Source organism: Halorussus sp. AFM4 (assembly GCF_051194995.1).
In the GTDB taxonomy this organism is placed as follows: domain Archaea; phylum Halobacteriota; class Halobacteria; order Halobacteriales; family Haladaptataceae; genus Halorussus.
The window spans coordinates 1,040,864-1,471,087 of the sequence record NZ_JBNTJT010000001.1; the positions used below are offsets into that span (position 1 = coordinate 1,040,864).

Here is a 430,224-nt window from a genome sequence, read left to right on the forward strand (position 1 = left end):
TCCGTTTTTCTTTCTCGAACTTCACCAGCGACGACGGAGAATAGTACGAGGCCAACAGCGCCCTTACTCCACCGTCACGCTCTTGGCCAGGTTCCGCGGCTTGTCGATACTCCGCCCCAGCTCGTCCGCCACGTGGTAGGCCACCAACTGCAGCTGCACGTTCGCCAGCACCGGCGCCACGCGTGGATGCGTCTCGGGCACCTCCAGCACCGCGTCGGCGTACCGCTTCACGTCCGACGCGCCGTCGGTCACCGCCACCACCGGCGCGTCCCGCGCCTCGACCTCCTTGACGTTCCCGACGGTCTTCGTCGCCTTCTCCCCGGCCCCGGTCACCACGGCGAACACGGGCGTCTCCTCGGTCACCAGCGCGAGCGGACCGTGCTTGAGCTCGCCCGCGGGGAAGCCCTCGGCGTGCTTGTAGGTGATCTCCTTCAGCTTCAGCGCGCCCTCCAGCGCGACCGGATGGTGGTACCCGCGGCCGAGGAAGAAGTAGCCCTCGCTGTCCACGAACTCCCGGGCGACCTGCTTGGCCCGCGAGGAATCCAGCAGCTCCTGGACCTGGCCCGGCAGGTCGCGCAGCGCCTCGACCACCTCTCGCCCGTCACTGCGCTCCGCGATCGCGGCCGACAGCAGGTTGGCCGCGACGACCTGCGAGGAGAACGTCTTGGTCGCGGCCACGCCGATCTCCGGCCCGGCCCGGATCATCAGCTCCCGGTCGCACTCGCGGGCCGCGGTCGAGCCCACGACGTTGGTCATCGCCAGCGTCTCGACGCCGCGGCGATGGGCCTCCCGGAGCGCAGCCAGCGTGTCGGCGGTCTCGCCGCTCTGGGTAATCCCTACGACGAGCGTATCGTCTGTAACCGGCGCAGGCGACGTCGCGTACTCGCTGGCGAGGAACGCCTGAGCGTGAACGCCTGCCTCCCGCAACGCCTGCGCGCCGAACAGCGCGGCGTGATAGCTTGTCCCGCAGGCGACGAACTGGACCGACGACGGATTCAGGCCCGCCAGCGACTCGACGTCCACGGTCCCCGTGAGCTCGTCGACGCGGCCGCGGAGGCACTTCCGGAGCGCGCGGGGCTGCTCGTGGATCTCCTTGAGCATGTAGTGGTCGTAGCCGCTCTTGGCGGTCTCCTCGGCGTCCCACTCGACGCGGGAGACCGACTTCTCGAGCAGTCGGCCCTCGGCGTCGGTGACGGTCCACGACCCCGACTCCAGCCGGGCGAACTCGCCGTCCTCCAGGTACACCACCCGGTCGGTGTAGTCGAGGAAGGCAGGCACGTCGCTCGCGAGGTACGCCGCGTCGTCGCCGACGCCGACGACAAGTGGCGAGTCCCGGCGGGTCGCGAGGATGGCCTCCGACCCCCGCGTCACCGCGGCCAGCGCGTAGCTGCCCTCCAGTCGGCCGACCGCCGCGCGGAAGGCGTCCTCGAAGTCCTTGCCGTCTGCCAGTTCCTCCTCGATGAGGTGCGGAACGACCTCGGTGTCGGTCTCGCTCTCGAACTCGTGGCCGCGGTCTGTCAGCTCCGCCCGGAGGTCGGCGTAGTTCTCGACGATGCCGTTGTGGACCACGGCGACGTCGCCCGCGCAGTCGGTGTGCGGGTGTGCGTTCTGGTCGCTAGGTGGCCCGTGGGTGCTCCAGCGCGTGTGGCCGATGCCGACCGGCCCGTCGAGGTCGCTGCCCACCGCCTGCTGGAGCCGCTGGATCTCGCCCTCGCGCTTGCAGACCGAGAGGTCGCCGTTCGCCAGGGCGACCCCCGCCGAGTCGTAGCCCCGGTACTCCAGGCCCTCCAGCCCCGACAGCAGGACGTCGAGGGTGTCGTCGCCCCGGCCGGCACAGCCGATGATGCCGCACATCAGTCTGTCACCTCACGTACGTCGTCACTCGTCCTCTTCGCAGTTTCGGCCGTCCCGGTCGCTCCGGTAGGCACCCCGGGTGCATCGGCGGTCACGCCGATATCGTCGGCAATCACCCCAGTCGCACCGGCAGCCACCCAGGTCGCGTCAGCGGTTGTCACGGTCACTCACCGGAACACCTCGGCGTGCTCGTTTATATTTTCGGAAACGGTCACGCCCGTCCGGAGGTGGGCGCTCGGCCCGACCAGCGTCCCCGGCGCGACGCTCACGTCGCCGTCGGCCCGGACGCGGTCGGCCAGCACCGCGCCGAGTCGCTGGTCCTCGTAGACGGTGTCGCCGACGCGGACGTCGCCCGGCCCGCCCGAGACCGTGACGTCCGCGCCCAGCGCGACGCCCTGGCCGGTCACGCAGTCGATCAGGGTCGAGTTGGGGCCGACCCGGGCGTCGGTGTCGAGCACCGACCGCGTGACCACGGCGTTCGCGCCGACGGTCGCGTTCCGGCCGAGCGCGGCGTAGGGACCCACGACCGCGCCGGGGCGGACCTCGGTGTCGGGCCCGACCACGACCGGCCCCTGGAGGGTGGCGTCCTCGTGGATGGTCGCGCTGTCGGCGACCCAGACCGACTCCTCGCGTTCGGGTTCGGTCACCCGGCCGTGGAGCAGCAGGTCCCGGGAGACGTCGAGCAGGTCCCAGGGATAGGTGGCGTCTTCCCAGAGCTCCTCGGTGACGACGCCCCGGACCACCATCTCGCGGTCGAGCAGGCCGACCAGCGTGTCGGTCAGCGCGAGCTCGCCCTGGACGCGGGGCGTCTCCTCGATGGCGTCGAAGATGGAGGGGCTGAAGGCGTACACGCCGGCGTTGAGCAGGCGGTAGTCGTCGGTGTCGGGCTTCTCGACCAGCTCGACCACCCGGTCGCCGTCCATCACGACCGCGCCGTAGTGGGAGACGTCGGCCTGCTCGGTGACCGCCAGGGTCGCGCTGCCGTCGTCGTCCTCGAAGGCGTCGAGCACGTCGGCGACCATCCGGCGCTCGATGACCTGGTCGCCGTTGACCACGAGGAAGCCGTCCTCGTCGGCGACCGCCTCGCGGGCCTGCAGGAGGGCGTGGCCGCTCCCGAGCTGCTTGTCCTGGGCGACGTAGTTGACGGGGACGTTCCGGTATGTCGGGCCGAAGTGGTCCTGGACCCGGTCGCGCTTGTAGCCGACGACGACGTGGAGGCGCTCGACGCCCGCTCCGATGAGCGCGTCGAAGACGTGTTCGAGTATCGGCCTATCGGCGGCGGGAAGCATCGGCTTCGGGCGATTGCGGGTCAGCGGTCGCAGGCGGGTCCCCTCGCCCGCTGCCAGCACGACGGCGGCGCGAACAGTCATGGGTGAGACATCGGTCAGTGGGCGTATCAATTTTCGGCTTCCTTCGACGGCGGGCGCCGGTGGATGGACACGTTGTCGGAGTACACGATGACGACGACCGGTTTCACCCCGCAGTCTCGTGCAGGTGCTCGACGCGCTCGCTGACCCAGTCGAGAATCGCGAACAGCACGTCGAGATGGTGGGTGCCGAGCGGCGAGTCCTCGGCAGCTCCGGCGTCGGGTGGCGGGTGGAAATGCGTCCGGGGCGCGTCCGTCTTCGGATGGCGGTCCCATCGGCACCGGTACTGCTCGCCGCCCCGGTCCTCGACGTAGTATCGTCGCACTCCGACCACCTAAATCGCCAGCGCCGCGCCGCCCACCATCGCCAGCGCGCCCAGGCCGACGCAGACGCCCCAGAACGGGACGCGCTCGACCACCCGCATCAGCGCGTCGATGGTCAGGAAGCCGACGACCGCGGCGGTGGCGAGCGCGAGCGCGGCAGCGGTCGGCGCGACCTCCGGGATTCCGGTGTCGAGCAGGACGAGGACGCCGGCGCCGAGCGCGGCCGGGATCGACAGGAGGAACGAGAGTCGGAACGAGGAGGGGCCGTCGTGGCCGCGGAACAGCAGCGCCGAGGCGGTGGTGCCCGACCGCGAGACGCCCGGCAGGATGGCCAGGCCCTGGAGCGCGCCGACCAGCACGGCGTCGACGAGGTCCGGCGACGCCCGGCCGCCGAACTCGAAGCCGTCGGCGACCCGCTGGAGGACGCCCGTCAGCACGAGCAGCAGGCCGATCAGCGCGACGAACGCGCCGCCGGTCAGCGCCGAGACGACCGTCTCCAGCGTGGCGTAGGCCGCGATGCCCACGACCCCGGAGACCAGCGTCGCGACCCCGAGGAACGAGAGGGTGGGCACTTCGTCGCGCGTCTCGGCCGGGGCGGCGTTGGTTCCGCTGCCGACGCCTGCACCCGCCGCGGTCGGTCCCGCGGGGTCGAAGGCCCTGCCTGGCCGCCAGTCGGGCAGCGCGCCCAGGACGTCCCGGAGTTCGTCGCGGTAGTAGACCGCGGCCGACAGCGCGGTGCCGGCGTGGAGGAACAGCGAGAACTGGACCGCCGCCTCGGGCGAGGAACCCATCGCGGTCAGGAAGACGGTGATGTTGCCCTCGCTGGAGATGGGCAGCCACTCGAAGACGCCCTGCAGCGCCCCGGCGACGACGGCGACGAGCGCGGACCGGTTCATGTCCGATGGGCGTTCGCGCGGGGTTAAAACTGCTCGGAAGTCGGGCGCGTGGACGGAATTGGTGCTCCAACGGCTAACCGTCGTAAGTGAGCTCGGTCGGGCAGACCACCGGGTGGGACTGAAAGGGGCCGCCCGGTCGCGCCCGAAGGGCGTGGTCGTCTGGTCGACCCCTATCCGAGGCGGTCACGCGAGCGGAGCGAGCGTGACCTCGGAAGTCGCAGCCTGCGCAGCGTAGCGAGCAGGACCGTCTTTCGCCGAACCGAGCGAAGCGACGGTGAGCCGAGGATATGTCGGCCAGCGACCGCGACCGGGCGGGGGCTTTCGAGATCAACACCGAATCTACAGTTTCCGTAGTCCCGGCCAAACGGCCGCCAGAAAGTGGAAGCCGCTAAACGGAATCGACGACGTCAGAACTGACGAGAATTTCTTCTACTTCCCTCAGTCGTCGTCGACGACGACCTCGACCGGGCCCTCCTGTTCGGCCATCCGCTGCTGCTGGCCCTTGCGCTCGTGCCAGAGCAGCGCGCCGGCGACCGCCAGCACGATCCACGACCGCCAGTTGGCGAGGTTGAGCGTGTAGCCGATGCCGAAGGGCTTCTCGACCAGCATCCCCTCGTCGGGTTTCCAGTACGAGGAGATCATCCGCCCGATGCTCGGACGCTCGAAGTTGTACGGCATGCCGAACAGTTCGCCGGTGCTGGGTTTGTCTGCCATGTGAGGCGAATACGTCGGAGAGGAATAAAGTGCTTTGGCTACTGGGTGAAGTGAACCACGACAGGAGCGGGTTTCGAGGTTGTCGGAAAAAGGGCTACATCTAGAAGAACATGCCGCTAGCTACTGCCGTCACCTCTGTCCCGCACAGCCCCGCAACCGCGAGCCTCACACCTCCCCAACCTCCTCGCTCGCTGCACTCGCTCGGCCCTCGCACGCACTGGCGTGCCACGAGGGCACGCCAGCGCGCGCCAAGTCGTTTTGTCAGTGAGTCTCCACCGACCGACGGTCACTGATACCGCCCGCGGCCCTCGACCTCCTGTAGCCTGTCGAGGACCGTCTCGTCGCCCGCCTCTCCGTAAGCGTCCTCGAACTCCCGCCGGAGCGCGTCGGCGTCGTCCGACGTTCCGGCGAGGCTCTGGCCGAAGACGTGGAGATCCATCGCGTAGTCCTCGTCGTCGTCGGTGTAGTAGCCCAGGCCGAAGTCGATGAGGTAGGTCCGGTCGGCGTCGACTCGGACGTTCCGGGTCGTGGGGTCGCCGTGGACGAACCCCGCGCCGTGGACGGCCGCGAGGTGGCGGGCCACGTCGCGCACGCGGTCGGCGTCGAGTCGGTCCCGGAGGTCGGCCTCGCCCACGCGCTCGAAGACCAGCGTCCCCTCCTCCGGGTCGACGTCGTAGACCACCGGCGTCGGCACGCCGTGGCGGCGGGCCTCGCTGGTCAGGCGCGCTTCGAGGACGGTCCGGTCGCGGCGGAGCCGGTCGTCGAGGCCCGGATGGCGATAGCTCTTGGGCACGCGGCGCTTCGTCACGCGCTCGTCGCCGACGTCGACGGTGGCCTCCGCGCCCTTGATCTCGCTGTCCTCCGCTCGCCACGCGTCGACCGACTCCTCGTCGGCGCGCCAGGTGACCGGCACCTGGTCGGGCCGGAAGTCCGGGTCGACCGCCGACTCCTCGACCGCGATGGTGTCGCCCGCCCGGGCCATCTGGGCGCCGAGCACCGCGATCATCCCGGCGTTGTCCCGGAGGAAGCGGGCGTCGGGCGCGTAGAACTCGGCGCCGCGCTGCTCGCACATCGCCGCGAGCATCTCCCGGAGGCGCGCGTTCTGGCCGACGCCGCCGCCCAGCACCAGCTCGTCGCTGCCGGTCAGCGACAGGGCGCGCTCGGCGACCTCCGTGAGCATCGCGAAGACGTTCTCCTGGAGCGCGTAGCAGACGTCCTCGACCGGTGTTCCATCATCATAGGCGTCCTTGGCGGCGCTCATGATGCCCGAGAACGAGAAGTCCATCCCCTTCACCACGTACGGGAGGTCGACGTACTCGCCGTCCTCGGCGGCCTCCTCGACCTTCGGGCCGCCGGGGTGGGACCACCCGACGTGGCGGGTGAACTTGTCGATGGCGTTGCCGACGCCGGTGTCCATCGTCTCGCCGAGCACCCGGTACCGGCCGTTGCGGTAGCCCAGCACGTGGGCGTTCGCGCCCGAGGCGTTCAGGCAGACCGGCGAGTCGAAGCCCGACTGCCGGCGGCCGATCTCGAGGTGGGCCACCATGTGGTTGACGCCGACCAACGGGACGTCGAGCGTCTGGGCCAGCGCCCGGGCCGCGGTGCCGACCGTCCGCAGGCAGGGGCCGAGCCCGGGCCCGCGCGAGAAGGCGACCGCGTCGATGGGGCCGTCGGCCGCGTCGAGCGCGGTCTCGATCACCCGGGGGATCGCGTCGCTCATGTGCTCGGCGGCCTCGCGCGGGTGGATGCCGCCGCTCTCGGGCTGGTAGGCGTCGGTCTCGATAAAAACGCCGTCGGACGCAGTCCGACGAGCTTCCGAGTGCGACTCGGAATCGGAGTCGGGGTCGTCGTCAGTGTCGTAGACCGCGGCGCTCGCGGCCCACGCGGTGCCCTCGATGCCGAGGACTCGCATTCGCTACTTCCACTCGGTGTAGCCACAGCGCCCGCAGTGGAGGCGGTCGCCGTGGTCGGCGAGGAACGCGTCGCCGCACCGGGTGCAGGTCTCCTTGTCGGTCGTGCCGTCGTCGTCGTAGTACTCGTTGCGCGCCATTATTCGGCCTCCTCGGGTTCGGCCTCGGTCTCCGCGTCGGCCTCGGCGGAGATTTTGTTGCGCTCGAGCATGTAGTCCTGCTCGACGTCGCGGGCCGCCTCGGGGCTGTCGTAGACCTTCGCGTAGCCGACGGTCTTGCGCATCCCGAACTTGGTGTTCATCTCGTGGACCACGACCTCGCTGGAGTCCTTGTCGAGCTTGGCCGCGAGGCTGTCGCGGACCGAGAGCCGCGAGGGGGTCGCGTCGTCGTGCACGATCTGGAACCGCACTTCGGACCGGTGGAGCATGGGATTCTGCTCCTCTGAGAGGATTTCGACTTCCATGTGTATCGCTCAGTTACTGTCTAATTGGCCGTGAGCGCTGTAAAAGGATTTCGAAGTAAACAACTGGCGGGTCACAGTTCGAGCGACCGTTTTCCGAGTCGGTCGGCGATTCGATGGGGACTCGGTCGGAGGTCCGTGCCTGGTCACGGTTCGATGGACGTGAGCAAGCCGTACCGGTGACCCCGAAAGCTACTCGGCTATGCATGTACGATATGCATGCATGGGAACGACGACGATTTCGCTCAAGGACGAGGCGTACGACCGACTCAAGGAAGCGAAGCGGGAGGGCGAGAGTTTCAGCGACGTCGTACTCAGGTTGACCGAGTCGGCGGACACCGAGGAACGAATCGCGGAGCTCGCCGGCGGCCTGGGCACCGAGTTTGCCCGTGAGGTCGAGGAGTCGTCGGAAGACGTACGCGAGTCGCTCGAGATGGAATCGGGAGCCGACGAATGAAACTGTTAGATACGAACGTGCTGGCGAAGTGGGGGAATCCGGCGGCGAAGGACGAGGTCGTGCCGTACCTTCAGACCCACGCCGAGGAACAGTTCGTGACCTCCTCGCTGGTGTTGTTCGAGTTCTTCAGACCCGCCAAGCGTCGACAGAACGGCCAGCAGGTCCGCACCTGGTTGGGCAAGGTACTGGACGGAATCGAGCCGTTCGACGAGAGTGCCGGTCTGAAAGCAGCGAGCGTAGAGGCCAACCTGCGAAAACAGGACAAGACGCTACAGATGCGCGACCTGCTGATCGCGTCCCACGCCAGCGACCTCGGAGCGACGTTCGTCACGTACGACAAGGGCGATTTCGAGAATCGATTCGTCCAACAACTGCTGGACGTAGACGTCATCCGGTCCTGATGTTCCCCCGACCAGAAATCACGGCGTGTCCGATACAGCGTCCTGAGGAAGTCGACGGAGCCCCGCAGTCTCAGTCGATCTCCAGAATCTCGAACAGCGCCTCGGTGTCGCCGTCCATCCGGCCCAGCAGGTCCCGCATCCGTTCCTTCGACTCCCCGGTCACGGCCGCGAGCACCATCCCCTCGTCGGGCTGGCCGTAGACCACGCTCGCGCCGGGCGGCGCCGCCGCGATGGCGGGCAGCGCCACGAGGTCCTCCTCGCCGTCCACGACGAGGATCGTCGGTTCGGGGTCGGCGAGGGCCTCGCGGAGCGCCGCGGCGAGCTCGCGCGAGACGGACGCCGCCGGGTTCTCGACGCGGACCTCGCGGGCCTCGCCGCCGAGGCGGGCCACGCCCTCGGCGACGTCGTCGTCGACTTCCTCCCGCTTGGTCAGGCCGTCGACCACGGCCACGTCGGGGACGACACCGGCGCGTTCGAGGTGGTAGGTCACCACGTCGCCCACCGCGACGAGGGGGCCGTCGCCCGCCTCGGCCAGCAGGCGCTCGGCGTCGGTGAAGATCGGTCCCATCGGCTCCTTGAGCTCCCCGCGCATCGCGTCGGGCAGCGAGACCAGAACGTCGCTCACGGTCGCGCTCCGGCGTTACCGCACCTTCAGTGCATACTTGCCCGGCTTCGTCACTTCCATCTCCTCGGCGATCTGGCTCTCGTCGGGGTGGGCGATGATGACGTAGCCGGCCCAGTCCTCGGTGAGACTGGTCGACCCGCAGATGGGACAGGTGTCCTCGTCGGGCTCGACCACGGCGTGGCATTCGCGACAGGCGAGGCGGTCACCGGCCATGGTCACTCACTCTCTGTGGTGGCCTGCCGCTTCTCGCGCTCCTCCTTCAGCCAGCCGTGCTTGCCGAGGCCGACCTGCTTGGCGGTGAGCCCGATCTTGCTCTCGCGGGGGTTGCGCTCGTCGATGCTCTTGGTGACGATGCGCGCCCGGACCGAGTCGCCGACGCCGAGCGTGCGGTTCGACTCCCGGGACGCGAGCATCTGGCCCTCCTCGTCGTAGGCGAGGTACTCGTCCGATATCTGGGAGACGTGGAGCAGGCCGTCGACCGGCCCGATGCCGACGAAGGCGCCGAAGTTGACGACCTCCACGATCTCGCCGTCGACGACCTCCTGCATCTGGGGATCGAAGGTGACCGCGTCGAACTCGGCCTCGTAGTAGACGCCGGGCCGGTTCGGCAGGACCGCGCCGTCGCCGATGTCGTGGACGTTCACGACGCTGACGACGCTGCCCACGTCCTCGTCCATCCGGCCCTCCAGCTTGTCCTGCAGCAGCTTCTTCACGAGATTCGGCGTCACGTCTGCGAGGTGCTCCGGGGGAACCTCGACCGTATCCTTGAGTCTGACCCGTTTGTACATGCTATGGTTTACTGATTGCGAGTTTGTTCCGACCCCTTATATGAATTACCGGTGCGCCCGCGTCGAGCAGGCGCCGCTTGAGGGGCCGGTCGTTCGTGACGACGTAGTCGAACTCGGGGGCGAGTTCGACCAGCGCGTCGTCGGCGTACGATGCGTCGTGGTCGACCGTCCGACACCGCTCGGCCGCCAGGTCCGCGCCCACGCTGGCCGCGACCGCCTCGGCGCCGTTGCCGTCGGCGAGCGTCGAGAGCTCGTCGCGGACCGCCCGCGGGACGGCGCAGTCGAACTCCCCGAGCAGCCGCTCCAGCTCCTCGAAGAGCCGCACGTCGGCTTCGACCGGCATCATGAGCGCGCTGGTGTCGGCGGCGACCGTGGCGGCCATGCTATCCCCGCAGGGTGCCGACCCCGATGAGCCGCCAGCGGGCGCCGATGCGGCGGTTGATGGCGATCTGGGCGCCCTCGGGCGCGCAGACCGGTCGCTTCAGCGCGACCTCGCACTCGCCCTCGCGGGCGCTGGTCACCGAGCCGACCGTGGTGGCGGTGCCGATGGTGAGCATCAGCGGTTCGCCGGTCGAGATGTCGTCGATGTTCTCGTCGTCGAGCCCGACGAGCCGCTCGAGCAGGTCGACCTCCATCGTGAACTGCTCCCACGTCGGCGGGAGCGAGCCGGGCGTGCCGGCGACCTGGCCGGCCAGCGCGTCGCCCTTGGTCAGGCTGGGGTCGAGCCCCGTGCCGACGCCGAGCAGGCCGCCCGGCGTCACCTCGTCGACGGTCTCGCCGCCGGCCTGGAGCGACCGCACGTCGGTCTGGATGGGCTCCCACTCCGTCTGGCCGCCCTCCTCGACCTCGCGGCCGGGCCGGAGCTCGATCTCGTCGCCCTTCGTCAGCTTGCCCTCGACCAGGCTGCCGCCGAGCACGCCGCCGACGAGGCCGTCCCACGTCGTTCCGGGCCGGTTGATGTCGAAGCTCCGGGCCACGTGCATCCGCGGGTCGGCGTCGGGGTCGCGGTCGGGCGTCGGGATCTCGTCCTCGATGGCCTGGATGAGCAGGTCGATGTTGACCTCCTGCTGGGCCGAGATGGGGACGACCGGCGCGTCCTCGGCGACGGTGCCCTCCACGAACTCCTGGATCTCGCGGTAGTTCTGCTCGGCCTGGTCGCGGTCGACCAGGTCGATCTTGTTCTGGGCGACGACGATGTTGTCGATGCCGATGATGTCGAGCGCCATCAGGTGCTCCTCGGTCTGGGCCTGCGGGACGGGCTCGCTGGCCGAGACGACCAGCACCGCGCCGTCCATGATGGCCGCGCCCGAGAGCATCGTCGCCATCAGCGTCTCGTGGCCGGGCGCGTCGACGAACGACACCGTGCGCAGCGGTTCGCTCTCGCTGCCGTCGGGGCACGTCTCGTCGACCGTGTAGCGCTCGGGCTCGTCGAGCCCGGGGCACTCCCGGAACGTGGCGTCTGCGTAGCCGAGCCGGATGGAGATGCCACGCTTCATCTCCTCGGAGTGCTGGTCGGTCCACTCGCCGGAAAGCGCCTGCACGAGCGTCGTCTTTCCGTGGTCGACGTGGCCGACCAGTCCGATGTTCACCTCCGGTTGGGCGGGATTTCCTGTCAAAGTTGACCTCCTGAAGTAATTCTACTGGAAGATTCGCCCCGAACGACTGATAAACCTACTGTTCTCGTCCGGGTCCCGGGACCGACTCGCGCCGGGCGTCCGGCGGCGAAGCCGTCTCCGGCGCCGGCCGAATCCGGACCGGTCCGGCGTCTTCGCTATCCGGATGTCCAGTGCCCGGAGCGGGAAATCAGTTGTGGCCGCGTGACTCGCGGTCGGGGCGACGACTGCGACGGGCTCGCGGTCCCCGTACTATCAATCGTGAAACAAAAACGTGGTTAAGGCAACACTTTAGCCGACCGGGACCGCAGGGTCTCGTATGAGCGGAACGACAGGGCCGAACGCCGAGGAGTCCGGGATCCAGGACTGCGAGGACTGCGTGGCCCCGGCCGAGGCGTTCTCGGTCATCGCCAACGAGACCCGACTGTCGATCCTCGAGGCGCTCTGGAAGGCCGGCGACCGGCCGGTGAGCTTCTCGGAGCTCCGGCGGGAGGTCGGGATGCGCGACAGCGCGCAGTTCAACTACCACCTCAAGCAGCTCACCGACCACTTCGTGGTCCAGACCGACGACGGCTACGACTTCCGGCAGGCCGGCAAGAAGGTCGTGCGGGCCATCCTGGCCGGGTCGTTCAACGAGCACCCCGAGATGGGCCCGTTCGAGGTCGAGGGTACCTGCGCCGACTGCGGCGCGGGCCTCCAGGCGTACTACCACGACGAGATGCTGGCCATCGACTGCACCGAGTGCGGGAAGAACCACGGCGAGTATCCGTTCCCGCCGGGCGGGCTCAACGACCGGAGCCGCGAGGAGGTCATGGACGCGTTCAACCAGCGCGTGCGCCACCTCCACTGCCTGGCCGCCGACGGGGTCTGCCCCGAGTGCAACGGCCGGATGACCACCACCGTCACCCGCGACACCGAGGACTACCTCGGGCTCGAAGTCCGGGTCGACCACGAGTGCGAGCAGTGCCGCCACCAGCTCTACTCGGCGGTGGGGCTGTCGCTGCTCGACCAGTCGGACGTGGTGACGTTCCACCGCGAGCACGGCGTCGACCTCTGCACGACGCCGTACTGGAAGCTCGACTGGTGCGTCAGCGACGAGCACACCACGGTGCTCTCGGACGATCCCTGGAAGATCCGGGTGGAGATCCCGCTGGACGACGAGGTGCTCTCGGTGACCCTCGACGGCGACCTGACCGTGCTCGACATCGAGCGCGACTGCGGGTCGCAGTCCGCGGACGGCGCGCAGGCGGTGCTTGACTGAGTCCTCGCCCGGGTGACGAACCCGATTTCTGATTTAGCAGTTCTCGGTTGTCCTGGACTCTCGCTCACGCTCAGTGAAACAGTCCACAGTTCGGGTGGACTGAAAGGGGCCGGCCGGTCGCGGTCACGCGACCGGCCGGGGGCTTTCGAGAACAAGGCACTCACTTAGGCGACTCACCAATCACGCCTGTTTTGTTTGTAAGAGACCGACAGAACTACCGGAAACCTGCCTTACTGATTCTCGGCCAGCCAGTCGGCGAACTTCGCCAGCGCCCGGCCCCGATGGGAGATCGCGTTCTTGCGCTCGGTGGACATCTCGGCCATGGTCTCGCCCTCGTGCTCGAAGATGGGGTCGTAGCCGAACCCGCCGTCGCCCCGCGGCGCGACGATGCGGCCCGGCACCGCGCCGTCGAACGTCTCGGTCGTCTCGCCGTCGTAGTAGGCGATGACGCACCGGAACCGCGCCCGGCGGTTCTCCTCCATCTCCACGAGGTTCCAGACGCGCTCGACGCCGACGGTGTCCTCGACGTACGAGGAGTACGGGCCGGGGAACCCGCCGAGCGCGTCCACGAACAGGCCGGCGTCGTCGACGACGACCGGGTCCTCGCCGCCGGTCGCCGCGAACGCCTCCTCCGCGCCGGCGACCGCGATCTCCGCGAGGTCGTCGCTCTGGATCTCGGTGTAGTCGTAGTTGACCTGCTCCACGTCGTCGGTCAGGTACTCGCGCGCCTCCTCGACCTTCCCCTCGTTGCTCGTCACGAATCTGATGGTCATGGCTGGATGCTCCGGTCGGTTCCCGGTCGGAGCGCGCCGGGGTTAGGGGTGACGATTCGCCGAGCGCACCCGGGCCAGGGGACCGAAATCGCAACCCCTTACCCGTCGCACCGACTGCCATCGGACATGAGCACGATCCGGGTCGCGTGGGGCACCGGGACCGGCCCCACCGAGATGTCCTCGTACGACGCCGCGCTCGCGGACGCCAACCTCCACAACTACAACCTCGTGACCGTCTCGTCGGTGATTCCAGCGGACGCGGACGTGGAGGCGGTCGGTACGGCCCCGGACCTCGGCCCGGCGGGCGACCGGCTGACGGTCGTCCAGGCCCGCGCGACCCGCGCCGGCCCCGGTCGCGTCTCGGCCGCGCTCGGGTGGACCACCGGCCCGGGTCCGGGCCTGTTCTACGAGGCGACGGGCGAGGCCGACCCCGAGGACGTCGGCGAGCGCGTCGAGACCGGCCTCGCGGCCGGCCGGGAGCTCCGCGAGTGGACGTTCACCGACGAGCGCGTCGAGACCGCGACCGCCGACGCCGAGGCCGGCACCTACGCGACCGCGGTCGTGGTGGCCGCCTACGGCGAGAGCGAGCCCATCTGCTGAGGCGGGCCGCCCGGCGACCATGCCACAGTCTGTCGCGTGACAGAGCCTGCCGAAGCCGAGAGCTTTTATAACGTCGGGGCCCAACCTGTCCCCGTCAGACCGATGAACGGCAACACCCCCTACGCGGGCGTCCCCGGCGAGACGCAGGCCGGGCAGCGCGCGAACACGGACGTCCCCGACCTCTCCCCCGAGCAGAAGCAGTCGCTCCGCGACAGCATCACCGACATCGCCGCCCGGACCCGCGAGTTCCTCCCCGACGAGTACGTGGTCGGCTCGAAGGTCGCCGACAACGGCAACGGGCCCCAGGCCCAGGTGTCGGTCCAGCCGCCGGTCGGCCACCCGGTCAGCGCCGGCTTCAGCCCGAGCGTCGAGGACTTCGACGGCGACGACCTCGACACCCACGAGGAGGCCGAGGTCGCCCGCGGCCTCGCGGCCAGCGCGGCCATGCAGGTCAAGCAGATGATGGGCGACGACATCACGCCGACCGCTCGATAGATAGCAGCGTCAGGAGACGGCGACGGCAGGCGGAGAAGCAGACGATGTCGGACGGAGCAGCGAAGGAGTCACCCGAGGAACGGACCTCGGCGGGACGAACGGACGGCATCAGGCGGAGGGACCGTCGACCCGCTCGCGCGACCCCCGCGGCCCCCGCCGGGTCGGCGGGTCCCGGAACAGCAGGTGTGCCAGGGCGAGCGCCGACACTATCGCGCCCGTCGACACGCCGAGCTCCGGCGCGAGCGCGGACAGTTTTCCGACGAGCAGCCCGAGCAGCAGTGGCACTGGCAGGACGGCGAGCGCGAAGTCGTAGTAAGAGAGGTTCGGTACTCCGGCGTTACCACTGAGTAGTCGGTTCGGCCCGAGCATGAAACCACCTTCCGGTACGATACTACGGTGCGTTCCGACTAAAAATTATTGGTCGGTGGTAGCGGGAGGTTGTCGGCGGTGCGCGACGGGGCCAGGTGGCCCGCAGTGTCTCACTTCCCCCAGAAGGGGTCGCGCTTGCGCTGCTTGTCGAGGTACATCTGGAGCGCCTCGAGCTCGTCGACCGGGATGTCGTCGGACAGCTCCTGTTCGAGGATCTTGGCGTGCTTCTCGGGGATCTCGATCCAGAGCTCGTCGCCCTCCTCGATCTGGCGGCCCACCGTCGGCCCGTCGATGGCGACGCTGACCCGGTTGCCGCTCCGGGCCTCGTCGACGTCCTCGCCCTGCTCCTGGATGCCCTTGAGCTGGCCGACCCGGGTCGGATCGTTGCCCTCGAACTTCACGACGTTGCTGTTCTTCTTGATGGTGCCCGACAGCACCTCGACGCCGACCACCGCGGGGTCGTTCTGGCGGAAGGTGTGGTCCTGGAGGATCTGGAACCGGGCGGGCCGGGTGATGTTGTCGAGGACCGTCTCCTGCTGGGCGCGCTCGCGCTCCTCGACGTACTCCTCGTACTCCTCGATGAGCCGGTAGATGACGCCGCTCTCGAACAGCTTGACGTCGCTCTCCTCGGCCTGGCGCTCGGCGTCGGCCAGCACGTCGACGTTGAACGCCAGGATGGTCTTGTGCTTGTCCTCGTCGGCGGTCGAGGCGATGCTCACGTCGCGGGGCGCGACGTCGCCGACCTCCGCGCGCATGATGGGGATCTCGGCCTCGCCCAGCGCGTTCGCGATGGCCTCCAGGCTGCCGAGGGTGTCGGCCTTCACCACGACGCCCTGCTCGCTGGTCTCGACCTCTATCTCGGAGAGCTCGGCCCGGACCTCGGCGATGACCTCGTCGATGTCGCGGTCCCGGACCACCCGGACGGGCGCGCCCGCCATCGCCTCGTCGAGGTCGGGTGCGGCGATCTTCAGCCCGGACGCGGCAGAGATCTGGTCGACCTTCTCGAACCGGTCCTCGGTCCGGATCTCGGCGAGCGGTCGGGGCTTCAGCAGCGCCCGGACGTCGGTCACGATGGGGTCGTCGAGGCCGCCGACCACGATGGTCTCGTCCTCTCGGACGGTGCCGTCGTACAGCACCACGTCGACGGTCGTGCCGAACCCCTTCTCCTCCTTGACCTCGAGGACGGTGCCCGCGCCGGGGCCCGTCACGTCGATGGCCATGTCCTCCTTCATGTACCGCTGGGCCAGCCCCATCAGGACGGTCAGCAGGTCGGGGATGCCCTCGCCGGTCTCGGCGCTCACGGGGACAACGCCGATGTTGCCCCGGAAGTCCTGGACCCGCCAGTACATGTCCGCGGAGAACCCCTCGTCGCTCAGTTCGCCGATAATCTCGTAGAGCTGTTCGTCGAGCGACGACCGTACCCGGTCGCTCTGGGCCTCCATGGTCTGCTGGGCCGGCGCGTCCTCGTTGGGCTTCCACCCGGGGACGGTGTCGATCTTGTTCGCCGCGACCACGAACGGCGTCTGGGACTGCTTGAGGATGTTGATGGCCTCGAGCGTCTGGGGCTGGAAGCCGTCGTTGACGTCCACCACCAAGATGGCGATGTCGGCCAGCGCCCCGCCGCGGGACCGGAGCGTCGTGAACGAGTGGTGGCCCGGCGTGTCGATGAACAGCAGGCCCGGCAGGTCGAAGTCGCTCGGGTCGATGAGGCTCCCGGCGACCTTCGAGACCACGTCGAGCGGGATGGCGGTGGCCCCGATGTGCTGGGTGATCGCGCCCGCTTCCCCCTCGATGACCGTCGAACCGCGTATCTTGTCCAGAAGGCTGGTCTTCCCGTGGTCCACGTGTCCCAGTACTGCCACGATGGGCGTGCGCAGACCTCGTTCGTTGTCGCGTGCGTCAGTGTCAGGCATAAGGCTACCACCCGGGAAAGAAGGTTTCTTACTGAAGAAGTGCTGCGCGCGGCATTTAACTCTTTCACTCCGCCCGACCGCCCGGCGGGTTCGCGCCGCCCGAGCGCGGGAACCGTCCGCCGCCGCTGTCCGTCGGACCGATCCGGCGCCGTCCCCCGTACACTTTATGTAGGAGCACTCAGTAACCCCCCGTATGTCGGAGATCCTCGCCGAAAACCTCTCGGGGAAGGCCGTCATGGGGTCAGACGGGACGGAACTCGGGATGCTGTACAACATCACCATGGACCTCAAGACGGGCGAGCTGGCCGATCTGCTCGTCGAACCGGACGAACAACTGCGGCGCGACGCGGTGGAGTTCGAATCGGACGAGAACGGACGATTCCAGGTCCCCGTGACGCGAGTGCAGGCGGTGAAAGACTACATCGTCGTCCAGCGGTAAATGTACGTTCTAGACGCCTCAGCGTTCATCAACGAGTACCACACCACCGCGGACACGGCGACGATTCCGCTGGTCCGCGAGGAACTCGAGGACGAGAGCGCCTACCGGTTCGACGCGATGGAGGGCTCGGGGATGCACATCCACATCCCCCAGGACGGCGCCGTCGAGCGCGTGCGCCGGGCCGCCCAGGAGACCGGGGACTTCGAGGAGCTGTCGACCACCGACGTCCGGCTGGTCGCGGCCGCCTTCGAGCTCGACGCGACGCTGGTCACCGACGACTACGCCATGCAGAACGTCGCCGAGCGCATGAACGTCGACGTCGACGTCATCGCGCGCGAGGGCATCACCGAACAGCGCGACTGGCGCTTCCAGTGCCAGGGCTGCGGCCGCGAGTTCGACGAGAACAAGGACCGGTGTCCGGTCTGCGGGAGCGAGCTCACCCGCAAGAACCCGTCGAACGTCTGACGCCGCCGACCGGTTCGCGTAGCCACTCGGCGGCGGGCGAGCGCTCACTCGTCGGGCTCTATCTCCTCGAGTCCGACTTCGATGAGCTGGTCGAGGACCTCCTGGGTCGTGAGGCCGTACTCGCGCGCCAGCGTCTCGATGCGCTTGGCGCGCTCGCGTTCGCAGGTGATCGAGTAGCGACGCTCCATGCGGCTTTCGTAAGCCGGTTGCGCTGTTAAATCTACGTCAGACGGCAAGCGGACGCGAGACGGACGGGCAGCATACGGCCGGCGTCCGGGCCGACGCCTGCGGCGAAACCGCTCGCCCGCCGACGATCAGACGCCGCCGGTCAGCTGGACGTACATCGCCGCGAAGACGACGGCGTCGAACGTCCCGTGGATGATGGTCGGGACCGTCGTGTTCTCGGTCAGCAGGTACGTCGCGCCGAGCACCACCGAGAGCAGGAAGATGACCGCGAGCGTGCTCAGCAGCGCGGGCAGCGCGGCGCCGGCCGCGTAGGCCGGGATGTGGGCGAGCGAGAACACGACGCTGGCGACCAGCACCGCGCCCCACTCGCCGAAGGTCCCGTACATCGACTTCTGGATGATGTTGCGGTACAGCAGCTCCTCGCCGGGGCCGATGATGAGCCACGACGCCGGGATCAGCAGCAGCAGGATCTGGGCGTTGCCGCCCGCGGCGGTCTGCTGGACGCTGTGCTGGGCGGTCTCCAGGCCGAGCTGCGTGAAGACGACGCCGACGACCATCTGGAGCCCGAACAGCGCGACCACGCCGGCGGCGGCGTAGCCGAGGTCGCGCAGGCTCGGCAGCCGGAAATCGAGGTACGAGAGGGTCTTGTCCGTCCACTTGAAGTAGATCAGCGCGACGGTGCCGGTGCCGAGTCCGAGCGCGAGCGCGCTGATCGCGAGCTGGGCGGTCGTGCCGGGGTCGCCGGGGACCAGCCCCGCGAGGACGCTCACGAGCACGCTGGCCCACGCCGCGATGGCGAACAGGCCGGCGAAGCCGACCGAGAGGCCCCAGGCCGTGGCCTTGACCGCCGCCCCGAGCGACTCGGGGAGCCCCCGACCGTCGCCGTAGGCCGCGATGACGCCGCCCAGTCCGCCGACCAGCGCGAGCGTCGCGCCCCACGGCGACGCCGTCGCCGCCTCGGCCGCGGCCGACCCGCCGCCAGCGAGGGTGCCCGCTGTCGCGACGCCCGTGCAACCGACGACGCCGAGGCTGGCGGCGCCCGCCGCGAGCGACCCCGACCGGCGGGCGATCAGGTCCCGGCGCCGGAGCGCGAACGCGCCGAACGCCGCCGCGCCGAGCGCCGCGACGGCGACGTTCTCGACCGGCCCGATTCCGGGGGCTCCCCACGGGAGCGCGGCCGCCGCGACGGCCACCGCGGCCAGCACGACCCCCGCGTTCGCTGCAGAGCGGTCTTCCATGGCTCGAAAATAGGTCGGGCGGGCTATAGTCCCTGTGCTTGGGCGCGAGCCGGGTCAGGCCCGCCGGGCCAGCGCCGCCGCGCCGACCAGGCCGGCGAGCGCCGCGAGCGCGCCGAACCCGGGGATGTCGCTCGACTGGTCGGCGGCGGTCGTCGCGGTGGTCGTCGCGGTCGTCCCGGACGCGGCTATCGACGCCATCACCGACTCGTTGACGATGCGGCCCTCGACCGCCGCGGCGCCGTCGAGGTCCTCGCCGGTGACGTACATCTCGAACTCGGTCCCCGGGTCGAGGTCCGAGAGGTCCAGCGTCACGGTCGCGTTCCCGTCCTCGCCGACGGCGGCCGCGGCGGTGTAGATGCGCTCGTCGGTCTCGAACTCCACGTCGAGCGAGGAGTTCGGGGCGGCGTCCGTCCGGACGCGGAACGTCTGGTTCGCGACGGGCCGGGCGAGGACGACGTCGCCGTCCGACGCGTTCGTGCTGACGGTGACGTTCGCCGCGTCCGGATCGGCGAGCGACGCGGTCGATTCCTGCGGGGTTGCCTTTGCGTCTGCTACGGTCGCGTCCGACGGGGTAGCGCTCGCGGCGACACCGGTGACGCCCGCGAGGACGACCAGTGCGGCGAGAGCCACCCGTCGGTGGAGGGTCGATTCGAACATGATTCAGGGCGTACAACTCCACCCGAAGATAGGTTAGAAGAGTGTCAAAAACGCTTCGGTCTCACTCCACGGTCAGCGTCGTCTTCTCGGCGACGGCGTCGGCCTCCTCGAACTCCCCGCCGCCGAGCAGCCCCCGGGCGGCCCGCTTGCCCCACTCGACCGCGGGCTGGGTGAACGTCTCGACGCCGGCGAGTTCGCCGTAGAGCACGCAGGCGGCCTCCATGCCGTAGAGGAGTCCGCCGAGGCTCCGCTCGTCGACCCGGTCGATCTCGACCCGGACGTTGGGCCGGCCCGCGGCCGCGAGGCTGGCCTCGGTCGCCTCGAACTCGGCGTCGAGCAGCTCGCCCAGCGACGAGCCGCCGAGGTACGACAGCCCCTCCAGGTCGGTCTCGGGAATCGCGCGGTCGGCCCGCTCGTCGGGGCGGACCAGCGTGACCAGCTTGTCGCGCGGGCCGGCCCGGTAGAGCTGGAGCTGGGAGTGCTGGTCGGTCGCGCCAAGCGCCCGGGCGGGGGTCTGGCCCCGGCCGTCCTTGCCGAGGCTCTCGGCCCACAGCTGGGCGAACCACTCGGCGAACGTCTCCAGCGACTCGGCGTAGGGCATCATCGCGTTGACCGCCGCGCCGCGCTCTTCGAGGGCGTACGAGACCGCGCCGTAGGCGTAGGCCGGCGAGTCGTACAGCGACCCCGCGAGCCGGTCGGCCTCGTCCCGGGCTCCCCGGAGCAACGCGTCGAGGTCGTGGCCCTGGACGGCGGCGCACGCCAGCCCCACAGTCGACAGCACCGAGAACCGGCCCGGCACGCCCTCGGGCACGTCGAGCGCGGGCAGGTCCTCCTTCTCGGCGAGCCGCCGGAGGTTGCCCTCCGCGCCGGTGGTGACGAAGGTCCGGTCGGTCCAGTCGACCCCGGCGTCTTCCATCGCATCGCGCACGACGAGGAAGTTCGCGAGCGTCTCGGCGGTCGTCCCGGAGCGCGAGACGACGTTGACCGCGGTCGAGTCGAGCGGGAGGGAGTCGAGCAGCCGGGAGACGTGCTCGGGGTCGACGTTGTCGAGGAAGTAGGCGTCGGTCTCAGAGGGGAGCGCGTCGGCGAGGGTAGCCGCACCGAGCGCCGACCCGCCGATACCGACGGTCAGCACCGCCTCGGCGTCGGCGAAGGGCTCGACCGCCGCCCGAATTGCATCGGGGTCCGCGGTCTCGGGCAGGTTCAGCGCGGCGTAGCCGTGCTCCGCGTCTTCCCGGCCGCGCTCGATGCGCTCGTGGGCGTCGGCGACTCGCTCGTCCAGTTCGTCGAGGGCGTCGCGGGAGAGGCCGGGGTCGGCGACCTCCGAGAGTGCGTTGCCGAGGTCTACGCGCATGTTGGTTGTATCACGGGCGGCGCGGGACAAAAAGTGGGGTGTTCCGCCGGCCGGTGGTTCGAGGCGTCGACCGTCCCCGACGAGGGCGCGGAGTCGAGCGCGCGGCGTCGACCGCCCGTACCGTACCCCTTTTCACCCAGCTCTCCCAACCTCGGGACGAGATGGCCGACGCCCAGACCGGCGAGTCCGAGGACGCCCGGACCGGGACCGGCGGGTCCCGCAGCGTGGTCGCCGACGCGTTCCGCCGGTCGTTCGCCGAGACCGACTCCCGACTGCTCAAGTCCTACGTCGTCGTGAGCGCGCTGCTCGCGGCGCTGGTCGGGGTCCTGCTGCTGCTGGCGATTCCGGTCTGGGTGCTCAACACCGCCGGCGGGTCCGAGCTCGCGACCTTCTCGCGGGCGTTCCTGCTGGTCGGCGGGGCCCTGCTGCTGGTCGCGCTCGTCCTGCCCGTCTACTCGGCCGGTCGGCGCCACGCCCGCGGCACCGCGACGGCCCGGGCCGACGCGCTGCTCGCGCTGACGGGCTACCTGTTCGTGGCGTCGCTGTACGCCTCGCTGCTGATCTCGGCCCCGCCGGACCGGCGCCAGGCCCCGTCGGGCGTCATCGCGCCCGCGGTGGAGTACCTCTACTCGCTGCCGGCGACGTACGCGGTCGCGCCGCCGCTGCTCGCGGTGGCGCTGGTCCTGCTCGTCCACCGGTTCGCGCGGTGACGAGCCGGTTCACGCAGGGATGTACCGGTTCGTGCAGTGACGTTACTGATTCGCTCGGTGGCGTCCTCGAACTACTCGTCCTACTCAGTCCGACGACTCGTACTCCTCGCGACTGATGGAGAACCGGTGGTGGTCCGCCGGGTCGTCGTACCGGCCCGCGTGGTTGCGGAGCAGTCCCTCGTATCGTCCCCCGTGGCGTTCGACGTACTTCTCGACCGCGCGGTAGGACTTTTCGTTGTCGGCGTGGAGCGGAACGGCGACCACCCCGAAGTCGAGTCGGTCGAAGGCGATCTCGAGGAGCGCGTCGGCCCGCTCGCCCGAGTATCCCCGGCCCCAGAACGGTTTTCGCAGCCAGATCGCCGGGACTCCGAGGTCCTTCTCCCACCGGCACAGCAGTCCCGCAGTGCCCGCTATCTCGCCGGCGCCGTCCTCGCCCTCCTTCGGCCGGACGATCCACTCGGCGCGCTCGCGGTCGGCCCACTGGCGCTCGAACTCCTCGAGTCGGTCGGCGGCCTCCTTCACGGTCGCCGTCGGGTTCCACGGCAGGTACCGGGTCTCCTCGGCGATGGTCGAGTTCCGGCGGGACGACACCTCGTAGAACTCGCGGGCGTCGACCGCATCGCGCCGGAGGCGCTCGAAGCGGAGCCGGTCGGTCTCGAACGTCTCGGGAAACATCCCGAAGACCGTCGGACGGGCGGGCCAAACCGATTTCGGTTCGCCGACTCGGAGCGCGGTTCGGCCGACCCGGAACGCAATCTCCCCCGGAGTGCGGTCCGGACGGGACGGAACGTGATTCGGACGTCCGGCCCGGCGATCCGGCCGGGAACGCAATCCGGAAAAGCCGCGACCCCCTACGGCCACCCATGAGCGACTCCGACTCCGCCGGCGACGAGAAGACGAGCACCTTCCTCGTCACGCACGCCGAGGACGACTCGGCGGTGCTGAAGGACGTCCGCGACGGCCAGGTCCACACCCTCTCCTCGAACCCCGGCGTCGAGGAGGCGGACGCCGTGGAGGCGACGGTCGCCTCGGACCCGCCGATGAACCTCACGTGGTCGGTCGTGGAGGTCGAGGAGCGCCGGGCCCTCTCGACAGAGCGCAGCGAGGAGCCACCGACCGCCCAGGAGCGGGACATCGCCGCCGAGCAGGACGTCGGCGAGGTGGCCCGCCGGGAGCGCGCCGGCGAGGGCGAGATCCACGTCCTCACCGTCCCGCCGGAGGACACCGAGGACGCGGCGGCCGACGTGCTCGACGACGAGGCCACCCTCTCGCGGGCCGCCAGGCTCGGCGTCTCCCGGGTCGAGGTCCGGGCCGAGTCGGGCGTGGTCAGCGTGCGCTACATGCCGTAGCGACCGTCAATCAGGCCTTAAATGCTGTTAGCGGGTCCGTCAGACCCCCTACTGCCCGTAGAATTTTTAACGAGTAGATCGTAGTTCAGCGTGGAGTGAGACCCATGAGTACCGACAGCGAATCGGCGTACGGCGACACCTACGGCACCGACCGGGCGGTGGCGAAGTGGTCGTCGGCGATCGTCGCGCTGCTCGGGCTCTGGCTCGTCGCCGCCCCGATACTGGTCTGGGACGCGGTCGGCGCGGACTTCTGGAACGACGTCGTCGTGGGCGCGGCCATCGTCGTGCTGGCGGCGTACAGCTACTACGAGTCGTCCGACGACGACCCCAGCGGCGGCACGTGGGCCAGCGCGTTCAACGCGCTGCTGGGCCTCTGGATGATCGTCGCGCCGTTCGTCTGGGGCGTCGCGGAGCTGCTGTTCTGGAACGACGTCGCGGTCGGCGCGCTCGTCGCCGTCATCGCGGGCTACGCCGCGTTCGCCGGCGGCGAGTCGCCCGCGGGTCTCGGCGCGGAACAGCGGACGTGACCGTGCGATTCGCGGCCGAACGTCGTCGACGTTCCCGATTTTTCGGCGGTGAACTGAACCGGAGATTCGAGCGGCGCCTATATCTCGTTCGGGCCGCCCTCGCTCTGGACGTGCCAGCCGCCCTCGATGCCGCAGGCCTCCCGGACCTCGTAGGCCACCTCGGTGTCCGGCCCCAGGGTCTCGCCGCCCTCGATGCGCTCGACCCGGAGGGGCACGTCGAGGGTGCTGCCGCAGCAGCCGACGCCGACGAACTCCTCCCAGACGTCGCCCTGCCGGACCCGGTCGGTCTTTGTCTTCCGGAGGTAGGCGACGAACGAGTCCTTCTCGACCTGGAACCGGCCCCAGTCGCTCAGGTCCGCGGGGTAGGAGACGACGACCCGGTCGGCGGGCGCGAGGTCGGTGTGTCGGTCCCGGAGGTTCTCGTCGGTTTCGCTCATGCGCCGAGGTACGTGCGGGAGGTGTATGAGCCTTCTTCCCCCGCGTCGAGGCCCCTCTTGAGCCTTCCCGCCGCGCGAGCGGTTCCGTGCTGTACCGGCCCGCTCGCGTCGCTCTGGCCGGCCGGGAAACGAGATGGGATAAGAACACTTATTCACGGCCGTACCTGATGCCACCCCATATGGTAGCGTTCGAAGTGCCGGAGGTGGACTACACCCAGTACTCCAACCGGCAGTTGGCGGCGGTCCCGCTCGCGGTGCTCGCCGTCGCACTGCTGGTCATCGCCGGGTGGTACGTCGCCACCGGTGCGCCGGTACGGCTCGGCATGGAGTTCACGGGGGGCACCGAGCTCCGCGTCCAGACCGCCACGCCCGCGTCCCAGATCCCCGCACAGTTCGACTCGGAGGTGTCGATCACGCCGGTTCGGACCGCCGACAACACGTACATCGTGACGTTCCCGCCCGAGGCGGAGAACATCGCCCAGCAGGCGAGAAACAACTTGCAACCGGTCGCCGGCCAGTCCGCGGCCGACGTGGTGAAGTCGGTCCAGGGAACCTCGGCCAGCTTCGGCCGCCAGACTCAGGACCTCGCGCTGATGGGCATCGGGCTGGCGTTCGTCGGGATGAGCGTGCTCGTGTTCCTGATGTTCCGGTCGTTCGTCCCCTCCATCGCGGTCGTCATCTCGGCGTTCAGCGACATCGCGATCCCGGTCGCGGTGATGAACATCGTCGGCATCCCCCTCTCGCTGGGGACGGTCGCGGCCCTCCTGATGCTCATCGGGTACTCGGTCGACTCGGACATCCTGCTGAACAACCACATCCTGCGCCGGTCGGGTGACTTCTACGAGTCGACCCACCGCGCGATGCGGACCGGCGTGACGATGACCGTCACCTCGCTGTCGGCGATGGCCGTGATGTCGGTCGTCGCGTGGATCTTCGGCATCGACCTGCTGGCCTCCATCGGCATCGTGCTGGTGCTCGGCCTGGCCACCGACCTCATGAACACCTACATGCTCAACCTGAGCCTGCTCCGCTGGTACAAGTACGAAGGGGTGTCCCGGTAATGGACGTCCGCGACAACTGGCGGGTCGTCCTGCTCGCGGCCTTCCTCGTCATCAGTTCGGTCGCGCTGTTCGCCCCCGGCATCGGCGGCAGCAGCGGCGGTGACGGCGCCGTCGTCGAGGAGGCCAGCGCCGGCCCGACCAACCTCCAGTTCGGCCTCGAACTCTCCGGCGGGACCCGGATCCGGGCGCCCGTCAACGGTCTGACCGCCGAGAACGTCGACGTGTCGCAGGGCACGACCCCGGCGACCGTCGAGCGGCGGGTCGCCGGCAACCTCTCGGGGATCACCGCCTCCGACGTGTCGGTCCGGCTGGCCGCCGCCCAGAACCAGACCACGACCGTCGAGGTGTTCAGCGAGAACGTCACCGAGGACGAGTTCGGAGCGGCGCTCCGGCAGGCCGGCTACGACTACGAGACCATCCGGCAGGGCGTCACCGACGAGACCCGCAGCACCATCGTGCGCATCCTCCGGGACAAGATCTCGAAGGCCGGCCTGTCGGGCGGCCGCGTCCAGCAGGTGACGACCGCCAACGGCGAGCACTTCGTCGTCATCGAGATGCCCAACACCAACCGGAGCGAGGTCGAGGACCTGGTGACCGAGCGCGGCCAGGTCCAGGTCGTCGCCACGTTCCCGGCCCAGAACCAGAGCGGCAACGGCACCCAGTACCGCCGGGTCCCGCTGCTCTCGCAGGGCGACTTCAGCAGCATCGGGACCGCCCAGGAGTCCCAGGGCATCGGCCCGAACGTCCCGGTGGTGCTCAAGCCCCAGCCCGCGCAGAACTTCTCGAACGCGATGCAGAAGTTCGGGTTCACCACCGAGGGCGTCAGCGCCTGTAACTACCGGTCGAACCCCCAGGACCCCGGCTACTGTCTCTACACCGTGGTGGACGGCGAGGTCGTCTACGCCGCCAGCATGGGGCCGGACCTCGCCCGGACCTTCCGGCAGGGGAAGTTCGTCCAGGACCCCGGCTTCGTGATGGGCACGACCAACTTGTCCGAGGCCCGCGAGCTCCAGATCCACCTGAACGCCGGGTCGCTGCCGGCGTCGCTCAACATGGACCAGGGCACCTCGTACTACCTCGCGCCCAGCCTGGCCGAGGAGTTCAAGCTCTACTCGCTCATCACCGGCCTGGTCGCGGTGCTGGCGGTCAGCGCCGTCGTGTTCCTCCGGTACGGTGACCCCAAGGTCGCCGCCCCGATGCTGGTGACGGCGCTGTCGGAGGTCGTCATCCTGCTTGGGTTCGCCGCGGCGGTCAAGCTCCCGCTGGACCTGAGCCACATCGCCGGGTTCATCGCGGTCATCGGGACCGGGGTCGACGACCTCATCATCATCGCCGACGAGGTGATGTCGGAGGGCGAGGTCAACTCCTCGCGGGTGTTCCAGAGCCGGTTCCGGAAGGCGTTCTGGGTCATCGGCGCGGCCGCCGCGACCACCATCATCGCGATGAGCCCGCTGGCGGTGCTGAGCCTCGGCGACCTCCAGGGCTTCGCCATCGTCACCATCCTCGGCGTGCTCATCGGGGTGCTCGTCACCCGGCCCGCCTACGGCGACATCCTGCGCAGCCTGCTGACCGACCGGTAGTCCCGATCCGTCCCGTTCTTCCGCTTCTCTCCCGGTAGCCAGTCGTCTCGACCGAAACGACCATGGGTATGAATACGATATGAATACGTATGGACGAGAGCGAACGGCGGAAAGTCGGCGACAGGGGACAGGTGACGCTCCCGAAGGAGCTCCGGGAGCGGTTCGGTATCCACGGCGGTGACGAGGTGGTCGTCCGCGAGGAGGCCGACAGGATCGTCATCGAGAAGCCGGTGACGCGCGCCGACCTCGCGGAGGGCTACCGCCGACGCGCCGACCGCGACCGCGAACTCGCCGAATCGCTCGCGGACGTCTCCGACGAGGCGGACGAAGAACTGGGCGACGCACCTGACTGGTAGAACGATGCGCGTTCGCCGCGGTGACGTCGTCATCGTCGATCTGGACCCGACTCGGGGGTCCGAACAGCGGGGGACCCGGCCGTGCCTGGTCGTCCAGAACGACGTCGGAAACGAGAACGCGCCGACCACCATCGTCGTCCCGTTCACGACGTCGTTCGGCGAGGAGCTGTATCCGTTCGAGGTGCTGGTCGAGAGCGAGGAGGGTCCGCTCCGGGAGGACTCGGTCGCGCTGTGCAGCCAGATCCGGACGGTCTCGATCGAGCGCCGACTCCGCGAGAATCTGGGGTCGGTTCCCGACGGACGGATGGACGAGGTCGACACCGCCCTCGAATACAGTCTCGGTCTGCGGGACGTCTGACGGGACAGCTCGTTATTCCTGCCGAACGTCTCCCGGTCCGGTACCGTCGTCCCGCTTCGCCGCGGCAGGTCCGTTCCGACCCCGACTCGACCTAGAAATCCCCCAGCCCCGACTGGGCCGCCTCGGCCAGCACGTCGTCGCAGGTCGACCAGCTGCGCCGGGCGCAGTCCGGGAGCCGGCCGTGCTCGGCCACGAACGCCTCCAGAAATTCGCGAGTGGTCGGGTCGCTGGGGTAGCCCGACCCGACGTCGGCGAACTCGGGACCGTACTCGGCGGCGTACCGCTCGGCCAGCCCGGCGACGTGGGCGTCGCGCTCGACCTTGGCGACGACGCTGGCCGCCCCGACCACGGCGTGCTCGTCGTCGGCGCCGTGCTCGGCGGTCAGGTCGACCGCGGCCGGCACCCGGTCGGCGACCCGGCGGGCGAACCGCTCCTCGCTGGTGTCGCCCGCGTCCGCGATGCCCTCGACGACCGCCGGGCTCTCGCCGGCGGTTCCGGCCGCGTCCGCTCGCTCACCGGTCGCGTCGACGATTTCGGCGACGGCCTCGGCGTGGGCCGCCACCGTCAGGGTGTTCATGTCGGTCTCGGGGTCGTCGATGCGCGCGACCGGGACCTCGGCCACCCCGACCGCGATCCGGTCGTCCGCGCGCAGTTCGGCCGCCAGCTCCTCGCGGCGCTCGGGGGCGAGCCGCTTCGAGTCGGCGATGCCCTCGGGGAGCGCGTCGGGGTCCGGCGCCCGGACCGCCGCCGCGAACATCGACCCCAGCACCGGTCCCTTCCCCGCCTCGTCTACTCCGAACACGGGCGCCACGACGGACGCCGGGTAGTTGTAGGTTGCTACCCGCGGCGGCGGACCGAACCGGCCGACGGCCCGGGGACGGGCGGCCCGAAGTGATTTGCGCGTCACTCGCCTAGTCGGCGACCCGATGGAGAAAGCACCCGACACGACCGGCCGGCTGCGCTCGCTGGAGATGGACCGGATCGACGAACTGTTCGACGCCGACGCGTTCCCGATCACGACCGAGGAGGTGCAGGCGGAGTTCGGCGACCTCACGGTCGACTACCCCGGCGGCGGCTCCGAGCCCCTCCGGCAGATACTCGACACCGCCGGCCACGAGGAGTACGGCACGACCGACGACCTCCAGCTGGCCGTGCTCAACGGGGTCCAGCGCGACGCGGTCGGGCGCCCCCGCTACAGCGACCGCGACCCGCCGGTGGTCGGCGAGGACCGCAACCCGCGGCGGTCGTTCTGAGCCGACTCGCCGCACCGCGGTCCGGCGCGCGGGCAGAACCGTTACGGACGACCGCAGCGACCGGTAGAACGGTGGGGACATGGTGAACGTAGAGACGCTGTACGACCTGTTCGTGTTCGAACTCCAGGGCGCGCGCCGCCTCGAGAGCGAGCTGGCCGACGCGACCGAGACGCTGGCGCGCCAGTCCGGCATCGACTCGCTCGACGACCGACCGGGGGCCCCGTTCCGCGAGCGAGCCGGCGACCTGTTCGAGCGCCACGGCGACCGGGCCGACGAGCGCGCCCGGCGGCTCGACGACGCCTTCGACGCGCTCGACGTCCCGGTGACGACGCGGGACCGGACCGTCCCGGCCGTCGACGCGCTGCTCGAGGAGAACGAGCAGTTCAACAACGTCGTCCTCGACGACGCGCTCCGGAACCCCTTCTACCTCGACGTGCTCATCAAGGCCGAGCAGCTGACGCTCCAGTGCTACGAGAGCGCGGTCGACGTCGCCGACCACCTCGACGTGAACCCGGAGGCGGTCGAGGCGGTCGAGGAGAACCGCGACGCCGCCGAGGCGGCGCTCGGGGAGGCCCGCGAACTCGACTCGGGCTCCGAGATCGAGTCGCTGTACGACCGGCTGGCCGAGCAGACCCCGATGGACTGACGGGCCCGAGCCGAGAGCCTGATACGCCGCCGGGCCCTCTCTCCTGCCGATGACGCTCACGGTCGCAGTGGACGACAGGGAGCCCGCGGGCGTCCGCCGGGCGGTCGAGGCCCACGCCGACGTGACCGCGGTCGAGGTCCGGCGGCTCCCCGCGGCCGACTTCGCCGTCCTCGACGGGGCGGCCGACGCCGCCGACGGGACCGGCGGAGCGGAGCGTCCCGCCCGCCGGGTCGACGCCCGGGTCGGCATCGAGCGCAAGACCGTCGACGACTACGTCGGCTCCGCGCTCGGGACGTCCGGGACCGACCTCCGCGAGCAGGTCGCGAAGATGGCCGACGCGTACGATCACGCCTACATCCTGCTGGAGGGCGACCTCGCCGACGTGGGCGCCGACCGGCCCGGCCTGGACAGCGCCGCGGTCCACGGCACGATGGCGTCGTTCGCGGCCCGCCACGACACGCCGGTCATCCCGTGCTCGGACCGCGAGCGGCTGGTCGACGTGGCCACCCGGCTCCTGCGCAAGCACGGCGAGGCGGCCTCGGCCCGGCCGCTGCCCGGCGGGACCGTGACGGGGTACTCGACCCCCGCGACCAAGCGGCTGTTCGGCTGCATCGAGGGGGTCGGCCCCGCGACCGCCGACGCGCTCTACGAGGAGTTCCCCTCGGTCGAGGCGGTGCTGGCGGCGACGCCAGACGACCTGCGCGAGGTGGAGGGCGTCGGCGAGAAGCGCGCCGCGGCGATACGCGAGACGCTGCGGGGCGAGCGCGACGACTGAGAGAGCAGTCCGGGGCGACTGCGGAGACCTACTCCACGGGCTCGCGCCAGTGGACGGTGACGTTGTTCACCGCGAAGCTGTCGTCGCCCGACTCGTCGCGGTGGACGCGGAGGGTGTTGGTCCCCTCGGCGAGTTCGACGTCGGTGACGGCGTCCTCCCAGTACTGCCAGCCGTCTGCCGGCGGCACGTCGAACCCGCCGAGCGACTCGCCGTTGAGCCGGAGCTCGTGGCCGTACTCGTCGACCCGGAACGCCTGGAGGCCGACGTACGGGTCGCTGGCCCGGTCGGTCGGCACCGAGAACTCGTACTCGGGGGTGGCGTCGCCGACGTACTCCGCCCACGGGACGTCCAGCGCGTCCCTGTTCGGTCCGAGGTGGGCGCTCACGTTCACCAGCGCGTAGTTGGCGCGGTAGGCCATACCCGGGTCCACGGGCGGCGGCCCCAAATTCCTACGGGTGACCGCAACCGCGGCGCGGAGACGCCTCGCTGTCCGGACCCGCGGGCCGGTCCGGCGCGAACTGTTCGGCTACCGCGGGGCGATGCCGGGACACGGGACGCGTCGGAGTTCGCCGTTACAGTCGGTCGGAGTCTACACGCGGTGTCCGTGCGGTCTGTCGTCCGGAAGCGTCGTCGCTCAGCCGTCGAGAATGACGGCGTCGTCGGACGTGACCGTGACCGTGTATCCGCAGTATCCGAACGTGACGCGGTGGGCGTCGTCGCCGTCTGACTCGTGGAGCACTTCGAGGATATCCGGGCCGACGGCGTCGTACACCGGCGGGAGGTCGGCCCGGTCGCTGCCCTCCCGCTCCGCCACGGCCTCGACGATAACAGTCGCGGGGAACTCCGTGTCCTCGACTTCGACCGTCGAGCGTCGCGGGACCTCCGCGATCTCGACGTCCCAGGCCCCCGCGTCCCCGTTCCCGGTGACGGGCCAGTCGCCGCGGACGTCGACACCGTTCGAATCGGCTTCCCGGACCACGCGTTCGATAGCGTTCCAAAAGTCCTCCTCGGTCGTGATATCAGTGCAAGCGTTCTCGTCAGACGGTGTGCTGGATTCAGACATGACGTGACCACTTCGCCTGCTCGTCCTTGACTGGCCGAACGAGCTCTCAGTCACGCAGTAGTCGGTCGGTTCTTCTCTTTACTGCTCAGCCTGATAGACTAACGGAGCCGCCCCCCGGTCGTACATAACAAGCTCCTTTAAGCGGAACCGCTCACCGTCGGGTGGTTCGGGGTCGACCGCGACCGACCGACGAGCGCCTTGCGCGGGACTGGCGCAGTCCCCCGGCGGACCGGTCGGACGCGGCCTGCCGGCCGAATGAGAAACCCGTAAACCGCCCGGCCGCCACCGTCCCTACATGACCATCCTCGACGACGCCCGCCGGGTGGCCGAGAACGGCCCGGTGTGCGACGCCTGCCTGGGCCGGTGCTTCGCCGACCGGAGCTTCGGGCTGACGAACGACGAGCGCGGCCGGTCGCTCCGGGTCGCGGCCGCCATCGAGGACGACGAGCCCTACGAGCCCGTGGAGGCGGAGTGCTGGGTCTGCGAGGGCGAGAGCCAGCGGTTCGACGAGTGGGCCGAGACGGTCGCGGCGGCCCTGGAGGGCTGGGAGTTCGACACCTACCAGGTCGGGACCCGCGCGCCGCCGCTCGTCGAGGAGAACGAGGCGCTGCTCCGCGAGTCGGCCGACCTGCCCGAGGACGCGGGCGAGTCGTTCAAGTCGGAGTTCAACCGCGAGGTCGGCAAGCGGGTCGGCCGGCTGACCGACGCCGAGGTCGACTTCGACCGCCCGGACGTGCTGGCGCTGCTCAACGTCGAGGCCGCGCCCCGCGCCGACGAGGAGGGCGACATCTCCGACCACGCGGTCGAGGTCCAGATCAACTCGGCGTTCGTCTACGGCCGGTACCGCAAGCTCGAGCGGGACATCCCCCAGACCGAGTGGCCCTGCCGGGAGTGCGGCGGCTCGGGCAAGCAGCTCGCGGAGGGCGGCGGCGAGGAGGCCTGCGACCACTGCGGCGGGTCGGGCTACCTCTACGAGGAGAGCGTCGAGGAGCTGACGACCCCGCCGGTGCTCGAGGCGATGGACGGCGACGAGGCGCTGTTCCACGGCGCGGGCCGCGAGGACGTCGACGCCCTGATGCTGGGCACGGGCCGGCCCTTCGTCATCGAGGTCAAGCGCCCCCGCAGGCGCAACGTCGACGTCGAGGCGCTGGAGGACGAGATCAACGAGTTCGCAGACGGGAAGGTCGAGGTCACCGACCTCGCGGCCGCGACCCACGAGATGGTCGAGCGCGTGAAGGAACTGGACGCCAGCAAGACCTACCGGATGGACGTCGCGTTCGACGCCGACGTGACCGAGGAGGCACTGAACGAGGCCGTCGAGGAGCTCCGCGGGACGACCGTCGAGCAGGACACGCCCCGGCGCGTCGACCACCGGCGGGCCAGCCTCACCCGGACCCGGACCGTCTACGACGCCGAGGCCACCCTCGAGGACCCGCGCCGGGCCGAACTCGAGGTCCACGGCGAGGGCGGGCTCTACGTCAAGGAGCTGGTCTCGGGCGACGACGGCCGGACCACCCCGAGCCTCGCGGGCCTGCTCGGCGTCGGCGCGGAGGTCACCGCGCTCGACGTGGTCGCCGTGGAGGGCGAGGACGAGGAGTTCGCCGACCCCGAGTACCTGAAAGAGTAAGCCTTCTTGCGGACTTCTGTAAACAAACCTAGCATAGAAGCGGCAGCTTTCTCCGATTGGTAGCCGATAACACCAATTTAATTCATGAAGCTCAATTAGAAACGGTGTACTTTAGTCGCCGTCGGACCACGCTCCCGTCAGTCGATTATGGTCGCAATACTCTGGTTGGTCGTCGCGGTGCTGGCGCTGTTCACCGCGGGGTACGTCGGGTACTCACGGTACCTGGCCCGGTTCGTGGAACTCGACGACGACCGGGAGACACCCGCGCACAAGTACGAGGACGGTCAGGAGTACGTCCCGGCGAAGAAACCGGTGCTGCTCGGGCACCACTACTCGAGCATCGCGGGCGGCGCGCCCATCGTCGGCCCCATCACGGCCGGCATCGTCTGGGGCTGGGTGCCCGCGCTGGCGTGGATCGCCGTGGGCAATCCGCTGATGGGCGCCGTCCACGACTTCGTCTCGCTGTCGAGCAGCCTGCGCCACGAGGGCAAGTCGATCGGGTACATCATGGGCGAGTACGTCGGCGAGCGCGGCAAGAACATGCTGCTGTGGTTCGCGTTCCTGACCATCGTCCTCGTGGTGGCGGTGTTCGCGCTGGTCACCGCCATCGTGTTCGACGCCTACCCGAGCGCGGCGACCGCGAGTTCGCTGTACATCGTGCTGGCGCTGACCTTCGGCGTCTGGCTCTACCAGCTCGACCGCTCGTTCCTCGGGGGGACGCTGGCGTTCGTGCCGGGCGTGTTCGTCAGCGTCTGGGTGGGAATCCAGTATCCCGTCGCGCTGTTCGACCACGCGGACCTCGCGGCCGACGCCATCGTCCTGCTGGGCGAGGGCGGCGGCTGGCTCCCGCTGGCCGCGACCCAGAACCCGAACGTCGCGGCGTGGGTGCCCGTCATCATCGTGTACGCGTTCGTCGCCAGCGTGATGCCGGTGTGGATGCTGCTCCAGCCCCGGGACTACCTGTCGTCGTTCCTGCTGTACGCGGGCATCGGCGGGACCGTGATCGGCGTCGTCGTCGGGTCGCTGCTCGGGACCGCCTCCGAGCCGCTGGTCGTGAACCTCCCCGCCTTCAACGGATTCTTTGGCGGCATCGACACGCCGATGCCGCTGTTCCCGCTGCTGTTCGTGACCATCGCGTGCGGGACCATCTCGGGCTTCCACTCGCTGGTCTCGTCGGGCACCACCGCCAAGCAGCTCAACCGGGAGACCGACGCCCGGGCCGTCGGCTACGGCAGCATGCTCGGCGAGGGCCTGCTGGCGACCGTCGCGCTGGCGAGCCTCGCCGTGGTCGGCTACTCCGAGGGCGGCGGCATCGGCCTCGCCCTGCCGAACTTCGCCAAGGGCGGCGCCGTCTTCCTGACGAGCCTCGGCGTTCCGGCCTCGTTCGGCGCGCCGTTCATGGCGCTGGTGCTCGTGAGCTTCCTGCTGACGAGCACCGACACCGCGGTCCGGCTCGGCCGGTACATGTTCGAGGAGATCGTCGGCGTGCCCGACACGGGCGCCCAGCGGACCGCGAGCAACCGCTACGTCAACGCCGGGGTCCAGTGTCTGCTGGCCTACGTGCTGGTCGCCAGCGGGTCGTGGAGCAGCCTCTGGCCGCTGTTCGGCGGCGCGAACCAGCTGCTGGCCGCGCTGGCGCTGCTGACCGCGACGGTGTGGCTGGCCAACTGGGACGACAACAAGCAGCTGCTCAGCACGGGCGTCCCGATGGCGCTGATGGTCGGCATCACCGTCGTCGCGCTCCTGTACCTCGCGGTGGTCCAGAACCTGCTCGGCAAGCTGCTCGACGCCGCGTGGATGGCGCAGGCGTCGACCGTCGAGGTGGTGTCGGTCGGCATCCAGATCGTCGTCGCGTTCGTCCTGGTCGGACTCGGCCTCTCGCTGACCCTGCTGGGCTACCGGAACATCCGGTCGGCCCGCGGCGACCGGAGCGCGGCCGGCGGGACCGTCGAGCAACCGGGCGACGACTGACTCCGGCTCGGAGCGGTCCAGTTCTCGGGCCGTCTCCGCTCGCTTGGACGACCACCCACAGGTAGCGCTCGGCCGACGGACCGACCGTACCGGCCGACCGACAAACACCGAACCGTTGCGAGCGCGGGTACCGCAAGCCGTACCGAACCACTGCCGGGAGAGTCGCCACGCGTCTTTTAGGTGTCGGCGTCGAACCGCCACGCATGACGGGGGCGAGCGACGCAGCCGGCGACGAGAACCCGGACGCGGACATCGGCGGGGAGCTGGCGGAGGACCCGTCGGACGCCATCGGCCTGCTCGGACACTTCTACCGGGGACAGATGGACCGCGTCACGGCGTGGCGGAGCCGGCTCGACCAGACCTCCTACTGGGCGGTCACCATCATCGCCGCGCTGCTGACGTGGGTGTTCTCGAGCGCGAACAACCCCCACTACCTCCTGCTTATCGGCATGGGCGCGATGGTCGTGTTCCTCGCGTTCGAGACCCGGCGCTACCGGGCCTACGACGTGTGGCGCGAGCGCATCCGGCTGGTCGAGCAGGACCTGTTCGCGGAGCTGTTCGACCCCGACTCGGACGTCTCGCACCCGGACTGGCGGCGCCGCATCAGCGAGGACCTCCGGGACCCCGCGGTGAAGATGTCGGCGCTCACGGCGTTCGCGCGCCGACTCCGGCGCATCTACTACCCGCTGTTGCTCGTGCTGCTGGCGGCGTGGGTCGCCCGGATCACGGCGTTCCAGCCCAAGGAGACGTGGCGGACCACCGCGAGCATCCTCACGATCCCCGGCACGGTCGTCGTGAGCGCGGTCGCGGCGTTCTACCTGGCGGCGACCGTCGTCGCGGTCTACGGGTTCGTCCAGCGGGACAGCGGCGAGTTCCACGAGCGCGAGAGCACCGACCCCTGGCGGGAGTGAGGCGGCGTGGCGGCGCGTCGAGTCCGCGTGGCGCCCGGGGAACGCGGTCCGGATCAGTCGTCGGCGGGCGCGCCGGGCCGGAACTCCCGGCTGATGGCCTTCCACTTGCCGGTCGAGAACCGGTGGTAGTTGATCGCCGCCGGCACGGCCGTCTCGGCGACGAACGAGAGGTACAGCCCCACCATCCCCAGCGACGTCACCGCGCCGAGGTACGCGACCGGGATGGCCACGCCGAACATGCCGATCAGCTGGCTGTAGAACGGCCAGCGGGTGTCGCCGCTGGCGTCGAGCGGGCCGGCGGTCGCGGCCTTGACGCCGCCGGCGACCACCGCCACGCAGGCCGCGTACACCAGCGCCACCGCGACCGGCACCGTGGCCTCGCCCGACTCGCCGACGAACAGCCCGACGATGGGCTCGGCGAAGCCGGCGACCAGCGCCGCCGCGACCACGTAGGTCGCGACCGAGAACACCACGATGTCCCGGGCGTACGCCTCGGCCGCGAGCTCGTCGCCGGCGCCCAGCTCCTGGCCGACCAAGCTGCTGGAGGCCAGCCCGAACCCCCAGCCGGGCGTGTTCATCAGCCCCCAGATGCGCCGGGCGATGACGTAGGCCGCCACCACGCTCGGGCCGAACAGCCCCACGATGGCCAGCATCGGGAACTTCGCGACGGTCCAGACGCCGTTGCGCCCGACGACCGGGAGGCCGATGCGGACCAGGTCGACGACCGTCTCGCGGTGGAGGTAGGACCCGACCGGATCGATCCGCACGGGGAGGTCGCCGACGCCCGGGAGCCGACCCGCGACCAGCCCGACCGCGAAGGCGGCGGTCGCGAGCGCGTTCGACAGCACGGTCCCGAGCGCGGCCCCGGTGACGCCCATGCCGAGCCCGAAGATGAGGACCCCGCTGAGCGCGATGTTGGCGACCGCGCCGCCGCCCCGCACCAGCATCGGGGTCCAGGAGTCGTCGGCGCCGATGTAGATGCGGCTCCCGACGAGGTTGAGGCCGGCGAAGGGGACGCCGAACGCGAGAATCCGGAGGTACGCCGCGCCGAGCTCGATCGCGCGGGCGTCGTCGGTCATCACCGAGATCAGGTCTGCGGGGAACAGCCAGAACGCCGCCGTGACCGGCAGCGAGACCGCGACGACAAGCGCCGCGCTGGCCCGGACCGCCAGCCCCAGTTGCTCGCGGGCGTCGGCGCCGAACCGCTGGGAGACCAGCGCGATGGTCCCGCCGGCGATGCCACCGCCCAGCGAGAACGCCACGCCCCAGTAGGGGCTGGCGAAGCCGATGCCCGCGATGGCGACCGGGCCGACCGCCAGCCCGACCATCGCCACGTCGACGGCGTTCTTCGACATGCGCGCGAGACCCGTCACGATCCGGGGCCACGCGAGCTCTGTCGTCCGGCGGGCCCGCTCGGGCGAGATCAGGCCGGCGCGGGCGAGCGCCCGCCCGACGCCGAGGATGAGCAGCCGGACCGGATTCGGGAAGCGTACCACGTTGGTAGAGCTATTTCGAATCGAAACTAAAGAATTTTCTATACGTCTCGGCGGGGAGGGTCAGAAGACTCGTGAACGGCGGCGACGGAGTCGGACTGCAGAGCGACTTCCTTTCCGAAAGCCCCGCCCGGAGGAGAGCTTCACCGGGTGCGTCCTCGGTGAACGCGTCACCGGGCGCTCGCGATCGGGAGTACCGCCGCGTGCGTCCAAGAAACGAAGAAAGAAGCGAGAGCGTCGCGCGGCCGCGTCAGTAGGCGTAGCTCGGGAGACCGCCCTCGGTGACGATGGCGGTCTCGTCGTCCTCGGCGTCGAGCTTCTCCAGAGCGTTCTCGAAGTCGTCCTGCCGGACCTCGGTCCGGCCCTCGCGGATGGCGAACATGCCGGCCTCGGTGGTGAGGCTCTCGATGTCGGCGCCGCTCTTGCCGTCGGTCTCCTTCGCGAGCGTCCCGAAGTCCACGTCGTCGGCGATCTGCATGTCGCGGGTGTGGATGTCGAGGATCTTGCGCCGGGCCTCCTCGTCGGGGTTGGGCACCTCGATGAGGCGGTCGAACCGGCCGGGCCGGAGGATGGCGCGGTCGAGCATGTCGAACCGGTTGGTCGCGGCCATGATGCGGATCTCCCCGCGGTCCTCGAAGCCGTCCATCTCCGAGAGGAGCTGCATCATGGTGCGCTGGACCTCGGCGTCGCCCGAGGTCTTCGAGTCGGTCCGCTTGGAGGCCACCGCGTCGATCTCGTCGATGAAGACGATTGCGGGCTCGCGCTCGCTGGCCAGCTCGAACAGGTCGCGGACGAGCTTCGCGCCCTCGCCGATGAACTTCTGGACGAGCTCGGAACCGGCCATCTTGATGAAGGTGGCGTCGGTCTGGTTCGCGACCGCCTTCGCCAGCATCGTCTTGCCGGTCCCCGGCGGGCCGTGGAGGAGGACGCCGCTCGGCGGTTCGATGCCGACGGTCTCGAACTGCTCGGGGTTCTCGAGGGGCTGTTCGACCGCCTCGCGCACCTCGCGGAGCTGCTCCGCCAGCCCGCCGATGTCGTCGTAGGTGACGTCGGGCGACTCGTCGACCTCCATCGCCTGGGCGCGGGCGTCCTTCTCGGCCTCGAGGACGGTCTGGACCGTGAACGAGTCGTTGACCGCCACCCGGTCGCCCGACTCGATCTCGTCGCGGAGGGTGGGCGAGACCTCGGTCAGCACCTCCTGGTTGTTGCCGTGCTGCTTGATGATGATGCCGTCGTCGGTCAGCTCCTCGGCGGTGGCGACGTACAGCGAGGTGGTCTTGAGGGTCTCGTTCTCGCGCTCGAGCCGGTCGACCTCCTCGCGCAGGTCCTCGCGCCGGTCGCGCGCGTCCTCGAGGCGCTCCTCCAGCGTGGCGTTGACCTCGACGATCTCGGCGAAGTGCTCCCGGAGCGCCGCGAGCCGCTCCCGGTCTGACATTTCGGGGTCGAGTTCGAGTGTGGGTTGGTCGGGGAGAGATGGGCTACGCGACATCGGTGTTACCAGCACTAAGGCTACCAGCTTAAAAGTGCCTTTGGGTCTCGGAGGTTTCTCGGCAAAAAAGCCTTGCGCCGCGGGCGGATCTCGTCGCGGTCGATCGGGACGCCGCGAATCGGCGTCGGCCGATTGGAAGCGGCCGTTCAATCAGCGCTGGCCGACCGGTCGACCGGGCCAGCGGTTGCCGACGCGTCGGGGAGCCGGAACTCGCCGAGGAGCGCGTCAAGCTCGTCGGCCTTCGAAGACAGCGAGGCCAACTGCTCGCTGACCCCCGACAGCGACGTCGCCTGCTGGTCGGTCGCCGCGGCCGCGGTCCGGGACTCCGCGGCGGTCTCCTCGCCGATAGCGGCGACCTCCTCAACCATCGACACCACGTCCTCGGCCGACTCCGCCTGCTGGTCGGTCGCGTCGCTGATCTCCCGGACGCTGACGTCGACCTCACCAACAACGTCGGCGATGTCCTCGAAGTCGCCCAGCGCGTCCTCGACCGTCTCGACGCTACGGGAGACCTGCTCGCGGGTCTCGCGCACGTCGGCCAGCGTCTTCTCGGAGTCGGTCCGGATGCGCTCGATGCGGTCGGTGATCTCGTCGGCCGCGTCGCCGGTCTCCTCGGCGAGGCTCTTGACCTCGTCGGCGACCACCGCGAACCCGTCGCCCGCCTCGTCTGCGCGGGCGGCCTCGATGGAGGCGTTGAGCGCGAGTAGGTTGGTCTCGGAGGCCACCTCGTCGATGAACGAGACCACCTCGTCGATCTCGGCGATGTCCTCGACCAGCTCCGCGACCGCGTCGGCGGTCCGGTCGATGCCGGCCTCCACCCGGTCGAGCTCGGTCGCGGCCTCGCGGGCGGCATTCCGGCCCGACTGCGCGCGGTCGGCCGCGGTACCCGCTGTTTCGGCCACCTCGTCGGCCGACGCCGCGATCTCCTCGACGGTCGCCGACAGGGTGTTCATCTCGGCGACCGCGTCGTTGAGCTGCTCGGTCTGGCGGGCCGCGCCCTCGGAGATCTCGGCGACCGCGCCGGCCACTTCGTCGCTGGCGCCGCTGACCTCCCTGAGGTCGGCGTCGGCCCGCCGGCTCGCCGTCGCCACCTCGTCGGCGAAGTCGGCGAGTTCGCCCACTGCGTCCGCGAGCGTCGACAGCAGCCCGTTGTAGTTGCGGACGACCCGCTCGTGGAGACCCTCTTCGGCGACGTCCGGGTCGATGGTCGCGGTCAGATCGCCGGCCTGCGCACGCTCGGACGCGTCTCCGAACGACTCGACGAGGCGGCGCAGGTCCGCGGACCGGCGCTCGAGCTCGTCGGTCGTCGCTTCGAGGTCGGCGGTGTACGTCTCGAGGCTCTCGGCCATCCGGTCGAGGGACGCGCCGAACTCGCCGGGCACGTCCTCGTCGAGCGCCGGGTCGTCGAACTCCTGTCGCGAGAGCGCGGCGGCCTGCTCGGCCACGACGCCGAGGTACGCCCGCATGTCGGCGAACGAGGCCACCAGACTCCCGACCTCGTCGTCGCGCTCGGCCTCGGGCACCGGAGCGTCGAGGTCCCCGCCAGCGATGGCGTCGGCCGCCCCCTCGAGCGCCCCGATGGGGTCGGTGATGTCCCGGCGGACCACCAGCACGGTGTTGGCGAACGCGACCGCGGCCGCGGCCAGCAGGCCGACCGTCAGCGCAGTCCGGGCGGCCCCGGAGACGTGGAACGGCAGGACCGCCTGGGCGGCGGAGATGCCGAACTGGATGCCGACCGCGGCCAGTACCTTGCGTTCGACCGACTCGCTCACGCCCAGGCGGTCCATCGACCACCACAGCGCGTCCTCGTACCGGGCGAGGGGTCCTTCCATGGCCCGGCGTACACGTTCGGCTTATTTAAATGGAGACGCGCGTTATCATCGAGTGAAAACAGGTCGGCGGGTCGAGGCGGAGACGGGAGAGCGGGGACGGAGACGGAAGAGCGGGGACGGAGACGGGAGAGCGACGACGAAGACGAGGGAAGGGCGACGAGCGAGCGCAGCGCTCAGATGAGCGCGTCCATCTCGTCGAGGTGGTCGTCGTACACATCGAGCGCGCGCTGGATGGGCTCGGGCGAGGACATGTCGACGCCCGCGGTCCGCAGGAGCTCCAGCGGGTACTCGGTCGACCCGCTCCGGAGGAACTCGAGGTAGTCCTCGGCGGCGTCGCCGTCCGAGGTCAGGATCTCGTCGGCGATGGCGACGGCTGCGCTGATGCCGGTGCTGTACTGGTAGACGTAGTAGGTGTAGTTGAAGAAGTGGGGGATGCGCGACCACTCGCGGGCGATGCGGTCGTCGACGACCGCGGGCTCGTAGAACTCCGCCTTGAGCTCGCCGTAGATCTCGTCGGCGGCCTCGGGGGTCAGCGCCTCGCCGCGCTCGACCAGTTCGTGGGTCCGGTGCTCGAAGTCAGCGAACAGGGTCTGGCGGTAGAGCGTCGAGCGGAACCGCTCGAGGTACTCGTTGAGGACGTGGCGGCGGAACTCGGGGTCGTCGACGGTGTCGAGCAGGTGGCGGGTCAAAAGCGCCTCGTTGACGGTGCTGGCGACCTCGGCCACGAAGATCTCGTAGTCGCTGTAGACGTACGGCTGGGTCTCGCTGGTGAGCTGGGAGTGCAGCGAGTGGCCCAGCTCGTGGGCCAGCGTGAACATCGAGGAGATGTCGTCCTGGTAGTTCATCAGGATGAACGGCTGGGTGTCGTAGGTCCCGCTGCTGTAGGCGCCCGAGCGCTTGTTCTCGGTCTCGTAGACGTCGACCCACCGGGAGTCGAGCCCCTCGCGCACGCGGTCCTGGTAGTCCTCGCCGAGCGCGCCCAGCGCCTCGACGACGTACTCGCGGGCCCGCTCGTACTCGACGTCGGGCGTCTCGCTCTCCGTCATGGGCATGTAGAGGTCCCACATCCGGAGCTCGTCGACGCCGAGGCTCTTGCGCTTGAGCTCGGCGTGGCGGTGGAGCTTGTCGAGGTTGTCCCGGACCGTGTCGACCAGGTTATCGTACACCTCGACCGGGACGTTGGGGCCGTCGAGCGCGGCCTCGCGGGCGGTGTCGTAGTCGTGGATCCGGGCGAGCCGGACGTCCTTCTTGACGGTCTGCTGGTAGGCGGTGCCGATGGTGTTGTGGAACTCGCCCAGCTCGTCGAAGAAGCCCTCGTAGACCTCCCGGCGGAACTCCCGGTCGGGGTTCTTCAGCAGGTTGGTGAAGTTGCTCTGGGTGATCTCGACCGCGTCGCCGTCGGGCTTCTCGACGGTCGGGAACTCCATGTCGGAGTTCATCAGCATGTTGTAGATGTCGCCCGACGCGGCGGTGACCTCGCCGAGCTCGGCCAGCACGTTCTCGACCTCGGCCGACCGGGTGTGGTCGGCCAGCCGGAGCACGTCGTGGAGGTAGTGGTCGTAGGTCTCGAGCCCGTCGGTCTCCTCGATCATCCGGTCGAGCTCGTCGCGGTCGAGGTCCTGGATTTCGGGCTCGACGAAGCTGCTCGCGCTGTCGGCTTGCGAGGCCAGCGACATCCCCCGGGAGGACAGCGCCTGGTAGTGCTGGTCGGCGGTGTTCTCGTCCCGGCGCATCCGGGCGTAGACGACGACCTGCTGGACCTGGCGGAGGATCTCGTCGCGGAGTTCGAGCACCTCGAGCAGGGTCTCGCCGTCCTCGGTGGCCCGGCCCTCGTAGGCCTCGAGGTCCGCGAGCCGGCCCTCGACCTCCTCGTAGGCCGCCTCCCACTCGTCGTCGGTGGCGTAGATGCTCTCGAGGTCCCACTTGTACTCGGCGTCGATCTCGGACCGTTCGGGAACCGAACTCATACACCCCCGTAAGGAAAGACTCACCGTAAGCCTTTGTCATTCGGAAACGGGGTTCCGGGACCCCGATCCGGGACGGTCCGACCGTGCGGTCGACTCGCGTGCCGCCCTGCGGCCCACCGGCCGCGTACCTTTTTGGCGCGCTCGCCACATCGGGACGTATGAGCCGACTCGACCGCGTGCTGGGCGCGGCGTGGACCGACGACTACCCCTGGGAGTTCATCACCAGGCTGACCGAGATCGACAGCCGGATGGCCGGGTCGCCCGGCGAGCGCCGGGCCGCCGACCTCGTCGCCGAGGGGTTCGAGCGCGCGGGCGCACGCGAGGTGGAGATCGAGGCGTTCGAGATGAACAGGTGGTCGCGGGGCGACGCCGAGCTCGCGGTCACCGACCCGGTCGAACGGTCGTTCGAGACCGTCGCGCTGCCGTACTCGCCGGCCGGCGAGGTCCGGGGCGAGCTCGTCGACGCGGGCCACGGCACCCCCGACGAGCTCGACGCGGTCGACGTCGATGGCAGGATCGTGGTCGCCTCGACCACCACGCCGCCGGGGTCGCGGTTCGTCCACCGGATGGAGAAGTTCGGCCACGCCGCGGCGGCGGGCGCGGCGGGGTTCGTCTTCCGGAACCACAAGCCCGGCCAGCTGCCGCCCACCGGGTCGCTCCGGTTCGACAGCGAGGCCGCGATTCCGGGCGTCGGCGTGAGCAAGGAGACCGGCGACTGGCTGACCGACTACGCCGACCGGGGCGCGACCGCCGTCCTCCGGGTCGACGCCCGGACCGAGCCCGGCACGAGCCACAACACCCACGCGCAGCTCGGGCCGGACACCGACGAGGAGATCCTGGTCGTCGGGCACCACGACGCCCACGACATCGCGGAGGGCGCGCTCGACAACGGCTGCGGCATCACCGTGGTGGTGGCGGCGGCCCGCCTGCTCGCGGAACTGGACCCCGACACCAGGGTCCGGGTCGCCGGGGTCGGCTGCGAGGAGGTCGGGCTGCTCGGCGCCGACGCGCTGGCCGAGCGGCTCGACCTCGACTCGGTCCGGGCGGTCGTCAACGTCGACGGCGCGGGCCGGTTCCGCGACCTGCGGGCCCACACCCACGGCTCCGAGGCGATGGAGGAGCTCGTGGAGTCGGTCGCCGACGAGGCCAACCGGCCGGTCGCGGTCCGCGAGCAGGTCCACCCGTTCAGCGACCACTGGCCGTTCCTGAAGCGCGGGGTCCCGGCGCTCCAGCTCCACAGCGAGAGCGGCGAGCGCGGCCGCGGGTGGACCCACACCCACGCCGACACCCGCGACAAGGTCGACGACCGCAACCTGCGGGAGCACGCCATGCTGACCGCGCTGCTGGTCCGGGAGCTGGCCCGGACCGGAGACGTTCCGCGGCCGAGCGCGTCGTCGGTCGCCGGGAACCTCCGGGCCGGCGACTACGAGGAGGGGATGAGGGCCGCGGGCATCTGGCCCGAGGGTTGGGACTGACCCGGGGGTGCGTCGTGCGACGGCGCCCCCTCAGAGGGGTTCGGTCTCCAGAACCGCCACCTCGTCGAGGTCGAACTCCTCCCGGACGGTCCGGGCGTGGTCGTCGCAGTAGTACTCCTCGCAGGTCCGTCCGCGGGGGTACTCGACGACGAGCCGGCGCGTGGCGGGCCGGTCGCAGTCGGCGTCCATCTCGCAGTCGACCATCGCCGGGGGTTCCGCGCCGACGGCAGTAGGTCTGGCGGCGAACCGGTTCGGCCCTACAGCCGGTCTGCGATCCCGCGGGCCACGCGCGCCGCCGTCGCTCGCTCCGCGCCCAGCGCTCCGAACGCCTCGCGGGCGCTCGCCGCGGCGTCCGGGTCGGGCTCGAACTCCAGTTCCGGATAGCCCACGTCGGCCAGCAGGAGGGGGTACGCCGGCGCGGGCGCGACGCCCTCCGGCCCCTCGACGGGGTCGGGACCCAGCACCGTCTCGACCTTCCCCGGCGGCGCGTCGCCGGTCGCGACCGCCCGGACCAGCGACACGACCCGCCGGACCAGCTCGCGGACGAACCCGCCGGCCCGGAGCGTGTACACCAGGTACCCCTCCTCGCGCCGCACCTCCGCGCGCAGGTCTCGCACCGTGTTCTCGTCGTCGGGCGTGAGATTGTGGAAGTCGTGCTCGCCCCGGAGTTCCGAGAGGGCCTCGGCCGCCCTGTCGAGGTCGGCGTCGGGCGCGTAGCAGTGGTAGACGTACTCCCGGTACGCGGCGTCGTGGGTCGCGTGGAAGTCCTCGGCGGCCTCCGCGCTCGCCCACGCCCGGACGCTGGCGGGGAGTTCGCTGTTCAGCGCGGCCGGCGTCAACCAGTCGGGGCACTCGAAGGCGACGGTCTGGGCCGCCGCCGAGACCCCGGCGTCGGTCCGGCCCGCCGCGGCGTAGCCAGCCGGCGTGCCCTCGGCGACGCCGAGGTCCGCGAGCGCGTCGAAGACAGCGCCCTCGACGGTCGGGACGTCGGGCTGGCGCTGGAAGCCGTGGAACGGTCGGCCGTCGTACGCGACTCGGAAGGCCCGCATCACCCGGTAATCGGCGGCGGGGGCAGTTAAATCGGCGGCACTGCGGACCGGGAGTCGGCTCCTCCCGGTCGGGACCGCTCCTCCGGCTGCCCACTGTACGAGGGGTCAACACCGTACGAGGGTTCAAGTACGAAGGCGCGGCCAACCCCGACCGTGACCTGAGCGTCGCCGCGGGGAGGGCGGCGGGAGCGCGGCACGTCTCCTCGCGCGCAGCGGTGCGGGTGCCGCCTGTTCGCCACTCGCGGGACGTCTGTCGACGGATCAGCGGGATTCTCATTCGCGGTCGAACGCGGGTTCTCGCGACCGCGTCCCGGTCGTCTCGACGTCCTCGGTCTCGAGCAGCCGTTCGAGTCGGCGCTCGAACTCCTCGTCGGTGAACTCGCCGCGGGCGTACCGCGCGCGGAGCTCCTCGACGGGATCGTCGCCGACGGTCGCGGCGGACTCCCGTTCGACGTCCACGCCGTCGACCTCGCTCGCGACCCAGGGCAGCGAGTCGCCGAGGATCGCGACCAGCGGGACGAGGATGAAGAACCCGAGGACGAAGATCGTCGGCACCAGGAACTCCAGCCCGACGACAGCGAAGAACGCCGTCAGCCCGAAGGTCAGCACCGACAGCGTCGCGACGAGGGTCTTCTTCTCGAACCGGACGGAGCGCTCGCGCATGTCCGGGGATAGGAGGGAGGGTACCAAAAAGGTTGGACGACCTACTCGAAGTCCTCGTAGGTCGGGCGGGCGACGTCCTCCGGCGGGAACTCGTCGACGGGCACCTGGGTCTGGTCGCCCGACGCCATGTCCTTGACCGTCACGTTCCCGTCGGCCAGGTCCTGCTCGCCGACGATGATGACCGTCTCGGCGCCGATCGAGTCGGCGTAGTCGAGCTGGGCGCCGAAGCTACGGCCCGAGACGTCGGTCTCGACGACGTGGCCCTCCGCCCGGAGGTCGCGGGCGACCTCGGCGGCCACGTCGCGGGTGTCGCCGACCTGCAGGACGTAGTAGTCGGTCGAGAGCTCCTCGTCGGGCCAGACGTCGGCGCGCTGGAGCAGCAGCGTCAGCGTCGCGTCGCCGACCGCGAACCCGACCGCGGGCGTGGGCTGGCCGCCGAACCCCTCGATGAGGTCGTCGTAGCGTCCGCCGCCGAAGATCGAGCGGTTCACGTCGCCGGTCGAGTCGAAGCACTCGAAGACGACCCCGGTGTAGTAGTCGAGCCCCCGGGCCGTGTCGAGCGAGAGCGCGCAGTACTCGCGGGCGCCGAAGTCCGCCGCGGCGTCGAGCACGTCGGTCAGGTTGTCGACCGCCGCCTCGACCCGGTCGGTGCCGGCGAACGCCACGAGGTCGTCGAGGTCGTCCTCGGGCGTGTCGAGCAGGTCGTCGAACTCCTCGGCCTGGTCGTACGAGAGGCCGGCGTCGTTGAGCAGGCCGTAGAACTCGTCCTCGCCGACCTTCTCGTTCTTGTCGACCGCGCGGATCGCGGCCTCGGTGTCGACGTCGGCGTCGAACGCCTCAAGCAGCCCGCCGAGGATGTCGCGGTGGCTGACCCGGAACTCGAAGTCCTCGCTGGTCAGCCCGAGGCCGGTGAGCGCGTCGGCCGCGCACGCCAGCAGCTCGGCGTCCGACTCGGGGGCCGACGAGCCGAAGATGTCGACGTTGGTCTGGTAGAACTCCCGGCGGCGGCCGCTCTGGGGCTCCTCGTACCGCCAGAACGGCCGGGTCGAGAACCACTTGATGGGCTTGGACAGCTCCTGCTGTTTGGCCACCACCATCCGCGCGACGGTCGGGGTGAGCTCCGGCGTCAGCGCCACGTCCCGGCCGCCCTGGTCCTCGAAGCTGTAGAGCTCGTCGACGATCTCCTCGCCGCTCTTGTCGACGTACATCTGCGTTCGCTCCAGGGCGGGCGTACCGATCTCCCGGAACCCGTACCGGCGCGCGGTCGATTCGAGCGTGTCGAACGTCTCCCGGCGCGCGCCCATCTCGCCGGGGTAGAAGTCGCGGAAGCCCTTGATGCGGTCGTACATGGGCAGGGGTTGGGCGAGCGCGCGCTTGAAGCTTTTACTTCGCGTCCGTCTTGCCGGACGACCGACGCCGGGGACGGAGACGGCCGGCCCGTCAACTCAGGCCGTTCACGTAGGTCTGGGTGTGGTCCGGGAACACATCGGCGACGGCGTCCTCGCCGTGTTCGCGGGCGAGCAGCGCCCGCAGCTCGGCCTCGTAGTCGGCCTTCGGGATCTCCTCGCTCGGGCCGACCGTCACGTCGAGGGTCTCGTCGACGAGGGCGTCGACCGCGCCGCGGCCGAACCCCGACAGCGGGACGATGTAGTCGATGCCGTGGCGGTCCTCGAGGCTCTGGGCCTGGGCCCGCGACACCGAGGGGACCCGGTCGTCGCGGCGGCTGCCGTCGGCGACCGCGTCGAACGACATCCCGGCGACGAGCTCGAGCGCGTGGAGGTGGACCTGCTGGATGCCGTTCCGGGGGTAGCCGTCCTCGACCATCTGGGCGACGGCGCGCTCGGCCACGTCGGGGTCCAGATCGACCGTCTCGAACGCGAAGCCCAGGCGGTCGGCGGTCCGGCGGGCGTGCTCCCAGGCGTCGTCGACGCCGAACGTGGCGGTGACGAGCGTCACCTCGTAGAAGTCCTCGAGCAGGAGCGCGGCCAGCGTCGAGTCCTTCCCGCCGCTGTAGAGCAGTCCGAGCTCCATCCCTACCGGCGGCGGATGTTGAAGCTCTTCGAGTCGGGCTTGAGTTCGCGGAGGAGCTCTTTCATCTTGTCCTCGTCGATCTTGCCGTTCACGCGGCCGCTCTGGGCCAGCGCGAGGATCTGGCGCTCGACCTTGTCGGCGAAGTCGGGCTTGCTCATCCGGACGGAGTTGAGCCGCTTGCGCGCGCCGTCGGTGAGGTGCTGGCGGAGCAGCGCCTGCTTCTGGGCGTCGGCCTGCTGCTGGGCCTGCTCCTGGGCCTCGCCCTGGTCGGCCTGCTCCTGCATCTCCTGCATCTTCTGCTTGCGGAGTTCCTCGAGTCGCTCGTCGTCGGGCTGGTCGCTCATGCGTTACCACGACGTTATCGCCCGCGGCCAAAAATGATTACGGAGCGGCGATGTTACTCGGCGAGTTCGAGGCGGACGGGGAGAAGTGCCGCCGGTCGGTTACGCGTAGCGCTCGAGCTCCGGCCGGTCGAGGTCCTCCATGACCTCGCCCGCGGTGTCGTCGAGCAGGCTGCGACCGTCGCCGGTCACGATGCGGCCCGCGCTGCCCTCGGTGTCCACGAGGCCCTCGTCCTCGAGCTGCTGGAGCATCGTCCGGATGAGCTTCCGGCTGCCGTCCGTCCGGTGCTCGGGGGCGACCTGGTAGCGGTTCGAGCCGTCCTTCTTGTCGCCGTACTGGGTCGCGAGCCGCTCGACGCCGATGGGGCCGTCGGTGGCGACCTTCCGGAGCAGGCTGGCGGCCCGGCGGTGCCAGAAGTTCTCCTGCTCGGGCGGGAGCTCGCGGCCCTCGCCGGTCTTGACGTACGTGGCCCAGTCGGGTTCGTCGAATCGGTCCTCGAGCTTCGCGGCGACCGCGTCGATGAGGTCGTCCGCGGGAACGTCGTAGAGCGTCGTCATACCCACGAATTCCGTTCCGCGGCGTTTAAAGGCATCGTTAGCGTCCCGACCCTGCACTCCGTTTCCACCCGCCGGTGGCGTTCAGTCGCTCGCCGAACCGTGGACGTTGTCGGCCTCCAGCATCGCGGTGGCGCTCCCGCCGAGCAGGACCGGGAGGATGTAGGTCGCCCCGCGGTGGAGCACCGCCGCGGCCGCCGCGGTGCCGGCGTCGACGCCCGTGATGGGGACGATGAGCAGGATGAGCGCCGCCTCCACCCCGCCGAGGCCGCCCGGCAGCGGCGTGACGCCCGCGACGCTGCCCAGCGGGACGATGAACAGCGCGGCGGCGAACGGGACGGCGTGGCCGAGCGCGAGCAGCGAGAGCCACAGCGACACCGACAGCAGCAGCCACCCGAGCGCCGAGAACGACAGCGCGAGCGCGAGCTGGTGGTGGTCGCCCGCGACCCGCTCCAGCGCCTCGAAGAACCCCTCGATGCGGCGCCGGACCCCGTCCTCGTCCGGCGGGTCGACCCGCGGGACGACCCGGCCGACCGCCCGGCCGACCGGTACGGCGACCCCGGCCACCGCGCCGGCGACCCGGTGGCGGTTCCGCCAGCCGAGGTACGCGGCCAGCGGGACAGCGAGCGCGAGGACGAGCAGCGCCGCCGCCGCGAGTTCGACGCGGTCGCCCACCGCGAACTGGGTGGTGTAGTAGCCCACGCCGAGCAGCGCGAACGAGATGGAGGGGACGAAGTTGAGCGTGTCGACGCTGGCGACCGCCGCCAGCCCGTTCTCGTACTCGGTGCCGGTCGTCCGCGAGACCAGCAGGGCGCTGAACGGCTCGCCGCCGGCCTGGCCGAACGGGGTGATGTTGTTGGCGAACGTGGCGCCCGCGAACAGCAGGAACGACCGCCAGACAGACACCTCGACCGCGATGACCGAGAGGACGGTGCGGAGCGCCAGGCTCCACGCGAACAGCCAGCAGATCGCCACGACCCCGACCGCCGCGACGAGCCAGGGGTCGGCCCGCGACAGCGCCGACGCGACGTCGTCCAGTCCGACGACCGAGTACAGCGCCAGCAGGACGACGGCGCCGGCGCCGAACCCCACGAGTATCGAGCGCGCGTCCCCGAAGTCTACGTCCATTGGGTCCACAGATGGCGGGTCGGGGCTTGAAGGCACCGAAGCCGAGTCACGTCAGGTTGCGGACTGGTCGGGCAGACCGCAGACTCCGACCCGATATCCGCCGGCGGTTGCGGGGTAAATCGCGTGGCGGCCGACAGAAACCGACTTTAACCAGAGCGAATAGTACCCCGAGTATGGACGCCTACGAACTGGACGACGTGGACAAGACCATCCTCTACTATCTCCAGCAGGACGCCCGCAACAGCACCAGCACGGACATGGCCGAGGAGCTGGACATCGCGGCCAGCACCGTGCGCAACCGGCTCGCGCGGATGGAGGAGGAGGGCGTCATCGAGCAGTACGTCCCCCAGCTCGACTACGAGAAGGCGGGGTTCCAGCTCCGGGTGCTGTTCACCTGCACCGCGCCCGACGACGCGGAGAACTTCGGCCAGGACGTGCTCGAACAGGAGGGGGTCGTCGCGGTCCGCGAGCTGCTGGCCGGCACCGAGAACCTCCACGTCGAGGCGGTCGGCACCGACACCGACCACCTGACCGACATCGCCGACTCGCTCCGGGAGCTGGGGCTCGACATCGTCCGGTCGGACGTGCTGAAGACCCAGCTCCACCAGCCGTTCGCCCACTTCGGCACGGCGGTCGAGGCAGAGGAGGGGAACTGACGGGTCTCGCTCGGCCCCGCCATCGGGGTCGGCCCCAGTCGTAGTTGTCAATATGCCAATCTCGAGCCCGTTTCGAAGACGAGTCGTTACGTATCCCCCATTTTTATGCGGCTCTGTCCGCACGCTCCGAACGACTGATGGTCGGGAACGAGACCCCCGCGGTCAGCGAACGCCTCGTCTCGAAGCTGGCCGACCGGAAGGACACCGCTCCGGTCGACCTCACCCCGCCCCTCTACGACACCATCGACCTCGAGGCGCTGGACGCGCTGTTCGCTTCGCGGAGCGACGGCAACCGCCGCGACGGCGTCGATCACGTCGAGTTCGACTACGACGGCTACAGGGTTCGGGTCGCGAGCGACGGCGCCGTCACCGTCTCCCGGCCGGCCGAGACGACGTTCGAGTTCGACTGCGCGTTCTGCGACGCGGTGATCGAGGCGGCCAGCGTCGAGACGATTAAGGACAGCGCGCGGGCCCACCTCGAGAACAACCACGGCGACGAGCTGACCGACGTGTTCGCGGTGGCGTTCAGCGGCCGGCAGTGCCGGAACGACTGCGGCTACACGTTCCCCGACCGCCTCGACGAGGTGGCCGACTTCGACTGCCCGGCCTGCGGCCACGACAACTTCCCGGCGTTCGTCCGGCAGTACGTCTACTGGCGGATCGAGAAGACGTAACCGCCGGGTGACCGGCCGATGCGGCGGGTCGCGTGCGCTTCCGTCGATCGGGCGACGCCGCCCCGCCTGTCGCCGCGCGCCGATACCGCAGCCCTTTCGTTCCGGCCCCGCGACCACTCGGCATGGACGAGCGGGCCGCACTCACGCTTCTCGCCGACAGCCTCCCGCACGCGGGCGACGACGCGGCGGTCGTGGACGGCCAGGTCCTGACGACCGACATGCTCCACGAGGCGACCGACTTCCCGGCGGGGACCACCCGGTACACCGCCGGCTGGCGGTCGGTCGGCGCGTCGCTGTCGGACGTGGCCGCGATGGGCGCCGCGGCCACCGCCGCGGTCGCGGTCTACGCCGCGCCGGCGTTCGACGGGGACGACCTCCGGGCGTTCGTCGCGGGGGCAAGCGACGTCTGCGAGGCGGTCGGCGCGGAGTACGTCGGCGGCGACCTCGACGAGAGCCGGGAGTTCACCGCGGCGACCACCGCGCTCGGCCGGACCGACGACCCCGTGCGCCGGTCGGGCGCGAGCCCGGGCGAGCGGGTCTGCGTCACGGGCACGCTCGGGCGGAGCGCCGCGGCGCTCGCGCTGTTCGAGCGCGGCACCGCCGAGGAGGACGGCGCGGTCGGAGAGCGAGGCGAGTCGGAGGGAGCCGACACCGAACGAGACGACGCCGGGTGCGACGACATCGAGCGCGCCAACGACCTGTTCCGGTTCGAACCCAGGGTCGCGGCGGGCCGGGCGATCGCGCCCCGCGCCACCGCGATGATGGACTCCAGCGATGGGCTCGCGCGGTCGCTCCACCAGCTCTCCGAGGCAAGCACCTGCGGGTTCTCGGTCGCGTGGGACGCGGTGCCCGTCGACGACGCGGTCCGCGAGCTGGCCGACGACGAGGCCGAGGTGCGCGAGTACGCGGCGTTCTTCGGCGAGGACTTCGAGCTCGTGTTCACCGTCCCGGAGAGCGACCTGGCCGCGGTCCGGGAGGCGTCGCCGACGCCGATTTCGGCGATCGGGGAGGTCACCGAGTCCGGGGTCGAGATGGACGGCGAGCCGCTGCCCGACCGCGGGTACACCCACGGCGAGGGGTAGTACGGCGAGGAGTAGTACGGCGAGAAGGAGTGCAAGGGACCTGCGCGGAGGTGGACCTGCGAGAGGAAAGAGCGATCACGCGATGATCTCGATGGGGACCGGCGTGAAGCAGAGCACGCCCAGTACGAAGGTCAGGACGCCGACGGCCTTCCGGGCCGGGTCGAGCCCCTCCTCGTCGATGGGGTTGGCCGGGCCGACGTAGGCGACGTACGTCGCCAGCAGGCCCCAGAACACCCACAGCACCGACGCGTTGCTCACGTTCTCGACGTAGAAGACGTAGGCCGCCAGGCCGAACAGCGCGACCGGGACCAGCGCGGCGACCCGCTCCTGCTGCTCGCCGAGCATCGCCCGGACGATGTGGCCGCCGTCGAGCTGGCCGACCGGGATGAGGTTGAGGAACGTGATGAACATCCCGACCCAGCCGCCGATGACGACCGGGTTGACCGCCTTGCCCGGCCCGTAGCTCGTCGGTTCGCCGACGATCCACGCGATGAGCTCCAGCAGCGGCGGGTAGCCGAACTCGACCTGTATCGTGTTCGGGCTGTTGACCATCCGCATCGGGACCTCCTCGGGCCGGAGCGACAGCCCGATGGCGGTCACGACGACGGTCGCCACCAGCCCGGCGAGCGGGCCGGCGACCCCGATGTCGAACAGCGCCTCGCGGTCGGGCATCTGGCCCTTCATGCGGATGACCGCGCCCATGGTTCCGATGAGCGACGGCATCGGGATGAAGTACGGCAGCGTGGCGTCGACGCCGTGGTACCGGGTCATCACGTAGTGGCCCAGTTCGTGGGTGAGCAGCACACCCAGCACCGCGGCGGCGAACGGCCACGCCCGGAGGACCGCCAGCGGGTCGGCCACGGCGTCGATGTGGTACCACGCGGCGCCGGCGTACAGCGTCGAAATCACCGTCAGGACGAAGAGCACGACGTTGGTCCACGGGATGCCGTCGATGCTGTTGTCGGCGGGTTCGGCCACGAGGACGTACTCGCCGGTCTCGGTGGTCAGCTGCACCTCGTAGCCGTGCTCGCGGAACAGCGGCCACGCGGCCTCGAGGAGTCGCTCGCGGGGCACCCGCGGTTCGCCGTAGTAGACGAGCCGGTCGCCGTCGCGGCGGGCCTCGTACACCCGGAAAACGCCACTCAACCGTTCGAGCGATGGACCGTCGGCGGGCGGGTCGGTCGAACCCATTCACGTCGCGGTACGACGCGAACGCTGATAAACCCCCGGACGGAGCGGCGGAGACGCGGCCGGACTCGCTCCGTTCGGTCGGATCGGCGCAAAGACTGAAAGGTTCCGGCGCGTAGCAGTCTCGTATGAGTACGGGTGAACGAGCGCATGCCGGAGTGTGAGCACTGCGGCGCGTCGTTCGACGACGAGGACGCGTACGTGAGACACCTCGGCGACGAGCACGCCGACGACCTCGGCCCGATCGAGAGCCGTCGGGTCGCCGAACTGGAGTCCGACGGCGGCGGCCGCGACGCCGTGATGTACGGGGCCGGGCTGGGCGCGCTGGCGCTCGGCGGGCTGCTGGCGTACCTGCTGTTCTTCTCGGGCGGCGCCGGGACCACCGACCCGAGCGCGGCCGGCGGGCCCACCGACGTGGGGTCGGTCCACTACCACGGCACCATCAACGCGACCATCGGCGGCCAGCAGCTCGACTTCAGCCGCCAGCAGTTCCAGCTCCAGGACAGGGCCTTCCACTTCGAGAACGGGCAGGGACAGCGGTGGCACGCCCACGCCAAGGGGGTGACGCTGGCCTACGCGATGCAGACGCTCGGAATCAACGTGACGGACGACACCGTCGCCTACGACGGGACGACCTACGGCGATGACCCCGGCGAGTCGGTCACGATAACGGTGAACGGCGAGCCGGTCACGCCCTCGGAGTACGTCCTCCAGCAGGGCGACCGCGTCCGCATCGTCGCGAACGCCTCGGGCTGAGCCTCGGCTCAGGACCTATTCCATCGGCGCGGGCGACGGCGGCACCCGTCGCTTGTGCTCGCTGCGCTCGTACATCCCCCGGACGCGCCGGACCTCCTCCTCGGTGACGCCCTCGACCTCGCGAGCGGTCGCGGCGACCGAGAGCGGGCCGTCGACGTGGAGCGCGAGGACGGCGTCGAGCGTGTCGTAGCCGATGCCCAGCTCCTCCTCGTCGGTCTGGCCGGCCCAGAGGCCCGCGGTCGGGGTCTTCTCGACCAGCTCGTCGGGGACGCCGACGTGGGCGGCGAGCTGGCGGACCTGCTGCTTGTAGAGGTTGCCGATGGGGTGGCAGTCGACCGCGCCGTCGCCGTACTTGGTGAAGTAGCCGACCAGCGCCTCGCTCCGGTTGCCGGTGCCCAGCACGATTGCGCCCTCGTGGTTGGCGACGAGGTAGTTCAGGACGGCGCGGGTCCGGGCCCGGGCGTTGCCGACCGCCATCCGGTCGTCCTCGGTCTCGGGGAAGACGTCGAGGAGCCGGTCGACGATGGGGTTGATCTCGACGACGTCGTAGGGGATGCCCAGCTCCTGGGCCACCCACTCCGCGTCGCTCATGTTCTCCTCGTCGCTGACCTCGCCGGGCATGACCAGCCCGCGGAGGTTCTCCTCGCCGAGCGCCTCGACCGCGAGGTAGGCCGTGAGCGTGCTGTCGATTCCCCCGGAGAGCCCCAGCACGGCCTGGTCTGCGCCCGCCGCGTCGACCGTATCGCGGACGAACCCGACGATGTGTTCCCGGCGCGCCTCGAGTTCCGACTCGGAGAATCGCAGGTCTGGCATGGGCGAGGATAGGCCCGGCGCCGACTAAAAGACGCTGGTGGGCCGGAATTTCTGGACGTTTGCAGGGTTCGGGGGCGGCGGTGCGCCGCGAAGCGCTACGTTCAAGTGGCGGGCGGGCGAACGATTCGGTTGCAGGAAGCGCGCCGGTGGTCTAGTGGTAGGACATGAGCTTCCCAAGCTCATAGCCCGGGTTCAATTCCCGGCCGGCGCACTCCACCTTCTACGCCCACTGCCAAACAAGAGGGATTCGTCCGACTACGTCAGATTTCCACGAACCCCAGGTACACCTCGCCCGACTCCGAGACGTGGACCGACAGCGCCTCGTCGGGATCGCGGTCCGCGACCTCCCACCGCCGGGTCGCGGTCTCGTCGCCGACCGACACCGCAGCCTCGTACGTACCGACGCGGGGGAAGTCGACGCCGAAGGTCGACGACTCGTTCGGCCCGAGCCGGATCGACTCGTCGAACGCCACGGCCGAGCCGTTCGCGGCCGCGATGCGGACCGTGACGTTGCGGGCGGTCGGCCCGGCGTTCGACACCCGGAGCTCGTAGCCGACGTCCCTGTCGAACGTCGCCCGGGTCGCGGTCTCGTTTCCGGTTCCCGTCGTCCGCCGACTCGTCCGTTCGGCCGGTTCGACGGTCGCGGTCGCATCGGTCACCGCGGAGCCGGTCGTCCCGCTCGCCCCGGTTTCCGTCGTTCCCGCGGCCGACGCCTCGCTGACGGCCGTACCGCCGGTCTCGGTCCCTGCGGTCCCAGTCCCGACTGTCGCGCCGTCGTCGGTGTCGGGCGGCGCGGCGATCACCCGCTCTGAGTCCGTCGTCGTCTCGCCGGTCCCGCCTGCCCCCGGCGCGCCGGTGGGCTCGTCGGTCGACTCCCCCTCGGCGAAGGGGCCGGCACACCCGGCGACGAGCACGCAGACCACCAGCGCCGCGGCCGCTGTCCCCCTGAGCATCGACGGTCCGTACGGGCAATCCCGGCAAGTGCCTTGTGGAGCGACCCGGTCACTCGCCGGCGTCGGCGACCAGGTCGAGCAGTTCGGCGGTCGCCGACTCGTCGAACCGCATCGGGCGGCGCCACCACGGCCCCTTCCCGGAGTCGCTGGAGAGGTCGGTCACCACGCGGTTGGCCGTCGCCCCGCGCTCGGGCGAGCTCAGCGGGACTGCGGTCTCGTAGAGGCCCGACGCCGCCTCGTCGCCCGCGAGCAGGACCGCGGCGTCGAACTCCTCGCGCTTGACGTGGGCGTTGTTCCGGAAGCGCCCGCGCTCCCCGGCGGAGAGGTCGGCGTACTCGTCGCCCGCCACCGGGTCGCGCGCGAGGCGGAACTGGCCGACGAGGTAGGCGCCCCAGTCGGGCGAGATCCACTCGCGCTCGGGGGTGCCGCGAGTCGTCAGCGTCGCGTAGAACAGGACGTAGTCGCCCGCCTCCAGGTCGAGCAGCGGCCGGGCCTTCACGCCGTGGGGGTCGCCGTAGGTGTAGCGCTCGCACTCGGGGTACTCGGCGAACTCCGGGTCGAGGTGGACGGGCGCGTCGGCGGTCCCGTCGGGCAGGTCGGTGTCGAGCGAGAGGTCGGCGTAGGTCGGCACCGGTTCGCCGGTCGGCGCCTCCTCGGGGATCGGGACGAACTCGAAGCGCCCGTCCGGATAGATCGGTCCGCGGACGCCGGGTGCGTTGGTGTTGGCTCCGACGTTGATCGCGACGGCGCGGGGCATACGACCGACTCCGCGCCCCGGCGGGAAAAGCCCGTCTCTCGGCCGCGGCCGCTCACCGGGCCGACATCGGGTTCACGCAGTTGCGGCAGTAGGTGTACCCGGTGTCGTTCTCCGCCCCGCACTGGGGACACACCACCACGGACGGGTCGTCGCTTCGCTTCCGGTCGGCGAGGTCCCGGACCTCCTCGAGGGTGGCCCGCTCCCGGTTCGGCGGCGTCGAGCGGAACAGCGGCGCGTCCTCGTCGCTCCTGAGATACCGGTAGATCAGCAACTGGAGCAGGGAGAACAGGAGCACGTAGAGGACGATCCAGCCCCAGACGCCCATATCGTGGTATACGGTGTCATGGTACTTTGGTCTTCCGTCGGTCGGACCGCAGGGCGGACCGATCTCACTGCGGACGCGGGTCGATTTCACAGCGGGCGCGGACCGATTTCACAGCAGACGCGGGCCGACCGTCCGCGCGGGGCCGGCGGGGCTCCCCGCCGCGGTCGCGGCGACGGACCGCCAACGATTAACCGGCGGAGTCGACAGCGGTACGCATGGAGCGACGACGGCGGATGCGGTATCTCGCGTGGGTCGTGCTGCTGCTGGGTGCGGTGCTGGTCGCCCAGTGGGCGGTCGCCGGCCAGGGCGTCTCGGCCGCGTCGTCCGACGGCGCGTACGAGGGCCACACCCTCATCAGCGTCCAGAGCTACGGCCTCGACGGGAAGCTGATCGAGGTCGACGAGCACGGCGAGGTCGTCTGGTCGTTCGACCCGCCGAACTCCCGGGTGTTCGACGCCGAACAGCTCGCGAACGGCAACTTCCTCGTGGCGGTCACCACGAAGCGCTCGCCCGCCGAGTGTCCGGCCGACCAGCTGCGGGTCGCCGCCGAGCAGTGCATCGAGGCCCGCGTGCTGGAACTCGACCCCGAGACCAAGGAGGTCGTCTGGAAGTACACGTGGTACGACGAGTACATCACCCACCACGAGGTCCACGACGTCGACCGGCTGCCGAACGGCAACACCGCCGTCGTCGACATGGGCAACGACCGGGCGTTCGTGGTGAACGAGTCGGGCAACGTCACGTGGGAGTGGCACGCCGAGAACCACCTCGGAACGGGGACCGAGTTCCGCGAGCGGTACGGCGGGCCCCCGAACCCCGGCGGCGAGGCCGACTGGACCCACGTGAACGACATCGACAGGCTGGAGAACGGCAACTTCCAGCTCTCGGTCCGGAACTTCGACGTCGTCGTCGAGGTCGACCGCGAGACGAAGGACATCGTGAACGTCGTGGGCGAGCCCGGCAACACCTCGGTGCTCGACCACCAGCACAACCCCTACGAGCTGCGGAACGGGACCGTGCTGGTCGCCGACAGCGGCAACGACCGCGTGGTCGAGCTCAACGCCACCACCGACGAGGTCGTCTGGCAGTACGGCGGCCGGGGACTGCTCCACTGGCCCCGGGACGCCGACCGGCTGCCGAACGGCAACACCCTCATCGTGGACACGTTCAACAACCGCGTCGTCGAGGTGAACGAGCGCGGCGAGGTGGTCTGGCGCTACTCCGGCGTCCGGATGCCCTACACCGCCGACCGGCTCTCGGTGCCCGAGGAGGACCACGAGACGGTGCCCGGTACCGAGCTCCGGAGTCGATACGTGGGCACCGGCAGCTTCCGGAGCGCGCTCAAGCAGGCCGAGGCCTACGCCGCGTTCGTGTTCCCGGCGTGGGTGAAGCTGCCGGAGCTGCTGACGCTGGCCGGGATGGCGCTGGGCGCGCTGTGGCTGCTGGCGGAGGGCGCCGTCGCGGTCCTGTTCGCCGAGTGAGCGGGGACGGTTCGCGGCGATCAGTTCAGACCGGGTGAAACCAGTTCAGACCGGCTGAATCCGCAGCACCCGGTCGTCCTGGGGCGCGGGCGTCCCCCTGCCGTCCCGGTTGCTGGTCGTGACGTAGAGGTGGTCGTCGGGCCCGGTGAAGACGGTCCGGAGCCGGCCGTACTTCCCGTCGAGCAGGCGCTGCTGCTCGACCACGCGGTCGTTCTCGTCGATCCGGACCCGGTGGAGGTGGGTGCCGGCCAGCGTCCCGAAGAAGAAGTCGCCCCGCCAGCTCTCGATGGGCCCGTCGTAGAATGTCGCGCTCCCGGGCGCGATGGTGGGGGTGTACGCCGCGATGGGGTCGGCGAACCGGTCGCCGTCGGTCGGGCCCATCGCCTCGGGCCAGCCGTAGTTGCTCCCGGCCCGGAGCACGTTTATCTCGTCGTCGGTGTCGGGGCCGTGCTCGGTGCTGAACAGCGTCCCGTCGCGCCACGCGAGCCCCTGCGGGTTCCGGTGGCCGAGGGTGAACACCGCGGTCCCGAAGGGGTTGTCGGGGTGGGGCTCGCCCTCGGGAGTCAGCCGGAGGACCTTCCCGGCCGGCGACGAGCGGTCCTGGGCCAGCGACCCCCGGCTCGCGTCGCCGGTCGTCACGTAGAGCGCCCGGTCGGACGGCGACGACCCGGCCGGCCCGAAGGCGATGCGGCCGCCGTCGTGGATCGACGAGGCCGGAATCCCGTCGCGGACGACCGACTCGCGGGCGAAGTCCTCGGAGACGCGGTGGCGCACTACCCGGTTCGCGAGGCCGTCGTCGCCCTCGTAGGTCTGGTAGGTGTACGCGAGGTCGGGGTCCGCCGGGTGGAGGGCCAGCCCCAGCAGGCCGCCCTCGCCGCGGGCCGCCACGACGTCGGTGAGGTCGGCGACCTGCTCCTTGCGGCCGTTCTCCGCGGCGACCCGCTGGATCCGGCCCGGCCGCTCGGTGAGGTAGAGGTCGCCGTCGGGCGCGAACGCCGCGCCCCACGGCACCTCCAGCTCCATCGTCACCGTCTCGGTGCGGAACCGGGTCCGCTCGGTGGTCGTGGTCGGCTGGTCGCCGGCGGTCCGCAGGCAGCCGGCCGCGCCGACCGCGCCGACCGCCGCCGTCACCGACCGCAGGTAGGCGCGCCGCTCCATGCGTCGGGCAACGGGTCCGCGGGAGAAAAGTAGCGTGGTTCGGCGGTGCGGTCGCTGTGCGGGGAACCGGAAACGCGACGTGCGGACGGGGACTGCACGGCGGAAAAGGACGATAGGGGGAGGCGAGCCGTCCGAAAGGGGACCAGACGGACGGCGCACGCGAACGGTTCGACGGCGGGCGGAACGGGCGCCTACGCCGGGCTGACGCGCCAGGTCGTCGCGGACGTGTACGACCACTTCTCGATCTCGAGGTCGGTCGCGGAGTCCTTGAGCTTCACCATCAGCGCGCCGATCTCCTTGGCCGAGAGGTCGACCTCGTCCGCGATGAACTTGCTCTTGAAGTACATCTCGCCGTCGTCGGCTTTGCTCCGGAGGAACTGCTTGAGGCGCTGTTCCTTGGACTGCGGTTCGGGAGCGTCGGAGGGCTGCGTTGTCGCGCTCATCGTCGTTTCCCCGTAGGCCTCCGGGGGTGATATAAAGGGGAGACGGTTAGGGTCGTTTTCCGCGGATTCGAGTAACGGAATCGACACGAGGCGGGAAAATCGGGTGAAATCGACTTTTTACGACGTTTTCTGAGGCCCGTTTATCGTTCAAAACCACCTCTAATGCTTTGTTTCCGATTCGGGAAATCGCCCCGGAACGTCGTGCGAACGACTGACATCCGGGCGAGGCCGGTCCGCGACTGGCCGGGGCCATCGGGTCGTTTCGCGCGTCGACCGGTCGCCCGCGCTGTCGGTTTGTCGACCGCGCCGCCGACCGGTCACCCACAGTGACCCGCCGCTCCCCGTCGGAGTCGTCGGCGAAGGTGTGACGAGAAGCGTCTGAGCCGGGTTACTGGCGCTCGTGGACCCAGAACTGCTCGCCGGTGGTGACCTCCTTCTTGAAGATGGGCACCTCGTCCTTGAGCCGGTTGATGCCGTCCTCGACCGTCCGGAACGCCTCCTCGCGGTGGCCCGCCAGCACCACGACGAACACGATGTCCTCGCCGTACTCGATGACACCGGTCCGGTGGTGCATCGCCACCTCGTGGACGCCCTCCCGGTCCTCGAGTTCGGCCTCGATGGCGGCCATCCGGTCCTCGGCGACGCCCTCGTACTTCTCGAACTCGAGGAACTCGGTCGGCTCGTCGTCGGGGTCCTCCTTCGCGCGCACGCGGCCGGTGAAGGTGGCGATGGCGCCGGCGTACGGCGCGTCGTCGGACCGCTTGACCCGGGCGACCAGCGATTCGAGCGTCTCGTACGGGTCGGTCTCATCGAGCAGTCGCCGGACCTCTGCCGGGTCGACGTCGGCGGGCGAGTCGACCGCGAGCAGCGTCTCGTCGGGTTCGTCCTCGTCCGTCTCGTCCCGGTCGTCTGTCTCCCCTTCGGGCGCGGCGGCAGAGCCGTCATCGACGACGATCCGGGGGACGTCCGCGTCGCGAAAGCCCACGAGGAGGGCGTAGTCGTGGTCGGGCGCGAGGTCGTCGAGAAGGTCCGACAGCGACAGGTCTCGACCCGTCGCCGACCAGCCGCCCTGTGTGAACTCGAACTTCGCCGCGGCGGGGCCGCCGTGCCGCTCGACGTCGGTGTCGGTCCGGTGGACCTCGGCGACGCGGCCGTCCTCGCCCAAGCGCTTCGCCAGTCGGTCGGCGACCGCCCGCGCCGCCGCGTCGGGGCCGACGACGCTCAGTACGTGCATGGTGGATGGAAGGACCGGAGTGCGTTTGTAGCCTTCGGTGGGTTCGGAACCGGACAGGGCAGGACCGGCGAGCGGCGACCGACGGGGCGACGCCAGAGAGCGACCGGGCGGTCGTCGCGTCTTCCCCGAAAACGCCGCGACGGCGCTCCCGACGGTTGGCAATCCTTAAGGCCGCGTCCCGGCTACTCGGCGACAGAATGAAAGTAGTCGTCTCCATCGGCGGGAGCGTCCTCGCGCCGGACCTCGGGTCCGAGCGCGTCCGCGACCACGCCGACGTGATCGAGGACCTCGCCGCGGAAGGCTGCACCATCGGCACCGTCGTCGGGGGCGGCGGCGTCGCCCGCGAGTACATCGGCGCGGCCCGGGACCTCGGCGCCAACGAGATCGAGCTCGACGACATCGGCATCGACGTGACCCGGCTCAACGCCCGGCTGCTCATCGCGGCGCTGTCCGAGCAGGCCGCCCCGAGCCCGCCGGAGGACTACGAGTCGGCCGGCGCCGCGATGCACCGCGGCGACATCGCGGTCATGGGCGGCGTGACGCCCGGCCAGACCACCGACGCCGTGAGCGCCGCCCTCGCGGAGTACGTCAACGCCGACCTGTTGGTGTACGCCACCAGCGTCCCCGGCGTGTTCAGCGACGACCCCAACGAGACCGACGACGCCCGGAAGTACGACGAACTCACCGCCGGTGAGCTGGTCGACGTCATCGCGGGCCTGGAGATGAACGCCGGGAGCTCGGCGCCGGTCGACCTGCTGGCGGCTAAGCTCATCCAGCGGTCTGGCGTCCGCACCATCGTCCTCGACGGCACCGAGCCCGAGCGCATCGCCGACGCGGTCCGGTACGGCGAGCACGACGGCACCGACATCGTGCCCGAGGGCGCGGACGAGCAGATGACCTACTGGGTCGGCGACGAGCGATGAGCGACGACCCCGAAAACGACGACGCGGCGACGGAGCCGGACCGCCGGGAGGCGGCCCGCGAGATGCACCCCGACGACGACCCCTACGTCCTCCAGGGACCCCAGCCCCACGCGTTCTGGGCCGAATCGGTCGCCGAGAAGATACTGGCACGCGAGCCCGACGACCCCATCGTCATCAAGGGCGGCATCTCGCCGTCGGGCGTCCCGCACCTCGGCAACATGAACGAGATCGTGCGGGGCTACTTCGTCGCGGAGGCGCTGCGCGACCGGGGCCGGGAGGTCCGACAGGTGTTCACCGCCGACGACCGCGACCCCCTGCGCAAGCTCCCCCGGAAGCTCGCCGACCTCGACGGCAACGTCGTGGAGCTCGGCGACGTGAACGCCGGCGCGCTCGGTCGCAACCTCGGCAAGCCCTACACCGACATCCCGGACCCCTTCGAGTGCTGCGACTCGTACGGCGAGCACTTCTCGAACCTCATCGAGCGCAGCGCCGAGCTGCTCGGCATCCCGGTCGAGATGGTCTCGAACACCGAGCTCTACGAGTCCGGCGAGTTCGAGGACGTCACCCAGTTCGTGCTCGAACACCGCGAGGAGGCCCGCGAGGTGCTGGGCCACTACCAGGACAAGGTCGACGAGGAGTACGTCCCGTTCAACCCCGTCTGCGAGGAGTGCGGGAAGCTGACCGAGACCGTGACGGCGGTCCACCTCGGCGACGAGCCGGCGGACACCGCGGTCGAGTACGTCTGCACCGACATGGAGGCCGGCGACCGGACTATCGAGGGCTGCGGCCACGAGGGCACCGCCACGCTCCGGGAGGGCAAGCTGCCGTGGCGCTTCGAGTGGCCCGCCCAGTGGCAGGTGCTGGGCGTCGACCACGAGCCGTTCGGCAAGGACCACGCCGAGGGGTCGTGGCCCAGCGGGAGCGACGTCGCCCGGAACGTGCTCGACGTCGAACCGCCGGTGCCGATGGCCTACGAGTGGTTCACCCTCGACGGCGAGCCGTTCTCCTCGTCGTCGGGCCACGTCATCATGGTCCAGGACGCCCTGGAGCTGATCGAACCCGAGGTGCTGCGGTACTTCTTCACCAAGGACCCGAGCAAGGCCCGGGACTTCAGCGTCGAGCACCTCGACCACCTGGTCGACGAGTTCGACGCCTTCGAGCGGGACTACTACGACGACGGCGAGCGCGACGGTGACGACGAGGAGCGAAGTGACGCCGACGAGAAGGCCGACGAGATCGCGAAGGCGGCCTACCCGCCGACCATCCGGCCGACCGTCGCGGCCCGCTTCGACGAGGACGGCGACCCCGTCGCCGACCCCGAGCGAGCCAGCGTCCCGGTCACCGGCGACGTCCGGCGGGCGCAGGCGAACGAACTCGTCGACGGCGCGTTCGCCCAGCGGGTCCGGCTGCCCTACACCTTCGCGGCCGTGCTCGGGATGACCGACGACCCCGACCTCCGCGAGGAGATCGCCCGCCGGGAGGGCCACGTCCCCGACGGCGCTCCCGAGTGGGTCACGGCGTTCGCGCTCTCGCGGGTCTCCCGGGCCCGCGAGTGGGCCCGCCGGACCGGCAACGAGTTCGACTACGAGCTCAAGCGGACCGAGATGCCCGACGTGGACCTCGACCCGGAGACCGAGGCGGCGCTCGACGAGCTCGCGGACTTCGTGGCCGAGCACGACGACCCCGAGGTCATCCAGGGCGAGATCTACGAGACCGCCAAGCGTCACGACATCGACATCGGGGAGTTCTTCGCGGTCGGCTACCGGCTGTTCTTCGACGACGACGAGGGGCCGAAGCTCGGCCCGTTCCTCGCGAAGCTCGACCGGGAGTTCGTGCTGGCGCGGCTCCGGCGCGAGGGGTAGACGTCGCCTATCCCGGTTCAGGGCCAGCATAACAAAGTATCTGGCCGCCGTTACTCCGAACGAGCGCCGGGCGGCGACGCGCCGACCCGGCCCAAGGAGACTTACTATGTCAATTATCGAGCTCAACCTCGAGAAACCCGCGCTCAAGCGCGTCGAATCGGTCGAGGAAAGCAAGTCCCAGTCGGGACAGAGCGGCCGGCAGCAGAGCGAGTCCGGCCAGCAGGGCGGCCAGTCGAGCAAGCAGTCCGGCCAGTCGAGCCAGCAGAGCGGGCAGTCGGGCCAGCAGTCCGGCGGCAAGGGCAAGAGCCGCATCAAGAAGTACGGCCGACGCATGGCCATCCTCGGCGGCACCGCGGCCGGCGCGGCCGCGGTCCGCAAGCTCCGCCAGCGCCAGAAGAAGAAGTCCGGCTCCCAGCAGCAGCTCGAGGAGGACTGGCAGACCGCCGACAGCCCCTCGGGCTCGGGCTCTGGCTCCTCCGGTTCGCAGTAGCGACGTCGCGGCGGTTCCCAAACGCCTTTGACCGGCGCGTCCCTTCTTTCGTGCGATGAACACGCTCGTGTGGGTCCTCCTCGGCATCGCGATCTACTGGCTGGGGGTGCTCGTTCTCGACTCGCAGGGCCTCCTGCCGTCGTACGTCGGCACCCAGGGCCCGATCCTGACGATACACACCCAGCGCGGCAAGCAGTTCCTCGAGTGGCTCGCCGGCCCCAAGCGGTTCTGGCGGGCGTGGGGCAACTTCGGGCTCGGCGTCGCGATCGTCGTGATGGTCGGCTCGTTCCTCCTCCTGCTGGTCCAGGCGATCGCGGTGGTCCAGAATCCGCCGCCCGCCACCGCGGCGACCCAGCCCCGGAACGTGCTCGTCATCCCGGGTGTCAACCAGTTCCTCCCGCTGTCGGTCGCGCCCGAGATCCTGTTCGGCCTGCTGGTCGGCCTCGTCGTCCACGAGGGCGGCCACGGCCTGATGTGCCGGGTCGAGGACATCGAGATCCAGTCGATGGGCGTGGCGGCGCTCGCGATCCTGCCCGTCGGCGCGTTCGTCGAGCCCGACGAGGAGAGCCGCGCCGACGCCGACCGCGGCGGCCAGAGCCGGATGTTCGCCGCGGGCGTCACCAACAACTTCGCGGTGACGCTGCTCGCGTTCGCCCTGCTGTTCGGGCCGGTCGTCGGCTCCATCGCGGTCGCGCCCGGCGCGGCGGTCGGCGGCGTCCTCCCGGGGTCGGCGGCCGACGACGCCGGGCTGTCTGCCGGCGACCGCATCGTCGCGGTCGACGGGAACCCGGTCGAGAGCAACGAGGACCTCGACGCCAGCCTCTCGAAGGCCGAGGGCCGGTCGGTCGAGGTCACGCTGGCCGGCGGCGAGACCCTCACCATCGACCGGTCGCTGCTCGTCACCGCCATCTACCCCGACTCGCCGTTCGCCGCGGGCGACGGCGGCGACCGCGCGTCGCTCGGGAAGGGCGAGACCGTCGTCGCGGTCAACGGGACGCCGGTCAGCACCGAGGCGGAGTTCCACCGCGCGGTCGGCGACCGGGTCCTGGTGACCGTCGAGACCGAGAGCGGGGAGTCGATCACCGGCCCGGTCGGCGCGCTGGCGTCGGTCCGGCCCGACAGGGCGGCCGCCGCGGCCGGCATGCCGACCGAGGGGTCCGTCGTCGTCACGTCCGTGGGCGGCGAGCGCGTCCGCAACGCCTCGGAGTTCAGCGCCGCGCTCGACGGGTACGCGCCCGGCGACACCGTCACCATCGAGGCCTGGGTCAACGGGAGCGTCGAGTCCTACGACGTGACCCTCGGCGGCGAGGACGGCGACGCCATGCTGGGCGTCTACGTCATGCAGGGCACCACCGGGGTCTCGGTCAACGGCTTCGGCGTCCAGCTCTACCCCGCCGGCCAGTTCCTCGACCTGCTCGGCGGCGAGTTCGGCCGGTTCGTCGGCGGCGTCGGCGGCCCGATCGTCTCGTTCCTCTCGGGCGCGCTCGGCGTCCTGATGCTGCCGTTCGCCAGCGTCTCGCTCGGCGCGACGTACAACTTCGCCGGGTTCGTCGAGTGGAACGCCGGCTTCTACACCGCGGCGGGCGGTCCGCTGTCGTTCCTCGGGGAGTGGGGCCTGTTCGTGCTGGCGAACGTGCTGTTCTGGACCGGCTGGGTCAACCTCAACCTCGGGTTCTTCAACTGCATCCCGGCGTTCCCGCTCGACGGCGGCCACATCCTCCGGACGAGCACCGAGGCGGTCATCTCCCGGCTGCCGACCAGCCAGGGCCGCCAGCTCACGACGATGGTGACGACCACCATCGGGCTGGTGATGCTGGTGAGCCTGCTGGTGATGGTGTTCGGCCCGCAGCTGCTGTCGGGGTAGAAGCGGCGACGTTCAGACAGCGCGACTACTCCTCGTCGTCGCCCAGCCCCATCCGCTCGGCGAACTCCTCGGGGGTGTCGGGGATGCGTTCGAAGTCGCCGAAGTCCCGCTCGTAGTGGCGGATGAGCTGCTCGATGATCCAGGCGTTGAACTCCTCGTCGAACCGCCACTCGCCGGGCCGGCGCTCGACCTCGAAGCGGTCGTCGGTGGCGAACGCCGCGAACACGTGGTAGAACCCCAGGATGACGTCCGCGAAGTCCTTGGCGTTGCCGCCGGTCTCCTCGCGCTTGTTCCGAAGCTCCTCGCGGCCCGCGTCCGTGAGCTCGAAGTACTTGCGGTCGGGCTCGTCCGCCCGCTCGATGCGCTCGGCCCAGCCCTCCTCCTCGAACTTGTAGAGGATGGGGTAGACCGACCCGTAGGAGGGCTCCCAGTGCCCGCCGCTGATGGACCGGATCTCCTTGAGAATCTCGTACCCGTAACGAGGCTTCTCGTCGAGCAGTTCGAGCACGAGATACGCGATGAGGCCTTTCGGCGGGCCGCTCTTCCGCATTGGGGGAAGATTCCGAGCCTTCTTTTGAAAGGCTTTCGGTGGGGGAAACGAACGCGGAGCGTCTCGGAGCCCCGCGGCCGTCGCTCGCGGATTCACTACGAGACGCGCGCAGCTCGCCGTGGCTCGGCGGCCTGCCCGTGGCTCGAAACCGGCCGTGCCCGCGAGCGCGACTCAAAAACCTATTGTCGCCTCGGTACCCAGTTCCCGGTATGACGAGAGAGCCCCCGGCGACGAACGAGGGATGGTACGCGCTGCACGACTTCCGGACCGTCGACTGGGACGCGTGGCGGGCCGCCCCGGAGCGCGAGCGCGAGGCCGCCCTGTCGGAGGGCGTCTCGTTCCTGCGCGACCGCGTCGACGTGACCGACGCCGAGGACGGCTCGTCGGCGGTGTTCTCGATGCTGGGCCACAAGGCCGACCTGCTCGTCCTCCACTTCCGGCCGACGGTGGCCGACCTCGACACCGCCGAGCGGGCGTTCGAGGGCACCGCGTTCGCCGAGTACACCGAGCGGTCGTCCTCCTACGTCTCGGTCACGGAGGTCGGCGGCTACACCTCCGAGGAGATGACCAAGGAGCCCGCGGAGATCGAGGACACGGGCCTGGCGCGGTACGCCCAGAGCAAGCTCTACCCCGAGATCCCCGACAGCGAGTTCGTCTGCTTCTACCCGATGGACAAGCGCCGCGCCCCGGGCCAGAACTGGTACGACCTGCCGTTCGACGAGCGCGCCGAGATGATGGACACCCACGGCGAGATCGGCAAGACCTACGCCGGCCAGGTCAAACAGATCATCACCGGCTCCATCGGGATGGACGACTTCGAGTGGGGCGTCGACCTGTTCGGCAACGACCCCACCGCCATCAAGGACCTGCTGTACGAGCTCCGGTTCGACGAGAGCAGCTCGAAGTACGCCGACTTCGGCCCGTTCTACTTCGGCCGGCAGTTCCCGCCGGCGGACCTCCCCGCGTTCATGGCCGGCGAGGCCGTGCCCGCCGAGGACGACGACGCGGAGTCCGCCGGGGGTCATCCCCACGGCGAAGGCGGCCATCCCCGCGGCTCCGGAGAGGGCGGTCGTCCCCACGGCGAGGGCGGTCACACCGACGAGGCTGAGACCCACCACGGCCACGGCTCCGGGGAGGGCGGCCACCCCCACGGCGAGGAATCCGAGGACGACGACGGGAGCGACGGCATCCGCGGCGAGCTCGCGGACCTCGACATCTACGCCGGCCAGCCCCACGGCGAGGACGTGTACGCGATGGTGCTCTACTCGGAGGCCGACCCCGCCGAGCTGTTCGAGGAGGTCGAGGGCCTCCGGAGCAACTTCGAGCACTACGACACCCACGTCAAGACCGCCGTCTACCAGCCCCGCGAGGGCGAGGACGCCGACTCGGCGGTCGTGAGCGTCTGGGAGACCCAGAGCGCGGCCGACACCGCGGGCGGGTTCCTCGCCGACCTGCCGGGCATCGTGGCTCGCGCGGGTGAACGCAGCGGCTTCGGCACGATGGGGATGTTCTACACCGTCAAGCCCGAGCGCCGCGCGGACTTCGTCGAGAAGTTCGAGACGGTCGGCGAGGTCCTCGGGGAGACCGAGGGCCACCTCGAGACCGACCTGCTGGTCAACCGCGAGGACGAGAACGACATGTTCATCGCCAGCCAGTGGGAGTCGAAGGACGACGCCATGGGCTTCTTCCGGAGCGACGCCTTCGCGGACACCGTCGACTGGGGTCGCGACGTGCTTGCCGACCGGCCGCGCCACGTCTTCCTGGCCTGAAATCCGGTCCCCAGCCCGTCTTCCTCCCCCGAGGAGGGGTCCCGGCGGTTCCCACCACAACCAAAACCCCCATCAAGACTGGATGACAAGTACGGACAAGTGACCACGGAGGACCCAGTATGACCAAACGACACGTGACCCTCCCCGACGAGATGGAGGAGTCGCTGGCGGCGTTCCTCGCGGAGGTAGACGAGCGGCTCTCGAACGCGGGCCCCGACGAGCCCGAGCGGACCTGCGAGGTGGTCGAAGAGGTGCTGGTCGACCTCCACGGCGACCGCGACGCCTACGAGCGGTGGCGGGCCGGCGAGCGGGTCTCGCCCGCCGAGAAGGTGCGCCTCCAGAGCTACGACCCGTGCAACGCCACCCTCGAGAGCGAGTACTACGCCGAGAAGGACGAGGAGCGGTTCCGGCGCTCGAAGCACCTCCAGTGGCTCTGGCGCCAGTTCGACGCCACGCCGATGGCCGACAACGTCGAGTTCGCGCTCCGGTTCCGCCGGATGCTCGCCGACCACCTGTTCGCCGACTGCGGCGACGGCTGCCGGTTCTTCAAGGGCATCACGTTCACCTACGGCCACAACATCTCGGTCGGGGACAACGTGGTGGTCCACGACGACGTCCACCTCGACGACCGCGGCGAGCTCGTCGTCGGGGACCGCGTGTCCATCTCCGACTCCGCGCACATCTACAGCCACGACCACGACGTCGTCGACCAGACCGAGGTGTCGAACTACCGCACGGTCATCGGGGACGACGCCCGGATCACCTACGACTCGATGGTCCGCGCCGGCGTCGAGGTGGGCGAGAACGCCATCGTCGGCGCGAAGTCGGTCGTCCAGAGCGACGTGCCCGCCCACCACATCGCGGTGGGCCAGCCCGCCAAGAGCGTGAAGGTCAAGCCGGGCTGGGAGGACGTCGCCCAGCCGGTCGACGCCGACGTCGAGACCGACAAGGAGGCCCGGCGCATCGAGTACGACCTGCCCGAGGACCTCGACGTCTTCGACGAGTTCGAGCGCGACCTGACCCCGCCGGGCGCGGAGTGAGCTCGGTCGGCCGTCCCGTCCGCGCCGGGAACCGCACGCTCGTTCCCGGCGGGAGGCACACGATCGTTCGTGGACGATATACGGCCGAAATCCCTCGCACGTGGCCGCCTCCGACACCTTTGTAACGCCGAACCGCCACCGTCCGAGACGTGTCACTCGTCTCCGCGCTCGGGTCGGCGATACTGCCGGTCCTGTCGGTGTCGGCTGTCGGCTTCCTGCTCGGGAAGCTCCGGGAGATCGACGTCGACGCGCTGGGGACCGTCACCATCTACGTCCTCACGCCCGCGCTCATCTTCCACAGCCTCGCGACGTCCGAGATCTCGGGCGACGTGGTCGCCAAACTGCTGGCCGGCGTCGCGGTGTTCACGCTGGCGATGGTCGTCCTGGCCGAAGCCGTGGGTCGACTGCTCGGCGAGACCGAGCCCGTGCTGAGCGCGCTGGTCCTCTCCTCGGCGTTCCCGAACGCGGGCAACTACGGCATCCCGCTGTCGGCGTTCGCGTTCGGCGCGGTCGGCCGCTCGACCGCGGTGCTGTTCATCGCGGGCCAGTCCGTCCTTATGTACACCGTCGGGGTCTACCTCGCCTCCCGCGGCGACGAGACCGACCTCCGGTCGTCGTTCGCCGAGGTGTTCCAGCTGCCGCTGGTCTACGCGGTCGTCGCGGCGTGGGTCGCGCGCTGGCTCGGCGCGGTCCCGGCCGCCGGCACCCCGGCGATGGAGACGCTGCGGCTGGTCGGCGACGCGTCCATCCCCGTCATGCTGCTGATGCTGGGCATCCAGCTGGCCAACACCCAGCACGGCGCGGCGGTCTCGCGGGTCGGCGTCTCGAACGGGCTGAAGCTGCTGGTCGCGCCGCTGGTGGGCGTCGGGGTGGCGCTGGCGCTCGGCCTCGGGGCGAACCCGGCGGTGGCCCGGGTGTTCGTACTGGAGTGCGGGATGCCCGCCGCCATCACGCCGCTCATCCTCTCCATCGAGTACCGGTCGGAGGAGGCGGCCGGCGGGCTCACCGGCCCGGAGTACGTCAGCACGGCCATCTTCGCGAGCACCCTCGGGAGCGTTGTCACGCTGACCGGCCTCATCGCGCTGCTCCAGGCCGGACTACTCGTCTGAGCCGGCCGCGACAGCAGTCGCTCACGAGTCGCGCTCGTCCGCGATGGCGTCGGCGTGGCGCTCGACCAGGTCGCCGAACACCTCGACCTCGCGGCGTTCCTGGACCGCTCGCGGCGAGTCGTCGCGCATCCGTTTCTTGACGGTACGGAGGGTCACGGGGTCGTTGGCGGCGAGTTCGTCGGCGACCGCCCGCGGGTCGTCGGTCACCCGCGAGACCAGGCCCATCCGGAGGGCCTCCTCGGCGTCGACGGTCCGGCCCGAGAGCGCCAGGTCCAGCGCCTCGCCCTCGCCGACGACGCGGGGGAGCCGGACCGTCCCGCCCCACGCGCCGAACAGCCCCAGCTTCACGCCGGGCTCCGCGAAGGTCGCGTCCGGCGTGGCCACCCGGACGTCGGCGGCGAGCGCCAGTTCGACGCCACCGCCGCGGGCCGGGCCGTCGACGCCCGCGACGACGACGCTGTCGGCGCTCTCGATGGCGTCGGCGACCCGCTGGCCGCGCTCGGCGAACGCCTCGGCCCCCTCGCGGTCGAGCCCCGCGACCACGTCGAGGTCGGCGCCGGCGCAGAACGCCGGGCCGGCGCCCCGGAGGTAGACGACCGGCCGCTCGGTACCGGTCACGGCGGCTTCGAGCGCGTCGAGTCCGTCGGGCGTGAGCGCGTTGCGTCGGTCGGGGCGGTCGAGCGTCACGACCCGGACGGCGTCGCCGGGCGCGGTCCGACCGCTCGACGAGCCTCGCTCGTCCCCGTCGTCGATGCTGATCACGGTCGCATCACGTTCCGTACCTCGGAGTCGGTTTCCAAAGGTCTTTGGCGATTCCGTCGTAAGGGTCGGCCAATGGAAGCGGCCGTCCGGGCACGAGAGGCAGGACGACAGGCGGTACGAGACGTCGCGCCCGACCCACTCCGCGAACGGATCCACGCCCTCCTCGCGGAGTCCGCGATGGTGCCGGGGGTGCTGGCGCTGACGTCCGCGGCCGCCGTCGACGACGCGAGCGCGACCGGCGGCGCGGCGGCGAAACCGCCCGAGTGCGACGAGGGCGGCGGGGCCGGCCGCGGACCAGTCGGCGTCGAGGACCGGGCCGCCGGCGTCCAGCTCATCTACGAGGGGCTGCGGCTCACCCGGGCGCTGGCCGACGACCCGCCGTGGGAGCGCGACCCGCCCCACACCGACAGCAACGTCGACATCCTGGCGGCGGACGTGATGGTCGCCCGCGGGTTCTCGCTGCTGGCCCGGACCGAGGCCGCCGACAAGGCGGTCGAGACCGTCCGGTCGTTCGGCCGCGACGAGACCGACGGCCAGCAGGGCCGCCCGGTCGCCCCGCACGCGCTGGAGACCGACGTGTTCGAGCTCGCGGTGGTCGCCGGCACGACCGCGTTCGGCGCCGAGCCCCCGGAGGCGCTGCTGGCGTACGCCGCGGACCTGGCCGCGTCGCTCGACGGCGACCACCCCGAACCGCCCGAGCCGGTGGCCGAGGCGGTCGAGCAGGCCGTGGCCGACGTCCCGAACCCCCGCCAGCTGGGGCCGGCCGAGGACCCCCGGCCGTCGGCGACCGACCCCTGACCCGGCTCCGCGTGGTGGGGCGTACCGCGGTACGACCCGGCCTCCCTGGCGCGAATCGAAACGCCTAAAGAGGTTTCCGGGCATACCATGAAACGCGTCCCAGCGACGTACTGCGCCTGGGTAGCTTAGCGGTAAAGCGCGTCCTTGGTAAGGACGAGAGCCCGGGTTCAAATCCCGGCCTAGGCTCTCCTCGCGTTTCTTCGGGCAGTGACTCTCTGACTACGAGTCCGACGACATCTAGCGGTCTCGCTGTCGTCCGACCGAAATGGAGCGGAGAATCAGATACCCACAGCCGCGACGCCGAGCAGTCCGGCACCTCAGTCGGGGCTCTCGTCGTCGAGGTACAGCGAGTCGAGGATGAAGTCCTCGACTGCCCGCCGGGCCTCCTCGGGGGCGTCGTCGTGGCCGAGCGAGATCTTCCGGGCGCGGGCGGCGTGGATGACGTCCGTGATGAGCTGGCCCATCCGCTCGGCGTCGACCTCCCGGAAGACGCCCCGCTCGATGCCGTCCTCGACGACCTCGACGATGCTCCCGCGGATCTGCTCGTAGTGGTCGTTGAACACCTCGCGGTGGCGCTCGTCGCGCTGGGCCTGCGAGAACAGCTCGTGGTACACCTTCATCCGGTCCCAGTGGGTGAACTTCTCGAACTCCGGGCCGAACAGGCACTGGTCGATGCGGGCGTCGAGCTCCGTCTTCGGGTCGGCGTCCGGGTCGACCTCGACGCTGCCCTCGTACTGGTCGACGATGTACTCGAGGAACGACGACAGCAGGTCGTACTTCCCGTCGAAGTGGTAGTGGATGACCTGGCGAGTCAGCTCCATCTCCTCGCCGATGTCGCGCATCCGGAGGTCCTTGTACCCGTGCTTGCTCAGTGCACGGAACGTCGCCTCCATGATGACCTCGCGGGTCTCGCGCTGTGAGACCTTCTCGTCGGGCTCGCTCATACTCCTACTCCGGCCGAGCGGCATATATATTGATTGCCATGGTCCCCGGCGGAATCGCCCGTCGAGCGGCCGAAATACGGTGTCGCAGCGATCCGGCGCGCGTCGGTCGCTCGACGGACGGCGCACGAGTTTACTAGGCGGTAAACTTTTAACGCCTTGGTCAGTCATTGGTACTGGATATGGGCCGAAAGATCATTCAGAATGGGACGGTCGTCTCGCTCGACCCGGACGTCGGGCAGTTCGACGAGGCGGACGTCCTGATCGAGGACGGCGAGATCGTGGAGGTCGGACCGGGGCTGGACGCGTCGAACGCCGAGGTCATCGACGCCGAGGACCACATCGTACTGCCGGGGTTCGTCGACTCGCACATCCACCTCGCGCAGACCCAGGTCAGGGGCATCGCCGGGGACTGGTCGCTCATGGGCGAGTACTTCGACCACATGCTCGGCAACATCACCGGGCTCTACCGGCCCGAGGACATGTACCTCGGCGGCCTCTTCGGCGGGCTGGAGAAGCTCTACACGGGGACCACCACGGCCCTGGACTGGTCGTACCCCAACTCGCTCGAACACGGCGAACGGGCCGTCGACGCGCTCAAGGACGCCGGACTGCGCGCGGTGTACACCTACGGCCCGCCGGGCGACGACGCGGCGAAGTGGTGGTTCGAGAGCGACGTCGGCCTCCCCGAGCAGAACATCCGCGAGCTCTACGACGGGAAGATCCGCGACGACGACCTGCTCAGCCTGGCGCTCGGCCTCCGGGGGCCGGACTTCTGTACCGACGAGACCGCCCGCGGCGACCTCGAACTCGCGCGCGAACTCGACGCTCTCGCGACCGTCCACATGGGCGCCGCGCTGTGGCCGTCGTCGGTCTACGGTGAGGAGTATCAGGGGTTCGGCTGCTTCGAGGACGTACTCGGGCCGGACGTCAACATCGCCCACGGGAACCACTTCTCCCAGGAGGACGTCCAGCACGCGGTCGACGCCGGCGCCTCGTTCTCGTCGACGCCGGAGGTCGAGATGCAGATGGGCCACGGCATCCCCGTCACCGGCAAGGTCCTGGAGGCCGGCGGGCGCCCGGCCTGGGGCGTCGACGTCTGCTCGAACATCAGCGGCGACATGGGCAGCCAGATGCGGGTCGGGATGCAGGTCCAGCGGATGTTCGACAACCAGCGGACTCTGGAGGGCGACGAGGAGGTCACGGAGGTCTCGATCACCTGCCGGGACACCCTGGAGATGGCCACCATCGAGGGCGCCAAGGCCCTCGGCCTGGAGGACGAGATCGGGACGCTCACGCCCGGCAAGCGGGCCGACGTCGTCCTGGTCGACACCGACGACTTCCTCACGGCGCCGGCCCACTCGCCGATCGAGACCGTGGTGTTCCAGGCCGACGCCTCGCACGTCGACACCGTGCTCGTCGACGGCGAGGTCGTCAAGCGCGACGGGGAACTCCTCAACCCCGCGGTCGACGAGGAGTTCGATCGGTTCGTCGAGTCCGGGCGGCGCCTCGTCGAGGAGTCGGGCATCTACTCGTAGCCGTCCTCGGCGACGCGGACCGCCCCGCCCGCGGACGAACGCGGCGCGGCGTCCGCCGATGGACGACGGAGTACCGGGAGACGAAGACCGAAGGCGACACCTGCGACCGCGACAATCACGACACGAGACACCATGCGACTCGGACAGTTCAGTACGACGGACGCGGAACAGCCGTGGTGCGGCGCGAAGACACCGGCGGGCGACGTGGTCGACCTCCCCCGTGCGGGCGAGGCGGCCGGCGTCACGCTGCCCCGGCGGACCGGCGACCTCCTGGGCGACTGGGAGTGGCGGCGCAAGGTCGACCTCGCCGTGGAGTACGCCGAGGAGACCGGGACGGGCGTGTACGACGCCGCCGACGTGGAACAGCTCGCGCCCGTGCGCAACCCCCGGAAGGTGGTCTGCGTCGGGCTCAACTACCGGGACCACGCCGAGGAGGGCGACAACCCCATCCCCGACGAGCCGGTGCTGTTCTCGAAGTTCCCGACGGCCGTCAACGGACCCGGCGGGACCGTCAGCTGGGACCCCGACCTCACCGAGAAGGTCGACTACGAGGCCGAACTGGTCGCCGTGATCGGTCGCGAGGCCCGCGAGGTCGACCCCGACGAGGCGCTCGACCACGTCGCGGGGTTCACGGTCGGCAACGACGTCTCGGCCCGCGACCTCCAGCACGGCGACGGCCAGTGGGTCCGGGGCAAGAGCCTCGACACCTTCGCGCCCGTCGGCCCGGACCTCGTCACGACGGACGAGGTCGCGGACCCCCACGATCTCGACATCTGGGCCGAGGTCAACGGCGAGCGGCTCCAGGAGTCCTCGACCGAGAACCTCATCTTCGGCGTCGACGAGCTTGTTTCGTTCTGCAGCCGGGCGTTCACCCTGCAGCCGGGCGACCTCCTGTTCACCGGGACGCCGCCCGGCGTCGGCGTCTACCGCGAGCCGCCGGTGCTGCTGGAGGAGGGCGACACCGTCACGGTCGGCGTCGAGGGCGTCGGGGAGCTGACCAACACCTGCGAGTACCGGTGAGCGCGAGGCGGGCGTGAACGCGGGGCGGCCGCCGCCCGCTCGGCCTCACGCGTCGAAGTCGAAGACGTCCCGCGGATTTTCCAGGACCACCTGCCGGATGGCGTCCTCGTCGATGCCGAGCCGGTAGAGCTCGAAGATGGCCCGCTTGAGCGCGAAGGGGTCGGTCCGGAGGACGTTGGCGCAGTCGGTGTCGACCATGATCCGGTCCGGACCGTACTCGTCGATGGCGTCGGCGACGTCCGCGGCCGTGACGCCGACGAGCCACGAGTGACCGATGGTGAAGCTCGCGTAGCAGTCGGTCCGCTCCATGATGTACTCGATGTTGTTGGGGTCGGCGTGGGAGGCGACGACCTGTTCCTCGGCCAGCCCGGCATCGCTGGCGGCCTCGACGTCGATCTTGACGGCTTCGAGCGCCGCGTTCTCGGCCTCGATGACCGGCTCCCGGCCGAGTCCCGTGTTCTTCTCGTAGCCCGGAATCCCGACGCCGGGCCTGTAGGACCGGCCGTCGTCGGTCGTCCGGTTGGGCGTGTGGAGGATGACCGGGAGGTCGTGGTCGGCCGCCAGCTCCATCTGAGCCTCGACGACCGCGCGCTGCTCGTCGAGGTCCCACGCGCTGACGTGCTGGGAGGGCGTCACGCCGGTCTCGCCGACGGCGACGACCGCGTCGAGCTCGCAGTAGCCGTCCATCGCGTCGAGCAGCGCGTCCGGGTCCTCGATGCGGACGCCGGTGTGGACGCCGAGTCCGAGCTTGGCCTCGAAGAAGTGGTCGCGCTCGATGGCCGCCCGGCGGTTGACCGCGTCGTCCCACAGGAACCGGACGTCTTCGGCCCGAACCGGCTTGTACGGCGTCCAGTGGTAGCCGGAGGCGACCATCACCATCGACCGACAGCCCGAGAGCGCGTACCGCTCGCGGTCGGCCCACGAGAGGGTGTGGGCGTGGTTGTGGACGTCGATCCACGGGAGGTTGAGGAGTTCGGGCGGCAGTTCGACCGGTTCGTCTTCGAGGTACTCGGCGTCCGTCGGTCGCTTCGTGGGTTGCGTTCGGGTCATTGGCTCTCTCTGTGTTCGGGTCGGGGCGCGGCCGCCGGATTCCGCCCGCCGCGCGACCGCTGGTGCCGTACTTGTCCGGGACGCCACTTAGCGTTTTACAGCTCGGTAAAACTTTATTACGCTTCGCTCTCTCATACCACACATGGCATTATTAATCGGTACAGACGACGGCCTGTATCGCGCGGCCGACGTGCCGTTCGAGCGCGGCGAGGCCGAGGCGGTGCTCGACTGCGGCGTCGTGACGGCGGTCCGGACGTTCGACCACGCCGAGGGCGTCTTCGTGGCGTCGTCGACCGGGGCGTACCGCTCGCGGGACGGCGGCGAGACGTGGGAGGACCTCGGCGTCCCGCTCGGCGACCGGTTCTGGCACGCGGGCGAGAGCGAGGTCTGGTCGGTCCTCGCGACGGCCGACGGCGCGCTCTACGCGGGGACCAACGACCCGTACCTGTACCGGTCGGTCGACGACGGCGAGACGTGGACCGAGCTCAAGGGGTTCCGGGACCTCCCGTCGCGGGGCCACTGGGAGTCGCCAATCGACCCCCACTACGCCCGACTCCGGGCGCTGGAATCCGTCCCCGGTCGCCCCGAACGACTCATCGCCGGCGTCGAGGCCGGCGGCATCCACCTCAGCCACGACGGCGGACAGACCTGGCACGACCGGCGCGACACCATCGTCGACGACGTCCACCAGGTCCTCCCCATCTCCGAGGACGTCTGGCTGGCCACGACGGGGTACCTCGACCACGAGCTGGAGAACCTCGGGATGGGCCACGCGGTCGGCGAGGGCGGGCTCTGGCGGACGACCGACGCCGGGGACTCGTGGACCCGCATCGACCGGGGCAACGACTTCTCGTACATCCGGCGGGTGTTCGTCTACGACGGGCGGCTGTTCTTCTGCGGGGGCGAGGAGGCGCCGCCGGCGTGGGTCAACGACGAGCACGAGGTGGCGCTGTTCGAGTCGACCAACTTCGGCCGGGACTACGAGCGGGTCCCGTTCCCGGGCGAGCCCCACGAGGTCATCGAGACCTGGGCGGTCCACGACGGCGACGTCGTCTGCGGGTCCGGGCTGTTCGACGTCCCGGACCAGCGCGACGACGTCGAGGGCCGCATCATGCGCCGGGACGACGCCGGCGAGTACCACACCGTGGGCCGGGTCGGCGCGAACGTCAGCCGGATCGAACCCCTCGAGACCGCATGAAAGGCGACACGACCGAGCCGACCGCTTCCGCGCAACCGCCGTCGGCGCTCGGCCGGTTGCTGTACGGCGGCGTCCTGGCGTACATGGCGGTCGACGGGTTCCGGAACAACGAGAAGCGCGTCGAGGTCGCCCGGGAGAGCGACGTCCCGCTGCCCGAGTTCATGGTCCCGCTGGCCACGGGGCTACTGCTGGTCGCGAACCTCGGGATCGTCCTCTGGAAGTACCCGCGGGTCTCGGCCGCCGCGCTCGTCGTCTTCTTCCTCGGGACGACGCCGGCGATCCACGACTTCTGGACGATGGAGGGCAAGGAGCGCCAGCAGAACAAGATCAACTTCCTCAAGAACGTCGCGCTGCTCGGGGGCGCCGTCGTCCTCCTGAGCGAGGCCGGCGACCGGCGGTCGTAGTCGGCGGCGCGCCGCCCGCGACCGACCGAACTACCGACGCAACGTCACGTTTCTCCGCGCCTGCGAGACGCTCCCCGTTCTCCGCGCCCGCGACGACGCTCTCCGCGAATCGACCGGGTGTCCGGACCGCCGCGTTCCCGCCGTCGTTAACCGACTGTTCAGTCAGCGTAACGCGGCTTACGGAGGACTGCCGGACTAGAACGGTGGCCCGCAGTTTACTGACTTCCCGGGCAACGAGCGACCGGGGAACTCCGATGACTCGCGACACCACCGACGCCGACACGGACCGCACCGACCGCCGACCGACCGCCTCCCGACGGCGGTTCATGACGGGCGTCGCGGCCGCGACGGGGGTCGCGCTCGCGCCGGCCGCGGCGGACGCCGGGGCCCTCGACCCCGTCCAGGGGGCGACCCTCGAGACCGTGGCCGAGTTCGAACCGCCCAACCTCCCGGAGAACATCGCGACCGACGGGCGGGGCAACGTCTACGTGAGCATGGCGCCGCCCCGCGAGATCTGGCGCGTCCCGCCCGAGGGCGACCCCTCGTCGGTCGCGCAGATCGGCCCCGAGGACGGGGAGGGGTCGCTGCTCGGCATCGCGCGGACCGACGACGGGACCACGTACGCCGCGCTGAACTCGGGCGTCGAGGACACCCACGGCGTCTGGCGCGTCCCCGCCGACGGGTCGCCCGAGCTGCTGGCGTCGATCCCGACGGAGGGGACGTTCCCGAACGGCGTCACCGACGACGCGACGGGCGACGGCGTCCTGGTCACCGACTCCGCCCGGGGGCTCGTCTGGCGGGCGACCGGCGACGGCGCGTCGGTCTGGCTCGACGACCCGCTGCTCGACCCGAACCCGTACGCGAGCAACCCGCTCGGCGCGAACGGCATCGGCCTCGGGCCGGCGGGCGACGTCTACGTGGCGAACCTCAGCTTCGGCGGCCTCGTCCGGGTATCGGTGAACGACGACGGGAGCGCCGGGAGCCCGGAGGTCGTCGTCCGGAGCGACCAGCTGATCGGCGCCGACGGCGTCGCGGTCGCCGACGACCGGACGGTCTACGTCGCGGTGAACGCCCAGGACAAGATCGCCCGTGTCGCCCCGGACGGCACCGTGGCGACGGTGGCCTCGGGCGGGGAGCTCGCGTTCCCGTCGGACGTCCACTTCGGTCCCGGCGGCGACCAGTCGACGCTGTACGTCACCAACTTCTCGCTGCCGTCGTTCCGGGCCGAGGACCGGCAGGCCAACCCGAGCCTGCTGCGGCTCGACCTCGGGCAGGCCGCGACGACGGCCGAAGGTGAGACGACTGCGACCGAAGGGGAGGGAGAACCGACCACGACCACCGAAGCGGAACTGACTACGACGACGGAGTCCGAAGCGACTGCGGCCGGGGAGACGGCGACCGGAGCGGAGACGACCACGACCTGAGCCGGTTCCCGACCGAACCCGGTCGTCGCACCGACTCAGCCGAGCTCGAGGTCGGCGGCGCGGGCCTCGACCACGGCCACGTCGAACCCCTCGACGGTTTCGCCGCCGACGACGAACGCGGCGCCCGCCGGGGCGTCCACCTCGACCGGGTCGCTCCCGAAGTTGGTCACCCAGGCGTAGCCGTCGCGCTCGGCGACCCTGACGCTCTCGGGGAGGCGGTCGGTCCGCGGCACGCCCGCGGCGTCGAGCGCGTCGGCGAGCAGCGCGTCGGCCAGCGGCGGCTCGGGCCAGACGCCGCAGTAGGTGACCGCACCCGCCCCGAGCTCGCGTTCCGTGACGGCCGGGCGACCCGCCGCGACGCCGGACTCGTGGGTCGCCGCTGCCGCGGCGTCGTCGGGAGCGAGCCACTCGGCCCACGTCCGGTAGTCGTACGTCTCGCCGTCGTAGGCGACCGCGGTCTCGAGGGTCGCCGGCAGGCTCTCGTGGCGGTCGACCGTCGCGCCGACCAGGTCGGCGAGCGGGCCGGGCGCCGGCGCGTCGTGGAGCTTGTTCGCAGGGTCCTTCACGCCCGTCCGGGCCCCGAAGACGACCCGACCGCCGTCCGCGACGTAGGATCGCAGGGCGTCGGCGCGCGCCGGGTCGACGAGGTGGAGCGCGGGCGCGACGACGAGGTCGTACTCCGCGAGGTCCGCGTCCGGATGGACCAGGTCGGCCTGCACGCCGTGGCGCCGTATCGCGGCGTAGTACGCCCGGAGGTGGGCCCAGTAGTCCCAGTCGGGCGAGTGGGGCTGTATCTCGGTCGCCCACAGGTTCTCGTAGTCGTGGAGCACGGCGACCGGCGCGTCGACCGGGCCGAGGTCGAACAGCTCGTCGGCGGCGCGCCCCGCCTCGCGGTACCCGCGGTCGGGCGAGCCGTCCGCCTTCCGGAGCCCCGCGTGGTACTGCTCCTGGCCCTCGCGGCAGCGCCGCCACCGGAAGTACAGCACCGCGTCGGCGCCGTGGGCGACCGCGTGGTGAGCCCAGAGCCGCATCGCGCCGTCGGCGGGCTGGGGCGCGTGGGGCGGCCAGTTCACGTCGCCGGGCTGCTGTTCCATCACCCAGAACGGGCGGCGCTTGGCGCCCCGGTAGAGGTCGTGGTTCATCCCGACCTCGTCGGGGTCGCCCGCCCGGAGCTCGTCGGCGGTGGGCTCGCCCTGCCGGCGGTCCTGGACGAACCCCGTCGGGTAGGAGTCCCACGCGAGGAAGTCGAGGTCGTCGGCCAGCGCGTGGGCGTCGAGTTCGCCGAAGTCGCCCATGAAGTTGTGGGTGACGAACCAGTCGTCGTTCGCCTCGCGGAGCAGGTCGGCGTGCAGCCGGTTGTACGCCGCCACGCTGTCGCTCGAGAACCGGTAGTAGTCGAGCAGCCGCGAGGGGTGCTGTTCGGCTGGCGTCGGCCGGGGCGGCTCGACGGCGCCGAACGAGTCGTACTGCTGGCTCCAGAACGCGGTCCCCCACGCCTCGTTCAGCGCCTCGATCGACCCGTAGCGCTCGCGGAGCCACTCGCGGAACGCCGCGGCGCAGTCCTCGCAGTAGCACCGGACCGTGGCGTGGCAACCGTACTCGTTGTCGGTCTGCCACCCCGCGACCCGGGGGTCGTCGGCGTAGCGCTCGGCGAACCGCCGGACGATGCGCTCGGTCTCCTCGCGGTACGCCTCGGAGTTGAAGCAGGTGAACCGCCGGCTCCCCCAGTGGCGGACGGTGCCGTCGCGGTCGACCTGCCGGATCTCGGGCCGCTCGTCCACGAGCCACTTCGGCGGGGTGGCGGTCGGCGTGCAGAGCACCGCCTCCATCCCGTACTCACCGACCAGTTCGACGGCCTCGTCGAGCCACTCGAAGTCGAACTCCCCGCGGGCGGGTTCGACCCGACCCCACGAGAACTCGGCCATGCGGACGTACTCGAGGCCCGCCTCGGCCATCAGTTCGACGTCGCGTTCCCACCGGTCGCTGGGCCAGTGCTCGGGGAAGTAACAGACGCCGATGCTCATGGGTATCGGTGGACGGGTCGTGCTGTCGGCCGGTTCGAGGGCGATCCTGTCTTCGTCGAAGTCATCTGTGTATTTCCTGTAGCCATATCATCACTTCCGGGAGAGTTTCCGGACTGTGCGCCTCCGGTGACGGACTCGCGTGCTCGCTCGGAGGTCATCGGCGCTCGAAGTCGACGTCGGTGGTGCCCGGCTGCAGTTCGACCTCGGCGGTCTCGCCCGAGTCGCCGTCGGACTCGGAGCGCCGCCAGTCGCCGGGAGTCGCGACGACCACCGACTGCGGCCGGGACGCGTCGAGCGTCACGGACAGCGTCCCGTCGCCGTCCCACTCGACCGCAGTCACCCGCCCGGCCAGGTTCGCGAGGTGGTCGGCCCCGACGAGGTGGGGTCGGTCGCGGGCCGGCGCGAGGTGGGCCAGCAGGCAGCCGTGGGCCGGCACCTCGCGCTCGAGCGGACCCGACCCGCGGTACCGGCGCTCGAAGGCGTCCCAGACGCGGACCGCGTCGGCGTCGACCCCGCGGTCGGCCGGGTCCACGCGCAGCGTCCGGGGCTCGTCGGCCCAGTTGAACGCGGCGACCGCGAGCGCGCCGTCGGCCGGGCGGTCGGCGACGATCCGGGCCGGCAGCTCCCGGTCGCCGACGCCGACCGCCCGGCCGGTCTCGACCGGCGGGAGCGAGCGCTCGACCAGCCGCCGGCCGGCGTCGCCGATGGCCGCCACGCGGTCGCTGACGAGGTTCGAGCCGCCGAGCAGCCCGACGACCGTGGCGAACGACCGGCGCTCGGCGGGCGTCAGGTCGGTCGTCTCGCGCACGAGCTGGCAGTCGGGGTCGGCGAGCCAGAGCCGGCGGTGGGTCCACTGGCGGTTGAGGACGTTCCGGACCGCGTTCTCGTGGGCGGGCTGGCTCGCGGGCTCGGCGCGCCAGTGGGGCGCGGTGTCCGGGCCGACCCGCATCGCGTCGACGAGGCCGACGCTCTGGCCCTGCGGGGCGCCACAGCCCAGCAGGAACGTCTCGTCGCCCGCCGCCTCGCGGATCAGTTCCAGACCGCGCCGGTACGCCTCGGCCCGGGTGACGTCCGCGTGACGGTCGCCCGGGAGCGCGGCGGCGTAGAGGAAGTCGAGCTTGAGGTACTCGAACCCCCAGTCGTCGACGACGGTCTCGAACGTCTCGCGGAGCCAGGTCCGTGCACCGGGGTGGGTTGTGTCCAGCGCGTACATCGGCCCGTGTCGCGGTCCGGCGTCTACCGGCTCGCCGTCCGACGTGACGAGCCACTCGGGGTGGTCGGCGGCCAGCGCCGAGTCCGCCTGGACGTAGAACGGCGCCAGCCAGAGGCCGGGCGTCCGGCCCGCCTCGCGCACGTCGTCGACCAGCGCCGCCGCGTCGTCGAACCCTTCCGCGAGCGTGCGCCAGTCGCCGAAGGCGGTCTGGTAGCCGTCGTCGAGCTGGACGAGGTCCAGCGGGGCGTCCCACTCGGCGAGCGCGTCGAGGTTCTCCCGGACGTCGGCCGCGGTGACGTCGGTGAAGTAGTGGTACCACGAGCACCAGCCGGTCGGCGCGGTGTCCGGGACCCGGGCGTCCATGCGCTCGGCGGTCGCGTCGGCGACGGCGGCGAGCGCGTCCGGGAGGTCGCGGGTCGCGTCGACCCGGAGCGGCGGGAGGTCGAGGCGCTCGCCGGCCGCCAGTCGCGTCCCGTCGCCGGGACAGACCGCCGAGACGGCCTGGACCCCGCTCTCGTCGTGGTCGACGTCGAAGCGCGCCATGAACCGCGAGTGGTCGAGGAACCCCAGCGTCAGCGCCCGGCCGTCGGCCAGCAGCGCGGTCACGCCGTGGGAGGCGTCGGGCGGCGCGGCCGCGTCGAGCATCTGGGCGGGGGTCTCCTCGGCGGGGAACCGCTCGCCGACCGGCAGCGTCGCCGTGGGCGTCCACGACTGGTAGCCGTGGCGGTAGCGCCGGGCGTCGGCGCCGTGGGTCGGGGCGGCCGCGTCGGCCAGCGGGCGCAGGTCCCCGAGGACGACCGGGTCGGCGCCGCGGTTGGTCAGGGAGAGCCGGACGTCGACGTGGCGGTCGCCCGGTTCGAGTTCGACCGCGACCCCGACGTCGCCGTCGTCGTGGACCGCGCGGACGACCCCGCCTGAGGCCGCCGTCGCGCCGGACTCCCCGCCGGCCGACCCGCCGCTCGCGTCGGACTCAGCGAAACCGGCATCGTCCCGGGCGTTCCGGGTCGCCGGCACCGTCGCGCCGTCGACCTCGAGCCCGACTCGACCGTCCAGCAGGGTCGTCCCGTCGCGCGACGCGACGAGGCGGCCCTCCGCGGGGTGGTAGGCGACCGCGGTGTCGCCGGCGCTCGCCCGGATCGCCATCAGCACCGGCCCCCGGCGGTCGGGTCGTCGCCCGCCACGGTCACCACTCCGCGACGCTGCCGTCCTCGTGGCGCCAGACGGGGTTGTGCCAGTCGATGTCGCCCGCCTTCGCCCGGACGTGGTCCTCGTCGATCTCGATGCCCAGCCCCGGCCCCTCGGGGAGGTCGACGTACCCCTCGCGGTAGTCGAACACCGAGGGGTCCGCGAGGTAGTCGAGCACGTCGCTGCCCTCGTTGTAGTGGATGTCGAGGCTCTGCTCCTGGATGAGCGCGTTGGGCGAGACCGCGTCGACCTGGATGCAGGCCGCCAGCGCGATCGGGCCGAGCGGGCAGTGGGGCGCCATCGCCACGTCGTAGGCCTCGGCCATGTCGGCGATCTTCCTGACCTCGGTGATGCCGCCGGCGTGGCTCAGGTCCGGCTGGATCACGTCGACCGCGCCCGACTCGAACACCTCCTTGAAGTCCCACCGGGAGTACATCCGTTCGCCCGTCGCGATGGGGGTCGTGGTGTGGGCCGCGATCTCCGGGAGGGCGTCGTTGTGTTCCGGAAGCACCGGCTCCTCGATGAACATGGGCTGGTGGGGTTCGAGCGCGGCGGCGAGGCGCTTGGCCATCGACTTGGCGACCCGGCCGTGGAAGTCGACGCCGATATCGACCTCGTCGCCCACCGCCTCCCGGACCGCCCCGAGGCGCGCCTCCGCCTCGGAGACGGCCGCGGGCGAGTCGACCCGCTCCAGTTCGGGCGTGGCGTTCATCTTGAGCGCGGTGAACCCCTCCTCGACCTTCTCGCGGGCCGCGTCGCCGACGTCGGCCGGCCGGTCGCCGCCGACCCACTGATACACTCGAATCCGGTCGCGCGCCCGGCCGCCGAGCAGCTCGTAGACCGGCGCGCCGAAGCGCTTGCCCTTGATGTCCCACAGCGCCTGGTCGATGCCCGCGATGGCCGACATGAGGACGGGGCCGCCGCGGTAGAACCCGCCGCGGTACATCGTCTGCCAGTGGTCCTCGATGCGGTCGGGCGCCTTCCCGAGCAGGTAGGTGTCGAGCAGCTCCTCGACCGCGGCCCGCACCGTGTGGGCCCGGCCCTCGACGACCGGCTCGCCCCAGCCGACCACTCCGTCGCTGGTCTCCAGCCGGAGGAACAGCCACCGCGGGGGCACCTCGTAGAGTTCGTAGTCGACGATGCGGCCGGTCATGCGGACTCGCCCTCCGCCGAGACGTGCTCGCTCACGCTCACGTCGGTCGCGGCGGTCTTGGTCTTCAGCGCGTCGCCCGTCTCGGGGTCGAAGAGGTAGAGCGCGGTCTCGTCGAAGTCGAACCGGACCGTCTCGCCGGGCGCCGGCCGGAGCTGGCTCGCGATGCGGGCCGTGAGCTCGTGGCCCGCCAGGTCGGCGTACAGGAAGTTCTCGTTGCCCATCGGCTCGACCACGGCGGTCTCGGCGGCGTTGCCGCCCGACTCGACCAGCCTGATGTCCTCGGGCCGGACCCCGACCCGGACCCGGTCGCGGCCCTCGACCCAGGAGGCGTCGTCGAGCGCGTACGCGAACTCGCCGGGGCCCCGGAGGACGCCGTCGGCGACGTCCGCGGAGAACAGGTTGATGCTGGGCGAGCCGATGAACTTCGCGACGAACTCGTTCTCCGGGGCGGTGTACACCTCCTCGGCGGTGCCGACCTGCTGGAGCTCGCCCTCGTTCATGATGGCGATGCGGTCGCCCATCGCCATCGCCTCGGTCTGGTCGTGGGTGACGTACATCGTCGTCACGCCCAGGTCGTGCTGGAGCTCCTGGAGCTCGGTCCGCATCTCCGAGCGGAGCTTGGCGTCGAGGTTGCTGAGCGGCTCGTCCATCAGGAACACCTCGGGCTCGCGGATGATGGCGCGGCCGAGCGCGACCCGCTGCTGCTGGCCGCCCGAGAGGTCCCGGGGGCGCTTGGCGAGCAGGTCCGAGATGCCCAGCATCTCGGCGACCTCCTCGACGCGGTCGCGGATCTCGGCCGAGGTGCGCTCCGAGGAGAGCTTGAGCCCGAAGCCCAGGTTCTTCCGCACGTTCATGTGGGGGTACAGCGCGTAGTTCTGGAACACCATCGCGACGTCGCGGTCGCGGGCCCGCAGGTCGGTCACGTCCTCCCCGTCGAACCGGATGGCGCCGCTCGTGACCTCCTCGAGGCCGGCGACGCACCGCAGCGTCGTCGTCTTGCCGCAGCCCGAGGGGCCGACGAGAACGAGGAACTCCCCGTCCTCGACGGTGAGGTCGACGTCGTCGACGGCGGTGAGGGTGCCGCCGTCGTCCATCTCGAACTCCTTTCGTAGGTCGTCGATTTCTATCGTAGCCATAATGTATCACTCCTTGACTGAACCGGCGAGGATGCCGCTGACGAAGTACTTCTGCAGGAAGAGGAACAGCAGGAAGATGGGCACGATCGAGAGGCCCGCCGCGACCATGATCTGGTCGTAGTAGACGCGCTGGGCGCCGACGAGGTCGCTGATGGCGACCGGGATGGTGTACTTGTCCTGGCTCAGGATGACCAGCGGGAACAGGAAGAGGTTCCACTGGAACAGGAACAGGACGATGGCCAGCGCCGCCAGCGACGACTTCATCGTCGGCAGCGCCACCCGGTAGAACACCTGGAGCTCGGTCGCGCCGTCCATCCGCGCCGACTCCAGCAGCGCGTCGGGGATCGACTGCATGTTCTGGCGCATCAGGAAGATGCCCAGCGGGTTGGCCGCCCACGGCAGGATGATGGCCCAGTAGGTGTTGGTCAGCCCGATGCGCGACATCAGCAGGAACAGTGGGATGACCAGCAGCTGGATGGGGAGCACGAGCGTCGCCAGGATGGCGTAGAAGATCGGCTCCTTGTACTTGAACTCGTACTTGGCGAAGGCGAACCCGCCCATCGAGCACAGCACCAGCGACAGCGCCGTGTACACCGTCGCCACCAGGACGCTGTTGCCGATAGCCGCGACGAAGCCGAACTCGTGGCCGAGGAACTCGGTGGCCGACCGCGCCTGGAGCGCGCGGAAGTTCTCGAGGAACTGGGCGATCGACCCGGGGACGAGCCGCGGGTCGCTGGCGGCCGCGAGGAACGCCTGCTCCTCGAGGGTCGCGGCCACCACGATCCAGTACAGCGGGACGATCGTGACCAGCACCGCGGCCAGCAGGAACGCGTAGGTGGCGACCTTCCACGCGAACTCCCGGTGGTGGTCACGCACTGTCGCCACCTCCCACGGCCTTGATCTGGAAGATCGAGAGCGTGCTCACCACGGCGATGAGCACCCAGGTCAGCGCGCTGGCGTAGCCCAGCTGGAACTGGACGAACGCCATCTCGTAGATGTACTGGACGATGGTCCGGGTCGCCTCGGCCGACGCGCCGGCCTCGCTCACGATGAGCGGCTCGGAGAACAGCTTGAACGTGCCGATGGTCGAGGTGACCGCGACGAACAGCAGCACCGGCTTGAGCTGGGGGAGCGTGACGTACCGGAACTTCTGGAGGCGGTTCGCCCCGTCGATCTCGGCGGCCTCGTAGAGCTGCTCGGGCACGTTCTGGAGGCCGGCGAGCAGGATGATCATGTTGTAGCCGGTCCAGCGCCACGTGACCGCGCCCACGATGGTCATCCGCGACCAGAAGTCGCTGGAGAACCACGGGATCGGCCCGATGCCGACCAGCCCGAGCGCGTAGTTGACCAGCCCGTGCTCCTGCATGAGCAGGACGAAGACGGTCGCGTAGGCCACCAGGTTGGCCGAGACGGGGACTGCCAGCGTCGTCCGGAAGATCCCCCGCAATCGGACGAACGAGGCGTCGAGCGCGACCGCCAGCGAGAGCGCGATGGCGATCATCAGCGGCACCTGCACCAGCAGGATGAACAGCGTGTTGTACATCGCCTGGTGGAACAGCGCGTCGCCCAGCAGGCGCTGGTAGTTCGAGAGGCCGACGAACTGCAGGTCCGAGATGGTCGTGACGGTGAACCCCAGTCCCGGCACCGTGAACAGCTCGGTGCCGCCGACGCCCTCGAACCGGAAGAACGAGAGGTAGATGGTGTAGAAGATGGGGAACGCGAGGAACACCCCGAACAGCACGAAGAACGGCAGTAGGAAGAGGTACGGGACGCCCTCGACGCTCGGCAGGCTGGCGGTGAGTCGCTGGCGGCGCCACCGGTACGCGTCGACGAGCTCGTCGCGGAGCGTTGCGCGCTGCTTGCCCGCTGTCGTGTCAGTGTTAGCCATGAGGGAGGAACTCCGCGGCCGTCAGGCCAGCTTGCGACCGGTGCGGTCCGCGACCTGCTTCGCGGCCTTCTCGACGGCCTTCTTCGGCGAGACGTTGCCCTTCATCATGTCGCTGAAGTGGGTGTTGATCGCCTTCGTGACCTCGGGCGTCGCGGTGGTGTAGCGGTACGGCGGGATGTTGGGCGCGATGTTCGCGAACAGCCGGCCGGCCGGCTGGCCGCCGAGGAACTCGCTGCCCTGGTCGAACGCGTCGCTCTGGTAGGCGGGCTTGAACGCCGGGAAGATGCCGTACTCCTGGTACATCTTGATCTGCATCTCCTTGGTCGCCAGCGAGTGCTTCATGTAGTCGTAGCCGCGGTTGGCCTTCGCGTCGCTGACCTGGTCGGCGATGACGAGGTTCGAGCCGCCCCAGTTGGTCGCGCGCGGGCCGCCCTTCTCGAACGCCGGCGGGCGCATCACCCGCCACTTGCCCGACGTCTCGGGCAGCTCGGCCTTCAGGGTGCCCTCCATCCACGCGCCGGCCGACAGCGAGGCGATCGAGCCGTTCTTGAACGCCGAGAACCACGAGCTCGACCACGACGCCTCGCTGGCGGTGATGCCGGCGTCGCGCAGTCGCTTGAGGTTGCGCGCCACGCGGACGCTCTTGTCGTTGTTGAACGCGACCTTCCCGTCCTTCGTGAACGGCTGGCCGCCGAGCTGGCGGTACTGCATGCGCCACAGCCCGTCGTAGTCGTTCGACGGGATGTTGAGCATCGCGATGTCGTCGGGGAGCTTCTTGCCCTCCTCGATGAACTGCTCCCACGTCTCGACGCTGTCGATCTTCACGCCGTGCTCGTCGAGGACGTCCTTGCGGTAGAACGTCCCGACCGGGCCGATGTCCCACGGGAGCGCGTACGTCTTCCCGTCCTTCTCGAGCGGCCCCCACTTGCCCGAGACGAACTTCTTCTTGACGCTCTCGTCGAGATAGCCCGAGATGTCCATGAGCCCGCCGGTGTCGACCCACGCCGCCGCGTCGACGCTCTCCATCATCGAGACCGCGGGCGCGCCGCTGCCCGCGAGGAGCTTGGACTTGTACTTGTCCTTCAGGTCCGACCGACCGATCTGCTTGACGTTCACAGTCGCATCGTTGTTCTTCTCGTAGGCCTTGGCCGTGATCTGGAGGGACTTCGCCGCCACGTCCCAGCCCCAGGCGGTGATGGAGTCGGCCATCTCGTTCTGGGAACTGCCGCCGCCCATACAGCCCGCGAGCGTCGCCGCGCCGGCAAGTCCCGCCCCTTTCAGCACGCGCCGCCGGTTCAAATCGGTAGCTCTGTCAACCATGGGATACGCTATCACGATACCACTTCACCGGAAGTTATAAATTTTGGTATTCGAGCCTGAATCGTAATAATCGTTGGCAGTAGCCAATATAACGCGATGAATGTAATCGAAATAAGGATTCAGACTGTGATATCGTATAATTAGGCCCATTCACCAATAGTGAACTGCCTGCCGCAGACGAAACGGGCTAATCACCGATATTCTCGGGATAGAGCGACTGAATCGACGGTGGAGTCGAATCGGCACGAATTTAATCAACGATAATGTTCTATCGGTGTTCGGCATCGGTGAACAGAGCTTTGTGGCTGGAGCGAGACTGGCCCGCTATGACGGACTATCCGATCGGCGCGACCGCCACGACCTTCGAGGTCGTCGAGGCGCTCGCGGAGCTCGAGGAGGCGGGCGTGACGGAGGTCGCCGACCGGCTCGGGCTCTCGAAGGGGAGCGCGCACAACCACCTCGCGACGCTCGAGAGGCTCGGCTACGCCGTCAGTCGGGACGGCCGGTACCGCCTCGGGCTGCAGTTTCTCGACCTCGGGTCTCGTATCCGGGCCGGCCGGGACGTCTACCGCGCGGCGCGGTCGGAGATCGACCGACTCGCCCACTCGAGCGGGGAGACGGCCAGCCTCGTGGTCGAGGAGGCGGGCGAGGCAGTCTTCGTCTATCGGGCGGGCGACGACGAGTCGACGCGACTCCGGGCGGGAAGTCGCGTCCCCATACAGGCCACCGCGGGGGGGAAGGCCATCCTCGCGAACCGCGCCTCCACGTCGGCGGCCGATGTACTCGACGGCGACGTCGCCGCGCCCACCGATGCGACGATTACCGACGCCGACGCGCTCGCGCGCGAACTCCAGACCGTCCGCGACCAGGGGCTCGCGTTCGACCGCGGGGAGCTGTTTCCGGACCGCCGGGCGGTCGCCGCGCCCGTGATGACCGACGACGGCCGCGCGATCGGCGCGGTCGCGGTCTCCGGGCCGGCCGACCGGATGAGCGGCAAGCGCCTCGACGAGGACATGCCCGGACTGGTCCTCAGCGCCGCCAACAAGATCGGCGTCAACCGCCTCGCGGACTGACGTACTGCGTTTACCAAAAGTGAACGGGTTAGAAGTCGCCTAGAACGACTCTAACGCAGGTTTCGTGACGACAGGCGAGAAGCGGGCCACAGCGCGGCGCCGATCCGTTCACTATCGGTGAAAACTCGGCTTCGGTCCTCGCGACGTCATCAATTTAAAATCCGAATCGCGGCGTCGCGAAACGCCGGGCGTCCCAGCGCAGGGGTCGGCCCGCCCGAGAGGGACTCGACCCTCACTGCTTCGGCTCGGGGTCGAATATCTCGGGGTTCTCGGGGCCGTCGGCCTGGACGACGGCCATGCAGCCCTTGCGGGCGACCCGGGTCAGCGAGTGGTCGACCAGCTTGAACGGGCCGGGCACCGGGAAGTTCATCGTCGCGACGGTGGTGCTGCCCGGCGCGACCTGCCGGGTCTGGATGTGGGTCTGGGGCCTCGTCGTCAGCGACCCCTCGGGCCAGAGCCGCTCCCAGACGTTGCCGATGGGGTGGAAGCTGCTGGTGAGGTTCGGCCCGCCGGTGACGAAGTACACCCGGGCGGTCTCGCCGGTCTTCACCTTCGCCGGCCCGTACCTGTTGGGCGTGCAGGCGTACTTCTCGCCGTTCATCACGACGTAGGTCGGCTCCTCGCGCTTCATCGACTCGACGTCGAAGCTGTGCTGGCCCTTCTCGCCCGGGCGCTTGTCGGTGTAGATCTCGTGCTGGCCGAAGTAGAACTCGTGGTCCACCTCGGGCAGCCCGTCCTCGGGCTCGACCAGGATGATGCCGAACATGCCCGCCGAGATGTGCATGTCGAGGTTCGGCACCGCGCAGTGGTAGATGTACGCGCCGGGGTAGGTTGCCTCGAACCGGAGGTGGGCGGTCTCGCCCGGCGCGGTCATCGTGGCCTCGGCGCCGCCGCCGGGCCCCGCGGCCGCGTGGAAGTCGACGTTGTGGGGCATGTCGTTCTCGGCCGGGTTCTCGAAGGTGAGGTCGACGGTGTCGCCCTTCCGGACCCGGATCATCGGTCCGGGAACCCGGCCGTTGTACGTCATGTAGTTGAACGTGACCCCGTCCTCGATCTCGGCGGTGACCTCCTCGGGGCGGAGGGTCACCTCGACCGTCTTCGGCCTGTCACGGCTGATCGGCTCCGGAACGTCCGCCGGGTTCGCCGCGACGCGCTTCGCGACCTTCCGTTTCTGCTTGTTCATGGCTTTCTGGGTCTGGGTCCTGGTGGCCCGGGGGGCCGATTCTGTCGCGCACCCGGCGAGCGCCGCCGCGCCGCCGAGGCCGATACCTTGGAGCACCGTGCGTCGGTTGGTTGCGGGCATTGGGAGTCACCTTACAGTTGCAGGTAGTGCCCGACCCACCTTCAATCGGGAAACCGATTCTCAGGCCGCAGGAAGGCCAACGAACGTGTTCGCGCCGTTCTCAGGTTCCGGGAATCGACTCGTCGTCGTCGCTCGTAGTTGACACCGTAGCGCTATCGGCGGGACGGCGGAGAGCCGCGACGGGGCCGTACGGGAAGGCGGTTACGCGAGTCGCTCCCCGGGAAAGGGAGACGACCGCCGACGAGAACGGTCAGCCGGTTCGACCGAACGGGACGGTCGAGCGATTCCCCGACGCGGGACGGAGCCGCGGCGCTACTGGCCGGCCAGCCAGTCGAGCGCCTCCTCCTGGGTCCCGAACACGCGGTACTCGAAGTCGGGGTCGAGCGAACTCAGCATCTCCTCGACGCGCTCCATCTCCATGTCCGCGATGGTGGAGTCGGCGTACACGCCAGCGCCGGCCCGCACGCCCCGGTCGATGAGGTTCGGGACCCACGTGTCGGCGAGCCACTCCTTGTCGGTGTCGTCGTGCGCGGCGATCTCCTCGGTGTTCACGAGGTACTGCTCGGCGCCCTCCTCCGCGATGACCTCGGCCCATCTGTCGGCGATCTCCCGGAGGGCCTCGCCCGAGGCGAACTCGTTGTAGACGAAGATTGGGATGTCGCACGCGGTGTCCTTCTCGATCGTGTACTCGCTCGTCTCCTCTACCGTTTCGATCGACATGTATCAGTACGTCTGCAGAAGCGTCTCTTAACCGTTGGGTCCGAGTTATCAGAGATGATACGCTCGTCTGTCGGTTTCTCACGGCTGGTGCCAACACACTACATCGGGAATCGAACACGAACGGCGGCGAGACCACAGAAGTGTTTGTAGAAATCCGGCTCGCTGACGAACTCCGACTCCGCAGAAAGACGGACCACGGGCGGCCGATTACGTCAGTCGTCGGTCTCGACCGCGGACTCGGCGGCGACCGGCGCGTCGGTCGGTTCGTCGACGGGCGTGGTCGCGCCGCGGTTCAGCACCTTCTTCGCCGCGTCGTAGCCGAAGATGACCGTCCCGAGGATCACCAGCGCGTCGCCGGGCATCCGGAGCCAGAACAGCAGCTGGACCAGGTCGCCCTCGTAGAACGCCAGGCTCCGGGCCGCGTCGTAGCCCTGCGTGAACGCGACCTCGAGCTGGAGGAACCCGACCGGCAGCAGGCTAACGGCGACCATCAGCGCCAGCCCGAGGTTCCAGGCCCAGAACGCCCGCCGGAGGTCGGTGCCGTCCCACCGGCGCTCGGGCACCGCGATCCGGAGCATGTAGGTCACCATCCCCAGCGCGAGGAAGCCGAACGCGCCGAACATCGCGGCGTGGGCGTGGGCCACCGTGAGGTAGGTGCCGTGCTCGAAGTAGTTGATGAACGGCAGGTTGATGAAGAATCCGAGCACGCCCGCCCCGACGAAGTTCCAGACGCCGCTGGCGACGATGAACATGAACGGGAGCGTGTAGGGGAACGACTCGCCGCCGGTCGACATCGCGCGGTACTGGCCGATGGCCTCGTAGAGGATGAAGACGAGCGGGATGAGCTCCAGCGTCGAGAACGCGCTCCCGATGGGCACCCAGACGTCGGGCTGGCCGACCCACCAGTAGTGGTGCGAGACCCCGATGACGCCCGTGCCCATCACGAGCAGCGCCTGGACCATCACGGCCTTCTCGGCCGAGCGCTTCTCCAGGAGGTTCATGCTGACCAGCGTGACGCCGACCAGCGCGACGATGAAGAACTCGAAGGCGCCCTCGACCCACATGTGGACGACCCACCACCGCCAGAACTCCGTGACGACGATGTTGGTCTGCGGGGTGTAGAGGAAGCCCGCGCAGAACAGCAGCGCGATCGAGCCCCCGGCGTACAGGATCATGTGCGCGAGGCCGTAGCGGGGCTCGCGGTCGAGCAGCGGCTTGAGCCCGCGGGCCACCAGCGCGGCCCACGCCAGGAAGCCGACCAGGATGCCGACCTGCCAGAGCCGGCCGACTTCGAGGTACTCCAGGCCCTCGTTACCGACGATCCACCAGAGCGCGCCGTCGAAGTACCCCTTGGCGCCGAGCCAGATGCCCGCCAGCGCGCCCACCACGACCACGACGAGCACGCCGAGCAGCCGGTTGATCCACGCGCCCTGCCTGCGGGGCTCGTGGCCGGTCAGCAGCGGCGGTAGGAACAGGCCGGCCCCGAGCCACAGCGTCGCGATCCAGAGGATGCCCAGGTCGATGTGCCAGGTCTTGGCGATGGAGAACGGCAGCAGCTGGAGGACGTTGATCCCGAGCAGGCGGCCCAGCCCGAAGAAGTCGGCCCGCTCGATGTAGTAGTGGGCCAGCAGGCCGCCGAGCAGCACCTGCGCGAGGAACAGGCCCGCGCCGACGACGACGAACCGGAGCGCGGCGGCCTGGCCGGGGAACAGGTCGACCTCGTCGGGCCGCGGCACGGTGACGCCCTCGGTCTCGGGCTCGGGGAGCTCGATGGACTTGTAGAGCCACACCCCGACGCCCGCGCCGGCGACCAGCAGCACCATCGCGACCACGCTCCAGGTCATCGACGCGCCGGTGGCGTCGTTACCCGCCGCGGGGTTGTACGGCCACTCGTTGGTGTAGGAGTGGTCGGCGCCGGGCCGGTCGGTGTGGGCGATCCAGGCGGTCCAGAGCGCGAAGTCGGCGAACCGCCGCGCGTCCTCGGCGGTCTCGATCATCCCGGCCGGGACGCCCCGCTCGGGGCTGCCCTCGTGGTAGCGCTCGACGTACACCTGCCGGACCTGCTCGTGAGCGTACGCCTCGGCAGCCGAGTACTCGATGTCCTTCGCGGGCGTCCCGTCGGTCAGGTCGGACTTCACCGCCACGTCGACCGTGGCCCGCTCGCTGGCGGAGAGCGCCCCGTAGGACGAGGCGTCGTACTGCTGGCGGGCGTAGTACTCCCGCATGAACTTCACCTTCAGGTCCAGGGCGTCGGCGGTGAAGTCCTCGCCGTAGTACGCCCCGTTGCCCAGTATCGACCCGTGGTTCATCAGCCCGTTCGACTGGAAGATCGTCTTGCCCTCCCGGACCTGCTCGGCGGTCACGACGGTCCCGCCGTCCGGGCCCTCGACCCGCTTGGGGATGGGCGGGGCCTCCTGGTAGGAGTACCACGCGCCCGCCCCCATCACGGCCAGGTTGAGGACGAAGACGACCGCGAGTACCTTCCCGAGTGTGCGACGTTCGACTCTCATACACGTCGAGGTCGACCCTCGTGGGGCTTTTAACGGGGCAGCGGTTCCTGCCGGCTGGGAAGGCGGCCGAACGTGTTCGGGTTCCAGGGGACACCGATACCTCGCCGCGGGTATCGTGCTGTGCGTCAGCGTATCGTTCCGGGACCACGCGCTCGGCGTCGTCGGCCGTCTCCAGCTACCGGGATGCGGAAGAGAAAACGGCACGGCGAGCGATCCGACCCTCGCCGTGGCTGCACGCGTCGAGCACCAGCCGGCGGGTCGTCAGTCGTCCCGGTTCAGTCCTCGTCGGCCCGCGGCGCGAGGACGAGCAGCGCGGTGCTGTCGGCCTCCGCCCTCGGCGACACCTCCTTCCGGCCGTCGAACCGCAGGAGGTCGCCGGGTTCGAGCGCGTTCGACTCGCCGTCGACGCGGACGTCGAGCCGACCGGACACGAGGTGGACCACGATCTGGCGCTCGGGGTGGCGGTGGGCCGGGACCGACTCACCCGCCTCCAGGGAGAGCCGGACCGTCTTCGGCTCCGCGCCCGGGAACGCCACCTCGCGGGGTCGCTCGGTCAGGTCGTCGAGTGCGACGGTGTCGGTCATGGCAGTGATGGACTCCGGGCTACTGTTTGGGGAATCTGGCGACGAACTTCTCGCTGCCCTCGCGCTCGACCTCGTAGGCGTCGGCGTCGAACGATTCCACCTCGGCCCGCATCTCGTAGAACAGCGGCTTGGGCTCGTGGTCGTTGACGATCTCGAGCACCTCGCCGCTGTCGAGGCTCTCGAACTCCTCGTGTATCTTGGGGTGGCGCTCCGGCGGCGGAATCTCGCGGACGTCTAGTCGTGGCATGCGGGTGGAGGTTCGCGGACGCGACGCTTTCAGATTACCCCGAACGTGTTCGGGGCTCGCGGAGTGCGGCGGGAAGCGCCGTCGGAACCCGGCTCGGGGCGGTTCAGGACTCGACCTCGACGAGCGAGAGCCGATAGACGACGTGGTCGGCGACCGCGACTTCGAGCGCGTAGTAGTCGCCGCCGCGCGTCACGTACCCGTTGTCCCGGAGCTGGTCGGGGAACGCGCCCGGGGCGGAGAGTTCGGACTCGTTGCCGGCCAGCGCGGCGTCGAACAGCCGCCTCGCGTCCGGAGTGAGATTCGCGTACGCGACGACGCCGGTCGAGGGGTCGACGGTCGACGCGTTCACCTCGGTCGCGTCGTGCAACCGGTACTCGCCGTAGAGGCCGCCGTACTGCCACGAGAGCCGGTAGAGCGTGCCGCGGTAGCGGACCCGCCAGCCGTCGGTCTCGGGCGTCACGCGACCGGTGGCGTTCGTCCGCGTCACCCGGACCGAGTCGTTCCCGACCGCCCGACCGAGCAGCTCGCGGTCCACCGCCGAGAGCGCCGCGGATTCGAGCGTGGGAGGCATAGCGGTCGTCGCGGGACCGTCCGCGACGGTGGACGCGTCGACAGTGGCGGTCGTCGCAGTGGGGGTCGCCGTCTCCGTCGGGTCGGTCGTCGTCTGCTCGCCGCCGGGAGCGACGCCGGCGCACCCGGCGAGGACCAGCGCGAGCGCGAGACAGAGCGGACCGGCGCGGGGGACCATACCGTGGTCCTGTGAGCATCCCTACAAGTGCTTTGTGCTGACCGCTCGCGGACCGGACGTCGTCGTGGCGTCGCTGACGCTCGCCGGTGGCTCACCGCGACGGGGCGACGAGTCCGCGGTTCACTCGTCGCCTCGGGGCTCGAACTCGCCCGTCCGCAGCCCCTCCCGGACCGGTCCGTGCTCGGCGTCGGTCGGCGGCGGGGCGGTCACCAGCGTCGCCTCCAAACGCCGGTCCTCGGCCTTCACGCCGCGGTCCTCGCCCGCGGGCACGACCACGACGTCGCCCGGTTCGACCGCGTGCTCGTCGTCGCCGTCCCGGACGACCCCGCAGCCCTCGCGGACCGTGATCGCCACGTCGCTGTCCGGAGCGTGGACCGGGATGAACTGGCCCGGCTCGAAGTAGCCCAGCACCACCTTCATCCGGTCGCTCCGGAAGACGGACCGCGCTGAGAACCGCTCGTCGTCGTACGCGCGCTCGGCGTCGAAGTCGGTCGCGACCATGCCGGAACCGAGGGCCGAGGCGGTCGTGGTGGCTTCGGCGAACGCGTTCGGTCGGCGGACCAGCGCCGGGGGAACGGAAGGAGCTGTTCCGGGCCGTCACCGCCGCCACGCTTAGTGGCGTCGGTCACGTCAGGAGAACGAGATGGGCCGAACGCAACCGCGTCGCTGGGAGTACAAGACGCTCAGGCCGCCGCGGGGCGAGACCAAGAAGGAGGCCGAGGACCCGGAGGCCGAACTCAACGACTGGGGCGCCGACGGCTGGGAGCTGGTCACGACCATCGACTACACCGGCGGCGGGTCGAAGTACCTCGTCTTCAAGCGCCCCGCGGACCCGGCCGGCGAGGGCGGCGACGGCGAGAGCGACGGTGACTCGCGGTGAGCGAGAACGCCGAGGGCGAGGACATCGCCACCGCCGACACGATGCGCGAGCGCGCGGACGAGAGCCGGGTCAAGCTCTGGCTGCTGCTCGGGGCGAGCCGACTGCAGGTGACCGCGGTCCTCTCGCTCGGGGTGTTCGCGGCGTTCGTCGCGGCCGTCACCCTCCTGCCCCAGCCCGTGGTGCCCCAGCTCCGGACGGGCGACACCATCGAGACGATGTTCTCGACGATGATCGGGGCCATCATCACCGGCACCACGCTGGTCGTCACCATCGGCCAGCTCGTGCTCTCCCAGGAGAACGGTCCCCTCGGCGAGCAGCGCACCCGGATGCAGAACTCGATGGACTTCCGGGACTTCGCCGAGGAGCTTATCGGGTCGCCCAGCCCCGCGGACCCCTCGGCGTTCCTCCGGGAGCTGGTGGGGGTGGCCCGGGACCGGGCCGAGGCGCTCCGCGAGCGGACCGCCGAGAACGACGACGACGAGCTCCGCCAGGAGGTCGAGGAGTTCACCGACAGCCTCACCAGCAACGCCGAGGCGGTCCGCGACGAGCTCGACGGCGCGGAGTTCGGCAGCTTCGACGTGACCTTCGCCGCGCTCGACTTCAACTACGGCTGGAAGATATTCCAGGTCGAGCGCATCGCCAGCGAGTACGAGGACAGCCTCAGCGAGGAGGAGCTGGGGCTGCTCGACGACCTGAAGACCGCGCTCAGCATGTTCGGCCCGGCCCGCGAGCACGTCAAGACCCTCTACTTCGAGTGGGAGCTGGTCAGCCTCTCGCAGATGATCCTCTACGCCGCCATCCCGGCGCTGGTGGTCGCCGGCGTCATGCTCACGGTCGTCGACGCCGGCACGTTCCCCGGCGCCACGCTGGCGGTGCCGAACGCGACCTGGGCCGTCGGCGCGGCGTTCACGGCGACGCTGGTGCCGTTCCTGCTGTTCACCTCGTACGTCCTCCGCATCGTGACGGTCGCCAAGCGGACGCTCGCCATCGAACCGCTCATCCTCCGGGACTCCCAGCGGTAGCCCCCGGCCGTCCCGCTGCCGGGCAGGGACCGCGCGTCGGTCCGGGCGGCCGGCCTCACGGGAACTGCTCGTCGGGGTCGCCGGACTCGCCAGACGCCCCGCCGAGCGCGCCGACGCGGAGCGACTCCGGGCCGTGGCGGACCACGACCCCAGCGAGGTTGGCGGCGAAGACGGCGAACCCGAGGGTCGCGGCGACGCCGCCGGCGAGGCGGGCGGACCCGGACCCCCAGACCTCGCCGGCGAGCAGCAGGCCGACTCCCCCGAGCGTGAGCCAGAAGTCGACGGCGGCGAGGCGGTCGTCGTAGAGGTCGTCGATCGTGGGCACCGGCTCCAGGCCCACGCGGTCGCTGTACCGCCGGACCCAGACGATGAACGGGACGACGTGGTAGAGCGTGCCCAGCACCACGAACCCGACCGCGCCGGCCGCGAGCAGGTGGCCCGCGGCGGGGTGGCCGAAGGTGGCGGCGGGGTCGGTGGGGTCGGCGAGCCACGCCGGGGCCGCCGCGAGCGCCCACGCCGGGAGGGCGAGCGCGACCACCGCGTACCGCGACAGCATCGGGGTCCGCTCGACCCGGGTCTCGCGGAGCTTCCGGGCGAGCACCGCGGCGAACGCGAGCAGGCCGACCAGCACCGCGGCCGCGCCCAGGCGGGCCAGCCAGACGTGGTCGATCAACCGGCCGGCGGCGAGGACGAGGACGCCGGCCGGGTAGGTCCGCTCCTCGACCCGCCGGAGGGTCTCGTCGACGGCGTGCAGCTCGGTCTGGGTGAACATCGTCGCCAGCTGGTAGAGCGCGCCGAGCACGGTCGTGAGGACGATCCCGAACACCGCGAGCGTGGCGTGGGCCGCGACGACCCGCGGGCGAGCCAGCCCCGCCGGCGCCAGCGTCGGCCGGACGAAGTCGAGCGCGAGCAGGAGGCCGAGCGCCGTGACCGGCAGGACGTAGCCGAGCGCGAGCGCGAAGTGGCGCTCGGTCGGGTCGAGCGCGGGGCCGGCGCCGTCGCCCGCGTCGGCGTCGTCCGGGGTCGCCGCCCGCCATAGCGTCCGGCCGACGTTGTAGACGAACGTCCAGAACCCCGCGAGCATCGCGGCGCCGGCGACCGGCAGCCAGTCGAGCCGGCCCGCCAGCAGCAGGCCCGCGAACCCCGCGACCCCGCCGGCCACCAGCCCGAGCTGCGCGACCGCGAGCCGGCGGGAGTGGAGGTCGACGCCCGACCAGACCGGGACGAACTGGGTCATCGCGCCCAGGATGGTGAGACAGACCCACCCGACGAGCAGGAGGTGGACGTGGGCGGGCCGGGCCAGACCGGGCGCGCGACCGACCGCGCCCAGGACGCCGAGCGCCGCGCCCGCCAGCAGGAAGCCGAACCCCGCGAGGAAGTGCGCGAGCGGGATCGCCATCGGCGGGCCGCGGTCGGCGTCGACCCCGGCGGGGACGCTCATCGCGGCCGGATCTCCACCCGCCACTCGCCCGGCTCGACCCGCTCGGTCTCGTGGTCGAACCCGCGCCGGTCGAGCACCGCGTAGAGCGGTTCGGGCTCGAAGCCGTTGTACAGCACCAGCGTCTCGTCGTCGCCGAGGTCGTCGAGCGCCGCCGAGATGGCGCCGAACGGCTCGCCGTCCACCTCGCGGGCGTCGAGTTCGCGGACGGTCGGGTCCGCGGCGTCGGTCGAGTCGGTCGCGCCCTCTGCGGGGGCGGAATCGCGCGCGGTCATGGACGGAACTCCGGTCGGTTCGGGCCTATCGGTTGTCCCGACCATGTTCGACGGGCAGCTCGGGCGGTCGACCGGGACCCCGCGCTCGAATCCAGACAGCGCTTGCATTCCTGTGAATCCGGGTTAAGTGTTGATGATTGGGCCGTCGATACTCAACTCACGGAATATCTAAGCAGTGCACCGACGCCGTTGAACGTTTCAGCAAACTGCGCCCCTCGCTCAGTTTCGGTCGAGACAACGCACGTGTCGCCACCTTGCTGATCTACTCCTTTCTGAATCTCCCTTCGGCGGTTTTGTGGGATCTCGGTAGAAAGGATCGCGGTATCCACAGCTCCGTATTCAATGGCTTTCTCCACTTCATCAACGCCATATGCGACAGTATCTCCGTCACGAAGGCGTTTGAAGAATTCATCAAGGACTTCCCACTCTTCTTGGCGTTCAGCATCCAGAATCTGAGACTCTGCCTTTTCAACGAGTTGGTTCAGACCCTGAACGTTACCGTATTCAACGGAGTAAGTCCCGAGAACTCTATCTTGGAGCCTATAATCGAGATAATCGCCGTTCACGAACTCCTTCACGGTAGCCAACGTCCCGCCGACAGCAACACCAGTAACGATTTCATCACCAGCCGCCAGCCCATCGTTTGCGATAGTGGCTACCTTCTGGAAAAATTCGTGTTTCTGCCGCTCTCGCTCTCGCTTGAACCGTTGGGCAGACTGTCCGCCAGCGCGCGTTTTCCCCATCACTTGACTCTCAAGTGTGCGAATTGGGATAATACGATCTCCGACTAATCGGCCGACAGCTGCGCCTCCGCGCTCGACTACTATCAGACCAAAGGTATCATCGGGCGTGGTTGCATCTATCAGCGCGGTTAAGTCGAAGTGGTCGTCACACCTGTAAGTTGACTCGGAGACCGGTTCCGGGAGATCGTCGAATGCGTATGACGTGAGTTCGCCACCGATGACGCCAGCATAGACAACTATCCCGTTCTCGGGTGTTCTCGCGTAATTCCGGAGAATGCGCTGGATTCGGCTAAGGGCCTGCTGGACCCGCTCTCTCGTTTTGTCCGATTTGATGTTCTCTGCACCGGCGTATTCTTGCTGCACTCGCTCCCGAATAGACGCGAGAGATTTGTCTGGTGGGACAGTAATCGTGACGAGTTCTGTCCCTTCGCCTTCGAGTGATTCGAGTTGGTCGATCTGTTCGCGGAGGTCGTATGCTTGTGACATTGTATGCTGGTAGCTTGGTGATTTGCGAGCAACGCGCAACCGTGAGGCGCAACGGCCTCAGCTACCAGCTACGGAAAGATAGCGAAGGAACTCAGGAAGCGACCAATCCGGCCGAAACCGCGCTTCGGTCGGCGCATACTACCGTTTAGCGAGGCGACTTTAAAAAACATTACTCCCCGTCATCCCATCGACGTGGAATAGGGTGCCGAGTGAATATCACAACCCAATCACGTTTGGCAAAACAAGGCCAAATGAAATCAACTGTCTGATACGTGAAGTGGTGTATGTTTTCCATTAATTGCGTGTGTAACTATTCAAGGATTCTCGCGTGCTGTTAAAGCTCGAACCGGGCGAGGCGGCCGGTCGCGATAGTCCGCGACTACGCCGGGTTAGCCTCTCAACTACAAAGGCGGTAGGGGTAGTCGAAACGCCCACGATGTCGAGGGGAGAGCACACCAGGCGCGCGTTCCTGCGAGGGGGGCTGGCGGCCGGGGCCGCGACGCTCTCGGTCGGCCGGGTCGCGGCGGGCGAACCGACCCGCGTCCTGACGTTCGAGAGCGAGGGCGGGGGCCTCGGCGGCTACAAGTTCACGGCGAGCGGTCGGATCGAGCAGGTCGACCGGGGCGACACGGTCGACCGCGACTGGGCGCGGGGGTACCTCGGGCCGGTCCGGGGCGTCGACACGTTCCGGTACGCGGGGGAGCTGACCGGCCTCACCGTCGCCGGCCCCGTCGCGGTGTACCGGGACGGCGACCCGCTGGACCGCGACGCGGTCGACCAGACGCCCGGCTCGATCCAGCTGCAGTTCGCGGACACGCCGCCGACCGGCAACGTCGTCCGGATCGAGGGCGGCGGCGGACGGCCGAGCGTCTACGAGTTCCGCGCGTCGGGCGCGGTCGAGCAGCGCGACGCCGGCGACGAGGTCGACGACGGCCACGCGGTCGGCCACGTCGGCGCGCGCCGCGGCACCGACGTCTTCGAGTACGCGGGCGACATCGAGGAGTTCCGGTTCGTCGGTCCGGGCCGGGTCGTACACAACGACACCGTCCACGAGACCGTCTACGACTGACGGCGCCGTCTCGGTGCGCTGCGCCGAGGCGCCGCTGGCGGTCCGGCGGGCGAGCGGGAACCGGCGAACGCCGGGTGGCCGCGACACCGAACACGTTCGCCCGCCGTTTTCAGCTCGCGGGAATCATGGCCACCGCCATTTATGTAGCCCCCGAAGTCGGGAACGAGATGGACCGAGATACCCTCGACCGACGGACGGTGCTGAAGACGATGGCCGCCGGCGCGGCGACCGCCGCCATCGCGGGCTGTTCGAGCAGCGGCGGCGACGGCGGCGGATCGGGCGGCGAAGACGCGACGACGGGCGGCTCCGGCGGGAGCGGCGACGGTGGCGGGAGCAACTCCGTCAGCTTCGACGGCTGGTTCGACAACACCTCGAACTTCGACGGCGTCGTGGACAAGACCGGCCAGTCGGAGGTGACCGTGAAGGTCGGCGCGAAGGGCAACGGCGGCAACTTCGCGTTCGCGCCAGCCGCGGTCAAGGTCTCGACCGGCACCAAGGTGGTCTGGGAGTGGACCGGCAAGGGGAGCCTCCACAACGTCGTCGCGGACGGCGGCGCCTTCGAGAGCGAGCAGACCCAGAAGGAGGGGTTCACCTTCTCGCACACGTTCGACAGCGCCGGCACCTACAAGTACTACTGCACGCCCCACAAGCCGATGGGCATGAAGGGCGCGGTCGTCGTGGAGTGAGCCCATGTCGAAGCCAGCGAGTCGCTCGGCCGGCCCGCCCCGCCGGGTCGACACCGACGAGCGGCCGTTCGTGCTCGTCTGGGAGCTGACCCGGGCCTGCGACCTGACCTGCGAGCACTGCCGGGCCGACGCCCAGCCAGACCGCCACCCCGACGAGCTCACCACCGCCGAGGCGAAGGCGCTGCTCGACCGGACCGCCGAGTTCGGCGAGAACCAGCTGGTGGTGTTCTCGGGCGGCGACCCCCTCAAGCGCGACGACGCGGTCGAACTGGTGGAGTACGGCACCGACGCCGGCCTCCACGTCACGATGACGCCCAGCGGGACCGCCTCGCTGACCCGGGAGGCGGTCGGCGACCTGGCGGACGCGGGCCTGCGCCGGATGGCGGTCAGCGTCGACGGTGCGACAGCCGAGCGCCACGACGCGTTCCGGGGCGAGGCGGGGAGCTTCCGGGAGACGGTGTCGGCCGCCCAGGCCGCCGCCGACGCGGGGCTGCCCCTCCAGGTCAACACCACGGTGTGCCGCCAGACCGTCGCCGACCTGCCGGCCGTCGCCGACCTGGTGGCCGACCTCGGCGCGGTGCTCTGGAGCGTCTTCTTCCTCGTGCCGGTTGGCCGGGGCGCGGCGCTCGACCCCATCGGCCCCGACCGGGCCGAGCGCGTGATGGAGTGGCTGGTCGAGCAGCGCGAGGAGTGGCCCTTCGGCGTCAAGACGACCGAGGCGCCCCACTACCGCCGGGTCGCGGTCCAGAAGACCGAGGCGACGCCCGACCGACAGATGGGCATCACCGCGGGCGACGGCTTCGCCTTCGTGAGCCACGTCGGCGAGGTGTACCCCTCGGGGTTCCTGCCCGAGTCGGCGGGCAACGTCCGGGACCGGAGCGTCGTCGACATCTACCGGAACGCCGACCTGTTCGAGCAGTTGCGGGACCCCGACGCGCTCCGCGGCAAGTGCGGGGCCTGCCCTTACCGGAACGTCTGCGGGGGCAGTCGCTCCCGGGCCTACGCCACGACCGGTGACCCGCTCGAAGCCGACCCGCTCTGCTCGTTCGTCCCCGAGGGCTACGACGGCCCGCTCCCGGGGGACGACCCCGGACGGGACGGCGCCGCAGAGCGGACCGACGTCGAACCGGACCGGATCGCCGACTCGCCGTGAGCCGACCGCGATGAACCGACCATGAACGCCGCGAACGCCGAGGCGGTCGACTCGGGCGACGGTGACGAGACGGCCCGGGGGCCGCAGCGGGACGCCGCCTCCGACCCCGATTCCGACTCCGAAGCGGCGGTGGCCGAACAGCTCCGCGACCGGGCCGAGCGCGTCCGGCGCCGCGAGCTCGACACCGCCCTGAGTCGGCTGGCGGTAGACGGCGAAGTGACCCCCGCGGAGCGCGAAGCCGCGGCCGCCCTCGCTGCCGGCGTCACCGACGCGCTGGTCGAGCGGTGGATCTCGCGGCTGGCCGACAGCGCGGCGGACCCCGAGATCGCCCGTTCCCTGTTCGCCGAGGGGACGCCCGAACGCGTTCGGGAGGAGGGGTAACGATGCGGGGTCCGAAGGTGCGACCATGAGCGTCGGTATCGTCGGCGGCGGCGTCACCGGGCTGGCGACACACCACTACCTCCGCGAGGCGGGCGTCGAGAGCGTCGTCTTCGAGGCCGACGGCGAGCCCGGCGGGGTGATCCGGAGCCGGACGGTCGAGGGCCGCGTGCTCGACCTCGGCCCGCAGCGCACCCGCCTGACGCCGAGCATCCGGGAGCTGATCGAGGCGGTCGGCCTCGACTCCGAGCTCCGGGAGGCCGACGACCCGCCGCTGTACGTCTACCACCACGGGAAGCTCCGGCGGGTGCCACAGACCCCGCGGGAGGCGGTGACGACCGACCTGCTCTCGTGGCGCGGGAAGCTCCGGGCGCTGGCCGAACCCCTGACGGACTCGGCCGAGGAGGGCGAGACCGTCGAGGAGTACCTGACCCGGAAGTTCGGGTCGGAGGTCGCGCGCTACTACTTCGGGCCGCTGTACGGCGGCATCTACGGCTCGCACCCCGGCGAGATGCCGGTCGAGCGCTCGCTGGCGAAGGCGCTCGCCGGGGCCGGCATCGAGGGGAGCGTGCTGATCTCGGTCGCCCGGAAGGTGCTGGCCGGCCGGGAGGCCCCGCCGATCGTCTCGTTCGACGACGGCCTCCAGCGGCTCCCGGAGGCGCTGGCCGAGGCCCACGCGGAGACCGTCCGGCTGGAGACGCCCGTCAGGGAGGTCCGGCGCGACGGGCCGGACGGTGAGCGTGCAGGCGAAGACTCGCAGTTCGTGGTCGAAACGCCCGACGGTGAGACCGTCGTCGACGAGCTGGTCGTGACCACGCCGGCGGACGTGACCGCCGACCTGCTCGCGGCCCTCGCGCCCGAGTCGGCGGCCGCGCTCCGGGAGCTCAACTACAACCCGCAGGCCGTGGTCCACCTCCACTCGGACGCCGACCTGACCGGCGCGGGCTACCAGGTCCAGTACGACGAGGCGTTCCGGACGCTGGGTGTGACGTGGAACGCCGGCCTGCTCGACCGCGACGGCGTCTACACCTGCTACCTCGGCGGGGCGCGCAACCCCGGGCTCGTCGACCGGAGCGACGACCGACTGGCGTCGGTGGCGGTCGCGGAGTTCGAGGAGATCACGGGCGCGTCGGCCCGACCGCTGTCGGTCCACCGGCTCCGGCGGGGGATGCCCGCCTACGACCGAAGTTGGTCCGCGCTCGACCGGGTGTCGACGCCCGAGGGCGTTCGGCTCGCCACGAACTACACCGCTCGGGCCGGTATTCCGGGCCGGATTCGGGAGGCGAAGCGGGTGGCCGGGGAGCTGGCCGACCGGAGGGGCAAGAGCACCGAGGCGTCGACCGCCACGGTGTGAGAGGTGGTCCGGACCGGGTGTGCCGGGCGACGCGCCGACAGACCGTCAGCAGTCGTACGACCGCGAGCCGTTCTCGACGGTGACCCGGCGGGTCGCGTTGGCGAGCACTGACTCGTCTGTGCGTACGCGGACTTCGACTCTCGCAGTGTCGCCGACCGAGAGCGTCTCGTCGTCCTCGAACACGCGGAACACGTCGTACGTCGTTCGTCCCGTCCGCGCGACGGGCTTCGCGACGGTCTCCCCGGTGCGGGCCAGGCGCACGACGACCCGCAGCCGGCGCTCGTCGACGGCGTCCCCGTACCCCTCCGGGACCGCGACGGCGGCGTCGCCGAACACGCCCGCCCGGTCGCCGGGCGTCCCGCTCGCGAGACACGTCCGGACCGTGCCGTTCCCGATGTCCGGGACGCCCGCCTCGTCGTTCAGCCGGACCGAGAAGTCGGCCTCGTCGACCGTGACGTTCTCGCGGGTGAGCTCGTCCGTAACGCCGCCGAACAGCGCCAGGGTGCCGACGCTGAACGCCGTCAGGAGGAGGAAGACGACGACGGAGGCGGGGCGCGGCGGCCAGTCGAGAAGCCAGGGCAGCACGTTCATGGAGGCTGTAGTTGATACTCCGAGGAGAGTGCAATAAAGGTACCAGACCGAGCCGCCCGACTACCCCTCGACGTACTCCTTGACGATCTTCTCCTCGACGCGATGGAGCGTCTCGCTGGCGGTCGACTTGGCCACGCCGGCGGTGTCGGCGAGCTCGGTCAGCGAGCACTCCCGCGGGGTGTCGTAGTACCCCTCCTCGACCGCGGTGTGGAGCAGCTCGCGCTGGCGGTCGGTCAGCAGGCTCTCGGAGTTGACCAGCTCCCGGACGTACTCGACGTCGAACGACATGCCGAACGCCTCCAGCTGGGCGGTGAACGCCGACAGCCGGTCGCGCGAGGCCGTGAGCTCGACCTCGGCGACGCCGTCCCGGATGGTGAACGGGAGTTCGAGCGGCAGGCCCGACTCCTGGACCGAGAACAGCAGCAGCGGCGCGGTGGTCTCGAACTCGACCAGCGCGGTCTCCTCGGAGGCCTGCTGGAGGTCGAGCCGGACGATGTCCTCGCGGTCGTCCATCGCGCCGACGACCGCCGGCAGGTCCGACGAGGTGATCTCCAGCAGGCCGACGCCGGTCTCCTCGGCCGGGAACGCCGCCAGCACCCGGAACTCGGCGTCGGGGTGGGCGGTCGACACCTCCGAGATCCAGACCTCCTCGGGGAGCGTGATGTGGAGCTTCGCGGTGGGCATCTCTAGGTGAACGGTCCGTTCGCATCCATCCATAAGTCTTCCCGAACATGTTCGGAGGTCGGCGGCAGCGCGCTCGGTCGACCGGCGAACTGGTTCGGGAGAACCTCCGTGGCGACGGGACGCGTCGGTTCGAGCATGCAGACGGACTACGCGGAGCGCGCCGTCGAGCGGACCAACGCCCCGAGCGACCGACCGACCGAAGTGCTCGACGTGCGGGAGCTCGGCCCGCCGGGGCCGCTGACCGAGACCCTCGAAACGCTGCCGGACCTCGCCGACGAGGCGGTCCTGGTCCAGGTCAACGACCGGGCGCCTCGGCACCTCTACCCTAAGCTCGGCGACAGGGGGTACGCGTACGAGACCGTCGCCGACGGGGACGCCACGCTGACGGCCATCTGGAGGCAGGCGGACGAGGAGGGGTGAGTCACGGGGTGCCGGGGCTGAGAGCGCGGGTCGAAACCGGGCGCGGTCACCGCATCGCGGCGAGGGCGACGTACGACCCCGCCTCTGCGGTGATCCACTCGGTCGCGAGCGTCTCGTCCGACGCCCCGCGGGGGTAGAGCGTGCACTCGTCGGGCCCGGACTCGCGCTCGACCACGACAGCGGTCAGGTCGGCGCCGCGGTCGGGCAGCGTCGGGGCGGTCGGCGGCGATTCGTCGTCGGTGTCGGTGGGCGCGGTGTTCGTCATGGGTGGAATGGGCCGGTCGTCCGGGATTCCGCCGGGTCCGTTCGCGGAGCGGTCGTCAGGGTCGGTTCTGTGGAGTCTTCCGTGCAGTGCTCGCGGCGGTCGTCGGGGCTGTACGCGGGCGGACGTCGGGGCTGTACGCGGCCAGTCGTCGGGGACTGCGGTCGCGACGGCCGCCGACTCAGTCGTCGGCGTCGGCGATGTCGACCGTCAGCACGGGCGCCGACGAGAGGGTGACGACCTTCTGGGAGACGCTGCCGAGCAGGTTGCGGGTCGGGTCCGAGCCGTGGGTCCCCATCACCACGAGGTCGACGTCGCGCTCGTCGGCGACCGCCAGGATCTCGTCGGCGGGGTTGCCCTCCCGGATCTCGGTGGTCACGTCGAGGGCGGCGCCGAACGCGCTGGCGGTCTCGTCGGTCGCGCGCTCGCCCTGCTCGCGGAGGCGGTCGGTCACGTCGGGCACGCGGTCGTCGTCGAGCGTCAGGAACGCCCGGTCGTCCACGACGTAGAGCACGTGGACGTCGGCGCCGCGGCGCTCGGCCACGTCGCGGGCGTGTTCGACCACCGTCTGCATCGCGTCGCTCCCGTCGGTCGGAAGCAGCACCGTATCGTACATTACGCCCGGTACTCGACGCCGGGGGACCATATACGTACCTGCGGTTCCCACCGAGTGAAAACGGCCGGGTCCGCTACCGCTGGCGCGGCTCCGCCGGGCGATTTTCAGCCCGCGGGAATCGGCTCCCCCTTATACCAGTCCGGGCGTCCAAGGTTCTCGTGTAGGAGGGACATCCGATGACCACAAACGCATCTGACCTCGGCACCGAGGCGAACGTCTTCGAGAGCGACGTCGCCGGCGTGACCGTCCGCGGGAAGGCCCACAGCCTGAGCGTGTGGTTCGTGCTCGCGCTCCGGCTCATGATGGGCTACGCCTTCCTCCACTCCGGGTGGAGCAAGCTGGCGGCCCCCGAGCCGTTCGACGCCGCGGGCTACCTGACCCACGTGCCGGCCGCCAGCCCGCTGTCCGGGCTGTTCCACTGGATGGGGACGACCCAGTGGTTCGTGGAGTTCGTCAACGTCGCGGTCCCGTGGGGCGAGTTCCTTATCGGGCTGGGGCTGCTCGTGGGCGCGCTGACCCGCATGGCGGCGTTCTTCGGCGCGTTCATGATGCTCCTGTTCTACTTCGGGAACTGGAGCGTCGAGCACGGGCTGGTCAACGGCGACTTCGCGTACATGCTCGTCTTCCTGGCCGTCGCGGCGTTCGGTGCCGGCCGCATCCTGGGGCTGGACGCCCTCGTCGAGCGGTACCGGCTGGACGGCGAACCGCTGGTCGAGCGGTACCCGCGGCTGCGGTACGTCCTCGGGTGATCGCCGGGGGCGTCCCGCGACGCTGCGGTCGGCACGAGCCGGGCTCCCCATCGGAGGAGTCGGCCCCGTAACAGGTTTTATTCCGGCCGAGCGAGTCGGACGACGCGTGACGGACACCGATACGCGCCGGGACCGCCCGGTGGAACTCGCCGAGTGCACGTGGGAGGAAGTCGAGGCGGCGCTGGACGCCGGCACCGACACGGCGGTGATCGCCGTCGGGTCGGTCGAGCAGCACGGTCCGCACCTCCCGCTGATAATGGACGCGCTCGCGGGCGACGAACTCGCGCGGCGCATCGCCGAGCGGCTCGGCGACGCGCTGGCCGCGCCGACGATTCGACCGGGCTGTTCGGGCCACCACATGGAGTTTCCCGGCACCATCACCGTGCCGGCCGAGACGCTGATGGACCTGGTCCGGTCGTACTGCCGGTCGCTCGACGCCCACGGCTTCGAGCACCTGGTACTGGTGCCGACCCACGGCGGGAACTTCGCCCCGGTCGACACCGTCGTTCCCGAGGTCGCGCGCGAGATCGACGCGAACGTGGTCGCGCTGACCGACCTGGAGGGGCTGATGGAACTGCAGAACGAGGGGCTGCGGGCCGCGGGCGTCGAGTACGAGGAACCGGTGGTCCACGCCGGCGCCGTCGAGACCGCCGTGGTGCTGGCGGTCGCCGAGGGGCTGGTCCGGACCGACCGCCTCGAGGTCGGCCGCGAGGGCGAGGTGTCGACCGCGCGGCTGCTCAGCGAAGGATTCGCGGCCATCACGGAGAACGGGGTGCTCGGCGACCCGCGCGAGGCGACCCCGGAGGCGGGAGAGGCGATCCTGGAGCGGATAACCGACGCCTACGTCGAACGCATCGAGAGCGCCCGAGAGGCGGTCTGAGCTAGTCGGCGTACAGCGAGTAGAGGATGATGGCGAACCCGACTGCGGTCAGCGCGCTCTCGACGACCAGCGCGACCTCGCCGGCGGTGACGAGCAGCCGGTCGACGACGCCCGCGAGCAGCGACCCGAGGGTGACGGTGCCGAACCCGAGCGCCAGCGCCCGGAGCGCCCTGGCCCCGGTCCGGCGGTACGCCTTGAACGCGAAGTAGGTGATGAGCCCGCCCAGCACCAGCGTCACCGTCTTGAGCGCGACGACGGTCGAGGTGACGTGGACCATCGTCAGGTCTCCTTGCGGACCTCGGCCCAGAGGCCCGCGAGCTGTTCGTCGGCCGAGCGGGTGGGCCGGCTGATCGACACCTCGAACCGGCGGCCCTCGTCGAGGAACACCGACACCTCCTCGAACGCCACGGTGTACTCGGAGGTGTGGTGCCCGTCGGTCCTGAGCGCGGTCCGCTCCGAGAGGATCGAGGCGTCGGTGAGTCGCTCGAGCTTCCGGTACGTCGTCGAGGTCGGGATGTCGCACTGGGTCGAGATCTCGCTTGCTGTCATGGGTTCGTCGAGTTGGCGGACGATGCGCCGGCAGTCGGGGTCGTCCAGGGCGTCGAGGACGGGCTGGAGGTCCGGGGCGTCCTCCGTCGCGAACGGGTCGCGGACCATCGGGTTGGACTCCTCCGGAGACGGACATAAACGGTTCGACTTCGGCGTCGAGCCCGGCCGCGTCGCGCGAAACTGACTGCAACGGTCTGCAACGAACACCCCAATGGTTATAGCCCGACTGCGTCCGGAGAGACGAGGAGACGTTGGTGCCTATCGAACTCCCCATGACCGAAACGCCGACGGTACTGATAGTCGACGACAACCGCCCGCTGGCGGACGGCTTCGCTCGCGCCCTCCCCGACGAGTACGACGTCGTGACCGCCTACACCGGCGAGCAGGCCCGCGAGTCGTTCCACGAGGGCGTCGACGCGGTGCTGCTGGACCGCCGGCTGCCGGACGTCTCGGGTGACGACATCCTCAGGGAGATCAGGGAGAGCGACTGCGACTGCCGGGTCGCGGTCGTCTCGGCCGACGAGCGTCCGCCCGACTTCGACTGCGACACCTACCTCACCAAGCCGCTGGCCGGGGCCGACGTCATCCGGGAGACGGTGGCCGACCTGCTCGACCTGGACGTCTCGGCCTGACCCGCCCCGCGGCGACGCGAAGCCTTTTGGTTCCGGTCGCAGTACGTCCCACCATGCGATTTGTTATCGTGGGTGCGGGCCGCGTCGGGCTCCGCACCGCCCGCATCCTCCAGGAGGAGGGCCACGAGGTGACCGTGGTCGACAACGACCCCGACAAGGCCGACCGCGCCCGCGAGGAGGGGTTCATGGTCGTCGAGGGCGACGGCGCCAGCGAGGACATCATCGAGCAGACCGACCCCGGGACCGCGGACGCGCTCGGCGGGCTGACCGGCGACCTCAACGTCAACTTCGCGGCGTGCATGATGGGCAAGCACTACGGCTGTCGGACGGTGCTGCGCATCGACGAGGACTACCGCGAGGACATCTACCACAAGTTCGCCGACGACGTCGACGAGGTGGTCTACCCCGAGCGGCTCGGCGCGGCGGGCGCGAAGACCGCGCTGCTGGGGGGCAACTTCAACGTCATCGCGGACCTGACCGAGCAGCTCCAGCTGACCACCGTGGTCGTGCCCGGCGACTCGCCGGTCGTGGGCCAGCAGGTGAGCGCGGTCGAGCTGCCCGAGGACGCCCGCATCTACGCCCACGGCCGGGCGCGCGAGCACATGACCATCCCGCTCCCGAACGCGACCATCGAGGCCGACGACCAGCTCGCGGTCATCGCCGACCGGTCGGCGCTGGCGGAGGTCCGCCGGCGGCTCCAGGGCGAGACGGCCGAACCCGCCGAGTGACGTACTGGGGTCTCCGGGCGCCTCCGCTGCGTTCTTCTGTTAGTATCAGCGCGTTCTGCGCGTCGAACCGGCGAGCTACCGGAAGAAATCGACCGAGGAGGGCAGCGGGTAGCGCGGGGTCAGTGGTGGGCACCCCGAAACGAGAACTTTCGTGGGAGGATTGGTGACACTGTGGCGAGAAGCCAACTCGCCGCCAGAGCCTCCGGCGTCGTCGGGATGCCGACCGGGAGACTGCTGCACGCTTCGCGCCCGAGCCGTCGGGCGCGTTTACTGCTTGGGCGGATTCGGACTTTGTTATGTGGCGGCTGTACCGATTGTACGACGGGGCTGCGCGCGGCCGGCTCGCGGTCAGCCGACGCCTACGCCGGGCGTAAGCGGTGGTTACCGGTCGATACTGCGGCGTGGCGCGGGACACCGGACGGTCACGACGAGCGGCGGAGCACACCGAAGGGGGAGTGGGAGAGGGTGTGGTGGTGTGCCGGGCGCGCGGTGGGGGAGGATGGGGGAGAGAGGCCGTCGATGCGCGCCCAGTCGGGGGTCTGGACGGCAATTACTTAAAAGTACGTCAGACGGACGGCGTCGGTATCGCACCGGGACCGCGACGCTCGCTTGCGACTTTGGCCGCCCCGCGCGCCGGGGTCGCGCCGCACTTGCCGACTCGCCTACCTTCAAGGGCGGGCGGACCGAGTCGGGGCGTATGGACGGAACCGGCGTGCCGCTCGTGACGCCATTCGACGAGGACGGCGAACTCGACGTCGAGCGCCTCCGCGACCTGGTCGCGTGGGTCGAGGACCGCGGCGTGGACTTCCTGGTGCCCTGCGGGTCGAACAGCGAGGCCGAACTGATGGGCGTCGAGGAGCGGGCCCGCGTGGTCGAGGTCGTCGCCGACGAGACCGACCTGCCCGTGCTGGCGGGGACGGGCCACCCGGGCCTGGCCGAGACGCTCCGCCAGACGGAGCTCGCCGCGGAGGCGGGCGCGGACGCCGCGCTGGTGGTGACGCCGTTCTACTACAGCCACGGCGAGGCAGCCGTCGAGGAGTACTACCGCGAGGTGGCCGACGAGAGCCCGATCCCGGTCTACCTCTACAGCGTGCCGGCCTACACCGACGTCAAGCTCTCGCCCGAGCTGGTCGGTCGGCTGGCCGCCCACGACAACGTCGCCGGGATGAAGGACTCCAGCGGCGACCTCGACACCTTCCAGCGCGAGCGCCGGCGGACCGCCGACGAGGAGTTCGACCTGTTCGTCGGCAGCGGCGGGGTCTACGCCCACGCGCTGGCCGCTGGCGCCGACGGCGGCGTGCTGGCGCTGGCGAACGTCGCCCCCGAGCGCGCCAGCGAGATCTACAAGCTCCACCAGGGCGGCGACGACGCCGCGGCCCGACAACTCAACGCCGAGCTGGTCGAGCTCAATCAGGCGGTCACCGCCAAGTACGGGGTCCCGGGCCTGAAGGCCGCGATGGCCGAGCGCGACGCCCCGGCCGGGTACCCCCGGAGTCCCCACCGCGAGGTCTCCGAGGACGTGCGCGCGACGGTCGCGGACCTGGTCGAGGACGCCACGCCGTAGGTCGGTAATCGGTTTGCGGCACAATTCTGGCAGGAACAGCGACCACTTGACGGACTAATTACTCTGCATACGCTCGATTAACCAAATTACCGGAGTGCGCCCGACGACACGTCCACCGTTTGGGTGGATTGAAAGGGGCCGCCCGGTCGCGTGCAGTTTAGTCGCCTCTGCGGGCCACTATCCGAGGCGAGCGAAGCGAGCCGAGGATATCCCGCAGAGTCGTTCGAAAATCGGAGATTTTCGTGATCACGAGAGAGCGGAGCTCTCTCGGACGACGACCGCGACCGGGCGGGGGCTTTCGGGGTCACGATAATCCCAAGTCAATCGACTGTCTCAGATTCTGCCGTAACTTACAGATAAACTAGACCGCTCCCAGAGACAAAATCCACCCGCTCAATCACTCTTCGACAGCGTCTGGAGCACCCCGTGGACGAACGGCCGGGGGTCGTCGAGCCGGAGGAAGTCGAACCTGGGCTGGCGGGCCATCGACTCGCCGATCTCCCAGGCGGTCTCCCGGAGCGAGGGGCGCTCGACGAACGGCGACTCGTCGCGGAGCACGCTGGCGACGTAGCCGAGTTCGCCGTACAGCAGGTGGCTGCCCACGCCGAGCTCGAAGTCGGGGTCGATCTCGTCGGTCCGGCCCCGCGACTGGAGCCAGTAGTAGTGCGGGAAGTCCGCGCCCGCCCGGACCGTCGAGGGCAGCGACTGCCACATCCGGGGGTTGATCTCGGTGAGGTAGTACTCGCCGGTCTCGGCGTGCTCCATGTACTCGATGCAGGCCAGCCCGTGCCAGTCGAGCTCCGCGAGCAGGTCGCGGGCCACCCGCTCGAGCTCCGGATCGTACGTCGACTCGCGGTACACCCCGCCGCCGCCGGTGTAGGAGTTGCCCCGGATCTGGCGGTGCTGGAAGGTGGCGACCGGTTCGCCCTCGTCGTACAGCCCCGCGAACATGTACTCGTCGCTCGACGGGACGTACTCCTGGACGATGGGCGCGTGGCCCATCTCGGCCAGCACCTCCTCGCGGTCGGGGACCTCGCCGGGCCGGACGTGGGTGACGCTGTTGACCTCCTCGGCTTCGGTCGGCCCGTGGGTGTCGACGTAGGCGTCGGCCAGCAGGTTGTAGCGGGACTTGATGACGTACTCGCCGTCCCAGTCGTCGACCGCTTCGAACCGGCGGGTGTCGGGGACCGGCACGCCCGCCGCCTCGGCCGCCTCGGCGAGCTTCACCCGGTCGTGGACCCGTTCCAGCGTCTCGATCGGCGGGACCTCCAGCGAGACGCGGTCGGCGAACTCCCCGCGGTACTTCGAGAGCACGTAGGCGTCGTACTCCCGGACGGGGATCACGGTCTTGACGTCCTCGCGGGCGGCGAGGGCGAGCAGCGCGTCCTTGTAGGCCACGAGGTTCTCCTCGGGGTCCGGCAGCGCGGCGGTCTCGTCGCAGAACCGCGAGGCGAAGACGGGGACGTGGTCGCGCTCGGAGGCCGCGACGGTGCCGATTCCGCGCCGGCCCAGCGACCGCAGACAGGGGTAGCTGTAGGGCGCGACGCCCGTGGGCACGAGGACCGACGGCGCGCCGTCGTTAGCCGGAGACATGGCCGGACGTTGGTCGCCGACGCGGTTTAGTATTGACAGGCAAACGAGGGCTGCAGCGGGAGTAGGCGGCCCCTTCGGCGCGTCGGGGCAACCTCCGGACGCGGAGTGTAGCCCGATGTTCTCGATCGTCTCGGACGCCGGACCGCGTCAGTCGACGGACGCCGGGGCGTTCCCCCGAGTCGGTGTCGTACAGCGGTTCGCGCCGCGCGAACCGCCCCGCCGTCGACCCGTGTCAGAGACAACGAGCGTTGCATAACCGTTATGTCAGGGGCGGTTGAACGACCGTTGTACCCATGGCGGAACAACGGACACGGAGACGGTTTCTGCAGGCGACCGGCGCGCTCGGTGTCGCCGGGCTCGCCGGCTGTACGGGCGGCGGTTCGACCGACCAGAACACGACCACCGGAGAGACGACGGCGGCCGGCGAGACGACGGGAACGGGGACCACCGAGTCCGGGGAGACGACCCGGACGCCGACCTCCGACTCGATGACCATCTTCCACGCCGGCAGCCTCGCGCCGCCGTTCAGCGCGGCAGAGCCGAAGTTCGAGAAGGAGTACGGCGTCACGGTCAACCGCGAGGCCAAGGGGTCGGTGGCCTCGACGAAGAAGATCACCACGCAGGGCCGGTCGGCCGACGTGCTGGGCGTCTCGGACTTCCGGCTCATCCGGGACCGCGTGATCCCAGAGTACGGCAGCTGGTACGCCATCTTCGCCACCAACGCGATGTCGCTGCAGTACCGCGAGGACTCGCCCGGCGCGGACGAGATCGGGCCCGACAACTGGTGGGAGGTCCTCTCGCGGGACGGCGTGACGGTCGGTCACGCCGACCCGGCCATCGACCCCGGCGGCTACCGGGCCGTCATGACCATCCAGCTGGGCAAGGAGAAGCTCGACGGCGAGCAGCTCTACGACCAGCAGACCTTCCAGGCCATCCGGGACAACATGACGGTTCCGACCGGGACCGAGACCAAGCTGGAGGGCCAGCTCAAGTCGGGGAAGCTCGACTACGCGCTCTACTACCGGTCCATCGCCTCCCAGTCGGGGATGCCCTACGTGGACCTCCAGCCCCACGTGGACCTCTCGAAGCTCACCCAGAAGTACGCCAAGCACTACGCCAAGGCGACGGTCGAGACCCAGGCCGGGACGTTCACGGGCGCGCCCATCGCCTACGGCATCACGGTCCCGAGCGTGGCCGAGGCGCCGGTCCGGGGCGCCCAGTGGGTCAAGTACATGATCACCGAGCCCGGCCGGAAGATACTGAAGAACAAGGGGCTCATCCCGAAGACGCCCGCCGTCGTCACGAAGGACGGCGACGTGCCCGAGCGCGTGGCGAAGCACGCGGAGGCAAAGACTTCAGTGGGTCCGCTGCAACTCTGAGCACGTGAGCACGGATACCGAGACTCGAGGCGGGGGCGACGCGCCCACGTCGCCACGACCGACCGAGGCGGCCGGGGTGCCGGGCAGCGTCGGGACCGGCACCGCCGTCCTCGCGTTCCTCGTCGTCCAGCTCGCGGCCTTCGCGGTCGCCTTCGGCGCGGGCTACCCCGGCGCGTACGCCGGGTTCGCGGTCCTCTCGGCCGGCGCCGTCGCGGCCTACCGCGAGCGCGGGGCGTTCGGCGTCCTGGCGGCGACGCTCGGCACGACCCTCCTCGTGGCGCTGGGCCTGCCCCTCCTGATGCTGGTCGCCCGGCAGGACCCGGCCCTCGTCGCGGAGATGGCGGCCGACCCCGCGGTCCAGCAGGCGCTGTACCTCTCGGTGTACGCGCCGCTGCTGGCGGCCGGCGCCAGCGTCGCGCTCGGAGTGCCGCTGGCGCTGGTGCTGGCCCGCGGCTTCCCCGGCCAGCAGCTGGTCGAGAGCCTCGTCGACCTCCCGCTCGTCGTGCCCCACAGCGTCGCCGGCCTCGCCATCCTGTTCGGCTTCGGGAAGGGCGGCGCGTTCGGCGGCGTGCAGTTCACGATCCCGGTCATCGACTTCACCTTCGAGTTCGCCGTCCTCCAGACGATGCTCGGGATGGTGCTGGCGATGACGTTCGTCTCGGCGCCGTTCGCGGTCAACGCGGCCCGCGAGGCGTTCGAGTCGGTGCCGACCCGGGTCGAGTGGGCCGCCCGCACGCTGGGCGCGAACCGGTTCGAGACGTTCCGGCGGGTGACCGCGCCGCTGGCGTGGCGCGGCGTGCTGACCGGCGGCGTGCTGGCGTGGGCCCGGGCGGTCTCGGAGTTCGGCGCGGTCGCCATCGTGGCCTACAGCGTCGAGTTCTTCTACCTGCCGGAGGGCGAGAGCCTCACCGCCCAGCACGCGCCCGTCTTCATCTACAACACCTACCTCTCGGCGGGCCTCGACCGGTCGGGGGCGGTCGCCACCCTGCTGCTGGCGCTGTCGGCGCTCATCTTCCTGCTGGTGCGCACGGTCGCCTACGACGAGGGAGGGTGGCCGTGAACCGGAGAAGTACAGGGGGTGGTCGGCCGTGACCCTGGACGTCTCGGTCACCGCCGCCTTCACCGCCGAGGGCGCCGACCGGTTCGAGGTGACCGCCGACCTCTCGGTCGCCGAGGGCGAGACCCTGGTCGTGCTCGGCCCGAGCGGGTCGGGCAAGAGCCTCCTGCTGGAGACGATCGCGGGGTTCCACGACCACGAGGGCCGGATCGCGCTCGGGGGTCGAGACCTGACCGACGCGCCGCCGGAGGACCGGGGCCTGGGCTTCGTCTTCCAGGACTACGCGCTGTTCCCCCACATGACGGTCCGGCAGAACGTCGCGTTCGGCCGGCGGTACCACGACACCCGCGACCCCGACGGGCTGCTGGCGGAGTTCGGCGTGGCCGACCTGGCCGAGCGCTACCCGCCGACCCTCTCGGGCGGGGAGGCCCAGCGGGTCGCGCTGGCCCGCGCGCTGGCGGTCCGGCCCGACGCCTTCCTGCTGGACGAACCCCTCTCGGCGCTCGACGTGCCGACCCGCCAGACGCTCCGGGAGGTGCTCGCGGACGTGCTGGCCGACCAGACCGCGGTGTACGTCACCCACAACCGGACCACGGCCCGGGCCGTCGCCGACCGGGTGGCGGTCATCCGCGACGGCGAGATCATCCAGACCGGCACGCCCGAGGCAGTCTTCGAGCGCCCCGGCTCGCCGTTCGTCGCGCGGTTCACGGGCGCGAACTGCCTCGAACTCGACGACGGCGCGCTCGCGGTGCCCGGCGGCCGCCTCGAACTCGACGGCGCGGGCGGGCCGAGAACGGGACGCGAGAGCGACGGGGACACCGGCGACGAAGAACCGCGGGGCGACGCCCGGACCGACGGCGAAGGGACCACCCACCTCGCGATCCGGCCCGAACACGTGGCGCTCGACCCCGCGGACCCGGACTTCGCGGCGCCGGTGACCCGGGTCGTCCGCGAGGACGGCCGCGACCGGGTCGCGCTCGACGTGGCGGGCCAGCGACTCGACGCCTACGTCGACGGGTCGCCCGCCAGCGGGACGTCGACCGGCGAATCCTCGGCCGGCGAGGACTTCCGGATCGCCGAGGGCTCTTCGGTCGGGGTCGCGCTCCCCCGGGACCGACTGACCGCGCTGTCCGAGTGACTGCGCCGTCTGACCGACCGCGCTGCTCGACCGACCGTCTCCCCAGATTGAAACTTCAGCCGCGCTGACCGTTCTGTCGCCCTGTCGGCGAGAAAATTACTTAGGGCCGGGTTCGAAACTCCCTCCCATGGCACGCGAACAGCGGGACGGGGTGGTACGGTGAGCATCGTCGGCGGGACGCTCGGGAAGGTGGCGGCGGTCCTGGCGGTCGGGATGGTGGTCTCGGCCGTCGGGGTCGGCGCCGCCCTCACGACGGGTGTCGTCAGCCTGCAGCCGCCGACGGTCGAGTCGGTCGACAACGAGTGGGGCGAGGTCACCAGCGAGCGGACGGGCATCCGGACCCGCCTCGTCGTGAACAACCCCAACGGGGTCGGCGTTCCGGGCGTGGCGACGGTGAAGTACGACGTGCTCATGAACGACGTGACCGTCGCCGAGGGGTCGAGCGGCCTCTCGCTGTCGCCCGGCCGGAACGAACTGACGCTCCGGACCCACATCGACAACGGTAAGATACCCGAGTGGTGGGCCAGCCACATCAACAACGGCGAGGAGACGACCCTCTCGGTCCGCCCGTCGGTGTCGGCGGTGTTCCTCTCGCGGGACCTGCCCGCCTTCGACCGGACGTTCGAGACGGACATGCTCTCGGCGTTCGACAGCGACGCCGAGCAGTCGGTCGAGGTGGGCGGCCGGACCCTGCTGACCGTCGCGGGCACCGACGCCTCCTGGGGGACGGCGACCGCGAACCGGACCCCGCTCCGGTTCTCGGCCACGGTCCGCAACCCCAACGGCGCGCCGATCACGTTCTCGAAGCTCGGCTACGAGGTGTCGATGAACGACGTGACCGTCGCCGCGGGCACCACCGAGGGCGGCGTCGAGATCCCCGCGAACGCGACCGACACTATCCGCGTCAACGCGACGCTGGACAACCGGAAGCTCGACGAGTGGTGGGTCAGCCACCTCCGGAACGACGAGACGACGACGCTCGACGTCTCGGTGTTCGCGATCGACGACACGGGGAACGAGACCCGTCGCGTCCCGCTGTCGTTCATGAGCGAGCGCGTCGTCTTCGAGACCGACGTGCTCGGCGGCGGAGAGGCGAGCACCCGGACCGTCGACACGGGCGAGGGCTTCGACTTCGCGCCGCCGACCGTCGAGTCGGTCGAGCGCGACTGGACCGCCACCGACTCGGGCACCCGGTTCTCCAGCACCGCGGTCGTGAACAACCCCAACGGCGCGAACTCGACGCTGTCGGACGTCGCGCTCGACGCCCGCTACCGGGTGTCGCTCAACGACGTGACGCTGGTCGAGGACCGCACCGAGGCGACGCTCGCGCCCGGCCGGACCGAACTCCGGTTCGGCGGGAACGTGAGCGACCGGACCATCAAGCGGTGGTGGATCAGCCACGTCGAGAACGGCGAGCGCACCGCCCTGACGACCGAGAGCCGGGCGGTCGCCGACCTCGGCTTCGCCAGGTTGCCGGTCGCGCTCCCCGCGGAGAACCGGACGTTCGAGACCGACATGCTCGGCGGGTTCGCGTCGGGCGACGAGGCGGTCTCGATCCGGGGGCGGACGGTCGCCCGGCTCCACGACGTGAACGCCACCTGGGGCGACGCCACGATGGCCCGGACGCCGATGGTCATCTCCGGCGCCGTCACCAACGAGCGCTCCCGGCCGCTGACCGTCGTGAAGTTCGGCTACGAGATCCGGGCCAACGACGTGGTGCTGGCCGACAACGAGAGCCGGGTCGGCACGACGGTCCCGGGCGGCGCGACCCGGAACATCGAGACCACGGGCTACCTGGACAACGACAAGATTCCGGCGTGGTGGGTCGGCCACCTCCAGCGCGGCGAGCAGACGGAGCTCGACGTCTCCTACTACGCCGTGGTCGAGTACCGCGGCCAGCAGAAGCGCGTCGCGCTCGACTCGATGAGCTACACGACCACCATCGAGACCGACGCCTTCGGCGAGCAGTAGGGCGGTCCCCGGACTCCTCTTGCCCGCTATCCGGTGACACACCGCCGGTACCGCTTTTACGGGACCGGCACACGTACTCGACATGACCGAGGTCCGTGAGCTCACGCCCGACGACGCGCCGGCACTGACCGCCCTCTACGAGGAGTACGAGTGGTGGGAGGACCGCGACGTCGAGGGCGTCCGCACCGCACTGGCCGAGACAGAGGTGGCGATCGGCGTCGAGGAGGGTGACGCCGAGAGCGAATGCGACCTGGTGGCCGCGGCGCGCGTGCTGACCGACTACGCCTACTACGCCACCGTCTTCGATGTCATCGTGGCCGCCGACCGCCGCGGCGAGGGCCTGGGCGAGACGCTGCTGGACGCGGTGGTCGACCACCCCGACCTCCAGTCGGTACCGGGCCTCTCGCTGCTCTGCCGGGAGGGCCTGGTCCCGTTCTACGAGTCGGTCGGCTTCGAGGTGTACGGGCGCGACGTGGAGGTCCCGGAGGGCGGCACCGAGGAACTGGTCCGGATGACCTACGCTCACGACGAGTCGTAGTTCCCGCGCCGGTCGGGCGACCGACCACGTCGGGGCGCACCATCGAAGCGGCCGGATTCGGGCAGACAAAACTGTTTTCAGCGCTTTCCGCTTACCAATCAGCAGGATGACCGAGGAATCGGAGTCGGCGGGCGCACACCGGCGGAGCAAGGTCGGGCGGGTGATCGCCGACCGGGAGCTCGACGGACTGGGCGAGGAGCTCGAGCGGTACTGGACCGGCGAGGGCGAGGAGCGCCGGAGCCTCAGGGAGCTGGCCGACTACTTCAACGAGCGGGTGCTCCGGTCGGCGATGGCCGACGCCGACATGGAGGTCCTCGACGGCGAGGTCGAGAACTTCTACGAGCTGCTGACCGACGACGACGTCACCGGCGGGATGCGCGTCCAGGCCGAGCGCCGGCTCGAACGCGGGGGCATCGACCCCGACCGGCTCACGCGGGACTTCGTCTCCCACCAGGCCGTCCACACCTACCTCACGAAGTACCGGGACGTCGAGCGCGAGACCGACGAGCCCGAGAGCAAGACCGACAAGGCCCGCCGGACCGTCGAGCAGCTGCGGAACCGCGTCCAGGCGGTCACCCGGACGTCGGTCGAGTCGCTCCGGAACGCGGGCGCCGTGTCCATCGGCGACTTCAGCGTGTTCGTCGACGTCAGGATCACGTGCAGCGACTGCCACTCCCAGTACACGATAAGCGAGCTCATCGACGAGGGCGGCTGTCAGTGCGACTGACGTTCGACACCGGGCCGGCGTGACGACGGCTTTAAGCCGTCAGTCGGGGACCAAAGGAACGGAATGACACAGTCGCTGCTCGACTGGGAGCCGCGGGATTGGCAGACCACCACGGAGGGGACGGTCCGGTTCGCGCTCGTCGGCGTGGGCTGGTGGACCCGGGAGTTCGTGCTGCCGGCCATCGAGACGAGCGACCTCTGCGAGACCACCGCGGTCGTGACCGGTTCGACCGAGAAGGCCGACCGGGTCCGCGAGGAGTACGACACGGTCGAGCGCGGGCTGACGTACGAGGAGTTCGTCGACGGCGAGGCGACCGACGCCTACGACGCGGCGTACGTCTGCACCCCGAACGCGACCCACTTGGAGTACGTCGCGGCCGCGGCCGACCACGGCAAGGACGTGCTCTGCGAGAAACCGATGGAGGCGTCGGTCGAGCGCGCCGCGGACCTGGTCGCGGCCTGCGAGGACGCCGGCGTGACGCTCATGATCGGCTACCGGATGCACACCGAGCCGGCGGTGCGGCGGGCCCGCCAGCTGGTCCGGGACGGCGTCGTCGGCGAGCCCCGGCTCGTCCACGGGGAGAACTCCCAGCCGCTGCTCGAGATGATCGACGACCCCGACCAGTGGCGGCTGAACCCCGACCTGACGGGGTACGGCACGTCGGTGATGGACCTGGGCATCTACCCGCTGAACACCGCGCGGTTCGTGCTCGACGCCGACCCGGTCGCGGTGCAGTCGATGATGCAGTCCTCGCACGAGGCGTTCGACGAGGTCCCCGACGAGGTCGCCGCGTTCTCCGTCGAGTTCGACGACGGGACGTTCGCCTCGTGCACGTCGAGCCAGAACGCGAGCGACCACACCCGGCTCGAGATCGTGGGGACCGAGGGCCGGATCGAGCTCGAGCCCGCGTTCCACATGGAGACCGGGCTGACGGTCGATCGCGGCGGGACGACCGTCGAGGTCGACGCCGAGCAGGTCGACCAGATGGAGGTGGAGTTCGACTACTTCGCCGACCGGGTGCTCGCCGGGGAGGACGTCTACGCAGACGGCGAGCACGGGCTCGTGGACATGCGGACGATCAAGGCGATTCACGAGGCGGCCGAGACCGGCGGGACGGTCGAGGTGTCGGAGTAGCCCCGATCGAGTGTCCGGGCGGAGTCGGTTGCGCGGGCGGGCCGGTCGAGAGATCAGTGACGGCGGCCGAGGACGACCGGCGGGAGTCGAGCAGACTTTTCACCGCCCGACGCCTCCCTCCGGGCATGGACTGGGCCGACCTCTTCGACCGGGCCGAGCGGTACGGGACCGACGTGGAGACGATACGCGCGTCGCTCGCCGAACGGCGCGAGGGTAGCGTCGACCGCGACGCGAGCGAGGAGAGCGAGGAGAGCGAGGAGACCGAGGATGCCTGAGGCGCCCGAGACGAACCCGGCCCGGATCGTCGCGGACGCCGACGTGCTGGTCGCGGACCTGCTCGGCGGCGACGCCGACGCGGGGAACGCGGCGCGGGCGGCGATGGACGAGGTCCGGCGCCACTCGTGGGTCGAACTGGTCGCCAGCGACGCCCTGCTCGACGACGCCGAGGCCGTGATCGCGGACCTCGCGGACGACGACCTGGCGGCGGCGTGGCGCGAGCGCGTCGAGGACCTGCGCGTCGACGTCGACCACCCCGAAGGCGACCACCCCGCACTGGCGAGCGCGTACCGGGGGCAGGCCGCCCACCTGCTGAGCTACGACGAGGGGCTCACCGGCGCGGCGGCCGGCGCCACGTTCGGCTCGCGGCTGAACGTGAGCGTCAAGACCCCCGACGGGTTCGCGGCGCTGTTCGACGCCGCGTCGCTGTACGAGGCGGTCGAGGGCGGCGAGTACCCCGGGCCGGACCGCGACCCGCGGGCCTAGGCGTCCAGCGTGCGCAGGAGCACCCCGGCGAACGCGCCGAAGGCGACGGCCGCGCCGGCGACGAACGCGAGGGCGGGGACGAACACGTCGTCGAACGCGAGCCGGTCGAACTCGGTGACGTAGCGGAAGACGTGGGCGGCGAACGCGGTGCCGCCGGAGAGCGCGAGGAGGCTCCCGAGGGCGAACGCGAGCGAGCCGACCGCCGGCCCGAGTCCGCGGTCGGGGGAGTCCGTGTCGGTCATACGGGGGTCTGTTCGGGCCCGGAGTCTCACTTTTTCGCTATCGCGGCGCACGGACCTCGTCAGTGCACGCCGTGCACTTCGGTAGGCGCCCGCGGAGCCACAGACTCCGGGTGCTGATGCGGTGACTGCCCGCCTGGCGGAATGGACAACCGTATTACAGAACCGAATTCCAGTAGCGCCGGCTACAGAAATATAGTTCAGATTACACTTTAGGGGTCGCGGGCCCTACCTACAGGTGAGGACAGACCGATGAAACTCGACACCCGACTCCGCCGGACCGCGCCCTCGGTCCGGACTCGGCGCGGGCGCATCGCCTCGGGACTCACCCGCACCGCGGTCCCCGTCGCCGCCACGCTGGCGCTCGCGGCCGCGGCGCTGCTGGCACTCGCGGTGTTCGTCACCGCGGCGGCCCACGTCCCCGTCACGCTCCCGGTCCTGCTGGCGGGCTGGGCCGCCGGCGTCGCCCTGCTCGTCGCGCTCCCGCTGGCCGTCGTCCGCGCGGCGGTCGCGGCGATCGAACGGACCCAGTGAGGCCTCCTTTTTCGCGCTCGACCTATCGCCGTACGTCGAAAATCGTTAACACGACCCGGAGTCCATGTCCGCGTGGGGAGATAGCATGTGCCATAGACGCGGCGACTGGTCCCGAACGCCCAGCAGAGCCAGCGAACCGGACGAGGAGACCGAACGCGAGGAGTCGCCGGGCTGGGTCCGCGCCAAGGACCGCCTCGTCGAACTGGTCTCGCGCGACGAGTCCGAACCTGACCGCGAGACGCCCGAGCGGCCGGCAGCCGAGGCCGACGCGGCGACGTTAGACGAGGAGACGACGGAGAGCGAGGTCGAAAGCGAACCGACCGAGCGCGACGAGGCCGACGACGAGCGCGAGGAGGAGCCGATTCCGGCGGACGACTAGCGACGCCTCTTTTTCAGAGGACGGTTGGACGTTGCAGAAACCCTCGCCCAGCAACGGTGGGGCTCGTTGAGAGTGGCAACAGAACCGACGCACTGGAAGTCTCGAAAGCCCCCGGCCCCTGTCAGGCCACCCACAACAGGGTTTGTCTCACCGGTCGCTTCCCGTGGCCAGTGTCACCGCGCTCTCGCCAGCGGATGCGCCGGCCGGCGCCACGGTGGGGTTCCGGTCGTCTCGACTAGGGAGCTTTTTCGTGCCGGGCCACAGAGGGAGAGGCGTGCGCGAGTACCCCTTCGAGTTGGCGCTGTGCGCGCACCTCGAAGCCGCCGAGGAGGTCGTCGTCGCCCGGCAGCTGGGCGGCGGCGTCCGCGCGCCGGCCAACCGCGTGCTCGACGTGGTCTGCGTCGAGCCGGGTCCCGAGTTCGAGGCCCGGGCGAATCTGACGCCCGAGACGATTCCGGACCTCGCCATCGAGAGCGACGTCGGCGTCGGCCGGGCGCGCGACCCCCGCGAGGCCATCGACGCGCCGCCGGAGCGCGCCCGGCGCGTCGCCGAGGAGGCGGTCGAGATCGGTTTCTTCGAGCGCGCGGTCGGCGGGGGCGTCCGGCGGGTCGCCCGCTACCCCGACGACTGGTTCGGGCGGCTGACTGCCATCGAGAACAAGCCCGACCTCGGCGAGCCCGGCGACCTCGAACTCCAGCTCCGGAAGGACGCCGCGCTCGGGCTGGTCGACGAGGTGGTGCTGGCGACCGAGAGCTACGTCACCGGCGCCCACCTCAACCGCATCCCCGACGCGGTCGGCGTCTGGCGGTTCGACCCCGAGGCCGGCGACCGCGAGGTGGTCCGAGCGGCCGAGTCGCTCCCCGCCGACGACTGGGGCGTCGAACTCCTGGAGGAGCACCCGCTCCGGACCGACGTGGCGACAGTCTCGCCGGCCGAGAAGGCCCGACGGCGCAGGAAGGTCGCCGAGCGCGCCTACGGCAAGGGGTGGCGGCCCGACGCGCTCCCGGGCTGTGGCGAAATTGAGGTCGCAGAGCGCGAGGGGAGCGTCGGGCTCCCGTACTGCGCCTGGAAGGACCGCGTCGTCGACCCCGCGAACTGCGGGCCGGACTGTCCGGGCCACGAGCCCGCCGACCCGCCCGCGTTCGACGCCGCCGAGGCGCGGGACGGCCGGACGCCGTGGGTCGCCGAGCCCGAGGGCGAGGCCCGACGCCAGGCCGGCCTCGACCGGTTCGGGTAGGCCCGTTCCACTTACCCCACCGGCGTCTCGTCGTCGACCGCGTCGAGCAGGTCAAGCCTGGCCAGCAGGTCCCGCGTGGGTCGCCCCCGCACGTCCCACTCCCGGCGGTCGTAGTAGGTCGAGAGCAGCGCGTCGAACGCCTCGGGGTCGATGGCCTCGCCGGCCCGCGGCCCGTTCTCCAGCGGGTCGGTCAGCTTCGCGGGGAGCTCGTCGTCGTCGCGGTCGAACCCCTCCCGGACGTTGAACAGCCGGGTCAGCGTCCAGGTTCGCTCGCCGGCGGTCCGGAGCTCCGCCTTCGAGTAGTCGAGGCCGACCGCCGAGAGCCACGCCGCGCCGAGGTCCTCGAACGCCTCGCCCGCGAAGTCGTCGGCGACCAGGCTCCAGAGCAGCGACCGGGCGTCCTGCTCGGCGATCACCGCCTCGGCCCGGCACTCGCGGTCCCACGAGTCGGCGGCGAACACCTCCTCGACCACCGGCCGGGCCCGGCGGTGGCAGGCGCCCCGGTCGCTGGTGGCGTAGGCCAGCGCCATCGACGCCGCGCCCCGGGGGTCGTAGGTCGGCAGCTCCATCGCCTTCACGGTCGGCACCAGGTCGGCGCCGCCGTAGCGGTCGGCCGCGGCGTCGACGCCCCTCGCCAGCAGGTCGCCGAGTTCGGTGTCGCGGCGGGCGATCTCGCCGAGCAGCTCGCGGGCCGCCGCCTCGTCGCCGAACGAGAGGTCGCGGTCGAGGACGCCCTCCTCGCTCGCTCGAATCGCCCACGCCACGGCGTTGCCCGCGCTGATGACGTCGACGCCGAGCCGGTCGCAGGCCTCGCCGAGCGCGGCCACCGCGTCGAAGTCGTCGATGCCCAGCCCCGACCCGAGCGAGATGGCGGTCGCGCCCCGCGGGACGCTCTCGCGGGTCTCGTCGGCGCGGGATGCGTCCGACTCCGGGTCGGTGTCGTCGGCGTCCTCGTCCGGACCCGCTGTCGTCTCGACCCGGAAGCCGCCGGGAATCGCGCCCTCTCGCTCGCGGGCGACCGCGGCCCGGCGGACCGCCTCGATGCCGACCGCGCCCGCGCCGTCGAACGCGCCGGCCTGCCAGCCCCGGGTCGGGAGCACGCCCACCGCGTCGGCGAAGTCGACGGTCTCGACGGTCTCGCTGGCGGCCTGCCACCGGCCGGTGTCGCCCGCGGCGAACCGGGCCTCGGCGTCGGCCCGGCGCTCGGCGAGGTCGGCCGGCGGGTCGGGCGGGTCGCCGTCGGCGACGACCGCCTTCAGGCGCTTGGCGCCCATGACCGCGCCGGCGCCGCCCCGGCCGGCCTGGTGGTCGCCGCCGTCGGAGGCGATGGTCGCGTACCGGACTCTGCGCTCGCCGGCGGGCCCGACGCAGGCCGCCGGCGCGTCGAGCGCCTCGGCGGTCTCGGCGGCGTCGCCGCCCCAGAGGTCGCCCGCGGGTTCGAGCGCGGCGTCGCCGTCCCGGATTCGCAGCACGGTCGGTTCGTCGGCCGCGCCCTCGACCAGCACGGCGATGACGTCGTCGAGTGCTCCGGCGAGCGCGCCGGCGAAGTCGCCGCCGGCGTAGGAGTCGAGGAACGCGCCGGTCAGCGGCGACCGGGTGACCGCGGCGTAGCGCTGCTCGCCCGGCGTGAGTCCCGACAGGGGCCCGAGCGCGAACAGCAGGGCATTGTCGGGGCCGAGCGGGTCGGTGCCCGGGTCGAGCTCCTCGTAGAGGTACCTGGCCGCGAGCCCCTTCCCGCCGAGGTAGCGCCGGCGCCACGCCTCGGGGACGGGCTCGCGCTCGACGCGGTCGTCGCTCAGGTCCACCCGGAGGAGCCGGTCCGGCGGTTCGTAACCCTCACCCATCTCCACCCAGGTACGTCCCGCACGGTGGTAACGGTTCGGGTGCCGGGGCGGACCGGGTCGGGCGGCGCGACGCGCGACTCGGGCGGCGCGACGGGGACACTTTTGGGTCTCACCGTCGAAGCGTCGGGCATGTACGACCGCATCCTGGTGCCGACCGACGGCAGCGACCAGCCCGCGGTGGTCCGCCACGCGCTGAACGTCGCCGAGCTGGCCGACGCGACCGTCCACGCGCTCTACGTCGTCGACGAGAAGGCGCTGGACTACCAGCCCTCGGAGTCGGGCCGGAAGGAGACCCGCGAGGCCCGCCGCGAGGAGGGCCAGGCGGCCGTCGGCGACATCGCCGAGGCCGCCGAGGAGCGGGGCCTGGAGGCGGTCACCGCCATCGAGGAGGGGTCGCCGGCCGAGACCGTCGTGGACCACGCCGACGAGGTCGACGCCGAGATGATCGTGATGGGCACTCGCGGCCGGTCGGGCGTCGACCGCTACGTGCTCGGGAGCGTCACCGAGCAGGTGGTCCGCCGGAGCGAGGTGCCGGTGCTGACGGTCAACCTCGAGCGCCAGCGCCGGGCGGTCCGCGACGACGAGACCGCGGTCGAGCGCGCGAAGGAGGTGCTGGCCGACGAGGGCCACGAGGTCGCGGAGGTGCCCGAGCAGCCCTACCGCGAGAGCAACACCTGGATCGTCCGGGCGGTCACCGCGGACGGCGACACCTTCAACGTCCACCTCGACGCCGCCTCCGGCGAGTCGCGGGTGGCGAAGATCCGCAGCGAGTGACGCTGCAGGGACGGCGCGTGGGGTTCGAGGCGCCGCCCCGCGAGCTATTTCCCGCTGGCCGCCCAACTCCGTAGCATGCCCGCCGGAGTCGTCATCGCCGGGGGTCGCTCGACCCGGTTCGGCGACGAGGACAAGGCGGTCGCGGCCCTCGCGGGCGTGCCGATGATCCGCCGGGTCGCCGACCGCCTCGCGCCCGTCGTCGACGTCCTCGTCGTCAACTGCCGAGCCGACCAGCGCGAACCGATCGCCGACGCGCTCGCCGGCTACGACCGGCCGGTCCGGTTCGCGGTCGACCCCGACCCCGACCGCGGGCCGATGGCCGGCATCCGGACCGGCCTCCGGGAGGTCGAGTCGACCGACTCGGCCTACGCCTTCGTCGCGGCCTGCGACATGCCCTTCCTCGACGCCGACCTCGTGGAGTACCTCTTCGAGCGCGCCCGGGGTCGGGAGCCGGGAGAGAGCGACGCGTCCGGCGAGGAGGGCTCGCCCGCCGAGGTGGCGAAGGCCCGCGACGCCGCGGTCCCCCGGCCGACCGAGTGGTTCGAGACCACCCACGCCGTCTACCGGGCGACGCCGATGGCCGACGCCTGCGACCGGGCGCTGGCCCGGGGCGAGCACAAGATCATCGAACCGCTGTTCGAGCTCGACTACGTCACGGTGGGGGCCGACGAGCTCGCCGCCTTCGACGCCGACAGCTTCGAGAACGTCAATACCCGCGAGGAGTTCGCGGCCGCCGAAGAGCGCCTTCGGTGAGTCCGGTCCGCTACAGGCCCGCACCCGAGATTGCCCCGCTCAAGACCGCTCGACCACGGCGACGACCGGGTCGTCGGCGACCATCCGGGTCAGCGCGACGCGGGGCACCGACTCGGGGGCGCGAGCCAGCACCTCCTCGGCGATTTCGCGCCCGACGGCCTCCAGCTCCGGATCGTCGACCATGTTGACGACCGGAATCGCGGTCGCGCCCTCGGGAACGCCCTTCAGTCCCGCTTCCTCGCTCGCGAGCACCGCGGCCACGTCCGCGGCCCGGACCTCCTCGCCGACCTCGCGGCCGGTGACCGCGGCCACCCGCTCGGGGCGGTGGACCCGCTCGTCGGTGAGCGGCTTGCCGACGATCCGGGCGCTGGCGACCGGGAGCACGGTGTCGGCCGCCCGGGGAATCCGTGGCTCCCGGTCGTTCGGCGCCTTCAGCCACCGGGTGCGCGCGCCGTCGGCCTTGACGAGGACGGGGCCGTCGTGGGCCGCCGCGAGGTCGCCGACCGTCTCGGGGTCGTAGCCGCGGTAGCGGTCCTCGCGCTCGCGCTCCGGGACGAGACCGAGCGGGAAGCGGTCGGCTCGGCCGGCGGCGGCCGCGGGGTCGTCGGTGACGACCACCTCGGCGACCTCCTCGTCGAAGATGGGGATGCGCACCGTCGCGGTGACGACCGCGCGGTCGAGGCGGTCGGCCAGCGCGTAGAGGGTGGTCTTCTTCCCGCCCGCGCCGACGACGCAGGTCAGCCCGGTCGCGGTGCCGAGGGCGTCGGGGAGGTCCATACTCCCGGGTCGTACGCCGGGCGGGCACAAAGTTCTCACGTCGGAATCCTCCCGTTGGCGGTCCGGTAGGCGCACGCTAACCAGTAGCTAAAAACCGGCCGACGGTGATACCTGCCTCCATGCACGACACCTCCCGGCGGTGGCTGGCCGCCGCGCTGGCGCTGGCGTGTTGCCTCGCGACGGCGGCGCCGCTGGTCGCCGCGTCGAACGCGACGAGTGGAGCGGGACAGAACGCGACCGACACTGGACCCGACCCCTGCGCGGGGACGATAGCGTCGCCGGCGAACGGGACGACCGTCATCAGCGTCCAGGGGTTCCGGTTCGGGAAGAACGGCGGCAAGCGCCCCGCCAAGCTCGTCGGGGTCGGCCCGGGCGGCGAGGTCGAGTGGGTCCACCAGAACGGCGAAAAGTACGACGTGGTGTGGGGCTACGACGTCGACCCGATGGCCAACGGGAACCTGTTCGTCACCGCGACGGTGAAGGGTCACGAGACGCTGGTGTACGAGTTCGACCCGCAGACCCAGGAGCGGGTCTGGTCGAAGACCTTCGACGAGGCCGACACCCACGACGCCGACCTCATCAACAACGGGACCGCGATCCTGGTCGCCAACATGCGCAACTACAACGAGTCGGCCGGGCGCAACGACGACCGCATCTTCGTCTACAACCGGACGACCGACGAGATCGCGTGGGAGTGGCGCTTCGCCGACCACTACGACCCGGAGAACCTGGAGGAGAACTACACCGACGACTGGACCCACGTCAACGACGTCGACAAGATCGGCGAGGGCCTCTATCTGGCGTCGCCCCGGAACTTCGACCAGGCGATCGTGGTGAACCGCTCGACGAACGAGATCGCCATGAAGCTCGGCGAAGACGGGAAGAAGGACATCCTGAACGAGCAGCACAACCCCGACTACCTCGAGAGCCGGAACGGGACGCCCACGCTGCTGGTCGGCGATAGCGAGAACGATCGCATCGTCGAGTACGCGAACCCCGATGGAGACTTGACGAACGGCACCGGGTGGAACCGGACCTGGACGCTGACCGGCGACCTCAGCTGGCCGCGGGACGCCGACCGCCTGCCGAGCGGCAACACCCTCGTCACCGACTCCAGCAACCACCGCGTGATCGAGGTGACGCCCCGGGGGAAGGTCGTCTGGGAGTTCTACGCGCCGTGGCTGGTGTACGACGCGACCCGGCTCCCGGCGGGCGAGCACGGCGGCCCCACGATGACCGACCTGAACGCCACCGGGACCTACGAGGTCCACGGCGGCGCCGACGTCCACCGGAACGCGACGCGCCTGGAGGCGTGCCACGAACTGCTCGCGAACGTGAGCGGCCTGGCCGACGGCGGGTCGGCCATTGGGACGACCGGCGGCGAGCCGACCGACGGCGCGACCGCCGAGGAGACGACCGAACGCGCGATGGAGGACGAGACCAGCCGGAGCGCGGCCGGCGAGACCGACGACGAGCGGGTCGAACCGGCGGGCGCCCGGACAGGCGTGGCCGGCTTCGGTCTCCTCGCGGGCGTCGCGGGGCTGCTCGCCGGCCTCGCGCTGCTGTGCGTCGGAAGCGGAACGTCGCGGCGCCGATAGACACCTCGACCGGCTCCTCCTTCAGAGCGTGTACCGCTCGCCGTCGACCGCCAGCGGCTCCTCGAACGCCTCCTCGACCGGGTAGAAGTGCGAGACGTGGACGAGCCGGGTCTCGGCGGCGTCGAGGTCGTCGGCCAGCGCCAGCGCCCCCTCCCGGGTCATGTGCTTGGTCCCGAACGTCCGGGCGACCCCGTCCGGGCCGTGGTGGTCGCCGCCGGCGGGGTGGTGCTCGCAGAGGTGGGCGGGGACGATGCCGTCGGCCAGCAGCAGGTCGGGGTCGGCAAGCGCCGCGCGGCTCTCGTCGGGGATCGCGTAGCTGGTGTCGCCCGACAGCGACAGCTTCGCGCCGGTCTCGGGGTCCTCGACGACGACGCCGTAGCAGACCAGCGGCGGGTGCTCGACCGGCACCAGCGTCACGTCGAGCCCGCAGACCGAGAACGGTTCGAGCGGCGGGTGGTCCCGGACCGTCACCCGGTCGAGGTAGTCGTACTTCGAGCGGATCGTGTCCGCGACGCTCTCGCCGGTGACGGGGTCGACCTCGTCGGCCGCGTGGACCGGTAGGTCGTCGAACAGCCGGTAGGCGTTGCCGAGGCCGTCGAGGTGGTCGAAGTGTATGTGAGATATCACGACCTCGTCGGGCAGGCCGACGTCCCGAGTGAGGAACTGGTGGCGGAAGTCGGGGCTGGCGTCGACGAGCAGCGACTCGCCGGTCCGCTCGTTGCGGACGTGGACCGAGAACCGGGAGCGCTCGACGCCGCGGGTCCTGGCTTCCTCGCAGGTGTCGCAGTCGCAGTCCGGCGTGGGCGTCCCGGTCGTGTCGCCGGTGCCGAGGAGGGTGACCTGCATCTGCTGCGGGGTAGTCGCTTCGGGTACAAAGCTTTCGGGGACAGAGCCGCTGCCGCGGTTCCGGCTGCGGCGATCTCCGGTGCTCTGTGGGCGCCGCGCGGCGGCCGAGCGCCCCGTCACTCCGCCTGCAGGCACTCGGCCGCTCGTTCGTTTCTCCGGACGTTACACGGTCTTGCCGTGGAGGTGAATTCGGTCCCAGACGATTCCACCGAGGACGATGACCAGTAGCGGTGCGACGAACAGCAACATGTCTGCGAACCGCAGTACCACGATCGCCTCCCCGACGACCGCGGCGACCGCCACGATGGCCGCCAGCGCGATCCCGTACCGTACCCGGTCGGACAGGTCGCTGAACTCCATCGCGTACGGTCGTTGTCGAGTGACGCGGAAAAGGCCGGTGGATAGTTAGCGTCTCGCACGGCGTACAAACTCCGAACGACGGTCTCGGCGGTCGTCGCCGTGGAAAGGACAGTGCGAATCCGTCGGTCAGTGGTCGTGGTCGTGGCTGTGCCCGCCGTCGGCGCTCGCGCCGCCGGAGATGTCGCCGCCGGCGACCAGCGCGTCGTGGTCGCCCTCGATCATGTCGAGGTCCTTGAGGTTGTCCCGCTCCTCGAAGTCCCGGACGGCCTCGACGAAGTCCTCCTGGGTCAGCGCGGTCCGCTCCTCGGTCAGCGCGTCGAGCACCGCCTCCCGGAGCACCATCCGGAGGTCGCTGCCGGTCAGCCCCTCGGTCTCCTCGGCGAGCTCGTCCGGGTCGAAGTCGACGATGTCCATCGGCCGGGTGATGAGCCGGAGGATGTCCGACCGCATCTGGCGGTCGGGCTTCGGGAAGTTGACGATCTCGTCGAAGCGCCGCCAGGCCGCGGCGTCGAGCTGGTCGGGGTGGTTGGTCGCGCCGATGAGCAGCACGTCGTCCTGGATGAGGCTGATGTTGTCGATGGACTTCAGCAGGGTGTTGACCGCGCGCTTGATGGCGGCGTGCTCGTCGCTCGCGCGGGTCTTGGCCACGAAGTCGAACTCGTCCATGAACAGGATGCACGGCGAGAGCCGCTTTGCCACCTCGAACACCTTCTCGACGTTCTTGGCGGTCTCGCCGAGGTACTGGCTGGTGATCATCGACAGCTTGACCTCGACGAACGGGAGGTCGAGGTCGTAGGCCAGCGCCCGGGCGGTCGAGGTCTTGCCGGTGCCCGGCGGGCCGACGAACAGCAGCTTGCCGATCTCCCGCAGCCCGATCTGGGCGAGGTACTCGCGGTGCTCGATGGCCTTGACGATCTTGTGGATCTCGGCCTCCTGGTCCTCGGTGAGCACGAGGTCGTCGAGCGTGGTCTCGATCTCCTCGGGCGCCCGGATGTCCACGAGGTCGAGCATCTCCTCCTCCTCCTCGTCGGCGAAGTACTGGGCCAGCAGCCCGTCGATCCACGCCCGGTCGGCCTGCACCGGCCGGTTGGCCTCGCGGGCCGCCTCGTAGTCGGCGCCGTCGATCTCGTCCTCGAAGGCGCGGGCCAGCACCGGGTTGTGGAGCACCCGGTCCTCGCCGCGCTGGAGGAACCACTCCTCGGCCATGTCGGGCTGGGTGAGCTCGAGCGACCCCGAGAACTCGTCGCGGTCGGTGAACATCAGCTCCGAGACGGCGCTCCAGGGGTTGTCGACCCCGGTCGCCTGCCGGGCGTTCTCGATGGTCGGGCGGATCGGGCGCTCGATGCCCAGCGGCGAGTCGTCGCCGCCGGGCCGGTCGGTCGTTTGGGTCGCGCCGTCGGGCCAGAACACCTGCCGGTAGCGCGGGGGAAGGTCGTTCTCGTCCAGCGATCGGTTGTCGTTGTAGAGACTCGCGGTGAGCAGGAATTCGACGACGTCCAGTGCCGCGTCGCTCATTCCCGGGAGTTTTGACGCCAAAGGTGCTTAAGCGCGTCGAAGCCCGCCTGTTCCGTGCGAGTCGGCCGGTTCGCGGGCGCTTGCTCTCGCTGACGGAGAGTACCGACAGGGCGGTGCTGACGCGGTCGATGCTGTCGTGGTCAGTGCTGTCGCGGTCGATGCTGCCCGGGTCGGTGCTGTCGTGGTCAATGCTGCCCGGGTCGGTGCTGCCGGAGTCGGGGTCGCTGCCGGAGTAAGTGTCGCGGCCCGAGACGGTACCGCCGCGGTCGCGCGGAGACGGACTACGCCGCGGTCGCGTTACCGTCGATGGCGCTCTCGTCGATGTAGATGACCGTGCTGCTGATGACGCAGCCGCTGTCGTGGAGGTACCGCTGGACCTCGTAGCGCTCGTAGCCGGACATGTACTGGTCGATGTCGGCGGCGCTGTCGTACTGCTTCGAGCAGGAGTCGGCGTCGCCGAGCGCGATGACCACCGGCGGCTTGTCGCCCTGGAGCAGTTCGGCCCGCTTCACGCTGTCGGTCTCGGCGCCGTACAGCTCCATGTACCACGCGAACGGCAGCCGGGCGAACCAGCCGTCGCCCGCGGGCGGCGCGGCGTGCGAGTCGGGATTGGGCGCGTGGAGGTTGTCGCCGTCGAAGCCCGGATCGTCGCCGTAGTACATCACGTCGATGCCCTCGTTCGACTGGGCCACCTGCTTGATCTGGCGGAGCACGGGCTTCATCTCGCTGGAGGACTGGGCGTACTGGACCAGTTCGTTGTCCGCGCTCTGGGAGTTGACGTACGAGGTGTTGACCGCGGTGGCGCCGACCTGCCCGGCGACGAGCAGCAGCACCAGCGCGGCCGCGGTCGCCGAGACCGCGTCGCCGTCAGCCACGCTCTCGACCCCGAGGCGGCCGATGAGCGCGAGGCCGACCGCGGCCGGGACGACCAGCGGGACGATCATGTGGATGGTCTCCCACGGGAACGGGTTGTCCACGATGACGGGGTAGCCCAGCACGCTGGCGAGGCCCCAGTAGCCGGCGAACGACACGACGTCCCGGGGCAGGTCGTCGGCGTAGCGGTCGACCACGAAGCCGACGACGGCCAGCGCGACCAGCGCGATGGCGCCCGCCTCGAGCACCGCCATCAGCGGCTTGAGCGCCGAGAGGTACGACCCCTCGTTGCCGCCGCCCCACTGGCCGACGAACTCGTTCCACGACCCGAAGACGGCCTCGTCGATCACCGCCGGCAGCAGCGTCGGGTTGCCCAGCGCCTCGTAGAGGCCGGGGACGTCGGTGCCGAGCCGGTCGGTGTTCCGGGGCGCGTAGAAGAACACGAAGATGGCGAAGAACTCGAAGACGGCGAGCGCGAGGTGGGGCCACCAGTCGGCGAGGCCGCGGGCGGTCACCGCGAGTCGGTCCCAGACGACTCCGAGCAGACCGCGCTCGCCCGCCCGGTCGACGAACAGCCGGTGGTCCCACAGCAGCGCGAGCGCGCCGAGCCAGCAGACCGGGTAGACCAGCGCGTTCTCCTTGGTGGTAAAGGCGAGCGCGAACGCCGCGACGCCGGCGTAGAGGAACGCGGGCCGCTGGTGGTCGTACGCCCGGACGAGGAAGCCGAACGCCACGAGCATGAACCCCGCCAGCAGCACGTCGTTGCGGTAGAACCGCGAGTAGTACAGCAGGATGGGGTTGAACGCCAGCAGCAGCGCCATCGCGACGGTCTCGGAGTCGCGCAGCCGCTGGCGGAACAGCAGCGCCGACAGCGGGAGCAGGCCGCCCAGCAGCGCGACCACGAACCGCATCGTGAAGTCCGACGCGCCGAATAGCTCGAACAGGTGGCCGTTCACGATGGTGAGGAACGGGCCGTGGACGATGGGCCGGTACTCGTAGGCGCCGTTCTCCATGAAGCGGTAGGCCCAGTAGGCGACCCGGGCCTCGTCCTGGTGGGCGACGCGGGCGCCGAGGTTGACGAACCGGGCGAGCAGCGCGACGGCGGTGATACCGACCACGACGAGCTGGGTCCGGGAGGCGAAGCCGGTCAGCGTCTCGGCGACGTCCGGGGTCGACCGGGAGGTCTCAGTTTTCGATGCCATGAGTGGGTTCTGTGGTGGGTTTCGGAGGGCGGGGAGGGAGGGTCCGTGTGCGGGCGACGCGAGCCGAACGGGTCATTGGACAGTTCTAGCTGCGGGTTCGGACAAATAGTTTCTGGACCGACGCGTAGAGACCAGCTCTTCGTGTGGGTCGTCGAAGGTCCTAGTGATGGGTGGTCGCGGAAACCAGGAGGCGGAGCAGAAAAGAGGCCAAAAGGCGGGGCAGAAAAGCTAGCTATTGCGTCACATCTGTCCCGCACAGCACCGCAACTGCGGACCTCACACCCCCAGCCTCCTCGCTCACTGCGTTCGCTCGTCTCTCGCACGCTTGGCGCGGCACGGAGGCCGCGCCAGCACGCGCCGGATGGAAGGTCAGATAGAGAGTCCGCGTGCCCCGACCACCAACCGCCTCCTGCCGTCCGGAAACTCCGCGCCACGCGCCGGGAGTTCTACTGTCATTTAAGACCATCGAGAACGATTACCGAGGTATGGGAGACGACACGACTCCAGTCATCGCGAAGGCCGTCCGGACGCCGCAGGGCAAGGAAGACGGCGTCTTCGCCGACGTTCGGAGCGAGGACCTCTCGGTGCCGCTCATCAATACCATCCTCGAGGAGACCGGCCTCGACAGCGAGCACGTCGACGACCTGATGTGGGGCGTCGCCCAGCAGCGCGGCGAGCAGGACAACAACGTCGCGCGGGTCATCGCGCTGCTCTCGGACCTCGGCGAGGGCGTGCCGGCCGCCTCGATCAACCGCTGGTGCGCCTCGTCGATGCAGGCCGTCATCAGCGCGAGCGACGCCGTCCGGGCGGGCCAGCGCGAGGCCATCATCGCGGGCGGCGTCGAGAACATGAGCCGCGTCCCGATGGAGGGCGGCTACGACAGCGTCCACCCGCGGCTCGCCGAGATGTACAACGTCGGCGAGCTCCAGATGGGGATGACCGCCGAGAAGGTCGCCGAGGAGTACGGCATCTCCCGCGAGCAGCAGGACGAGTACGCGCTCCGGAGCCAGCAGCGCGCGGCCGAGGCCAGCGAGTCCGGCCGGTTCGACGACGAGATCGTCCCCATCGAGACCGACGAGGGGCTGGTCGAGACCGACGAGGGCATCCGGCCCGACACCAGCATGGAGGCGCTCTCCCAGCTCCCGACCGTGTTCAAGGGCAACGGCACGGTCACGCCGGGCAACGCCTCCCAGATCTCGGACGGCGCGGCCGCCACGCTGGTCACCAGCGAGGCGTTCGCTGAGGACCACGGCCTCGACGTCCTGGCCTACGTCGGCGACAACAACGTCGCCGGCGTCGACCCGACCGTGATGGGCATCGGGCCGGTCCCCGCGACCCGCGGGCTGCTCGAGCGCACCGGCGAGTCCATCGACGAGTTCGACCTGGTGGAGCTCAACGAGGCGTTCGCCAGCCAGACGGTCTACTCGAAGAACGAGCTGGGCGTGCCCGACGAGAAGTTCAACGTCAACGGCGGCGCCATCGCGCTGGGCCACCCGCTGGGCGCCTCGGGCGCCCGCCTGCCGGTGACGCTCGTCCACGAGATGGAGAAGCGCGACGCCGAGAAGGGCCTGGCGACCCTCTGCGTCGGCTTCGGCCAGGGCGCGGCCATCACCTTCGAGCGGAAGTAAGGCCGGCGGTTCTTTTCATCAACGTTTTGCAAGCGAGAGAGCGAACGGACGTGAGCGACCGAGCGGTGCCGCCGGGTGACCGACTGCACCTGCAACAAGTAGTTTGACGGATGACACCGTAGCCGCTCCATGGTCGACCTGGCCTTCTCGACGAACGCCTACACCCGCCACCCGCTCCCGGAGGCGGTGCGTCGCATCGCGGACCACGGCTACGCCGGCGTCGAAGTACTCGGCGACGAACCTCACGCCTACTTCCCGGAGTTCGGCGACGGGGACGCCCGGGCGCTCCGGGAGGCGCTCGACGAGACGGGGCTCGCCGTCTCGAACGTGAACGCGAACACGGCGATGGGCTACTACGACGACGCGCCGCCGTCGTCGTTCTTCGAGCCGAGCATCGTCACCGCGGACGACGAACGGCGGGCCTGGCGGGTCGAGTACACCAAGCGGGCGATCGACCTCGCGGCCGACGTCGGCGCCCCGGCGGTCTGCGTCGCGACCGGGCGGCCCCTGCCGGGGAACCCGCCCGAGGAGGCCCGCGAGTACCTCGACGAGTCGCTCGACGAGATTCTCGACCACGCCGAGTCGGAGGGCGTCGAGGTCGGCATCGAGTTCGAGCCCGAGCTGCTGGTCGAGTGCACCGACGAGGTGCTCGAGCTCGTCGAGCGCCACGATCGGGACGCGCTGGGCGTCAACCTCGACGTGGGCCACGCCGCGGTCTACGGCGAGGACCTCGGGGAGACGATCCGTCGGTCTGCCGGCAACATCACCGGCGTCCACCTCGAGGACATCGTCGGCGGCCGGCGGGGCAAGCACTACCACCGGATCCCCGGCGAGGGCGACCTGGACTTCGCGGCCGTCTTCGACGCGCTCGACGACGTCGGCTACGACGGGTTCGTGACGATGGAGCTGTACACGTACCCGGACGAACCCGACCGGGCGGCCCGCGAGGCGTTCGAGGCGCTCGCGCAGTACGTCTGAGGCCGCCGGCCGGAACCCTTTTGGTCGCGTCCGTCGCCCGTTTCCGGGCCATGGCCGAGTGTACCGTCTGCGGCGGACGGGTCCACGAGTACGAGGACCTCACGACCACCCACGGGGGAGAGACGTACCGCTTCTGCTGCGACGAGCACAAGGAGGAGTTCGAGCGGGCCCCCGCGACCTTCCGGTAGTCAGTCCCGCGACGCCAGCAGCGACGGCGCCTCGAAGTCCATCTCCACGTCGTCGGCGACGCCGAGCAGGTCGGCGATCGTCGGGGCGACCGCCCGCGCGTCGACCGGCCCGTCGAGCGCCACGTCGGGAGCCGCCGGGCCGCCGAGCCCGTAGACCGCCGGCGTCTCGTCGTCGACGCGGCCGTGCGACCCCGACACCTTCGTCGGGTCGAGCGAGACCAGCCCGGAGTCGCCGAAGAACAGCTCGCACGGGTCGAACCCCGGCTTCGCGTGGATGTCCATGTCGGTCGCGTAGGCCGGGGCGTCCCCGTCGTCGTCCCACCAGTAGTACTGGAACCACGCGTCGGGCTCCGCGACCAGCACCAAGTCGCCCGCGTTCGGGTGGTCGACGCCGCGCTCGGCCTTGCCCCGGTCGCCCAGCACCTCGGCCACGCCGTCGAGCGGCGCGAGCGCCTCGCGGGCGTCCGGCGCAGCGTCGGCGTCGACGTAAACGTGCGCGACCTGGTGGTCGACCATGGCGAACGCGTCGGAGGCCGGGAGGTCGACCACCTCGCCGCCCTCGCCGTCGTCGCGGACCGACAGCAGCCCGGCCTCCCGGAGCGCGCGGTTGGGGAACACCGGCGTGTCGACCGCGTGGAAGCCGTACTCGCTGACGACGTTGACGACGGTCTCGTCCCACCGGTCGCCCTCGCGGAGGTCGTCGAGGAACTCCCCGACGAGCTCGTCGACCGTCCCGACCTCGGACTCGAGTTCGGGCGCGTCCGGCCCGTGTCGCTGGGCGTCGTAGTCGAGGTGGGGCACGTACACCCAGAGCAGGTCGGGGTCGTACCGCTCGACGGCCTCGCCGGCCGCGTTCAGTATCCACTCGCTGCTCTCGTCGTTCGCGCCGGGGCCCCAGTACCGGTGGAGCGGGAAGTGGCCGTACTCGGCCTCCAGTTCGTCGTAGAAGCCGTCGGGGTTGGTCCAGCAGTTCATCTCGATCAGGTCGTTGTTCTCGTCCTCGATCGGCGAGGGCGTCACCGCGACGTCGGCGCTGGTGCCGATGAGGTGCTGGAAGAACAGCGCGCCGGTGGTGAGCCCGGCCTCGCTCGCGGTCTCCCAGATGCGGTCGCGGTCGCCCCGGTCGCGCTCCCAGAAGGCGACGGTCTCCCGCTCGCGGTCGTACTCGCCGCTGGAGACGTCGCCGTGGCTCGCGGGCGACCGGCCCTCGCCCAGCGTCGTCTGGACCGGCACGGTGACCGCGGGGAACGGCGGGCGGAGCGGGGCGGTCGCGCGCTCGCCCAGCGTCTCGGCGACGTTCGGCGCCAGCCCCACCGCGACGTGTTCGGGACGGAGCCCCACGACGTCGAGCACGACGACCCGACCCGCCTCGCCGGTCCCGGCGTCGTCGACGCCGCCGTCAGTCGCCACCGGCGTCCACCTCCGCGCCGGCGTCGCCTCGCTCGTCGCCGCCCCGCTCCCGGGCGTACTCCCGGAGCCGTTCGAGCTGTCGGGAGAAGTCGTGGTCGTCGACGCCCAGCGGCGCCTTGAAGAACGACGCGAGGTGGGGCTGGAGGCCGGCCTCCCCGCGCTCGTCGGCGTAGGCGACGAGCCGGACCAGGTCGAGGACGAGCGGGGCGGCCAGCGCGGAGTCCGAGCCCTCCCAGGTGAACTGCAGCTTCATCTCGGTGTCCAGGAACCCCTCGAAGTGGATGTAGTCCCAGGCGGTCTTCCAGTCGCCCAGCGACGGCGTGTAGTCGATCCGCACCCGGTTGTGCTCGATGTCGGGCAGGATGCCCTCGAGGACGCCGCCCTTGCTCTGGAGCTTGCCCGCCTCGTTGGCCTCGTCCTCCAGGACGCGGCCGTCGGCGTTCCCGAGAACGTTGTGGCCCTCCCACGACATCACGTGGAGATTCCGGCCGGCGAACATCGGCGCCAGCGCCGACTTCACCAGCGTCTCGCCGGTCTTGGCGTCCCGGCCCATGTGCGGGACGCCGTTCTCGACCGCGAGCTCCCGGAGGCCGCCGAGCGCGCTCCCGGTGCTCGGCGTGAAGTTGACGTAGGGGTGGCCGCCCTTCAGGGCGGCGTAGGCGTACAGCGAGCTCGCCGGCAGGCCCGGATCGTCGTCGGCCACGGCGTCCTCGAACGACGCCAGGGTGTCGTAGCGCCCGGGCTCCTCGACCGGGGCCTCGGTCGACGCGAGGTTCACCACGACGACCCGGTCGAGGTCGTGGGCCGCCCGGAACGACTCGTAGTCGTCCCGGATGCGGGAGACGACCGCCGCCAGCGACCGCTCGGCGTCCGCGGCGTCGTCGGCGAGGGCCGCGATGGTCTCGCCGGCGTTGACCGCCGTGCCCGTCCGGACGCGGTCGTCGATGGCCCGGAGGTCGTCGGCCACCGCGTCGACGGTGTCGCGGTCGGGCGCGCCGCCGGCGGCCATGGTCCGGGCCGACTCGACGAGGCTCCCCTCCCGGACCTCGTGGCCGCCGAACGTCAGGTCGGCGACGTCGGGCAGCGCGAGCCCCGCCATCGGCGGCCGGGCCGTCACCAGGCCGGTCTCTTCGGTCTCGCCGCGGGCCAGCGCCCGGGCGCCGACCGCCGCCATCGTGGCGACGTTGCCGCGCGCGCCGATCAGCCAGACCCCCGTTCCGGTCATCGTGCCCCTCGCTCGCCTGCGCGCTCGCCCGGCGCGGACAGCTTCGTTCCCGGTGCTCGAAGTCGGACCGCAGAAGCCGCAGTTCCGTCCATCACCCGCCGGCCTTCGGCGGCCAGCCGCTTAGTTATCCAGTAGTTTCGCTGATGCGAACGCGGCTCCCATCGCCTGATAACCGGGAGCGCCCGGCCGCCGCGGTGACGGAACACCCGAATAACCGGAGGGGGAACGGGGTTACGCGCACCCGGACTCGGGATCGGGTCTGGTTCGCGGGGAGTGGCCGTCCGGTCGAAACGGTCTCTTTCCGGCGTCTCGGGGCCGGACGCGGGAAACCGACGAATAACAAAGGGACTCCCCGACGAGGTGCGTGGGCATGCCAATCATCGACCCGCACATGCACATGATATCGCGCTCGACGGACGACTACGAGCGGGCGCGACTGGCCGGCATCGAGTGCTGCGTCGAACCGGCGTTCTGGAGCGGGCAGGACAAACAGCACGCCGGGTCGTTCTTCGACTACTTCGAGCAGATCATCGAGCACGAGACCGACCGGGCCGAGCGCGTCGCCGGCGTCGACCACTACGTGACCATCGGGCTCGAACCCAAGGAGGCCAACTACCCCGAGATGGCCGAGGAGGTGCTCGAACGCATCCCCGAGTACCTCGACCGCGACCCCGTCGTCGGCGTCGGGGAGATCGGCCTGGACCAGGACACCCAGGAGGAGCGCGAGGCGTTCCGGCGCCAGCTCCGGATGGCCGAGGAGCGCGAGCTCCCCGTCATCGTCCACACGCCCCACACCGACAAGCCCGAGGGCACCCGGACCATCGTCGACATGATCCAGGACGAGGACGTCACCGAGGAGCGCATCATCATCGACCACAACACCGAGAACACCATCGACACCGCCCTCGAGACCGACTGCTACGTCGGGTTCACGCTCTACCCCGGGAAGATCGAGGACGAGAAGGCCATCGACCTGCTGGAGGAGTACGGCACGGACAAGATGATCCTGAACAGCGCGGCCGACTGGGACCCCTCGGACCCGCTGGCGGTGCCGAAGGCCCGCGACAAGATGCTCGACCGCGGGTGGGACCGCGAGGAGGTCCGGAAGGTCGTCCTCGAGAACCCCTACGAGTTCTTCGACCGGTCGCCGAACTTCGACTACGAGCCGTAACATGGAGTTCGGATTCTCAGCCAACGCGTTCCAGGAGTACGGCCCGGTCGAGACCGTCGAGACGCTGGCCGAGCTGGGGTACGACGGCGTCGAGCTGCTGTTCGGCGCGTCGCACCTCCACCCCGACGACACCGACGAGGCCGACGTGGCGGCGGTCAGGGACGCGCTCGACGACAACGGGCTCGCGATCAGCAACTGCAACGCGTTCATGATCTCGGCCGAGGATTTCCAGCACCCCTCCTACGTCGAGCCGGACGCGGAGTACCGCCGGCAGCGCATCGACTACACCCGGGAGGCGCTCGAACTCGCCGACGCGTTCGACGCCGATTCGATCTCCATTCAGCCCGGCGGGCCGGTCCCCGACGGGAAGTCCCGCGAGTGGGCGATGGAGACGTTCGCACAGGCCCTGGGCGAGCTCGTCCCGACCGCCGAGGAGACGGGCGTCGACATCCTGGTGGAGCCCGAGCCCGACCTGCTCGTCGAGACCACCGACCAGTTCCTCGACCTGATGGACGCGGTCGACTCCGACGCGGTGGGGTGCAACTTCGACGCCGGCCACCTGTTCTGCGTGGGCGAGGACCCCGCCGCCGCGGTCGAGACGCTCGGCGAGTACGCCGCCCACTACCACCTCGAGGACATCCCGGCCGACCGCACGCACGAGCACACCCAGCTCGGCGAGGGCGGGATGGACATCGACGCCTTCCTCGAGGCGGTCGACGACTCGGGCTACGACGGGTTCGTCACCGTCGAGCTCTACCCGTACCAGGAGACCGCCGCCGAGACTGCCCGCGACGCCATGACCTACCTGGAGGAACGCGGGTGGGCGTGACGTGGCCGGGGGCACGCGGTCGGCGTCCGGCCTCCCGGGCTCGCTCGCGCGGTACGCCGAGCTCGTCCGCGTGCCGAACCTCTTCACCGCGCCGCCCGACGTCCTGCTGGGGGCCGCGCTGGCCGCCGGAACCGGGGCGGGCGTTCCCCTCGGCGGGGTCGCCGGGCTCGCGGTCGCCTCGGTCCTGCTGTACGCCGGCGGGACCGCGCTGAACGACGCGTTCGACGCGCCGAGCGACGCGACCGAGCGCCCGGAGCGACCGATCCCCTCCGGGCGGGTGTCCCGGCGGACGGGGTTCGGGCTGGGCGCGCTGTTCCTCACCTGCGGCGTCGCGGCGGCGGGGCTCGCGGCGGGCGTCGGCGGGGGCGTCGCCGCGGCCGCCGTCGCGACCGGTGTCCTCCTGTACGACGGCGCGCTGAAGGGCGGCCCGGTCGGGTTCGCGACGATGGGCGCGGTCCGCGGGCTGAACGTGCTGCTCGGGACGACGGCGGCGACCGGGGCGGCGGTCGCGCTGTCCGCGTCCGGGGCGGGCGTCGTCCTCGCGGTGACCGCCTACGTCGCGGCCGTGACGTACATGGCGGACGCCGAGACCCGGACCGGCGAGCGCGGCCGCGTCCTCGTCGCCGCGGCGGGCGCCGTCGTCGCGACCGCGGCGCTGCTCGGGCGACTGCTGCTCGCGGCCCCGACGCTCCCCGAAGCGGCGGCGACGCTCGCACTGGGGGCGGGGTTCGGGGCCTGGATTGCCGGCCCGCTCCGACGGGCCTACCGGAGCCCCGATCCCGGGACCGTCGGGTCCGCGGTCGGCAAGTGCGTCCTGGGCCTGGTGATACTGGACGCCGCGTTCGTGGCGACGGTCGGCCCCGGCTGGGCGGTCGCCATCGCGGCGTTTCTCCTGCCGGCGGTTGGGCTCGAACGCCGGTTCGACGTCTCCTGAAGCGCGTCTCCCCACGCGTCCCGGGGCGCGTCAGTCGGTCGCCGACCCGAACAGGGTCGGGCGCCACCGCCGACCGAGGAGGTAGGCGAGGACGGCGACCAGCGCGGCGACACCGAGTACCGCGTAGAGCTGCGTCTCGCCGAGCGACCGGGCGGCCTCACCCAGCGCGAGTACCACCGCCGCCTCGAGGAAGTACTTCCCGCCGCGCCCGGCGAGCGACGCCGCGAGGTACGACCGCGGCGCGAGTCCCAGCGCCCCCGACGCCACCGACAGCAGTTCGTACCCCTCCGGAATCGGGGCGAACGCGCCGACGGCCACGGTCGCCGCGCCGTGTCGCTCGACGTACGCCTCGGCGCGCTCGACGCGGTCGCCGGCGAACCGGCCGTCGAGGACCCGGCGACCGCCGGCCCGACCGACCAGGAAGCCGAGCCCGCCCGCCAGCACCGACCCGGCGGTGGCGACGGCGGCGTAGCCGAACGCCAGCGTCGGGTTCGCGACCGCGAGCGGCACGAGCACGAAGTCCGGCGGTACCGGGAACAGGAAGAACTCCAGGAACGCGACCGCGAACAGTCCCGGAGCGCCGAGCGAGACGAACAGCTCCCGCGAGAGCTCGACCGACCCCGGAAACGCCGCCCAGCGCATCGCCGTGCGGATACGCCGAACACCGTGATACGTCTTGGGGAGGACAGGTTACGACCTCGTTTCGGTGACGGGCTCGGACGCGACCGAGGTCCGCGCGGAATCCCGCGGCCGGTCGCCGGCGGAAACCGCCGTCCTGCGGCGGCCCGTTTCGGCGCGACCGGACCTATCAGCGTTCGTTCCATAGGCCAACCGTATCGACCGTACGACGGCAGTTCTCCCGACCGCACGACCGGTAATCACCGGTACGAAGTCGTAATCACCGGATCGAAACCGCAACGATGCCCCGTCCTTATCTGCGGAGTCACCGACGCCAATTAACGGATTTCCGATGAGCACAGACGACACCGAGAACCCCGACGACGAGCGGAGAGCGGACCGAGCGAGCGCGGACGAACGGCCGCGCGAGGAGACGGAGAACGACCGCGCGGAGACCGAGGACGAGATGGTCCACGAACGGGCCGCGGAGCGACGGGCGGGCACGTCGCGGCGCACCGTCCTGCAGGGCGTCGCGGCCGGGTCGGTCGTCGGCCTGGGCGGCCTCGCGGCCGGCCGGGACGACGGCGGCGCGGCGGACCAGGAGACGACGACCCAGCAGGGCGGCCAGCAGAGCTTCTTCGAGAAGGGGACCGAGGTAGGCACCCAGGTCGTCGCCGACGGCCCGCTGACAGCCCCGACCGACTTCGCGGTCGCGCCCGGACAGAACCGGGAGTTCGTCGCCGACCAGACCGGCGAGGTGTACGAGATGACCGACGACGGCGTGCGCGAGCAGCCGTTCATCGACGTCAGCGACCGGATGGTCGAACTCGGCCGGTTCTACGGCCTGTACGCCGACGCCCAGCAGAGCTACGACGAGCGGGGGCTGCTCGGCATCGAGTTCCACCCGAACTTCGGGGAGAACCGCCGGTTCTACCTCCACTACAGCGCGCCGCCGACCGACGAACTGCGCACCATCAACTGGGACCACATCGAGGTGGTCTCGGAGTTCCGGGCGAGCGACGACGGCACCACTGGCAACCTCGACTCCGAGCGCGAGCTGCTGCGGATCCCCTCGCCGCAGTACAACCACGACGCCGGCCCGATCGCGTTCGGCCCGGACGACTACCTCTACGTCCCGATGGGCGACGGCGGGGGCGCGAACGACAACATGTACGGCCACGTCCCCGACTGGTACGAGGCCAACACGGGCGGCAACGGCCAGGACATCGTCCACAACCTGATGGGCGACGTCCTCCGCATCGACGTGGACAGCCAGGGCGAGAACACGCCCTACGGCGTCCCCGACGACAACCCGTTCTCGGGCGAGGCGCCGGGCCGCGACGAGATCTACGCCTACGGGTTCCGCAACCCGTTCGGCATCTCGTTCGACAGCCAGGGCAACATGTTCGTCGCCGACGCCGGCCAGAACCTCTGGGAGGAGGCCAACGTGGTCGAGAAGGGCGGCAACTACGGCTGGAACGTCAAGGAGGGCACCCACTGCTTCAGCACCGAGCGGCCCAGCACCCCGGGCGCCATCACCGACTGTCCGTCGAACGCGCCCGACCAGCCCTACGGCGGGGCGCCGCTGCAGGACCCCATCGTGGAGTTCCCCCACGAGTACGAGGGCGGCTGGGTCGGCATCACCATCGTCGGCGGCCACCGGTACGAGCAGTCGACCATCTCGGGCCTGCAGGGCAAGTACATCTACGGCGTCTGGACCGAGGACCCGACCCGCCGGCGGCCCGCCGGCCGCATCCTGGCCGCGACGCCGCCCGAGGGGTTCGACCAGGGCGGCGGGACCCAGACGACCGCGGAAGGTGGACAGACCACCGCGGCGGGCGAGCAGACGACCACGCAGGAGGCCGCGTTCCAGGACCAGACGACCACCGCGAACGAGACCACGACCACGGTGGAGCCGGCCGAGGGCGAGAACATCGAGAAGGCGCCCGCGGAGGAGGGCACGCCGGGCGAGACGACGACCCAGGGCGGCCAGGAGCAGGTGCCACCGGAGGGGCCGGAGGTCGTCCCGCGCGACGAGCTCTGGGACATGGAGGAACTGGTCATCCGGGGCGACTTCAGCTGGTTCGTCCGGCAGTTCGGCCGGAGCCCCGACGGCGAGATCTACGTCCTCGCGGGCAAGCGCGGCGTCCCCGAGGGCAACGAGGGCGCGGTGCTGAAGCTGGTGCCGCCGGGCGAGGGCGACGGCGGGCAGACGACGCAGGCCGGCGCCGACACCGACGAGACGACGACCGCGGCGCAGGACCGCTGAGGAGTCGGCTTTCGCCACGCTTCCGTCACTTTTTCTTCGGCGGCGAGCCTCACACGGCCAGCACGTCGAGCGGCGTCTCGTGTCGGGTCACCCGTCGCCCTGCATGTCCTCCAGGAGTTCGCGGAGGTCGGCGACCTCGATCGCGTCGAAGCCGAACGTTCCGCCGTCCGGCCGCGTCAGCGCGTAGTCGAACTGGTCGCCCTCGTCGATGCGGATGCCGTCCGGGTCGCCGACGATCGGGTCCTCGCCGGGGTCGGTGTCTGGGCCACTGGTCACGGAACCACCGTGGGCGGTTCGGCGCGGCGGCGCTTCACTCTGTGGGCGGTGGGTCGCCCCGGGCGCCGGAGCGGGAGAGTGAGTTAGGGGAACGGGTGAACTCTATCATCCCCAATTTTCGTGACGTAGAAGCGCTTTCCACGCCGAGAGTGGTATTGACAGGCATGGATACGCCTGACTTCCCGGACGTCGACTCCGTCGCGGTCGAGCCCGACCACTGCCACCGGTGCGGGGCCGCGGTCGGCGTCACCGAGTTCGAGGGGCGCGAGCACCCGTGGTGCCCGGAGTGCGACCTCGTGCTGTCGCGGAACCCGGTGGCGGGCGTGCAGGCGGTCGTCCGCGACGACGACGCCGACCGGGTCCTGCTGCTCGACGAACCCGTCCCGCAGCACGAGGGCGTCCGGAGCCTCCCCGGCGGGCACGTCAGGCACGACGAGGGGCCGCGGGAGGCGCTCGTCCGGGAACTGGCCGAGGAGACCGGCCTCCGCGCCGACCCCGCGGACCCGGAGTTTCTGACCATCCACCACGCCGAGTTCCCGGACGTCGCGCTCTACCTCGTCACGTACACCCTGGAGCGCTCGCAGGTGTCGGGCGAGCCGACCCCGGAGTTCGAGGGGTTCGAGGCCGCCTTCCTGCCGGTCGCGGAGGTGCTGTCGTCGCCCGACCGCCTCCGGGAGTCGGACCGCAGGCGCATCGAGACGGCCTTCGACGTCGAGTAGAAGAGAAATCGAGTAGAAGGGGAACGATCAGCGCGGAGGTCAGTCGTCCGCGCTCGCCGCGCCGGCCCCGCCGCCCGAGACGTTCGCGTCGGGCACCGTGCCGTCCTCGTTCCAGCCCCGGACCGCGTAGTACTCGTCGAGCGCCTCCTCGAAGCCGGGGATGTCGTAGGGCAGGCGGTCGGCGTCCCGGGCGATGCCCCGCTGATTGTTGAAGTGGCGCTCGAGCTCCACGATGCGGTCGCCGATCGCCAGCAGGTCCTCGAAGTCGGCGTCGAACAGCATCTCGTAGCGCTCGGGGCTCATGAAGTCCCGGGAGAACTTGCAGACGACGCCCGCGTCGTTGAGCGCCATCAGGTTCTCGCGCTCGACCAGCCGCTCGGGTTTCCCCTCGAGGCCGGTGGGTTCCATCGCCTCGTCCTTGCCGACGAGGGGGTACTCGACCGAGTAGAAGGTGGCGTACATGTGGTCGGCCCCCCGGTTGGCCACGGCGTAGGAGAGGCCCTGGCCGTGGAGGATGCGGCCTTCGTGGGCGGCGAAGTCCATGCCCTTCACGGTCCAGTTCTCGACGCCCAGCTCCTCGTGGGCGCGGTCGATGCCCTCCGCGAGCAGGTCGCCGACGCCCTCGCGGTGGGCGATCTTCTCGACCAGGTCGAGGATGAGCTCCTCGTCGCCGAACGCGTCCTCGCTGGCGAGGTACGCCGACACCGTGTTGCCGGTCGAGATGGTGTCGATGCCGTACCGGTCGCAGAGCTCGTTGGACTTCATCACGTCAACGATGTCGTCGATGCCCGCGTTCGAGCCGAACGCCATCGCGGTCTCGAACTCCGGCCCCTCGGTCTCGACGCCGGCCTCCTCGTCTCTGGTCGGGAGCTTGCAGGCGAACGCGCAGGCCGAGCAGGTGCCCTTCTTGTACTTCTTCTCGGCGACCGAGTCGCCGTTGATGCCGTCGGCGCCCTCGAACGACTGCTCGGAGAAGTAGTAGGACGGCAGCCCGTCCATCTCGTTGGCGAGGTCCATCACCGAGACGGTGCCCTGCTCCTTCATGATGTGGTCGGTGGTGGCGGCCTCGCGGTGGATCTCCATCTGGTCCGCCGGGATGTCGATCTCCGGCGGCGAGTCGCCGTCGAAGGTGACCGCCTTGACGTTCTTCGCGCCCAGCACCGCGCCCAGGCCGCCCCGCCCGAACGCCCGCTCCTCGGTCGTCATGATGGCGGCGAACCGGACCCGGTTCTCGCCCGCGGGGCCGATGCAGGCGACGTGCTCGGACTCCAGGCCGTGCTCGTCCTCGATGTACGCGCAGGTCTCGGGCACCGTGGCGCCTTCGAGGTCCGACGCGTCCTCGAACTCGACGCCCTCGTCGGTGACGTGGAGGACGACCGGGTCGTCGCTCTCGCCGGCGATCTCGACCGCGCCGTAGCCGGTGTCGGCGAAGTGCCGGGACATGAACCCGCCGGCGTTCGACGACAGCAGGCCGCCGGTCAGCGGCGAGACGCCCGTGACGTTCATCCGCCCGGTGAAGCTCATCTGGGACATCTGCATCGGCCCGGTCGTGAAGAACAGGCTGTTGTCGGGGCCGAGCGGGTCGGCGTCGAACGGGATGCGGTCGTGGGCCAGCTTGGTGCCGACGCCGCGGCCGCCGATGAACGATGCGAGCACGTCGTCGACGTTCTCTGTACGGGTCTCGCGCTCGCCGACGTCGATCGTCAGGAGCGGTCCTTTCGCGTGGTTCATGGTCACAGTTTTCGATTTCGGATTAATAAATATGTGTCACCCGCCGCTCGGGGAACCGGTGCCGTCGACCCGCCTCACTCCTCGGGCCAGCGCTCGATGTACACCGTCTCGTCGGTGTAGAACCGGACCATGTCGTCGCCCTGGGCGTGGAGGTCCCCGAAGAACGACGCCTTGCGCCCGCCGAAGTGGAAGAACGCCATCGGCGCGGCCGTCCCGACGTTGACGCCGAGGTTGCCCGCCTCGGCCTCGTGGCGGAACCGCTTGGCTTCGGCGCCGCGCTCGGTGAACACGCTGGCGGCGTTGCCGTACTCGCTCCGGTTGAGCACCGACAGCGCGTCGTCGAAGTCCTCGGCCCGGATGAGCGCGAGCACCGGGCCGAAGATCTCGTCGCGGGCGATCGTCATCTCGGGGTCGACGTCGCCGAACACCGTCGGCGTGAGGTAGTGGCCCTCCTCGGGGAGGTCGGCGTCGCGCTCCCGGCCGTCGAGCAGGAGCGTCGCGCCCTCCTCGACGCCGGTCTCGACGTACTCCCGGACCGTCGCCTCGTGGTCGGCCGTCACGAGCGGTCCCATCTCGGTGTCCTCGTCGAGGCCCGCACCGACGGTCAGACTCTCCGCCTCGTCGACCACGCGGTCGGCGAACTCCTCGTAGACGTCGCCGTGGACGACCGCGACCGGGTTGGCGAGGCAGCGCTGGCCGGAGTTGGCGAACGCCGAGGAGACCGTCTGCTCGGCCGCGAAGTCGAGGTCCGCCGACTCGGAGACCAGGATGTGGTTCTTCGCGCCGCCCTGGGCCTGGACGCGCTTGCCGTGCTTCGCGGCGGTCTCGTAGACGTGCTTCGCCACCGGCGTCGAGCCCACGAACGACGCGCCGACCACGTCGTCGTGGGCCAGCAGCGCGTTCACGGTGTCGGGCCCGCCGTTGACCAGGTTGACCACGCCGTCCGGGAAGCCCGCCTCGTCGATGAGTTCGAAGAGCTTCCGGGCGGTGAACGGCGTGCGCTCGCTCGGCTTGAGGACGAAGGCGTTGCCCGACGCCACCGCGTACGGCAGGAACCACAGCGGGATCATCCCCGGGAAGTTGAACGGGGTGACGGCCGTGAACACCCCGAGGGGCTGGCGGACCGCGGTCTCGTCGATGTCGGGCGCCGCGTTCGGGAGGTGGCCGGCCTGGAGCATCGTCGGCATCCCGCAGGCGACCTCGACGTTCTCGATGCCCCGGCGGAGCTCGCCCTTCGCCTCCGCGAACGTCTTGCCGTGCTCCTCGACCAGCACCTCCGCGAGGTCGTCCTGGTGCTCTTCGAGGAGCCGCTTGAGCTCGAAGAGCGGCTGGATGCGCTCCTCGACCGGGCGGGCCGACCAGTCCTCGAACGCCTCGTTCGCGCGCGCGACCGCCTCGTCGACGTCGGCCGCGTCGCTGAACGGCGTGACGCCGACCCGCTCGCCGGTCGCGGAGTCGACCACTTCCTGCTCGCCCTCGCCGGCGGGGTCGCGCCACTCGCCGCCGACGTAGTTCTGCGCTCGCGCGGCCTCCGTCTCGTCGCCGGTCGACAGCGGCGTCTCGCTCATCTCACGCCACCCGCTCCTCGGTGAGCTCGATGCCGCGGTCGGCGAGCTCGGCCGCGAACTGCTCGGGGTCGAACAGTTCCTCGGGCGGCTTGGCGCCGGTGTCGAGCGCCTCGCCCGCGCCGACGACCTGCGCCGCCACGCCCATCGGGACGCCGGTCCAGACCGCGGTGGCCTTCAGCCCCCAGTCGTCGAGCCGGGACTCGACCACGACGCTCGACCGGTAGTGAGCGTGCTCGCCGTCCTCCTCGCCGACGACGTCGATCTTGAACGACTTCCACTCCTCGACAGCGCCGGGCTTGGGCTGGCGGTCGAGGTGCCAGTCGAGGAACTCCCGGGGGCTGAACTCCGCGCCCCTGAACTCGACCGCCTCCTCGCTGGTGAGGTTCAGGCCGATGAGCACGTCGCAGATGTTGACGAGGTCGGGCGAGAACGCCACCCGGAAGTCGACCGTCTCGACGCCCTCGAAGGTGTAGGGCATCGTCGCGAGCTCCGAGTGGATGCTGTGGAATCCCTCGACCTCGCCGACCGGGTCGGGCATCGTGTAGGTCTCGCGGCCCGAGAGGGGTTCGAGTTCGCGGTACTCGCCGTCCTCCCAGACGATGGGGTTCATCGTGAGCTCGTCGAGGATGGTCTTGGCCGAGTAGGCGAACCCCTCGCCGCCGCCCTTCGCGCCGGTCCGGATGTGGATCTCGTCGACGCGGTCGAGGTGGGCCGCGCTCCGGGCGGTCGCGACGTTGGTGAGCCCGGGGCTCGCGCCGATGCCCAGGACGGCGGTCAGCCCCGCCTCGTCGAACGCCTCGTCGAGCTCGAGCTGGTCCTGGGTCGTGTGGTAGAGGCCGCCGAGGTCGAGGTAGTGGGCGTCGGCCTCGAGGCAGGCCTCCATCACGTCGACGTTGAACGCGTAGGGGAGCGCGTTCGCCACCACGTCGGCGTCCGCGAGCAGGTCGACGAGCGCCTCGTGGTCGGTGACGTCGACCGCGGCGACCCGGACGTCGCCGGGGAGGTCGGCCGCGAGTTCCTCGGCCGACTCGACGTCGGCGTCGGCGATGGTGAGGTCGGCGTCGCTGTTCTCCGCGAGTTCGTGGGACGTGGCGCGGCCCATCGCGCCGCATCCGCCGAGTGCGATTACGTGCATCAGTAGTCCTTGTAGTTCATCATGACCGCCTTGGTCTGGGTCATCGCTTCGAGGTGCCACTTGCTGCCGTACCGGCCGCCCGACCCGCTCTCGCCGTAGCCGCCGAACGGGAGGAGCCGCTCCCAGTAGTTGTTGGTCTCGTTGACGAACACGCCACCGGCCTTGAGCCGGTCGGCGGCGTCGTGGGCGCGCTCGAGCGAGTCGGTGAAGATGGCCGCCTGGAGGCCGTACCGCGACCGGTTCGCGATGTCGATGGCCTCGTCGTAGTCCCGGGCGGTGATGACCGGCGACACCGGCCCGAACGTCTCCTCGCGGGCGACGTCCATCTCCTCGGTCACCCCGTCGAGCACCGCGGGGTCGAAGAACAGGCCGTCGGTGTCGCCGCCGGTCAAAAGCTCCGCGCCCTGCTCGACCGCGCCGTCGACGTGGTCGACGACCTTCCGCTGGATGCGCTCGCTCACCATCGGGCCGACGTCGGTCCCCTCCTCGTAGGGGTCGCCGAGTTCGAGGGCCTCGGTCCTCTCGACCACCGCGTCGACCAGGTCGTCGTGGACCCCCTCGGTCGCGATGACCCGCTCGGTGCCGCAGCAGACCTGGCCGGCGTTCCAGTTGCTGCCCGTGACGATGCTCTCGGCCGCGTGGTCGACGTCGGCGTCGTCGAGCACGAGGATCGGGTCCTTCCCGCCCATCTCCAGCAGGCACTGGGCGTTGCGCTCGGCCGCGGTCTTGGCGATCTGCTGGCCGACCTCGGTGCTGCCGGTGAACGCGATGAGCCGGACGTCCTGGTGCTCGACCAGCGCCTGACCGGTCTCGCCCGCGCCCGTGACGAGGTTGAACGCCCCGTCCGGCAGGCTCGACTGGTCGAACGCCTCCGCGATGTGGTAGGCGGTCAGCGGCGTCTCCTCGGCCGGCTTGAACACCACGGGGTTGGCGGTGGCGATGGCCGAGTAGATGGAGCCGCCCGGCACCTCCAGCGGGAAGTTCCACGGGCTGATGACCGCGCAGGGCCCGTAGGGCTCGCGCTGGGTGTAGGCGAACCGGCCGCGGAACTCCGAGGGCACCACGTCGCCGAACAGCCGGATGGCGTCGTGGGCGTAGTCGTCGCTGGACTCGATGACGTACTCGGTCTCGTCGTAGGACTCGTGGAGCGGCTTGCCCTCCTCGCGGGTGATGCCCTCCGCGATCTCGTCCTCGTTGGCCTCGAAGTAGTCGGTCACCTCGTCGAGCACGGCCGCCCGCTCGAAGGCGGTCATCTCCTCGAGCTCGCGCTGGGCGCGCCGGGCCGCCTCCACCGCCTTCCGGACGTCCTGTGCGGAACCGGCCGGGACGGTGTCGATGACCTCGCCGTCCACGGGCGAGTCGACCTCGATGCCCTCGCTGGCCTCGGCGTCGACCCATTCGCCGTCTATGTAGAGCTGTCTCATGCGTGAGTCACTCTATCGAATGGCGACGCGGGCCAAAAATCTTTCTGAAAAATCGAGTGTTATCCGCAAAGATTTCGGCGCGCGCCTCGTCGCCCCGGTTTCAGCGGAAGCGAGGCGCGACCGACCGGATCGCCGTCAGCGGGCCGTACTCGACCGTCTCCGGCTCCTGTGTCGCCTCCGTCCTCGGCGGCTCCTCGACAGAACCACTGCGGAAAGAGCGTCGAGGGGAAGAAACTTCGGAGCGGGTCAGAGCGACGGGTCGTCGAGCGCGAGGTTGACCGACTTGCGCTGGGTGTACTCCGAGAGCGCGTCCTTGCCGCACTCCCGGCCGATGCCCGACTGCTTGAACCCGCCGAACGGCGTGCCGGGGACGGTGCCGAAGTACTGGTTCACCCAGACGCTCCCGGCCTCGACGTCGGCGGCCGCCCGGTGGGCCCGGGAGGCGTCGGTCGTGAACACGCCGGCGGTCAGCCCGTAGGTCACGTCGTTGGCGATCTGGATGGCCTCGTCGTACGTCGAGAACGTCGTGACGAACTGGACCGGCCCGAACACCTCCTCCTGCGCGATGCGCATCTCGGGGTCGACGTCGCCGAACACCGTCGGCTCGACGTAGTAGCCGGCCCGGAGCTCCTCGTCGTCCGGCCGGCCGCCGCCGGTCAGTACGGTGGCGCCCTCCTCCTTCCCGAGTTCGACGTATTCCTCGACCTTCTCGCGGTGGGCCCCGTAGCACAGCGGGCCCTGGTTGGCGTCCCGCAGGGGGTCGCCGACCGACCGGGACTCGACCGCGTCGAGATAGCTGTCGAGGAACTCGTCCTCGACGTCCTCGTGGACGAGGATGCGGGTCCCGGAGTCGCAGGACTGGCCGTTGTTGTAGAGGCCCGCGACCGCCGCGGTCTCGGCCGCCGACTCGAGGTCGGCGTCGGGGAAGACCACGAACGGGTTCTTCCCGCCGAGTTCGAGCGTGACCGGCGTCACGTCGGCCGCGGCGGCCCGCATGACCTCCCGGCCGACCGGGACCGACCCCGTGAACGACACCTTCCGGATGTCGTCGTGGCCGGCGACCGCCGCGCCCGCCTCGTCGCCGAAGCCGGGGACGACGTTCAGCACGCCGTCGGGCAGGACGCCCTCGGCAAGCTGGGCCGCCCGGATCACCGCGAGCGGGGCCTGCTCGGCGGGCTTGGTCACCGAGGTGTTGCCGGTCGCGAGCGCCGCGCCGACCTTCCACCCCATCAGGAGCACGGGGTAGTTCCACGGGAGGATCTGGCCGGTCGCGCCGTACGGTTCGCGCCGGACGTACGCCAGCGAGTCGTCGCCGACGTCGGGCACCGACCCCTCTTCGCCGGCCGCCGCCGCGGCGTAGTACTCGAAGAAGTCGATGCCGGTCTCGACGTCGGCCTTCGCCGCGTAGAGGGGCTTGCCGACCTCCAGGGTCTCGAGGAGCGCGAGCTCGTCGAGGTGGTCCCGGAGTTCGGCCGCCCACTCCCGGATGCGGTCGCCCCGCTCCATCGCGGTCAGCTCGCCCCATTCGCCGTCCGCGGCGGCCCGGGCGGCCGCCACCGCGTCGTCGACGTCGGCCTCGCGGCCGCGCGCAACGTCTGCGATGGGGGCGCCGATTGCCGGGTCCTCGGGCGCGAACGTCTCGCCGTCGGCCGCCGCGGTAGTCTCGCCGTCGACGACGAGACCGAACTCGACGCCGTCGGTCGCGTCTTCGATCGCCGATTCGTGATTCGCTTCGAGTGAGTCGTCGTACGCTGTCATGGGGAAAAGGTTCGTGCGGTCGGGGGTTTGTTCGGTTGCTGTGCGGTCGGGGTGTCTGTGCTGTGCGTCGGTGTCACTTCGTCAGCACGACGACGTTGTCGGTCGTCCAGCCGACCGTCACGGTCCGGCCGGTCGAGAGGTAGTCGCCGCGGTCCGTTATCTGCATGTCCACCGTGAGCAGCTGGCCGTTGTCGAGCCGGACCTCGAACTTCCCGAAGTTGCCCTTGTAGATCTCGTCGACGACCTCGGCCTCGAACTCGTTGTCCAGGCCGCCGGCCTCGGGCCCGAGCCGGATCTTCTCGGGCCTGACCGCGAACGAGACCTCGCCCGACGCCTCGGGCTCGGACGGGACCCGGAACTCCAGGCCGTCGCGCTCGACGACAGCCCCGTCGTTCGTCTCGGCGTAGTGGCCCCGGACCAGGTTGGTCTCGCCGATGAAGTCGGCGACGAACTCGGTCTCGGGCTCCTCGTAGATCTCGGTCGCCGACCCGAGCTGTTCGAGGTGGCCGTCGTTCATCACGGCGATCTCGTCGCTCATCGTCAGCGCCTCCTCCTGGTCGTGGGTGACGTAGACGAAGGTCGTCCCGAGCTCCTCCTGGAGGTTCTTGAGCTCGACCTGCATGTTCTTCCGGAGCTTCAGGTCGAGCGCCCCGAGCGGCTCGTCGAGCAGCAGCACCGTCGGCTCGGTGACCAGCGCCCGCGCCAGCGCGACCCGCTGCTGCTGGCCGCCCGACAGCTCCGAGATGTCGCGGTCCTGGAAGCCGGGGAGCTCGACGAGTTCGAGCACCTCGGCCACCCGGGCCTCGATCTCCTCGCTCCCGGTCCGGCTGACCAGCCGGCTGAGCGCGCCGCGGACGCCGCTGCGCCTCGCGGCCGTCGTGCCGCCGTCCGAGGCGGTCGCCCGGGCGTCGCCGTCCGCGCCGACCCGCGTCGCGCTGCGCTCCTCGGGCAGCCCCTGCATCTGGAGGCCGAACGCGACGTTCTCGCCCACCGTCATGTGGGGGAACAGCGCGTACGACTGGAACACCATGCTGGTGTCGCGCTCGAACGGCGGGACGTCGTTGACCCGCTCGCCGCGGATGTACACGTCGCCCTCGGTGGGGGTCTCGAACCCGTCGATGCACCGGAGCAGCGTCGTCTTGCCGCAGCCCGACGGGCCGAGCAGCGTGAGGAACTTGCCCTCCTCGATGTCGATGCTCACGTCGTCCACGGCGACCACGTCGCCGAACCGCTTGGTGACGCCGTCGAGCCGAACGTCGTAGTCGGTCATCGCTCAGGCGTTCTGGATCTCGGTCCACGCCCGGCTGTACATCTGGGTGGCCTGCCCGAGGTTCTGGATGTACTCGAGGTTGCTCATCGTCTTCTGGCTGGGGTAGATGCTCTTGTTGTTCAGGATGGACTCCTTGATGTGCTTCTCGGCCGACTCGTTCGGGCTGCCGTAGTAAGTCCAATTGGTGATGCGCGCGCCGATCTTCGCGTTCAGGTAGTAGTTGATGAACGCGTGGGCGGCGTTGGGGTGGGGCGCTTTCTTGGTGATCGCGCCGTTGTCCACCCAGATGACGCCGCCCTCCTTGGGCACCGTGTAGCCGATGGGCGAGGAGCCGTCCTTGTACGTCTCCCAGTAGGCCTGGAACACGCCGCCCGACCACGCGTGGACCGGGCTGGCCTGCTTGTTGATGAGGTTGGTGGTGAAGTTCGACGAGTCGTACGCCTTCAGGAGGCTCTTCTGGTTGATGAGCATCTCCTTGGCCTCCTCGACCTTGGACTCGTCTTTGGTGTTGAGCGAGTAGCCCAGCCGCTTGAGGGCCGCGCCGATGGTCTCCCGCATGTCGTTGAGCATCGTCATCTGGCCCTTCCACTGCTGGTTCCACATCGCGTCCCAGGAGTTGATGCTCACGTCGCCGCCGAGCATCTCCTTGTTGTAGCCGATGCCCGACGTCCCCCACTGATAGGGCGCGGAGTACGTCCCGGGGTCGGGGTCGTACGGCGTGTCGGTGAACTTCTTGCCGAGGTTGCCGTAGTTGGGAATCTTCGACTTGTCGAGCTGCTGGAGCATCCCCTGCTCGACCATGACGTTGATCATGTAGTCGCTGGGGAAGACCAGGTCGTACTGCTTCAGCCCGCCCGCCTTCAGCTTGTTGAACATCTCCTCGTTGGAGGCGTAGTTCGAGACGTTTACCTTCACGCCGTAGGCCTTCTCGAAGTCCTGGACCGTCCCGCTGGGCCAGTAATCGCCCCACTGGAAGATGTTGAGCTTGTTCTCGAGCTCGTAGTCGAGCTCCTTCAGGTCGTACTTCTCGCGCGGGTTCGACGTCCCCGCGGTCGTGGTGTCCGACCCGGCGGTCGTGGTGTCGGCCGCCGTCGTGGTCGTGGTCGTGTTCTGCCCGCCGCCGTCGCCGCCGGTGCAGCCGGCGAGCCCGGTCAGCCCGACCGCGGCCAGCGAGCCGGTCGTCTTGAGGAACCGCCGCCTGTCGCCTCGGGTGGAGTCTTGCTTGCCCATGTGTATCACACCATCTCTTTCGGTCAAAGGCGGGTCTTTGACATAAAGATTGTGGAGAAATGCAGGCGATTCCGAACTTCTTCTACCAGATGGGGCCCTCGAACCATTGGGCGACTGCCACGATGCCCATCGTCGCCACGATGATGAGCGCGGCGACGACGTTGACGCCGGGGGTGATGCCCTGGCGGACCATCGAGAAGAAGAAGATGGGCAGCGTGTTCTGGTTGCCGATGACGAAGAACGTCACCACGAAGTCGTCGAAGCTCATCGCGAACGCCAGCAGCGCGCCGGCCATGATGCCGGGCTTGAGCAGCGGCAGGGTGACGTACCGGAACGTCTCCAGCTCGTTCGCCCCGAGGTCCTTGGCGGCCTCCTCGAGGGTCCGGTCGAAGCTCTGGAGCCGCGCGAGCACCACGATGGTCACGAAGCTGATGTCGAACGCGATGTGACCGATGGTCGCGGTGTGGAGCCCCAGCGACATCCCGATGATGTTGAAGAACAGCAGCAGCGAGATGCCCATGACGATGCTGGGGATGATGATGGGCATGTAGACGACGCCCGTGAACAGCCTCTTCCCCGGGAACTCGTAGCGGTTCAGCGCGAACGCCAGCATCGTCCCGAGGACGGTGCTGACGACCACCGTCACCAGCGCGATCTCGATCGAGTGGACCAGCGCCGTGAACGCGGCGTCGGGGTTGACCCGTGCGACGGTGTTTCCGGCCAGGAGGTCGGCGTACCACTCGGTCGTGAACCCCTGCCAGACCAGCGCGTACCGCGAGTCGTTGAACGACAGCGCGATGAGCACCCCGATCGGGATGTAGAGGAAGAGGTAGACCAGCGCCGCCTCCAGCGCGAGCAGCGGGCCGCTCCACTCGAACACCCGCGACCGGAGCCGCCCCAGCAGGCTCCTGTTGCCGGTTCCGAGGCTCATGCGATATCAGCGCTCCCGAACCGCTGGTAGGCGGCGATCGCCAGCAGCATGATCCCCATCAGGGTGAACGACCCGGCCGCGCCGAGCGGCCAGTTGCCCGCGGCCCCGAACTGGTTGGCGATGAAGTTGCCGATCATCTGGCTGTTCGGCCCGCCGAGCAGGCCGGGGATGACGTAGGCGCCCGTGCTGGGGATGAACACCAGCAGGCTCCCGGCGACCACGCCGGGCATCGACAGCGGGAACACCACCCGCCGGAACGCCTGGAACTGGGTCGCGCCCAGGTCCATCGCGGCCTCCCGGAGCGTGAAGTCGATCTCCTCGATGCTCGCGTACACGGGGAGTATCATGAACGGGATCCAGATGTACACCAGCCCGACCATCACCGCGAACCGGGAGTTCATCAGCGAGTCGCCCGCCGCGAACCACGGGAGGAACCCCAGCGCGTTCGTGAGGACGCTGTTGCCCGACAGCAGGATCTGGATGGCGTAGATGCGCACCAGGAAGGAGGCCCAGAACGGCAGGATGATGAGCACCAGCAGCAGGTCCTGGTACTCCTCGGGAGCGACCCGGCCCACGAAGTAGGCCATCGGGTAGCCGACGACGAACGAGATCACGGTCGCCAGCGTCCCGAAGCCGATGCTCTTTATCGTCAGCTGGACGTACGGCGTCGGCTCGCCCGCGGCCAGCTGGAACGACCCGGGGACGAGGGCTTCGATCACCCACGCGACGGTCCACCAGACCGCCTGGAACACCGAGGCGTCGTCCGGGACGAAGAAGAGCCGATACTGCTGGAGCCCGAGGTACTCGGGCGCGATGAGCACTTCCCCGAACGCGCCGCGCTGGCCGAAGCTGTAGTAGAACATCACGGCCAGGGGCGCGAGGAAGAACACGAGCAGCCAGAGCCCGCTCGGGCCGGCGTTCAGCGCCAGCCCGGTCCAGCGGTGCTGGCGCAACCGCCGGAAGAGCGACGATCCCGACTGCCCCTCCCGCTCGCGCGTGGTGTGTTCGCTTGCCATGCGTTCCTGTCTCGCATCCTCGGCGCGTCCCGAAATAAGTTTTGCCCTGTTCGGATATTGGCCGATGATTTTCCCGCCGAAAGCCGGAATCCAGACAAAGTTTTTGTTACCGCGGCCAATACGTCCGACAGGATGAGCGCGGACCCCGGGGCGTTCGAGGTGGCGCTGTGCCAGTACGAGTTCGAGAGCGTCGAGTCGGTCGACGCCCTGATTCGGCGAGTCGAGGGGCTGTTCGACCGGGCGGGCGACGCCGACTGCTACGTCCTGCCGGAGCTGTTCGCCAGCGACTGCCTCCCGAGCGGGGAGGGGCCGGCGACCCTCGGTTCCGCGCGGCGGACCGCGCTCCACGACGCGCTCGCCGCCGCGGCCGACGACCGGGAGGCGGTCGTCGTCGGCGGGTCGTACAACGTCGCCGAGGACGGGGCGGTGTACAACCGGTGTCCCGTCGCGACGCCGGGCGGGGGCGTGGAGACCTACGACAAGCGCCACCTCGTCCCCGAGGAGCGGGAGGCGGGCAAGCGCCCGGGCGCGGCGCGACCGCCGGTGGTCGAGCACGGCGGCGTCGGCGTGGGCGTCGCGGTCTGCTACGACGTGGAGTTCCCCGAACTGGTCCGGGACCTCGCCGACCGGGGCGCCGAGGTCGTCGCGGTCCCCTCCTGGACGGCCGGCGAGGCCGGGTTCCAGCGGGTCCGGCGGTGCGCGGCCGCGCGGGCGGTCGAGAACCAGCTGTACGTCGCCCACGTCAGCGTCGTCGGCGAGCGGTCGGCGGACCTGCGCGGCACGGGGCGCTCGGCGGTGTACGCGCCGTGCGACGACGTGGTCGGTCCGCGGGGCACCCGGCTCTCGCTCCCGCGCGACGAGTTCGCGGCCGGGACGTGCGCCGTGGACGTGGCCGCGCTCCGGAGATCGCGGTCGGACGCGGCGGTCCGCCCCTACGCCGACGCGGGCCGGCGGGAGGAGTGAGATATGGTCAAAAACAGAACGAATACGGAAACGCGGACGGAACCCACCGACATGAGCATCGACGAGATCGACGCGAAGATACTGAAAATCCTGCAGGCCGACGGGCGGACCGCCCTCTCGGAGATCGCCCGGCGGCTCGACATGGGGAGCGCCACGATACACGAGCGGGTCAACACCCTCGAGGAGGAGGGGTACATCCAGGACTACCGGGCGGTGCTCGACGCCGAACTGCTCGGGCTCGACAACGTGGCGTTCATCCGGGTCGAGACCGAGGCCGGGCGGTTCTCGGAGGTGGCCGAGCGGCTCGCCGAGGAGGGCGCCATCCAGGAGATCCACGAGCTCACCGGCGAGACCGACCTGCTGTTGAAGGTCCGGGTCGGCGACCGGGAGGACCTCACCGACTTCCTGAGCCGCATCGGCAAGTACGACGGCGTGGTCTCGACCACGACCGACGTTGCCCTCCGGAGCGTCAAGGAGGAGAACCGGCTGCACATCCCCGAGCGATGACGGGCTGGGACCTCTCGCCGTCGGTCCGGAGCGAGGTCGGCCACCTGGACCGGGCGCTCGTCCACGAGCCCGGCCCGGAGTTCTCGACCGTGGTCGACCCCGACGCGTGGGGCTGGGACGGGCTCCCCCGCCAGGAGACCGCGGCCGAGGAGCACCGGGCGCTGGTCGAGCAGCTGGAGGAGGCCGGCGTGACGGTCCACCGCCTCGACGGCGCGCGCGAGGGGCTCGCCGAGTCGCTGTTCGTCAGGGACGTCGGGCTCGCGGTCGAGGGCGGTCTCGTCGTCGGGAAGATGGTCGAGGAGACCCGCCACGGCGAGGAGCGCCGGGTCGCCGAGCGGGCGCTCGACCTGGGGATTCCCGTGTACCACACCGTCCACGGCCCCGGCGGGTTCGAGGCCGGCAACGTGGTGTGGATCGACGAGGAGACCGTCGCCGTCGGCCGGTCCCAGACCACCAACGCCGAGGGCATCCGGCAGGTCCGGACCGTGCTGGAGACCTACGACATCGACGTGGTGGAGGTCCCCATCTTCGGGAGCACGGAGAGCACCGGCCAGACCCACCTCGCGCTGGTGTTCGGGATGGTCGCCGAGGACCTCGCGCTGGTCTACCCGCAGGCGGTGCCCCCGGAGTTCCTCGAGCTCCTGCACGACCGGGGGATAGAGACGGTGAAGGTCCCGATGCGCGAGCAGCGGAACCGAGCGACCAGCACCGTCGTCGTCGAACCGGGCCGCGTGCTGCTCCCCTCGGGCAACCCCCGCGTGCGGGAGTCGCTCGCCGAGCGCGGGATCGACGTGATCGAACTCGACGTCCGGGAGATCCGGAAGACCGGCGGCGGGCTGAAGGGGCTGGTCCTCCCCCTCGAGCGGAGTTGAGAGGCCCTCTTTTCTCCGATTCCGGCACACTTCCGTATCATTTTCGTGATTTTCCCTTCTTTGCCAAAGATTTATTGAGAGTGCTTCCGTCGTCTGTGACGATGAGTCTCGGTGACAAAGAGCAAGAGCGGGACCACGCGGAGCGGCTCCGCGAGCGGACGAGCAAGAGCGAGCAGTTCCACGAGCGGGCGACGCGGACGACCCCACTCGGCGTCGAGTCGAACGTGCGCGCGTTCGACCCCTACCCCTTCTACGTGGAGGAGGCCGACGGGTCGTACCTCTACGACATCGACGGCAACGAGTACCTCGACTTCCTGCTGGCCCTCGGCCCGATCATCCTCGGGCACGGCCACCCGGAGGTCCGGGAGGCGGTCAAGGCGCAGGTCGACAAGTGCGACCTGACCGCCACGCCCCAGCCCGTCGCCATCGAGTTCATGGAGAAGGTCGCGGAGATGACCCCCAGCATCGAGAAGGTCCGGCTGGCCAACTCCGGGAGCGAGGCGACCATGCACGCGATGCGGGTCGCCCGGTCGTACACCGGCCGGGACAAGATTGCCAAGCCCGAGGGCGGCTACGCCGGGGCGCACGACTACGCCCTCCAGAGCGTCTACGCCAGCGAGGAGGCGCTGGGGCCGGCCGACGCGCCCAACACGGTCTCCTACGGGACGGGCATCCCGGAGGCGGTCTCGGACACCGTGGTCCCGTTCCCGTTCAACGACAAGGAAACGACCGAGGAGATTCTCCGCGAGCAGGCCGACGACGTCGCGGCGGTCATCATCGAACCCGTGATGTTCTCCTGCGGCTGCCTCAAGCCCCGGGACGGCTACCACGAGTTCCTCCGGGACCTCACCGAGGAGCTGGGCATCGTCCTCATCTGGGACGAGGTGATGACCGGCTTCCGGCTCGGCCCCCAGAGCGCCCAGGGCCGGTTCGGCGTCACGCCTGACATGACCACCTTCGCCAAGGCCGCGGGCGGCGGCTACCAGATGGCCGGCTTCGGCGGGAAGGCCGAGATCATGGACGAGATTGCGCCGCCGAAGAAGAAGGAGGAAGAGAAGTGGCACGCCTCCGCGTTCCACGGGGGCACCTACAACGGCCACCCGGTCTCGGCCGCCGCGGGCCTCAAGACGCTCGAGATCCTCGACGAGCGCGACGTGTACGAGCACATCGAGGAGATGGGCGACCGGCTGTTCACGGGCCTCCAGGAGGTCGCCGACGACGTCGGCATCGCGGCGAACGTCCAGCACATCGGGTCGATGGGCCAGGTGTACATGACCGACCGCGACATCCACAGCTACCGGGACACCTGGCACGCCAACGAGGACCAGTTCGCCGACTGGTGGCTCGAGGCCGCCGCCGACGGCGTGCTGTTCGGCAACCCGATGCAGGGCGAGCGGTTCTTCACCACCTACACCCACACCGAGGAGGAGATTGACCGGGCGCTGGAGACCGCCGAGGACGCCTTCCGCGCGGTCGACCACGAGTACGAATGAGCCGCACCGAGAGATAATGAGCGAACAGGGAACGAGTCCTGAAAGAAGTTCGGCCGAGGGCCGACGCGGGGGGCAGGACCACCCTCGCGGGAGCTACGACGTCATCGTCGTCGGCGGCGGGGTCGTCGGCTGCGCGGTCGCCCGCGAACTCGCCGCCGACCGCGAGGTGCTGGTGGTCGAGCGCGGCCAGATCGCCGGCGAGGCCACCGCGCTCGCCGCGGGCGAGATCACCATGTCGCCCTCGTACACCGACGAGCCCGAGATCGCCGACCACGCCAACGAGTTCTTCCGGGCCTACGACGGCACCGGCGAGTTCTCGTTCGCCGAGCGGCCCAGCGTCGAGCTCGTCCCGCCCGACCGGGAGGGCGAGGCCCGCAGGCGCGCGGAGCGTCTCGCCGACGACGGCGTCGCCGTCGAGTTCCTCGGACCCGACGAGGTCGAGCGCCGGCACCCGCGGTTCGACCTGTCGGGGTTCGCCGGGGCGGTCCGCCACGAGGACACCGGCTTCGTCGACCCCTACACCTTCGCGGTCACGCTGAAGGAGGGCGCCGAGGCCAGGGGGGCGACGGTCCTGACCGACACCGCGGTCGCGGGCCTGCGGACCGACGGCGACCGGGTCGTCGGCGTCGAGACCGAGGCCGGCGCGTTCGAGGCGCCCCGGGTGGTCGTCGCCGCGGGGTGGCGGACCGAGCGGTTCCTCCGCGACCGGCTCGAGCTCCCGGTCCGGCCGTACCGGACCCAGTGCGTCGTGCTCGACCCCGGGGAGTCGCTCGCCGACGACTTCCCGATGGGGTGGGTGCCCGGCGAGCACGTCTACTTCCGGCCCGAGCGCAACGGCGACCTGCTGGTCGGCGGGTGGTCGTTCGCCGAGGACGACCCCGAGGCCGCGAGCGACCGGGAGGACGAGGCGTTCCGCGACCACGTCGCCGACCTCGTCCCGGGCTTCCTCCGGGCGTTCGACCGCGCCCGGTTCGTCAACGGCTGGGCCGGCGTGGACGGCGCGACCCCCGACACCCGGCCGATCGTCGACGCGCCCGCCGAGGGCCTGGACGGGCTGGTCGTGGCCACGGGGTTCCACGGTCGGGGCGTGATGACCGCGCCCGTCGCTGCGACCGCGGTCCGCGAACTGGTCGGCGGCGAGCCGGCGCCGTTCCCGCTGTCGCCGTTCGCGCTCGACCGGTTCGAGTCGCGGAGCCGGGACTTCGAGTTCTTCAGCATCAGCGCGGGCGACTGAGCCGCGCAAGCGGCTTCGAGACACACCTTCAACCATGACAGACACGAACCGAGACGCGAACCGACACAGCTATCGGACGAACGCAGTCTACCGCAGCCCGGCCGACCGCTCCGAAGAGCGGTCGGTGAGCAGAACAGTGGTCGAGACCGTCGCGGCGCTCGAAGACGTAGCGGAGACCGAACTGCCCATTCTCGCTGACTCCGTCGACCCGGGCGCGCTGGACAGACTCTTCGGACCGCGGTTCGACGGGGACCGGCGAGCGGTCGAAGGGCGAGTCGAGTTCGAGTACGCCGGCTACCGGGTCGCCGTCGCGTCCGACGGCGAGTTCACCGTCAGTCCGATCGCGAACGACGGGTAGCGCGCCGGCGGTTCACTCGTGGGGGTGACACCGCTCGATGGCCTCCCAGACCGACTCCTTGCGGCCGAGGAAGGTGATGTGGTCGCCGTGCTGGAGGGTGAAGTTCTCGTCGGGCACCTCGGTGTCGCCGTCGCGGCCCACCAGCGCGATGAGCACGCCGTTCGGGAGCTCGTCGTCGAGCTCCGCGATGGTCTTGCCGACGAGGTCCTCGGCGGTCACCTCGATCTCCTGGACGTCGCCGGTCCGGCCGAGCTCGGTCATCCAGTTCGAGAGCGCGGGCCGCTCGATGACGTTGTCGATGGCCCACGCGGTCGCCGACGAGGCGTCGATGGTCCGCACCCCGAGGTCCTCGAAGGCGTCGACGTTGTCGGGGTTGTTGACCCGCGAGATGATGGTCTCGGCGTCGAACTTCGAGTCGGCCAGCTGGGCCACCAGCAGGTTGGCGTCGTCGTCGCCGGTCGCGGCCACGACGATCTTGGCGTTGTCCGCGCCCGCGCTCCGCAGCACCTCGGTGTCGGTGCCGTCGCCGTGGTGGACGGTGAAGTCGTCGGCGCGGGCCAGCTGTACCATCTCCTGGTCCTTCTCGATGATGACCACGTTCTCGCCGCGGTCCAGGAGGCGTTCGGCGAGCGCGCGGCCCACCTTCCCGCCTCCGACGATGATTACACGCATGGGTATCACATCAAGGTACTCCGCAATCTGTCGAGCGAATCCGCCCTCGAACACGACGGTCGTCAGGATGACGAGGAAGACGGTGCCGACCAGCACGTTCGCGGCCTCGGTCAGCCCCTGGTTCTGCAGCTGCACAGCGAACAGCGTCGCGACCGACGCGGGGATGATGCCCCGGGGTCCGACCACGCTCATGAAGATGCGCTCGTTGAACGTGTAGCGATCCCCCGTCGTCGACAGCAGGACGCCGATCGGTCGGATGATCAGGGCGACGGCCACGACGACCACGAGCCCCTCGATGCCGAGCGCGAGGAGGTCTTCGAACTCCAGCAGCGCCGCCAGCGCGATGAACACGAACGAGAGGACGAGGAGGGTGATGTCGCCCTTGAACGCCGCGATGTCCTCCTCGTAGGGGATGTCGGCGTTGCCCAGGACGATGCCGGCGGTGGCGACCGCCGCGATGCCGGCCTCGGTGGCGAGCGTGTTGGCGCTCCCGAAGGCGACCAGCGCGCCCGCCAGCGTGATGAGCCGGGCGTTCTGGGGCGCGTTCGACGGGGAGAGGTCGACGTAGCGCAGCAGGTACGCGACGACGCCGGCGACGACGAGGCCGGCGAGCACGCCGATACCGAGCCGGCGGGCGAAGTCGGCGACGACCTGGTTGACGGTCGGGTCCTCGAGGACGACCACCTCGAACGTGACGACCGCCAGGATCGCCGCGGTCACGTCGTTGACGACGCCCTCGGTCTCGAGGGCGATCTCGACGCGGTCGCGGGCCGGGACCACCTCGAGGATGGGCGTGATGACCGTCGGTCCGGTGGCGACCAGCAGCGACCCGACCAGCATCGCCACGTCCCAGCCGGTGCCGAGGGCGAACCGGACCACCGCCGCGGTGCCGACCAGCGCGACGACGGCGCCGATCGTCACTAGCTTGAGCGTCGCCGACGGCGCCTCCCGGAGCTTCTCGGCGGTCAGGTGGAACGCGCCCTCGAAGACGATGATGGCCACCGAGAGGCCGACGATGGCCGACAGCGCGCCGCCGAACGCCTCCGGGGTGATAATCTGCAGCCCTTCGGGACCGATGATGATGCCCGCGAGGATGAGAAACAGCACGCTGGGCACCTGGAAGCGGTCGGCCAGTACCTGCGCGCCGACTCCCAGCCCGATTATCGCGGCGACGATGGGGACGAGAGATGCGCCACCTTCTGCTGCCACTCTTGTGAGACCTCCGTGTGGGACTGGTATTGGTAGGGACGTTTAAAACGGTCGAAAACGGTCAGTAGCCGGTGATTACTGTGACTTTATGTGCGTGGCCTGCGATTCTGACGGGAACGTCGGCCGCATCGCAGACGTCGAACGCGCCGCCCGCCGTCCCCGGTGGGCCCGATACCGTCGCCGGTGAGCCCGATACCGTCGCCCGTGGGGCCGAGCCGGCGCTCCCGGGCGCGGCGCGCCGACCGGCGAAGCAGTAGGTAGATAACGCCGTCGCCGCACTGTCGGAACGACGACGAACGATGGGCGACCGAGCACTCCTGGAACGATGGGGCCGGGGCGGCGCGCCGTACCGGGCGTTCGACCGCGCCGCCCGCGACCTGCTGGCGACCGACGACCGGTTCCGCGCCGCCCGGGCGGAGTGGGCGGCGTTCTTCGAGCGGAGCCACGGCGACGTCTTCGGCGGCCTCGACGCGGCCGACCCGGAGACCGACCTGTTCGTGGACGCGCTGTACTACGACTTCGTGGTCGACGGCCTGCTGGCGTTCGCCGAGCGGGCGTTCGACTTCACCGTCGCCAACCCCGGGCCCGGCGCGAACACCGACGCGCTGTCGGTCGGCTTCCGGGAGCTCCACCGGCGCGTGGCCGCCGCGGCCGACGCGACGCTCGACCCCGCCGAGGCGGTCTCGGCGGCCGGCCTCCGGCGCGCCGACACCGACTTCCTGCGCGCCCTCTACGAGGGCGTCGTCTCCCGGGAGCGCCGGCTCGCGCTCGGCGAGTACTACACGCCCCGCGGCGTCGCCGAGCTCGCGGTCGACGCGCTCGGCGCCGGCGACGCCGGGGCGGCGACGTTCCTCGACCCCGGGTGCGGGTCGGGCGCCTTCCTGGCCGTCTGCGTCGACCGCAAGGTCGCGGCGCTGCGCGCGACCGGCGCGACCCCCGGGGAGATCGTCGAGACCGTCACCGGGACCGCGCTCGGCATCGACCTCAACCCGGTCGCGGTCAAGAGCGCGAAGCTGAGCTACCTGCTCGCGCTGCTTCCCGTGCTGGAGGACGCCGCCGTCGACGCGGTCGAACTCCCCGTGTTCCTGACCGACGCCGTGGGGCTGACCCGCGAGGACGACATCCGGTTCCGGGGCGAGCACTTCGAGCCGACCGCCGACTACCTGGTCGGCAACCCGCCCTGGATCCCGTGGACCCGGCTCTCCGAGCGGCTGAAGGCGGGCTGGCGCGAGGCCGACGCCGACCTCGGCCTGCTCCCCCACGACGGGGCGGCTTCGCGGCTGGGCCACGCCAACGACGACGTCTCGCTCCCGTTCGTCTGGCGGTGCGTCGACCGCTACCTCGCCGACGGCGGCGGCGCGAGCTTCGTCCTGAAGCGCGACGCGCTGATCGGCCCGGCCGGGAAGCTGCTCCGGACGCTGACCGTCGGCGACCGCCCGCTCGCGCTCGAACACGTCCACGACTTCGGCGGGCTCCGACCCTTCGGCGACCAGGTGGGCGCCGACGCCGCGGTGTACGCCTTCCGGGCCGACGCCGACCACTCGTTCCCGGTCGGGGCCACCGCCTGGACCGCCGGCGACGGGGGCGGAGCGGCCGATTACGCAACCGCCGACGCGATCCGAGAGACGCTGACCCCCGAGGCGACCGGCTTCGTCCCGGTCGACCCCGACGACGAGACGTCGGCGTGGATCCGCGCGGACGCCGAACGCGCCGCGCTCGGCGAGTGCGCCCACGAGATCCGCCACGGCGTCAAGGACGACGCCAACGACGTGTTCGGCATCGACCGCGAGCAGTTGGCCGACGTCGAACCCGATCTGGTGTATCCGTACCTCAAGTCGCGCCACATCGTCAAGTACGGCCTGTTCGGCCACGACCTCCGGCTGGTCCCGCTCCGGAAGGCCGACGAGGACAACGAGGCGGAGCTGCGGCGACAGTACCCCGAGACCTACGACTACCTCCGGCGCCACCGCGAGGCGCTGGCCGACCGGTCGTCGTCGTGGCTCGATCGCGGGCCGTTCTACAACGTGTTCGGCCTCGGCGAGTACACCTGGCGCGAGTACAAGGTGGTCTGGTGCCGACTCGGCTTCAAGCCCCACTTCGCGGTCGTCTCGACGGTCGACGACCCGGACCTGGGCGAGAAGCCGGTCGTGCCGGGCGACCACTGCATGTTCGTCGGGACCGACAGCGAGCGCGAGGCCCACTTCCTCTGCGCGCTGCTCAACTCGGCCGTGTACCAGCGGTCGCTCCGCCACGTCGCCCCGGAGGGGAAGGCGAGCCTCTCGAAGGCGACCGTCTCGACCCTCGACCTGCCCGAGTGGCGCGGGACCGACGACCAGCGACGACTCGCCGACCTCTCGATGCGGGCCCACGACGTCGTGCCCGAGCACACCGACACATCCAAGCGGGCGTACAACGGGAAGACGATACCCGAACTGGAGGCCGTGCAGGCCGAGATCGACCGCGTCGTGGAGGGGATGCTGGCCGACGGGGCGACGGGCGGGGCGACGCGGTAAGCGCGAGGGGACCCCGCCTACGCCTCCTGGTACTCCCGCTCGTAGATGGCGTCGATCTCGTCGGCGAACCGCTCCAGGATGTTGCGGCGCTTCTTCTTCATGGTCGGGGTCAGCAGGTCGTTGTCCTCGGTGAACTCCTCGCCGACCACGCGGAACTGCTTGATCCGCTCGTGGGACTCGAACTGCTCGTTGACCCGGTCGACCTCCGCCTCGATCCACTCCCGGACCCGGTCGTCGCGCCGGAGCTCGGCGTCGTCGTCGGGCAGGTCGACGCCCTCGCGGGCGGCCCGGTCGCGCAGCCCCTCGACGTTCGGGACGACCAGCGCGGAGACGAACTTGTGGCCGTCGCCGACCACCATGACCTGCTCGACCACGTCGCTCGACGCGAAGGCGTCCTCGATGGGGCCGGGCGCGACGTTCTTGCCGGTCGAGAGCACCAGCAGCTCCTTGGCGCGCTCCTCGAACTCGATGTAGCCGTCGGGCCGGAGCTCGACGATGTCGCCGGTCCGGAACCACGGGTCGCCGCCGTCGTCGGCTTCCGCGAAGGCGCGCTCGGTGGCGTCGGGCATCTCCCAGTAGCCGTCGGTGACGTTCGGGCCCCGCACCAGGAGTTCGCCGACCTCGCCGTCGGCGTCGGCGAAGACGTCCTGGGAGACCGCCGACGCGTCGACTCTCACCTCCTCGTCGACCACGGGCGGGCCGATGGTACCGACCTTCGGCTCCTCGGGCGGGTTCACCGCGACGACCGGCGCGGTCTCGGTCAGGCCGTACCCCTCCAGGATGGGCAGGCCCATCCCGTGGTAGAGCGCGCAGAGCTCGGGCGAGAGGCTGCCGCCGCCCGAGATGAGGAACTCGATGTTGCCGCCGAGGCCGTTGCGGACCTTCCGGAAGACGAGCGCGTCGGCGACCGCCCGCTTGGCCCGGAGGGCCGGGCCCGGGTCGTCGGTCTCGAAGTACTCCCGGCCGACCTCGGTCGCCCACGCGAACAGGCGCTCGCCGACCGACGACGACTCGGCCCGCTCGCGGATGGCGTCGTACATCCGCTCGTACACCCGCGGGACGCTGGTCCCGGTCGTGGGCTCGACCGCCTGGAAGTCCTCCTGGATGGTGTCGGGGCTCTCGGCGTAGGCGACGCTCGCGCCGCTGGCGAACTGGAGGAAGTGGCCCGCGAGCCGCTCGAAGACGTGGGCCAGCGGCAGGAACGACACCGACCGCGAGCTCTCGTCGATGACCGGCAGGTCGCCCTTGTCGGGCCGGGGGCCGAACCGCTTGCGGACCTGGTTGACGTTCGCCCGGAAGTTGGCGTGGGTGAGCCGGACGCCCTTGGGCTTGCCCGTGGTGCCGGAGGTGTAGATGAGGGTGGCCAGGTCCCCGGGGTCGCGGGCGTCGATCCACGACTCGTACTCGTCGCGGTCGAAGACCTCGCGGCCGCGCTCGTAGAGCTCGCCCATGGTGAGCACCTCGAAGTCGGCCTCGTCGGCGAGGTCGGCTCGCGGATCGCTTCGCTCCCCGCTCGCGTTCGAGGCGCTTCGCGCCTCGCCGTCCATCACGACGGCGAACTCCAGGTCGAGGCCGTCCCGGACCGCCAGCACCCGGTCGAGCAGTTCGGCGTTCTCGACGACCACGCCGTCGGCGTCGGGGTCGCCCAGCAGGTACTCGACCTGCGAGGGCGACGAGCCGCGGTACACCGTGGTCACGACCGCGCCCGCCGCCAGCAGGCCGAAGTCGGCCTGGGCCCACTCCATCCGGGTGTCGGCGAAGATGCCCACCCGGTCGTCGGCCCCGACGCCCAGGTCCCGGAACCCGGCCGCCAACGCCCGGACCGCGTCGCGCATCTCGGCGTACGAGAGCGGGCGGAACTCCCCGTCAGCCGCCGCCGGGAACGCGCTGCCGGTCATCGACCGGTCGTAGACGCCGCCCTTGTAGTGCTGGGCGGGCCGGTTCTCGTGTCGGGCCGCGCTGTCCTCGAACATCCGGGCCAGCGTGGAGTCCCCGATGACCTCGTCCTCGTGCTCCCGTTCGGCGTCGCGCCACTCCATACCCTCGCATCAGAACCCCGCGACATTAAGCTACTCCCGAACTTCCCGAACGTTCATCGGGGTTTACTCGGCGAGGCGGCGGAGCGGGCGTCGTACACCGGCGTCTCCGGTCGTCTCCGTCCCCCGATTCCCGTCACTCCGCGGCGTCGGCCCCCTCGACGATCTCCTCGCGGGTCACCTCCCGGCCCAGGTCGGTCGAGCGGTAGACGCCGTCCAGCACCGCCATCGTCTCCAGCGCGAGGTCGGCGGTCGGCAGCGGGTCGCGCCGGCCCGTCAGCGACTCGACCCAGTGGTACAGCGGGTCGGCCCAGATGCCGGACTCGAACGCGGCCCGGCCGCGCTCGCCGTCGAGGTACTGCTGGCGGAACAGGTACTCCTCCAGGTCGGCGCTGGCCCGCATCTCCACGTCGGCGACCGTCGAGAAGTACTCGAAGGGGTCGAGCGCGACGCCGCCCCGGGTGCCGACCAGCGAACTCGGCTCGCCGTCGTGGTAGCGCGACCAGCTCGTCCGGACCGACAGCACCGACCCGTCGGCGAGCGTGACGAACGCCGCCCCGACGTCCTCGACGTCGTAGCCGCTCTCCGCGATGCGGTCGGCGTACCGGGAGTCGTCGGACACGCGGTCCGGGACGGTCCGGAACGTCTCGCCCCGCACGCGTTCGACCTCCGGGAGTTCGAGGGACGGGGTTCTCCCTCCGGCCATCAGGTAGAGCAGTTGGCCGACGGTGTAGCTCCCGAGGTCGAGCACGACCCCGCCGCCCGCTGACTCCTCGCGGACGAACGCGGGCGAGCCGTAGCCGTCGACGTACGGCGTCCCGCGGCGGCGCGCCCCCAGCCGGGTGTCGACGGGGTCGCCGTCGCCGCTGAAGGCGAATCCGGACGACCGGGCCGCGACGCCGTGGTAGACGTCGCCGAGTTCGCCGGCGTCGACCAGCGCCCGGGCGGCCCGGGTCTCGACGGTGTAGAGCAGCTGGTTCTGGACCCCGAGCCGGCCGCCGGTCCGGTCGGCCGCGTCGGCCATCCGGCGGGCGTCGGCGTAGCTGCCGGCCATCGGCTTCTCGCAGAAGGCGTGGACGCCGGCCTCCAGGAGGTCGACCGCGATGTCGGCGTGGAGGGTCGCGTGGACGCAGACGTTCGCGGCGTCGAGGTCCGCCTCGTCGAGCATCGTCTCGTGGTCGGGGTAGCTCTCGGCGCCCTGCTGCTCGGCCAGCGCCTGGGCCTTCGGCTCGTCGACGTCGGCGACCGCGACGACCTCCGCCCCGGGGATCAGGTCGTAGCGCGCCGCGTGGTTCCGGCCGCGGTTGCCCGCCCCGACGATGCCGATCCGCACCGGCTCGGTGAGTTCCGTTCCCATCAGAATCAGCAAGTGGGACGGTATCGGGCGGTAAACCGCTGACGGCTGTGGCGACGCCGCGACGCGGAAAGTCGAACGACCGCGAGCGCGGTCCGTCAGAAGTGTCTTCCGGCGCGATAGATTACGTCGGCCGTGGGCGAATAGACCGACCTCGACGTCGAACCGGCGGAGCACACGTACTTGGTCGCCGCCAAGTGCGAGAGCCCGGACGGCGACGTGACCAAGGAGTACGGGTTCGTCGACGCCGACACGCCGGAGGAGGCCGCCGCCGTCGCCCGGAGCGTCTGGGAGAGCGACGGCAAGACAGCGGTCGGCGAAATCTACGTGGCGGACTTCACCGAGTCGTTCGAGGTGTCGGCGGTCGAGCCCGGGGACGAGTCCGAGTAGCGGTGACCGACCGTCAGTTCGACTCAATTCGGGTGTCTCACCGCCTCCGCCGGCGCCTGAGTCGCTCCGGACCGGACTCGCTCGGCTACTCCTCGCGGTGGTCCAGATAGCCCACGACGCCGCGGGCGTTGAGCCGCTCCTCCTCGCGGGCCTTGCGCTCGCCCCAGACGTCGATCATGTCGGCGTGCTCGGCGAAGTAGTCGGCGACCGCCTCCTTGTCGCCCAACTCCTCGTACTTGGCCTCGACGTCCTCGACCCACTCGGTGAGCACGTCGGCGTACTCGTCCAGCAGTTCGGGCTCGTAGTCGACCGGGCCGAAGTGGGGGTAGAGCAGTGCGGTCGGCCGGAGGTCCCGGATGGTCTCGAGGTCGGCGAGGCACTGCTCGAGGTCGAAGTTCGAGGGCGGCGAGGTCGGGCGTATCTGCTCGGTCTGGGGCACCCAGATGCCCGCCGCGTCGGCGACGAACACCGCGTCGTCGTCGCGGTCGTGGAAGATCACCTGGTGGGGCGCGTGGCCCGGCGCGTGGTAGACGTCGAGGCGGTGGTCGCCGAGTTCGATGGTGTCGCCGGCGCCGAGTTCGACCACGCGGTCCGCGGGGACGGGCTTCGGCTCGACGTAGAACTCCCACTGGTCGCCGACCGCGGCCTTGGTGCCGGCGACCAGGCGCTCGGGGTCGATCAGGTGGGGCGCGCCGATCTCGTGGACCATCACCTCGGCGTTGGGGCAGGCCTCCGCGAGGAACCCGGCGCCGCCGGCGTGGTCGAGGTGGACGTGGGTCGGCGCGATGACCGCCACGTCCTCCCGGGCGATGTCGAGGTCGTCGAGCGCGTCCAGGATCAGCTCGTAGTGGGTGCCGATGCCGGTGTCCACGATGGCGGGCCGGGCGGCGTCGTAGATGTAGACCGCGCCGTACTCGTCGGTGTCGTACATCCCGGTGTCGAGGTAGTAGAGGTCCGAGCAGTCGCCGGCCGTGACCTCCCGGAGGTCGCCTCGTGCCATGTGCGGGAGGTGGTCACGGTGGGGTAAAAGCGGTTCGCCCTCGGAAATCTAGTCGGCGAGGTCTTCACCCGCCTGGACCGCCCTCCGATACAGACCCGCGTTCATTCGGAAACCGTTGTCTGTGAGATCGTCGAGCTTCTCGACGTATCCTTCGAAGGAAAGTCGGCCTCGGTCGAGCGCCTCGAGCACCACGTAAATCGTCCCGCCCACCTCGATTCCGAGTGACTCGGCAGTTTTTCGTGCAGCGTGGTCGTCAGTGAGACAGCGTGCTCCCTCGTCTTCGGCAAGTGCAATCGCCGTACACTCGCCACGATCGGGCCCGGACGATTCCTGAATGTCATCGGCTCGGGTTGCTGTTTCAGCGGGCAGTTTCCGGACACGAAGGAACTGATCGGCGGCTTCCTCGATGGGGAGGGCATCGGCATACTGCTCCTCCCGTCCCCGAATGACGACTTCCTCGTAAACTGCCTCGGGAACGTACGCTTGGGAGAAGAACTCGTCTATGTACTCGAGGTCGTCGAGTTTGGCGAGATAGATGAGAACTGTTGCGTCTGTGATAACGACTTCACTCATCGTCGCGCACCGCGGCAATATCGGCTTCGAGGTCGCTCTCGTCGTAGTTCATTTCCACACCCCGCTCCTCCAGAACGTCGAGGAAACGCCAGACGGAGACGTCCGCGAGTTCGGCCGCCGCTCCGAGCGAAACGCTCCCCTCGCGGTAACGTCGGACCGCCGTCTCTAGCTGCCAGTCACCGACACCGCGTTCCAGCAGACGCTTCACCGCGGTCGACCGGTCCGTCTGCTCCTCCTTCTGAATCCGCTCGATCTTCTCGTAGAGGTCCTCGGGGACGCGGGTCGTGACGTGCTTCTGACTCATGTGTACACATTCACTCCGAACGTGTATCAACCTTGCCCAGCGAGGAGTGGCCCGGTTCCTCGTGAGATCAGATACTCTCCGGCTCCACGCACCGCCGCCGACCCCTGCCCCGCGAACGATACGGTTTTTTGCCGGGAGGGGATTGTGGAGAGTAGGAATGCTGGACCGGAACTACATCCGCGAGAACCCCGACGAGGTCCGGGAAGGGCTCCGCAAGCGCGGGGCCGACGACGTGGACCTCGACGCGATCCTGGAGAAGGACGAGGAGTGGCGCGACCTCAAGGCCCGCGGCGACGACCTGCGCCACGAGCGCAACCAGGTCAGCGACCGCATCGGCGAGCTCAAGCAGGCCGGCGAGGACGAGGAGGCCGAGGAGGCCATCGAGCGCAGCCAGGAGCTCAAGGCCGAGATCGAGGAGGTCGAGGAGCGCGCCGACGAGCTGGAGGCGGAGCTGGAGGAGGCCCTCCTGCGGGTCCCGCAGGTGCCCCACGAGAGCGTCCCCGAAGGTGAGGACGAGGACGACAACGTCGAGCTCCGCCGCGAGGGGTTCGACGACCTCCGGGACCTGCCCGACGAGGTGACGCCCCACTACGATCTCGGCGAGGAGCTCGACATCATCGACGAGGTGCGGGCGGCTAAGACCACCGGGAGCGGCTACTACTTCCTGAAGGGCGAAGGGAGCCAGCTCGAACACGCCCTGATGCAGTTCATGATGGACATCCACCGCGAGCAGGGCTACCAGGAGATCTTCCCGCCCATCCCCATCAACAGCGAGTCGATGACCGGGACCGGTCAGCTTCCGAAGTTCGCCGAGGACGCCTACAAGATCGAGGGCGAGGACCTCTGGCTCTGCCCGACCGCGGAGGTGCCGGTCACCAACATGTACAGCGACGACATCCTCCTGAAGGAGGACCTCCCGCTGAAGCACCAGGCGTACACGCCGAACTTCCGGCGCGAGGCGGGCGAGCACGGCACCGAGACCCGGGGCATCGTCCGGGTCCACCAGTTCAACAAGGTCGAGATGGTCAACTTCGTCGAGCCCGAGGGCAGCTACGACCGCCTCCACGCGCTGCTCGACGAGGCCGAGGAGGTCCTCCGGCGACTCGACCTCCCCTACCGCGTGCTCGAACTCTGCACCGGCGACCTCGGGTTCAAGGCCGCCAAGCAGATCGACCTCGAAGTGTGGGCGCCCGGCGACGACATGGACGACGGCCCCGAACGGGGCGGCCGGTGGCTCGAGGTGTCGACCGCCTCGAACTTCGAGGACTTCCAGGCCCGGCGCGCCGGCCTCCGATACCGGCCCGAGCGCCACGAGTCGGCCGAGTACCTCCACACGCTCAACGCCTCGGGGCTGGCGCTGCCCCGCGTGATGGTCGCGATCCTCGAGTACTACCAGAACGACGACGGCACCGTGACGGTGCCCGAGGCGCTCCGGCCGTACATGGGCGGCAAGGAGGTCATCGAGGGCCACGAACCGGTCGGCGAGAGCGCGCTCGGCGCCGGCGAGAAGGAGTAGGAGCGGGTTCCACCGCGAGCGACAGGAATCAGCTCGTCGTCAGCCACACCCCGACGGCCGCCAGCACGATGCCGAGGACCTTCTTCGCGGTCAGGGGCTCGTCCAGGAACACGACGCCCAGCAGCGAACTGCCCACCAGGAACATCCCGAAGATGGGGACGACGATGCTGACCGGGCCGGCCCCCAGCGCCTGGTAGTACGCGATGATGCCGGCGCTGAGGAAGATGCCCGCGGCGTACATGTACACCGCGTTCTCGCCGGCGAGGTACGGGACCACCGACTCGTTGCGGTAGACGATGACGGCGGCCGCCGACACCGCGAGCATGCTGTTGGCCACCAGCGCGACGACCGTGCTCGGAATCTGGTCGGTCGCCAGGCTCGCCAGCGGCGTGAACACCGAGTAGCCGACGAGCGCGACGACCGCCCACGCGACGTAGTTCATGGCGGGCCGTAGGCAACTGCCGCACCTATCGGTTGGGATTCCAGAGCGAGTCGCCGCCGGCGAGGGGACCGGCGGCACTGCCGCCGGCGGAGATGCCGCCGGACGGGGTCGATTCGCCGGCGACGGTGCCGACGCCGACCGACGTCGACGCGCCGGCGACCCCCGTCACTCGCTCACCGGCGCCACGTCGGCGCTCCCGCACTCGGAACACGCCTCGCGGGCGGCGAAGAACCGCTCGCCGCAGTCCCGGCACTCGTGGGTCGCCTCCTCGGACGTCACGGCCTCCGAGGCCTGCTTGAACTTCTCGACTTTCTGCCCGAGGTCTCTGAAGAGGCCCATGGTCGCTAGAGAGGTACAACCGAGGGATAAGTCTTCGCAGGCGAGCGGAGTTGATAGCCGCCGGAGGAGCGATAGCCGGTGCGGCGGTCGACGGCTCTCGGGGAGTCGACGGCTGCCCGAGGGTCGATCGCTACCGCGTGTAGGTCCGGATCCGGGTGATCCTCGGGCGCCCGTCGCTCTCACCGCCATCGGTCCGGGCCGTCCCGTTCGCGACGTCGAAGACGTCCACGAACGCGAACATCGGCGAGCCGTCGGCGTCGCGCAGGCGACCGCGAACCGCAACCTCGTCCGCCTCGTCTCCGCGGGCCGCGTCGCCCGCACCGCCCGCGCTGTCCGAGCCGTCTGCGTCGCCCGCGGCGCCCCCGTCGACGCGATACACCGCCTCCACCGCGTGGGTGGTGTCCTTGTTCGGCCGGCCGTCGCGCATGAACGCGACCAGCGTCCCGCGGCCCTCGATGGTCCGGTCGGGGCGCTCGTGGACGACGTGCGGCGCGAGCAGGTCGCCGAACCGGTGGTAGTCGCCCGCGTCGATGGCCTCGTAGTACGCCCGCGCGGTCTCGGTCGCCTCGGTCATGTCGGAGGCCACGGGCGGGCGCTCCATCAACCCCGGCGGATTCGCCGCGTTTATCGGGGTCGCCCGAAATGGGGGGTGTATGGACCCGCGCCACGCCCGGTACCCCTTCCTCGCGGCGGCCCGCGAGAGCGTCCGCGAGGCCGACATCGGCCTGGCGGGCATCGTCGCGGGCGACGAGCGCCACCCCGCGGTCGAGCGCGGCGTCGAACGGGTGCGCCGCGCGCTCATCGACGGGACGGTCAGGCCCGACCCCGACGCCGGGCGGCGGTGGAACCCCCGCGCCGAGCTGCTGTCGTACCCGGTCGCCCGCGTGCTGGTGTCGCTGCTCGACGCGCCCGGCGCGGTCGAGAAGTACGCCAGCGCCGAGGCCGACACCGCCTACGAGCGGTTCACCGACGACTTCGAGAACCCCGACGACGGGCTGAAGAGCACCGAGGACAAGGCCATCTCGCTCGACGCGCTGCTCGCGGAGTTCGACCTCGCGAGCCGGGTGTCCGAGACCGACGACGGCGACGGCTATCGCGTCGCGGTCGGCCGGTACCTCGCGCTGTCGTCGGACCTCGACGGGGAGTCCTGGCGGCTGGCCGCCCGCCAGTTGGCCGACGGGACGGTGAAGGTCTCGGCCGCCGAGCTCCACGAACTGCTCCGGGAGGCGGTCCGCCAGCGCGTCGCCGCCGGCCTGCCGACCACCGTCCCCGACGAGATCCGGGAGGGGCTGGTCGACGAGGTGGCCGAGCTCCAGGACACCTTCACGGAGGTCGACGTCTCGCGGGACATCGACGTGCTCGCGCCCGACTGCTTCCCGCCGTGCGTCGCGTCGCTGGTCGAGCGGGCCCGAGACGGCGAGAGCCTCTCGGACCCCGCGGAGTTCGCGCTGGTCGCGTTCCTCACCAGCGCCAACGCCGACACCGACGAGCTGCTGGCGCTCTGCGGGGTCGACACCAACACCCGCGAGAAGGCGGTCGGCTACCGGGCCGACCGGGTCGGCGACGAGTCGGGCGCCCAGTACGCGCCGCCGTCCTGCGAGACGATGGCGGCCTACGGCGAGTGCCCGGTCGCCGACGACGCCGACCCGACCGACGACCCCCGGTGCGACGCCGTCGCTCACCCGCTGGAGTACTACGAGGCGGCGCTGGCCGACGCCGAGCGCGCCGGCGAGTAGGACGCCTCCGGGTGAATCCGCGTCCGTCCGCGAGAACCAGGAACTCTGTCAGGGGACACGCCGAACGCGCACTGGACGACTCCACGGCCGGAGTGACGGCACAAGGTGGGACCGCGGCTCAGTACTGCCGGGCCATCCAGTAGCCGACGCCGCTCATCAGCACCACGAAGGCGGCGATGACGCCCACGACCGCCAGGGCGCCCGTCTGAGTCAGGCCGTCGTCGCTGTACGTCGCGCCGACCCCCATCAGCAGCGCGACGAACACCGCGACGGACACCACGCCGACGAGTATCTCGCGGCGCGTCTCTTTGTCGATTTCCATGCGGATGGCTTCCGAAGGTACCGGGAAAAGGCCTTCGGAACGACCCACGACCGGCCGTCGGGCCCTCCGCCGGGGGAGCGGCGGCGTTCCGGGCGGTCGACGCGGCCCGTCTGGGTCCGTCAGTCGGCCCGTGCTGCGGTACGGCGCCGTTTCCTGTGGGCGCCGTCGACTGCGGCCACATTCGCCAATTCCGACAGTTCGCTCCGAGGACGAATTACGGCACTAGAACCGGTCAAGGCCCCGTTTCCCGCCGTCTCCTTGCACTGACAGGTGCAAGACTTAGGAGTGTCCGGCACCTACTCGATAGTACGCGGAATCGACCGCGGGAGCGACGACTGGGGGTGGGAGACGCCGATTCTGGAGTCCGACGGTCGACCGCACACAGGAGGGAAGCCTATGGCAAACACAACAGCTTCCGAACGAACGCGCGTATCGCTGCCGCCGGCGAACGGGGTGACCGACATCCGGTCCCAGCGGGCACGGATGGAGCGGATGGCCGTCACGCCGCTCGGCGGCGGCGTCTACGAGGTCGAGAGCCAGAGCGGGAACACCTACTCGGTGGACCTGCCGGGCGGGCGCTGCACCTGCCCGGACCACAGCTTCCGGGGCGTGCGGTGCAAGCACCTCAGGCGGGTCGCCATGGAGGTCACCGAGGGGCGGGTCCCGCCGCCGGGCCGGAAGGCCGCGGCGTGCCGCAACTGCGGCGAGGAGACCTTCGTCGACGAGAAGAGCGAGGGACCGTACCTCTGCGAGGAGTGCGAGCTCGAACCCGGCGAGGCCGTGGTCGACCGCGAGACCGGCGACCTGCTCGTCGTGGTCCGGACCACGACGCGCCGGGCCGACGAGGTGCAGATCGCCGACCGCGACTGCACGGTCGCGGACTACCCGAACAACGCGGCGTACCGCGGCGACGACGTGGTTGTCGAGGCGATGTACCCGGTACCAGCGGGGCTCGGCTCGGACGACCTCAGGCCCCACCACCTGCGCCGGTACTCGTTCCCGCGGGGCCGGCTGGCCCGCCGCGGTGAGGTCGACGACGACCAGTCGGAGCTCGCCGACTTCGCGGTCGCCGAGTAGCCGGCCGACTACCAGTCGCCTTCTGCGGCGCTCTTTCGCCCCACGAACGACTCACGTCGCCGAGTCGCGACGCCCATTCGGGTATCGAGTCCCTGATTCGAGTATCGACGTCCTCACTCGAGTATCGACGCCGCCTCGTCGGGCGACAGCACGCCCTGCTCGACCGCCCGGAGCACGTCCCTGACGTCGTGGTCGTCGTCCTCGTCGTCGCCGTCGGTCGCCCGGAGCGATTCGAGCGGGTCGCCGTCCTCGAGGGCGGTCTCCTTCTTGACGCGGTAGTTGCCCCCGTCGGTCTGGTGGACGTCCGCCGGGTGGAAGAAGTACCAGTCCTCGCGGTCGAACCGCACGCCGATCTTGGGCTTGGCGCCGAAGTTCTGGCTGAAGTACACCAGCGCCTCGACCTCCTCGCCGGTGAGGTAGATGGGGTCGCCCGCGCTCGACTTGGCCTCGATGGCGTAGAAGACGTCGCCGTCGCCCGCCAGCACGTCCGGGAGCTCGCGCTCGGTGGCGCTCCCGCTGGCCGGCGCCCGCATGACCGCGAACCCGGCCTCGTCGAGCCGGTTGACGAGCTCGCGCTCCCGGCGGTCCCCCTTGGCGTTCGACATCACTGCACCCCCCGTCGGTCCGCTGCGTCGGTCATGTCGGGTACTGTCGCCTTCGGCGTGTTAAGTCCCCCGGGAGCGCGGCGGAAGTGGAACCGGGAGATGAAACGGACTGCGAGCCGGGGCGGACGCCCCGTCCGGAGGCCGACCGTCCGGTCGATTGGCCGGACCGCTTTTCGTCGGGGGAGTGCGACGTGCCCGTAGTGGCGAAGGAAGAACTGGACGAGCGCATCGAGACCGAGCCGGCGTGGCAGGGCCGGAAGTCCAAGGAGGAGATACTCGCCGAGGAGATACAGGAGGGGCTGGAGGAGCTCCGGCGCCGGTCGTCGGGGCTGCTGCTCTCGGGGTTCTCCGCCGGGATGGACATCGGGTTCGGGCCGCTGTTCATGGCGGTGCTGCTCACCGTCGTCGACGGGTCGTGGGGCGACCCGGTGACCCGCATCGTCGTCGCCAACGCGTACGCCGTCGGGTTCATCTTCGTCATCGGCGGCCGGTCGGAGCTGTTCACCGAGCACACGTCGCGGGCCACCCTCCCGCTGCTCGACGGGCGGGCCGGCGTCCGGGACGTCGGTCGGCTCTGGGCGCTCGTGTACGCCGGCAACATCCTCGGCGGGATCGTCTTCGCCGCCTCGATGGTCTACTTCGCGCCGGCCTACGGCATCGTCGTCCCGTCGGCGTTCGCCGAGATCGCCGCCAACCTCACCTCGCACGGGCCCTGGCTCCTGCTGACCGGCGGCGTCGTCGCCGGGTGGCTGATGGGGCTGCTCTCGTGGCTGCTGACCGCCGCCGAGGAGAGCATCTCGCGCATCGCGGTGGTCTGGATCGTCACGACCGGCATCGGGCTCGCGCACCTCCCGCACTGCATCGCGGGGAACGTCGAGGTGCTGGCGGGCGCGCTCGCCTCGCCGGCGATCACCCTCGCGGAGTACGCCGGGTTCCTCGCGCTCGCCACGGTCGGCAACGCGATCGGCGGCACCGTCTTCGTCGCCCTGCTAAAGTACGGCCACACGGTCAGGGGCGGCGAGTGACCCGCCGTCCGCCGCGACTCGCGCCCTCACTCGGCGTCCGCTACGCGCGCCACCGCCTCCACCTCCACGAGCATCTCGGGGTCGATCAGGCGCTCGACCTGCACCATGCTGGTCGCCGGCTCGACGTCGCCGAACGCCTCGGCGTGGGCGCGACCGATCGCCTCCCACTGCTCGATGTCGGTGACGTAGATGCGCGTCCGCACCACGTCGCCGAGACCCGCGTCGACCTGCGCCAGCGCCTCCTCGACGTTCGACAGCGCCTGTTCGGTCTGGGCGTAGGGGTCGCCCTCGCCCACGAGGTCGCCGCTCTCGTCGGTCGCCGTCGTGCCCGAGACGTGGACCTCTCGACCGGTCCGGACCGCCCGCGCGTAGCCGACCGCCGACTCCCACTCGGTGCCCGACGAGGCTGTTCGTCGTTCCATGGCCGACTCCACGGACGGCCGGGCCTTAGACCTCACCGTCGTCGCCGCCCTCGACCGCGAGGAACCGCACCGCCGGCTCCGCGACGTCGCCGGGCGAGGGCGGCGAACCGGCGCTCGAAGCGCGCCTCCGCGTTACTTTCCGCGAGGTGTTCTGGGAATTCGACAGGTAGAATTATCACACAGAGCTGTCAGAACGAACGTGATGCGAATCTCGACGGGGACGGACGGGCTGGACGCGCTGCTCGACGGCGGTCTCCCGCAGCACCGGCTGTACGTGGTCAGCGGGCCGCCCGGCAGCGGGAAGACCACCTTCTCGGCCCAGTTCCTGACGGAGGGCGTGCAGAACGGCGAGAAGTGCCTCTACCTCACCATGCACGAGACCGAGGCGGAGCTGGTCAACGACATGTCGAGCTTCAGCTTCGGGTTCGAGCGGGCGGTCGGCTCCAAGCACTTCCGGTTCATGAACGTCCTCTCGACCGACGTGCAGCAGGTGCTGAGCCAGTACGGGAGCGAGCCGGGGCTGACCGGGCGGGTCGCCGCGCTGATCGAGGCCTGGAACATCGACCGGGCGGTGATCGACTCGACGATGCTGCTCCAGCACTTCCTCGAGGACCCCGAGGACCAGCTCACCGAGTTCATCACCGCGCTGAAGGAGACCGACGCGACGATACTGCTCATCTCCGAGATGACCGACCCGTCGTCGTACTCCGAGGAGCACTACCTTGCCCACGGGGTCGTCTTCTTCCACAACTTCCTGGAGGAGACGGGGATGACCCGGGCGGTACAGATAATCAAGATGCGGGGCACCCCCATCGATTGCGACATGCGCTCGGTCAGCTTCTCCGAGCGGGGGCTGACGGTCCACCACGACGAGAAACTCAACCGATGATACTCGGGGAACCAGCATGATCTACGAGCAGTACTTCTCGACCGAGTGGGAGTCGCTCGACCGCGACGAGGCGATGGTGCGGGCGTTCGTCCTGGGCATCGCGGCCGTCCGGGAGGGCGACATCGAGGCGAACCGCGAGGAGCTCGACCGACTGCGAGAGGCGAGCAACCGCGCCTTCGTGGAGATGGCCTACAAGGCGGGCAAGCGCGAGTGCATGGACATCGACGAGGAGGCGGAGGCCGACTCCCCAGACCCCGAACCAGACGGCGAGTTCTCGACGGATACCTCCGAGATACTCTCGGAGCTCGTGGCCGAGCGTCCGGAACCCCCCGACCGGGACGACCGCGACACGGAGAGCGGAGAGCGTGGCGAGAGGCGCGCCAGGTCGCGGGTCGACATCCCCGCGATGCTCGACGAGTACGACGTCCTCGACTCGCGTCCACGGGACGACCGGGAGAAGCTCGGACTACCGGAGTTCCTGGAGAAATAGCACGAATCAGTGGCCGGAGCTACTCGGGCTCGCCGGTTCCGGGTCTACGTCCCGTGCTGCCAGCTGTCCATGTACTCGGCCTGCTCGTCGGTCAGCTCGTCGTACTCGACGCCCTCGGCCTCCAGCTTGATCTCGGCGATCTCGCGGTCGAGTTCGTCGGGCACCTCGTGGACGCCGGCGTCGTAGCTGTCGCCGTTCTCGACCAGTTCGCGGACCGAGGCGGCCTGGACGCCGAAGCTCTGGTCCATGACCTCGACCGGGTGGCCCAGCGCGATGGGCGAGGCGAGGTTGACGAGCCGGCCCTCAGCCAGCACGTTGATGCGCCGGCCGTCCTCCAGCTCGTACTCCCGGACGCCCTCGCGGGCCTCGCGCTCGTCGACGGCCAGCTCCGAGAGCTGGTCTAAGTTGATCTCGATGTCGAAGTGGCCGGCGTTCGCGAGCACCACGCCGTCGTTCATCTTCTCGAAGTGCTCCTCGGTGATGACGTCGCGGTTCCCCGTGGTCGTGAGGAACACGTCGCCGAACTCGGCCGCCTCGCCCATCGGCATCACGTCGTAGCCCTCCATGTGGGCCTCGAGGGCGCGCCGGGGCTCGACCTCGGTCACGACCACGTTGGCGTTCTGGCCCGCCGCCTTCTTGGCGACGCCCTTCCCGCAGTAGCCGTAGCCCGCGACGACGACGTCCTTGCCGGCCCACGAGAGGTTGGTCGTCATGGCGATGTTGGCGAGAGAGGACTCGCCGGTGCCGTGGACGTTGTCGAACAGCCGCTTCATCGGCGTGTCGTTCACGGCGAAGACGGGGTAGTTCAGCGCGCCGTCGGCGTCCATCGCGCGCAGGCGGTGGACGCCAGTGGTGGTCTCCTCGCAGCCGCCGACGATGGAGTCGATGAGCTCGGGGTAGTCCTCGTGGATGGCCGCGACCAGGTCCATCCCGTCGTCGACCGTGAGGGTGGGTTCGTGGGAGATGACCGCCTCGATGGCGGCGTAGTACTCCTCGTCGTCGACCCCGCGCTTGGCGTAGGAGGTGATGTTGGGGTGCTCGTCGAGCGCGGCGCTCACGTCGTCGTGGGTCGACAGCGGGTTGCAGCCGGTGACGGCCACCTCCGCGCCGCCCTCCGCCAGCGTCTCGACCAGCACCGCGGTCTTGGCCTCGACGTGCATCGCCATCCCGATGCGCTGGCCCGCGAGCGGCTGGTCCTCCTCGAACTCCGCCCGGACCGCGTCGAGGATCGGCATGTGCTCGCGCGCCCAGTCCATCTTGCGATGGCCCTCGGTGCGAGCGGTCGCGACGTCGTCGACCTGCTCGCTTATCGTCGGGTAGTCTGCCATACGCCCGAGAAGGGGAACCGCGCCCAAAACGCTACCGAAGGCGGACGCCACTCGCGGGCGCCGCTCGCAGACGTGACTCGCAGACGCGACTCTCGAATACGATTTGTGGATACGACTCGCGAATGCAACTCACAGATACGGCTCACGGACGCGGTGTAGCGCGGCGCGGACCGCGTCTGGGCGAGAAAAAGCGGGAGTCGCTCGCGGGGCGGAGGACCTACCGGCCCTTGCCCTTGCCGTTGTTGCCCTTCTCCTCGCCGCTCTGCTTGTCGTTTCCGCCGTCGTTCTCGTCGCCGTTCTCCCCGTCGTTACCGCCCTTCTCGGGCGGGCCCTGCGAGCCGCCGTCGGTCGCGTTCCCGGCGGTCTCGTTCTCGGCGGTCCGGTTCTGCGGACCGACGTCCTCGGGCTTGCCGGCGTCGTCGGGCTTGCCCGCGTGGTCGGGGATCTTCTCGGAGGCGTTACCCGGGTTGTTCGCGGTCACGAACTCCGAGATGGTCTGGCCGATGGGGCCGCCGTCGCCGCCCGCCGCCATCATCTCGCGGACGAACGAGGAGACGAGCTGGCCGAACGGCTTGTCGTCGGCCGACTCGTTCCCGCCGGTCGCGGACAGCGTCGCGGTCGCGCTGGCGGTGGCGTTGCCCTTCTCAGCCGTCACTTCGACGGTGGCGTTCTCCTCGGGCGCGGGCAGCGACACCGTGCCGCTCTCGTCGGTGGTGTAGTCGCCGGCGCCTGCGTACGTGACGTTGTTGTCGTCGACGTCGGCGACGGTCACGGACGCGTTCGCGACTGCGGTGCCGTTCTGCGTGACCGAGACGGTCGCGCTCCCGTCGTCGGCCTGGTCCACTCCGACCGAGAGCGCGTCGGTCGTCTCGTTTCCGGCGGCGATACTTCCCGTGCCCGCGGCCGCCACGCCGGACAGGACGAGCAGTCCGGCGAGGGCGACCGAGAGGGCGGTTGTCTTCGAGCTCATGCACTCGGTCGTAGGGGAAATGGTAGATTAAACCCCGTCTGCCGTCCAATTCGTTTTCGTAGTTTGCGATTAGTGAAATAAAACACGAGAGAGTACGAGAACGTTCAAGAAAGGTTCTGACTGTTCAATCGAGATCTTCAACGGAACGTTTCTAGCGCCGAGACGGCGCCGACTTACCCGGGGACTGGCAGGTCACTCCACGCGCTCGACGGCCGCCGCCGCGCGCTCCTCGGCGCGGTCCCGGACCGCCTCGGCGTCGAGGGTCAGCACCTCGCGGTCCCGCATCAGGACCGCGCCGTCGCAGATCGTGTGGCGCACGTCCGACCCCCGGGCCGCGTAGACCAGGTGGCTCACCAGGTCGTGGCGGGGCGTGAGGTGGGCGGCGTCGAGGTCCACCACGGCGAGGTCGGCGTTGGCGCCCTCCTCGATGCGACCGCTGTCGAAGCCGAGCGCGGCGGCGCCGCCCGCGGTCGCCATCCGGACGACCGCCTCGTCCGGGACCGCGCTGGCGTCGTCCGCGGCGAGTTTGCCCACCATCGCGGCGTCGCGCATCTCGTCGAACACGTCGAGGTCGTTGTTCGAGGCCGCGCCGTCGGTGCCGAGTCCGACCGTCACGCCCGCGTCGAGCATCGCCTGGACCGGGGCCGTCCCGCTGGCGAGCTTCATGTTCGACGCCGGGCAGTGGACGACGGCCGTGCCGGTCTCGGCCAGCAGGTCGATCTCGGTCGCGTCGACGTGGACGCCGTGGGCGACGAAGTCCGACTCGCCGGTCATGTCGAGGTCGCGGGCGTACTCCAGGGGTCGCTCGCCGCGCTCCTCGACGATGGGGTCGACCTCGTCGGCGGTCTCGTTGGCGTGGTAGTGGAGCGGGACGCCCTCCTCGCGGGCCTCGGCGACGTACTCCCGGAGGTACTCCTCGCCGACGGTGGTGAGGCTGTGGGGCATGAACGCGGTCTTCACCCGGCCGTCGGCCGCGCCGTCGAACTCGCGGGCGACCCGGAGGCTCTCCTCGCAGTCCCCGCGGGCGCCGTCCTCGTCCTTGCCGACCGTGACGACGCCGTAGCCCAGTCGGGCGCGAAGGCCGGCGTCCTCGACCGCGTCGACGACCTCCTCCTCGTGGAAGTACATGTCCGCGAACGCGGTGGTGCCGGAGCGAATCATCTCCAGGAGGCCGAGGTCGGTGCCGGCCCGGACGTCCTCGGGGGTCAGTTCGGCCTCGACCGGCCAGATGTCCTCCTGGAGCCAGGCGTCGAGTTCCTTGTCGTCGGCGTACCCCCGCAGCAGCGTCATGGCGGCGTGGGTGTGGGCGTTGACCAGCCCCGGCATCACCAGCGAGTCCGCGGCGTCCAGCGTCTCGTCGGCCGCGGGCACGTCGTCGGGGTCGCCGACCGCGGCGATGTCGCCCGACGCGGCGTCGACCACCACGTCCGCGCGCTCGACGGTCGCGTCGGGTCGGAGCACCTGTCCGCCCGCGATTCGGAGCGTCGTCATGCCACCGAGTTCTCGCGCCCGGCGTGTCAATCCATCGGGTTCGGCCGGAAGCCTCGGACGAGTCCGGAGCAGTCGCCGACTTCGGCGACTCCCGGTTACTCTCCCGTTCGACCCCAGAGCCGGTCGAGCCGGTCGCCGAGCGAGGGCCGCATCAGGAGGAGGCTGCGGAGCCGCCCCGACTCGTAGGAGACCTGGTGCTCGTCGGCCAGGGCCTCGAGCGTCTCGACGAAGGTCTCGGCGCCGACGCGCTCGACCGCGTAGTCGTCGGCGGCGAAGACGAGCCGCCGCCCGAGCCGCAGGAGGACGACCGCGAAGAGCAGGATGAGCAGGACGAGCGCGCCCGAGCCGAGCCCGGTCAGCGCCCGGAGCTCGCCGGTCGCGAGCGCCAGAACCGGCCCGAAGACCGCGAGCACCGCGCCGAACTTGGCCTCCCGGTACAGGTACTTCGCGCGGCCGGTCTTGCTGGCCACCACGGCCGCGGCCGCCTCGTCGTCGAGGTCGGCGAGAAGGTCGTCGGTGACCAGCAGGTGGCGGCGACGCGGCAGCCCCGCGAGCAGGACCGTGGCGACCCGGTTGGCGTCGAGTTCGAGGATCCGGACGTCCTCTGGCGACAGCCCCGCCGCCTCGCACCACCGGTCGATGCGCTCGCGCTCGGCGTCGGTCGGCTCGCGGGCGCCGTGCAGGGCGGCCAGGATGCGCGGCTGGAGGTCGGCGAGGACGACCGCGACCGCAGCGAGGAGGCCGAGAACCGAGAGCGACGACGAGAGCGAGCCCTCCGGGAGCAGGTTCATCGCGCCGACGACCGCGATCAGTACGCCGAAGCCGAAGGCGACGAACTTGGCCACGCTCGCCGCGGCGCTCGCGGCCGAGACGTCCAGCCCCCGGAGCTCGCGGGCGGTCGGAAACGCGCCGAGGTAGCCGGCGACGACGGCGACCGTGACGCCGGCCAGCGTCGGCAGCCAGGTCAGCACGGCCCCCACCGGCGAGTCGGCCAGCGCGGGGTTCAGGGCGCGGAGCGCAGACTCGGTCAGGTCGAGGGCGTCCGCCAGCACCAGTCCGAGGAGCGCGGCGACGGCGGTCAGGGGCAGGCCGACGCCGAGCGCCAGCCGGAGCCGGCGCATGGCGGTCTTCGGCGGCTCCTTCCCGGCGCGCCAGGCGTAGAGCCGGAGCGAGCCGAACGAGAGCAGCGAGACGGCCGCGACCGCGACAGCGGGGGCGAGCGGGACGGGGAGCGACATGCGCCGGACTGCTTATCGCACAGACATATTCGTTTCCACTCGGACGCGCCGGACCGTCGACCGGCGCAGGCCCGGCGTCGCTCAGTCGAGCCCGAAGGGGACGGCGTCGGCGACGGCGTCCAGCGAGGGCTCGACGGTCGGGGATTCACCCACAGCGCCGGCCGTCTTCTTGGGCCACGCGACGCCCGCGCCGGTGCCGACCGCGACCACGGTGTCGCCCGCGCCGACCACGCCGTCGGCGAACGCCTGCGAGACGACGGCGGGCGCGAGCGCCGAGGCGGGTTCGAGGAAGACGCCGTCCTCGCCCGCGGCGCGGATGGCGGCCTCGACGCTCTCGCGGTCGGCCGCGTAGGCCGCGCCGCCGGAGGCCCGGACCGCGCCGAGCGCGTGGTCGCCCGAGGTGGCGCCCATCGTCGAGGTGCTGAGCGGTTCGGGTCCCTCGTCGCGGCCGACCGACTCGGCGTCGGCCTCGAACGCGGCCGCGAGCGGGTGGCGCTCGGCCGACTCGGCGCTCACCATCCGGGGCGTCGCGTCGACGACCCCGCGGGCCGCCAGCTCGCGGAACCCCTTCCAGACGCCGTAGAGGCCGTCGCCCGCGCCGACCGGGACGACCACGGCGTCGGGCGCCCCGCCGGCCTGCTCGACGATCTCGTACGCGATGGTCTTGTAGCCCTCGTAGACGTACGGCTGGCCGGTGTAGCGCCCGTCGAGGTCGTAGGCGACGAACCACCCGCGGTCGGCCAGCCCGGCCAGCAGCCGCTTGCGCTCACCGTAGTCGGTGAGCCGGATCGCCTCTGCGCCGTAGGCCCGGCTCTGGCGGTGGTGGGGCGGCTCGCTCGACGGCGAGAGGAACGCGAGCACCCGGTCGACGCCGGCCCGCGAGGCGTAGGCCGCGACCGCGGCGGCGTGGTTGCCGGTCGAGGCGGTGGCGACGCGGTCGATCTCGTGCCCAACAGCGTGGGGGACGACCACCGACGCGAGCCGGTCCTTCCACGACCACGTGGGATTGGTCGTCTCGTTCTTCACGAGCACGTCCGGACCCGCCGCGTCGAAGTCGGCGGCCGCGGTCGCCGAGAGCGTCGGCGCCTCTACCAGCGGCGTCCACCCCTCGCCCATCGCGGCGGGCGGCGCGCCGTCGGGCGCGAGGTCGAGTCCCTCGGTCGGGAGCCAGTCGGCGTACCGCCAGAGGTCGGTCCGGTCGGTGTCGGGGAGGGCGTCGGGGAGGTCCCCGTGGGCGACCTCGAGGCGACCGCCGCAGTCGGGGCAGTCGGCCGGCCGGTCGTCGGGGTCGGCGGTCGCGCCGCACGAGAGGCACTCGAAGACGTGGCTCATGGTCGCAACGTCGGAGTGCGCGGGGAAAGTGGTTGGGGAGCCGGCGGACCGCGCGGGGCCGAGGGCGGGCGCGTCCGACCGCGGTGCCGTCGGGCGGTCGCCGTCGCCGCGCCCCGAAAAGTAGTTATAGGAGGTGTTACTGGGGAGGGGTATGGCAGCAACGCTGTCGTTCGGCGGCCAGGTGTCGCTGTTGAACGACCACGTCGACGCCCTGAACGACTGGCTGGCCGACGAGGGGATAGACGCCGAGTTCGGCCGGGTGTACGTCATCGGCGAGACCACGGAGTCCGGCGTCCGAGAGCTGCTCAGCGGGCATCTCGAGAAGCTGGAGCGGTTCGAGCGGCGGATCCTGCGGAACCACGACGTCCGGAAGGACGCGCTCCGCGAGCGGACCAACCCCGTCCGGTTCGACCTGAAGCGCATCGGGTCGCTGTTCCTGTCGACCTGAGCGGGTCGGCGTCGAGGCCGGCTCGTTCCGGTAGCTGATGCTCGGCCCCCGAGTCGACGAGTCGCGCGGGGACGGCCGGCCGAGCGCCTAGCCCACGCTGCGGGATGGAAAGGTAGTTCCGCTGCGAGCGCGAAGCCCCGTCAATCCATGCGAATCGCCGTCCCGAACAAGGGCCGACTCCACGACCCGGCGATGGAACTGCTCGAGAGCGCCGGCCTCCACGCCGTCGACGGCGCCGACCGCAAGCTGTACGCCGACACGGTCGACCCAGACGTCACGCTGCTGTTCGCGCGGGCCGCCGACATCCCCGAGTACGTCAGCGACGGGGCGGCCGAAGTCGGTATCACCGGCCTCGACCAGGTCCGGGAGGCCGACCCCGGCAACGTCTCCGAGCTGCTCGACCTGGCGTTCGGCCAGTGCCGGCTCGTCCTGGCGGCCCCCGAGGACGGCGACATCCGGAGCGTCGCCGACGTGGCGGGCAAGACGGTGGCGACCGAGTTCCCCCACATCACCCGGCAGTACTTCGCGGAGCGGGACGTCGAGGTCGACGTGGTCGAGGTCAGCGGCGCGACCGAGCTCACGCCCCACGTCGAGATGGCCGACGCCATCGTCGACATCACCAGCACCGGGACGACGCTGCAGGTCAACCGGCTCGCGGTCGTCGACGAGGTGCTGTCGAGCTCGGTCCGGCTGTTCGCCCGCGACGACGTCGTCGACGACGACAAGGTTCAGCAGGTCGTGATGGCCCTGGAGTCGGTGCTGTCGGCCGACGGCAAGCGCTACCTCATGATGAACGCGCCCCAGGACCGGCTGGGCGAGGTCCGGGACGTGATCCCGGGGCTGGGCGGTCCGACCGTGATGAACGTCGAGAGCGGGAAGGACGAGGAGGACGGCACGGTCGCGGTCCACGCGGTCGTCGACGAGCGCGACGTGTTCGAGACCATCAACGAACTCAAGTCGGTCGGCGCGAGCGGCATCCTCGTGACCGAGATCGAGCGGCTGGTGGAGTGAGCGCGGCCGGCGGAGGGGAGCAGGCGCCTCGCGGACTCGCTCAGACCGGCGCGGTCGAGAGCAGCCGCACCAGGTTGAATATCGTGATGCCGACCAGCGCGGCCACGGTGTAGTGGGCCAGCGCGACCACGGCCGCCGTCCTGTACTTCAGCCGGTACACCGCCCGGATCACGAAGAAGTCGGCGCTGGCGCTCAGGGCGATGACGACCGCGGGTCCGTAGGCCTGGAGCGCGAACGAGATGATCGCCGGGACGACGCCGACCGCGAGGGCGCGCTTCACCGGCACGTCGCCGAGGACGTACCGCGCAGCGAGGTGGGCGGTGACGGCGTAGAACACCACCGCGAGCAGGAACGTGCCGACCAGCGCGACGACGGGGACTGCCATGCGTCGGACTCGGGAGGCGCGCGCCAAGGAAGTAGCGGTTCGCCGGCGGCGCGGACGCAGCGGCGGGTCGCGCGACCCGCCGAGGCCCAACTGGCCGTCCCAGAGCCGAAGGAGCGCCGGCGGCGAGGGGTCGACCGGCCTACTCCAGCAGGCCGAGCTCCTCGAGCCGAGAGACGATCTTGTCGACCGCCTGCTCGGCGTCCTCGGGCTTCTTGCCGCCGGTGATGACGAGCTTGCCCGAGCCGAACAGCAGCGCGACGACCTCGGGCTCGTCGAGGCGGTAGACGAGGCCGGGGAACTGCTCGGGCTCGTACTCGATGTTCTCGAGGCCCAGGCCGATGGCGATGGCGTTGAGGTTGAGGTTCCGGCCGAGGTCGGCCGAGGTGACGATGTTCTGGACGACGATCTCGGGGTCCTCGTTCACGTCGATCTGGAGCTCGCGGAGCTTGTCGAAGACGATCTCGAGGCTCTCGTGGACGTCGGCGGTGCTCTTGGCGCCGGTGCAGACGATCTTGCCCGACCGGAAGATGAGCGCCGCGGACTTGGGGTTCTGGGTCCGGTAGACGAGACCGGGGAACTGCTCGGGGTCGTAGTCGGCCCCCTCCAGGTCCATCGCCACGCTCTGGAGGTCGAGTTCCTGCCCGATGCCGGTGGAGGCGACCACGTTTTCAATGTTGATGGTCTCCTTTGGGTCGGTCATGTGCGACTTAAATGTCGTATTTAAGGTTTATAAAGGTTGGTACTCCGGGCTGACAGGTGGTCTCGCGGGTTTATATTATCTAAAGCCCTTGCCATGGCCGGGTTTTTGGGACGGGTCGGGGTCGAGGCCGCTCGGCGCACCGCCTCCGCGCCGGCAGACGAAACCCCCAAGAGCGACGGCCGAGTCCGGTAGACCGTGTACGCGCTCGAACTCGCCGGCGAGGACGACCGGTTCGCGGCCGCCGAGGCCGCCAGCGCCGCGACCGGCGTCTCGGTCGTCGCGCCCGGCCTCGCCACCGCGACCGCCCTCACCGACCGCGTCCGGAACCTGGCCTACACCCGGCGGGCCAGCGAACTGGTCGGCGAGACCGACGCCGACGTCGAGTCGGCCCGCGTCCTGCTGGAGGCCGCCGGCCTCGACCGCGAGGGGACCGTGGCGGTCCGGGCCCGCGACGTCCGGGACACCGCCGGCGTCGACACCCAGCGCGCCGAACGCGAACTCGGACAGGTGCTTGTCGACCGCGGGTTCGCGGTGGACCTGGACGACCCCGACCACGAGCTCCGCGCCCTCTTCTCCGCGGACACCTGCCTGCTGGGCTGGCTCGACGTCGAGAGCGTCCGGGACTACGGCGCACGCAAGCCCACCGACCGCCCGTTCTTCCAGCCCGGCGGGATGGACCCCTTACTGGCCCGGGCGCTGGTCAACCTCGCGGGCGCCAGGCCGGGCGCGACGCTGCTCGACCCGATGTGCGGGACCGGCGGCGTCCCGGTCGAGGCCGGCCTGGTCGGCGCGACCGCCTACGGCGCCGACGCCCAGGCGAAGATGGCCCGCGGCGCGGCCGAGAACCTGGCCGCGTACCTCGATTCCGACGACCGGGCGACCGGCGGGTGGGCCACCCTGCGGGGCGACGCGACCCACCTCCCGTTCGCGGACGACTCCGTCGACGCCGTGGTGTTCGACGCGCCCTACGGCCGCCAGTCGAAGATCGCCAACCTCGGCCTCGACGACCTGGTCGCGGGCGCGCTCGCGGAGGCCCGGCGGGTCGCCGACCGGGCCGTGGTCGTCGGCGACCGGTCGTTGGCCGGCCCGGCCCGCGAGGTCGGCTGGACCGTCGAGGACGAGTTCGAGCGCCGGGTCCACCGGTCGCTGGTGCGCTACATTACGGTGCTGGACGACGCGGACGCCGGCCGCTGATCAACTTTCGGCGTCGAGCGCCTCCTGCTGCAGTCGCTTCTCCTCGTCGGACTCGACGGTCAGCTCCGGCACGCTCACGGGCGTCCCGTCCGCCTCCACGGCGACGAAGGTGAAGCTCGACCCCGTGGTGCGCTCGGTGTCGCCGGTCCGGGGGTCCTCGCGCCACGCCCGGAGCCGGACCTTCACGCTGGTCCTACCGGCCTCGTAGACGTAGGCGTCGACCAGCGCGGTCTCGCCGAGCGGGATGGGCCGGTGGAACGAGAGGTCGTCGACGCCCGCGGTGACGCAGGTCTCGCCCGAGAAGCGCATGGCCGACATCGCGCCGAGTTCGTCCATCCACTTCATCAGGTTGCCGCCGTGGAGCGTCTCGACGTTGTTGGCGTCGTTCGGTTGCACTCGAAAGCGGTTCTCCAGATAGGTGTCGGACAGGCTGGGCACGGCCGGGAGTTCGCGGGCGAGGACAAAGAGTTCGGGGTGCGCCAGTTTCACGCGTGCCGGTCGGTCCGGCGACGGACGGCGGGCGATTCGGTATGGGGCCGGTTCAGGACTCGGCCTCGCTCTGGGCACCCAGCTCCGCGAGCAGGTGGCCCAGTTGCACGCGGTCGCTCGACCCCTCGGCCAGCCCCACGTCGATTTCGCCCGCGAGCCGGGTCAGCTCCGCGAGTTCGGCCTCGCGGCCGGTGTACCGGTTCGAGTTGCGGGCGACCTCCAGCACCTTCCGGAGCACCTCCTGGCCGTTGTACCCCTCGTCGACCAGCAGGTCGTCGAGCGTCTTGCGGGCGTCCGAGAACTCGCCGGCCTCGGCGTCGTCGAGCATCTCCTCGACCCGGCCCCGGATGCCGATCTCCCGGACGGTCTGGACCGTCTCGCGGGTGATCTCGCCCTCCTTCTCGTGGAGCGTCTGGGCGCTCAGGATGGCCTCCCGGAGGTTCCCCTCGGCGTAGCCGGCCACCAGTCGCAGCCCCATCTCGTCGTACTCGACGCCCTCGGCCTCCGCGATGGACGACAGGACGTCGACGATCTCGTCGTTGGTCGGCGCCCGGACCGCCACCGGGAAGCACCGCGACTTGATCGGCGGGATGAGCTTCGACGGCTGGCGGGTCGTGACGACGAACTGGGTCGTCTCGTGGAACTGCTCCATCGTCCGGCGCAGCGACTGCTGGAAGTCCTCGCGGATGTCCTCGGCGTTGTCGAGCACCAGCGTCCGGTACTCGCCCGAGGAGGGCGCGTAGCCCGCGTACTCCTTGAGGATGTGGTTGATCATGTCGCGCTTCGACCACTGGCGCTTGTACTGCTTGCGCTTGTCCGACCCGCGCCGGAACTGCTTGGAGAACTCCGTCTCCCCCTGGAGGAACTGCTCGAACCGGGGGTCCTCGCGGATCTCCTTCTTCGTCCGGTCGAAGAAGTCCGCGACGTTGAGTATCGTCAGGTCGTTGTCGGGGTCGGCGTGGGCCTCCCGGGCCAGTGCCCGCACGGCCGCGGTCTTGCCGGCTCCCGGCGGGCCGTGGAGGACCAGGTTGATGGGGTCGTCCACGGCCTTCTGGAGGTACTCGCGCACGTCCGACTGGGGGAGGTCGGCGAGGTCGGGCGCGTAGCGTTCGGTCCACAGCGGCGCGTCCATTACCGGCGACTACGCGGTCGGCGGGTAAGAATCGGTCGGTCCGGACTGCGAACCGCGAGCACGCAACGCCCCCGGCGGCGGTGACTGGCCCGCCGGACCCGACGATAACCGCCCCGCCGAGCGCCGGTCCGCCGGTCGGCGCGGTCAGTTACCGTCGCCCTCGTCGCGCTTCGCCTCGGTCCGGAACGTCCGTTCGAGCTCCGCCGACCCGTTTTCGGTCTCGACCTCGACTTCGAGTTCGTCGGCGTCGGGCACCCCGAACGTCAGCGTCCCGTCGGCGGCCGTCAGGCCGACCTCGTCGCCGTTCACCGAGACGGTCGCGTTCGCCACGCCGGTCCCGTTGCGCGTGATCGAGACGGTGGCGTTCCCGCCGCGGGTGACGTTCCCGACGAAGGTGGCGTTCAGCGCCGTCTCGTTCTCCGGCGCGGACTCGTCGCCCGCGTCGTTCCCGTCCTCGCCCTTCTCGTCCTTCTTGTCGTCCCCGTCCTTCGAATCGTCGTTCTCCGCTTCGCCCTCGGGTCGCTCGTCGTCGACGCTCTCTATCTCCTTGTCGGTCCCGGACTCGCTGATGACGGGCTTGAGGATGTACTTCCCGCTCTTGCCCGCCTCGAACACCGAGATGTCGAAGACGTAGTCGACCGACTCGTTCGCGCCGACCGTGAACGACTGGTGGAGCTGGAGCTTCTGACTCGGGAGCTTGACCCGGACCTGTTCGCCGCTCGTGAGGGTCCCGTTCACCTCGGCGACGTGGACGAAGACCGTCTCGTAGGTCCCGTTCTCGATCGGGACCGTGGCGAGCCGCGTCGCGTTCGGGCCCCGGAGCCGGGTCAGGTCCACGACGCGCTCGTCCACCTCGTGAGTGGTCCAGCCGCCGCCGGCCCGCTGGAAGCCGATCTCGGAGACGGTGACGTTCAGGTGCGCGAAGTCGTCCATCGCGTTCCGCTCGTCGCTCAGGTAGAAGTTCACGGCGGTCTGACTGCCCCCGGATGCGGTCGTCTCGGCGTCGGTCGTTCCCGCAGCGGTCGTCCCGGTACCCGTCGTCTCGCCCGCGGTCGTCGATTCGGCGGGCGTCGTCGTTCCGGCGTCGCCCGAGCCGGGCGACGCGGCCGGTCCTCCCTGCCCGCCGACGCAACCGGCGAGCAGCAGTGCGACTGCGAGACAGACGGCGGCGTATCGTCCCATGTCGATTCGGTGGGACTCAGCTCCGCCTAATAAATTGTCGTTCTCGTTCGCGACCGTTCGCGACCCGCCGCCGTCGCGCTGTTAAACGATCGCCGGCCGCCGAAAAAAGGGAAGTCTCCGCGTCCGAGGTTCGCCTCGGCGGCGTTACGCCTGGGCAGTCGTGGTCGTCTCCTCGACGACCTGGGTCGTCTCGCCGTCGGCGGGCGTCTCGGTCGCCTCGGGCGTCTCGGTGCCGGCCGCGGTCGTCTCGGCGCTCGGCTCCTCGATCACGATGACGTCGAGTTCACCGAAGTCGCGGGTGTACACCCCGTGGATGTACTGGCCGGCGGGCACGCCCTCGGTGTCGATCTCGAAGGTCACGGTGGTCTGCTCACCGGCGTCGAGCGTGACCGTCTGGCGCGCGATGACGGTGCCCTGGAGCCGGAACACCACTTCCTGGGTCGCCTGCTGGTCGTTGGGGTTCGAGACGGTGGCGCTCACCTCGATGGTGTCGCCGGCCGTCGCGTTCTGGGGCGCGTCCAGGTTCGAGACCTCGAACGACTGGAGGTCGGCCGCCGCGGTCGTGGTGGTCTCCTGAGCGGCCTCCGTAGTCGTTTCCTCGACTTCCTCGGTCGTGGTCGTCTCCTCGACCGCTTCAGTCGTGGTCTCCTCGACTTCTTCGGTCGTGGTCGTCTCTTCGACGCCGTCGGCCTCCTCGGTCGTGGTCGTCTCCTCGACCGCCTCAGTCGTCGTTTCCTCGACTTCTTCGGTCGTGGTCGTCTCCTCGACTTCCTCGGTCGTGGTCTCCTCGCCCGGTTCCGCCGGCGTCGTCGTCATCATCGGCGGCTCCGGAATTTCCACGTTCTCCGGGGCTATGACGACGAACGTCACGTTCTCGACCTGGACGTTCTGGATGACGAACCGGACGGTCTGGAAGTCCTGCGTGAGGTTCTGCTCGATCATCTGCTCGACCTGCTCGGGACTCTGGGTCGTCATCGGCGGCGCCTGCTGCTGGGCGGCGGCGCTCTGCTGGAGAATCCGCGTGAGGTTGATGACGACTCGCCGGTCCTGGACCGTGAGGTTGCCCACGGTCTGGGTCCGGTCGGGGGTCTCCTCGTCACCGATGACGAAGGACCACCGTTCGATGTTCATCTGCTCGATCTGGAAGACGAGCCGCTGGGTCTCGTCGGCGTCGGCCGCCGGCTGGGTGGTCGTCTGTTCGACGACCTCGGTCGTCGTCTCCTCAACGCCGTCAGCCGCCTCGGTCGTGGTCGTCTCCTCGGCTTCCTCGGTCGTCGTGGTCTCCTCGACCGCTTCAGTCGTCGTCTCCTCGACGGCCTCGGTCGTCGTCTCCTCGGCTTCCTCGGTCGTCGTGGTCTCCTCGACCGCTTCAGTCGTCGTCTCCTCGACGGCCTCCGTGGTCGTGGTCTCCTCGGCGGCCTCGGTCGTCGTGGTCGTCTCCTGCTCGACGGTCACGTTCGCCTCGTCGACCACGGTCTGGTTGTCGGCGGTGTACGGGCCGTCGAGTTCGCCGGTCGAGAGCACGAAGTCGTACACCTGGTTCTCGTTGGTGTCCAGGTGGGGCATGGCGACCAGCGTCTGGGTCTCGGCGATGGGCCGGGCGAGCGTGATGGTCACGTTCTCGTGGGTCCCGGGTTCGAGGTAGACGGAGTTGCCGAGCACGCTCGCCAGCGGGGCATCCTCGTACGTGGCGTCGTGGATGGCGATGAAGCCGCCCTCCGGCAGCGTCGCCGACTCGATGACGATCTGCTCACCGCCGGACGCCTGTTGGTTGAAAGTGACGCTTGCCTGGTCCTGCTGGGCCTGCTCGTCGGCCGCCCGCGTCGTCTGCTCGGCGCCGTCGGTCGCCGTGGTCGTCTCCTGCATCCCGACCGCGTTCGTCCCGGCGTCGGGTGCCGAACTACTCGTTACCGCGAGCGATACGGCCGTACCGCTCGCTAGAATCAACAGCACCGCCATGAAGACGGCGCTAAGTGTCTTTGTGTCACGTGTCATGTGTAACCCCCAGTCCGCAACGCACCGGACGACGAGTCCGCGAATAAACGGACGCGACTGTTCACGCGCGTAACAACCAGATACGACGGATTAGGCCCGGACTATCCGGCGATTCGTCCGGCGGCGACCCGGTCGTAACCCGCTGTTTCCGTCGGGGTAATTCGGCGTACCTCGCCCCCGCATTCGACGTTCCCCGCTCTTCGTTTCAATTACCGCACTCCTCGTTTCGAAGGCGCTTTCCCGCGCGGCCCCCGACGTCCCCTGAAGGATGTCGATGCGCGTTACCTTCCTCGGAACCGGTGGGGCGGTGCCGACGACAGAGCGGAATCCGAGTTCGGTGCTGGTCAACCGGGAGGGCGACCGGTTGCTGTTCGACGTCGGCGAGGGGACCCAGCGCCAGATGATGCGCTTCGGGACCGGATTCACCATCTCGGACGTCTTCCTCACCCACCTCCACGGCGACCACGTGCTCGGACTGCCGGGCCTGGTCCAGACCATGGACTTCAACGACCGCGACCGGGCGCTGTCGGTGTACACGCCCGCCGGCACCGAGGAGGAGATCGACGCGCTGATCCACGCCGCGGACACCCGCCCGTCGTTCCCGGTCCACGTCTACGGCGTCGGTCCCGACGAGGCCGCGGTCCGGCGCGACGACTACGAGGTCCGGACCTTCCGGACCGACCACGACACCAACGCGGTCGGCTACGCGCTGGTCGAGGACGAGCGCAAGGGCCGGTTCGACCGCGAGAAGGCCGAGGAGCTCGGCGTCCCGGTCGGCCCGAAGTTCTCGCAGCTCCACGAGGGCGACCCGGTCGAGCTCGACGACGGCACGGTCGTCGAACCCGACCAGGTCGTCGGCGACCCCCGGCCCGGCCGGCGAGTCGTCTACACCGGCGACACCCGGCCGAGCGACCGGGTCGCCGAGGCCGCCGAGGGCGCCGACCTGCTGGTCCACGACGCCACCTTCGCCGACGACCGGGCCGACCGCGCGGGCGACACCGGCCACTCGACCGCCCGACAGGCCGGCGAAATCGCAAACCGAGCCGGCGCCGAGCGCCTCGCGCTGACCCACATCTCCTCGCGGTACGCCGGCGACGTCTCCGACCACCTCGCGGAGGCCCGCGAGGCCTTCGACGGCGAGACGTTCCTCCCCGACGACGGGCTGACCCGCGAGATCCCGTACCCCGACGAGTAGCGCCGCGGGTCCGGGAGAGAGACACGCCCACCGCCTGTTCGTTCCGCCGCCCCATATCGTCGTCCGGCGTCGCCGGCCGATGCCGCCGCCCCGCCCGATAATTCAGCTGATTCCTGTGATATTATTTGTCGTACGATAGCGAAATAGTCGGGTTTTATCACAGCCATCTGCCATCTCTCGACTGCATGCGCAGACCCACATCGCTGCTGCTGGTCCTATGTCTCGTCGTCGCGGGTGCGGTCCCGTCCGCGGCGGCGCAGGCGGCGAGTCCGGACGACGCGAATCCGACCGCGAGCGACGCGGCCGCTTCCGGGGTCGGACCCGCCGCGAGCGCGGTACAGGCCCCGCAGAACAACTCCACAACGCTCACGATCCTGTCGTACAACGACGTCCAGACCGCGGCCGCCGAGAACGGCACGCTGCCGCGGCTGGTGACGCTCGTCGACCAGCGCCGGGCCGCCCACGACAACCCGACCGTGGTCGTCGGCGGCGGCGACCAGGTCAGCCCCCACGCGCTCTCGCCGCTCAGCCAGTGGCGGGTGCCCGTGAAGGCGCTGAACGTGATCGACCCGGCCGCCGAGGTCGTCGGGAACCACGACCTCGACTACGGGTTCGACGCGGTGGCGAACTTCAGCAGCGCCTCGGAGTTCCCGTGGCTGATGGCCAACATCGTCAACGAGAGCACGGGCGAGCCGATCCCCGGCACGAAGCCCTACGCCGTCGTCGAGCGACAGGGCGTGAAGGTCGGCATCGTCGGCGTGGCCGACGAGAAGATCAAGTCCAAGACCGCGGTCGACTTCGACGAGGCGGGCTACGAGCTCAAAGACTACTCGAAGGTCGCCGGCGAGTACGCCACGATGCTCAAGCAGGAGCAGAACGTCGACGTGGTGGTCGTCTCGGCCCACCTCGGCGTCCCCGTCGCCAAGGAACTCGCCAACGAGACCGAGCACGTCGACGCCATCGTGGTCGGCGACGACGAGATCGAGTACCCGCCCGCCGAGACCGGCGGCGCGGTCATCATGGAGGCCGAGGCCCGCGCCGAGCACCTCGCGGAGCTCAACCTCACCGTCGAGGGCGGCGAGGTGACGGCGTGGAACGGCCGGCTGCTCGACGTGACCGAGAACGTCACGAAGAACGAGACGGTCGCGAACCTCGTCACCGACGCCCGCAAGGCGGAGCTCTCGAAGAAGGCCGGCAGGACCGACGTCGCGCTCGACGCCCGGTTCGCCTCGAACTACCACGACGAGACCGCGCTGGGCAACATGATCGGCGACGCGTTCCTGGCCCAGACCGGCGCCGACGTCGCGATCACCAACGCCGGCGGCATCCGGTCGAACAGCGTCTACGGCCCCGGTAACCTGACCGTCGGCGACGTGTACAACGTCCTGCCGTTCCAGAACACGCTGGTCACGGTCGAGCTGACCGGCGCCCAGATCGAGCAGCTGCTCGTCAGCCAGGTCGTCCCGCTGGAGAGCGAGACCGGTCAGCAGTACGGCGCGGAGGCCCAGCTCCAGGTCGGCGGCATCACCTACGAGTGGGTCGGCCACAACGGGACCGATCAGATCCGGGACGTCTGGGTCGGCGGCGAGCCCCTGAAGAAAGACGAGACCTACAACGTCACGGTCAACTCCTACATGGCGGGCTGGGACGGCTCGGTGCTCGAGAACGCCACCGTGGTCAGCGAGTCCCACACGCTCTACGGGACCGCGCTGCTGAACTACGTCCGGGAGAACAGCCCCGTCTCGCCGACCGACGCGAACCGCATCCGGCGGGTCGACGCCGAGGTCGCGACCGAGTCGGTCGAGGTGAGCGAGGGCACCGTCACCGTCTCGCTGGCGGCGCCGAACGGCACGCAGAACGTCTCGGGCTTCTACGCGACGACCGGTGACGCGAGCGAGCGCCTCGCGGCCGAGTCGGCCTCGTTCGAGTCGGGCACCGTGACGGTCGCGTTCGACCTCGCAAAACTCCGGTCGCTGGCCGGCGGTGAGACCGTCCAGATCTACGGCGGCTACAACACCTCCGCCTACCAGCGGGTCTACTTCGACCACTCCGTGCTGAACGCCGAGCTCTCGGCCAGTGAATTTGCCGCGGAGACGACCACGGCGACCACCACGGAGCCGGCCACCACGGTCGACACCACCGCGGCGACGACCCGGGAGGCCCCGGTCGAGGACGGGACCGAGACGACGACCGCCGATACCCACACCGACATCCCCGGCTTCGCCCCGGCGAGCGCCGTCGTCGCGCTCCTCGCGGCAGCGCTCGTGGCGCTGCGTCGCGTCTGACCGGCACTCGTTTCCGCTTCTGACCGACCGACGTCTCCTTTCTCTCGCGTCGAATCGGCAACAATCGTGACCGGTTCGAGGATTACCGCCTCGATTGACCGGGAGGGTCTACCGCCTCGACCGTCCGAGAGCGCCGGTTCGCACCCCGAAATCGGTACCCCGCGTCGGATTTATATCCGCCCGCGTCCTACGGCCGGCCGTGAACGCCCGCACGAGTGCGCTCGACACGCTCGTCTTCGGCGTGGACGTCCAGAGCGGGGACGTCCGCGGCGACGCACCCTCCTACGCGCTCGTCGCGTTCGACGGCGAGAACGTCGACCGCGACGTGGTCTCTCACCGCAAGCTCCGCCGGCTCATCGACCGGGAGGAGCCGGCGCTCGTGGCGACCGACAACATGTACGAGCTGGCGTCCGACAAGGACGCGCTCGTCCACTTCCTGCGCGACCTCCCCGACGGCACCCGGCTGGTGCAGGTCACCGGCGCCGAGCGGCCCGAACCCCTCTCGCGGGTCGCCTCGCGCCACGGCGTCCCCTACGGCAAGAAGCCGATGAAGGAGGCCGAGGCCGCCGCCCGACTCGCGGCCGCCAACGTCGGCTACGAGGTCTCGGCCTTCACGAACACCACCGAGGTGAAGGTCTCGCGGGGGCGCTCGACCGGCAAGGGCGGGTGGAGCGAGGACCGCTACACCCGGCGCATCCACGGGTCGGTCAAGAGCCGCGCGCGGGAGATCGAGAGCGACCTCGACGGGGCGGGACTGGACTACGAGCGCGACGCGACCGAGAAGTACGGCGGGTTCTCGAACGCGGTGTTCGAGGTCGAGGGCCGGCCCGAGGACATCCCGGTGTCGAACGAGCGCTCGGGCGACGTCCGGGTCGAGGTCGAGCGCCAGCGCCGGGACGGCATCGAGTTCGAGCCCCTCGCGAAGCGGCGCGACCACGTGCTGGTCGGCATCGACCCCGGCACGACAACCGCGGTCGCCGTGGTCGACCTCGACGGCAACGTGCTCGACGTGCTCAGCACCCGGACCGCCGACACCGCCGACGTCATCGAGTGGATCATCGAGCGCGGCCGGCCGGTCGTGGTCGCCGCCGACGTCGAGCCGATGCCCGAGACCGTCGAGAAGATCCGCCGGAGCTTCGACGCGGCGGGGTGGATTCCGGGCTCGGACCTGCCGGTCGACGAGAAGCAGCACCGCACGCGGGACCGCGACTACGACAACGACCACGAGCGCGACGCGATGGCCGCGGCCCTGTACGCCTTCGACGACCACGAGGACCAGTTCGAGCGCATCGCCGAGAAGGTGCCCCCGCGGATGGACCGCGGGGAGGTCACCGCCCGGGTGGTCGCGGGCGAGGACTCGGTCGAGACCGCGCTGGCCGCCCTCTCGGAGGACGACGAGTCCGACGAGGAGGAGACCGAGCACACGCCCCGCGAGCTCACCGCCGAGGAGAAGCGCATCAAGCAGCTCGAGTCGCAGGTCGAACGGCTCGAGGACCACGTCGAGGACCTCAAGGACACCATCGAGAGCAAGGAGGGCCGAATCGGCCAGCTGAAGGGCGACCTGGAGGCGGCCCGGAGCGAGGAGCGCAAGGAGGTCCGCGAGCGCCGCGAGGTGTCCCGGCTCGAGCGCGAGAACAGCCGGCTGGAGCGTCAGCTCGACGAGAAGGACGAGCGCATCGAGGAGCTGGAGGGCAAGCTCGCCCGGCTCAAGGAGCTGTGGAAGCTCGACCACTCCAACTTCAGCGACGTCTCCGAGAAGAAGGCCGGGCTCACGCCGGTCAAGCCCGTCGAGAAGTTCACCAAGGGCGCCATCGACGCCGCCCACGAGAGCTTCGGGCTGGCGACCGGCGACGTGGTGTACCTCCGGGACGCCTCGGGCGCGGGCCGGTCGACCGCCGAGCGGCTCGCCGAGGTCGACCCGGAGGTCGTGCTGGTCGGCGACGGCGGCCTCTCGGACGCGGCCGACGAGATCCTCTTCGAGAACGAGATCCCAGTCGGCCCCGCCGACGACGTGACCATCCAGGAGGTCGACGAGCTGGCGGTCACCCGCGAGCGCGAGGTCGAGGCGGTCATCGAGGACTGGGAGGAGCGGGCGGCCGAGCGCCGGAAGGAGCGGAAGGCCGAGCAGCTCGACCGGCTCATCAGCGAGCACCGGGCCGACCGGAACTACGACGCCGGGTCGGAGGCCAGCGGGCAGAGCCCCTGAAGTAACCGCTGTTCCTCGTCGTTCGGAGAACCGCCGGGCGCGGCGCCGACGCACGGTCGAACCGTTGGCACGGTCCCGGAACGCTAAAGCACGGCGCGGGACACAGACCGCGTATGGACGCCTACGAGTTGATCTCGCGGAACGTCGAGGAGGTAGTGACCGAGGAGGAGGTGCGGGCCCTCGCCGAGGACCCCGAGGGCAAGCGGGTGTACGTCGGCTACGAGCCGTCGGGGGTGCTCCACATCGGTCACATGCTCACCGCCAACAAGCTCATCGACCTCCAGGACGCGGGGATGGAGGTCGTCGTCCTGCTGGCCGACGTCCACGCCTACCTCAACGGGAAGGGGACCTTCGAGGAGATCGAGGCGACCGCCGAGAAGATGCGCAAGCAGTTCCTCGCCTACGGGCTCGACGAGGACCAGACCGAGTTCGTCTACGGCTCGGACTACCAGCTCAACGAGGACTACGCGCTCGACCTCCACAAGCTGGAGCTGGACACCACGCTCAACCGGGCCCAGCGCGCGATGGCCGAGATCCAGGGCGGCGAGACCCCGAAGGTCAGCCACGTGGTCTACCCCCTGATGCAGGCGCTCGACATCGAGTACCTCGACCTCGACCTCGCGGTCGGCGGGATGGACCAGCGCAAGGTCCACATGCTGATGCGCGAGGAGCTCCCGGAGATCGGCTACGAGGCTCGGCCCTGCCTCCACACGCCGATCCTCGCGGACCTCGGCACCGGCGAGGGCAAGATGTCCTCCAGCGAGGGGGTCACCATCTCGATGGAGGACAGCACGGAGGACATCGAGGAGAAGGTCAACTCGGCGTTCTGCCCGCCGACCCGCGACCCGGAGGGCGATCTGGAGAACCCGGTGCTCGAAATATTCCGGTACCACGTCTTCCCCCGATTCGAGACGGTGGTCGTCGAGCGCCCCGACGAGTACGGCGGCGACCTCGAGTACGACGACTACGAGGCGCTGGCGTCGGACTTAGAGAGCGGGGAACTTCACCCCGCCGACGCCAAGTCCGCGCTGGCGAAGTACCTCGACGAACTCGTCGCGCCGGGCCGCGAGAAGCTGCGAGAGATAGAGAACTGACGGTTTAGGCGCCTTTCTCGGTCGACATTCGACCTTCTTGAAGGACTACCAGTCGTACCCCGAACGAGCAGTGCGAGCGAGCGCCCCGAGCGACGACCACGGGAGCAAGCTCCGACGGGCCTGGCGCACTTCGTTCGCCGAGACGGCAACCGGTTCACTCGAAGCCGCCGCCCATCATCCCCCCGAGGCCGAAGCTCGACATGAGGCCCGAGACGAGCCCCCACGCCGTCAGCACGAAGCCGACGACGACCAGGCCGATGCCGGCCGCGATGATGAGGTTCTGCAGCGCGATGACCGCGACGCCCGCGAGCAGGAGCAGCACCCCGACGATGCCTTTCGCTCCGAGTTTATCGAGCATAGGACGCGGTGTGTTCGGGGGCGACTTAAACACCCTTGCTCCGGCGACGTGTCGGACGACGGCATGTTTAAACCTCCGGGTCACCAAACCGCAATTATGAGCGACAACGACGGCGGACGGCGGAAGAACCTCCGCATGCCCGACGACGACGAGGTCTTCGCCACCGTCACCAACATGCTCGGGGCGAACCGCGTGAAGGTACGATGCGCCGACGGCAAGGAGCGCACTGCCCGGATTCCGGGCAAGATGCAGAAGCGCATCTGGATCCGCGAGGACGACGTCGTGCTGGTCGAGCCGTGGGACTGGCAGGACGAGAAGGCCGACATCAAGTGGCGCTACGACAAGCAGGAGGCCGACCAGCTCCGCGAAGAGGGTCACATCCAATAGAACCTTTTGCTGCGGGCGGCGCCTAAACGCGCCGCCCTTGCAAAACGTTCATGAAAAACACCGTCAGAGCGACGCTCTGACGAGCCGTCGTTCGCGCCGCTCACGACGACACGGCGTCACCCCCTCCGTCGGTCCTCACTTCGTTCGGACGCTCCGTCGAGGGTTCCTTGGTCCGCTCGCTCACTTCGTTCGCTCGCGGTAGAACTGCTGGTGCTCTGCCCGGATCTACAATCGCAGAAACCACGACCGCGCCGGCCCAACGACGACAATTTATATACCTCGTTACGGGGCCAATCTCGATTCATCTCGCACTTCCCCGACGCCTGCTATCGAATCTCAACCGGCACGAACGGTCGCGGCCACGCCGCTGTTAAGTGTCCGGCCGCTAGCGGGGGTGATGAGTCTCGAACAGATTTCGGCCGACGAGACGGACGTAGCCCACGACGAGGAGTTCCCGGAGGCCATCCGGGCCATCCGGACGCGGCGGTCGGGCCACAACTTCGACCCCGACGCCGACATCGACGACGAGACGCTCGAAGAGCTGATTCGAGACGCCGCGCTGGCGCCGTCGTCGTACAACCTCCAGCCGTGGGAGTTCGTGGCGGTGCAGGACGACGAGCGCCTGGAGAAGGTCGTCGAACTCGCCTACGGCCAGGAGCACATCCGGGAGGCCGGCACCGCGATCCTGGTGGTCGGCCACACCGAGGCCGAGACCGCCGACCGGGTGTTCGACGAGTGGGAGGCGGCCGGCCGGATGGACGAGGCCTCGGCCGAGCAGACCAAGGCCCAGACCGTCGAGATGTACGAGGACGACCGCACCGGTCGCGACTACGGCATCCGCAATCCGAGCCTGGCGGCCCAGAACCTGCTGCTGTCGGCCCACGCCCGCGGCCTGAAGGCGACGCCGATGATCGGGTTCGACGCCGAGGGGATGGCGGAGTTCCTCGAACTGCCCGAGGACAAGATCCCGGTGATGCTCGTCGCGGTCGGGCCGAGCGGCGGCGAGGAGCCCGAGCGGCTCCCCCGGCGCGACGTCGACGAGGTCCTGCACCGCGAGCGGTACTGACGACGGACGGCGGCGCCCCGTTCCGTGTTCTCCATTCCGCCGACCGCGGTCCCGCGCAGGCCCACCCTTTTACCCCTGGGGCTGCTACGTCGGTGTAGATGACCGAGGAGTACAGCCTGCTCGAACCCGACAACGCAGAGGGCGTCGGCGACGAGTGGGAGGAGATAGACGTCTCCGACACGGAGGCCGACAAGATCGCCCGCCGGCGCGACCGGGAGTTCAACGAGTTCCGGGAGCGGCTCAAGAACACCGAGCAGTTCAAGGTCGAGCAGTCGGTGTTCGACGACGCCACCCTGGCGGCGCTCTACAAGCTGGTCCAGGACGGCTACGTCCGGGCGTTCGGCGGCCCGGTCTCCTCGGGGAAGGAGGCCACCGTCTACGGCGCGCTCGGCGGCGAGGAGTACGGCGAGGTGGCGGTCAAGGTCTACCGCATCAACGCCTCGGACTTCCGGGACATGCGGGAGTACCTGGTGGGCGACCCCCGGTTCGAGGAGCTGTCGGGCGACAAGAAGCGGGTCGTGCTGGCGTGGGTGCGCAAGGAGTTCGCCAACCTCAAGCGCGCCCAGAAGGCCGGCGTGCGCGTTCCGAATCCTATCGCGGTCCAGCGAAACGTCCTCGTCATGGAGTTCCTCGGCTCCGACGGCGAGCGGGCCCCGACGCTCGACGACGCCCACCTGGAGAACCCCGAGACCGCCTTCGAGGTGGTCCGGGAGTACATGCGCCGGCTCTACGACGTGGGGCTGGTTCACGGCGACCTGAGCGAGTACAACATCATCGTCCACGACGGCGAGCTCTGCATCATCGACCTCGGGCAGGCGGTGACCGTCCACCACCCCAACAGCGGCGAGTTCCTGACGCGGGACTGCGCGAACGTCGCCTCCTTCTTCCAGCGCCAGGGGATGGACGTCCGCGGCGACGAACTCGAGGAGTGGATTCGAGAGAACGCCGATCCCGACAAGTGACGGCGAGCGTCCGACCCCGACAAGTGACCTCGACCGCGCGTTCCGAGGACGTGATTCCGACCGAGCGACCCGAGACGTGTGCCCGACCGGGCAACCCCGTGACGTGTGTCCGACCGCACGACCCGAGTCGTGAACGAGCGAAACGTTCAAACTGCGGCAGCGACTATCCTGACTCGATGAGGTCCGCTCTCCGCACCTGGCGCTGGCAGTCGCCCGGAGAGCGGACAGTGTCGTAACCGACGACGCGCCGGCCTTCACCGGGCGTCCGCGGTGGCGGCGCTCACTCGCGTTCTCTTTCGCGCATCGACTTCCGAGCGACAGCCACCAGCATCCACTATCCAATGCAAGAAGACCCAACTCCGAACGACTTCACCGTCACCCCCTACGCGGTCGAAGGCGAGGTCGACTACGACGAACTGCTCGACCGCTTCGGCGCCGACGAACTGACCGACGACCAGATCGCCCGCTTTCCCGACCCGCACCCGATGGTGCGCCGGCGGGTGTTCTACGCCGGCCGGGACGTCGACCGGTTCCTCGGTGCAGCGAACAGCGGCGAGACCGTCTCGCTCGTGACCGGCGTCGGCCCCTCGGGCCCGATGCACGTCGGCCACGCGATGCACTTCTACCACGCGAAGCACCTGCAGGAGACGACCGGCGCGCACGTCTACATTCCCATGTCGGACGACGAGAAGTACTTCGGCAAGGACCTCACGCTGGCGGAGATCGGCGAGCACGCCCGCGACAACCTCCGGGACCTGCTGGCGGTCGGCTTCGACCCCGAGCGGACCCGCATCGTGGTCGACACGGCCGACGCGGACGTCGTCTACCCCCTCGCGACCCAGTTCGCGAAGCACGTCACCCAGTCGACGATGGAGGCGACCTACGGCCGGCCCGACAACGTCGGCCTGGCGTTCTACCCGGCGGTCCAGATCGCCCACCTGCTGCTGCCCCAGCTCGTCCACGGACCCCACGCGAGCGTGGTCCCCATCGCGGTCGACCAGGACCCCCACGTCCGGCTCGCCCGCGACGTGGCCGCCAAGGAGGCGTTCGACGTGACCAAGCCGGCGGCGCTGCTGAGCAAGTTCCTGCCGACGCTCGACGGGCCGGGCAAGATGAGCAGCTCGGACAGCGTCTCCGAGCGCAGCTCGGAGGCTCGTGGGACCTCGTCCCACGGCGCGCCCGCGATCTACCTCACCGACGACCGCGAGACGGTCGCGGACAAGATCCGGACGTACGCCTACTCCGGCGGGCGGTCCAGCCTGGAGGCCCACCGCGAGCACGGCGGCGACCCCGAGGTCGACGTGGCCTACCAGCTGCTGGCGTTCTTCTTCGAGGACGACGACGCGACCCTCGACCGGCTCGCCGACGAGTACCGGTCGGGCGACCTGCTGAGCGGGGAGCTCAAGTCCTACGCCGCCGAGCGCATCGCCGACTTCCTCGAGGCGCACCGGGAGCGCCGGGCCGCCATCGACGACCTCGAAGCCGAGTTCGAGCGCTACCGGCTGACCGACGACGAGCGCGCGCGGGCGCGACCAGAGGGCGTCGGCCTCTTCGGCTGACGGCGAGACATCGCGGAGGGACCTCTCCCGGAGCCGCGCAGACCGACTCTCCGCCGGTTCTGCGCTATCCGACAGCCCTCGTTCCCTGGCGGACTGAAAGGGCGAGCGCGCGAGGGCTTTCGAGGACCTCGTTCCGGTCGTCACGTCGACAGAAAGGACGGAGCGGGACGCGAGGACCACCGCGAGAGTTAGAAGTTCACACGCGGACAAAGAGTTAAAACACCCGGAGCGACTACGATTAGCCATGCAACACGTGAAGATTCCGCAGGACCGGATCGGCGTTCTCATCGGCGAGGGAGGTGAGACGATGCGCGAGATCGAGAGTCGCGCGGAGGTTCGGCTCGACATCGACTCCGAGAACGGGTCGGTCGAGGTCGAGAAGACCGGCGACCCCGTCCTTGGCCTCAAGGGCCCCGAGATCGTGAAGGCCATCGGTCGCGGTTTCGCGCCCGACGTGGCGCTCTCGCTGCTCGACGACGACATGATGATGTTCGACGTCATCGACATCGACGCCGCCGCCCGCAACAAGAACGACCTCGAGCGCCAGAAGGGCCGGCTCATCGGCGAGAACGGCCGGACCCGCGAGCTCATGGAGGAGCTGACCGGCGCGGACGTCGTCATCTACGGCACCACCCTCGGCGTCATCGGCACCCCCAAGCAGGTCGACGTGGTCCGCAGCGCGGCCGAGATGATCCTCGACGGCGCGCCCCACGGCTCGGTGTACTCGTTCCTCGAGCGGAAGCGCAACGAGATGAAGCGCCAGGGGATGGAGTTCCACCAGTTCCCCGGATAGCGGTCCGTTCCTTTTCCGGCGCAGTCCGGCGGGCCTCCGCCGCGACGCTCGCGCCTCCGGATTTCTGGTCACTTCGCGCAGTCTACCAGCCCAGGGTCCGTCGATGTCCGAGAAGCGAGACGTCCGACACCGGCAGTTCGTCCGAAGCGAAGCCGCGATGTCCGGGACGGGTCGAATCGACCGTGCGACGGGAGCTGCCGTCGTCTCGCGGAACTGAGGCCAACGGACTCATTGTGCTGACGGCCTTACTGATTCTGAGTCCGCAGAGATGACAGACAACGTCCGTTTCGGCGGCGGCGATTCGGGTCACGCCGAACGCGGGACGGGGGTGTGATCCGGGATGTTCGGCGGAGACGTCTCGCCCGAGAGTACCGTCTTCGGTTCGGGTGACCCCGACTCGGCGGTCGTCGGGAGCGTACACGGCGACGAGCCGACCGGCGTTCGCGCGATCCACCGCGTCCTGGAGCCACCGCCGACGTTCGACCGGCCGGTGAAGTTCGTCGTGGCGAATCCGCCGGCAGCGGTCGCCCACCGTCGCTATCTCGACGTTGACATGAATCGCGTGTTCCCGGGCGACGCCGACGCTGACGAACGCGAGCGCCGGCTCGCGGCCCAGCTCGTGGCCGAGACCGACGACTGCACCGTCCTCTCGATTCACACGACGCGGGCCACGTCCGACCCGGTGGCGTTCGTCACCTCGGAACACCGCCGGACGCTCGAAGTGGTCTCGCAGCTCCCGCTCGACTACGTCGTCAACGAGCGACCGACCGTCGACAGCGCCTTCAGCTCGACCGGCGCGGTCTCCGTCGAGGTCGGGAAGCCGGAGAGGGACGACGCCATCGCGAAGGCCGAGGAGATCATCCGCGCGTTCCTCCGGGTCGTCGGTGCGGTCGACGAGCCGTCTCCGCCCACGTCCAGTCCGGCGTACTTCACGACCGACGACACGATAGAGAAGCCCGGTTCGCACGACTCGTACGAGTTGCTGGTCGAGAACTTCGAGCGGGTCGAGGCGGGGACCGCCTACGCGAAGGCGGACGGGGAGACGCTCGTCGCCGACGAGTCGTTCGTCCCGATCCTGGTCTCCGAAACGGGGTACGACGACATCTTCGGCTACAGGGGGCACAGGACGGCCGACTCGCTCGACGGGGCCCGCGACGCGTGGCTCGGCGACGGCTGAGACAGTCGCCTGCCCGACCGAACCGAGGCAATCCGAGAAGCAATGCAAAAGAGCATCGAAGTAGAGTACTGGGTGGTGGATCGGAACGGGGCGCTCACGACTCCGGGAGCGCTCGCGGAGGTCTCCGAGTACACCGAGGAGGAGTTCGTCGAACCGCTCTTCGAGCTCAAAACGCCGCCGTGCGAGACGTACGCCGAGCTCCGGACGACGTTCGTCGACCAGTTGGACGAGGTGCTGTCGCGGGCCGACGAGCTGGACAAGTCGCTCGTCCCGCTCGGGACGCCGATCGGCGCCGAGTCGATAGAGCGGCGGACGGGGGAGCGCGGGCGGATACAGAGCCGGGTTCTCGGTGCGAACTTCGAGTACGCCAGGCACTGCGCCGGGACCCACCTGCACTTCGAGAAGCGCAACGTCACGGACCAGCTCAACGCGCTCGTCGGTCTCGACCCGGCGCTCGCACTGCTCAGTTCGTCGCCGTACTTCCGGGGCGAGCGAATCGCGAACGGCGCCCGCGCCTACCTCTATCGGAAGAAGTGCTACGAACACTTCCCGGGGCACGGTCAGCTCTGGGACTACGTCCACACCGTCGCCGAGTGGGAGCGCCGCCTCGAGCGCCGGTTCGAGGAGTTCAAAGCGGCGGCCGTCGAGGCGGGCGTCGACGGGGACCGCGTCGACGACCACTTCTCGCCCGACGACGTCGTGTGGACGCCGGTCCGGTTGCGCGATACGATGCCGACCGTGGAGTGGCGCGCGCCCGACGCGACCCTCCCGAGCCAGATCCTGCGTCTGGCCGAGGAGATGGACGCGGTGATGGAACAGCTCCACCAGACCAACGTCTCCGTCGAGGGCAGCGAGGGCGGCGTGGGGAGCGACGGGGTGACGCTTCCCGAGTTCGAGACCGTGCTGGACTACACCGAGCAGGCCATGCACGTCGGTCTAGAGTCTGGGGACGTCGCCACGTACCTCGAACGGATGGGATTCGGGGTGCAGGGATACGATCCGCTGACGCGCCGGATCGACGGACGGCAGTGCGTCAGTCCGAGCGAGGCCCGCGAACTCCGGCTTCGATACGGCGAACTGCTGCGGAGCGACGTGAACGACCTGCTTCGGAACTGAGACGCGTTCGGTTCTCTTCCGGCCTCGATAGCGGGTTCTCCGGCATGCGAGTGGTTCGCCCGAGTAACAGCGACCGACTCGTCGACGGGTCCGCGTGGCCTGCGTCCCCCGGAACCAGTTCCCCTCTCGGAGGTCACCACCGTCCGCTCGCGAACCGGCGCTATACTCCCGGAGCGTTCCGTTCACGCCCACACATATAAATCACGGCGTGTCAACCACCCCCATATCACGAGTCGAGTGCTAAAGGCGCGTTATCTCGGCCGGTAGGGAAACACTTATATAGAATCCCAATCAATCTATCAGGCGACTATGGCACAGCGAATGGGCAACCAGCCGATGATTGTACTTTCCGAGGACAGCCAGCGTACCTCCGGAAAGGACGCGCAGTCGATGAACATCACCGCCGGGACCGCGGTCGCGGAGGCCGTCCGCACCACGCTCGGTCCGAAAGGGATGGACAAGATGCTCGTCGACTCGACGGGCGAGGTCGTCGTCACCAACGACGGCGTCACCATCCTGAAGGAGATGGACATCGAGCACCCCGCGGCCAACATGGTCGTCGAGGTCTCCGAGACGCAGGAGGACGAGGTCGGCGACGGCACGACCACCGCGGTCGTCGTCGCGGGCGAGCTCCTCGAGAAGGCCGAGGACCTCCTCGAGCAGGACATCCACGCCACCACCCTCGCGCAGGGGTACCGCCAGGCCTCCGAGAAGGCCAAGGAGCTCCTCGAGGAGAAGGCCATCGACGTCGACGCCGACGACACCGAGACCCTCGAGAAGATCGCGTCGACCGCGATGACCGGCAAGGGCGCGGAGAACGCCAAGGAGCTGCTCTCCGAGCTCGTCGTGCGCGCGGTCCAGAGCGTCGCCGACGAGGAGGGCATCGACACCGACAACATCAAGATCGAGACGGTCGTCGGCGGCTCCATCGACCAGTCCGAGCTCATCGAGGGCGTCATCGTGGACAAGGAGCGCGTCCACGAGAACATGCCCTACTTCGTCGAGGACGCCAACGTCGCGCTGCTCGACGACGCCCTCGAGGTCCAGGAGACCGAGATCGACGCCGAGGTCAACGTCACCGACCCCGACCAGCTCCAGCAGTTCCTCGACCAGGAGGAGCAGCAGCTCCGCGAGATGGTCGACAAGCTCGAGGAGGTCGGCGCCGACGTCGTCTTCGTCGACGGCGGCATCGACGACATGGCCCAGCACTTCCTGGCCGAGGCCGGCATCATCGCGGTCCGCCGCGCCAAGTCCGACGACCTGAGCAAGCTGGCCCGCTCGACCGGCGCGAGCATCGTCAGCAACGTCAACGACATCGAGGCCGACGACCTCGGCTTCGCGGGCTCGGTCGCCCAGAAGGACGTCGGCGGCGACCAGCGCATCTTCGTCGAGGACGTCGAGGAGGCCAAGTCCGTCAGCCTCATCCTCCGCGGCGGCACCGAGCACGTCGTCGACGAGGTCGAGCGCGCCATCGAGGACAGCCTCGGCGTCGTGCGCGTCACCCTCGAGGACGGTCAGGTCGTCCCCGGCGGCGGCGCGCCCGAGACCGAGCTCGCGCTCGAGCTCCGCGACTACGCCGACTCCGTGGGCGGCCGCGAGCAGCTCGCGGTCGAGGCGTTCGCCGACACGCTGGAGGTCATCCCGCGCACCCTCGCCGAGAACGCGGGCCTCGACCCCATCGACAGCCTGGTCGACCTCCGCAGCAAGCACGACGGCGGTAACTTCGACGCCGGCCTCGACGCCTACACCGGCGAGGTCGTGAACATGGAGGAGGACGGCGTGGTCGAGCCGCTCCGCGTCAAGACCCAGGCCATCGAGTCCGCCACCGAGGCGGCCGTCATGCTGCTGCGCATCGACGACGTCATCGCCGCGGGCGACCTGAAGGGCGGTCAGGTCGACGGCGACGACGGCGGCGACGGCGGTCCCGGCGCCGGCGGCCCCGGCGGCGGCATGGGCGGCGGTATGGGCGGCATGGGCGGTATGGGCGGCATGGGCGGAGCGATGTGAAGTAGGCCCGACGCCCTACCACCGCCTCACCGACCCTGCCGACCCGCACCGCTCACCGACCGTTCGAGCCCCGCGGCGTCGTCCGACGCCGCATCCCGAATCTCACTCGAATCGCTTTCTTTCGCGCCGTCTCGTCGAACAGCGCCCGCTGCGGATCGACCACCGGTCGATCCGAGTCTCGGCCGGTCAGTCGCCGGGCTCCTCGTCCGCCTCGATCTCCTCGTCGACGCCGAACAGGCTCCGCAGCAGGACGAGCACCGGGAACACCTCGAGCCGGCCGGCCCACATGACGACGACCAGCGTCAGCTTGGCCGCGGTCGGCATCCCCGCATCGGTGATGCCCGTCGTGAGTCCGACCGCGCTGACGGCGCTCGCCACGTCGAAGACGACGTGCGCGAGCGCGATCGAGTCGGGCATGACCACGGTGAGCACGAGGACCCCGGAGACGAACGCCCCGAACCACAGGACCGTCACGAACGACGCGTCGTCGTAGTTGGACGCGGCGTGGCGGGTGCTGACCGAGCCGATGAACGACGACTCGCTGGCGGCCGCGTCCCGGTAGCCGATGTCGCCGCCGGGGAAGAACACGTTCGTCACCCGATGCCAGGTCCCCTTGACCAGGCTGAGCGCCCTGATGATCTTGATGCCCGCGGCGGTCGAGCCCATCGCGCCGCCGACGAACATCCCGAGGGTCATGACGACGAGGGCCGCCGTCGGCCACCCGCCCACCGACGCGGTGGCGAACCCGGCGCACGTCATCGCCGACACGAACTGGAACGCGCCGGCCAGGGCCGCCGTCCCGGTCGACTGGTACGACGCGTCGAGCGCGAGCAGGCCCGCGACCGCGACCGATCCGGCCGCGAGCGACACCCACAGCCACCGCGACTGGAGGTCGACGTAGCACTCCCGGAGGTCGCCGCAGAACATCAGGTAGTACACCGGGACCGGCAGGGCGCCGACCGCCATGATGGGGAGCAGCGCCGCCTGCACCGGGGCGCCGTAGTCGGCGATGCTCGCGTCGGTGACCGTGAAACCGCCGGTCGAGATCGCGGTCAGGCCGTGGTTGAGCGCCGCCCACGCCGACATCCCGACCGCCCAGAGCACCGCGATCGACGCGACCGTGGCGACCGAGAACGCGAGCAGCATCGGGCGCGGGTCGGCCGGCTCCAGTTCCATCCTGCCCACCGGGATCTCCGTCTCGTAGTAGTCCGCGAGCGGGCCGCCGGCCTCGAACACCGACACGACCAGGACCACGATGCCGATGCCGCCGATCCACTGGAGCAGCGACCGCCAGAACTGGAGCGTGGCGGGCAGCCGGCTCTCCCGGAGCGTCACCGTCAGCCCCGTGCCGGTGAGCCCGCTCATCGACTCGAACACCGCGTTCGCCGGCCACCGGAACGCGGCGAGGGTGGGCGAGAGCGGCGGCGCGGCCGCGAGCGTCGGCCGGAGCGCGACCGTCCACGCCACCGACAGGAACGGCAGCGCGCCGAACGCGCCGACGACCAGCCAGACGGCCGCGGCCGACGCGTAGCTCAGCGCCCTGTCGTCGGACTCGGTGGCGACGCCGGCCCGCTTGAACCCGACGCCCGCCAGGACCGTCGCGACCGCCGACCCCAGAACGCCGGGCACGGCGTAGTACTCGCCGCTAGCCACCGAGACGACGATCAGCGACGCGGTGATCCCGCCGAAGTACGTAAGCGCCCGGCCGACGTTCCAGAGCGCGGCGCGCCGGTCCCACTCCATCGTCTTACCCGGTGTTGGGGCTTGACGCTTGTAAGCGGCGTGTCCGCCCGCCTCAGAGATCGCTCAGCAGCGTGTTCGAGACGAGTTCGGAGACGCCCCGTCGGACCCGCTCGGACGCCGACTGCCCGCTGATGTCGAGCTCGGCGCCCAGGTCGTCGAGCCCCGCGTCCCGTGGCACCTCGAAGTAGCCGATGCGCTCGGCGGTCTCCAGCGCCCGCCGCTGCTCGGGGCTCAGACCGTACTCGTCCTCGATCGACCCCGCGCCGGGCGTGTAGAGCCGGTGGAGCCGGAACTCGACGTCCATCTCGAGGCAGGCCCGGCGCATCTCCACCACCGAGTCCCGGTCGGGGAACCGGACCCGCCGGTTCCAGCCGTCCGTCGAGCCCGTGGCGGCCAGCGGCGACGCGCCCAGCCGCTGGTAGACGGGGTAGACGGGGCGGAGGCGGTCGACGTCGAGTCGCGCGCGGAACAGCCGCCGGCCGCCGAGCTCCTCGACGACGGCGTGCTCGCGGACCGTCTCGTCGCCGTCGAGTCCCGCCTCCAGCCGGTCGAGGTCGCCGCCGGCCGCCCAGAACGTCATCAGCGGCGCGTCGGGGTCGGCCGCCAGCTGCCGCTCGAGCTCGACGGTCACCTCGGGCGCGGCGTCGAGCGCCGACGCCAGCGCGAGCTCCGGCGACCGGAGGGAGAACTCGGCGATGAGACTCATTGGCGACCAACTACGGACGATTGCTTGAAATACTATCGGTCACCGGAAACAGTGCCGGTCGTCGCGCGCGCGACGACCGGGTCAGTCGCCGGTCGCTACTCGACGTCGAGCTCGAACTGCTCGTGCTCGCTCGCGGCGTTCAGCACGACGCTGGTGTTGCTCTCCTTGATGTCGGGGTCGGTGAGCAGGCTCTTGATGCCGCGGTTCATCCCGTCGGTGTCGGTGAACTTCCCGATGGCGATGATGTCGTAGTCGCCGGTGACCTCGTAGACGCTGATCATCTGGTCGTGGTCCCGGAGCGTCTCGGTCACGTCGGGCAGCGCGTTGCCCTCGACCTTGAGCTGGATGACCGCGGTCACGTCGTAGCCCAGCGCGTCGTAGTCGAGCTTGGGGGTGTACCCCTCGATGATGCCCTCGGCCTCGAGGTCCTTGAGGTGGTTCGAGACGGTGGTCACCGAGACGTCGAGCTCCTCCGCGAGGCTCCGGAGGCTGGCCCGCCCGTCGCCGAGGAGTTCGTTCACCAACTTCGCGTCGAGATTTTCGTACGTCATTAGGCTTACCGACGTACCCCACCCTTTAGAATTTTACGAATATCCAATTCTCGGCCGATAGAGGCAGAATTGCGCAGACCAATAACGTTTTAGTCGTTCACGTAGTCCTGAAAGACGACGACAAAAATGACGGATGGACAAATCGCAGCCAGCAAGGAATCGGGGCTGACCGACGCCGAGCAGGACGTACTCGACCGGATCGAGGAGGAGAACGTCGACTTCGTTCGCCTCCAGTTCACCGACATCACCGGGACCGTCAAGAACGTGAGCGTCCCGGCGTCCCAGGTCGAGAAGGCCTTCGAGGAGGGCATCTGGTTCGACGGCTCCTCCATCGAGGGGTTCGTCCGGATCCAGGAGAGCGACATGCGGCTCGAGCCCGACCCCGAGACGTTCGCGGTCCTGCCGTGGCGCTCGAACGGTGACAGCGCGAGCGCCCGGCTGATCTGCGACGTGGTGAACACCGACGGGACGCCGTTCGAGGGCGGCCCCCGCCAGGTCCTCAAGAGCGTGCTCGCGGAGGCCGAGGAGATGGGCTACACCGTCAGCATCGGTCCCGAGCCCGAGTTCTTCCTGTTCGAGAAGGACGAGGAGGGGAAGGCGACCACCACGCCCCACGACTCGGGCGGCTACTTCGACCTCGCGCCGAAGGACCTCGCCTCCGACGTGCGCCGCGAGATCATCTTCACCCTCGAGCAGATGGGCTTCGAGGTCGAGGCGAGCCACCACGAGGTCGCCGACGGCCAGCACGAGATCAACTTCAAGTACGACGACGCGCTCTCGGCCGCCGACAACATCGCCACGTTCCGGGCGGTCGTCCGGGCGGTCGCCGAGCAGAACGACATCCACGCCACGTTCATGCCCAAGCCGATCGGCGAGATCAACGGCTCGGGCATGCACAGCCACATCAGCCTGTTCGACGACTCGGGCAACGCCTTCGCCGACGAGGACGACGAGTTCAACCTGAGCGAGACCGCCTACAAGTTCATGGGCGGCGTCCTCGAACACGCCGAGGCGTTCACCGCGGTCACGAACCCGACGGTCAACTCCTACAAGCGCCTGGTGCCGGGCTACGAGGCGCCGGTGTACGTCGCGTGGAGCGACGTGAACCGCTCGGCGCTCATCCGCGTGCCCGACGCCGCGGGCGCCAGCTCCCGGTTCGAGATCCGGAGCCCCGACCCGTCGTGCAACCCCTACCTCGCGCTGGCCGCGGTCATCAAGGCCGGCCTCGACGGCATCGAGAACGACGCCGACCCCGGCGAGCCCGTCCGCGAGGACATCTACGAGTTCGACGACGAGAAGCGCGAGGAGTACGGCATCACGACCCTGCCCGGCAACCTCGACAGCGCGATCGACGCGCTCGAGGAGGACGAGGTCGTCCGGGAGGCGCTGGGCGACCACGTCACCGAGAAGTTCGTGCAGGCCAAGCGCGCCGACTACGCCGACTACAAGACCCACGTCTCCTCGTGGGAGAAGGAGAAGTACCTCGAGAAGTTCTGAGACCGGGTGACCCGCCGCCTTCGCGACGCGGTCGCGGCCCCTTCTTTCGCCCTCTACTCGTTCTCTTCCGCTCAGGTCGGCGACGCCGACCGGCTTCGCCTCGCGCGCTCGACCAGGCTCGGCAGCAGCAGGATGCCGGCCGGCACCAGCAGGTTCAGCCCGAACACCGCCGCAAGCGACAGGTCGGGCCGGTTGCCGGCGTAGCCGACCAGCCCCAGCGCGCCGAGACCGACGGCCGCCGCGGGGAGCGTGACGGCTCCTCGCGGTCGGGCGTCGAGGGCGCCGAGCGCGGCCCACGCCGCGGCCGCGCCGACGACGCCGGCGAGCGTCGCGACCGAGTCGGGGGTGAGCCCGTTGGTGGCCAGCGCCGCCGCGGTCAGGCCGGCCGCGACCGCGAACGCCCGGGTCGGGTTCCAGTCGGCGATCCGCAGGAGCGCGCCGAGGTAGACCAGCGCGACGACGACGCCGACCGCCACGTCGACCGCGTAGTGGACGCCGATGACCAGCCGGGAGGTCGCGACGACCGCGACGACCGACGCGGCCGCGACCGCCCGCCGGTGGGGACTGCCGCGTTCGAGGACGAGCGCGAGCAGCCCCCACAGCGTCGTCGCGCCGATGGCGTGGCCGCTGGGGAAGCCGTACCCGCCGGCGTGACCGACGTGGAGACCGGCGGGCGGGCGCGGAAGCTCGAACAGCCCCTTCAGGGCGAGCGTCAGCGCGAGCGCGCCGAGCACCGCCGCCAGCGAGAACGCCCCCTCGCGGCGGTCGCCGAACCAGTAGCAGAGCGCGACCGCGGCGAGGAGGAGCCCCGCGTCGCCAAGGTGGGTGATCAGGGCGAACAGCTCGCGGACGAACTCGGGGAGGAAGCGCGCGACGGCGCCGGTGACGCCGAGGCCTCGTGCGGGCATCGGCCGGGGGTTTCCCGGCGACCCGGATATACCCTACGAACGCGGACCGGGGCGGCGGCCGCGACCGGACGTCAGGTCAGCGTGTGCGACCGGAGGCCGCGGTGCGTCCGCCGGGCGGGAGCTCACGACCGGAAGTTGCCGATGCGGTCGCTGATGCGGCTCGGGAGGGTCATCACGCCGACGCCGAAGCCGAGCATCACCATCAGCGCGTAGAGCCCGAGCGTCGAGAGCCAGACCACCGCCATGGCGAAGATGGCCCAGAACTCCCGGAGCCAGTAGAACGCGCCGAGGGTCATCGCGGTGCCGTACAGCAGCACGAGGTACGGGCCCCAGCCGCGGGCGTGGCCCCGGCGCATCCGCTTGCGGACGTACTGCTTGAGCTCGGACTCGACCTCGGGCTTCTCGACCGTCCGCGATTCGATGTCGTCTTCGAACGATTCCACGTCGGCACGCAGCTCCCGGAGCTCGTCGCGGAGCTCCACGATGTCGGGAGCGGATTCGTCGTCACTCATGTATTGGGCGAGTAGCTCCTGTTTGCGTTCGAGGCGCGTCTGCTCGGGTTCCTTGGTCCGCTCGGCGTAGCTGCCGCGCTCGGCGAGCACGATGTTGACGACGCCGCCGAGGAGGATGAGGATGCTCGCGAAGTACAGCCACGTCACCAGCAGCAGCGCGGTGCCGAGGAACTGGGACGGGCTGGTCGAGGAGACACTGGCGTAGATGCGGAAGAGGACCTGGAGCACCGTCCACCCGACCGTCGCCAGCACGGCGCCGGGCAGCGCCTCGCGGACCGAGACGTCGGCGTCGGGGAAGACGACGTACAGCGGGAGGAAGACGGGGACCAGCGCGACCAGCTGGATTATCGTCGCGATCACGCCCACGAACGGGAAGTTCGGGAACAGCGAGGTCGCGGCGCCCGCCAGCACGACGACGACGACGCCGAGGCCGATGGCGGCGAGCACGAGCAGCGCGTCTTTCACCTGGTCGGCGATACCGGTCTTGGGGTCGGTCGCGTAGATGTCCGAGAAGGCCTCGTCGAAGCCCCGGAACACCTTGATGGCGCTCCACAGCAGCACCACCAGCCCGATGACGGTCGTCCCGCCGCTCCCCGTCGGGTTCGTGATGAACTGCCGGAGTTGCTGCTGGCCGGTCGCGGTCAGCAGCCCCGAGGCCCGGTCGACGACCTGGGTCGCGAACTGCTCGCCGGCCACGAACGAGACCACGATGAAGGCCAGCAGCAGCAGCGGAATGAGCGAGACGAACGAGTAGTAGGCGGTGCTGGCCGCCAGGAACGTTATCTCCTGCTCCTTGGCCTCCGTCAGGACCGAGCGACCGACGTCCACGGCGTTTCCGAGACTGGGCACGCGACTCGTTTCGCCAACGAGATACAAATATTCACTGGCATGAGCGCGGGTATCCGGTCGCGAACCGCGCAGTTAGGAGTCTCGTGTCGCCTCCCGGACCTGTCCGACGGTCGCCGGCGTCTTGAAGGTGGTCCCGCCGTAGTGGGTGCGGGAGGCCGGGAACCCCGCCGCCCGGAGGTCGCCGAGGAACTCGTCCATGCCCGGCGCCGCCCGGCCCCACTCCTTGCAGAGCCGGTGCTGGTCGTAGTGGGTCGGCTCGTGGAGCTCGCCCTCGAGCGCGTCCAGCAGGCGCTCGGCACGGGTCGCGGTGCCCATCGACTCGTCGAGTTCGTCGCGGACCGCCGCGACGAAGTCGGCGTCGTGGGCCGGGCCGAGCCACAGCGGGCCGGCGGTCAGGGTGCGCTCGCTGCCGCACTCGGGGCAGGCGTCGAGGGGGTCGGCGATCAGTCCCTCGTCGTGCTCGCGGTAGAGGCAGTCCTCGCAGTGGTAGACGTGACCCAGCTCCTCGACGGCGGCGTTGGCGTCGCTCGCGCTGTGGTCGAGTTCGAGGTACGTCCGGACGTAGTGGTTGGTCGCGTGGGTCAGGATCGGCGTCGCGCCGACGTCGTAGCGGGCGGCGGTCCGGGCCAGCGCCGACAGCAGGATCCGGACGCCCATCTCGGCGTGGTAGTCGGTGTTGCGCGGGACCGCGCTGTACTTCCGCACCCCGCTGTGGAAGTGGGCGCCGCACAGCGGCGCGGTGTCGGTCGCGGTGACGCAGACGAGGTCGCGGGTGTTGGCGAACGCGGCGTCGGCGAACGGAATCGGCGACCCGAACGGGTCGACGTCCACCACGTCGAACACCGAGTCGTGCATGAGCGCGTTGGCGTCGCGCTCGACGACCTCGCCGTCGAGGTCGTTGCGCGCGAGGTTCCGCCGGCAGAGGTCGACGGCGTCCGCGTCGATGTCCGCGAGGGTGACGTCCCAGCCCTCGGCCGCGGCCCGGACCCCGCGGACGCCGCTGGCGGCCATCGCGTCGAGGTACGACTCGGCGCGGGGCTCGCGGTCCCGGTAGGCCCGGAGCGCCGCCACCGTCAGGTCGCGGTTGAGCTCCTGGACCGGGTTGAAGAACACCTCGTCGCCGACGCCCTCGCCCGCCTGCTCGGGGACCTCGACCTCGACCCCGCCTTCGGTGACGCGCATACCGCCACTCGTCGCTCCCGGGCGAAAAGCCAACCGATAGCTCGCCGCCGCGTCGGTCGTCGCCCGCGCGACTGCCGGTCGCCACTGGCACAGCCGTCTCCGGTTAGTCGGACTGGCGGTCCCGCAGCGTGCGCACGCTGCCCCGGCGGTGACCGCGCGAGACGTCCGGCCGGGATTCGTCCCGCCTTAATATTTAAATCCTCGCGGCGGAGACCGCCGCGGCGGGCCGAGAATGCCCGCGGACGGGGCGGCGCCGTCGTCCGACACGACGCCGAGCGCGGGACCGTCGAGTTCCGGCCCGGGGTCCGCCGGGGACGCGACACCGGAACCTGTTTAGGCCAGCCGTCCGAACGCCTCTCGCGTGTCCCCGGCAGACGCCCCGGCGCGCCCGTCGTCGCCCGTCGCCCCCGAGAGGCGGTGGTCGCCGTGAACCCGGTCGAGGAGTGGCAGTCCGACCTCGAAGCGGCGGGCGAGCTCACCCCGGCCGTGACCGACCGCATCCTGTCGGTCCACGACGACCGGGGCGCCCAGGCCATCGAGGCGGTCTCGGAGAGCCGGGTCAAGGAGTACCGGGACTTCACGGTGGTGGTGGGCTACGACGACGAGTACGTGGTGGAGGGCCGGGGCTGCGGCTGCCGGGACAGCGAGTACAACCTCGACCCCGAGGACCCCACCGACCTCTGCTGGCACGTCATCGCGGTCGCCATCGCCCGCCGGGTGGGCGCGGTCGACGACCACGACATGTGGTACTCGGACGTGCGGGACTTCCTGTAGCGCGAGGAGGGGACCGGGACTGCGCCAGCTACTCCCGACAGATCTCCACGAAGTTCCGCAGGATGGTCAGCCCGGTCTCGCCGCTCTTCTCCGGGTGGAACTGGGTGCCGAAGACGGTGCCCGACTCGTCGGCGACGATGGCGGGGAACTCCCGGCCGTAGTCGCTGGTGGCGACGACCGCGTCCTCGTCGTCGGGCACCGCGTAGTAGGAGTGGACGAAGTAGGCGTACTGGCCGTCGACGCCCTCGACGAGCGGGTGGTCTCGCTTCACGCGGAGCTGGTTCCACCCCATGTGGGGCACCTTCTGGCCCTCGGCGAACCGGACGTTGGTGCCCGGGATCAGGTCGAGACCGCGGACGTCGCCCGCGTTCCCCCCGGAGCGGTCCCCGGCGCGCTCGGCCTCCTCGCTCGACGTCAGCAGCATCTGCATCCCCAGGCAGATGCCGAACACCGGCGTCCCGCTCTCGGCGACGTCGAGCAGCGGCTCGCAGTACGGCCCGGCGTTCTCGACGCCCTCGCGGAACGCCCCCACGCCGGGGAGCACGACGCCGTCGGCCGACTCGAACGTCGCGGGGTCGTCGCTGATCTCGACGCTCGCGCCCGCCCGCTCCAGGCCGCGGGTGACGCTCCGGAGGTTGCCCAGTCCGTAGTCGACCACGACGACGGAGGCCGCGCCCTCGCGCTCGTCGGTGCGCACTCGCTGGCTACTCATGAATTGTGCTCGGCGCGGCGCGGGCAAGACGCTTTCCCTTGGGGCAGCATCCCGGGACCCGTCTCTGTCGATAGCCGAGGTCGTCGCGAGCGCCTCGCGAACGACTCGCGTAATCTCCGATCTCAGTGACGTTCTACCGTGTGAACTGGTGAACAATACATAGTAAAAATAGGAAGACTTAACCGACACGTGTATGCAGAGGAAGATGATTCGGTCATGGCAAATCGACGAAAGTTCCTCAAGACGACCGGTGCGATCGGGACGATTGGACTCGCGGGTTGCATGGGCGGCGGTTCCGGCGGGGAGACGACGACCGCCTCGGACACCACCGAGTCGGGCGGGGGCGACACCACGGAGGGCACGGAGACGACCACCGCCGAGAAGATGGACTTCCAGAACGGCGAGATCAACTTCAACGTCTCGCCGAGCGTGGCCCAGGAGCGGCTCCAGGCCCAGTACCAGCCCATCAAGGAGTACCTCAGCAACGAGTTCAGCGTGCCGGCGAAGCTCAAGCTGGCGAACAACTACAGCGCGGTCATCCAGGCGCTGGGCGCCGGCACCTCCGACATGGCCGAGACCGGCCCGTTCGCGGCCGCGCTGGGCGTCGAGGCCGGGAAGGCCGAGATCGCGCTCCAGCGGAAGGGGTACGGGAGCTGGGAGTACAAGAGCATCATCGTCGCGGCCGACGAGGTTGACGTGAGCAGCCTCGACGAGATGAAGACGTACGTCCAGAACAACGACACCACCATCGCGTTCGCCGACCGGCTCTCGGCCAGCGGCTGCCTGTTCCCGCTGTACGACCTGAAGAAGGCCGGCATCTCCATCGGCGACCTCCCCGAGGGCAGCGGCAGCAACGCCGCGTTCACGCCGAACTTCTCGAGCCACACCGGCGCGTACGAGACGCTCAAGAACGGCCAGGCCGACTTCGCCGGGATGGGCGGGTTCGTCCCCGGCCTCCAGGACGACTTCGACAAGCACGCGTCCGTCATCAACGAGCACACCGGCCTGCCCCGCGCGCCCATCGTCGTGAGCCCCCAGCTCGACGAGAAGGAGAAGACCGCGCTGGTCGACGCCTTCACCGGCGCGCCCGACAAGATCTACCTCGGCAAGGACGGCAAGAAGGACACCGACGACGACCTCTGGTTCAACGCCGTCCGGAAGATCGGCGTCGAGGAGTACCAGCCGGTCATCGACGCCGCCAAGGAGCTCGGCGTCGGCACCGACTACTTCGGCAACTGACGTTGCAGAATAAGTAGATAAATAAACCGTTATTCCCGTCTTCCTACCGATGCCAGCAGTCTCACTCGAGAACGTCACCAAGATATACGGGGGAGACACGGTCGCCCTGCGGGACGTCAGCTTCGAGATCCCCGAGGGCGAGTTCGTGGTCCTCCTCGGCCCGTCCGGGGCGGGGAAGTCGACGATGCTCCGGGTGCTCAACGGGCTGACCCAGCCGACGGAGGGAGAGGTCATCATCAACCAGGAGCCGGTCCGCGGCGAGCGCAGCGAGGTCGGGATGGTGTTCCAGATGCACTACCTCATCGAGAGCATGAGCGCCTTCCGGAACGCGCTCACCGGCGCGCTCTCGCGGTCGCACCTCGCGGAGAGCGCGCTCACCATGAACGACGAGGCCGACAAGCGCGCGGCGCTGGAGGCCTTAGAGACGGTGGGGCTCCTCGAGGAGGCGGGCCAGCGCGCCGGCTCGATGAGCGGCGGCCAGAAGCAGCGCGTCGGCATCGCCCGCGCGCTGGTCCAGGACCCCGACCTGCTGCTGGCCGACGAACCGGTGTCGAGCCTCGACCCGAAGGCCGCCAAGGACGTGATGCGGTACATGAAGGAGGCGGCCAAGGAGCGGGGCCTGACGACCATCGCCAGCCTCCACCAGGTCAACATCGCCCGCGAGTTCGGCGACCGGTTCCTCGGGGTCCGTGACGGCGAGCTCATCTTCGACGGCACCCGCGAGGAGCTCACGATGGACGTCGTCGACCGGATCTACTACGGCGAGGAGGCGGCGGCCGACGGGACGACCCACGCGACGACCGCCGCGCCCGCCGACGCCGAGCGGGGCGGCTCGTCGGTCGAGGCCGGGACGGGCGCCGCGCCGGCCGACGGAGGGGACGACGAATGAGCAACTCGCGCATCGACGAGACCCTCCGGCGCCTGGAGCGGCGCCGGCGCGTCCGGCAGCTGCTCGGCGTCGGACTGCTGGCGGTCGTCCTCGCGGCGACGTACTTCGGACTGAACTTCATCGGCTTCGACCCCCAGGAGCTGTGGGCGCAGGTGCCCGAGGAGGTCGAGTTCCTCCGGAGCTTCGTGCCGCCGAACTTCGTCGACTTCACCGTCTACACCCAGCAGAACAACATCACCGGGCTGCGGGCGATCCCGGCCAGCTTCCGGAACTTCGGCCAGCCCATCATCGACAGCCTGACCACCGACAGCTCGTCGCTCGTCCGGCTGAGCCTCGTGACGGTCATCCTCGGGTTCACCGGGACGGTGCTGGGCTTCCCGCTCGCGCTGTTCTTCGGCGTGCTGGGCTCCGAGCAGGTCACGCCGTTCCCGTTCAACTTCATCTTCCGTGGCGTGATGAGCGCCATCCGGGCCATCCCGGCGCTGGTGTGGATCCTCATCTACGTGCCGCTGGCGGGCATCAACGAGGTCAGCGCGGTGCTGGCCATCGCGACCGACACCGTCGGGAACCTCGGCCGGCTGCTGACCGACGAGCTCGAGGAGATCGACGAGGGCCCCATCGAGGCCATCCGGTCGACCGGCGCCTCGCGCCCCCAGGTCATCGGCTTCGGGATGCTGAGCCAGGTCTCGAGCTCCTACGTCGCCTGGACCCTCTACATCCTCGAGATCAACACCCGCATCGCCATCAGCCTCGGCGTCGTCGGCGCCGGCGGCATCGGCCGGTACATCCGGCTGCGCCAGGACCTGTTCAAGTACCAGAAGGCCGCCGCGGGCATCATCATGGTGTTCCTCATCGTCATCACGGTCGAGCTGCTCTCCTCGCGCATCCGGTCGCGGCTCCGGCCCGACGAGCACGAGAGCAAGTCGCTGGTCGACGCCGTCAAGGACCTCGCCGACGGCGGCAAGTGGCTCGGCACCGGCACCGACCGGCGCTGAGCCGCGGCCCGCCGCGGTAGCCGGCGACGCGGTCGCGTTCTCCTTCTCTCCGACGCTGCGCCGGACCGGCGGCCGATTCCGCGGACCCAAACGCTGAAGAGCGCCGAGCGACCCCTGCCGATATGGGTTCCCGAGAGCCGAGCAGGCGCGCGTTCCTCCGCGGCGCCGGCGCGGTCGGCGGGGCGGCAGCGACCGCCGCCCGGACGACGGCGACGGGCGCCGACCCGCCGGCGGCCACCGGGTCCGGTGTCGGTGTGCCCGGGCTCGACACCGACCACCGGGTCCGCTGGACGTTCGAGACCGACGAGCGGGCGACGGTCTACCCGGCGGTCCGCTCGCGCGGGGCGGTCGTCGCGCTCGTCCGGACCGACGCCGATGAGGGGCTGCGGTACGAGCTGTACGCCTTCGAGGCGGGGTCGGGCGAGACCCGCTGGCGGTACCGGTTCGACGACCGGTCGACGTTCCCGAAGGCGGCCGGCGGGACGGTCTACGCCGTGGAGGGCGAACGGTTGCTCGCGCTCGACGCGGCCGACGGCAGCGTCCGCTGGCGGTTCCGGGCCGCGGGCGTCGACCACCGGAACTTCGCGGTCGGCGACCGGGCGGTGTTCGTCGCGGATGGCGCGAGCGTGACCGCCGTCGACGCGGCCGACGGCAGCGAGCGCTGGTCGACCGCGGTCGACGGCGACCGGGTCGGTCGCCCGACGCTCGGCGACGACCGGGTCTACCTCGGCGGCGAGCGGGGGTTCCGCGCGCTCGACAGGGCGACCGGCCGCGAGCGGTGGCGCACGTCGACCCCCGCCGGCGAGCGGACGCTGGCCGCGGGCGTGTGGGAGGACCAGCTGGTCGGGTGGGCCAGCGACGCGGTGTACGGCTTCCGGATCGCCGACGGCAGCGAGCGGTGGCGGACCGCCCACGAGGGCGTCAGACCGTTCGCCGCGACGGGCGCGCTCGCCGGCGACGCGGCCTACGTCTGGGGCCGGTCGCTGGCCGCGGTCGACCTCCGGACCGGCGGGAAGCGCTGGACGTTCGGGTCCGACTCGGGCGGGGGAAGTACCCCCGTCGTCCGCGACGGCAGCGTCTACACGCCGACCGGGAGCGACCTCGTCGCGCTCGACGCCGCCGACGGGAGCGAGCGCTGGCGGACCGACGTCGGGATCGGCCACGCCTACTGGGGCGCCGCGACCGACGGCCTCGTCTACGCCCTCGGCGAGAGCGACGTCGCGGCCGTCGACGCGGCGTCGGGCCGCGAGCGCTGGACGCTCGACTTCGGCGACGAGCGGGGCCTCTGGGCCGACGCCGCGGGCGACCTCGCGCTGGCGGCCACCCGGAGCGGGACGCTGTACGCGGTCGACCGGCCCTCGCCGCTCGCGACCGCGCCGGTCGCGACGGTCGAGCGGTTCGCCGCCTCGCCGGCGGGCCTGGGGCTGCTCGGCCTGCTCGGCGCGGGGCTGCTGGGGGTCGGCTACCGGCGCGCCAGCGCGTCGGCCGGTCGGACTGATCCCGACGCCGACCTCGCGTTCGGCCGCCTCGACAGGCTCGGCGGCGGCCCGGTCACCGAGACGTACCGCAAGCGGGTCCGGACGCCCGACGGCCCGGCGCTGGTCGCCGAGACGCGAGTTCGCGAGGGCGTCGATGCCGAGACCCGCCGGGCGGTCGCGCGGGCTGTCGAGCGGTGGGCCGAGCTATCGGGGCCGGTCGACGGCGTCCTCCCGATCCTGGACTACGGGATCGGCGGAGACGGCGACTACGGCGAGGGCGACCCGGTTCCGTGGTTCGAGACCCCCTTCGCGGCGGGCGGGTCGCTGGCCGACGCGTGGCCGGTCGCCGCCCGCGAGCGCGTCGAGGTCGCCTCGGCGGTGGCCCGGACGCTCCACGCCGCCCACCGCGAGGGCGTCGCGCACGACCGGCTCGCGCCCCGGCACGTCTTCCGCGGCGCGGGCGACGACATTCGTGGCGCGGCGGAGGTAACCAGCGACTCCGTCGTCGCCGGTGGCACCGGAAGCGGAGGAACCGAGGTGTTCGTCGGCGGCTGGTTCCTCGCCGACGCGCTGGCCGGAAGCAGCGACGAGCGCGATCCCTACGCGCCGCCGGAGAGACCGGGAGGGACGGCCGCCGAAGGCTTCGAAGGCGGTGCGCCGGCGGGCGTCACCTGCGACGTCTACCGCGTCGGCGCGCTGGCCTACCACCTGCTCGCTGGCGCGGTGCCCGAGCCGGACCCCGAGCCCGCGAGCGGCCGGAATCCCCGCCTCTCGGCGGACCTCGACGACGTGCTCGCCCGGGCGCTGGCGGCCGACCCGGCCGACCGCCACGAGTCGGCGCTGGCGTTCGACGACGCGTTCCGGTGGGCCGCGCTCGACCGCTAGCGCGTCCGGACCGCGAGGTAGCACGCCGCGACGACGAGGCAGCCGACGCCCGAGAAGAAGGTGGTCGCGCCCCACGCCAGCGGGGCGAGCGACCGGCCGCGCGAGCGCCGGGAGCTCCGGCGGCGGGCGTCGGCGTACACCAGCACGGCGAGCGCCAGCGGCGCGAGCAGGGCCGCGGCGCCGACCGCGAGCGAGTCGACCGTCGGGACGAGCGCGGGAGCGGGTAGGGGCACGGGCCCTGTCTTCCCGCGCACGTCCCATTGTTATGCGCCGATTACCGCCGGAATCAAACAGTTGGCGTTCCAACCGGTCGGCGGTCGAGCCCTCAGTAGTCGCCGAGCTGGGACTGGCCGCCCGAGCCGCCGTCGGCCATCGCCGCGGCCTTGTCGAGGGCGGCGTCGAGGGTCTCCTCCTGGCTGCTGTCGTAGAGGGTCGCCGCGGGGTGGACGCAGATGAGGAGGTCCCGGACCCCGCCGCCTAGCTCGACCTGCTCGACGCCGCCGGCCTCCTTGGTGACCGCGACGTCGCGGTCGAGCAGGTGCTCGCTCGGGACCTTCCCGAGGGTGACGATCACCTCGGGGTCGACCTGCTCGATCTCGCTCTCGAGGTAGGGCCAGCAGTTCTCCAGCTCCTCGGTGGTCGGGTCGCGGTTCTCGGGCGGGCGACACCGCACGCAGTTGGTGATGCGCACGTCCTCGCGGGCCAGTCCCCGGTCGCGCAGCTTCTCGTCGAGGATGGTGCCGCTCCGGCCGACGAACGGCTCGCCCTGCTGGTCCTCCTGCTCGCCCGGCCCCTCGCCGACGAACAGCAGGTCGGCGTCGGCCGGGCCGGTGCCGTTGACGATCTGGCTCCGGCTGTCGACGAGCTCGGGACAGCGCGTGCACTCGGTGACCTCCAGGCCGTCCATTTCTCCCATGCGTGAGGCCACGGGTCGGTGGTATTAAGACTCGGCGGCCTCGGCTCGGCGCGACGGGCGAGCGCGTCCCGGTCGGATCCTCAGCAGCCCGGCGGTTCGACGGGGCGCGACGGCGGCTCGCCGGCCGGCACGCCGAGGAAGACGATGTACGCCGTCGCCGGCTCGGTGTCGCTCGCGTTCGCCACGAGATCGGCGTGCTGTCCGGTGACGGCGGCCGCCTCGCCCGCCGCGTAGGTGCGGGTGACACACCCGTCCCCGAAGGTGACGTCGACCTCGCCCTCGACGACGACGGCGATCGCCGGTCCCCTGTCGACGTGCCAGCCGCTCGTCCCGCCCGGTTCGAGGCGCGCTCTGACGATCACGACACTCGATGCGTCGGGAAGGACCGCCAGTTCCGCGGCGCCGTCCCGGTAGGCGACGCCGTACGCCGCGGCCACGTCGTCGGGGAAGGTCGCGTGCGGCGCGATCACCTCCGCCTCGAACCCCTCCGCCTGGTTGCGTTCGGCCCCGATGCTCTCCGCCCGGCCGGGCCGGGCTCCGTCGTTCTCGGCGCCGTCGGCAGCCGCGACGCCACCGCCCGCCGAGAGCGCGGCACCGGCGCCGAGCGCTTTCAACAGCGGGCGTCGCCCGATTCCGGGGCGGTCGTCGCTCGCTCGGTCCGCGGGTGCCTGTGTCGATGCGTCGTACCGGTCCCGACCGGTCTCCCTGCCGTCGTCCTTTCGTGTTGCCATAGTTCCCCACCCGTTCTCCTTCCGGAGAACTGCTGTCGACCTCGGGAACTCGTTCGTTCCGGGGGTCGCGGTAGTTACGACCCCGCGAAGGAAGTAGCTACCCGGTGACAGGCCGGTAGCCGCTGCCGACCGTGCAGACGCTGCAGGATGTCCAGCCGCTGCACGTGGCCGGACTCACTCGTCGCCACCCCTTCGCAGGTCGTCGCCCGCCCGGGCCGCCAGCCGCGCGACGCGGAGCGGTTCGGGTCGGCCGCCCTCGGGCGTGAAGGCCCGGACCGCGTCGCGGGCCTCGCCGGCGTCGACGCCGACCGAGCGAACGAAGACGGTCTGGTCGTTGACCGACAGTCGCTCTCTCGGCGGCTGGCGCTCGAGGACGTCCGTGCGCCGCTCCAGCGCCTCCCCGTCGAACTCGGCCTCCAGCGCCGCGACCAGCCCCGGGCTCTCCTCGAAGGTGACGGAGACGACGGGCCGGTCGGTCGCCTCGTGGACTCGGTGGAGGTCGACGACGTTGTACCACGCCAGCGCGATGCCGGCGACGAAGACGTACCGCACGTCCTCGCGGTCCAGCGCGGAGAAGAGGTCGGCTATCGCGTCGGTGGCGTCGAGCCCGCCGACGGTGCAGGTCTCGAAGGCGAAACCGTCGGCGACGCGGCTCGCCCGAGTGACGGCGCCCGCGAGCGTGCTACGACGTTCCCGGTAGGACTCGGCGACGCCCAGCGCGCGGACGCCAGGCTTCACGGCTTACGTCTCTTCCTGGTCGTCGTCCTTGATGTCCTGGAGGCGGTCGATGAGCTCGTCGTTCGAGGCCCCGATCTCGAAGTCGACGGTACCCTCGTGGGAGTTCTCTTCGGTGTCGACGCCGCTGTCGTCGTCGAGATCGGCGTCGTACTCCTGGTTGTCCTGTTCGGACTCGTCGTAGCTCCCAAATCCCATGTGCACGAGAATGTAGGACCTTCGACCACTAAAGTCCCCCGCCGCCCGTCAGCGTTTTGAGGGGTGGCGCCGAACAGCCCGGCATGTCAGTCCACAACGTCACCGCAGAGGCGGAGACGTTCACCTGCAACGCCTACCTCGCGGAGGGCGAGCGGACCGTGCTGGTCGACGCCGGGAGCATGCCCGGCGTCGTCGACGCCGTCGCCAACTACGTCGACGACGTGGACGCGGTGGCGCTGACCCACCAGCACGGCGACCACGTCGCCGAGCTCGACGCGGTGCTCGACGCCTACGACGCGGAGCTGCTGTGCTACGGCGACCACCAGCGCCGGACCCGGAAGCTCGAGGACGGCGACACCCTCACCATCGGCGACGAGGAGTTCGAGGCGGTGTACTCGCCGGGCCACGCCGACGACCACCTGGCGTTCGTCTCCGACTCGACCATCTTCAGCGGCGACGTCGTGGTGTACAGCGACGGGGCGTTCGACGACGGGAGCTTCGGCCGGACCGACACGGCGGGCCAGTCCCGCGAGCGCGAGATCGAGAGCATCCGGCGGATCCTGAACCGCCTGCCCGCGGGCGTCGAGCACATGTACGCCGGCCACGGCGACGAGTTCCACGGCGACGTCCGCGCGGTCGTCGAACGCGCCCTCGAGCGCGCCGAGCGCCGCGAGCCCAAGTACCCCGAGGAGTAGTTCCGCGACGCGGAACCGACAGTCGTTTTACCCTTCGACGCGCCCGTCCGAGTCCCGACAGATGAAGGCCCAGGAGAAGGTCGCGGCGTTCTTCGCCGAGCACGACATCGAGGGCGAACCGGCCTACCAGATACTCGACCTCGCCTCTGAGGTCGGCGAGATCGCCAAGGACGCGGCCGCCTCGACCGACTACGGCGCGGCGCCCGACGGGCTCGACGTGAAGTCCGACGAGTTCGGCGACGCGCTGTTCTCGCTGCTGGCGGTCGCCGAGTCGCTGGACGTCGACGCCGACGAGGCGCTGGACGAGGCGCTGGCGAAGTACGAGGCCCGCATCGAGGAGACCGGCGACCCGGGGTCGGGCGAGTAGGACGGCGTCGGACGCCGGAACGCGGCTCAGCTCTTCCCGTAGTCGAGCCACGGGAGCAGCAGCGCCAGCCACAGCGCGATGGCCGCGCCGGACTGGTCTCGAACTGCGGAGAGACGGGGTCAGTGAGAGACGAAGTCGACGACAGCACGGCGCTAGCCACTGCCGTCAGCTGTGTCCCGCACGGCACCGCACTGCGACAGCCTCACGCCTCCCCGGCCTCCCCGCTCGCTGCGCTCGCTCGTCCACCGTCGGAGGCACGCTCCGACGAGCCTTCGGTCACTTCGTTCCCGAAGACCTCGCGCAGTGAGGGCGGGGTCACGAGGGCCGCGCCAGCGCGCGCCGGGTGTCAAGTACAATCTCGCGCCGGGCAAAGCCCGGTTCGCGCCCTCACTCCCCGTCCTCGCTCATCTCGTCCTCCCAGTAGTCCACCGTCGCGTCCGCCGGGAAGTAGCCGGAGATATCGCGCTCGTCCGAGTCGCCGCCGGGCGGCGCGCCGGCGAAGACGCCCACCTTGTCGGAGTCGGGGTACCGGGTCACGTCCGGGTCGCGCATGGTCGAGACTGCCAGGTAGCGCACCGGTTCGTCGCCGTCGTTCCGGAGCGCGTGGGCGCCCTCCTCGCCCGCTGGAAACGCAGCGTAGTCGCCGGCCGAGACGGTCGTCTCGCCGTCGGGCGTCCGGAGCGTGGCCTCGCCCGACAGGACGTACAGCGCCTCCTCGTTGCCGGCGTGCCAGTGGTAGGGCCAGGCCTCCTTGCCGGGCGGGACCTCGTAGAGGCTGCAGCCCAGCCGCTCGCTGCCGGCGGCCTCTCCGAGCTGCTTCCGCCGGAAGGCGTGCTCGCCGCGCTCGGTGGTCGACCACTCGCGGTCCCCGGCGGTGACGATACGCTTCTCGGTGGCTCGTTCGTCGTCGGTCGTCTCGGCGTCAGTCGTCTCGGCGGGAGTGTCGTCGGCGTCCTCGGTGCCGTCGTCGGGGCTCGCCATACCGGCCGTTCCCGGCGCGCGGAGAAGTAGCTAGTCGGCGCGGCGATACTGAAAAGACCGCTGGAGACCGGCGGACCGCGATCAGGCGTTGCGCGGCTCCTTGCTCTTGGGCCGGAGCTTGCTGTAGCCGCACTTCCGGCAGTTGTCGGCGCCCTTGGGGTTGCGGGCGTTGCACCGCATGCAGATCATCTTGTCGAGCGTCCGCGCCTCCGCTTTCTCGAAGCTGGCCATACCGACCGGTTGGCCGCCGGGCCATTTAAGTCTTGCAGAGTCACGCCGAGCGCGGTCGTGCGGGGCGCGTGACCTCTCGGCCGGCGTCGAAAAGCTATACCCGTCGACCCGATGTTGACCGGTAGCATGAACCGCGCCACCGGCCGGGTCGCCGCGGCGCTCGTGGTCGGCGCCCTGCTCGTCGCCTCGGTCGCGGCGGCGATTTCGCCGGGCGTCGCGGGCGATCCGGCGAGCGCAGCGCCGGACGGCGCAGAACCGGACGGCGACGTCGCGGAGCAGGTCCTCGCCGAGGGCCGTCCGGCGGTTCCCGTCGAGGGCTGCACGGTCATCGCGGAACCGGGCCGGTACGTCCTCACCCGGGACGTGACGAACCCACGGGTCGAGACCTGCATCGCCGTCCGGGCCGACGACGTGACGCTGGACGGGGCGGGCCACGCCGTGGACGGGGGCCGCCTGGGGCAGGCGACCGCGGGCGTGTCGGTCGCGCCCGGCGCGGCGAACGTCACCGTCCGGGACCTGACCGTCTCGCGCTGGGCGTTCGGTATCCGATACGACGGCGTCACCGGCGGCGAGATCGCGAACGTGACCGCCCGGTTCGCCGCCGACGGAATCCACGTCCGCGACTCCCGGGACGTCGTCGTCCGGTCGGCGACCGCCGAGCACAACTTCGTCGGCGTGGCGGTCGGCCGGTCCGAGCGCGTCGCCGTCGCGGACACCGCCGCCCGCTGGAACGCGATCCACGGCGTCTCGCTCGCCGCGGCGACCGACGTCGCGCTCTCGAACGTCACCGCCGCGAGCAACGAGGTCGGCCTCGGTGTCTTCCGGGCGGTGGACGTCGCCGGCCGGGACGTGACGGCGGTCTCGAACCGCATGACTGGCGTCGAGTTGACGGGGGTCGCGGAGGGCCGAGTCGCGAACGCCACGGTCCGGGGCGGCGCCGGCGAGGCGTTCGTCCGGACGCCGCGCGGGTTCGTCGCGGTGGACGCGATCGACGTGGCGCTGGCCCGGACCCGCGACAGCCGGGTCGGGAGCCTCGCGGTCGGCCCGGACTGGTCGGTGTCGCTCGGCGCGCGGACGGTCAACACCTCGGTCACCGTGCTCGCCGACGGGACCGAGGCGGTCTCGCTCTCCGGGTCGGGCGTCGTCGTCTCGTCGGCCGCGGCACCGCCGCCCCCGCCGGACCGGGAGGCGCTCGGGCCGGCCGTCCGGGCGGAGGCGACCGCGCCGGACGCGACGCTCGCGCTGGCGGTCGAGTACGCCGACGTCGCCCTCGGGGTCGAAGACGTCGCGGAGGCGACCCTCGGTCTCTGGCGGTACGACGGCGGAGAGTGGGCGCCGGTCGCCGGCGGGCGCGCGGACGCCGACCGGAACCTGGTCCGGGCGACCGTGACCGACTTCTCGGTGTTCGCGGTGCTGGGCGAGCGGACCGCCGCTGTCGGCGACGCTACCCCCTCGGATTCGGCCGCGATCAACGGCTCCGGAGCGACCGGCGGTCCCGGCTCCTCGGACGAGCCCGACCCGTCGATGTGAGCCGGCGACCGGGCGGCGACAAGCCATAACTGGCCCTCCGTCGACCACTGGGCCATGTCCGACGGACGCGCCGCCGCGCTGCTCGCGCTCGCAGTCGCCCTCGGCGTCGTCGCCCCCGCGGGGGCGGTCGGCTCCGCAGGAGCGGCCAGTCACGGCGGAGGGGCCACCCCAGCAGAAGCGCAGACCGCAGCCACCGGCGTCACCGAGATCACCGGCTGCACCGCCATCACGTCGCCCGGCGTGTACGCGCTGGCGGGGGACGTGACCAACGCCTCGCCGGATCGCCCGCGGACCGGCCTCGGCGCCTGCATCGCCGTCCGGACCGACGACGTGACGCTCCGGGGCGGCGGCCACGTCGTCGCGGCGGGGCCGAACGGCGCGCCGGGCGCGGTCGGCGTGCTGGTCGGCGGGCGCGAGCGCCGGGCGAACGTCACGGTCCGGAACCTCGCGACGACCCGGTGGGGCGCCGGGGTCGCCGTGCTGGGGACGACCGGCGCGACGCTCCGGAACGTCTCGGCCCGCAACAACCTCGGCGACGGCGTCTTCGTCGAGAACGCGCCCGGCGTCGAACTCCGGAGCGGGACCGTCACCGGCAGCAACACCGGCGTGTTCGTCCGCGGCGCGCCGGACGCCCGCCTCGCGGGACTGAACGTCACCGACAACCTCGTCGGCGTCTCGGTCCGGAACGCCGACGGTGCGACGGTCGAGGACGTCCGGGTCGCCGGGAGCTCGCAGTACGGCCTCGGCGTCTTCGCCTCGGCGAACGTCACGGTGACCGACGCGACGTTCCGCGACGACGGCTTCGCGCACGTCGTCCTCTCTCGCGCCGACGGGGCCGCCCTGCGGAACCTCACGATAGGACCCGAGTCGGGAACGCGACCGGGGTCGGGAGGCACACCGGCCGCGCCCGCGACCGACACGGTCGGCGTCTACCTCGACGCCTCGACCGGCGTCCGCCTCGCCGACGTCTCGGTGGCCGACGCGCCGGGGACGGCGATCTACGCGGCCGGGAACTCGACCGCGGTCGGCGAGCGCGTCCGCCTCGGCGGGACCCGCCTGGGCTTCGAGCTCCGGGACGTCGCGCTCGACCCGGCGGCCGGGGTCCCGCCGCTCCCGCTCACCGAGCGCCAGGTCGTCGGCGAGCCGCTGCGCGCGGTGCCCACCGGCGAGGGGGCCCGGCTGTCGCTGTCGCTTCGATACGACGAGGCAGCGGTGGACCGCGCGAGCACGACCGAGGAGACGCTGTCGCTCTGGCGGTTCGACGCCGGCGAGGGGTGGCGGCGGGCGGCGTCGGCGGTCGACGCCGAGGCGGACGTCGCGAGCGCGGCGTTCGGGAACCTGAGCGAGAACGGCACGGTGGTCGCGCTCGTCGGCGAGGGACTCGCGGAGTCGGGGAGTGGAGAAGCAGGCGCCACAGAATCAGGGAACGCGACGGCGACCGCGTAGCTACGAGTCGCCGTCGGCCCGGGCCTGCTCCTCGCCGGCGTCGAGGTACTCCTGCTGGACCGCGACCACCTCGGTCGAGTCCTCGCAGTCGGCGTACCGCCGGAGGGGCTCGGCGTTGAGTTCGAGGAACGTCTCGCCCCACGTGAACTTCGAGAGGATCTGCTCGGCCTGCTCGCGCTCGCCCAGAATCGCGAGCGCCCCGGCGAACGCCTCGACGGTGTTGAGCCGGAACGGCCTGCCGTAGTTGACGGGGTTGGCCGCCACGAGGAACGGGAGCGCCCGGTGGACGCCGGGCATCTCGAACAGCGCCCGCTCGGCGGTCTCCCACGAGCAGTCGAGCGCGACCAGCCGGTCGGTCTCGGCGCGGTCGGCCGGCGACAGGGCCCGCTCGGCGTGGGGGTTGAGCACGATGCCGTAGGGCGTCGCCCCGGCGCTCCGGTGGAGCTCGGCGAGGTCGAACCGCGCGAGCTTCCGGGCGGTGCACTTCTCGGGGTCGTCGTCGCCCTCGTAGCGGACGTGGAGGTTCACTTTGTCGGTCGGAGGTTGGTGGCTGGCGGTGAAAAGTGACTCGTTCGGAGGGAGGTTCGCCCGAAAGGAGTCGATTACGACAGGGTAGCTGCGATTTCATTTCCGAAAGCCCCCGGTCGCTCGCGGTCGCTGGCCGACATATCCACGCCGCTCCACACAGTCCGGCGTGGATAGAGGTCGGCCAGACGACTAAATTGAACGCGAGCGACCGGCCCCTTGCAGTCCCGCTCGGGGATCTGGTTGGCCGGTCGTCGCTCGGTGGACTGGTCCACCCGGCGTGCGCTGGCGTCTCGGCGAGCGGAGCGAGCGTGACCGCCAGCCCGCGGGAGCTTTCGAGGAAGAAGACACGCGATCAGCAGTCAACGTGGCGATACAGAGGTCCGAGAGCTCCTACCTTGACGTCACTCGTAGGCGGGGATTCCAGTGAGGTCCTCACCGAGGATGAGGGTGTGGATGTCGTGAGTGCCCTCGTAGGTGTAGACCGTCTCCATGTTGGCCATGTGGCGCATCGGCGAGTAGTCCGTGGTGATCCCGTTCCCACCTAACATCTCGCGGGCCACCCGGGCCTGGTCGCGGGCCATCCGGACGTTGTTGCGCTTGGCCATCGAGACGTGCTGGGGGCGCAGGTCCCCGCGTTCCTTCAGCTCGGCCAGCCGGTGAGCCAGCAGTTGACTCGTCGTGATCTGGGTGGCCATCTCGGCGAGCTTCTGCTGCTGCATCTGGAAGCGCGCGATTGGGCCGCCGAACTGGTCGCGCTCGGTGGCGTACTCCCGGGCCGTCTCGAAGCAGTCGCGGGCCGCGCCGACCGCGCCCCACGCGATGCCGTACCGGGCCTGCGTGAGACACGACAGCGGACCCTTCATCCCCTCGACGCCCGGCAGTACCGCATCCTCCGGGACGTACACGTCGTTGAGCCCGATCTCGCCCGTGACGGAGGCCCGCATCGAGAGCTTCTCGTCGATCTTGTTGGTCGTCACGCCGTCTCGGTCGGTCTCGACCAGGAATCCGCGGACGGGATCGTCCTCGGCCGAGCGGTCACGGGCCCAGACGACCGCGACGTCCGCGATGGGCGAGTTGGTGATCCAGGTCTTCGAGCCGTTCAGCACGTACTCGCCGGCGTCCTTCTCCGCGGTGGTACCGCTCCGTTCCGAGGCGCTCCGCGCCTCGCGCTTCTCCGCGTACGTCTCCATCCCCGAGGGGTTCGAGCCGTGCTCGGGTTCGGTGAGCCCGAAACAGCCCACGAGTTCGCCCTGGCCGAGGCCGGGGAGCCAGCGCTCCTTCTGCTCGTCGCTGCCGTAGGCGTGGATGGGGTACATCACCAGCGCGCCCTGGACGGAGGCCATCGACCGGATGCCCGAGTCGCCGGCCTCCAGCTCCTGCATCAGCAGGCCGTAGGCGGTCTCGCTGACGTTCGGCGAGCCGTACCCCTCCAGGTTCGGCGCGTAGAAGCCCAGTTCGCCCATCTCGGGGATGAGCTCTGTCGGGAACGTGCCCTCCTCGAAGTGGTCGCCGATGTCGGGTCTGACTCGCTCGTCGACGAACTCCCGGGCGGTGTCCCGGATCATCCGCTCCTCCTCGTCGAGGTCGGCCTCGAGTGAGACGTAGTCCAGCATGCCGGGACCTGCGTCGGGAACCGTGAAAAGAGCACCTACTCGCGGGTATCGTGTGGCGCGCGAAGAAACAGAATTCGGCTCCGGTCCGGGCCAGCGGACGGCGTCGGCGTCCCCGCGGTCGCGGCCGATCTCAGAGCTGGACGTTGTCGTCGCGGCTCGCCGCGATGTCGAGGTACGCGTCGGCCTGCTCGGCGTAGGGCCCGCGCGCGACCACGTCGTCGGCCTCGTCGTACTCGACCAGGCCCATCGTCGCCAGCTTCGGCAGCTGGGAGTGGCGCAGCGAGGTGAACACCCGCTGGCAGTGCTCCTCGGACACCAGGTCGATGGGCTTGCCGGTCTCCCACGCCGCCACCGTGTCGACCAGCTCCCGGAGGTCGAGGTGGTCCTCGGCCTCCCGGAGCGCGATCAGGACGTACCGGCTGCGCTTGGAGGCCAGCGCGTCGAAGACGTTGTCCTGGGACAGCGGCGGTACGTCGAAGTCGGGCTGGCGCGGGGACGGCCGGGGCGCCGCCGTGCGTCCGTTACTGTCGGCTAAGTCATCGTTCATTGACGCAAGATAGACCGCGAACCGGGGTGTCTCTGCTGGCTCACTAGTAATGCAATTTAAGTACGGATTCCGCAAAACAGCGGGACTGCGGCGACCCCCGATTCGCGTGTTCCGGCGAGCAACAGATAACTACGCCGAGACCGCACCGCTCTCGCCGCCCGACTCGGTCTCCCGCACCTCGCGGACGAACTCGCAGAAGTTCTCGAAGACGAGCTTGGCCTCGCAGGCCGCCCGGTAGTTCTCCTCGGTGATGCCCGAGAGCACCGCCGCCAGGCGGTCGTCGTCGAGGTCCTTGCCCTTCGTGACCCGCTCGGCGGTCTCGGGGTCGTACTCGGGGTGGAACTGGACGCCGAACGCCCGGTCCTTCCGGAAGCCGTGGACGCCGTAGTCGTTGGTCGCGATCTCCTCGGCGCCCGGCGGGAGCTCGACCACGGCGTCCGAGTGGGTCGTGAAGGCGGTGAACCGCTCGTCGACCCCGTCGAACAGCCGCGAGTCGCCGGTGTGCTCGACCTCGCGGTAGCCGATCTCGTACTCGCCCATGTCGGCGACCTCGCCGCCGAGCACGTCCGCGAGCAGCTGGTGGCCCCAGCAGACGCCGAGGCAGGGCAGTCCCGCGTCGATGGCCTCTCGCACCCACGCCTTGGTGGGCGGAATCCACTCCTCGTCCCAGTAGACCGACGAGCGGGACCCCGAGACCACGACCCCGTCGAAGTCGAGGGTCTCGGGCAGCTCGCCGCCCGTCGCGTCGAACTCCACCAGGTCGGCGTCCAACTCCCGCCGGAAGTTCCGCCGGGTGTCGGTGCCGTCGTGGGCGGCGTTCAGGAACGCGATTCGCAGTCGACTCATCACTCGACTCAATACACCCCGTGGTCAAAAGGCGTTCCGCCGTGGGGAGTTCTGCCGGTATCGACGACTCGCCGCGACCACGGGTGTCCGGAGATCTGACCGATGTCAGCGTTTTTCCGCCCAGCGGTCGTAGGCGGTGTTCCCGTGACCGACGAACACGACATTACCGAGGTCGGCGAACGCGAGGCGCACGTCCATCACCGGAGCATCTTCGAGAACGACGACGCCGACCCGTCGACCGAGTTAGTCACGGTCGTCGCGGAGCTCAAGGGCGTCGCACAGGAGGAGCTCGATCCGCTGTACTCGTGGGCCGACAGTCTGGTGCAGGACCTCTACTCCTCGCCGCCGCCCGCCGAGGCCCAGGCCGTCGTCGAGTTCAGCTACGAGGGGTATCGAGTCACGCTCTACCAGGACGGCCACGCCGTCTTCACTGCTCGGTCCACTTCGTCGTGAGAGAGACGGTCGAACGAACGCGGAAAGGCAGTCCCGCAGTGCCGAGTCGTTCGCAACCTACTCCGTCGTGTTCTTCCTCCCGACTGTCGACGCCGCGACGCCGACCTGGTCGCCGATCGTCTCGGTGCTGGTTCCCCGGGAGTCCTGCTGGAGCAGGTGGAGGATCCGGCGGTCGACGTCGTCGAGTTCGTAGGACCCCATACGGGGTACGTCCGTCCGGAGCCCCGAGGGAGTACTGACGCGACCGCTGCCGGGAACGATAGCACGCGGTCAGTCGTATCCGTGCACAACCTCTTTGGGCTGTGTCGAGTAGAACAGGCCGATGAGCAAGGCCCAGGCCCTCTACGACCTCCTCACCGACGGCGAGGAGCTCACCATCGTCTGCCACAACAACCCCGACCCGGACTGCCTGGCGAGCGCGCTCGCGCTCGGGCGCATCGCCGCCGAGGCCGGCATCGACGAGCGCCGCATCCTCTACAGCGGCGACATCTCCCACCAGCAGAGCCGGGCGTTCGTCAACCTGCTCGAACTCGACCTCACCCAGTTCGACCCCGCGAGCGTCCGGGACCGGGCCGAGAACAGCCTCGTGGCGTTCGTCGACCACTCGGTGCCGGGCGTGAACAACGAGGTGCCCGAGGACGTCCCCATCGACATCGTCGTCGACCACCACCCGGCCGAGGGCATCGCGGCCCGGTTCGTCGACCACCGGGAGGCGGCGGGCGCGACCGCGACCATCATGACCGAGTACGTCGACGCGCTCGACGTCGAGTTCGACGACGTGCTGGCGACCGGGCTGCTGTTCGCCATCCGGCGGGAGACGCTGGGGTTCCTCCGGGGCGTGACCCGCGAGGAGTACGGCGCGGCCCAGATACTCCACGACCACGCCGACCTGGACATGCTCCGGCGGCTCTCGACGCCCGCGGTCAGCGGCGCGACGGTCGACGCCATCGCCGACGCGGTCGACAACCGGGTCGTCCGCGGGTCGGTGCTCATCTCCCACGTCGGCCGGACCAGCGAGCGCGACGCGCTCCCCCAGGCCGCCGACTACCTCGCCACGCTGGAGGGCGTCGAGACCGCCATCGTCTTCGGCATCGTCGGCGACGAGATCGAGCTCAGCGCGCGCTCAACCGACACCCGGGTCCACATCGGCAACGCGCTCCACGACATCTTCGACGACGTGGGCAGCGCCGGCGGCCACCGCGAGATGGCGGGCGGCCAGGTCCCGCTCGGGGTGTTCGCCGACCTGACCGCCGACGGGACCGACGCCGAACTGGTCGACATCGTGGTGAAGGTGATCACGAACCGGCTCATCGCGGGGCTCAAGCTCGGCGACGAGGGCGGCGAGTCCGGGGGCGGGAGCGACGGATCGTAGGGGAGTCCGGCGCGGACCCGGGCCGGCAAGCAGGTCGGCCCCGAACCCTCACTCCTTGTCGATGCGCTCCTCGCCCGAGAGGTCCCGCCGGAGCGCCGCCCGGTCGAGTTCGCCGGTCGCGCGCCGCGGGAGCGACTCGACCCGGGTGAGCTCCCGGACCGCCACCTCGTCGGGCAGTTCCGCGGCGAGGTCGTCCCGGAGCTCGCCGGGGTCGGCGTCGCCGACGAACGCCGCCAGCGCGCCCTGCTCGGCGGGCACCACGCCGACCGCGGTCACGCCGTCGCGGGCCTCCAGCGCGCGCTCGGCCCGCCGGGGGTGGACCCGGGCCGACGCCGACTCGAACCCCTCGCGCGCCGGCCCGAGGAGGTAGTAGTCGCCGCCCTGGCGGACCGCGAGGTCGCCGGTCGGTACCCACTCCGGGAAGGGGTCGGTGTCCCGGTCGTCGCCACCGTCCCCGTCCTCGCCGTCCGCGTCCCCCCGCAGATACCCCCGCGGCGTCACGGGCCCGCGGAACCGGAGCTCGCCGACCTCGCCCTCGGGGACCGGCTCGCCGCCCTCGTCGGCCAGCCGGACCTCGCAGTCGGGGAACGGCCGGCCCACGCGGTCGGGGTCGGCGGGGTCGCTCTCGGCGCCGTCGACGTCCCCACCGCCGCTCTCCGGCGGACAGTAGAGGTTGTTCGGACCGGTCTCGGCCCGGCCGTAGGTCCGGACCACGGGCGCCTCCCGGGCCAGCGTCTCGCGGACGTCCGCGGGCAGCGCCGACCGGCTGCCCGCCCAGCCGACGCTCCCGAAGTCGGTCGACGCGAACGCCTCGCTCTCGACCAGTTCGCGGTACTCGGTCGCCCCGGCGAACAGGGCGGTCGCGCCCTCCTCGTCGACGGCTGCGAGCGCGTCGTCGGGGTCGAACGCCCGGAGCACGACGACCCGGCCGCCGACGTAGAGCAGCGGCAGGGCGAGCCGGAGGAGCCCGTCGGCGTCCGAGAACGGCAGCATCGCGGGCGCGCAGTCGCCCCGGCCGAGCCCCCACGCCGCGGTCGCGGTGACGCAGTTCCACTCGACCGCCCGCGCCGGCAGGTCGACCACCCGCGGCGCGGTCGGCGGGTCCTCGTTCAGCGACTCGCCGGGTCGGTTCCTGCCCGGATCTTCGCCGACCGCGGGCCGGTCGGCCTCGTCCTTCGCGTGGATGTACGCCAGCGAGTCCTCGGGGCCTGGGTCGACCCGCTCGTAGTCGGCACCGTCGCTCCGGCCCAGTTCCTCGAAGGTGTGGGTCAGGTCGTCGGGGAGCTCCCGGACCAGGTCGCGCTGGGCCGCCTCGTGGACCACCGCCGCGGGGTCGACGGTCTCCAGCGGCTCCTCGACGGTCGCGGGGGTGAGCCGGTACGAGATCGGGGCGAATACTGCGCCGAGCCGCCTCGCGGCGAAGAACAGCGCCAGCGTCTCGACCCGGTTGCGCGAGAGCACCGCCACCGGGTCGCCGGGCCCCACGCCGAGCGCGGCGAGCCGGCGGGCCATCGCGTCGGCCTCGGATTCGAGGTCGGCGTAGCCGACCCGCCGGTCGGCGCTCGCGTCGACGATCGCGGTTCGGTCCCCCCAGAGCGCGGCCCGGCGTTCGAGCGAGAGCGTCATGGCGAGTGGTTCGTGGTCGCCGGATGTAGGCGTTGTTGCGGCGTCGACTCTAGCTACCTAGAGCTGCCAGCCCGCCGCCGGATTTCAGTACTAAGCGTCTATCTCCATCGCGGTACTCCGCCGAGAGGTGACTGTGATGATGGAACACGACCGCATCGCAGATTGCATCGCCATCGCGCTGGTCCTGTTCGGACTCGCACTCGCGAGTGCCGGAGCCGGGACGTTCGGTGTCGCCGCGGCACCGCCGCAGGCGGACGCCGACCAGACCGCCGGGAGACTCACCGACGGCGGGACGCGATTCGACTTCCCGATAGACAACGTCACCGCCGGCGTCCACGTGTCGCTGTTCGCGTTTCCGATTAACAACGCGACCCTCGCGTCGGGGTCAGTCGAGATCCCGTCCGACCTGTCGTGGGCACGGGGGGCAGTTCTACTCGCGCTCGGGCAGGATATGGACCCGTATTGACAATCATGACTGGAGACGACGCAACCGGTAACCTGCGGGTGGCGTCGACGCGAGCACCGAGGGCCGGCGATCCGGATATCGTCCTGACGAGAGACGGTGGTGCCCGCACGGAGTTGCAGCGCGTGAAGCTCGCGGCGGTAGTCGTACTCCTCGTCGCCGAGGCCCTCGTCGCGCTCGCCGTCCTCGCGATGGTCCTGGGGTAGCGTCCCAGCGGAAGGGCATCTCGAACGCCGAAGCGCCGGGATCGGTCAGTCCTCGGCGTGTTCGGTCAGGAAGCCGACGACGTCGTCGTTGACCGCCTTCGAGCGCTCGACGAAGAAGAGGTGCTCGCCGGGGAACGTCCGGAGTTCGCCCTTCGGGAGCCGGTCGGCCAGCAGGCGGCCGTTCTCGACCGGGACCACCCGGTCGTCCTCGCCGTGGAGCACGAGCGCCGGCATCGCAATCTCGTAGAGGCGGTCGCTGACGTCGAAGTCGGCTATCGCCTCGAAGTGGGCCCGCTGGGACTCGGGGTCGGCGTCCTCCTCGCGTCGCCACGCGATGATCCGGTCGACCAGGTCGTCGGTCTCCAGCAGCTCGTCGCCGGCGACCGGTTCGAGCGACCGCCGGAGCGAGTCGGGGTCGTCGGGGCTGGCCAGCAGTCGCTCCCGGACGTCGTCGGGGACGGGGCTCGCCCGGGGACCGCCGGGCGAGGTGCCCAGCAGCGTCAGCGTCCGGGCCCGGGAGAAGTCCAGCGCGTACTGCAGCGCCACCATCCCGCCCAGCCCCGCGCCGACCAGGTGGGCCGTGCGGGCGCCGTAGTCGGCCAGGACGGCCTCGACGTCGGCGGCCAGGTCGGCGACGGCGTAGGAGTCCCCGGCGTCGGAGCCGCCGGTGCCCCGGGTGCTCGGGACCAGCACCTCGAAGGGGCCGGCCAGCGCGGGGAACTGCCAGCTCCACTGCCAGGGGCCGTAGCCCGCGTCGGCCAGCAGCACGACCGGCGCGTCGCCGACCGACCCCTCGTCGTCGCTGACCTCGTAGTGGACGGAGACGCCGGCGTTGTCCGCGGAAGGCATGGCCGGGGGTTCGGGGCCGGGGCGTTTCAACGCGGCGGTTCGGCGGTCGCGGTTGGGTAGGGGACTCGGGTCGGTCCCCGGTCCGGAATCAGAGCCGCTCGACGTCGACGACGTCCGCCGACCCGTCGACGACGGCCCGGAGCCGGTCGCCCGCGGCCTCGACGGTCACGGCGACCCGCCAGGGGTCGGTGTCGAGGAGTTCGGTGTGGTCGTCCGACGAGACGAACGCCAGGTCCCAGACGGGCCGGGCCGAGAGGTCGACGCCCCGGTCGTAGCAGAACGACACCACCGCGGGGTGGTCGAGCAGGTGCTCGCCGGCCCGGGTGTAGTGGAACGCGCCGCAGTGGTCGCACGCTTGCCGGACCAGCACCTCGTTCGCGGCGTCGTCGGCGTACTTGTGGTCCGCGTCGGGATCGAGCAGCCGGGTGTCCATCCGGCCCGAGCACGACTGGCAGACGGCGTTCGACAGCGACGAGAGGTAGTCCCGGATCCGCCGGTCGACGACCCGGAGGGTCTCGGCCCGCGAGTCGGGGTCGACGCTGCTCGGCGGCAGGTGGCAGTGGTAGTAGCTGCTCCCGCAATCGGGGCACTCGATGCGGAATAGCAGGTCGCGGTACTCGCCCTCCAGGCGGGCGCCGCAGGCGTGGCAGTCGGCGTCGAGGTCGAACGGCTCGACCCGGAGGCGCTCGGTGAACGTGCCCGCCCGGAGCGCCTGGTACACCTGCACCCCGGGGAACCGGAGGCGGTAGCCCGTCGTCCCGTCGGACCGCTCGACCTTCTCGACGAAGTGGCCGACCAGCTCGCCGAGGTGGTAGTTGAACCGGCCGCTCCCCGCCACGTCGGCCCGGTCGCGCAGCTCCGAGAACGGCAGCGGGGTCACCGCCCCGGGCTCGGCGGCGTCGCCGAGCGCGCGGAGTATCGCGAGCCGGGTCGCGTCCCCGAGCAGGGTGAACGCGTCGTCGGCGTCGAGTCGGGTGTCGGTCTCGACGTCCAGTTCCTCGGACATGCTGTCCCGACCCACGCAGTCGTCCGACAAACGTCTTCGGAAGCGACGCCGTACCGGTACGCCGAGCGACGCCCGTTCGGTGATCGCGGTAACGGAGCTGTCGGATAGGCTGCGGTTTCGCCGGTCCGTCGTTCGATTCCCAGGAACGGGGACATCGCGTAACACCCCATTGTATAAACCCTTTCCACGGGGCAACTATAGCCGAAACATCGTTCTCCGTTGCACCCACCTGTCGGGGGGCGCAAACGTTCCGTTTATCGCGGAACGGCAACGGGGTCCTTAGTGAACAATCGCCGGAGTTCCGGACGGTTCACCGCGCTACACGCGCCGGCGGACCAGGGTACCGAGATGAGACACGAACGAACCAAGTCACGACTTTCGGACGAGGAACGTCGGAACTTCCTGAAGACGCTGGGCGTCGCGGGTGCGGCCGCCGCGGGGAACGCCGCCGTCGACGAGGTGACGCTGGACGACCTCCGGGAGGCGGTGACCGTCGAGTCGACCGGGGAACTCGCGGCGATGGGCGAGGCCATCCGGACCGACATGACCGGCGAACTCGACGCCGACCTGCTCGCGGGCGAGACGGCGGGCGTCGCCGACTCGATCGACCGGCTCTCGGACGTGCGTGCGACGGGGGTCCCCGACAGGGGCGAGGAACTGTACGCGCAACTGACCGACGCGGCGTGGAGCGTCGCCGACCACCTATCGGAGGTGGGCTTCTACGCCAGCGCCGAGGCCAACCTGCCGCGGTTCACGTCCGACCACATCGAGGCGACGACGCGCCAGCTCGTCAACACCGAGGCGCTCGGGGCGGCGCTCTCGGCGGTCGGGTTCGACGGGCGCGAGCGGACCGCACTGGTCGCCAACGTGGTCGAGCGGGCCGACGACCTGGCGCTCTGGGAGCCGACGTGGGTGTTCGAGGAGGCCGAGGTCGGCGAGGTCAACCCGGAGTACGTCGCGCCGCTCCACCAGCGGGCCGCCGAGGGCGCGCTGCTGTGGATCGACGGGCTCGACAGACACCTCCGGCAGAACGAGGTGCTGCTCACCGACGAGATGCTCGACGACGGCGTCGCCGACGTCCGCGCGATGCTCGGCGGGTTCTACCTGCTGGGCGACGCGGTCGAGCGACTCGCCCGCGGCGAGGTGTCGGACGCGGAGCTGACCGGGCTGGTATCGGGGAGTACGGCGATGATGATAGCCAGCCAGACCGACCTGCAGTACGACCTCGTCCGCATCAGCGACGACATGCGGGCGCCGCGGGCGGGAGGTGACTGATCATGGTAGAAGAGCGAGTTCCCAAACCCGGAACGTCCGAGATCAAACAGTTCGAGAAGGTCGACGACATCCCGAAGCGCGACATCACCCAGCAGCAACTCCTCGACAGCGGCGACGACCCCGAGGGGTGGCTGCTGTACGGCAACAACTACGAGCGCCACCACCACACGACCGCCGACATCATCACACCGGAGAACGTCTCGGACCTCTCCATCGAGTGGGAGATCGACAATCTCCCGCGCGCGGGGTCTGCCGCCGGATTCCAGGGGTCGTCGCTGGTGGTGCCGGGCGACCCGCCGATCCTCTACCAGGTGAACGGCCCGGAACAGACCCGCGCCATCAACGCCCGGACCGGCGACATCCTCTGGTTCCACATGTACCACCCGAAGTCGCCGGTGGCGTTCGAGGATCCGCCCGCGAACCGCGGCCTCGCCGTCTACGGCGACACCCTGTTCAAGGCCACGCTAGACTACGGGGTGCTGGCGCTCAACCGGTACAACGCCAACGAGCAGTGGTACTACAACGGGGCCTACGAGTACCGCAACGAGAAGGCCGAGGGACCGCCGTCGATGGCGATGCACGACGAGCTCCAGGCGTGGGAGAAGAACAGGGGCGAGGCCTCGAACTACCCGCTCGTCGTCTACAAGGACACCCTCTTCAAGGGCAGCATGGGCGGCGAGTACGGCGTCCACGGCTGGGCCGAGGGCGTCACCACCGACGGCGAGCGCGACTGGCACCAGGGGCTGACCCCGCCCGACCAGTGGGTCGGCGACGCGTGGAAGCACGGCGGCTCGACCGTCTGGCAGGCTCCCGCGCTCGACCCGGAGACCGGCACCGTGGTCGCCGGGACGTCGAACCCCGGCCCGTGGTTCGGGACGGTCCGGCCGGGGTTCAACCCCTACACGGCGGGCAAGGTCGGTCTCGACTGGGAGACCGGCGAGTTCCAGTGGAACTACCAGGAGTCGCCCCACGACTGGTGGGACTACGACTCGCCGAGTCCGGCCGCCATCTTCGAGGCCGAGGTCGACGGTGAGACCCGGAAGCTCGCCTCGTGGCCGGGCAAGACCGCGTGGGTGTACACGGTCGATCTCGAAACGGGAGAACTCGTCCAGCGCAGCGAGGAGTTCTCCGAGCACTACAACACGTGGAACCTGCCCGAACAGAGCTTCGGGCGCTCCGACTGGATCCTGCCGAACCTCATCGGCGGGACCGACCCGCAACCCTCGTCGTACGACCCGCAGCGCAACCTGCTGATGTTGAAGGCGACGAACGTCCCGATGAAGCTGAAGTGGCAGTACATCCAGTACGAAGTCGGCGAGGAGTACGAGGGGATGACCGACATCAGCGCCGACGAGATGCAGCGGCCGAAGATAGAGGGGTGGGACCAGCCCGCGGGCAACATCACCGCGATGGACCCCGTCACGGGCGAGATCAAGTGGCAGGACTGGCTGAACAAGAGCCCGTGGGGCGGCGTGATGACCACGACGACCGGCCTGACGTTCGCCGGAACCGCTTCGGGCCTGTTCATCGCCTACGACTCCGAGACCGGCGAGCGGCTCTGGACCAACAAGCTGTCGGCCGGACTCGACGGGAACCCCATCAGCTGGGTCGACCCGAAGGTCAACAAGCAGTACGTCTACATCCAGGGCGGCGGCGACGGGCAGAACTCTATCGCGGCGTACTCGCTGGAGGGCGGATCATGACCGACGACACCACCGAATCCACGACCAGACGCACGTTCCTCTCGGCGACCGCCGCGACCGGCGCGGCCGTGGGAGTCGGGAGCCTCACCGGCGTCGGCGACGTGCTCGGCGCCGGCCGACAGCAGGACGTGGCGACCCACTACCGACTCGGCGGCAAGACCGCGGGCTGGCAGGGGCTCGAACCCCCGTCCATCGCCCAGGCCGTGAATCCGGTACTGAACCTCGAAGCGGGGAAGAAGTACGCGGTCACCTGGAAGAACATCGACGGTGCGCCGCACAACTTCGCCATCCTCGGGCAGAACGGCAACGTGCTGTTACGGACCGAGATCATGTCCCAGACGGGCGCGACCCAGACGGTCCGGTTCACCGCCTCCGAGCAGATGGACGTCTACCTGTGTCAGGTCCACCCGACGTCGATGCGGGGCCAGATCGCGATGGGTGCGGCGGCGCCCCAGGGTAACCAGACGACGGTCGCGAACCAGACCACGACGACCATCCCGAACCCGACCGCGGTCGCGGAGAACGAGACGACCCACCCGCTGGCCGACGAGTTCGGGGAGAACCCCCAGAAGTTCGTCGCGGAGTTCCAGCCCGCGGAGGGGGTCCAGACCGACGCGCGCGGGACGACCTACTTCGTGCTGCACCCGCCGAACGGCGAGGAGGCGAAGCTGATGTACTCGATGTACCTGCAGAACATCGAGAACGTGACCAGCGCCGGCATCTACCTCGAGACCGAGGGGACGGATCCGCTCGTGGCACCGCTGTTCCAGCCGGAGAACCCGACCGACCAGATAGACGGGTCGCTCGTCGACTCGCTGCTGGTGGCCGAGGATCTCCAGGGCCCGTTCGCGCAGGAGACCCTGCTGCGGCTCATCGAGGCCATCCGCAACGACAAGGTCTACGTGCAGGTCAGCACCGACAAACATCCCAAGGGCGTGCTGCGCGGGCCGATCCGGGCGATCGCGGAGACCGGCGGCAAGCGACTCGCGAACGAGACCACCGCGGCGGCCGCGGAGACCACGCCCGCGGGCGACGCGACCACCGAAGCGGCCGGCAACCGGACCGCAGGCAACGAGACGGGCGCGAAGGGAGTCGACACCGGCGACCTCGTCCAGGCGGCCCGCGCGCCCGGGTTCGGCGCGCTCTCGACGCTGGGCGGGCTCGCCGGCCTCGGCGGCTACCTGCTCTCGCGGGGCGACGACGACTGACGACCGCACCGCTTTTTTCGCGGTCGGTGGACCCGTCACGGGTCGGGTCCGCGCTCGACCGCCGGCGCCCTCGCCTCGCGAGGCGGACACTTTTTGTCGGGGCTCGGACAACCGGGGGGCATGAAGGCCATCAAGGACAGCGTCCACGACCACGTCCCCGTCTGCGACCTCGCCGCCGACCTGCTCGACACCCCCGAGGTCCAGCGGCTCCGCCACATCAAGCAGCTCAGCACGGTCCGGCTGGTCTACCCCTCGGCGAACCACACCCGGTTCGAGCACAGCCTCGGCGTCTACCACCTCGCCCGCCGGGCGCTCTCGCGGTTCGACGTCGACGCCGAGCGCGCGAGGGCGGTCCGGGCCGCCGCGCTGCTCCACGACGTCGGTCACGGCCCCTACGGCCACCAGACCGAGGGCATCATCGAGCGCCGGCTGGGCCGGCACCACGACGAGGTCGGCGACCTCCTGGAGTCGGGCCGGCTGGCCGACGTCCTAGAGTCCCACGACCTCGACCCCGCCGAGGTCGCCGACCTGGTGGCGGGCGAGGGCCGGCTCGGCCAGCTGGTCGCGGGCGAGCTCGACGTCGACCGGATGGACTACCTGGTCCGGGACGCCCACCACACCGGCGTCCCCTACGGCACCATCGACCACTCCCGGCTGCTGGCGGCGCTCCGGTTCCGGGACGACCGGCTCGTGCTCGCTGACGGCAACGTCCAGACCGCCGAGGGGACGCTGGTCGCCCGGGCGCTGATGAACGCGACCGTCTACCGCCACCACGTCTCGCGCATCGCCGGCGCGATGCTCGAACGAGCGGGCGAGCGGCTGCTCGACTCGACCGACCTCACCGCCGAGGCGTTCGCCCGGATGACCGACGACCGGCTGCTCGGCGCGCTCCGGGAGTGCGACGCGACCGCCGACGCCGCCCGCCGGCTGGAGGAGCGGGACCTCTACAAGCGGGCGGTCTGGGCCAAGCTCGACGCCGTCCCCGACGACGTCGTCACCGCCGACCGCGAGTCGGTCCGGGGGTTCGAGCGCGAGATCGCCGACGTCGCCGACCTGCCGCCCGAGTCGGTGCTGGTCGACACGCCCGGCGAGCCGAGCATGCCCGAGACCTCGACCCGGGTGGTCGTCGACGGTGCGGTCCGGCGGCTCGCCGACGAGTCGCCGCTGGTCGAGGGGCTGCGGGCCGCGGGCCGGGCCCAGTGGCGACTGGGGGTCTACGCGCCCGAGGAGAGGGTCCCCGAGGTCGGCGCCGCGGCCGAGCGGGTGCTGGGTCTCGCGGGCTGAGGGGCCGTCAGCGGGGACGGGTTTCCGCCGCGGTGACGACGTCGACGCCCGAGAACTCGAACCGGGCGCCGCCGGCCGCGCTCTCCGCGATCGTCCAGTCCCAGCCGTACGTGTCGACGAGGTTGGCGACGAACGCGAGCCCCAGCCCGAGCCCGCCCGACTTCGTCGTGTAGCCGGCCTGGACGACCGACTCGCGGTCGTCCTCGGGGATGCCCGGGCCGTCGTCCTCGACGTAGAAGCCGACCCCCGTCTCGAGGGACCCGACGCGCACGGTCACGGTCGGATCCCCGTGTTCCAGGGCGTTGCTGAACAGGTTCCTGAACAGGTGACGGACGTGCACCGGGTCCGCCCGTATCGTCTGGTCGGTCGCCACGACGAGTTCCGCCTCGTCCGGCGAGAGGTCCGACCACGCGGCCGCGGTGACGTCGGCCAGCGAGACCGGCTTCCAGTCGACGTTCGCCTCGGACCCGCGGACGGTGACGAGCAGGATGTCGATCATCTCCTCGATGCGGTCGAGTCCGGACTCGACCTCCGCGACGTCCTCGGGGTCGCCCTCCAACCGCTGGAGGTAGATCTGCGCGACGTTCAGGGGGTTGCGGAGCTCGTGGGCGAGCATCCCCGCGAAGCTCTCGAGCCGCTCGTTCTGGCGCTCCAGCCTCCGGCTGTACTCCTCCACCGCCTGCCGCTGTCGCTCGGCCTCGCGCGCCTGCGTGAGGGCCCGCGCCTCCTGGAGCCCGATGCCGAACCCGCCGAGGCTGCCGAGCGCGCCGAACAGGAGGATGGCGAGCCAGAGGTACTCGATGCCGCTGCCCGGGGTGAACTCGACCACCAGGATGACGGCGGTCATCACGCCGCCGCCGAGGAGGCTCCAGCCGGCGATCCGCGGGGAGACGTCCGGCGGGAGGTCGCTGCGCGGCAGCCGGTAGCCGAGGTACGCGAGCGCGAGGCTCGGAGCGGCCACCAGCAGGAAGTTGAGCAGCTGGCCCGGAAGTCGCGCACCTTCGCTGACGACGAGGGCCCCGCGGACGGCTGCCAGCGTGACGTAGACCGCTCCGAGCGCGACGACGACACGGCCACCGCGTACGGGTCCGGTTTCCCCCTCCCGACGGCGCATGGTTGGCCTCTGTAGGTCCGGGAGCGAGTTATACCGCACGCTCGCCGGTGGCCGCAGCACCGGTTAGCTGAACGGACTCGGCGCGGCCGGAGTGTCGGTGTCGGACCCTCGGAACGACGCCCCGCCGGGACCGCGTCGGCCCCGCGGCTGTCCGGGACACCGGCCGTCCGGCTGCCGTCAGCGCGTCGGCCCGCGGCCGTACCGCCGGGGCCGGCCGCCGCTGGTTCGATACCGGGACTGCTGTCCGCCCTGGTCCCGTGAGGGCTGGGACTGGGGCCGGTACTGCGACGGGTTCCCGCCCTGCGACTGCTGGCCCCGGATCGACGCGCCGGGGCTCTCGGGGATCCGCTGGGGCTCGACGGTCTGGAGGTGCGACTGGAGGAAGTACAGCTGCTTGTCGACCTCCCGCGAGAGCTCGGTGTACAGGTCGGCGGTGTCCTCGTCGCCCTCCTCGACCGCGAGCTCGATCTCGCGCCGGAGGTTGTTGGCGTGGATGCCGACGCGCTCGACCAGCGCGGCGACGTACTCCGGCCCGGTGACCGCGTCCGCCGGGACCGGCGGGATCCGGCTGTTCGCGGCGGCCATCCGGACGGTGCCGGCGGCCTCCCCGCCCAGCGCGGTCGTGCGCTCGGCGATGGTGTCGGCGTGCTCCTCCAGGGTCTCGGCGAGCTCGTCGAACAGCAGGTGGAGCTGGTAGAAGTTCATCCCCTTGACGTTCCAGTGGGCGAACTTGGCCTGGCTCATCAGGTCGGTGGTGTCGGCGAGGCTCTGGTCGAGCATCCCGACGACCGCGCGTCGGGTCTCGTCCGGGAGCCCCACCGCGGTGCGGTACGTCCGGAGCGGTCGCGGACTGCCGGTCCCCGACGCGCCGGACTGCTGTCCCGTCTGCTGGCCCTGCGGTTGCTGTCGCTGTCCGGTCGGTGGTCCTCGTTGCGTGCTCACGTGGTCTCCCCCGTTCGAGCGACGACGACCCGCGGGAAGAATGTTCGGGCGAACCGGCGGCGCTCGGAGGGGAACGCCGGCCGCGGCTCCGCCGCGGGCAACGAGGTTTTGGCGCGCCCGACCCGAAGGCGTAGCATGGGGGGTCGGTGGAGCACCGCAGCGGGCACACTCCGGCGGATCGTCCGGGAGACCCTGCGCGAGATCCACGACGAGAACATCACGTTCATGGCGGGCAGCATCGCCTACCACGCGTTCGTCTCGCTGATCCCGCTGGTGCTGCTCGGCGCGCTGGTCCTCGCGGCGCTCGACCAGGCGGCGTTCACCGCGTCGCTGGTCGAGACGACCGAGCCGTTCCTCACGCCGTACGCCCGCGACCTGCTGGTCGAGTCGCTCGACGTGCCCGCGACCCGGACCGGCGTGTCGGTGGTCGGGGCGGTGACGCTGCTGTGGGGCATGTCGAAGATATTCCGCGGGCTCGACGTGGCGTTCTCCGAGATATACGGCACGAGGTCGAACAAGCGCCTGCTCGAGCAGTTCGAGAACGGGATCGTCGTCTTCGCCGCGCTGGGGGTCGCCGTCGCCGTCTTCCTCGTCGCCGGCGCGGTGGCCGCGGCGGTGCCGGCCCCGCCCTACCGGGCCGCGCTGAACCCGCTGTTCCTCGTGGCCGGCCTCGCCGTCGCGTTCCTGCCGGTCTACTACGTCTTCCCCGACGAGGACGTGACCGTCCGGGAGGTCGTGCCCGGCACGCTCTTCGCGGCGGTCGGGTGGGCCGCGCTGGAGGCGCTGTTCCAGGGGTACGTGGGCCTCGCCGGTCGGTACGAGGCCGCCTACGGCGCGCTGGGGAGCGCATTCCTCCTGCTCATCTGGCTCTACTTCGGCGGCCTGCTGCTGCTGGTGGGCGCGGTGCTCAACGCGGTCCTCGCCGGCCGGACCGGCGACGAGCACGCGCTCGGGGTGACCGACGAGGTCAGCGCCGACCCGCCGGACCTCGACCGGCCCGCCCCGTCGGTCGGCCGGGTCCGGTCGGCCCGCGACCGGGTCGGGACCGGTCGCGCGGACGCCGACGGCGGGCGGGTCGGCGAGGGGGCCGGCGGCCGCCCCACCGACGCCGGGGCCGGCCGGCGCGCCGGGGCGGACCTCCGCCGGGCCGACCGGTCGCTCGACGCCGACCCCGAGGCGCTCCGCGAGCGGGTCGCCACGCTGGAGACCGAGACCGCCCGGCTCGAGCGGGAGGCCAGAAGACTCGAACGCGAGAACGACCGGCTTCGCCGCCGGAACGAGGCGCTCGCGCTGCGGCTCCGTCGGCAGCGCCGGTCGGTCTGGGCGCGGACGAAGCGGTGGCTGCTCGGCGACCGCGAGTAGCGTCAGTCCGAGACCAGTTCGTCGACCGCGCCGTTGATGTCCTCGATCTGGTCGGTCTGGTCGTCGATCTCGCCGGCGATGTCGCGGGTCCGGTCCGCGATGTCGTCGGCGTTGGCCGCGGTCTGGTCGACCATGCTGGCGACCTCCTCGGTGCTTGCGGCCTGCTGGTCGGTCGCGGTCGCGACCTCCTCGACGCCCTGGGTGACCTCCTGGACCGCGTCGGCGATGTCGTCGAAGTGGTCGAGCGTGCCGTCGACCGTGTCGATGCCCTCGTCGATGCGGGCGTTGCTCTCGGTCAGGCTCTCGACCGCGTTCTCGGTGTCGGTCTGTATCCGGTCGATCTCCGACTCGATCTCGCCGGCCCGGGACCGCGACTCCTCGGCGAGCGACTTGATCTCCTCGGCGACCACCGCGAAGCCGTCGCCCGCGTCGCCGGCGCGGGCGGCCTCGATGTTGGCGTTCAGCGCGAGCAGGTTGGTCTGCTCGGCGATGTCGTCGATGACCTCGACCACCTCGTCGATCTGCTCGACGCTCTCGCGGATGGTCCGGACGTCGGTCGCGACGGACTCGGCCGCCTCGCGGATGCCCTCCATCGTCTCGACCGCGTCGGCGGCCGACTCCTGGCCGTCCTCGGCCCGGTTGCGGGCCTGCTTGGCGCCGGACGCGACCTCCTCCGTCGAGGAGGCGATCTCCTCGACCGCGGCGCTGAGGCTCGACACCTCCTCGGAGACCTGCGACATCCCCTGGGACTGCTCGATCGCCAGGTCGGTTATCTCGTGGGTCCGGGACGCGATCTCCTCGGAGGACGCCTGGAGCTCGGCCAGCGACGTCTGGATCTCGCTGGCGGCCGCGTCGTCGTACCCTGCGTTCTCGTCGATGTCCTGTTCGACGTCGGCGTCGAGGTCCGCCTCGACGTCCGTACCGATGTCCGTACTCGTGCCGACGTCCCGGTCGTCGGTCGCCCGCGTCGCCGCCGCGTCCGCATCTGCGTCGTCGTCAGTGCCGAATTCGGGGTTCTGCATACGAACCCGGAGTCGTCCCCGGTGGAAAACCGTGCTACATAACTAGTTAGGCTCGCCGCGGCGCCCCTCGAACAGCTCCGCCAGGAGCTTGCGCTGGGCGGCCCGGAGGTGCTGGTGGAACGTGGGCCGGGCGACGTCCATCGACGCGGCCAGGTCGTCGCCGGTCGTCGGCCGGGGCCACTCGAAGAACCCCGCGAAGTACGCGCGCTTGAGCGCGGTCGCCTGCCGGTCGGTGAGCCGGTCGGCCACCGCCGCCGCGAACTCCTGGCGGGTCCGGGCGGGCCGCTCGCGCTCGCGGAACCCCGCGAGGTCGACCTCGCGGAACCGCTCGGCCACGGTCTCGAACACCGACCGCGCCGCCGTCTCGTTGGGCAGTTCCAGCGCGAGCCGGGTCCGGTCGGGGTCGGCCTCGATCGCGCGGGTCACCGCGCCGTAGTCGGCCAGTTCGGCGACGAACGAGTCCGCGACCACGAACTCGAACAGGCAGTCGCCGTCCCGCTCGGTCAGGCGACGCACCGACCCCACCCGGTCGCTCGCCTCGGCTGCGGCCACCACCGCCTCGGGGTCGGCGGTCTCGGCGGTCCAGAGCTGGCGGAGCCGCCCGTCGGCCAGCGTCGTCGACGCGACGTACGACAGCCGGCAGTCGCCGGCCGCGGCGACGTCGCCCGCCGACAGGTCGCCGCGCACGTCGAGGTCGAGCTCGACGACCCGGTCTGCGGTCAGGATGCGTCCGCTCTCCAGGGCGTTGACGGCGTTCGCGATCTCGACGCCCAGCGTCTCGAGGACGAGCCGCTCGCGCTCGTCGAACGCGTCGGGGTCGGCGGCGTACACCGCGAGCACGCCGTAGACGGTGTCGCGGTACGCGAGCGGGACCGCGACCAGCGCCGAGACGTCCCCGGCGTCGGCCAGCGCCGCCGCGTGGTCGGGCGCGAGGTCGTCGCCGTCGGGGTCGACCGACGTCCGGACCTCGCCGGTCGCGACGGCGGCGGCGCAGGGGTCGGTCGGGTCGTCGAGGTCGAGTTCCAGCCCCTCGACGTCCGGCCCCTCGCCGGCCCACCGCCGGGCGACCGCGGTCTCGCGCCGGAGGTCGGTCCCGCCGACCCAGGCGAACCGGTACGGGTCGGTCTCGACCAGTCGCCGGCAGACGCCCCGCTCGATCTCCTCGCGCGTCGTCGCCTGGACCAGCACCTCCGCGACGTCCCGGAGCAGACCGTTGACCCGGTCGAGGACGCGTTCGAGCCGCTCGCGCTCCCGGCGGAGCCGTTCGGCGTTGCGCTCGGCCTCCCGCTCGGCCCGCTTGCGCTCGGTGACGTCGCGGCCGACGCCCACGAACCCGAGTCGCTCGCCGTCGCCGCCGGCCAGCGGCGCCCCCGAGAACTCGTACGGGACCGTCTCGCCCGACGCGGTCAGCAGGTCGGCCTCGACCGTCTCCGCGGTCCCCTCGCCGAGGATGCGGTCGACGGTCGCGCCGACCCGCTCGCGGTCCTCGGGAGCGAGAAACTCCGGCAGTTCCGTCTCCTCGAACCGCTCGTCGTCGTAGCCGGTCACCTCGACCGCCCGGTCGTTCCACCGGAGCGGGTTGCCCTCCAGGTCGAAGGCGTAGAGGGGGTCGGGGAGCGCGTCGACGACGCTCCTGATGAACTCCCGCTCCCGCCGGAGCTCCCGCTCGCGCTCGCGGCGCTCCAGTTCGAAGCTCACCCACTGGGTCAGCACCTCGACGAACGCCCGCTCGGACGGGGTGAACGCCCGGTCCCGGGGGTCGGTGTCGGCGAAGCAGAGCGTCCCGTAGAGCTCGCCGTCGACGGTCACCTTCCCGCCGAGGTAGCAGGCCAGCTCGAACCGCTCGTAGGCCGGGTCGCCGGTCCACCCCTCGGCGGGCGCGTCCCTGACCCCCAGCAGGCCGTCGGACTCGATGGTCCGCCGGCAGTAGGCCCGCGAGAGGGCCTCGGTCTCGCCGGCCCGGAGGAGGTCGTGGTCGCCCCGGGCCGCCACGATCTCCTGGCGGTCGCGGTCGGGGTCGATGTACGTCAGGAAGCCCAGCGGGAGGTCGACCCGCTCGCAGCCGAGTTCGATGATGCGTTCGAGCTTCGCGTCGAAGTCGGCGTCGCGCTCGGTCGCGACGTCGTACAGCGCGCGCAGCGCCCGCTCGTTCTTCCGGAGCTCGTCGCCGGCGAGGCGGCTCTCGGTCACGTCGGTGTGGCTGACGACCGCGCGCGGTCCGTCGTCGGCGTCGAACCGGCTCGCGCGAAGCCGGAACCACCGCTCGCGCTCGCCGTGACAGGGGTACTCCATCGTGAACGCCTCGCGCTCGCCGTCGAGCACCGCCCGGATCCCCGCGCGGGCCGCGTCGGCGAACTCGTCGTCGCCGGCGCCGGCGGCCGACAGGTAGTCCGCGCCCGGGCCCGCGGCCGACCCGACGCCGTGCTCGGCCGCGAACTCGTCCCACGCCCGGTTGGTGCGCAGAATCGTCCCCGACGCGTCGAGCACCGCGACGCGGTCGACCAGCGCGTCGAGCGCCCGCTCCTCGTTCGATTCGACGTCGCTCATCGCGAGAGAGGTTCGGTCACGGGGTGAAAAGTGTCCGTGTTCGGTCGGCGACAGTTCGACGCTACTCGGCCGCGGTCAGCTCGAACGCCCACTCGGCGACCGCGTCCCGCTCGGCGACGTAGGTGCTGTCCGCGAAGGCGTACCTGCCGGGCGGGAGGCAGCCGTCGGCCCGGTGGTCGGTCCACACCTCGGCCTCGCAGGTGAACTCGTCGCCGCGCTCGACCTCGTCCACCCACAGGCCCAGGCCGCGCCCGAATCCCTCGTCGCCGGTCCACCGGAGCTCGACCCGGACCGACGCGGGGGTCTCGACCGTCACCTCCCCCGCCAGCGTCTCGACCGAGAGTTCGGCCGGGATCACCGACGGCTGCGAGACGTCGGTCACCGAGACGCGGCGGAAGGGGGACTTGTCGGTCATCGTCCGGGACGGAGATAGCTCGCCGCCGCAAAAGGCCTGTCGGAGGTTCGTCAGGCGTTCTGGACCTGCTTCAGCACCTCGGGCGCCTCCTCGAGCGCCTCCTCGAGCTTGTCGGCGTCGGGGCCGCCGCCCTGGGCGAAGTCCGGCGGACCGCCGCCGCCCCCGCCGACCTTCGCGGCGAGTTCGCCGACGACCTCGCCGGCGTTGACGTTCGACCCGTCGGGGGCCGCGACCACGAACTGGGCGCCGTCGGCCCCGCTGCCCAGCACCGCGATCTTGCCCTCCTCGACCAGGGCGTTGGCGGTCGCCCGGAGCTCGTCCATGTCGGCGTCGAGGCGCTGGATCACGGCCGTGGCGTCGCCGACCGCGACCTCCTCGCCGCCGTCGCCGCCGGCGGCGCGGGCCTCGGCGAGCTGCTCCTTGAGCTCCTCGATCTGCTTGCCCCGGTCCTTCCACTCGTCGAAGAACCGCCGGGCGGTCTCGGGCACCTCGTCGGGGTCGACGTCGAGCACCTCGGCGGCCTCCGCCAGCGCGGCCTCGGTGCGCTGGGTCGCCTCGATGGCGGCGTCCCCGGCGGCGAACGTGAGCCGCTCGACGCCGTCCTGGACGCGCTCGGTGTTCAGGATCTTGATGGTGCCGACGTCGCCCGTGCGCCGGACGTGGGTGCCCCCGCAGGCCTGGACGTCCTCGGCGACGTGGATGAGCCGGATGTTCTGGCCCGCCGGGATGCCGCCCTGGTAGAGGTCGAAGCCGTACTCCTCCTCGGCCTCGTGGCGGTTGGGCCACTCCTGCTGGACCGAGGTGTTCTCCATCACGATCTCGTTGGCGACCCGCTCGATCTCCTCGCGGGTCTCGCGGTCGATGCGCTCGTAGTGGCGGACGTCGATGCGCGAGCTGTCGACGCCCTTCTGGGCGCCGGCCTGCCGGACGTGCTCGCCCAGCACCTCGCGGGCGGCGTGGACGACGATGTGGGTCGCGGTGTGGTGGCGCATCAGCCGGCGGCGGCGCTCGCGGTCGATCTTCCCGCGGACGATGTCGCCCTTGCCGACCTTCTCGTCGGTCCGGTGGAGGATGACCCCGTCGCTGATCTGGACGTCGGTGACCTGGACCGTCCTCTCGTCGGTGGTCAGGGTGCCGCGGTCGGACGGCTGGCCGCCGCCCTCGGGGTAGAACATCGTCTGGTCGAGCACCACGTCGTAGGCGGGGTCGCCCTCGTCGTCCTCGCGTTCGAGCACGTCGAGCACCACGGCCTCGAAGTCGGTGCCGTACTGGTCCTCGTAGAACTGGCGCTCGGTCTTGGGCAGGTCGGCCAGCCGGTCGTCCTCGTCCTCGTCCTCCTCGAACGCCTGGCCCGAGTCGTGGCGGGAGGCCACCAGGCTGTAGAAGTCGTCGGGCACCTCGACGTCGGTGCCGAACTCGGCGGCGATCTCCTCGACCATGTCGGGCTGGATGCCGTGGGAGTCGTACAGCTCGACCAGCTCGTCGGTCGGGATGGGCCGGCCCTTCTCGGCGTACTCCTTGGCGAGGCGCTCGACACGGCGGCCGCCCTGTTCGAGCGTCTCGCGGTACTTCTCGACCTCGGTCCGGACGATGTCCCGGACCGTGTCGCGGTTCTCGTAGCCCAGCCGCTCGGCCTGCATGTCGACCAGCTCGTCGAGCGGGGCGTCGACCCCGACGTTGTCGCAGAGCCGCTTGGTCCGGCGCAGCACCATCCGGGCGAGATACCCCGTGGCGACGTTGCTCGGCACGATGCCGTCGCCCAGCATGTAGGCCAGCGTCCGGCAGTGGTCGGCGATGGCGTAGATGTCCTCGAGGGGTTCCAGCAGGTCCTCGAGCCGGGAGGTCGAGACGTCGAGCTCCCGGGCGATGTTGTCGCGGGCGGCCTCCATGTCCTCGGCCTCGTCGATGTCCATGTGGCCCGCCAGCTTCGAGGCGCGGTGGACCAGCTCCTCCTCCTCGTCGGAGTGGTCGATACCGGCGTTCCCCTTGAGGAACGAGATCATCTCGGGGTAGACCGCCTCGTAGACGGTCGGGGTGCCCTGGCTCACCCAGGTCCACCGCTCGAGCCCGTAGCCGGTGTCCACGATGTAGGTGTCCATCTTGGAGTACCGGTTGCCGTCCTTCATCTCGTACTCGCCGTCGGGGTCCTGCTCCATCGACATGAAGACCAGCGTGGCGAGCTCGGCGCCCTTGTAGATGACCTCGATGGCGGGCCCGGCGTTGCCCCCGCCGACCCACGGGTCCTCGATGTAGGTGATCTCGTCTAAGTTCGCCCCCATCGACTCGAAGAACTGGTCGCAGTACCGGACCGTCTCGTCCTTCCAGTAGACCTCGCCCTGGTAGGCGTACTGCTCGGGGTCCTCGATGTCCTCCCGGGCGTTGAACGCGTGGTGGGCCATCATCTCGAACGCCATGGTGTGGCGGCCGGTCTTGCCCACGTTGTCGATGTCCTGCATCCGGATGCAGGGCTGGCTGATGGTCAGCGGGTTGGCCGGCGGCGGGGTCTGGCCCGACGTCACGAGCGGCTGGAAGTCGTAGATGGACGCCTGGGTGAGCAGCACGTCGTCGCGCCACCGGTTGGCGGCCACCGGGTACGGGTCGATGCGCTCGTGGCCGTGCTCCTCGAAGAACGAGAGGAACGCCTCGCGCATCTCCTCGAGGGTGTGGGTCTCGGGGAACCCGGGGTCGTCGATGAACTGGTACGTCTCGCACGGCGGTTCGCCGCACGTCTCTCGGTCGGGGTCGCGCGTCCAGAAGAAGTCACCGCACTCGGTGCACTCCTTCCTGACGAACCCCTCCTCCTCGAAATACTCGAGGCGGTACTCCTCTTCGAGTTCGCTCATTATTGTGCGTATTTCGCCAACGAGCGCGTAAAACAGTTCCGCAAGTTCGTCACTCGGTCGGGCGCGGCGTCCGGTTCGGACCCGCGCCGACCCCGATCGCGCCCGGCCGACGACGGCGAACTTATGCCGGGGCGGGTCGCACGTCCGATTGCATGGCTGACATCACCATCACCACGACCGACAGCCTGGCGGGCCGCGAGATCACCGAGTACCTCGGCGTCGTCTCGGGCGAGGCGGTCATCGGCGCGAACGTCGTGAGCGACATCGCCGCGGGCATCCGCGACGTGGTCGGCGGCCGGAGCGGCTCCTACGAGAAGAAGATCGAGACGGGCCGCGAGGAGGCGGTCGCCGACATCCGCGCCGAGGCCGAGGAACTCGGGGCCGACGCCGTCGTCGGCGCCTCGTTCGACTACGAGGAGATGGCCGAGGGCATGCTCTGGGTCAACTTCTCGGGCACCGCGGTCCGGACGCGGAGCGAGTAGCGCCGGCGGTCAGGAATCTCTCGTCACGGCGACAGTAGTACGATTTCCGTACTCGGGACCCCTCGCGGACCCCGCGGTCAGTCCAGAGCGTGTCTCTCGTTGCCACCCGCGGCCGGACCTGCAGTTGTCAATAACGGCGTGCCGAACGGAAGGTACTGATTCAGCACGGAGTTTCTACAGCCCGGTTCAGGAGTCGACACAGCTAGAGGAAGCACTATCGCCAAACTGGCCTCGGAAACGCGGACGCCCCGAGGCGATTCCCTCAACGGAAACCTTTTCCTTCCGATTTGCGTAACCCGACCGATGAGCTCTCGGCGAATCACGCACGACGAAGTCCTCGCCGTGTGTGACGGCACACGGCTGGTTCACGAACCCGTGACGGCGAGCGAAGTCGCCGAGGAACTGGAGTGTAGTCGCCGCACCGCGTACAACAAACTCGCCGAGCTGGCCGACCGCGGTGACGTCCACAGCAAGAAGGTCGGCGCTCGCGGCCGCATCTGGTGGCGACCCGCGGACCCCGAATCGGGTTCCCGCTCCGGAACTGCCCGGCGTCGAGACGTTACCGACGACGCTGATGAAACAGTTTCCGCCAGACCCGAGGAGTCCCCCTCCGTCGGCGCCGAACGCGATCATCTCAGAACTGAACTCGAGGACATGTTCGAGCGGATCTCCGACGGGTTCTACGCGCTCGACGACGACTGGCGGTTCACGTACGCCAACGACCGGGCCGAGGAGCTGATCGACTACCGGGGTGAGGGCCTCGTCGGGAAGGACTTCTGGGAGGTGTTCGAGCGGGCGGAGGAGTCGACACTGGGCGAGAAGTACCGCGAGGCGTTCGAGACCCAGGCGCCGACCTCCTTCGAGTTCTACCACCCCGACCCCCTCGACGCCTGGTACGAGGTCCACGCCTACCCCTCCGAGACCGGACTCTCGGTGTACTTCCGCGACGTGACCGAGCGCAGGGAGCGCAAACAGGCGCTTCGAGAGAGCAAGGAACAGCTCCGGGCGCTCATCGAGGTGCTCCCGGTCGCCGTGGTCGTCGCCGAGGACGACGGTCGGATCGTCGAGTGGAACGAGGCCGCCGAGGAGATCTGGGGCGGCCAAATCGCCGAGTCCGATTCGATCGTCGACCACGACGGGCGGTGGGCGGACACTGGCGAACCGGTCGATCCCGACGAGTGGCCGCTCGCCCGGGCACTGCGGGGCGAGGAGGTGACCGACCCGGACGAGATCGAGATCGAGGGGTCCGACGGGGAGCGTCGCACTGTCCTCAATCACGGTATGCCGGTTCGAGATGCGGACGGCGAGGTGAGTCGCGCGGTCGTCACTCTCATCGACATCACCGAGCAGAAGGAACGCGAACGCGAACTCGACGAGACGATAGCCGAGTTGCAGGAGAGCGAAGAGCGGTTGCGGCTCGCACTCAAGGCCGGAGAGATGGGCACGTGGGAACTCGACCTGCAGACCGGTGATGCGCCCGTCCGGTCACCGCGACACGACCGGATCTTCGGCTACGAGGAACCGCTCGACGACTGGGACTTCGAGACGTTTCTCGATCACGTCCACCCCGACGACCGTGAGCGAGTGGAGCAGCGCTTCGAGGCGGCCTTCGAGACGGGCAAGTGGAGCTTCGAGTGCCGAATCGTCGGAGCCGACGACGAGCAGCGGGCCATCTCGGCCCAGGGCGAGTTCTACTACGATAGCGAGGGGGAGCCGGTCCGCGCGGTCGGGATCGTGCAGGACGTCACCGAGCGCAAGGAGCGCAAGCGCGAACTGGAGCAGGTCGAGCGCCAGTTCGAGGCGGCGTTCAACAACCCCAGCGCGTTCATGGGCCTGCTCGACCCCGACGGCACGGTCCGGCGCATCAACGAGACCGCCCTGGAGTTCGCCGGCGTCGACGAGACGGACGTCCGGGGCGAGAAGTTCTGGGAAACGCCGTGGTTCACCCACTCCGAGGAGGTCAGGGAGGAGCTGCGGGCCGGCCTCGAGCGGGCCGCGGACGGCGAGTACGTCCGCAGCGAGTTCTCGCATCGGTCACCCGACGGTGAGACCGTCATCATCGACGCGATGCTGGAACCGGTCCGCGACGAGGACGGCGAGGTCGTCGCCATCATGCCCAGCGGGAACGACATCACCGAACGCAAGCGCCACGAGGAGCGGCTCGAACAGCAGAACGAGCGGCTCGAATCGTTCGCCAGCATACTCGCCCACGAGCTCCGGAACCCGGTCACCATCGGCCAGATCTACAGCCAGCGGCTCCCGGCCGAGACCGACGGAGAAGCGGTCGACTACGTCACGGAGGCGTTCGACCGAATCGAGGACATCATCGACGTCATGCTGATGTTGACGCGGGGCCGCGACGCGGTCGGCGACTCCTCGCCGGTCGAACTCGCGACTGTAGCGCGGGAGGCGTGGGACGAGATAGACGCTCCCGACGCCGCGCTCGATGTCGAACTTGACCGGACGATCCGGGCCGAGAAGACGTACACCCGCCACCTGCTCCGGAATCTACTCGAGAACGCCGTGGAACACGGTGGGCCGGACGTCACCGTCACGGTCGGCGGGCTTCCTGACGCCTCCGCGAGCAGCGAGAATCGGAGTCCCTCGGACCGTTCGAGCGGGCGGGGCTCGCGAGAAGGCGGAGCGAGCGGAGGCTCGGAAGACGAGCAGGTCGGGTCTTCCGGTGGGTTCTACGTGGCCGACGACGGGGTCGGTATCCCCGCCGAGGACCGGGACGCGATCTTCGACCAGGGGTACACGACGGCCGCCGACAGCGGCGGGTCCGGACTCGGGTTGGCGTTCGTCCGGAAGTTCGCCGACGTGTACGGGTGGGACCTCGCAGTCACCGAGAGCGAGGGCGGCGGAGCGCGGTTCGAGTTCCGGAACATCGGCTAGCGCCGTACCCCCGTTCCGCCCGTCATATCGAACAAGCGGGTAGAACCACCGACTACCGCTTCGGAAGCGCGGAGGTTCAGTCCACCACGTACGTCTCGAACTTCCGAGTCGCCCACCGGTAGGCGACGACCGGCCCGACAGCGCCGACCAGCGCCGCCAGCGCGCCGCCCGCGATCCGGACCGCGACCCGCGGAACGCCGGCCAGCGCGCCCAGGAACCCCGCCAGCGGCGGGAGCAGCGCGACCACCGCGCCGACCGTCCCCGCGAGCAGCGCGATAGAGTAGGCCGCGAACGCGCCCTTGCTCGGCATCGTGACCTCCCGGCTCCGGAACACCTCGACCGTGCCGAACCGCGGGAGCAGGGTGCCGACCCCGACCCCGAGCACGGTGCCGGCGACCACCAGCACCGCGCTCAGGCCGGTCAGCGCCAGCCACCGCGCGGGGCCGAGCGGACTCAGCGCCCCCGTGACGCCCGTCGCCAGCGCCACGACCGGCACCCCGACGAGGGCGGCCGAGACGACGTGGCCGACCACGAACTGGCGCCCGTCGAGCCCCGACAGCAGCGTGGCCGGCAGCACCGACCCCTCGTCGCCCAGCGGGTTCAGCACCGTCGCGCCGACCGCCCACGTCCCGTAGAGCGCGATCAGCACCGGCAGCGAGGTCGGCACGCCGCTCTCGAACGCGGTCCGGAGCGGCGCGTACAGGAAGAACAGGGGGTAGGCGACGTATAGCAGCCGGATCGGCGAGCGCTTCGTCCGGCGCCACACCGCCAGCGTCACGGTCCGGGTCGGCCGGGCGAGCGTACCGCCGAGCGGCCCGGACAGCACGCGCTCGGCGAGGCTCGGAGTCGCTGCGCCGGCCGCGGTCGCCGCGCCGGACGCGGACCCGGTGGACCCCGTTGCGCTCCCGGCGGGCGCGCCGGCCGGCGCCGCTCCGGCCGGAGACGATCGGTCGTCGGGCGCGTCGTCCTCGTCGGCCCGCGCCGGGTCGGCGTACCACACCGTGACGGCCGCGCGGACGGCGACCGCCGCGAGCGCGGGCACCAGCAGCGCGGCGAGCGCCGCCGCGCCCAGCGCGTGGGCCGGCACCGCGTCGACGCCCGGGAGTCCCAGCAGGAGGACGTCGCCGAACCACGCCAGCGGCGTGTCCCGGAGGGCGCGCCGGAGCGTCGCGAGCGCGTCGCCGAGCGCCTCGGAGGTGACCGCGAGGAAGTAGAGCACGAACGCGGCGACCAGCAGCGCGGTCCGGTGGCGGGCCAGCCACGGCGTCCGGAGCGTGACCCACTTGACGCCCAGGCCGACCGGGAAGCCGACCGCGAGCCCGACGGCCAGCAGCGCCGCGGCGGTCGCCGGCACGACGACGAGGGGCGCGACGGCGCCGGCGCCGAGCGCGAGCGCCGCGGCGACGGTGAGGACGGGGACCGCCGCGACCGCGAGCATCCGACAGTACTCCGCGAGCAGCAGGCCGAGCGCGGCGTCCCGGGCGGGGACGGTCGTCAGCACGCCCGCCGACGCGTCGAGCTCGCCCTTCCCGCCCGCCGACCGGGCGGCGGCCAGCGCCGCGAGGCCGACCCACCCGACCGCGGTTCCCCCGCGGACGGCGTCGAGGACCGAGAACGGGAGGCCGACGTCCGGGAGCGCCCGCCCGAACTCGTAGGCCAGGTAGCCGCCGCCGACCGTCGGCAGCACGACCCAGATGAGCAGCGCGACGCCGATGGCGGCGGTCCGGGTCGTGCTGGAGCGGATCGTCCGGAGGGTCCGCAGGAACTCCACGCGGGCGATCCGGGTCGCGTGCGAGGGGTCCGGGACCCTCATCGCGCGAACTCCGACTCCCCGGCGTCCGCGCTCTCGGCCTCCTCGGGGCGCTCGCTGGTGACCGCGAGGAACACCTCCTCGAGGGTCGACTCCTCGCCCGACTCCGCCCGGTGGGTCAGCTCGTCGGGCGACCCCTCGGCGACCAGCCGGCCCTCGTGGAGCACCCCGACCCGGTCGGCCAGCTCCTCGACCACGGGCAGGATGTGGGTCGAGAGGAAGACGGTCATCCCCTCGTCGCGCAGTTCGGTGACGAGGTCCCGGACGGTCCGGGCCGCCCGGGGGTCGAGCCCGGAGGTGGGCTCGTCGAGGAACAGGACCGCGGGGTCGTGGAGCACCGCCTGGATGAGCGCGGTCTTCTGCTTCATCCCCTTCGAGTAGGTCGAGATGCGGTCGTCGGCGTCGCCCGCGAGGTCGAACCGGGCCAGCAGCTCCCGGATGCGCTCGTCGGCCGTCTCGGCGGGCAGGTCCCGGAGCCCGGCGACGTACTCCAGCTGCTCGCGGCCGGTGAGCTCGTCGTAGATGGGCGGCTCCTCGGGCATGTAGCCCAGCTCCTCGACCACCGCGTCGCGGTCGGTGACGGGCTCGCCCGCGACCCACGCCTCGCCCGAGGTGGGCCGGGTCAGGGTCGTCAGCATCTGCATCGTGGTGGTCTTGCCCGCGCCGTTCGGGCCGAGGAAGCCGAACACCTCGCCGCGCTCGACCGCGAAGGTGAGCTCCCGGACCGCGACCGCGTCGCCGTACTCCTTGGTGAGCGACTCGGTCCGGATGGGGGCGTCGGCGGTCATGGTCGCGGGAGGCGGGCTCCCGGACGTCGAGCGTCCAGCGGGCGTCGCGCGTCGCCGAGCGTCGGTTCGAGAGGGCAGCGGCTCATGGGCCACAGTTGGTGGACCAGTGACAAAAGTCTAGTTCGTCGCGACGACGGCGGCCGTAGTCCGTGCGGGCGGTGGGACGCGCCGCGGCGGCCGGCTCAGTCGTCGGCGGGGGACGCCGCGTCCTCCGCCGCGGCCGGGGTCGCGTCCGACCGCGACCGGAGCGGTTCGGACCCGCAGTTCACGCAGGCGTAGCTGCCCTCGACGGTCTCGACGACGGGCGCGTTGCACTCGATGCACTTGAGCTGGGCGTCCCGCACTTCTCTCGGATAGCGTCCCATAGGTATCCTCTCCGAGTACGACGGAGCCGAGTAAAAGCGAGGCGGCCGTTTCGGACCGTTTCCGTTCGCAACGCGGGATTTCGCTTGAACAACAGTTCGCCCGGGCGTCGCCGCCGACGAAACGACCGATTGCTCCGAGTCAGACCCGCGCTAATCGTCCCGCAGCGACAGCGACGCCAGCAGCGCCTCGAGCTGGACGCGCTCGTTGGCGCCCTCGGTGATGCGGTAGTCGACCTCGCCGACCCGGTCCATCAGCCGCACGGTGGCCTCGTCGTCGAGGTCGAACTCCCAAACCGACCGGTGGAGCTGGTCGATGATGTCGCCGCCGGCCATCCCCTTGTTCGTGAGCAGGTCGTCGAGCACCGACCGGGCCTTGCTGAAGTCGCCCTCGATGGCGTGGGTGACCATCTCCTCGATCTCCTCGGGCCGGGCGGTGCTGGTGATGGTGAACACCGCCTCCTCGTCGACGACCTCGCCCATCACCGCGGCGGCCTGGAGCGCGTTGATGGCCTTGCGCATGTCGCCGTCGGCGGCGTACACCAGCGCGTCGACGCCGTCCTCGGTGGTCTCGATGCCCTCCGCGTCGGCGATCTTCCGGACCTGCTCGGCGACGCCCGCCTCGTCGATGGGGCCGAACCGGAACGTCGCGCACCGCGACTGGATGGGGTCGATGATCTTCGACGAGTAGTTGCACGAGAGGATGAACCGGGTGTTGTTCGAGAACTGCTCCATCGTCCGGCGGAGCGCCGACTGGGCGTCCGACGTCAGCGAGTCGGCCTCGTCGAGGAAGATGATGCGGTAGTTGTACCCGCCGAACGACGACCGCGCGAAGTTCTTGATGCGGTCCCGGACCACGTCGATGCCCCGCTGGTCGGAGGCGTTGAGCTCCAGGAAGTTGCTCTCCCAGTCGTCGCCGTACAGCTCCTTGGCGATGGCGACCGCGCTGGTGGTCTTGCCCACGCCCGCCGGCCCCGAGAACAGCAGGTTGGGCAGGTCGTCGCGCTCGACGTACCGCTGGAGCCGCGCCGTGATGTCGTCGTGGCCCGCCACCTCCTCGAGGGTCTCGGGCCGGTACTTCTCGATCCAGATCTCGTCGCGCCCGGCCGCGCTCGGCTCGCCGGGGTCGCTCTCGGCCGCGTCGTCGCCCTCGCTCTCGACCTCGCTCATGAGAGAGACGTGGTGCTAGCCGGTCTTAAACTCCCCGAGGTTGCGACGGCGGCGTCGGGGCCGGCGGCTCCGCCCGGGCGCTCGCGGTAGACCGCCGCGGGTCGGCGCCGGCGCTCGCCGCCGCCGGTCGACCGGCGGTAGGACGGGCTTAACGCCGGGTGTCCGCGACACCGACGCAAGCCATATCTCCCGGGCCGTCGACAGGTTCGGCATGGACAAGCGATTCGCGGCCCTGCTCTGCGTCCTCGTGGCGCTCGCCGCGGTCCCGGCCCCGGTCGCGGCCCAGGAGACCCGGACCGGCGGGACCGTCGTGGTCGAGGAAGGCGAGACCGTCGACGGACCCCTCCGCGCCTTCGGCGGCACCGTCATCGTCCGCGGGACGGTGAACGGCGACGTGACCGCCGCCGGGGGCAACGTCTACGTGACCGGTCGGGTGAACGGCGACCTCCGGGCGATGGCCGGCAACGTCCGCATCAACGGCACCGTGACCGGCGACGCCGACGCGGTCGGCGGCAACGTCGTCCTCGCGGCGGACGGCCGGGTCGGCGGGGAACTGAACATCGGCGCGGGCAGCGTCGTCGTCGACGGCGAGGTCGGCGAGAGCGCCTTCGTCGGCGCCGACACCATCGCCCTCGGCCCGAGCGCGGTCGTCGGCGGCGACTTCGTCTACGACGGGAGCCTGGACCGGGCACCGGGCGCCCGGGTCGCCGGCCAGGTCCGGCGTGAGGCCAACCCCGGCGGGAGCGTCGACTTCACCGGCCCCGTCGTCCCGACGTGGGTCAAGGGCGTCTACGGCTTCCTGGCGAACCTGGTCCTCGGGGTGATCCTGCTCGCCGTCTTCCCGCGGTTCTCGGCCGGCGTCGCCGGCCGGGCGAGCCAGACCCCCTTACGGTCGGGCGGGGTGGGGCTGCTGGCGTTCGTCGGAGTCCCGGTCCTGTTCGTCGCCCTGCTGCTCTCGCTCGTCGGGATCCCGCTCGCGCTGCTCGTCGTCCTGCTCTACCCCCTGGTGCTGTGGATCGGCTACGTCTACGGCGCGTTCGCGCTCGGAGCGTGGGGGCTCGGGCTGGCGGACGCAGACAGCCGGTGGCTTGCGCTCGCGCTCGGCGTCTTCGTCGTCTCGATCGTCGGCTTCGTCCCGATCCTGGGCGGGCTGGTCCAGTTCCTCGTGCTCCTGGTCGGACTGGGCGCCTTCGTCCTGGGCGTCTGGGGCGGCCTGCGGAGGCGGCGCGGTCGCCGGGCGGACGAGTACGACCGCGAGACGGTGGTGTAGCGAGGGACGGACAGCGGTCGGTAGATCACAGTAGCCGGTACGGCTCCTCGTTGCGCGTCGGAATCTCGGACGTTCAGGTAGCAATAGCGGTCGCTCGCGGTTGTTAGAGAGACGGGGTAGGTCGGTCGGTAATGACCCGCGTGGAAACCACGCGGGCTGAAAGGTAACCGTCCGACCGTGCCGTCTACCTGCCCCTCTCTCCTATCGCTACAAAACACCTCCGGTACGCAGATCCGGCTGGTGTCGGTTCTTGACGACAGAGGTCCGCAAGCGACGCGGTTTACATTGATGAGCAAGCCTCATTGCCGACCACTGGTACCCGGCGCGCGCTGGCACGGCCGCTATGGCCCCGCCGAGCGTCCGAGGGATGACTGAGCGACCGATGGAAGCGAAGGAGGAGGTTGGGAGGCGTGGGGCCGTCGCGGTGCGGGTGCGGGCGGCTACATAGTTGACGGCAGTAGCTAGCTGTCTCGTGGTCCGCCTCGCCTCGACGCACCCGTCTCCGTCCTGTCCGGCCCCCGAGTCGTTGCCCCACACCCGGATTCACCGCTCCCGACACGCTTACCCCTCACCGCCCGAAAACTCGATAGCATGAAGGTGACCGTCGAGGTCGTCGGCGAGGGGAGTCGCGACCTCGAAGTCGAGGACGCGACCTACGCCGACCTGCTGGCCGAGGTCGACCTCAGCCCCCACGAGGTGTCGGTGATGGTCGACGGCCGGCCCGTCCCGGAGGACCGGCCGGTCGAGGCCGACCACGTGAAGGTCCTGCGGCTCATCAAGGGCGGCGCCGGACCGACCGACGAGGACGAGGCCGGCCCCGTCACGGCGCTCGACCGCGAGCGCCGGGGCCTCGGCGTGTCGGAGCTCGACTTCGAGCTGCCGAACGCCGGGGCGGGCCCCGACCCGCTGGCGCTGTCGTCGTTCGCCGCCAGCGGACCCGGCTCCGAGGACGCCGACGCCTTCGTCGGGCGGGAGTGGGCGACGGGTCGCCCGGACGAGAACCGGGCCGTGGTCCTGCTGTTCCTGCGCGACTACTGGTCCCGGAGCTGCCGCCAGCAGGTGCGGGACGTGGCCGAGCGCTACCGCGAGTTCCGCGACCGGGACGCCGCGGCGGTCGCGGTGCTGCCCGAGCCCGAGGGGAAGGCCGAGAAGTGGCAGAAGAAGTACCACCTGCCGTTCCCGCTGGTGGCCGACGCCGACAAGCAGGTCGCCGAGCAGTACGACCAGCCCGTCCGGTTCGGCCCGCTCGGGCGGCGCGTCGACCTGCTGGGCCGGCTGCCCCAGGTCGCCGTCCTCGACGCCCGGCACGGCGAGCTGCGGCTCCACGCGGTCCACCGCGGCGAGAAGCCGGACGACCGGCCGCCGGTCGACGACGTGCTGGCGACGGTCGACCGGATGCTCGGCGACGAGCGGGCGTGACGCCCGATGAGGATTGCTCGTGACGCCTGACGACGGGCGACCGGCGATGACGACGAACGACTGGAGACGAACGTGACCGTCAGAGTCCGCGCGGCGACCGACGACGACCGACTCGACGTGCGCCGCGTCCTCGACGCCGCGATGCTGCAGGTCCGGGACGACCTCCGCGAGCGCATCGCCGCCGGCGACGTGCTGGTGGCGCAGGGCGACGGCGGTGGTTCTATCCTCGGCGCGCTCGTGCTCGTCCCGGGCGAGGACGAGGGGACTTCTCCGAGGGACGGCGCCGCGCACGTCGACGCCGTGGCGGTCCGGCGGGCGCGCCGCGGCCGGGGCGTCGGCTCGGCGCTGGTCCGCGCCGCGGCCGAGCGCCGCGGGGTCCTGACCGCCGAGTTCGACCCGGCCGTGCGGCCCTTCTACGAGTCGCTGGGGTTCGACGTCTCGCGGGTCGACGGGGACGGCGAGGCGAGTCGGCTCCGGGGTCGCTACGACGGTCGCGCGGACGGCTGAGACGGTTCCAATAGAATCAACTGTCCGAGACGCGCGCTGTGGAACATGGACGAGCAACGCCGCCGGCGGGTCGCCGTCATCTGGACCGCGTTCGCGGTCGTGATGGGCTACGTCACGCTCTCGGACGGGTTCGCGGTCGGGGCCAGCGACCTGCTCGGCGCGCTGGCGGTGGCGCTGGGGCTCGGACTGGCGTACGTCTACTACGCGAACCCCGGCGGGCTGCTGAACCTCGGAGACCGAGAGGCCTAGCGGTGCGACCGGGCGACGCCTACACCAGCGGTTCGACCAGGTCGCGCCCGGCGTCGAGCAGTTCGTCGACCCGCGCCTCGCTTGCGGCCTCGGCGTAGATGCGCATCTTGGGCTCGGTCCCGCTCGGCCGGACGAGCAGCCACGAACCGTCCTCCAGCAGGATCTTGAACCCGTCGGTGTCGTTGACGCGCTCGACGTGCTCGCCGGCCACCTCGTCGGGGAGGTCGGCTTCCAGGTCCGACAGCACGCGCTGCTTCTCCTCGTCGGGGCAGTCGACGCTGACCTTGCTCTGGTGGATCTCGCCGAACTCCGCGAGGAGGTCGTCGACGCGGTCGTCGTAGGAGCGCTCGCTCTCGACCGCGCCGGCGAGCAGCGCCATCAGCACGCCGTCCTTCTCGCGGACGTGGCCCCGGACCGAGAAGCCGCCCGACTCCTCGCCGCCGATGAGCGCGTCGTGGTCCTTCATGGCCTCGGCGACCCACTTGTAGCCGACCGCGGTCTCGACGACGTCCTCGCCGTGGGCCTCGGCGACCCGGTCGACCAGGAACGTGGTCGAGACGGTCCGCACGGCGGGGCCGGAGTCGTCCTCGAGCAGGTAGTCGTAGGTCGCCGCGAAGAAGAGGTTCTCGTCGAGGAAGCCGCGGTCGGGCGTCACGACCGCGATGCGGTCGGCGTCGCCGTCGTTGGCGATGCCGAGGTCGGCGTCGCGCTCGCGGACCTCCTCGACCAGCCCCTGGAGGTTCTCGGCGCTGGGCTCGGGGTTCGTGCCGCCGAACTCGGGGTCCTGCTCGCAGCGCCGCCGGTGGACGGTCGCGCCGGCGCGCTCGAGCAGTTCGTCGGTGAAGCCGCGACCCGAGCCGTGCATCGCGTCGTAGACGACCTCCAGGCCGTCGAGGGTCCCCTCGGCGTCCGAGCCCTCGGGGCCGACTCCGACGACGTCGAACAGGTGGGCGGCGTACGGTTCGAGGAGGTCCTCCTCGCGGACGCTGCCCTGCTCGTCCTCCGGGAGCGCGCGGGGCTCGGCGATGCGGGCCATGATCTCGTCGGTGACCTCGGGGAGGGCGGGCGCGGCGTCGTGGGGGAAGAACTTCACGCCGTTGTAGTTCGGCGGGTTGTGCGAGGCCGAGACCACCAGCGCGCCCGCGAGGTCGCGGTCGGCGACGGTCCAGACCGCAAGCGGGGTCGGGCAGTCCCGCGGCGGGATCAGCGCGTCGAAGCCGTTGGCCGCCAGCACCCGGCAGAGCTCCTCGGCGAACCCCCGCGAGGTCTCGCGGGCGTCGTAGCCGACAGCGACGGTCCCCGAGTCGCGGTCCTCGACCTCCCGGAGGTAGTCGGCGACCGCCTGCCCGACCATCCGGACGCGGGGCGCGGTGAACTCGTCCAGCGTCGCTCGCCAGCCGTCGGTCCCGAACGAAATCGGCGTCTCCATACCCACATCGTCGCTACCCCCGCCGAAAAAACCACCGCGTGGTAGATTCGCACGCGACCGGCGGCGCCGGGACGGAGGTCAGTCCCGCGCCTGGCCGCCGGGACATCGGGGTGCGGAGGAACCGGGGGCGGAGGAATGGACTTGACGGCGAATCAGGGGTCGTTCTCCCGATCGTCCCGCCGCTCCGCGACCCCGGAGTGGATCTCCGCGACCGCCGCGCGGACGCCGCGGACCGCGTCGGGTCCCCGGAGCGCGACGACGGCGACGCCGCCGAAGGCGAGGAGATGGAGCGCGACGCGGGACAGGTATTCGAGCAGCGCGAGTTCGGAGCCGCCGGCGCCGTGCAGGAGGGCGACGGTTGTCGGGGTCATTTGCGGTTGCGGGCGGCGTCCGTCGCGGTCACGTCGCATCGAGTCCGCGGAACGCCATCGCGGCCCCGACGACGAAGACGACCGTCGCCAGGTAGACGGGACCGAGGTGGGTCACCCAGTCGTGGGCGAACGCGTCCGCGGTGTAGTGCATCGGCAGCGCGAGCGCCAGGCCGACCACTGCTGCGACGACTGCCGTCGCCCACGCCCAGGCGAGCCGCCGGCGGACGCCGTACCACGAGAGGGCGGCGACGGCGATCCCCGTCGAGATGATGAACGCCGCGGTGGCGACGTGCAGGTGGCTGATGTAGTACGCGACCGTCGGATTCAGGTCGGCCTTCGTCATCCCGTCGAGGGTGCTGACCCCGAGTTCGAAGCCGTCCCCCACGAAGTTCATCGCGAGGAACGCGACCCCGTATCCGACGAACGCGACGCCCGCCAGCGCCATCAGCAGGGAGCCGTTCCGGATCTGCAGTTCGATTTCGATCTGTTCGTTCCGTTCGCCTGCGACCGTTTGTTCGGTTGCCATGGTAATCACTTCCGGGCGCCGAGCGAGATGCTCTTGACGCCGTACTTCTGACACGCGTTCGCGGCCGACTCCGAGACGAACTCGTACTGGGTGTTGTCCCGGACGGCCGCCACCTCGAAGCCGGCCGCTTCGATGAGCCGCGTGTAGCGGTCGACCTGCTCGGCCCCGCCGATGCAGGCCGCCCACAGGTCCTCGTCGTTCTTGATGCTCTCGGGCATCCGCCGCTCGCTGATGATGTCGGAGACGGCGAGCCGGCCGCCCGACCGGAGCACCCGGTACGCCTCCTCGAACACCCGCCGCTTGTCCGGCGAGAGGTTGAGGACCCCGTTCGAGACCACCGCGTCGAACGTCGCGTCGTCGAACGGGAGGTCCTCGACGTACCCCCGCTCGAAGCGGACGTTGTCCAGCCCCGCCTCGTCGCGGAGGCGCCGCGCCGTCGCGAGCTGCGGGTCGGTCATGTCCACCCCGGTCACGCTGCCGGCGTCCCCGACGCGGAGCGCCGCGACGAACGCGTCGGTTCCGGAACCGCTCCCCAGGTCGAGCACGTCGTCGCCCGCCCGGAGGTCGGCGAGGTCGAAGTGGTAGCCCACCCCCGCGAACGACGCCAGGGCCCGCGCGGGGATCCGGTCGAGGTCGCCCGCCGGGTAGCCGAGCCGCTCGGCCAGCTCGCGCCCCGTCTCGAAGTGGTACTCCTCGTCCGGCGCCTCGGCGACGTCCCGGTACACGCTCTTGACCGCCCGTTCGAGGCGGTCGACGTCGAGTGAGTTCTCCATCCGTCGTCACCCCGTCAGTCGTCGGCCGCCGCCTCGGTCGGGGTAGTCACCGCGAGTTCGACGTCCTGGTCGAGCGAGACCAGCGTGTAGACGGGCGCCCGCCGCGCCCACTCGTCGATCCGGTCCCTGTCGAGGTCCGGGCTCTCGATCTCGATTTCGGCGGTCAGGTTCTCGAAGACGGAGTCGGCCTCGCCGAGCTCCTTGGTGCTGAAGAGGACGCCCGGGTCGCAGTCGGCCCGGACGCGCGTTTCCAGATGCTCGATGTCGACGCCGCTGGCGACCGCGTTGATGGTGATGCCGACGTTGATGCACGAGGCGAGCGCCGAGAGCGCGACCTCGATCGGCTCCATCCGGTCGGTCGCCCCGACCCAGCCGCCCGCGTCCAGCACCTCCTTCCAGCCCCCGTACGGGATCGTGTACTCCCGCGTCCCGCGAGCGATGGTCTCGCCGCCGAGTTCGTACGAGTCGACCTTCGCCAGACTGTGGGCGCACGTCCCCTCGTAGGTCGAGCGGGCGCCGAGTCCGAGCCGCACCTCGTCGGGGTTGTCGGCCGCGTACTCGGCGAACCCTTCGAGTCTGTCGAGGTCGACGCCGTGGTCGACCCGCCGTTCGGTCGCCATCGTTCACACCACCTGGAGGTGTTCCGTCCGGAGTTCGTCGTCCGTGTACTCCTTCCCGTGGATCTCTCGCATGTGGTTCTTCGCCAGTTCGATCGCTTCGGCTTCGTCTTCCGACTGCACGACGAACCGGCAGTCTGCCGCCGCCGATTCGCAGTCGAGTTTGTGTGCTCGTGCCATGGTGGTTTCGTCCGCCTTTCGGCGAGTAGCGGATACGAGCCAGCGTGTTAGATAGCTAACTCGTGGCACACCGGTCGGCCGCTGGCCCCGCGTCCAGGCGGTGACGCACCGGCAGCGACTGACGGCCGCGCAGGCGATGACCGGCCGTCACTGAGTGACGGGGGAGAGACGGGCTAGACGGATCGTTTCCCCGGACCGGACGGCCGAGCGTCGTCACTCGATCGCTTCGAGCGGGACCGTCGGGGTCCGTCGCCGGTAGAACGAGAACTGCGATTCCGCCCACTCCCGGGCGTCCTCGGCGTCCGTGTCGAGCAGCACCCGGACCGAGACGCTGTCGGGGTCGTGGCCGCAGATCGCGATTCGGTGGTCGAAGAGCGCGATCCCGTACGACGGCAGGTCGTCGTGGAGCCGGATGGTGAGGTTCCCGCTCGCCAGCGTCTCGGCCGACAGCTCCGGGTAGGTCGAGCGGATGTACTCGGCGACGCTCGGCGGGTCGATGATCTCGGCCCGCATGCCGTCGATGACCCGCCGGCAGAACTCGTCCCGGCAGGGTTCGAGGAGCGCGAGGTCCGACCCCACGAACCGGAACCGGTCGGTCTCCCTGAGCAGTTCGAGGAACCTGTTGACGGGGGCGTACGGGTTGTCGGCCTCGGCGACCGTCACGACCGCGTCGGCGCACATCTCGATCGTGAACCCGCTGTCCTCGTCCGGGAGCCACTGCCAGACGTCCCGGACCGTCCGCTCGGTCTCGAGCCGCTCGATCAGCTCGGCCACCGCGGAGGCGACGTACGCGCCCAGCGGCGTGGCCTCGTACCGGTAGCCCTCCCTGCGGATCCAGTTGCGGTCCTCGAACTCGCGCAGCGTCCGCCTGATCGTCGACGACGAGACGCCGGTCATCTCCCAGAGTTCGGAGCGGCTGCGGGGACGGACGGTCAGGGCGACGAGCGTCGGGGCGCGGTGCTCGGACCGCGCCAGGTACGCGATGTCGTCGATCGGTGATCCCGTGCTCGAGCCCATGAGAACTGTACGCACGATTTCGTAATAACCCTTCGCTCTCCGGGGGAGCGGGAGTGATCTCCGGGGCCCGGGGGCGCGACCGCCCTCCGCGCGACGGGCGAGACCGGCTCCTACTAAAACGACCGCGGATTCGCGGCAGAAGAGCCAGGCGGGTGCGACCGGTAGTAACGCACGTGACGACGACAGAGACTCCGCCCGGACCGCGCGGCCTCCCGCTCGTCGGCAACACCCACCAGTGGGCCCGCAACCCCTGCGAGTTCCGCGAGCGGTGCGCCGAGGCGTACGGCCGGGTCGTCAACTACGAGATCATCGGCTGGGACGCCTACATGCTGACCGACCCCGCCGACGTCAAGCGGGTGCTCGAGGACCGCGAGACGTTCCCCAAGCACAGCGGCGGCAACGAGCAGCTCAGCGAGATGCTGGGCGACGGGCTCGTCACCAGCGAGGGCGCGCTGTGGGAGCGCCAGCGCGAGGCCATCCAGCCCGCGTTCTACGTGGACAACATCAGGCGGTACGCCGACGTCATGGTCTCCCGGACCGAGGACACCCTCGCCCGCTGGCGGGACGGCGGGACGGTCGACCTGCGCTCGGAGATGATGCGCACGACGCTCGAAATCCTCGTTGAGGCGATGTTCGGCGACGATATCGACCTCGAGGCCCGCGGCATCTACGACGCGGTCGAGGCGATGCAGGAGCCCCTCAAACCCCGCAACCAGCCGATCACCTTCCTCGCGCCCGACTGGGCGCCGGTCCCGTACCTCCGGCGGGCGAACCGGGCGCTCGACCACCTCGAAACGCAGGTGTACGACATCCTCGACGAGCGCCGCGGGAGCGACACCGACCGCGGGGACCTGCTGGCGATGCTGCTGGACTCGGACGCCGCGATGGACGACGAGCAGCTCCGCGACGAGATGCTGACGTTCCTGTTCGCGGGCCACGAGACGACCGCGCTCGCGCTGACCTACGTCTGGGACCTGCTGTCCCGGAATCCGGAGGTCGAGGCCCGGCTACACGGGGAGATCGCGGAGGTCGTCGACGACCGCCCGACCGTCGAGGACGTGTTCGCGTTCGAGTACACCGAAGCGGTCGTCAAGGAGGCGCTGCGGCTCTACCCGCCGGCCCACGAGATCCGGCGCGAGCCCGCCGAGGACGTCGTCATCGGCGGCTACTCGATCCCGGAGGGGTCGCTGCTCGTCCTGCCGACGTGGGTGCTCCACCGCGACGAGCGGTTCTGGGACGACCCGGGCGAGTTCCGGCCGGAGCGCTGGATCGGGGACCGCGAGGTGCCACGCGCCTCGGACGCGGGCGGCGAGCGACGCGAACCGCGAGCCGACCGGCCCGAGTACGCCTACTTCCCGTTCGGCGGCGGGCCCCGGCGGTGCATCGGCCAGCAGTTCGCGATGACGGAGGCCCAGCTCGTGCTCGCGACGACGGCCCGCGACTGGACGGTCGAGCGCGAGTACGACGACCTCGACCTCTCGGCGGCGGTCACGCTCCGGCCGAAAGGCGAGGTACCGGTGACGACGCGGCGGCGCTGAGCGCTCCGAATTGTATCACGACTGCTACAAAAATCGAGACCCGGAAACTGTTTTCCCGCTCAGCGCCCTAGTTTCGGGCAATGAGTACCACTCCAGTCGTCGTCGCGCTCGCGGGCAGCATGCGCGACGGCAGCTACACCCGACAGGCCCTGACCCACGCCCTCGCGGCTGCCGAGCGACGCGGCGCCGAGACCGAGCTCCTCGACGTCCGCGAGTACGACCTCCCGGTGTTCGACCCCGACGAGCCCGAGCCCCCGGAAGCGACCGAACTCAAGCGCAAGATCCGCGAGGCCGACTCGGTGCTCTGGGGGAGCCCGGTGTACCACGGGTCGTACTCGGCGGCGTTCCGCAACGTCCACGACTACTGCGGCTGGGACGAGTACGAGGACACCACGGTCGGCCTGCTGGCGTCGGCGGGCGGCGGGTCGTTCGGCAGCACGCTCGACCACATGCGGGTGACCGCCCGGGGCGTCCACGCCTGGGTGCTGCCCCACCAGGTCGGCATCCGGAACGCCCGCGACAAGTTCGAGGACGGCGAGATTATCGACGAGGACATCGCCGACCGCGTCGAGACGCTGGGTCAGCAGGCCGTCGAGTACGCCTTCATCGACCCCCAGGTGACCGCGCCCGACGCCGGCGTCGACGAGGACGCCGCGGCCGAGGAGGACGACCAGACCGCGGCCGAGGCCGACGCCGACGACTGACCGATGGCCGCCGACCAGGTCGTCCTCCTGACGGGCGGGACCAGCGGTATCGGCCGCGCGGCCGCCGAGCGACTCGCCGCGCGGGGCGCGACGGTCCTGTTCACCGGCCGGGACCGCGCCGCCGGCGAGGAGGCGTTGGCGGCGGTCCGGTCGGCCCACCCCGAGAGCGACGGGGCGTTCTACCGGGCCGACTTCGCGGACTTCGACGCGGTGCGCCGGCTGGCCCGCGACGTCCGGGCCGACTGCGACCGCCTCGACGCGCTGGTGAACAACGCCGGCACCTCCCGGGACCGCCGCCGGACGACCGAGAGCGGCGTCGAGCTCACCTTCGCGGTCAACCACCTCGCGCCGTTCCTGCTCACGAACCTGCTCGCGCCCCGTCTCCGCGAGAGCGCGCCGGCGAGGGTCGTCACGACGACCAGCGCGCTCCACCGGCGGGGGTCGCTTTCGGACCTCGACGCGGTCGTCCGGGGCGAGGAGTTCGACGGCCTCGACGCCTACGCCGACTCGAAGCTGGCGAACGTGCTGTTCACCGTCGAACTCGCCGACCGCCTCGCCGGGACCGGCGTGACCGCCAACTGCGTCCACCCGGGCTGGATTCCCCAGACGGACCTCGTCCGGAACGCGAAGGGGTTCTCGAGGCTGTTCACGACCGCGGCGGCGCTGGTCGCCGGCGTCGTCCCCGTCGGCCCGTTCGAGAGCGTCGACGGCGCGGCCGAGGCGCTGGTCTACCTGACGACCAGCGACGCGGTGGCCGACGTCTCGGGGGCGTACTTCGACCGGCGCGAGCGGGCGACCCCGGCCGAGGCGGCGACCGATTCGGAGCTCCAGCGGCGGCTCTGGGAGCGCAGCGCGGAACTGACCGGCCTCCCGGCCTCGGTCCCCGAGGGCGACCCCGTAGAATAGCCTCTCCTCACTCCCCTTCCGCTTCGACCAGCCGCTCCTTCGCCGCTCGCGACAGCTGCTTGATCTCGTGCTCGCGGGACATCGCCGCCGACTTCGAGTCGAACCCCTCCCGGTAGGCGAGTTCGACCGGCGCGCGGCCGCGGGTGTACTTCGCGCCCTCGCCGCGGTCGTGTTCGCGCACGCGGCGCGCGACGTCGGTGGTGTAGCCCGTGTAAAAACTGCCGTCGGCGCACTCGACGATGTAGACCCAGTGGTCCGGCACGCCTTACAGGCTTCGCGTGGTGGTTCTTAGCGTTTCGGTTCCCGCCCGTTCAGCGGGCTATGCTCCGGCCTCTCTGGCGCGTTGGCGCGCGACTTCCGCGATTCCGGCGTTCGCAGAGCACGAGACGCACGCGCGAACCCGACCGTCCTCGTCGGCGAACACTCGTGCGAACTGCTCGGAGACGTGCGCGCCGCAGTGGTCACACCTTGGCATTGGGTTTCAACTGGCAGCCGTGCTGCCAGTGACCAAATCTTTGGCCCCGACCGATAAAAATCCTTCTCAAACCCGATACTGATTTTCAGAAATACAAAGAAGGTTTTCGGGAATTGAATCCGGGCGGCGGATCTCCCGGCAAGGCCTGCCGGTCGAAACGCCGGATTGCCGCCGAGTAAGGGCCGGTGTCGGCCGAGCTACTCGGAATCGTCCGACGCGACGGCGGGGTCGGCCGCGTCGGCGCCCTCCCCGTCGGCCGCGCCGTCGACCGCCCGCGCGATCAGACCGGCCTGGGCGCCGGCGACGAACCCCGCGTCGATGTTCACGACCGACAGCACCGAGCAGGACTGCACCATGCCGACGAAGGCGGCCTCGCCCTCACCGCCGTGGCCGTAGCCGGTCGAGACCGGCAGGCCGATGACGGGGGTGTTCACCAGGCCGGCGACCACGGTGGGCAGCGCGCCCTCCCGGCCGGCGGCGACGACCAGCACGTCGGCACTTCGGAGGCGGTCGAGCTGGTCGACGATGCGGGTCAGCGCCGCGACGCCCACGTCGTCGACCCGGTCGACGGTCGCGCCCATCTCCCGGGCGATGACTGCGGCCTCGCCCGCCGGGACCGCGTCGCTGGTCCCCGCCGTGACAACGCCGACCGTCGCGTCGAGGTCCGGCGGCGAGTAGTCCGCGGCGTGGACCACGACGACCCGCGCGCGCTCGTGGACCGACACCTCGGCCTCTGGGTGGGTGTCGGCCAGTCGACGGCGGACCGCCTCGCGCTGGGCCCCGTCGGTCCTGGTGACGACGGCCCGGCCGGTGGTCTCGACCGCGGTCTCGGCGAGCGCGGCCGCCTCGGCCGGCGTCTTGCCGTCGCCGAGGATCGCCTCTGGAACGCCTCTCCGGGTCTCTCGGGCCGCGTCGAACCGGCCGGCGTCGCCGGTCGCGTACCCCGCGAGTCGCGCCTCTGCCTCCGCCGGACTCACCTCGCCGGCGGCGACCGCTTCGAGTAGATCGCGCATGTCCGACTCTGGGCGCTCTACGTACTCCTATCCTCCGACCGCGGTCGACCGCCGCCACACAACCGCCTAGTATTTATGTATTTTGGCACCACGGATAGATGACCGGGAAATGACCGACACGGACCCGTTCGCCCGCGAATTTGGGAAGCTTTATTAGGGGTGGCAGGAAAGAAAGGGTCGTATGGCAGACCTCATCGTCAAAGCCGCTGTCAAGGACGCACTGGACGACAAGAACGTGGCCTCCGACTTCTACGACGCGCTCGACGAGCGCGTGGAGGAGCTCCTCGACGAGGCTGCCCGCCGGGCCGAGGCGAACGACCGAAAGACCGTCCAGCCCCGCGACCTGTAGACCGGCACGACCTCGTTTCTTTTATCGAGCGCAACCCGCGTAGCCCGCGGCTCGGCCGTCGCTGTCGCGGGATCACCGAGCGACGAAACACCGCGGAGTCGAGAGTTCTGCGAGCGCACCGCAACGAGCGCAGCGAGAGCGCGGCGTTCAGAACCGCCGGACGTCCGCGCCGTCGTCGGTCCCGACGTGGATCTCGTCGGCCATCCCGACGAACAGGCCGTGCTCGACCGCGCCGGGGAGCTGCGAGAGGTCGGCCGCGAGCGTCGCGGGCGCGTCGATCTCGCCGAAGTCGCAGTCGAGCACGAGGTTCCCGTTGTCGGTGACGACCGGGCCGTCCTTGCGCTCGGCCCGCCGGAGGGTCGGCGTTCCGCCGAGCGCCCGGATCTCGTCGGCCACCGTCGTCCTGGCGTCGGGCAGCACCTCGACCGGGACCGGGCGGTCGAGGCGGTCGGCGGCCTTGCTCGGGTCGGCCACGACCAGCAGCCGGTCGGCGGCCGCGTCCACGATCTTCTCGCGGGCGTGGGCCGCGCCGCCGCCCTTCACGAGGTGGGGCCCGGAGAACTGGTCGGCGCCGTCGATCGCGAGGTCGACCCCGTCGGCCTCCTCGAGGGTCGTGAGCGGGACGCCGACCTCCCGGGCGAGCTCCCGGGACTGGAACGAGGTCGGGATTCCGCGCGCGTCGAGGCCGGCGTCGACCGCCCGGCCGACCGCGCGGATGGCGTGGGCCGCGGTCGAGCCGGTGCCGAGCCCGACGACCGTCCCGTCCTCGACCGCCTCGGCCGCGCTCTCGCCCGCCGCCCGCTTCTGCGCGTCGCTTCCGCCGGTCGTCTTCATGCCGGGACCTGCGCGGGCCGCGGTGAAAAGTCTGGTCGAACGGACGCAACGGCGTCGGGTCGAGCGGGCCGGCGCCCGACCGGGCGACCGCAACGGCTCGTTTCCCGGCGGAACGGGCGCTAGTGTTTTGGCAGTTCCGCCCCTGATTCGAAAGACAATGGCTGCCAGCGACTCGGACGCCGAGTCCGGCACGGGGACCGGGGAGGGGAACGCGACGACCGAACAGGGGGAAGCGGCGAGCGAACGGGAGGAGCCGACGGCCGAGCGGGAGGAGGCCCCGGCCGGACCGGAGGACCGGTCGGCCGAGCCCGCCGAGGAGGCGGTCGCGCTCCGCGACGTGCGCAAGACCTACTACCTGGGCGAACCCGTCCACGCGCTCGACGGAGTCGACCTGTCGATCCCGCGGGGGTCGTACACCGCGGTGATGGGCCCCAGCGGTTCGGGCAAGAGCACGCTGCTCAACCTCATCGGCTGCCTCGACACGCCAACCGAGGGCGAGGTCTGGGTCAACGGCCGGGAGGTCTCGTCGATCTCCCAGCGCAAGCGGACCCGGGTCCGGGGCGAGGAGGTCGGCTTCGTCTTCCAGACGTTCAACCTCATGCCGAAGCTGACCGCGGCCGAGAACGTCGCGCTCCCGCTGGTCTTCCAGGGCGTGGACAAGAGCGAGCGCATCGACCGCGCGGAGGACCTCCTCGCGAACGTCGGCCTCGGCGACCGGGGCGACCACCGGCCCAACGAGCTGTCGGGCGGCCAGCGCCAGCGGGTCGCCATCGCCCGGGCGCTGGCGGCCGACCCGGCCATCATCCTGGCAGACGAGCCGACCGGCAACCTCGACCAGGAGACCGGCAGGCAGATCATGGGCCTGTTCCAGGAGCTCCACGACCAGGGCAACACCATCCTGATGGTGACCCACGAGCGGCCCATCGCCGAGCACGCCGAGCGGATCGTCCACGTGCTCGACGGCACCGTCGAGCGCATCGAGGAGATCGACGAGCCGCGGCGCGTCGAGACCGACCTGCCCTGAGGTGCGGCGCGGTCCGGGTCGCCGCACTGCTTCTGCGGACGTCCCGCCGGTCCCGGGGAGAGCGGGCCTCACCCGCTGACCGGGAGCACCGAGAAGAAGAAGACGTTCATCGCGAGGTAGGCGACGTACAGCCCGAGCAGCGCCGCCCCCGCGAGCCGGGTCAGCTTCCCCCGCCAGAGCAGCAGTCCCGACAGCCCGGCGGCGACGAGCAGCACCGGGAGGTGGAAGTACAGCGCCCGCGGGCTGGTGGTGACGGAGCCGACCAGCGCGACGATGCCGGTGTTGGCGGTCACGAAGAACAGCAGGCTCCCGATGATGCCGCCGACCGCGATGTCGTTGTACCCCAGCCGGACCGGTTCGACCGCGAGCAGCAGGTCGTCGAGCGTGAACACGACGGTCACCAGCGTCACGCCGAACGCGGTCTGGCCGAGCTCCCAGGTCTCGACGATGCCCTCGGTGCCGGTCGAGGCGGCCTCGGCGCCGACGACGATGCCCCCGAGCGCGACCAGCATCATCGCGGGCCAGAACCAGTCGTGGTCGGCGACCCGCCGGAGCGGCCCCGGCAGGTCGTCGTCCGTCGCGCCGTCGGCGGCCGCGGTGGCCACCTCGCCCTGGCCGTCGGCGCTGGTCGCGGCCTCCATCACCTCGCCCGACCGCATGTAGCTCCGGTCGCCCCGGAGCTCGCGGGCCGCGATGTACGCGAACACCACGAGGAAGGCGGCGATGAGCACCACGCCGTCGACGGCGCCGATGCTGCCGCCCATCAGGTACGGCAGCAGCGCCAGCGGCGAGAGCACCATGATGGCGAGGTAGTCGGTCGGGACGTCCACCTCGAACGGGTAGAGCAGCGCCGCCGCCGCCAGCGTCAGCCCGAAGATCGAGATGGCGTTGCCGATGGCCAGCCCGAACGCCACGTTCTGCATCTCCCGGAACCCGGTGAAGATGCCGAACGCGACGTTGTCGACCTCGGTCCCCGAGACCACGATGGCCAGCAGCAGCGCCGAGACGCCGAACCGCGAGGCGGTCCGGACCAGCGCGTGGATGAGCACCTCGACGCTCCCCAGCAGTATCAGCGACCCGAGCAGGAACGCCGCCACCGCGGCCCACCCCGACACCGACAGCAGTTCCTCCGATTCACCCGATTCGCCCGACTCCTGGACCCCTCCGGCGCTCCCCGCGACGACCCCCGCGGCGGCGACCGAGACGACGAGCAGTGCGACGACGAGACCGGCGTGAGACGTGTTCGAACGCAAGCCTTCGAGTTCCCCCGACGACCCCACGACAGCCACCCACGTGATACTTGTTGCCCGTGTATCCGACTCCGTTGAACTCGTCTACACGGAGCCGGCGGCGGGTCCGGCGCTCGCCGGCATCGGCAGGCGGGTCCGTCGCTGCGCGCCAGCCGACATCTTGAATACCCTCATCGCCCTAGCACGGACACTATCGCCCGACGCCGGAGCGGTCGCCGACGTGAGCGACCGGCGACCCCCGCCGACGGTCCCGGACGGTCGCACGCGCGACGACAAAGGGCTTCGAGCCCGCGGTCGCACCGTACCGAGCCCGCGGTCGACAGGGACGCGCCGGTGGTCGGCCGACAGGCGCGAATCGACTGACACAGCCACACCGAATGGAGTTCAGAGAGAGCCTGCGCCTCAGCTGGCGCGCGATACGCAGCCACAAGCTCCGCTCGACGCTGACGACGCTCGGGATCGTCATCGGCGTCGCGGCGGTGGTCACCTTCGTCACGCTCGGGACCAGCCTCCAGGCCGACGTGCTCGGCCAGGTCGGGGCCGACCGCACGCCCAACATCTACGTCTGGGCCGGCCCCGAGGGCGCCGACGGCGGCCCCGGCGCGGGCGCCCAGCCGGTGTTCACGACCCACGACATCAACCGGCTCCGGAACATCTCGGGCGTCGCGGAGGTGGTGCCGCGGGGCATCGTCCCCACCGCGGCGATCTCGGCGGGCGGCCGGACCGTCGCCCAGCGGGAGGTGATCGCCACCTCGCCGAGCTACTTCGACCCCGACAGCTTCGCGGCGGGCCGGCCCTTCCGGCAGGGCCGGCGCGAGGTGGTGGTCAACCGGCCGGCCGCACAGCTGTTCGACCCGGCGCTCGACGTCGGCCAGAACGTGACGCTCCGGCTCGCCTCCGGCGAGTCGGTCGAGGCCGAGGTCGTCGGGCTGCTCAACGAGTCGGCCGGCGGCGCCGGCGGGGTCTTCGGAGCGGGGCTCGGCGGGGGCTCCCGGCCGCTGGTGTTCACGCCGACCGACCCGTTCTACCGGACGACCATCGACCGGCCCGGGACCGGCGAGAGCCAGCGGGTCTACCCGACGCTGACGGTCGTCGCCGAGGACTTCGCGGCGGTGCCCGGGGTCAAGGACCGGGTGCGGGCGTACCTGACCGACGAGTCCGACGCCGCGAAGCTCATCCCGGACAGCTACGCCTTCGCGGTCGAGACCGACCAGGACCTGGTCGACCAGCTGAAGGAGCTCATCAACACCCTCACCAACTTCGTGACCGGCATCGCGGTCATCTCGCTGGTGGTCGGCTCCATCGGCATCGCCAACGTCATGCTGGTCAGCGTGACCGAGCGGACCAAGGAGATCGGCATCATGAAGGCGGTCGGCGCCCAGAACCGCGACGTGCTCCAGCTGTTCCTGCTGGAGGCGACGCTGCTCGGGCTGTTCGGCGCGGTGCTGGGCATCCCGGTCGGCGTCGCCGGCGCCTACGCCGCGGCCGAGTACATCGGGATGGGGCTGGTGCTGCCCTACGAGTGGTTCGGCATCGCGGTCGCGGTGGGCGTGCTCGTCGGCGTGGTCGCGGGGCTGTACCCGGCGTGGAGCGCGGCCCGGACCGACCCCATCGACGCGCTCCGCTACGAGTGAGCGTCCCGCTCTACGACGCCCAGGAGTCCGGGCACCGACGCCTCGCGGGTCTCGAACTCGACCGCGCTGATATCGCGGACGGTCCACCCCTCACCGAACGCCGCGCGCACGTCGGCCGGCGCGAACGGGTTCGGGCCCCAGTCCTCGGGCGCGCCCTCGCCGAATCCGAGGACGAACACTCGTCCGCCGGGGCGGACGACCGCGGCGAGTCCGTCGGCGTAGGCGTCGCGCTGGTCGGACTCGAAGGCGTGGAACAGGCCGCTGTCGAGGACGGTGTCGAAGGGGCCGAGGTCGGCGGGCAGGTCCAGCGCGTCGGCGACGACGAACGCCGCGTCGAGGCCCCGGTCGTCGGCCGCCGCCCGCGCCCGCTCGACGGCCGCCTCGGAGACGTCCGCGCCGACGACCGGGTGGCCGCGCTCTGCCGCCCAGAGCGCGTGCGTGCCGGTGCCGGAGCCGGCGTCGAGGACGCGGCCCTCGACGGCCCCCGACTCGGCCAGGTCCGCGAACGCCGGTTGGGGTCGCCCGATGTCCCACGGCGGCGAGTCGTCGCGCTCGTACACCTCGTCCCACCACGCCGCGGGGTCCTCCCCGCCGTGCGGTTCTGCGTCGCCGTCGGCGCCGCTCCGCTCGTCGTCCGCTCCGGGATCGTCGGCCATACCTCCGAACAGTCACCCGTCGTACAAATCCCTTCGCCTCACTCCACGCTGAGTTCGTCGCTCCCGCGGGGCTCGGTGAACTCGAACTCGACCTCGAGCTCGGCCTCGCGGCCCCCCGCGAACTCCACCTCCACCTCGACCGGCTCGCGGTACTCGAAGGGGATCTCCCAGTCCTGCGAGGAGAGCGTCAGCCGGGTGTCGTTCTCGATCTGGTCGGCCAGCTCCCGGAGGAACGCGGCGGTCGCCTCGCGCGAGAGGTGGATCTCGCGCTCGAAGAAGCCGTCGGTCACGGTCGTTCGCTGTCGGTCTCGGTCGTCGGGCAGGTTGACCCGGTCCCCCATACCCCCTCCGTTCGGTCCGAGCCGCCTAATATCGCCCGGCTCTCCGGGCCCGCGAGCGCCGGTTGGCTTTTTGGGTCGGGAGGTCGTAGCCGTGTCACCGTGTCGCTCATCGACCTCCTCGGGAGCAAGGCCCGGATCGAGATCATCCGGGAGCTGTCGCGCGAACCCCGGTACGTCACCCAGCTCGCCGAGACCGTCGGCATGGACGGCAAGACCGCCGTCCACCACCTCACGAAGCTGGAGGACGCCGGGCTCGTCGGTCACTACGAGCAGGGCAACCGGAAGTACTACTACCTGGCCCGGACCGTCGAGCTCCGGGCCGCGCCGCCGCCCGAGCGCACCTTCGTCCTCCGGACCGGCGAGCGCCGGGACGACCCGACCGCGGTCGAGTCCGCGACCGACGACTGACAGCCGGGCCCGGTTCGGGCCGCTCGTCCCGTCGGCTCGCGGTCCGAGCCGGTCAATCCCGACTTCGCCCGGAGTCACACAGATTTCGGCGTCACTCACGGCGTGCCTAACGACAACCGCGTTACTGTAACAGCGGGTTATCGACGGAGTGCGGCAGTTCAGCCCGAGTCGACCGCGATCTCGGCACCCGCCGCGGGTGCGGCGATTGCCGGCCCGGAAAACGCGGCTTATTCCGTCGAACGGTTCAAACAGTATATCCTATTTATCCCAGTGAGCGGGTTAGGGGTCTCTCGTGAGAGACATGAAACGACGTCAGTTCGGCGCGATGCTCGCAACCGCAACGTTCTCGCTCGGCGGGATCGGGAGCGTATCGGCCGACGCATCCGCACAGTCGACGGAACCGCTGGAGATCGAGGACGTGTCGGTCAGCCTCGGCGGGGTGACGAGCAACGTGGGCCTGGCCCGGTTCGTGTACCAGGACGGCACGATGGGGTTCGGGGTGCAGGACTGGACGATGGAGAGCGGCGAGCGCTCGCTGTCGGTGGGCAGCGCCGTCGTGACCGCCAGCGACGTCTCCGAGGAGACCTACGCCACGCTGCGCGAGGGGCTGGTCGAGAGCTTCGAGGGCCGGACGCTCACGCCGCTCGCGGTCGCGATCAGGGAGTCGAACCTCAACCCCGAGTCTGAGGTCCAGGTGGAGCTCGATTCGGTCGAGCTCGACGGCGAACTGATCGCCGACCAGGTGACCGCCGCTGGCGTCGCGGGCTCGGTCGTGCCCGAGGGCACGCGCGCGCTCCTCGAGGACGGCGGGCCGACGCTGGAGGAGCTCGCCGCCCTGGGCACCTCCGAGTGGGACGTCCTGACGATCCAGCGCGGCGACGCCGAGTTCACCGCCAACGACGTGGTGATGGGGCTCGACGGCGCGACGGTCGTGATCGCCGCGCCGAGCGGGTCGGCGAACGTCTCGGGCCGCTCGTTCGAGTTCAGCGAGATGCAGATGACCATCACGCCGCCGGGGACCATCCCCGAGGAGCACATCGAGTTCGCCTCGCAGGTGCGCGAGTCGGCCGCCGAGGGCGACCTGTCGCTGTCGTCGATCGCGTCGGCCGCCGAGGAGTCCGGCGTGACCGCCGAGAACACGGCCGATGCCGTCGAGAGCGCCCAGTTCGAGCTCTCGTTCGCCGAGATCACCGAGGACGGCGAGACCGTGGTCTCGAACTTCGCGACCAGCGGGACGCTGGCCGAGCTGCTGGCCGCGCTCCAGCAGCGGACCTGAGACGTCCGTCAGCGGACCTACATCTGTAGCATCGACGGCAGAGCGTACGTGCGTACTTCTTTCCGGACGCGAGTCGTATCGGGAGTCGATGACACGAACAGCGGTGATCGCAGGCGTCGGACCGGGGCTGGGCGAATCGCTCGCGCGCAAGTTCGCCGACGAGGGGTGTCGGGTGGGGCTGTTCGCCCGGTCGGGCGAGTACGTCGCGGACCTCGCCGACGACCTGCCCGCGGACGCCGCGGGCGTCGAGGCGGACGTCTCGGACCCCGACGACGTCCGCGCGGGGTTCCGCCGGGTCCGCGAGGAGCTCGGCCCGGTGGACGTGCTCGTCAACCACGCCAGCGGCGGGTCGTGGAAGGGCCTGCGCGACCTCTCGGCCGACGAGTTCGAGCGGGCGTGGCGGGTCAACGGCTACGGCGCGTTCCTCTGCTCGAAGGAGGCGGTCGCGGACATGACCGGCCCCGACGCGGACGGCGGCACGGTCATCTTCACCGGCGCGACCTCGGCGGTCCGGGGCCGCGGCGGCGCGCTCGGGTTCTCGTCGGCCAAGTTCGCGGCCCGCGGGATGGCCGAGTCGATGGCGCGGGAACTCGGTCCCGAGGGCGTCCACGTCGCCCACGTCGTCATCGACGGCCAGATACTGACGCCGAGCGCCGAACGGGACCGCGGGGACCGCGGCGAGGAGGAGTTCCTCGACCCCGACGCGGTCGCCGAGAGCTACTGGCACCTCGTCGAGCAGGACCGCAGCGCGTGGACCCTGGAGCTGGACCTGCGGCCCCACGTCGAGGAGTTCTGAGAACGGAAGCGGAGGAGAACGACACCGCCCCGCTGCCCGCTACTCGTCCTGCAGCCGGTTGAGCACGGCCTCGGGCTCGTAGCGCAGCGAGAGCTGGCGCGACCGGCCGCGGCCCTCGACGTTGGTGTAGGTCGCGTCGATGATGTCGAGCTGGTCGAGCTTGTTGATGATCTCCGAATAGCGCGTGTAGCCCAGCCCGGTCTGGTCGTGGAACGCGTCGTAGACGTCGCCGGCGCGCTCGCCGTCGTGCTCGGCGATGACCTCCAGCAGCTCGATCTCGCTGTCCGAGAGCGCCTGGAGGCTGTGGCTGAGGTGGACGTACTTCGACTTCTCGTAGGCCTGCTCGACGTCCTCCATGCTGACGGTCCGGCTGGCGCGCATCTCGGCGTTGAGCCCGGCCCGCCGGAGCAGGTCGATGCCGACCCGGAGGTCGCCGCTCTCGGCGGTGAGCTCGGCCACCTCGTCGAGCACGTCGGCGGTGATGACCCCCTCGTGGAACCCGCGGTCGACGCGCTCCTGCAGGATGTCGACGATCTCCTCGTTGTCGTACACCGGGAAGTACACCTCCTCGGGCCGGAAGACGCTCTGGACCCGGCCGTCGAGGTCCTCGATGACGTCGAGGTTGAGGTCCGAGGAGACGACGATGACGCCGATCTTGGCGCCGGAGTGGGCCTCGTGGGCCCGCAGCAGCGAGTAGAGCGTGTCGGACGCCTCCCCCTCGTAGAAGAGGTAGTTGACATCGTCGAGCGCCACGACGAGCACCTCGTCCTCCTCGACCAGCTTCTCGGTGATCTGGCGGAACAGCTTCTTGAACGAGATGCCCGACGACGGCGGCTCGTACTCGAAGATGCCCTCGAACACCCGCGAGAACACCGAGTAGCGCGTCGAGTCGACCTGGCAGTTGACGCGGACGGTCCGGACGTCGGTCTGGGCGCCCAGCTCGCCGAACACCTTCTGGACCGCGGTGGTCTTGCCGGTGCCGGGCGGGCCGCGGGCGATGACGTTCAGGGGCCGAGAGCCGCGGGCGGCGGGGCGGAGCGCGTACTTCAGGCTCCGCATCTCGCTCTCGCGGTGGGCGAACGTCTCGGGAACGTAGTCGATCTCGAAGACGTGTTCGTCCCGGAACACGGACTCGTCCCACGAGAGCATCCCCTCCTCGGGGTCGTCTGCCATCACTTTCACCTCGCTGTCCCAGCTACTTAACCTTTCGGCAGCCGAAATTATTAGAGCGCAGAGGGTTCCACGCGGCCGATTCGGGGGTTCTCCGGGAGGCGGCGTGGACTTCGGTCGAATTGATGACGGCCGACTGACTGCTCCGGCGGAACAGGGTGTCGGGTACGCCAGTTCGACTCATGCTCCGGCGCGCGCTGGCGTCTCGGCGAGCGGAGCGAGCCGAGGCTCGTGGGAGCTCGCTCCCACGGCGCGCCCTCCGTGGCGCGCCAAGCGTGCGAGGGACGAGGAGCGCAGCATCGCGAGCACCGCCGGAGGCTGGGGAGGGGTGAGGTTTGCGGTTGCGGTGCAGGGCGGTACATAGGTGACGGCAGTAGCTAGCTACTCGGACGTCTCGATTAATGCTGCGACCGAAACGTCTCGTCCTGCCGAGAACGCGACGCAACTCACCGAGTTCTAGAACTTCCCGAGCAGCCGGTCGTAGAACTCCCCGTCGGAGTCGCTGTCTCGCGGATCGCTGCGCTCCCCGCTCGACTCGTTCGAGGCGCTTCGCGCCTCGCTCGCCAGCTTCTCGACGATGAGCTCCGGCGTCGAGCGCGCGAGGTGGTCCTTCACCGGCGAGCGGTTCACCACGAGCTCGCCGTCCTCCAGCCCCTCGGCCTCGATGCCGTCGACCGGCACGTCGTAGTCGGCCATCTCGCGGATCTCGGCCGCGAGGTGCGAGACGAACACGCCGGTCACGTCCCGGCCCCGAAGCTCCTCCAGGATACCGGCGATGATCTTGGCGCTGGCGCCGGGTTCGGTGATGCTCTCGAGTTCGTCGACGAGCACCAGCCGGTTGCCGGTGGCGTCGCCGGACTCGCCGCCCGACCCGCCGTCCGCGGACGCGCTCGGGGCGCCGGTCGCCAGCCCGGCGAACTCCCGGAGCGTCGACTCGAACGCGCCGGCGTCGAGCGTCCCCTGGGTCTTGGCGTGGTAGTGGAGCGCGCCGAACCGCTCGATGCGGACCGACTCGGCGGGCACCGGCAGCCCCATGTGGGCCAGGATAGCCACCAGCGCCACCAGGTCGAGCGTCGAGGTCTTCCCGCCGCTGTTGACCCCCGAGAGCAGCGCCACGCCCGAGACGTCGTAGTCGACCGGCTCGACCGACTCGAAGTCGACGTCGAGCAGCGGCGACCGCCCGCCCTCGATGGCGAAGCCCGAGCCGCCGAACTCCGGCATCACGCAGTCGAAGTCCTCGGCGAACCGGGCGACGGCCAGTTCGACGTCGAGTTCGAGCGCGGTCCGGACCAGCTCCTCGGCGTCGGCCCGGCGATCCGCGAGGTCGGCCGCGAGCTCGCGCTTCCGGCGGGCGGCCCGGCGGTCCTTCGCGGCCCGGAGGTCCTCGCGGAGTCGGGCGACGACCTCCTCGTCGCGCTCGACCGGGAACGTCGGCTCCTCGGGGAACGCCCGGCGGGCGACCTCGGCCTCGCCCGCGTCCAGCTCCAGCGACTCGATCAGCTCCTCGCGGGCGGCCTCGACCGCGGCGGCGTACTCGTCGCTCAGCTCCCGGGAGAGCAGCGAGTCGACGCCCGCGCCCTGCTCGACCAGCGAGAGCAGGTCCGACCCCTCGACGGTGACGTCCCGCTCCTCGATGGCGTCCCGGAGCTGGTCGTTGGCCACGCTCTCGGCGGTCGAGACCGCGGCGTCGAGGTCGTCGATGGCCCGCGACAGCCGGTCGAGCTCCTCGTCGCCCACGACCGTGCCGTCCGAGTCCACGTCCGCGAGCGCCGCCTCCAGCGCGTCGATGTCCAGCGGCGGGTCGATGTCGGCCGCGCGGTGGACCCGGGCGGCCGCCCGCAGCGAGTCGCGGTTCGCGGCGTAGAAGGCGAGCACGCGCTCGGGGACGACCTCGGCGGGCCGCTCCAGCGCGTCGGGCTCGACTCGGACGTCGCCGTCGACGGTCACGCCGGCGAACGCCTCGTCGAGCGCGACCACGGTCGAGTAGCCCCGCGCGAGGTCCGCGAGGTCGCGGGCGTCCTCGACCACCTCGACGCTCAGCTCCGGGATCTCGCGCTGGGCCTCGCTGTAGCGCTCGGCGTCGGCGGTCGCCAGGCACCGGTCGCGGACCGTCACGTCGCGGGGCTCGGCGAGGGGCTCGACGTCGGCCAGCGCGTCGAGCACCGCGGAATCGGGGTCGCGCTCGACCGCCCGCTCGGCGAACTTCCGGACCTCCTCGATGCGGGACGCGACCCCGCTGGGGTACAGCGTCTCCAGGCGCTTCTCGCCGTAGCTCGTGACGGTGCGGTCGGCCAGCAGGCCCAGCGCGTCGCGGTAGATCTCCTCGGCCCGGTCGGTCGCCAGGAAGCCGCCGGGGTCGCCGTGGCGCTCGCGGATGGCGCCGCGGGCGATGGCCGCCGCCCGGCCCTCGGTGATGCCGGGGGCGCCGGCGAGCTCGGCCACGTCGCCCGACCGGAGCGCGCGCTCGGGGTCGTCCAGTTCCGAGAGCGCGGCCGCGGTCTTCGCCCCGACGCCGGGTATCGCCTCCAACTCCATTCGGGGTTGAGTACCGACCCCTCGCTTAAAAATATTCGCGGACGCCGCGGGCGGCGAGGACCACTCGGCACCGCGGGCGGCGACGGTCCGTCGCCGTCGAGCGTCGCCCGTCGAGCGGCCGGAAACACCTTAAGAATCTAAGGTGTACTCGGTCGATATGGCTGCTCGGAGCACGACGACCACGGACTGGGGCATCGCGCTCGTCCGGCTCGCGGTCGGACTCGTCATGGCCGTCCACGGCGTCGGCAAGCTGTTCGGCGTGGGGCCCTCCGCGACGGGGCTCGACCAGTTCGCCGGGTTCGTCGGCGGCCTCGGCGTGCCGCTGCCGACGCTGGCCGCGCTCGGCGTGGCGCTGGTCGAGACGGTCGGCGGGCTGTTCGTCCTCGTCGGCTTCCTGACCCGGTACGCCGCCGCGCTCGTCGCCGCCGATATGCTGGCGGCGACCCTGCTGGTCCACCTGCCCAACGGGTTCGCCGCCTCGGACGGCGGCTACGAGTTCACGCTGACGCTGTTCCTCGTCGCGCTCGCGCTGGTGCTGCTCGGCTCGGGCGGGCTCTCGGTCGACCGCGCGGTGCTCGGCCGCGAGCCGGTGCCGGGTGCGGTCCGCGGGTGACCGGGCGGAGTCGCGGTACTCGGGCGGAGTCAAACGCGAGTCCGGGCTTCGTCCCAGAACGAGCCGCCGGTGTCAACGCGCTTTTGTCCCGGTACACCCAACCGTCGGGACATGGCTTCCATCGAGGAGAAGACGCGGGCGCTCCGGGACGACCTCGCCGAGCGCGACGGCGTGCTGGTCGCGTTCTCGGGCGGCGTGGACTCGAGCGTCGTCGCGGCGCTGGCCCACGAGGCGCTGGGCGAGGACGCAGTCGCCTGCACCGCCAAGAGCGAGACGCTGCCCGAGGCCGAACTCGACGACGCCAGGCGCGTCGCCGACGAGATCGGCATCCGCCACGAGATCGTGGAGTTCTCGGAGCTCGACGACCCCGACTTCGTCGCCAACGGCGACGACCGGTGCTACCACTGCCGGACGATGCGGCTCGGCAAGATGTTCGAGGCCGCCGAGGAGCTCGGCATCTCGGTGGTCTGCGACGGTACGAACGCCAGCGACGCCGACGGCGGCCACCGGCCCGGCCTCCAGGCGGTCGACGAACTCGACGCCTACTCGCCGCTGCTGGTCCACGACGTCACCAAGGAGGAGGTCCGGGCCATCGCCGACGACCGCGAGCTGACCGTCGCCGACAAGCCCTCGATGGCCTGCCTCTCCTCGCGGATCCCGACGGGGCTCGAAGTCACCGAGGAGAAGCTCTCGCGGGTCGAGAAGGCCGAGAACCTGCTCCGCCAGTGGGGGTTCTCCCAGTTCCGCGTCCGGGACCACGACGGCCTCGCCCGCATCGAGGTCGGCGAGGACGAGCTCGACGTGGCGCTCGACCCCGACTTCGCGGCGGCCGCCCGCGAGCACCTGACCGACGTCGGCTTCGACCACGTGACCCTCGACCTCCACGGCTACCGGACCGGCAGCGTCAGCCCCGGCGACGCCGCCGACGAGGACGAGGCGGGAGCGAACGGCGACGCGACCCGGGACGAGGAGGCGGCGGACGAACCGCTCGTCGAGGACGTCTTCGCCGCGGAGTACCCGTCCGCCGAGTAGGCCCTTCTGCGGACTGCTGAACGAGCGGGACCCTCTTCGGGAGCCTCCGGCGCGGAGTCCGCGATAGGTCTGGTAGATGAACGGTCTGCGGTAGTTCCCGGGAGACGCGGCGTCGTCACTCGCCGGTCGGGGTCTCAGAAAGTGGCATGGGCGTTCGCACCCAGGGTGGCAGTTTGCTGGCACGCGAACTGCGGTTCGTAGCTGCTGGCACGCGAGCTATGTGGCAGGCGCGAACGCTACCAGTTCGTAGGCATCCCTACCCCTTAGTTATATGCCGGTTACGCCGCGGAAACGTGTCGTTGGAGCGGCGGCGAAGCGCGAGCGGGCGGCGAAACGGTCAGTTGCCGGTCCACTTCAGCAGCGCGAGCGTCCCCTCGAAGAGGCCGATCATCGTCAGCGTGACCAGGATGGGCGCCATCCCGGTCGGGTCGGGCGTGAAGAGGAACGAGACGCCGAGGAAGGCGCCCCAGAACAGCAGGCGGCGGTCGGCGAGCCACCGGCGGGTGGTCAGGCCCATCATGATGGCGAGCATGATGAACAGCGGGATCTGGAACACGACCGCCAGGTAGCCCATCAGCATCAGGATGAGGTTGAACGTCTTGCTCAGCCCGAACGCCACGATGGCGACGCCCTCGGTGTAGCTGATGAAGTACTGGAACACCGCGGGCAGCACGAGGAAGAACGCGAAGCTCACGCCCACGACCGCCAGCACCAGGCTCGTCGGCACCGCCGCCAGGTAGTACCGGCGCTCGTGGGGGTAGAGCCCGGGCCGCATGAAGAGGTAGGTCTCGTAGACGAAGACGGGCAGCGCGACGATGACCCCGGCCAGGCTGGCGACCTTGAGCTCGGTCAGCACCAGCGCCAGCGGGTGGTAGAGCTTCGGCCGGGCCTGCTCGCCGAGCTGTTCGAGCGGGATGATGTTGTACCAGAGGATGTTGATGACGTGCTCGGCCGACGGGAGGGCGACGGCGGTGACCAGCCCCGCGACGGCGATGACGACCGCCAGCCGCTTGACCATCTCCTCGATGTGGTCGGCCAGCGGCATCTCCTCGTCTTCCAGCGGCTCGTCCGGCGTCGCTGCCGGATTGTTCAGCGTTTCCGCCTCCCGCGTCCCGGCGTCGTCGGCGGGGGAGAAATTGCTGGCCGTCGCCTCCGATTCGTCAGCCATTCAGTCGGTCTAAACGCTCCTGTCGTTATAGGCTTTCTTCTCTCGGAGGGACGGGAAGATTGATAACTGCGAGACGGCTACCACTTTCAAAAGATGTCCGGGAGCAGTATCGTCGACGAGGACACCGCCCGCGCCGTCAACAGCGGTCGCGAGACCGTCGGAGCGATGCTCTCGACGGCGCAGGCCCACCTCCAGAAGGTGTTCGTGGTCTTCCTCGTCGGCTTCGTCGTCTCCTTCTACGCGCTCCGCGCCGCCGGCTGGCCGTTCCTCAAGAACGTGACTAAGGCCCAGATGGCGCCGGAGATCGCCGAGAACGTCGTCATCATCGCGGTGACGCCGTTCGACGTCATCCTGCTGCAGGCGAAGATCGGCGCGGTCGCCGGCATCGTCGTCGCGCTCCCGGTGCTGCTGTACTACTCCCGGGACTCGCTGCGGCAGCGGTCGTGGTACCCCAGCGGCCGCGTCTCCCGGTGGAAGATCGCGGTCATCGCGCTGCTGGCGCTCGCGCTGTTCGCAGGCGGCATGCTGTACGGCTACGGCGTCTTCTTCCCGGTGATGTTCGAGTTCCTCGCCCGGAACGCCATCAACGCCGGGTTCAACCCGCGGTACTCCATCGTGAAGTGGACCGAGTTCATCGCGTTCCTCTCGCTGTCGTTCGGGCTGGCCGCCGAGCTCCCGCTGGCGATGAGCGGGCTCGCCTACACCGGCATCGTCCCCTACGAGACGTTCCGCGACAAGTGGCGCTACGCCATCCTCGGCATCTTCGTGTTCGGAGCCGTCGCGTCGCCGCCCGACCCGTTCACCCAGATCATGTGGGCGACCCCGCTCATCCTGCTGTACGGGTTCAGCCTCTACCTGACGAAGATAGTCGTGACGCTGCAGCGGGGCAGCGAGCGGCTCAGCTTCGCCGACGTGGTCTGGGACAACGGCATCCAGATACTCGGCGTCGCCGCGCTGGCGTTCCTGGTGGTCCGGCTGTTCCTCACGCGGGTGGGGATCGAGACCGTGAACGCCGAACTGCCGACGAAGTACGCGCTCCCGACGGTCGGCGAGGCGCTGGGCCTCCCGCGGGCCGACGCGGTGCTGGTGGTGTCCGGGGCGGTCGCGCTGGTCGCGGCCGTCGCGGCGTTCCTCTACTACCTGACCGGGGCGCTCGACGAGGCCGCGAGCGCCGCGATGGCCGCCGGGGCGTCCCCGACCGCGCCCTCCGCGGGCGCGCCGGGCAGCATCGACCTCGAGAACCTCGACGCCGGCGCGGTCCGGGCGGCCCCGCCCGAGATCTTCGTCGAGATGAGCGAGGAGGAGGCGGTCGGCTACGCCCGCGAGGCGATGGACGACGACGACCCCGAGAAGGCCCAGGCCATCCTCGACCGCTACGACGAGCTCAGCCCCGAGGACGAGGCCGACGAGGGGGCTGACGAGGAGGCGGCGGCCGAGGCCGCGGCCGGCGCGGAGGCGACCGACGCGAGCGCTGACGCCGGGACCGACGAGGAGGTGCTCGAGACCGAGCCCGCGGAGTCGGGCAACGTCTTCGAGAGCACGGCCGCGGGCATGGCCAACGCCTTCACCGAGGAGGAGACCACCGAGGACGACATCGGCGGCTGGTACTACGACATCCGGTTCATCGTCGAGAGCCTCACCTCGAAGATGATGTACCTCGTCGCGGTGTTCATGGCCGTGCTCGCGTCGGTGTTCGCCTTCCTCTACCGGGGCGGCATCGGCGCCATCCGGGAGGACTTCCTCTCGCGGCTCCCCGCCGAGGTCCGGCCCGAGATGGGGTCGGGCGAGACGGTGCTCAACATCGTGCCGCTCCACCCGGTCGAGGTGCTGGTGTTCGAGGTCAAGATCTCGACCCTGCTGGCGGCCGTGGCGGTGCTGCCGCTGCTGCTCTACTGGTCGTGGCCCGCCATGAAGGAGCGGGGCATCGCGTCGGGCGACCGCCGGGTGTTCGCGCTCTGGACCGGCGTCATCGCGCTCGGGCTGATCGGCGGGAGCGCGCTGGGCTACGCCGTGGTCGCGCCCAGCGTCATCTCGTGGCTGGTCGCCGACGCGGTCCGGGCCGACATGATCATCTCCTACCGGGTCAGCAACTTCTTCTGGCTCGTGTTCTTCACCACGGCGGGCATCGGCCTGCTGGCCGACATCCCGCTGACCATGTGGCTGTTCGAGCGCGGCGGCATCGTCTCGTTCGAGGCGATGAAGGACCGCTGGCGCGAGGTCACCATCGCGGTGTTCGCGGTCGCCGGGCTGGTGACGCCCGACAGCCTCTACACGATGTTCCTGCTGGCCATCCCCATCTCGCTGGCCTACCTGGTCGGCATCGCCGGCCTCTGGGTCGTGACGCTCGGCGGCCGGCGGTAGGGCGGTTCTGGCTCGGTTGTTTTCGGGAGTGTTTCGACACCGAGGTTGGCGCGCCGGTGTGGCCACGAGGGCCACGCCGAGCGTGCGAGGGACGAGCGAGCATAGCGAGCGAGGAGGCTGGGGAGGTGTGAGGGCGGTGCTGTGCGGTTGCGGTAACTCATTGGTGACGGCAGTAGCTAGCGGCCTCCCAGACGCGGCTCGGAATTAGTTCGTGACAAACTTCCTCCTACGTTCGTGGTCACATCCGTAGCGACATCGAACAGTTAAAAACACCGAGCGATAATACCAGGGTATGAGCAAGATAAGCGTGGAGGTGCCCGACGAGCTCCTCGCGGACGTCGACGAGCACGTCGGCGACGACGGCAAGTTCGTGAACCGCAGCGAGGCGGTCCGGGCGTCGCTCCGGAAGATGCTCGACCAGCTCGACGAGATCGACGAGCGCCACGGGAGGCTCGAGGATGACTGACCGAGCGCCAGCGGGGTACCGGGACACCACCCCGTTGCCCACCGGTCGCATCGCGCTGGTCGCGCTGTTCGTCACCGCGCTGGTGACCGCCCAGCTCACCGCCTCGAAGCTGCTGGGCTTTGCCATCCCCGTCGAGCTCCCGTTCACCGGGGCGATGCTGGCGATGCCCGGCGCGGCGCTGGCCTACGCCGTGACGTTCTTCGCCTCGGACTGCTACTCCGAGCTGTACGGCCCCGAGGAGGCCCACAAGGTGGTCAACGTCGGGTTCGCGATGAACTTCGTGATGCTGGCGCTGGTGTACTCGACCATCGCCGCGCCCGCCGCGCCGTTCAGTTCGGTCGACCCCGCGACGTTCGAGGCGGTGCTGGGCGCGAGCCTCAACATCGTGGTCGCCAGCGCGCTGGCCTACATCGTGAGCCAGCACTGGGACGTCCGGGTGTTCCACGCCATCCGCGAGCGCACCGGCGGCGACCGGCTCTGGCTCCGGAACGTCGGCTCGACCGCGAGCAGCCAGCTCCTCGACACCGTCATCTTCGTCGGCGTCGGGTTCGCCCTGATGCCCGCACTCCGGGGCGGCAGTCCGATGGCGCTGAACGCGCTGCTCGGCCTCGCGCTCGGCCAGTACCTGCTGAAGCTCCTCATCGCGGTGGCCGACACGCCGTTCGTCTACGCCGTCGTCGGCTACCTCCGGTCGCGGGGGTCGGCCGCGGCGCCCGCGGCCCGGACCGCCGACTGAGAGGGACGCCGAGCACGGGCACCGACGTCGCACCGCGATTTCTCGGGCGTTGATCTACCGAAACACGGACACGCGAGACCGACACCGATACACCTTTCCGGCCGCCATGGCACCGTGGCGTACATGCGACGCAGAGCCCTCCAGTTGCTCGCAGTCAGTTGCCTCGTCGCCCTCGCCGGCTGCTCCGGCGCGCTCACGGACGGCGGCGCGGGCGGACAGACCCTCGACGACGTCAGCTACCCCGCGGGCGTCTCGGCGAACGGGACGAACGTCTCGGCGCTCGCCGACGCCCACGAGTCGTACCTCCAGAACCGGAGCCTCTCGCTCTCGGTCAGCTCGACCATGAACGCGTCGTCGGGTAACCGGTCGGTCGCGCTCGACGCGAAGGTCGGCGCGGACCGCGACAACGTGCTGGTGAACGGGACCGCGATGGGCCAGCAGGTGTCGGTGTACCTGACCCCCGACCGGCAGTACACCCGGATCGCCGCGGGGAGCGGCGAGGCCGCTTACCGGGCGACCAACCGAACGCCCGGATCGGCCCGGCTCATCCCGTCGTCGTACTCCGGCGCGGGCTACCTCGGCCAGTTCGGCGGCGTCGCCAACTTCACGCCGACCGGCGTCCGGACGGTCGACGGCACCCAGCTGATCGTGCTCCGGGCCGACGGGAGCAACGCCACCGCGACCCCGGCGGCGAACGTCACCGACTACGAGGCGACCATGCTCGTCGACGAGCACGGCGTCGTCCGCTCGGTGACCGTCGAGGCGACCAGCCGGCGCAACGGGCAGCAGGTCCGGACGAACTACTCGCTGAACGTCTCGGACGTGGGCGAGACGACGGTCGACGAGCCCGCGTGGCTCGACGAGGCGAAGAACCAGACGAGCGGTTGAGTGGTTGGCTTTCCGGCCAAAAACCTTTCCTCGCTCCGCTAAAGTGAATCAGACGGATATGCGAAAACTACTCGGCGGGGTGACCGCGCTCTTCGGGCTCGCCGTGACGGCGCTCGGCGCCTGGATGCTGGTCCGCGGTCCGTTCCTCGGCGGCCCGGCGCTCGAACCGACGGCGATGCTCGCCGCGCTGACCGCGTTCCTCGTCGGGGTGGTCGTCCTCTTCCGGGGCCTGGTCCGGTGGGCCGGCGTCGGCGCGCGGCTCTGAGCGCCGGCCGCGAACGACCCCGACAGTTCTGTGGTCCGACCGTTCTCCCCGTCCATCCGGTTTTTCCGCCTGCGCGTCGATGCGTCGGCATGGGCACCGACGGTCTCATCGAGCTCGACGAGTCGTGCTGGTCGGCGCTGGCGAAGTACAACCTCGTGCTGGCGACGCTGTTCGGCGTCCTGCTGCTGGTGGTCCGGCAGATCGACCCGGGACAGGCCCGGCTGTTCCTGCTGATAGAGAACGGCGTGCTGGCGCTGGTGTTCGGCGCCGTCCAGACGTACTGCTGGATCTCGCGGTAGGCGGGGCGACCGACTGCAGGAGCGGACTCGTCCGCGACCGGCTCGAACGCGACCGGCCCGGGAGCCCACCGCCCGCGGCCGGCTCAGACCCGCTCGGCGAACCCGAACCGGGGCTTGACCTCGGTGACCTCGACCTCGACCGTCTCGCCCGCCTCCGCGCCGGGGACGAACAGCGTGAAGTTCTCGACCTTCGCGACGCCGTCGCCCTCCGACCCCTCGTCGACGATCTCGACCTCGACGACGTCGCCCGCCGCGACCGGCGCGGTCGTCCGGCCCTTCGCGACCAGATACACCTCCGAGGAGGAGTCCCGGGAGGCGTCGGGCCGGAGCGTCCGGACGTACTGGAACTCCGCCTCGAGGTCCTCGCGGAAGTCCTCGAGGTCCTGCCCCTCGAACACCTTCACCGCGAAGTCGCCGCCGGTGTCGAGCACGTCGAGCGCGGTCTCGAACGCCTGGCGCGCGAGGTGGACCGACCGGGCGTGGTCGACGCTGTACTCGCCGGTCATGTTCGGCGCCATGTCCGAGAGCACGACGTCGACCGCGCCGCCGGCGACCTCCCGGACCTCCTCCTTCGTGGACTCCTCGGTCATGTCGCCCCGGATCGTCTCGACGCCGTCGACGGAGTCGATGCGCTGGAGGTCGACGCCGACGACGGTGCCCGACTCACCGACCTCCTCGGCGGCGACCTGGAGCCACCCGCCGGGCGCGGCCCCGAGGTCCACGACGGTCTTGCCCTCGTGGAGGAGGTCCTCCTCGCGGTCGAGCTGCTTGAGCTTGTAGGCGGCCCGCGAGCGGTAGCCCTCCTGTTTCGACTTGTTGTAGTAGTGGTCCTTCCCCGACATCACTACCGCGACGTAGTCCCGCGCGGTTAATACGTTGCCCGGTCGTCGACCGCGTCGGGCGTTCGACGGCCGATCCGACCCGAAATCGCTATCGAGAAGAGGGACGAACGGTTACAGTCGACATCGACAGATACCGGGTTGCGGGGTGGACTCGGCGACGGTCGCCGACCGACTGGACGCCGCAGCGTCGGTACGCGAGAACACCGCCGAAGTGGACGATGACAGCCAACGACTCCTCACCGGACGACGAGACGGTGCAACGACTGGTAGCCGAGATCGAGGTGCCCGCGCCGGCCATCGGCCTCGCCGCGACGCTGGCGGACGCCCCCGACGTCGTGGTCGAGGGCGACCAGCTGGTGCCGAGCTGGGAGGACCAGCTGCCGTACCTCTGGGTCACCGACGGCGACCTCGCCGCGTTCGAGGACGCGGTGGCCGACGACCCGACGGTCGCGGGGTGCGAGCGGACCGCCTCGTTCGACTCGGGGTCGCTGTACGACGTCGAGTGGGCCGACGCCGACCGCGGCCTGCGGGCGTGGCTGCGGCGCAACGAAATCCCGATCCTGGAGGCGGACGCCAGCGGCGCGACCGGGGAGTGGCAGCTCAAGCTCCGACTGGAGTCCCGCGACCGGTTCACCGACCTCCAGGCGTACTGCGACGCCGAGGACATCGGCTTCGACCTGCTCCGGCTCTACCCGCTGGAGGCCCCGAAGGTCGGCCAGTACAACGTCTCGGAGAAGCAGCGCGAGGCGCTGCTCGCGGCCCACGAGATGGGGTACTTCGAGATCCCCCGGGAGTGCAAGCTCGGCGACGTGGCCGACCGGCTCGGCATCTCGACCCGGTCGGCGTCCGAGCGGCTGCGCCGCGGGCAGGCCAACCTCCTGACCGACACGCTGCGCATCGGTCACTCCGCGACGCGCGGCCCGGGCGAGACGGGCGGCCGGAGCGCGTAGCCCGCGTCGCCGGCGCCGTCAGGGTTTAAACACCTCGGCCTCTGAAGGGGCGGGCCTATAGTCGCGATAGCCCAACGTACAGACAGATGGGCGACTGTAGCGCGGCGGACGACGCGGTCGGAACGAACGACAGCGAGCAGGTCTCCGAGCTTCTCGACGCACTCGCCAGCCGACAGCGGCGGCTCGCGCTGCGGTGTCTCCGCGAGTGCGAGACGCCGATGGCGGTCGCGGACCTGACCGACGAGCTGGTCCGGCGCGAGCGGGGCGCCGACCCGGAGGACGTTCCGGACGCGCGCGACCGGATCTACGTCCAGCTCTACCACAACCACCTCCCGAAGCTCGTCGAGGTCGGTGCGGTCGTCCTGGACCGCCGCGCGAACCTGGTCGAACTCGGCCCGGCGGCGGCCGACCTGCGACCGCTCCTCGACGCCGCGGACGAGGAACGCGGGGGATCGACGCGCCGGGAGCGGGGTGAGGACGGCGGCTCACCGGCGGCCGGGGACGGCGAGAGACGGGGAGTCCACGGCACGAACGACGAGGGGCGGAAGGAGTCGGCAGTAGCACACCTCCACCGTGCGCTGGAGGCGACGGCCGACGACGAGACGGACTATCACGTGCGGCAGGCCCTGCAGCTGCTGCGCATCGGCGACGGGTAGCGGGTACAGAACGAATCAGGTCGGTCGGGGGTCGAACGGATGGCGTCGGTCCGGCGGAACCGCCTCGGCCCGCCATCGGGCGGTCGAGATCGCCGGGCGGGTCAGGGTTCGACGTCGACGGGGTCGGACGACTGGATCCACTCGCCGTCGTCGCCGTCGGCCTCGATGACGTAGACGGGGCCGTGCTGGGGGTCGTAGTCGCTGTAGCCGGTGCGTTCGGAAGCAGTGTCGAATCTGGATTCGGTCATGGGAGGGGAGATGGGGAGCGCGGTCGGCAGTTGGTCGCTCGTCGCGTTACGGTTCGACGTCGACGGTGGTCGCGGCCTGTATCCACGCCTCGTCGTTCTCCGTGTCCTGGATGACGGCCACGGTGCCGTACGAGTCTTCGTATTCGACGAGGCGGTAGCGGGGGTCGGGGGTCGCGTACTTCTTCGGGGTTGGTTCGGTCATGCTGGGTCGGGGGTCGTTCGATGGGTCGGGAGTCGGGGTCGTTCGTTGGGTCGGGAGTGGCTGGTCGGGAGTCGTCAGTCGCGCGCCGCCTGCCACTCGGTCTTGCACGCCTCGGTGCAGAAGAGGTAGATGACCACCTCTCCGCTCTCGGTGACCCGCGTCGTCGTGGGGTGCCACTCCGAGTCCGCCACGACGGCGTCGCAGGTGGCGCATACCCGGACGGGGTCGGCGTCGGGGGTCTCGCGGAGGGACGCGTCGGCGAGGGAGTCGTCAGTCATTCGCCGTCAGCCGCGGCGCGGCGGCGTCGGCGGCCGGCGTGGCGGAGACGTCGACGTCACCGGTGGACGAGACGGTCACGACGCAGTCGGCGAACTCGAACGCCACCTCGACGCCGGTCGAGCCGCGGCCGACGTGGGGCGGGCGGTTCACGAGCGCCTCCAGGGCGTCGGGGTCGACCGCGTCGTAGAGCGGCGGCAGCGCCTGGGGGTCGCGGTCGGTCGCGTCGGCGACGGCGGTGACGACGTCCTGGGTGACCGAGTCGACGGGGGTGTCGAGGATGTGTTCGGGCATGGTGTCTCTATCCTATCGGAGGGGCGTCCGCACCATAGCCCTGTCCTGTTTCTGTATGCGTCGTCGCTCCCGCGGCCCGCATAGCTATTCACGCCCGTGGCGGAGCGGCCGTTCGCGGCGGGAAGCACCGGGCTTACGACGGGATCCCGCGGTCGTTCGGTCCCGCGAGGACCGCTCCGCCGGACTCCGCGTGCTCACTCGCCGTCCCGGTTCTCGAACACCATCTCGAGGAGCTTGCGCTCCCCGCTCCGGAGGTGGCGGTTCACGGTCGGCTGGGAGACGTCGAGCAGCTCGGCCACCTCGCTCCCCGAGCTCCGCCGGGGCGACTCGAAGAAGCCCGCGTAGAAGGCCGTCCGCAGCACCTCCTCCTCCCGGTCGGTCAGCCGGTCGGCGTAGTGGGCGCGGAACTCGGCGTCGGACTGGATGGGGCGGTCGAGCTCGCGGCGCGCGACCAGCTCGACGCCGTCGTGGGTGTCCAGCATCATCCGCAGGAACGGCTGGGTGTCGCCGCCCTGGGGCAGTTCGACCGTGAGCGACGCGCCGGTCGGCGTCGCCGTCAGCTCGGTCGGGTACGCCCCGTAGTCGAGCAGCCTCGCGAGGAAGGTCTCGGTCCCGACCGTGGCCTCGAACAGGTGGCCCTCGTCGGTCTCCGAGACGTGGGTCGGGTCGGAGACGGCGGCCGAGCGCGCCGCGAACTCGGCGACCTCGCTGACCGACGCGCCGTCGACGACGAAGAACGCGCGGAGCGACCCGTCGTCGCGCTCGACCAGCGACTCGAGCCGCACGCTGCTCTCGGTCTCGCGCGCGAACTCGGCCACGACGAGGTCGGGGTCCGCGATCTCGAACCTGAGCTCGACGGTCGAGTCGCTGGCCAGCGCCGCGCTGCGCTCGACGGCGTTCGTGGCGTACGCGACCATCTGGCCGAGCTCGTCGAGCACGTCGACCTCCAGGTCGTCGAACGCGTTCGCCTCCCCGGCGTACAGGGTCAGCACGCCGTACAGCAGGTCCCTGTAGACGAGCGGCACCGAGATGCAGGCGCGGTAGCCCCGCTGGAGGGCCTCCTTGCGCCAGGGCTCGAACGGCGGGTTCGTCGCGAGGTCGTTGTGGACCTGGAGCTCGCGGGTGGCCGCGGCCCGGCCCGGCGGGCCGCTCCCGGCCGGCCCGTCGGCCCCCGCGGTCGCGACGGCGTCGAGGTAGCCGCGCTCGACGCCCGCCGACGCCCGGGGCCGGAGCTCGCCGCCGGTCGCCGCGGGCGTGCCGATCCACGCGAACCGGTAGGGATCGACGTTCACCAGCTCGGTGCAGACGGCCTGTTCGAGCTCCTCGCGCGACTCGGCCCGGACCAGCGCCGTGGTCAGGTCCCGGATCACGTCGTTGACGCGGTTCAACCGCTCCAGGGTGGCGACGTGGTCCTCCAGTTCGGCGGCGCGGTCCCGGAGGTCCGCCTCCCGCTCGACCCGGTCGAGCGCGGTCTCGACGTCGGCCGCGAGCAGCGACAGGACGCGCACGTCGTCCCGGTCGAAGGCGTCGGGCGTCGTCGCCCCGCTCGCGACCACGCCGTACGGCCCGATCGGAACGGCGATCAGGCTCCGCAGCGGCGTCTCCGCGTCCGCCACCGCCTCGTCGGTCCGGGTGTCCGCGCAGGCGAGGCGCTCCTGGGACTGGTAGACGTCCCACAGGACGGACTGGTCGCCCCCGAACAGCGCACCGGTGTCCGACGCTATCTGGGGCACGTCCGGCGTGTGGGAGACGGGCGAGAGACGCCCCGCGTCGGCGTCGTAGAGGTACGCCGTCGTGTGGAGGTTCGGGAGCACGTTGTTCGCGGTCGCCATCGCGAGGTGGCAGACGCCGTCGGCGGTCTCGACCGCGGTGAGCGACTGGGCGAACCGGTGGAGCTCGGAGAGCCGTCGCTCCTGGCGCTCCCGGTCGGAGACGTCCCGGAGGATACCGGTGAAGAACCGCTCGCCGTCGGCGGTGAACTCGGTGAACGAGATGCTCAGCGGCACCTCCGAGCCGTCCTTGCGCTTGCCCGGCAGTCGGACGTCCGTCCAGTCGAGGTTCCGCTCGCCGGTCTCCAGGTAGTCGGCGAGCCCGTCGCGGTGTCGGTCGGCGAGCCCCGGCGACATGACCGTCGACAGGGGTTCGCCCTCGAGCTCGTCGGGCGAGTAGCCGAGGATGCGTTCGACCGCGGGGTTCGCGAAGCGGACGGTGCTCGCGGCGTCGATGGTGAGGATGCCGTCGGAGGTGGCGTTCGCGAGTGCTCGCAGCTGCGCCGTCGCCGGGGGAGCGGGTGAGCGCGTTGTCCGGTCCATCGTATCGTCGCGTTGTTATTTGCGTACGTTCCGTCGGGAGAAAAAGGATGTGGCCGGCGACCCCGACTGCGACCGCCGCCGTCGGGCGACGGGCGGTCGGGCTCGCCCGTCGCCGGGCCCGGTGCGGTCGCCGCCATCGCAGGGGGAGAACGACGGCGGCGTTCGAGCGACCTGCGCGCTCGCTGGCTGTTTCTCTCCCCACGCGCACGCGCCCGAACGGGTCTTTTTTATGCCGGGGGTTCGTACCTCCGGCCAAGATGTTTAAGGCTATCGTGAGCGCCGACACGCTCAAGGACACTATCGACTCCGTGAGCGTGCTGGTGGACGAGTGCAAGATCCACCTCGAAGAGGACGGGCTGGCTATCCGGGCGGTCGACCCCGCCAACGTGGGGATGGTGGACCTCGAACTCGACGCGGCGGCCTTCGAGTCCTACGAGGCCGACGGCGGCATCATCGGCGTGAACTTAGACCGGCTCGAGGACATCGCGGGGATGGCGAGCGGCGACCAGCCGGTCCACCTCGAGCTCGACGAGGAGACCCGCAAGCTCCACATCCAGATCGACGGCCTGGAGTACACCCTGGCGCTCATCGACCCCGACTCCATCCGGCAGGAGCCCGACATCCCGGACCTCGACCTCCCCGCCGAGATCGTGGTCGAGGGCAAGGACATCGACCGGTCGGTGACGGCCGCCGACATGGTCAGCGACCACATCGCGCTGGCGGTCGACGCCGACGCCGAGACGTTCGTCGTCGAGGCCGAGGGCGACACCGACGACGTCCGGCTCGAACTCGACCGCGAGGACCTCGTCGACCTCCAGGCCGGCCCCGCCCGGTCGCTGTTCAGCCTCGACTACCTCAAGGACATGAACAAGGCCATCCCGAAGGACGCCGAGGTCACCATCGAGCTCGGCGAGGAGTTCCCGGTCAAGCTCCACTTCGACATCGCCGAGGGCCAGGGCAACGTCACGTTCATGCTGGCGCCCCGCATCCAGAACAACTGAGCAGCGTTTTCTCGTTTCTACCCGTCCGTCGTTCGCTGACGCCGGTCGCCGTCTCCGATTGCTGCCTCCGGTCCGCCGGGACGCGCGGCGGCGGACCTCCCTTCAGTCCCTCTCGGGCTGTCCGAGCAACAGAACTATGACGGTCTCGCGCGTCGGGGGCGGCACGCATGGACCGGAGCGAGTTCGACGAACTGGTCTCGTCGCTGACGCCCCACGAATCGGCCGGCACGGTGAACACGTACCGGAACACGGTCAGCATCGCGTGTCCGGCCTGCGAGGAGCCGTTCGACGACCTGGTCGTCTGCCAGGGCGAGTACGACAGCCTCGAACTGAGCAAGGTGCTCGACCTCTGCGTGACGACCGTCGACGACGACGTGCTGCTGTTCACCCACCAGCACTGAGGACGGACTCGCGCCGATTCGCGGGGAGTCGCCGGCACTCGCCGGCGTCGAGCCGCCGCGCTACAGGCTCCGGTCGATGACCGCCTTCGCGGCCTCGGCCTTCTCCTTCCAGCCGTAGCCCGACTCGTAGACGTGGCGCTTCTTGTTCACCAGCTCCTGCGGGGACGCCTCCTCGAACCCGCCGCGGGTCCAGGTCCCGGTGTCCCGGAGCCAGTCGACGACGCGCTCGCGGGTCTCCTCCCACGAGAGGCCGACCATCTCGTACCAGGCGATCATCGCGAACACCGCGTTGTCGTGGGCGCCCGGCACCGACCCCTTCTCGGCGACGGTCTTGATGGGCTCGACGTTCGGGTCGGTGACGTGCTCCTTGTACTCGGCGGCGGTCAGCAGCTCGAGCTGGCCGTCCTCGGTCTCCAGCACGCGCTGCTCGTGGCGGAGCCGGTCGAGCGCGGCCCGGTGGAGGCTCGACCACCGGCCGTGGACCGCCTCGGGGAGCGCGTCCTCGGGCAGCGCGGTGCCCGACAGCACGGCCAGCACGTCGGTGTAGGCCTTCTCGATGTCGGCCCGAGCCGCCCCCTCGAACTCGCAGTCGGGCCCGTGGAGGCTCGTGGTGGTCCGGCAGTCGGGACAGGGGTAGTCGAACCGCGGCACGACTGGGAGTGTGTCGCCGGTGGTACAAAACTGGTCTGATTCGGCTCGCGGGGGAGTCAGGGGCGGGAAACGCGCGGCGCGAACTGCGGCGAGTCAGGCCCGGACCAGCGCCCGCACCAGCTCGAGACCGTCCGAGAGCGGCAGGGCGGTCGTCGGCGCCTCGACCCGGTCGGCCCACCGCTCGTAGGCGGTCTCGTCGGGGAACGCGTGGACGTACGGACAGAGCGCGCCGTACGTCTCCTCGGGCGTCGGAGCGCCGCTCTCGCCTCCGGCGCTCGGGTCGGTCTCGGCCACCCCGAACGACAGCACGGCGTCGGCGGGGTCGGTCTCGATGCGCTCGCGGGTCGCCCGGGAGGTGACCGTCTCGCCCGTCTCCGGACCCTCCGAGGTCACCTCGACCTCGCGGTCGCCCTCGCCGGACACCTCGGGCAGGAACGGGAGCATGAACGCGTCGAGGACGCAGACGAACCGGTAGGTCTCGGTGCCGGTGGCCGTCTCGATCGCGGCGCGGTGGCGGCCCGCCTCGTCGTGGCAGAGGTCGGCGACGCTCGGTGGCCACTCGTCGCCGAACGCCGCGGCGACGGCGTCGGTCCACGCGCCGAAGGTCTCGGGCCGGTCGTCGGCGCCGAACAGCGTCCGGAGGTTGTCGGCGATCTCGGGCGGGAGTCGCCGGTCGAGGACCGGGTCGAGGTCGGCTGCTTCGGTGCTCGCGTCGGCAGCGGTGGAATCGGATTCCGACATCACCTTCGCTTTGAAGACCGAAGTTCTTATACTGTCGAGTCCGAAGTAATGGACCGACTTCGAGGAACCGAAGCCATGGCTAACGAACCCGCACAATTCGACGCCCCGGACGACCCTGCCTGTTACTGCCGCCTCGGCGGCGTGATGGAGCTGCTGAGCAGCAAGTACGCGATGCAGGTGCTCTGCATCGTGAACGCGACCGGCCCGACCCGATTCCGGGAGATCGAGTCGCTGCTGGGCGACGCCAGCACCTCCACGCTGTCGGCGCGGCTCGACGACCTGGCCGCGGCCGACCTGCTCACCCGGACCCAGTACGACGGGATTCCGCCCCGAGTCGAGTACGACCTGACCGACGACGGCCGGGAGCTGGCCGAGCGGCTCGGGCCGGTGCTGGAGTGGGTCGGCGAGCGCGAGGGCGCCGTCGGGGAGAGTTAAGAGCCCGGGTTGCGTGGTCCGACCATGAACGGGACCGGAACCATCGAGGCCGTCCACCTCGCGCCCGAGTCGGGCGCCGACGCCGAGTCGGTCGAATCGGTCGCGGCGCTCGCCGGCCGGGGCCTGCGCGGCGACCGCCACTTCGACGGCGACGGCGCAGATTTGACCCTCATCGAGGCCGAGGCGATCGAAGCCGCCGCCGAGGAGGCGGGGATCGACCTGGGCGACGGCGCCCACCGCCGGAACCTCACCACCCGCGACGCCGCGCTCAACCACCTCGTGGGCGAGCGGTTCCGGGTGGGCGAGGTCGTCTGCGAGGGCGTCGAGCTCTGCGAGCCCTGCAGTCACCTCGAATCGCTCACCGCCGACGGCGCCGTGTCGGCGCTGCTCCACCGCGGAGGCCTGTGCGCCGACATCGTGGAGTCCGGCGACGTGGCGGTGGGCGACGAGCTCGAACCGGTCTGAGGCAGCCCCACCGCACTCCGCCGACTACCCGTACCCCTCGCTCTCGACCCACCGCTCGGGCACGCCGACGCTCCGGACCGCGTCGAGCAGCCCCTCGACCATGACGTTGGTCCCGCAGGCGTACACCTCGACGTTCCCGGGGTCGATGCGGGCGTCGACGTCGTAGTTGGGGTCGCGCTCCGCCACCTGCTCCATCGCGGGCGGGAGGTCGGCGTCCGCGACCGCGCCGTCCTCGACGTACTTGAGCAGGGTCTGCTGGACGTAGGCCGTCTCGCCGTCCCAGTCGGTAAGGTGCTCCTCGCGGGAGAGGGTCGGCACGAAGTGGAAGTTGTCGCGCTCGTCGTCCAGGCGTCGGAACTCCTCGCGGTACGCCACGTCGTCCTTCCACCCGGTGCCGAGGAACAGCCAGAGGTCCCGCTCGGTGCCACCCACCTCGTCGCGGCCCTCCTCGAAGGTGTAGTCGATCATGCTCTTGAACGGCGCGACCCCGGTCCCGGTGCAGAGGAACACCACGTCGCGCTCGGAGGGCTCGTGCATCGTGAAGTCGCCGTTGGGTCCGCGGAGGGTCACGCGGTCGCCCGCCTCGATCTCGTCGCAGAGGTCGCTGGTCAGCGTCCCGCCGGGCACCCGTCGGATGCACATCTCGACGGCGTCGTCGTTGGGCGAGCAGGCCACCGAGTAGGGCCGCGGGGTCTCCTCGTACCGCAGCGTGACGTACTGGCCGGGCGCGAACTCGATGTCGGTCTCGGCCTCCTGGAACCGGACCCGCACCAGCGACGGGAACTGCCGCTGGGCCCGCCGGCGGAGCGTCGATATCTTCTCGGTCAGCGCGTTCGACGGGTCGTGGCCGTCCCACGCCTCCCGGAGTCGCTCCCAGTCGACGCCGCCCTCGCTGCCGGCCTCGTCCAGCAGTCGCTGCTCGCCCAGGTTCCCCAGCGTCTCGCGGACCTCGTCGGCGATCTCGGCCCGCCGGTCGCGGTCCATCGGCTCGGCCAGCACGACCTCCGCCCCTTCGGTTATCATCGGTAGCGACTCGGCGGCCTCGTGCTGGGACATGTGATCCCGAGGGGTCACGGGCGGCTAGTCGGGACCCAGCCGATTAAATCGGGCGGCTGGACCCGTCGTCGACCGGGCCGGGCCCGCGGGACCCGTCGGCCCGTCGGCCCGGGTCCTGCGACGCCGACGCGCCGCTCAGTTCCAGGCCGCGCCGTCGGGGTCGACCAGTCGCTCGCGCTCCTCGATCGCGTCGATGCGGGCCACCTCGTCGGCCGAGAGGGTTGGCGGGTCGAGGTTGGCCCGGAGGTGGGCCTCGCCGGTCGCCTTCGGGATCGGGACCACGCCGTCGCGCTGGCGCAGCCACGCGAGGCTGACCGCCTCCGGCGTCGTCCCGCGGTCGGCCGCGATGTCGGCCAGCGCGTCCACGTCGCCGGCCTCGCCCTGCATCAGGGGCGCGTAGGCGACCACGGTGACGTCGCGCTCCCGGCAGTACGCCAGCAGGTCGTCCTGGGGGAGCAGCGGGTGCATCTCGACCTGGTTCGCGGCGATCGGCGCGTCCAGCAGCTCGCGGGCCTCCTCGAGCAGGTCGGTCGTGAAGTTGCTGACCCCGACGCGTGCGGTCTTCCCTTCCTCGCGCAGTTCGTCGAAGACCGGCAGGGTCGCCTCGGCGTCGTAGGCGCCCGTCGGCCAGTGGACGTACAGCAAGTCCACGCGCTCGACGCCGAGGCGCTCCAGGCTCCGGTCGGTGGTCTCGCGCACGTCCTCGGGCGCGAGGTTCGAGGGGTGGACCTTCGTCGCCAGGAAGACGTCCTCGCGGGGGACGTCGCTCGTCGCGATGCCCTCGCCGACCGCGGCCTCGTTGTCGTACATCTGGGCGGTGTCGAGGTGGCGGTACCCGATCTCGAGCGCGGTCCGCACCGTCTCGGCGCACCGGTCGGGGTCGTCGTTGCCGGACGTGCCGAGACCCGGACTCGGTATCGGGGCAGTCTCGTCCATACCCGACCCACCGGGCAGACCGTGATAAGGGTTGGTCAAGGGGAACCCGCGCCCGGTAATGGAGAAATACTTGAATACGGGGACCGCGGAGAGGTGGTATGGCAGACGAGGTGGCCGCCATCGAACGCTGTGCGTACTGTCGCGGGTACGTCCCGGTGACGCACGTCGACATCCCGACCAGGCGGACGGACGCCCGGCTCCGGGCGCGAGTCGCGGTCTGCGAGAACTGCTTCGGGGACGGCCGGTGAGGCCGTCTCCGGGCGATCGGACGGTCGGGTAGTCGAATCGTCGAGCGGTCGGTCGCGTCCGGTCCGGGGGCGTCGTCCCCGCGCCCGACCCCTACTGGGTCGCTTCGATCTCGTCCGTGACGTACTCCGCTTCCCACTCCCGGCGAGACTCGATCTCGCGCTCGCCGCGGTTGTTCAGCGTGTAGAAGTTGGTCCGACGGTCGCGCTGTCCCTTCTCGACGAGCCCCTTGTCCACGAGCGTGTCGAGGTTGGGGTAGAGCCGCCCGTGGTGGATCTCCTTCTCGTAGTAGTCCTCGAGTTCGTCCTTGATTGCCAGGCCGTGCGGATCGTCCAACCCCGCGACGACGTACAGGAGGTCGCGTTGGAAGCCAGTCAGGTCGTGCAAGGTTATCTCTCCCTCTTCTTCAAAGATAAGCCGTAATCTAATAAGTGTTCGGGCGGCGCTGAAATAATTCCCCGCGTGATAGAGTGCAAGAAGTGTCAGACACACATTTGGTATTCGTCACTTACCGATTCGAATTGTTCGGTCGGGGCGGCGATTCCACCGGTACTGGACCGTTTTCTCCGGGAATCGGCGCGCGACGCGTCACCGGACGTGACGCGTCGATCCGGTTCCCGCTCGCGATGGCGGTGCCGGAGTGCCGGCCCAGTCGGAAGCGCTCCGCCGGCCGCAGTCGAGCGGTCGGGCGCCGCCTACCCCGACGCCGGCTCCGACTCGCGCCCGCAGACCGGCGAGGCGACCGCCCGGACCGCCGCGACGGCCGCGAGGAAGACCGCGCCGAGCGCGCCGACCGCGACCAGCGCGGAGGTGGCGTCGGCCACCGCGCCGCCGAGGAGGTACAGCGGGAGCTTCACCAGCGCGTAGGCCATCGACGCCGCGCTCAGGACCGTGGCCCGGCCGACCGATCCCACCTCGTCGTTGAGGTGCTGGGTGACGATGGGGTGGAGGAGCGAGCGCGACCCCTTCAGGACGAAGAACGCCGGGAAGGCGAGCAGCGGCCACGCGAGGGGCGCGACCAGCGCGACGCCGAGGACGACCGGGACCGCGAGCACCGCGCCGCCGACCCCGAGGCGGTCCCGCACCGCGCCGGCGTAGTAGCCCGCGACCGCCGAGGCGCCCGCGAAGCCGGCGTACAGCAGTCCCATCGACGCGACCGGAACGCCGAGCGTCCGGGTACTGACCGGCTGGACGTAGGTGTCGACCGCCGCGACCGCGCCGAAGAACAGCGCGGCGTACGCGACGAACCACCGGAGGCGCGGCCGGGTCAGTTGCTCGCGGAGCACCGGCAGGGCGTCGCGGACGGTGAAGGTGTCGCGGTCCCCGTCTGCGGAAGAGACATCGGTCGCGTACTGCCGGTTCCTCGGGAACGTCAGCAGGACGAGCACGCCCGCGCCGTTGAGGGCGCCGGAGGCGAGGAACGGGTAGACGGGGTCGAGGCTGTAGAGGACGCCGCCGGCGAGCATCGTGAGGACCGTCACGGCCCGGTTGACCGACTCGCCGCGCCCCCGGACGTGCGCGAAGCGGTCCGCGGCGAGTTCCGAGTCGAGCGTATCGTAGAGCCACGCGTCGCCCGTCCCCGACCGGAACACCAGCGAGAGCGTCCAGAGGACGTACAGCGCGGCGAGGCCGAGGTACGAGCCGACGACTGCGAACCCGAGGACGGAGAGGGTCATGAACACGGAGCTTAGCAGCAGGCTGTCGCGCCTGCCGAGCCGGTCGCCGACGTAGCCGGTGGGGAGCTCGCCCGCCACGGTCAGGACCGCGTACAGCACGCTCAGCGACGCGATGGCGGTGTAATCGAGCCCGCGGTGGAGCAGGAAGAGGGTGAAGATCGGCGAGAAGAAGCCGAACGAGACGGTCGCCTGGTAGCAGTAGTACTGCAGGACCGGCGGGTCCGGGAGCCGGTCGGGCGCGAGCGACGAGGGCGAGGGCGTGCGGTCGGGCACGGCTCGACCGGGAGTTGTCCGGGCGCCGGCAAAAGCGCTCCCCGAACGAGATTCCTGTTCGAAGTCGGACAAAAGAGCGAAAGGGCGCGCCGGCCAACTCGGGACCGTGACCGAACGCGACGTCCCGTGGCGGCTGCTCGGCATCGGCGGCGCGGCGAGCCTCTGCTGCGTCGGCACCAGCGCGGTCGGCGGCGCGGCGCTGACCGGCGGGGCGGTCGCCGGCGGAGCGGGCGCGAGCGGTGTACAGGTGGCCGTGACCGCGCTGACCGTCGCGCTGCTCGGGACGGCCTGGCGGCGGTTCGGCCCCGACCCGGCCTGCGAGCGCGAGTAGCGGAGACCGAGCGACGGCGCGGGTGGTCGAGAGCGCGAGCCGATGGAGACGGTGGCTTCGGGTACGTACAGGATTAAAAACTTCCGAATGCGTTCGGGGGCGAAATCCGGAATTCCGGCCGCTGACCCGTTTTTAGCCCGGCCTAAATCTATTCCGGGTACCGATACGCTTAAATGAAGTACCGTGATTTAAGTACCTCGTCGCCGAACGGTGAGGTAGGTGAATTACGATGGCAATCGACCCGCAATTCAACGAAAACCGCGAGAAGGTTGACACTCACGAGGGCCACGACGTCTGGGGGCCGGTCGACGAGCCCGAGCAGCTCGGGATCCACGGCACCCACGTCGCCGTCGACTTCGACCTCTGCATCGCCGACGGGGCCTGCCTGGAGGACTGCCCGGTCGACGTGTTCGAGTGGGTCGACACCCCCGACCACCCCGAGAGCGAGAAGAAGGCCGACCCCGCCAACGAGGCCCAGTGCATCGACTGCATGCTCTGCGTGGACGTCTGTCCCGTCGACGCCATCGACGTGGACGCCGGCCGGGCCTGATCGGACTTCCCCGCTCTTTCTACTCCGGGAGACCAGCGCCGCGCGGGCAGTGGCGACCCCGAGCGACGCGCCGTGAGGGACACACTCCGAGCGACACGCTGCGAGGGATACGCCGCGAGGGATACGCCGCGAGCGACACACCACGAGATGCCGGCGCGTCGCGGTTGCGTCGCTGTCGGCGTCTGCGGCGTCTGTCCGTAGAATTGAGTCCGCGCTAGTGGCCGCGGCCGACGCTCGACTCGAAGGAGCTACCCGGTCACTGCGGTCGGTCGACGTCGAGTTCCTGCCGGAGGTAGGCCAGCGCGTCCGTCTCCGCGAGGTACTCGAACTGCTCGCGGAAGTGGGTCTCGCAGAGACCGACCCGCACGCCGTTCAGTTCGGGGGCGAACGACGCGTCGCGGTCGCAGTAGTGACACTGCATATCAAAGGCTATCCGGTCCGGGAATTTAACCTCTGCGTTCGGGGCGGGACCGGGGCGCCGGGACCACCCGGCTCAGAGGTTCACCGCCGACCGGAAGTGGCGGTACTCGGGCTTCGACAGCCCGGCCTTACCGAGTTCGTCGCCGTGGGCGTCGCTCCCGCCGGTCGGGATCAGGTCGTAGTCGGCGATGGCGCGCTCGACCGGCCGGGGGTCGACCTCCGCGTCGTAGGGGTAGTACCGCTCGACCGCGTCGAGGTACCGGGTCAGCTCCAGCGCGGACTCGGGGTCGTCGTAGCGGTACGGGTGGGCGAGCCCGACCAGCCCGCAGGCGTCCGAGAGCAGGTCGACGCCGCGCTCGAACCCGGTGACGTCGCGGGCGACGAAGCAGGGCCCGTCGGCGCCGATGAGGTCGTCGAACACCGCGCCGACCTCGTCGTAGTCGGTCTCGGAGTGGTCGACGACCGCGCGGGCGACGTGGGGCCGGCCCAGCCCCTCCCGGGCTTCGAGGTCGAGGTCGACGCCGAGGTGGTCCTCGACGTTCTCGATGATGCGCCGGCCCCGCTCCTTCCGGTCGGTCTGGATGCGGTCGAGCTCGTCGACGAGGTCGGGCGTCGGGGTGACGCCGTAGCCCAGCAGGTCGACGCGCTCGCCGGTCCGGGGCTCGACCCGGAGCTCGATGCCGTGGACCACCGTCACGCCCTCGAAGGCCGTGACCGGCGTCGGCAGCTCGGGGTGGAGGCGGTCGTGGTCGGTGACGGCCACGACCGAGACGCCCGCGTCGCGGGCCGCCTCGGGGACCTCCGACAGGCGCAGTTCGCCGTCGGAGTTGGTCGTGTGGACGTGGAGGTCCGCGAAGACGCTCATACCCCCAGAACGTGGAGGCCCGCCGAAAGCGCTTCGCAATCCGACCGGACGACGGCGCCGCGACAGGTCGCCTTAGATACCTTATATTCTGGAATGTCCTACCGCAGGAAGGTTTATCATTATCTTTGGTGTACGTGCTGTCGATGTCACTGAAGCAGGCGACGGAGCTCGTCCGTCAACACGACTACCCCGCGACGACCGACCAGCTCGCCGACTCCTACGGCGACTACGAGCTCGAACACCCCAACGGGTCCGAGACGCTCGGCGAGGTGCTCGGCCGCGTCGAGTCCGAGACGTTCTCGTCGCCCAACGAGGCCGAAGAGATGCTCTACTCCGCGGTGAGCAGCGAGGCGATCGGCCGGAAGGGGTACAGCGATCGCGACCCGACCACGCTCGGCACGGTGGGCCCGGGCCAGGTCAGCTTCTAGAAGGACGCCGCTTTTTCTCGGCAGTCCGGAACGCGGTCGGACCTCGGTCGGCACGCGACGGGGTCGACAGAATTCGAAATACGTAGTGCGAACGGTTTATCGAGCGTTCTCACACCGAAGAGCTAAAGATTACTCGTGCGACATTCGAAGGTGACAATGACGGACGATGAAACCACGATAACAGACTATCTGGGGATGTTCGTGTTTTTCCTGTCGTCACTCGTCGCCATCTTCATCGGTCCCCTCGAAGCAGTTCTGGCACTCGGGGCTTACTGGCTCTTCGAATCAGGGTCCGAAGACGCAGAGGTACGGTAAACAGAACCGATCTCTCCGCGCCGTATCCGCTTACAGGTCCAATCGGGGAAGTCCTCTATGGCCCTGCAGGGCTTACGCGCTGTATCACTGTGGAGTCGCAGATACGACTTCGGGATTGAAACCGCATCACCGCTGCTACACCCACTCGACGGCGCCGCCCAGGTCCAGCGGCAGCGACCCCTTCCGGTAGGCCTCGACGTGGCCGGAGGGTCGCGCCCGGAAGACGACCGCAGGCCGGTGGCGCACCTCCGGCTGCTCGCCCTTCACCGCGGCCCACTCGTCGTCCCGGAACCCCGAGCAGTCCACGAACAGCACCGCGCCGCCGCCGTGCTGCTGGAGCTGGCCGGAGGTCTTCGTCTCGGCGGTCTCGCGCACCGCCGCGACCGGCGTGTCGGCGTGCCGGCGGGTCGGCGGGCGCGGCCGGGTGACCTCGACCAGCGGCGACTCGCCGCCGCCGGGCGCCTCGGCCCGGAAGTCCAGCGAGTGGCCGGTCGTCACCTCGATCTCGGGAGTCACGTCGTAACCGGCGTCGGTGAGCAGCTTCGCGGCGGTGAACTCGCTCATCGCCGACGCCATCCGGACGGGGTCGACCTGCGGGCTGGTGCCGAGCTTCGACGCCATCTCGTAGCGGTAGTCGTCGAGCGCGCCGGTCCGGAGGAACGCCTCGTAGAACGACAGCGCCTCCTCGCGGGTCGCGTCCGGGAAGCCGGCGGCGTGCTCCCGGAAGAAGGTCCGCGTGGAGTGGCGGCCGTCCTTCGAGAACAGCACCGGCAGGAAGAACCACGAGAGGTGGGTGTAGTCGGCCAGCCACGGGTCCTCGACCCGGAGGTCGGCCAGCAGTTCGCGCTGGGCCCACCGGGCCACGGGGTAGGGGATCTCCTCGAAGGTGTACTTCTCGGTGTGCCAGAGCGCGGAGGGCGTCTCGGTGTTGCCGAGCCAGTAGGCCTCCCCGTCCGGGTCCCAGCAGAACAGCGCCAGGTCGCCGTTGCCCATCTCGAGCCGCCGGGCCTCGTAGCCCGACGGCCCGACGTAGTGGGGCGTCAGCAGTTGCGCGCCGAACTTCTCGTCGAGGGGGTCGTACAGGTCGCGTTCGACCCTGTCGTCGGTCCACCGCTCCGTGGAGCGGCGAAAGCGGAGCGGACTCGCCACGGACGTGTCTTGACGGCCGAGGAATTTACCTCTTGTGTCACGAGCGCCGGGTCCGCGGGCGGGCCGACCGGGCCGCCGCGACGCCGCGGAGTCTGCCGAGACGACGCCGGAACGCCGGCACTTTACGATACGAAACGTCAGTCGCGCGGGAATCGGGACTTAGGCCGGCCCCGCGAGCGATCCACCGCCGGTCGGGGGTCCGGGATCACCCCCGAACCGACCGCCACGCCGCGATTTTGACCTGGTTCGAGGAGCGAAAGTTACGTGATTATCCGTTACATTCATTACGGGGCGAGGCCTACCCATGAGTGTGGTTGTCATGTCAATGGGTGCCTATGACGAAGACGAACACGAACGCCGTGAACGCAAGAACAACACGGTCGACGTCAGCGAGGACGACGACCGGACGACGTATCACGGCTCCGTAGAATACGACTCCGGCGACTCCACCGAAGCGCTCCTCGACAAGTTCGAGGAGATCAAGTCCGGCAAGTAGCCCGTTCTGATTCTGCTCGGCGCTCGCGCTGGAACTCTCCTGTTTCCGCTCGACGCACGGGACGGCCAGCGGTTCGCTCGCGCCGGACGGGGACGGACGACGCGAACGGGCTGCCGGTCGACCCGGTGATCAACCGTCCCAGCCGGGCGTCTCGGGCGCGCCGCGGTCGCCCTCGACGCGCTCGGCCAGCGACGGGTCGGGGGCCGGCGTCCCCGCCTCGCCCGCCCGGTCGGTCCAGTCGGCGGTCGCGCGGCCGGCCCACGAGTCGGCCTCCCGGGCCGTCGCGAGTGCCGACTCGAACCTGTCGCGGTCGACGGTCGTCGTGCCGGGCGCGGCCGCGACGGCGGCCGCGACGAACAGCGCGCGGTCGTCGGCGGTGAGGTCGCCCGACTCGGCCCGGGCCACGACGCCGTCGAGCCGGTCGGGGTCCGGGAAGACGAACACCTTCTGGCCGAGCGCCTGCGGCCCGAGCAGGAACCCCCGGAGGTCCTCGGGCGGCTCGTCGTCGAGCAGTCGGTCGCCGCCGAACGCCGCCTCGACGCGCTCGCACTCGGTCTCCTCCTCCAGCGCGAGGTTGTGGCCGGGGTAGTCGGCGCACTCCTCCGGGTAGGTGTCGGCGTCGTGGATCCGGCACTGGAGGGTCGTCGGGTCGAGGAAGACGCAGGTGGGGAGCCAGGTCGGGTCGGCTTCGAAGGGCGCGACCGGCTTCGGGGGCTTGCGGAGGCCGAGGAAGAACGCGGGCCTGCCGTCGACGGCCGACACCGGCACGCCGTCGACCTCGACGCCCGACTCGTCGCGCCAGAGCCGCGGGGTCAGCGCGTCGGCCAGCCCCGCGTCGAGGAACGCCCGGGCGTCGTCGCGGGTCAGCGGCACGAGGTTGTGGACGTCGTCGAGCGGTTCGCGCGGGCCCCGTCGCTCGTGGTCGCTCGGGTCGGGCGCGACCGCGCGCCAGTCGATGCAGCAGCCCGCGCACCCCTCGCAGTTCACCTCCATGCTCTCCAGGAGGTAGGCAGTCGAGGAGCATAAGAAGACGGGGCGCCGCCGTCCGCGGAGGCGAACGACCGCGGCGGTCAGGCCGTCCGCCGGACGACGACCTGCCCGTCGGCGTAGACGTCGACGGCGAAGGCCCCGACGGTGAACGAGACGCGGCCGGCGTCGCGCCGCGGGCCGTTGCGGGTCGGTCGGAAGATGGCCTCCAGCGCGTCCGGGTCGACGGCGTCGTACAGGCGGACGGTCGGCTCTTCGCCCGGGGCCGCGGCGTCGTCCAGCGCCTCCAGGATGGTCTGAACGAGCGATGCGTCGCCCTCCGGGTCGTAGAACGTCCGCGAGACGCCCGACGGTTGGTTTCCAGGTTCGGCAGCAGTGGTCGCGGGCGATTCTGAGTCGTGCATTTGTTCTCTCCCACGTCGGCCGGGCCGACTTTGACACAGTCTCGCACGACGAACTAGGATAAATACGATTCGGAATCGCTGCGTGGACCGACCGGCGGCGCGCCGGCGGCAGCGCTTTGTCGCTGGGGACGCTGGGTCCGGCCATGGCCACCGACACCTGCGACGGCTGCGGCGAGCAGGTCAAGATCGCGGGCGGCATCGCCAACCTCTGGACGCTCGACCACGACGCGACCGGCGGGATGACCCTGGAGTTCGACGGCGACGGCACCGAGCACTTCCTCTGCTTCGACTGCATCGAGCGACTGCCCGAGGAGCCGACCGCCGCGGACGTGGAGGCGCTCGGGGACGCCTGAGGCGATGGAGGTCCGACGCGACGAGGGGCCCCGCTCGGGACGGCCCCGGAAGTGTCGCGGTCGCGCTCGGGACCCTCGGCGGCCGAAGACGCTTGGTCGCTCGACGTTCGCTAGCCGGACATGGCCACGATTGCGGAGTTCGCGGTCGCCGCCGAGGACTTCCCGCTCGGTCGCGTCTTCGAGGACGCGCCGGAGGTCGCGATAGAGCTCGAGCGCATCGTTCCCACCACCGCCGCGCTGCTGCCGTACTTCTGGGTGTGGGACCACGACATGGAGTCTCTCCGGCGGCTCATCGAACCGCATCCGGGGGTGACGTCGGTCTCGCTGGTGGACGAGGTCGAGGGCGGCGGGCTGTTCCGCGCGCAGTGGGACTCCCAGACCGAGGGGGTGCTGACGGCGCTCGTCGAGTCGAACGTGACGCTGCTGAAGGCGACCGGCAACCGCGAGCGGTGGACGTTCGAGGTCCGGGCCGAGGAGATGGACCAGCTCTCGCGGTTCCAGCGGTACTGCACCGACCGCGGCATCGACGTGTCGCTGACTCACCTCCACTCGCTGTCCGAGATGCGGACGGGCACCGAGTACGACCTCACGCCCGAGCAGCACGAGGCCCTGGTCCTGGCGTTCGACGAGGGGTACTACAACCAGCCCCGGGAGACGAACCTCGAGGAGCTCGCCGCGAAGCTCGGGATCACGCGGCCCTCGCTGTCCGCCCGGCTCAACAGGGGGTACCGCAACCTCATCGGGAGCACGCTCGTCCACCAGTAGGCGGGCGACTCCGGCGGCCGGCTTAAACCCCCTTCATAATTAGCGACCATTACCACCCGACTCCGACCCCTTCTATTCGACGCGATGGGACCTGTTGAAATACATTTTCGACTACCGGTGTTTAAATCATGTTGCATGACGGAGAAAGCCATCTTATGTACGAGCCCCTCCGTGGCGAATCGAGAGCGCTCGGCGAACGCGGTCACCGACGGGGACGCTCGCTGACCGATGACCACGATCGCCGAGTTCACCGCCCCGACCCAGGCCTTCCCGCTCGGGAGCCTCTTCGAGACGCTGCCCGAGGCGTCGGTCGAACTCGAACGGCTCGTCCCCGCGAACCGCGTCGTCTTTCCGTACTTCTGGGTGTGGGACGCCGACCCGACCGAGATCGAGGGGGCGATCGGCGACCATCCGGACCTCGAGTGCGTCCGCCTGGTGGACGAACTCGACGGCGGCGGCCTGTTCAGGGCGCACTGGAACGAGAGCGACGACGGCATCGTGGCCGCGGTCGACGAGACCGACCTCTCGATCCTCTCGGCGAACGGGACGAGCGACGGGTGGTCGTTCGAGGTGCGCGCGGAGACGAACGACAGCCTCGCGGCGTTCCAGGAGTTCTGCACCGAGAACGACGTGCGGCTGTCGCTCTCGCGCATCTCGTCGGTCACGGAGATGCACGTCGGGGGCCGGTACAACCTCACGCCCCAGCAGCGGGAGGCGCTCACGCTCGCGTACGAGGAGGGGTACTACGACCATCCCCGGGAGGCCACGCTCGAGGAGATCGCGACGCAGGTGGGGATCACCCGACCGTCGCTGTCGTCGCGGCTCCGGCGCGGCTCCCGCAACCTCATCGAGAACACGCTAATCCACAGAGGGGGCCCGAAATAGCGGCGGCGGTGTATAAACCCCCTTCATAGTATGGGTCGGAATCCAACCGTCTCCCGCGTCTCCGTTACCACTGAACACTATGGCAGGTACCACGGGAGAGTCCGCCGAGCGGGCCTATCGCATCGGGCCGTCGGAGCGACCGAGCGAGGCGGTGCTCGCCGCCGTGCGCGCCGCGACCGGGCGCGACGTCGGGTCGGCCCCGACCGGCGACGAGGGGCTGGAACCGCTCTACAGGGCCGTCGACCCGGACGCCCTGGACGCGCTCTTCGAACCGACGGCTGAAGGGGTCCAGCGGGACGGGCGGGTCACGTTCAGTTACGCCGGATGTACGGTGACGGTCAGTTCCGACGGCGTCGTCGAGGTTCGACCGCACCACGTGAACGAGGTGGGCGGCGACTGATGCGGGGACGGGTTCGGGAGCGACGGGTCCGTCGGATCGAAGGCGAGCGATGACCGACCCGGACCGCGACGTCGACGACCGATCGAAGGCGACCGAGCGAGACGACCGGCCGGGACGACCCGCCGGCGGCGACCGGGCCGACCGACGCGCGGCCGGGCTTCCGGTTCGACTGCGAGTTCTGCGGCGAGACGCTCCGGGCGACCACGGACGAGGCGATCAAGGACGACGGGCTGGCCCACCTCGAAACCGACCACGCCGCCGACCTGCTGGGGGCGTTCGCCGAGGCGGTCGGCGGGAGCGACTGCCGGAACGGGTGCGGGTACGCCTTCCCCGCCGACGTCGGCGAGGTGGCGGGCTTCGGCTGTCCGGACTGCGGCCACGACCACTTCGAGTGGTTCGCCCGCCGGTACCTCTACTGGCGGATCGAGGAGGAAGCGGCGTAGGACGCGACGCGGTCGCGAGCGGGCGGCACCGACGACCGCGGCGGCGACGGCGGTGACGCAGGGGAACGCCGAACCGGCGTGGGCTCCCGGCCCCGCCGGCGGTCGATTCACGGGTCCAATCGCCGGAACCAACAGCCTTTATCCGGTCGACCGTCGTGGCATCGGGTAGTGAACCCCGACCGGATTTTCGACGAGTTCCCCGCGCCCTCCTTCCGGGGCAACCAGCGCGAGGCGCTGGGCGACGTCAGGGACGCCTTCGCCGCGGGCAACGACGTGGTGCTGGTGCGGGCGCCCACCGGCAGCGGCAAGTCGCTGCTCGCGCGGTCCATCGCCGGCTGCGCCCGGACCCCCGACGAGGCCGCGCCCAGCGACGCCACCGGCGCCTACTACACCACGCCGCAGGTGTCCCAGCTCGACGACGTGGCCGAGGACGACCTGCTCGACGACCTCAAGATAATCCGGGGCAAGCGCAACTACTCGTGCATCCTGCCGGGCGAGACCGACACGCCGGTCGACCGCGCCCCCTGCGCCCGGGAGAAGGGGTACGACTGCTCGGTCAAGCACCGGTGCCCGTACTTCTCCGACCGGGCCATCGCGAGCAATCGGGAGATCGCCGCGATGACGCTGGCCTACTTCATGCGGACCGCCGGGTCGGAGGTGTTCCGCAAGCGCGACGTCGTGGTCATCGACGAGGCCCACGGGCTGGCCGAGTGGGCCGAGATGTACGCCGCCATCGACCTCAACCCCCGGACGGTGCCCATCTGGGACGACATCGAGGTGCCGGACCTGGCGTCGGCCGGCCTCGACCGCGCGGTCGAGTACGCCGACCGGCTCCAGAACGTCTGTCGCCGCCACAAGGACGACCTCATCGCCAAGCCGGAGCTCGACCCCCACGAGGCGGCCGAGCGCGACCGCCTCCAGGAGCTCATCGGCGAACTCGACTGGTTCGTCGAGGACTACCGCGACTCCAAGAGCGCGACGACCTGGGTCGTCGACCAGCCCGACGGCGAGGGCGGCGCCATCACCATCAAGCCGATGAACCCCGAGCGGTACCTCTCGCACACCGTCTGGGACCGGGGCAACAAGTTCGCGCTGCTCTCCGCCACGATCCTGAACAAGGAGGCGTTCTGCCGGCAGGTCGGCCTCGACCCCGAGAACGTCGCGCTGGTCGACGTGGGCCACACCTTCCCGGTCGAGAGCCGGCCGCTGTACGACGTCACGCAGGGCAAGATGACCTACGAGCACCGCGACGAGACGCTGCCGGACATCGCCCGCACGGTGGTCCGGGTCATGCAGAAGCACCGCGAGGAGAAGGGGATAATTCACGCCCACTCCTACGCCATCCAGGAGAAGCTGGCCGACACGCTCGCGGACTTCGGCGTGGGCGACCGCGTCCGGACCCACAGCAAGGACGACCGCGACGCCCAGCTCGAGGCGTGGAAGGCGACCGACGGCGAGGAGGTGTTCCTCTCGGTCAAGATGGAGGAGGCGCTCGACCTGAAGGGCGACCTCGCGCGCTGGCAGGTCATCTGCAAGGCGCCGTTCCTCAACACCGGCGACTCGCGGGTCGCCCACCGGCTCGAACAGGGCCAGTGGGCGTGGTACTACCGGGCCGCGCTCCGGACCGTCATCCAGGCCTGCGGCCGGGTGGTCCGGTCGCCCGACGACTACGGCGCGACCTACCTCGCGGACTCCAGCCTGCTCCAGGTGTTCGACCGCGCGGCCAGCGACACGCCCGACTGGTTCGCCGAGCAGGTCGACCGGATGAGCCAGCCGGACCTGCCCGAGTTCGACCCCCGCAGCGCGAGCCGGTCGGCGGCCGGGGCGGGCGCACGCGGCGGTCGGAACCGCGACCGGTCGCGCTCCCGGAACGGGTCGAACGCCCGAACCGGCGGCGGCTCCGCGGGCGGAACCTCGTCGGGCGGACAGTCCGCGAGTGGGCAGTCGTCGCAGAAGTCGTCCGGCGGCTCCTCGACCGGCCGGAAGAGCCCGATGGCGGACGTCTGGGACGACAGCGTGTAGGTGCGGCCGAGGCCGAGGTCACACGAGCGGACTGAAGGAAGACGGTCGCTCACGAACCCGGCTGACGGGCGGTGCGGTCGGCTTCTCGACCGCCGCTCAGATGAACGATGCCGCGTACGCGACGCCGGAACTGAGCATCAGCATCACGAAGAACAGCGAGATGAGTTTCTGTCGTACGTCGTCGTCCATACGGGACCGGAGCGGCGGGACCGAAATAATGGTTTGGGTCGCTCGCGCCGGCTCGGCTATCGGGACGAACCGCCCGGGCCTCAGTCGGCGTCCAGCGTCCCGAGGACGGCGTCGCAGGCCGGGCACAGCACCAGCCAGTACCGCTTGGCCGTGGTCGCGGTGACGGTGACCCCCTCGCGGTCGGCGGTTGGTTCGACGCGGCGCTTGCGGTAGTTCGGTTCGTCGGCGTCGGCCCCGCAGGCCGGGCACGTCGGCATACGCGAGCGTCCGGCCGACGCGACTTAAAGCTACTCGACCCGGGCGTCGACGACGACGTGCCAGACGCCCTCGCTGTGGCTCTTGACCTTCCGGCGGTCGAGCACCTCGACCCCGCGGTCGGCCCCGGCGGCCGCGTCCCGGAGCCGGGAGACCGGCCGGTCCCACAGCAGGTCCTCGGGAGTGGCCTCGTGCATGTGGACGACACCGCCGGGCTTCAGCGCAGCGAGCGCCGCGTCGAGGTACTCGTAGCCCGCGTCGGCCGGCGCCCGGCCGTCCTCGGCGCGGGGTTCGGACGCGTCGAAGTAGCCCATCACCACGCGGTCGGCCGGCGGGTCGAGGTCGACGTCGCGGCAGTCGGCGCGGAACGCCGACACCCGGTCGCTCACGTCGTTGAGCATCGCGTTCTCGACCAGGAACCGGAACGCCGCGGGGTTGCGCTCGGCCGCGGTCACCTCGGCGCCGGCGCGGGCCATCGGCAGGGTGAAGTAGCCGATGCCGGCGAACATGTCGAAGACGCGCTCGCCGGCCTCGACCGCCTCGCCCATCCGGGCGCGCTCGGCCTTGTTGCCCGGCGAGAACATGACCTCCGCGAGGTCGAGCGCGTACCGGGTGCCGTGCTCGGTGTGGACCGTCTCGGTGTCGCCCGCCCCCGCCACGACCGACACCGAGGGCTCGCGAAGCTCGCCCGAGACGCCCTCGTGGGCCAGCACGGTGTCGGCCTCGCCGTGGAGGTCCAGCAGCGCCTCGCCGACCGCCTCGCGGTCGAGTTCGGTTTCCGGGTCGGCGTCGGATTCGTCGCCGAAGCTCACCAGAACGACGCTGCCGACGACCGCCCACGACCCCGGCGCGCGGGCGATCTCCTCGTCGGACCACCCGCGCTCCCGGAGGTGGGCGTCGAGGTCGGGCAGCCGGCGCTCGGGGTCGACCTGCTCGACGACGTCCCGGACCCGGGTCTCGCTCGGCGGGTCGGTCACCGGGAGCTCGACGTACTCGTCGCCGCGCTCGCGGACCTTCCGGGTCACGTCGTAGACGCCCTCCTCGCGCAGCGCCGCGATGGTCGCCTCGCTCTCGGGCTTGCGGACGACCGCCGCGAGGTCGCGCTCCGGATCGGTCATTCGTCCCCGTCGGCGGCGTCGTCGGGCACCACGTGGAGTCCCGCGCGGCTCTTGAGCACCCGCACGGTCTCGGCGTCGGGGTCCATGAAGTCCGGGCGGGCGATGGTCTTCGTCCGGTAGGTCTCGGGGTCGAGCACCTGGACCGCGCGCTCGTCCTCGACCGCGACCAGGGTGGTCTCCTCGGCGTCCTCGGCCCGGCCGAGCCGCCGGGCCTCGGGCGCGTCGCCCTCCTCGAAACGGGCCTCGTAGTGGTCGCCGGTGGTGAGCCGGGTCCCCTTGAGGTTGCCCCGGACGCTCCGCACGAGGACGGGGCCGTCGCCGTCCTCGGGGTCGATGATCTCGCCGGGCGAGTACGGCGGGAGGCGGACCGCGTAGGTGACCCGGTAGACCTCCTCGCCGTCCTCGTCCTCGGTGACGAGCGTCTCGGAGTCGGAGTAGCTCCCGCCGAACTCCTCGACCACCTTGGCGGCGATCTTCTTGCCGATGTTGGTGGTCGAGACCTTGATGTTCACGCCGTCGGGGGTCTCCTTGGCCTCGGTGACGAAGGCGTCGCGGTCGCCGGTCGCCTCCATCTCGGCGACGATCTCGTGGGCGATGGTCTGGGCGCGCTCGACCTCCTCGCTGGTCGGCGTCCGGTCCTCGGCCCGGACCTGCACCGTGCTGGCGTAGTAGTCGCCGTTGATGCGACCGCACCGCGTGCAGGTCTGCCGGGAGATCTTGACGGGCACGACGACCTCCTCCTCGACGAAGGTGTCCCGGACGATGCCCGAGAACGTGCAGTGCATCCGGATGGTGTTCTGGTCGACCTGCTCGGGGTCGACCCGCCAGGACACGTCGCGGGCGTCGAGGTGGACCCTCAGCGCGTTGCTGACCTCCTCGATGGCGACGTCGGTGTAGTCGCGGGCGTCGACGTCCACCCAGCGGTTGCCGCGGTGGACCGCGCCGCACTGCGAGCACACCCGGACCTCGATGCGGTCGGGCGCGTCGACCAGGTCGAACCGGTCGAAGTAGCACGCGTCGCAGAGCTTCTGCTCCCTGCCGCGCTTGCCGGCCGCCTCGGGGAGGGGCGTCCGCTCGGCGGGGTCGACCTCGATGGGGTCCCCGCAGTTCGGACAGAACTCGCGGGCTTCGGTAGTCATGGGTCGGGGTAGGGGTTTCGAGGGTTTAAGTCTGAAGAACGGGGATTCCGGTCGCCGGACGGGGCTGGCTTCGCGGCGACGGGCCCGCACCCGTGGAAACTCTTTTCGGCGAGTCGTTCGACGTGACGCGAACGGATGTCCGACACCGGACCGGTCCCTGCGGGGGCCCCGAATCTGGCTCTGGCCCTGCTCTGTCTCGGCCTCGCGGTGTTCGCCGGATGCACGGCCGTCGGCCCGCAGGGCGACGCGCCCCCGAACTACTACGTCGGCGCGCACGTCGTGGAGCGACCGCCCGCCGACGCGACCGTCGTCCCCGTCTCGGACGACCGCATCGCCGACGTCGAACCGATTCAGGAGGCAGTGGAGGGTGCCGTCACCGGCAACGGGTCCCAGGTCTCGGTCTCGAAGTCGGAGTACGATCGAGTGACAGACGCCCTCGGAGAGGCGCCGCTCTACGAGAACGAAGGGGACAGGTGGGTCAACTCGACCGGCCTGTACGTCCGCGCCGACGGGCAGGTCGTGCGGGTGATGGTCTACTCGCAGCGACCGGCGTGACGTCCGATTCCGCACGGTCCGCGGGGGTCATCCCTGCAGCACGAGAATCCCGACACCGAGCAGGAGGAGACTCGCCCCGACCCAGTGGGGATTGAACGCCTGGGTCCCGTGAACGGCGTCGTGGATGTTCAGTACGTAGTGGTCCACGATCCCGTCGAAGACGTTGAACAGGCCGGCGCCGACGAGGAGACCCCCGAAGGCCCGCACCGCGGAACGGGGTTCGGCCGACCGGTTCAGCGCCCGCCACACCAGGCCCGCGCCGACCGCCATGACGCCGACCATCGCGAGCGAGAACACGCCGTCGTAGTAGATGTTCGCCCGCAGACCGGGCAGGCTCCCTATCGGAATGCGGTCGGAGAGCAGGTGGTGCCACTGGAGCACCAGGTGGAAGAGGAGGACGTCCAGCAGCGCGCCGAACCCGAAGCCGAATATCGCGCTCCCGAGCAGGAGCGACCGCCCGTTGCCCGAACGTGAACTCACGTGCCGAGTTCGGGCGCCGGGGCGAAAACGTCCGCGGCCGACTCGCTCGACCGCGGCCGACTCACTCGACCGGGTCCCTACGGACTCAGCCGAACACTTCGCCGATGGCGTCGTCGAGCGCGCCGACGGCTTCCCGCACGTCGTCCTCGCCGGCGCAGAGCGGTGGCGCGACGATGAGCTGGAACCCCGGCCGGCCGCCGCCGACCAGGAGCCCGTTCTCGGCCGCGACGTCGACGACCTCGGTGACCGGGTTGTCGCCCTCGTCGCCCGCCCACGGGTCGACGAACGGTTCGCCGGTCTCGGGGTCGGCGAACTCGACCGCCCAGAGGAACCCGCGACCGCGGACGTCGCAGACCTCGTCGCGGTCGTCGAGCCCGCGGAGCTCGGACTCGAGGGTCGGCGCGACCGCCCGGACGTTGTCGAGCAGCCGGTCCTCGTAGGCGTCCATCGCGGCGACCCCGGCGGCGCACGCGACCGGGTGGCCGGCGAACGTCTGGCCGACCTCGATGCCCTGCTCGCGGAGCGACGCGCCGAGCGACTCGTCGACGAGCACGCCCGCCAGCGGGGCGTAGGCGCTGGTGACGCCCTTCGCGAACGTGATCATGTCGGGCTCGACGTCCTCGGTCTGGATGCCGAACCAGTCGCCGCACCGACCGAAGCCGGCGATGACCTCGTCGGAGATCAGCAGGATGTCGTACTCGTCGCAGAGCTCCCGGACGCGCTCGAAGTAGCCCGGCGGGGCCGGGTAGGCGCCGCTGGTGCCGCCGACCGGCTCCATCAGGATGGCCGCGATGGCGTCCGGCCCCTCGTTCCGGATGACGAACTCCAGGTGGTCCGCGGCCTTCTCAGCCAGCTCCTCGGGCGTCTCGGCGTCGAACGCGCCGGGGAGCGGCGGGAGGAACTTCGCCGAGCCGGAGGTGGCGGCGTGGCGCTCGACGGTGGCGCGGGTGCTGGGGTCGCCGGTGAGCGCGGCCGCGCCGTAGGTGCCGCCGTGGTACGACCGCCACCGGGTGAGCACCTTCGGGGCGTCCTGCTCGGCCCGGGCGAACTGGACCGCCGCCTCGTTGGCCTCGCTGCCCGAGACCGAGAAGTAGACGTCCGAGAGGTCGCCGGGCGCGACCGCGGCGAGTCGCTCGGCGAGCTCGGTCCGGGCGTCGTTGTGCTTCGAGGAGGAGACGTACGGGATCCGGCGGGCCTGCTCGGCCATGGCGTCGACGATCGACTCCTCGCTGTGGCCGGCGTTGACGCAGTACAGTTGAGAGGCGAAGTCGAGGTACTCGGTCCCCTCGTCGTCGTAGACCCGGACGCCCTCGCCCCGGGTGAGGGTCGGCACCGCGCCGTCACCGTCGCCGTCGTACCAGTGGGGAAGGTTCCCGCCCGTCGGCGCCTCCCCGACCGTCGCTGGTCGCTCGCTGTCGGTCATACTCGCCCGTCAGTGCGGCGCGTGATAAACGTTCCCGACCGGACAGTCGCCCGTGTCGGAGCCGATTCTCAGAGCGGCGCCGCCGCGACCGTCTCCAGCATCCCAGAGGACAGCGCCCAGTAGGCCAGCGCGAAGATGAGCGCGTCGTAGAGCCCGTGGACCAGCACCGGCACGACCAGGTTGTCGGTCCAGGCGTAGAGGTAGCCCAGCATGAGCGACAGGCCGAACAGGATGACGAGGGTCACGCCGACCGCCACGGGGTCGGGCGTCGCGATGACCGTGGTCGGGACGTGGACCAGCGCGAACAGCACGCTCGAGAGCACGACGGCGGGCGCGGTCGAGAGCGCGTCGTCGAGGTATCGCTGGATGACGCCGCGGAACAGCAGCTCCTCGGCCGGTCCGACGACGACGACGGACAGCGGGACCAGCGCCAGCAGGGTGATCAGGTAGCCCTCCTCGGCCAGTTGCGTGACGGAGTTGCCGGCCAGCGGGAGACCGAGCGCCTGGGCCGCCAGGATGGCGACGAGCCGGAAGCCGAACAGCGCGATCGTCCCGCCGACGACGACGCCGAGCGCCCGGGCGTCCGGCGTCCGAATCCGGAGGTAGTCGACGCCGCGGCTCGTCGCGCGCAGGAAGACGAGCGCCGCGGCGACGAACCCCAGTTCCGAGAGGACGAACGAGGCGACGAACTGCGTCAGCGTGTCGAACTCGACGAAGACGATCGGAATCGACAGCACGACGCCGAGCACGGTGAGACCGGTGGCGACGCCGACGCGGCGGAGCGGACTGGTTGTCGATGTTGACATTACGAGGAGGTGACAGTGTCCGAAGGGAAATAGATTGCCGAGCCAACGGGTCGTCGACCGGCGAACCGCTCCGCAGTGGTGCGGTTCTCCGCCGGTGCGTCGGACGACGAACGTTTAAACCGGCTGAGACCCTACGGTCGCCCATGAAGTGGAAGGCAGACTGGGGACTCCGGGCGCGGATGGCCCTGACGATGTTCCTGCTGTTCGCGCTCTACATCGTGTTCATCGGCGTCCTCTCCCAGTACGCGAGCCTGCTGGGGATAGTGCTGATAATGGGCACGTTCTCGCTCGCCCAGTTCTTCTTCAGCGACAGGCTCACGCTGTGGAGCATGGGCGCCAAGGAGGTCAGCGAGGACGAGTACCCCGAGCTCCACCGGAAGCTCGGTCGTCTGAGCCAGCAGGCCGACCTGCCGAAGCCGAAGGTCGCGGTCGTCGACAGCCGCGTGCCCAACGCCTTCGCCACCGGGCGGTCCCAGAAGAACGCCGCCGTCGCGGTGACGACCGGCCTGATGCGGACGCTCGACGACGAGGAGCTGGAGGGCGTGCTGGCCCACGAGCTCGCCCACGTCAAGAACCGCGACATGATGGTGATGACCGTCGCGTCGTTCCTCTCGACCATCGCGTTCCTGGTGGTCCGGTGGGGCTGGTGGTTCGGCGGCGGCAACCGCGAGCGGGGCCAGCCGCAGGTCTGGGTCGCCATCGCCGCGTCGCTGGTGGTCTGGATCGTGAGCTTCCTCCTCATCCGGGCGCTCAGCCGCTACCGCGAGTTCGCGGCCGACCGCGGCGGGGCGACCATCACGGGCAAGCCCTCGGCGCTGGCGTCGGCGCTGATGACCATCGACAGCGGCATGAGCAAGGTCCCCAAGGAGGACATCCGCGAGCAGTCCGAGATGAACGCGTTCTTCATCATCCCGATCAAGGGCGACTTCATCGGGAAGGTGTTCAGCACCCACCCCAGCACGGAGGCCCGCGTCGAGCGCCTCCGCGAGCTCGAACGCCAGATGTAGCGGTCGGCGGGCGCTCGGCGACCCCGGCGTCGGCCCGCACCGACCGTCGCGCCGTCTCGGCCCGGAGGGAGCCGACCTTTTTATCGGAGCGCGCGAAGGGAGAGACATGGGACTGTTCGACGGACTGCGGGAGGTGCTGGGCATCCGCGCCGAGGCCGACGCCACCCGGAAGGCCGACCCCGACGACCTGTTCGGGATGAGCACGGCCTACGTCACGATGGAGGCCGAACTGGGCTACGCGTCGGTCGGCGAGGCCGCGCTCTGCTTCTCGGAGGTCGACAGCGCCGACTTCGCGGACGCGGTCGAGGAGGTCCACGAGATCCTGGAGGTCGGCGCCGAGGAGACCGGCACCGAGCCCGAGGCCCGCACCGACGACTACGGCTACTCGTGGGTGATCCTCCGGGACGACGACTTCGAGGACCTGGTCACCAGCCTCAACTTCGCCGCCGACACGCTGATGGAGCGGGGCTACGGCTCGCGGCTGCTCGCGGCCCTCTTCGCCTTCGAGAAGAGCGACGCGTCGCATCGAACCGGAGGCGGTGGAACCGCCGACGGCCGGTACGCCTACTGGGTCTACTCGTTCCGCCGGGGCGCCTACTACCCCCTCGTGCCGAAGGGGACCAGCGACCGCGACTCCAGCGCCGAGTTCAAGCTCGAGAGCAACCTCGACGGCGAGCTCGACATCGAGGAGAACAAGGAGTACTGGTACGCGCTGCTGCCGAGCTCGCCCGGGAAGCACCCCTGGGAGTAGGTGGACGCGGTCGACTTCTGCGACGGTTTCCCGCCGGCGTCAGAGGTGGTGGTCCAGCAGGTTCCGCTCGGCGCGCTGCAGGTGCTCGGCCGCCGTCGACGGGTCGACGCCGACCGCGGCGGCGACGTCGTCGGTCGTCGCCTCGCGGGGCACCTCGTAGTAGCCCAGCTCGTAGGCGGTCCGGAGCGTCTCGGACTGGCGGTCGGTCAGCCCGTCCAGCGGGCGGTCGCCGCCCTCGTAGGCGCCGAGTCGTTCGAGCGCCGGCGAGACGCCGGCGGTCCGGTAGCCGTCGACGGCGTCGGCGATGGCGTCCTGCGGGCCCACCAGCGACAGGGTGGCGCCGCGGTCGTCGACCGCCGGGTCGCAGGTGCCGACCAGGTCGTCCTTCGCGTCCGCGAGGCGCTCGGGGAGCTCCGGCGCGGTGAACGCGACGACGTAGAGGTGGGCGTCGGCCAGGTCGGCGACCCGCTCCCACCGGTCGACGCAGTCGAGCGCCGCGAGGCGGTCCTCGTCGAGCGGCGCCGCCACCTCGACCTGGAGCACGGCCCCCGTCCCGCGGCACGCGAGCTCCTCGACGTCTCGCAGCCCCGCCGCCCGGCAGAGCGACACGAGCCCCGCGATCCCCATGGCGTCGAACGCCGAGTCGGTGACAGTCACGCGGGCTTCCCGCATGATACCACACCACTCGCCGAGCGCCCATAAATCGTGAGGTGCCGCCGCCGCGGTCGGTCCGGCGCGCCCGTCCGCCGGTCGCCAGCATATAAACGGCCCCAGCATAGCCGGAGAACGGGCCTTGGTCCGCGCCGCGGTACGGCCGCCACGATGACAGCCATCGAGACGCACGACCTCACCAAGCGCTTCGACGGGGGCGTCGCGGCCGTCGACGGCCTCGACCTGCGGGTCGAGCGGGGCGAGGTGTTCGGCTTCCTCGGGCCGAACGGCGCCGGCAAGTCGACCACCATCAACGTGCTGCTGGACCTCGTCCGCCCGACCGCGGGGACCGCGACGGTGCTCGGAATGGACGCCCAGGCCGAGTCGGAGGCCATCCGGGAGCGGGTCGGCGTCCTCCCGGAGGGGTTCGGGCTCTACGACCGCCTGTCGGGCCGCCGCCACCTCGAGCTCGCGACCGAGTGGCGCGACGCCGGCGACGACCCCGACGCGGTGCTGGACCGGGTCGGGCTGGACGCGGCCGACGCCAATCGACCGGTCGGCGACTACTCGAAGGGGATGGCCCGGCGGCTCGCGCTGGGGATGGCGCTGGTCGGCGACCCGGACCTCCTGATCCTGGACGAACCCGCCGCGGGGCTGGACCCCCACGGCGTCCGCCGGATGCGCGACATCGTCCGCGAGGAGGCCGCGGACGGGACGACCGTCTTCTTCTCGAGCCACGTGCTGGGGCAGGTCGAGGCGGTCTGCGACCGGGTCGGCATCCTCCGCGACGGGGAGCTGGCGGCCGTCGACACCGTCGAGGGACTCCGCCGGACCGTCGGCGCCGGCGCCGAACTGCACCTCCGCGTGGCGGGCGACGTCGACGTCGCGGTGACCGACGTCGCGGGCGTCGAGTCGGCGGCGCTGGCGGACGGCGTCCTCCGGGTCGAGTGCGCCGACGCCCGCGCGAAGGCCCGGGTCGTCGCCCGCCTGGTCGACGCCGGGGTCGACGTGCTCGACGTCGACTCCGCGGAGCCGTCGCTGGAGGACGTGTTCGCGGCGTACACGACCGACGACGCGGGCGGAGACGGGGAGGCGGCGGACCCGGTCGCGGTCGAGGGGGTGTCGGCGTGACGGCGACGTGGGCGGACGTGGCCCGCAAGGACGTCGAGGACGCCGCGCGGTCGCGGCTGCTCTGGGGCCTGGTCGCGGTCTTCGTGGCCTTCGTGACGATGGCGCTGCTCTCGGCCGAGCAGCTGTTTCCCGACCCCGTGACCGTCGACGCCGCCACGGCGCTGGCCGGCGTGGCGATGCTCGCCCAGCTGTTCGTGCCGGGCATCGCGCTGGTCGCCGGCTACGTGTCCGTGGTCGGGGAGCGGCGCTCGGGCAGCCTGCGGGTGCTGCTGAGCTACCCGTTCTCGCGGTCCGACGTCGTGGCCGGCAAGCTCGTCGGGCGGGGGCTCGTCACCGGGATCGCGCTCGGAGTCGGGTTCGCCGCGGCGAGCGTCCTCGTGGCGGCGCTGTACGGGGCGCCCGACCCCGCGGCGTTCGCCGGCTTCGTCGCCGCCGGCGCGCTGGTCGGCCTGACGTTCACGGGGCTGGCGGTCGGCGGGTCCGCCGCCGCGCCGACCCGGGGCCGGGCGCGGACGCTCACCATCGGGTCGTTCGTGGGGATGGTGTTCTTCTGGAAGCCGGCGGTCGTCGGGCTCTACTACGCGGTCACCGGGTCGCTGCCCGGGCTGCGGGCCGAGCCGTGGTACTTCCTGCTGAAGCGGCTCAACCCCCTGGAGGCGTACCGCGTCCTCGCCGGGGCGGCCCTCGACCGGCGGGTGAGCGAAGTTCCCAACTTGCCCCTGGAGGACGTGCCGGCGACCGTCACGGCCACGCCCGAGCGGCTGGACATCGCCGCCCGGCTCGCCGGCGAGGTCCCGCTCTACCTCGCCGACTGGTTCTCGGCGGTCGTGCTGCTCGGCTGGGCGGCGGTCCCGGTCGTCGCGGGCTACCGGCGGTTCGAGCGCGCGGACCTCGAGTGACGGCGGCGGAGCCGCCGCGCCACTTCCTACTTTAAACCCCGTCAGACGTTTCTCACCATCGCCCTCCCCTCGTGCATTTTCACTTTCACCACGGGGTTAACGTGGGTTTATATGATGGGCGGCACAAGCCAGGCTTACGATGGCAGCAGACGCAGACCTCGAAGAACTGCCGGGCGTCGGTCCGGCGACGGCGGAAAAGCTCAAAGACGCAGGCTTCGACTCCTACGAGGGCCTCGCCGTGGCCAGCCCGGGCGAGCTCTCCAACACCGCGGACGTGGGCGACTCGACCGCGGCCGACATCGTCCAGGCCGCCCGCGAGGCGGCCGACGTCGGTGGGTTCGAGACCGGCGCGGCCGTGCTGGAGCGCCGCGAGAAGATCGGGAAGCTCAAGTGGAAGATCGACGAGGTCGACGACCTGCTCGGCGGCGGGGTCGAGACCCAGTCGATCACCGAGGTGTACGGCGAGTTCGGCGCCGGCAAGTCCCAGGTCACCCACCAGCTCGCGGTCAACGTCCAGCTCCCCCGCGAGCACGGCGGCCTCGGCGGCAGCGCCATGTTCGTGGACAGCGAGGACACGTTCCGGCCCGAGCGCATCGACGACATGGTCCGGGGCCTCCCGGACGAGGCCGTCCAGGCCGCGATGGACGAGCGCGAGATCGAGGGCACGCCCGACGACGACGAGGCGATGGAGGCGCTCGTCGAGGACTTCCTCGACAAGATCCACGTCGCCAAGGCGTTCAACTCCAACCACCAGATGCTGCTGGCCGAGAAGGCCCAGGAGCTCGCCAACGAGACCCAGGACGACGAGTACCCCGTCCGCCTGCTCTGCGTCGACTCGCTGACCGCCCACTTCCGCGCGGAGTACGTGGGCCGGGGCGAGCTCGCCGAGCGCCAGCAGAAGCTCAACAAGCACCTCCACGACCTCGACAAGGTCGGCAACCTCCACAACACCGCCGTGGTCGTCACCAACCAGGTCGCGTCGAACCCCGACTCGTTCTTCGGCGACCCGACCCAGCCCATCGGGGGCAACATCCTCGGCCACAAGTCGACGTTCCGCATCTACCTCCGGAAGTCGAAGGGCGACAAGCGCATCGTCCGGCTGGTCGACGCGCCGAACCTCGCCGACGGCGAGGCGGTCATGCGCGTCGAGGACGGCGGCCTGAAGCCCGAGTAGGCGAGTCGAACGCTCCTCCCCTTTCCTCTCGCACTTCCCCCTCAGCTTCTTTCCTCTCGGCCATTCTCGCCCTGCTCACACCTCCTTCGGTCGTGCTTCTCCACCCCTCTCCGTCCGGCGACCTGCCGCCACCGGAGAGCGTCGGAAAGCTGCCACGAGCGACCGCGACGGTGCGCTCCCGGAGCCGCCGCGTGAGCGCGTGACGTGCCGGGTCGCGGTGCGGACGTTCGGCCGCTTTCCCTTTACGCCGGGATAGTCTCTAGTCGGAGGCATGAAGGCGCGGACCGCGTTCGCCGCCGTCCTGATCGGGGTGCTGGCCGTCCTGTCGGCGCTCGTCGTCAGGCCGTTCCTCGACTACCTCCTCGGAGCGATGCTGCTGGCGTTCGTGCTCACCCCCGCCCAGCGACGGCTCGAACCCGAGGTCGGCCCGCGGCTCGCCGCGCTCGGCCTCGTCGCGCTGACGGTCCTACTGTTCGTCGGTCCCATCGGGCTGTTCCTGCGGGTCGCGCTGTCGGACTTGGGCGAGCTGCCGACCAGCCTGAGCGACCTCCCGACGTTCCAGTCGATCGAGCGGGTCGTCGAGCGGTCGTTCGGCGTGCGCGTCGGGCCGCGCCTCGACCAGCTGCTCGGGGGGCTCACGTCCACGCTCGCCGAGCGGAGCTCCGGACTGGCGAGCGCCGGGGTCCACTTCACGCTCGGCATCCTCCTGCTGCTCTTCCTGCTGTACTATCTGCTCAAGGACGGCGACACCCTGGTGCGGTGGGTCAGGGACGTCACGCCGCTACCCCGGGCGGTCCAGGACGACCTCTACGCCGAGGCCGAGGAGGCGACCTGGGCGGTGCTGAAGGGCCACGTCCTCGTCGCCGCCCTGCAGGGATTCGTCTCCGGGCTCGGTCTCGTGGCGCTCGGCGTGCCCGACGCGTGGTTCTGGACCGTGGTGATGATGTTCATGGCGATGGTCCCCATCGTCGGCGTCGCGCCGGTGCTGGGGGGCGCGACGATCTTCCTCGCGGCGAACGGCCGGCTGCTGGCGGCCGGGCTGCTGGTCGTCTACGGGATGACGGTGGTCGCGGTGACCGACGACTACCTCCGGGCGCTGGTCATCGACAAGGAGTCGTCGATGCACTCGGGGGTCATCCTGCTCGGGGTGTTCGGCGCGGCCTACTTCCTGGGGGCCATCGGCATCTTCGTCGGCCCCATCATCCTCGCGCTGTTCAAGGAGACCATCGAGGTGTTCTCGGCGTACTACGACCTGGGGTAGCGCGGCGCGACAGAAGCGAAAAATCAGAACCGCCGGCTATTCGTCGTCGTCCTCGGTCGTCGTCTTGTCCAGTTCCTTCTCGCCCTCGTAGATGTCCGCGCCGTCCTGGACGACCTTCTCGGCGAGCACCGCGCACTTGATCCGCATCGGGCTGATGTCGACCCCGAGCATGTCGATGACGTCGTCGCGGTCGAGCTCCCGCATCTCCTCGACGCTCATCCCCCGGAGCTCGCCGGTCAGCATGCTCGCGCTGGCCTGGCTGATGGCGCAGCCGTCGCCCCGGAACGCCACGCGCTCGATGGTCTCGTCGTCCTCGTCCAGTCGGACGTCGATCGTGATCTCGTCGCCGCACATCGGGTTCTCGCCAGCGTGGGAGAAGGTCGCCTCCTCCAGCTCCCCGTAGTTGCGGGGGTTCTTGTAGTGATCGAGGATCTGCTGGCGATACATGTCCGAGCCCATGCCCATTGTTACTGCAGGGTAGGCGAGTCCGCCCTAAAAGGATTGCGCAGGCGGATTCGGCCGGTTCAGACCCCGTAGCCGATGAGCGCGGCGTCGAGGACGAGCAGGGTCGCGACCAGCGAGTTGGTCCGGAACGCCATCTGGAGCCGGGTCGGCAGCTCGCGGACGCCGGCCTCGCGGGCGCTCTTGGTCTCGTACCACGCCCAGAGGCTCGTCAGCGCGAAGACGCCGTAGAGGGTCATCATGGCGACGATGGCGGTCCCGCGCCCGCCCTCGGGGAGGTTGTTGTCGTAGAGGTACCACAGCGCCGCGCCGCCCGAGGCCCCCATCACGAGGATACCGCCGAACGCGAACCACTTGAGCGAGTCGAGCACGTCCAGCGCGAACTCGGGCGCGTCGTTGCGCCGGGCCGCCGGCAGGACGACCATTCCGGTGACGAGGTAGCCGCCGGTCCAGAGCACGGCCATCAGCACGTGCACCGACATCACGGCCGCGAGGGTCCAGTTCACCATGTCGGGAGCGTGTGACCCGACTGCCAAAAAGCGGCCGGTTCGCGTCACCCGTTCGGGCGCTTCTTCTCCCGTTTCCCGGACCGTGCCGGGCGGGGATGCAGGAGTTTTATCATGTAAGCTCGCACACCTTCGGGGGAGATGACTCCCCCTTTCGCCCCGGCTGCACTGCCCTCCGCGACGACCGCATCGTCCGCTGCGACCGAGACCGCACCGTCCGCCGCGATCGCGGTCCGACCGACGCGAGGTCGGTGAACGGATGCGACGACGCAGTTTCCTCCGGAGCGTCGGCGCAGTCGGCACCGTCAGCGCGTGCGCAGCCACCTCGACAGCCGCGGCCGGCCGCGGTGCCGACCGCGACGGGGGTTCGCTGTCGCCGTCCAGCGTCTCGCTGACGGGCGCCCTCGAGGCGGTCGTCGGCGACGACGGGACGACCGTCTACGTCGCGGCCCACGACGGGTTCGGCGTCGTGGACGCGAGCGACTTCGCGAACCCGGAGGTGGTGGCCGAGCGCCGCGACCTGCTCGCCGACCGAGAGCTCGGCCCGCTCCGGGAGATCTACGACGTCTCGGTCTCGGGCGACCGGCTGCTCGTCGCGGGACCGCGGTCGGGCCTGTACAACGAGGAGCTCGGCGGCTTCCTGCTGTACGACGTGAGCGACCCCGCGAACCCGGAGCAGGTCGCGTTCTTCGAGACCGACCACGGCATCCACAACGCCTTCCTCGACGGCGACACCGCCTACCTCACCGGGACCGGTCTCGAGACGGAGCCGCTTGTCGTCGCGGACGTGGCCGGCGACCGACCCGAGGAGGTGGCCCGCTGGTCGGTCGTCGACGAGAACGAGGCGTGGGCCGACGTCGAGAGCTACGTCCGTTCCTGTCACGACGTGTACGTGCAGGACGGCACGGCCTACGTCGCGTACTGGGACGCGGGGACGTGGCTGCTCGACGTGAGCGACCCGGCGAACCCGACGCCGGACCTCCAGCTCGGGGGTCGGAACCCGGCGGCGGTCCGCAACGTCGACAACAAGGCGGTCATCGAGACCTACGAACTGCCCGGTAACAGTCACTACGTCGCGCCGAACGAAGACGGGTCGCTGGTCGCGGTGGGCCGCGAGGCGTGGGACAACGGCGAGACCGACCGGACCGGCGGCCCGGGCGGCATCACCCTCTGGGACGTCGCGGACCGCTCGTCGCCCGAGCGGCTCGTCCGCCTCGCGCCGCCGACGTTCCCGGACCGCTCCGAGTCGCTCAACCGGACGTCGCACAACTTCGCCTTCCGCGGCGACCGGCTGTACACCTCGTGGTACGGCGGCGGCGTCAAGGTGTACGACGTGAGCTCGCCGACCGAGCCGACGCTGCTCGCCGCGTGGGCGAAGCCGGACGAGGCGACCTTCTGGACCGCACAGCCGGCCGACGGCGGGTTCGTCGCGTCGAGCCGGTTCAACCCGACCAAGCACGAGCAGCTCAGCCGGAAGGAGAAGCGGAAGCCGGCCGAGTCGGCGAAGCTGTTCACGTTCTCCGAGCCCGCGGGGGAGAACCCGCGCCCCGCCCGGACCGAGCCGGCGCCGGTCCGACCGTCGGAGACGACGGGGACCGCGACGACGGCCGGAGGGACGACGACCGGAACCGAGGAGACGTCGACGACGGAGACGACCGCTACGACGGGGACGACGACCGACGAGCCGACCGCGTCGACCGACGAGCCGACCGCATCCACCGCCGAGACGACCGGCGTCGGGACGCCCGGCTTCGGCGTCGGCACCGCCCTCGTCGGCGGCGGGCTGGCGCTCGCCCGCCTGCTCCGCGAGCGGTCGTGAGCGAGCGACGGGAGGACGGCGGCGACCGAGCGACGACCCGCGTCCGCCTCAGCGCTCGCCGGCGACCTCGCGCTCGAACCGCTCGGCGAAGTCGGCGACGTAGGCGGCCCGCTCGTCGGCGAGCCGCCGGCCGGCCTCGGTGTACATCCGGTCGGGGAGCGCGAGCAGCTTCTTGTGGAGGTGGTTGAACTGGGTCGCGCCGGCCGCGGTGTCGTCGGCCTCGGGGGGCAGGTCGGGGTCGTGCATCGGACTCCCGTGCTCGCCGCCGTAGCTGAAGCAGCGGGCGACCCCGACCGCGCCGAGCGCGTCGAGGTTGTCGGCGTCGCAGAGGAGTTCGGCCTCGCGGGTCCGGGGTTCGATGTCGTTCGAGAACCGGTGGGCCCGGACGCAGTGCTGGACGGCGTCGACGGTCTCGGGGTCGGCGCCGAGGTCCGCGAGGATATCGCCCGCCTCTTCGGCGCCCCACTCGGCGTGGTCGTCGATCTCGCCGCGGTCCTCCCTCGGCCGGCCGACGTCGTGGAGCCAGACCGCGGCGAACAGCACGTCCTCGTCGACGTCGTACTCGGCGGCGAGCGTCTCGGCCAAACTGGCCACGCGCTCGACGTGGTGCCAGTCGTGGGCGGGCGACACGCCGTCGGGGCCTCGCTCTGACGGGCCTCGTCTCTCTGCGCTCGACGGGACGTCGTCGAAGTAGGTCGCGGCGCGTTCGCGGACCTCGTCTCTCATGGGCGTATCGACAGAGCAGCGGAGTAAAAAGAAATCGGAGCGGAGGAATCGACGCGACGGAGCGGAGGGCTTACGCGAAGATGTCGCGGGCGTCCTCCAGCCCCTCGACGAGCTTGTCGATCTCGTCGGTCGTGTTGTAGAGGTAGAACGACGCGCGGGCCGAGGCCGCGACGCCGAGCTTGTCGTGGAGCGGCTGGGTGCAGTGGTCGCCCGCCCGGATGGCGACCGCGTGGTCGTTGAGGATGGACGCGAGGTCGTGGGCGTGGACGCCGTCGAGGTTGAACCCGACGAGGCCGCCGCGCTCGGTCGGGTCGGTCGGGCCGTAGATCTCGATATCGTCGAACGCGGCCAGCCGGTCGAGGGCGTACTCTGTCAGCCGCTCCTCGTGGCGCCGGATGTTGTCGAGGCCGACGTCGTCGATGTACTCGGCCGCCTCGGCGAACGCGATGCCCTGCGCGATGGAGGGCGTGCCGGCCTCGAACTTCCACGGCAGGTCGTTCCAGGTCGACTCCTCGTAGGTGACCTTCCGGATCATGTCGCCGCCGTAGAGGTACGGTTCCATGTCCTCAAGGATCTCCTCCCTCCCGTAGAGGGCGCCGATGCCGGTCGGGCCCGCCATCTTGTGGCCCGAGAAGGCGTAGAAGTCGACGTCGAGGTCCTTCACGTCCACGGGGCGGTTCGGGACCGCCTGGGCGCCGTCGCCGAAGATCAGGGCGTCGTGGTCGTGGGCGACGTCCGCGAGTTCCGCGAGCGGGTTGACGGTGCCCAGCGAGTTCGAGACGTGGACCGCGCTCACCAGCTTCGTGTCGTCGGTTATGAGCTCCTTCGCCGCCTCCATGTCGAGGTGACCCTCGTCGGTGACGGGGACGTACTTCACGTCGGCGCCGGTCTTCTTGGCGGTCTGCTGCCAGGTGACCAGCGAGGCGTGGTGCTCCATCTCGGTGAGCACGACCTCGTCGCCCGGCCCGAGCTCGTTCAGGCCCCACGAGTAGGCGACCAGGTTCTCGGCCTCGGTGGTGTTCTTGGTGAACACCGTCTCCTCGCGGCCGTCGGCGCCGACGAGGTCGGCGATGGTGTCGTGGGCCTCCTCGTAGGCGATGGAGGCCTCCTGGCTCAGCTGGTGGATGCCCCGGTGGACGTTGGCGTTGTACTCGTAGTAGTACTCGCTGATGGCCTCGACGACCCGCTTCGGAGTCTGGGTCGTCGCGGCGTTGTCGAGGTAGACGACCTGCTGGCCGTCGAACTCCCGCTGGAGGACGGGGAAGTCCTCCCGGATGCGCTCGACGTCGAGCGCCTCTGATTCTTGCAGTCCCATTGGTCGCGGGTAAGGTTTCGAGGAAGAACATTCCTTCGGTCCGGGCGACGGTCCGTAACCGGAATCGGTTTCGCTCACCCCGGGGCAGGCGGGCGGGGTAACTCGTCCCGCGCGACGCCGGGCGAGGCGACCGCCGGGAACGGGACCGACAGCCGGGAACGAGGTTAAGGCGCTCGGCCCCCTGGCCACGGTATGGTCTCGAAACGACGGCTCGGCGCGAGCCTGCTGCTGGTGGGCCTCGCGTTCGTCGGCGCGTTCCACGCGGTCGCGGCGGTGGCGTTCGACACCGGCCTGGCCCCGGTCGGCGCGGGGCTGGCCGGCATCTCGGTGCTGTCGCTGATGGTCGTCAACCTCCCGGCGCTGGGAGAGGGAAGCGGAGACGGCGACTGAACCGCCGATTCGAGGTTCTACCCGTGCGTCGGACGAACGGTTACTCGTCCGTCGAGACGAGCAGTCCGAGCAGCGCGCCGAGCAGGGACGTGTCGGAGTCCGGTTCGAGCCTGGAGCGGCTCCAGGCGAGCCAGACGACGGCGACCATGATGAGGATCATCCCGACGACCGTCGTGAACGGCTCGGGGAACAGGAAGAGGACGGCGCCGATGAACAGGAGCGTCGGTATCGAGACGGCCCGGAAGAGCCGCCGGAGCGGGTGGTCGGGTCGCATACGCCTCGTAACCGTCGAGAACGATAAATAAGTACTCGCCGTCCCGGCCGGAGAGGCCTCACATCCGGAGGAACTGTGCGTGGCGGGTCCGCCCGACCTCGAGGACGTTGGCCTCGTCGACGAACCCCTCGCGGACCGCGAGCGCGACCGCCTCCGTCCCCACGAGGTTGGCGACCGACGCCCGGGCCAGGCTGTCGGCGACGGCCTGCTCGTCGACCGACTCGCCGCCGTAGAACTCCTCGGTGACGGTCAGCGAGACGTCGCCGTTCTCGAACGTCTCGCCCAGCACGTCCTCGTCGCAGACCGCCACCAGCAGCCCCTCGTCGGTCTCGCGCTCCTTGAGTATCATCGCTGCTGGCGCTGCTCCTGCTGCTGGTCGATGAGCTCCTGTTCGGCCTGCTCGCGCAGCTCCTCGGCCTCCTCGGCGATCTCCTCGGCCTCGTCGTACTGGCCCAGCTCCTCTAAGGCGCGGGCCTTCTCGTCGAGCACCTGGGAGTTGCGGTAGCCCAGCCGGATGGCGTTCTCCAGGCTGTTGAGCGCGTCCTCGGCCAGCCCGCGCTCCAGCAGGAAGAACCCGCGGTTGAACCACGCCTCGGCGAACCGCTCGTCGATCTCGACCGCGCGCTCGGCGTGCTCTAAGGCCTGCTCGCTCCGGCCCGACTCCCAGAGCGCGTAGGCCAGGTTGGTCTCGGCGGTCGCGGCGTGCTCGCTGTCCTCGTCGATGCTGATGGCCTCGCGGTACGCGCCGATGGCGGCGTCCCACTCGTCGAGCTCGGCGTGGGCCGCGCCCTTGTTGGTCCAGGCCTCCTGTTCGAGCTTGCTGCCGTCGGGCGCGAACCGGGCCGCCCGCTCGAAGGTGTCGGCGGCCTGCTCGAACCGGTTGATGCGCATGTAGTTCAGCCCCACGTCGACGAGCTCCTCGACGTTCACCTCGTCGTCGGCGACGTTCTGGTCGTCGAGCATGTCGGCGACGACGCGGGAGTCGACCGGGTCGACCTTGTCGGGGTCGACGTCCAGTTCGGGCGGGTCGAGGTCGAACCCCTCGTAGGGGTCGTCGAACCGCTCGTCCTCGGAGAAGTCGTGGTCCTCGGGGTCGCTCATGTGAACCGGTTTGGCGTTCAGCGGTGTTAAGGACTGCGCCATGGAGATTCCGGCGGCGGTCGCGATTCGATTTTCCGCAGGTACGCCCCGGGCCAGCCCCAAAGGTCAACTGTCGCGGTCCCGGAGACAGACTGATGCCCGAGTGTCAGAACTGCGGCGCGTTCGTCACGCAGGAGTTCCAGCGCGTGTTCGGCGGCCGCGACGGCGAGGTCCACGCCTGCTACGAGTGCAAGCAGAAGACCGACATCAAGAACGGCGCCGCCGCCGAGACCTGACCCGACGCCGGCGAGCGCTCGCCGGCGTGCACCCCGGTGCGGTCGCGCCGGCGGTCGGGCCGAACGACTGAACTCCGCGCTCCCCGTTCGTCGGACCGTGACGAACGAGACCGACGGCGTCCGGGTGTGGCTCGTCGAGCGCGGGTACAACAACCGCGACCTCATCATCCTCAAGTACGCGACCCCCGACGGCGACCGGGTGTTCCGGCGGGAGCTCGCGGCCCAGGCGGTCGACGCGGACAGCGTGACCGCCGCGAGGGACGTCTCGCCCGACGACCTCGAAGCGGTCGACGAGACCGACCGCCGACAGCGGTACGCGACCGAGGCCGCGCGGATGGCCGAGGAGCACGACCCGGACGATACGGTGTAATCGCCTTCGCTCCGGGCGATCCCGTTCCGGCGCCCCCTGCCGCCACCCGCGCCTCGCTCCGACCCCCAGCTTCAAGCCCGCGTCGGACGAACGTCGGGACGAATGAGACTCTTCGTGAGCGTCGACCTGCCCGACGAGTTGGCCGACGCGGTCGCGGACGTCCAGGAGGAGTTCGCGGGCGCCTCGGGGCTGAACTTCGTCGACCCCGAGCAGGCCCACGTCACCGTCAAGTTCCTCGGCGAGGTGAACCAGGGGGAGCTCCCCCGGGTGAAGAACGCCCTCCGGCGCGCGGTCGACGAGGCCGACGTCGCCCCGTTCGAGGCGACCTACGAGGGGCTGGGCGTGTTCCCCGACATCGGCTACATCCAGGTGGTCTGGCTCGGCGTGAGCGACGGGAGCGACGAGCTGACCGCGCTCCACGAGGCCGTCGAGCGCGAGGTGACCCGATTGGGCTTCGACCCGGAGGACCACGAGTTCACGCCCCACGTCACCATCGCGCGGATGGAGCACGCCGGCGGCAAGGAGCTGGTCCAGGAGAACGTCGAGGAGCTGTCCCCGACCGTCGGCGCGACCCAGGTCGAGGAGATACGACTCACCGAGAGCGTGCTGACCGACGAGGGCCCCGAGTACTCGACGGTCGAGTCGTTCCCGCTGGAGTGAGGTCGGGTCTCGCACATGCAGATCCGACTCGCCGAGCAGGCCGACGCGCCCGGGATCCGGGCCATCTACGCCCCCGTCGTCGAGCACACGGTCATCTCCTTCGAGGCCGACCCGCCGAGCGAGGCGGAGGTGGCCGACCGCGTCGCCGACACGCTCGCCGAGTACCCCTGGCTGGTCTGCGAAATCGGAGGCGACGAGCCCGGGGTCGACGAGGACGGCCGGAACGCCGGGTCCGGGCGCGGCGAGGACGACCGGGGCGCCGAGTCCGGAGACGACGAGGACGACCGGAACGCCGAGCCCGAGATCGCCGGCTACGCCTACGCCGGCCGGCACCGGAAGCGCGACGGCTACCGCTGGTCGGTCGACGTGTCGGTGTACGTCGCCGAGCGCCACCGCCGGAAGGGGGTCGCGCGGGGGCTCTACCAGTCGCTGTTCGAGGTGCTGCGGCTGCAGGGGTTCCACAACGCCTACGCCGGCATCGCGCTCCCGAACGAGGCCAGCGTCGGGCTCCACGAGTCGCTGGGGTTCGAGCCGGTCGGCGTCTACGAGTCGGTGGGGTACAAGCGGGGCGCGTGGCGCGACGTCGGCTGGTGGCAGCTGGCGCTCCGGGACCGCAGCGAGAGACCCGCCAGCCACCCGCCGGACGAGCCCCGACCGCTCCCCGAGGTCCTGGGAACGCCGGCGTTCGAGACCGCGGTCTCGGCGGGCGAGCCGGCCGTCGAACCCTGACCCGGCGGCCGGCCGCAAAGGAACAAGATTTTAAGCCGCGGTGGGGAAGTACGTGGTACCATGAGTAAGAAATCGAAGGCCAAGAAGAAGCGCCTGTCCAAGCTCGACCGGCAGAACAGCCGCGTCCCGGCGTGGGTCATCATGAAGACCGACCGGGACACGATGCAGAACCCGAAGCGCCGTAACTGGCGGCGGCAGGACACCGACGAATAATGAGCGCCAACGACTTCGAGGAGCGCGTCATCACGGTGCCGCTCCGCGACGCCAAGGCCGCGGCGAAGCACGAGCGCGCCGACAAGGCGATGTCGCTCGTCCGCGACCACCTCGCCCAGCACTTCAAGGTCGACGACGACGAGGTCCGGCTGGACCCCTCCATCAACGAGGCCGTCTGGTCGCGGGGCCGCAAGAAGCCCCCGAGCAAGCTCCGCGTCCGCGCCGCCCGGTTCGAGGAGGAGGGCGAGACCGTCGTCGAAGCGGAACACGCCGAGTAGAGCTTTGCTCCGCGTCGCCTTCGTCGGATCGTCGTACGTCGGCGTTTTCGCGACCGCCACCGACGACTACCTGCTGGTCCGGTCCGACCTGGCGGACGACACGGTCGCCGACGTGGCCGAGGAGCTCGGCGTCGAGGCCGTCGAGACCACCGTGGGCGGCTCCTCGACCGTCGGCGCCCTGGCGGTCGGCAACGAGAACGGCCTGCTGGTCAGCAGCCGGGTCACCGACCGCGAGCGCGACCGCATCGCCGAGGCGACCGGGGCCGAGGTGACCGAGCTCCCGGGCAAGATCAACGCCGCCGGCAACGTCGTCCTCGCCAACGACAGCGGCGCCTACGTCCACCCCGACCTCTCGCGCGAGGCGATGCGGGCCGTCGAGGCGGCGCTGGACGTCGACGTCGAACGCGGCGAGCTCGCCGACGTCCGGACGGTGGGCACCGCCGCGGTCGCCACGAACGAGGGCGTGCTCTGCCACCCGAAGGCGACCGACGACCAGCTCGACCGGCTGGAGGAGGTGCTCGGCGTGCCCGCCGACATCGGCACCATCAACTACGGCGCGCCGCTGGTCGGGTCGGGGCTGCTCGCCAACGAGCTGAGCTACGTGGTGGGCCAGGAGACGACCGGGCCGGAGCTCGGTCGCATCGACCAGGCGCTCGGCTACATCGAGTAGACGCGGTTCTCCTCTTCGTCTCGATTCTCGGAAAAGCTGTCTCAGTTCTCTGAGTCGCAGTTCCCGCGAAGGCGGGGGTCGCGCTCGTCCGAACGGCGTTCCCGCTCTCCCTTACCCCCGGTCGAGAGTGCTCTCCGGACGTCGCGTTTCCGTTCGGAATACGGGAGTCCTCAATACGGGAGTACTCTCCGGGTCCGTCGCGCGCGACGAACCGGTATCCGTCTCGTCGCTCAATCGTTCCGCCCTCGTCGCTCAGTCGTCGCCGCCGTTCTCTCGTCGCTCGCTCAGGTGCTCCCAGATCTCGGTGCAGCCGGCGCCGTCCTCGACGTCGGTCAGGTGGCTGCGGTCGCCGTCGCTGTCCTCCTCGGTCGAGTCCTCGGTCGCGGACGGGTCGGCGCGACGCTTCTCTGCGGTCATCGACCCAACGTATGCAGAGGACGCTGATAAGGCCGCGCTCGCCCGTAATCGCTACCGATGCTCGGACACCGAGGCGATTCTGTCCGGTACCCGGGACGCCCCGATTCGCGCCCAGACCGGCTCCGCGCCGGGCTGACACGGTGGCGCCGTAGATTCGGCCCGCTCCGGGGCGTCACCGGATCTCGCGACAGTCGGCAAGCGTGGCGAGCGGCGACACCCTTACCGCCCGACCGGTGCTGGTGGGAGGTATGGTCGTGTCCGTACACCAGCTCGACGACGGGGCGTGGCTCAGCGTCAACGACTCGCGGGAGGTGCCCGTGAGCGACCTGTGGCTGCTGGCGCGCCACGACTTCTGCGACTGCGAGCCGGCCGACGTGCTCACCGAGGGGTTCGTGGAGGTCGGCGTCGACTGGCCGGACGTCGAGGGCCGGGTCGCCGGTCAGTGCATCGCGTGCGGCGCCAGCGGCGTCACCGACTGGCTCACGATGGGTCGGGTCGACCGCGACACCGGCGAGTTCCGGAGCGTGGTCCCGTCGAGCGTCCACGTCCCCCGGCGCCGGACGAGGCTGGCGACCCCCGGCCCGGAGTAGCCCGACTGACCCGGAGTAGCCCGACCGACCCGGAGCACGCCAGCGCCACGACGGCGACCGACCCGCCGTCGCAGGTTCCCGCAATTCCCGCCGGTTCGTCGGAGCGGCGGGGAACATTGACGGGGAACCCGCCGCTTTACCCGTGGGACGCCATGGGACTCCTATGCCGAGTAAGGTCGAAGGCTGGAAGGACGAGGTCTACGGAACGGAGATCCGTGACCACCTCGAACGGTTCGCCGAGGAGGGGTGGGACGCCATCCCCGAGGACGAGCACGACGCGTGGTTCGAGCGGTTCAAGTGGTGGGGGCTGTACCACCAGCGGAAGGGCCAGGAGAGCTACTTCATGATGCGAGTCGGCGTCCCGATGGGCCGGCTCACCCCCGAGCAGCTCCGGGTCGTCGGCGAGATCGCCCGGGAGTACGCCACCGGCCCGGCCGACAACCCCGAGTTCGGCGCGGCGTACGCCGACTTCACGACCCGCCAGTCGATCCAGCTCCACTGGATCAAGGTCGAGGACGTCCCCGACATCTTCGAGAAGCTGGAATCCGTCGGTCTCTCTACTATCCAGGCCTGCGGCGACTCGTGGCGCAACATCGTCGGCTCGCCGATGGCGGGCCGGGACGCCGACGAGCACATCGACGTCTGGCCCATCGCCCGGGGCCTCCACGAGGAGTTCAAGGGCAACGACCTCTACGAGAACCTGCCCCGGAAGTGGAAGGTCGCGGTCACCGGCGACACCCGCGGCGCGGGCCAGGGCGACATCAACGACATGGCGTTCGAGCCGGCGGTCAAGGAGATCGACGGCGAGGAGGTCAAGGGCTTCAACGTCCGGGTCGGCGGCGGCCTCGCCCGGAAGGAGCCCCGGTTCGCCCGCAGCATCGACGTGTTCTGCGAGCCCGACGACGTCGAGGACGTGGCGGCGGGCCTCTCCGGGCTGTTCCGCGACTACGGCGACCGCGAGGACCGCTTCAGCGCCCGGATGAAGTTCCTGGTCGACGAGTGGGGCACCGAGAAGGTCCGGGAGGTGCTCCAGGAGGAGTACGTCGACTACGAGCTGCCGACCGCCGGCGAGAACCTGCGCGAGCAGTACGACTACAACGCCGGGCGGGCCGACTCGGCCGGCGACTACGTCGGCGTCCACGAGCAGAACGACGGCAACCACTTCGTGGGCCTGTCGGTGCTGGTCGGCCGGATGGCCGCAGAGGACGTCATCGACCTCGCCGACCTCGCCGACGAGTACGGCTCGGAGATGATCGGCCTCACGCAGCGCCAGAACGTCATCGTCGGCGACATCTCGCCCGACGACCTCGACGACTTCCTCGCCGAGCCGCTGCTCGAGGACCACTCGCCCGACCCCCACCCGTTCATGCGGGGCTCCATCGCCTGCACCGGGACCGAGTACTGCTCGCTGTCCATCGTCGAGACCAAGAACCGGATGGTCCGGTACGCCCGGTGGCTCAAGGACAACGTCCCGGTGCCCGAGGGCGTCGAGGACTTCCACATCCACCTCTCGGGCTGCACGGCCTCGTGTGCCCAGCCCCAGATCGCCGACATCTCGCTCCGCGGGATGAAGGCCCGCAAGGACGGCGAGCCCGTCGAGGCGTTCGACGTGGGCCTGGGCGGCGGCCTGGGCGAGAACCCCGAGTTCGCCGACTGGGTCGAGATGCGCGTGCCCGCCGACGAGATCCCGGGCTACATCCGGAACCTGCTCGAGACCTACGAGGCCGAGCGCGAGGACGGCGAGAGCTTCCGGGACTTCATCCGGACCCGCGACGAGGACGAGGTCCAGGCGCTGGCCGACCCCGAGGAGACCGACTACGAGGACCCCTACATGCACAACACGAAGATGACGTGGTACCCCTACGCCGACGACGACGCCATGGACGCCTCGCCGGCGCCGACCGACGCCCGCGGCCGGCCCATCACGAGCGACGACTGACAATGGCCGACCGCATCCTGAAGGTCAACGCGTACACGACCCTCGACCTCGTGGAGGCCCGCGCCGAGGGCCACGACTTCGAGGAGTCGGCGTACGCCACCGTGAACGTGACCGCGCCCCGGACCGACCCCGACCGGGTCGAGCTCCAGTTCGAGCTGGACAACACCGGGCTCGACGCGGTCCCGCCCCACGCCGACCGGGCGGACCTCTCGCCCGAGCAGGCCCGGGCGCTGGCCGCCGACCTCGAGAAGTACGCCGCGAAGGTCGAGCGAGCGGAGGAGGACGACGGGGAGCAGGGTGACGGAAGCGACGCCGGCGAGGAGCAGCCCCGGACGAACGACGCCGACGCGGAATCCGAGACCACCGACACCACCGATGACTGACCAGGCGCTGATAATCGCGGGCCACGGCTCGCACCGCAATTCGGACTCGGCGACCCCGACCCACGTCGCGGTCGACGCCGCCAGGGAGCGCGGCGCGTTCGCGGAGGTCCGCCCGGCGTTCTGGAAGGAGGCGCCCTCGTTCCGGGAGGTCTGCCACACCGTCGACGCCGACGAGGCGGTCGTCGTCCCGCTGTTCGTCAGCGAGGGCTACTTCGTCGAGCAGGTGCTCCCCCGGGAGTTCGGGCTGGGCGAGCGCGACCGGGGCGCGGACGGTCCCGACTTCCGGTACGCCGACCCGGTCGGCACCCACTCCGCGATGACCGACGTCATCGCAGAGCGCGCCAAGCGCCTGCTGTCGGGCGAGGCTGACGATGTGACGGACGACGCCGGGCCTGTCGCGCCCGAGGACGCCGCGCTGGCAGTCGTCGGCCACGGCACCGAGCGCAACCCCAACAGCGCCGACGCCGTCTACCAGCACGTCGAGGCCCTGCGCGAGCGCGGCGAGTTCGCCGAGGTCGACGCGCTGTTCATGGACGAGGCGCCCTACGTCGAGGACGTCCGCGAGGAGTTCGACGCCGACGAGATCGCGGTCGTCCCGCTGTTCGTCGCCGACGGCTTCCACACCCAGGACGAAATCCCCGAACTGCTGGGGCTGACCGACGACCCGGAGACGGGTTATCCGGTCCCGGCGACCGTCGGCGACCGCCGCGTCTGGTACGCCTCCGCGGTCGGGACCGACCCGCTCGTCATCGACGTGGTGCTGGAACGGGCCGCCGAGGCCGGCGCCGACGTCGAGGCGTCGGCCGAGACCGACCGACCCGTCCGGGCCGACGCCGGCGCGGCGTTCCTCGACTGGGTCGACGCCGGCGATGCCAACGACGACGCCGCCGACGCCGAGGCCGGAACGCGCGTCTGGGGCGAACTCGCCGTCACCGCCGCAGGCGAGGGGTACGACCTGCGCCACCGCGACGACCGCGGGGCGTCCGCCGACGACCTCGACGACCTGTCGATCGGCGACCTGCGGGAGGCGGTCCGGTACGCCGACGACGGCCGGTACCGCCCGTTCGCCGGCGAGGCGAGCCTGCCGACCGGCTGGGTCCTGTCGGACCTCGACCGCGAGGGACTGCTGCGCGCCGCGGCGACCGTCTACCCGGCCGGCGTCGAGCACTGGGCCGCCGACCGGGCGGGCGACCTCGACCCGGTGCCGTTCCGGGCGGTCGCCGACCGCCAGACCGGCATCTACGAGTGCGTCGCCGACTGCTCGCCCGCGGAGGTCGCCGGGGCCGTCGAGGCGGTCTGCGGCAACTGCGCGAAGCGCCGGGCGTGGGACGCGGGCGACGCCGAGAGCGAGTCGCCCGACTGCGGCGGATCGCCGGCCGGGGACGAGGGCGCGGTCCCCTGCCGGGAGCCGTGCTCGTTCCTCGTCGCCGCGGCCCGCGAGTTCCACCAGCACGAGGGAGAACCGACAGCGAACGAGGACGCGGGCACGTCCGCGACCCGGGCCGACCCGACCGTCCCGCGGGGCGACCTGACCGACCCCGCGAACCGCTACCGGGCGCGCTACCGGCGGGCCCGCGAGACCGCACGGCAGCCGACCGACCCGACCGAGACCGAATCACGACCATGAGCCATCCCAACCAGAACCCGACCACCGGAACCGCGTACCTCGTCGGCGCGGGGCCGGGCGACCCCGAACTGCTGACCGTCAAGGCCCGGCGCCTGCTCGACGAGGCCGACGTCGTCCTCCACGACAACCTCGTGGGCGACGACCTCGTTGCATCGATCCCCGACTGCACGACCGTCGAGAACGTGGGCAAGCAGCCCGGCGGCGAGCGGACGCCCCAGGCCGAGATCAACGACATGCTGGTCCGGGAGGCCCGGGCCGGTCGCGACGTCGTCCGGCTCAAGGGCGGCGACCCGACCCTGTTCGGCCGGGGCGGCGAGGAGGCCGAGTACCTCGCGCGCCACGGCGTCCCCTTCGAGTTCGTGCCGGGCGTGACCAGCGCCATCGCGGGGCCGAGCGCCGGGGGCATCCCGGCGACCCACCGCGACCACGCCTCGGCGCTCGCGGTCGTGACGGGCCACGAGGACCCGACCAAGCCCGACAGCGCCATCGACTGGGACGCGCTGGCCGACATCGTCTCGGCCGGCGGCACCCTGGTCATCCTGATGGGCGTCGGCCGGCTCCCGGACAACGTCGCGGCGCTCGACGAGCGCGGCGTGGACGCCGAGACCCCGGTCGCGATGGTCGAGCGCGCCACGCTGCCCTCGGAGCGGACCGTGACCGGGACGCTCGACACCATCGTCGAGCGCGCCCGGGCCGTCGACGTCGAGCCGCCGGCGGTCACCGTGGTCGGCGACGTGGTGAACGTCCGGGAGACGGTCGCGAACTGCCTCGGCGGCGCCGCGGGCGAGACGGGGCCCGCGGTCGGGCTCGGCCGGGTCGACGAGGAGATCGAGGTGAACCAGCGATGAGCGGCGAGCGAGCCGCGGGCGGCGAGTCGAGCGGCGACGACCCGATCGGCGGCGAGTGGCCGCTGCTTCGGCTGCTGACCGAGGTGATCGGCTCCGGCCCGAAGACGGCAGACGACATGAGCTACGACCAGGCCCGGGAGGGGTTCGCTCGCGTGCTGGCCGGCGACCCCGACCCGGAGACGCTCGGGGCGTTCCTGCTGGCGAACCGCTGGAAGGAGAGCGCGCCCGAGGAGCTCGCGGGGTTCGTCGACGCGATGCGCGAGCTGTCGGTCGAACCCGCGGCGCCCGACGCCGACCCGGTCGACTGCGGCGGCAACTACGACGGCAAGCGGAAGACCGCCGTCCTCGGGGTCGCCTCGGGGCTGGTCGCCGCGGCCGCCGGGACGCCCGTGGTCGCCCACAGCGGGCCGGCGCTGCCCGCCAAGTACGGCACGACCTACGGCGACGTGCTCGCCGAACTGGGCGTCCCGACCGACCTCGCGCCCGCCGAGAGCGCGGCGATGGTCGACGAGGTTGGCTTCGGCTACTACGCCCAGTCGCGGTTCAACCCGCTAGTCGACGAGCGCCGGCCCGCCCGGGAGTCGGTCGGCGTCCGGACCTCGATCAACACGGTCGAGACGCTGGCGAACCCCGCCGACGCGAGCGTCCACTTCGGGAGCTTCTACCACCTCTCGTACGCCGAGCGCATCGCCGGCACCGTCCGGGAGAGCCGGGAACTCCCGTTCGAGCGCGTCGTGATGGCCCAGGGCATCGAAGGGTACGACGACGTCCGGCCCGGTACGACGCGGGTCGCCGAGTGGACCGCCGACTCGGGAACCGAGGGAGGCGAGATCACCGACGACACCGTCGAGACCGAGGCCCTCGGCGTCGCGTTCGAGCGCGAGGACCTCCGCGTCGACGACCTCCCGGCCGACTCGGCCCGCGTCACCGAGGAGGTGCTGTCGGGCGAGCGAGAGGGCCCGGTCGCCGACGCGGTCGCGCTCAACGCCGGCTTCCGCATCTACGCCGGCGGCGACGCGGAGTCGGTCGGCGAGGGGGTCGAACGCGCGCGGGACGCCCTCGCCGACGGGAGCGCCGCGGACCGCCTCGACGCGCTCCGGGCGTTCGAGCCGTAGGGCCGCGGTCGCACGGCGGCCTGGTTTTGACCTCGCAACGTACTGTTCCCGCAGTTGTTTCTCGCCTCACCGGATCGGGGCCTCTCCACGGTTCTGTTTCGGCCGAGCGAACCCCGTCCGATAGCCGCGCTCCCGTTCTGAGGACTGCTCCGTCGAGGTACTCGCGGTTCGCCCGATAGCCCGAGACGCTGACTCGACCGGTTCGCTCTGACGACTGCCATCCGGACAGAGATATTCTATATAGTGACCTAGAGTTTACGCCCGGAGTTAGGGAGTTGTCTCGCAAAGAGCGCAGCGACTCCGATCAGGGCCAACCAGCACCTGAACTGCAGATAAATTAGCGGACAGATGGGCTGATCGGGCGACAATTGCGTGATTTCACACTGGCGAGTCGGCGCGAGAACGGAAATCGGCGGACCGTCGGGCGCGAACCGCCGGCCGGACGCCAGTCGATACTGCGGAGTCCAACTGCTCGGGGAGGCGCGACGGGGACCGTCAAAACCGACGGACCGGGTCAGAATCGGTCGTCCCCGAGTAGGAAGATTCTTCCCTCCGCGCGTCCGACTTTGGCCCATGAGTGAGTTTACTGTTCGCGGGAAGTTCCAGGCCAGAGACGGCTGGCAGGAGTTCGAGACGGAGATCGAGGCCGACAACGAGAACGTGGCCGAGGAGCGGACCTACGCCAACTTCGGCGGTCGCCACGGGCTGAAGCGCACCCAGGTCGAGGTCGAGGAGGTCGAGGCCCGATGATGGGCGGCGGCGGTAACCCCGAGCTCCAGGAGCTCTCCCAGCAGCTCCAGGAACTCGAGGAGCAGCAGCAGGAGCTCGAGGCCGAGATCGAGAGCCTCCGCGAGGAGAAGAACGACATCGGCGACGCCATCGAGACCATCGACGCCCTCGAGACCGGCTCGACCGTACAGGTGCCGCTCGGCGGCGGCGCCCACGTCCGCGCGGAGGTCCAGGACCTCGACGAGATCGTCGTGGAGCTCGGCGGCGGCTACGCGGCCGAGCGCGACGAGGAGAACGCGGTCGAGACCCTCGAGAACAAGCAGGACACGCTCGACGAGCGCATCTCGGAGCTCGAGGACGAGGTCAGCGACGTCGAGGAGGAGAGCGCCCAGCTGGAGCAGAAGGCCCAGCAGCTCCAGCAGCAGCAGATGCAGCAGCAGATGCAGCAGATGCAGGGCCAGCAGAACGACGAGGACGAGTAACCGGCGATGTTCGACAGCCTGAAGGAGAAACTCGGGAGTTTCCGGAAGGACGTCGAGGAGACGACCGAGGAGAAGGCCGAGGAAGCTGAGGCTGAAGCGGAAGCCGAAGCCGCGGAGGCCGAAGCCGACACGCAAGCGGAAGCCGATGCGGCGACGGCCGACGCGCAGGCCGAGGCGGCCGCCGAGACCGCGGCGACCGCGGGCGGCGAGGCCGAGACCGCCGGCAGCGCGGCCGAGCCCGAAGCCGCGGAGACGGCGGCCGAACCTGAAACGGCGGAGCCCGAACCCGAAGACGACGAGGAGGAAGACGACACCTCCCGTGGACGGAGCTTCGCCCAGAAGGCCAAGTCGTTCGCCAAGGGCGAGATCGTCATCGAGGAGCAGGACGTCGAGGATCCGCTCTGGGAGCTGGAGATGGCGCTGCTGGAGAGCGACGTCGAGATGAGCGTCGCCAACGAGATCTTAGAGAGCATCCGGGAGGACCTCGTGGGCGCGACCCGGTCGTTCAACAGCGAGACCGCCGACGTGGTCGAGGAGGCGCTCCGCGACTCGCTGCTGAAGGTCATCTCGGTCGGCCAGTTCGACTTCGATCAGCGCATCGCCGAGGCCGACAAGCCCGTGACCATCATCTTCACGGGCGTCAACGGCGTCGGCAAGACGACCACCATCGCCAAGCTCTCGAAGTACTTCGAGGACCGCGGGCTCTCGACGGTGATGGCCAACGGCGACACCTACCGCGCCGGCGCCAACGAGCAGATCCAGGAGCACGCCGACAACCTCGACACCAAGCTCATCACCCACGAACAGGGCGGCGACCCCGCGGCGGTCATCTACGACGCCGTGGAGTACGCCGAGTCCCACGACGTCGACGTGGTGCTGGGCGACACCGCCGGCCGGCTCCACACCAACGAGGGGCTGATGGACCAGCTCGAGAAGATCGGGCGGGTCGTCGACCCGGACATGACCCTCTTCGTCGACGAGGCCGTGGCCGGGCAGGACGCGGTCCAGCGCGCCAAGCAGTTCAACGACGCCGCCGAGATCGACGGCGCCATCCTGACGAAGGCCGACGCCGACTCCCAGGGCGGCGCGGCCATCTCGATCGCCCACGTCACGGGCAAACCCATCCTCTTCCTCGGGGTCGGCCAGGGCTACGACGACATCGAGCAGTTCGATCCGGAGTGGCTGGTCGAACAGCTCCTCGGCGAAGAGGAGTAGCCCGCCCGGCCGGCGTTCTCACGCGTGCCAGCGCCGCACCGCCACCACGACGTTGACGGCGATGAGCGCGGTGGTCACCAGGCCGAGCGTGAACAGCTCCGCCGGCAGGTTCCGGAAGAGGACGTAGTACGCTATCGAGAGGCAGACGAGCGCGACGACGATGTTGTACGCGTCGGCCGCCAGTTCGCCCGCCAGGTCGGAGGTCGTTCGGCCGGCCGCGTCGCCGGCCGCGTCGGGGCGTTCGGGGTTCGGTCCGACCGAGTTATCGCGTGCCTTGTTTAAATCGCGTGCCATGCATTGAAGGTATGCGGGCGAGGGTTTCCGGGAGGACGACATAAGTCTACCGGCCGGTGACGGGCGAAACGAACCCCCGGACTTCGCCGGTGGTCGCGCAGCGGCGGTGAGACCGCCGCGAGCGCGACGGGTCGACCGTCGGCGGACGGACTCGCTTCGGCCGAAGAGCGGAGCGAACGGGAGTCGAAGGGTAGAAAAAGCCTTTAACGCCCGCGCGGTCTACCCTACGGTAAGAATGGTACTCGACGACCTCGGAAACTCCCTCCGCGACTCCCTCGGTCAGCTCAGCGGGCAGTCCCGCGTGACCGAGGAGGACGTGGAGGACATCGTCAAGGAGATCCAGCGGTCGCTCCTCCAGGCCGACGTCGAAGTCAGCCTGGTGATGGACCTCTCGAACTCCATCAAGGAGCGCGCGCTGGAGGAGGAGTCGCCCGGCGGGACCTCCGCCCGGGACCACGTCCTCCGCATCGTCTACGAGGAGATGGTCGGGCTGGTCGGCGACAGCACCGACCTCCCGCTCGAGGAGCAGACCATCCTGCTCGCCGGCCTCCAGGGGTCGGGGAAGACGACCACCGCGGCCAAGATGGCGTGGTGGTTCTCGAAGAAGGGGCTCCGGCCCGCGGTCGTCCAGACCGACACCTTCCGGCCCGGCGCCTACGACCAGGCCAAGGAGATGGCCGGGCGCGCCGAGGTCGACTTCTACGGCGACCCCGACGAGGAGGACCCCGTCAAGATCGCCCGCGACGGGCTGGAGGCCACCAGCGACGCCGACGTCCACATCGTCGACACCGCGGGTCGCCACGCGCTGGAGGACGACCTCATCGACGAAATCGAGGAGATCGAGCGCGCGGTCGACCCCGACCGGAACCTGCTCGTGCTCGACGCCGCCATCGGCCAGGGCGCGAAGGACCAGGCCCGTCAGTTCGACGACTCCATCGGCATCGAGGGCGTCATCGTCACCAAGCTCGACGGGACCGCGAAAGGTGGCGGGGCGCTCACGGCCGTCAACGAGACCGACTCCTCGATCGCGTTCCTGGGCACCGGCGAGGAGGTCCGGGACATCGAGCGGTTCGAGCCCTCCGGGTTCATCTCGCGGCTGCTCGGGATGGGCGACCTCAAGCAGCTCACCGAGCGGGTCGAGCGCGCGATGGAGGAGACCCAGCAGGAAGAGGAGGACTGGGACCCCGAGGACATGCTCAAGGGGGAGTTCACCCTGAAGGACATGCGCCGCCAGATGCAGGCGATGAACAACATGGGCCCGCTCGACCAGGTGATGGACATGATCCCCGGCCTCGGCGGCGGCCTGATGGACGAGCTGCCCGACGACGCGATGGACGTCACCCAGGACCGGATGCGGAGCTTCGAGGTCATCATGGACTCGATGACCGAGGCCGAGCTCGAGAACCCCCGCGCCATCGGCGCGAGCCAGGTCGAGCGCATCGCGAAGGGCAGCGGCAAGCCCGAGGAGCGCGTCCGGGAGCTGCTCGAACAGCACAAGATGATGGCCCAGACCCTCAAGCAGTTCCAGGGGATGGGCCAGGGCAACATGGAGCGCATGATGAAGAAGATGGAAGGCGGTGGCGGCGGCGGAATGGGCGGTATGGGCGGGGGCGGCCCGTTCGGATAGAACCTTTTACTGCGGCCTCGTGAGCGCAGCGAACGAGGTCTTCGAAAATCGGAGATTTTCGGGAGGTGGCGAATCTCCGATTCGCAACAGCTCGGGACGGCTTCGCCGTCCCGGCGGTCGGGCGCATAAACGCGCCCTCCCTGGCAAAACGTTCGTGAAAACCACCAAGAGAGCTTCGCTCTCCCGGGCCTGCGTTCACTCCGTTCACGCAGACACGGCGTCACCCCTCCTTCACGCCCTCACTTCGTTCGGGCGTTCAGTCGAGGGTTCCTTGGTCCGCTCGCTCCGCACTGCGTTCGTCGCTCGCGGTAGAACCACCGGTGCGCCGACGGAAGGCGACACGTTCGCTCACAGCCACCGCCAACCCGCGACACGCGCCTTTTTTGACGGGGGAGCGCCATGCCCCGTTAGATGCCCGTCCGCGACGTCGCCGCGCAGGCCTACCGAGAAGCCCTCCCGGCGCTGGCCGCGAGCGTGGTCGGCGGCCTGTTCGCCGGCGTCGTCCTCGGCGGGATGCGCGCCGAGCTGCGGGCCGTGCCGGGGCTGCTCGTGCTGGTGCCCGCGCTGCTGGCGACCCGCGGGAACGTCTACGGGTCGCTGGGGGCGCGGCTCTCGACCGGGCTCCACCAGGGGCTGGTCGAGCCCCGGTTCGAGTTCGACGCCCGGGTGGGGTCGGCGGTCGCGGCGGCGCTGGGCAACGGGCTGCTGGCCAGCCTGTTCGCCTCGGTCGTGGCGTTCCTGACGCTCGTGGCGCTCGGCCAGCGGGTCGCGCCGCTGGCGACGCTGGCGGCGGTCGCGCTGGTCGCGGGGCTGCTGTCGGGGGTCGCGCTGACCGTCGCGGTCGTCTCGGTCGTGTTCGCTGGGTTCCGCAGGGGGTACAACCCCGACACGCTGGTCGGGCCGCTGGTGACCACGACCGGCGACGTGTTCGGCGTCGCCTTCCTCCTGCTGGCGGTCCGGTTCGTGCTCGCGCTGGGAGGGATGTAGGTGCAGACCGAGTGGCGCGTCCGGGCCATCACGCGGGCGACCCTGCCCGTCCTGCTCGCGCTGACCGTGGTCGAGATCGGGAGCGGGCTGGTGCTGGGCTCGTTCGAGGCGACCCTCTACACGTACCCGTCGCTGCTGACGCTGGTGCCGGTCACCATCGGGACCGCCGGCAACCTGGGGAGCGTGCTCGCCGCGCGGCTCTCGACGGCGTTCCACCTCGGGACGCTGTCGTTCGACCCGACCGACGACCAGCTGGCGGGCAACGCGGTCGCGACCGTCGCGCTGGCGCTCACCGTCTTCCCGCTGGTCGGTGCGGGCGCGTGGCTGTTGTCGCTCGCGCTCGGGAGCGCCCGGCTCGGGCTCGGCACGGTCGTCGCGGTGGCGCTGGCCAGCGGCGCGGCGCTCGCGGTGGTGGCCGTCGCGGTGACGCTCGTGGCGACCTACGCCGCCTACCGCTTCGAGCTCGACCCCGACGACGTGGTGATCCCGGTCGTGACGAACGTCTGCGACGTGCTGGGCGTGGTCGTGCTGTTCGTGGTCGTGCAGGCGCTGGTGTGAGGTCGCGTCCGGGGTGGCCGGAGCCTTAAACTTTCCCGCCCGTGACAGTCCTCGGGGATGAGCCAGCGGGGAACTCAGAGCGCCGTAGAGGAGCTGCGGGAGCAGGGACGGGCTATCGTCGGTGCGCTGGTCGTTGTCGGCACCACGTTCCTCTACACCATGGAGTCGTGGTGGTGGGGGTGGACGCTGTCGGCGACCCACTTGCTCGTCTACGCCGTCGTCGGGCTGGGGGTCGTACTCGTCGTCACCCGCCAGATCAGCTTCCGCGGGGGTCAGGAGCAGGAGGAGACGGGAGAGCGGGACCCGCTGTTGACGACCGCGACGGACTTCGCCGACCTGGTCCTGCAGAGTTTCATCGCGTCGTACGTCGTGCTGTTGACGTTCGGGGTCGTGGAGATCGGCGACCCGCTCGTCGTCGTCGCCCGGCTCGGACTCATCGAGGTCGTGCCGCTGGGGTTCGGGGCCGCGCTCGCCAACAAGCTGTTCTCGGGCAACGAGCGGCCCGCCAAGCGATCGCTGACCGCGACGCTCGGCGTGTACAGCATCGGCGCGATCTTCCTCGCCGGCGGCATCGCGCCCACCCAGGAGATGGAGCTCATCGCCACGTACATGGGATGGGAGCGGACCGCGGTGCTCGTCGTGCTGTCGCTCGTCACCGCGTACGTCATGCTCTACGAGCTCAACCTCCAGGGCCAGGAGCACCGCCTCCAGGGCCGATCGAAGGCGTGGCAGTTCGGCCGGGCGTTCCTGGTCTACGCCGTCGCGCTCGTCGTCGGGACCGCCCTGCTCGCCGGCTTCGGCCACTTCGTGAACACGCCGCTGCCGGTGATCGTCCAGCTCGTGGTGGTCATCTCGTTCATCACGTCTATCGGCGCGAGCGCCGCGGAGGTGGTGATATGACGGCCGGTGGCGGAGGCGGCGGAAGCGGTGGGGAGGACGAAGAGGACCGCCAGAGTCAGCGAGGCCAACAGGACCGGCAAGGAGGGCAGGACGGGCAGGACCAACAGGACGGACAGGACGGGCAGGGACAGCAGGATCAACAAGGAGGGCAAGACGGACAGGACCAGCAGGAGGGGCAGAATCAGCAGGGAGGACAGAACCAACAGGGACAGCAGAACCAACAGGGAGGGCAGGACGGGCAGAATCAGGGTCCGGGGACCGCAGAGAAGGTGATGACCGCGATCAGCGTCGTGGTCACCGTGTTGCTGTTCGGCTACGTCGCGTGGCACGCGATCCAACCGCCGAGCGACGTGCCCCCGAAGGCCGAGGTGATCGAGACGGAGGCGCTGTCGAACGGAAGCGTGCTGGTTCGCACCCAGGTCGTCAACAGGGGCGACGAGGGGCTGATCTCGGTCACGGTGGAGGCGGGCTGCGACCAGCCGCCGCCCGACACCACGCTCTCGTACGTTCCGGCGAGCGGGCGCGAGCAGGCGGTCCTCGTCTGTCCGCCGGGGACCACCGACCCGAACGTGTCGGTGAGCACCTGGGTGCCGGCGTAGGCGGGCGCGCTACTCGAAGTCGTCGGGCGTGACCGGTTGGCCCTCCTCGGTCGGCGGGGCGACGTGGTCGACGAACTCCTCGACGCTCGGCTCCTCGACCCGGACCCGGACGTGGATGTCGCCGAGCTCGTCGGGGTTGCCCACCGCGAAGTTGACGACGCCCTCGAAGGCGGCCTGCTTCTTCAGGTCGAACGCGACGGTGTTCCCGCGCCGGCTCCCGAAGAACTCCCCGCGGGCGGTGTCGAGTATCTCCTGGCGGTGGAGCAGCTCCGAGAAGTGGTCGAGCGAGTGGGTCTCGGCGACGATCTCGCCGTGGCGCTCCTCGACGTCGGCGCCGGGGAAGATGTTCGTGACGGCGGTCGCGACGCGGTCGGCGATCTCGGTGTCGGCGACGGGGGCCGTGATCTGGACGTCGATGCTGTATATCATCGGTGTGGAGTGAATCGTCGGGTGGTCATCGGTTCTGGTCGAGCCGGCATCGCGTCTGGTCGGCAGGTCACGCTTCGCGCGCGGGCCGCTCGCCGTCGAGCGCCTCGACGCCCTCGGTCAGCAGCGCGCGGATCTGCTCGTGGAACGCCTCCAGCGTGCCGGTGTTGTCGATGCGGACGTCGGCGCGGGCGATGGCCTCGTCCATGCCGAAGCCGCGCTCGCGCTCGTCGCGCTCGCGCAGCGACTCGCCGTCGTCGGTGTTGTCCCGGCCGCGGGACTCGACGCGCTCGGCCCGGACCTCGAACGGCGCCTCGATGCTCACCAGCGTGAACGCGTCGCCGAACGCCTCCTCGAAGCGCTCGACCTCGACGCCGGCCCGGATGCCGTCGACGAGGACCGCGTCGTGCTCCGCCAGGACCTCCTCGATGACGGGCAGCGAGCGCCGGGCGATGGCGTCGGGACCGTTCTCCTCCCGGAGCGCGCTGGCGATCTCGCCGTGGTGCTCGGCCGGGTCGAGCCCCCGGTCGCGGCACTCCCGGCGGATGACGTCGCCCATGGTCACGACGGGGATGGCGAGGTCCTCGGCCACGGTCGCGGCCTCGCCCTTCCCGCTCCCCGGCAGGCCCACGGTTCCGATGACTCTCATTGGGTCTCGATAGTGGTGAGTGAGGCATAAGCGCTGTGTTCCGGACGGACGCCCGGCGGAATCGGTCGTCTCCCGCGCGAGCGGGAGAAATCCTAAGGTCTTTTGTCGAGGCCGACCGAACCACGCCGTGAGGGCACGTAGCTCAGTCTGGATAGAGCGTCGGACTTCTATCCCGGTCGGGCGCCGCTCGCGGTTTCACCGCCCGCGCTGTCGAGGCGCTTCGCGCCTCGCGTCTCCGGTCGGGGAAGACATCCGACGGTCGTGGGTTCAAATCCCATCGTGCCCGTGAACGTTTTGCAAGGGCGGCGCCTGAACGCGCCGCCCTTGCAAAACGTTCATGAAAAGCCTTCGTCACCCCCTCAGTCGCTTCGCTCCTTCGAGGGTTCCTCGGCCCGCTCGCTCACTGCGTCTTCGTGAGCGGAGCGAACGAAGGCTCGTGGGAGCGTTGCTCCCGCGGCGTTCGCTCGCGGTGAAACAACCTGAACTTGTTCAAAATGTCCTTTTCAGTCGCCACCGCCGAGCTTGTAGCCGATGACGATTCCGAGGGTCGCGACGAGGTTGGCGAGCACGGTCGTCCGGAATCGCTCCTCCGCGTCCTCGTGCTTCGGCAGGGTATAGCCGACGTACAGCGACGCGAGGAAGCTCATCGCGAGTTGCAGACGGTAGCTGATGAATCGAGCCATACCGAAACGTGGCGGGAACACTCATAGCAGTTGTCATTAGCCCGTCCGCGGCTAGTTCGATTCCAGCAGATGCCGGAGGTACGGGAGTTCGATGCCGGCCTTCTGCTCGAAGAAGTCGACGATCACCGTGTCGAGCGGTCGGAAGCAGCCCGCGAAGAACGCCGTCGCGAGCACCAGGATGCCGCAGACCACGAGGAACAGCGGGAGCGTCACGACGGTGAGGGTGACGTACTGGGAGAGCGCATATGTGACCGGGAGGAAGACCAGCGGGAGGACGACGTAGGTCCGGACGGTGTACGGCGAGATCGGCGTGATGCCGGTCCGGTACTTCAGGATCGCGTTCATGGCGAGGTTCCGGTAGACGTAGGAGACGCACGACGCGACCGCCGCGCCGGGGACGCCGTACGCCGGGATGAGCACGAGGTTGATGACGACGTTCGCGGCGAGGGTGGTCACCTCGACCGCGAGGATCTCGGTGGTGTGGCCCATCGCCGAGAGCGTCTCGCGGTTGCGGCCGGCCGCCGCGCTGGTGAAGAAGCCGACCGAGAGGATGACCAGCGCGGTCGCGCCCGAGGTGTACTCGCTCCCGAAGAAGATGCGGATGACGTCGCCCGGGAACATCGTGAAGGCCAGGAACGCGGGCAGCGTGATGAAGAAGCCCCACTTGGTCGTCAGCTCGTATATCTGGCGGACGTCGTCGCGCCGGCCGTCGGAGTCGAGCCGGGAGGTGAGCGGGAAGTAGAGGTAGCCGAACGCCGAGATGACCATGAGCAGGCTGTTCGAGAGGGGGTAGGCGACGTTGTAGATGCCGGCCGCCGCCGAGCCGCGGAAGTAGCCCAGCATGAGGGTGTCGGTCCGGGTGAGCAGGACCGCGAGCAGCGTCGTGACGACCAGCGGCGCGGAGTACGAGATCAGTTTCCGGGTCTGGAGGTCGAACCCGCCGAGTACGGCGTAGAGCCGGTTGAGACAGGCGTGGGCGACCACCAGCGAGAGCAGCGTCGCGGCGACGTAGGCGTAGCCGATGGCGGCGATGCCCCAGCCCAGCGCGACGAGGCCGACGAACAGCGAGATGCGGACGACGGGGTAGAAGACGTTCTTCACGAGCAGCTTGTACTTGGTGTCCTCCATGCCCCGGATGGCGGCCACCCCGACGGTGAACAGCGCCGAGAGCGGGATGCAGAGGATGAACAGACGGAACAGCGCGAGCGACTCCACGTCCGAGAAGAGGACGCTCGCGATGGTCGCCGAGTAGCGGTAGAACACCGCGGTCACGACCAGGCTGATGGCGGCCGAGACGACCAGGCCCGTCGCCCAGATGCCGCGGCGCTCCGCGTCGCTGTCCGCCCGCGAGAGGTACCGCGAGACGCCCTGGTTGACGCCGACCAGCGAGATGACCGAGCCGATCGACATGACCGCGAGCCCGATGGTGACCTCGCCGTACTTCGCGGGGGTGAACACCCGGGCGACGATGACCCGCTCGATCAGCGTCCCGGCCGACGAGAGCACGATGCCGAGCAGGATGAGCGCGGTGCTGGAGAACAGGGCCGATACCTCGTCGTCGATGGAGTTCTCTTCGGACATCCTTCGGGGCTCGGTCTGCGCGTGCGCTACCGAGGGCTGCCGGCGGCTTTGTTATGTGACGGCTACTCCGCCGTACGGAGACCGTGGAAACGGACCGTTGACAGCGGTACGCGCGGAGTACGGGCGGGCTACTCGACCGCCCGCGCGGCGCCCCGGCTTCCACCGCGCCGCGAAGAGTATAAAAATAATAAAATTCGTATTGAAGCCACATCAAAAGCTACTTAAGATACTCCTGTTCACTTGAATCCGCATGGCACGCGACGAGACGGCACGCGAGCGAAACGAGGAGAAATCACTGCTTAACCGCCGAAAGTACCTGAAAGGTGCGGGGGCCGCGGTCGCCTCGCTGGCCGCCTTCCGCGGGGCGAGCGCCGGCGCGGCGGCCGCCGAGTACGAGACGAGGACCGTCTCGGCCGGCGACTACGAGCGGGTCACCCTCCAGGACGGCGACACCTTCGAGAACGTCCTCGTCGACATCTCCGCCGACGGCGCGGAGTTCCACATCGACGCCAGCGGCGACAACTGGACCATCCGCAACGTCGGCATCAAGGGCCAGCTCGACTCGTCGGGCGACGCGCCGAACATCATCCGGGCCGACGGCAACGGGGTCATCGAGCACTGCTTCTTCGGCGACATCGCCGCCGCGAACATCGGCGGCGGTGCCATCGGCATCAAGTCCTACCACGCCGGCCACATCGACATCAGCGAGTGCTACATCGGCGGGTCGACCGACAACGGCATCTACGCCGCCCAGCCCGCCGAGCACAACGGCGGGACGATGGCGGTCGACACCTGCTACTTCGTCAACAACAACATCACCCACATCCGGGCCGCCGCCGACGGCACCACCGTGAAGAACTCGGTGCTGACCAACACGAACGACGTCGACCCCAACCACAAGTCCGGCAGCATCAACAGCCGCGGGCTGTGGGACTTCTACGGCACCGGCGACGAGACCGTCACCATCGAGAACTGCGACATCGACATCACCAGCGCGAACACGAACGGCGCGGCCTCGGCCGCCGTCGCGACCGCCGTGACCTACGAGATGCGCAACTGCCAGGTCAAGGGCGAGCTCCGGGGCAACGTCACCGAGTCGAACGTCGGCAGCAACCCCGACACCTCCGTCCCGTCCGGCGTCCCCACGACGCCCGAGGAGGCGGCCGCCGGCACCGCTTCGGGCGGAACGAGCGGCTCGGGCACCCAGACGAGCGAGCCGACCGGCGACAGCCAGCCCCAGGGGACCCTCCTCGAACTGGTCGCGACGCCCGACAGGTCCGAGGTCAGCTACGAGTTCACCGTCGAGGGGAGCGTCAGTAAGCACACCCAGTCCCAGAGCGACGACGACGTCTTCTCGGAGGACAACGACAGCATCACGGACAACGGCGACGGCACGGTCACGGTCACCGGCATCTCCGGGGACGGCCACGGCGACGCGTACTACGTCCAGGGGTCGATCACCGCGATGACCCTCGACGAGAGCCTGTGGACGATCCGGTACGGCGGCACCGAGGTCGGCGTCGGCGACCTCGTCCTGCCCAACAAGCTGGTCATCGACGGCAGCGACACGCCCCGCGTCCAGAGCACGTACACGTTCACGGTCGACGGGACGGTCAGGAAGAGCGGCGACCTCGGCTCGATCAACCCCCACGACACGGTCGACCAGGGGACCATCCGCGGCCGGGTCATCGGCGGCAGGGACGGCTACCGGTTCTCCGGCGAGATCACCGGCTTCAAGCTCGACGGTCCCGCCACGGTCGAGGTCCAGGACGGTTCGTAGACTCCGTATTTCGCTCTCGAACGCACGTCTCTCGACTCGGAACTGCGGTCTCTCTTCTGTCTGCGCCGGTCGTCTGCCGACGCGAACGTCTGGTTCCCGGGAAGCGACGACGAGCCGGAGCCACCGAGCGACGGCGTCCCGACGTAGGCCGACCCGTCCGATTCGGGTAGACACGACTTATTGTCGGAGCTGCGATGCGAGCCGGTCGACCCTGCGAGACCCAGCGCGACCGACACGGTCCCCGCTACGGGTTCGGGGACGGGGACGGGCCGGAGAAGGCGGTCGCTGTCGACTGTCAGTCGGCGCCTGTACCCGGTCAGTTAAGCCCTACGTGGCGCGTTCCGGTCATTCGCCCTACACGAGCCGGAGCGAGTTAGCGGACGCGGGAGCGGTCGGGGCCCTCCCGTCGACTCGGTTCTGCCGCCCACTACCGGGCTTTACGTAGGTCATTACTATCATCCAGCACCGCATCTGGGGAAAGTATGAGTCCGAGTACCTCGAACGCGAAGTCGGGACCGGGGCCCCGGCGCGCGTTCGAGAGACACGACACGCGGGAGGCGGACGAGTCGCGCGCCGACCTCGACGTCACCATCGGGATGTTCCACCCGTTTGCCGGGACCCGGGACGCCAGCGGCATCGCGGTGTACGCCCAGCGGCTGGTCGAGCACCTCGCCGAGGACGCCCCCACGGTCCTGTACACCAGGGACGGCGAGATAAACCGGCGCCTCCGGGAGTCGTCGGCCGACGTCGTCCGGATACCCATCGGGGGCGGCGTCCCGGACCCGGTGTTCAGGCGGGTCCCGAACGTGATGAAGCACGTCGTGCGCAAGTGCCCGACGTACACCGGGCTGCTGACCAGCGGGCTGCGCTCGCACATGAACGAGCACCTCGACATCCTGATCACCCACGACGCCCTCGACGACATCCTGCTCTCGCACCTCGTGGACGTCCCGACCATCCGCATCAGCCACGGCCTCCAGCGGGTCGGCGTCGCCGCGCGGGCCCGGGAGTTCCTCTCGCGGTCGTACCTGACCGTCGCCAACTCCCGGAACACCGCCCGCGAGCTCGAGGAGACCTTCGGGTACGAGGCCGACGGCATCGTCACGCCCGGGGTCGACACGACGGCGTTCGCGCCCGGCCGGGAGCCGGCGTTCGAGACCGACCGGCCCGCGGTGCTGTTCGTCGGCCGGATGGTCGAGAACAAGGGCGTCTACGACCTGCTGGCGGCGGTAGCGCGGAGCGACGAGGACCTGTCGCTCCACCTCGTCGGCCGCGGACAGACCGACCGGGTCCGGCGCCGCGCCCAGCGGCTCGGCATCGGGGACTCGGTCACCCTCCACGGCGTGGTCGACCACGCGGACCTCCCGGGCTACTACGCGGCCTGCGACTTCCTCTGCAACCCCTCGCGGTACGAGAGCTTCGGCATGGTGAACCTGGAGGCGATGGCCTGCGGGCGGCCGGTCGTCTCGACCGACGTCAACGGGTCGACCGAGTACTTCACCCACGGCGAGACCGGGCTGCGCGTGCCGCCCCGCGACCCCGAGCGGCTGGCCGCGGCGCTCGACGAACTCGCCGCGTCGCCCGAGCGGCGCCGGGAGTTCGGCCGCGCCAGCCGGGAGCGGGCGACCGAGTACTCCTGGGAGGCCTCCGCCGAGACGCTCCGGGACCTCTGCTACGACTTCTGTGCCACCTACTACGACATGCAGTCGCGCCGGACGGAGGCGCTCGCCGACCACTACCACCTGTGAGCGCTCGCCGACGACGCGTCGTCCGCCGTCACGTCCGATAGCGAAGCGGGCTCGTCGGACGGCGACCGCGGCAGGACCGGGGAGAATCAGGAGGGAACCGGACCGCGACTCAGAACAGTTCGCCGACGTCGGTGATGTCGGACCGACAGAACGGACATCGGTAGTTGGTCTGGAAATCGTTGCGCTGGGCAACGGTTCGAGTTTCGAGTTCGTGCATTGCGATGCTGCGGCCACAGTCGGGACACGATACCTTCGTCACGAAAGTTGACTCTATAGCCCGAACACTTAAATTGCAGTGTAAGCTCGATAGAGAAATCTTACGGCCAGACGGAACGAACGCGGCCGTCGCCGGTCGGCCGGGCAGAGCACGTTGGAATACGACCTTTTTCTTCGTCGGGTCTCGCTCCGACCTTTTTCTTCGTCGGGTCTCCTCGCGCCTTCGGCGCTGCGGGAACCCTCTCTGCTCGCGGCTTCGCCGCTCGCACGGTACGAGGGACACCGTCCCTCGCTACTCGAAAAACGTCGACGAAAACCCCCGATCGCTTCGCTCGCGGCGAAACGGCGCTTCGCGCCGTGTGCTCGTGACTGAATTAGTCCGACCTCGCGCCGGTGTTCGGGCGCAGTTTACTCCTCGAAACCGTCCTCGAACCGGAAGGTACCGTTTCGCTGGACGACTTCGCCGTCGACCTCGATGTACGAGTCCTCGCTCATGTCGACGATCATGTCGACGTGGACCGCGCTCTGGTTGCCCTCTTGGCCCTCGGGCAGGCACTCGTCGTAGGCCCGACCGACCGCGAGGTGGACCGTGTCGCCCATCTTCTCGTCGAACAGCATGTTGTAGGTGAACCGGTCGATGTCGCGGTTCATCCCGATGCCGAGCTCGCCGAGCCGGCGCGCGCCCTCGTCGGTGTTCAGCACTTCGGTCAGCACGTCCTCGTTCTTGCTGGCGCCGTGATCGACGACCTCGCCGCCCTCGAACCGGAGGGAGGCGTCCTCGACCTCGTGGCCCTGGTGGATGAGCGGCTTGTCGAACAGCACCTCGCCCTCCACGGAGTCGGCGACCGGCGCGGTGAACACCTCGCCGCCGGGGAGGTTGTTCTTGGCGTGGTCGTTGACCGTCGACATCCCCTCGATGCTCATCGTGAGGTCGGTCGTGTCGCCCGAGACGATGCGCACTTGCTCGCCCGCGTCGAGGATCTCGACCATCTGCTGCTGGTGGGCCTTCTGGGCGGCCCAGTCCTTGGTGACGGCGCCGTAGACGAACTCCTCGTACTCGACCGTGCTCATCTCGGCGTTCTGGGCGTCGGCGGGCGCGGGGAACTGGGTCAGCACCCAGGTCGTGTCGAGGATCTCCTCCTGGATGGGCTGGTAGGCGGTCTGGAACGCCGCCATGGTCTCGGAGGGCACCGCGCTCATGTCGGCGACGTTGTCGTGGGCCCGGACGTGGATCCAGACGTCGGCGGCCTCGCCCAGCGCGAGCTCGTGGTCCGCCAGGTCGAGGTCGTCGGCGTCGACCGCCCGCAGGAACGTCGCGCGCGTCTCGTCGCGCCGCCCGGAGACGTGGAACGGGAACGCGCCCCGCTCGCCGACGACCTCGCAGAGCGCGAGCGTCAACTCCTCGGCGGCCGGCGGCGCGCTGACGACGACGTTGTCGCCGGCCTCCACCTCGGTGGAGTGGTCGACGACGATCTCGGCGTGCTCTCTGACTCGGGGGTCCATGCGGGCAAGTGTTGCCGAGGCGGGGAAACCGCTTTCGGTCCGCCGCCGACGCCGACCCGCACCGTCGGGCGTCGAGGCGGCGTCCGCACCTTCAGGAGCCGCGGCGGACTCGGGCGGCGCCCGCGGGTCCGACCGCCCCGGGAAGCGGAACCCGGCCGCCATCGCGGGGTATTTGACCCGCCGCGGGGAAGTGGGAGCCATGATAGACCTGCGGAGCGACACGGTGACCCGACCCGACGAGGCGATGCGCGAGGCGGCCCGCGACGCCGAGGTGGGCGACGACGTGTACGGCGAGGACCCGACGGTCAACGAGCTCGAGGCCCGGGCGGCCGACCTGATGGGGACGGAGGCGGCCCTCTACGTGCCGAGTGGCACGATGGGCAACCAGGTCGCGGTCCGGACCCACACCGAGCGCGGCCAGGAGGTGCTGACCGAGCGCGAGAGCCACGTCGTCAAGTGGGAGCTCGGCGGCATGGCCCAGCTCTCGACGCTCCAGGTCCGGCCGCTCGACGGCGGCGAGCGCGGGATCCCGACCCCCGAGCAGGTCCGGGAGGGCTACGTCGAGGAGGACCTCCACCGGCCCGGAACCGGTCTGCTCACCCTGGAGAACAGCCACAACAGCAAGGGCGGGGTCGCCATCGCCCCCGAGGAGATCGACGCCGCCGCCGAGGCCGCCCACGACATCGGGGTGCCGGTCCACCTCGACGGCGCCCGGGTGTGCAACGCCGCGGTGGCTCACGACGTCCCGCCGGCCCGGATGACCGAGAACGTCGACTCGGTGATGTTCTGCCTCTCGAAGGGGCTGGGCGCGCCGGTCGGGTCGATGCTGGCCGGCGACGAGGAGTTCGTCGAGCGCGCGCGACGCAACCGCAAGCTCTTCGGCGGCGGGATGCGCCAGGCCGGCATCGTCGCCGCCCCGGGTCTGGAGGCGCTGGAGAACGTCGACCGACTGGCCGAGGACCACGACAACGCCCGCGCGCTGGCCGAGCGACTCGCGGAGATCGACGGCCTCGACGTCCGGGACCCCGAGACCAACATCGTGCTCGCGGACACCGAGGGGACGGGGCTGACCGCCGAGGAGTTCCTGGCGGCCTGCGAGGAGGCCGGGGTCCGGGGCGTCCCGTTCGACACCCACGTCGCCCGCTTCTGCACCCACTGGGACGTCGACCGGGAGGACGTGGAGACGGCCGCCGAACGCGTCGCCGACGCGCTCGACGCGTAAGGCGGCAGCGGAGTCCGGCGCCAGACGCGGTAAGGGCCTAGCGCTGGCCGTTCTCGATGCCCTCGCGGAACCCCGTGACGGTCCGGCGGATGAACAGGTACATGAACAGCACGAAGCCGAGCAGGAGGACGACGAAGCCGACCACGAGGGGGTTGTTGGTGAGGAACTCCATGTAGGGTCCATTCGGTCGCCCGACCAAATTCGTTTCGACGCGCGCGGGCACGGTCGTCCGCGAGGCGATCAGTGCCGCGAGGTGATCAGTGCCGCGAGGCGATCAGTGGTAAAATTCATGACAGCCGGGTGGGTAGGGACTCGTATGGCCGACCTGCTGCCCTCCACCTCCGACGCGACCGCCTCGGAGTCCGCCGAACCGCGGGTCGTCGGAGTCGACTCCGACGACGCCGACGACCTGCTCGGGGCGCTCTCCTCGGAGACGGCCCGCGAACTGCTGGCCGCCCTCCACGACGAGCCCGCGACCCCGTCGGCGCTCGCCGACGCGGTCGACACCTCGCTCCAGAACGCCCAGTACCACCTCGGCAAGCTGAAAGACGCCGACGTCATCGAGGTCGTCGACACCGTCTACTCCGAGAAGGGCCGCGAGATGAAGGTGTACGCCCCCGCCGACCGGCCGCTGGTCGTGTTCGCGGGCGACGAGGAGGAGGCGACCGGGCTGAAGGCCGCCCTCTCGCGGCTCGTCGGCGGGTTCGCCGCGCTCGGCCTCCTGAGCCTCGCGGTCCAGCAGGTCTTCGGCGACGGGCTCGGCGCGCTGTTCGGCGCCGGCGCGAGCTCGGGGTCCGAGACCGGCGGCGGGATGTCGATCCAGTCGACCGACGCCGCCCGGGAGACCGCCGGGGCCGCGACCCGGTCGCTCCCGCCGGGGCTGTTGTTCTTCGCCGGCGGCGCGCTGGTCCTGGCGCTCGGGTTCGCGTGGTGGTACTACGCGAACCGCGGCGAGTGAGCCTCTCTCCCGGCAGTATCGCCGGAAGTCGGCGATAACTAAAACGAGTCTTTGAGCTTACGGGAAGTACTTGACGTGGCCGACCGTAGACAGAAGTGTCCCGCCCCGCTTCGGCCCTCCCCCGAATCCGGTGCCTCGCACCCCGTTCCACGACGTCCAGGCCCCCGGTTCCACCGGGTCCCCGCGCGTCACCCCATCCACCCACTGCCCTCGCGCCGTGTCGTCCCCGCGATGCCCTCCCGAGGCGGGGCGGACACCGATTCTGAACTGCTCTGCGCTCGGCAGCGCCCGCGCCGTCGCCCGAGCGCGGGGCGACTCAGATCTCGAACGTCTCGACGACCGACCCGTCGCGGTGGCGTATCTCACCCTCCAGGGTAACCTCCCCGTCGCCTCCGGTCGCCCCGTCGGCCGGAGTTCCGTCGCCCTCCGCCGGCCGGAGCTCAGCGTGCGTCGGGACGCCGCCGCGGGGCCGGGCGTGGCTCCCCGGGTTGAGCAGGAGCACGTCCTCGCCGTCGCTGACCGCGTGGCGGTGGGAGTGGCCGAACACCACGACGTCGGCGTCCTGCTGGCGGCCCAGCAGCGAGAGCCCGGTCGCGCCGCGGTCGTCGCCGTGGGTCACGACGAACCGGACGCCGGCGACCTCGACGGTCCGCTCGGGCGGCAGGCGCTCGCGCACCTCCGGCGTCGCGTTGTTGCCGTGGACGGCGTAGAGGGTGTCGCTGGCGGCCTGGAACGCGTCGAGCGCCTCGCCGGTCACGAAGTCGCCGGCGTGGACGACGACGTCGGCCTCCTCGACCGCCCGCTCCGCGCGGCCCGCCAGTTCGTGGCCGGACCGGCTGTGCGTGTCCGAGAGAACGGTTATCATCGCGCGGACGTAGGCGGGGCAGGTCCCTGAGCGTTTCCGTCTCGGGCGGTCGGCGGCGGGGCTCCGTCCGGCCTGCAATCACTTTCTTGTTCGGCGGCCGAGAAGCATAGGCCAATGGCCGAAAGCAAGTCCGTCGTCATCGCCGCGCTCATCGCGAACGGGGCGATCGCGGTGCTGAAGTTCGCCGGCTTCCTGCTGACGGGCAGCGCCGCGATGCTCTCGGAGACGTACCACTCGATATCGGACACCGGCAACCAGGTGTTCCTGCTCATCGGCATCCGGTACAGCGGGAAGGAGGCGAGCCGGGCCCACCCGTTCGGCTACGGGAAGGCCCAGTTCTTCTACAGCTTCCTGGTGAGCGTGCTGCTGTTCGGCATCGCGGGCTGGGAGTCGGCCAAGCACGGGTACGACGCCATCATGCACCCCCATCCCGTCAACCCGGAGCCGGCCACCCTGCTCGGGTTCACGTTCCCGGGGGTGTGGGTCAACTACACCGTCCTCATCGCCGCCATCCTCTTCGAGGGGTGGGCCCTGAAGAAGGCCTGGGCCGGGATGAAGAAGGACATGGAGCAGCACGGCTGGGACAGTCTGACCGAGGCGTTCCAGAAGACCACGAACGTGACGACGCTGACGGCGTTCACCGAGGACACCATCGCGCTCTCCGGGGCGGCCATCGCGCTCGCGGGCGTCTTCCTCTCGCGGTTCACGGGCAATCCCCTCTACGACGCGGTGGCGGCGCTGCTCATCGGCCTGCTGCTGATGGGGTTCGCGGTGGCGCTGGCCTGGGAGAACAAGCGCCTGCTGCTGGGCGAGAGCCTCCCGAAGTCCGAGGAGGAGCAACTCCGGAGCATCATCGAGGGATGGGACGGCGTGGTGAACATCGTCGACTTCCGGACCGTGGTCTTCGGCCCGGAGGACGCGATTCTCACCGCCGACATCGCCTTCGAGAAGGGCATCGCCACGGCCGAGATGGACTCGAAGATCACCGACCTCGAGGACGCGCTGATGGAGCAGAACGGGAGCGTGTCGAAGGTGTACATCGAACCCGAGACGCGGTGGCGGAGCAGGAAGGAGGCGACGGAGTAGTCACGCGCCGTCCGCTCGGCGGCCCTTCCGCCGACCGACACTTCCGCCGGAGAGCGAGAGTTTAAACCCCGTGCCGAGCAAACCCCCTCGCGTGGCAGAGACCAACGGGTACATGCGATTCTTCCCCTACGAGGAGCCCTACGAGAACCAGCGGGAGGCGATGGACCGCATCTACAACTCCTTCTCCCGCGGGCAGGACGTGCTCTTCGAGGGGGCCTGCGGGACGGGCAAGACGCTGTCGTCGCTGGTGCCCGCGCTGGAGTTCGCCCGCGAGGAGGACAAGACGGTCGTCATCACGACCAACGTCCACCAGCAGATGCGCCAGTTCGTTGCCGACGCCCGTGCCATCACCCGGGAGGAGCCCATCCGGGCGGTGGTGTTCCGGGGGAAGGGGTCGATGTGCCACATCGACGTGGGGTTCGAGGAGTGCCAGGTGCTCCGGGACAACACCTACGAGGTGGTCGACGCCGAGCGGGACCTGGCGGAGTTAGAGGAGCGGCAGGGAGAGCTGCTGGAGCAGAGCCAGCGGGGCGACGAGCGCGCGGCCGAGGCCCGGAGCGCGGTCATGGACGAGCTCGAACAGGTCCAGAAGCGCGTCGAGAGCCTCAAGGAGACCAACACCTGCGAGTACTACTACAACAACCTGGTCGGCGACAACGACGAGTTCTACTCGTGGCTCTACGACGACGTCCGCACGCCCGACGACATCTACGATTACGCCGAGGAGCGCCAGCTCTGCGGGTACGAGCTGCTGAAGGACGGGATGGAGGGCGTCGACCTGGTGGTCTGCAACTACCACCACCTGCTCGACCCGATGATCCGCGAGCAGTTCTTCCGGTGGCTCGGCCGCGACCCCGAGGACGTCATCACCATCTTCGACGAGGCCCACAACGTCGAGGACAACGCCCGCGAGCACGCCACCCGGACGCTGACGGAGAACACCCTCGACTCGGCGCTCGACGAGCTCCAGGACGCCGACGACGCCCGGAGTGAGCCCGCCTACAACGTCATCTCGGCGTTCCGCCGGGCGCTGGAGGAGACCTACGAGGACGCGTTCGGGTTCGGGAGCGAGGCGCGGAGCGCCTCGTCGAAGACGAGCGGGCGACGCCCGCGAGTCGACCGCGAGCAGGTCGGCGGCGACTGGGAGGACGTCTCCATCACCAACGAAGACAAGCGTGACGACCTCACGCTCAACTTCCTCCAGCAGTACACCGGCAAGGGCATCGACACCGAGCTCGACCTCGCGGTCCACCTGGGCCGCGATTTGGACGAGGAGTACGAGGAGGCCTACAAGAACGGCGAGTCCACCACCCGCGAGGAGTGCCAGACCCTCCGGGCCGCGACCTTCATCCAGTCGTTCATGGACGAGAGCGCCGAGCTCGGCCAGTACCCCGTGGTGTCGGTCCGGCGCGACGAGGGCACCGACGAGGTGTACGGCCGGGCCGAGCTCTACACCTGCATCCCGCGGGAGGTCACCGAGGAGCTGTTCGGCGAGGTGTACGCCACGGTGCTGATGAGCGCGACCCTCCGGCCGTTCGACGTGATCGGCGACGTGCTGGGGCTCGACGACCCGGTCGAGATCGCCTACGGCCTCCAGTTCCCCGAGGAGAACCGCCGGACGTTCGCGGTCGAGACCCCCGCGCTGTTCGCCAGCGAGCGCGACGACCCCGACACCCAGGCCGCCATCGCGGGCGTCCTGCGCGACGCCGTGCGGTTCACGGCGGGCAACACCCTCCTCTTCTTCCCGAGCTACGCCGAGGCCGAGCGCTACCACGACCGGCTCTCCCGGGAGTTCGGCGGGGACGGCGCGGGGACGACGCTGCTGATGGACGAGCCCGGCACCGCGGTCGAGGACCTCCGGAAGCGGTTCGTCGAGGACGACGACGCCGCGCTGTTCACCTCGCTGTGGGGCACCCTCGCGGAGGGCGTCAGCTTCGACGGCGACGAGGCCCGGACCGTGGTCGTGGTCGGCGTCCCCTACCCCCACCTCGACGACCGGATGGAGGCGGTCCAGGAGGCGTACGACCGGACGTTCGCCGACCGGTCGGGCCGCGACTCGGGCTGGGAGTACGCCGTCGAGATCCCGACCATCCGGAAGACCCGCCAGGCGCTGGGCCGGGTCATCCGGTCGCCCGACGACTTCGGCGTCCGGGTGCTGGTCGACAAGCGCTACACCGAGGCCGGGACGCGCGAGATGGGCAAGTACAGCGTCCGGGAGACGTTCCCGCCCGAGGAGCGCGCCGAGATGCTCGACGTCGAGGCCGAGAAGCTGAAGTTCGCGATGCTCAACTTCTACTCCGACATGGACGCGTGGACCGGCGACCCGCCGACGCCGTGAGAGCGGGGTCGAACCCCGGACCGAACGGGGCCGATTCCACGGCGAACGTTTTAGGGCGCGACCTGCTAACGGGGGAGTAGATGGACCCGTCCAGCGAGGCGAACGGGGAACCGCAGACCCGGATCCGGCAGCAGGAGGTCGTGGCCGAGCTCGGTCAGCAGGCGCTCGAGACCGAGAGCCTCGACCAGTTGTTGCGCGACGCCGCCGACGCCGTGGCCCGGACGCTCGGGACCGACTACGCGGCGGTGTTCGAGTTCTCGCACGGGACCGACGGCGCGGTGCTCCGGGCGGGCGCCGGCTGGCCCGAGGGGCTCGTCGGCGCCGCGACCGTCCCGGCCGACGCGGACTCGCATCTGGGCCGCGTGCGCCGCCGGCGGGAGCCGGTCGTCGTCGACGACCTGCGGGCCGACGAGCCGTTCTCCGGGTCCGAGCTGTTCGCCGGCCGGGGCGTCACCGGCGCCGTCGGCGCTCCCGTCGGGTCGGGCGACGACACGTGGGGCGTGCTTGGCGTCTACGCGACCGACCGGCGGGAGTTCACCGAGTACGACGCCACCTTCGTCCGGAGCGTGGCGAACGTGCTCGCGTCGGCCGCCGAGAACGAGCGGACGAGGAGCCAGCTCGAGGAGATATACGGCCGCATCTCCGACGCCTTCTTCGCGCTCGACGAGGACTGGCGGTTCACGTACCTCAACGAGCGGGCCCACGAGCTCATCAACCCCGGCGGTCGGGAGCTGGTCGGCAGGAACGTCTGGGAGGCGTTCCCCGAGGCCGTCGGTCGCGAGTTCAAACCGAAGTACGAGCGGGCGATGTACGAGCAGGAGACCGTCGCGTTCGAGGAGTACTACCCCGAGCCGCTGGACGCGTGGTTCGAGGTGCGGGCCTACCCCTCCGAGAGCGGGCTGTCGGTGTACTTCCGGGACGTCACCGAGCGCCACGAGCGCGAGCAGGAGCTCCAGCTGTTCCGGACCCTGCTCGACCACTCGACCGACAGCGTGCTCGTCATCGACCCGGAGACTGGCCGGTACCTCGACGCCAACGACACCGCCTGCCGGCGCCGGGGCTACTCCCGCGAGGAGTTCCTGACGCTGTCGGTCCCGGACGTCGAAACCGAGATCGACGACCGGGAGGAGTGGCGGTCGTTCGTCGAGGAGCTGCGGACGGCGGGCGGCCGGATAACGTTCGACGGGCGCCACAGGCGAAGGGACGGCACGACCTACCCGGTCGAGGTCAACGCCTCCTACGTCGAACTCGACCGGGAGTACGTCCTCGCCGTCTCGCGAGACGTCACCGAGCGCCACGAGCGCGAGCAGGAGCTCCGCGAGAAGGAGCGGCGGTTCGAGGCGGTCTTCGAGGACCCCAACATCCTGGTCGGGCTGCTCGACCCGGACGGCACCGTGCTCGATATCAACCAGACCGCGATGGAGTACATCGACGCCGACCTCGAGGCGGTCACCGGCGAACTCTTCTGGGAGACACCCTGGTGGGGCGAGGGCGAGGAGATTCGCTCGGACGTCCGGGAGTGGACCGAGCGCGCCGCGGCCGGCGAGTACGTGAACTTCGAGGCCGACCTCACCCGGCCCGACGGCGAGCGGTACACCCTCAACGGGGTCTTCCGGCCGGTCACGGACGACGACGGGGAGGTCGTCTCGGTGCTGGTGTCGGACCGCGACATCACCGAGCGCCGGGCGTACGAGCGCCGGCTCGAACGGAGCGAGCAGCGCTACCGCACGCTGGCCGAGTCGTTCCCGAACGGCGTGGTCACGCTGTTCGACGGGGACCTGCGGTACACGCTCGCGGCTGGCCGGGCGTTCGAGGACCTGCCGGTGTCGCGGGCCGACATCGAGGGCCGGACGCCCGACGAGGCGTGGGGCGAGGAGGTCGGCGACGCGCTCGAACCGTCGATGCGGGCCGCGCTGGACGGCGAGGAGACGGCGGTCGAGCTCTCGTACGTCGGCCGGGACTGGCTCGTCTACGTGGTGCCCATCACCGACGAGGACGGCGACGTGTTCGGCGGGATGACGATGGCCCAGGACATCACCGAGCGCAAGGAGTACCAGCAGCGACTGGAGAGGACGGTCGAGAAGCTCGAGGAGTCGAACGAGCGGCTCGAGTCGTTCGCCAGCATGCTGGCCCACGAGCTGCGCAACCCCGTCCAGATCGGCCAGATCTACGGCCGCCAGCTCCCGGAGGAGGCGGCGCCCGAGGCGGTCGACTACGTGACCGAGGCGTTCGACCGCATCGAGGACATGATCGACGTCATGCTGGTGCTGACCCGCGGCCGCGACGCCCTCGACGAGCAGACGGAGGTGGACCTCGCGGCGGTGGCGCGGGAGGCGTGGGACGAACTGGACACCCGCGACGCGACCCTGACGGTCGCCATCGACGACAGGATACAGGCCGACGAGACGTACGCGCGCCACCTGTTCCGCAACCTGTTCGAGAACGCCGTGGAGCACGGCTCCACGAGCCCTCGCTCGCAGGCTCGCGAGAACGCCGTGGAGCACGGCGGGGGCGACGTCACCGTCACGGTCGGCGAGCTCCCGACCGGGTTCTACGTCGAGGACGACGGCGTCGGCATCCCGCCCGACGAGCGCGACGCGGTGCTTGAGGCGGGCTACACCACCACGGCCGGCCAAGGGGGGACCGGGCTCGGCCTGGCGTTCGTCAAGGAGCTCGCGGACGTCTACGAGTGGGACGTCGCGGTGACCGAGAGCGACGCCGGCGGGGCGCGCTTCGAGTTCACGGACGTCCCGCGCACGGAGTGATCCGGTCGGCAGGTCCACCGGCGGCGACCTCTCGTCCACCGGGGCCTGCCGACCCGACCGCGCTCGCCCGGAGTTACGCCGGCAGCGGGAAGTCGGCGACCTCCTCCTCGTACTCGGCGTCCCAGAGCACCAGTCGGGTGGCGGTCCAGGTCACCGGTTCGACCTCGCGCTCGGCGACCCGGCGGGCGGTCCCGACGTCGCCGCCACGGGCCAGCGTGACGTGGGGCACGTAGTCGTCGCCCTCGAACGCCTCGACGACCGAGAACCGCTCGACCAGTCGGTCGTGGACCCGCCGGAGGCCCGGGCTCTCGACCGCGAGGTAGACCACGGGCCCCTCGCCAAGCGGCGGGTCGGCGAAGTAGTCGATGCCCGAAATCCGGAGCTCGAAGGCCGGCGCGCCGGCCAGCGCCGTCCGGACCTGTTCGCGGAGGCGGGCGGGCCCGCCCGGCGGTTCGTCGCCGAGGCGCTTGCAGACCAGCCCCCGGCGCTCCCGGACGGCGTCGAAGTCGAGCAGCGCGGGCCGGAGCTCCTCGGCGAGGCGCTCGACCGCGCCGGGAAGCGGGACGTTGAGGCTGTACACTGCCGGGGAGTCGGTCGGCGCGGGCCAAGAGGGTGACGGTCGGGCGGGCGGCGCGCGGTCGACCGGGGGCCAGCGACGGGGCTAGCCGGGCCGGACGGCCGCCGACAGACCGCTCGGCCGACCACACTTATCTGGTTCCGGACCTTCGAACAGGTGAGATGGAGGGGGCTGGCAACGCGGGCCGAGTGCTGTACGTCGGCGACCCGCCGGGCGCCGCCGACTTCGCCGAAGCGATCGACGAGGCGGGCCTCGCAGTGACGCGTGTGAGCCACCGGTCGGCCGCGCTCGACCGGCTGGACGCCGACTCGTTCGACTGCGTCGTGGGCGACGTGGCCGACGGCCTCGCCCTGCTCGACGCCGTCCGGGACCGTTACCCCGACCTCCCCTACGTGTACGTCGCGGACGACGGCGACGACGACGCCGACGAGGCGCTGGCGCGGGGCGCGACCGACTACCTCGAACGCCGGGGCGACCGCGACCAGCGCGACCTGCTGGTCGCCCGGGTGGTGAACGCCGCGTCGCGCCGGGACGGCGACGCGCCGACCGGATCGGACGACCGCGAGTGCGGCGCCGACGACGAACCCGACCGGGAGCGCGTGCCTGACGACGCCGGCTCCTGGGAACACGAATCGTCGCTCCGGGAGCTCTACCGGACCGCCTCGAACGCCGACCTCGACGCCGAGCGGAAGCGCCACCGCATGCTCGAACTCGGTCGGGAACGGCTGGGGGTCGACGTGGGGTTCGTCTCGCACATCGAGGACGGGACCATGGAGATCGTCGACGCGGTGGGGTCCCACGAGCTGCTCCAGTCCGGGCAGACCGCTCCGCTGGCCGACACCTACTGCCGGAAGACCATCGAGGCCGACGAACCGCTGAGCGTCGCGGACGCCGAGTCCGAGGGGTGGCGCGACGACCCGGCCTACGAGACGTACGGCCTGGGCTGTTACGTCGGCGCGAAGCTGTTCGTGGACGACGAGCTCTACGGCACGGTCTGCTTCGCCGACCGCGCGTCCCGGAGCCGGTCGTTCTCCGAGAACGAGCGGCTGTACGTCGAGCTCATCTCCCAGTGGCTGGGCTACGAGCAGGAGCGGCTGGTCGACGAGCGGGCGCTCCGCGAGCAGAACCGCCGGCTCGAGGAGTTCGCCAGCGTGGTGAGCCACGACCTGCGCAACCCGCTGAACGTCGCCCGGATCTACCTGACCATGGCCGAGGAGACCGGCGACGAGGCCGACTTCGAGCAGGTCCGGTGCGCCCACGACCGGATGGAGCAGCGCATCCGGAACCTGCTCGCGCTGGCCCGGGGCGGCGACGGGCCGGGCGACGTCGCCGACCGCGACCTCTCGGCGGTCGCGACCGCGGCGTGGGAGAACGTCGAGGCCGACGGCGCCGCGCTCGACACCGAGGGCGAGCTGACGGTCGCGGCCGACCGCGAGCGCCTCCAGCGGCTGCTGGAGAACCTGTTCCGGAACGCCGTCGAGCACGGCTCGACCGGCCCTCACTCGCACGCTCGCGGGGACGTTCATCAGACGGAATCTGATGCAGCCAATCGGAACGCGAAGCGTTCCGAGGATGCCGCGGAGCGCGACTCTGCGGGCAGTCGGTCGTCGGCCGACGACGCGAGAGAGCGCGACGGGGCCGTGACCATCCGGGTCGGCCCCCTCGACGGCGGCGAGGGGTTCTACGTGGCCGACGACGGGCCCGGCATCCCCGAGGACCGCCGGGAGTCGGTGTTCGAGCACGGCTACTCGACCGTCGACGGCGGCACCGGGCTGGGGCTGGCCATCGTCCGGCGGGTCGCGGAGGCCCACGACTGGAGCGTCTCGGTCGGCGAGAGCGAGGCCGGCGGCGCGCGCTTCGAGGTCCGGTGGTCGGGCGACGAGTCCGCCGACGAGTCGGACGCGACCGACGCGGACGAGTGACCGGCGAAGGCTAGCGGAGTGACCGGCAAAGTCCGGACGGTTGACAGCGGATACCTCCTCTCCATGCCAGAGAGTAACTTGCACTTGTACGCCGGTTGACTGCAATGCTTGCCGACCCGATAGAGTTTAAACCCCTCGGGACGCAAGGGTAAGTCGATGACAGGGACTCGCGGTCCGGGAGCGCTCGCCTGCGCTACCGAGAGCCGCGCGTCCGTCTCCGTTCTCCCGCCGCGACGACGACCGGGGTCCCTTTAGACCCCACCCTATCCTCATCCCCCGACTTTACCGAGTTTGCCGCTGACGACGTCACGCGTATCGTCCGCGAACCGACTTTCGAACACGACACACGACACCAACCCACACCACCATGACAGACAACTCGACCGTCGCGCTCGCCTTCTCGGGCGGACTCGACACCACGGTCTGCGTCCCGCTGCTCGAAGAGGAGTACGACTACGACGAGGTCATCGGCGTCACCGTCGACGTCGGCCAGCCCGCCGAGGAGTTCGACGAGGCCGAGGAGACCGCCGAGGCGCTCGACCTCGACCACTACGTCGTCGACGCCAAGGACGCGTTCGCCCAGCAGTGCCTCGACGCCGTCAAAGCCAACGCGACCTACCAGGGCTACCCGCTCGGCACCGCGCTCGCGCGCCCAGTCATCGCCGAGGCGATCCTGGAGGTCGCCGAGGAGAACGACTGCGACGCCATCGCTCACGGCTGCACCGGCAAGGGCAACGACCAGCTCCGGTTCGAGGCGGTCTGGCGCGAGTCGGACCTGGAGGTCATCGCGCCCGTCCGCGAACTCGGCCTGACCCGCGAGTGGGAGATGGAGTACGCCGCCGAGAAGGACCTGCCCGTCGAGGGCGGTAACGAGGGCGACTGGAGCATCGACACCAACCTCTGGAGCCGGTCGGTCGAGGGCGCGGACCTCGAGGACCCCGGCTACGTCCCGCCGGAGGACATCTACGAGTGGACCGAGACGCCCGGCCAGCAGGAGATCGAGACCATCGAGATCGCCTTCGAGGAGGGCCACCCGGTCGCGGTCGACGGCGAGGAGCTGCCCGCGGTCCAGCTCATCGAGCACCTCAACGACCTCGCGGGGAGCCACGGCGTGGGCCGCACCGACATGATGGAGGACCGCATGCTCGGGCTGAAGGTGCGCGAGAACTACGAGCACCCCGCCGCCACGACCCTGCTCAACGCCCACGAGGCGCTGGAGGGGCTCGTGCTCACCGAGGAGGAGCGCGCGTTCAAGCAGCAGGTCGACCAGCAGTGGGCCGAGAAGGCCTACGAGGGCCTGCTGTCGGCGCCGCTCGTGGACGCGCTCGACGGCTTCGTCGACGCGACCCAGCAGAAGGTCACCGGCACCGTGACCATCAAGTTCGAGGGCGGCCAGGCCCGCCCGGTCGGCCGCGAGAGCGAGTACGCGGTGTACTCCGAGTCGGCCGCCTCGTTCAACACCGAGTCGGTCGACGGCATCGCCCAGAGCGACGCGACCGGCGTGGCGAAGTACCACGGCTTCCAGTCGCGGCTCGCCAACCAGGTCGCCGCGGACGCCGAGGCCAAGAAGGCCGAGCTACTGACCGACGGCTCCGGCGACGACGAGGAGACGGAGGAGTAGAATGACCGAGGAGGAATCCGCGAGTAGCGAGGAACGTAGTTCCTCGGACAGCGCGAGCGGCGGAGCCGCGAGCGACGTGGTGCGCCGCGACCGCTTCAGCGGCGGCCCCGCCCGCGGGTTCCTCTCCTCGATGGCCGACGACGAGCGCATCTTCGCGGCCGACCTCGCGGTCGACCGCGCCCACGTCGTCATGCTGGCCGAGCAGAGCATCGTCGGCGGCGACGAGGCCGCGACCATCCTCGACGCCCTCGACGACGTGGAGTCGGCGGGCTTCGACGCTCTCCCTGACGGCGAGGACGTCCACGCCGCCATCGAGACCGCGGTCATCGACCGGGTCGGCGACGTGGGCGGCAAGATGCACACCGCCCGGTCGCGCAACGACGAGGTGGCGACCTGCATCCGGTACCGGCTGCGCGAGGACGCGCTCGACGCCGTCGAGGCGACTCTCGGGCTCCGCAAGTCGCTGGTCGAGGTCGCCGACGCGCACGCCGAGACCGTGATGCCCGGCTACACCCACCTCCAGCCCGCCCAGCCCACCACGGTGGGCCACTACCTGCTGTCCTACGAGCAGGCGATCGCCCGCGACACCGCGCGGCTGTTCGACGCCTACGACCGGGTGAACCGGTCGCCGCTGGGCGCGGCCGCGTTCGGCGGGACCCCCTTCGACGTGGACCGCGAGCGCACCGCCGAACTGCTCGGGTTCGACGGGCTGGTCGGGAACTCGATGGACGCGGTGTCGACCCGCGACTTCCTCGTGGAGGTCGTCGCCGCGCTCGCGAACCTCGCCACGACCGTCTCCGGCCTGGCCGAGGACCTCGTGGTGTTCTCGAACAAGGGGCTGGTCGAGCTCTCGGACGACTACTCGTCGACCTCCTCGATCATGCCCCAGAAAAAGAACCCCGACACGCTCGAGCTCGTGCGGGCGACCGCCGGCGACGCCGCCGCGGGGCTCAACGGCCTGCTCACGACGCTGAAGGGGCTGCCCCGCGCGTACAACCGCGACCTCCAGAACGCCACGCCCCACGCCTGGGCGACCGTCGACGCGGTCGACGAGGCGGTCGCGGTCGCGGCGGGCGCGGTCTCGACCGCGACGTGGGACGAGGACGCGCTGGCCGCGGCGGCCGGCGAGGGGTTCTCGACCGCCACGGGGGTCGCCGACCTGCTCGCGATGCAGGGGATTCCCTTCAGGAACGCCCACGAGATGGTGGCTAGCGCGGCGCAACGCGCCGCGGAAGACGCGAGCGGTGAAACCGCGAGCGCCGCGAGCGAATCCGGCGCCGACTACGCCGCGCTCGACGCGGCGGCCCGGGAGGTCCTCGGCGACTCGCTCGACTCCTACGTCGACCGCGAGGCGGTCGAGACCGCGCTCGACCCCGCGGCCAGCGCGGCGGCCCGCGACTCGCCCGGCGGCCCCGCGCCCGAGGCGGTCGCGGCGGGCCTGTCGAGCGCCGAGGAGGGAGTCGCCGGCGACGAGGCGACCCTGGCCGACGCCCGCGAGGCGCTGGAGGAGGCCGACGCCTTGCTCCGACGGGAGGTGAGTCAGCTTGTCTGAGGGCCCACCGGTCCCGCGAGGGACCCAATTTATATACCTCCGAAGCACGACACCGGCTTCGGCCTGACGCGATATTTGCCCGTTTCACGCCGTTAGAGCCGTCTTTTTTCGATGTAATCGTTTTAACATTTTCGATGCCTTTAAGTGGTAACGTGAGATACTACAGACTGCCATGACCGAATGCGTCGAGTGCGGGGCGGACGTGACCCTGCACGACAATGCGGAGGTCGGAGAGATAGTCGACTGCACCACGTGCGGCGCCGAGCTGGAAGTCGTCGACCAGAACCCGCCAGTCCTCGAGCGAGCCCCGGAGCTCGAAGAGGACTGGGGGGAGTAAATTGCAGGTCGGAATACTCTACTCCCGGATCCGCAAGGACGAGAAGCTGCTCCTCTCGGAGCTGCGCGACCGCGGCCACGACGTGGTCAAGATCGACGTCCGCGACCTCCAGTTCGGGCTGACCGAGGCCCCCGAGGTGTTCGCGGACCTCGACGTCGTCGTGGACCGGTGTCTCGCGACCAGCCGGAGCCTCTACGCCACCAAGTTCTGTGAGGCGTACGGCGTGCCCGTGGTCAACTCCGCGGCGACCGCCCAGACCTGCGCCGACAAGGTCCAGAACAGCCTCGCGCTGGCCGGCGCCGGCGTCCCCACGCCCGCGACCGACGTGGCGTTCACCAAGGAGGCCGCGATGGAGAGCATCGAGAAGTTCGGCTACCCCTGCGTCCTCAAGCCCGTCGTCGGGTCGTGGGGGCGCCTGATGGCGAAGATCGACTCCCGGAGCGCGGCCGAGGCCATCTTGGAGCACAAGGCCACCCTGGGCCACTACGAGCACAAGGTGTTCTACGTCCAGGAGTTCGTCGACAAGCCCGGCCGCGACGTCCGGGTGCTCGCGACCGACGGCGAGCCCGTCGCCGCGATGGTCCGGTCCTCGGACCACTGGCTCACCAACGCCGCGAAGGGCGCCGAGACCGAGGCCTTCGAGCTCGACGAGGAGGCGGAGGCGCTCGTCAAGGCCGCCAGCGACGCGGTCGGCGGCGGGCTACTCGGCGTCGACCTGATGGAGACCGGCGGCGACGGCGCCGACTACACCGTCCACGAGGTCAACCACACCGTCGAGTTCAAGTCGCTGAACGGCGCGACCGACGTCGACGTCCCCGCCAAGGTGGTCGACTGGCTCGAAGCCAAGGCCGCGCAGGGGACGAAGCAGGAGGTGATGGCCTGATGCCCATCACCGACTCGGCGGCCGACGACGCGACCGGGGCCGACGAGACGGTCACCGCCAGCGTCGTCGGCGGGAGCGGCTTCGCGGGCGGCGAGCTCCTGCGCATCCTCGCCGGGCATCCCGACTTCGAACTGGCTGGTGCGACCAGCCGCGAGTACGCCGGCAAGTCGGTGGGCTCGGTCCACCCGAACCTCCGGGGGACCGACCTCCGGTTCTCCGACCCGGCGGACCTCGACGCGGTGGACGTCCTGTTCGCGGCGACGCCACACGGCGTCTCGATGGAACAGATAGACGAGTTCTACGAGGTCGCCGACACCGTGGTCGACCTCAGCGCCGACTTCCGGCTGAACACCGTCGAGCAGTACGAGGAGTGGTACGACGGCCACGACGCGCCCGAGTACCTCGACGAGGCGGTGTACGCGCTGCCGGAGCTCCACCGCGAGGACCTGCCCGGCGCCGACCTCATCGCGGCCGGCGGCTGCAACGCCACCGCGACCATCCTGGGCCTCTACCCGCTGTTCGACGGCGGCATCCTGGACGGCGGCGAGCAGATCGTGGCCGACGTGAAGGTCGGCTCCTCGGAGGGCGGCGCCGGCGCGAGCAAGGCCGGCAGCCACCCCGAGCGCTCGGGCGTGGTCCGGCCGTACGCGCCGACCGGCCACCGCCACGAGGCCGAGATCGAGCAGGAGCTGGGCGCCTCGGTCTCGTTCACGGCCCACGCCGTGGACATGGTCCGGGGCGCGGCCGCGACCTGCCACGTGTTCCCCGACGGCCCCGTCTCGAAGGGCGACCTCTGGTCGGCCTTCCGGGGCGCCTACGACGACGAACCCTTCGTCCGGCTCCAGTCGGGCGGCGGCGGGGTGTATCGCTACCCCGAGCCCAAGGCGGTCGCCGGGACGAACATGGCGGAGGTGGGATTCGAACTGGACCCCGGCAACAAGCGCCTCGTGGTGTTCAGCGCCATCGACAACCTCGTGAAGGGGACGGCCGGGCAGGCGGTCCACGCCGCCAACGTCGCGCTCGGCTTCGACGAGACCGCCGGCCTCGACTTCCAGGGACTCCACCCGGTGGGAAGCCCATGACCGGAGATAGCTACACGAAGGCGGAACTCGAAGCGGCCCACGAGCGGCTCATCGACAACGACCTCGGCGACGACGGGTTGCGGACCGACGGCGGTGAGCGCGAGCGGAGCGAGCGCGAGCCTCGTCAGACGCTGTCTGACGGCGGAGTCGCCGGCAAAGACGGAGACGAGGACCACAGCCCGCCCATCGTCGTCAAGATCGGCGGCGCGCGGGCCGTCGACCCCGCCGGCGCGCTCGCCGACGTGGCCCACCTCGTCGCGAACGGCGAGGACGTGGTGGTCGTCCACGGCGGCTCGACCGCGGTCGACGACACGCTCGAACGGCTGGGCGAGGAGCCCGAGTACGTCGAGACCCCCGGCGGCGTCGTCGGGCGGTTCACCGACGAGACCACGATGGAGGTGTTCGAGATGGTGCTGCCCGGCAAGCTCAACACCGACCTCGTCGCCGGCCTCCAGAACGAGGGCGTCGACGCGGTCGGCCTGTCGGGCGTCGACGGGCAGCTCCTGACCGGCCCGCGCAAGTCGGCGGTCAAGGTGCTCGAGGACGGCCGCAAGAAGATCAAGCGCGGCGACCACTCCGGCAAGATCGAGGCGGTCGACGCCGACCTGCTGGAGACGCTGTTCGCGGGCAACTACGTCCCGGTCGTCACGGTGCCGATGCTGGCCGAGGAGAAGAACGGCGACCTGACGCCGGTCAACGCCGACGCCGACCGCGCGGGCGCCGCCATCGCGGGCGCACTCGGCGGCGAGCTCGTCGTGCTGACCGACGTGGCGGGCGTCTACGAGGACCCCGACGACCCCGACTCGCTCATCGAGTCGGTCGGGACGCCCGCAGAGCTCGACGCGGCCGAGGAGGCCGCCGAGGGGTTCATGACGAAGAAGGTCATGGCCGCCGTCGAGGCGCTGGAGGGCGGCGCGGCCTCGGTGACGGTCGCCGACGCCAACAACCGCGACCCCATCACGGCCGCCAGGACCGGCCACGGGACCGAGTTCGAACCGGGGGCCGTGAGATGACGGGCTCGTTCGTCTACTCCGAGAAACCTATCCGGATCGAGCGCGGCGAGGACGTCCACCTCTACGACGAGTCGGGCAACGAGTACCTCGACTTCGGCGCGAGCTACGGCGTCGCCGCGGTCGGCCACTGCCACCCCGAGGTCGTCTCGGCCGTGCAGGAGCAGGTCGAGAAGCTGACGTTCGTGCAGGCCAGCTACCCGAACTCCGCCCGTGACGCGCTCTACGAGAAGCTGGCGGCGGTCGCGCCCGGCGACCTCAAGAACGTCTGGCTCTGCAACTCCGGCACCGAGGCCAACGAGGCGGCCCTGAAATTCGCCCGGAGCGCCACCGGCAACTCCAAGGTCGTCGCGGCCCAGCGCGGCTTCCACGGCCGGACGATGGGGTCGCTGGCCGCGACCTGGAAGCCCAAGTACAAGAAGCCGTTCGAGCCCCTCGCCGGCGACTTCGAGTTCGTGCCGTACGGCGACGAGGCGGCGCTGGCCGAGGCCGTCGACGACGAGACGGCCGCGGTGCTGCTCGAACCCGTCCAGGGCGAGGGCGGCGTCAACCCCGCGCCGGAGGGCTACCTGGAGGCGGCCCGCGAGGTCACCGAGGAGACCGGCGCGGCGCTGATCTTCGACGAGATCCAGACCGGCCTCGGCCGGACCGGCGCGCTGTGGGCCTGCGAGAAGCGCGGCGTGGTGCCCGACGTGCTCACCTCCGCGAAGGGGCTGGGCGGCGGGCTCCCCGTCGGGGCGACGCTCTGTGCGGACTGGGTCGCCGAGGAGTCGGGCCCCCACGGGTCGACGTTCTCGGGCGGCCCGGTCGTGAGCGCGGCCGCCGAGGCCACGCTGGAAGTCATCGCCGAGGAGAACCTGCCGGAGAACGCCGCCGACGTGGGGCGCCACCTCCAGTCGAAACTGGGGGGTTCCGAGCTACCGATCGACACGGTCAGGGGCGAGGGGCTGCTGCTCGGCGCGGAGGTCGGCCGCGGCGCCAACAGCGTGCTGAAGCGGCTGGCGATGAACCACGGGGTGCTGGCGCTGCCCGCCGGCCGGACCGTGGTGCGGCTGCTCCCGCCGCTGACCGTCACGGAGTCCCACGCCGACGAGGTCGTCGAGGCGCTGGAGAGCGCACTCGCGGAGGTGTCGGCGTGAGCACCAGCGCCGACGCCGCCGTGAGCGACGAGGCGGCCCGCGAGCTGCTGGTCGACCTCGTGGACGTCCCCTCGCCCACCGGCGAGGAGCGCGAGTGCGCCGAGCGCCTCGTCGCCTTCTTCGAGGAGCGGGGCCGCGAGGCGTGGCTCGACGAGGTCGGCAACGTCCGGGCGCCCGCCGACGACTCGGTCCTGCTGACCTCGCACATCGACACCGTGCCGGGCGACATCCCGGTGCGCGTCGAGGAGACCGAGGACGACGACGGGAACCCCACCGAGGAGCTGTGGGGCCGCGGGAGCGTCGACGCCAAGGGCCCGCTCGCGGCGATGGCCGCGGCGGCGGTCGAGACCGGCGTCAGCTTCGTCGGCGTGGTCGGCGAGGAGACCGACTCCCGGGGCGCCCGCTTCCTGGTCGAGGACCGCGACGAACCCGACGCCGTGGTCAACGGCGAGCCCTCGGGCTGGGACGGCCTGACCCTGGGCTACCGGGGGTTCCTGGCGGGCGAGTACGCCGTCACCACCGACTCGGGCCACACCTCCCGGCCCGACGCGAACGCGATCCAGCAGGCGATGCGGTGGTGGCAGGCGGTCGAAGACGCGTTCGCCGAGGGAGGCGACGACGAGAGCGAGGCCGGAGACGACGCCGACGAGACGCCCGTCTTCGAGCAGGTGACGGTCAAGCCCGTGGAGTTCGCGGGCGGGACCGCAGCCGACGGACTCTCGGTCGAGGCGAACGTCGAGGCGCAGTTCCGGATTCCGCCGGGCGAGACGGCGGCGGGGATCCGCGAGACGGTCGAGGCCGAGCTGGCGGCGGGCGACATCGAGTGGGCGGAGCCGATTCCGCCCGTCATGGAGACGCCCCGCAGCGAGGTGGCGCGAGCGTTCCGAGCCGCGATCCGACGAGTCGGGGGCGACCCCCGACTCCTCCGCAAGACCGGAACCAGCGACATGAACCTCTACGCCGGGGCGTGGGACTGCCCGATGGCGACCTACGGCCCCGGCGACTCGGACCTGGACCACGCGCCGAACGAACGCCTCGACCTCGGAGGGTTCGACCGGGCCGTCGACGTGCTGACGGCCGTCTCCGAGGACCTCGCCGACGCATGAGCAACGACACGACCCAGCCCGCGGCAGACGCCGCGGCACCGACCGCCGAATCGCCAGCCAGCCAGTTCCTGACGATTGACGACGTCTCGGCCGACGAACTCGCCGAGATCCTGTCGACCGCCGGGGAGCTGAAGGTGGCTCACCACACCGGCACGGCCCACGCCGTCCTGCCGAACCGGACGCTCGCGATGCTGTTCGAGAAGCCCAGCACCCGGACCCGGGTGTCGTTCGAGACCGGGATGACCCAGCTGGGCGGCCACGCCGTCTACCTCGGGCCCGACACCACCCACTTCGACCACGGCGAACCGATCGCCGACACCGCCCGGGCGCTCTCGCGGTACGTCGACGCCGTGATGGCCCGCGTGTTCGACCACGCCGCGCTGGAGGAGATGGCGGCCCACGCCGCGGTGCCGGTGGTCAACGGGCTCTCGGACGACGCCCACCCGTGCCAGACGCTCGCGGACCTGTTCACCATCTACGAGCGCTTCGACGGCTTCGAGGACGTGTCGGTCGCGTGGGTCGGCGACGGCAACAACGTCGCCCGGTCGTTCGCGGTCGGCGCCGCGATGGTCGGGCTCGACCTGACGATGGCGACGCCCGAGGGGTACGGCCCCGGCGAGGACGTCCTGGCGCGGGCCGACGCCCAGGGCGAGGCGCCCGACGTGGTCCGCGACCCCGAGGCCGCCGTCGAGGGCGCCGACGTCGTCTACACCGACGTCTGGGTCAGCATGGGTCAGGAGGACGAGCGCGAGGCCAAGCTCGCGGACTTCGAGGGGTTCCAGGTGAACGACGACCTGCTGGCGGCCGCGCCCGACGCCGACGTGATGCACTGCCTGCCCGCCCACCGCGGCGAGGAGATCACCGGCGACGTGCTCGACGGCGACCGGGCGGTCGTCTGGGACCAGGCCGAGAACCGGATGCACACCCAGAAGGCGCTGCTGACCCACTTGCTCGACGTGGAGTGACTGTCTCGCCGCGGCGAACGTTCACGACTGGGAGTAGACGAACCCCTCCTCGTCGAAGAACTCCGCCAGCAACTTCCGCTCGGCCGCCCGGAGGTGTTGGAGGAACGTCGGTTGTGCAACTCCGAGCGTGTCCGAGACGTCCTCGCCGGTGTTCTCGCGCGGCCACTCGAAGAATCCCCCGTAGTACGCGGTCTGGAGCGCCTCGTGTTGTCGGTCCGTGAGTCGCTTCTCCAGCAGCGAACGATACTCGTGGGGCGTCTGGAGCCGTCGCGTGTGTTCGTGGCGGGCTAGGAGTTCGGTGTCGGGGTAGGCCGACAGCACGCGTTCGACGAAGGACCGAACTGCTCCGGTCGCCGGGAGTTCGACCGTCGCGCGCCCGGATCCCGATTCGACGCTGACCGAGCGCAACGCCGCTCCGAGTTCCGCGAGGTGCTCGGCGAGCGACGACTCCGACAGCGTCACCCGAACGAGTCGCTCGTCCTCACGCTCCGCGATGAGGGTCGCGTCGGCGATTTCGGGGTGGTCGTCGGCCGCGGCCCGGAGTTGATCGAGGGTCGACCCCGACGTTTCGAGGAACAGTCGGAGGGCGTCGTCGCGGTCGAGGAACAGCCCGGCCAACTCCAGCCGACAGTCGGCGCGTTCGGAGAGCCACACGAGGACCATCCCCGAGTCCCGGAGTCGGAACTCCAGTTCGACCACCGCGTCGGTCATGAGCGCGCGGCGGTGTTCGGCGGCACTCAGCGCCGCGCCGACCGCCACGCCGAGGCCGTCGAGTATCGCGTCCGCGTACGGACCGAACGCGCGTCGCCGGTCGGCGTACACCGCCGCGACGCCGTAGAGGGCGTCACCGTGAGCCACCGGGACGAGTGCGAGCGACCGGTACCCCCGTTCGCGGGCACCGACCGCTTCCGGACCCGATTCCGCGTCTATCGGGTCGACGACTGCGACCTCGTGAGTCGAGACCACGGACTCGAACGCGGTACCGAACGCGCCGTCTGGCGAGAGTTCGACCGTCCGGAGGTAGTCGTCGTCGACGCCGGCCCACACCTCCGGAACGGCCGACCCCCGTCCCGGCCGGTAGTCGCCGTACCAGGCCAGCGCGTAGCCGTCGACCGCCGCGAGCCGCTCGCAGAACAACCTGACGGTCTCCTCCCCCGACGGGGACCGCGCCAGAGCGTCGCCGACGGATTCGACCAGCCCGACGAGTCGGTCGAGCGTCCGCTCCGTTCGGTCGACGGTGGGGTCGGGACCGCGGTCGTTCGCTCGACGGACGCGGTCTGCTCGTTCCAGTGCAGTCCGGAGTTCGTCCGCGAGGAGGCGGACTACCGCGAGGTCGTCGTCTTCGAAGCGGCCGGGAACGACCAACGCACCGCTGTCGTCCATCGGAAGGACTCGCTCGGTACCGTCGAACACGCCATCCTCGGCGACGACGACGGACTCGCCTTGAAGAACCGCTCTCCACGCCGGATGGTCGCGGTCCGAGAGGTCCTCGCTGTCGAGGCCGACGAACCGCAGCGTCTGCATTCGTTCGTCAGCCAGCAGGACCGCGGCCCGGTCGACCCCGAGCACGTCGCACACGGCCTCGACGCCGCGGTGGGCGACCGCGCGACGGTCGTCGGCTTCGAGGTGACCCCGCCAGCGACGGATCGCGTCGAGGACGTCTGAGCTCATCGGTCGTCTCCTCAAGGTAACGTTTCCGATATAAACCTATTGTTATAGGTGGTTAGAGACCAGTTCCCCTATTCTGATAGGGGGCGGTTATTTTCACCGCTACTGAGAACCGATAGGTCGTGGTTGGTTATGAACGTCCGAAGAATCCTCGCGAACGCGAGCCGTCGGGAAGTGCTACTGTCGCTCCTCGTCGTGGGAGTAGCTAGCTCGGCGCTCGGTGCCGTGACGTGGGCGCACTTCTCCGACAGCGACGCCAGTAGGAGCAACGCTCTGGAAGCGGGGACCTTGGACGTCACGCTCGACGGTGCCAACGGGCAGACGGCATCGTTCTCGCTGACGAACGCCAGGCCAGCCGACTCGACGCGTCACAACTTCACGCTCAGAAACGTCGGATCCACCGCCGGGAACCACGTCGAGGTCACCCTCTCGTTCTCGGAGAACGACACCCGGACCGAGCCCTCCGATCCGGACCTCGGCACCGAGTTGGACGCGAACGCCACCGCGAGCCACGTCCGGGTCACGCAGCTCGTGTACAAGGACGACTCGGGGACGGTGATCGAGAATCCGTTGTCGAACGTCTCCGACGACAACAACAACGGTATCAAGGACCTCGATGATGTCCGAAACCAGGCCGGAACGCTCGACAATCTGCGCGCTCCGAAGCCTAACGGTGCCTCCGAGACGTATCTCGTCATCGGCGTCCGGATAGCCAACGACGACGACGCGTTCACCGGAACCGACGAGGACATCATGGCCGACGGGGTCGACGTGAAGATCACCGTCACGCTGAACCAGGACAGTAGCCAGTAAGCGCATGTCCGACCTCGTCCGTGACGCCGCACTCGTCGCTGTCGTGTTCTCGGTCCTCGCACCGGCTACGGCCGTCGCACTACTGACTGACACCGGAGCGGCGGGGAACAACGGCGTCTCCGGCGGGGTGCTCGACCTGAAACTCTCGGAGGTCGGTCCCCCGACGCAGGACGGGACGGCGGACGAGCGGACCGCCGACGACGTAGTCGACACGTGGGAGGACAGGTCCCACGCCACGGACGGCTCCGAGATCGTCGAGAACGAGTTGGCGCTGAACAACTCGGCCTCCTCGATCGCCGCCGACCGGGTCAACGTCACCGTCGCCTTCGCCGAGAACGACACCGACCTCGGTTCCGGCGGCAACGCCAACGCGACCGCCCGCACCGTCGAGGTAACGAGGTTCGTCTACGACGGTACGGACCTGGTTGGGTCGTCGCTGACCGACATGAACGGGAACGGTATTGTGGACGTCGCTGACACGACCAACGGCTCCAACGCGGAGAACCTCTCGTCGTTGTCCGGCGTCGGGGCGAGCGGGATCGTCTCGGTGAACGCCAGCCTCTCCGGACGGGCGGACCTGCTCAGCGGCGTCGGCTCGGCCGACGGCATCGACGTCGAGGTCCGAATCCGGGTTCACGCCCGCGGTTACGCCGACCGTGACGTCAGCCGCAACAACACCATCAGGTATCAGTAAGCCATGCGCAAACGCGTCAGACTCGCGGCCGTCGCACTGGTCCTCACACCGGTCGCCGCGCAGGTCGCGTTCGCCCTCCTCCCCGGATTCGCCAGCTACGCCGTCGCGAGCGGAAGCATGGAGCCGACGGTCGACCGGGGGTCGGTCGTCTACGTCCGGGCGACGGACGAGTACGCGACGGGCGACGTGTTAACGTACGTACGAGGCGGGCGAGTCGTGACCCATCGCGTCGTCGAGACGACGCCGGAGGGGTACGTCACCAAGGGCGACGCCAACGACGAACCGGACGACGGGCTGGTCGAACGGAACCGCGTCGTCGGAGAGGTGATTGCGAGCGTACCGCTGTACGGCTATCCGGTCGCGTTCGCGCAGTCCGGCGTCGGGCGGGTCGCGCTCGTCGGCGTTCCGGCGGCCGCGCTGCTGGTCGTCGAAATCCGACGGCTTCGACGAATCTGGTGACGTCCGGCCTCGACCTGACGATGGCCACGCCGGAGGGGTACGAACCGGGCGACGACGTGCTCTTGCGCGAGCCGATACACAGAGCTCCCGACGTCGGGGTGATGCACTGCCTGCCCGCCCACCGCGGCGAGGAGATCACCGGCGACGCGCTCGACGGCGACCGGGCGGTCGTCTGGGACCAGGCCGAGAACCGGATGCACACCCAGAAGGCGCTGCTCACACACCTGCTCGACGCCGAGTGAGCCGGGTTCCGCTCGCCGCTCAGCTAATTCGCAGGCGGAGTCGCGGGCTCACTCGACGCCGAGGAGCTGGAGCGCCTGCCGGACGTGGAAGTTGATCTCGTCCATCTCGTCGGCCTCCAGCGCCGCTTCGAGGTGCTGGATCGCACCCTGCTCCACCTCGGACGTGGTCTGCGCGTCGGTCATACCGGTACCTCCCGCTCCACCTTTTTAAGCGACCGAGGACTACGCGAGGAACAACAGCCGTCGCCCGGGGCTCGACCCGCGGCGCGGACCGACGCGACCGGCCGACGCGACGACTCTGGTCGGCCTCGGGCGGTGGCGCGGCCCGGCGATAGCCTCACTAAACATTCAACTAGTGCGATATAAATGTCAACAGCCAAAACAGATTATGAGGGCGCTATCGTTGTGTGAGCCGGGTAAAACCGTGTTCTACCACGACAACGAACTCCAGTACGAAGTCGAGGTCGAGGAGCCGGACCCGTACTTCGCCAAGATGCTACAGGAGGCGATCGGCGGCGTCGAGGGGGAGATGCGGGTCGCGCTCCAGTACATGTTCCAGGCGTTCGGGCAGCCGAAGGAGAAGCAGGAGTACCGCAACCTGCTGATGGAGACCGCGGCCGAGGAGCTCGGTCACATCGAGATGCTGGCCACGGCGGTCACGAAGAACCTCGAGGGCGCGCCCGAGGAGATGCGCCGGGAGGCCCGCGAGAACGACGCCGTCATCGACGCGATGATGCAGGGCGGCCAGCCCCGTCAGGCGCTGTCGGCCGGGCTCCACGCGATGCCGGTCGACGCCAACGGCAACCCGTTCAGCGGGAACTTCATCGTCGCCAGCGGCAACCTCGCGGCCGACATGTACGCCAACATCATGGCCGAGTCGACCGGCCGGCTGCTGGCGACCCGGCTCTACGAGATGACCGACGACCCCGGCATGGAGGACATGCTGGCGTACCTCATCGCCCGGGACACGATGCACCAGAACCAGTGGCACGCCGCCCTCGAGGAGCTGGGCGAGACTGTCCCCGTGCCCGCCAGCTTCGACCAGGAGAAGGAGAACCAGGAGTACAACTACGAGTTCATGTCCACGTTCCGCGAGGAGCGCGAGAACCCCCACGAGCGGTGGACCGAGGGCGTGTCCATCGACGGGAAGAGCGAGTTCTCGTTCGGCACCCAGCCCGGCGGCGGCAACCCGCAGCTCGAGAAGGCGATCAAGGAGATGTACAACGAGGCCAGCAGCGGGGGCGGCGACGAGACCATCCAGAGCGGGGAGTAGCGAGACGATCCGAGCGGAGCGTAGCGGCGCCGAGTCGAGCGAAAATCGTCCTCCGAGTGGCGGACGGTCGACGGGAGCCCGGCGACCGGCTACGCCCGGCGGACGACCGCGAAGGCCGCGCCCAGGACCACGCCGTAGAGGACGTGGCCGGCGAGGTTGGCGAGACTGGGGCTCGGCACCGGCAGCACCCAGACCGCCCTGGCCGCGGTCCAGAACGCGTACGCGACGCCGACCGCCACCAGCCAGACCGCCGCCCCGTAGCCCGCGCCGAGCACCGCGCCGGTCACCGGTCGGTCGGCGTACTCGGCCGCGCGCGGCCAGGTGGCGACGCCGGCGTAGACGAGCGCGAACACGACGCTGTGGAACAGGTGGACCGCCCAGTCGGTCGCCAGCCGCTCGACGCCGCCGGGGCCGCTGACCGGCGGGAAGAGGCCGACCGCGAACTGGAGGTAGAGGCCGAAGGCGACCCCGGCCGCGAGGCCGGCGACCGCGCCGCCGACCCACCTGTGCGCGCCGCGGCGGTCGCGCCCGACCGCCGTCTCGGTTCTGGCCATCGGTTGAGACGTGGTACCGCGGCCCAAAAAATCGGCGCGTTCGTTCGGACGGTTCACGGCGACGGCGGAGAGTCACGACCGATTGCGGGCCGAAAGTTGTTATTTACTGATACCTTTGCAACAACGCGCCGACCGCCCCGCAGGGCGTCGTGCGCGGCGAACGCCACGTCCGGCAGGTACCGGAAACGCCGATTACCGCAGGCAGACACCGCGGCGCTGGTGCAGCCGCCGGGCCGGCCTACCGCCGGCGAGCCGGGACGAACCGGATACTTTTGCCGGGGGGTCTCCAAACGAAACGGAGGGGTGGAACCGGATGCCACGGCTCGGATTCACGGGCGACGTGATGCTCGGGCGGAAGGTCGACGAGCGCCAGCGCCGCGGCGGCCGGGCGCCGGCCGCGGTCTGGGGCGACCTGCTCGACCGCCTGCGGGGCCTCGACGGCCTGTTCGTCAACCTGGAGTGCTGCCTGTCGACCCGCGGCGAGCGGTGGACACGGACCCACCGACCGTTCCACTTCCGGGCTGACCCCGACTGGGCCGTGCCCGCGCTCGACGCGGCGGGGGTCGACTGGGCGAACCTGGCGAACAACCACCTCATGGACTACGGCGAGACCGCGCTGCGCGACACGTTCGACAGCCTCGACGCGGCGGGCATCGCCCGGTCGGGCGCCGGGCCGGACCGCGAGGCGGCCCGGGCGCCCGCGGTGGTCGAAATAGGCGATGCGGACGGCGTCGACGGTGCGGAGGTGAACGGCGACGACGACAGTCTCCGCGTCGCGTTCGTCTCGGCGACCGACAACACGCCGGAGTTCGCGGCGAGCGAGGACGGCCCCGGCACCGCCTACATCGACCTCTCGGAGGAGGCCGAGGCCCGCGAGACGACGGCGGAGATGCTGGCCCGCGCCCGGGAGACCGACCCCGACCTGCTGGTGGCCTCGCTCCACTGGGGGCCGAACATGGTCGAGGAGCCGCCCGACCACTTCCGGGCGTTCGGCCGGTGGCTGGCCGAGCACGGCGTGGACCTCGTCCACGGCCACAGCGCCCACGTCTTCCAGGGCGTCGAGGTCCGCGACGGGACGCCGATCCTGTACGACTGCGGCGACTTCGTGGACGACTACGCCGTCGACGACGACCTCCGGAACGACCGGAGCTTCCTGTTCGAGGTGACGGTCGACGGCGGCGAGGTGACCGAACTGCGCCTCCTGCCGACGGAGATCCGGGACTTCGCGGTCCACGAGGCGGGACGGGACGCCGCGACCTGGAGCCGGTCGCGGATGCGGGAGCTGTCGACGGAGTTCGGGACCGAGTTCGAGGCGGAGGGCGGGGAGCTGGTGCTACGGCTGTGACTCACAGGTCCCGGACGTACGGGAACGCGACGCCGAGCACGAGCCCGTAGACGACGTGACCGACGAGGCTCTGCACGTTCACGTTCGGGAACGGCGGGTCGGCGGGCGAGCCGACCGCGCCGAGCCAGACCGGCATGACGAGCACCGCCAGCGCGACCCAGAGGACGACACCGTACGCGACGCCGAGCGCCGCGCTCCGCCCGACGGACTCGGCGTACCGCGGGACCGCACCGACGACGGCGGCGAAGACGACGCCGAGGACGACCGAGTGGAACAGGTGGGCGACCCACCCGGCCCCGAGCCCCGACAGCCCGTACATCGAGGGGATGGCGACCCGGATGACGGGCCCCATCTGCATCGTGAGCATCGCGCCCATGACGACGCCCGCGAGGAGCCCGGCGAGGGCGCCGCCCCGCCACGCGAGCTGTTCGGTCGGCGCGTCGACTGCGGTGGTGGTTTCCGAAGCCATGTGCCGCGGTACACCTGCGCACGGCATAGCTGCTGGGCGAACGTGCGGTCGACTCACACAGACGAGGGAGTTCTAAGTGGCGACCCGTCGAACGCGACCCCATGTCACGCCCCGAGTCGTTCCGCGAGTTGATGCTCGTCGAGGATCCGGGGTTCGCCGACGTGATGCGGTGCGTCTTCGGCATCCGGGAGCACGAGACCGAGGCGTACCTGACGCTGCTCGACGCCCCGGACAGCACCGCCAAGGAACTGGCCGACGAGCTCGACCGCGACCGGAGCAACGTCAGTCGCTCGCTGTCGACGCTCCGGGAGAAGGGGCTTGTCGAGCGCCGCCGGAAGCTGCTGGACGGCGGCGGCCACGTCTACTGCTACGCCGCCGAGCCGCTGCCCGCGGTCCGCGAGCGCCTCCACGAGGAACTCGACGCGTGGACCGAGTTCGTCCACGGCCGCATCGACGACTTCGGCGGGCCGGAGTGAGCGTCGTTCGTCGGACCGGCGGTGGCCTGCGACGCCAGCGGTCCGGAGCCGGCTGAGCGACTGCACGGCGGCCCGCCGCAGACAAATCTGCCACCGACCAACCCCTTTTTCCCCCTCCATCGCCTTCCAACGCCCGATGACCGAACTGACGCTCTCTACCGCCGCGGACGCCGAATCGCCGCCCGACTCGGCCGACGACGGCGTCTGGCTGGCCTGCATCGAGTGCGACTGGACCGGCGCGCCCTTCGAGGAGGTCCGGTACCGGTGTCCCGACTGCGACGGCCTGCTGGAGGTCCGGTACGCCGACCTCCCGACGCTGGCGGACTTCGCCGAGTCCGACGAGCGGGGCGTCTGGCGGTACGCCGACGCGCTCCCGTTCGACGCGGGCGTGAGCATCGAGGAGGGCGACACGCCGCTCTACGAGGTGCCGACCATCGAGGACGAGGTCGGGGTCGCCGACCTCCGGGTCAAGCACGAGGGGATGAACCCGACCGGGAGCTTCAAGGACCGCGGGATGACCGTCGGCGTCCGGGTCGCCCAGGAGCTCGGTGTTGGGCGGCTCGCCTGCGCCTCGACGGGCAACACCAGTGCGGCGCTGGCCTGCTACGGCGCGCGGGCCGGCACCGAGGTGCTGGTCCTGCTGCCCGCGGGCAAGGTCGCCGCGGGGAAGGTCGCGCAGGCCAGCCTCCACGGCGCGCGCATCCTGGAGGTCGACGGCAACTTCGACGCGTGCCTGGACATCGTCTCGGACCTGGCCGACCGCGGGGAGGCCTACCTGCTCAACTCGCTCAACCCCTTCCGGCTGGAGGGCCAGAAGACCATCGGCCTGGAGATGCTGGAGCAGTTCCGCGACCAGACCGGCGACCTGCCCGACCGCATCGTCCTCCCGGTCGGCAACGCGGGCAACACCGCCGCGCTCTACAAGGCGTTCCGCGAACTGGTCGCGGCCGGGTCGCTCGCCCCCGAGGAGGTGCCGGCGCTGACCGGCGTCCAGGCCGAGGGCGCCGCCCCGATGGTCGAGGCCGTCGAGGAGGGCAACGACAAGATCCGGCGCTGGGACGACGTCGAGACCCGCGCGACCGCCATCCGCATCGGCAACCCGGTCAACGCGCCGAAGGCGCTGCCCGGCATCCGGGAGACCGGCGGCACCGCGGTCGCGGTGTCGGACGAGGAGATCACCGACGCCCAGCGCGCGCTGGCCCGGGACGGCGTCGGCGTCGAGCCCGCGAGCGCGGCCTCCGTCGCCGGCCTCCGCAAGCTCCGCGAGTCGGGCGAGATCGACGCCGACGAGCAGGTCGTGTGCCTGACGACCGGCCACCTGCTGAAGGACCCCGACACCGCCGCGGCCGCCGGCGCCGACCCGGAGCCGGTGCCGGCCGACACCGACGGCGTGCTCGAACACCTCGCGGAGTAGCGTCGACTCGGGCGACTCCGCCCCGCTCGACCCGCGGCGCGACGCCGGCGGGTCATCTCCAGTCGAAACGGCGTCGTTCGCCCGTCTGACGCGTCACGCTCGCGTCTGACGCGGCTTTTTGGCTCCGGCCGCCGTGTCTCGTTGCGTGAGTACCGACACCCCCCAGCGCGCTCACGACCCCGACGCCGACCCCGGTACCGACGCCGACAGCCGGTCGCGCGACGAGGACGAGGGCGTCCCGCCTTCTGACGACGTCGACCCCGACGACGACCTCGTGGTGGCGGTCTACCCCCGGCGAGTCCACGAGCAGGTGCGTGACGAGCTCGGCGGCCGGCGCGAGCGCCCCTGCCGGGAGTACGAGGCCGAGTACGCCGACCTGCTGGCCGAGCGCGCCCGGCTGGTCGAGGAAGTGGCCGCGCTCGAACGCCAGCTGGACCGGGCGGAGTCCCGCCTCGACGCGGTGGTCGAGCAGTACGAGCGGATCCTGGCGGCTCGCGACGACTCCGGCCCCGAGCGACTCGCCGGCACGGCCGGCGACGCCGCCGCGGACCGCGACGCAGCCGAGGACCCCGACGACGAGCCGACCGGCCGGCGCCGGGAAGTCGACCGGCGGAAGGCCGACTTGGCTGTTCGCCTGCGGAACTGGCTGCGGTAGCCGACCGAGGCGGCCTCGCGGGGCCCGCGAGCCCCGGCGCGCCGGGCGTCGAGGGCTCACCGACTCCGGGCCAGTCCCACGACGACCGCCGCGCCGACCAGCAGGCAGCCCAGCAGGCCGGCGAACGCCGCCTCGTAGGAGGCCCGGCCCGCGACGAACCCGACGTAGCTCGGCCCGAGGCTCCCCAGCCCGATGTAGACGGTGCGGGTCGCGCCGAGGTCCCCGCCCATGCTCCCGTCCGGGAACGTGTCCATCAGCAGCGCCTGCATCACCGGCGGGTACGCCATCAGCCCGGCCGCGAAGGCGACCACCGCGAGGCCGACCGCGACGGTGCCGGAGGCCGCCAGCAGCCCCGCGAGCGCGCCGGCCGCGACCGCCAGCGCCCCCGCCGCGACGGCGGCCCGGGGGAACCGGTCGCCAAGCGACCCCGCGAGGGGCTTGACGACCGCGCCGACCAGGAACAGCGCCGCGAACCCGCCGCTGGCCAGGTCGGCCGGGAACCCCTTGGCCACCCGGAGGAAGGTGGGGAGGAAGCCGGCGGCGCTCTGCCAGGTGAACGCGTACAGCGCGTAGGCCAGCAGGTACCACCGCAACCGGGGGTTGGCCCAGAGCCGGGCCGCGGTCGTCCTCGCGTCCGCGACGCCGGCGGCGACCGCCTCGCGGTCGGTCCGGGGCCGGTCGTACGCCTCGCGGGCCCAGACGTGCAGCGCCAGCGCGGTGCCGGCCAGCACCGCCACGACCGGGGCGAAGGCGGTCCGCCAGCCCGCGACCGCCAGCACCGCGACCGCGAGGCCGGCCGCGGCCGCGCCGCCGACGTCGCCCGAGGCGGTGTGGAGGCCGAACGCCTGGCCCCGGCGCTCGACGAACAGGTCCGAGACCAGCGCCCGCGCCGGGGTCGGGTAGAGCCCCGCGCCCGCCCCGACCACGGCGGCCCCGGCGAGATAGAACAGGTAGGTCGGGGCCGACGCCAGGGCGGCGAACCCGACCACGACCAGCGAGAGGCCCGCGACCAGCAGGCTCTTGCGGGTCAGGCGGTCCGAGAGCCGGCCGCTGGGGTACTGGCCGAGCGCGTACAGCCCCCACAGCAGCGTGAACGCCAGCCCGGCCTGGAACTCGGTGATGGCGAGGTCGGCCATCACGCTGGGCAGCAGCGGCGAGAGCACGAGCCGGCCGGTCTGGATGGCGGTCCAGCCGAGCGAGACGGTCAGCAGGAGCCGGCCGGTGTAGCCGGTCAGCAGTCGCTCGCGGACCTCGTCGTCGGTCTCCTCGGCGCGGCCGTGCGACACTGTCGGAGCAAGAACGGGGAGCTATTTGAACGCGGTTCTTCCGGCAGGGGAGACGGGGTGTCGGACCGGTCAGAGCGCCGTCGCCCCGAAGTAGAGCCCGGCGGCGACCAGCGCGACGCCGACGACTCGAACCGCCCGCCGCCAGCGGTCGGACGTCGGGGAGTCCTCGCCGTACTCGCCGCCGCGGCCGGTCGGTCGCCGCCCCGCGGCGTGGATCTGGACCACCGCCTCCGGGTACGCGAGGGCGAACAGTCCGAGGCCGACGCCGAGGACGGCCGCCAGTGCGGTGCGGAGCTCCATGGGACCGTCAGCTCCGCAGGCGCTCGATGCGCTTCTCGACCGGCGGGTGGCTGGCGAACAGGCGGGCGAGACCGGTGCCGTCGCCGAAGATGCAGAGCGCGCTGACCTCCGAGTCGATCTCCGAGTCGCCGGCGCGCTCGCTGCCGCGACTGATTTTCTCGAGGGCGCTGGCCAGCGGTTCGCCGCCGCCGACGAGATCGGCGGCGTCGCGGTCGGCGACGTACTCCCGGTAGCGCGAGATGGCGAACACGAACACCATCACGAGCAGCTGGGTGAGCTGGCCGACGACCATGGCGAGGAAGAAGTCCGCGAGGTCGTTGTCGCCGGTCAGCAGGACCGCCCACTGGGCGACGATGGCGACGATGGAGGCGACGCCCTGCCCGAGCACCATCATCACCACGTCGCGGTTCCGGATGTGGGCGAGCTCGTGAGCGAGGACGCCCTCGAGCTCGTCGGCGTCGAGCAACCGGAGGAGCTCCTCCGACACGACCACGGTCCCGGCGCCCTTCCGCCCGACCGCGAAGGCGTTGGGCACGCCCATCCGGGCGACCATCAGCCGCGGCTTGTCGATGTCCATGTCGTCGCTGAGTCGTTCGACGCGCCGGTGCACGTCGGCGAAGCGCTCCTCGGGCATCTCCTCCGCGCCGACGCTCCGAAGCGCGGCCCACTTGCCGATCTTGTACTGGACGCCGACGAAGGCGAGGCTCCCGAGCGCGACGAGCCACAGCGGGAAGCCGAACGCGCCCATCGCGACGACCGCCGCGACGGCGTAGAACGCGAACAGCACCGACCCGACGACCGCCATTCGTGCCTTGAGGCCGAGGTGTCTCATGGGCGAGTGGTATCTACCGGCGGCAGTAAAAGGCGGCGGTCGCGCCGAGCGAGCGCGTCGCCCGGAGCTACGCCGACCCGTCGGCCTCCGCGGCCGCGACGTCGCCGATCTCGCCGACGTAGTCGGCCTCGTAGCCCAGCAGCGTGGAGTGGCCGGTCGCCGACAGCAGGACGGGCCAGAACTCCCGGTCGGCCGCGAGCTCGCGGTCGCCGTCGGTCGTCGCGGCGTACACCTCGCCCGGGGCGACCCGCTCGAAGTTCTCGGCGTACACCTCGTAGTCGGCGCCGGGGTCCTTCCGGACGACCTCCCTGACCCGGTAGCAGTCGGTCGGCGTCGGGTCGGGCGCGCCCGGCAGGACGTCCAGCAGCCGGAGGTACGCCACCAGGCAGTCGTAGGCGTTCTCTGCCGCCTGCGCCGAGCCCTGGTAGCCCGCCTCGACGTTGACGAAGTCGGGCAGGTTGACGCTGCGGCCCTCGACGACGCCCGTGAAGTCGGCGGCGTGGGCCACCGGCATCGCCCGCATGATCTCGGCCTTCCGGGGCGTGAGGTCGGCCAGCGTCCCGAACGCCTCGTCGGTCGAGACCGTCGAGTGGAACCCCAGCGTCGTGCAGCCGTCGATCTCGGCCAGGAGGTCGTGGGCCAGCCGCTCCTCGTGGACCTCGCTGTCGGGGTCGCCCGGGAACACCCGATTCAGGTCGGCCTCGACGTAGCGCTCGCCCGCCGCCAGGGCTCGCTCGTTGGCGACGATCAGCTTCACCGGTCGCTCGACCGCGTCGGCGAGGTCCGATTCGAGGAACCGCTCGATGGCGCGGACGCCGCAGGGTTCGTCGCCGTGGATGGCGCCCGCGACCGCTACCTCCGGCGTGCCGTCGCCCAGCGTCTCGACCCGCATTGTCGGCCGATACCCGTTCGACCGGAAAAACCGTGTCGGCCCCGGTGACCCTTGCGGCGACGGGCCGTCCTTGCGGCGACTCTCGCCACGGTGGGCGACCCTCGCCACACGGGCAGGCCTCGCCGCGGCGGACGGCTCCCGCGACCGCGGGTGACCCCCGCGACGCCGGAGCTTTATCCGTCCGCGCCGCCCACGCCGAGCCATGACACCGACGGTGACCCCGCTGTGCTGCGGCTCGCTGACGATGGACAAGAGCGTGCTCGTCGCCGGCGAGACCGGCGTCGAGATCGTCGCGCCCTCGCTCGCGTTCCTCGTCGAGGCCGAGCGGACGGTGCTGGTCGACACCAGCTTCGGCGACGTCGACCTGATGGACGACCTCCATCCGGGCTTCGACTGCCGGCGCGACGACGGCCAGACCGTGGAGGCGGCGCTCGCGGCCGAGGGGTACGGACCGGGCGACGTGGACGCGGTCGTGCTCACGCACCTCGACTGGGACCACTGCTACAACCTCGACGCCTTCGTCGACGGGGGCGCGACCGTCTACGTCCAGCGCCGGGAGCTGGAGTACGCCATCGCGCCCTATCCGATGCACGCGGCCCGGTACGAGGCCAAGTCGCTCGGCCGCGAGCCCCCGTGGCTGACCGTCGATCTGACGCCGGTCGAGGGCGAGACCGACATCTGCGAGCGCGTCACGGCGTTCCCGACGCCGGGCCACACGGTCGGCCACCAATCGGTCGCGGTCGACACCGACGAGGGGACGACCGTGGTCGCGATGGACGCGATTCCGACGTACGAGAACCTGGAGGGCGGCGACGACGCCACCTTCCGCCGCGGGGGCGCCGTCGACGACTTCGACTGGTGGGCGAGCGCGAAGAAGGTGGCCGAGCGCGCCGACGAGGTCCTGCCCGGCCACGAGTGGGCGCTGGTCGACGCGGGGCCCGAGTCGACAGGGTGAGCGGTCGGGCGAGCGACCGGCGTCGTACCCGACCGCCGACCCCCAGCACGGCTCGGCGGGCGAACAGGCTTTTGTCCGCCACCTCGTAACTACCGGCCGGATGACAGAGCCGGGAGCCGGGACCCGTCGCGCGTACGGACTCGTCGTCGCCGGGGCGTTCGGATACACGTGCCTCACGTTCGTCTGGTTCTCGCTGCCGGCCTACCTCTCGACCGTCAGCGCGGAGCTCGGGCTGACCGGCACCCAGGCCGGGGTGCTGGTCGGCGCGGTCCCGCTGACCTACGTCCCGCTCGCGCTGGCGTCGGGGGTCGTCGTCGACCGCGCGGGGCCGGGCCGGAGCCTCGCGGCCGGCGCCCTGGTGTTCGGCCTGGCCCAGATCGCCCGGAGCGCCGCGCCGGGGTTCCCGTCGCTGCTCGCGGCCACGCTGCTGGTCGGCGTCGGCGCGACCGCGGTCACGTTCGGCCTCCCGAAGCTGGTCTCGGTCCTGTTCCCGCCCGAGCGCACGGGGACGCCGTCCTCGATCTACCTCATCGGTTCGTCGGTCGGGTCGGCCGGCGTGTTCGGCGTCGGGCGGCCGGTGCTCGGCCCGATGCTGGGCGGCTGGCGCCCCCTCTTCTTCTGGAGCGGCGTCGTCGCGGTCGGCTACGCCGCGGTCTGGTTCGCCGTCGCGCGCCGGGCCGGCGTCGACGACCGGTCCGCCGAGGACGAGGGGTCGTTCTCGCTCGGCTCGGTGCGGCGCGACCTCCGGCTGATTCTGGCCCACCGGGAGCTCCAGCTCGTCGTGGTCGTCGGGACGATGTACCTGCTCGTCAACCACGGCGTCCAGGGCTGGCTCCCGACCGTGCTGGAGGCCCGGGGGCTCTCGGCCGGCCTCGCGGGCCGGATCGCGAGCGGCTTCGTCGCGGCGTTCGCGCTCGGCGTCGCGGCCGTCCCGGCGGTCGCGGACCGGTACGCCGCCCGGCGGACCGCCGTGGTCGCGTGCGGGCTGGTCGCGTTCGCCGGCGGCGTCGGGCTGACGGTCGGCGGGGTCGGGCCGCTCCTGTACGCGGGCGTCGTCGCCACGGGGGTCGGCGTCGGCGGGCTCTCGCCGCTGGTCCGGGCGATTCCCCCGGACCTGGAGGGGGTCGGCGCGGAGCTCACCGGGACGGCCGTGGGGTTCGTCTTCGCGGTCGGCGAGGTCGGGGGGTTCCTCGGCCCGGTGCTGGTCGGGTCGCTCCGCGGGCTCACGGGGTCGTACGCGCCCGGGCTGGCCCTGCTCGCCGGCGCGGGGCTCGTCGTCGCGGGCGCCGGGGGAGCGCTGCGACGGCTGGACGGGTGACCGCTGCGGCGGGCGGACCGGTGACCGCGAGGCCGGCGTCAGTCGACGTCGGAGCACCCCACATCACAGCTATCGGACGATGTTGCCACCATGACGTGTCGATAAGGGCGCGCTGTGCGTTTACGCGGACGACATGACGACGACCGACGAGGCGCTCCGAACGGCAGACGCCGAGGACGTGGAGCTCGTCCGCATCGCGTTCGTCAACAACAGCGGGGTGCCCCGGGGCCGGGTGGTCGACCGCGACGGCCTTGAGGGCGCCTTCGAGAGCGGCGTGAACGTCACGCAGGCGATGCAGTCGTTCAACGCGCTCGACCGGCTGGCGGCCGACGGCTCGTACGGGCCGGTCGGCGAGGTCCGCGTGGTGCCCGACCCCGAGACGTTCACCCCGCTGCCGTACGACGAGGGCGCGGCGTTCGCGCTGGCGGACCTCCGGACCCTCGACGGCGAGCCGTGGGCGGCCGGCCCGCGCGCCCAGTTGCGGCGGTACCTCGGCGAGGTGGCCGACCGCGGGTTCGAGCCCGCGGCGGCGTTCGAGAGCGAGTTCTACTACCTCCGGGAGACCGAGGCGGGCGACCTCGAACCCTACGACGAGACGACCTGCTTCTCGACCGCCGGGATGCGCAGCGCCCACGACGTGATCTCGGACACGGTGGACGCGCTCAAGGCTCAGGGGATGGGCCTGGCGGCGTACTACCCCGAGTACGGCCCCGGCCAGCAGGAGCTGGTCGTCGACCACGACACCGGCGTCGCGGCCGCGGACAACTACGTCCTGTTCAAGGAGACGGTCGAGGCGGTCGCGGACGACCACGGGCTGACGACCAGCTTCCGGCCCAAGCCCTTCCCGCAGCTGCCCGGCTCGGGCTGTCACGTCCACTTCTCGCTGTGGCGCGACGGCGAGAACGCCTTCCACGACCCCGACGCCGAGGGCCACTACCCGCTGAGCGAGACCGGCCGCCACTTCGTCGGGGGCCTGCTGGAGCACGCCCCGGCGCTGGTCGCGCTGACCGCGCCGACGGTCGAGTCCTACGACCGGCTGGCGCCCGGCATGTGGTCGTCGGCGTTCGCCTGCTGGGGCCGGGACAACCGCGAGGCCGCGGTCCGGGTCCCGTCGGTCGACTCCCGGAACCCCGCGGCGACCACCCGCATCGAGTTCAAGCCCGCCGACAACACCGTGAATCCGTATCTGGTCCAGCTCGGCCTGCTCGCGGCCGGACTCGACGGCGTGGACCGCCAGCTCGACCCCGGCGAGCCGCTCGACCGCGAACCCGCCGACCTGAGCGACGAGGAGCGCGAGTCCCGGGGCGTCGAGCGACTGCCCGCCACCCTGAAGGAGGCGGTGGACGCGCTCGCCGGGGATGACGTCCTCCGCGAGGCGATGGGCGACGCGCTGTTCGAGTCCTACGTCGAGGTCAAGCGCAGCGAGTGGGCGCAGTCGACCGACGACGAGGGCGAGTGGGAGTCGGAGTACCTCGCGCGCGGGTTCTGAGAAGGGAGATCGAACCGCGAGAATCAGCCCACTGACGGGGTCAACTGCCTACTCGGCGCCGTTCAGCTCGATGTACTGCGCGCCGATGATGCGGTCGTCGGCCTCCAGCGCCTCCTTGGCCTCGTCCGGGGGCGACTCGTCGAGCGTGTAGACGGTCAGCGCCTCGCCGCCGATGGCCTCGCGGGCGTTGAACATCCCCGCGATGTTGACCTCGTGCTCGCCCAGCACGGTCCCGATGAACCCGATGACGCCCGGCTCGTCCTTGTTCCGGGCCACCAGCATGTGGCCGTGCGGGATGGCGTCGACCCGGTAGTCGTCCACGCGGACGATGCGGGGGTCGTCGCCGGCGAACAGGGTGCCCTCGACGCTGACCGACTCGTCGCCGCCCGAGACGGTCACGCGGACGAGGCTCTGGAAGTCCTCGGTCTGGCGGGTCTTGCTCTCGGTCACCTCGACGCCGCGGTCCTCGGCGATCTGCGGGGCGTTGACCGCGTTGACCTGCCACTCCAGGGGCTGGAACACGCCCTTCTGGGCGCTGGCGGTCACGAGCTCGACGTCCTCCTCGGCGATGTCGCCCTCGTAGTGGACCTCGATGGCGTCGATGCGCTGGTCGAGCAGCTGGGTCGCGATCTTGCCCGCGGTCTCCGCGAGGCCGATGTACGGCTCGACCCGGGGGAACGCGCTCTCGTCGATGGACGGGGCGTTGAGCGCGTTGACGACCGGCTCCTCGTTGAACGCCGCGACGACCTGGTCGGCGGTGCTGGTCGCGACGTTCTCCTGGGCGGCCTCGGTGCTGGCGCCGAGGTGGGGCGTCACGACGACGTCGTCGACGTCGAGCAGCGGGTTGTCGGGCGAGACGGGCTCGTCGGCGAACACGTCGACCGCGGCGCCGGCGAGCACGCCGTCGTCGACCGCCTCGGCGAGCGCGTCCTCGTCGACGACGCCGCCGCGGGCGCAGTTGACGAGGTAGCCGCCCTCCATCTGGGCGAGCTCCTCGTCGGAGATGAGGCCCTCGGTCTCGGGGGTCAGCGGCGTGTGGACCGTCAGGAAGTCCGCGCGGTCGAGACACTCGTCGAGGTCGACGAGCTCGGCGCCGAGCTGCTCGGCGCGGTCCTCGCTGATGTAGGGGTCGTACGCGACCAGGTCCATCCCGAGCGAGTCGAGCTTCTTGGCGACCTCCTGGCCGACCCGGCCGAGCCCGACCACGCCGAGGGTCTTGGCGTTGACCTCGGTGCCGAGGTAGTCGCCCTTCGCCCACTCGCCGCCCTTGAGCCGGGCGTGGGCCTGGGGGATCGAGCGCGCCGCGGCGAACGCCATCGCCACGGTGTGCTCGGCGGCGGCCCGGACGTTGCCCTCCGGGGCGTTGGCGACGATGACGCCGTGCTCGGTCGCGGCGTCGATGTCGATGTTGTCGACGCCGATGCCGGCCCGCCCGACGATGACGAGGTCCGGGGCGGCCTCGAACACCGCCTCGTTCACGTCGGTCCCGGAGCGAACGATGAGCCCGTTGGCGTCCGAGACGGCAGACAGCAGCGCGTCCCCCTCCACGTCGTAGGCAGTTTCGACTTCGTGACCCGCCTCACGGAGTCGGGCTAGACCTGCGTCGGCGATGGGGTCCGTTACGAGGACCTTCATAGGTACGGACACTCGTGCCGCCGGGATAACCCTTTCTTCGTCTGTGTCTTTTGCCGGGCCGCGTTCGGCCCCCGCCGACGAGCGAGCGGAAGCGACACCGGCCGAGTAAGCGAACCGATACGATTTAACCGCCGTCGTGTGTTCGTACAGGTGTGATCAGCGTACTCCTACTCGTCGGTCTCGCCGTCGCCGTCTTCGTCGGGTTCAACATCGGCGGCTCATCGACGGGCGTCGCCTTCGGTCCGGCGGTCGGCAGCGGCGTGGTCTCGAAACTGGGCGCGGCAGCGCTGATGGCAGCCTTCGCGCTGCTGGGCGGCTGGACGGTCGGCCGGAACGTCGTCGAGACGATGGGCGGCGACATCGTCCCGTCGACGCTGTTCACCCTCCCGGCGAGCGTCGGGGTGCTGTTCTTCGTCGGGCTGGCGCTGCTGGTGTCGAACCTGTTCGGCGTGCCCGCCTCGACCTCGATGACCGCCGTGGGCGCCATCGCGGGCCTGGGCGTCGCGGCCGGGGACATCGCCTGGGGCGTGATGGGCCAGATCGTCTCGTGGTGGCTGGTCGCGCCCATCGTCGCGTTCTGGGTCTGCGCGGTCATCGGGCGGTACCTCTACCCCTACCTCGACGTCTGGTTCCGGATCGACCAGTCGGAGGGGCCGCTGTTCGAGTACGGCCGGGTGGCGTCGGTCCCCGTTCCCGTTCCGGCGGCGAACACGAACCGCCGGGAGCTGGTCAGCAGCATCCTCGTCGTCGTCATCGGCTGTTACATGGCGTTCTCGGCGGGCGCGAGCAACGTGGCCAACGCGGTCGCCCCGCTGGTCGGCAGCGGGGCCATCGGCATCAACCAGGGCATCCTGCTCGCGGCCGGCGCCATCGCGCTCGGGGCGTTCACCATCGCCCGGCGCACCCTCGACACCGTCGGCAACGACCTCACCGACCTCCCGCTGCTGGCCGCGCTCATCGTGGAGGTGGTGTCGGCGTCGCTCATCACCTTCCTGTCGTACCTCGGCATCCCGGCCAGCCTCGCGGTCAGCGCGACGATGTGCATCATCGGGCTGGGCTGGGGCCGGGCGACCCGGGCGGTCAGGGTCCGGGACGCCGCGGCCGCCGCGGTCCGCGGCGAGGGCGAGGAGGCCGACGAGACCGCCGAGGGCGAGTCGAAGATGTCGGTCGACGCGCTCACCGCCGAACCCGACGACGAGGTCCAGCGGATCGGCGAGGAGGACCCCGCGGACCTCCAGACCAAGGACCTGTTCGACCCGGCCTCGACCGGGCGGGTCATCATGCTCTGGATCCTCACGCCGACCATCTCGGCGGTGGCGTCGTACCTGCTGTTCGAGTTCTTCCCGCTGTATCGGTAGGCCGCGTCGGGGTCGTCCCCCGTTCCGGCGACCGGCCGCCGGGTTCTTCCCGATTTATCAGTAGCGTCGGCGCGTCTCGGCGTGAAACAATAACTACTAACCATGTCGCGGTCGAATCGCCGGCTGATGCCAACCGTAGAATACCTCAACTACGAAGTGCTGGACGACCAGGGCTGGGACATGGACGACGACGACCTCTTCGAGAAGGCCGAGGACGCCGGTCTGGGCGAGGAGGACTACGGCACGCTCGACGTCGCCGAGGGCGAGTACATCCTCGAGGCCGCCGAGGCCCAGGGCTACGACTGGCCGTTCTCGTGCCGCGCCGGCGCCTGCGCGAACTGCGCCGCCATCGTCAAGGAGGGCGACATCGACATGGACATGCAGCAGATCCTCAGCGACGAGGAGGTCGAGGAGAAGAACGTCCGCCTGACCTGCATCGGCAGCCCGGCCGCCGACGAGGTCAGGATCGTCTACAACGCCAAGCACCTCGACTACCTCCAGAACCGCGTCATCTGAGCGTCGGCGCGCAGCGCGCACGACACAACCGCAACCCGCCGCCCGCCGCGAGCGCGGCGGTTGCACCCGAGGCGGTCATTTTTTGTCGACCCGACCTGCCGATCCCGGGGCGCGCCCGGTAGCTTCGGCTCCCGGTCCCGAGCGACGACGCTCGGCCCGACCTCGCGACGGCCCGGTCGGGGTCGACGCGCCCCCGACTCCGCGGCCTCTTTACGCTCGGGCACGTGGCGTCGCGTATGGACCCCGAGGACAACCACCGGTACTGGGCGAACCGCTCGGAGGCGTTCTCGCCCGGCTACTACGCCGACATCGGCCCCAACGAGGTCACCGAGACCCTCGCGGCCGTCTTCGACCACTACGTGGACCGCGACGCCACGATTCTGGAAGTCGGCTGCAGTTCGGGCCGGCACCTCGCGGCCCTGCTGGACGAGGGGTACCGGAACCTCACCGGCGTCGACATCAACGACGACTCGTTCGACGTGATGGCCGACCACTACCCCCGGCTCGCCGAGACCGGGACGTTCCACACCGGCGCTATCGAGGACCTGGTCCCCGAGTTCGACGACAACCAGTTCGACGTCGTCTACTCGGTCGAGACGCTCCAGCACGTCCACCCCGACAACGACTGGGTGTTCGAGGAGCTGATCCGGGTCACCGACGACCTGCTGATCACCGCCGAGAACGAGGGCAACAGCCCCGTCCGCGGCCGGGAGGGCGCCGAGGTGAGCTACGTCCACGACGACTTCCCGCTCTACCACCGCGACTGGAAGGACGTGTTCTCCGAGCTCGGACTCGCACAGCTCATCAGCGAACCCGGCGAGCGCGACACGGTCCGGGTGTTCCGGGTGCTCTGACGTGACGATGCGAGACACCTTCCGCGTCTGGAACCTCGACGCCGTCGAGCGCGAGGTCGTCCTCCGCAGCTCCGACGACCGGTACGTCGCCGTGCCCCTGCCCGAGGGCCGGGCCGACCTGTTCGAGCGACTGGCCGACGACGGCGGCACCGTCGACGCGACGCTGGTCGAGACCGACGAGGGGAGCACGTCGTGGCGGGTCGACGCGATTCACGCCGTCGACGAAGGGACCTGATCGGGAGCCGCGTTCTGCCCGTTCCCCGCCGAGAACGTCCGCTTTGCCCCGAACCGACCCGTCGCCCGCCGCGATTCGTTTCCGCGGAATCTTCCTCGTACATTTATATAGGAGGCCGGAACAACCCTCGCTCACGGAGCACTACTCGCCGTGGCCCCACTCGACGCCTCGATACCCGACCTGCTGCGCCTGCTCGTCGTCCCGGTCTTCGGCTGGGCCGCGTGGCGCGACGTGAAGACCCGCCGGATCCCGAACCGGACGTGGTACCCCCTCGCCGCGCTCGCGGTGGTCCTGCTGGCCTGGGAGGGCTGGCAGGCGTGGACCGGCACGCCCTACGAGACCCGGGCGTTCGCCGTGCGCGCCGCCGTCAGCCTCGGGTTCGTCGCGCCCCTCGTGGTCGCGTTCTGGTGGTTCCGGGCGTTCGGCGGCGCCGACGCGAAGGCGTTCCTCGTGGTCGCGGCGCTGTTCCCGACGTACCCGACCTACGAAGTGCTCGGGTGGGCGCTGCCCCACCAGCAGACCGCCGTCGGCGTGTTCTCGCTGACGATACTCACGAACACGGTGCTGCTCGGCGCGTGCTACCCGCTGGCGGTGCTCGCGCGCAACGCGGCCGCCGGGCGGTTCTCGCCGGTGATGTTCGTCGGCAAGCCCGTGCCGTGGGACGCGGTCCCCGCGGAGCACGGCCGCCTGCTGGAGACGCCCGACGGGACGACCCGCAACGGCGTCGACCTCGACGCGGTCCGGATGTACCTCCGGTGGCGGGGCCTGACGCTCGCCGACCTCCGCGAGGACGCCGACCGCCTCCGGGACCCCGCGACGCTGCCCGCGGCGCCGAACCCGCCGGGCGACGGCGCGGTCGGCGTCGAGGAGGTCCGCGCCGACCGCGGCGAGCGCGAGTCCGCCGAGCGCGGCTCTCGTCGGACGCGGTCCGACGGCGGCGAACTCGAAGCGTCGGCGGAGGAAGCTGCAGTCGATGGAGAGCCGAACGTCGACTCGTCCGACGCCGACCCCTGGGGCGCGGCGGCGTTTCTCGACGACATCGACCACGGCGCCTACGGCACGACGCCCGAGGGGCTGCGCGACGGCCTGGACGTGCTCGTCGCGGCGGACGAGGTGTGGGTCTCGCCCGGCATCCCGTTCGTGGTCCCGCTGTTCGTCGGGACCGTCGTCGCGCTGACCTACGGCGACCTGCTGTTCGGCGCGATGGCGCTGCTTGGCCTGGCGTGACGGAGGAAGAGAAGGAGGGATCCGGGACCGACTACTCCCCCTCGCCCTCGGTCCCCGCCACCATCCCCGTCACGTTGCCGACGTTCATGGCGACCGCGAGCACGACGGCGATGACGAAGACGATGAACGACGAGATGGCGTTCATCTTCGGGGCGGTGCCGTACTTGATCATCGAGAACATCGAGGTCGTCAGCACGTCCATCGTCCCGCGGACGAAGAACGCCCGGATGAAGTCCTCGAACGAGCGGATCCAGGCGAACAGGAAGCCCGCGCCGATGGCCGGCGCCACGATGGGCAGCGTGATGTCCCGGAACACCGTCAGCGGGTCCGCGCCGAGGTCCCGGGCCGCCTCCTCGAGCGACTCGTCGAACGTGTAGAGCCGCGAGGTGACCAGCAGCAGCACGAACGGGAACCCGTACACGCTGTGGGTGAGCACGACCGTCCAGAACCCCGGCACGATGACGATGCCGAACAGCTGGGGCAGCAGCGTCCGGAAGTAGATGAGCAGCGCGATGCCCAGCACCACGCCCGGGATCACCATCGGGAGGATGCCGAAGGTTCGGTACGCCTCCTTGAGCGGGAACGCGTACCGGGCGAGCGCGAAGCTGGCGAGCACCCCCAGCACCGTCGCGATCGACGCCGCGAGCGTGGCGATCTGGACGCTGTTCCAGAGCGACCGCATCAGCGCGGCGTCGGCGAACGTCGCGCCGTAGTGGGCCAGCGTGAACCCGCGGAACGGGAAGAACGTGCTGGCGTTGACCGCGAACGAGAGGACGATCATCACCGCGAGCGGGATCCAGAGGAACACCAGCAGCGCGCCCGCGACGACGTACAGCCCCCGGCCGAGTAGCCACTCCTTGCGCTCGTGGTCGAGGAGTCGGGTCCCGGCCCCGGTCTCGGCGCCGGCGGGGCGGTCGGTCTCGGTGCCGGCGTCGGTCTCGGTCGCCATCTCAGACACCTCCCAGGTCCTCGATGCTGACGTACCGGAACGCCAGCGCGAACGCCACGACGATGCTCAGGACGATGAACATGGAGGCGGCGCTGCCGTAGCCGATGGCGTACAGCGAGTTGATGCGGCTCTCGATGAGTTGCCCGATCATCAGCACCTTCCCCTGGCCGAGGAACCGCGGCGTGATGAACGCCCCGAGCGCCGGCACGAACACGAACAGGCTCCCGCTGATGATGCCCGGCAGTACGAGCGGGAGGATGACGTCCTTCAGCGTCTCGACCCGGCTCGCCCCGAGGTCGCGGGCCGCCTCGGTGAGCGAGAAGTCGAGGCCGTCGAGGCTGGCGTACAGCGACAGCAGCATGTACGGGAAGTACGCGTGGGTCAGCCCGATGATGATCGCCGGCACCCCGTAGTTGAACAGCCCCAGCGGGCTGTCGACGATGCCGATTCTGACCAGGGTGCTGTTGATGACGCCGCTCGGGCCGAACATGAGGTACCACGAGTAGGCCCGCACCAGGTACATGGTGAAGAACGGCAGCAGCACCAGGAAGATCACCACCTTGAACGTGGTGCCGCCCCGCCGGGCCAGCAGGTACGCGAGCGGGAACGCCAGCACCAGACACAGCACCGTCGTCACCCCCGCGATGAAGTACGACAGCGCGAGCGACTGGAAGAACGCCGTCTGCCAGAACGGCCCCTGCCCGGCGAACAGCTGCTGGTAGTTGTCGAGCGTCGGCTTCCAGATGATCTCGTACGTGAACGTGTCGACGTTGGTGAAGCTCACTGCCACCATGAACGTCAGCGGCGTCAGCAGCAGGAGGAACAGCCAGATCAGCGCCGGTCCGGCCGTTATCCCCAGCTTGCTCGCCCGCGAGGTGAAGGCGCCGACCGCCCGCTCGCGCGCGGACCGTCCGCGCTCGGAGGTTTCGGTGGACACGCTACGCGACCTTCACTTCCTCCCAGGCCTGTATCCACGCCCGCTCGTTCTCGACCGCCTTGAACGGGATGAAGTTCGCGATCTTGGCCGGGTCGATCGCGCCGTAGAGCTGGTTCTGGCGCTCGGTCAGGTACTGCTGGGTCGCCGGGTTGACGCTGGGCGAGTAGCCGACCTTCGCGAGCGTCGCGCCCAGCTTCGGCGAGATGTACTGGTTGACGACCTCCCACGCCTTCTGCTTGTTCTTCGAGGCCTTCGAGACGACGGCCGACTCGAACCACGCCAGCGACCCCTCCTTGGGCACGGCCATCTTCGGCCAGTCGTCGCCGTTGACCCACATCTCGACGATCTCGTTGCGGCCCGACTGGCCGACCAGGAAGTTGCCCTGGCGGAACGACTTGATGTAGGTCGGGTCGGCCGCGATGTACCCCTGGAGCAGCGGCTTCTGGTCCATCAGCTTCTGCTTGACCTTGTCGATCTGCTCCTGGGAGAGCGTGACCCGCGGGCCCTGGAAGGCGTCGGTCATCCCCATCGAGAGCGCCGTCGCGCTCATCGCCTTGAAGTGGTTGTCGTACATGACGATCTTCCCCTTCAGGTCCGTCCCCTGGAAGCTCTCGCTGAACAGGATGTCGTAGGTCGGCTCGTGGTCCGGGATCTTCCGGGAGTCGTAGGAGTAGCCGTACCAGCCGAACCGGATGGGCACGCCGTAGAGGTCGCCCGCCTTGGTGAACTGGTTCTGCTGGAACTGCTGGAACTTGTCGTAGATGTTCTGCTGGTTCGTGACCACCCCGTCCGGCACCGGCGCCAGCAGGTCCGCGTTCATCATCTTCGGCACGTAGTTGTTGTTCGGGATGGCGATGTCGTACTGCCGGTACTGGCCCGCGTTCCAGCTGGAGAACATCTTGGCCGACGACGTCGACTTGGTGATCTGGATGTCGACGCCGACCTGCTCCTGAATGGGTTTCAGCAGCTTCGGGTCGCCGTACTCCTCCCACGTCAGCACGTTGAGCGTCGGCCGCTGGGCCGACGCGGTGCCGACGACCGAGGCTCCGGCCAGCCCGGTCGCGCCGACCGCGCCGAGGAACCGGCGTCTCGACTGCGTCAGGTCGGTCGTGGCGTCCGCTCCGTCCGCTTCACGTTGGCGTTTCTCGTGTGTCATTAGGTCTCCCCACCCACGAAACAGTGGCTTCCGGCAGCGTAATAAAAATTGGTCGATATTACGGGGAGCTTGTCGACTAAATTCGACGCTGTCCGGGTACTTTCTTCGGTTCCGGAACTTATCCGGCGTTCTCACCGACGGACGCGGAGTTAATCTATATCGTGCGAGACGCTCACAATCGACCACCGTTTTGTGTCCGGGCGGGGTATCGGACCGCATGGCGGTAGAGGGGGAACAAGGGACGACGGCGCGGGGTGAGGCACTGATCGAACTCCACGACGTGCGCAAGGAGTTCGGCGACGTGACCGCGGTCGACGGCATCGACTTCCGGATCGAGCGCGGCGAGTTCTTCTCGCTGGTCGGGCCGTCGGGGTGCGGGAAGACCACGACGCTCCGGATGATCAGCGGGTTCGAGACCCCGACCGACGGCGACGTCGTCATCGACGGCCGGGACATGCGCGGGGTGCCGCCGGACGCCCGGGACACCAACCTCGTGTTCCAGCACCTCTCGCTGTTCCCCCACATGACCGTGGGCGAGAACGTCGCCTACGGCCTGAAGAAGCGCGGGCTCGACGCCGACGAGGTGTCGGCGGGCGAGTCCGAGGCCGAGGTCCGCCGCCGCAAGGTCGAGACCTACCTTGAGCTGGTGGACCTCGGCGGCTACGAGGACCGGGACCCGACCGAGCTGTCGGGCGGCCAGCAGCAGCGGGTGGCGCTGGCGCGGGCGCTGGTCAACGAGCCCAGCGTCCTGCTGCTCGACGAGCCGCTGTCGAGCCTCGACCGGAAGCTCCGCAAGCAGATGCAGGTGGAGCTGCGCCGGATCCACGAGCAGACCCAGGGCGCGTTCTTCTACGTGACCCACGACCAGGAGGTCGCGATGACCCTCTCGGACCGCCTCGCGGTCATGAACGAGGGGCAGCTCGAACAGGTCGGCACGCCGGAGGAGATCTACCGCGAGCCCGCGACCCCGTTCGTGGCGGACTTCATCGGCGACACCAACCTGCTCGACGGGCGGGCGGTCCGCGAGGACGGCCGGACCGTCGTGGCGGTCGGCGGTCGGGACGGCATCCGGTTCGCGCCGGACGAGCAGGTCGCGGAGGGCGACGTGACCGTCTCGCTCAGGCCCGAGGACGTCTCGCTGGTCGAGGACGGAGCCGCGTCGGAGCGGGCGACCGACGGCGGCGCGACGTTCGAGGGCGAGGTCGCCGAGCGGTACTTCCAGGGCGACCAGACCAACTACGTCGTCGACGTCGGCGACGGCCTGGAGCTGTCGGTCGTGATGCAGGGCCGGAGCGAGCGAGTCGAGCGCGGCGACCGGGCGGCGTTCCGGTTCGACGACGGGGCGCCCGTGGTGTTCGACTGAGGCCCGACCGTATCGAGGTTACGAATCGAAATGCTATTGCCGACCGGTTCGTAGACCGACGGTATGGAGACGGTTCGCGCCAGGGACTACCGCGACATCGCGCAGGTCGAGGAGCCCCGGGTCTCGCCCGACGGCGAGCGGGTGGCGTTCGTCCGGAAGGTGCCGAAGGACGACGAGGAGTACGAGGCGACGGTCCACGTCGTCCCGGTGGGCGGCGACGAGCCCCGGCAGTTCACCGTGAGCGAGGGCGTCGACAGCCAGCCGCGGTGGAGCCCGAGCGGCGACCGCCTGGCGTTCGTCAGCACCCGCGGCGCCGACGACGACCGGCCCCAGCTGTGGGTGATGCCGACAGACGGCGGCGAGGCCCGGCGGGTGACCGACGTGGTCGGCGGCGTCTCGTCCATCGCGTGGTCGCCCGACGGGAGTCGGATCGCGTTCGTCCAGCAGGCCACCGCCGAGGACCGCGAGGAGGGCCGGGACCTCGGCCTCGACGGCGAGGAGTACGAGCCCGAGGCGCCCGACCCCCGGGTCGTCGACCGGCTGGTCTACCGGGCGGGCGAGCGGTACTTCGACGGGCGGCGCTCGCACGTCTACGTCGCGGATCTCGCGGAGGACGACGAGATCACCAGGCTCACCGAGGGCGACTACGACCACCTCGAACCCGAGTGGGCCGACGAGTCGACGCTGTACTACGGGGCGCGCCGGACCGGCGACCCCGACGACAACATCGTCATCGACGTCGCGGAGTACGACCTCGACGCGGGCGAGGAGACCGGGACGGTCGTCCAGACCACCGGGTGGACGCCGATGCTCGCGGCCACCGGAGACGGCCGACTCGCCTACGCCTACACCCCCGAGGAGAACGCGACGCTCCGCCAGACCGAGATCAGGGTGCTCGACCGCGAGACCGGCGAGGAGACGACGCCGACCGAGGCGCTCGACCGGACCGTCTCGGTGGACATGACGGTCCAGTGGGGGCCGAAGGAGGAGCGCGTCTACTTCCTGACGCCCGACGAGGGCGAGGTCGCGGTCTGGCGCGCGCCGGGCGACGCGAGCGCCGACCCCGAGCGCGTGGTCGCCGACGGCGCGGTCGAGGACGCAACCGTCGGCCCGGACAAGCTTGCGTTCGTCCGGTCGGAGTGGGACCACCCCGGCGACGTGTTCGTCTCGACGCTCGGCGGCGCCGAGACCCGCCGGCTCACCCGGGTCAACCGCCACTACCTCGACGACCGCGCGGTCGCCCAGCCAGAGGAGATCCGGTTCGAGAACGATTCGGGCGACGAGATCCAGGGCTGGGTGCTGACGCCGCCGGACTTTGAGTCCAGTGAGACGTACCCCCTCGCGGTCGAGATCCACGGCGGCCCCCACGCGATGTGGTCGACCAGCGGGACGATGTGGCACGAGTTCCAGCTGCTCGCCGCGCGGGGCTACGTCGTCTTCTGGTCGAACCCGCGGGGGTCGACCGGCTACGGCGAGGAGTTCATGGCGGCGCTCGGCGGCGGCCAGTGGGGCCCGGTCGCCTACGAGGACATCATGGCCGGCGTCGACGAGGTGGCGGGCCGCGAGTACGTCGACGAGGACAACCTGTTCGTCACGGGCGGGAGCTACGGCGGCTACATGACGACCTGGATCGTCGGCCACACCGACCGGTTCGCGGGCGCGGTCAGCCAGCGGGGCGTCTACGAGCTCAACAGCTTCTACGGGTCGACGGACGCGTTCAAGCTGATCGAGTGGGACTTCGACACCACGCCGTCGGAGGACCCCGCGTTCCTCTGGGAGCAGTCGCCGGCGGCCTACGCCGACCGGGTCGACACCCCGACGCTGTTGATCCACGCCGACGACGACTACCGCGTCCCGGTGAACAACGGCGAGATGCTCTACCTGCTCTACAAGAAGAACGGCGTCGAGACCCGGCTGGTGCGGTACCCCCGCGAGGGCCACGAGCTCTCCCGGAGCGGCGAGCCCGGCCACGTGGTCGACCGGCTCGAGCGCATCGTCCGGTGGTTCGACGGCTACTCCGACCACCACGACGTCCCGAAGGCGCTGGAGCGGGGCGACGAGGGGCTGTCGGCGAGCGAGGAGGACGGGGACGGGAGCGGCGACGGGGGCGAGAGCAGGGACGAAAGCGGGGACGAGAGCGAAGGAAGCGAGAGCAGAGACGAGAGCGGAGAAGACGAGAGCGAGGACGAGGCGGCGGGCGGCGAGTAGAAGGGGGACTCGACCGGTTCCGACCGAACCGAGTCCTCGACAGTCCTCTTTCAGTTCAGTAGTCCTTGTTTGGCCACCATTCGCACACGAGGGTCGGTTTCGCGACCCCGGAGCGAACGAGAAATCCCGCTGCCGTCTCGCGGTTCTACACCCGAAACGAGGGGGTTCGACGACCGTCGACATCGGGCGACGCGAACCTCTCCGGAGGGGTCCGTCCCGCTACGGGGTGGGTTTCGTCAGGAGCGATGCGCCGGCGAACGCTCCGCCGTCCGGCGGTTCTCCAGTCGAGACGGAGGGGTCGGCCGACGGTGATCAGTCGACGATGATGTCCGCGTCGGCGTCGCCCACGGCCGGGTGGTCGTCGGGCTGCATCTCGGACTCGTAGCGGTCGATCCAGTCGGCGAAGCACTCGGGGCAGAGCCGCTGGCTGTCGATCTGCGAGCGGTCGACGGTCAGCCGGACCGTGCGGGCCAGCGCGTCCGACACGGGGTCGCCGCAGTCGTTGCAGGGGTCCTCGTCGTCGGCCATGGTTCGGGGTGTGTCGGGCGGGCATATAGGTCTTGGCGATGGCGGACGCTGCGGGCCGGCGGCGCCGCCGACCCCCTGCGACGGGCGGTCGAGGAGCATCGAGGCCCGCGCTCCACCCGAAACGGACGGGCGAGTGATCGGGCGGTGCGAGCGACGCGAACGCTTTTGCCGGCGGACGGTGTGCTTCCGTCGATGGACGGGGAGGGGAGCGACGAGTACCGGATAGCCGTGGCGGTCGGCAACCCCGACCACGCCGAGCAGCTGGTCCGGACCGCGGTCGACGTGGCCCGCGACCGGGGCGGGGAGGTGTTCGTGGTCGGCGTCGTCGTCACGCCCCGGGAGTCGCCGTTCGCGATGTTCACCGACGACGTGATCGCCCGGGAGTTCGGCGGCGAGCGCCGGGCCGTGCTCGACCGGGCGGTGGAGGTCGCCTCCGGGACGGGCGTCCCGGTCGCCGGGAAGCTCTACGTCGCCTCGTCGGTGGCGAGGGGCGTGCTCGCGGCGATCGACGAGCGGGACTGCGACGCGCTGCTCGTGGGCTGGCAGGCCCGGCGCCGGGAGAACGCGGTCCTGGGTGCGAACGTCGACCGGGTGGTGCGCCGGGCCGACTGCGACGTGCTGGTCGAGAAGATCGGCGCGCTCGCCGGCGCGGTCGAGGCGGTGCTGCTGCCGGTCGCCGAGAGCCCGCACGCCGAGCTGGCGGCGTCGGTGGCGCGGGCCATCGCGGTCGCCAACGGCGCCCGGGTCGACCTCCTGCGGGTGATCAGCGGCGTCGGCGAGGAGCCGGCGGCCCGCGACCTGCTCGCCGGGGCGGCCGAGTCGCTGGCCGGCGTCGAGGTCGGGACCGAGATCCGCGAGGGCGACGTCGCCGAGGAGATCGTCGCGGCCTCGCGGTCCCGGGACGTGACCGTCATCGGAGCGACCCGGACCGGCGCGCTCCGGCGGCGGGTCGTGGGGTCGACGCCCCAGGCGGTCGGGCGGCGCACAGAGGGGACCGTGATCATGGCGCAGAAGGGCGGCGGGTCGCTGGTGTCGCGGCTGCTGCGGTTGTGAGCGTGGAGAACGCTTACGTGAATCGGGACAGAGGATTTCACGTAGATGGGCAGGATAGTCGAGAGTGACGATAACGGCGGGGCAGAGGACGAGAATCTGGCCACCTTCCTCGTCGAAATGAGGTCGACAGACGAGGTATCTGTCGACCCCGTGGAGGTCGTCCGCGGACTCCGAGAATCGGACCGACCGTAATCACTTCGTCCGGAACGCCCGGTCGCCGGCGTCGCCGAGGCCGGGCACGATGAACCCCTCGTCGTTGAGGTGGTCGTCGATGGCGACCGTCAGCAGGTCGGCCTCGTCGAACTCGTCGCCGACCCGGAGCAGGCCCTCGGGCGCGCTGACCGCCGAGAGCACGAACAGGTCCTCGGGGTTGGGCTGCTCGTCGAGCACCTCCTCGAGCACCGCGCACATCGTCGAGCCGGTGGCGAGCATCGGGTCGGCGACGATGACGGTGTCCTGCTCGCGGATCTCGGGGAGCTTCACGTAGTCGATGGTGATGGGGAAGGTGCCGTCCTCGTCGCGGCCGGCCTCCTCGTCGCGGCCCGCGCTGATGACGCCCTGCTTGGCCCGGGGGAACGCCTTCAGCAGCCCCTCGACGAACGGGGTCGCGGCCCGGAGCACGTTGATGATGACCACGTCGTCGAGCCCCTTGACGCGCTCGCCGGTGGTCTCGGTCAGCGGCGTCCGGATCTGGACGTACTCGGTCTCCATCGCGCCGTCGATGATCTCGTAGCCGCAGATGCGGCCGAGCTTGACCAGGCCCTTCCGGAAGCCGACCTGCTCGGTCTCGACGTCCCGGATCTTCGAGAGGGTGTCCTGGGCCAGGGCGTGGGTGAGGAGCTTGGCGTCCCCGCGGTCTTCGATGGTCATGTTCGAACCCCTGGGGCGCGGGGGCTTATCTCTTGATATGCCCGGCGAGACCGCGAGTGAGTCCCACGGGCCACCGCGCCAGCTTGACGCCGAGGAAGCCGCCGACCAGCAGCCAGTGGGGCGCGTCGGCGACGACGTGGCCCAGGAAGTCGACGGTCGGGTCGACCTTGTCCCAGTGGACCTCGTAGCGGTCGGCGAACTCCTTGACGTGGATGCCCTTCCCGTCGGGGAGCGGCCGGCGGTAGTCGGCCCGCTGGCCCCGGGGGTCGCCGGTGTGGCAGACGAACCCCGCGCCGGTCGGGTGGGGGACGGCGTCCTTGTCGACCCGGAGGTCGGCGTGGTGGCGCCGGCGGAGCACCCGGGCGACGACGCCGTCCCAGACCGAGAGGTCGGTCCGGCACGACGGGCACCGGTCGGGCGCGGTCGCGTAGTCGACGTCGGCCTCGCAGGCCGGGCACGGTTCGGTCCACTCCCACGACACGCGGCGCTCGCAGGCGCCGCAGCCGCGCTGGAGGTGGGCGAGCGGGGCGTCGCAGTGGGGACAGTTCGCGATGCTGTCCGGCGATTTCGCCATACCCTCCGCTTCCAAGCCGTCGTTATAAACTTTCGGCAGACGGGCGTCGGCCGCGGGGTCGAGCCCCGGTCGTTGGGGAGGTCCGACGAGTCGGACGACCGCTCGCCGCGAGTCGGGCGCCGGCGCTCGTGCGTCGGTCGCCGTCGGACCGCACGTGCGGTCGCTACCGAGTGACGAGATGCGTCACGACCACGAGGAGTCCGGCGAGGACCGCGACGTTTCGCCACGTGAACGCGACCATGTCGATGAACGACAGGCCCCAGACCACGGCGGTCGCGAACGCCGTCGACAGCACGAGGTTCATCACGAGCAGCACC

The 430,224-nt window shown here is 70.5% G+C and carries 454 protein-coding genes, 3 tRNA genes and 3 pseudogenes (1 of these 460 running past the window's edge); 236 read left to right on the forward strand and 224 right to left on the reverse strand.

The annotated features are described in order from the left end of the window. Positions 1–63 precede the first annotated feature (63 nt). The 9 genes from glmS to ACQUQF_RS05435 all read right to left on the reverse strand — a co-directional run bounded on the left by glmS (position 64) and on the right by ACQUQF_RS05435 (position 7,527). A complete protein-coding gene (gene glmS / locus ACQUQF_RS05395) occupies positions 64–1,854 on the reverse strand; it encodes a glutamine--fructose-6-phosphate transaminase (isomerizing) (protein ID WP_435176528.1) in 1,791 nt (596 codons plus the stop codon). Beyond that, complete coding sequence (locus ACQUQF_RS05400) at positions 1,854–2,021, reverse strand: hypothetical protein (RefSeq protein WP_435176530.1); 168 nt, start codon at positions 2,019–2,021, stop codon at positions 1,854–1,856. The genes glmS and ACQUQF_RS05400 overlap by 1 nt, the downstream gene beginning before the upstream one ends. Next, positions 2,022–3,224 carry a sugar phosphate nucleotidyltransferase gene (locus tag ACQUQF_RS05405; protein ID WP_435176532.1) on the reverse strand — a complete coding sequence of 401 codons (1,203 nt, stop codon included), beginning with the start codon at positions 3,222–3,224 and terminating at the stop codon, positions 2,022–2,024. Between the two features lie 103 nt (positions 3,225–3,327). Beyond that, positions 3,328–3,546, reverse strand: a complete 219-nt coding sequence (locus tag ACQUQF_RS05410) for a hypothetical protein (RefSeq protein WP_435176534.1) — start codon at positions 3,544–3,546, stop codon at positions 3,328–3,330. Positions 3,547–3,555: 9 nt separating this feature from the next. After that, the gene (locus ACQUQF_RS05415) at positions 3,556–4,440 is read right to left on the reverse strand and encodes an undecaprenyl-diphosphate phosphatase (RefSeq protein WP_435176536.1); all 885 of its coding nucleotides are present in this window, start codon (positions 4,438–4,440) and stop codon (positions 3,556–3,558) included. A gap of 438 nt (positions 4,441–4,878) precedes the next feature. After that, complete coding sequence (locus ACQUQF_RS05420) at positions 4,879–5,154, reverse strand: DUF5808 domain-containing protein (RefSeq protein ID WP_435176538.1); 276 nt, start codon at positions 5,152–5,154, stop codon at positions 4,879–4,881. A 286-nt stretch (positions 5,155–5,440) separates the two neighbouring features. Continuing rightward, entirely contained in the window at positions 5,441–7,066 is a 1,626-nt protein-coding gene (locus ACQUQF_RS05425) for a bifunctional N(6)-L-threonylcarbamoyladenine synthase/serine/threonine protein kinase (RefSeq protein ID WP_435176540.1), read from the reverse strand. 3 nt (positions 7,067–7,069) lie between these two features. Then, entirely contained in the window at positions 7,070–7,204 is a 135-nt protein-coding gene (locus ACQUQF_RS05430) for a 30S ribosomal protein S27ae (RefSeq protein ID WP_435176542.1), read from the reverse strand. Continuing rightward, on the reverse strand, positions 7,204–7,527 hold the full coding sequence (locus ACQUQF_RS05435; protein ID WP_435176546.1) for a 30S ribosomal protein S24e: 324 nt from the start codon (positions 7,525–7,527) through the stop codon (positions 7,204–7,206). The genes ACQUQF_RS05430 and ACQUQF_RS05435 overlap by 1 nt, the downstream gene beginning before the upstream one ends. 220 nt (positions 7,528–7,747) lie before the next feature. Here ACQUQF_RS05435 and ACQUQF_RS05440 point away from each other — a divergent pair, with 220 nt between their 5' ends. Together ACQUQF_RS05440 and ACQUQF_RS05445 are read left to right on the forward strand one after the other, a co-directional pair. Further along, the gene (locus ACQUQF_RS05440; protein WP_435176548.1) at positions 7,748–7,981 is read left to right on the forward strand and encodes an antitoxin VapB family protein; all 234 of its coding nucleotides are present in this window, start codon (positions 7,748–7,750) and stop codon (positions 7,979–7,981) included. Then, positions 7,978–8,382, forward strand: coding sequence for a type II toxin-antitoxin system VapC family toxin (locus tag ACQUQF_RS05445; protein ID WP_435176550.1), 405 nt, complete (start codon positions 7,978–7,980; stop codon positions 8,380–8,382). The genes ACQUQF_RS05440 and ACQUQF_RS05445 overlap by 4 nt, the downstream gene beginning before the upstream one ends. Positions 8,383–8,452: 70 nt before the next feature. Here ACQUQF_RS05445 and ACQUQF_RS05450 read toward each other — a convergent pair whose 3' ends face one another. The 5 genes from ACQUQF_RS05450 to ACQUQF_RS05470 are packed head-to-tail and all read right to left on the reverse strand — an operon-like array spanning position 8,453 to position 11,411. Continuing rightward, entirely contained in the window at positions 8,453–8,974 is a 522-nt protein-coding gene (locus ACQUQF_RS05450; RefSeq protein ID WP_435177607.1) for a GTP-dependent dephospho-CoA kinase family protein, read from the reverse strand. Between the two features lie 48 nt (positions 8,975–9,022). Then, complete coding sequence (gene spt4 / locus ACQUQF_RS05455) at positions 9,023–9,220, reverse strand: transcription elongation factor subunit Spt4 (protein ID WP_435176552.1); 198 nt, start codon at positions 9,218–9,220, stop codon at positions 9,023–9,025. Positions 9,221–9,222: 2 nt separating this feature from the next. Further along, the gene (locus ACQUQF_RS05460; RefSeq protein ID WP_137284470.1) at positions 9,223–9,795 is read right to left on the reverse strand and encodes a DNA-directed RNA polymerase; all 573 of its coding nucleotides are present in this window, start codon (positions 9,793–9,795) and stop codon (positions 9,223–9,225) included. A 1-nt stretch (position 9,796) separates the two neighbouring features. After that, on the reverse strand, positions 9,797–10,177 hold the full coding sequence (locus ACQUQF_RS05465) for a PIN domain-containing protein (RefSeq protein ID WP_435176555.1): 381 nt from the start codon (positions 10,175–10,177) through the stop codon (positions 9,797–9,799). A 1-nt stretch (position 10,178) separates the two neighbouring features. Continuing rightward, positions 10,179–11,411, reverse strand: coding sequence for a translation initiation factor IF-2 subunit gamma (locus tag ACQUQF_RS05470; protein ID WP_435176557.1), 1,233 nt, complete (start codon positions 11,409–11,411; stop codon positions 10,179–10,181). Between the two features lie 316 nt (positions 11,412–11,727). On the opposite strand from ACQUQF_RS05470, the gene ACQUQF_RS05475 reads away from it, so the two are divergent. Further along, complete coding sequence (locus ACQUQF_RS05475) at positions 11,728–12,669, forward strand: ArsR/SmtB family transcription factor (RefSeq protein ID WP_435176559.1); 942 nt, start codon at positions 11,728–11,730, stop codon at positions 12,667–12,669. A gap of 230 nt (positions 12,670–12,899) precedes the next feature. Here ACQUQF_RS05475 and ACQUQF_RS05480 read toward each other — a convergent pair whose 3' ends face one another. After that, a complete protein-coding gene (locus ACQUQF_RS05480) occupies positions 12,900–13,442 on the reverse strand; it encodes an XTP/dITP diphosphatase (protein WP_435176561.1) in 543 nt (180 codons plus the stop codon). A 126-nt stretch (positions 13,443–13,568) separates the two neighbouring features. Here ACQUQF_RS05480 and ACQUQF_RS05485 point away from each other — a divergent pair, with 126 nt between their 5' ends. Together ACQUQF_RS05485 and ACQUQF_RS05490 are read left to right on the forward strand one after the other, a co-directional pair. Next, positions 13,569–14,042, forward strand: coding sequence for a pyruvoyl-dependent arginine decarboxylase (locus tag ACQUQF_RS05485; protein WP_435176563.1), 474 nt, complete (start codon positions 13,569–13,571; stop codon positions 14,040–14,042). Between the two features lie 102 nt (positions 14,043–14,144). Further along, on the forward strand, positions 14,145–14,537 hold the full coding sequence (locus ACQUQF_RS05490; protein ID WP_435176565.1) for a DUF5811 family protein: 393 nt from the start codon (positions 14,145–14,147) through the stop codon (positions 14,535–14,537). A 108-nt stretch (positions 14,538–14,645) separates the two neighbouring features. Here ACQUQF_RS05490 and ACQUQF_RS05495 read toward each other — a convergent pair whose 3' ends face one another. Beyond that, positions 14,646–14,906 (reverse strand): hypothetical protein, encoded by a 261-nt coding sequence (locus ACQUQF_RS05495; protein ID WP_435176567.1) that lies wholly within the window; start codon positions 14,904–14,906, stop codon positions 14,646–14,648. Positions 14,907–15,016: 110 nt separating this feature from the next. Beyond that, the gene (gene infB / locus ACQUQF_RS05500) at positions 15,017–16,819 is read right to left on the reverse strand and encodes a translation initiation factor IF-2 (RefSeq protein WP_435176569.1); all 1,803 of its coding nucleotides are present in this window, start codon (positions 16,817–16,819) and stop codon (positions 15,017–15,019) included. 193 nt (positions 16,820–17,012) lie between these two features. Here infB and ACQUQF_RS05505 point away from each other — a divergent pair, with 193 nt between their 5' ends. Beyond that, complete coding sequence (locus ACQUQF_RS05505) at positions 17,013–17,258, forward strand: PRC-barrel domain-containing protein (RefSeq protein ID WP_435176571.1); 246 nt, start codon at positions 17,013–17,015, stop codon at positions 17,256–17,258. After that, positions 17,259–17,723, forward strand: a complete 465-nt coding sequence (locus tag ACQUQF_RS05510) for an NOB1 family endonuclease (protein WP_435176573.1) — start codon at positions 17,259–17,261, stop codon at positions 17,721–17,723. It abuts the gene before it with no gap. A gap of 44 nt (positions 17,724–17,767) precedes the next feature. Here the strand turns inward: ACQUQF_RS05510 and ACQUQF_RS05515 are convergent, their stop codons facing one another. The 4 genes from ACQUQF_RS05515 to ACQUQF_RS05530 all read right to left on the reverse strand — a co-directional run bounded on the left by ACQUQF_RS05515 (position 17,768) and on the right by ACQUQF_RS05530 (position 21,158). Then, positions 17,768–17,911, reverse strand: a complete 144-nt coding sequence (locus ACQUQF_RS05515; RefSeq protein WP_435176575.1) for a CopG family transcriptional regulator — start codon at positions 17,909–17,911, stop codon at positions 17,768–17,770. A 126-nt stretch (positions 17,912–18,037) separates the two neighbouring features. Further along, a complete protein-coding gene (locus ACQUQF_RS05520; RefSeq protein WP_435176577.1) occupies positions 18,038–19,147 on the reverse strand; it encodes a CPBP family intramembrane glutamic endopeptidase in 1,110 nt (369 codons plus the stop codon). A 54-nt stretch (positions 19,148–19,201) separates the two neighbouring features. Then, positions 19,202–19,804, reverse strand: coding sequence for a BGTF surface domain-containing protein (locus tag ACQUQF_RS05525; RefSeq protein ID WP_435176579.1), 603 nt, complete (start codon positions 19,802–19,804; stop codon positions 19,202–19,204). A gap of 61 nt (positions 19,805–19,865) precedes the next feature. Continuing rightward, positions 19,866–21,158, reverse strand: coding sequence for a glucose-6-phosphate isomerase (locus ACQUQF_RS05530; RefSeq protein ID WP_435176581.1), 1,293 nt, complete (start codon positions 21,156–21,158; stop codon positions 19,866–19,868). A 161-nt stretch (positions 21,159–21,319) separates the two neighbouring features. Between ACQUQF_RS05530 and ACQUQF_RS05535 the strand changes: the two genes are divergently transcribed. Continuing rightward, entirely contained in the window at positions 21,320–21,868 is a 549-nt protein-coding gene (locus ACQUQF_RS05535) for a hypothetical protein (RefSeq protein ID WP_435176583.1), read from the forward strand. An 84-nt stretch (positions 21,869–21,952) separates the two neighbouring features. Here ACQUQF_RS05535 and ACQUQF_RS05540 read toward each other — a convergent pair whose 3' ends face one another. Continuing rightward, complete coding sequence (locus ACQUQF_RS05540) at positions 21,953–22,543, reverse strand: GNAT family N-acetyltransferase (RefSeq protein ID WP_435176585.1); 591 nt, start codon at positions 22,541–22,543, stop codon at positions 21,953–21,955. Between the two features lie 188 nt (positions 22,544–22,731). On the opposite strand from ACQUQF_RS05540, the gene ACQUQF_RS05545 reads away from it, so the two are divergent. Then, entirely contained in the window at positions 22,732–23,217 is a 486-nt protein-coding gene (locus ACQUQF_RS05545; RefSeq protein WP_435176587.1) for a DUF5812 family protein, read from the forward strand. A gap of 104 nt (positions 23,218–23,321) precedes the next feature. Then, positions 23,322–23,744, forward strand: coding sequence for an SPW repeat domain-containing protein (locus ACQUQF_RS05550; protein WP_435176589.1), 423 nt, complete (start codon positions 23,322–23,324; stop codon positions 23,742–23,744). A 77-nt stretch (positions 23,745–23,821) separates the two neighbouring features. Here the strand turns inward: ACQUQF_RS05550 and ACQUQF_RS05555 are convergent, their stop codons facing one another. Next, positions 23,822–24,181 carry a hypothetical protein gene (locus ACQUQF_RS05555; protein WP_435176591.1) on the reverse strand — a complete coding sequence of 120 codons (360 nt, stop codon included), beginning with the start codon at positions 24,179–24,181 and terminating at the stop codon, positions 23,822–23,824. 179 nt (positions 24,182–24,360) lie between these two features. On the opposite strand from ACQUQF_RS05555, the gene secF reads away from it, so the two are divergent. The 4 genes from secF to ACQUQF_RS05575 all read left to right on the forward strand — a co-directional run bounded on the left by secF (position 24,361) and on the right by ACQUQF_RS05575 (position 27,536). Next, entirely contained in the window at positions 24,361–25,242 is an 882-nt protein-coding gene (secF, locus tag ACQUQF_RS05560) for a protein translocase subunit SecF (protein WP_435176593.1), read from the forward strand. Continuing rightward, positions 25,242–26,822: a preprotein translocase subunit SecD gene (locus ACQUQF_RS05565; RefSeq protein WP_435176595.1), complete on the forward strand. Its 1,581-nt coding sequence runs from the start codon at positions 25,242–25,244 to the stop codon at positions 26,820–26,822. Before secF ends, ACQUQF_RS05565 begins: the two co-directional genes overlap by 1 nt. Positions 26,823–26,911: 89 nt before the next feature. Next, the gene (locus ACQUQF_RS05570) at positions 26,912–27,178 is read left to right on the forward strand and encodes an AbrB/MazE/SpoVT family DNA-binding domain-containing protein (RefSeq protein ID WP_435176597.1); all 267 of its coding nucleotides are present in this window, start codon (positions 26,912–26,914) and stop codon (positions 27,176–27,178) included. 4 nt (positions 27,179–27,182) lie between these two features. Then, positions 27,183–27,536: a type II toxin-antitoxin system PemK/MazF family toxin gene (locus ACQUQF_RS05575; protein ID WP_435176599.1), complete on the forward strand. Its 354-nt coding sequence runs from the start codon at positions 27,183–27,185 to the stop codon at positions 27,534–27,536. Positions 27,537–27,627: 91 nt separating this feature from the next. Here the strand turns inward: ACQUQF_RS05575 and rnhB are convergent, their stop codons facing one another. Continuing rightward, positions 27,628–28,293, reverse strand: a complete 666-nt coding sequence (rnhB, locus tag ACQUQF_RS05580; RefSeq protein ID WP_435177609.1) for a ribonuclease HII — start codon at positions 28,291–28,293, stop codon at positions 27,628–27,630. A 169-nt stretch (positions 28,294–28,462) separates the two neighbouring features. Between rnhB and ACQUQF_RS05585 the strand changes: the two genes are divergently transcribed. From ACQUQF_RS05585 to ACQUQF_RS05595, 3 genes are all read left to right on the forward strand, one after another. Then, positions 28,463–28,789 carry a DUF5789 family protein gene (locus ACQUQF_RS05585; RefSeq protein ID WP_435176601.1) on the forward strand — a complete coding sequence of 109 codons (327 nt, stop codon included), beginning with the start codon at positions 28,463–28,465 and terminating at the stop codon, positions 28,787–28,789. A 79-nt stretch (positions 28,790–28,868) separates the two neighbouring features. Next, on the forward strand, positions 28,869–29,435 hold the full coding sequence (locus tag ACQUQF_RS05590; protein WP_435176603.1) for a DUF892 family protein: 567 nt from the start codon (positions 28,869–28,871) through the stop codon (positions 29,433–29,435). Between the two features lie 49 nt (positions 29,436–29,484). After that, positions 29,485–30,210 (forward strand): ERCC4 domain-containing protein, encoded by a 726-nt coding sequence (locus ACQUQF_RS05595; RefSeq protein ID WP_435176605.1) that lies wholly within the window; start codon positions 29,485–29,487, stop codon positions 30,208–30,210. Positions 30,211–30,238: 28 nt separating this feature from the next. Here ACQUQF_RS05595 and ACQUQF_RS05600 read toward each other — a convergent pair whose 3' ends face one another. Beyond that, complete coding sequence (locus ACQUQF_RS05600) at positions 30,239–30,628, reverse strand: DUF7383 domain-containing protein (protein ID WP_435176607.1); 390 nt, start codon at positions 30,626–30,628, stop codon at positions 30,239–30,241. A 216-nt stretch (positions 30,629–30,844) separates the two neighbouring features. Beyond that, positions 30,845–31,327 (reverse strand): HalOD1 output domain-containing protein, encoded by a 483-nt coding sequence (locus ACQUQF_RS05605; RefSeq protein WP_435176609.1) that lies wholly within the window; start codon positions 31,325–31,327, stop codon positions 30,845–30,847. Between the two features lie 241 nt (positions 31,328–31,568). Here ACQUQF_RS05605 and ACQUQF_RS05610 point away from each other — a divergent pair, with 241 nt between their 5' ends. From ACQUQF_RS05610 to ACQUQF_RS05620, 3 genes are all read left to right on the forward strand, one after another. After that, on the forward strand, positions 31,569–32,900 hold the full coding sequence (locus ACQUQF_RS05610; protein ID WP_435176611.1) for a tRNA pseudouridine(54/55) synthase Pus10: 1,332 nt from the start codon (positions 31,569–31,571) through the stop codon (positions 32,898–32,900). A gap of 147 nt (positions 32,901–33,047) precedes the next feature. Next, positions 33,048–34,871, forward strand: coding sequence for a carbon starvation CstA family protein (locus ACQUQF_RS05615; RefSeq protein ID WP_435176613.1), 1,824 nt, complete (start codon positions 33,048–33,050; stop codon positions 34,869–34,871). A gap of 203 nt (positions 34,872–35,074) precedes the next feature. Further along, positions 35,075–35,782 carry a DUF2270 domain-containing protein gene (locus tag ACQUQF_RS05620; protein ID WP_435176615.1) on the forward strand — a complete coding sequence of 236 codons (708 nt, stop codon included), beginning with the start codon at positions 35,075–35,077 and terminating at the stop codon, positions 35,780–35,782. A gap of 53 nt (positions 35,783–35,835) precedes the next feature. On the opposite strand, the gene ACQUQF_RS05625 is transcribed toward ACQUQF_RS05620, so the two are convergent. The 4 genes from ACQUQF_RS05625 to pepF all read right to left on the reverse strand — a co-directional run bounded on the left by ACQUQF_RS05625 (position 35,836) and on the right by pepF (position 42,563). Beyond that, entirely contained in the window at positions 35,836–37,278 is a 1,443-nt protein-coding gene (locus ACQUQF_RS05625; protein ID WP_435176617.1) for an MATE family efflux transporter, read from the reverse strand. Positions 37,279–37,525: 247 nt separating this feature from the next. After that, a complete protein-coding gene (gene pan2, locus ACQUQF_RS05630) occupies positions 37,526–38,764 on the reverse strand; it encodes a proteasome-activating nucleotidase Pan2 (protein WP_435176619.1) in 1,239 nt (412 codons plus the stop codon). 146 nt (positions 38,765–38,910) lie between these two features. After that, positions 38,911–40,596: a methyl-accepting chemotaxis protein gene (locus tag ACQUQF_RS05635; RefSeq protein ID WP_435176621.1), complete on the reverse strand. Its 1,686-nt coding sequence runs from the start codon at positions 40,594–40,596 to the stop codon at positions 38,911–38,913. Between the two features lie 173 nt (positions 40,597–40,769). Then, complete coding sequence (gene pepF, locus ACQUQF_RS05640) at positions 40,770–42,563, reverse strand: oligoendopeptidase F (RefSeq protein WP_435176623.1); 1,794 nt, start codon at positions 42,561–42,563, stop codon at positions 40,770–40,772. Positions 42,564–42,721: 158 nt separating this feature from the next. On the opposite strand from pepF, the gene ACQUQF_RS05645 reads away from it, so the two are divergent. Continuing rightward, the gene (locus ACQUQF_RS05645) at positions 42,722–44,038 is read left to right on the forward strand and encodes a M28 family peptidase (RefSeq protein WP_435176625.1); all 1,317 of its coding nucleotides are present in this window, start codon (positions 42,722–42,724) and stop codon (positions 44,036–44,038) included. A gap of 30 nt (positions 44,039–44,068) precedes the next feature. Here ACQUQF_RS05645 and ACQUQF_RS05650 read toward each other — a convergent pair whose 3' ends face one another. From ACQUQF_RS05650 to ACQUQF_RS05685, 8 genes are all read right to left on the reverse strand, one after another. Continuing rightward, positions 44,069–44,242 carry a hypothetical protein gene (locus ACQUQF_RS05650; protein WP_435176627.1) on the reverse strand — a complete coding sequence of 58 codons (174 nt, stop codon included), beginning with the start codon at positions 44,240–44,242 and terminating at the stop codon, positions 44,069–44,071. Positions 44,243–44,295: 53 nt separating this feature from the next. Then, positions 44,296–45,087: a tRNA pseudouridine(38-40) synthase TruA gene (gene truA, locus ACQUQF_RS05655; RefSeq protein ID WP_435176629.1), complete on the reverse strand. Its 792-nt coding sequence runs from the start codon at positions 45,085–45,087 to the stop codon at positions 44,296–44,298. Positions 45,088–45,360: 273 nt separating this feature from the next. Then, positions 45,361–45,750, reverse strand: a complete 390-nt coding sequence (locus ACQUQF_RS05660; RefSeq protein WP_435176631.1) for an SHOCT domain-containing protein — start codon at positions 45,748–45,750, stop codon at positions 45,361–45,363. Positions 45,751–45,791: 41 nt separating this feature from the next. After that, entirely contained in the window at positions 45,792–47,099 is a 1,308-nt protein-coding gene (gene hisS, locus ACQUQF_RS05665; protein WP_435176633.1) for a histidine--tRNA ligase, read from the reverse strand. 91 nt (positions 47,100–47,190) lie between these two features. Next, on the reverse strand, positions 47,191–47,781 hold the full coding sequence (locus tag ACQUQF_RS05670; protein ID WP_435176635.1) for a DUF7411 family protein: 591 nt from the start codon (positions 47,779–47,781) through the stop codon (positions 47,191–47,193). A 2-nt stretch (positions 47,782–47,783) separates the two neighbouring features. After that, positions 47,784–48,125 (reverse strand): DNA-binding protein, encoded by a 342-nt coding sequence (locus tag ACQUQF_RS05675; RefSeq protein ID WP_435176637.1) that lies wholly within the window; start codon positions 48,123–48,125, stop codon positions 47,784–47,786. Positions 48,126–48,224: 99 nt separating this feature from the next. Further along, positions 48,225–48,680: a 30S ribosomal protein S19e gene (locus ACQUQF_RS05680; protein WP_435176639.1), complete on the reverse strand. Its 456-nt coding sequence runs from the start codon at positions 48,678–48,680 to the stop codon at positions 48,225–48,227. A gap of 81 nt (positions 48,681–48,761) precedes the next feature. Further along, positions 48,762–49,805 (reverse strand): lysylphosphatidylglycerol synthase transmembrane domain-containing protein, encoded by a 1,044-nt coding sequence (locus ACQUQF_RS05685; protein ID WP_435176641.1) that lies wholly within the window; start codon positions 49,803–49,805, stop codon positions 48,762–48,764. A gap of 173 nt (positions 49,806–49,978) precedes the next feature. Between ACQUQF_RS05685 and ACQUQF_RS05690 the strand changes: the two genes are divergently transcribed. From ACQUQF_RS05690 to thiL, 3 genes are all read left to right on the forward strand, one after another. Continuing rightward, complete coding sequence (locus ACQUQF_RS05690; RefSeq protein ID WP_435176643.1) at positions 49,979–50,461, forward strand: Lrp/AsnC family transcriptional regulator; 483 nt, start codon at positions 49,979–49,981, stop codon at positions 50,459–50,461. Positions 50,462–50,598: 137 nt separating this feature from the next. Further along, positions 50,599–51,135 carry a HalOD1 output domain-containing protein gene (locus tag ACQUQF_RS05695; RefSeq protein WP_435176645.1) on the forward strand — a complete coding sequence of 179 codons (537 nt, stop codon included), beginning with the start codon at positions 50,599–50,601 and terminating at the stop codon, positions 51,133–51,135. 122 nt (positions 51,136–51,257) lie between these two features. Continuing rightward, positions 51,258–52,217 carry a thiamine-phosphate kinase gene (gene thiL / locus ACQUQF_RS05700; protein WP_435176647.1) on the forward strand — a complete coding sequence of 320 codons (960 nt, stop codon included), beginning with the start codon at positions 51,258–51,260 and terminating at the stop codon, positions 52,215–52,217. Positions 52,218–52,292: 75 nt separating this feature from the next. On the opposite strand, the gene ACQUQF_RS05705 is transcribed toward thiL, so the two are convergent. Continuing rightward, positions 52,293–53,408, reverse strand: coding sequence for a site-2 protease family protein (locus tag ACQUQF_RS05705; RefSeq protein WP_435176649.1), 1,116 nt, complete (start codon positions 53,406–53,408; stop codon positions 52,293–52,295). 147 nt (positions 53,409–53,555) lie between these two features. On the opposite strand from ACQUQF_RS05705, the gene ACQUQF_RS05710 reads away from it, so the two are divergent. After that, on the forward strand, positions 53,556–54,161 hold the full coding sequence (locus ACQUQF_RS05710; RefSeq protein WP_435176651.1) for a hypothetical protein: 606 nt from the start codon (positions 53,556–53,558) through the stop codon (positions 54,159–54,161). A gap of 15 nt (positions 54,162–54,176) precedes the next feature. On the opposite strand, the gene ACQUQF_RS05715 is transcribed toward ACQUQF_RS05710, so the two are convergent. Next, positions 54,177–54,974, reverse strand: coding sequence for an NAD+ synthase (locus ACQUQF_RS05715; RefSeq protein ID WP_435176653.1), 798 nt, complete (start codon positions 54,972–54,974; stop codon positions 54,177–54,179). A 140-nt stretch (positions 54,975–55,114) separates the two neighbouring features. Between ACQUQF_RS05715 and ACQUQF_RS05720 the strand changes: the two genes are divergently transcribed. Then, positions 55,115–55,185: transfer RNA gene (locus ACQUQF_RS05720), tRNA-Gly, on the forward strand. Positions 55,186–55,234: 49 nt separating this feature from the next. Here the strand turns inward: ACQUQF_RS05720 and ACQUQF_RS05725 are convergent. Genes ACQUQF_RS05725 through ACQUQF_RS05735 form a run of 3 tightly spaced genes read right to left on the reverse strand, consistent with a single transcriptional unit; the run spans position 55,235 to position 57,009 of the window. Continuing rightward, positions 55,235–55,927, reverse strand: a complete 693-nt coding sequence (locus ACQUQF_RS05725; RefSeq protein ID WP_435176655.1) for a hypothetical protein — start codon at positions 55,925–55,927, stop codon at positions 55,235–55,237. A 49-nt stretch (positions 55,928–55,976) separates the two neighbouring features. Further along, complete coding sequence (locus tag ACQUQF_RS05730; protein ID WP_435176657.1) at positions 55,977–56,684, reverse strand: hypothetical protein; 708 nt, start codon at positions 56,682–56,684, stop codon at positions 55,977–55,979. Between the two features lie 52 nt (positions 56,685–56,736). After that, positions 56,737–57,009, reverse strand: a complete 273-nt coding sequence (locus ACQUQF_RS05735) for a DUF7577 domain-containing protein (protein WP_435176659.1) — start codon at positions 57,007–57,009, stop codon at positions 56,737–56,739. 215 nt (positions 57,010–57,224) lie between these two features. Here ACQUQF_RS05735 and ACQUQF_RS05740 point away from each other — a divergent pair, with 215 nt between their 5' ends. Further along, positions 57,225–58,490, forward strand: coding sequence for an aryl-sulfate sulfotransferase (locus ACQUQF_RS05740; RefSeq protein ID WP_435176661.1), 1,266 nt, complete (start codon positions 57,225–57,227; stop codon positions 58,488–58,490). A 45-nt stretch (positions 58,491–58,535) separates the two neighbouring features. Here ACQUQF_RS05740 and ACQUQF_RS05745 read toward each other — a convergent pair whose 3' ends face one another. The 3 genes from ACQUQF_RS05745 to ACQUQF_RS05755 form a co-directional block, all read right to left on the reverse strand. Then, positions 58,536–59,648, reverse strand: a complete 1,113-nt coding sequence (locus ACQUQF_RS05745; RefSeq protein ID WP_435176663.1) for a PQQ-dependent sugar dehydrogenase — start codon at positions 59,646–59,648, stop codon at positions 58,536–58,538. Positions 59,649–59,839: 191 nt separating this feature from the next. Continuing rightward, on the reverse strand, positions 59,840–60,091 hold the full coding sequence (locus ACQUQF_RS05750; protein ID WP_435176665.1) for a DUF7123 family protein: 252 nt from the start codon (positions 60,089–60,091) through the stop codon (positions 59,840–59,842). Between the two features lie 388 nt (positions 60,092–60,479). Continuing rightward, positions 60,480–61,325: a molybdopterin synthase gene (locus ACQUQF_RS05755; RefSeq protein WP_435176667.1), complete on the reverse strand. Its 846-nt coding sequence runs from the start codon at positions 61,323–61,325 to the stop codon at positions 60,480–60,482. A gap of 197 nt (positions 61,326–61,522) precedes the next feature. Here ACQUQF_RS05755 and pyrH point away from each other — a divergent pair, with 197 nt between their 5' ends. The 4 genes from pyrH to ACQUQF_RS05775 all read left to right on the forward strand — a co-directional run bounded on the left by pyrH (position 61,523) and on the right by ACQUQF_RS05775 (position 66,464). Next, positions 61,523–62,248, forward strand: a complete 726-nt coding sequence (gene pyrH, locus ACQUQF_RS05760; RefSeq protein WP_435176669.1) for a UMP kinase — start codon at positions 61,523–61,525, stop codon at positions 62,246–62,248. After that, a complete protein-coding gene (gene lysS / locus ACQUQF_RS05765) occupies positions 62,245–64,110 on the forward strand; it encodes a lysine--tRNA ligase (RefSeq protein WP_435176671.1) in 1,866 nt (621 codons plus the stop codon). The genes pyrH and lysS overlap by 4 nt, the downstream gene beginning before the upstream one ends. A 106-nt stretch (positions 64,111–64,216) precedes the next feature. After that, positions 64,217–64,600 carry a hypothetical protein gene (locus ACQUQF_RS05770; RefSeq protein WP_435176673.1) on the forward strand — a complete coding sequence of 128 codons (384 nt, stop codon included), beginning with the start codon at positions 64,217–64,219 and terminating at the stop codon, positions 64,598–64,600. Positions 64,601–64,655: 55 nt separating this feature from the next. Then, positions 64,656–66,464 carry a site-2 protease family protein gene (locus ACQUQF_RS05775; protein ID WP_435176675.1) on the forward strand — a complete coding sequence of 603 codons (1,809 nt, stop codon included), beginning with the start codon at positions 64,656–64,658 and terminating at the stop codon, positions 66,462–66,464. Positions 66,465–66,489: 25 nt separating this feature from the next. Here the strand turns inward: ACQUQF_RS05775 and ACQUQF_RS05780 are convergent, their stop codons facing one another. Then, a complete protein-coding gene (locus ACQUQF_RS05780; protein ID WP_435176677.1) occupies positions 66,490–67,014 on the reverse strand; it encodes a PadR family transcriptional regulator in 525 nt (174 codons plus the stop codon). Between the two features lie 209 nt (positions 67,015–67,223). On the opposite strand from ACQUQF_RS05780, the gene ACQUQF_RS05785 reads away from it, so the two are divergent. From ACQUQF_RS05785 to ACQUQF_RS05795, 3 genes are all read left to right on the forward strand, one after another. Further along, positions 67,224–68,783 (forward strand): heme-binding protein, encoded by a 1,560-nt coding sequence (locus ACQUQF_RS05785; protein ID WP_435176679.1) that lies wholly within the window; start codon positions 67,224–67,226, stop codon positions 68,781–68,783. A gap of 119 nt (positions 68,784–68,902) precedes the next feature. Then, complete coding sequence (locus ACQUQF_RS05790) at positions 68,903–69,823, forward strand: acyltransferase (RefSeq protein ID WP_435176681.1); 921 nt, start codon at positions 68,903–68,905, stop codon at positions 69,821–69,823. Between the two features lie 149 nt (positions 69,824–69,972). After that, on the forward strand, positions 69,973–70,932 hold the full coding sequence (locus ACQUQF_RS05795) for an AEC family transporter (RefSeq protein WP_435176683.1): 960 nt from the start codon (positions 69,973–69,975) through the stop codon (positions 70,930–70,932). A 21-nt stretch (positions 70,933–70,953) separates the two neighbouring features. Here the strand turns inward: ACQUQF_RS05795 and ACQUQF_RS05800 are convergent, their stop codons facing one another. Continuing rightward, on the reverse strand, positions 70,954–71,685 hold the full coding sequence (locus ACQUQF_RS05800) for an enoyl-CoA hydratase/isomerase family protein (protein WP_435177611.1): 732 nt from the start codon (positions 71,683–71,685) through the stop codon (positions 70,954–70,956). An 81-nt stretch (positions 71,686–71,766) separates the two neighbouring features. On the opposite strand from ACQUQF_RS05800, the gene ACQUQF_RS05805 reads away from it, so the two are divergent. Both ACQUQF_RS05805 and ACQUQF_RS05810 read left to right on the forward strand, forming a co-directional pair. Continuing rightward, positions 71,767–72,492, forward strand: a complete 726-nt coding sequence (locus tag ACQUQF_RS05805; protein WP_435176684.1) for a DUF7114 family protein — start codon at positions 71,767–71,769, stop codon at positions 72,490–72,492. 114 nt (positions 72,493–72,606) lie between these two features. Then, positions 72,607–72,678 (forward strand) — tRNA-Thr (locus tag ACQUQF_RS05810). Between the two features lie 131 nt (positions 72,679–72,809). Here the strand turns inward: ACQUQF_RS05810 and ACQUQF_RS05815 are convergent. Continuing rightward, positions 72,810–73,436 carry a TetR/AcrR family transcriptional regulator gene (locus ACQUQF_RS05815; RefSeq protein ID WP_435176686.1) on the reverse strand — a complete coding sequence of 209 codons (627 nt, stop codon included), beginning with the start codon at positions 73,434–73,436 and terminating at the stop codon, positions 72,810–72,812. Between the two features lie 179 nt (positions 73,437–73,615). On the opposite strand from ACQUQF_RS05815, the gene ACQUQF_RS05820 reads away from it, so the two are divergent. Next, a complete protein-coding gene (locus tag ACQUQF_RS05820; protein ID WP_435176688.1) occupies positions 73,616–74,971 on the forward strand; it encodes an amidohydrolase family protein in 1,356 nt (451 codons plus the stop codon). Positions 74,972–75,103: 132 nt separating this feature from the next. Continuing rightward, positions 75,104–75,991, forward strand: coding sequence for a fumarylacetoacetate hydrolase family protein (locus ACQUQF_RS05825; protein WP_435176690.1), 888 nt, complete (start codon positions 75,104–75,106; stop codon positions 75,989–75,991). A gap of 45 nt (positions 75,992–76,036) precedes the next feature. On the opposite strand, the gene ACQUQF_RS05830 is transcribed toward ACQUQF_RS05825, so the two are convergent. Continuing rightward, positions 76,037–77,041, reverse strand: coding sequence for a TatD family hydrolase (locus ACQUQF_RS05830; protein WP_435176692.1), 1,005 nt, complete (start codon positions 77,039–77,041; stop codon positions 76,037–76,039). A gap of 142 nt (positions 77,042–77,183) precedes the next feature. On the opposite strand from ACQUQF_RS05830, the gene ACQUQF_RS05835 reads away from it, so the two are divergent. The 3 genes from ACQUQF_RS05835 to ACQUQF_RS05845 all read left to right on the forward strand — a co-directional run bounded on the left by ACQUQF_RS05835 (position 77,184) and on the right by ACQUQF_RS05845 (position 80,067). Beyond that, positions 77,184–78,239, forward strand: coding sequence for a WD40/YVTN/BNR-like repeat-containing protein (locus ACQUQF_RS05835; protein ID WP_435176694.1), 1,056 nt, complete (start codon positions 77,184–77,186; stop codon positions 78,237–78,239). Next, complete coding sequence (locus ACQUQF_RS05840; protein WP_435176696.1) at positions 78,236–78,643, forward strand: DoxX family protein; 408 nt, start codon at positions 78,236–78,238, stop codon at positions 78,641–78,643. The genes ACQUQF_RS05835 and ACQUQF_RS05840 overlap by 4 nt, the downstream gene beginning before the upstream one ends. A 254-nt stretch (positions 78,644–78,897) precedes the next feature. After that, positions 78,898–80,067, forward strand: a complete 1,170-nt coding sequence (locus tag ACQUQF_RS05845) for an SMP-30/gluconolactonase/LRE family protein (protein ID WP_435176698.1) — start codon at positions 78,898–78,900, stop codon at positions 80,065–80,067. Between the two features lie 35 nt (positions 80,068–80,102). Here the strand turns inward: ACQUQF_RS05845 and ACQUQF_RS05850 are convergent, their stop codons facing one another. From ACQUQF_RS05850 to ACQUQF_RS05880, 7 genes are all read right to left on the reverse strand, one after another. Beyond that, positions 80,103–82,091, reverse strand: coding sequence for a beta-galactosidase (locus ACQUQF_RS05850; protein WP_435176700.1), 1,989 nt, complete (start codon positions 82,089–82,091; stop codon positions 80,103–80,105). 154 nt (positions 82,092–82,245) lie between these two features. Continuing rightward, positions 82,246–84,447: an alpha-galactosidase gene (locus ACQUQF_RS05855; protein WP_435176702.1), complete on the reverse strand. Its 2,202-nt coding sequence runs from the start codon at positions 84,445–84,447 to the stop codon at positions 82,246–82,248. A gap of 40 nt (positions 84,448–84,487) precedes the next feature. Beyond that, a complete protein-coding gene (gene dgoD / locus ACQUQF_RS05860) occupies positions 84,488–85,642 on the reverse strand; it encodes a galactonate dehydratase (protein WP_435176703.1) in 1,155 nt (384 codons plus the stop codon). Next, entirely contained in the window at positions 85,639–86,778 is a 1,140-nt protein-coding gene (locus tag ACQUQF_RS05865) for an ABC transporter ATP-binding protein (RefSeq protein ID WP_435176705.1), read from the reverse strand. Before ACQUQF_RS05865 ends, dgoD begins: the two co-directional genes overlap by 4 nt. 6 nt (positions 86,779–86,784) lie before the next feature. Continuing rightward, on the reverse strand, positions 86,785–87,654 hold the full coding sequence (locus ACQUQF_RS05870; RefSeq protein WP_435176707.1) for a carbohydrate ABC transporter permease: 870 nt from the start codon (positions 87,652–87,654) through the stop codon (positions 86,785–86,787). Beyond that, positions 87,647–88,666, reverse strand: coding sequence for a carbohydrate ABC transporter permease (locus tag ACQUQF_RS05875; protein ID WP_435176709.1), 1,020 nt, complete (start codon positions 88,664–88,666; stop codon positions 87,647–87,649). Before ACQUQF_RS05875 ends, ACQUQF_RS05870 begins: the two co-directional genes overlap by 8 nt. A 21-nt stretch (positions 88,667–88,687) precedes the next feature. Continuing rightward, positions 88,688–89,986: an ABC transporter substrate-binding protein gene (locus tag ACQUQF_RS05880; RefSeq protein WP_435176711.1), complete on the reverse strand. Its 1,299-nt coding sequence runs from the start codon at positions 89,984–89,986 to the stop codon at positions 88,688–88,690. Positions 89,987–90,312: 326 nt separating this feature from the next. Between ACQUQF_RS05880 and ACQUQF_RS05885 the strand changes: the two genes are divergently transcribed. Continuing rightward, on the forward strand, positions 90,313–91,059 hold the full coding sequence (locus ACQUQF_RS05885; RefSeq protein ID WP_435176713.1) for an IclR family transcriptional regulator: 747 nt from the start codon (positions 90,313–90,315) through the stop codon (positions 91,057–91,059). A 232-nt stretch (positions 91,060–91,291) separates the two neighbouring features. Here the strand turns inward: ACQUQF_RS05885 and nirK are convergent, their stop codons facing one another. The 7 genes from nirK to ACQUQF_RS05920 form a co-directional block, all read right to left on the reverse strand. Beyond that, the gene (gene nirK, locus ACQUQF_RS05890; RefSeq protein ID WP_435176715.1) at positions 91,292–92,362 is read right to left on the reverse strand and encodes a copper-containing nitrite reductase; all 1,071 of its coding nucleotides are present in this window, start codon (positions 92,360–92,362) and stop codon (positions 91,292–91,294) included. Between the two features lie 312 nt (positions 92,363–92,674). Continuing rightward, complete coding sequence (locus ACQUQF_RS05895) at positions 92,675–93,082, reverse strand: hypothetical protein (RefSeq protein WP_435176717.1); 408 nt, start codon at positions 93,080–93,082, stop codon at positions 92,675–92,677. 212 nt (positions 93,083–93,294) lie between these two features. Next, positions 93,295–95,592 (reverse strand): nitric-oxide reductase large subunit, encoded by a 2,298-nt coding sequence (locus tag ACQUQF_RS05900; protein ID WP_435176719.1) that lies wholly within the window; start codon positions 95,590–95,592, stop codon positions 93,295–93,297. A gap of 275 nt (positions 95,593–95,867) precedes the next feature. Continuing rightward, on the reverse strand, positions 95,868–96,176 hold the full coding sequence (locus tag ACQUQF_RS05905; RefSeq protein WP_435176721.1) for a cupin domain-containing protein: 309 nt from the start codon (positions 96,174–96,176) through the stop codon (positions 95,868–95,870). Between the two features lie 19 nt (positions 96,177–96,195). Next, positions 96,196–96,423: a DUF2249 domain-containing protein gene (locus ACQUQF_RS05910; protein ID WP_435176723.1), complete on the reverse strand. Its 228-nt coding sequence runs from the start codon at positions 96,421–96,423 to the stop codon at positions 96,196–96,198. Between the two features lie 103 nt (positions 96,424–96,526). Continuing rightward, positions 96,527–97,171, reverse strand: coding sequence for a hypothetical protein (locus tag ACQUQF_RS05915; protein WP_435176724.1), 645 nt, complete (start codon positions 97,169–97,171; stop codon positions 96,527–96,529). A 120-nt stretch (positions 97,172–97,291) separates the two neighbouring features. Next, entirely contained in the window at positions 97,292–97,672 is a 381-nt protein-coding gene (locus tag ACQUQF_RS05920; protein WP_435176726.1) for a cupin domain-containing protein, read from the reverse strand. Between the two features lie 142 nt (positions 97,673–97,814). Between ACQUQF_RS05920 and ACQUQF_RS05925 the strand changes: the two genes are divergently transcribed. Both ACQUQF_RS05925 and ACQUQF_RS05930 read left to right on the forward strand, forming a co-directional pair. Beyond that, on the forward strand, positions 97,815–98,051 hold the full coding sequence (locus ACQUQF_RS05925) for a DUF4177 domain-containing protein (RefSeq protein WP_435176728.1): 237 nt from the start codon (positions 97,815–97,817) through the stop codon (positions 98,049–98,051). Positions 98,052–98,092: 41 nt separating this feature from the next. Beyond that, positions 98,093–99,073 carry a hypothetical protein gene (locus ACQUQF_RS05930; RefSeq protein WP_435177613.1) on the forward strand — a complete coding sequence of 327 codons (981 nt, stop codon included), beginning with the start codon at positions 98,093–98,095 and terminating at the stop codon, positions 99,071–99,073. 55 nt (positions 99,074–99,128) lie between these two features. On the opposite strand, the gene ACQUQF_RS05935 is transcribed toward ACQUQF_RS05930, so the two are convergent. The 3 genes from ACQUQF_RS05935 to prf1 all read right to left on the reverse strand — a co-directional run bounded on the left by ACQUQF_RS05935 (position 99,129) and on the right by prf1 (position 102,015). Further along, positions 99,129–100,514: a hypothetical protein gene (locus ACQUQF_RS05935; protein ID WP_435176730.1), complete on the reverse strand. Its 1,386-nt coding sequence runs from the start codon at positions 100,512–100,514 to the stop codon at positions 99,129–99,131. Then, a complete protein-coding gene (locus tag ACQUQF_RS05940) occupies positions 100,511–100,786 on the reverse strand; it encodes a DUF2249 domain-containing protein (protein WP_435176732.1) in 276 nt (91 codons plus the stop codon). Before ACQUQF_RS05940 ends, ACQUQF_RS05935 begins: the two co-directional genes overlap by 4 nt. Positions 100,787–100,938: 152 nt before the next feature. Then, positions 100,939–102,015, reverse strand: a complete 1,077-nt coding sequence (gene prf1 / locus ACQUQF_RS05945; RefSeq protein WP_435176734.1) for a peptide chain release factor aRF-1 — start codon at positions 102,013–102,015, stop codon at positions 100,939–100,941. Positions 102,016–102,451: 436 nt separating this feature from the next. On the opposite strand from prf1, the gene ACQUQF_RS05950 reads away from it, so the two are divergent. The 5 genes from ACQUQF_RS05950 to hemG all read left to right on the forward strand — a co-directional run bounded on the left by ACQUQF_RS05950 (position 102,452) and on the right by hemG (position 106,655). After that, the gene (locus ACQUQF_RS05950) at positions 102,452–103,084 is read left to right on the forward strand and encodes a hypothetical protein (RefSeq protein WP_435176736.1); all 633 of its coding nucleotides are present in this window, start codon (positions 102,452–102,454) and stop codon (positions 103,082–103,084) included. Positions 103,085–103,251: 167 nt separating this feature from the next. Beyond that, the gene (locus tag ACQUQF_RS05955) at positions 103,252–103,770 is read left to right on the forward strand and encodes a halocyanin domain-containing protein (protein ID WP_435176738.1); all 519 of its coding nucleotides are present in this window, start codon (positions 103,252–103,254) and stop codon (positions 103,768–103,770) included. 4 nt (positions 103,771–103,774) lie between these two features. After that, complete coding sequence (locus tag ACQUQF_RS05960) at positions 103,775–104,923, forward strand: radical SAM protein (protein WP_435176740.1); 1,149 nt, start codon at positions 103,775–103,777, stop codon at positions 104,921–104,923. 21 nt (positions 104,924–104,944) lie between these two features. Further along, positions 104,945–105,304 carry a hypothetical protein gene (locus tag ACQUQF_RS05965; RefSeq protein WP_435176742.1) on the forward strand — a complete coding sequence of 120 codons (360 nt, stop codon included), beginning with the start codon at positions 104,945–104,947 and terminating at the stop codon, positions 105,302–105,304. Between the two features lie 25 nt (positions 105,305–105,329). Then, positions 105,330–106,655 (forward strand): protoporphyrinogen oxidase, encoded by a 1,326-nt coding sequence (gene hemG, locus ACQUQF_RS05970; RefSeq protein WP_435176744.1) that lies wholly within the window; start codon positions 105,330–105,332, stop codon positions 106,653–106,655. A 45-nt stretch (positions 106,656–106,700) separates the two neighbouring features. Here the strand turns inward: hemG and ACQUQF_RS05975 are convergent, their stop codons facing one another. Next, on the reverse strand, positions 106,701–107,246 hold the full coding sequence (locus tag ACQUQF_RS05975) for a hypothetical protein (protein WP_435176746.1): 546 nt from the start codon (positions 107,244–107,246) through the stop codon (positions 106,701–106,703). Between the two features lie 60 nt (positions 107,247–107,306). Beyond that, complete coding sequence (locus ACQUQF_RS05980) at positions 107,307–107,930, reverse strand: helix-turn-helix domain-containing protein (RefSeq protein ID WP_435176748.1); 624 nt, start codon at positions 107,928–107,930, stop codon at positions 107,307–107,309. Between the two features lie 135 nt (positions 107,931–108,065). Here ACQUQF_RS05980 and ACQUQF_RS05985 point away from each other — a divergent pair, with 135 nt between their 5' ends. Further along, complete coding sequence (locus ACQUQF_RS05985) at positions 108,066–108,350, forward strand: DUF2249 domain-containing protein (RefSeq protein WP_435176750.1); 285 nt, start codon at positions 108,066–108,068, stop codon at positions 108,348–108,350. Positions 108,351–108,396: 46 nt separating this feature from the next. Here the strand turns inward: ACQUQF_RS05985 and ACQUQF_RS05990 are convergent, their stop codons facing one another. After that, entirely contained in the window at positions 108,397–108,615 is a 219-nt protein-coding gene (locus ACQUQF_RS05990) for a DUF7511 domain-containing protein (RefSeq protein WP_435176752.1), read from the reverse strand. 178 nt (positions 108,616–108,793) lie between these two features. Beyond that, entirely contained in the window at positions 108,794–109,228 is a 435-nt protein-coding gene (locus tag ACQUQF_RS05995) for a universal stress protein (protein ID WP_435176754.1), read from the reverse strand. A gap of 176 nt (positions 109,229–109,404) precedes the next feature. On the opposite strand from ACQUQF_RS05995, the gene ACQUQF_RS06000 reads away from it, so the two are divergent. Continuing rightward, positions 109,405–109,977: a DoxX family protein gene (locus tag ACQUQF_RS06000; protein WP_435176756.1), complete on the forward strand. Its 573-nt coding sequence runs from the start codon at positions 109,405–109,407 to the stop codon at positions 109,975–109,977. Between the two features lie 106 nt (positions 109,978–110,083). After that, positions 110,084–110,857, forward strand: coding sequence for a creatininase family protein (locus ACQUQF_RS06005; RefSeq protein WP_435176758.1), 774 nt, complete (start codon positions 110,084–110,086; stop codon positions 110,855–110,857). A gap of 1 nt (position 110,858) precedes the next feature. On the opposite strand, the gene ACQUQF_RS06010 is transcribed toward ACQUQF_RS06005, so the two are convergent. Both ACQUQF_RS06010 and ACQUQF_RS06015 read right to left on the reverse strand, forming a co-directional pair. After that, the gene (locus tag ACQUQF_RS06010) at positions 110,859–111,134 is read right to left on the reverse strand and encodes a DUF7521 family protein (protein ID WP_435176760.1); all 276 of its coding nucleotides are present in this window, start codon (positions 111,132–111,134) and stop codon (positions 110,859–110,861) included. A gap of 2 nt (positions 111,135–111,136) precedes the next feature. Continuing rightward, positions 111,137–111,514 (reverse strand): helix-turn-helix domain-containing protein, encoded by a 378-nt coding sequence (locus ACQUQF_RS06015; RefSeq protein ID WP_435176762.1) that lies wholly within the window; start codon positions 111,512–111,514, stop codon positions 111,137–111,139. Positions 111,515–111,660: 146 nt separating this feature from the next. On the opposite strand from ACQUQF_RS06015, the gene ACQUQF_RS06020 reads away from it, so the two are divergent. The 3 genes from ACQUQF_RS06020 to ACQUQF_RS06030 all read left to right on the forward strand — a co-directional run bounded on the left by ACQUQF_RS06020 (position 111,661) and on the right by ACQUQF_RS06030 (position 114,330). After that, on the forward strand, positions 111,661–112,038 hold the full coding sequence (locus ACQUQF_RS06020) for a response regulator (protein WP_435176764.1): 378 nt from the start codon (positions 111,661–111,663) through the stop codon (positions 112,036–112,038). Between the two features lie 53 nt (positions 112,039–112,091). Continuing rightward, positions 112,092–112,766: a potassium channel family protein gene (locus ACQUQF_RS06025; RefSeq protein ID WP_435176766.1), complete on the forward strand. Its 675-nt coding sequence runs from the start codon at positions 112,092–112,094 to the stop codon at positions 112,764–112,766. Positions 112,767–113,463: 697 nt separating this feature from the next. Then, positions 113,464–114,330 (forward strand): dihydrodipicolinate synthase family protein, encoded by an 867-nt coding sequence (locus tag ACQUQF_RS06030; protein ID WP_435176768.1) that lies wholly within the window; start codon positions 113,464–113,466, stop codon positions 114,328–114,330. A 393-nt stretch (positions 114,331–114,723) separates the two neighbouring features. Here ACQUQF_RS06030 and ACQUQF_RS06035 read toward each other — a convergent pair whose 3' ends face one another. Beyond that, entirely contained in the window at positions 114,724–115,923 is a 1,200-nt protein-coding gene (locus tag ACQUQF_RS06035; RefSeq protein WP_435176770.1) for a carboxylate--amine ligase, read from the reverse strand. Positions 115,924–116,216: 293 nt separating this feature from the next. Between ACQUQF_RS06035 and ACQUQF_RS06040 the strand changes: the two genes are divergently transcribed. The 9 genes from ACQUQF_RS06040 to ACQUQF_RS06080 all read left to right on the forward strand — a co-directional run bounded on the left by ACQUQF_RS06040 (position 116,217) and on the right by ACQUQF_RS06080 (position 124,629). Continuing rightward, on the forward strand, positions 116,217–117,302 hold the full coding sequence (locus ACQUQF_RS06040; protein WP_435176772.1) for a substrate-binding domain-containing protein: 1,086 nt from the start codon (positions 116,217–116,219) through the stop codon (positions 117,300–117,302). A gap of 4 nt (positions 117,303–117,306) precedes the next feature. Beyond that, a complete protein-coding gene (locus tag ACQUQF_RS06045) occupies positions 117,307–118,362 on the forward strand; it encodes an ABC transporter permease (RefSeq protein WP_435176774.1) in 1,056 nt (351 codons plus the stop codon). Between the two features lie 28 nt (positions 118,363–118,390). Further along, positions 118,391–119,497: an ABC transporter ATP-binding protein gene (locus tag ACQUQF_RS06050; protein ID WP_435176776.1), complete on the forward strand. Its 1,107-nt coding sequence runs from the start codon at positions 118,391–118,393 to the stop codon at positions 119,495–119,497. Positions 119,498–119,656: 159 nt separating this feature from the next. Next, a complete protein-coding gene (locus tag ACQUQF_RS06055; RefSeq protein WP_435176778.1) occupies positions 119,657–121,468 on the forward strand; it encodes an LEA type 2 family protein in 1,812 nt (603 codons plus the stop codon). An 82-nt stretch (positions 121,469–121,550) separates the two neighbouring features. Next, complete coding sequence (locus tag ACQUQF_RS06060) at positions 121,551–122,006, forward strand: GNAT family N-acetyltransferase (protein ID WP_435176780.1); 456 nt, start codon at positions 121,551–121,553, stop codon at positions 122,004–122,006. A 106-nt stretch (positions 122,007–122,112) separates the two neighbouring features. Next, positions 122,113–122,733, forward strand: coding sequence for a rod-determining factor RdfA (rdfA, locus tag ACQUQF_RS06065; RefSeq protein WP_435176782.1), 621 nt, complete (start codon positions 122,113–122,115; stop codon positions 122,731–122,733). Positions 122,734–122,796: 63 nt separating this feature from the next. Continuing rightward, positions 122,797–123,867, forward strand: coding sequence for a D-xylose 1-dehydrogenase Gfo6 (gene gfo6, locus ACQUQF_RS06070; protein ID WP_435176784.1), 1,071 nt, complete (start codon positions 122,797–122,799; stop codon positions 123,865–123,867). Between the two features lie 125 nt (positions 123,868–123,992). Next, positions 123,993–124,142: a hypothetical protein gene (locus ACQUQF_RS06075; RefSeq protein ID WP_435176786.1), complete on the forward strand. Its 150-nt coding sequence runs from the start codon at positions 123,993–123,995 to the stop codon at positions 124,140–124,142. Further along, entirely contained in the window at positions 124,135–124,629 is a 495-nt protein-coding gene (locus ACQUQF_RS06080; RefSeq protein WP_435176788.1) for a DUF7384 family protein, read from the forward strand. The genes ACQUQF_RS06075 and ACQUQF_RS06080 overlap by 8 nt, the downstream gene beginning before the upstream one ends. Here the strand turns inward: ACQUQF_RS06080 and ACQUQF_RS06085 are convergent. Further along, entirely contained in the window at positions 124,626–124,871 is a 246-nt protein-coding gene (locus tag ACQUQF_RS06085; protein WP_435176790.1) for a hypothetical protein, read from the reverse strand. The genes ACQUQF_RS06080 and ACQUQF_RS06085 overlap by 4 nt on opposite strands. Before the next feature lie 249 nt (positions 124,872–125,120). Between ACQUQF_RS06085 and ACQUQF_RS06090 the strand changes: the two genes are divergently transcribed. The 3 genes from ACQUQF_RS06090 (at position 125,121) to ACQUQF_RS06100 (ending at position 127,018) form a co-directional block, all read left to right on the forward strand. Beyond that, on the forward strand, positions 125,121–125,402 hold the full coding sequence (locus tag ACQUQF_RS06090) for a hypothetical protein (RefSeq protein ID WP_435176792.1): 282 nt from the start codon (positions 125,121–125,123) through the stop codon (positions 125,400–125,402). An 85-nt stretch (positions 125,403–125,487) separates the two neighbouring features. Beyond that, complete coding sequence (locus ACQUQF_RS06095) at positions 125,488–125,781, forward strand: hypothetical protein (protein WP_435176794.1); 294 nt, start codon at positions 125,488–125,490, stop codon at positions 125,779–125,781. Positions 125,782–126,055: 274 nt separating this feature from the next. Continuing rightward, positions 126,056–127,018 (forward strand): DUF5787 family protein, encoded by a 963-nt coding sequence (locus tag ACQUQF_RS06100; RefSeq protein ID WP_435176796.1) that lies wholly within the window; start codon positions 126,056–126,058, stop codon positions 127,016–127,018. Positions 127,019–127,029: 11 nt separating this feature from the next. Here ACQUQF_RS06100 and ACQUQF_RS06105 read toward each other — a convergent pair whose 3' ends face one another. Beyond that, on the reverse strand, positions 127,030–128,862 hold the full coding sequence (locus ACQUQF_RS06105; protein WP_435176798.1) for an aldehyde ferredoxin oxidoreductase family protein: 1,833 nt from the start codon (positions 128,860–128,862) through the stop codon (positions 127,030–127,032). Positions 128,863–128,991: 129 nt separating this feature from the next. Between ACQUQF_RS06105 and ACQUQF_RS06110 the strand changes: the two genes are divergently transcribed. Both ACQUQF_RS06110 and mobA read left to right on the forward strand, forming a co-directional pair. Next, entirely contained in the window at positions 128,992–129,636 is a 645-nt protein-coding gene (locus ACQUQF_RS06110) for a universal stress protein (RefSeq protein ID WP_435176800.1), read from the forward strand. Between the two features lie 75 nt (positions 129,637–129,711). Then, complete coding sequence (gene mobA / locus ACQUQF_RS06115; protein ID WP_435176802.1) at positions 129,712–130,389, forward strand: molybdenum cofactor guanylyltransferase; 678 nt, start codon at positions 129,712–129,714, stop codon at positions 130,387–130,389. A gap of 39 nt (positions 130,390–130,428) precedes the next feature. On the opposite strand, the gene yqeC is transcribed toward mobA, so the two are convergent. Beyond that, complete coding sequence (gene yqeC, locus ACQUQF_RS06120) at positions 130,429–131,166, reverse strand: selenium cofactor biosynthesis protein YqeC (protein ID WP_435176804.1); 738 nt, start codon at positions 131,164–131,166, stop codon at positions 130,429–130,431. Between the two features lie 119 nt (positions 131,167–131,285). Here yqeC and ACQUQF_RS06125 point away from each other — a divergent pair, with 119 nt between their 5' ends. Beyond that, positions 131,286–132,764 carry an arylsulfotransferase family protein gene (locus tag ACQUQF_RS06125; RefSeq protein WP_435176806.1) on the forward strand — a complete coding sequence of 493 codons (1,479 nt, stop codon included), beginning with the start codon at positions 131,286–131,288 and terminating at the stop codon, positions 132,762–132,764. A gap of 21 nt (positions 132,765–132,785) precedes the next feature. On the opposite strand, the gene ACQUQF_RS06130 is transcribed toward ACQUQF_RS06125, so the two are convergent. From ACQUQF_RS06130 to ACQUQF_RS06145, 4 genes are all read right to left on the reverse strand, one after another. Further along, a complete protein-coding gene (locus ACQUQF_RS06130) occupies positions 132,786–133,610 on the reverse strand; it encodes an MBL fold metallo-hydrolase (protein ID WP_435176808.1) in 825 nt (274 codons plus the stop codon). Positions 133,611–133,772: 162 nt separating this feature from the next. Beyond that, positions 133,773–133,970 carry a hypothetical protein gene (locus ACQUQF_RS06135; protein WP_435176810.1) on the reverse strand — a complete coding sequence of 66 codons (198 nt, stop codon included), beginning with the start codon at positions 133,968–133,970 and terminating at the stop codon, positions 133,773–133,775. Between the two features lie 126 nt (positions 133,971–134,096). Beyond that, positions 134,097–135,485 carry an ATP-binding protein gene (locus ACQUQF_RS06140; protein WP_435176812.1) on the reverse strand — a complete coding sequence of 463 codons (1,389 nt, stop codon included), beginning with the start codon at positions 135,483–135,485 and terminating at the stop codon, positions 134,097–134,099. A gap of 281 nt (positions 135,486–135,766) precedes the next feature. After that, on the reverse strand, positions 135,767–137,560 hold the full coding sequence (locus ACQUQF_RS06145; RefSeq protein WP_435176814.1) for a flippase activity-associated protein Agl23: 1,794 nt from the start codon (positions 137,558–137,560) through the stop codon (positions 135,767–135,769). Positions 137,561–138,045: 485 nt separating this feature from the next. Between ACQUQF_RS06145 and ACQUQF_RS06150 the strand changes: the two genes are divergently transcribed. The 3 genes from ACQUQF_RS06150 to ACQUQF_RS06160 all read left to right on the forward strand — a co-directional run bounded on the left by ACQUQF_RS06150 (position 138,046) and on the right by ACQUQF_RS06160 (position 140,354). Then, positions 138,046–139,188 (forward strand): thiolase family protein, encoded by a 1,143-nt coding sequence (locus ACQUQF_RS06150; protein ID WP_435176816.1) that lies wholly within the window; start codon positions 138,046–138,048, stop codon positions 139,186–139,188. A gap of 129 nt (positions 139,189–139,317) precedes the next feature. Next, positions 139,318–140,166 (forward strand): sugar phosphate isomerase/epimerase family protein, encoded by an 849-nt coding sequence (locus ACQUQF_RS06155; protein ID WP_435176818.1) that lies wholly within the window; start codon positions 139,318–139,320, stop codon positions 140,164–140,166. A 50-nt stretch (positions 140,167–140,216) separates the two neighbouring features. Further along, positions 140,217–140,354 carry a TRASH domain-containing protein gene (locus ACQUQF_RS06160; protein WP_435176820.1) on the forward strand — a complete coding sequence of 46 codons (138 nt, stop codon included), beginning with the start codon at positions 140,217–140,219 and terminating at the stop codon, positions 140,352–140,354. On the opposite strand, the gene ACQUQF_RS06165 is transcribed toward ACQUQF_RS06160, so the two are convergent. Together ACQUQF_RS06165 and ACQUQF_RS06170 are read right to left on the reverse strand one after the other, a co-directional pair. Continuing rightward, positions 140,355–141,764, reverse strand: a complete 1,410-nt coding sequence (locus tag ACQUQF_RS06165) for an alkaline phosphatase family protein (RefSeq protein ID WP_435176822.1) — start codon at positions 141,762–141,764, stop codon at positions 140,355–140,357. Next, positions 141,754–142,989: an inositol-3-phosphate synthase gene (locus ACQUQF_RS06170; protein WP_435176824.1), complete on the reverse strand. Its 1,236-nt coding sequence runs from the start codon at positions 142,987–142,989 to the stop codon at positions 141,754–141,756. The genes ACQUQF_RS06165 and ACQUQF_RS06170 overlap by 11 nt, the downstream gene beginning before the upstream one ends. 370 nt (positions 142,990–143,359) lie before the next feature. Here ACQUQF_RS06170 and ACQUQF_RS06175 point away from each other — a divergent pair, with 370 nt between their 5' ends. From ACQUQF_RS06175 to ACQUQF_RS06185, 3 genes are read left to right on the forward strand one after another with little or no spacing between them, the layout of a single operon-like run. Next, complete coding sequence (locus ACQUQF_RS06175; protein WP_435176826.1) at positions 143,360–144,160, forward strand: TatD family hydrolase; 801 nt, start codon at positions 143,360–143,362, stop codon at positions 144,158–144,160. A gap of 1 nt (position 144,161) precedes the next feature. Continuing rightward, a complete protein-coding gene (locus ACQUQF_RS06180; RefSeq protein WP_435176828.1) occupies positions 144,162–144,989 on the forward strand; it encodes a sugar phosphate isomerase/epimerase family protein in 828 nt (275 codons plus the stop codon). Position 144,990: 1 nt separating this feature from the next. Further along, positions 144,991–145,923 (forward strand): UbiA family prenyltransferase, encoded by a 933-nt coding sequence (locus tag ACQUQF_RS06185; protein ID WP_435176830.1) that lies wholly within the window; start codon positions 144,991–144,993, stop codon positions 145,921–145,923. Positions 145,924–145,953: 30 nt separating this feature from the next. Here the strand turns inward: ACQUQF_RS06185 and ACQUQF_RS06190 are convergent, their stop codons facing one another. After that, positions 145,954–146,565, reverse strand: a complete 612-nt coding sequence (locus ACQUQF_RS06190) for a YqaA family protein (RefSeq protein ID WP_435176832.1) — start codon at positions 146,563–146,565, stop codon at positions 145,954–145,956. A 328-nt stretch (positions 146,566–146,893) separates the two neighbouring features. Here ACQUQF_RS06190 and ACQUQF_RS06195 point away from each other — a divergent pair, with 328 nt between their 5' ends. After that, positions 146,894–148,810: a PQQ-dependent sugar dehydrogenase gene (locus ACQUQF_RS06195; RefSeq protein WP_435176834.1), complete on the forward strand. Its 1,917-nt coding sequence runs from the start codon at positions 146,894–146,896 to the stop codon at positions 148,808–148,810. Between the two features lie 87 nt (positions 148,811–148,897). On the opposite strand, the gene ACQUQF_RS06200 is transcribed toward ACQUQF_RS06195, so the two are convergent. Continuing rightward, a complete protein-coding gene (locus ACQUQF_RS06200) occupies positions 148,898–149,086 on the reverse strand; it encodes a hypothetical protein (RefSeq protein ID WP_435176836.1) in 189 nt (62 codons plus the stop codon). Between the two features lie 164 nt (positions 149,087–149,250). On the opposite strand from ACQUQF_RS06200, the gene ACQUQF_RS06205 reads away from it, so the two are divergent. After that, entirely contained in the window at positions 149,251–149,805 is a 555-nt protein-coding gene (locus ACQUQF_RS06205) for an NUDIX hydrolase (RefSeq protein ID WP_435176838.1), read from the forward strand. A 39-nt stretch (positions 149,806–149,844) separates the two neighbouring features. Here ACQUQF_RS06205 and ACQUQF_RS06210 read toward each other — a convergent pair whose 3' ends face one another. From ACQUQF_RS06210 to ACQUQF_RS06250, 9 genes are all read right to left on the reverse strand, one after another. Next, the gene (locus ACQUQF_RS06210) at positions 149,845–151,536 is read right to left on the reverse strand and encodes an aldehyde ferredoxin oxidoreductase family protein (protein ID WP_435176840.1); all 1,692 of its coding nucleotides are present in this window, start codon (positions 151,534–151,536) and stop codon (positions 149,845–149,847) included. Between the two features lie 74 nt (positions 151,537–151,610). Continuing rightward, positions 151,611–153,104 carry a CoA-acylating methylmalonate-semialdehyde dehydrogenase gene (locus ACQUQF_RS06215; RefSeq protein ID WP_435176841.1) on the reverse strand — a complete coding sequence of 498 codons (1,494 nt, stop codon included), beginning with the start codon at positions 153,102–153,104 and terminating at the stop codon, positions 151,611–151,613. Position 153,105: 1 nt separating this feature from the next. Next, positions 153,106–154,239, reverse strand: coding sequence for a saccharopine dehydrogenase family protein (locus tag ACQUQF_RS06220; RefSeq protein WP_435176843.1), 1,134 nt, complete (start codon positions 154,237–154,239; stop codon positions 153,106–153,108). Further along, complete coding sequence (locus ACQUQF_RS06225; protein ID WP_435176845.1) at positions 154,239–155,663, reverse strand: aldehyde dehydrogenase family protein; 1,425 nt, start codon at positions 155,661–155,663, stop codon at positions 154,239–154,241. The genes ACQUQF_RS06220 and ACQUQF_RS06225 overlap by 1 nt, the downstream gene beginning before the upstream one ends. 246 nt (positions 155,664–155,909) lie before the next feature. Then, complete coding sequence (locus ACQUQF_RS06230; RefSeq protein ID WP_435176847.1) at positions 155,910–157,421, reverse strand: aldehyde dehydrogenase family protein; 1,512 nt, start codon at positions 157,419–157,421, stop codon at positions 155,910–155,912. Between the two features lie 73 nt (positions 157,422–157,494). Then, positions 157,495–158,691: an ABC transporter ATP-binding protein gene (locus ACQUQF_RS06235; protein WP_435176849.1), complete on the reverse strand. Its 1,197-nt coding sequence runs from the start codon at positions 158,689–158,691 to the stop codon at positions 157,495–157,497. Positions 158,692–158,694: 3 nt separating this feature from the next. Continuing rightward, positions 158,695–159,921: a polyamine ABC transporter substrate-binding protein gene (locus ACQUQF_RS06240; RefSeq protein WP_435176851.1), complete on the reverse strand. Its 1,227-nt coding sequence runs from the start codon at positions 159,919–159,921 to the stop codon at positions 158,695–158,697. An 82-nt stretch (positions 159,922–160,003) separates the two neighbouring features. Further along, positions 160,004–160,852 carry an ABC transporter permease gene (locus ACQUQF_RS06245; protein WP_435176853.1) on the reverse strand — a complete coding sequence of 283 codons (849 nt, stop codon included), beginning with the start codon at positions 160,850–160,852 and terminating at the stop codon, positions 160,004–160,006. Beyond that, positions 160,849–161,868 carry an ABC transporter permease gene (locus ACQUQF_RS06250; protein ID WP_435176855.1) on the reverse strand — a complete coding sequence of 340 codons (1,020 nt, stop codon included), beginning with the start codon at positions 161,866–161,868 and terminating at the stop codon, positions 160,849–160,851. The genes ACQUQF_RS06245 and ACQUQF_RS06250 overlap by 4 nt, the downstream gene beginning before the upstream one ends. A 132-nt stretch (positions 161,869–162,000) precedes the next feature. Here ACQUQF_RS06250 and ACQUQF_RS06255 point away from each other — a divergent pair, with 132 nt between their 5' ends. From ACQUQF_RS06255 to ACQUQF_RS06280, 6 genes are all read left to right on the forward strand, one after another. Further along, the gene (locus ACQUQF_RS06255) at positions 162,001–162,831 is read left to right on the forward strand and encodes a nitrilase-related carbon-nitrogen hydrolase (protein WP_435176857.1); all 831 of its coding nucleotides are present in this window, start codon (positions 162,001–162,003) and stop codon (positions 162,829–162,831) included. Positions 162,832–162,882: 51 nt separating this feature from the next. Then, positions 162,883–163,338: an Lrp/AsnC family transcriptional regulator gene (locus ACQUQF_RS06260; protein ID WP_435176859.1), complete on the forward strand. Its 456-nt coding sequence runs from the start codon at positions 162,883–162,885 to the stop codon at positions 163,336–163,338. Further along, positions 163,335–164,210: a dimethylarginine dimethylaminohydrolase family protein gene (locus ACQUQF_RS06265; RefSeq protein ID WP_435176861.1), complete on the forward strand. Its 876-nt coding sequence runs from the start codon at positions 163,335–163,337 to the stop codon at positions 164,208–164,210. Before ACQUQF_RS06260 ends, ACQUQF_RS06265 begins: the two co-directional genes overlap by 4 nt. 101 nt (positions 164,211–164,311) lie before the next feature. Next, positions 164,312–165,703, forward strand: a complete 1,392-nt coding sequence (locus ACQUQF_RS06270; RefSeq protein WP_435176863.1) for an aspartate aminotransferase family protein — start codon at positions 164,312–164,314, stop codon at positions 165,701–165,703. A gap of 16 nt (positions 165,704–165,719) precedes the next feature. Next, a complete protein-coding gene (locus ACQUQF_RS06275; RefSeq protein WP_435176865.1) occupies positions 165,720–166,937 on the forward strand; it encodes an NAD(P)/FAD-dependent oxidoreductase in 1,218 nt (405 codons plus the stop codon). A 124-nt stretch (positions 166,938–167,061) separates the two neighbouring features. Continuing rightward, positions 167,062–167,295, forward strand: coding sequence for a HalOD1 output domain-containing protein (locus ACQUQF_RS06280; RefSeq protein WP_435176867.1), 234 nt, complete (start codon positions 167,062–167,064; stop codon positions 167,293–167,295). 12 nt (positions 167,296–167,307) lie between these two features. On the opposite strand, the gene ACQUQF_RS06285 is transcribed toward ACQUQF_RS06280, so the two are convergent. Next, positions 167,308–169,176, reverse strand: coding sequence for a cation:proton antiporter domain-containing protein (locus tag ACQUQF_RS06285; RefSeq protein WP_435176869.1), 1,869 nt, complete (start codon positions 169,174–169,176; stop codon positions 167,308–167,310). A 299-nt stretch (positions 169,177–169,475) separates the two neighbouring features. Between ACQUQF_RS06285 and ACQUQF_RS06290 the strand changes: the two genes are divergently transcribed. Beyond that, complete coding sequence (locus ACQUQF_RS06290) at positions 169,476–171,689, forward strand: N-6 DNA methylase (protein ID WP_435176871.1); 2,214 nt, start codon at positions 169,476–169,478, stop codon at positions 171,687–171,689. A gap of 17 nt (positions 171,690–171,706) precedes the next feature. Here the strand turns inward: ACQUQF_RS06290 and ACQUQF_RS06295 are convergent, their stop codons facing one another. Both ACQUQF_RS06295 and ACQUQF_RS06300 read right to left on the reverse strand, forming a co-directional pair. Continuing rightward, the gene (locus tag ACQUQF_RS06295; protein WP_435176873.1) at positions 171,707–173,728 is read right to left on the reverse strand and encodes an AMP-dependent synthetase/ligase; all 2,022 of its coding nucleotides are present in this window, start codon (positions 173,726–173,728) and stop codon (positions 171,707–171,709) included. 133 nt (positions 173,729–173,861) lie between these two features. Further along, the gene (locus tag ACQUQF_RS06300) at positions 173,862–175,082 is read right to left on the reverse strand and encodes a Gfo/Idh/MocA family protein (protein WP_435176875.1); all 1,221 of its coding nucleotides are present in this window, start codon (positions 175,080–175,082) and stop codon (positions 173,862–173,864) included. 180 nt (positions 175,083–175,262) lie between these two features. On the opposite strand from ACQUQF_RS06300, the gene ACQUQF_RS06305 reads away from it, so the two are divergent. Beyond that, a complete protein-coding gene (locus ACQUQF_RS06305; RefSeq protein WP_435176877.1) occupies positions 175,263–175,469 on the forward strand; it encodes a hypothetical protein in 207 nt (68 codons plus the stop codon). A gap of 85 nt (positions 175,470–175,554) precedes the next feature. Here the strand turns inward: ACQUQF_RS06305 and ACQUQF_RS06310 are convergent, their stop codons facing one another. The 3 genes from ACQUQF_RS06310 to ACQUQF_RS06320 are packed head-to-tail and all read right to left on the reverse strand — an operon-like array spanning position 175,555 to position 177,346. After that, a complete protein-coding gene (locus ACQUQF_RS06310) occupies positions 175,555–176,469 on the reverse strand; it encodes an MBL fold metallo-hydrolase (protein ID WP_435176879.1) in 915 nt (304 codons plus the stop codon). A gap of 48 nt (positions 176,470–176,517) precedes the next feature. Then, complete coding sequence (locus ACQUQF_RS06315; RefSeq protein ID WP_435176881.1) at positions 176,518–177,042, reverse strand: DUF3368 domain-containing protein; 525 nt, start codon at positions 177,040–177,042, stop codon at positions 176,518–176,520. Continuing rightward, positions 177,035–177,346 (reverse strand): UPF0175 family protein, encoded by a 312-nt coding sequence (locus tag ACQUQF_RS06320; protein WP_435176883.1) that lies wholly within the window; start codon positions 177,344–177,346, stop codon positions 177,035–177,037. The genes ACQUQF_RS06315 and ACQUQF_RS06320 overlap by 8 nt, the downstream gene beginning before the upstream one ends. A gap of 157 nt (positions 177,347–177,503) precedes the next feature. Here ACQUQF_RS06320 and serS point away from each other — a divergent pair, with 157 nt between their 5' ends. Next, the gene (serS, locus tag ACQUQF_RS06325; RefSeq protein ID WP_435176885.1) at positions 177,504–178,862 is read left to right on the forward strand and encodes a serine--tRNA ligase; all 1,359 of its coding nucleotides are present in this window, start codon (positions 177,504–177,506) and stop codon (positions 178,860–178,862) included. Positions 178,863–178,890: 28 nt separating this feature from the next. Here serS and ACQUQF_RS06330 read toward each other — a convergent pair whose 3' ends face one another. The 3 genes from ACQUQF_RS06330 to ACQUQF_RS06340 all read right to left on the reverse strand — a co-directional run bounded on the left by ACQUQF_RS06330 (position 178,891) and on the right by ACQUQF_RS06340 (position 180,244). Next, the gene (locus tag ACQUQF_RS06330) at positions 178,891–179,304 is read right to left on the reverse strand and encodes an EamA family transporter (RefSeq protein ID WP_435176887.1); all 414 of its coding nucleotides are present in this window, start codon (positions 179,302–179,304) and stop codon (positions 178,891–178,893) included. A gap of 165 nt (positions 179,305–179,469) precedes the next feature. Then, a complete protein-coding gene (locus ACQUQF_RS06335) occupies positions 179,470–179,643 on the reverse strand; it encodes a zinc ribbon domain-containing protein (RefSeq protein WP_435176889.1) in 174 nt (57 codons plus the stop codon). A 130-nt stretch (positions 179,644–179,773) separates the two neighbouring features. Then, positions 179,774–180,244 (reverse strand): nuclear transport factor 2 family protein, encoded by a 471-nt coding sequence (locus ACQUQF_RS06340; protein ID WP_435176891.1) that lies wholly within the window; start codon positions 180,242–180,244, stop codon positions 179,774–179,776. A 52-nt stretch (positions 180,245–180,296) separates the two neighbouring features. Here ACQUQF_RS06340 and ACQUQF_RS06345 point away from each other — a divergent pair, with 52 nt between their 5' ends. Then, a complete protein-coding gene (locus tag ACQUQF_RS06345) occupies positions 180,297–181,379 on the forward strand; it encodes a DNA primase large subunit PriL (RefSeq protein ID WP_435176893.1) in 1,083 nt (360 codons plus the stop codon). A gap of 118 nt (positions 181,380–181,497) precedes the next feature. On the opposite strand, the gene ACQUQF_RS06350 is transcribed toward ACQUQF_RS06345, so the two are convergent. Then, positions 181,498–181,701, reverse strand: coding sequence for a DUF7472 family protein (locus ACQUQF_RS06350; RefSeq protein ID WP_435176894.1), 204 nt, complete (start codon positions 181,699–181,701; stop codon positions 181,498–181,500). 396 nt (positions 181,702–182,097) lie between these two features. On the opposite strand from ACQUQF_RS06350, the gene ACQUQF_RS06355 reads away from it, so the two are divergent. After that, the gene (locus ACQUQF_RS06355; protein WP_435176896.1) at positions 182,098–182,778 is read left to right on the forward strand and encodes an SWIM zinc finger family protein; all 681 of its coding nucleotides are present in this window, start codon (positions 182,098–182,100) and stop codon (positions 182,776–182,778) included. A gap of 113 nt (positions 182,779–182,891) precedes the next feature. Here ACQUQF_RS06355 and hjc read toward each other — a convergent pair whose 3' ends face one another. Then, a complete protein-coding gene (gene hjc / locus ACQUQF_RS06360) occupies positions 182,892–183,386 on the reverse strand; it encodes a Holliday junction resolvase Hjc (protein ID WP_435176898.1) in 495 nt (164 codons plus the stop codon). A gap of 197 nt (positions 183,387–183,583) precedes the next feature. Here hjc and ACQUQF_RS06365 point away from each other — a divergent pair, with 197 nt between their 5' ends. Beyond that, positions 183,584–184,408, forward strand: coding sequence for a formate/nitrite transporter family protein (locus ACQUQF_RS06365; RefSeq protein ID WP_435176900.1), 825 nt, complete (start codon positions 183,584–183,586; stop codon positions 184,406–184,408). A 26-nt stretch (positions 184,409–184,434) separates the two neighbouring features. Here the strand turns inward: ACQUQF_RS06365 and ACQUQF_RS06370 are convergent, their stop codons facing one another. Further along, positions 184,435–184,830 (reverse strand): RidA family protein, encoded by a 396-nt coding sequence (locus ACQUQF_RS06370; protein ID WP_435176901.1) that lies wholly within the window; start codon positions 184,828–184,830, stop codon positions 184,435–184,437. Between the two features lie 202 nt (positions 184,831–185,032). Between ACQUQF_RS06370 and ACQUQF_RS06375 the strand changes: the two genes are divergently transcribed. Both ACQUQF_RS06375 and ACQUQF_RS06380 read left to right on the forward strand, forming a co-directional pair. Further along, positions 185,033–185,719, forward strand: a complete 687-nt coding sequence (locus ACQUQF_RS06375; RefSeq protein ID WP_435176903.1) for an RAD55 family ATPase — start codon at positions 185,033–185,035, stop codon at positions 185,717–185,719. A gap of 16 nt (positions 185,720–185,735) precedes the next feature. Further along, positions 185,736–186,209, forward strand: a complete 474-nt coding sequence (locus ACQUQF_RS06380; protein WP_435176905.1) for a hypothetical protein — start codon at positions 185,736–185,738, stop codon at positions 186,207–186,209. A 44-nt stretch (positions 186,210–186,253) separates the two neighbouring features. Here the strand turns inward: ACQUQF_RS06380 and ACQUQF_RS06385 are convergent, their stop codons facing one another. The 5 genes from ACQUQF_RS06385 to ACQUQF_RS06405 all read right to left on the reverse strand — a co-directional run bounded on the left by ACQUQF_RS06385 (position 186,254) and on the right by ACQUQF_RS06405 (position 192,568). Then, complete coding sequence (locus tag ACQUQF_RS06385) at positions 186,254–187,537, reverse strand: adenosylhomocysteinase (RefSeq protein WP_435176907.1); 1,284 nt, start codon at positions 187,535–187,537, stop codon at positions 186,254–186,256. A gap of 217 nt (positions 187,538–187,754) precedes the next feature. Further along, positions 187,755–188,507 carry a hypothetical protein gene (locus ACQUQF_RS06390; RefSeq protein ID WP_435176908.1) on the reverse strand — a complete coding sequence of 251 codons (753 nt, stop codon included), beginning with the start codon at positions 188,505–188,507 and terminating at the stop codon, positions 187,755–187,757. 192 nt (positions 188,508–188,699) lie between these two features. Beyond that, the gene (locus ACQUQF_RS06395; RefSeq protein WP_435176910.1) at positions 188,700–189,998 is read right to left on the reverse strand and encodes an amidohydrolase; all 1,299 of its coding nucleotides are present in this window, start codon (positions 189,996–189,998) and stop codon (positions 188,700–188,702) included. Between the two features lie 95 nt (positions 189,999–190,093). Continuing rightward, complete coding sequence (locus ACQUQF_RS06400) at positions 190,094–191,236, reverse strand: hypothetical protein (RefSeq protein WP_435176912.1); 1,143 nt, start codon at positions 191,234–191,236, stop codon at positions 190,094–190,096. A gap of 81 nt (positions 191,237–191,317) precedes the next feature. After that, positions 191,318–192,568 (reverse strand): threonine synthase, encoded by a 1,251-nt coding sequence (locus tag ACQUQF_RS06405; RefSeq protein WP_435176914.1) that lies wholly within the window; start codon positions 192,566–192,568, stop codon positions 191,318–191,320. A 151-nt stretch (positions 192,569–192,719) separates the two neighbouring features. On the opposite strand from ACQUQF_RS06405, the gene ACQUQF_RS06410 reads away from it, so the two are divergent. Further along, positions 192,720–193,016, forward strand: coding sequence for a hypothetical protein (locus ACQUQF_RS06410; RefSeq protein WP_435176916.1), 297 nt, complete (start codon positions 192,720–192,722; stop codon positions 193,014–193,016). Positions 193,017–193,163: 147 nt separating this feature from the next. After that, entirely contained in the window at positions 193,164–194,027 is an 864-nt protein-coding gene (gene hisG / locus ACQUQF_RS06415) for an ATP phosphoribosyltransferase (RefSeq protein ID WP_435176918.1), read from the forward strand. Between the two features lie 40 nt (positions 194,028–194,067). Here hisG and ACQUQF_RS06420 read toward each other — a convergent pair whose 3' ends face one another. Together ACQUQF_RS06420 and ACQUQF_RS06425 are read right to left on the reverse strand one after the other, a co-directional pair. Then, positions 194,068–194,412, reverse strand: coding sequence for a DUF7473 family protein (locus ACQUQF_RS06420; protein WP_435176920.1), 345 nt, complete (start codon positions 194,410–194,412; stop codon positions 194,068–194,070). A gap of 139 nt (positions 194,413–194,551) precedes the next feature. Beyond that, a complete protein-coding gene (locus ACQUQF_RS06425; RefSeq protein WP_115797963.1) occupies positions 194,552–195,112 on the reverse strand; it encodes a TATA-box-binding protein in 561 nt (186 codons plus the stop codon). A gap of 195 nt (positions 195,113–195,307) precedes the next feature. Between ACQUQF_RS06425 and ACQUQF_RS06430 the strand changes: the two genes are divergently transcribed. After that, the gene (locus tag ACQUQF_RS06430) at positions 195,308–196,306 is read left to right on the forward strand and encodes a methyltransferase domain-containing protein (protein WP_435176922.1); all 999 of its coding nucleotides are present in this window, start codon (positions 195,308–195,310) and stop codon (positions 196,304–196,306) included. Here ACQUQF_RS06430 and ACQUQF_RS06435 read toward each other — a convergent pair whose 3' ends face one another. The 4 genes from ACQUQF_RS06435 to ACQUQF_RS06450 all read right to left on the reverse strand — a co-directional run bounded on the left by ACQUQF_RS06435 (position 196,307) and on the right by ACQUQF_RS06450 (position 201,104). After that, a complete protein-coding gene (locus ACQUQF_RS06435) occupies positions 196,307–196,744 on the reverse strand; it encodes an acyl-CoA thioesterase (RefSeq protein WP_435176924.1) in 438 nt (145 codons plus the stop codon). Positions 196,745–196,847: 103 nt separating this feature from the next. Beyond that, positions 196,848–197,927: an AAA family ATPase gene (locus tag ACQUQF_RS06440; RefSeq protein WP_435176926.1), complete on the reverse strand. Its 1,080-nt coding sequence runs from the start codon at positions 197,925–197,927 to the stop codon at positions 196,848–196,850. 144 nt (positions 197,928–198,071) lie between these two features. Beyond that, positions 198,072–199,109, reverse strand: coding sequence for a DUF4382 domain-containing protein (locus tag ACQUQF_RS06445; protein ID WP_435176928.1), 1,038 nt, complete (start codon positions 199,107–199,109; stop codon positions 198,072–198,074). 144 nt (positions 199,110–199,253) lie between these two features. After that, positions 199,254–201,104, reverse strand: a complete 1,851-nt coding sequence (locus ACQUQF_RS06450) for a DUF7282 domain-containing protein (RefSeq protein WP_435176929.1) — start codon at positions 201,102–201,104, stop codon at positions 199,254–199,256. A 268-nt stretch (positions 201,105–201,372) separates the two neighbouring features. Here ACQUQF_RS06450 and rnz point away from each other — a divergent pair, with 268 nt between their 5' ends. The 4 genes from rnz (at position 201,373) to ACQUQF_RS06470 (ending at position 207,884) form a co-directional block, all read left to right on the forward strand. After that, entirely contained in the window at positions 201,373–202,299 is a 927-nt protein-coding gene (rnz, locus tag ACQUQF_RS06455) for a ribonuclease Z (RefSeq protein WP_435176931.1), read from the forward strand. A gap of 185 nt (positions 202,300–202,484) precedes the next feature. Next, a complete protein-coding gene (locus tag ACQUQF_RS06460) occupies positions 202,485–204,584 on the forward strand; it encodes a bifunctional metallophosphatase/5'-nucleotidase (RefSeq protein WP_435176933.1) in 2,100 nt (699 codons plus the stop codon). Positions 204,585–204,783: 199 nt separating this feature from the next. Next, positions 204,784–206,790, forward strand: coding sequence for a DUF460 domain-containing protein (locus tag ACQUQF_RS06465; RefSeq protein ID WP_435176935.1), 2,007 nt, complete (start codon positions 204,784–204,786; stop codon positions 206,788–206,790). Between the two features lie 113 nt (positions 206,791–206,903). Continuing rightward, entirely contained in the window at positions 206,904–207,884 is a 981-nt protein-coding gene (locus ACQUQF_RS06470) for a tyrosine--tRNA ligase (RefSeq protein WP_435176937.1), read from the forward strand. Positions 207,885–208,038: 154 nt separating this feature from the next. Here ACQUQF_RS06470 and ACQUQF_RS06475 read toward each other — a convergent pair whose 3' ends face one another. Next, on the reverse strand, positions 208,039–208,242 hold the full coding sequence (locus ACQUQF_RS06475) for a DUF7470 family protein (protein ID WP_435176939.1): 204 nt from the start codon (positions 208,240–208,242) through the stop codon (positions 208,039–208,041). A gap of 96 nt (positions 208,243–208,338) precedes the next feature. Here ACQUQF_RS06475 and eif1A point away from each other — a divergent pair, with 96 nt between their 5' ends. From eif1A to thsA, 8 genes are all read left to right on the forward strand, one after another. Continuing rightward, entirely contained in the window at positions 208,339–208,629 is a 291-nt protein-coding gene (gene eif1A, locus ACQUQF_RS06480; RefSeq protein ID WP_435176941.1) for a translation initiation factor eIF-1A, read from the forward strand. Positions 208,630–209,026: 397 nt separating this feature from the next. Then, on the forward strand, positions 209,027–209,695 hold the full coding sequence (locus tag ACQUQF_RS06485; protein ID WP_435176942.1) for a nitroreductase family protein: 669 nt from the start codon (positions 209,027–209,029) through the stop codon (positions 209,693–209,695). A 98-nt stretch (positions 209,696–209,793) separates the two neighbouring features. Further along, positions 209,794–210,657, forward strand: a complete 864-nt coding sequence (gene rio1, locus ACQUQF_RS06490) for a serine/threonine-protein kinase Rio1 (protein ID WP_435176944.1) — start codon at positions 209,794–209,796, stop codon at positions 210,655–210,657. Between the two features lie 341 nt (positions 210,658–210,998). After that, positions 210,999–212,216: a tryptophan--tRNA ligase gene (locus ACQUQF_RS06495; RefSeq protein WP_435176946.1), complete on the forward strand. Its 1,218-nt coding sequence runs from the start codon at positions 210,999–211,001 to the stop codon at positions 212,214–212,216. Between the two features lie 244 nt (positions 212,217–212,460). Further along, positions 212,461–213,009 (forward strand): KH domain-containing protein, encoded by a 549-nt coding sequence (locus ACQUQF_RS06500; protein WP_435176948.1) that lies wholly within the window; start codon positions 212,461–212,463, stop codon positions 213,007–213,009. Positions 213,010–213,349: 340 nt separating this feature from the next. Then, positions 213,350–214,186, forward strand: a complete 837-nt coding sequence (locus ACQUQF_RS06505) for a succinylglutamate desuccinylase (RefSeq protein ID WP_435176950.1) — start codon at positions 213,350–213,352, stop codon at positions 214,184–214,186. Positions 214,187–214,228: 42 nt separating this feature from the next. Continuing rightward, positions 214,229–215,302, forward strand: coding sequence for a glutamate-cysteine ligase family protein (locus ACQUQF_RS06510; protein WP_435176952.1), 1,074 nt, complete (start codon positions 214,229–214,231; stop codon positions 215,300–215,302). 321 nt (positions 215,303–215,623) lie between these two features. Beyond that, positions 215,624–217,309: a thermosome subunit alpha gene (gene thsA / locus ACQUQF_RS06515; RefSeq protein WP_435177615.1), complete on the forward strand. Its 1,686-nt coding sequence runs from the start codon at positions 215,624–215,626 to the stop codon at positions 217,307–217,309. A 186-nt stretch (positions 217,310–217,495) separates the two neighbouring features. Here thsA and ACQUQF_RS06520 read toward each other — a convergent pair whose 3' ends face one another. The 3 genes from ACQUQF_RS06520 to lrp form a co-directional block, all read right to left on the reverse strand. After that, on the reverse strand, positions 217,496–219,052 hold the full coding sequence (locus tag ACQUQF_RS06520; RefSeq protein WP_435176954.1) for a TrkH family potassium uptake protein: 1,557 nt from the start codon (positions 219,050–219,052) through the stop codon (positions 217,496–217,498). A gap of 52 nt (positions 219,053–219,104) precedes the next feature. Next, the gene (locus ACQUQF_RS06525; protein WP_435176955.1) at positions 219,105–219,758 is read right to left on the reverse strand and encodes a helix-turn-helix domain-containing protein; all 654 of its coding nucleotides are present in this window, start codon (positions 219,756–219,758) and stop codon (positions 219,105–219,107) included. A 95-nt stretch (positions 219,759–219,853) separates the two neighbouring features. Then, entirely contained in the window at positions 219,854–220,309 is a 456-nt protein-coding gene (lrp, locus tag ACQUQF_RS06530; protein ID WP_435176957.1) for an HTH-type transcriptional regulator Lrp, read from the reverse strand. A 126-nt stretch (positions 220,310–220,435) separates the two neighbouring features. On the opposite strand from lrp, the gene glnA reads away from it, so the two are divergent. Beyond that, positions 220,436–221,806: a type I glutamate--ammonia ligase gene (gene glnA / locus ACQUQF_RS06535; protein WP_435176959.1), complete on the forward strand. Its 1,371-nt coding sequence runs from the start codon at positions 220,436–220,438 to the stop codon at positions 221,804–221,806. A gap of 71 nt (positions 221,807–221,877) precedes the next feature. On the opposite strand, the gene ACQUQF_RS06540 is transcribed toward glnA, so the two are convergent. The 3 genes from ACQUQF_RS06540 to ACQUQF_RS06550 all read right to left on the reverse strand — a co-directional run bounded on the left by ACQUQF_RS06540 (position 221,878) and on the right by ACQUQF_RS06550 (position 225,257). Then, positions 221,878–222,714, reverse strand: coding sequence for a phosphatase PAP2 family protein (locus ACQUQF_RS06540; protein WP_435176961.1), 837 nt, complete (start codon positions 222,712–222,714; stop codon positions 221,878–221,880). A 122-nt stretch (positions 222,715–222,836) separates the two neighbouring features. Continuing rightward, entirely contained in the window at positions 222,837–224,075 is a 1,239-nt protein-coding gene (locus tag ACQUQF_RS06545) for a YhjD/YihY/BrkB family envelope integrity protein (RefSeq protein WP_435176963.1), read from the reverse strand. A gap of 72 nt (positions 224,076–224,147) precedes the next feature. Continuing rightward, positions 224,148–225,257, reverse strand: a complete 1,110-nt coding sequence (locus ACQUQF_RS06550) for a tRNA (guanine(26)-N(2))-dimethyltransferase (protein ID WP_435176965.1) — start codon at positions 225,255–225,257, stop codon at positions 224,148–224,150. Positions 225,258–225,674: 417 nt separating this feature from the next. On the opposite strand from ACQUQF_RS06550, the gene ACQUQF_RS06555 reads away from it, so the two are divergent. Further along, entirely contained in the window at positions 225,675–226,031 is a 357-nt protein-coding gene (locus ACQUQF_RS06555) for a hypothetical protein (protein ID WP_435176967.1), read from the forward strand. 28 nt (positions 226,032–226,059) lie between these two features. Here ACQUQF_RS06555 and hisH read toward each other — a convergent pair whose 3' ends face one another. Further along, a complete protein-coding gene (hisH, locus tag ACQUQF_RS06560; protein WP_435176969.1) occupies positions 226,060–226,743 on the reverse strand; it encodes an imidazole glycerol phosphate synthase subunit HisH in 684 nt (227 codons plus the stop codon). 216 nt (positions 226,744–226,959) lie between these two features. Here hisH and ACQUQF_RS06565 point away from each other — a divergent pair, with 216 nt between their 5' ends. From ACQUQF_RS06565 to ACQUQF_RS06580, 4 genes are all read left to right on the forward strand, one after another. Continuing rightward, entirely contained in the window at positions 226,960–227,982 is a 1,023-nt protein-coding gene (locus ACQUQF_RS06565) for a PhnD/SsuA/transferrin family substrate-binding protein (protein WP_435176971.1), read from the forward strand. Between the two features lie 49 nt (positions 227,983–228,031). Beyond that, positions 228,032–228,871, forward strand: a complete 840-nt coding sequence (locus ACQUQF_RS06570; protein WP_435176973.1) for a phosphonate ABC transporter ATP-binding protein — start codon at positions 228,032–228,034, stop codon at positions 228,869–228,871. Further along, positions 228,868–229,866 carry a phosphonate ABC transporter, permease protein PhnE gene (phnE, locus tag ACQUQF_RS06575; protein WP_435176975.1) on the forward strand — a complete coding sequence of 333 codons (999 nt, stop codon included), beginning with the start codon at positions 228,868–228,870 and terminating at the stop codon, positions 229,864–229,866. The genes ACQUQF_RS06570 and phnE overlap by 4 nt, the downstream gene beginning before the upstream one ends. Before the next feature lie 122 nt (positions 229,867–229,988). Further along, positions 229,989–232,229, forward strand: coding sequence for a PQQ-binding-like beta-propeller repeat protein (locus ACQUQF_RS06580; protein WP_435176977.1), 2,241 nt, complete (start codon positions 229,989–229,991; stop codon positions 232,227–232,229). Here the strand turns inward: ACQUQF_RS06580 and ACQUQF_RS06585 are convergent. The 5 genes from ACQUQF_RS06585 to ACQUQF_RS06605 all read right to left on the reverse strand — a co-directional run bounded on the left by ACQUQF_RS06585 (position 232,226) and on the right by ACQUQF_RS06605 (position 234,809). Further along, the gene (locus ACQUQF_RS06585; RefSeq protein WP_435176979.1) at positions 232,226–232,462 is read right to left on the reverse strand and encodes a hypothetical protein; all 237 of its coding nucleotides are present in this window, start codon (positions 232,460–232,462) and stop codon (positions 232,226–232,228) included. The genes ACQUQF_RS06580 and ACQUQF_RS06585 overlap by 4 nt on opposite strands. A gap of 92 nt (positions 232,463–232,554) precedes the next feature. Further along, positions 232,555–233,145, reverse strand: coding sequence for a uracil-DNA glycosylase (locus tag ACQUQF_RS06590; protein ID WP_435176981.1), 591 nt, complete (start codon positions 233,143–233,145; stop codon positions 232,555–232,557). Between the two features lie 80 nt (positions 233,146–233,225). After that, positions 233,226–233,876, reverse strand: a complete 651-nt coding sequence (locus ACQUQF_RS06595; protein ID WP_435176983.1) for a cupin domain-containing protein — start codon at positions 233,874–233,876, stop codon at positions 233,226–233,228. 174 nt (positions 233,877–234,050) lie between these two features. Then, the gene (locus tag ACQUQF_RS06600; protein WP_435176985.1) at positions 234,051–234,614 is read right to left on the reverse strand and encodes a DUF99 family protein; all 564 of its coding nucleotides are present in this window, start codon (positions 234,612–234,614) and stop codon (positions 234,051–234,053) included. A gap of 3 nt (positions 234,615–234,617) precedes the next feature. Further along, the gene (locus tag ACQUQF_RS06605) at positions 234,618–234,809 is read right to left on the reverse strand and encodes a DUF5786 family protein (protein WP_435176986.1); all 192 of its coding nucleotides are present in this window, start codon (positions 234,807–234,809) and stop codon (positions 234,618–234,620) included. Positions 234,810–234,892: 83 nt separating this feature from the next. Between ACQUQF_RS06605 and ACQUQF_RS06610 the strand changes: the two genes are divergently transcribed. Together ACQUQF_RS06610 and ACQUQF_RS06615 are read left to right on the forward strand one after the other, a co-directional pair. Then, complete coding sequence (locus ACQUQF_RS06610; RefSeq protein WP_435176988.1) at positions 234,893–235,504, forward strand: MBL fold metallo-hydrolase; 612 nt, start codon at positions 234,893–234,895, stop codon at positions 235,502–235,504. 61 nt (positions 235,505–235,565) lie between these two features. Further along, complete coding sequence (locus tag ACQUQF_RS06615; RefSeq protein ID WP_435176990.1) at positions 235,566–235,871, forward strand: nucleotide pyrophosphohydrolase; 306 nt, start codon at positions 235,566–235,568, stop codon at positions 235,869–235,871. 387 nt (positions 235,872–236,258) lie between these two features. Here ACQUQF_RS06615 and ACQUQF_RS06620 read toward each other — a convergent pair whose 3' ends face one another. Together ACQUQF_RS06620 and ACQUQF_RS06625 are read right to left on the reverse strand one after the other, a co-directional pair. Beyond that, positions 236,259–236,852: a cupin domain-containing protein gene (locus ACQUQF_RS06620; protein WP_435176992.1), complete on the reverse strand. Its 594-nt coding sequence runs from the start codon at positions 236,850–236,852 to the stop codon at positions 236,259–236,261. A gap of 81 nt (positions 236,853–236,933) precedes the next feature. Further along, positions 236,934–237,083 (reverse strand): 50S ribosomal protein L40e, encoded by a 150-nt coding sequence (locus tag ACQUQF_RS06625; protein WP_435176994.1) that lies wholly within the window; start codon positions 237,081–237,083, stop codon positions 236,934–236,936. A 126-nt stretch (positions 237,084–237,209) separates the two neighbouring features. Here ACQUQF_RS06625 and ACQUQF_RS06630 point away from each other — a divergent pair, with 126 nt between their 5' ends. Then, positions 237,210–238,613 carry a right-handed parallel beta-helix repeat-containing protein gene (locus tag ACQUQF_RS06630; RefSeq protein WP_435176996.1) on the forward strand — a complete coding sequence of 468 codons (1,404 nt, stop codon included), beginning with the start codon at positions 237,210–237,212 and terminating at the stop codon, positions 238,611–238,613. A gap of 54 nt (positions 238,614–238,667) precedes the next feature. Next, positions 238,668–240,059, forward strand: coding sequence for a right-handed parallel beta-helix repeat-containing protein (locus ACQUQF_RS06635; protein ID WP_435176998.1), 1,392 nt, complete (start codon positions 238,668–238,670; stop codon positions 240,057–240,059). On the opposite strand, the gene ACQUQF_RS06640 is transcribed toward ACQUQF_RS06635, so the two are convergent. The 4 genes from ACQUQF_RS06640 to ACQUQF_RS06655 all read right to left on the reverse strand — a co-directional run bounded on the left by ACQUQF_RS06640 (position 240,060) and on the right by ACQUQF_RS06655 (position 243,593). Next, on the reverse strand, positions 240,060–240,587 hold the full coding sequence (locus tag ACQUQF_RS06640) for a DUF367 family protein (protein ID WP_435177000.1): 528 nt from the start codon (positions 240,585–240,587) through the stop codon (positions 240,060–240,062). A 401-nt stretch (positions 240,588–240,988) separates the two neighbouring features. Continuing rightward, complete coding sequence (locus ACQUQF_RS06645; protein ID WP_435177002.1) at positions 240,989–242,200, reverse strand: acyl-CoA dehydrogenase family protein; 1,212 nt, start codon at positions 242,198–242,200, stop codon at positions 240,989–240,991. Positions 242,201–242,330: 130 nt separating this feature from the next. Next, positions 242,331–242,747 (reverse strand): DUF7344 domain-containing protein, encoded by a 417-nt coding sequence (locus ACQUQF_RS06650; RefSeq protein ID WP_435177003.1) that lies wholly within the window; start codon positions 242,745–242,747, stop codon positions 242,331–242,333. A gap of 129 nt (positions 242,748–242,876) precedes the next feature. Next, complete coding sequence (locus ACQUQF_RS06655) at positions 242,877–243,593, reverse strand: type 1 glutamine amidotransferase (RefSeq protein ID WP_435177005.1); 717 nt, start codon at positions 243,591–243,593, stop codon at positions 242,877–242,879. Between the two features lie 144 nt (positions 243,594–243,737). Between ACQUQF_RS06655 and ACQUQF_RS06660 the strand changes: the two genes are divergently transcribed. Next, positions 243,738–244,046 (forward strand): HalOD1 output domain-containing protein, encoded by a 309-nt coding sequence (locus ACQUQF_RS06660; protein ID WP_435177007.1) that lies wholly within the window; start codon positions 243,738–243,740, stop codon positions 244,044–244,046. A gap of 57 nt (positions 244,047–244,103) precedes the next feature. Here the strand turns inward: ACQUQF_RS06660 and ACQUQF_RS06665 are convergent, their stop codons facing one another. Beyond that, positions 244,104–244,247, reverse strand: coding sequence for an AsnC family protein (locus tag ACQUQF_RS06665; protein WP_435177009.1), 144 nt, complete (start codon positions 244,245–244,247; stop codon positions 244,104–244,106). 121 nt (positions 244,248–244,368) lie between these two features. On the opposite strand from ACQUQF_RS06665, the gene ACQUQF_RS06670 reads away from it, so the two are divergent. Further along, positions 244,369–245,418 (forward strand): DHH family phosphoesterase, encoded by a 1,050-nt coding sequence (locus tag ACQUQF_RS06670; RefSeq protein ID WP_435177011.1) that lies wholly within the window; start codon positions 244,369–244,371, stop codon positions 245,416–245,418. 48 nt (positions 245,419–245,466) lie between these two features. Here the strand turns inward: ACQUQF_RS06670 and ACQUQF_RS06675 are convergent, their stop codons facing one another. After that, positions 245,467–247,044, reverse strand: coding sequence for a class I adenylate-forming enzyme family protein (locus ACQUQF_RS06675; protein WP_435177013.1), 1,578 nt, complete (start codon positions 247,042–247,044; stop codon positions 245,467–245,469). Between the two features lie 136 nt (positions 247,045–247,180). Between ACQUQF_RS06675 and ACQUQF_RS06680 the strand changes: the two genes are divergently transcribed. Next, entirely contained in the window at positions 247,181–247,510 is a 330-nt protein-coding gene (locus ACQUQF_RS06680; RefSeq protein WP_435177015.1) for a hypothetical protein, read from the forward strand. Between the two features lie 5 nt (positions 247,511–247,515). After that, positions 247,516–247,713 (forward strand): hypothetical protein, encoded by a 198-nt coding sequence (locus ACQUQF_RS06685; RefSeq protein WP_435177017.1) that lies wholly within the window; start codon positions 247,516–247,518, stop codon positions 247,711–247,713. Between the two features lie 45 nt (positions 247,714–247,758). Here the strand turns inward: ACQUQF_RS06685 and ACQUQF_RS06690 are convergent, their stop codons facing one another. Next, positions 247,759–248,562 carry an alpha/beta fold hydrolase gene (locus tag ACQUQF_RS06690; RefSeq protein ID WP_435177019.1) on the reverse strand — a complete coding sequence of 268 codons (804 nt, stop codon included), beginning with the start codon at positions 248,560–248,562 and terminating at the stop codon, positions 247,759–247,761. An 88-nt stretch (positions 248,563–248,650) separates the two neighbouring features. Then, positions 248,651–249,568, reverse strand: a complete 918-nt coding sequence (locus ACQUQF_RS06695) for a winged helix-turn-helix domain-containing protein (RefSeq protein ID WP_435177021.1) — start codon at positions 249,566–249,568, stop codon at positions 248,651–248,653. A gap of 348 nt (positions 249,569–249,916) precedes the next feature. On the opposite strand from ACQUQF_RS06695, the gene ACQUQF_RS06700 reads away from it, so the two are divergent. From ACQUQF_RS06700 to ACQUQF_RS06715, 4 genes are all read left to right on the forward strand, one after another. After that, positions 249,917–250,843, forward strand: coding sequence for a twin-arginine translocation signal domain-containing protein (locus ACQUQF_RS06700; protein ID WP_435177023.1), 927 nt, complete (start codon positions 249,917–249,919; stop codon positions 250,841–250,843). 2 nt (positions 250,844–250,845) lie between these two features. Next, positions 250,846–252,546, forward strand: coding sequence for a PQQ-binding-like beta-propeller repeat protein (locus ACQUQF_RS06705; protein WP_435177025.1), 1,701 nt, complete (start codon positions 250,846–250,848; stop codon positions 252,544–252,546). Next, a complete protein-coding gene (locus ACQUQF_RS06710; RefSeq protein ID WP_435177027.1) occupies positions 252,543–253,754 on the forward strand; it encodes a CHRD domain-containing protein in 1,212 nt (403 codons plus the stop codon). Before ACQUQF_RS06705 ends, ACQUQF_RS06710 begins: the two co-directional genes overlap by 4 nt. Positions 253,755–253,874: 120 nt before the next feature. Continuing rightward, positions 253,875–255,038, forward strand: coding sequence for an HD domain-containing protein (locus ACQUQF_RS06715; protein WP_435177029.1), 1,164 nt, complete (start codon positions 253,875–253,877; stop codon positions 255,036–255,038). Between the two features lie 7 nt (positions 255,039–255,045). Here ACQUQF_RS06715 and ACQUQF_RS06720 read toward each other — a convergent pair whose 3' ends face one another. Next, positions 255,046–256,152, reverse strand: a complete 1,107-nt coding sequence (locus ACQUQF_RS06720; protein WP_435177031.1) for a sensor histidine kinase — start codon at positions 256,150–256,152, stop codon at positions 255,046–255,048. A 177-nt stretch (positions 256,153–256,329) separates the two neighbouring features. Next, positions 256,330–257,094, reverse strand: coding sequence for a DNA starvation/stationary phase protection protein Dps (dps, locus tag ACQUQF_RS06725; RefSeq protein WP_435177033.1), 765 nt, complete (start codon positions 257,092–257,094; stop codon positions 256,330–256,332). A 135-nt stretch (positions 257,095–257,229) separates the two neighbouring features. On the opposite strand from dps, the gene ACQUQF_RS06730 reads away from it, so the two are divergent. Further along, positions 257,230–258,456: a YihY/virulence factor BrkB family protein gene (locus tag ACQUQF_RS06730; RefSeq protein WP_435177035.1), complete on the forward strand. Its 1,227-nt coding sequence runs from the start codon at positions 257,230–257,232 to the stop codon at positions 258,454–258,456. Positions 258,457–258,458: 2 nt separating this feature from the next. On the opposite strand, the gene ACQUQF_RS06735 is transcribed toward ACQUQF_RS06730, so the two are convergent. From ACQUQF_RS06735 to alaS, 4 genes are all read right to left on the reverse strand, one after another. Next, a complete protein-coding gene (locus ACQUQF_RS06735; RefSeq protein ID WP_435177037.1) occupies positions 258,459–259,478 on the reverse strand; it encodes a methyl-accepting chemotaxis protein in 1,020 nt (339 codons plus the stop codon). Positions 259,479–259,520: 42 nt separating this feature from the next. Then, positions 259,521–262,025 carry a bacterio-opsin activator domain-containing protein gene (locus tag ACQUQF_RS06740; RefSeq protein WP_435177039.1) on the reverse strand — a complete coding sequence of 835 codons (2,505 nt, stop codon included), beginning with the start codon at positions 262,023–262,025 and terminating at the stop codon, positions 259,521–259,523. A 61-nt stretch (positions 262,026–262,086) separates the two neighbouring features. After that, on the reverse strand, positions 262,087–262,440 hold the full coding sequence (locus ACQUQF_RS06745; RefSeq protein ID WP_435177041.1) for a hypothetical protein: 354 nt from the start codon (positions 262,438–262,440) through the stop codon (positions 262,087–262,089). A gap of 50 nt (positions 262,441–262,490) precedes the next feature. Further along, on the reverse strand, positions 262,491–265,283 hold the full coding sequence (gene alaS, locus ACQUQF_RS06750) for an alanine--tRNA ligase (protein WP_435177043.1): 2,793 nt from the start codon (positions 265,281–265,283) through the stop codon (positions 262,491–262,493). A gap of 152 nt (positions 265,284–265,435) precedes the next feature. Here alaS and ACQUQF_RS06755 point away from each other — a divergent pair, with 152 nt between their 5' ends. Together ACQUQF_RS06755 and ACQUQF_RS06760 are read left to right on the forward strand one after the other, a co-directional pair. After that, positions 265,436–265,765: a YbjQ family protein gene (locus ACQUQF_RS06755; protein ID WP_435177045.1), complete on the forward strand. Its 330-nt coding sequence runs from the start codon at positions 265,436–265,438 to the stop codon at positions 265,763–265,765. 303 nt (positions 265,766–266,068) lie between these two features. Then, complete coding sequence (locus tag ACQUQF_RS06760; RefSeq protein WP_435177047.1) at positions 266,069–268,660, forward strand: PAS domain S-box protein; 2,592 nt, start codon at positions 266,069–266,071, stop codon at positions 268,658–268,660. Positions 268,661–268,736: 76 nt separating this feature from the next. Here the strand turns inward: ACQUQF_RS06760 and ACQUQF_RS06765 are convergent, their stop codons facing one another. The 4 genes from ACQUQF_RS06765 to ACQUQF_RS06780 all read right to left on the reverse strand — a co-directional run bounded on the left by ACQUQF_RS06765 (position 268,737) and on the right by ACQUQF_RS06780 (position 272,790). After that, positions 268,737–270,473 (reverse strand): hypothetical protein, encoded by a 1,737-nt coding sequence (locus ACQUQF_RS06765; protein ID WP_435177049.1) that lies wholly within the window; start codon positions 270,471–270,473, stop codon positions 268,737–268,739. Then, complete coding sequence (locus ACQUQF_RS06770; protein ID WP_435177051.1) at positions 270,470–271,258, reverse strand: ABC transporter ATP-binding protein; 789 nt, start codon at positions 271,256–271,258, stop codon at positions 270,470–270,472. The genes ACQUQF_RS06765 and ACQUQF_RS06770 overlap by 4 nt, the downstream gene beginning before the upstream one ends. Before the next feature lie 182 nt (positions 271,259–271,440). Further along, complete coding sequence (locus tag ACQUQF_RS06775; RefSeq protein WP_435177053.1) at positions 271,441–271,623, reverse strand: hypothetical protein; 183 nt, start codon at positions 271,621–271,623, stop codon at positions 271,441–271,443. A gap of 150 nt (positions 271,624–271,773) precedes the next feature. After that, positions 271,774–272,790 (reverse strand): replication factor C small subunit, encoded by a 1,017-nt coding sequence (locus tag ACQUQF_RS06780; RefSeq protein ID WP_435177055.1) that lies wholly within the window; start codon positions 272,788–272,790, stop codon positions 271,774–271,776. Between the two features lie 211 nt (positions 272,791–273,001). Here ACQUQF_RS06780 and ACQUQF_RS06785 point away from each other — a divergent pair, with 211 nt between their 5' ends. The 5 genes and pseudogenes from ACQUQF_RS06785 to ACQUQF_RS06805 all read left to right on the forward strand — a co-directional run bounded on the left by ACQUQF_RS06785 (position 273,002) and on the right by ACQUQF_RS06805 (position 276,235). Then, the gene (locus tag ACQUQF_RS06785; RefSeq protein WP_435177056.1) at positions 273,002–274,060 is read left to right on the forward strand and encodes a bactofilin family protein; all 1,059 of its coding nucleotides are present in this window, start codon (positions 273,002–273,004) and stop codon (positions 274,058–274,060) included. A gap of 591 nt (positions 274,061–274,651) precedes the next feature. Beyond that, positions 274,652–274,846: pseudogene (gene samp2 / locus ACQUQF_RS06790) on the forward strand (ubiquitin-like small modifier protein SAMP2); the annotation flags it as partial. 69 nt (positions 274,847–274,915) lie between these two features. Then, on the forward strand, positions 274,916–275,479 hold the full coding sequence (locus tag ACQUQF_RS06795; RefSeq protein WP_435177617.1) for a peroxiredoxin family protein: 564 nt from the start codon (positions 274,916–274,918) through the stop codon (positions 275,477–275,479). Between the two features lie 72 nt (positions 275,480–275,551). After that, positions 275,552–275,986 carry a GNAT family N-acetyltransferase gene (locus tag ACQUQF_RS06800; RefSeq protein WP_435177058.1) on the forward strand — a complete coding sequence of 145 codons (435 nt, stop codon included), beginning with the start codon at positions 275,552–275,554 and terminating at the stop codon, positions 275,984–275,986. Between the two features lie 45 nt (positions 275,987–276,031). After that, positions 276,032–276,235, forward strand: a complete 204-nt coding sequence (locus tag ACQUQF_RS06805) for a hypothetical protein (RefSeq protein WP_435177060.1) — start codon at positions 276,032–276,034, stop codon at positions 276,233–276,235. 19 nt (positions 276,236–276,254) lie between these two features. On the opposite strand, the gene ACQUQF_RS06810 is transcribed toward ACQUQF_RS06805, so the two are convergent. The 7 genes from ACQUQF_RS06810 to ACQUQF_RS06840 all read right to left on the reverse strand — a co-directional run bounded on the left by ACQUQF_RS06810 (position 276,255) and on the right by ACQUQF_RS06840 (position 281,148). Further along, positions 276,255–277,664 (reverse strand): phosphoglucomutase/phosphomannomutase family protein, encoded by a 1,410-nt coding sequence (locus tag ACQUQF_RS06810; protein WP_435177062.1) that lies wholly within the window; start codon positions 277,662–277,664, stop codon positions 276,255–276,257. Positions 277,665–277,816: 152 nt separating this feature from the next. Beyond that, positions 277,817–278,035, reverse strand: coding sequence for a hypothetical protein (locus ACQUQF_RS06815; protein ID WP_435177064.1), 219 nt, complete (start codon positions 278,033–278,035; stop codon positions 277,817–277,819). Positions 278,036–278,063: 28 nt separating this feature from the next. Next, complete coding sequence (locus ACQUQF_RS06820) at positions 278,064–278,561, reverse strand: hypothetical protein (protein ID WP_435177066.1); 498 nt, start codon at positions 278,559–278,561, stop codon at positions 278,064–278,066. Between the two features lie 5 nt (positions 278,562–278,566). Then, the gene (locus ACQUQF_RS06825; protein ID WP_435177068.1) at positions 278,567–279,334 is read right to left on the reverse strand and encodes a methyltransferase domain-containing protein; all 768 of its coding nucleotides are present in this window, start codon (positions 279,332–279,334) and stop codon (positions 278,567–278,569) included. Between the two features lie 14 nt (positions 279,335–279,348). Then, entirely contained in the window at positions 279,349–279,954 is a 606-nt protein-coding gene (locus ACQUQF_RS06830) for an OsmC family protein (protein ID WP_435177070.1), read from the reverse strand. Positions 279,955–279,957: 3 nt separating this feature from the next. Then, the gene (locus tag ACQUQF_RS06835; protein WP_435177072.1) at positions 279,958–280,131 is read right to left on the reverse strand and encodes a DUF1059 domain-containing protein; all 174 of its coding nucleotides are present in this window, start codon (positions 280,129–280,131) and stop codon (positions 279,958–279,960) included. 213 nt (positions 280,132–280,344) lie between these two features. Next, positions 280,345–281,148: a helix-turn-helix transcriptional regulator gene (locus ACQUQF_RS06840; protein ID WP_435177074.1), complete on the reverse strand. Its 804-nt coding sequence runs from the start codon at positions 281,146–281,148 to the stop codon at positions 280,345–280,347. A 173-nt stretch (positions 281,149–281,321) separates the two neighbouring features. On the opposite strand from ACQUQF_RS06840, the gene ACQUQF_RS06845 reads away from it, so the two are divergent. The 3 genes from ACQUQF_RS06845 (at position 281,322) to ACQUQF_RS06855 (ending at position 284,296) form a co-directional block, all read left to right on the forward strand. Beyond that, positions 281,322–282,686, forward strand: a complete 1,365-nt coding sequence (locus ACQUQF_RS06845) for a cytochrome P450 (RefSeq protein WP_435177076.1) — start codon at positions 281,322–281,324, stop codon at positions 282,684–282,686. An 80-nt stretch (positions 282,687–282,766) separates the two neighbouring features. Further along, on the forward strand, positions 282,767–283,390 hold the full coding sequence (locus tag ACQUQF_RS06850) for an NADPH-dependent FMN reductase (protein WP_435177078.1): 624 nt from the start codon (positions 282,767–282,769) through the stop codon (positions 283,388–283,390). A 3-nt stretch (positions 283,391–283,393) separates the two neighbouring features. After that, positions 283,394–284,296 carry an SDR family NAD(P)-dependent oxidoreductase gene (locus tag ACQUQF_RS06855; RefSeq protein WP_435177079.1) on the forward strand — a complete coding sequence of 301 codons (903 nt, stop codon included), beginning with the start codon at positions 283,394–283,396 and terminating at the stop codon, positions 284,294–284,296. A gap of 7 nt (positions 284,297–284,303) precedes the next feature. Here ACQUQF_RS06855 and ACQUQF_RS06860 read toward each other — a convergent pair whose 3' ends face one another. The 3 genes from ACQUQF_RS06860 to larB all read right to left on the reverse strand — a co-directional run bounded on the left by ACQUQF_RS06860 (position 284,304) and on the right by larB (position 285,784). After that, entirely contained in the window at positions 284,304–284,558 is a 255-nt protein-coding gene (locus tag ACQUQF_RS06860; RefSeq protein ID WP_435177081.1) for a GIY-YIG nuclease family protein, read from the reverse strand. A 57-nt stretch (positions 284,559–284,615) separates the two neighbouring features. Then, positions 284,616–284,771, reverse strand: coding sequence for a DUF7563 family protein (locus ACQUQF_RS06865; protein ID WP_435177083.1), 156 nt, complete (start codon positions 284,769–284,771; stop codon positions 284,616–284,618). 197 nt (positions 284,772–284,968) lie between these two features. Continuing rightward, on the reverse strand, positions 284,969–285,784 hold the full coding sequence (gene larB, locus ACQUQF_RS06870) for a nickel pincer cofactor biosynthesis protein LarB (RefSeq protein ID WP_435177084.1): 816 nt from the start codon (positions 285,782–285,784) through the stop codon (positions 284,969–284,971). Between the two features lie 181 nt (positions 285,785–285,965). On the opposite strand from larB, the gene ACQUQF_RS06875 reads away from it, so the two are divergent. Beyond that, complete coding sequence (locus ACQUQF_RS06875; RefSeq protein WP_115798031.1) at positions 285,966–286,133, forward strand: DUF1931 family protein; 168 nt, start codon at positions 285,966–285,968, stop codon at positions 286,131–286,133. A 147-nt stretch (positions 286,134–286,280) separates the two neighbouring features. Here the strand turns inward: ACQUQF_RS06875 and rpiA are convergent, their stop codons facing one another. Further along, positions 286,281–286,967 (reverse strand): ribose-5-phosphate isomerase RpiA, encoded by a 687-nt coding sequence (gene rpiA, locus ACQUQF_RS06880; RefSeq protein WP_435177087.1) that lies wholly within the window; start codon positions 286,965–286,967, stop codon positions 286,281–286,283. A gap of 157 nt (positions 286,968–287,124) precedes the next feature. On the opposite strand from rpiA, the gene ACQUQF_RS06885 reads away from it, so the two are divergent. After that, entirely contained in the window at positions 287,125–287,991 is an 867-nt protein-coding gene (locus ACQUQF_RS06885) for an ABC transporter ATP-binding protein (protein WP_435177088.1), read from the forward strand. Between the two features lie 68 nt (positions 287,992–288,059). Here the strand turns inward: ACQUQF_RS06885 and ACQUQF_RS06890 are convergent, their stop codons facing one another. Then, positions 288,060–289,244 (reverse strand): sodium:calcium antiporter, encoded by a 1,185-nt coding sequence (locus ACQUQF_RS06890; protein ID WP_435177090.1) that lies wholly within the window; start codon positions 289,242–289,244, stop codon positions 288,060–288,062. 374 nt (positions 289,245–289,618) lie between these two features. On the opposite strand from ACQUQF_RS06890, the gene ACQUQF_RS06895 reads away from it, so the two are divergent. Then, complete coding sequence (locus ACQUQF_RS06895) at positions 289,619–290,875, forward strand: ABC transporter permease (RefSeq protein WP_435177092.1); 1,257 nt, start codon at positions 289,619–289,621, stop codon at positions 290,873–290,875. Here the strand turns inward: ACQUQF_RS06895 and ACQUQF_RS06900 are convergent. Together ACQUQF_RS06900 and ACQUQF_RS06905 are read right to left on the reverse strand one after the other, a co-directional pair. After that, complete coding sequence (locus ACQUQF_RS06900) at positions 290,866–291,531, reverse strand: class I SAM-dependent methyltransferase (protein ID WP_435177094.1); 666 nt, start codon at positions 291,529–291,531, stop codon at positions 290,866–290,868. The two genes, ACQUQF_RS06895 and ACQUQF_RS06900, sit on opposite strands and share 10 nt — an antisense overlap. Before the next feature lie 38 nt (positions 291,532–291,569). Then, positions 291,570–291,872 (reverse strand): amphi-Trp domain-containing protein, encoded by a 303-nt coding sequence (locus ACQUQF_RS06905; protein WP_435177096.1) that lies wholly within the window; start codon positions 291,870–291,872, stop codon positions 291,570–291,572. Positions 291,873–291,971: 99 nt separating this feature from the next. Here ACQUQF_RS06905 and ACQUQF_RS06910 point away from each other — a divergent pair, with 99 nt between their 5' ends. From ACQUQF_RS06910 to ACQUQF_RS06920, 3 genes are all read left to right on the forward strand, one after another. Beyond that, positions 291,972–292,280 (forward strand): ArsR/SmtB family transcription factor, encoded by a 309-nt coding sequence (locus tag ACQUQF_RS06910; protein ID WP_435177098.1) that lies wholly within the window; start codon positions 291,972–291,974, stop codon positions 292,278–292,280. A gap of 325 nt (positions 292,281–292,605) precedes the next feature. Then, on the forward strand, positions 292,606–293,556 hold the full coding sequence (locus tag ACQUQF_RS06915) for a hypothetical protein (RefSeq protein ID WP_435177100.1): 951 nt from the start codon (positions 292,606–292,608) through the stop codon (positions 293,554–293,556). A gap of 88 nt (positions 293,557–293,644) precedes the next feature. Further along, on the forward strand, positions 293,645–294,352 hold the full coding sequence (locus ACQUQF_RS06920; RefSeq protein WP_435177103.1) for an SDR family NAD(P)-dependent oxidoreductase: 708 nt from the start codon (positions 293,645–293,647) through the stop codon (positions 294,350–294,352). A gap of 39 nt (positions 294,353–294,391) precedes the next feature. On the opposite strand, the gene ACQUQF_RS06925 is transcribed toward ACQUQF_RS06920, so the two are convergent. Both ACQUQF_RS06925 and ACQUQF_RS06930 read right to left on the reverse strand, forming a co-directional pair. Next, a complete protein-coding gene (locus ACQUQF_RS06925) occupies positions 294,392–295,525 on the reverse strand; it encodes an ORC1-type DNA replication protein (protein WP_435177105.1) in 1,134 nt (377 codons plus the stop codon). Between the two features lie 453 nt (positions 295,526–295,978). Beyond that, positions 295,979–298,057 (reverse strand): endonuclease MutS2, encoded by a 2,079-nt coding sequence (locus ACQUQF_RS06930; protein ID WP_435177107.1) that lies wholly within the window; start codon positions 298,055–298,057, stop codon positions 295,979–295,981. Positions 298,058–298,214: 157 nt separating this feature from the next. On the opposite strand from ACQUQF_RS06930, the gene ACQUQF_RS06935 reads away from it, so the two are divergent. Both ACQUQF_RS06935 and larE read left to right on the forward strand, forming a co-directional pair. After that, positions 298,215–298,670 carry a DoxX family protein gene (locus ACQUQF_RS06935; protein ID WP_435177109.1) on the forward strand — a complete coding sequence of 152 codons (456 nt, stop codon included), beginning with the start codon at positions 298,215–298,217 and terminating at the stop codon, positions 298,668–298,670. Between the two features lie 111 nt (positions 298,671–298,781). Beyond that, entirely contained in the window at positions 298,782–299,702 is a 921-nt protein-coding gene (larE, locus tag ACQUQF_RS06940; protein ID WP_435177111.1) for an ATP-dependent sacrificial sulfur transferase LarE, read from the forward strand. A 337-nt stretch (positions 299,703–300,039) separates the two neighbouring features. On the opposite strand, the gene tatC is transcribed toward larE, so the two are convergent. Next, positions 300,040–300,870, reverse strand: coding sequence for a twin-arginine translocase subunit TatC (gene tatC / locus ACQUQF_RS06945; protein WP_435177113.1), 831 nt, complete (start codon positions 300,868–300,870; stop codon positions 300,040–300,042). Between the two features lie 93 nt (positions 300,871–300,963). Between tatC and ACQUQF_RS06950 the strand changes: the two genes are divergently transcribed. The 6 genes from ACQUQF_RS06950 (at position 300,964) to ACQUQF_RS06975 (ending at position 305,885) form a co-directional block, all read left to right on the forward strand. Next, positions 300,964–303,231: a twin-arginine translocase subunit TatC gene (locus ACQUQF_RS06950; RefSeq protein WP_435177115.1), complete on the forward strand. Its 2,268-nt coding sequence runs from the start codon at positions 300,964–300,966 to the stop codon at positions 303,229–303,231. A gap of 292 nt (positions 303,232–303,523) precedes the next feature. Then, complete coding sequence (locus ACQUQF_RS06955) at positions 303,524–303,697, forward strand: ribbon-helix-helix domain-containing protein (RefSeq protein ID WP_435177117.1); 174 nt, start codon at positions 303,524–303,526, stop codon at positions 303,695–303,697. Further along, positions 303,690–304,433, forward strand: coding sequence for a queuosine precursor transporter (locus ACQUQF_RS06960; protein WP_435177119.1), 744 nt, complete (start codon positions 303,690–303,692; stop codon positions 304,431–304,433). Before ACQUQF_RS06955 ends, ACQUQF_RS06960 begins: the two co-directional genes overlap by 8 nt. A gap of 123 nt (positions 304,434–304,556) precedes the next feature. Next, positions 304,557–305,321: a DUF7537 family lipoprotein gene (locus ACQUQF_RS06965; protein ID WP_435177121.1), complete on the forward strand. Its 765-nt coding sequence runs from the start codon at positions 304,557–304,559 to the stop codon at positions 305,319–305,321. A gap of 58 nt (positions 305,322–305,379) precedes the next feature. Then, positions 305,380–305,586, forward strand: coding sequence for a hypothetical protein (locus ACQUQF_RS06970; protein ID WP_435177122.1), 207 nt, complete (start codon positions 305,380–305,382; stop codon positions 305,584–305,586). An 89-nt stretch (positions 305,587–305,675) separates the two neighbouring features. After that, positions 305,676–305,885, forward strand: a complete 210-nt coding sequence (locus ACQUQF_RS06975; protein ID WP_435177124.1) for a hypothetical protein — start codon at positions 305,676–305,678, stop codon at positions 305,883–305,885. Positions 305,886–305,968: 83 nt separating this feature from the next. Here the strand turns inward: ACQUQF_RS06975 and ACQUQF_RS06980 are convergent, their stop codons facing one another. After that, a complete protein-coding gene (locus ACQUQF_RS06980) occupies positions 305,969–306,727 on the reverse strand; it encodes an SAM-dependent methyltransferase (RefSeq protein ID WP_435177126.1) in 759 nt (252 codons plus the stop codon). Between the two features lie 218 nt (positions 306,728–306,945). On the opposite strand from ACQUQF_RS06980, the gene ACQUQF_RS06985 reads away from it, so the two are divergent. Together ACQUQF_RS06985 and ACQUQF_RS06990 are read left to right on the forward strand one after the other, a co-directional pair. Further along, positions 306,946–307,677: a helix-turn-helix domain-containing protein gene (locus ACQUQF_RS06985; protein ID WP_435177128.1), complete on the forward strand. Its 732-nt coding sequence runs from the start codon at positions 306,946–306,948 to the stop codon at positions 307,675–307,677. An 86-nt stretch (positions 307,678–307,763) separates the two neighbouring features. Beyond that, a complete protein-coding gene (locus ACQUQF_RS06990; protein WP_435177130.1) occupies positions 307,764–308,333 on the forward strand; it encodes a DUF7344 domain-containing protein in 570 nt (189 codons plus the stop codon). 101 nt (positions 308,334–308,434) lie between these two features. Here the strand turns inward: ACQUQF_RS06990 and ACQUQF_RS06995 are convergent, their stop codons facing one another. The 5 genes from ACQUQF_RS06995 to ACQUQF_RS07015 form a co-directional block, all read right to left on the reverse strand. Then, a complete protein-coding gene (locus ACQUQF_RS06995; protein ID WP_435177131.1) occupies positions 308,435–308,581 on the reverse strand; it encodes a hypothetical protein in 147 nt (48 codons plus the stop codon). Positions 308,582–308,627: 46 nt separating this feature from the next. Continuing rightward, entirely contained in the window at positions 308,628–308,783 is a 156-nt protein-coding gene (locus ACQUQF_RS07000; RefSeq protein ID WP_435177133.1) for a hypothetical protein, read from the reverse strand. A 74-nt stretch (positions 308,784–308,857) separates the two neighbouring features. Then, entirely contained in the window at positions 308,858–309,061 is a 204-nt protein-coding gene (locus ACQUQF_RS07005; RefSeq protein ID WP_435177135.1) for a DUF7576 family protein, read from the reverse strand. Continuing rightward, positions 309,054–309,353, reverse strand: a complete 300-nt coding sequence (locus tag ACQUQF_RS07010) for a HalOD1 output domain-containing protein (protein ID WP_435177137.1) — start codon at positions 309,351–309,353, stop codon at positions 309,054–309,056. The genes ACQUQF_RS07005 and ACQUQF_RS07010 overlap by 8 nt, the downstream gene beginning before the upstream one ends. A gap of 194 nt (positions 309,354–309,547) precedes the next feature. Then, positions 309,548–311,665, reverse strand: coding sequence for a bacterio-opsin activator domain-containing protein (locus ACQUQF_RS07015; RefSeq protein WP_435177139.1), 2,118 nt, complete (start codon positions 311,663–311,665; stop codon positions 309,548–309,550). Positions 311,666–311,922: 257 nt separating this feature from the next. On the opposite strand from ACQUQF_RS07015, the gene ACQUQF_RS07020 reads away from it, so the two are divergent. After that, positions 311,923–312,666, forward strand: coding sequence for a DNA polymerase sliding clamp (locus tag ACQUQF_RS07020; protein WP_115798095.1), 744 nt, complete (start codon positions 311,923–311,925; stop codon positions 312,664–312,666). 167 nt (positions 312,667–312,833) lie between these two features. Then, positions 312,834–313,067, forward strand: coding sequence for a DUF7385 family protein (locus ACQUQF_RS07025; RefSeq protein WP_435177142.1), 234 nt, complete (start codon positions 312,834–312,836; stop codon positions 313,065–313,067). Between the two features lie 60 nt (positions 313,068–313,127). Here ACQUQF_RS07025 and ACQUQF_RS07030 read toward each other — a convergent pair whose 3' ends face one another. Together ACQUQF_RS07030 and merB are read right to left on the reverse strand one after the other, a co-directional pair. Then, a complete protein-coding gene (locus tag ACQUQF_RS07030) occupies positions 313,128–313,718 on the reverse strand; it encodes a DUF7474 family protein (RefSeq protein WP_435177143.1) in 591 nt (196 codons plus the stop codon). 93 nt (positions 313,719–313,811) lie between these two features. Beyond that, positions 313,812–314,459 carry an organomercurial lyase gene (gene merB, locus ACQUQF_RS07035; RefSeq protein ID WP_435177145.1) on the reverse strand — a complete coding sequence of 216 codons (648 nt, stop codon included), beginning with the start codon at positions 314,457–314,459 and terminating at the stop codon, positions 313,812–313,814. A gap of 75 nt (positions 314,460–314,534) precedes the next feature. Here merB and ACQUQF_RS07040 point away from each other — a divergent pair, with 75 nt between their 5' ends. Together ACQUQF_RS07040 and ACQUQF_RS07045 are read left to right on the forward strand one after the other, a co-directional pair. Next, positions 314,535–314,894, forward strand: coding sequence for a winged helix-turn-helix transcriptional regulator (locus ACQUQF_RS07040; RefSeq protein ID WP_435177147.1), 360 nt, complete (start codon positions 314,535–314,537; stop codon positions 314,892–314,894). A gap of 24 nt (positions 314,895–314,918) precedes the next feature. After that, positions 314,919–315,359 (forward strand): MOSC domain-containing protein, encoded by a 441-nt coding sequence (locus ACQUQF_RS07045; RefSeq protein ID WP_435177148.1) that lies wholly within the window; start codon positions 314,919–314,921, stop codon positions 315,357–315,359. A gap of 24 nt (positions 315,360–315,383) precedes the next feature. On the opposite strand, the gene ACQUQF_RS07050 is transcribed toward ACQUQF_RS07045, so the two are convergent. Then, positions 315,384–316,433, reverse strand: a complete 1,050-nt coding sequence (locus tag ACQUQF_RS07050; protein WP_435177150.1) for an FAD-binding oxidoreductase — start codon at positions 316,431–316,433, stop codon at positions 315,384–315,386. A 117-nt stretch (positions 316,434–316,550) separates the two neighbouring features. Further along, the gene (locus ACQUQF_RS07055; protein WP_435177152.1) at positions 316,551–317,351 is read right to left on the reverse strand and encodes an aldo/keto reductase; all 801 of its coding nucleotides are present in this window, start codon (positions 317,349–317,351) and stop codon (positions 316,551–316,553) included. 98 nt (positions 317,352–317,449) lie between these two features. Here ACQUQF_RS07055 and ACQUQF_RS07060 point away from each other — a divergent pair, with 98 nt between their 5' ends. Then, a complete protein-coding gene (locus ACQUQF_RS07060; RefSeq protein WP_435177154.1) occupies positions 317,450–317,599 on the forward strand; it encodes a hypothetical protein in 150 nt (49 codons plus the stop codon). A gap of 91 nt (positions 317,600–317,690) precedes the next feature. Here the strand turns inward: ACQUQF_RS07060 and ACQUQF_RS07065 are convergent, their stop codons facing one another. Then, on the reverse strand, positions 317,691–317,984 hold the full coding sequence (locus ACQUQF_RS07065) for a helix-turn-helix transcriptional regulator (protein ID WP_435177156.1): 294 nt from the start codon (positions 317,982–317,984) through the stop codon (positions 317,691–317,693). A 308-nt stretch (positions 317,985–318,292) separates the two neighbouring features. Beyond that, on the reverse strand, positions 318,293–319,546 hold the full coding sequence (locus tag ACQUQF_RS07070; RefSeq protein ID WP_435177158.1) for an MFS transporter: 1,254 nt from the start codon (positions 319,544–319,546) through the stop codon (positions 318,293–318,295). Between the two features lie 106 nt (positions 319,547–319,652). Between ACQUQF_RS07070 and ACQUQF_RS07075 the strand changes: the two genes are divergently transcribed. Both ACQUQF_RS07075 and ACQUQF_RS07080 read left to right on the forward strand, forming a co-directional pair. Continuing rightward, complete coding sequence (locus tag ACQUQF_RS07075) at positions 319,653–319,877, forward strand: hypothetical protein (protein ID WP_435177160.1); 225 nt, start codon at positions 319,653–319,655, stop codon at positions 319,875–319,877. A 229-nt stretch (positions 319,878–320,106) separates the two neighbouring features. Beyond that, positions 320,107–320,427, forward strand: a complete 321-nt coding sequence (locus ACQUQF_RS07080) for a 4Fe-4S dicluster domain-containing protein (protein ID WP_435177162.1) — start codon at positions 320,107–320,109, stop codon at positions 320,425–320,427. A 256-nt stretch (positions 320,428–320,683) separates the two neighbouring features. On the opposite strand, the gene ACQUQF_RS07085 is transcribed toward ACQUQF_RS07080, so the two are convergent. Both ACQUQF_RS07085 and ACQUQF_RS07090 read right to left on the reverse strand, forming a co-directional pair. Next, positions 320,684–320,848 (reverse strand): DUF6757 family protein, encoded by a 165-nt coding sequence (locus ACQUQF_RS07085; RefSeq protein WP_435177163.1) that lies wholly within the window; start codon positions 320,846–320,848, stop codon positions 320,684–320,686. A gap of 72 nt (positions 320,849–320,920) precedes the next feature. After that, positions 320,921–321,712 carry a PHP domain-containing protein gene (locus ACQUQF_RS07090; protein WP_435177165.1) on the reverse strand — a complete coding sequence of 264 codons (792 nt, stop codon included), beginning with the start codon at positions 321,710–321,712 and terminating at the stop codon, positions 320,921–320,923. 143 nt (positions 321,713–321,855) lie between these two features. Between ACQUQF_RS07090 and ACQUQF_RS07095 the strand changes: the two genes are divergently transcribed. Together ACQUQF_RS07095 and ACQUQF_RS07100 are read left to right on the forward strand one after the other, a co-directional pair. Continuing rightward, positions 321,856–322,140 carry a DUF5789 family protein gene (locus ACQUQF_RS07095; protein WP_435177167.1) on the forward strand — a complete coding sequence of 95 codons (285 nt, stop codon included), beginning with the start codon at positions 321,856–321,858 and terminating at the stop codon, positions 322,138–322,140. Between the two features lie 156 nt (positions 322,141–322,296). After that, on the forward strand, positions 322,297–322,455 hold the full coding sequence (locus ACQUQF_RS07100; RefSeq protein WP_435177169.1) for a hypothetical protein: 159 nt from the start codon (positions 322,297–322,299) through the stop codon (positions 322,453–322,455). Positions 322,456–322,590: 135 nt separating this feature from the next. Here ACQUQF_RS07100 and ACQUQF_RS07105 read toward each other — a convergent pair whose 3' ends face one another. Continuing rightward, positions 322,591–323,604, reverse strand: coding sequence for a DUF5784 family protein (locus ACQUQF_RS07105; RefSeq protein ID WP_435177171.1), 1,014 nt, complete (start codon positions 323,602–323,604; stop codon positions 322,591–322,593). A gap of 319 nt (positions 323,605–323,923) precedes the next feature. Between ACQUQF_RS07105 and ACQUQF_RS07110 the strand changes: the two genes are divergently transcribed. Next, positions 323,924–324,100, forward strand: coding sequence for a DUF5786 family protein (locus tag ACQUQF_RS07110; protein WP_321112431.1), 177 nt, complete (start codon positions 323,924–323,926; stop codon positions 324,098–324,100). Between the two features lie 129 nt (positions 324,101–324,229). Here ACQUQF_RS07110 and ACQUQF_RS07115 read toward each other — a convergent pair whose 3' ends face one another. Next, a complete protein-coding gene (locus ACQUQF_RS07115) occupies positions 324,230–325,093 on the reverse strand; it encodes a YkgJ family cysteine cluster protein (protein ID WP_435177173.1) in 864 nt (287 codons plus the stop codon). 77 nt (positions 325,094–325,170) lie between these two features. Further along, complete coding sequence (locus ACQUQF_RS07120) at positions 325,171–325,491, reverse strand: HalOD1 output domain-containing protein (protein ID WP_435177175.1); 321 nt, start codon at positions 325,489–325,491, stop codon at positions 325,171–325,173. Between the two features lie 143 nt (positions 325,492–325,634). On the opposite strand from ACQUQF_RS07120, the gene ACQUQF_RS07125 reads away from it, so the two are divergent. From ACQUQF_RS07125 to ACQUQF_RS07145, 5 genes are all read left to right on the forward strand, one after another. Next, positions 325,635–325,844 carry a DUF7561 family protein gene (locus tag ACQUQF_RS07125; protein WP_435177177.1) on the forward strand — a complete coding sequence of 70 codons (210 nt, stop codon included), beginning with the start codon at positions 325,635–325,637 and terminating at the stop codon, positions 325,842–325,844. Positions 325,845–325,964: 120 nt separating this feature from the next. Further along, on the forward strand, positions 325,965–326,609 hold the full coding sequence (locus tag ACQUQF_RS07130; protein WP_435177179.1) for a bacterio-opsin activator domain-containing protein: 645 nt from the start codon (positions 325,965–325,967) through the stop codon (positions 326,607–326,609). A gap of 228 nt (positions 326,610–326,837) precedes the next feature. Beyond that, on the forward strand, positions 326,838–327,494 hold the full coding sequence (locus tag ACQUQF_RS07135) for a helix-turn-helix domain-containing protein (RefSeq protein WP_435177181.1): 657 nt from the start codon (positions 326,838–326,840) through the stop codon (positions 327,492–327,494). A 79-nt stretch (positions 327,495–327,573) separates the two neighbouring features. Further along, entirely contained in the window at positions 327,574–327,894 is a 321-nt protein-coding gene (locus ACQUQF_RS07140) for a HalOD1 output domain-containing protein (RefSeq protein ID WP_435177183.1), read from the forward strand. Between the two features lie 611 nt (positions 327,895–328,505). Next, positions 328,506–330,359, forward strand: a complete 1,854-nt coding sequence (locus ACQUQF_RS07145; protein ID WP_435177185.1) for a helicase C-terminal domain-containing protein — start codon at positions 328,506–328,508, stop codon at positions 330,357–330,359. Between the two features lie 269 nt (positions 330,360–330,628). Here ACQUQF_RS07145 and ACQUQF_RS07150 read toward each other — a convergent pair whose 3' ends face one another. The 3 genes from ACQUQF_RS07150 to ACQUQF_RS07160 are packed head-to-tail and all read right to left on the reverse strand — an operon-like array spanning position 330,629 to position 333,060. Next, positions 330,629–330,805: a hypothetical protein gene (locus tag ACQUQF_RS07150; protein ID WP_435177187.1), complete on the reverse strand. Its 177-nt coding sequence runs from the start codon at positions 330,803–330,805 to the stop codon at positions 330,629–330,631. A gap of 30 nt (positions 330,806–330,835) precedes the next feature. Beyond that, a complete protein-coding gene (locus ACQUQF_RS07155) occupies positions 330,836–331,921 on the reverse strand; it encodes a class I SAM-dependent methyltransferase (RefSeq protein WP_435177189.1) in 1,086 nt (361 codons plus the stop codon). Further along, entirely contained in the window at positions 331,918–333,060 is a 1,143-nt protein-coding gene (locus ACQUQF_RS07160) for a 60S ribosomal export protein NMD3 (protein ID WP_435177191.1), read from the reverse strand. The genes ACQUQF_RS07155 and ACQUQF_RS07160 overlap by 4 nt, the downstream gene beginning before the upstream one ends. Positions 333,061–333,195: 135 nt before the next feature. Between ACQUQF_RS07160 and ACQUQF_RS07165 the strand changes: the two genes are divergently transcribed. Then, positions 333,196–333,615, forward strand: a complete 420-nt coding sequence (locus ACQUQF_RS07165) for a hypothetical protein (protein WP_435177193.1) — start codon at positions 333,196–333,198, stop codon at positions 333,613–333,615. Positions 333,616–333,642: 27 nt separating this feature from the next. Here ACQUQF_RS07165 and ACQUQF_RS07170 read toward each other — a convergent pair whose 3' ends face one another. The 3 genes from ACQUQF_RS07170 to ACQUQF_RS07180 form a co-directional block, all read right to left on the reverse strand. Continuing rightward, positions 333,643–334,095 (reverse strand): DUF2243 domain-containing protein, encoded by a 453-nt coding sequence (locus tag ACQUQF_RS07170; RefSeq protein WP_435177194.1) that lies wholly within the window; start codon positions 334,093–334,095, stop codon positions 333,643–333,645. Positions 334,096–334,180: 85 nt separating this feature from the next. Beyond that, entirely contained in the window at positions 334,181–335,518 is a 1,338-nt protein-coding gene (locus ACQUQF_RS07175; RefSeq protein ID WP_435177196.1) for an aspartate aminotransferase family protein, read from the reverse strand. A gap of 68 nt (positions 335,519–335,586) precedes the next feature. Beyond that, positions 335,587–336,324, reverse strand: a complete 738-nt coding sequence (locus tag ACQUQF_RS07180) for a CPBP family intramembrane glutamic endopeptidase (RefSeq protein ID WP_435177198.1) — start codon at positions 336,322–336,324, stop codon at positions 335,587–335,589. Positions 336,325–336,467: 143 nt separating this feature from the next. On the opposite strand from ACQUQF_RS07180, the gene htpX reads away from it, so the two are divergent. Both htpX and pspAB read left to right on the forward strand, forming a co-directional pair. Beyond that, positions 336,468–337,331 (forward strand): zinc metalloprotease HtpX, encoded by an 864-nt coding sequence (gene htpX / locus ACQUQF_RS07185; RefSeq protein ID WP_435177200.1) that lies wholly within the window; start codon positions 336,468–336,470, stop codon positions 337,329–337,331. Between the two features lie 106 nt (positions 337,332–337,437). Beyond that, on the forward strand, positions 337,438–338,082 hold the full coding sequence (pspAB, locus tag ACQUQF_RS07190) for a PspA-associated protein PspAB (RefSeq protein ID WP_435177202.1): 645 nt from the start codon (positions 337,438–337,440) through the stop codon (positions 338,080–338,082). A 39-nt stretch (positions 338,083–338,121) separates the two neighbouring features. On the opposite strand, the gene ACQUQF_RS07195 is transcribed toward pspAB, so the two are convergent. After that, positions 338,122–338,754 carry a helix-turn-helix domain-containing protein gene (locus tag ACQUQF_RS07195; RefSeq protein WP_435177204.1) on the reverse strand — a complete coding sequence of 211 codons (633 nt, stop codon included), beginning with the start codon at positions 338,752–338,754 and terminating at the stop codon, positions 338,122–338,124. 150 nt (positions 338,755–338,904) lie between these two features. Between ACQUQF_RS07195 and ACQUQF_RS07200 the strand changes: the two genes are divergently transcribed. From ACQUQF_RS07200 to ACQUQF_RS07215, 4 genes are all read left to right on the forward strand, one after another. Beyond that, complete coding sequence (locus tag ACQUQF_RS07200) at positions 338,905–339,864, forward strand: ATP-binding cassette domain-containing protein (RefSeq protein ID WP_435177206.1); 960 nt, start codon at positions 338,905–338,907, stop codon at positions 339,862–339,864. Next, positions 339,861–340,763: an ABC transporter permease subunit gene (locus ACQUQF_RS07205; RefSeq protein WP_435177208.1), complete on the forward strand. Its 903-nt coding sequence runs from the start codon at positions 339,861–339,863 to the stop codon at positions 340,761–340,763. The genes ACQUQF_RS07200 and ACQUQF_RS07205 overlap by 4 nt, the downstream gene beginning before the upstream one ends. 139 nt (positions 340,764–340,902) lie before the next feature. Further along, positions 340,903–341,937, forward strand: a complete 1,035-nt coding sequence (gene radA, locus ACQUQF_RS07210) for a DNA repair and recombination protein RadA (RefSeq protein ID WP_435177210.1) — start codon at positions 340,903–340,905, stop codon at positions 341,935–341,937. 271 nt (positions 341,938–342,208) lie between these two features. Further along, positions 342,209–343,198 (forward strand): AI-2E family transporter, encoded by a 990-nt coding sequence (locus ACQUQF_RS07215; RefSeq protein WP_435177212.1) that lies wholly within the window; start codon positions 342,209–342,211, stop codon positions 343,196–343,198. A 36-nt stretch (positions 343,199–343,234) separates the two neighbouring features. Here the strand turns inward: ACQUQF_RS07215 and sufU are convergent, their stop codons facing one another. After that, positions 343,235–343,663 carry a Fe-S cluster assembly sulfur transfer protein SufU gene (sufU, locus tag ACQUQF_RS07220; RefSeq protein ID WP_435177214.1) on the reverse strand — a complete coding sequence of 143 codons (429 nt, stop codon included), beginning with the start codon at positions 343,661–343,663 and terminating at the stop codon, positions 343,235–343,237. A gap of 59 nt (positions 343,664–343,722) precedes the next feature. Next, complete coding sequence (locus ACQUQF_RS07225; RefSeq protein ID WP_435177216.1) at positions 343,723–344,169, reverse strand: hypothetical protein; 447 nt, start codon at positions 344,167–344,169, stop codon at positions 343,723–343,725. 256 nt (positions 344,170–344,425) lie between these two features. Between ACQUQF_RS07225 and ACQUQF_RS07230 the strand changes: the two genes are divergently transcribed. Next, positions 344,426–345,985, forward strand: a complete 1,560-nt coding sequence (locus ACQUQF_RS07230; protein ID WP_435177218.1) for an LVIVD repeat-containing protein — start codon at positions 344,426–344,428, stop codon at positions 345,983–345,985. Positions 345,986–346,033: 48 nt separating this feature from the next. Here ACQUQF_RS07230 and ACQUQF_RS07235 read toward each other — a convergent pair whose 3' ends face one another. Together ACQUQF_RS07235 and ACQUQF_RS07240 are read right to left on the reverse strand one after the other, a co-directional pair. Then, the gene (locus ACQUQF_RS07235; protein ID WP_435177220.1) at positions 346,034–346,711 is read right to left on the reverse strand and encodes an HD domain-containing protein; all 678 of its coding nucleotides are present in this window, start codon (positions 346,709–346,711) and stop codon (positions 346,034–346,036) included. Positions 346,712–346,781: 70 nt separating this feature from the next. After that, positions 346,782–348,026, reverse strand: coding sequence for an aminotransferase class V-fold PLP-dependent enzyme (locus tag ACQUQF_RS07240; RefSeq protein ID WP_435177222.1), 1,245 nt, complete (start codon positions 348,024–348,026; stop codon positions 346,782–346,784). A gap of 192 nt (positions 348,027–348,218) precedes the next feature. Between ACQUQF_RS07240 and ACQUQF_RS07245 the strand changes: the two genes are divergently transcribed. Continuing rightward, positions 348,219–348,416: a hypothetical protein gene (locus ACQUQF_RS07245; RefSeq protein ID WP_435177224.1), complete on the forward strand. Its 198-nt coding sequence runs from the start codon at positions 348,219–348,221 to the stop codon at positions 348,414–348,416. Between the two features lie 40 nt (positions 348,417–348,456). Here the strand turns inward: ACQUQF_RS07245 and ACQUQF_RS07250 are convergent, their stop codons facing one another. Genes ACQUQF_RS07250 through ACQUQF_RS07260 form a run of 3 tightly spaced genes read right to left on the reverse strand, consistent with a single transcriptional unit; the run spans position 348,457 to position 349,791 of the window. Then, positions 348,457–348,690, reverse strand: a complete 234-nt coding sequence (locus ACQUQF_RS07250; protein WP_435177226.1) for a hypothetical protein — start codon at positions 348,688–348,690, stop codon at positions 348,457–348,459. 58 nt (positions 348,691–348,748) lie between these two features. Beyond that, the gene (locus ACQUQF_RS07255; protein WP_435177228.1) at positions 348,749–349,039 is read right to left on the reverse strand and encodes a DUF424 domain-containing protein; all 291 of its coding nucleotides are present in this window, start codon (positions 349,037–349,039) and stop codon (positions 348,749–348,751) included. Next, positions 349,036–349,791 (reverse strand): tetratricopeptide repeat protein, encoded by a 756-nt coding sequence (locus tag ACQUQF_RS07260; protein WP_435177230.1) that lies wholly within the window; start codon positions 349,789–349,791, stop codon positions 349,036–349,038. Before ACQUQF_RS07260 ends, ACQUQF_RS07255 begins: the two co-directional genes overlap by 4 nt. 134 nt (positions 349,792–349,925) lie before the next feature. On the opposite strand from ACQUQF_RS07260, the gene ACQUQF_RS07265 reads away from it, so the two are divergent. The 7 genes from ACQUQF_RS07265 to ACQUQF_RS07295 all read left to right on the forward strand — a co-directional run bounded on the left by ACQUQF_RS07265 (position 349,926) and on the right by ACQUQF_RS07295 (position 352,986). Continuing rightward, on the forward strand, positions 349,926–350,066 hold the full coding sequence (locus ACQUQF_RS07265) for a DUF7563 family protein (RefSeq protein ID WP_435177232.1): 141 nt from the start codon (positions 349,926–349,928) through the stop codon (positions 350,064–350,066). Between the two features lie 97 nt (positions 350,067–350,163). Further along, a complete protein-coding gene (locus ACQUQF_RS07270) occupies positions 350,164–350,436 on the forward strand; it encodes a hypothetical protein (protein ID WP_435177234.1) in 273 nt (90 codons plus the stop codon). A gap of 102 nt (positions 350,437–350,538) precedes the next feature. Beyond that, positions 350,539–351,096: an RNA 2',3'-cyclic phosphodiesterase gene (gene thpR / locus ACQUQF_RS07275; RefSeq protein ID WP_435177236.1), complete on the forward strand. Its 558-nt coding sequence runs from the start codon at positions 350,539–350,541 to the stop codon at positions 351,094–351,096. A gap of 15 nt (positions 351,097–351,111) precedes the next feature. Continuing rightward, positions 351,112–351,825 (forward strand): GNAT family N-acetyltransferase, encoded by a 714-nt coding sequence (locus ACQUQF_RS07280; protein WP_435177238.1) that lies wholly within the window; start codon positions 351,112–351,114, stop codon positions 351,823–351,825. 60 nt (positions 351,826–351,885) lie between these two features. After that, positions 351,886–352,038, forward strand: coding sequence for a 50S ribosomal protein L39e (locus tag ACQUQF_RS07285; protein WP_435177240.1), 153 nt, complete (start codon positions 351,886–351,888; stop codon positions 352,036–352,038). Further along, positions 352,038–352,316 (forward strand): 50S ribosomal protein L31e, encoded by a 279-nt coding sequence (locus ACQUQF_RS07290; RefSeq protein WP_435177242.1) that lies wholly within the window; start codon positions 352,038–352,040, stop codon positions 352,314–352,316. Before ACQUQF_RS07285 ends, ACQUQF_RS07290 begins: the two co-directional genes overlap by 1 nt. 4 nt (positions 352,317–352,320) lie before the next feature. Further along, a complete protein-coding gene (locus tag ACQUQF_RS07295) occupies positions 352,321–352,986 on the forward strand; it encodes a translation initiation factor IF-6 (protein WP_435177244.1) in 666 nt (221 codons plus the stop codon). A 252-nt stretch (positions 352,987–353,238) separates the two neighbouring features. On the opposite strand, the gene ACQUQF_RS07300 is transcribed toward ACQUQF_RS07295, so the two are convergent. Further along, positions 353,239–353,403, reverse strand: a complete 165-nt coding sequence (locus tag ACQUQF_RS07300; protein ID WP_435177246.1) for a hypothetical protein — start codon at positions 353,401–353,403, stop codon at positions 353,239–353,241. Positions 353,404–353,651: 248 nt separating this feature from the next. Here ACQUQF_RS07300 and ACQUQF_RS07305 point away from each other — a divergent pair, with 248 nt between their 5' ends. The 9 genes and pseudogenes from ACQUQF_RS07305 to ftsY all read left to right on the forward strand — a co-directional run bounded on the left by ACQUQF_RS07305 (position 353,652) and on the right by ftsY (position 362,331). Continuing rightward, positions 353,652–353,993, forward strand: a complete 342-nt coding sequence (locus ACQUQF_RS07305; protein WP_435177248.1) for a hypothetical protein — start codon at positions 353,652–353,654, stop codon at positions 353,991–353,993. A gap of 163 nt (positions 353,994–354,156) precedes the next feature. Next, positions 354,157–355,932 carry a nitrite/sulfite reductase gene (locus tag ACQUQF_RS07310; RefSeq protein WP_435177250.1) on the forward strand — a complete coding sequence of 592 codons (1,776 nt, stop codon included), beginning with the start codon at positions 354,157–354,159 and terminating at the stop codon, positions 355,930–355,932. A gap of 2 nt (positions 355,933–355,934) precedes the next feature. Further along, positions 355,935–356,216 (forward strand): annotated as a pseudogene (locus ACQUQF_RS07315) (DUF6360 family protein); the annotation flags it as partial. 91 nt (positions 356,217–356,307) lie between these two features. Beyond that, complete coding sequence (locus ACQUQF_RS07320; protein WP_435177252.1) at positions 356,308–357,942, forward strand: CbiX/SirB N-terminal domain-containing protein; 1,635 nt, start codon at positions 356,308–356,310, stop codon at positions 357,940–357,942. Further along, positions 357,939–358,790 (forward strand): uroporphyrinogen-III C-methyltransferase, encoded by an 852-nt coding sequence (gene cobA / locus ACQUQF_RS07325; protein WP_435177254.1) that lies wholly within the window; start codon positions 357,939–357,941, stop codon positions 358,788–358,790. Before ACQUQF_RS07320 ends, cobA begins: the two co-directional genes overlap by 4 nt. Beyond that, positions 358,787–359,905 carry an anthranilate phosphoribosyltransferase gene (locus ACQUQF_RS07330; protein ID WP_435177256.1) on the forward strand — a complete coding sequence of 373 codons (1,119 nt, stop codon included), beginning with the start codon at positions 358,787–358,789 and terminating at the stop codon, positions 359,903–359,905. The genes cobA and ACQUQF_RS07330 overlap by 4 nt, the downstream gene beginning before the upstream one ends. Positions 359,906–360,478: 573 nt before the next feature. Next, complete coding sequence (gene rpl18a / locus ACQUQF_RS07335; RefSeq protein ID WP_435177258.1) at positions 360,479–360,655, forward strand: 50S ribosomal protein L18Ae; 177 nt, start codon at positions 360,479–360,481, stop codon at positions 360,653–360,655. Then, complete coding sequence (gene pfdA / locus ACQUQF_RS07340) at positions 360,655–361,116, forward strand: prefoldin subunit alpha (RefSeq protein WP_435177620.1); 462 nt, start codon at positions 360,655–360,657, stop codon at positions 361,114–361,116. The genes rpl18a and pfdA overlap by 1 nt, the downstream gene beginning before the upstream one ends. A 6-nt stretch (positions 361,117–361,122) precedes the next feature. Continuing rightward, the gene (gene ftsY / locus ACQUQF_RS07345) at positions 361,123–362,331 is read left to right on the forward strand and encodes a signal recognition particle-docking protein FtsY (protein ID WP_435177260.1); all 1,209 of its coding nucleotides are present in this window, start codon (positions 361,123–361,125) and stop codon (positions 362,329–362,331) included. A gap of 18 nt (positions 362,332–362,349) precedes the next feature. Here the strand turns inward: ftsY and ACQUQF_RS07350 are convergent, their stop codons facing one another. Further along, a complete protein-coding gene (locus ACQUQF_RS07350) occupies positions 362,350–362,625 on the reverse strand; it encodes a hypothetical protein (protein WP_435177262.1) in 276 nt (91 codons plus the stop codon). A gap of 235 nt (positions 362,626–362,860) precedes the next feature. Between ACQUQF_RS07350 and ACQUQF_RS07355 the strand changes: the two genes are divergently transcribed. The 5 genes from ACQUQF_RS07355 to ACQUQF_RS07375 all read left to right on the forward strand — a co-directional run bounded on the left by ACQUQF_RS07355 (position 362,861) and on the right by ACQUQF_RS07375 (position 367,296). Then, the gene (locus tag ACQUQF_RS07355; protein ID WP_435177264.1) at positions 362,861–364,252 is read left to right on the forward strand and encodes a signal recognition particle protein Srp54; all 1,392 of its coding nucleotides are present in this window, start codon (positions 362,861–362,863) and stop codon (positions 364,250–364,252) included. Positions 364,253–364,663: 411 nt separating this feature from the next. Beyond that, positions 364,664–365,239, forward strand: a complete 576-nt coding sequence (locus ACQUQF_RS07360; RefSeq protein WP_435177266.1) for a magnesium transporter — start codon at positions 364,664–364,666, stop codon at positions 365,237–365,239. Then, positions 365,240–365,797, forward strand: a complete 558-nt coding sequence (locus ACQUQF_RS07365) for a magnesium transporter (RefSeq protein WP_435177268.1) — start codon at positions 365,240–365,242, stop codon at positions 365,795–365,797. Positions 365,798–365,854: 57 nt separating this feature from the next. Further along, the gene (locus ACQUQF_RS07370; protein ID WP_435177270.1) at positions 365,855–366,697 is read left to right on the forward strand and encodes a DUF2391 family protein; all 843 of its coding nucleotides are present in this window, start codon (positions 365,855–365,857) and stop codon (positions 366,695–366,697) included. Next, a complete protein-coding gene (locus ACQUQF_RS07375; protein WP_435177272.1) occupies positions 366,694–367,296 on the forward strand; it encodes a hypothetical protein in 603 nt (200 codons plus the stop codon). Before ACQUQF_RS07370 ends, ACQUQF_RS07375 begins: the two co-directional genes overlap by 4 nt. A 9-nt stretch (positions 367,297–367,305) precedes the next feature. On the opposite strand, the gene ACQUQF_RS07380 is transcribed toward ACQUQF_RS07375, so the two are convergent. Next, on the reverse strand, positions 367,306–367,725 hold the full coding sequence (locus tag ACQUQF_RS07380) for an RNA-binding domain-containing protein (RefSeq protein WP_435177274.1): 420 nt from the start codon (positions 367,723–367,725) through the stop codon (positions 367,306–367,308). A 67-nt stretch (positions 367,726–367,792) separates the two neighbouring features. Then, positions 367,793–368,371, reverse strand: a complete 579-nt coding sequence (locus tag ACQUQF_RS07385) for an AAA family ATPase (RefSeq protein WP_435177276.1) — start codon at positions 368,369–368,371, stop codon at positions 367,793–367,795. 131 nt (positions 368,372–368,502) lie between these two features. Here ACQUQF_RS07385 and ACQUQF_RS07390 point away from each other — a divergent pair. Beyond that, a tRNA-Arg gene (locus ACQUQF_RS07390) sits at positions 368,503–368,657 on the forward strand. 217 nt (positions 368,658–368,874) lie between these two features. Here the strand turns inward: ACQUQF_RS07390 and ACQUQF_RS07395 are convergent. Beyond that, positions 368,875–369,054 (reverse strand): hypothetical protein, encoded by a 180-nt coding sequence (locus tag ACQUQF_RS07395; RefSeq protein WP_435177278.1) that lies wholly within the window; start codon positions 369,052–369,054, stop codon positions 368,875–368,877. A gap of 51 nt (positions 369,055–369,105) precedes the next feature. Then, positions 369,106–370,635: a flippase gene (locus ACQUQF_RS07400; RefSeq protein WP_435177280.1), complete on the reverse strand. Its 1,530-nt coding sequence runs from the start codon at positions 370,633–370,635 to the stop codon at positions 369,106–369,108. A gap of 250 nt (positions 370,636–370,885) precedes the next feature. Here ACQUQF_RS07400 and ACQUQF_RS07405 point away from each other — a divergent pair, with 250 nt between their 5' ends. Both ACQUQF_RS07405 and ACQUQF_RS07410 read left to right on the forward strand, forming a co-directional pair. Further along, the gene (locus ACQUQF_RS07405; RefSeq protein WP_435177282.1) at positions 370,886–372,415 is read left to right on the forward strand and encodes a hypothetical protein; all 1,530 of its coding nucleotides are present in this window, start codon (positions 370,886–370,888) and stop codon (positions 372,413–372,415) included. Positions 372,416–372,897: 482 nt separating this feature from the next. Continuing rightward, positions 372,898–374,163 carry a glycosyltransferase family 4 protein gene (locus tag ACQUQF_RS07410; RefSeq protein ID WP_435177284.1) on the forward strand — a complete coding sequence of 422 codons (1,266 nt, stop codon included), beginning with the start codon at positions 372,898–372,900 and terminating at the stop codon, positions 374,161–374,163. A 624-nt stretch (positions 374,164–374,787) separates the two neighbouring features. Here ACQUQF_RS07410 and ACQUQF_RS07415 read toward each other — a convergent pair. Next, entirely contained in the window at positions 374,788–375,882 is a 1,095-nt protein-coding gene (locus ACQUQF_RS07415; protein WP_435177286.1) for an aminopeptidase, read from the reverse strand. Positions 375,883–376,081: 199 nt separating this feature from the next. Between ACQUQF_RS07415 and ACQUQF_RS07420 the strand changes: the two genes are divergently transcribed. After that, positions 376,082–377,104, forward strand: a complete 1,023-nt coding sequence (locus ACQUQF_RS07420) for a threonine aldolase family protein (protein WP_435177288.1) — start codon at positions 376,082–376,084, stop codon at positions 377,102–377,104. 37 nt (positions 377,105–377,141) lie between these two features. Here the strand turns inward: ACQUQF_RS07420 and ACQUQF_RS07425 are convergent, their stop codons facing one another. Continuing rightward, a complete protein-coding gene (locus ACQUQF_RS07425; RefSeq protein WP_255457560.1) occupies positions 377,142–377,276 on the reverse strand; it encodes a hypothetical protein in 135 nt (44 codons plus the stop codon). A gap of 144 nt (positions 377,277–377,420) precedes the next feature. On the opposite strand from ACQUQF_RS07425, the gene ACQUQF_RS07430 reads away from it, so the two are divergent. Then, positions 377,421–378,062 carry an ArsR/SmtB family transcription factor gene (locus ACQUQF_RS07430; RefSeq protein ID WP_435177290.1) on the forward strand — a complete coding sequence of 214 codons (642 nt, stop codon included), beginning with the start codon at positions 377,421–377,423 and terminating at the stop codon, positions 378,060–378,062. 316 nt (positions 378,063–378,378) lie between these two features. Here ACQUQF_RS07430 and ACQUQF_RS07435 read toward each other — a convergent pair whose 3' ends face one another. Further along, positions 378,379–378,927 carry a metallophosphoesterase gene (locus tag ACQUQF_RS07435; protein WP_435177292.1) on the reverse strand — a complete coding sequence of 183 codons (549 nt, stop codon included), beginning with the start codon at positions 378,925–378,927 and terminating at the stop codon, positions 378,379–378,381. A 114-nt stretch (positions 378,928–379,041) separates the two neighbouring features. Here ACQUQF_RS07435 and ACQUQF_RS07440 point away from each other — a divergent pair, with 114 nt between their 5' ends. From ACQUQF_RS07440 to ACQUQF_RS07450, 3 genes are all read left to right on the forward strand, one after another. After that, positions 379,042–380,013 carry a cation diffusion facilitator family transporter gene (locus tag ACQUQF_RS07440; protein WP_435177294.1) on the forward strand — a complete coding sequence of 324 codons (972 nt, stop codon included), beginning with the start codon at positions 379,042–379,044 and terminating at the stop codon, positions 380,011–380,013. 112 nt (positions 380,014–380,125) lie between these two features. Continuing rightward, a complete protein-coding gene (locus ACQUQF_RS07445; protein WP_435177622.1) occupies positions 380,126–382,351 on the forward strand; it encodes an ATP-dependent DNA helicase in 2,226 nt (741 codons plus the stop codon). Between the two features lie 80 nt (positions 382,352–382,431). Then, a complete protein-coding gene (locus ACQUQF_RS07450; protein WP_435177296.1) occupies positions 382,432–385,116 on the forward strand; it encodes a PAS domain-containing protein in 2,685 nt (894 codons plus the stop codon). 73 nt (positions 385,117–385,189) lie between these two features. Here ACQUQF_RS07450 and ACQUQF_RS07455 read toward each other — a convergent pair whose 3' ends face one another. After that, a complete protein-coding gene (locus ACQUQF_RS07455; RefSeq protein WP_435177298.1) occupies positions 385,190–385,696 on the reverse strand; it encodes a 2'-5' RNA ligase family protein in 507 nt (168 codons plus the stop codon). A 158-nt stretch (positions 385,697–385,854) separates the two neighbouring features. On the opposite strand from ACQUQF_RS07455, the gene ACQUQF_RS07460 reads away from it, so the two are divergent. The 10 genes from ACQUQF_RS07460 (at position 385,855) to argF (ending at position 397,310) form a co-directional block, all read left to right on the forward strand. After that, the gene (locus ACQUQF_RS07460) at positions 385,855–387,615 is read left to right on the forward strand and encodes an ATP-binding protein (protein WP_435177300.1); all 1,761 of its coding nucleotides are present in this window, start codon (positions 385,855–385,857) and stop codon (positions 387,613–387,615) included. 367 nt (positions 387,616–387,982) lie between these two features. Beyond that, complete coding sequence (locus tag ACQUQF_RS07465) at positions 387,983–389,236, forward strand: argininosuccinate synthase (protein WP_435177302.1); 1,254 nt, start codon at positions 387,983–387,985, stop codon at positions 389,234–389,236. Between the two features lies 1 nt (position 389,237). Continuing rightward, positions 389,238–390,788, forward strand: a complete 1,551-nt coding sequence (gene argH, locus ACQUQF_RS07470; RefSeq protein WP_435177304.1) for an argininosuccinate lyase — start codon at positions 389,238–389,240, stop codon at positions 390,786–390,788. A gap of 172 nt (positions 390,789–390,960) precedes the next feature. After that, entirely contained in the window at positions 390,961–391,125 is a 165-nt protein-coding gene (lysW, locus tag ACQUQF_RS07475) for a lysine biosynthesis protein LysW (protein ID WP_435177306.1), read from the forward strand. A gap of 1 nt (position 391,126) precedes the next feature. Continuing rightward, complete coding sequence (gene lysX, locus ACQUQF_RS07480) at positions 391,127–392,008, forward strand: lysine biosynthesis protein LysX (RefSeq protein ID WP_435177308.1); 882 nt, start codon at positions 391,127–391,129, stop codon at positions 392,006–392,008. Next, entirely contained in the window at positions 392,008–393,090 is a 1,083-nt protein-coding gene (gene argC, locus ACQUQF_RS07485) for an N-acetyl-gamma-glutamyl-phosphate reductase (protein WP_435177310.1), read from the forward strand. The genes lysX and argC overlap by 1 nt, the downstream gene beginning before the upstream one ends. Next, positions 393,087–394,103 carry an acetylglutamate/acetylaminoadipate kinase gene (locus ACQUQF_RS07490; RefSeq protein ID WP_435177312.1) on the forward strand — a complete coding sequence of 339 codons (1,017 nt, stop codon included), beginning with the start codon at positions 393,087–393,089 and terminating at the stop codon, positions 394,101–394,103. The genes argC and ACQUQF_RS07490 overlap by 4 nt, the downstream gene beginning before the upstream one ends. Then, the gene (locus tag ACQUQF_RS07495) at positions 394,100–395,239 is read left to right on the forward strand and encodes an aspartate aminotransferase family protein (RefSeq protein ID WP_435177314.1); all 1,140 of its coding nucleotides are present in this window, start codon (positions 394,100–394,102) and stop codon (positions 395,237–395,239) included. The genes ACQUQF_RS07490 and ACQUQF_RS07495 overlap by 4 nt, the downstream gene beginning before the upstream one ends. Next, entirely contained in the window at positions 395,236–396,345 is a 1,110-nt protein-coding gene (locus ACQUQF_RS07500) for a [LysW]-lysine hydrolase (protein WP_435177315.1), read from the forward strand. The genes ACQUQF_RS07495 and ACQUQF_RS07500 overlap by 4 nt, the downstream gene beginning before the upstream one ends. Beyond that, on the forward strand, positions 396,342–397,310 hold the full coding sequence (gene argF, locus ACQUQF_RS07505) for an ornithine carbamoyltransferase (RefSeq protein WP_435177317.1): 969 nt from the start codon (positions 396,342–396,344) through the stop codon (positions 397,308–397,310). Before ACQUQF_RS07500 ends, argF begins: the two co-directional genes overlap by 4 nt. A 21-nt stretch (positions 397,311–397,331) precedes the next feature. Here the strand turns inward: argF and ACQUQF_RS07510 are convergent, their stop codons facing one another. After that, positions 397,332–398,981 carry a bacterio-opsin activator domain-containing protein gene (locus ACQUQF_RS07510; RefSeq protein WP_435177319.1) on the reverse strand — a complete coding sequence of 550 codons (1,650 nt, stop codon included), beginning with the start codon at positions 398,979–398,981 and terminating at the stop codon, positions 397,332–397,334. Between the two features lie 129 nt (positions 398,982–399,110). On the opposite strand from ACQUQF_RS07510, the gene ACQUQF_RS07515 reads away from it, so the two are divergent. The 4 genes and pseudogenes from ACQUQF_RS07515 to ACQUQF_RS07530 all read left to right on the forward strand — a co-directional run. After that, complete coding sequence (locus ACQUQF_RS07515; RefSeq protein WP_435177624.1) at positions 399,111–399,791, forward strand: TasA family protein; 681 nt, start codon at positions 399,111–399,113, stop codon at positions 399,789–399,791. 4 nt (positions 399,792–399,795) lie between these two features. Next, positions 399,796–400,485, forward strand: a complete 690-nt coding sequence (locus tag ACQUQF_RS07520; protein ID WP_435177320.1) for a hypothetical protein — start codon at positions 399,796–399,798, stop codon at positions 400,483–400,485. A 3-nt stretch (positions 400,486–400,488) separates the two neighbouring features. After that, positions 400,489–400,944, forward strand: coding sequence for a signal peptidase I (locus tag ACQUQF_RS07525; protein ID WP_435177322.1), 456 nt, complete (start codon positions 400,489–400,491; stop codon positions 400,942–400,944). Between the two features lie 89 nt (positions 400,945–401,033). Beyond that, positions 401,034–401,186: pseudogene (locus ACQUQF_RS07530) on the forward strand (ornithine carbamoyltransferase); the annotation flags it as partial. Between the two features lie 48 nt (positions 401,187–401,234). Here the strand turns inward: ACQUQF_RS07530 and ACQUQF_RS07535 are convergent. Then, positions 401,235–401,369, reverse strand: a complete 135-nt coding sequence (locus tag ACQUQF_RS07535; protein WP_435177324.1) for a hypothetical protein — start codon at positions 401,367–401,369, stop codon at positions 401,235–401,237. A 241-nt stretch (positions 401,370–401,610) separates the two neighbouring features. Between ACQUQF_RS07535 and ACQUQF_RS07540 the strand changes: the two genes are divergently transcribed. Next, positions 401,611–402,459 carry a manganese catalase family protein gene (locus tag ACQUQF_RS07540; protein WP_435177326.1) on the forward strand — a complete coding sequence of 283 codons (849 nt, stop codon included), beginning with the start codon at positions 401,611–401,613 and terminating at the stop codon, positions 402,457–402,459. An 89-nt stretch (positions 402,460–402,548) separates the two neighbouring features. Here ACQUQF_RS07540 and ACQUQF_RS07545 read toward each other — a convergent pair whose 3' ends face one another. After that, positions 402,549–403,013 carry a hypothetical protein gene (locus tag ACQUQF_RS07545; protein WP_435177328.1) on the reverse strand — a complete coding sequence of 155 codons (465 nt, stop codon included), beginning with the start codon at positions 403,011–403,013 and terminating at the stop codon, positions 402,549–402,551. Between the two features lie 313 nt (positions 403,014–403,326). Between ACQUQF_RS07545 and ACQUQF_RS07550 the strand changes: the two genes are divergently transcribed. After that, the gene (locus ACQUQF_RS07550) at positions 403,327–404,358 is read left to right on the forward strand and encodes a CapA family protein (RefSeq protein ID WP_435177330.1); all 1,032 of its coding nucleotides are present in this window, start codon (positions 403,327–403,329) and stop codon (positions 404,356–404,358) included. A 1-nt stretch (position 404,359) separates the two neighbouring features. Here ACQUQF_RS07550 and ACQUQF_RS07555 read toward each other — a convergent pair whose 3' ends face one another. After that, positions 404,360–404,827: a DUF6789 family protein gene (locus tag ACQUQF_RS07555; RefSeq protein ID WP_435177331.1), complete on the reverse strand. Its 468-nt coding sequence runs from the start codon at positions 404,825–404,827 to the stop codon at positions 404,360–404,362. 101 nt (positions 404,828–404,928) lie between these two features. Here ACQUQF_RS07555 and ACQUQF_RS07560 point away from each other — a divergent pair, with 101 nt between their 5' ends. The 3 genes from ACQUQF_RS07560 to ACQUQF_RS07570 all read left to right on the forward strand — a co-directional run bounded on the left by ACQUQF_RS07560 (position 404,929) and on the right by ACQUQF_RS07570 (position 407,372). Beyond that, positions 404,929–405,303, forward strand: coding sequence for a helix-turn-helix domain-containing protein (locus ACQUQF_RS07560; protein ID WP_435177333.1), 375 nt, complete (start codon positions 404,929–404,931; stop codon positions 405,301–405,303). Between the two features lie 136 nt (positions 405,304–405,439). Next, complete coding sequence (gene thrC / locus ACQUQF_RS07565; RefSeq protein ID WP_435177335.1) at positions 405,440–406,717, forward strand: threonine synthase; 1,278 nt, start codon at positions 405,440–405,442, stop codon at positions 406,715–406,717. A 145-nt stretch (positions 406,718–406,862) separates the two neighbouring features. Further along, the gene (locus tag ACQUQF_RS07570) at positions 406,863–407,372 is read left to right on the forward strand and encodes a hypothetical protein (protein WP_435177337.1); all 510 of its coding nucleotides are present in this window, start codon (positions 406,863–406,865) and stop codon (positions 407,370–407,372) included. A 56-nt stretch (positions 407,373–407,428) separates the two neighbouring features. Here ACQUQF_RS07570 and ACQUQF_RS07575 read toward each other — a convergent pair whose 3' ends face one another. The 4 genes from ACQUQF_RS07575 to ACQUQF_RS07590 all read right to left on the reverse strand — a co-directional run bounded on the left by ACQUQF_RS07575 (position 407,429) and on the right by ACQUQF_RS07590 (position 410,682). Continuing rightward, positions 407,429–408,658, reverse strand: a complete 1,230-nt coding sequence (locus ACQUQF_RS07575; protein WP_435177339.1) for an MFS transporter — start codon at positions 408,656–408,658, stop codon at positions 407,429–407,431. Between the two features lie 69 nt (positions 408,659–408,727). Further along, complete coding sequence (locus ACQUQF_RS07580) at positions 408,728–408,958, reverse strand: hypothetical protein (RefSeq protein ID WP_435177341.1); 231 nt, start codon at positions 408,956–408,958, stop codon at positions 408,728–408,730. Positions 408,959–408,965: 7 nt separating this feature from the next. After that, a complete protein-coding gene (locus ACQUQF_RS07585; protein WP_435177343.1) occupies positions 408,966–409,790 on the reverse strand; it encodes a M48 family metallopeptidase in 825 nt (274 codons plus the stop codon). Positions 409,791–409,857: 67 nt separating this feature from the next. Continuing rightward, the gene (locus ACQUQF_RS07590) at positions 409,858–410,682 is read right to left on the reverse strand and encodes a succinylglutamate desuccinylase (RefSeq protein WP_435177345.1); all 825 of its coding nucleotides are present in this window, start codon (positions 410,680–410,682) and stop codon (positions 409,858–409,860) included. 202 nt (positions 410,683–410,884) lie between these two features. On the opposite strand from ACQUQF_RS07590, the gene ACQUQF_RS07595 reads away from it, so the two are divergent. The 3 genes from ACQUQF_RS07595 to glnA2 all read left to right on the forward strand — a co-directional run bounded on the left by ACQUQF_RS07595 (position 410,885) and on the right by glnA2 (position 414,444). Then, positions 410,885–411,637, forward strand: coding sequence for an N-acyl homoserine lactonase family protein (locus ACQUQF_RS07595; RefSeq protein WP_435177347.1), 753 nt, complete (start codon positions 410,885–410,887; stop codon positions 411,635–411,637). Positions 411,638–411,737: 100 nt separating this feature from the next. Beyond that, a complete protein-coding gene (locus ACQUQF_RS07600) occupies positions 411,738–412,955 on the forward strand; it encodes an MFS transporter (protein ID WP_435177349.1) in 1,218 nt (405 codons plus the stop codon). 133 nt (positions 412,956–413,088) lie between these two features. Beyond that, positions 413,089–414,444 (forward strand): gamma-glutamylputrescine synthetase, encoded by a 1,356-nt coding sequence (gene glnA2 / locus ACQUQF_RS07605; protein WP_435177351.1) that lies wholly within the window; start codon positions 413,089–413,091, stop codon positions 414,442–414,444. Between the two features lie 48 nt (positions 414,445–414,492). Here the strand turns inward: glnA2 and serA are convergent, their stop codons facing one another. After that, positions 414,493–416,079, reverse strand: a complete 1,587-nt coding sequence (serA, locus tag ACQUQF_RS07610; RefSeq protein WP_435177353.1) for a phosphoglycerate dehydrogenase — start codon at positions 416,077–416,079, stop codon at positions 414,493–414,495. Positions 416,080–416,231: 152 nt separating this feature from the next. On the opposite strand from serA, the gene ACQUQF_RS07615 reads away from it, so the two are divergent. The 5 genes from ACQUQF_RS07615 to ACQUQF_RS07635 all read left to right on the forward strand — a co-directional run bounded on the left by ACQUQF_RS07615 (position 416,232) and on the right by ACQUQF_RS07635 (position 420,269). Next, entirely contained in the window at positions 416,232–417,437 is a 1,206-nt protein-coding gene (locus ACQUQF_RS07615; RefSeq protein WP_435177355.1) for an anion permease, read from the forward strand. A 126-nt stretch (positions 417,438–417,563) separates the two neighbouring features. After that, the gene (gene fer / locus ACQUQF_RS07620; protein ID WP_435177357.1) at positions 417,564–417,953 is read left to right on the forward strand and encodes a ferredoxin Fer; all 390 of its coding nucleotides are present in this window, start codon (positions 417,564–417,566) and stop codon (positions 417,951–417,953) included. A gap of 236 nt (positions 417,954–418,189) precedes the next feature. Beyond that, positions 418,190–418,807 (forward strand): class I SAM-dependent methyltransferase, encoded by a 618-nt coding sequence (locus ACQUQF_RS07625; protein WP_435177359.1) that lies wholly within the window; start codon positions 418,190–418,192, stop codon positions 418,805–418,807. A 7-nt stretch (positions 418,808–418,814) separates the two neighbouring features. Then, positions 418,815–419,042, forward strand: coding sequence for a hypothetical protein (locus tag ACQUQF_RS07630; protein WP_435177361.1), 228 nt, complete (start codon positions 418,815–418,817; stop codon positions 419,040–419,042). A gap of 150 nt (positions 419,043–419,192) precedes the next feature. Then, the gene (locus tag ACQUQF_RS07635) at positions 419,193–420,269 is read left to right on the forward strand and encodes a prepilin peptidase (RefSeq protein ID WP_435177363.1); all 1,077 of its coding nucleotides are present in this window, start codon (positions 419,193–419,195) and stop codon (positions 420,267–420,269) included. A gap of 31 nt (positions 420,270–420,300) precedes the next feature. On the opposite strand, the gene ACQUQF_RS07640 is transcribed toward ACQUQF_RS07635, so the two are convergent. Genes ACQUQF_RS07640 through ACQUQF_RS07650 form a run of 3 tightly spaced genes read right to left on the reverse strand, consistent with a single transcriptional unit; the run spans position 420,301 to position 423,311 of the window. Next, positions 420,301–421,218, reverse strand: coding sequence for an ABC transporter permease (locus ACQUQF_RS07640; protein ID WP_435177365.1), 918 nt, complete (start codon positions 421,216–421,218; stop codon positions 420,301–420,303). Between the two features lies 1 nt (position 421,219). Beyond that, on the reverse strand, positions 421,220–422,155 hold the full coding sequence (locus ACQUQF_RS07645; RefSeq protein WP_435177367.1) for an ABC transporter permease: 936 nt from the start codon (positions 422,153–422,155) through the stop codon (positions 421,220–421,222). A gap of 1 nt (position 422,156) precedes the next feature. Continuing rightward, positions 422,157–423,311 carry an ABC transporter substrate-binding protein gene (locus ACQUQF_RS07650; RefSeq protein WP_435177369.1) on the reverse strand — a complete coding sequence of 385 codons (1,155 nt, stop codon included), beginning with the start codon at positions 423,309–423,311 and terminating at the stop codon, positions 422,157–422,159. Between the two features lie 217 nt (positions 423,312–423,528). Between ACQUQF_RS07650 and ACQUQF_RS07655 the strand changes: the two genes are divergently transcribed. Continuing rightward, positions 423,529–424,674, forward strand: a complete 1,146-nt coding sequence (locus ACQUQF_RS07655; RefSeq protein ID WP_435177371.1) for an ABC transporter ATP-binding protein — start codon at positions 423,529–423,531, stop codon at positions 424,672–424,674. A gap of 63 nt (positions 424,675–424,737) precedes the next feature. Beyond that, positions 424,738–426,882, forward strand: coding sequence for a S9 family peptidase (locus ACQUQF_RS07660; protein ID WP_435177373.1), 2,145 nt, complete (start codon positions 424,738–424,740; stop codon positions 426,880–426,882). 312 nt (positions 426,883–427,194) lie between these two features. On the opposite strand, the gene ACQUQF_RS07665 is transcribed toward ACQUQF_RS07660, so the two are convergent. Further along, positions 427,195–427,410, reverse strand: coding sequence for a DUF7569 family protein (locus ACQUQF_RS07665; protein ID WP_435177375.1), 216 nt, complete (start codon positions 427,408–427,410; stop codon positions 427,195–427,197). Between the two features lie 192 nt (positions 427,411–427,602). Between ACQUQF_RS07665 and ACQUQF_RS07670 the strand changes: the two genes are divergently transcribed. Then, positions 427,603–428,463: a universal stress protein gene (locus ACQUQF_RS07670; protein ID WP_435177377.1), complete on the forward strand. Its 861-nt coding sequence runs from the start codon at positions 427,603–427,605 to the stop codon at positions 428,461–428,463. A gap of 45 nt (positions 428,464–428,508) precedes the next feature. Continuing rightward, the gene (locus ACQUQF_RS07675) at positions 428,509–428,655 is read left to right on the forward strand and encodes a hypothetical protein (RefSeq protein ID WP_435177379.1); all 147 of its coding nucleotides are present in this window, start codon (positions 428,509–428,511) and stop codon (positions 428,653–428,655) included. Here the strand turns inward: ACQUQF_RS07675 and upp are convergent, their stop codons facing one another. The 3 genes from upp to ACQUQF_RS07690 form a co-directional block, all read right to left on the reverse strand. Continuing rightward, a complete protein-coding gene (gene upp / locus ACQUQF_RS07680) occupies positions 428,656–429,333 on the reverse strand; it encodes a uracil phosphoribosyltransferase (RefSeq protein ID WP_435177381.1) in 678 nt (225 codons plus the stop codon). A 25-nt stretch (positions 429,334–429,358) separates the two neighbouring features. Beyond that, the gene (locus ACQUQF_RS07685) at positions 429,359–429,907 is read right to left on the reverse strand and encodes a hypothetical protein (protein ID WP_435177383.1); all 549 of its coding nucleotides are present in this window, start codon (positions 429,905–429,907) and stop codon (positions 429,359–429,361) included. Positions 429,908–430,070: 163 nt separating this feature from the next. Continuing rightward, positions 430,071–430,224: the 3' portion of a hypothetical protein gene (locus ACQUQF_RS07690; RefSeq protein WP_435177385.1), read on the reverse strand. 26 nt of this gene lie beyond the right edge of the window; the window shows 154 of its 180 coding nt (coding positions 27–180); its start codon lies off the right edge, out of view; it ends in the stop codon at positions 430,071–430,073.

Excerpts from the sequence above, each read along its gene's own strand:
- glmS (WP_435176528.1), bottom strand. The coding sequence starts at position 1,854 with ATGTGCGGCATCATCGGCTGTGCCGGCCGGGGCGACGACACCCTCGAC.
- ACQUQF_RS05405 (WP_435176532.1), bottom strand. The coding sequence starts at position 3,224 with ATGACTGTTCGCGCCGCCGTCGTGCTGGCAGCGGGCGAGGGGACCCGC.
- ACQUQF_RS05415 (WP_435176536.1), bottom strand. The coding sequence starts at position 4,440 with ATGAACCGGTCCGCGCTCGTCGCCGTCGTCGCCGGGGCGCTGCAGGGC.
- ACQUQF_RS05420 (WP_435176538.1), bottom strand. The coding sequence starts at position 5,154 with ATGGCAGACAAACCCAGCACCGGCGAACTGTTCGGCATGCCGTACAAC.
- ACQUQF_RS05425 (WP_435176540.1), bottom strand. The coding sequence starts at position 7,066 with ATGCGAGTCCTCGGCATCGAGGGCACCGCGTGGGCCGCGAGCGCCGCG.
- ACQUQF_RS05430 (WP_435176542.1), bottom strand. The coding sequence starts at position 7,204 with ATGGCGCGCAACGAGTACTACGACGACGACGGCACGACCGACAAGGAG.
- ACQUQF_RS05435 (WP_435176546.1), bottom strand. The coding sequence starts at position 7,527 with ATGGAAGTCGAAATCCTCTCAGAGGAGCAGAATCCCATGCTCCACCGG.
- ACQUQF_RS05440 (WP_435176548.1), top strand. The coding sequence starts at position 7,748 with ATGGGAACGACGACGATTTCGCTCAAGGACGAGGCGTACGACCGACTC.
- ACQUQF_RS05445 (WP_435176550.1), top strand. The coding sequence starts at position 7,978 with ATGAAACTGTTAGATACGAACGTGCTGGCGAAGTGGGGGAATCCGGCG.
- ACQUQF_RS05450 (WP_435177607.1), bottom strand. The coding sequence starts at position 8,974 with ATGCGCGGGGAGCTCAAGGAGCCGATGGGACCGATCTTCACCGACGCC.
- spt4 (WP_435176552.1), bottom strand. The coding sequence starts at position 9,220 with ATGGCCGGTGACCGCCTCGCCTGTCGCGAATGCCACGCCGTGGTCGAG.
- ACQUQF_RS05460 (WP_137284470.1), bottom strand. The coding sequence starts at position 9,795 with ATGTACAAACGGGTCAGACTCAAGGATACGGTCGAGGTTCCCCCGGAG.
- ACQUQF_RS05465 (WP_435176555.1), bottom strand. The coding sequence starts at position 10,177 with ATGGCCGCCACGGTCGCCGCCGACACCAGCGCGCTCATGATGCCGGTC.
- ACQUQF_RS05475 (WP_435176559.1), top strand. The coding sequence starts at position 11,728 with ATGAGCGGAACGACAGGGCCGAACGCCGAGGAGTCCGGGATCCAGGAC.
- ACQUQF_RS05480 (WP_435176561.1), bottom strand. The coding sequence starts at position 13,442 with ATGACCATCAGATTCGTGACGAGCAACGAGGGGAAGGTCGAGGAGGCG.
- ACQUQF_RS05485 (WP_435176563.1), top strand. The coding sequence starts at position 13,569 with ATGAGCACGATCCGGGTCGCGTGGGGCACCGGGACCGGCCCCACCGAG.
- ACQUQF_RS05490 (WP_435176565.1), top strand. The coding sequence starts at position 14,145 with ATGAACGGCAACACCCCCTACGCGGGCGTCCCCGGCGAGACGCAGGCC.
- ACQUQF_RS05495 (WP_435176567.1), bottom strand. The coding sequence starts at position 14,906 with ATGCTCGGGCCGAACCGACTACTCAGTGGTAACGCCGGAGTACCGAAC.
- infB (WP_435176569.1), bottom strand. The coding sequence starts at position 16,819 with ATGCCTGACACTGACGCACGCGACAACGAACGAGGTCTGCGCACGCCC.
- ACQUQF_RS05505 (WP_435176571.1), top strand. The coding sequence starts at position 17,013 with ATGTCGGAGATCCTCGCCGAAAACCTCTCGGGGAAGGCCGTCATGGGG.
- ACQUQF_RS05510 (WP_435176573.1), top strand. The coding sequence starts at position 17,259 with ATGTACGTTCTAGACGCCTCAGCGTTCATCAACGAGTACCACACCACC.
- ACQUQF_RS05515 (WP_435176575.1), bottom strand. The coding sequence starts at position 17,911 with ATGGAGCGTCGCTACTCGATCACCTGCGAACGCGAGCGCGCCAAGCGC.
- ACQUQF_RS05520 (WP_435176577.1), bottom strand. The coding sequence starts at position 19,147 with ATGGAAGACCGCTCTGCAGCGAACGCGGGGGTCGTGCTGGCCGCGGTG.
- ACQUQF_RS05525 (WP_435176579.1), bottom strand. The coding sequence starts at position 19,804 with ATGTTCGAATCGACCCTCCACCGACGGGTGGCTCTCGCCGCACTGGTC.
- ACQUQF_RS05530 (WP_435176581.1), bottom strand. The coding sequence starts at position 21,158 with ATGCGCGTAGACCTCGGCAACGCACTCTCGGAGGTCGCCGACCCCGGC.
- ACQUQF_RS05535 (WP_435176583.1), top strand. The coding sequence starts at position 21,320 with ATGGCCGACGCCCAGACCGGCGAGTCCGAGGACGCCCGGACCGGGACC.
- ACQUQF_RS05540 (WP_435176585.1), bottom strand. The coding sequence starts at position 22,543 with ATGTTTCCCGAGACGTTCGAGACCGACCGGCTCCGCTTCGAGCGCCTC.
- ACQUQF_RS05545 (WP_435176587.1), top strand. The coding sequence starts at position 22,732 with ATGAGCGACTCCGACTCCGCCGGCGACGAGAAGACGAGCACCTTCCTC.
- ACQUQF_RS05550 (WP_435176589.1), top strand. The coding sequence starts at position 23,322 with ATGAGTACCGACAGCGAATCGGCGTACGGCGACACCTACGGCACCGAC.
- ACQUQF_RS05555 (WP_435176591.1), bottom strand. The coding sequence starts at position 24,181 with ATGAGCGAAACCGACGAGAACCTCCGGGACCGACACACCGACCTCGCG.
- secF (WP_435176593.1), top strand. The coding sequence starts at position 24,361 with ATGGTAGCGTTCGAAGTGCCGGAGGTGGACTACACCCAGTACTCCAAC.
- ACQUQF_RS05565 (WP_435176595.1), top strand. The coding sequence starts at position 25,242 with ATGGACGTCCGCGACAACTGGCGGGTCGTCCTGCTCGCGGCCTTCCTC.
- ACQUQF_RS05570 (WP_435176597.1), top strand. The coding sequence starts at position 26,912 with ATGGACGAGAGCGAACGGCGGAAAGTCGGCGACAGGGGACAGGTGACG.
- ACQUQF_RS05575 (WP_435176599.1), top strand. The coding sequence starts at position 27,183 with ATGCGCGTTCGCCGCGGTGACGTCGTCATCGTCGATCTGGACCCGACT.
- rnhB (WP_435177609.1), bottom strand. The coding sequence starts at position 28,293 with ATGTTCGCGGCGGCGGTCCGGGCGCCGGACCCCGACGCGCTCCCCGAG.
- ACQUQF_RS05585 (WP_435176601.1), top strand. The coding sequence starts at position 28,463 with ATGGAGAAAGCACCCGACACGACCGGCCGGCTGCGCTCGCTGGAGATG.
- ACQUQF_RS05590 (WP_435176603.1), top strand. The coding sequence starts at position 28,869 with ATGGTGAACGTAGAGACGCTGTACGACCTGTTCGTGTTCGAACTCCAG.
- ACQUQF_RS05595 (WP_435176605.1), top strand. The coding sequence starts at position 29,485 with ATGACGCTCACGGTCGCAGTGGACGACAGGGAGCCCGCGGGCGTCCGC.
- ACQUQF_RS05600 (WP_435176607.1), bottom strand. The coding sequence starts at position 30,628 with ATGGCCTACCGCGCCAACTACGCGCTGGTGAACGTGAGCGCCCACCTC.
- ACQUQF_RS05610 (WP_435176611.1), top strand. The coding sequence starts at position 31,569 with ATGACCATCCTCGACGACGCCCGCCGGGTGGCCGAGAACGGCCCGGTG.
- ACQUQF_RS05615 (WP_435176613.1), top strand. The coding sequence starts at position 33,048 with ATGGTCGCAATACTCTGGTTGGTCGTCGCGGTGCTGGCGCTGTTCACC.
- ACQUQF_RS05620 (WP_435176615.1), top strand. The coding sequence starts at position 35,075 with ATGACGGGGGCGAGCGACGCAGCCGGCGACGAGAACCCGGACGCGGAC.
- pan2 (WP_435176619.1), bottom strand. The coding sequence starts at position 38,764 with ATGTCGCGTAGCCCATCTCTCCCCGACCAACCCACACTCGAACTCGAC.
- ACQUQF_RS05635 (WP_435176621.1), bottom strand. The coding sequence starts at position 40,596 with ATGGAAGGACCCCTCGCCCGGTACGAGGACGCGCTGTGGTGGTCGATG.
- pepF (WP_435176623.1), bottom strand. The coding sequence starts at position 42,563 with ATGAGTTCGGTTCCCGAACGGTCCGAGATCGACGCCGAGTACAAGTGG.
- ACQUQF_RS05645 (WP_435176625.1), top strand. The coding sequence starts at position 42,722 with ATGAGCCGACTCGACCGCGTGCTGGGCGCGGCGTGGACCGACGACTAC.
- ACQUQF_RS05650 (WP_435176627.1), bottom strand. The coding sequence starts at position 44,242 with ATGGTCGACTGCGAGATGGACGCCGACTGCGACCGGCCCGCCACGCGC.
- truA (WP_435176629.1), bottom strand. The coding sequence starts at position 45,087 with ATGCGGGCCTTCCGAGTCGCGTACGACGGCCGACCGTTCCACGGCTTC.
- ACQUQF_RS05660 (WP_435176631.1), bottom strand. The coding sequence starts at position 45,750 with ATGCGCGAGCGCTCCGTCCGGTTCGAGAAGAAGACCCTCGTCGCGACG.
- hisS (WP_435176633.1), bottom strand. The coding sequence starts at position 47,099 with ATGTACGACCGCATCAAGGGCTTCCGCGACTTCTACCCCGGCGAGATG.
- ACQUQF_RS05670 (WP_435176635.1), bottom strand. The coding sequence starts at position 47,781 with ATGGAGCTCGGACTGCTCTACAGCGGCGGGAAGGACTCGACGCTGGCC.
- ACQUQF_RS05675 (WP_435176637.1), bottom strand. The coding sequence starts at position 48,125 with ATGAGCGACCAGCCCGACGACGAGCGACTCGAGGAACTCCGCAAGCAG.
- ACQUQF_RS05680 (WP_435176639.1), bottom strand. The coding sequence starts at position 48,680 with ATGACGACGCTCTACGACGTTCCCGCGGACGACCTCATCGACGCGGTC.
- ACQUQF_RS05685 (WP_435176641.1), bottom strand. The coding sequence starts at position 49,805 with ATGGACGTAGACTTCGGGGACGCGCGCTCGATACTCGTGGGGTTCGGC.
- ACQUQF_RS05690 (WP_435176643.1), top strand. The coding sequence starts at position 49,979 with ATGGACGCCTACGAACTGGACGACGTGGACAAGACCATCCTCTACTAT.
- ACQUQF_RS05695 (WP_435176645.1), top strand. The coding sequence starts at position 50,599 with ATGGTCGGGAACGAGACCCCCGCGGTCAGCGAACGCCTCGTCTCGAAG.
- thiL (WP_435176647.1), top strand. The coding sequence starts at position 51,258 with ATGGACGAGCGGGCCGCACTCACGCTTCTCGCCGACAGCCTCCCGCAC.
- ACQUQF_RS05705 (WP_435176649.1), bottom strand. The coding sequence starts at position 53,408 with ATGGGTTCGACCGACCCGCCCGCCGACGGTCCATCGCTCGAACGGTTG.
- ACQUQF_RS05710 (WP_435176651.1), top strand. The coding sequence starts at position 53,556 with ATGCCGGAGTGTGAGCACTGCGGCGCGTCGTTCGACGACGAGGACGCG.
- ACQUQF_RS05715 (WP_435176653.1), bottom strand. The coding sequence starts at position 54,974 with ATGCCAGACCTGCGATTCTCCGAGTCGGAACTCGAGGCGCGCCGGGAA.
- ACQUQF_RS05725 (WP_435176655.1), bottom strand. The coding sequence starts at position 55,927 with ATGCTCAGGGGGACAGCGGCCGCGGCGCTGGTGGTCTGCGTGCTCGTC.
- ACQUQF_RS05730 (WP_435176657.1), bottom strand. The coding sequence starts at position 56,684 with ATGCCCCGCGCCGTCGCGATCAACGTCGGAGCCAACACCAACGCACCC.
- ACQUQF_RS05735 (WP_435176659.1), bottom strand. The coding sequence starts at position 57,009 with ATGGGCGTCTGGGGCTGGATCGTCCTCTACGTGCTCCTGTTCTCCCTG.
- ACQUQF_RS05740 (WP_435176661.1), top strand. The coding sequence starts at position 57,225 with ATGGAGCGACGACGGCGGATGCGGTATCTCGCGTGGGTCGTGCTGCTG.
- ACQUQF_RS05745 (WP_435176663.1), bottom strand. The coding sequence starts at position 59,648 with ATGGAGCGGCGCGCCTACCTGCGGTCGGTGACGGCGGCGGTCGGCGCG.
- ACQUQF_RS05750 (WP_435176665.1), bottom strand. The coding sequence starts at position 60,091 with ATGAGCGCGACAACGCAGCCCTCCGACGCTCCCGAACCGCAGTCCAAG.
- ACQUQF_RS05755 (WP_435176667.1), bottom strand. The coding sequence starts at position 61,325 with ATGCACGTACTGAGCGTCGTCGGCCCCGACGCGGCGGCGCGGGCGGTC.
- pyrH (WP_435176669.1), top strand. The coding sequence starts at position 61,523 with ATGAAAGTAGTCGTCTCCATCGGCGGGAGCGTCCTCGCGCCGGACCTC.
- lysS (WP_435176671.1), top strand. The coding sequence starts at position 62,245 with ATGAGCGACGACCCCGAAAACGACGACGCGGCGACGGAGCCGGACCGC.
- ACQUQF_RS05770 (WP_435176673.1), top strand. The coding sequence starts at position 64,217 with ATGTCAATTATCGAGCTCAACCTCGAGAAACCCGCGCTCAAGCGCGTC.
- ACQUQF_RS05775 (WP_435176675.1), top strand. The coding sequence starts at position 64,656 with ATGAACACGCTCGTGTGGGTCCTCCTCGGCATCGCGATCTACTGGCTG.
- ACQUQF_RS05780 (WP_435176677.1), bottom strand. The coding sequence starts at position 67,014 with ATGCGGAAGAGCGGCCCGCCGAAAGGCCTCATCGCGTATCTCGTGCTC.
- ACQUQF_RS05785 (WP_435176679.1), top strand. The coding sequence starts at position 67,224 with ATGACGAGAGAGCCCCCGGCGACGAACGAGGGATGGTACGCGCTGCAC.
- ACQUQF_RS05790 (WP_435176681.1), top strand. The coding sequence starts at position 68,903 with ATGACCAAACGACACGTGACCCTCCCCGACGAGATGGAGGAGTCGCTG.
- ACQUQF_RS05805 (WP_435176684.1), top strand. The coding sequence starts at position 71,767 with ATGGAAGCGGCCGTCCGGGCACGAGAGGCAGGACGACAGGCGGTACGA.
- ACQUQF_RS05815 (WP_435176686.1), bottom strand. The coding sequence starts at position 73,436 with ATGAGCGAGCCCGACGAGAAGGTCTCACAGCGCGAGACCCGCGAGGTC.
- ACQUQF_RS05820 (WP_435176688.1), top strand. The coding sequence starts at position 73,616 with ATGGGCCGAAAGATCATTCAGAATGGGACGGTCGTCTCGCTCGACCCG.
- ACQUQF_RS05825 (WP_435176690.1), top strand. The coding sequence starts at position 75,104 with ATGCGACTCGGACAGTTCAGTACGACGGACGCGGAACAGCCGTGGTGC.
- ACQUQF_RS05830 (WP_435176692.1), bottom strand. The coding sequence starts at position 77,041 with ATGACCCGAACGCAACCCACGAAGCGACCGACGGACGCCGAGTACCTC.
- ACQUQF_RS05835 (WP_435176694.1), top strand. The coding sequence starts at position 77,184 with ATGGCATTATTAATCGGTACAGACGACGGCCTGTATCGCGCGGCCGAC.
- ACQUQF_RS05840 (WP_435176696.1), top strand. The coding sequence starts at position 78,236 with ATGAAAGGCGACACGACCGAGCCGACCGCTTCCGCGCAACCGCCGTCG.
- ACQUQF_RS05845 (WP_435176698.1), top strand. The coding sequence starts at position 78,898 with ATGACTCGCGACACCACCGACGCCGACACGGACCGCACCGACCGCCGA.
- ACQUQF_RS05850 (WP_435176700.1), bottom strand. The coding sequence starts at position 82,091 with ATGAGCATCGGCGTCTGTTACTTCCCCGAGCACTGGCCCAGCGACCGG.
- ACQUQF_RS05855 (WP_435176702.1), bottom strand. The coding sequence starts at position 84,447 with ATGGCGATCCGGGCGAGCGCCGGCGACACCGCGGTCGCCTACCACCCC.
- dgoD (WP_435176703.1), bottom strand. The coding sequence starts at position 85,642 with ATGACCGGCCGCATCGTCGACTACGAACTCTACGAGGTGCCCCCGCGG.
- ACQUQF_RS05865 (WP_435176705.1), bottom strand. The coding sequence starts at position 86,778 with ATGGCTACGATAGAAATCGACGACCTACGAAAGGAGTTCGAGATGGAC.
- ACQUQF_RS05875 (WP_435176709.1), bottom strand. The coding sequence starts at position 88,666 with ATGGCTAACACTGACACGACAGCGGGCAAGCAGCGCGCAACGCTCCGC.
- ACQUQF_RS05880 (WP_435176711.1), bottom strand. The coding sequence starts at position 89,986 with ATGGTTGACAGAGCTACCGATTTGAACCGGCGGCGCGTGCTGAAAGGG.
- ACQUQF_RS05885 (WP_435176713.1), top strand. The coding sequence starts at position 90,313 with ATGACGGACTATCCGATCGGCGCGACCGCCACGACCTTCGAGGTCGTC.
- nirK (WP_435176715.1), bottom strand. The coding sequence starts at position 92,362 with ATGCCCGCAACCAACCGACGCACGGTGCTCCAAGGTATCGGCCTCGGC.
- ACQUQF_RS05895 (WP_435176717.1), bottom strand. The coding sequence starts at position 93,082 with ATGTCGATCGAAACGGTAGAGGAGACGAGCGAGTACACGATCGAGAAG.
- ACQUQF_RS05900 (WP_435176719.1), bottom strand. The coding sequence starts at position 95,592 with ATGAGAGTCGAACGTCGCACACTCGGGAAGGTACTCGCGGTCGTCTTC.
- ACQUQF_RS05905 (WP_435176721.1), bottom strand. The coding sequence starts at position 96,176 with ATGACCGACACCGTCGCACTCGACGACCTGACCGAGCGACCCCGCGAG.
- ACQUQF_RS05910 (WP_435176723.1), bottom strand. The coding sequence starts at position 96,423 with ATGCCACGACTAGACGTCCGCGAGATTCCGCCGCCGGAGCGCCACCCC.
- ACQUQF_RS05915 (WP_435176724.1), bottom strand. The coding sequence starts at position 97,171 with ATGGTCCCCCGCGCCGGTCCGCTCTGTCTCGCGCTCGCGCTGGTCCTC.
- ACQUQF_RS05920 (WP_435176726.1), bottom strand. The coding sequence starts at position 97,672 with ATGGTCGCGACCGACTTCGACGCCGAGCGCGCGTACGACGACGAGCGG.
- ACQUQF_RS05925 (WP_435176728.1), top strand. The coding sequence starts at position 97,815 with ATGGGCCGAACGCAACCGCGTCGCTGGGAGTACAAGACGCTCAGGCCG.
- ACQUQF_RS05930 (WP_435177613.1), top strand. The coding sequence starts at position 98,093 with ATGCGCGAGCGCGCGGACGAGAGCCGGGTCAAGCTCTGGCTGCTGCTC.
- ACQUQF_RS05935 (WP_435176730.1), bottom strand. The coding sequence starts at position 100,514 with ATGAGCGTCCCCGCCGGGGTCGACGCCGACCGCGGCCCGCCGATGGCG.
- ACQUQF_RS05940 (WP_435176732.1), bottom strand. The coding sequence starts at position 100,786 with ATGACCGCGCGCGATTCCGCCCCCGCAGAGGGCGCGACCGACTCGACC.
- prf1 (WP_435176734.1), bottom strand. The coding sequence starts at position 102,015 with ATGTCACAAGCATACGACCTCCGCGAACAGATCGACCAACTCGAATCA.
- ACQUQF_RS05950 (WP_435176736.1), top strand. The coding sequence starts at position 102,452 with ATGTCGAGGGGAGAGCACACCAGGCGCGCGTTCCTGCGAGGGGGGCTG.
- ACQUQF_RS05955 (WP_435176738.1), top strand. The coding sequence starts at position 103,252 with ATGGACCGAGATACCCTCGACCGACGGACGGTGCTGAAGACGATGGCC.
- ACQUQF_RS05960 (WP_435176740.1), top strand. The coding sequence starts at position 103,775 with ATGTCGAAGCCAGCGAGTCGCTCGGCCGGCCCGCCCCGCCGGGTCGAC.
- ACQUQF_RS05965 (WP_435176742.1), top strand. The coding sequence starts at position 104,945 with ATGAACGCCGCGAACGCCGAGGCGGTCGACTCGGGCGACGGTGACGAG.
- hemG (WP_435176744.1), top strand. The coding sequence starts at position 105,330 with ATGAGCGTCGGTATCGTCGGCGGCGGCGTCACCGGGCTGGCGACACAC.
- ACQUQF_RS05975 (WP_435176746.1), bottom strand. The coding sequence starts at position 107,246 with ATGAACGTGCTGCCCTGGCTTCTCGACTGGCCGCCGCGCCCCGCCTCC.
- ACQUQF_RS05980 (WP_435176748.1), bottom strand. The coding sequence starts at position 107,930 with ATGCCCACCGCGAAGCTCCACATCACGCTCCCCGAGGAGGTCTGGATC.
- ACQUQF_RS05985 (WP_435176750.1), top strand. The coding sequence starts at position 108,066 with ATGCAGACGGACTACGCGGAGCGCGCCGTCGAGCGGACCAACGCCCCG.
- ACQUQF_RS05990 (WP_435176752.1), bottom strand. The coding sequence starts at position 108,615 with ATGACGAACACCGCGCCCACCGACACCGACGACGAATCGCCGCCGACC.
- ACQUQF_RS05995 (WP_435176754.1), bottom strand. The coding sequence starts at position 109,228 with ATGTACGATACGGTGCTGCTTCCGACCGACGGGAGCGACGCGATGCAG.
- ACQUQF_RS06000 (WP_435176756.1), top strand. The coding sequence starts at position 109,405 with ATGACCACAAACGCATCTGACCTCGGCACCGAGGCGAACGTCTTCGAG.
- ACQUQF_RS06010 (WP_435176760.1), bottom strand. The coding sequence starts at position 111,134 with ATGGTCCACGTCACCTCGACCGTCGTCGCGCTCAAGACGGTGACGCTG.
- ACQUQF_RS06015 (WP_435176762.1), bottom strand. The coding sequence starts at position 111,514 with ATGGTCCGCGACCCGTTCGCGACGGAGGACGCCCCGGACCTCCAGCCC.
- ACQUQF_RS06025 (WP_435176766.1), top strand. The coding sequence starts at position 112,092 with ATGCGATTTGTTATCGTGGGTGCGGGCCGCGTCGGGCTCCGCACCGCC.
- ACQUQF_RS06030 (WP_435176768.1), top strand. The coding sequence starts at position 113,464 with ATGGACGGAACCGGCGTGCCGCTCGTGACGCCATTCGACGAGGACGGC.
- ACQUQF_RS06035 (WP_435176770.1), bottom strand. The coding sequence starts at position 115,923 with ATGTCTCCGGCTAACGACGGCGCGCCGTCGGTCCTCGTGCCCACGGGC.
- ACQUQF_RS06040 (WP_435176772.1), top strand. The coding sequence starts at position 116,217 with ATGGCGGAACAACGGACACGGAGACGGTTTCTGCAGGCGACCGGCGCG.
- ACQUQF_RS06060 (WP_435176780.1), top strand. The coding sequence starts at position 121,551 with ATGACCGAGGTCCGTGAGCTCACGCCCGACGACGCGCCGGCACTGACC.
- rdfA (WP_435176782.1), top strand. The coding sequence starts at position 122,113 with ATGACCGAGGAATCGGAGTCGGCGGGCGCACACCGGCGGAGCAAGGTC.
- gfo6 (WP_435176784.1), top strand. The coding sequence starts at position 122,797 with ATGACACAGTCGCTGCTCGACTGGGAGCCGCGGGATTGGCAGACCACC.
- ACQUQF_RS06075 (WP_435176786.1), top strand. The coding sequence starts at position 123,993 with ATGGACTGGGCCGACCTCTTCGACCGGGCCGAGCGGTACGGGACCGAC.
- ACQUQF_RS06080 (WP_435176788.1), top strand. The coding sequence starts at position 124,135 with ATGCCTGAGGCGCCCGAGACGAACCCGGCCCGGATCGTCGCGGACGCC.
- ACQUQF_RS06085 (WP_435176790.1), bottom strand. The coding sequence starts at position 124,871 with ATGACCGACACGGACTCCCCCGACCGCGGACTCGGGCCGGCGGTCGGC.
- ACQUQF_RS06090 (WP_435176792.1), top strand. The coding sequence starts at position 125,121 with ATGAAACTCGACACCCGACTCCGCCGGACCGCGCCCTCGGTCCGGACT.
- ACQUQF_RS06095 (WP_435176794.1), top strand. The coding sequence starts at position 125,488 with ATGTGCCATAGACGCGGCGACTGGTCCCGAACGCCCAGCAGAGCCAGC.
- ACQUQF_RS06105 (WP_435176798.1), bottom strand. The coding sequence starts at position 128,862 with ATGGGTGAGGGTTACGAACCGCCGGACCGGCTCCTCCGGGTGGACCTG.
- ACQUQF_RS06110 (WP_435176800.1), top strand. The coding sequence starts at position 128,992 with ATGTACGACCGCATCCTGGTGCCGACCGACGGCAGCGACCAGCCCGCG.
- mobA (WP_435176802.1), top strand. The coding sequence starts at position 129,712 with ATGCCCGCCGGAGTCGTCATCGCCGGGGGTCGCTCGACCCGGTTCGGC.
- yqeC (WP_435176804.1), bottom strand. The coding sequence starts at position 131,166 with ATGGACCTCCCCGACGCCCTCGGCACCGCGACCGGGCTGACCTGCGTC.
- ACQUQF_RS06125 (WP_435176806.1), top strand. The coding sequence starts at position 131,286 with ATGCACGACACCTCCCGGCGGTGGCTGGCCGCCGCGCTGGCGCTGGCG.
- ACQUQF_RS06130 (WP_435176808.1), bottom strand. The coding sequence starts at position 133,610 with ATGCAGGTCACCCTCCTCGGCACCGGCGACACGACCGGGACGCCCACG.
- ACQUQF_RS06135 (WP_435176810.1), bottom strand. The coding sequence starts at position 133,970 with ATGGAGTTCAGCGACCTGTCCGACCGGGTACGGTACGGGATCGCGCTG.
- ACQUQF_RS06140 (WP_435176812.1), bottom strand. The coding sequence starts at position 135,485 with ATGAGCGACGCGGCACTGGACGTCGTCGAATTCCTGCTCACCGCGAGT.
- ACQUQF_RS06145 (WP_435176814.1), bottom strand. The coding sequence starts at position 137,560 with ATGGCATCGAAAACTGAGACCTCCCGGTCGACCCCGGACGTCGCCGAG.
- ACQUQF_RS06150 (WP_435176816.1), top strand. The coding sequence starts at position 138,046 with ATGGGAGACGACACGACTCCAGTCATCGCGAAGGCCGTCCGGACGCCG.
- ACQUQF_RS06155 (WP_435176818.1), top strand. The coding sequence starts at position 139,318 with ATGGTCGACCTGGCCTTCTCGACGAACGCCTACACCCGCCACCCGCTC.
- ACQUQF_RS06160 (WP_435176820.1), top strand. The coding sequence starts at position 140,217 with ATGGCCGAGTGTACCGTCTGCGGCGGACGGGTCCACGAGTACGAGGAC.
- ACQUQF_RS06170 (WP_435176824.1), bottom strand. The coding sequence starts at position 142,989 with ATGACCGGAACGGGGGTCTGGCTGATCGGCGCGCGCGGCAACGTCGCC.
- ACQUQF_RS06175 (WP_435176826.1), top strand. The coding sequence starts at position 143,360 with ATGCCAATCATCGACCCGCACATGCACATGATATCGCGCTCGACGGAC.
- ACQUQF_RS06180 (WP_435176828.1), top strand. The coding sequence starts at position 144,162 with ATGGAGTTCGGATTCTCAGCCAACGCGTTCCAGGAGTACGGCCCGGTC.
- ACQUQF_RS06190 (WP_435176832.1), bottom strand. The coding sequence starts at position 146,565 with ATGCGCTGGGCGGCGTTTCCGGGGTCGGTCGAGCTCTCGCGGGAGCTG.
- ACQUQF_RS06195 (WP_435176834.1), top strand. The coding sequence starts at position 146,894 with ATGAGCACAGACGACACCGAGAACCCCGACGACGAGCGGAGAGCGGAC.
- ACQUQF_RS06205 (WP_435176838.1), top strand. The coding sequence starts at position 149,251 with ATGGATACGCCTGACTTCCCGGACGTCGACTCCGTCGCGGTCGAGCCC.
- ACQUQF_RS06210 (WP_435176840.1), bottom strand. The coding sequence starts at position 151,536 with ATGAACCACGCGAAAGGACCGCTCCTGACGATCGACGTCGGCGAGCGC.
- ACQUQF_RS06215 (WP_435176841.1), bottom strand. The coding sequence starts at position 153,104 with ATGAGCGAGACGCCGCTGTCGACCGGCGACGAGACGGAGGCCGCGCGA.
- ACQUQF_RS06220 (WP_435176843.1), bottom strand. The coding sequence starts at position 154,239 with ATGCACGTAATCGCACTCGGCGGATGCGGCGCGATGGGCCGCGCCACG.
- ACQUQF_RS06225 (WP_435176845.1), bottom strand. The coding sequence starts at position 155,663 with ATGAGACAGCTCTACATAGACGGCGAATGGGTCGACGCCGAGGCCAGC.
- ACQUQF_RS06230 (WP_435176847.1), bottom strand. The coding sequence starts at position 157,421 with ATGACAGCGTACGACGACTCACTCGAAGCGAATCACGAATCGGCGATC.
- ACQUQF_RS06235 (WP_435176849.1), bottom strand. The coding sequence starts at position 158,691 with ATGACCGACTACGACGTTCGGCTCGACGGCGTCACCAAGCGGTTCGGC.
- ACQUQF_RS06240 (WP_435176851.1), bottom strand. The coding sequence starts at position 159,921 with ATGGGCAAGCAAGACTCCACCCGAGGCGACAGGCGGCGGTTCCTCAAG.
- ACQUQF_RS06245 (WP_435176853.1), bottom strand. The coding sequence starts at position 160,852 with ATGAGCCTCGGAACCGGCAACAGGAGCCTGCTGGGGCGGCTCCGGTCG.
- ACQUQF_RS06250 (WP_435176855.1), bottom strand. The coding sequence starts at position 161,868 with ATGGCAAGCGAACACACCACGCGCGAGCGGGAGGGGCAGTCGGGATCG.
- ACQUQF_RS06255 (WP_435176857.1), top strand. The coding sequence starts at position 162,001 with ATGAGCGCGGACCCCGGGGCGTTCGAGGTGGCGCTGTGCCAGTACGAG.
- ACQUQF_RS06260 (WP_435176859.1), top strand. The coding sequence starts at position 162,883 with ATGAGCATCGACGAGATCGACGCGAAGATACTGAAAATCCTGCAGGCC.
- ACQUQF_RS06265 (WP_435176861.1), top strand. The coding sequence starts at position 163,335 with ATGACGGGCTGGGACCTCTCGCCGTCGGTCCGGAGCGAGGTCGGCCAC.
- ACQUQF_RS06270 (WP_435176863.1), top strand. The coding sequence starts at position 164,312 with ATGAGTCTCGGTGACAAAGAGCAAGAGCGGGACCACGCGGAGCGGCTC.
- ACQUQF_RS06275 (WP_435176865.1), top strand. The coding sequence starts at position 165,720 with ATGAGCGAACAGGGAACGAGTCCTGAAAGAAGTTCGGCCGAGGGCCGA.
- ACQUQF_RS06290 (WP_435176871.1), top strand. The coding sequence starts at position 169,476 with ATGGGCGACCGAGCACTCCTGGAACGATGGGGCCGGGGCGGCGCGCCG.
- ACQUQF_RS06295 (WP_435176873.1), bottom strand. The coding sequence starts at position 173,728 with ATGGAGTGGCGCGACGCCGAACGGGAGCACGAGGACGAGGTCATCGGG.
- ACQUQF_RS06300 (WP_435176875.1), bottom strand. The coding sequence starts at position 175,082 with ATGGGAACGGAACTCACCGAGCCGGTGCGGATCGGCATCGTCGGGGCG.
- ACQUQF_RS06310 (WP_435176879.1), bottom strand. The coding sequence starts at position 176,469 with ATGGCACGAGGCGACCTCCGGGAGGTCACGGCCGGCGACTGCTCGGAC.
- ACQUQF_RS06315 (WP_435176881.1), bottom strand. The coding sequence starts at position 177,042 with ATGAGTGAAGTCGTTATCACAGACGCAACAGTTCTCATCTATCTCGCC.
- ACQUQF_RS06320 (WP_435176883.1), bottom strand. The coding sequence starts at position 177,346 with ATGAGTCAGAAGCACGTCACGACCCGCGTCCCCGAGGACCTCTACGAG.
- serS (WP_435176885.1), top strand. The coding sequence starts at position 177,504 with ATGCTGGACCGGAACTACATCCGCGAGAACCCCGACGAGGTCCGGGAA.
- ACQUQF_RS06330 (WP_435176887.1), bottom strand. The coding sequence starts at position 179,304 with ATGAACTACGTCGCGTGGGCGGTCGTCGCGCTCGTCGGCTACTCGGTG.
- ACQUQF_RS06335 (WP_435176889.1), bottom strand. The coding sequence starts at position 179,643 with ATGGGCCTCTTCAGAGACCTCGGGCAGAAAGTCGAGAAGTTCAAGCAG.
- ACQUQF_RS06340 (WP_435176891.1), bottom strand. The coding sequence starts at position 180,244 with ATGGAGCGCCCGCCCGTGGCCTCCGACATGACCGAGGCGACCGAGACC.
- ACQUQF_RS06345 (WP_435176893.1), top strand. The coding sequence starts at position 180,297 with ATGGACCCGCGCCACGCCCGGTACCCCTTCCTCGCGGCGGCCCGCGAG.
- ACQUQF_RS06350 (WP_435176894.1), bottom strand. The coding sequence starts at position 181,701 with ATGGAAATCGACAAAGAGACGCGCCGCGAGATACTCGTCGGCGTGGTG.
- ACQUQF_RS06355 (WP_435176896.1), top strand. The coding sequence starts at position 182,098 with ATGGCAAACACAACAGCTTCCGAACGAACGCGCGTATCGCTGCCGCCG.
- ACQUQF_RS06370 (WP_435176901.1), bottom strand. The coding sequence starts at position 184,830 with ATGGAACGACGAACAGCCTCGTCGGGCACCGAGTGGGAGTCGGCGGTC.
- ACQUQF_RS06375 (WP_435176903.1), top strand. The coding sequence starts at position 185,033 with ATGCGAATCTCGACGGGGACGGACGGGCTGGACGCGCTGCTCGACGGC.
- ACQUQF_RS06380 (WP_435176905.1), top strand. The coding sequence starts at position 185,736 with ATGATCTACGAGCAGTACTTCTCGACCGAGTGGGAGTCGCTCGACCGC.
- ACQUQF_RS06385 (WP_435176907.1), bottom strand. The coding sequence starts at position 187,537 with ATGGCAGACTACCCGACGATAAGCGAGCAGGTCGACGACGTCGCGACC.
- ACQUQF_RS06390 (WP_435176908.1), bottom strand. The coding sequence starts at position 188,507 with ATGAGCTCGAAGACAACCGCCCTCTCGGTCGCCCTCGCCGGACTGCTC.
- ACQUQF_RS06395 (WP_435176910.1), bottom strand. The coding sequence starts at position 189,998 with ATGACGACGCTCCGAATCGCGGGCGGACAGGTGCTCCGACCCGACGCG.
- ACQUQF_RS06400 (WP_435176912.1), bottom strand. The coding sequence starts at position 191,236 with ATGTCGCTCCCCGTCCCGCTCGCCCCCGCTGTCGCGGTCGCGGCCGTC.
- ACQUQF_RS06405 (WP_435176914.1), bottom strand. The coding sequence starts at position 192,568 with ATGAGCCACGTCTTCGAGTGCCTCTCGTGCGGCGCGACCGCCGACCCC.
- ACQUQF_RS06410 (WP_435176916.1), top strand. The coding sequence starts at position 192,720 with ATGGCAGCAACGCTGTCGTTCGGCGGCCAGGTGTCGCTGTTGAACGAC.
- hisG (WP_435176918.1), top strand. The coding sequence starts at position 193,164 with ATGCGAATCGCCGTCCCGAACAAGGGCCGACTCCACGACCCGGCGATG.
- ACQUQF_RS06420 (WP_435176920.1), bottom strand. The coding sequence starts at position 194,412 with ATGGCAGTCCCCGTCGTCGCGCTGGTCGGCACGTTCCTGCTCGCGGTG.
- ACQUQF_RS06425 (WP_115797963.1), bottom strand. The coding sequence starts at position 195,112 with ATGACCGACCCAAAGGAGACCATCAACATTGAAAACGTGGTCGCCTCC.
- ACQUQF_RS06440 (WP_435176926.1), bottom strand. The coding sequence starts at position 197,927 with ATGGACGCGCCGCTGTGGACCGAACGCTACGCGCCCGACCTCGCCGAC.
- ACQUQF_RS06445 (WP_435176928.1), bottom strand. The coding sequence starts at position 199,109 with ATGGGACGATACGCCGCCGTCTGTCTCGCAGTCGCACTGCTGCTCGCC.
- ACQUQF_RS06450 (WP_435176929.1), bottom strand. The coding sequence starts at position 201,104 with ATGACACGTGACACAAAGACACTTAGCGCCGTCTTCATGGCGGTGCTG.
- rnz (WP_435176931.1), top strand. The coding sequence starts at position 201,373 with ATGTCGATGCGCGTTACCTTCCTCGGAACCGGTGGGGCGGTGCCGACG.
- ACQUQF_RS06460 (WP_435176933.1), top strand. The coding sequence starts at position 202,485 with ATGCGCAGACCCACATCGCTGCTGCTGGTCCTATGTCTCGTCGTCGCG.
- ACQUQF_RS06470 (WP_435176937.1), top strand. The coding sequence starts at position 206,904 with ATGGACGCCTACGAGTTGATCTCGCGGAACGTCGAGGAGGTAGTGACC.
- ACQUQF_RS06475 (WP_435176939.1), bottom strand. The coding sequence starts at position 208,242 with ATGCTCGATAAACTCGGAGCGAAAGGCATCGTCGGGGTGCTGCTCCTG.
- eif1A (WP_435176941.1), top strand. The coding sequence starts at position 208,339 with ATGAGCGACAACGACGGCGGACGGCGGAAGAACCTCCGCATGCCCGAC.
- ACQUQF_RS06485 (WP_435176942.1), top strand. The coding sequence starts at position 209,027 with ATGAGTCTCGAACAGATTTCGGCCGACGAGACGGACGTAGCCCACGAC.
- rio1 (WP_435176944.1), top strand. The coding sequence starts at position 209,794 with ATGACCGAGGAGTACAGCCTGCTCGAACCCGACAACGCAGAGGGCGTC.
- ACQUQF_RS06495 (WP_435176946.1), top strand. The coding sequence starts at position 210,999 with ATGCAAGAAGACCCAACTCCGAACGACTTCACCGTCACCCCCTACGCG.
- ACQUQF_RS06500 (WP_435176948.1), top strand. The coding sequence starts at position 212,461 with ATGCAACACGTGAAGATTCCGCAGGACCGGATCGGCGTTCTCATCGGC.
- ACQUQF_RS06505 (WP_435176950.1), top strand. The coding sequence starts at position 213,350 with ATGTTCGGCGGAGACGTCTCGCCCGAGAGTACCGTCTTCGGTTCGGGT.
- ACQUQF_RS06510 (WP_435176952.1), top strand. The coding sequence starts at position 214,229 with ATGCAAAAGAGCATCGAAGTAGAGTACTGGGTGGTGGATCGGAACGGG.
- thsA (WP_435177615.1), top strand. The coding sequence starts at position 215,624 with ATGGGCAACCAGCCGATGATTGTACTTTCCGAGGACAGCCAGCGTACC.
- ACQUQF_RS06520 (WP_435176954.1), bottom strand. The coding sequence starts at position 219,052 with ATGGAGTGGGACCGGCGCGCCGCGCTCTGGAACGTCGGCCGGGCGCTT.
- ACQUQF_RS06525 (WP_435176955.1), bottom strand. The coding sequence starts at position 219,758 with ATGAGTCTCATCGCCGAGTTCTCCCTCCGGTCGCCGGAGCTCGCGCTG.
- lrp (WP_435176957.1), bottom strand. The coding sequence starts at position 220,309 with ATGACGTACGAAAATCTCGACGCGAAGTTGGTGAACGAACTCCTCGGC.
- glnA (WP_435176959.1), top strand. The coding sequence starts at position 220,436 with ATGACGGATGGACAAATCGCAGCCAGCAAGGAATCGGGGCTGACCGAC.
- ACQUQF_RS06540 (WP_435176961.1), bottom strand. The coding sequence starts at position 222,714 with ATGCCCGCACGAGGCCTCGGCGTCACCGGCGCCGTCGCGCGCTTCCTC.
- ACQUQF_RS06550 (WP_435176965.1), bottom strand. The coding sequence starts at position 225,257 with ATGCGCGTCACCGAAGGCGGGGTCGAGGTCGAGGTCCCCGAGCAGGCG.
- hisH (WP_435176969.1), bottom strand. The coding sequence starts at position 226,743 with ATGAGTAGCCAGCGAGTGCGCACCGACGAGCGCGAGGGCGCGGCCTCC.
- ACQUQF_RS06565 (WP_435176971.1), top strand. The coding sequence starts at position 226,960 with ATGGCAAATCGACGAAAGTTCCTCAAGACGACCGGTGCGATCGGGACG.
- ACQUQF_RS06570 (WP_435176973.1), top strand. The coding sequence starts at position 228,032 with ATGCCAGCAGTCTCACTCGAGAACGTCACCAAGATATACGGGGGAGAC.
- phnE (WP_435176975.1), top strand. The coding sequence starts at position 228,868 with ATGAGCAACTCGCGCATCGACGAGACCCTCCGGCGCCTGGAGCGGCGC.
- ACQUQF_RS06580 (WP_435176977.1), top strand. The coding sequence starts at position 229,989 with ATGGGTTCCCGAGAGCCGAGCAGGCGCGCGTTCCTCCGCGGCGCCGGC.
- ACQUQF_RS06590 (WP_435176981.1), bottom strand. The coding sequence starts at position 233,145 with ATGGGAGAAATGGACGGCCTGGAGGTCACCGAGTGCACGCGCTGTCCC.
- ACQUQF_RS06595 (WP_435176983.1), bottom strand. The coding sequence starts at position 233,876 with ATGGCAACACGAAAGGACGACGGCAGGGAGACCGGTCGGGACCGGTAC.
- ACQUQF_RS06605 (WP_435176986.1), bottom strand. The coding sequence starts at position 234,809 with ATGGGATTTGGGAGCTACGACGAGTCCGAACAGGACAACCAGGAGTAC.
- ACQUQF_RS06610 (WP_435176988.1), top strand. The coding sequence starts at position 234,893 with ATGTCAGTCCACAACGTCACCGCAGAGGCGGAGACGTTCACCTGCAAC.
- ACQUQF_RS06615 (WP_435176990.1), top strand. The coding sequence starts at position 235,566 with ATGAAGGCCCAGGAGAAGGTCGCGGCGTTCTTCGCCGAGCACGACATC.
- ACQUQF_RS06620 (WP_435176992.1), bottom strand. The coding sequence starts at position 236,852 with ATGGCGAGCCCCGACGACGGCACCGAGGACGCCGACGACACTCCCGCC.
- ACQUQF_RS06625 (WP_435176994.1), bottom strand. The coding sequence starts at position 237,083 with ATGGCCAGCTTCGAGAAAGCGGAGGCGCGGACGCTCGACAAGATGATC.
- ACQUQF_RS06630 (WP_435176996.1), top strand. The coding sequence starts at position 237,210 with ATGAACCGCGCCACCGGCCGGGTCGCCGCGGCGCTCGTGGTCGGCGCC.
- ACQUQF_RS06635 (WP_435176998.1), top strand. The coding sequence starts at position 238,668 with ATGTCCGACGGACGCGCCGCCGCGCTGCTCGCGCTCGCAGTCGCCCTC.
- ACQUQF_RS06645 (WP_435177002.1), bottom strand. The coding sequence starts at position 242,200 with ATGCTGGACTACGTCTCACTCGAGGCCGACCTCGACGAGGAGGAGCGG.
- ACQUQF_RS06650 (WP_435177003.1), bottom strand. The coding sequence starts at position 242,747 with ATGAACGATGACTTAGCCGACAGTAACGGACGCACGGCGGCGCCCCGG.
- ACQUQF_RS06655 (WP_435177005.1), bottom strand. The coding sequence starts at position 243,593 with ATGAGTCGACTGCGAATCGCGTTCCTGAACGCCGCCCACGACGGCACC.
- ACQUQF_RS06665 (WP_435177009.1), bottom strand. The coding sequence starts at position 244,247 with ATGGGGTCCTACGAACTCGACGACGTCGACCGCCGGATCCTCCACCTG.
- ACQUQF_RS06670 (WP_435177011.1), top strand. The coding sequence starts at position 244,369 with ATGAGCAAGGCCCAGGCCCTCTACGACCTCCTCACCGACGGCGAGGAG.
- ACQUQF_RS06675 (WP_435177013.1), bottom strand. The coding sequence starts at position 247,044 with ATGACGCTCTCGCTCGAACGCCGGGCCGCGCTCTGGGGGGACCGAACC.
- ACQUQF_RS06680 (WP_435177015.1), top strand. The coding sequence starts at position 247,181 with ATGATGGAACACGACCGCATCGCAGATTGCATCGCCATCGCGCTGGTC.
- ACQUQF_RS06685 (WP_435177017.1), top strand. The coding sequence starts at position 247,516 with ATGACTGGAGACGACGCAACCGGTAACCTGCGGGTGGCGTCGACGCGA.
- ACQUQF_RS06690 (WP_435177019.1), bottom strand. The coding sequence starts at position 248,562 with ATGCCTTCCGCGGACAACGCCGGCGTCTCCGTCCACTACGAGGTCAGC.
- ACQUQF_RS06695 (WP_435177021.1), bottom strand. The coding sequence starts at position 249,568 with ATGTCCGAGGAACTGGACGTCGAGACCGACACCCGACTCGACGCCGAC.
- ACQUQF_RS06700 (WP_435177023.1), top strand. The coding sequence starts at position 249,917 with ATGAGACACGAACGAACCAAGTCACGACTTTCGGACGAGGAACGTCGG.
- ACQUQF_RS06705 (WP_435177025.1), top strand. The coding sequence starts at position 250,846 with ATGGTAGAAGAGCGAGTTCCCAAACCCGGAACGTCCGAGATCAAACAG.
- ACQUQF_RS06710 (WP_435177027.1), top strand. The coding sequence starts at position 252,543 with ATGACCGACGACACCACCGAATCCACGACCAGACGCACGTTCCTCTCG.
- ACQUQF_RS06715 (WP_435177029.1), top strand. The coding sequence starts at position 253,875 with ATGAAGGCCATCAAGGACAGCGTCCACGACCACGTCCCCGTCTGCGAC.
- ACQUQF_RS06720 (WP_435177031.1), bottom strand. The coding sequence starts at position 256,152 with ATGCGCCGTCGGGAGGGGGAAACCGGACCCGTACGCGGTGGCCGTGTC.
- ACQUQF_RS06730 (WP_435177035.1), top strand. The coding sequence starts at position 257,230 with ATGGGGGGTCGGTGGAGCACCGCAGCGGGCACACTCCGGCGGATCGTC.
- ACQUQF_RS06735 (WP_435177037.1), bottom strand. The coding sequence starts at position 259,478 with ATGCAGAACCCCGAATTCGGCACTGACGACGACGCAGATGCGGACGCG.
- ACQUQF_RS06740 (WP_435177039.1), bottom strand. The coding sequence starts at position 262,025 with ATGAGCGACGTCGAATCGAACGAGGAGCGGGCGCTCGACGCGCTGGTC.
- ACQUQF_RS06745 (WP_435177041.1), bottom strand. The coding sequence starts at position 262,440 with ATGACCGACAAGTCCCCCTTCCGCCGCGTCTCGGTGACCGACGTCTCG.
- alaS (WP_435177043.1), bottom strand. The coding sequence starts at position 265,283 with ATGAGCGAACTCGAAGAGGAGTACCGCCTCGAGTATTTCGAGGAGGAG.
- ACQUQF_RS06755 (WP_435177045.1), top strand. The coding sequence starts at position 265,436 with ATGGCTGACATCACCATCACCACGACCGACAGCCTGGCGGGCCGCGAG.
- ACQUQF_RS06760 (WP_435177047.1), top strand. The coding sequence starts at position 266,069 with ATGAGCTCTCGGCGAATCACGCACGACGAAGTCCTCGCCGTGTGTGAC.
- ACQUQF_RS06765 (WP_435177049.1), bottom strand. The coding sequence starts at position 270,473 with ATGAGGGTCCCGGACCCCTCGCACGCGACCCGGATCGCCCGCGTGGAG.
- ACQUQF_RS06770 (WP_435177051.1), bottom strand. The coding sequence starts at position 271,258 with ATGACCGCCGACGCCCCCATCCGGACCGAGTCGCTCACCAAGGAGTAC.
- ACQUQF_RS06775 (WP_435177053.1), bottom strand. The coding sequence starts at position 271,623 with ATGGGACGCTATCCGAGAGAAGTGCGGGACGCCCAGCTCAAGTGCATC.
- ACQUQF_RS06780 (WP_435177055.1), bottom strand. The coding sequence starts at position 272,790 with ATGAGCGAGGTCGAGAGCGAGGGCGACGACGCGGCCGAGAGCGACCCC.
- ACQUQF_RS06785 (WP_435177056.1), top strand. The coding sequence starts at position 273,002 with ATGGACAAGCGATTCGCGGCCCTGCTCTGCGTCCTCGTGGCGCTCGCC.
- ACQUQF_RS06805 (WP_435177060.1), top strand. The coding sequence starts at position 276,032 with ATGGACGAGCAACGCCGCCGGCGGGTCGCCGTCATCTGGACCGCGTTC.
- ACQUQF_RS06810 (WP_435177062.1), bottom strand. The coding sequence starts at position 277,664 with ATGGAGACGCCGATTTCGTTCGGGACCGACGGCTGGCGAGCGACGCTG.
- ACQUQF_RS06815 (WP_435177064.1), bottom strand. The coding sequence starts at position 278,035 with ATGACCCCGACAACCGTCGCCCTCCTGCACGGCGCCGGCGGCTCCGAA.
- ACQUQF_RS06820 (WP_435177066.1), bottom strand. The coding sequence starts at position 278,561 with ATGGCAACCGAACAAACGGTCGCAGGCGAACGGAACGAACAGATCGAA.
- ACQUQF_RS06825 (WP_435177068.1), bottom strand. The coding sequence starts at position 279,334 with ATGGAGAACTCACTCGACGTCGACCGCCTCGAACGGGCGGTCAAGAGC.
- ACQUQF_RS06830 (WP_435177070.1), bottom strand. The coding sequence starts at position 279,954 with ATGGCGACCGAACGGCGGGTCGACCACGGCGTCGACCTCGACAGACTC.
- ACQUQF_RS06835 (WP_435177072.1), bottom strand. The coding sequence starts at position 280,131 with ATGGCACGAGCACACAAACTCGACTGCGAATCGGCGGCGGCAGACTGC.
- ACQUQF_RS06840 (WP_435177074.1), bottom strand. The coding sequence starts at position 281,148 with ATGGGCTCGAGCACGGGATCACCGATCGACGACATCGCGTACCTGGCG.
- ACQUQF_RS06850 (WP_435177078.1), top strand. The coding sequence starts at position 282,767 with ATGAGTACCACTCCAGTCGTCGTCGCGCTCGCGGGCAGCATGCGCGAC.
- ACQUQF_RS06855 (WP_435177079.1), top strand. The coding sequence starts at position 283,394 with ATGGCCGCCGACCAGGTCGTCCTCCTGACGGGCGGGACCAGCGGTATC.
- ACQUQF_RS06865 (WP_435177083.1), bottom strand. The coding sequence starts at position 284,771 with ATGCCAAGGTGTGACCACTGCGGCGCGCACGTCTCCGAGCAGTTCGCA.
- larB (WP_435177084.1), bottom strand. The coding sequence starts at position 285,784 with ATGCGCGATCTACTCGAAGCGGTCGCCGCCGGCGAGGTGAGTCCGGCG.
- ACQUQF_RS06875 (WP_115798031.1), top strand. The coding sequence starts at position 285,966 with ATGGCAGACCTCATCGTCAAAGCCGCTGTCAAGGACGCACTGGACGAC.
- rpiA (WP_435177087.1), bottom strand. The coding sequence starts at position 286,967 with ATGAAGACGACCGGCGGAAGCGACGCGCAGAAGCGGGCGGCGGGCGAG.
- ACQUQF_RS06885 (WP_435177088.1), top strand. The coding sequence starts at position 287,125 with ATGGCTGCCAGCGACTCGGACGCCGAGTCCGGCACGGGGACCGGGGAG.
- ACQUQF_RS06895 (WP_435177092.1), top strand. The coding sequence starts at position 289,619 with ATGGAGTTCAGAGAGAGCCTGCGCCTCAGCTGGCGCGCGATACGCAGC.
- ACQUQF_RS06900 (WP_435177094.1), bottom strand. The coding sequence starts at position 291,531 with ATGGCCGACGATCCCGGAGCGGACGACGAGCGGAGCGGCGCCGACGGC.
- ACQUQF_RS06905 (WP_435177096.1), bottom strand. The coding sequence starts at position 291,872 with ATGGGGGACCGGGTCAACCTGCCCGACGACCGAGACCGACAGCGAACG.
- ACQUQF_RS06915 (WP_435177100.1), top strand. The coding sequence starts at position 292,606 with ATGCTCGCAACCGCAACGTTCTCGCTCGGCGGGATCGGGAGCGTATCG.
- ACQUQF_RS06920 (WP_435177103.1), top strand. The coding sequence starts at position 293,645 with ATGACACGAACAGCGGTGATCGCAGGCGTCGGACCGGGGCTGGGCGAA.
- ACQUQF_RS06925 (WP_435177105.1), bottom strand. The coding sequence starts at position 295,525 with ATGGCAGACGACCCCGAGGAGGGGATGCTCTCGTGGGACGAGTCCGTG.
- ACQUQF_RS06930 (WP_435177107.1), bottom strand. The coding sequence starts at position 298,057 with ATGGAGTTGGAGGCGATACCCGGCGTCGGGGCGAAGACCGCGGCCGCG.
- ACQUQF_RS06935 (WP_435177109.1), top strand. The coding sequence starts at position 298,215 with ATGGCTGCTCGGAGCACGACGACCACGGACTGGGGCATCGCGCTCGTC.
- larE (WP_435177111.1), top strand. The coding sequence starts at position 298,782 with ATGGCTTCCATCGAGGAGAAGACGCGGGCGCTCCGGGACGACCTCGCC.
- tatC (WP_435177113.1), bottom strand. The coding sequence starts at position 300,870 with ATGGCTGACGAATCGGAGGCGACGGCCAGCAATTTCTCCCCCGCCGAC.
- ACQUQF_RS06950 (WP_435177115.1), top strand. The coding sequence starts at position 300,964 with ATGTCCGGGAGCAGTATCGTCGACGAGGACACCGCCCGCGCCGTCAAC.
- ACQUQF_RS06955 (WP_435177117.1), top strand. The coding sequence starts at position 303,524 with ATGAGCAAGATAAGCGTGGAGGTGCCCGACGAGCTCCTCGCGGACGTC.
- ACQUQF_RS06960 (WP_435177119.1), top strand. The coding sequence starts at position 303,690 with ATGACTGACCGAGCGCCAGCGGGGTACCGGGACACCACCCCGTTGCCC.
- ACQUQF_RS06965 (WP_435177121.1), top strand. The coding sequence starts at position 304,557 with ATGCGACGCAGAGCCCTCCAGTTGCTCGCAGTCAGTTGCCTCGTCGCC.
- ACQUQF_RS06970 (WP_435177122.1), top strand. The coding sequence starts at position 305,380 with ATGCGAAAACTACTCGGCGGGGTGACCGCGCTCTTCGGGCTCGCCGTG.
- ACQUQF_RS06975 (WP_435177124.1), top strand. The coding sequence starts at position 305,676 with ATGGGCACCGACGGTCTCATCGAGCTCGACGAGTCGTGCTGGTCGGCG.
- ACQUQF_RS06980 (WP_435177126.1), bottom strand. The coding sequence starts at position 306,727 with ATGTCGGGGAAGGACCACTACTACAACAAGTCGAAACAGGAGGGCTAC.
- ACQUQF_RS06985 (WP_435177128.1), top strand. The coding sequence starts at position 306,946 with ATGACAGCCAACGACTCCTCACCGGACGACGAGACGGTGCAACGACTG.
- ACQUQF_RS06990 (WP_435177130.1), top strand. The coding sequence starts at position 307,764 with ATGGGCGACTGTAGCGCGGCGGACGACGCGGTCGGAACGAACGACAGC.
- ACQUQF_RS06995 (WP_435177131.1), bottom strand. The coding sequence starts at position 308,581 with ATGACCGAATCCAGATTCGACACTGCTTCCGAACGCACCGGCTACAGC.
- ACQUQF_RS07000 (WP_435177133.1), bottom strand. The coding sequence starts at position 308,783 with ATGACCGAACCAACCCCGAAGAAGTACGCGACCCCCGACCCCCGCTAC.
- ACQUQF_RS07005 (WP_435177135.1), bottom strand. The coding sequence starts at position 309,061 with ATGACTGACGACTCCCTCGCCGACGCGTCCCTCCGCGAGACCCCCGAC.
- ACQUQF_RS07010 (WP_435177137.1), bottom strand. The coding sequence starts at position 309,353 with ATGCCCGAACACATCCTCGACACCCCCGTCGACTCGGTCACCCAGGAC.
- ACQUQF_RS07015 (WP_435177139.1), bottom strand. The coding sequence starts at position 311,665 with ATGGACCGGACAACGCGCTCACCCGCTCCCCCGGCGACGGCGCAGCTG.
- ACQUQF_RS07020 (WP_115798095.1), top strand. The coding sequence starts at position 311,923 with ATGTTTAAGGCTATCGTGAGCGCCGACACGCTCAAGGACACTATCGAC.
- ACQUQF_RS07025 (WP_435177142.1), top strand. The coding sequence starts at position 312,834 with ATGGACCGGAGCGAGTTCGACGAACTGGTCTCGTCGCTGACGCCCCAC.
- merB (WP_435177145.1), bottom strand. The coding sequence starts at position 314,459 with ATGTCGGAATCCGATTCCACCGCTGCCGACGCGAGCACCGAAGCAGCC.
- ACQUQF_RS07040 (WP_435177147.1), top strand. The coding sequence starts at position 314,535 with ATGGCTAACGAACCCGCACAATTCGACGCCCCGGACGACCCTGCCTGT.
- ACQUQF_RS07045 (WP_435177148.1), top strand. The coding sequence starts at position 314,919 with ATGAACGGGACCGGAACCATCGAGGCCGTCCACCTCGCGCCCGAGTCG.
- ACQUQF_RS07055 (WP_435177152.1), bottom strand. The coding sequence starts at position 317,351 with ATGGACGAGACTGCCCCGATACCGAGTCCGGGTCTCGGCACGTCCGGC.
- ACQUQF_RS07060 (WP_435177154.1), top strand. The coding sequence starts at position 317,450 with ATGGCAGACGAGGTGGCCGCCATCGAACGCTGTGCGTACTGTCGCGGG.
- ACQUQF_RS07080 (WP_435177162.1), top strand. The coding sequence starts at position 320,107 with ATGGCAATCGACCCGCAATTCAACGAAAACCGCGAGAAGGTTGACACT.
- ACQUQF_RS07085 (WP_435177163.1), bottom strand. The coding sequence starts at position 320,848 with ATGCAGTGTCACTACTGCGACCGCGACGCGTCGTTCGCCCCCGAACTG.
- ACQUQF_RS07090 (WP_435177165.1), bottom strand. The coding sequence starts at position 321,712 with ATGAGCGTCTTCGCGGACCTCCACGTCCACACGACCAACTCCGACGGC.
- ACQUQF_RS07095 (WP_435177167.1), top strand. The coding sequence starts at position 321,856 with ATGTCACTGAAGCAGGCGACGGAGCTCGTCCGTCAACACGACTACCCC.
- ACQUQF_RS07100 (WP_435177169.1), top strand. The coding sequence starts at position 322,297 with ATGACGGACGATGAAACCACGATAACAGACTATCTGGGGATGTTCGTG.
- ACQUQF_RS07110 (WP_321112431.1), top strand. The coding sequence starts at position 323,924 with ATGTCAATGGGTGCCTATGACGAAGACGAACACGAACGCCGTGAACGC.
- ACQUQF_RS07115 (WP_435177173.1), bottom strand. The coding sequence starts at position 325,093 with ATGGAGGTGAACTGCGAGGGGTGCGCGGGCTGCTGCATCGACTGGCGC.
- ACQUQF_RS07120 (WP_435177175.1), bottom strand. The coding sequence starts at position 325,491 with ATGCACGACTCAGAATCGCCCGCGACCACTGCTGCCGAACCTGGAAAC.
- ACQUQF_RS07125 (WP_435177177.1), top strand. The coding sequence starts at position 325,635 with ATGGCCACCGACACCTGCGACGGCTGCGGCGAGCAGGTCAAGATCGCG.
- ACQUQF_RS07130 (WP_435177179.1), top strand. The coding sequence starts at position 325,965 with ATGGCCACGATTGCGGAGTTCGCGGTCGCCGCCGAGGACTTCCCGCTC.
- ACQUQF_RS07135 (WP_435177181.1), top strand. The coding sequence starts at position 326,838 with ATGACCACGATCGCCGAGTTCACCGCCCCGACCCAGGCCTTCCCGCTC.
- ACQUQF_RS07140 (WP_435177183.1), top strand. The coding sequence starts at position 327,574 with ATGGCAGGTACCACGGGAGAGTCCGCCGAGCGGGCCTATCGCATCGGG.
- ACQUQF_RS07150 (WP_435177187.1), bottom strand. The coding sequence starts at position 330,805 with ATGCCGACGTGCCCGGCCTGCGGGGCCGACGCCGACGAACCGAACTAC.
- ACQUQF_RS07155 (WP_435177189.1), bottom strand. The coding sequence starts at position 331,921 with ATGACCGATCCGGAGCGCGACCTCGCGGCGGTCGTCCGCAAGCCCGAG.
- ACQUQF_RS07160 (WP_435177191.1), bottom strand. The coding sequence starts at position 333,060 with ATGACTACCGAAGCCCGCGAGTTCTGTCCGAACTGCGGGGACCCCATC.
- ACQUQF_RS07165 (WP_435177193.1), top strand. The coding sequence starts at position 333,196 with ATGTCCGACACCGGACCGGTCCCTGCGGGGGCCCCGAATCTGGCTCTG.
- ACQUQF_RS07175 (WP_435177196.1), bottom strand. The coding sequence starts at position 335,518 with ATGACCGACAGCGAGCGACCAGCGACGGTCGGGGAGGCGCCGACGGGC.
- ACQUQF_RS07180 (WP_435177198.1), bottom strand. The coding sequence starts at position 336,324 with ATGTCAACATCGACAACCAGTCCGCTCCGCCGCGTCGGCGTCGCCACC.
- htpX (WP_435177200.1), top strand. The coding sequence starts at position 336,468 with ATGAAGTGGAAGGCAGACTGGGGACTCCGGGCGCGGATGGCCCTGACG.
- pspAB (WP_435177202.1), top strand. The coding sequence starts at position 337,438 with ATGGGACTGTTCGACGGACTGCGGGAGGTGCTGGGCATCCGCGCCGAG.
- ACQUQF_RS07195 (WP_435177204.1), bottom strand. The coding sequence starts at position 338,754 with ATGCGGGAAGCCCGCGTGACTGTCACCGACTCGGCGTTCGACGCCATG.
- ACQUQF_RS07200 (WP_435177206.1), top strand. The coding sequence starts at position 338,905 with ATGACAGCCATCGAGACGCACGACCTCACCAAGCGCTTCGACGGGGGC.
- radA (WP_435177210.1), top strand. The coding sequence starts at position 340,903 with ATGGCAGCAGACGCAGACCTCGAAGAACTGCCGGGCGTCGGTCCGGCG.
- ACQUQF_RS07215 (WP_435177212.1), top strand. The coding sequence starts at position 342,209 with ATGAAGGCGCGGACCGCGTTCGCCGCCGTCCTGATCGGGGTGCTGGCC.
- sufU (WP_435177214.1), bottom strand. The coding sequence starts at position 343,663 with ATGGGCATGGGCTCGGACATGTATCGCCAGCAGATCCTCGATCACTAC.
- ACQUQF_RS07225 (WP_435177216.1), bottom strand. The coding sequence starts at position 344,169 with ATGGTGAACTGGACCCTCGCGGCCGTGATGTCGGTGCACGTGCTGATG.
- ACQUQF_RS07230 (WP_435177218.1), top strand. The coding sequence starts at position 344,426 with ATGCGACGACGCAGTTTCCTCCGGAGCGTCGGCGCAGTCGGCACCGTC.
- ACQUQF_RS07235 (WP_435177220.1), bottom strand. The coding sequence starts at position 346,711 with ATGAGAGACGAGGTCCGCGAACGCGCCGCGACCTACTTCGACGACGTC.
- ACQUQF_RS07240 (WP_435177222.1), bottom strand. The coding sequence starts at position 348,026 with ATGGGACTGCAAGAATCAGAGGCGCTCGACGTCGAGCGCATCCGGGAG.
- ACQUQF_RS07245 (WP_435177224.1), top strand. The coding sequence starts at position 348,219 with ATGGTCTCGAAACGACGGCTCGGCGCGAGCCTGCTGCTGGTGGGCCTC.
- ACQUQF_RS07250 (WP_435177226.1), bottom strand. The coding sequence starts at position 348,690 with ATGCGACCCGACCACCCGCTCCGGCGGCTCTTCCGGGCCGTCTCGATA.
- ACQUQF_RS07255 (WP_435177228.1), bottom strand. The coding sequence starts at position 349,039 with ATGATACTCAAGGAGCGCGAGACCGACGAGGGGCTGCTGGTGGCGGTC.
- ACQUQF_RS07260 (WP_435177230.1), bottom strand. The coding sequence starts at position 349,791 with ATGAGCGACCCCGAGGACCACGACTTCTCCGAGGACGAGCGGTTCGAC.
- ACQUQF_RS07265 (WP_435177232.1), top strand. The coding sequence starts at position 349,926 with ATGCCCGAGTGTCAGAACTGCGGCGCGTTCGTCACGCAGGAGTTCCAG.
- thpR (WP_435177236.1), top strand. The coding sequence starts at position 350,539 with ATGAGACTCTTCGTGAGCGTCGACCTGCCCGACGAGTTGGCCGACGCG.
- ACQUQF_RS07280 (WP_435177238.1), top strand. The coding sequence starts at position 351,112 with ATGCAGATCCGACTCGCCGAGCAGGCCGACGCGCCCGGGATCCGGGCC.
- ACQUQF_RS07285 (WP_435177240.1), top strand. The coding sequence starts at position 351,886 with ATGAGTAAGAAATCGAAGGCCAAGAAGAAGCGCCTGTCCAAGCTCGAC.
- ACQUQF_RS07290 (WP_435177242.1), top strand. The coding sequence starts at position 352,038 with ATGAGCGCCAACGACTTCGAGGAGCGCGTCATCACGGTGCCGCTCCGC.
- ACQUQF_RS07300 (WP_435177246.1), bottom strand. The coding sequence starts at position 353,403 with ATGACCGCAGAGAAGCGTCGCGCCGACCCGTCCGCGACCGAGGACTCG.
- ACQUQF_RS07305 (WP_435177248.1), top strand. The coding sequence starts at position 353,652 with ATGGTCGTGTCCGTACACCAGCTCGACGACGGGGCGTGGCTCAGCGTC.
- ACQUQF_RS07310 (WP_435177250.1), top strand. The coding sequence starts at position 354,157 with ATGCCGAGTAAGGTCGAAGGCTGGAAGGACGAGGTCTACGGAACGGAG.
- ACQUQF_RS07320 (WP_435177252.1), top strand. The coding sequence starts at position 356,308 with ATGACTGACCAGGCGCTGATAATCGCGGGCCACGGCTCGCACCGCAAT.
- cobA (WP_435177254.1), top strand. The coding sequence starts at position 357,939 with ATGAGCCATCCCAACCAGAACCCGACCACCGGAACCGCGTACCTCGTC.
- ACQUQF_RS07330 (WP_435177256.1), top strand. The coding sequence starts at position 358,787 with ATGAGCGGCGAGCGAGCCGCGGGCGGCGAGTCGAGCGGCGACGACCCG.
- rpl18a (WP_435177258.1), top strand. The coding sequence starts at position 360,479 with ATGAGTGAGTTTACTGTTCGCGGGAAGTTCCAGGCCAGAGACGGCTGG.
- pfdA (WP_435177620.1), top strand. The coding sequence starts at position 360,655 with ATGGGCGGCGGCGGTAACCCCGAGCTCCAGGAGCTCTCCCAGCAGCTC.
- ftsY (WP_435177260.1), top strand. The coding sequence starts at position 361,123 with ATGTTCGACAGCCTGAAGGAGAAACTCGGGAGTTTCCGGAAGGACGTC.
- ACQUQF_RS07350 (WP_435177262.1), bottom strand. The coding sequence starts at position 362,625 with ATGGCACGCGATTTAAACAAGGCACGCGATAACTCGGTCGGACCGAAC.
- ACQUQF_RS07355 (WP_435177264.1), top strand. The coding sequence starts at position 362,861 with ATGGTACTCGACGACCTCGGAAACTCCCTCCGCGACTCCCTCGGTCAG.
- ACQUQF_RS07360 (WP_435177266.1), top strand. The coding sequence starts at position 364,664 with ATGCCCGTCCGCGACGTCGCCGCGCAGGCCTACCGAGAAGCCCTCCCG.
- ACQUQF_RS07370 (WP_435177270.1), top strand. The coding sequence starts at position 365,855 with ATGAGCCAGCGGGGAACTCAGAGCGCCGTAGAGGAGCTGCGGGAGCAG.
- ACQUQF_RS07375 (WP_435177272.1), top strand. The coding sequence starts at position 366,694 with ATGACGGCCGGTGGCGGAGGCGGCGGAAGCGGTGGGGAGGACGAAGAG.
- ACQUQF_RS07380 (WP_435177274.1), bottom strand. The coding sequence starts at position 367,725 with ATGATATACAGCATCGACGTCCAGATCACGGCCCCCGTCGCCGACACC.
- ACQUQF_RS07385 (WP_435177276.1), bottom strand. The coding sequence starts at position 368,371 with ATGAGAGTCATCGGAACCGTGGGCCTGCCGGGGAGCGGGAAGGGCGAG.
- ACQUQF_RS07395 (WP_435177278.1), bottom strand. The coding sequence starts at position 369,054 with ATGGCTCGATTCATCAGCTACCGTCTGCAACTCGCGATGAGCTTCCTC.
- ACQUQF_RS07400 (WP_435177280.1), bottom strand. The coding sequence starts at position 370,635 with ATGTCCGAAGAGAACTCCATCGACGACGAGGTATCGGCCCTGTTCTCC.
- ACQUQF_RS07405 (WP_435177282.1), top strand. The coding sequence starts at position 370,886 with ATGGCACGCGACGAGACGGCACGCGAGCGAAACGAGGAGAAATCACTG.
- ACQUQF_RS07410 (WP_435177284.1), top strand. The coding sequence starts at position 372,898 with ATGAGTCCGAGTACCTCGAACGCGAAGTCGGGACCGGGGCCCCGGCGC.
- ACQUQF_RS07415 (WP_435177286.1), bottom strand. The coding sequence starts at position 375,882 with ATGGACCCCCGAGTCAGAGAGCACGCCGAGATCGTCGTCGACCACTCC.
- ACQUQF_RS07420 (WP_435177288.1), top strand. The coding sequence starts at position 376,082 with ATGATAGACCTGCGGAGCGACACGGTGACCCGACCCGACGAGGCGATG.
- ACQUQF_RS07425 (WP_255457560.1), bottom strand. The coding sequence starts at position 377,276 with ATGGAGTTCCTCACCAACAACCCCCTCGTGGTCGGCTTCGTCGTCCTC.
- ACQUQF_RS07430 (WP_435177290.1), top strand. The coding sequence starts at position 377,421 with ATGGCCGACCTGCTGCCCTCCACCTCCGACGCGACCGCCTCGGAGTCC.
- ACQUQF_RS07435 (WP_435177292.1), bottom strand. The coding sequence starts at position 378,927 with ATGATAACCGTTCTCTCGGACACGCACAGCCGGTCCGGCCACGAACTG.
- ACQUQF_RS07440 (WP_435177294.1), top strand. The coding sequence starts at position 379,042 with ATGGCCGAAAGCAAGTCCGTCGTCATCGCCGCGCTCATCGCGAACGGG.
- ACQUQF_RS07445 (WP_435177622.1), top strand. The coding sequence starts at position 380,126 with ATGCGATTCTTCCCCTACGAGGAGCCCTACGAGAACCAGCGGGAGGCG.
- ACQUQF_RS07450 (WP_435177296.1), top strand. The coding sequence starts at position 382,432 with ATGGACCCGTCCAGCGAGGCGAACGGGGAACCGCAGACCCGGATCCGG.
- ACQUQF_RS07460 (WP_435177300.1), top strand. The coding sequence starts at position 385,855 with ATGGAGGGGGCTGGCAACGCGGGCCGAGTGCTGTACGTCGGCGACCCG.
- ACQUQF_RS07465 (WP_435177302.1), top strand. The coding sequence starts at position 387,983 with ATGACAGACAACTCGACCGTCGCGCTCGCCTTCTCGGGCGGACTCGAC.
- argH (WP_435177304.1), top strand. The coding sequence starts at position 389,238 with ATGACCGAGGAGGAATCCGCGAGTAGCGAGGAACGTAGTTCCTCGGAC.
- lysW (WP_435177306.1), top strand. The coding sequence starts at position 390,961 with ATGACCGAATGCGTCGAGTGCGGGGCGGACGTGACCCTGCACGACAAT.
- argC (WP_435177310.1), top strand. The coding sequence starts at position 392,008 with ATGCCCATCACCGACTCGGCGGCCGACGACGCGACCGGGGCCGACGAG.
- ACQUQF_RS07490 (WP_435177312.1), top strand. The coding sequence starts at position 393,087 with ATGACCGGAGATAGCTACACGAAGGCGGAACTCGAAGCGGCCCACGAG.
- ACQUQF_RS07495 (WP_435177314.1), top strand. The coding sequence starts at position 394,100 with ATGACGGGCTCGTTCGTCTACTCCGAGAAACCTATCCGGATCGAGCGC.
- argF (WP_435177317.1), top strand. The coding sequence starts at position 396,342 with ATGAGCAACGACACGACCCAGCCCGCGGCAGACGCCGCGGCACCGACC.
- ACQUQF_RS07510 (WP_435177319.1), bottom strand. The coding sequence starts at position 398,981 with ATGAGCTCAGACGTCCTCGACGCGATCCGTCGCTGGCGGGGTCACCTC.
- ACQUQF_RS07515 (WP_435177624.1), top strand. The coding sequence starts at position 399,111 with ATGAACGTCCGAAGAATCCTCGCGAACGCGAGCCGTCGGGAAGTGCTA.
- ACQUQF_RS07520 (WP_435177320.1), top strand. The coding sequence starts at position 399,796 with ATGTCCGACCTCGTCCGTGACGCCGCACTCGTCGCTGTCGTGTTCTCG.
- ACQUQF_RS07525 (WP_435177322.1), top strand. The coding sequence starts at position 400,489 with ATGCGCAAACGCGTCAGACTCGCGGCCGTCGCACTGGTCCTCACACCG.
- ACQUQF_RS07535 (WP_435177324.1), bottom strand. The coding sequence starts at position 401,369 with ATGACCGACGCGCAGACCACGTCCGAGGTGGAGCAGGGTGCGATCCAG.
- ACQUQF_RS07545 (WP_435177328.1), bottom strand. The coding sequence starts at position 403,013 with ATGGCCAGAACCGAGACGGCGGTCGGGCGCGACCGCCGCGGCGCGCAC.
- ACQUQF_RS07550 (WP_435177330.1), top strand. The coding sequence starts at position 403,327 with ATGCCACGGCTCGGATTCACGGGCGACGTGATGCTCGGGCGGAAGGTC.
- ACQUQF_RS07555 (WP_435177331.1), bottom strand. The coding sequence starts at position 404,827 with ATGGCTTCGGAAACCACCACCGCAGTCGACGCGCCGACCGAACAGCTC.
- ACQUQF_RS07560 (WP_435177333.1), top strand. The coding sequence starts at position 404,929 with ATGTCACGCCCCGAGTCGTTCCGCGAGTTGATGCTCGTCGAGGATCCG.
- thrC (WP_435177335.1), top strand. The coding sequence starts at position 405,440 with ATGACCGAACTGACGCTCTCTACCGCCGCGGACGCCGAATCGCCGCCC.
- ACQUQF_RS07580 (WP_435177341.1), bottom strand. The coding sequence starts at position 408,958 with ATGGAGCTCCGCACCGCACTGGCGGCCGTCCTCGGCGTCGGCCTCGGA.
- ACQUQF_RS07585 (WP_435177343.1), bottom strand. The coding sequence starts at position 409,790 with ATGAGACACCTCGGCCTCAAGGCACGAATGGCGGTCGTCGGGTCGGTG.
- ACQUQF_RS07590 (WP_435177345.1), bottom strand. The coding sequence starts at position 410,682 with ATGCGGGTCGAGACGCTGGGCGACGGCACGCCGGAGGTAGCGGTCGCG.
- ACQUQF_RS07595 (WP_435177347.1), top strand. The coding sequence starts at position 410,885 with ATGACACCGACGGTGACCCCGCTGTGCTGCGGCTCGCTGACGATGGAC.
- ACQUQF_RS07600 (WP_435177349.1), top strand. The coding sequence starts at position 411,738 with ATGACAGAGCCGGGAGCCGGGACCCGTCGCGCGTACGGACTCGTCGTC.
- glnA2 (WP_435177351.1), top strand. The coding sequence starts at position 413,089 with ATGACGACGACCGACGAGGCGCTCCGAACGGCAGACGCCGAGGACGTG.
- serA (WP_435177353.1), bottom strand. The coding sequence starts at position 416,079 with ATGAAGGTCCTCGTAACGGACCCCATCGCCGACGCAGGTCTAGCCCGA.
- fer (WP_435177357.1), top strand. The coding sequence starts at position 417,564 with ATGCCAACCGTAGAATACCTCAACTACGAAGTGCTGGACGACCAGGGC.
- ACQUQF_RS07625 (WP_435177359.1), top strand. The coding sequence starts at position 418,190 with ATGGACCCCGAGGACAACCACCGGTACTGGGCGAACCGCTCGGAGGCG.
- ACQUQF_RS07630 (WP_435177361.1), top strand. The coding sequence starts at position 418,815 with ATGCGAGACACCTTCCGCGTCTGGAACCTCGACGCCGTCGAGCGCGAG.
- ACQUQF_RS07640 (WP_435177365.1), bottom strand. The coding sequence starts at position 421,218 with ATGGCGACCGAGACCGACGCCGGCACCGAGACCGACCGCCCCGCCGGC.
- ACQUQF_RS07650 (WP_435177369.1), bottom strand. The coding sequence starts at position 423,311 with ATGACACACGAGAAACGCCAACGTGAAGCGGACGGAGCGGACGCCACG.
- ACQUQF_RS07655 (WP_435177371.1), top strand. The coding sequence starts at position 423,529 with ATGGCGGTAGAGGGGGAACAAGGGACGACGGCGCGGGGTGAGGCACTG.
- ACQUQF_RS07660 (WP_435177373.1), top strand. The coding sequence starts at position 424,738 with ATGGAGACGGTTCGCGCCAGGGACTACCGCGACATCGCGCAGGTCGAG.
- ACQUQF_RS07665 (WP_435177375.1), bottom strand. The coding sequence starts at position 427,410 with ATGGCCGACGACGAGGACCCCTGCAACGACTGCGGCGACCCCGTGTCG.
- ACQUQF_RS07670 (WP_435177377.1), top strand. The coding sequence starts at position 427,603 with ATGGACGGGGAGGGGAGCGACGAGTACCGGATAGCCGTGGCGGTCGGC.
- ACQUQF_RS07675 (WP_435177379.1), top strand. The coding sequence starts at position 428,509 with ATGGGCAGGATAGTCGAGAGTGACGATAACGGCGGGGCAGAGGACGAG.
- upp (WP_435177381.1), bottom strand. The coding sequence starts at position 429,333 with ATGACCATCGAAGACCGCGGGGACGCCAAGCTCCTCACCCACGCCCTG.
- ACQUQF_RS07685 (WP_435177383.1), bottom strand. The coding sequence starts at position 429,907 with ATGGCGAAATCGCCGGACAGCATCGCGAACTGTCCCCACTGCGACGCC.